This is a genomic window from Pseudomonas luteola NBRC 103146, from assembly GCF_002091675.1.
Classification (GTDB): domain Bacteria; phylum Pseudomonadota; class Gammaproteobacteria; order Pseudomonadales; family Pseudomonadaceae; genus Chryseomonas; species Chryseomonas luteola.
In genome coordinates, this window is record NZ_BDAE01000003.1 from 1 (window position 1) to 461,373 (window position 461,373).

Consider the following 461,373-nt stretch of genomic DNA (forward strand, 5'->3'; position numbering starts at 1 on the left):
GGCAGAAATAAAGGCGATGGGCTTTCCTTTCCTGCGTGGCCTACAAGAGCTGCTTATTTGCTGCCGCCTGTCTCTCCGCCTGGCTTGCGGATCAGGGATAATGCCTGGTTGGCCGAGGCGATACACTTCTTGGTATCACCTGCTTGTTGATGCTTTACCGCCTCCTCATGAAGCTCTTTGATACGTTGCACCTGGACATTAGAGTCTGTTGCGGTAGCGGTTGCCATTGATGGTGTGGTTTTCATGGCGTCATCAATTTTTTGCAGCTGAATAGCGCAAAGATCTTCAGCAAAAACAGGTGAAGCCATTAGGGCAGCTACGGCAGCTACTAAAGCAGTGCGTTTCATAGACATCTCCTTGAACATGAATGACGTAAGCGAATTTCCAGGCTAAGTCAGAAGGACCTTGCTGGCTCCATTAAAGGACTAACCAGCCTCATACGAGTGGACTGCTATCGGCCGCTTACGTTTCATTTATCTTTTAAAGAAATGCTTCAAATACCCTTACAGAAGCGCGCTCCAAACCGCTATGTAAGTTAAGCATCTTCAATTATTAGGATGACCAAATCCTTGGGACCATGTGCGCCGTACGCTAGTACTTGTTCTATGTCAGCGGTTTTGGATGGCCCAGAGATGAGCAGTGCGTTGGTAGGCATACCTTCCCGCCACTGGTATTTGTCGTGAAACGTATAAAGGTTATTTTCGATCTTGCTGGCCTGCAGGAGAGCAATGTGAACAGGTGGAACCAGACTCATCAATCGAGGTTCTTCACGGGTTGGCCAGAGCACTAGGCTACCTGTTGCTGCTATGGCTCCGAGCGTCCCGGTTAAGCTGGCTGGAGTCTCGTTGAAGAGTTCCGCTTTCCATTCCTCAATTGGGCGGTCATAGGCCTTGAGAAAAGGAACTCCCGCTTTATCTTTCCAATAGGCCGTAAGCTGGTCGCCATGGGGTGTCTGAGGGGCTATAAGCAGGCTAGGAATTTGTTTGTCGTGAAGAAGTTGTTCGACCAGTGCGGGCCAACGCTCTTTTGTGGTGAGGTGTATCTCTGTATGAACCGCCTCCATAAGTGCTCGTAGTCGACTGATGCGCTCCTCAGGCGCATAGCTCCAGGGTTGGGTTACTAGTGATACGTCATAGTCATCTTTTACAGGCGTTGTGCCAGCCAAACTTTTCCGAAGTTTGCCTAAAATATTGCTGCGGGCATTCATGCTTTGTCCTCCCCTAGGTGATCACGAGCTAACTCGTGAAGTGATCTCGAGGCAGGCTTGGGCGCAACATGGTGCTCACTCCATGGCCCAACATTTCCGGGAGTAAGATTTCGAAAGCGTGTTGCGAGGTAGGCAAAAGATTTATAGAGCGTTGGAGATGTGTAGAGTGTCTTCCAGCCTTTCCAGGTCAGTCTTTCACGCGGAGAGAACTTGCTGCCTTGGCCGCGCATGAGATAAGGGATAGCTTCCGGTGGCTTAACGTTTTCTTCCCTTAAGCGGCGTAACAGCGCGGGAATGGGGATTTTTACGGGGCAGACTTCTCCGCAGGCACCACACAGCGATGAAGCACTGGGGTGATCCGGCGTGTTTTCCAGCCCCAGTAAGTGTGGCGATATGATTTTCCCAATAGGGCCAGGGTATACCGTGCCGTAGGCGTGACCACCAATACGGGTATAGACCGGGCAGTGATTCATGCAGGCCCCACAGCGAATGCAGTTAAGTGTCTGTCGCAACTCTCCATCAGCAAAGGCCTGACTGCGGCCATTGTCTAGAAGAACAAGGTGCACTTCTCGTGGCCCATCCAGCTCATCGGATTTGCGTGGGCTTGAGATCATATTCACGTAGGTAGTTATCGGCTGGCCTAATGCTGAGCGTGTCAAAAGCGATAGCAACGGCACGACGTCACGCAGGTTTTCCACAACTTTTTCTATTCCAGTGACAGCGATATGTACGTTAGGAACGCTTGTGGACATGCGGCCGTTCCCTTCGTTTTCAACAAGCAGCAGAGTGCCTGTTTCAGCTACTGCGAAGTTAACGCCTGATATGCCGATATCTGCTTCGAAAAATTTTTGTCGTAATACGCGCCGGCCCGTTTGAATTAGTTCATCGACATCTGTGGTGTATTCGGTGCCAAGGGTGTTGCTGAATAGTGAGGCCACCTGGGCAGCATTCATGTGAATCGCAGGCATGATGATATGCGAAGGTTTTTGCCCGGCCAGCTGAATGATGTACTCACCCATATCTGACTCAAGGCATTCTATGCCTTGCTTTTCCAGCACGTGGTTCATGTTCATCTCTTCACTGACCATGGACTTTCCCTTGATCAGGCGTGTGGCCTTGTGTGCCTCGGCGATTGACTGAACGATAGCGTTGGCTTCGTCTGTCGTTTCTGCCCAATGAACCTGAATACCGTTGCGTGCCAGGTTGGCTTCCAGCTTTTCAAGAAGGTCAGGCAGCTTAGAAAGCGCCCGTGCACGAATGCGATTGCCCATTTCTCGTAGCCGCTCACGCTCATCAGGATCACTCATAATGGCCAGGCGTTTGGTCATCAGTGAATCCATGGCAACACGGAAATTACGGCGCAGCTGCTCATCGTTCAGCGCTTGGCGCGCTCGCGTCTTGAAGGGGGGGATGGGAATCTCCAGAGCGGGAATTCGGGTCATCTGGTTCATACGCTATCTCCGGTTCGCTGCCAGATGAAACTGGCAAGATGCTGCCCACGCAATGTAGCGTTCTGCTTTTCCAGGGCACCATTGATGTTCATCAGGCAACCGCAGTCAGCGGTCACGATTTGAGCAGCACCCGATTCCTGAAGAGCACGTGTCTTGTCTGCCACCATGGCACCAGAGATATCTGGCATACGGACCGAGAAAGTGCCGCCAAAGCCGCAGCATTCGCTTTCATGGTCATGATCCAACCGTTGGACCGCCTCTAGCTGAGCGAGTAAGGCTCTGCCATGGATGTGTGTATTCATCTCGCGGCGTGCGCTGCAGGAGGTATGAAGTGCAACCTTGGTAGGCGCCCCGCGATCCTTGAGGTCAACTTTACAAACGTTGAGCAGGAATTCGGCCAATTCATAGGTTCGGTCGGCCAGTGCTTCGATTTGACGAAGCGTAGCAGGCTCATGTTTGAACAGTTCCGAATAGTGATGACGAATCATGCCTGCGCATGATCCCGAAACAACAACCAGCGGCCAGTCCTGACGGAACAGGCCCAGCTGTGCTCGTGCGACTTCGCGTGCTTCATCGGTATAACCGGAAGTATAGGCAGGCTGCCCGCAGCAACTTTGACCTTGGGGAAAATGGACCGTAATACCTTCACGCTCCAACAGACGGATACTGTCCATGCCTGCTTCTGGATAAAACAGATCGACAACACAGGTACCGAATAAATAAACGTGTTGAGGCTTCTGCGCGGGGTATTCCCGCTGCTTTGGAATGGGTGGAGCGATGCGGGTGGCATTGGGCGCTGCGTTATAAAAAAGCTCACTCATTCAGGCGTCTCCGGGTTTGCCCGGTTATCCATCCTGTGGGATGGGGTTATGGCAGTGCCGGGACGAGCCCGGCACCGGTGTCTTGGCGGCAACTTCTTAATTCGCCTTTATCTGTTAGTGAAGGATCATGCCGGTGAGTACATAGGCTTGGACCAGCGTGATAAGGCCTACAATAGTGGCGAAGATCAGGCTGTGTTTCAGGGTGAAACGGAACAGGTCAGATTCTTTCCCAACCATGCCGGTAGCAGCACAGGCAACGGCAATCGACTGTGGTGAAATCATTTTGCCTGTTACGCCGCCGCTGCTGTTAGCCGCAACCAGCAGGGTGTCCGATACTCCAATTTGATGGGCAGTGGTGGCCTGTAGGGAGCCGAAGAGAGCGTTTGAAGAGGTATCCGATCCTGTTAGAAAAACCCCCAGCCAACCGAGAAATGGTGAAAAGAATGGGAAGAGCGCTCCTGTTCCCGCCAGTACTAAAGCGAGTGTTGTCGACATGCCGGAATAGTTGGTTACGAACGCAAAGGCCAGCACCATGCCAATCGAAAGGATTGGCCATCGCAACTCCACCAGCGTTTCCTTGAATGTGGACAGTGCTACGCCAGGCTTGATCTTGAGGATTGCCATGGAGATAAGGGCCGAAATCAGGATCGCCGTACCTGTGGCAGAAACAGGATCGAATTTGAAGACGGCTGCTATTGGAGTAGGGTCTGTCGCAATCGGGGCAGTCTTGAGGACAAGCTTGTCCAGGAACGGCACCGAAATATTAATGACCAGACTGTAGAGCGAGCCACCTGCGGCAAATATTGCCTTGAAGGGTTTGAGTGTCCAGACGGTAACCAGCGCGGTCAGGATCAGGAAGGGCGACCAGGCTTTGATGATCTGTCCCAGTGTATAGGGCGAAGGTGTGCGGTTGCCTGGTGCTCGGCCAAAGCCGGAGCCGCCGCCCAGGGTTGCTGCCCCGCCTGCACTGACCCCGACAACCTCTTGTGCAACAGCGTGACGGCTTTGACGCAGCTTAAGGTAGGCGGTCAGCGAAACCATGCTGAACAGGGCCGAGGTAATGTCGGGTAGCTCAGGGCCGATGTAGTTCGAGGTAAAGTACTGGGAAACGGCAAAGCTGCTACCGCATACGAGGGCTGCCTGCCAGGTTTCACGCAGACCACGCATGCCATCCATCATGGCCATGAGCCAGAAGGGGACCAGCAGAGATAGCAGTGGAAGCTGGCGACCGGTCATGGCGCCCAGTTTGAAAGCATCAATGCCGGTTACCTGGCCCGCTACGATTGTTGGAATACCTAGAGCGCCGAATGCAACCGGGGCGGTATTGGCAATCAGGCATAGACCTGCCGCCTTGAGCGGATTATGTCCCAGACCCACCAACAGGGCTGCGGTAATGGCGACGGGTGCGCCAAAGCCTGCGGCGCCTTCAAGAAAGGCTCCAAAGCAGAACCCGATAAGCAGCACCTGCAGACGTTGGTCATCCGTAATGGAAAGGACTGAGCTGCGGATGACATCGAACTGACCGCTTTTGACGGTCAGTTTGTAGAGAAAAACCGCTGCGACGATGATCCAGGCGATTGGCCATAGGCCATAAAGGAATCCATACCCGGCCGCTGCCAGCGCTTTTTCTACCGGCATCCGGTAGACCAGAATGGCAATACCAAGGGATAGCGCCAGGGTAATGGTTCCGGCGAGATGGCCCTTCATGCGAAAGACAGCCAATGCAAGAAAGAAAAACACGATAGGGACAAGTGCCGCCGTCGCGGACAAGCCCAGACTGCCAAGCGGTGTATACAGCTGTTGCCAGGTTTCCATGTAGAGCTCCCTTGATTGTTGTTGTGTAGGGGGCGGTGCTTCCGATAAGCGTATCGGTTTCTTAATGTCTAAATTGGTCATACCAATTTACAATGGCTGACGGTTGAGGTTAAAAGTTGCCTGGCAAGTCTGTCAAACCTTGCTTTTTAAGACTTTAGTCTGGATGCGCGAAGGCCGTTTGGCTCAAAATCAACGCCGCCGCTCTGGCAGGCACATCAGAGGATGGAGATGGGGTTCGATCAGGTACGCCAACGTCGTTTGTCGGATGACATCATTGAACATATTGAAGCGCTGCTTGTTGAGGGTTCACTGAAGGCCGGTGAGCGGTTGCCGGCCGAGCGGGTGCTGGCGGAGCGCTTTGGCGTGTCACGGCCTTCGCTACGCGAGGCGATTCAGAAGCTGGTTGCTCGGGGAGTATTGATCAGTCGCCAGGGCGGCGGTACATACGTTGCTGCCTCGTTCGGCTCCACGTTTAGCGATCCCTTGCTTCAGTTACTCGAAAGTCGTGAAGAAACACGGCAGGACCTGCTCGAGTTTCGTCACATGCTTGAGGGCTCTTGCGCTTATTACGCCGCCTTGCGTGCGACCGAACTCGATCATCAGCGTTTGACGCAGGCCTTCAAGGCTTTGCAGGACTGCTATGCGCAACCTGAAACGATCTCCCGCTCGGAAGAGGGATCAGCGGATGCCAGCTTTCACCTGGCTATTGCCGAAGCCAGCCACAACGCTATCCTGCTGCATACCATTCGCGGTCTGTTCGATTTGCTCAAGCGCAATGTAGTGACCAATATCGGTGGTATGTACGCACAGCGTAGCGAGACACGGGATATGTTGATGCAGCAGCACCGGGAGCTGTATCAGGCCATCATCGAGCGGCGTGCTGACGATGCACGGGAAATTGCCAGCCGACACATTCATTATGTGCAGGAAGTGCTGGAAGAAGCACAGGAAGAAGCGCAGCGTATCGCACGCTCACAGCGCCGACAGAAGACGGAAGACTTTTCGAAGGTATAAAAAGGCGCTTGGAGCGCCTTTTATTATTTCTGATCCTTGTGCATAGCACGTTGGATCTCTCGATTCGAGTCGCGCTCTTTCTCTGTCGCACGCTTGTCGAATTCTTTTTTACCTTTCGCCAGGGCAATTTCGCATTTGATCAGGTGCTTTTTCCAGTAAATGGACAACGCAACGCAGGCGAAGCCTTTCTGTTGCACTGCACCAAACAGCTTGCCTAGCTCTCGTTTGTGTAGAAGCAGCTTGCGAGTGCGCTGAGGATCGGCAATGACGTGGGTGCTGGCTGTCTGCAGAGGGGTGATGTGGCTACCAAGCAGCCAGGCCTCGCCATCCTTGAGCAGAACATAGCTGTCTGTCAGTTGTGCCTTGCCTGCGCGCAGGCTTTTGACTTCCCAGCCGGACAGGGCAATGCCTGCCTCGAAGCGGGTTTCGATGAAGTAGTCGTGCAGCGCTTTCTTGTTCTGCACAATGGTTCCGGAAGAGATTTTCTTTTGTTTGGCCATAGACGCGCATTATAGGGGAGTCAGTGGGGCAACCGCCATGTGCTTGAGAGGGAGCGGTGAAAGTCGGACAATAGCCAACTTTTTTGAGTACCGATAACTTCAATGGCAAATGATCAGGTTTCCGTGCATGGCGGGTGGGCTAGCCGCTGGGTGTTTATATTAGCCGCGACCGGCTCCGCTGTAGGCCTGGGGAGCATCTGGAAGTTCCCTTATATGACAGGGATTTATGGTGGCGGTGCATTTGTCATTATGTTCCTTGTCTGCATCGCCTTGATTGGCTTGCCTGTCATGTTGGCGGAAACGCTGATTGGACGGCGTGCCCGGCAAAGTCCGGCCAATGCCATGCGTGATCTGGCAGTAGCCGCTGCCCGATCACCAAGATGGTCCTGGGCAGCGCTGGCCGGCATGGTCAATGCCTTGCTCATCCTATCGTTCTACAGCGTCGTTGGCGGTTGGTCGCTTGACTATATTCTTGGTGTCGGCCGTGGCGATTTTCAAGGTGTCGATGGACCTAAAGCCGGTGCACTGTTTGGTGCGTTGACCTCCGATCCATGGCGAATGACCTTGTGGCACACCCTGTTCATGGTGTTGTCCGCCTGGGTTATTGCCAAGGGGGTGGTGAATGGCCTGGAAAAAGCCTTGCGTATCCTGATGCCGCTGTTGTTTGTGCTGTTGCTGCTTCTGCTGGGCTATAGCATGACAACGGGACATTTCATGGAAGGGCTGCACTTCATGTTCCATTTTGATACCTCGCGGCTCATGGAGGGCCTGCTTCCTGCGATGGGGCATGCGTTCTTTTCGCTGAGCGTAGGCGTAGGTTCGTTGATGATCTACGGTGCGTACATGCCGAAGTCCTCTTCCTTGGGCAAGACCGTCGTAGCGGTTGCCTTGCTGGATACATTCGTCTCGCTCCTGGCGGGTGTGGCGCTTTTTCCAATCGTCTTTGCGGCAGGCCTGAATCCTGGTGAAGGACCGGGATTGATGTTCGTGACGCTGCCGTTGGCGTTCGGCAGTGTGACCATGGGGCAGATCGTGGGGCTGGTGTTCTTTGTGCTGGTGGCGATTGCCGCCTGGACCTCGGCAATCTCTCTGCTTGAGCCGATGGTGGCCTACCTGATCGAGCGCACCCGACTGAGCCGCGTCTGGGTGACTGTCATTCTGGCTTTCATCTGCTGGCTGGTCGGGCTAGGCACAGTGTTATCGTTCAACCTGTGGGAGCAGGCCAAGTTCTTCGTAAGCGAGGCGGGGCACTTCCACTTGTATCAATGGGGCGCTGAAGGCGGGTTGAATTTCTTTGGCGTCATCGACTTTCTGACGTCGCGAATCATGTTGCCGCTCGGCGGTCTGTTCTTTGTAGTGTTCGCAGCGTGGGTAATGGGGCGTGAGCAGGTGAGGGATGAGTTGTCGGTGCGCAGCCCGGCCTTATTCGCTCTGGCGCTTTTCCTGATGCGCTACGTTGCCCCTCTAGGCATTCTCATTGTGTTTGCCGCACAGTTTTGGAATTGAGGTACCAATGACTACGCATATACAACGCTCGGCTTTATTGCCTTACCCCGCCTCGGCGCTCTATGCGCTGGTAAATGACGTGGAGCGTTACCCGGAATTTCTGCCCTGGTGTTCGTCTGCCCAGATACTGGAGGAGGGCGAAAACGAAATGCGTGCAGGATTGACGGTCGCCAAAGGTGGGCTTAGCCAGCAGTTCACGACACGCAATACGCTGACGCCGGATCAATGCATCGTCATGGATCTGGAAAAGGGACCTTTTAGTCAACTGCATGGGGTCTGGCAGTTCAAGGCACTGGGTGAGAAAGCCTGCAAGATCTCGCTGGACCTGTCGTTCGAGTATCAGGGCGCTTTGATTCGGGCCACCTTGGGCCCGCTGTTCAATCAGGCTGCAAACACCATGGTTGATGCGTTCTGCCAAAGAGCCAAGCAGCTGTATGGCTGAGCGGATAAATGTCGAGGTCGCGCTGGCCTTGCCTGACGAGCAGGCCCTGATTGCGCTGGAGGTTCCGGTAGGCACCACCGTACGTGAAGCCTTGGAGCTATCCGGAGTGGCTGAGCGTTTTCCAAAGGTGCCGATCGATACCTTGGCTGTCGGGCTCTTTGGAAAGGTCATTCCTGATGCAGATAGGCGCGTACTGGAGGCAGGTGATCGGGTTGAGCTTTATCGACCGTTGGTTGCAGACCCCAAGGAAGCCCGCAAGCGGCGCGCCGAGTTGGCAAAGGCCAGGAAGGAAGGCGGGGCGGATTAGCTGAGAATAAAAAAGGCCTTCATATGAAGGCCTTTTTGCCGGGTACTGATTAGAACTTGTAGCCCAGACCTACCATGTAGACCCAGGGATCGATATCGACATCAACCTTTACGCGACCCAGCGCCGAGTCGGCGGTCGCCTTGGTGTCGATATCGGCGTACCAGACGGCGGCGTTGAACAGCAGATGATCCGTTAGCTGATAATCCACGCCTGCCTGAAACGCATAACCCCAGGAATCGTCCAGGCTCAGATTGCTGAAGCCGCCACCGGCTGCGGATTTGCGGCTGCTGGTCAGATCCTCGTCAAAGAAGAGGGTGTAGTTGATACCGGCGCCTACGTACGGCTGAATACGGGACTGAGGGTTCAGCGGATAGTATTGAAGCGAAAGGGTGGGTGGCAGCTGCTTGACATCTGCTAGCTTGCCATCCAGAGCGCCCAGGCCTTTTACACCGATCCGATGATTGAACGGCGTTGCGGCCAGCAGCTCGATGCCGACGTGGTCTGTGATCATATAGGCCGCTGCCAAGCCAAGCTGAGTATCGGAGTCAACGGTGGCCTTGGTCCCTGCAACCTTGCCGCCCGCTGCTGCGGCCGAGATATTGCCGCTGTCTTCATGTGGATCCACGGTCGCTGCGCCAGCACGGATGATGATGTCACCGGCCTGGTGGGCAAGGGCGAGCGGAGAAACAGCGGTGAGGGCCAGCAGGGCGGCGGTTAGGGGCAGCTTGCGCATGATGCACTCCAAAGCATGTTGTTTAGTTGGCTAACGACATGTTAAGGATGAGAGATGCATCATATGTTGACTTGGCTCAACGAAACGCTGATTACAGCGAATAATGAGTTACCTGAGTGGCTTGCATCTGATAACCGACTTCAGCCATGTCCGTACTGGCTGAATCAACATGCAACGTACCTTCTACCCAGTACGGAAGATGTAGCTGGGCCAGTTCAACGCCCTTGGCGCCTTTGACATAGACGATCTGGTTGGACGGAGGCGGAGGTACATGAATGCAGGCACCGTAATAAGGTACAAGCAGGAACTCGGTGACTTCCCCTTCCTCAGTCACCATGATTGGCACGATGTAGCCTGGGAGCTTGACCTCCTGACCTTCCAGCGCTTTTACCACGGGAGCATTGGGTGATTGCTGCAAGGCGGCAGGCCCACTTTCATCCAGTGAGCCCTGATGCAAGGGTACAGGTGGCGGAGGCGGCGGTGCGCCCTCGGGGATCAGCTCCCCCCAAGAAAGCGCGCGAGGCGCTGCCCAGACGGAAGAGGTGAACAGCAGGGCAAGCACCAACAGCACGCGATACATGGACGCTCCGGTCTTTGAGGCTATAAGCGAACGGACAGGCCGTCGGCCAGGGATTGACGGTAAGCGCGCCAGGCAGGAACACAGCCCATCAACAGCGCAGCGATCAGGATACCGCCCAGTAACGTCCACTCGTAACGTGAAGGCCATTCCAGAGGCAGATACAGGCCATAATAAGCCTGTACGGGTGCCTGCGCGATAGCAATCGCCACATAGAGAAGGGCAAGCCCGGCCACGACACCTGCCAGTGCCAGCGCGAAGGCTTCGGCTACCAGCAGGCTGAAGATATGCCACGGGCGGGCGCCCACCGAACGCAGGATAGCCATCTCTCGCCGCCGCTCATTAAGGCTGGTCAGAATAGCCGTCAGCATGCCGATCAGGCCGGTTAGAACCACAAACAGGGAGACGATGAACAGTGCCTGCTCGGCGGTGCCCATCAGGCTCCAGAGTTCCTGGAGCGCAACACCGGGCAAGATGGCCATCAGCGGCTCTCCGCGGTATTCATTGATGGCGCGCTGGAGACCAAAAGTGGCGACTTTACTATTGAGGCCGAGCAGCACGGCGGTGATGGCCTTGGGTGTCAGGTCCATCTGGCGGGCCTGGTCTGCACTGATCTTGCCTGCGCCACGCGCCGGTGCACCGTTCTGCCAGTCCACATGAAGAGCTTCCATGCCCTCAAGGGAGATATGCAGTGTTCTATCCACGGGCGTGCCCGTCCGCGCGAGGATACCCACTACCGTGAACGGTTTGTCCCCATGCTCGACCAGGCTGATTGTGCTGACTCCATGGGCCAGAACAATATGGTCGCCCAGTTTGTAATGCAGGGTTTGAGCGACTTCGGCACCAAGCACTACATCGTAGATATCCTGAAATGGCTTGCCTTCGCTGAGCGTGAGCGCCTGGTTGCGACCATAGTGGTAATGCTCGAAATAGGCCTGGCTGGTACCCAGCACCCGATAGCCGCGGTGGGAGTCGCCCAGTGAAAGCGGAATGGCCCATTTGACCTTGGGATTTTCGGCCAGCTGGGTATAGCTGTCCCAGCGAATGTTGTTGGTAGCGTTGCCAATGCGAAACACCGAATACAGGAGCAGGTTGACCGCTCCGGAGCGTGCGCCAACCACCAGGTCAGTTCCGGAAATGGTACTGGCAAAGCTAGCCTTGGCCTCGGTGCGGACGCGTTCGACTGCCAGCAAAAGGCAGGCTGATAGCGCGATGGCGAATACGGTCAGGAGGGCAGTAAAGCGACGATTGGAAAGGCTGGCAAGCGCCAGGCGAAACAAGTACATCTCACACCTCTGCCGGTCGCGCCGCGCGGTTGAGTTCAAGCAGGGACAGGCTGCGGTCAAAAAGCGGAGCCAATCCCTGGTCATGGCTGACAAAGAGCAGGCTTGAGCCGGCGGCGCGGCATTCGGCGAATAACAGGTTCAAAAAGGCCTCTCGAGTATCGGCATCAAGCGCTGAAGTGGGTTCGTCTGCAATAACCAGTTCGGGTTGACCGATCAGGGCGCGCGCTGCCGCTACACGTTGCTGTTGCCCAATCGAAAGAGCTCCTGCGCGACGCTCTCCCAGGGTACGCTCACCCAGTCCTAGAGCAGAAAGCAGGGCACGCGCCGCTTCTGCCTGGCTGCCATGGCGCTCTTTGGCGCGCTGCGAGCGCAGGGCCGAAAAATGACAGGGGAGTTCGACATTCTCCTGGACAGATAGAAAGGGCAGCAGGTTGAACTGCTGAAAGATATAGCCGGTATGGTCGACGCGGAAGTGATCACGACGCGCAGAAGACAGGCTGGAGAGGTCTTCTCCTAATAACCTGACGTGTCCACGGTTTGGCTTGTTTACACCGCCGAGCAGGCCCAGCAGGGTAGTCTTGCCACTACCTGAGGGGCCTTTGAGAAAGACGGTTTCGCCGCGCTGCAACTGAAAATAAGGGATATCCAGTAGCTCGGGCTGACCGGGCCAGGCGAAGCCCAGGTCGTTGAGTTCGATTAATGCGCTCATGGTGGCCTTGGCATAAAAAGAACGGGCAGCAAAGTAGGGAGGCTACCCGTTTTAAGGGGAACGGTTATAGCGCGAGGCGAGTTTGGGCAGGCGTCAGCTCTTCACCTTTCTGGCCTTGAGCGGTAATGGCCTGAACATTGACCTTGTGTGTGGCTGGGAATTGCTTGAACAGGCCCGCCAGGTCCAGCGCAGTCAGCGCTTTTGGATTTTCACAGGCGAGGGTGTAGTCCGCGTCGATGTCGCTATGAGCGTGCTCGTGCTCGCCCTTGGCATGGCTATCATGATCGTCATGGTCATGGTCATGGTCATGGTCATGGTGCTCTTCAGAACCAAACAGGGGGCTATCCAGATCAGTCTTGCTTACTTTGCAGCCTGCGGCGGCTGGGATGCCAAACAAGGTAATCGGGTTGGCCAGCTGCTGCTTGGCCATTTCGACGGCCTTCTTGTCCTGATCGGACTGGGCCTTATGTTCGAAGCCCACCAGATTCATGGCAGGGCTGTGGAGTTCCAGTTCCAGCGAGTTGTCATCCAGCGCGACGTTGAGTTGTGCGACGCCATGCTCATGGGCGCCCAGGCTTCCATGTGCGTGATCATGTTCATCGTGGGCAAAGGCAGCGGTAAGAGGCAATACGGCAAACGGCAGGGCAAGCAGCAACGAACGCATGGTCAGCTCCATTGATGGATTTGACTGTATGTTATGTCGTAACAAAAGATGGCCGCAATAGCAATGCTCTCACCCACTGGCACGTGGCATCATAAGACATGGTTCAAAAAAGGCGATAACGATGATCCGTATCCAGGGGAAAATAGGCGCGTGGCCGGTGGATCTGACGGTCGAATTGGAAGCAGAAGACTGGACTCGTCTTGCCGAGGGGCTTAACCATGCTCAGCCTGTGCCGTCCAATACGCCTGTTCCGGTGCCAAAGACCCGTAGCGATCCCCTGTGGGAGTCGGTGCTTGCGTTGGTCGAGCAGGAGCGGCGTATCGAGGGGCCTCATCTGCTAAGTGCGCTGGAAAAGCTGGCAGGTAACGTGGGGTCAGCCAAGCAGCTGATTGTACGGCTGCGGCATAACCCGAATATCCGGATCGAGAAAATAGACGAGGCACAGGTGTTTGTGTGGGCGGGCGCCGGCCAGGAGCCAGCGCCCGACGGGCATCAGTAAAGCGCCTGATAGAGACGACGGCGGTAGGTTGCGACCAGCGGGTGTTCGTTGCCGAGTAGATCGAACACCTGCACCATGGTCTTGCGAGGAAGGTCCTCACCATAGGTGCGGTTGCGCATGAATAGCTTGAGCAGGGCATCCAGAGCCGCTTCATATTGCTGGCGCGCCAATTGCTGGACGGCAAGCTGATAGGTGGCTTCGTCATCGGATGGATCCTGAGCCAGACGCGCCTTCAGATCGGCTGCATCAGGCAGGCTGGCAGCTTGGCGCAGGAACGTCAGCTGTGCCTTTGCGCCTGCCAGCGCCTGCTTGTGATCGTCACCAGTGACTGCACCCAGTACCGTTTCAGCCTCATCCAATTCGCCGCGCTCGGCAAGGCAGCGCGCATAGAGAATCAGCGCGGGCGCATTGGTATTGTCTTCACCTAAGAGCTGCTTGAGTACGGCCTCCGCTTCGCCAGCACGACCTTCATCAAACAGCAACTGTGCGGCGTCCAGCGGGTTCTCGGCCTCGGGTGCAGGCGCCTGTACATGCGGCTCCAGCATGGCGCGAACGGCAGACTCAGGCTGCGCACCCGCAAAGCCGTCGACCGGTTGGCCGTCCTTGAACAGGACGACCGTCGGCAGGCTGCGAATGCCGAAACGCATTACCAGTTCCTGCTCGATATCACAGTTGACCTTGGCCAGATGCAGTGCACCGCCAAAGGACTCGGTGATGCTGGCCAGCATAGGCATCAGTACCTTGCAGGGCGCACACCACTCGGCCCAGAAATCGACCAGTACGGGCGTGTTGAACGACTGCTCCATGACCTTCTGTTCGAAGTTCTCAAGCGTCGCATCAAAAATGTAGGACGTGTCCTGGCTCATAGACAGACTCGGGTAACGAAAAGATGAACTATATGTGGAGACGCGCCTGCCGAAAACAACCTTCAGCAAGTACGTTGTGCGTGGTAGAGATTAACCCATCTGAATTCAGCCGGCTCGGCAAGGTCCGGCCAGGTGCAGGCCTCCCGGCTTGCTAGCGCTGTATACCGAGGGTGGTCAAAATTCTTGACTCGGGAATCCGCTATCAGCACGCTTTGTCCGCGACTCAGAAAATCGTCCAGCAAGGGCAGGTTCGCACGGTCGTACAGCACATCGGCCACAATGATCAAATCGAAACGGTCGGCCTCAGCAAAGAAGTCGTCGGAGTACTCCAGCGTCACCTGATTCAGGTCCGCATTCGCTCGGCTGGCGGCCAAGGCCAGCGGATCGCAGTCACAGGCTACTACTTCAGCGGCCCCCGCCTTGGCAGCAGCAATTGCGGCAACCCCTGACCCGCTGCCAAAATCGAGCACGCGCCTGCCTTGTACCCACTCCGGCTGCTCGGCCAGCCAACGGGCCAGTACCAGACCGCTGGCCCAGCAAAAACTCCAGTAGGGTGGGGACGCCAGCAGTCGTTGTGTTTCTTCGGGTGAAAAGGCCCGCTCCATGTTGGCGGGATCGATTAACCAGAGCGCGATGTCGCATTCCGGCAGGGATTGAATGCTCAGTTCAGCATCACCCAGCAGATCCCTTAGCGCTGCTCGCAGGGTGGCGGGTGGGATCATGGAGTCTGATCCAGCACTAATTCCCCTAGAACCTGGGTACTAGGCTGATTGATCGTGACGGGAGACAGGTAGCAGACCAGCTGACCGGATTGACTGACGCGAGCGTGCAGTTCGACCTTGGCGTTCTGGGGAAATACCTCTGGATTAAAGGGCAGGCGGAACGCCAGGGCCTTGCCATTGCCAGTCAATGTCTCGCTGGCGAGCAGCCGCTGGGGACGGTCCTGACTGTCGATCACCAGCATGGCCACTTCAACTTGTGCACCTGGTGCGATGGCGCCGTCTGGTGTCCGTAACGTTCCAGAGACCTCCCGCAGATTTCCGGGGCGCGGCGCACCGGCCACCGGCTCGGGTTCTTTGGCAGGTTCTGCCGGTGCAACAGGCTTTTCAGAGCAGGCTGCAAGCAGGCTGATCAACAACACGGGCAACAGCGGGCGCAACGACATGGTAACGGCTCCAGGGCAGATTCGGCGGCGCATTCTTATACAACCTACGACCGGCGGGAAGAGGATTGTGTCACGGAGCCGCCAGACGTGTTCTGTCGATTCTTGAGGCCTTGCAAGGTTCCTTCTCAGGCAGGATGCGCTACCATGGCCCTCCGTTTATTTCGGCTGCTTCTGACATGCACTGTCCTTTTTGCGGTGCCCACGACACCAAGGTCATCGACTCACGCCTGGTTGCAGCAGGCGAGCAGGTGCGCCGTCGTCGTGAGTGCCTGAACTGCCAGGAACGTTTTACAACGTTCGAGACCGCTGAGCTGGTCATGCCGCGCCTGATCAAGCAGGACGGTACTCGCCAGCCTTTCGACGAAGAAAAACTTAGGGCCGGTATGCAGCGTGCGTTAGAAAAGCGCCCGGTCAGTATCGAGCGTCTGGAAGAGGCGATTGCCTATATCAAGCACAAGCTGCGCGCGACGGGCGAACGCGAGATCAAGTCCCGTGTCGTGGGTGAGTTGGTGATGGAAGAGCTACGCAAGCTTGATGAGGTTGCCTTTATCCGCTTCGCGTCCGTTTATCGTCAGTTTCAGGACCTGTCCGAGTTTCGTGAGGAAATTGATCGGCTGGCCCGTGATCCGAGTAAAGCCTGACCGCTGCAGTGGGTCATTTGTCGCTAGCCCATTGCTGGCAGAGGCTCTACTTCGCTATAGTCGTTCCGGTCTTCAGGGCGGGGCGAGATTCCCCACCGGCGGTAAACCACGTGGTGGCAAGCCCGCGAGCGCTCCGATGCGTCGGAGGTCAGCAGATCTGGTGTGATTCCAGGGCCGACGGTCATAGTCCGGATGAAAGAAGATGCGTCTGTCTGCGCGTGCCGGAAAGCGTACGCGTGCAGCTTTTGCCTATTTGCCCTGAAACGTTCACTCATGTTTAGCGAGGACGTTTCATGTCTACTGTCGATTCCTCTGATCATGCTGGCGCCGCCGGCCGTGGAGGCAATCCCAACGCTTCGGAACCGGCCGATCAGTTCTACATGACCCGTGCGCTCGAGTTGGCGCGTCAGGGTCTGTACTCCACCCATCCCAACCCCCGCGTGGGCTGTGTCATCGTCAAGGATGGCCAGGTCATTGGTGAGGGCTGGCATGTGCGTGCTGGCGAACCCCATGCCGAAGTCCATGCGCTGCGTCAGGCAGGCGCGCGTGCACAGGGCGCGTCCGCCTATGTCACGCTGGAACCCTGCAGTCACTTTGGCCGTACGCCGCCCTGTGCCGACGCCTTGGTCAGTGCTCGGGTCGGACGCGTGGTGGCTGCCATGCAGGATCCGAATCCACAGGTGGCCGGCCGTGGTCTCAAGCGGCTCGCAGAGGCAGGTATTCAGGTGGCCTGTGGCGTACTCGAAAATGAAGCCAGGGCGCTTAACCAGGGATTTATCAAGCGTATGGTCACGGGCCTTCCGTTCGTACGCGTTAAGCTCGCCATGAGTCTGGATAGCCGAACAGCGATGGCCAGCGGTGAAAGCCAATGGATTACCGGCCCGGCCGCTCGTACTCAGGTGCAGCGGTTGCGTGCGCAGTCCAGCGTCGTATTGACCGGTGCCGATACGGTATTGATGGACAAGGCTCGGCTGACCGTGCGCGCTGAAGAGCTTGGCGAGACGGTGGAGCAGGCTGCGCTTGCCATGGGCCGCCAACCCCAGCGTGTACTGGTGGACAGCCGATATCGCGTCCCGCTGGATGCGGCGTTCTTTCAAGCAGGACCTGCCTGGGTCGCGGCCCTTTCAACTGAGCGAGCAGCGCAGTACCAGTCCCAAGGGCATGAATTGCTGACGCTTCCCGAGGATCAGGGGCATATCGCCCTGCTGCCGTTATTACAGCTTCTGGCTGACCGTGGCGTGAATGAGGTGCTGGTCGAAGCTGGCCCCCATCTGGCCGGTGCGTTCGCGCGGCAGGGGTTGGTCGACGAATTCCATTTCTTCATGGCGCCCAAGCTGCTGGGCTCGACGGCGCGTCCGTTGCTGGCGTGGCCGATCGAGACCATGAGCGAAGCGCCTGAGCTTGAAATCATTGAAGTCACTCCCGTGGGGCGTGACTGGCATATCGTGGCTAAACCCGTTTCAGGCGCCCCGGCGCCCCTTATTTCTGACGTTTCGAGGTAGACATGTTCACTGGCATCATCGAAGCCATAGGCTCGATCGCCGCGCTGACGCCTAAAGGTGGCGACATGCGCGTGTATGTACAGACCGGCAAGCTGGATCTTGCCGATGTAAAGCTGGGTGACAGTATTGCCGTCAGTGGCGTATGCCTGACGGCCGTAGAGCTTCCCGGTGATGGCTTCTGGGCGGACGTAAGCCGCGAGACACTGGCGCGTACGGCCTTTGTTGATCTGAAAATTGGCAGTCGGGTCAATCTTGAGAAGGCTCTGATGCCAACCAGCCGTCTGGGTGGTCATCTGGTTAGCGGGCATGTGGATGGCGTGGGTGAAGTGGTTTCACGCCAGGATAATGCCCGCGCCGTACAGTTCCGTATCCGTGCTCCTCGCGAGCTGGCGCGCTATATTGCCCTGAAGGGGTCGATCACCGTTGATGGCACCAGCCTGACCGTTAATGCGGTGGATGGCGCCGAGTTTGAACTGACCATCGTACCGCATACCCTGGCCGAGACCATCATGGCGGACTATCGCCCCGGCCGTAAGGTCAACCTGGAGGTGGATCTGCTGGCCCGCTACTTGGAGCGCCTGCTCATGGGTGACAAGGCTGCCGAACCGCAGAAGGGCAGCGGTATTACCGAACAATTCCTGGCCCAACACGGCTATCTCAACTCCTGAGCGTAAAGGAAGACCTCCGTGGCACTGAACAGCATCGAAGAAATTATCCAGGACATCCGTGAAGGCAAGATGGTCATCCTCATGGATGATGAGGATCGCGAGAACGAAGGCGATATCATCATGGCGTCTGAGTGCGTGCAGGCTGAGCACATCAACTTCATGGCCAAGCATGCTCGTGGTTTGATCTGCATGCCGATGAGCAAGGAGCGCTGCGAGGCGCTGAACCTGCCATTGATGGCAGCCCGCAATGGCTCGGGTTTCGGCACCAAGTTCACCGTCTCCATCGAAGCGGCCGAAGGGGTGACGACAGGTATTTCCGCTGCAGACCGCGCACGTACCGTACAGGTGGCCGCGGCTAAAAAAGCAACGGCCGCCGATATCGTCAGCCCAGGTCATATCTTCCCGCTCATGGCTCAGCCGGGCGGTGTGCTGGCCCGTGCCGGACATACCGAGGCGGCTTGCGACCTGGCGCGCATGGCAGGCTTTGAGCCGACCGGGGTGATCTGTGAGGTCATGAACGACGACGGCACCATGGCCCGTCGTCCGGAGCTCGAAGCCTTTGCCGAAGAGCATGGGCTGAAGATCGGTACGATTGCCGATTTGATCCACTATCGTCTGCTGCACGAGCATACCGTCAAGCGGATCGACGAACAGCCACTGGAAACCGAGCTGGGACGCTTTAATCTGGTCACCTACCGTGACGAGGTGGAAGGTGACGTTCATCTGGCGCTGACTATGGGTACCATCAAGAGTGATGAACCGACCCTGGTGCGCGTGCATAATATGGACCCGCTGCGCGATCTGCTGCTGGTGAATCAGGAAGGCCGTTGGAGTCTGCGCGATGCCATGACCAAGGTCGCGGAAGCTGGCACAGGCGTGGTGTTACTGCTGGGGCATTCCCTGGCAGGCGACGACTTGCTCACTCACCTGCGCGAGCCGGTCAGCAAGCCCAAGCCGCAGAGTACATACAGCACCGTAGGCGCTGGTTCGCAGATCCTGCGTGACCTGGGCATACGTAAGCTTCGTCTGCTCAGTGCACCGATGAAGTTCAATGCCATATCCGGCTTTGACCTTGAAGTTGTAGAATACCTGCCTCCCGTATAAACCGGCCTACGGATGGCCTGAACGGTGCGATGGTTGAGAACCGTCGCGCCGACGATCGGATTTATTTGCGGGGCGTACGAAAACGCCCCGGTTCTTTAACAGACGAGACCTGCTCATGACCGTGAAGACCATTGAAGGTACTTTCATTGCCCCAAAAGGCCGCTTTGCCCTGGTGGTTGGCCGCTTCAACAGCTTTGTGGTTGAAAGCCTGGTTGAAGGTGCCGTAGATGCCCTGGTACGCCATGGTATCCGCAAGGAAGACATCACCATTATCCGCGTTCCTGGCGCCTTTGAAATTCCGCTGGCTACCCTGAAGGCTGCCCAGCGTGACGAATATTCCGCCATCATCGCGCTGGGCGCTGTGATTCGTGGTAGCACTCCGCATTTTGACTACGTTGCTGGCGAGTGCACCAAGGGCCTGGCGCAGGTTTCCATGGAGTTCGGTGTGCCGGTCTCCTTTGGCGTGTTGACGGTTGATTCCATCGAGCAGGCCATCGAGCGTTCGGGCACCAAGGCGGGTAACAAGGGTGCCGAAGCGGCGCTGTCTGCTCTTGAAATGGTGAGCCTGCTGTCGCAGCTGGAGGCCAAGTGAGCGCTGTAGACGGCCAAAAGCCCAAAGCTCCGCGCGGCAAGATTGCTGCGCGTCGTGAAGCCCGCAGCCTCTCGGTTCAGGCGTTGTATCAGTGGCATATGGCGGGGCAGGCGATCAACGAGATCGAAGCCCAGTTCCGTGTGGACAACGATTTCGCTAATGTTGATGGCGCTTATTTCCATGAGATCCTGCATGGCATTCCCGGCCTGAAAACCGAGATCGATGATCTGATCACCCCTTGCCTGGACCGCCCGCTGGAAGACGTTGATCCGGTTGAACTCGCGATCCTGCGCATGTCCTGCTACGAACTGCGCAACCGTATCGATGTTCCCTATAAGGTCGTTATCAACGAGGGTATCGAGCTGGCGAAGGTATTTGGTGCAACCGACGGGCACAAGTTCGTCAACGGTGTACTGGATAAGTTGGCGCCCAAGCTGCGCGCTGCTGAATTACGCGCCAAGCGTTGACTGTAGCCATGACCGAGTTCGAGTTGATCCGCCGTTATTTTGCTGCCGCGCGCTGCGCACAGCCACGTAAGGATATCGCGCTCGGTCTGGGCGACGATTGTGCCTTGCTGATGCCTCGCCCAGGCGAGCAATTAGCGATTTCTACCGATACGCTGACAGCCGGGGTGCATTTTCCAGAAGTCTGCGATGGCTTTCTGCTGGGGCAACGCGCCCTGGCTGTCAGCGCCAGCGATCTGGCCGCCATGGGGGCTGCACCCCTTGGTTTCACCCTGGCGCTGACGCTGCCGGATGTCGACCCAGGCTGGCTGGAGCGATTTGCTCAAGGACTCGATCACATGGCTGCGGCCTGTGGTCTGGCCTTGATCGGCGGTGATACAACCCGCGGGCCGCTCTCTCTGACCCTGACTGTCTTTGGCTCCGTACCCCACGTGCAGGCGTTGACGCGGTCGGGTGCCCAGCCGGGCGATTTACTCTGTGTCGGCGGTGCGCCTGGAGAGGCTGGCGGAGCCTTGCCCTTTGTCTTGGGGCAACGCGAGGAGCGGGGCGCCTACGTTGATACGCTCGTGGCGCGCTACTGGTCGCCAGCGCCTCAGTTCGAGTTGGGGCTTGCGCTAAGAGGTCGGGCTACCGCAGCGCTGGATATATCCGATGGGCTCCTGGCCGACTGCGGCCATATCGCGGCCGCTTCGAACGTCAAGCTGATCATTGAGAATGAAAGGTTGCCGGTCAGCCCTGCGTTGGCGGCACTGTTTGAGCCTGAGCAGATTCGCTCACTGGCAATGTCCGCCGGTGATGATTACCTGCTTGCCTTTACATTGCCTGCACAGTATCTCAAGTCATTGCAGGCAGACTTCCCCCAGGTAGGTGTCATTGGGCGCGTTGCCTCTGGGCAGGGGGTTCAGGTACAGGACGCCATTGGCCGGGATGTCACACCCTTGCGGGGCGGTTATCAACATTTTGCGATGAAGCCATGACGTATCGTGCTGGTGATTTATCTGTCCTGGGAGCCCTCTCGTGAACAGACCTGTTACCTCAGGGCCGGCTACACCGGCGGTGTGGCGTAATCCCTGGCATTTTCTAGCCTTTGGCTTTGGCTCAGGTACGTTGCCTAAGGCACCTGGTACCTGGGGCTCCCTGGTGGCGTTGCCCTTTGTCCCGCTTTGGCATCTGTTGCCGGACTGGGGCTATTGGCTGCTACTGGTTGCGCTGATGATATTCGGTTTCTGGCTGTGTGGCCGTGTTGCGGATGACATGGGTGTGCACGATCACGAAGGTATCGTCTGGGACGAAATGGTAGGCATCTGGATCACTTTCTGGATGGCTCCGGCCGGCTGGGCCTGGTGGCTGGTGGGGTTTGCCGTGTTTCGGTTCATGGATATTCTGAAGCCCTGGCCGATCAGCTGGCTTGATCGTCATGTTCAAGGCGGCGTTGGTATCATGATTGATGATGTGCTGGCCGGTGTGTTTGCCTGGGCAGTTATGCAGGGACTGGGCTGGAGCTGGGCGCATATCGGGACGCTGTCCTGATCGCAGGCGCTACAAGGAGGCGGTGTGGTGCGCAAATGGATCGGTATCGGTGTATTGAGTCTGCTGCCTGCGCTGGTAACTGCCGCGCCTCAGGTTCAAGTGGTAGGTCTGTTCAACGGCGCAGCCGTAATCAATATCGATGGTCAGCGCAAAATGCTCAAGGTCGGTCAGCGACAGGGCGAGGTCGAGCTGGTCAGCGCGACGAGCCGGGAAGCGGTGCTGCGGATTGGAGAAACCAACCAAACGTTCATGCTTTCACGTGAATACAGTGACGGCTTTGCTGCGCCGCATAAGCGCCAACTTAGCATTGCTCGCCGAAATGACGGCCACTATTGGACGGCGGGCTCTATAAATGGCCAGCCTAACGAGTTTCTGATCGACACTGGCGCCTCGACTGTTGCCATGAACGAAGAGCAGGCGAACCGTCTTGGGTTGGATTACCAGAAAGGGCGGCCGGTACAGGTCAACACGGCAGGCGGAACCCGGAGGGCCTGGCTTGTACGCCTGGATCGCGTCAAGGTTGGCACCATTGAGGTGCTGGGTGTCGAGGCCATGGTGTTGGCAGGTGGTCATCCGACAGAAACGCTACTGGGCATGAGTTTTCTCAACCGGGTCGGCTGGCGCGAGGATCAGGGCGTTCTGTATGTCGAGGCCAAGAACTGACGTGATAGCTTCAAGCGCAATAGCCTCATAGCCTTTATGACTGAGCCGTCTCTGTTCATGAATGGTATACTATAACCCTCTTTCCGATAGGAGCCTGACGGTGTCTGTCGTTTTCGTCGCCGCATCCCAATTACCTACGCCCTTTGGCATTTTTACCATGCATGGCTTTCTCGATGAGTCCGATGGTAAGGAGCACGTGGCGCTGACCCTTGGCGATATTGCCAACGGTGAGCCGGTGCTGGGGCGTCTACATTCCGAGTGTCTGACGGGGGATGCCCTGTTCAGCCTGCGCTGCGATTGCGGCTTTCAGCTGGAGGCGGCAATGCGAGCCATTGCTGAAGAAGGCCGTGGCGTTATCCTGTACTTGCGCCAAGAGGGGCGTGGTATTGGCCTCTTGAACAAGATCCGCGCGTATGAGCTGCAGGACGCAGGAGCTGATACGGTTGAGGCCAATGAACGTTTGGGATTTGGTGCAGACCAGCGTAACTACAGCCTGTGCAAGCCAATGCTCAAGCATCTGGGCGTCAATGCATTGAAGCTGATGACCAATAATCCTCGCAAGGTCAAAGCCCTAGAGGATCTGGGAATTACCGTAGCACAGCGTGTACCGCTGCAGACGGGCCTCAACCCTCATAACAAGCGTTACCTGGCCACCAAGGCTGGTAAGCTGGGCCACATGCTCGGCAATATCCATCAAGGCGAAGTCCTTCCTTCCTGATGAAGGCAGGCAGGCGCTGTTCGGTTCTGACCGGCGTCTGCTTGCTGTTCTGCTGCGTTCTCTCCCAGGCCGCCGAACGCGTCATCAGTCTGGCGCCTTCGATGACCGATATCATGCTGGAGCTGGGCGTAGAGAGCCGCTTGGTAGGCGTACTGGATGCAGGCAAGCGTCCTGCTTCCTTGTCCGGGCTGCCTTCCGTTGGGCGTTATGGTCAGGTCAACATCGAAAAGATTGTCTCATTGCACCCTGACCTTATTCTGCTCTGGCCTGGTGCAGTTCCGCTTGCCCAGCGCGAGCAGCTCAGGCAGTTGGGCTATACCATTGAAACCCTGGATGTTCATCGGTTGGATGACCTGGCAGACGGGCTCGCTCGAATCGCTCAGGTGGTAGGTGTTCCTGATAAAGGGCAGCACTTGGCGATCCAGTTTCGTGAGCGACTCGCCGATATGCGCGAGCGCTACAGGCAATTACCGACAGTGCGCGTGTTCTATCAAGTCTGGGACAAACCGCTATATACCGTAGGGGGCACGCAAATTATCAGCGATGCCATGCGGGTATGTGGAGGCGAAAATATATTTGCTGATCTCTCACAACCGGCGCCGCAAGTGGGTGTGGAAGCTGTGCTGACAAGAAACCCCGAGTTGATACTGGCCATGGAGCAGGCTCAGCTCGAACCGTGGCGGCAGTGGCCAACATTAAAGGCGGTGGCGCACCACCAACTCTGGGCTGTAGGTGACAAGCGGCTTGAGCGGCCCAGCTATGGCATGCTGGACGCAGTGGTCAGGCTGTGTGAACTGATAGACAAGGCCCGCTAGGCGGGCCTGTCCCAACGCGTCCCGTCAGGGGTTGCGTGAAGCGAGTACAAGCGGAGCGGGCTCGGAAGCTGTATTGGCTTCAAGCTGTGCCAGGCGCTGCTTAACGGCCTTTTCGATGCCAAGTGCATCCAGTCCGCATTCAGCCAGCATCTCACTGGGCTTGGCATGCTCGACGTAGTAATCGGGCAGGCCCAGATTCAAGATCGGCTTGAGCAGGTTTTCTCGGGCGAGGAACTCATTCACGGCGCTGCCTGCACCGCCCATGATGCTGTTTTCCTCGATCGTAACCAGCAGATCGTGGCTGTCTGCGAGTGTCCGGATCAGTGCTTCGTCCAACGGCTTGACGAAGCGCATGTCGGCCACGCTTGCATCAAGGCCTTCTGCTACCTGCAAGGCCTCTTTCAGCTGTACGCCAAATACCAGGAAGGCAACCCTGCGACCTTGACGGCGAACAACGCCCTTGCCGATTTCCAGTGGCTCAAGCCCTGGCTCAATGGCTGCGTTAGGGCCGCTGCCCCGTGGATAGCGAACAGCCGCAGGCCCCTTGAACTGGTAACCCGTCGTCAGCATACGGCGCATTTCGTTCTCATCGCTGGGCGCCATGATCACCATACCGGGAATACAGCGCAGGAACGACAGATCGAAACTGCCAGCATGTGTAGGGCCGTCTTCACCCACCAGACCGGCGCGATCGATGGCAAACAGCACATCGAGGTTCTGTACGGCTACGTCATGGATCAGCTGGTCGTAGGCGCGCTGCAGGAAGGTGGAGTAGATCGCCACTACCGGCTTGGCACCATCACAGGCCAGACCAGCTGCCAGTGTCACGGCGTGCTGTTCGGCGATCGCAACATCGAAATAGCGGTCTGGATACTGCTCGCTGAAGCGGATGAGGTCGGAGCCTTCCTTCATGGCCGGTGTTATACCTACCAGTTTTGGGTCAGCTGCCGCCATGTCACATAGCCAGTCGCCGAAGATGTTCGAATATTTGGGACTACCAGGCTTCTTGGGTGCCGCATTCAAGGGCTCAAGCTTGGTGATGGCGTGATATTCGATAGGTGCTGCTTCGGCAGCGCTGAAGCCCTTGCCTTTCTTGGTCACGATATGCAGGAACTGCGGACCTTTGGCATCACGCAGGTTGCGCAGGGTAGTGATCAGCGTCGGCAGGTCATGCCCATCGACGGGGCCAATGTAGTTCCAGCCCAGCTCTTCAAACAGGGTGCCCGGAACCAGCATTCCTTTGGCAGCCTCTTCGGTACGGCGGGCGATTTCCCACGCACCAGGCAGCTTGGCCAGTACCTTTTTCCCACCCTCGCGCATGTTCTGATACGTGCGACTGGACAGGAGCTTGGCAAGGTAATTCGACAGACCTCCCACGTTATGGGAGATCGACATGTCGTTGTCATTGAGAACGACGAGCATGTCGGCTTCTACGTCGGAGGCGTGATTGAGCGCTTCGAATGCCATGCCTGCGGTCAGGGCGCCATCACCGATCACCGCAACGGACTTGCGCTTGCTGCCTTGCATGCGGGCAGCAATGGCCATGCCCAGCGCCGCGCTGATCGAGGTGCTGGAGTGGCCAACCCCAAAGGTGTCGTACTCACTTTCAGAGCGACGCGGAAAGGCAGCGACCCCGCCTTTCTGGCGCAGTGTACCCATCTGGTCACGGCGTCCGGTCAGGATTTTGTGCGGGTAAGCCTGATGGCCGACATCCCAGACAAGGCGGTCGTCGGGTGTATCGAACACATAATGCAGCGCAACGGTCAGTTCGATGACCCCGAGGCCGGCACCAAAATGCCCGCCGGTCTGCCCGACGGTATAGAGCAGATAGTGGCGCAACTCATCGGCGAGCGTTTCCAGCTCGTGCTCGCTCAGGTGGCGCAGCGCAGCCGGGGTGTCGATGCGGTCGAGCAATGGCGTGGCGGGCCGCTCGCGTGGAATCTCGTGCAGCGTCTTGGGCATCAGGTCATCGTTATAAGGTATGAAAGATCGAAGTTTACCCGAAGCCCTCCAGTCACCCAACAGTGAACCGTCATATAGAGCTTCGAGCTGTTCTGTGTGTGACTAGTGGCGGCGTTGGACGATGTAGAGTGCCAATGCCCGCAAGGGTTCGGCAGACTCGCCAAAGTGCTGCAAGGCCTGCTGGGCTTGTTCACACAATAGCTGTGCATAATGCTTGGCCTCATCCAGGCCCAGCAGGGCTGGGTAGGTGGGCTTGTCCCGCGCAACATCTGCGCCCTGGCGCTTGCCCAGGGTGGCGGTGTCGCTTTCTACATCCAGCACATCGTCCTGTACCTGAAAGGCCAATCCTACTGCGCGGGCATAGCGGCTCAGGGCATCCAGCTGCTCGAGCGTGGCCTTGCCGCTGGCCAATGCACCCAGGCGGACACTGGCCTCGATCAGTGCGCCAGTCTTGTGACGATGCATGATTTCAAGCGCCGTCTGGTCTATCTGTCTACCAACGGACTCAAGGTCAATGGCCTGACCGCCTACCATGCCGGCAGGGCCAGAAGCCTGAGCCAGGACATTAAGCATTTCCAAACGTGTCTCGGCCGTTTGCGGTGCGTTGGTCAGTATTTCAACTGCAAATGTTTGCAGTGCATCGCCTGCCAGAATGGCACACGCTTCGTCGTAAGCCTTGTGCGTAGTCGGACGGCCACGGCGCAGGTCGTCGTCATCCATAGCCGGCAAGTCATCATGCACAAGTGAGTACGCGTGGATCAGCTCGACGGCGCACGCAGCATTGTCGGCCTGAGAGGGCTCTCCCCCAAGGGCTTCGCAGGCGGCATACACCAACAGGGGGCGCACACGCTTGCCGCCACCCATGACGCTATAACGCATTGCCTCATACAGGCGATCGAGCTCCGGGCGTGGCGAGACGAACAGGGTGTCCAGCATGGCGTCGACACGTGCCTGACTGCGAGCCTGATAATCCTTGATCATGTGTCGTCGCCCTGTACGTCGAAGGGGGCTTCGGTCATGACTCCGTCGCGCTCGAGCAGAATCTGGACTTTCTGCTCAGCCTGACTCAGTGCACTCTGGCATTCACGGGTCAGGCGAATACCCTGTTCGAAGGCGCCCAGTGATTCTTCGAGGGAAAGCTCACCGCTTTCCAGGCGCTCGACCAGGGTTTGCAGTTCTGCCAGGGAGTGTTCGAAATCGGGAGCTTTCTTGCGGGCCATTGGCAATCTCGGGGGTGATACACAATCGCGGGACACTAGCAGAGGCGTGGAAGCCGAGTAAATACTTGCAGCGGAAATAAGAACGGCCCTGTCCAGGAGCCGATGGGGTAAGCGCCAGGACAAGGCCGTATACGGCTGGACAGACGCCAAGGCATCGGTCCGGGGAGGAAGTGCACTCTATAAGGTGTTACCAAGCGAAACTGTTTGCTCGCTGGCCAACACACATAGCAACTATCGCGCCAGGGCATGACAATTTGATTTCAGGGGCTTTCTGCCTGAAAAAATAGAAAACAGATGCGCTTTTGTGGAGCAAAAACCACTGTCTGAGTATTTCATGGCGCAGTTGAAACTATCTCCTCGCTACATCGTTACGTGAGCGTCGAGCACGCGATCCGATTTTTACTAAGCGAGGTGACGTTCCTGATATCGGCTATCGACTCAGCTCATACGCACACATGTTGACTGTTGATGCCAGGTTCAGCGATTCGATAGCGCCGCATCCGGGAATGGTAAAAGGCTGCGCATTAAGTATGGTCAATTGCTCATGGGGTACGCCGCGCGCTTCATTGCCGAACAGATAGCAATCGAATGTCTTAAACGCTGCCGATTGAACGTGATCACCACTCATGTCCAGACAGGCAATGCGGTCAAACCGTGTGCGCAGCGAATCTATTTTCACGTCCAACTCAATGGAAGCATGAAAAATGGCGCCCATGCTGGAGCGAACAACTTTAGGGTTGTACGGATCAACACTGCCAGGGCTAAGCAAGCAGCGAAAGTTACCGAACCATACCAGCGTGCGCAGGATGGTGCCGAGATTGCCCGGATCCTGAATTTCATGCAGGTAAATGGCGCGTTCGTTATCAGCAGGCGCGCAACCTGGTGCGTTAATGACCGGCATCGGTACCAGCGCAATAACGCCCTGCGGTGTTTTGGTATCGGATATCTGCGCCATTTGGCGGTCACTGATCACATGGGTTTCAAACGAGCTTGCCCAGTGTTCATAAGCCTCGGTTACATAGAGTTGACTGCTCTGTAGCAGCGGATTCTGTAACGCCGCCTTTTGTAACTCCAGCAGCAGATGTTCGCCCTCCACCAGAAAATAACCGAACTCGGCCCGGTATTTCTTCTGGTGAAGTTTTTTGACGTCATCGAATTTCATCAAGACGCCGCTCGGCTGGGCTGCATGTTCGCCATCTCAAAGTCCGATAGAAGCGATTTGGCCAAAGCCTCGGCAACTTTAATTCCATCTACGCCCGCCGACAAAATGCCCCCCGCATAACCGGCACCTTCACCAGCCGGATACAGGCCGCGCAGGTTGAGGCTTTGCAGGGTCTCGTTGTCGCGAGTAATGCGGACAGGAGAGGACGTGCGGGTTTCGATACCTGTGAGAATGGCATCATCACGATCAAAGCCACGAATCTGCTTGCCGAATGCCGGCAGTGCTTCGCGGATGGCCTCGATGGCATAGTCTGGCAGCGAGGGCGCAAGATCACCCAGGCGTACGCCGGGTTTGTAGGAGGGCTCTACCTCGCCAAGTTCGGTCGACGGCACTCCACGGATGAAGTCGCTCACCAATTGTGCTGGTGCGCAGTAATCGCTGCCCCCCAGCTCGTAGGCCCGCGACTCAAGGCGTTCTTGCAGATCCAGGCCAGCCAGCGGGTCGCCTGGGAAATCCTGCTCCGGGTTGATACCCACAACAATGCCTGAGTTTGCATTGCGCTCGTTGCGCGAGTACTGGCTCATGCCGTTGGTCACGACGCGCCCCGGCTCGGAGGTGGCGGCCACTACGGTCCCGCCGGGACACATGCAGAAACTGTAGACGGCACGACCGTTTTTGGCGTGATGCACTAATTTGTAATCGGCGGCGCCCAGCTCCGGATGGCCGGCGTATTTGCCCAGGCGAGCCTGATCGATCATGCCTTGCGGATGCTCGATGCGGAAACCCACCGCAAAAGGTTTGGCTTCGATATATACGCCCTGGCGGTGTAGCATGCGGAAGGTATCGCGAGAGCTGTGACCCAGCGCGAGCACCACATGGCGGCTGCGGATTGTCTCGCCATTGGCTAACACCACACCTTCAAGCTGGCCGTTGTCGATCAGCAGATCGGTCACTTTACTCTCGAAGCGCACCTCGCCACCCAAGGCGATGATCTCCTCACGCATCGCTGCGACCACGCCGGTGAGACGGAAGGTGCCGATATGCGGCTTGCTCACATACATGATCTCTTCCGGCGCGCCAGCGCGGACGAACTCGTGCATCACTTTGCGGGCGTAGAACTTGGGGTCCTTGATCTGGCTATAGAGTTTACCGTCCGAGAACAGGCCGGCTCCTCCCTCACCAAACTGTACGTTGGATTCCGGCGTCAGGATCTTTTTACGCCACAGCGCCCAGGTATCCTTGGTGCGTTTACGTACATCCTTGCCGCGCTCCAGCACGATGGGCTTGAATCCCATCTGTGCGAGCAGCAGCGCCGCGAACAATCCACAAGGACCAAAGCCTACGATTATCGGGCGCTCCCGCAAGTGGGCGGGCGCCTGAGCTACTGGGTAGTAGTGAGTATCCGGTGCTGGACGTACATGATTGTCATCGGCAAAGCGCGCCAGGATTGCCGCCTCGTTGCGTGCCTCTAGATCGATGATATAGATGAACAGAATGACGCTGTTTTTCTTGCGTGCATCGTAGCTGCGCTTGAATACAGTGAAGTTCAGCAAGTCGGCGTCGCTGATGCCCAGGCGTTTGACAATGGCCTTGCGCAACTCATCCGAGGAATGATCAAGAGGCAGGGACAGTTCGTTGATGCGAATCATGGCGGTAATCCTGGCCGGTGACTCCGGCAAAGGAAGCTTTAGAAAGGGTGGGGTAAGAGGCGAATTATACCTCTCTCTATCCCTCCCTGACAGTCCTGCCTAAGGGGTGCTACACGATCCCTGCCCACCAGTCTTATATTATCGGTTTATAATCATTGCCATTGTGCGTCCAATCGCTTTCTGTTTTTCCCAGGCGTTGGTCTGCTTCTCCCATTGAATTTTCCGTGCTTGGCTCCCTCATGAAACGATCCAAAAGCAGCCGCCGTTGGCTGGATGAACACGTCAACGATCCTTATGTTAAGCGGGCTCAGAAGGATGGCTTGCGTTCTCGTGCCAGTTACAAGTTGATCGAGCTGAACGAGAAGGACAAACTGATACGTCCCGGCATGCTGGTCATGGACCTTGGCTCCGCACCGGGCGGTTGGTCACAGGTGGCTGGCGGTCTCGTAGGCGAGAAGGGACGGGTTCTGGCTAGTGACATTCTGCCGATGGACCCGCTGGAGAACGTCGACTTCATCCAGGGCGATTTCACCGACGACGCGGTGTTCCAACAGATTCTCGACAAGCTCGATGGCAATCAACCTGATCTGATCATTTCTGACATCGCTCCCAATATCAGTGGCATCGCTGCTGCCGATCAGGCGTCCTCGATGTATCTGGTCGAACTCGTCCTTGATATGGCGCGTCAGGTGCTCAAGCCCAACGGTAACCTTGTAGCCAAGGTATTCCAGGGAGAGGGCTCCGACGAGTTTCTGAAAGACGTTCGCACCTCATTCGAGAAGGTGATGATACGCAAGCCAGAGGCATCGCGGCCGCGCTCAAGGGAGGTCTATCTGGTGGCAAAGGGGTTTAAAGGATAAGGCCCCGCGGTGTGCTCTTCAGAGCTTGACGCTTCGCTGGGTTGCGCACAGTCCAGCGATGACAAAAAACTAAAAGGGCACCTTTCGCTGAGCGCTATACCCTCCCGCACTATTCGCTAGATGACCGCCTTGGATAGCGCTCAACGAGTCGATGCAGAGCCAAAGGTCCGGCTTTGTTCAGGTTTGACCGAAACCGGGTAAAACGATAGGCATTAAAAAGCCGGCTTGTGGCCGGCCTCGTGAGGTAGTAGCGACTTATTTTTGGTAAGCCGCGACTGCCTTTAAGATCTCCGCACGGGCTTCTTCAGCATTGCCCCAGCGTTCAACTTTTACCCACTTGCCTTTTTCAAGATCCTTGTAGTTCTCGAAGAAGTGCTTGATCTGCTCCAGCAGCAGAGCCGGCAAGTCGGTGTATTCCTTTACATCATGGTACAGCACAGACAGTTTGTCATGCGGAACGGCAACTAATTTTGCATCGCCACCGGCTTCGTCGGTCATGTGCAGTACGCCAACCGGACGTGCGCGAATGACGGCGCCTGGTGTAACCGGATAAGGCGTTACGACGAGCACGTCGAGGGGATCGCCATCATCAGCCAGCGTGTTGGGGATATAGCCATAGTTGGCCGGATAGAACATCGGAGTCGCCATGAACCGGTCGACAAACAGAGTATCGCTGTCCTTGTCGATTTCGTATTTGATGGGTGCATGGTTAGCCGGGATTTCAATCGCGACGTAGATGTCGTTCGGCACGTCTTTGCCGGCCGGAATCTTGCTATAGCTCATAGAGCGACTCACCTTTGTTGGTAGGCCAAATTGATGTGGTTTGGAGTATAGGCATATTTGACCCGCGATTCGAGCCTTGGGGTGGGATAAGGTTCAAAGCAGGAACTTTGTAACGGTAACGGACCCGAAAAAAGAGGCCTGCCTGTTAGAGGGCGGGGCAGCTTTCCTCTGAATCGGAGACAACATCGGCATGTTCCAATGGATCAATGAGGCGACAGCCATCAACCTGGCGCTTGCACTTGTCATTACTATCATCAGCTATGGCGTCATTCGCCGGCTCGTTACAGCCGTTACCAGTCGCGTTGTAAATTGGTCCTCCCGGGCAAACAGCGGTTGGGCACATTACGTAGGCGAGATCATTGGTCGAACCAGTCGCTTGCTGATTCTGCTCATGGCTATTCAGATCGGACTGTATGTCATTGATCTGAGCCCAAGCTGGGAGGCACGCGTCAGCCATATCTGGTTCCTGGTCCTGGCTCTACAGTTCGGGCTGTGGGTCGATGGCGCAATTCTGCTGTGGGCACGTTCGGCACTGCAGAACAGGAATGGCCATCAGCGCAGTCAGCTCACCATGACCATGATTTCGCTGATGGTCCGGGTAGCCTTGTGGACGGTGGTTCTGCTTGCAGTACTCTCCAACCTGGGTGTGGATATCACGGCGTTCGTCGCCAGCCTGGGTATTGGTGGTATTGCCGTCGCGCTGGCCGTTCAGAATGTGCTGAGTGACCTGTTTGCCTCGCTGTCCATTGGTATCGACAAGCCTTTCGAGCAAGGTGATTTCGTCGTATTTGGCGATATTGCCGGCTCCATTGAATACATCGGCCTCAAGACCACGCGTATTCGCAGCCTTAGCGGTGAGCAGGTGGTTTGCTCCAACACGAAGCTGCTGCAGCAGACGATCCATAACTATAAGCGGATGTCCGAACGGCGGGTGCTGTTCCAGTTCGATATCAGTTACCGTACACCTGCCGATCAAGTGGGTGAAATTGCTCCACTCGTAAAGCAGATTGTCACGTCATTGGAGAACACCCGTTTCGATCGTGCGCATCTGCTGGCACTGGAAAGCAGCGCCTTGAAATTCGAGGTGGTGTATTACGTGTTGAGCGCGGACTACAACCAGTACATGGATATTCAACAGAACATCAATCTGGCACTGCTCAAGGAACTGGACCAGCGTGGCATCAAGTTCGGTATGCCTGTTCGGTCGCTGGAGTTTCTGGAGGAGGTTCCCTTGGCCTATCAGAGTTCGCCGGACGCTCCTCGTGGGGGTGACTCGGCTGCGGGAATTGAAATCCGCTGAGCCAATGTCTGTAGCCGCGTCAGTGGATCCTGACGGAAAAACTGACGTAGCTGCATATAAACATCTGGGTATGCCTGATCGAGTACATCGGGTGCGGTAAAGAAGTATTCACAGCAGACGGCAAAGAACTCAGCAGGATGCTCGCTGGCATAGGGATCGATCAGTGTTTCCTTATGGGTATCAATCTGTCGGTTGAGGTCATCGTAAGCAGCCTGCATGACCTCAGCCCAGCGAGGAAGCGACATGTCCCGGTGCAGTGGGGGCAGGCCATTGGCATCGCCGTTGAGCATGTCGAGCTTATGCGCCAATTCATGAATGACCAAGTTGTAACCCGTCCAGTCACCGCTCTCCTGAACACCCGACCACGCCAGAATCACTGGACCTTGTAGCCAGGCCTCACCGCTATGGTTTTCGTTCCCCTCATGCTCGATTCCACTATTGTCACGGTAGCGTTGCTGGCTGACAAAATCCGAGGGGTAGAGGATCAGCTCGTGGAAGTTGCCATACCAGTCTTCCTCAGGCAGGTATAGCAAGGGCAGCTGGGCCTGGGCAGCCAGGGCCAGGCGGTCAACGTCAGCAAGCGCAATGTCACCCAGTAGCGTCAGGCGTTTGTGCGCCAGAAAAAGGATGCTGCGTTGTTGAAGCCGTTGATCAGATTCAGGCGGGAGTCCGTCGAGGAAAGGCAGGCGGGAATGAACTTCATCCCAGAGCGCCGGCGGGATAACGGTCCGTTCAAGGACACGTCGATCCCGCCAGGCGCGCAGGGACCACATGCGTTAACCGATTTCGCTGCGGCTGGGGCTCGGCCGCAGGCGACGGCTGACCATGCTGATGACCATGGGCAGCAGCGAGATGGCAATGATGGCGATAACCAGCATGGACAGGTGCTGCTTGATGAACGGCACATTGCCAAAGAAGTAACCCAGCGTGACCAGGCCGCCTACCCAGAGGAACGTGCCCAGGACGCTGAAGCCCAGAAAACGGAGATAGTGCATGCGACCGATGCCCGCCACGAATGGCGCGAACGTTCGGATGATGGGCAGGAATCGCGCCAGGGTAATGGTCTTGCCGCCATGCAGGGCATAGAACGCCTGGGTGCGCTCCAGATAGTCACGACGGAATATCTTGGAGTTTGGTCGCGAGAAAAGCTTTTCACCCAGGGTTCGGCCAATGACATAGTTTGTACTATCACCGGCAACGGCCGCAAAGGCAAGAAGACTACCCAGAAGCCAGGGGTCCATGCCGCCTGTTGCGCAAATGGCACCAGCAATGAACAGCAATGAGTCACCGGGCAGGAAGGGCATGACTACCAAGCCCGTTTCGCAAAAAATGACCAGGAACAGGATGAAATAGATCCATGACCCATAGTTGCTGACCAGCATTTCCAGGTAAACGTCGAGGTGGAGGATCAGATCGATCGGGTTAAAGTCCATGTACAGCCTATCTATGGCAGCGGGTCGAAGCTCCATTATAGGGCGAAGGCTCTAGGTCGCGAGTAGCCATTAGGGTAAACGGTAGGGTGGGATTTGCGATCTACCGCACGGATATCTGCTTTCTTCTCTTTCAAGGCCGGAGCTCGGCTGGGATCAGATGGAATTTCGTGATTCACGAGGCGGATGAGCCCATAGAGTCCTGACGGCGCTGTGCTAACCTTCGGCTCGTTTTCAATGGGGCTGCCAGGGCCTCGCTTGTCAGGGGTTATTCATGCATATCCACATTCTCGGCATCTGCGGGACGTTCATGGGCTCTCTGGCCGTGCTGGCCAAGGAGTTGGGTCATCGAGTGACCGGTTCCGATGCCAATGTCTATCCGCCCATGAGTACGCAGCTGGAGGCACAGGGTATCGAGCTGATGCAGGGATACGAGCCTGCCCACCTTGAACCGGCGCCGGATCTGGTCGTGATCGGCAATGCACTCTCCCGGGGTAATCCGGCTGTGGAGCATGTCCTGAACAAGGGGTTGCCCTATGTATCCGGACCGCAATGGCTGGCAGATCATGTATTGCAGGGACGCTGGGTTCTGGCTGTAGCGGGTACCCACGGCAAGACCACCACCACGAGCATGCTAGCCTGGGTGCTGGAGCATGCAGGCATGAGCCCGGGCTTCTTGATTGGCGGTGTACCCCAAAATTTTGGGATATCCGCCCGGCTGGGCGGAACGCCTTTCTTTGTCGTAGAGGCTGACGAGTACGATAGCGCCTTTTTCGATAAGCGCTCCAAGTTCGTCCATTATCGACCGCGCACCGCTATCCTGAATAACCTCGAGTTCGATCATGCCGATATCTTTCCTGATCTGGCAGCGATCGAGCGGCAGTTTCATCATCTGGTGCGTACGATTCCAAGTGAAGGACTCATCATTCATCCAACTGCTGAAAAAGCGCTGTCTCATGTCCTGACGATGGGGTGCTGGACGCCGGTTCAGACGACAGGAGAGGGCGGGCAGTGGCAGGCCCGCTTGCTCCATGAGGACGGCTCGCGGTTTGAGGTAATCTTCGATGGGAAGACACAGGGAACGGTTGAGTGGAGTCTGACCGGCCAGCATAACGTAGCCAATGCTCTGGCCACCTTGGCCGCCGCGCGGCATGTAGGCGTCGTGCCGCCTCAAGGGATCGAGGCGTTGAATGCATTCAAGAGCGTCAAGCGCCGAATGGAAACGGTTGCCGAAATCAACGGTGTCACGATCTATGATGACTTCGCCCATCATCCCACGGCCATTGCCACTACGCTTCAAGGATTGCGGGCACGTGTAGGAGAGGAATCCATCATTGCAGTCATTGAGCCACGGTCCAACTCGATGAAGTTGGGCGCCCACCGTGACGGCCTGCCGGACAGTGTTCGACAGGCCGACTCCGTTATCTGGTATGCACCGCCGAACCTGGGGTGGGATCTGGCCGAGACAGCAGCGAATTGCCCTGTCCCGGCGGTTGTTTGCGACTCGCTTGAGGCCATTATCGCGCGCGTTAAAGAGGCGGCGAAAGGCAGGACCCATGTAGTTATCATGAGTAACGGCGGGTTTGGTGGCTTACATAAAAAATTAGCTGAAGCATTGCGTTAAGCTTTGCATTACGCTGCTGCCTTTTGTCTTCAATGGAGTGAAATCATGGAGTATTTGTTGATTCTGTTAGCCCTAGTCGTGGCGCTAGCAGTTTGGGTCGTCTCGCAATACAACAGCCTGCAAGCGGCAATGCAGGCGATTCGCGAAGCCTCCTCAAACTTGCAGGCTTCGATGCGCAAGCGGGTCGACTTGGCTAATCAGGTGATCGATATAGCCTCTGGGTATGGCGAGCACGAAAAGCTAACCCACGTTACCCTTTCAAACAATATTGAGGGCGCGATGGAGCGGGTATCTGCGTTGGCGCAGAATTATCCGCAATTGCGTGCCAATGAAACCTACCAGACGCTAATGGAGCAGCTAGAGCGGCTGGAGCAGACAATCTTCGAGAGGCGCGAGTTCTATAACGAGCAGGTCAAAGGCTATAACGTCAAGCGCAACAGCTTTCCTACTGTGTTGATTGCCAACAAACTGAATTTCGACACGGTGCCTTACTTTGATAGCGAAGACCCAGAAGCGTTAAACAATATCAAGTTATTTGCACGGGATGACTCTGAGGCCCTACGGTTAGCTTTAAATAAAGGAAGTGATGCTGTAGTCCGCTCAGTTGCGACAGCTAAAACTAAACTAGCCAGCAAGCTTGAGGACAAGCGCGATACATCTTCTACCCCCAGTAATCCGGAGTAAGGAGACATGATGGCTGGCCCTGAACGCATTACTTTGGCAATGACCGGCGCTTCTGGTGCTCAATACGGATTACGGCTGCTTGACTGTCTGGTGCAGGAGGAGCGTGAGGTTCACTTCCTGATCTCCAAGGCTGCACAGCTGGTCATGGCCACTGAGACCGATGTGGCGCTACCGGCTAAACCTCAGGCCATGCAGGCGTTTTTGACGGAATACACTGGCGCTGCGCCCGGGCAGATTCGAGTCTTTGGCCAGAGCGACTGGATGGCGCCCCCGGCGTCAGGTTCCAGTGCGCCGGCAGCCATGGTGGTTTGCCCATGCTCGACCGGTACGCTGTCCGCCATTGCAACAGGTGCCTGCAATAACCTGATCGAGCGCGCTGCCGATGTGGCCATCAAGGAGCGGCGCACCTTGGTTCTAGTGCCTAGGGAATCACCGTTCTCCAGTATTCATCTGGAAAACATGCTCAAGCTGTCCAACCTGGGCGCGACGATTCTTCCGGCTGCGCCAGGGTTCTATCACCAGCCGCAAACGGTGGATGATCTGATCGACTTTGTCGTGGCCCGGATTCTTAATACATTGAGTATTCCCCAAGACATGCTGCCCCGGTGGGGCGAGCATCATCTGGTGAGCGATGAGTAAGTTCCTCTGTGCGTGCCTGGTGCTTGTGCTGAGTGGCTGCGCCAGCGTCAGCACGCTCAACGCCAGCAAGCCGGGCGCTCCGATCGTTTACTCGGGAACCCGGCTGGACTGGTATGCTATTCAAGGGGGCTGCTGTCCAACGGAGCGCTTTGGCGTAGAGGCTCCTGCCTATCCAGGGTTCGATCTGCCGGGCAGTCTGCTGGTGGACACGGTGTTATTCCCCCTTGCCCTGGCAAAGGTGTTGGGTATCGGGCTGAACGTTCGCGGAGGCAGTTGAGATATCCCAGGCATTGGCGAAGGCGGCTTCACTTCGTTATAGTCGGTCGGGTCTTCAGGGCGGGGTGAGATTCCCCACCGGCGGTAAACCACATGGTGGCAAGCCCGCGAGCGCTCCGATACGTCGGAGGTCAGCAGACCTGGTGTGATTCCAGGGCCGACGGTCATAGTCCGGATGAAAGAAGATGCGTTTGTCTGCCTATGCCCCCTGGCATAAGTGGCGTCTGCGCTTTTTGCCCTGAAACGTTCACTCACTCCAACGAGGACGTTTCATGCCTATGCTCGACCCACAACGCCATTCCCGCCTGTATGCTGCTGTAGCAGCCTACCGCGAGGGGCGTCCAGTGCTTCTGCTGGATGATGCCGACCGCGAAAACGAAGCTGATCTGGTAGCCGCTGCCGAAAACCTCACCTTGAGCACGATGGTAAAGATGATCCGGGATGGCAGCGGTATTGTCTGCCTGTGCCTGGATGATGCCAGTGTGCGGTGCCTGGACCTGCCACCCATGGTCAAGAATAACCAGGCACGTCATGGAACAGGGTTTACAGTTTCCATCGAGGCGGCGGAAGGTGTGACTACCGGTGTTTCGGCTGCTGATCGGATGATCACTATTCGGGCCGCGCTGGACTCCTGCGAAGGTCGGAGCCGAATCGTCAGCCCCGGGCATATCTTTCCCTTGCGCGCGCGTGAAGGTGGGGTGCTGACTCGGCGCGGTCATACCGAGGGCTCGGTAGAGCTGGCCATGCTGGCAGGGCTACGTCCGGCGGCCGTATTGTGCGAACTGATGAACCCTGATGGCAGCATGGCGCGTGGTACTGATGTCGAGCACTACGCGCAGCAGCACGGGATACCGGTGCTGACCATTGAGGAGATCGTGCGTTACCGTGAGGAGGAAGCACTATTGGCATCCCAGTCGGTCAGCGTCGTCTGATGTAGCGCCAATGTCTGCCAGCTACTCGGTCGGTTCCTGGCAGACATCCACCCATTGGGCCTCGACCAGTTCGGCCAGCCGTTGCGGGGTAATGCGCACGGCGCTGTGGATTGCGCCAGCTGCCGGCAGGACCTCATCAAAAGCCTTGAGCGAGCAATCGCAATATACCGGCATGGGCGTTGCCAGTCCGAATGGGCAAACGCCGCCTACCGGATGGCTGGTCAGCAGCTGCACGCGCTCGCCATCCAGCATCTTGGCTTTGCCGCCAAACGTAGCCTTGAGCTTTTTATTGTCCAGTCGTGCATCGCCTCGTGCCACGAGCAGCACCTCAAGCTCACCAATCTTCAGTCCAAGCGTTTTGGCAATTCGCCCCGGCTCGACGCCATGTGCTTCGGCCGCCAGGGCAACGGTTGCGGTGCTGGTTTCAAGCTCAATGATGTGAATATCCGGGGCGTGGGTCGTGAAAAAGTCGCGGACTGAATCCAGGCTCATGAGGGGCTCCCATTCGGTAGAGCCTGGATTCTTGAAAAGCCGGGCGCGTGCGTCAACCCTTGATCAGCATTCAACCATGCTGACAGCGAGCCCGCCCCGAGAGGTTTCCTTGTATTTGTCCTGCATGTCGGCACCGGTATCACGCATGGTACGAATGACTCGATCCAGCGAGATGAAATGTTCTCCGTCACCGCGTAGCGCCATCTGGGCGGCATTGATGGCTTTCACGGCGGCAATGGCATTGCGCTCGATACAGGGCACCTGAACCAGTCCTCCCACCGGGTCGCATGTCAGGCCCAGGTTATGCTCAAGGCCGATTTCCGCAGCATTTTCCACCTGTTCTGGCGTCGCGCCCAGCAGCTCGGCTAGTCCGGCGGCGGCCATGGCACAGGCCGAGCCCACTTCGCCCTGACACCCCACCTCGGCGCCCGAGATCGAGGCATTCTTTTTACACAGAATACCTACTGCGGCTGCGGCCAGCAGATAGCGCACAACATCTTCATCGTTAGCATCCGGGTTGAATTTCATGTAGTACATCAGTACCGCAGGAATGATGCCTGCTGCGCCGTTGGTAGGCGCCGTTACCATGCGACCTCCTGCGGCATTTTCCTCGTTGACCGCCAAGGCGAACAGGTTGACCCACTCCATGGCTGAAAGCGTCGAGCTGATAACGCTCGGGTTGGTCATCGCCCGCAGGCTACGGTGTAGGCGAGCAGCGCGACGTGGGACTTTAAGGCCACCCGGCAGTACACCTTCGTGAGCCAGCCCATTCCGGATACATTCGCGCATGGTCTGCCAGATATGTAAAAGGTTTGCGCGAATGTCATCCTCGCTGCGCCAGGCTTTTTCATTGGCAAGCATAAGGGCGGAGATGGACAACCCATGCTCGCGGCATAAACGGAGCAGCTCCGCTGCGCTGGAGAAGTCATAGGGCAGGGTAGTGGTATCCTGATCACGCTGACCGCTGGCCGCCTGCTGGCTGTCGATAACAAAACCGCCGCCCACGGAATAATAAGTCTCCTCGAACAGCTCTCCGGTCTCGCCAAATGCGGTGATGGTCATTGCATTGGGATGGTAAGGCAGGTTCTCATGGAGCAGATGCAGGTCTCGGGTCCAGACGAACTCGATAGGATGGCTACCCCCGAGCATAAGCGTGTTTTCAAGCTTGAGCGTCTGGATGCAGGGCTCGACCCGGTCGGGATCAACCCGGTCTGGCCACTCTCCCATCAACCCCATCAACGTTGCACGGTCGGTCCCGTGCCCGACACCTGTTGCGGACAGGGAGCCATACAGGCGTACTTCTACCCGGCGAGTCTGCTCCAGGCATTGTTGCTCACGTAAGGTGGAGACGAATAATGCACCGGCTCGCATGGGGCCTACCGTGTGAGAGCTGGAAGGACCCACGCCGATTTTAAACAGGTCGAATACGCTGATGGCCATGCTGAAGTCCTGAATATGAGGTTCAATGGTGACCGTAACGTACGTAACAGTCTGAGGATCATCATGGGAAAAGCGGCCTCCCTGCACAATCGATACGTTCTAAGCGACCCTTTAGTAGAGCTAAACCCATGAGCCGGATCCTAAACGCGCAAACGCAAGCTTGGCTTCAAGTATTTGCCTGTGCGGCACGCCACCTGTCCTTTACCCGCTGTGCCGAGGAGTTGCACGTAACGCCAGGTGCCATTAGCCAGCAGATGCGACAGCTGGAAGAGCGGTTGGGGTTCAAGCTGTTTCACCGAATAGCCCGTGGGCTGGAGCTGACGGCGGAGGGGCAACGGCTGGCCTCAACGGTCAATCAGGCCTCAGGACTTGTGGATGCGGAGCTGCGACGGCTGAATGCCGGTCAGTTTGGCGGCGTGCTCCGGCTACGCTCGATTCCTTCCTTTCTCGGCAAATGGGTCATGCCGCGGCTACCCAAGCTGCAGGCTCGCTTTCCGGATATCCAGCTTCGGGTCGTTGCTGAGGACAGTTCATGGTCGCTGCGCGAGGGCGAGTTTGACCTTGCCATTGATCTTAATGACGGTAGTTATCCTGGTCTTGCATCCACGTCGTTGCTGGACGAGCAGATATTTCCGGTGTGCGCTCCTTCGCTGTTGGAGGGGCGCCCGCCACTTGATCGTCCCGAGGCGCTGGATCATTACCCATTGCTGCATGACATCACTGCCTGGCGCGGCAGTTATGAGTATGCCGAGTGGGAGTTTTACCTGGCGTCCATTGGCGCCCCTGCACTGGATGTCAGGCGAGGTCATACGTTCAATCGCAATCACCTGACTATTGAGGCGGCCATTGCCGGCATGGGGGTTGCCATCGCGCGGCGTCATTTGATCACTAACGAGCTGGAGCGGGGTGCGTTGGTTATTCCCTTCGGGGTATCCGTACCGGCGCGCAAGCGTTATGTCCTGCTTTATGCGCAAGGTGCTCTCGCTGATCCACGTGTACGCTCACTGCATGACTGGCTGGTTGAGGAGGCCCTGGCCAGTGCGTCAACGCCCCAGCCGGCGTAGCTCGTCCGACTCGACAAAACGAACACCGTCGCCTTCCTCCAACGCGAGTCGCCAGAGTGCTCGTGCCAACACGCAGACCTCAATGCCATGCCACTTGCCAGGCAGCAGCTGGGAGAGCGGGGCGGCAATCTGCTCGCCCAACCGCTGCTCGTTACGGGGGCCGAGCAACAGCGAGGGGCGTGCAAAGGTGATCTGCGGCCAGCCTTGATCCTGTAGTGCCTCTTCAAGCTCACCTTTTACCCGGTTGTAAAAGATCGAGGAGGAAGCGTCGGCACCAATGGCACTGATAACCACGAAGTGTCTGGCACCCAGTTCGCGTGCGCGACGTCCGACAGCGATGGGCAGGTCATAATCAATGGCGCGAAAGGCTTCCTGTGAGCCAGCTTTCTTGATCGTGGTGCCCAGGCAGCAAAAGGCCGTATCCAGCGGGCCGGTGAGCTGAGGCAGCACATCCAGCAATTCGCCAACCGGGTTTTCCAGGCGTGGATGAGCAGGAAGTGGTCGGCGGGTGGGCGCCAGGACACGTTGAATGGTTGGCTCATTCAGCAGGCGATCCAGTAAGTGTTCGCCGGTAAGCCCCGTGGCGCCTGTAATCAGGACATGTTGCGGAGTCAGGTGCATCGCAAAGCTCCTTTCGATGAGCATGACTGGCGGAGCAGGTAGGCGGCCCGCGCTTCTGCCCGGTCCGCTTCGTTGTAATGCCCGCCCTTATGCCATCGGACAACATTTCAGAGCGAAAGGCTCATTGCTCTGCAACGTGGCTGGTTGATCCAGCGCGATAGGCCTGCCATTTTTTCAGAACAGCAGGCGGCGCCCAGATCTGCGGCTCCGATGGCTCGAACCCTTGTGCCGCCTCGCGCTCGGCGACACGCTTGCTGGCGATCGAAAATGCCTGCTCGGGATCGTCTGTTGCCTGGAAGGCTTCTGCAAACAAGGCCTTCCCAAAATAAGTGAAGTCCGCTTCGTCCGTGCAGCCAAAAGACGTCCGGTCCGCACGTGAGGCGGTAATGACCATGGTATGGTCATCTTGCAACGGGGGAAGGAAGCCGCCGCTGTAGCAGGCTGAAACGACAACGATCTTGTCGCGGTTCTTCAGCGGCTCAAGCAGGGACGCAAACTCAATGGCCGGCAAGCTGGCCAGTTGCAGACCCGGCTCGCTCAAGGATAAACGATGGTCGGAGGAGCCATGGCTGGTGAGGTAGACAAAGATCAAATCCTCAGGCCCTGAGCGCTCGGCCAGGGTGGCAATGGCGCGATGAAGATTTTCCCGCGTTGCCAGTGGGGTTACGCTTTTAAGATCACGCTGATTGATCAGGCGAACCACGCTACGGGCATTAAAACGATTGACCATCAGCTTGGCGACATAATCGGCTTCACGTTGAAACACTCGCTGATCGCCATCGCCTGCTAGAGTAATACCGTAAAGCTCGGTACTGGCCGTAGAGGGACGGACGTTATTGAGTTCCTGACCCAGGCGCTCGCCTTGTTCCAGTAGCGCAACTTCCATGGGGTCAGGTTGGTAAACACCGTCATCGCTGCGGATGAACTGGCCTTCGCTCCAGAGCCCGCTTTCGCGGCGCCCATCGGCATGGGTGTAGGTGCCATTGCCATCGAACTGGCCGTTCAGGAAGTCACCGATATACACGCTGCCGTCTGCCTCGGTGTATTGCCCCAGCCCATGGTACTGCCAGCTTTTGAAGCTGCCGCTGTAACGGCTGCCATCGCTGCCGTGGTACTTGCCTTGGCCGGTCATTTCCCCTTTCTGGAAGGACCCTTCCCAGACATTACCATCTACGCTTTGATAGCGACCCTGGCCGGAGAAAGCACTGTCAACAAAGTTGCCTTCGTACAGATTGCCTTCCTGATCGACCCATTGACCTCTGCCGTTCAGACGGCCATCCGTGAAAATGCCGTTATATTGACTGCCGTCGCTTTCAGTCCGCGCGCCGCGGCCCTGCATGCGGCCCTCGAAGAAATCACCTTCGTAACGCCAGCCGTCACTGGACTCCAAGACCCCTTTGCCATGGTACATCCCCCGGTGGAAGGAGCCTTCGTAACGTCCGCTGGGGGAGGTCAGCTGCCCTTGGCCCTCATAGAGGCCATGGTGAAAGCGGCCTCGATAGCGGGTGCCATCCACAAAAAACTGCTCGCCCAGGCCTTCGGCCAGGCCGTCTCTGAACGAGGCCCGCAGCCAGTTGCCATTGGCCCAATCGAGGCGCCCCTCACCTTGTAGGCGTCCGCGCTCCACATCGCCGTGGTAGACCGAGCCATCCGGCAGACGGATCTCGGCTGCCTGAGCGAAAGGGGCGGGAAGAATTACGAGGCTCATGGCGAGCCCCAGGGGAAGAAGCGCTCGGGTCGCCCGATAGGGCGGCCTTACCATCCAGAGGGAACGGCCCTGATGGATGCGGGCCGCCAGCCGGCGTGTGCCGGCTTTAACGGGATTCGAGACGAACCAGATGGCGTTCAAGGGTAGACGAATAGGGTTCAAGCAGGCGTTCGACACAGCTGGCACCTTCTGGACTCGCAATAGAGCGGATTCGGGCACGCTGGCGCAGCAGTTCATCATCGGCGATGCTGTGCTCGACCAGGAGCAGGTTGCGACTGTGCCGACTGAGTGCGATAGCGTTCCGGACCGTATCGTTATTGAGCAGCTCGGGCAGCTTCAGGTTCACCAGACGTTCGCCCTGCGTCAGACCCAGCTGCAGTTGCAGCGTGATCCCGCTGTCGGCTACTTCGACCTGAAGGGCATGGCCCAGCGCTCGCATGATTTCACCGCAGCACAAGGCATGAGTCAGATAATCATCTTCGCCCTGGGTTTCGTGGAAAAGGATCAGGCTGCCGCCATCGATGAGGCTATGCAGTTCACCCTTGTACAGCGAGGTGGCCTGCTCCAGGCAATCCCTGTAACGCTCCAGAAGACTGACCAGGCGCGCACGGGGCAGCTTGCGTAACTGTTCTTGAGACCCGAGCTGGATCGCCAGTACCGCGCTGGAAACGATATCGGGTTCTGACGCCATGGCCGGTGTAACGGGCTCGGCGGCTGCCGCTGTCTCTACAACTTCGTTTTCTGCCTCGTCCGGCATGACATCGGCAAAGGCGTCTTCGTCGAACTCGTCGTCACCGTCTTCGGTAGTCACCGGTGCTTTGGCCGGTTTCTTGGCGGCTGCGGCAGCCTTGCGTGGTGAGGTGGAGCGAACCTTGATACCGGCGCTTTCATCGAGGAACGGGTTGTCCTCGTCGCCTTCTACCGGAGCTGCTGCCTTGGTTTTCTTGGACGGTTTAACCGGCGCCGGTTTGGGTTTTTCCGGGACCAGCCGCGCCTGGAGCTGACGTGCCAAGTCACCAATTTCATCCTGACGACCAACGCTGGGAGCCGGATCATCCGGGTCACGCAGCCAGACGCGCAGCTCCAGCAGGGGCGTGGAAATGTTGCGGCCCAGGCGAAGGCTGAGAATCAGAGTCAGCATCAACAGGATAAGCGCCAACAATCCCATGTTTTGCAGGCTGATCACCATGGGTTGCTGGAACTGATTCATGTCCAGACTGATACGCAGCTGGCCAGTGGTCACGTCTTGAAACTTGATTGATGTGGAGTAGATGCCTTCCGCCTCGCCCAGAAGATTGCGCGTCGGGCGGGTGCCTGCTTCGGCCAGTACACGATTATCCGGGCTGAACACTGCCGCGTGGGCAACCAGCGGATTACGCGCCAGATTGCCCAAGAGCACGTTGAGGCTCAGCGTATCGTTGGATACCAGCAGCTCCGTCGCCGAGGCGGCCGTCTGGGTAACCAGCGTCTGGCCTACGGCATCGGCCTGCTGCTGCATGGCATGCCGGAACTGCAAGGCCACGACAACGGCATAGATCACCAGGGCGGCGATGACGAGAATAAGGCTATGGGAAACAATGCGGAGCGCGATAGGAACACGGCGCTGGCGCATTGCACGAAACAGCAGAACGAAGAAATTGTCGGGCTTGACGGTCGCGTGCCGGGTCACTGGTGAATTCTTTGGGCAAAAATGTGGGGCGAAGTATAACCAGCGACCAGAGGTCGTTAAAGCGTACTAACCGAGTCCGTCAACCACTCGTCTGCGTATGGGTGGTTCTGCACCGTTTTCGGAAACAGGTAGAATCGGGTTTTTGACCCCTTGGTGGAGGCTGCGCCTTGCGAGACATTCTTCTCATTACCAGCACCGGGTATGCCAGCCCCGGCTTGAGTGCTGCATTGACGAGCGTAGTGGCCGAGTCAGGCGCAGCGTTGCTGGATATTCGTCAGAGTCGTGTGCAGGGGGCCATAACACTTGCATTGCTCATCAAGTTGCCCGAAGGCGCTGATGCCGCTGCCTTGGGTGAAGCGCTCGAACTGCGCGCTGCGGCCGTGGGGGCCAGAGTGCACCTGGCTGCTCTGGATGCAGAGGCTTATGCCGCGTGGCAGGCCGACGAGTTGGCTCCTCGCCATATCCTGACGCTCATGGGACGCCAGCTGGACGCCCACCAGGTTCAACATGTGAGCGAACTTGTCGAGTCCCACGGTATGACCATTGAGCGTATCGAGCGGCTGTCGGCACCTGACGCCAGGGAGCGTGCTGCGCTGGAATTCACGCTGGCGGGTGAGCCGCAGGATCTGGAGGGGCTCAAGGCTGCCTTTTTCACTGCGACCCAGAACCTTGAGATGGATATCGGATTTCAGGCTGACACGTTGTTCCGCCGCCATCGGCGACTGGCCGTATTCGACATGGATTCAACATTGATCCAGGCGGAAGTCATTGATGAGCTGGCCAAGGCCGCTGGTATCGGGGAGCGGGTTGCCGCCATCACCGAGCGAGCCATGCGCGGTGAGCTCGATTTCAGGGCCAGCTTCAAGGAGCGACTCGCCCTGCTCAACGGCCTGCCTGAAACGGTACTCGAAGACATCGGTGCAGGGCTGCGTCTGACCGAAGGCGCCGAGCGACTGTTTTCCGAGCTCAAGCGATTGGGATACAAGACCGCCATCCTGTCCGGCGGTTTTACTTACTTTGCCCGTCAGATCCAGGCTCGGCTGGGCATCGATTATGTCTATGCCAACGAGTTGGAAACAGTGGACGGCAAGGTGACCGGTGTGGCGGTAGAGCCCATTGTGGACGCGCAGCGCAAGGCCGATCTGCTGCGTGAACTGGCCATGAAGGAAGGGCTGAGCCTTGAACAGACCATTGCCGTAGGGGATGGGGCAAACGACTTGCCTATGCTGGGTCTGGCCGGGTTGGGCGTTGCCTTTCGCGCCAAGCCGCTTGTGCGTCAGTCGGCGCGCCAGTCAATTACAACACTGGGTTTGGATGGCGTGCTGTATCTGCTGGGTGTCAGAGACCGAGACCACGTGCTTTGATCAGGCGCTGAAAGAAAAGCCGGCTATTGCCGGCTTTTTCATGTCTGTCGCTTATTCGTCCGCGACGAATTCATAGTTCATTGCCTGGCTGGGTTCCTGCAGGTAGTAACCCTGGATGTAATTCACACCGGACTGCCAGAGCGTTGCGAGGATCGTGGCGTTTTCAACGAACGGCACGATGCATAGCTTTTTATGCTCTTGAATGCCGCTAATGAGGTTTTTCAGCGTTTCCTGGTTTTCCGGATTGCCCAGGTCGCGGACATACGAGCCGTCTACCTTAAGGAAATCGATTGGAACCTGCTTGAGAATATTGAACGGCGCCAATGCACAGCCGAATTGACCCAGAGTGACGCGGTGCCCCAGCTTTTTAAGGCCGTTGGCCATGATCTTGGTCTGGTTGAGGTGAGCCAGGGCATTGGCTTCGCTGATTTGGAAGATCAGGGATTCAGCCGGTAAGCGAGCGGCCTGCAAGGCCGCCTGCAGCCAGAGCAGGAGTCTTGCGTCCTGTAGCGAGGCGGCGGACAGGTGAATGAACAGGCAGGTATCGTGCCCACGGGCGCGGTGGTCGACCAATACCTTGATGGCGTTATGGATTACCCATCGGTCTATCTTTGCACTTAGTCCGCTTTCTTCCGCTACCCGGAAGAACTCGGCCGGCGGTACTTCTTCGTTCTGAGTATTGTTCAGGCGGAGCAGCACTTCATAGTGCTCGCGGCTGTCACCACGCAGGCTGATGAGTGGCTGGAAGAGCAGGCGGAAACGGCTTTGTTCCAGCGCCTGTTGCACAATGGCAATCAGGCTGCCTCGGCTGGCCGCTGCGGCCAGTTCTTCTGCCGGGTCGTATCGTTTGATGGCATTACCGCCCTGTTTGGCAATCATCAGGGCGCAGCGGTGAGCGCGGTCCATGATTTCGTGCGCATTGACGGTCTGCTCATCAAGAGCCGTCAAGCCAATAGAATAGGAGGGTTGCAAGGCCCGCTTGTTGATTTCAATGGGCTGTGACACCGCTTGACGGAGCAGTGGTTTCAGGCGGCTTTCAAGCTGCTCGGCAGTGCTGCCCTGAACCAGGACGGCAAATGCATCGTCGCTGAACCGTGCAAGCAGCGCCGGCGGTACAAAGTGCTCTTTCAGCTGGTTGGCCAGGGCGGCCAGCAGCGCATCAATGTCGGAAATGCCGATTTCAGCGAGGATGGCCGCGTACCGGTCCAGCTGCAGGTAGGCGAAGCTGGCTGTCTGACCGTGCTGGACCACTTTCTCCATTTCCGCTTCCAGCGCCTCTATAAGCCGGGTGCGATTCAGCAGGCCGGTGACAGGGTCTACGCTGGTGGCTTCCCGCAACTTTTCTTCCAGCTCGGCATCGTTCTGGTTGCCGTCACGTATGACAACCTGAATGCAGGGCTCATCTTCGTAGGTGGCTGGAGAGAAGCTCATGTCCGCCGTGAAGGTAGAGCCATCGGCGCGCAAGCCCTGGCAGAGGAAGCGGGCTGTGCCGTTGGCTTCGGGATCGTTGGAGTATTGCTTGAGAAAATCGCGAAACGCCTGCTGATCATCGCTTGCCACCAGATCAATGACCGGCATCCCTTCCAGTTCTTCCACATCCGTATAGCCGAAGAGCTGCAGGTAAATGGGATTGGCATGAACATGCATCCCGTCATGGACATAGGCGATGGCATCTTCGGAGCTTTGCAAAAGCAATTGGCACCGTTTTTCTGCCTCATGCAGGGCTAGTTCGGCGGTGCGATAGGCACGCCGCACTTCCAGATTGCCAATCTCGCGCCGGGATACGAGCACGAGTCGTTCGTCTTCACCCAGCGGAACGGCATCCTGAGCCCCATTCAGTAACGCCTGGGTAATCGCGTCGGGCTCTTCAGGATCGACCAGCTGGATAACCGGAATATCCTTGGCCTGGCGCTTGATGGTCTTGAGCGCCTCGTGAGGAGAAAGCTCTTCACAGTTGGGCGCCGCAATGAGCAGGTCCCAACTCTGCTGAAGTGCAGCGGCCAGCTCGTCCGGCTCTGTGACGCACTGTGCCCGGGTTGCGCAGCCCGCATTTCGAAACAGACTTACCAGTCGCTCGGCTTCATTCTGTGACTCCTCAACAATGAGCAGGCGGATGGTCTTCTTTTCGATAGCCATAGGTCTACGTATGAACCCGGACAGTTAAAGCGGTTAATAATCGAAGAGGCTGGAATCTACAGAGACTTCCATAAGGAGTCAAAATCGTCCTCTGTATTGGAGGACGGTCCCTGGCTTCCCGGCCTGGGTGTTTCTGGCGTCGGTCGCGCCTGCTCCAGCAGACGATATTCGAAGACGCTGAAGCTAACGGTAGCATTTTGACGCCTTGTCAGCATGCCTTGTTGCTCGACTCCCTTCTGATTGATCTGAATCTTGCTGCCTTCCTGGAAGGGCAGACGCGGGGCAACGAGAGAGGGAGACTGGTCTATGGCCTTGATTTCAGGAAGCAGCAGGCCTCTCAGATATTGGCTGTGTTGCTCGGTCTTGCGAAGCAGCTGCAATCCACAGGGGCGAGCCGTAGGCGCCAGCAGCTCGACGCCCATCTGGGTGCCGCTGCCAGGGACCTGCCGTATCCAGCGAATGACTGCAATCCCCCAGCTGTTCTCGTTCAGGCCGCGCAGCCCCAGCACTTCACCCGCTTGCAGTTGGTCCGGCACTTCCCCAGGCCAGCTGACGCAGTAGCCGCCCGGACTGTGATTGACGATGGGCAGCGAGAAGAGGGGGTAGGTTTTATCCAGCTCAATCTGTTCGCTTTTCACATCCACAGGCGTGTCGTAGTGGATTTCCTCATGCGCGTCCAAACTTGTATTGTGCTCGGCATCGAAGGCCAGTGACCATACATCCGACGTCTTCTCGGCCGGGGCAAAGTCCGGCTTGGACTTGGGCGGTTCCGGCAAGTTGAGCGTCTGGGCAAAGGCTACGCGACCCGAAAGGTGATAGTGCAGTGCACTCATGCCAATGCAGATCTCCAGACGTCCTTGACCCGGGGTGCGCTGAAAGGCCCGGTCGGATTCCTGGCCCCATGCCGCGCGCAGGTGTTGCAGCAGGTCCGTGCTGATGTCCGGCTGCACTGGCAGGCGTGCACGGCTGCGCTCTTCCGGCGGCAATGCCAGATAATCAGAAATCTGGCTGACCAATACCTGTGTTGACAGGCCTAGCAGGCCGCTCAGGCTGGCCTCCTTGAGGAGGGTTCGGTAACGTGGCGGCGCATCGATCTGAGGTGCGACTACAAACAGTACGCCTGGCTGGTCAGCGGGTTTTATCTGCACGAGATTTGCCCATTGATCGAGGTACTCGACCAGCTGGGCAATCTGACGCTGGCGCATCTGGTTACACCGCGCTGCCCCAAATAGCAGCGGGACAGCATAGGCCTCTTGCAAACTCTGGCCGTCAGGGCGCGTCAGTAGGTCGTCCCGTACACGCTGGCCCTGCAGGTTGAGACGCAGGGCGATCTGGAAGAGCTGATGCAGCTCCAGCCAGAGATGATCGGCTGCTGGGGTATACAATTGGGCTGCGCGAATCAGCGGGCCGTAAAGGCCTTTCATGGCGCGCTGTAGGGCCAATGGCAACAGGCTGGCCCGATCACGCGAGGGCGTATTGAGTTCGTCGACCACCACCAACTTGTAGCCTGCCGCCATATGGTTCTGTAGCGCCTGACACAGGTTGGCTACCTTGCGTGAGCGCTCGTCCAGCACAATGGGCTGGTCAAGAACATGGCGTTCGAGCATGACACACGTCCGGTTCACTTCCGGTCGCAATAACTCAAGCATGCGCAGACGTTGATCGTTCGACTGGATCAGCTGGTTGATTTCCAGCATCCCCTGGTACAACAGACGCGCCACTTCCCCGAGCTTTGCTCGCGGCAATTGGTCCAGCCAGCGTTTCAATCCGGCGGGGCTGGCTTCGCAGAACGTAAGGCTCCGCTGCGTGGGCGTCGGTACCCGCAGCAACTGCTGAGGGCCTTTACTATCCATTGACTGTCGGTTCTCCAGACTGAGCGGCGATAACAGTCATTATCCCCAATATTCAACTACTGGACGCCAGCGGTATCGGGCTAGCGTCCCTGTGTCGCAGGTATCAGACGTCTCCCAACAGAGGCTCGATAACCTCGGCGACCTTGGGCGAGCCAATCTGCTGTCCCATATTGACCGTGCTGAAGGCGCCTAGCTCCTGAGCCCAGTTCACTTGATCAGGGCCAAACAGGACGATAACCGTGGAGCCCAGCTTGAAACGGCCCATTTCTTCACCTTTTTCCAGATGAATGGGCACACGTGCCGCTTCGTCGTAACGTGTTGTTTTCAACATGCGCTTGGGTGGTGTCACCATACCGGCCCAAACGGTCTCGATACTGGCCACGATCATGGCACCGACCAGAATCATGGCCATCGGACCGCGTTCGGTATCGAAGATGCACACGACACGCTCATTGCGGGCAAACAATTCCGGAACGTTCTCGGCGGTCAGGTGATTGACCGAAAAGATTCGCCCGGGTACATACACCATCTCTTTCAGCGTGCCGGCAATAGGCATGTGTACGCGGTGATAGTCCTTGGGCGATAAGTAGATCGTCGCGAACGATCCACCCATGAACGGTGCAGCCCGTTGGGCATCACCACCTACAAGCTCCAGCAGACTGTAGCTATGCCCCTTGGCCTGGAAAATGCGGCCATGCTCGACCTGACCGATCTGGCTGACTTCGCCGTCGCTCGGGCTGACAATGGCTGTCGGATCTTCCGGTAGCGGACGTGCATCTGGCTTTAAGCTGCGGGTAAAGAATGCATTGAAGTTTTCGTATGCCGTCAGGTCTTCGACCTGAGCCTGGCGCATATCCACGTCGTAGCGACGAGCAAACCATGCCGTCAGGGCATTCTTGAACCAGGGCATCCGGCACTCGGCGAAGCCGCCAATCAACCGTGACAGGAAGTGATGAGGCAGTACGTGCTGGCTAAGAATGAACAGGCGGTCTTTCAAATTCATGGTGTGTCCTTGAGCGGCAATATATGAAGCGTGAACCCGCGGGCGAGGCCAGACAAGGCAAAACAGAAAAGGCCGGGTCAGATTGCCGTGACCCAGTTCTCGTTTCATTGTACAGCTATTCGGCTCGCTGCTGGAAACCTGCTATCAGCGTTCGACCGGTGTATCCGGATGATTTCCCCATTCTCCCCAGGAGCCGGCATAACCCTTGATTCGGGGGTAACCCAGCGCCTTGGCGACCAGATAGGTAAATCCCGAGCGGTGGTGCGTCTGGCAATGGGTAATCACTTCCTTGTCGGGCGTGATCCCCAAGGCATTAAGTGTTTCGGCCATATCGCTGCGGATACGTAGGCTACGTGCCGGGTCCATGCCGGCCGTCCACTCGAAATTGATGGCGCCCGGGATATGCCCGCCCTTGGCTGCTAGGACTTTTTCGCCTCGATATTCCTGTGGCCCGCGTGCATCCCAGATGGCCAGATCTTCCGCACCCAGGCGGCTCTGCAGATACTCACGCGTTGCAGTAGGCTCATCATGCAGCGTGAGGTTGACCGGCGTATCCACCGGCGGTGGCACATCCTGCGTCAATGGCAGGCCCGCTTCGACCCAGGCATGACGGCCGCCGTTAAGGTAATGGTAGCGGTGATGACCGATCACATCCAGCAACCAGATAAAACGTCCTGCCCAGCCACCGCCTTCGTCGTCATACACGACATAAACGGCCTCAGGGCGATGGCCCAGTTCGCTGAACAATATTTCCAGGTCGGCTTTTTCAGGGAGAAGCCCTGGCGCTGGAGGTTTGCCCAGTTGTGTACGTTGGGGCGCAACGAAGTGGGCGCCGGGCACATGCCCCTCGGCATAATGCGCAGCGCTGGATAGATCGACCAGAATCAGCTCCGGCGTGTCGAGGCGGGCGGCAAGGTCGGCAGGCTCGATCACGAGCGGCAGGTCTGTAAAGGACATATCAGGTCATCCGGTCTGAAATCATGGGTTCGATTGTAGCGATCATGTAAGCCGTTGGGCGTAATTCATCACGCCACGCTCAATGCAGGTAACGGTTTTGTTGATAGCCTGCTGGTCACGCTCGGAAAACGGCTCGCCTCCGTTGTCAATGATAGTCAGCATCGAAACGCGACCTTTGCTGCCCATCGAGCGCAGCACCATGTGTGAGTGTGGAAACAGGGCTTGCAGATTACCGGGCAGGTGAGGGCGAAACTGCGCGCTGTTCTCCGGAGTAATACGAAGTTGGGCGGGATCGCTCATCAGCTTGCGCAGCAGGGGATGATTGTTGATAGGCAGCTGAAGCCCCTTGGCTGCTTCGGGCAGGCCATGGATGCCTTGGGCCATGAGCACTGTCTGGTCCGCATCGGGTGTCAGCAGGAGCAGGCGTGGCAGGCCGGTTGCCGCCAAGGCATCCCTGGCGCAGGCTGTCAGTTGAATACCATTGGTAAAGGGGCTGGGCGTCTTTACCAGTTCGGCACAATATCGGCGCCACGCGTCTAGTCCATCGCCTGTCGTTTGGTTATTGGCCGCGGCTGATTGGGTGTCAGGCGCGGCCTTCCTGTTTGACTGCAGGCGTCTTGCATCCCAGGGCCAGATCAGGGCTTCGGCCGGATGCCAAAGGCCTGGAATGAACTGTTGGCGAGCATGCTGCGCGGCGGCCTGATGGGTGACCTGCTGAATATGATCCAGTGACTCATGCATATAGAGGCCGACCAGCCGTTGCCAGCGGAGGATGTGCGGGTTGCTCCAGCTCTGGTGGGCGGCCACGGCCAGGCCATTCGCCAACAAAATTGTGTTGCCGGGCTGGGTGAGCCACCGACGTAGCGGCAAGTCCTCATCCAGGCGCTGTTGCTGCTGAAGAGGATGGGCATCGTTGTGGGCAATGTGCAGCGCCTTGACCAGCCGGCGACGATCTTTCACCAGCAGGCGATATCCGTCTACAACCCAGGCGGGCAGGCTCCAGCGCTCGGCTAGGGTCAGGCACAGGTCCAGAAGGGGTACGCCAAGCAGCTCCTGCTCGACCGTGATGGCCGGCTCGTTGTTGCCCAGTACCCGCTGCTCCCATTCTTCCCAGAGCTCTGGATAAGCCTGAGCCAGTGGCCACACGGGCGCCAGGAACAGAAGCGTAGAGAGACGAACCTCTTGGCGCAGGCGGGCCAGGGTATTGCCGAAGAGGCCATTGGCCTGCGCCATGGCGTGTTCGCTGATCAACAGGAGCTGCGAGAGGGCTGGCGAGTATTTCTCTTTAGCTTCCGACGGAAGTGCCGATAACAGGTACTCAGCGGGACCCAGCCCGAGCCGGCTCAAGGCTACTTCCAGCGAAACCGCAGGATTCTCCCGGCCAAGCTGGCTTCGGTTGGACTCCCTGAGCAGCACCAGCGACAGGATCGGTGACTGAAGCGCCACCTCGGCAATTTCAGGAACGGTCTTGTTGCCATTGGCAAGAGCCCTGCGGACATCTTCCTTGACTTCCTGGGGTACGGATAAACGTACGCTTTCCAGCCTTTTCAGCCAGGCGTCGAGCGTATTTGGACGAGCGGTAGTAATGGACATAGAGAGCTCGCATGAATGGCTTACAGAAATACCTACAGTCTGGCGCAGATTATCCGATAACTAAATCAGCAGCCTCTTTGTGGGCCCTTGTTTAACTAGAAGTGTTTGAAAATCATGGTCAAGATCATCGGCATTATCGTTGTCATCGGTAGCATACTCGCAGGCTTTGTGCTGTCGGGCGGCAGTATCATGGCTCTCGTGCATCCTTACGAAGTGCTGACGATTGGTGGCGCTTCGTTGGGTGCCTTTTTACAGGCCAACTCGGGCAGCACCTTCAAGATCGTGTTTAAGAAGTCTTTGTCCATGTTTGGTCATCGCTTCACTCATGCGTACTACCTGGACGTGCTCAAGCTACTCTACGAAATCCTCAACAAGAGCCGTCGTGAGGGCATGATGTCCATTGAGGGCGATATTGAAGAGCCTAACGAAAGCCCGATCTTCAGCAAATACCCTGCCATCCTCAAAGATGCACGGATGACAGCCTTCATCACTGATTATCTGCGTCTGATGTCGTCTGGCAATATGGCTCCGCACGAGTTGGAAGGGTTATTCGACATGGAGCTGAATAGCACCAAGGCTGACCTTGAGCACCCTTCTCATGCCGTAGCCAAGATCGCCGACGGTATGCCAGCCATGGGTATTGTGGCAGCGGTACTGGGTATCGTAATTACCATGGGCCTGTTGGCCGAAGGGGACACCATCAAGATTGGTGCGAGCGTAGGTACCGCCCTGGTAGGTACTTTCCTGGGTATTCTGGCGTCCTACGGCTTCTTTGCACCCTTGGCGGCCTCGCTCGAGCATGACGCCAAGGAAGAACTGAACGTTCTCGAGTCCATCAAGGCCACCCTGGTTGCTTCCGCATCGGGCATGCCGCCAACCGTGGCTGTCGAGTTCGGTCGTAAAGTCCTGTATCCCGCCCATCGCCCAAGCTTCATCGAGCTTGAGCAAGCAATGCGCGGCGCGTGAGGTTAAGCCGTCATGGATAACAACCAGCCCATTATCATAAAGCGCGTCAAGAAAGTTGAAGGCGGGCACCATGGCGGCGCCTGGAAGATTGCCTTCGCCGACTTCATGACAGCCCTGATGGCGTTCTTCCTGGTGATGTGGCTGTTGATTTCGACCACTCCCGAGCAGCGGATCGCCATTTCAGGCTACTTTCAGGACCCGATCGGGTTTACGGAAAGCGGAAGTCCTTATGTGATCGACCTTGGCGGTACGCCAACACCGTCTCCCAATCAGACGCTGAACCCGACGATGGAAAACGACCCCAAGACGCCGGATTCACCTGATAGCACTGATGAGGAGCAGATCGACCAGACTACCAAGCCGAGTCCGGCTGATGCGGGCGGCATTGATGCTCAGCAGGCCGAGAACATCGCGGAGAAGATCGACAAGGAGCGCCTGCAACTGCTCCTGCAGGAATTGCAGAACAAGATCAACGAGAACCCGGATCTGCAGCGTTTCAAGGATCAGATCCTGCTCGAGATCACTCAGGACGGCCTGCGTATCCAGATCGTCGATGCGGAAAATCGGCCGATGTTCGACTCGGGCAGTGCTGAGCTGAAGATGTACTTCGAGAATATCCTGCTGGCCATGGCGGATACGATCAAGGAAGTTCCAAACAAGATCAGCATCAGCGGTCACACCGATGCCAAGCCGTTCGTAGGGAAGGGATACTACGGCAACTGGGAACTGTCGGCTGCTCGTGCCAATGCGGCCCGTCGAGCGCTGGTGGCAGGTAGTTACCCAGAGAACCAGGTGGCCCGTGTAGTAGGGTATGCCTCGTCGGCACTGTTCGATCGCAAGGACCCGCTCGATCCGGTCAACCGTCGTATCGACATTGTTGTTCTGACCAAGAAGGCTCAGAAGGCCATCGAGGGTGACAATGGCGGCCAAGCCGATACCCCGCCGGCCGCGACTCCGGACCAGGCTCCGGCAGGCAGCGACACGGGTGCCTCGACCGGTAACCCCGGCAGCGTGAAGGCTACGAGCAATCTGGCCAACCCGCTCAAGGGCATCGACCTGAAGAAGGAAATCAACGCCTTCGACGACGGTGCGCTGCAAATGAGCCCGCCGCCTAAGCCCTAGCGGTAAAGAGGGCCTGCCCGGACCTAGTACTCAGGTTCGGGCAGGCTGGCGATAATGTGACGGTAACTGGCCATGCGTTGAGGGTGAATTCGACCCTCTTCCTGCGCCGCCAGAAAAGCACAGCCCGGCTCCCGGTCGTGCTTACAGTCACGGAAGCGGCAATGCCCGATAAGGTCGGCGAACTCAATAAAGCCGGCTTCCACATCCTGACGGCTTACATGACCCAGGCCGAACTCGCGGATACCGGGTGAGTCGATCAGATCGCCGCCGCCCGGGAAGTGGAACAGGCGGGCCGTGGTGGTCGTATGCGTTCCTTTGCCGGTTATCTCGGACAACGCCCCGACACGCGTGTCCACGCCCGGCAACAAGGCGTTTACCAGCGATGATTTGCCTACACCGGACTGCCCTACGAAAACACTGATGTGTCCATCGAGCGTCTCTTTCAGCTTGTCCAGGCTCAGGCCGTTCAACGCCGATACTTCGAGCAAGGGGTAGCCCAGGTTGTTGTAGATGCCCAGCAGGTTATCCATCCGCTCGGCATTACTTTCATCGATCAGATCAGCCTTGTTCAACAGTAGAATAGGCTGAATGCCGGCATGCTCGGCTGCGACCAGATAGCGGTCGATCAGGTTGCTGTGGGGCTCGGGAATCGGCGCAAATACAATGATCAATCGATCGACGTTGGCCGCAACTGGCTTCAGGACCCCCCGCATGTCGGGACGGCACAGCTCCGAAATTCGAGGCAGTTGGGCGACGATAACGCCAATGCCCTGATTACCCGCCCGCCAGACTACCCGGTCTCCCGTCACCAGAGCTGGCAGGTTGGCGCGCAAGTGGCAGCGCTGGAGCTGGCCGTCTTCGCCCTCCACCTCTACCTGTACACCAAAGTGGGCAATGATCCGACCCTTCAACTCCGGGCCCAGGTCGCCACCCTCAAGCTCTTCGATCAACCGGGACTCCCGGCGCTCGGCGCGAGCCGCACGTTCGGTCTGAATCTTTTCAATACGCCAGCTTTGCCGGCGAGTGAGGTGGCGTTTGGCCATTAAGTAGCTCGATAAACCTGAAGTAAAGATAAAGTCTAACAGGCGGTTCGCCTGCCGGGGCAGAGATCGTCCAGCGGTCGGATCTTGGCTAGACTGCACAGCATTATCCGCTGTTATGACTTGGCCATATGCTCGACACCTTACGCCGCCGATATCCCGCTATCCTTGCATTACTGGTGCAGGTGCTTGCACTGCTTGTTACCTGGATTGTTCTACAGGTTGGTCTGGTTACGCTCCATTACCGCGCACCGTTGATCGGTGCGGCGTGCCTGCAAGGGGTCCTGGCCGCAGCGATTGGGCAGTGGATGGGCCTGCACCGCTGGTGGCTCTTCATCAATCTGGCTTTCGTACCAGCCCTGGTTGCCTTCGCCGGTTATGCCATTCCCGGTTGGGTCTTTCTCGCAGGATTTTTCGTTATTCTGCTCTTGAACTGGAACAGCCTGACCGAACGGGTTCCGCTCTATCTGACCGGGCATGAGACACAGCGAAAGCTCAGTGAGCTGATAGCTGAACGATCAGACAAGGTGTCTTTCATCGACCTGGGAAGCGGTCTGGCCGGAACGCTCGTCTATCTGTCGCGTTTACACCCTAAGAGCCATTTTACGGGCGTCGAGACCGCGCCGATGAGTTTTCTGCTCTCCTGGCTGCGCTGCCTACCGCGGCGTAACTGTCGGATTCGTTATCAGAGCCTCTGGAAAGTCGATCTGGCTGAATACGATGTCGTCTACTGTTTTCTCTCGCCCGCCCCAATGCCTGACCTATGGAAAAAAGCGCAGGCCGAAATGCGTCCGGGTGCGCTGTTTGTCAGCAACACGTTCGAGATTCCGGGTGTGCCTCCCCGGCAGGTCATCGAGCTGAATGACTGGCGCCAGTCGAAAATTCTCATCTGGCAACGCTGACGGCGTGGCGCAAGGCCAGCCGAGCTGTATTTATTCCGCTAAACTGCCTGCATTGCTTAAGGAGTATTGCCATGCAGAATGACCAGAACCTGATCTGGATCGACCTCGAAATGACCGGCCTGGATCCGGATAACGATGTGATCATAGAAATGGCCACCATCGTGACGGACAGTGAGCTGAACACCTTGGCCGAAGGTCCGGTCATCGCGATTCATCAGCCGGACGAGATTCTGAACGGCATGGACGAGTGGAACACACGTCAGCACGGCCAGTCAGGCCTGACCCAGCGGGTCCGCGAAAGCACCATCAGCATGGCGGAGGCCGAGCGCCAGACCCTGGCCTTCCTCGAGCAGTGGGTGCCGGCGCGCAAGTCGCCCATTTGCGGAAACAGCATTTGCCAGGACCGCCGCTTTCTTTATCGGCACATGCCGCAGCTGGAAGCCTATTTCCACTATCGCAACCTGGATGTTTCAACCCTGAAAGAGCTGGCGGCGCGATGGGCTCCTCATGTCCGTGATGGCGTAAAGAAGACCGGCAGTCATCTGGCGTTGGACGATATCCGTGACTCCATTGAGGAGCTGCGCTACTACCGCAAGCATTTCATCAAGGTCTAGGCATAGCCGTGACGACCCAGCGCCCACTCCACATGTTCACGTACAAGTGGGGATGGGTGTTGCTGGTGCACCTTCAATGCTTCGACCACCGGAATGCTGGTAGGCGCGTTGCCCAGCGCCACCGCCAGGTTGCGCAGCCAGCGCTCGTAGCCTGCCCGGCGCAAGGGCGAACCCTCCGTACGGCTTAGAAATTCGTCTTCCGTCCAACGAAATAGCGTCACCAGATCACTGTTGTCCAAGTTATGCCGTGGCTGGAAGTCCGGTTGCGCGGTGGGCTTGGCGAATCGGTTCCAGGGGCAGACAATCTGGCAGTCATCGCAGCCAAAGACCCGGTTGCCGATCAACGGGCGCAATTCCTCGGGAATCGAGCCCTTGAACTCGATCGTCAGGTAGGAAATGCAGCGCCGCGCATCCAGTACATAGGGGGCAACAAACGCCTGTGTCGGACAGATATCCATGCAGGCGCTGCACCGGCCACAGTGATTGCTGGGATGAGGCTCATCGATAGGTAAGGGTAGGTCGGTAAAGAGTTCTCCCAGAAAGAAATAACTGCCTGCCTTGCGGTTGAGTACCAGCGTGTTCTTGCCGATCCAGCCCAGGCCGGCCTTTTCCGCCAGCGCCTTCTCAAGCACAGGGGCGCTGTCGACGAATGCACGGTAGCCGAACGGGCCGATCGTGGCTTGAATACGTTCGGCCAGCTGTTGCAGCCGTTTGCGGATCAGTTTGTGATAATCGCGGCCCAGAGCGTAGCGAGAGATATAGGCGTGTGCAGGGTCCGCCAGTCGCTTCGCCATGTCGGTATCACCCGGCAGATAGTCCATGCGAAGCGAAACGATCCGTAGCGTGCCTGGCACCAGTTCGTCCGGGCGCGAACGTTTTTGCCCGTGTGCGGCCATATAGTCCATCTCGCCGTGATAGCCCGCGGCCAGCCAGCGCTCGAGGTACGCTTCGTGGTCGCCCAGCGCTACACCGGTAATGCCGGTCTGCTGAAAGCCCAGCTCGCGACCCCATTCCTTGATGGAGGCTGCTAGCGTATCGAGATCGAGTGCGTAAGAAGACATGACGTGTTTAAGTTACTGACGAGAACCTATTTTGCCAGACCTTGGAGCTTGGTATCGCATGCACGACGAACTGCCGCTTTCCCTCTATAGCGCTGCGCAGGTACGAGCGCTCGACGCGCGTCTGATCGAATCGGGTACTTCCGGTTTCGAACTTATGCACCGTGCCGCGCGAGCCGCCTGGCGGTCCCTGCGTCAACGCTGGCCCGATGCCGGTGCACTGACTGTTTTTGCCGGGGGCGGTAATAATGGCGCAGACGGTTATCTAATCGCCTCGCTTGCTCAGCGGAGTGGCTGGCCGGTAAACGTGTATTACCTGAGCGACCCTGAAAAGCTCGAAGGCGATGCGGCCAAGGCATATATGGAGGCCAAGGGTACCGGTATCAACCCGGAGCCTTGGCGAGCGGGCGTAAAGCTGACAGGCGTTGTAGTGGACGCCATGCTGGGTACCGGCTTTTCCGGCGAGGTACGTGAGCCGTATGCCAAGGCCATCGAGCAGATCAATAGCTGCGACCTTCCGGTCGTGGCCGTCGATATTCCCTCGGGGCTTAACGCTGATACAGGCTTTGTCAGGGATCAAGCCGTCAAAGCCAACCTTACCATTACCTTTATCGGTCTCAAGCTCGGGCTGTTCACAGGCAATGGGCCTGACTACTGCGGCAGTATCGAGTTTGCCGCCCTGGTTGAGGAACCCCAGAACCCTGCCGATGCCATGGCGCAACGGCTGGCGCCCCGTAATCTGCCCAAGCTTAAGCCGCGTAAGCGCAGCTCGCACAAGGGTAACTTTGGCCATGTGTTGGTCATTGGAGGGGATGAGGGCACTGGCGGCGCTGCGCTCATGACCTCCGAGGCAGCGCTCCGCTGCGGCGCCGGCATGATTTCCCTGGCTACGCGACCTTCGAATGTGGCGCCTGTGCTGGCACGTCGACCTGAAGTGATGGTGGCAGGTGTCGAGTCCGCGGGTAAAGTCATTGCCCTTGCAGAAAAAGCCGATGTCCTGGCCGTCGGGCCTGGTCTGGGGCAGGGCGCCTGGAGCCGCAGTGTGATCAGCGTGGCGGCGTCCCGAGAAGTACCTCAGGTATGGGATGCCGATGCGCTCAACCTGCTGGCCAGCCAGGCGGTCACCAAGCCCAGGGGCGAGTGGATCATGACCCCTCACCCAGGTGAGGCTGCGCGCCTGTTGCGCAGCGATATTGCCACGATTCAGAGTCGACGCCCGGCCGCAGCCCGAAAGCTGGCGGAGCACTATGGCGCAGTGGTGTTGCTCAAAGGCCTCGGGACCCTTATTGCTGCACCGGATGGCCGCATGGCGCTTTGTGGGCGTGGTCACCCGGCGATGTCTACTGGTGGCGCAGGCGATGTGCTCACAGGCATTATTGCTGCCTTACTGGCACAACACCTCTCGGTGTTCGATGCTGCCTGCCTGGGCGCCTGGCTACATGGCCGTGCAGGAGAGCTGCTGGGACAGCATGGTCGAGGACTGGCTGCCAGTGATTTACCCGATACCGTTCGTCAGCTTTTAGAGAGTTACAATCCATGTCTGCAGTAACGCCTTCGTCCGAGACGATAACCCTGTTCGCGCCTGACGAGGACGCCATGACAGCCCTGGGCAGCATGATAGCCCAGGCCAGCGGCGGCCGTGGAACGCTTTATCTTCACGGAGACCTCGGAGCCGGCAAGACGACCTTGTCACGCGGCATCGTGCGGGGTCTAGGCCATACAGGTGCGGTCAAGAGCCCTACCTTTACGCTGGTCGAGCCGTACGAGATCGGTGAGATCCGGGTCTACCATTTCGATCTGTATCGTCTGGCTGATCCGGAAGAACTCGAGTTCATGGGAATCCGGGATTACTTCACCGGTGATGCCCTTTGTCTGATCGAATGGCCTGAACGGGGCATGGGGCTTTTGCCAAAGCCGGACCTGGACATTACCATTACGCCGCATGCGGGCGGCCGTAACGTGCAGTTGGTTTTTCAAGGCTCACATGGTGATGCCTGGCGTGCCGCCCTATCCACAGGAGTTTGATGCAAATGGGGTGGGGGAAGCGTGTACGCCTGGGATGGGCAACGTTGGGAGTCATTTTGTGTTGTCTGACCAGCCAGGTGTTGGCGGCGTCAGATATCAAGGATATGCGTGTCTGGCGTGCGCCGGACAATACGCGCCTGGTATTCGATTTGTCAGGGCCGGTCAAAGCCAATGTCTTTACTCTGACGTCGCCCAACCGGATCGTCATTGATGTCAGCGGAGCCAAACTGGCGACCAAGCTCAACGAGGCTCGCCTGAAGGGTACACCGATTACCGGACTGCGCTCGGCCCAACGCTCAGCCGACGAGCTGCGCATGGTGCTTGATGTGTCCCAACAGGTTACGCCCAAGAGCTTTACGCTTGCGCCTAATCAGCAGTACGGAAATCGTCTGGTAGTCGATCTGTTCGATCAGGGCGCGGACCTGTCATCTGATATTCCCGCGACGCCTACGCCGGGTGAGCCATCTGCGCCGGTAACCCCTGCGCAGCCTAAGGTCACCGTGCCGGCTGGTCCCTCTGGCAAGCGCGACATCATTGTAGTGATCGACCCTGGTCATGGCGGTGAAGACCCTGGTGCAATTGCCAAGGGTGGCGGCCTTTATGAAAAGAACATCACGTTGGCCATCGGGCGAAAACTGCAAGCCCAGATCAATAGCATGAAGGGCTTCAAGGCCGAGCTGACCCGTACGGGTGACTATTACATCCCCTTGCGCAAGCGTACCGAGATAGCGCGTAAGAAAGGGGCTGATCTGTTTGTGTCCATTCATGCCGACGCAGCGCCCAACCGAACCGCCTCGGGTGTATCGGTATTTGCGCTTTCTCAGCGGGGCGCCACGTCTGAAACAGCGCGCTGGCTGGCAGACACTGAAAACAGCTCAGACCTTGTAGGCGGGGTGGGCAGTGCTCTGGACAACAAGGATCAGATGCTTGCCGGTGTTTTGCTGGATCTGTCCATGACCTCTACCATGTCCGCAAGTCTGGATGTCGGGCAGAAGGTTCTGGCCAACATCGGGCAACAGACCAAGCTCCTGCATAATCGCGTGGAGCAGGCTGCCTTCGTGGTGTTGAAATCGCCGGATATTCCTTCGATCCTGGTTGAAACCGGGTTCATCTCGAACCCGACCGAGTCCGTCAAGCTTGCAACGGCCTCACATCAGGAATTGCTGGCACGGCAGATCCGCAGCGGTATTTCCACGTACTTCCAGAAGAGTCCGCCGCCAGGTACATACCTGGCCTGGCTGCGTGACCAAAAAGCACAGCAAGTGGCAACCGGCTCGCGCTAAAATAGCGAGATGCCTACGCCATAGCGGTTCGAATCGGCCGGCTGCCACTGCCTCGGGCAGCGCGGCCGGTTTCGTTTTGGAACTGCTTTCCATTCGACTCTCAGACCAGCCTGGCTAATTCCATGACTGAACTTCGTCGTATTCAACTGCTCAGCCCACGTCTGGCTAACCAGATTGCCGCCGGCGAGGTGGTTGAGCGCCCGGCCTCGGTAGCCAAGGAACTGTTGGAAAACAGTCTGGATGCCGGGGCACGCCGTATCGACATTGATGTCGAGCAGGGCGGTGTCAAGCTGCTGCGAATCAGGGACGATGGTAGCGGTATTCCTTCTGTCGACCTGCCTCTGGCGCTGGAGCGCCATGCGACCAGCAAGATCTATAACCTGGATGAACTTGAGCATGTCATCAGCCTGGGCTTTCGAGGAGAAGCGCTTGCCTCGATCAGCTCGGTCTCGCGCCTGACCCTTACATCACGCCACCAGGATGCCGATCAGGCGTGGCAGGTCGAGACCGAAGGGCGAGAAATGCACTCATCAGTCAAACCGGCCGCGCATCCGCAAGGCACCACGGTCGAAGTGCGCGACCTTTTCTTCAATACACCGGCGCGTCGTAAATTCCTGCGTTCGGAAAAAACTGAATTCGATCATCTGCAGGAAGTTATCAAGCGCCTGGCCCTGGCCCGCTTTGACGTGGGGTTCAATCTTCGCCACAACGGCAAGAGCATTCTAGCCCTGCGTGAGGCTACGGATGATCTTACTCAGGCCCGCCGTGTCGCGGCGGTCTGTGGACCGAATTTTCTGGAGCAGGCCCTGCCTATTCAGAATGAGCGCGGCGAGCTGCGCCTGTGGGGATGGGTTGGTATGCCGACCTTCTCTCGCAGCCAGGCGGACCTGCAGTACTTCTATGTGAATGGTCGCATGGTGCGCGACAAGCTGGTTGCGCATGCTATCCGTCAGGCCTATCGCGATGTCCTCTATAACGGGCGGCACCCTGCATTCGTGTTGTTTCTCGAACTCGACCCAGGCGTGGTGGATGTGAACGTACATCCCACCAAGCATGAAGTTCGGTTCCGGGATACGCGGATGGTGCATGATTTCCTTTACGGCACCTTGCACCGTGCGCTGGCCGATGTGCGTCCGGACGATCAGGTGACGGCACCGGCATCGGCTGTTACCGTGCCGCCTCGCACCACAGGCTCCGCTGCAGGAGAATTTGGTCCCCAAGGTGAAATGAGTCTGGCGGCGCATGCACTGGAAAGTAGCCAGCCTGCGCCTGCATCGTATCGCATCGAACCGGCCATGCCGGAAACATCGCCACGGCCAGTTGCTGGCGGTGGTTCTGGTGGAAGCTACGGCGGCTCCGGCAGCTATTCGGCCAAGCCGGCATACCCTACCCAGAGTGTGGCCGAGCTGCAGGGAGCCTACCAGACCTTTTTTGCTCCGTTGCCTTCTGCGGCCAGTAGTACAGGAGCTATGCCGGCTGCCTTGCCGGAAAGCCAGGGGGATATTCCTCCGTTGGGCTATGCCCTGGCTCAGCTCAAGGGCATTTATATCCTGGCGGAAAACGCTCACGGTCTAGTGCTGGTCGACATGCACGCTGCTCATGAGCGTATTACCTATGAGCGTCTGAAGGTTGCCATGGCCAGTGAAGGCTTGCGTGGGCAGCCACTTCTGGTGCCTGAGTCATTGGCGGTCAGCGAGCGAGAGGCCGATTGTGCAGAAGAACATGCCCAATGGTTTTCCAGGCTGGGCTTTGAGCTGCAGCGGCTGGGACCGGAAACCCTTGCCATCCGGCAGATACCTGCGCTGCTAAAACAGGCCGAAGCAGGTGATCTGGTTCGAGATGTTCTAACAGATCTTCTGGAGTACGGCACGAGTGATCGTATCCAGGCGCATATCAACGAACTGCTGGGCACCATGGCCTGTCACGGCTCCGTCAGAGCCAACCGGCGTTTGACAGTGCCTGAAATGAACGCTTTGCTACGGGATATGGAGATCACCGAGCGAAGCGGCCAATGCAATCATGGTCGACCCACATGGACGCAGATGGGCCTTGATGATCTCGATAAATTATTCCTGCGTGGCAGGTAATCGACGTTGCATGACGCGGCGTCGACTTTCATGAGAGTTTCCATGTCTTTTCCACCTGCCATTTTTCTGATGGGCCCTACAGCCTCCGGCAAGACCGATCTAGCCCTTGAGCTTGCCAAGGTTCTGCCATGCGACTTGATCAGTGTCGACTCGGCGCTGGTGTATCGTGAGATGGATATCGGTACGGCCAAGCCCTCGAAAGCACTTCTGGAGGCTTTTCCCCATCGTCTGATCGACATCCGCGAGCCCAGCGAGACCTATTCGGCAGCTGATTTCTGTGCCGATGCCCGTCAGGCAATGGCAGACATCACGGCGGCAGGGCGTATTCCTCTGCTGGTAGGCGGCACCATGCTGTATTTCAAGGCGCTCCTTGAGGGGTTAGCGGACATGCCCAGCGCCGATCCAACCATTCGTGCCGAAATCGAAGCCGTTGCGGCAGAGCAGGGGTGGGGTGAGGTTCATCGGCAACTGGCAGAGGTCGATCCTGAGTCAGCGGCGCGCATCCATCCCAATGACCCCCAGCGCCTGACCCGTGCACTGGAAGTCCATCGCGTCAGTGGAATGACGATGACCGAGCATCGGGAGCGTCAAAGACAAGGAAATGCAGATTCCGACGCGCCGTTTGTCGCACATTTCCCGTATACTGCCGTTCATCTGGCTATTGCTCCTCAAGAGCGTGCGCTATTGCATGCGCGAATAGCCCAGCGTTTCCGCCACATGCTGGAACAGGGCTTTGTCGATGAGGTCTCACGTCTACGGGCGCGAGGTGATTTGCAGCCTGAACTACCCTCCATGCGTGCCGTAGGCTACCGTCAAGTATGGGAGTATCTGGACGGCGGAATGAGTTACGACGAAATGACAGAGCGCGGCATTATCGCTACGCGTCAGCTGGCTAAACGGCAGCTTACCTGGCTACGCAGCTGGGGCCAGCTACAGTGGTTGGACAGTATGGCCCGTGACAATGTGTCGCGTGTCTTGAAAAGCCTTAAGGCGGTCTCCATATGCAGTTGAGTCTCAAGAAGAACCACGCCGGTGATGGCGAACCTTCTGACCTTGCAACAAACGAATCTTTTACCTTTGAGGAGAGCGGCACAATGTCAAAAGGGCATTCGCTACAAGACCCTTACCTGAATACTTTGCGTAAGGAACGCGTTCCAGTTTCCATTTACCTGGTCAATGGCATCAAGTTGCAAGGTCAGATCGAGTCCTTTGATCAGTTCGTCATCCTGCTGAAAAACACTGTCAGCCAGATGGTTTACAAGCACGCAATCTCAACGGTAGTTCCTAGTCGTCCTGTTCGTCTGCCTAGCAGTGATCAGCCGGCTGAACCCGGTAACATGTAAATAGGAGTCGCCTTTGTTCTTTGAACGCCCGGGTGGTGGTGAACGGGCCATTCTGGTCCATCTCGAAGGCCAAGATCCTGAATCCCGCGAGGATCCTCAGGAGTTCCAAGAACTTGCGCGCTCTGCTGGCGCTGACACGGTGGCGATGGTTACCGTGTCGCGACACCAGCCTTCTGCACGTTTTCTCATCGGTACCGGCAAGGTCGATGAACTCCATGACCTGGTGAAGGCCGATGAAGCCGAACTGGTCATTTTCAACCATACCCTTACGCCCAGTCAGGAGCGCAACCTCGAGCGCGCCCTGGAGTGCCGGGTGCTTGATCGTACCGGGTTGATTCTCGATATCTTTGCCCAGCGAGCCCGAACTCACGAGGGTAAGCTTCAAGTGGAGCTGGCCCAGCTCGAGCACATGAGTACTCGTCTGGTACGTGGCTGGACCCACCTTGAGCGACAAAAAGGTGGTATCGGTCTTCGAGGGCCGGGCGAAACACAGCTCGAGACGGACCGTCGCCTGTTGCGTGTTCGTATCCGTCAGATCAAACAGCGCCTTGAAAAGGTACGCAGTCAACGTGAGCAGGCCCGAAGAGGGCGGCGACGTGCCGAAGTTCCAGCGGTATCGCTTGTTGGCTATACCAACGCTGGCAAGTCTACGCTATTCAACACCCTGACCTCTTCCGAGGTCTATGCAGCGAATCAGTTGTTCGCGACGCTGGATCCTACATTGCGTCGTCTAGACCTGGCTGACCTGGGACCAGTGGTACTGGCTGATACCGTGGGTTTCATCCGACATCTGCCACACAAGCTGGTTGAGGCGTTTCGCGCCACGCTGGAAGAATCAAGCAACGCGGATCTGCTACTGCATGTGATCGACTCTCACGAAGAGGATCGCATGCTGCAAATCGAGCAGGTGAACGTCGTGCTGGAAGAGATCGGTGCTAACGAGATTCCCATGCTGGAGGTCTATAACAAGATCGACCTGCTTGAGAATGTCGAGCCGCACATCCAGCGCGACGAGGAAACTGGTCGTCCGATCAGAGTTTGGGCTTCTGCTCGGGAAAACCGGGGCTTGGAACTGATTCGTCAAGCTGTGGCCGAATTGTTGGGCGACGACCTGTTCGTAGGTAAATTGCGGCTGCCTCAGGCTATGGGACGTCTGCGTGCGCTATTGTTCAGTCAAGGTGCTGTACAGGAAGAATCGCATGACGAAGAAGGGTATACGGTGTTGTCAGTACGTTTGCCTCGTGCAGAACTTAATCGTCTCGTCAGTCGTGAAGGTTTCAAGCCGGATGACTTCGTGGCGCAACATACTTTGCAATAAAGCCTTTATCGACGTTTTTGGTCCGGGTGCCCGGCATCCGGTAGCATTGGTCGGCGCGCCAACCGGCGCGTTTTCGCTTTAGTCAGTAGGGAGAGCGCTATGGCTTGGAACGAGCCGGGTGGCAACTCAAATAATCAAGACCCCTGGGGCGATCGCCGTGGCGGTGGTAATGGTAATGGTGGCGGCCGTCAAGGTCCACCGGACTTGGATGAAGCGCTTCGTAAGCTGCAGAACAAGCTGAATCGCTTGTTTGGCGGTAAAAAGCGCCCGGATTCCAGCGGAGGTAACCGTCAGGCGGGCAGCAGTGCGGGTCTGATTTTAATTGGCTTGGCCTTGCTGTTTGGCTTGTGGCTATACAACGCTATTTATGTCGTTGACGAGCAGGAGCAAGCAGTTGTGCTGCGCTTCGGCAAGTATTACGAAACGGTAGGTCCTGGCCTGAATATTTATTTCCCCCCAATGGATCGCAAGTTCCAGGAAAACGTGACGCGTGAGCGTGCGTATAGCAAGCAGGGGCAAATGCTGACTCAGGACGAGAATATCGTCGAGGTACCGCTGACTGTTCAGTACAAGATTACCGATTTGGAGTCTTTTGTATTAAACGTGGATCAGCCGGAACTCAGTCTTCAGCATGCTACTGATAGTGCTCTGCGTCATGTGGCTGGCTCTTCGACCATGGATCAGCTGCTGACATCTGGCCGTGAGCAGGTCGCAGGTGAGGTGCGTGAGCGCTTACAGCGTTTCCTGGATACCTACAAAACAGGTATTACAGTAACTCAGGTAAACATCCAGAGTGCTGCTGCACCTCGCGAGGTGCAGGAAGCATTTGATGATGTTATTCGTGCACGTGAAGACGAGCAGCGTGAGCGTAACCAAGCCGAAGCTTATGCTAACGGCGTGATTCCCGAGGCGCGTGGTCAGGCTCAGCGTTTGATTGAAGATGCCAATGGTTACCGTGAGGAGGTCATTGCACGCGCTCAGGGTGAAGCGGATCGCTTTAATAACTTGGTAGCCGAGTATGAGAAAGCACCTCAGGTAACGCGCGAGCGTCTGTATCTTGAGGCTATGCAAGATATGCTTAGCCAATCGAGCAAGGTTCTGATTACAGCACAGGGCGGTCAGAATAATATGCTCTATCTGCCGCTAGATAAGATGGTGCAAAACCGTCCTGCCGAATCGAGTGATTCATCGACCTCGCCTTCTTCAGGCAATAACAGCTCGAATAATCCTTCGCCATCGGTAAGGGCTTTGCCGCAGCTGCCTGAAGTACGGACAAGGGAGAGCCGCTGATGAGTAACAAGTCTATCGCCGCTCTGGTTGTAGTGGTCATTCTAGGACTATTTGCCTGGAGCAGCCTGTTTATCGTTCAGCAGACCGAACGTGCAGTTATGTTGCAGTTTGGTCGTGTAGTAGATGCTGACCTTAAGCCTGGTTTGCACTTCAAGCTGCCCTTTGTAAATAAGGTGCGTAAGTTCGATGCCCGTCTTATGACGCTAGACTCTCCAACACAGCGGTTTTTGACCTTGGAAAAGAAAGCTGTGATGGTTGATGCCTATGCCAAATGGCGTGTCTTTAATGCTGAACGTTTCTATACGGCAACCTCAGGTATGAAGCAGATTGCCGATGAGCGTCTGATGCGTCGTTTAGAAGCCGGACTGCGTGATCAGTTTGGTAAGCGCACTTTGCATGAAGTGGTTTCTGGCGAGCGTGATGCCATGGTGGCCGAGTTAACAGGTTCACTTAACAAAATGGCTAATGCAGAGCTAGGCATCGAGGTGTTAGATGTTCGAGTCAAGGCTATTGATCTGCCGAAAGAGGTGAGCCGTAGCGTCTATGAGCGTATGGGCACTGAGCGTGAGCGTGAAGCACGTGAGCACCGTGCCAAGGGACGTGAGCTGGCTGAAGGTATTCGTGCAGATGCAGATCGTCAGCGTCGCGTCATTCTGGCGGAAGCCTATCGCGAGGCAGAAGAAACACGAGGCGATGGTGATGCTCGTGCTGCTGCGATCTATGCCCAGGCTTATACAAAAAACCCTGAGTTCTACTCTTTTACGCGTAGCTTGCAGGCTTATCGCAACAGTTTCTCTAATAAGAGCGACATCTTAGTGATGGATCCGAAGAACGAGTTCTTCAAATACTTGGGTGATCCAACCCCGTAAAAAGGTTGGCGGGCGCTCGTCGCCCGCCGGTGACCTTTTTGTATTTCGTGGTATCATGAGTCAGCCGGGAACATCCCGGCTTTTTTGCGTCTGCATGAACCATTGCATGGCGGCGAGGTTGTATCACGGGGATGGCTTAGGCGATCTACCGTCGCTGCGCGCTTTGCTCGCTACTGTACCGTGCTCTGTGCGGCAGGTTTTGCCTGCGCGTGCATAAGGTCTTCATGACAGGCTGCTGCTCGCATGATGGAGAAAGGCTAAATGGCAACGGTAGACCGCTGGCTGCTGCCTGACGGAATTGAAGAAATCCTGCCTCCCGAGGCTGCCAGCATCGAGATCGCGCGTCGACGGGTGTTGGAGTTGTTTCAACAGTGGGGATACGAATTTGTCGTAACGCCCCATGTCGAGTTTCTGGAGTCGTTGCTGACGGCGGCGGGCCAGGATCTGGAGCTGCGCACCTTCAAGGTAACCGATCCGCTGTCGGGGCGCCTGATGGGATTCCGCGCCGATATCACACCCCAGGTCGCTCGAATGGATGCCCATGCGTTGCATAGGGAAGGCCCGAGTCGCCTGTGCTATGCCGGCAGTGTCCTGCATTCCCGTCCGCGTGCGCTGTCTACGTCGCGCAGTCCGATTCAGGTCGGGGCTGAGTTATATGGTGCCAAGGACACGGCCGGTGATCTTGAAATCATCAGCCTGATGCTGGGTGTGCTTGAACTGGCTCAAATCCCAGATGTGCACATGGACCTTGGACATGTCGGAATCTATCGTGGTTTGTGCGAAGCGGCGGGCCTATCCGGCGCAGCAGAAGAGGCGCTTTTCGATGCGCTGCAGCGCAAGGCGGTAGATGAAGTTATTACCCTGACCCAAGAGCTTCCTGCGCCTTATGGCGACATGTTGCGTAGCCTGGTTGAGCTGTGCGGTGGGCGTCAGGCCCTGGAGGCTGCGCGTCAGCGCCTGGCGGAAGCGCCGCCTGCCGTTGTCTCTGCCCTGGAGGCGCTGTGCTCTCTTGCTGATACGTTAGCTCAACGGTTTCCAGATGTTCCGCTGTATTTTGATCTGGGCGAGCTGCGTGGGTATCACTATCACACCGGCGTTGTTTTCGCGGCGTTTGTCCCAGGTAGCGGTCAAGCTATTGCTCAAGGGGGGCGCTACGACAATATCGGCGCGAATTTTGGCCGGGCACGCCCGGCAACAGGCTTTTCTACCGATCTGAAAACATTGGTTATGCTGGGTCAGGCGGAAATGACCGAGCCGCTAACAGGTATCTGGGCACCTCATGGCGAGGATGCTCAGCTATGGAATGCGATTCGCCAGTTACGTTTAGGCGGTGAGCGCGTGGTGCAGGCGTTGCCTGGCCAGGCGGATTCGGATGCGCGCGAGTCGGGCTGTGACCGACAGCTGACGTGGCAGGATGGAAGTTGGCAGGTGGCGCCCCTGGCGTCGTGAGAGTTCGCCGGGTTAGCCGGCTCCAGAGATTCCTATAGGGGAAAGGTTATGGGTAAGAATGTCGTCGTCCTGGGCACCCAATGGGGTGATGAGGGCAAAGGCAAAATTGTCGATCTGTTGACTGATCAGGCGGCAGCGGTTGTTCGTTACCAAGGTGGCCACAACGCTGGGCATACATTGGTTATCGATGGTGAAAAAACCATTCTGCGGTTGATTCCGTCCGGTATTTTGCGTGCCGACACACAGTGCCTGATCGGTAACGGCGTGGTGCTGGCGCCGGACGCCTTGTTCAAGGAAGTTGCCGAGCTTGAGGCGAGAGGCGTTCCGGTTCGTGAGCGACTGCGTATCAGTTCGGCCTGCCAATTGATTCTGCCTTATCACGTGGCGCTTGATCAGGCGCGCGAAAAGGCCCGAGGTGATGCCAAGATCGGAACGACCGGTCGTGGAATCGGCCCGGCTTATGAAGACAAGATTGCCCGTCGCGGCCTGCGCGTAGGTGATCTGTTCCATCCTGAGCGCTTCGCTCAAAAGCTGCGTGAAGTGCTGGAGTATCATAACTTTGTGCTGCAGAACTTCTTCAACGAGCAGCCTGTTGATTTCCAGAAGACCTATGATGATGCGATGGAGCACGCCAAGGTACTCGAGCCGCTGATGCTGGATGTAGTGTCGCGTTTGCACGAGCTGCGTAGAGCCGGCGAGAACATCATGTTCGAAGGGGCTCAGGGTACGCTGCTGGATATCGATCACGGTACTTATCCATTTGTTACCAGTTCTAACACCACGGCAGGCGGTGTAGCGACGGGTTCTGGCGTAGGGCCTTTGTACCTGGATTACATCCTTGGAATCACCAAGGCCTATACCACGCGTGTAGGTTCCGGTCCGTTCCCAACGGAACTGTTTGACGAGACTGGCGCTTATCTGGCCAAGAAAGGTCATGAGTTTGGTTCGGTAACAGGTCGTCCGCGTCGTTGTGGTTGGTTCGATGCAGTCATCCTGCGTCGCTCTATCGAGGTAAACAGCATTTCTGGTCTATGCCTGACCAAGCTGGACGTTCTCGATGGTCTGGAAACCGTGCGTATCTGTGTAGGTTATCGTAATGCCGAAGGTGAGCTGACCGAAGCGCCGACCGATGCTGACAGCTATATCGGTTTGGAGCCTATCTATGAGGAAATGCCAGGCTGGTCCGAGTCTACCGTAGGTGCTCGCAGCATGGATGAGCTGCCTGCAAATGCGCGTGCTTATATTGCGCGTATTCAAGAGCTGGTTGGCGCGCCTATCGATATTATCTCGACAGGCCCTGACCGCAACGAAACGATTACGCTTCGTCATCCGTTTGCCTGATCTGATCGGGTAGATAGAAGGGAGGGTCGCTTAGGCGGCCCTTTTTATAGGCGCCAGTAAAAGCAACTGAGAAGGGGGGATTAAAAAGCATAACCCCAGAAACGACAAAACCGAGCTATTTAGCTCGGTTGTCTGTAAAGTGGTGCCCAGGAGAAGACTCGAACTTCCACGGTGTTGCCACCGCTAGGACCTGAACCTAGTGCGTCTACCAATTCCGCCACCTGGGCACTCTGCGATATGCGATGATCTCATCGTATTTCGCGTTAGCAACGTTGTTGCCGTTGCTGTGGCGCGAACTATACGAGGCTTTTTTAAACCTGTAAACCCTTGAAGTGGAAAATTTTTATTATTTTTCGAAGACTAACCTTTAAGGCATTTTCGAGCTTCAATATATAGAGAGCTCTTAACCAGACAAAAGGTAACTCTAAACTGATGGCCGATTGGCAATCCCTCGATCCCGAGGCCGCTAGAGAAGCGGAAAAATATGAAAACCCTGTTCCAAGTCGCGAGCTTATTCTGGCGCATCTGGCGCAGCGGGGCGGTCCTGCCTCGCGCACGCAGCTGATAGAAGAGTTCGGTTTGACGGAAGAGGATCAGTTTGAAGCATTGCGCCGTCGCCTTCGTGCCATGGAGCGGGATGGGCAGCTTCTTTATACGCGTCGCGGTGCTTACGCCCCTGTTGATAAGCTCGATCTTGTCTGTGGGCGAATCAGCGGTCACCGTGACGGCTTTGGCTTTCTTATCCCTGACGACGGCAGTGATGACCTTTTCCTGAGCCCTGCGCAAATGCGACTCGTGTTCGATGGTGACAAGGCGCTGGCACGTGTATCCGGTCTGGATCGTCGAGGCCGCCGTGAAGGTGCTCTGGTCGAAGTCGTACACCGTGCCCATGAGAGCGTGGTCGGCCGGTTCTTTGAAGAGAGCGGCATCGCGTATGTAGTGGCGGACAGCCCCCGGATCCAACAGCAGGTGCTGGTCCCCGCCGGCAAGCATGGCGGAGCGCAGCATGGGCAGTTTGTTCAGGTTCATATCACCGACTGGCCTACTGTTCATCGCCAGGCCCAGGGCGAGGTAGTTGAGGTGCTGGGTGATTACCTCGCGCCAGGGATGGAAATCGAAGTGGCATTGCGCAGCTACGATATTCCCCATGAGTGGCCGGCCGATGTAGAGAAAGAGGCTGCCAAGCTCAAGCCTGAAGTCTCTGAGAAAGATAAGGAAAAGCGGGTCGATCTGCGCAACGTACCGTTCGTGACAATTGACGGTGAAGATGCGCGTGACTTTGATGACGCGGTCTATGCCGAGAAGAAGAAGTCCGGAGGCTGGCGGCTCTTCGTCGCGATTGCAGACGTGTCTCATTATGTGAAGGTTGGCTCTGCGCTAGACACCGAGGCCGCACGCCGGGGCAACTCGGTATATTTCCCAGGGCGCGTAGTGCCCATGCTGCCTGAAATCCTGTCCAATGGGCTGTGTTCCCTGAACCCCTTGGTGGATCGCCTCGCCATGGTATGCGAGATGACCATCTCGGCGACGGGCAAGCTTACGGGCTATCAGTTCTACGAGGCGGTGATTCACTCCCATGCGCGCCTGACCTATACCCGGGTCAGTCAGTTACTGGAAACGCCGGAAAGCACTGAGGCGCAGCAGTTCCGTGAGCAGCTGCCGCAACTGGTGCCGCATATCCAGGAACTGTATGCCTTATATAAGGTGCTCGTGATTACCCGGCAGGAGCGGGGTGCTATCGATTTCGAGACACAGGAGACGCGAATCGTCTTTGGTGCCGACAAGAAGATTTCGGAAATCCGGCCTACTCAGCGTAACGACGCCCACAAGCTGATCGAAGAATGCATGCTGTGCGCGAACGTAGCGACAGCCAAGTTTCTCGAGAAGCACAGCATTCCAGCCCTGTACCGGGTTCACGATGCGCCGCCGCTTGAGAAACAGACCAAGTTGCGGCAGTTCCTGGGTGAGATCGGCCTGACTTTGACGAAGGGCAAGGCTACACCGACGCCCAAAGACTACCAGGCGCTACTCAAAGCCGTTCATGACCGTCCCGATTACCGTCTGATCCAGACGGTAATGCTGCGCTCACTGAGCCAAGCGGTTTACAGCCCGGACAATGAGGGACATTTTGGTCTCAATTACGAAGCCTATACACACTTCACATCGCCCATTCGGCGTTATCCGGACCTATTGGTTCACCGTGCAATTCGCAGCGTCATTCGTTCCAAGCTTGAAACACGGCATGTGAAGCGTGCCGGCGCCGCTGCCATGCCCAAGTCGCGTATCTATCCGTATGATGAGGCGCAGCTGGATCAGCTGGGTGAGCAGTGCTCCATGACCGAACGCCGTGCCGACGAAGCTACACGAGACGTTGCGAACTGGCTCAAGTGCGAGTACATGCGTGATCGGGTCGGCGAGACGTACCCGGGTGTCATCACCGCTGTGACGGGATTTGGCGTGTTTGTCGAGCTGAGCGATATCTACGTCGAGGGGCTTGTTCACGTCACGGCGCTGCCAAGCGATTATTATCATTTCGATGCCGTACACCATCGGCTTTCAGGTGAGCGTAGCGGGCGCAGTTATCGGCTGGGTGACTTGGTCGAAATCGTGGTGGCGCGTGTGGATCTGGATGAGCGCAAGATCGACTTTGAGCTGTCCGAGACGGCACAATCGGCTCCGGCAGGTCGTCGCCAGCGAGGCGATGCCAAGCCCTCAAGAGATAAGTCTCGAAAGCGCGAGAAAACCCAGGTACCTGCCCAGAATTCAGCAGTAGGGATCGAGGTCTCGCCTGAATTGCTCAAGCAGGCAGAAGTGTTGCTGGGCAATACGGACGTCAAGCGCAGTCGTGCAGTCAAGCGCGCCCTGCTGGATGAGGCCAAGACCGGTGGAGAAAAGCCCGCCAGGGCGCAACCTGCCAGACAGGAGGCCGCCCCGGCGCGCACGCCAGCAAAGAAAGGCAAAAAAGCAGACAGCGCTAAACCCGGCAAGCCAGCTAAATCGGCCAAGGCAACGAAGCCGAGCAAACATCGCAAGGGGCCTTCCAAGGCCAAGGCACAGGCGGCTTCTGGTGAAGTCCGTAAACGTAAGGTCAAGTCATGAGTCAGTGGGAAATGGTCTATGGCATCCATGCCGTAGAAGCGTTGTTGCGTCATCATCCAAAGCGGGTGAAGCAACTATGGATAGCCGAAGGTCGTCAGGAACCGCGCATACAGGCAGTGGTCACATTGGCCGATGCTGCACGTGTGCCGGTGCAGACCCATAGCCGTCAATCGCTCGACGAGCAGGTGGACGGTGTGCATCAGGGGATCGTGGCGCATGTAAGTCCGAGCCAGATCTGGGGCGAGGCGATGCTTGAAGAACTTTTGGATAGAGCCGAAGGCCCGCCACTGCTTCTGATGCTGGATGGGGTGACGGATCCGCATAACCTGGGGGCCTGCCTGCGTACAGCCGACGCGGCAGGTGTTCAGGCGGTCATCATACCCAAGGACAAGTCAGCCAGTCTGAATGCTACGGTTCGTAAGGTAGCGTGTGGTGCCGCTGAGGTTATTCCATTGGTCGCGGTTACCAATCTGGCGCGTACGCTGGAAAAGCTCAAGAAGCGAGGGCTGTGGGTTGTGGGCACAGCAGGAGAAGCAGAGCAGGATGTCTATGATGTAGACATGACCGGGCCGACCGTTCTCGTCATGGGTGCAGAGGGCAAGGGAATGCGCCGATTGACACGTGAGCTGTGCGATTTTCTGGTGCGTTTGCCTATGTCCGGCAGTGTCAGCAGTTTGAACGTCTCCGTAGCGACAGGGGTTTGCCTGTTCGAAGCCGTTCGTCAACGTCGTTCTCGCTAGAGGGATCGGCTCGCCCGCTGAAAGTAGTTAGGTTACATGCTCGATTTTGAAAGCATTTTCAGGGCTTCGCCGAATTCGTATGTTCTGCTGAACAGCGCTTTGACCGTCGTGGACGCCAACGAGGCGTACCTGAGAGCCGTGGGGCGGCAGCGTCAGGAGTTGCTTGGGGTCCATTTGTTCGAGGCCTTTCCTGTCGATCCGTTGCAGGGCAACGTGCCATCACAGCAGGCCCTGAAAGCCTCCATCGAGCGAGCTGTTACGCTCAGGCAGGAAGATGCCCTCCCTGTTATTCGTTACGCGATACCGCGTAGCAGTGCCAGGGGGGTAGTGTTTGAAGACCATGTCTGGAGTGTTACGCATACGCCACTCTTCGATGCTGGAGGTCGATTGCAGCATATCCTCCAGCACGCTACGGATATCAGTGAACTCCAGGCCATGCGTGCCGATGTAGCTCGTTCTCCCAGCCTGACATCGACGAACATTCAACTGGGGCAGCGCCTGATCAATCGAGCGAAAGCCTTACAGGATGAAGGGGCTCAGCTGAGACGGCTGTTTCAGCAGGCGCCGGGTTTCATCTGTGTCTTGAGCGGGCCTGACCATGTGTTTGAGCTGGCTAACGATGCGTTTCTGCACCTTGTAGCGCGAGGAGACGTTGTCGGTCATCCTCTTCGTACTGTCTTTCCCGAATTGGTAGAGCAAGGTGCTCTCAGGTTATTTGATGAGGCGCTAGTCTCTCTCAAAACATTTTCTGGACGCGGCGTTCGCCTGGATATTCAACGTACCGCCTTGGGGCCTTCCAACGAAATCTACGTAGATTTCATCCTGCAGCCGATTATTGATAACGGGCAGGTGGCAGGGCTTTTTATCCAGGGTAACGATGTCACCCAGCAGAAGCGGGCGGAAACCGAGCTGGCCAATTACCGGCTGCACCTTGAAGATCTGGTGCAGGAGCGGACGCGCGAGCTCAAACGCAGTGAAGATGAGCGACAGGCCGCTATGGTTCAGGCGCAAAAGCTGGAAGCCGTTGCCAAACTGACGGGGGGCGTTGCCCATGATTTCAATAACGTCCTGCAGATCATCGGAGGCAACCTGCAGTTGCTGAAAACCCGACTGGCAGGCGATGAGGTTGGCCAGCGTCGGCTGCAGGCGGCCAATACAGCCGTAGAGCGGGGTGCAAGCCTTGCTTCTCAGCTCTTGTCCTTTGCGCGGCGGCAGCCCCTGCAGCCAATGTCAGTCGATACGAAGAGTCTCCTGGATGGCATGAGTGATTTGCTGCATCAGGCGTTGGGCGAGTCCATCACGCTGACTGTGCTTGCTGACCCTGATGTCTGGTCGATATTTGTCGATGCAGGTCAGCTGGAAAACGTGCTGGTCAGTCTGTTACTCAATGCCCGCGAAGCAATGGCTAATGAGGGGCATGTCACTGTTGAGCTACATAACGTGTTGCTTTCCCAGGAGCAGTGGCAGACCGCTGACGAGTTGATTCCAGGCGAGTACGTGCAGCTGATCATCACGGATACCGGGCGCGGAATGTCCGAAGAGGTCAAGGCGCAAGCCTTCGAGCCCTTTTTCTCGACCAAGCGTGAAGAGCATGGCACCGGGCTTGGCCTGTCCATGGTCTATGGTTTCGTGAAGCAGAGTGGCGGACATATCTTGATCAACAGTACCTTGGGCAAGGGAACATCGATCATTCTTTATCTGCCACGCTCGCTACCGAATACCGATACAGCCGATAGTTCCATGGCCTTGCCGTCGGTTGAGGAAGGTGGAAGCGAATGTATCCTTGTAGTGGAAGACGACCCTGATGTTCGTCACATCGTGGTGGATATGCTGAGTGAGCTAGGCTATGACGTGCTGGAAGCCGGTGATGGGCAGGCTGCCCTGACGATGCTTGAGCAGGGGGCGCCTGTAGATTTATTGTTTACAGACATTGTGATGCCGGGCCCGGTACGCAGCACCGAGCTGGCACGCAGAGCAGGGGCGCTCAGGCCTTCCTTGAAGGTACTGTTTACCTCGGGCTATACACAGGACGCTGTAATACAGGGCGGACGGCTCGAGGCAGGAGGCAACCTGCTCAGTAAACCCTATCGTCGGGATGAGTTAGCCCAAAAGGTGCGTATGATGCTCGGTATGCACAGACAGCACACCCCTACTACAGCTGTAACAGAAGAGGACATGGCGTTGGAGGAAACCGCAAGTAACAAGGTATTGAATATTCTGCTGGTCGAGGATGACCTGACGCTACGTAGCCTGACTAGCGAGGTGATGGAAGAGCTGGGCTATCAGGTTACGGCCGTGGCTTCTGCCGAAGAGGCACTGGACGCGCTGCAGAGCAGTACCTTTGATGTCCTTTTCACAGATATCGGGCTTGGAGGCATGTCAGGGCTGGACCTGAGCCGTCAGGCGCTCAAGCGTTATCCCGGACTGCATGTCGTAGTGGCTTCCGGTTATGCCTTTGACAAGGACGACGAACTCAAACATGTAAAGGCGCTGCTCAAGCCATACGATCTTTTCAAGATCCGGCAGCTGCTCGATGATCTGTCCGTCAGATAGTTGTACCGGCGAGCCGGTTGGCTCGTGATCTTCCTTGCGCCACCCGGTGCCCTTCTCTAGAATACCGCCCCTTGCCTGTAGCGGGCCTCCGCTTGCAGGCAAGTCAAAACGAAACATTCACTCCTTGTCTGACCGCATCATGTGGCAGGCTATAACCCGTAAGGAGCATTTATGCGTCATTACGAAGTTGTGTTTCTGGTTCATCCTGACCAGAGCGAACAGGTGGGCGGCATGGTTGAGCGCTACACCAAAGCGATTGAAGAAGACGGTGGCAAGGTTCATCGTCTGGAAGACTGGGGCCGTCGTCAGCTGGCTTACGCTATCGACAACGTGCACAAGGCTCACTATGTTCTGATGAACATTGAGTGCAGCGCCAAAGCACTGGCTGAACTGGAAGACAACTTCCGTTACAACGACGCCGTGATCCGTAACATGATCCTCCGTCGCGATGAAGCCGTTACCGGCCAGTCTGAAATGCTCAAGGCCGAAGAGAACCGTAGCGAGCGCCGTGAGCGTCGCGAGCGTCCTGCCGAGTCCGAGTCCGCCGATGGCAGCGACAATGCTGACGTCGATGGCGACGATAGCGCCGAGTAAGCCTGGATTATTGAGGAATCATTGTTATGGCACGTTTCTTCCGTCGTCGTAAATTCTGCCGTTTCACCGCTGAAGGCGTGAAAGAGATCGATTACAAAGATCTGAACACCCTGAAAGCCTACGTCTCCGAAACCGGCAAGATCGTTCCGAGCCGTATCACTGGCACCAAGGCCAAGTACCAGCGTCAGCTGGGTACTGCCATCAAGCGTGCTCGTTATCTGGCCCTGTTGCCCTACACCGACAGCCACGGCCGTTGAGACCGGGCATCGACACGAACTAACGGATAATTCGCATGCGAGCCCTTGCTGATTTCATCATGCGCGGTCGCATGCAAGCCACCCTTACGGTGGTGATTGCAGCGGTTGTGCCATTTCTGTACTGGCTCAGCGCTGCAGCAGGGAGTCTGGTCGTCCTGCGCCGTGGCGCAAGTGACGCTGCAGGTGTAGTGGTCTGGGCATTGCTGCCGGCCGCGTTCTGGTGGTATCTGGGGGATCCGAGCATTGCGCTCGTATTCGTCGGTACCCTGGCGCTGGCGCTGGTTTTACGCAGCAGTGTTTCCTGGCCGCGTGTCCTGCTCGCCAGCATCCTGGTCGGTCTGGCGTTTGCTGTGACCATTGGTCATGTCTACGCAGAGCCCATCAACCTCTTGGCAGAGGAAATTCAAAAGCTTCTGCCTCAGATGGCGGGTCAGTCACCGGATGCTTTGCCGGAAGCCAAGCAGGCCCAGCTGCATGACATGCTGGTGCCTGTATTGACCGGTCTGATGGCGAGTCTTTTCCAGATTGTCTGTCTGCTGTGCCTGATGTTGGGACGTTATTGGCAAGCTGCGCTGTATAACCCAGGCGGTTTCGCGCGTGAGTTTCATGCGCTGAGATTGTCGCCCGCCCTGGCACTGGGAATGCTGTTGGTCATGCTACTGGCACCCAACATCAACCTGGGACTTGGGATGTTGACACCGCTGTGCAGTGTACCCCTGGCGATAGCTGGCGTTGCCCTGATTCACGGACTGGTAAGACAGAAGCACATGGCCACGTTCTGGCTGGTGGGGTTGTACGTGACACTGCTGATCTTTGGGCAGTTGATCTATCCGTTGTTGGTGATCGTAGCCGTGGTCGACAGTCTGTTTGATTTTCGTGGGCGCCTGGGCAATACGTCCAAGGACTCCACGAACGGTGAAGGTTAAAAGTTAAGAGGTAAGACTCAAATGGAAGTCATCCTGCTGGAAAAGATCGCCAACCTGGGCAACCTGGGCGATAAAGTGAACGTCAAGGGCGGTTACGCTCGTAACTTCCTGCTGCCGCAGGGCAAGGCAACTGCCGCTACTGCTGACAACGTTGCTGCGTTCGAAGCACGTCGTGCAGAGCTCGAGAAGCAGGCTGCCGATAAGAAGGCTTCTGCTGAAGCTCGTGCTGCCAAGCTGAACGAACTGACCGTTACCATCGCTGCCAACTCTGGCGACGAAGGCAAGCTGTTCGGCTCTATCGGTACTCGCGACATCGCCGAGGCTGTTTCTGCTGCTGGCGTTGAGCTGGACAAGAGCGAAGTTCGTCTGCCCAACGGCGCTCTGCGTAACGTTGGCGAGTTCGACGTAGATGTGCAGCTGCACACCGACGTTGAAACTACCGTCAAGGTGGTCGTGGTTGCTGAATAAGCGGTCATGACAACTGACTGGCGGGCTTGCACGAACATGCAAGCCTGCCGACAATCGGGCACGTCATTCTCGTAATGACGTGCCCGTTTTTTTTCAGGCCATGAAGGCCTGTCTTCTCTGATCGAACTTTCGGTGCCAATCGCTACGCCATGAATGAGATCGCCATCGCTGAACAATACGATTTGCAAACTGCCGCGCTGAAGGTGCCACCGCACTCCATCGAGGCCGAGCAGGCCGTGCTGGGTGGCTTGATGCTGGATAACAATGCGTGGGAACGCGTCTCGGACCAGGTATCGGACGGCGACTTCTATCGCCATGACCATCGCCTGATCTTTCGTGCCATTGCTCGTCTGGCTGAAAGCAACCAGCCTTTCGATGTGGTTACGTTATCCGAGCAGCTCGACAAGGAAGGACAACTACCCCAGGTAGGGGGGCTGGCTTACCTGGGTGAGCTGGCAAAAAACACCCCCTCTGTTGCAAACATCAAGGCCTATGGCCAGATCGTGCGCGAGCGCGCCACGCTGCGCCAGCTGATCGGCATCAGCAATGACATTGCCGACAGTGCCTATAACCCTGAAGGTCGGGGCGCCAATGAGCTTCTTGATGAGGCGGAGCGCAAGATTTTCGAAATCGCCGAGGCCCGTCCCAAAACAGGAGGTCCGATTGGCGTTAATGACATTCTGACCAAGGCCATTGATCGAATCGATACCCTGTTCAACTCGGATAATGCGATTACGGGTGTTTCCACAGGATTTGTGGATCTGGATGATAAAACCAGCGGCCTTCAACCGTCGGACTTGGTTATCGTGGCGGGACGTCCCTCGATGGGTAAGACGACCTTTGCCATGAACCTGGTCGAAAATGCGGTACTGCGTACGGACAAGGCCGTGCTTGTATTTTCACTGGAAATGCCAGCTGATTCGATCGTGATGCGTATGTTGTCGTCCCTTGGGCGAATCGATCAGACCAAGGTCCGCTCGGGTAAGCTGGAGGACGATGACTGGCCAAGGCTGACCTCAGCGGTTAACCTCCTGAATGACCGCAAGCTGTTTATCGACGACACGGCAGGTATCAGCCCGTCGGAAATGCGTGCACGTACGCGGCGTTTGGTGCGTGAACACGGTGACTTGGCGCTGATCATGGTCGACTACCTGCAATTGATGCGGATTGGCGGGGCAGCCAGTGAAAACCGGACCAATGAGATTTCCGAAATTTCGCGCTCGCTCAAAGCGCTGGCCAAGGAGTTCAACTGTCCGGTGGTCGCGTTGTCCCAGCTTAACCGCTCGCTGGAACAGCGGCCGAACAAGCGCCCGGTGAACTCCGACTTGCGTGAATCCGGAGCGATCGAGCAGGACGCCGACGTAATCATGTTTGTGTACCGGGATGAGGTATATCACCCTGAAACCGAGTACAAGGGTGTAGCCGAAATCATTATCGGTAAACAGCGTAACGGTCCTATCGGTACGGTGCGACTCGCCTTTATCGGCAAATACACCCGTTTCGAGAACTTGGCGCCCGGCAGTTATAACTTCGACGACGACTAAGTTGTCGGGGGCGCAAAAAAGCCGCACACCTGTGCGGCTTTTTTATAAGCGCCTTGGCCTTGCATGTGGTAATCCAGGCGTGGATGCGCGCGTTCGGCAAGCTCAGCAGTCCAGTAACCATGCGGCTGTCAGGCGACGGATAGCGGTTCGCCTCTCTTAACTGGCTATTTTTTGTGCTATTCTTGCACCTCCTCCCGCACCATATTTAATCCCCGGAAGCCTTCATGCTCGCTGCCAAGCCGTTGTTCGACTATCCCAAATATTGGGCTGAGTGTTTTGGACCTGCGCCTTTCCTGCCGATGAGCAGGGAGGAGATGGACCTGCTCGGCTGGGACAGTTGCGACATCATTGTCGTGACAGGCGATGCCTATGTGGATCATCCATCCTTTGGCATGGCCATCATTGGACGTCTTCTGGAAGCGCAAGGCTTTCGGGTAGGGATTATCTCCCAGCCAGACTGGCAGTCCAAAGACGACTTCATGAAGCTTGGCAAGCCGAACCTGTTTTTTGGCGTGGCGGCAGGCAACATGGATTCGATGATCAACCGCTATACAGCCGATCGCAAGATTCGCTCCGACGACGCTTATACACCAGGCGGTTTGGCCGGCAAGCGTCCCGATCGTGCCAGCATGGTCTACAGCCAGCGTTGCCGTGAAGCCTACAAGGGGGTACCGATTGTCCTGGGCGGTATCGAGGCATCACTGCGCCGGATTGCTCACTACGACTACTGGCAGGACAAGGTACGCCATTCCATCCTGATGGATGCAAAGGCGGATATTCTGCTGTACGGCAATGCCGAACGTGCAGTCGTGGAGATTGCTCACCGCTTGGCTGCGGGTGAACCCATCCAGGCGATCACCGATATTCGCGGCACTGCGTTTATTCGCAAGGACACGCCGGAAGGTTGGTTCGAGCTGGACTCGACGCGTATTGACCGTCCGGGGAAGGTCGACAAGATCATCAACCCCTACGTCAATACACAGGATTTGCAGGCGTGTGCCATTGAGCAGTCCAAGGGGCCGCAGGAAGATCCTGAGGAGGCGAAGGTTGTTCAGCTGCTGCCCAGCCCGAAGCTTACCCGTGACAAGACGGTCATTCGGCTGCCGTCGTTCGAGAAAGTAAAGGGCGATCCGGTCCTGTATGCCCACGCCAACCGCGTGCTGCACCTGGAGACCAACCCGGGCAATGCCCGCGCGCTGGTTCAGCGTCATGGCGATCAGGACGTATGGCTCAATGCGCCGCCGATTCCGCTGACCACTGAAGAGATGGACTACGTCTTCGGGCTGACCTATGCCCGTGTTCCGCATCCTGCTTATAAAGGCGAGCGGATTCCTGCGTACGAGATGATCCGGTTCTCGGTCAACATCATGCGCGGCTGTTTTGGCGGCTGCACTTTCTGCTCCATTACCGAGCACGAAGGCCGCATTATCCAGAACCGTTCGGAAGAGTCCATTATTCGAGAAATCGAGGAAATTCGCGACAAAGTGCCAGGGTTTACCGGGGTTATTTCCGACTTAGGTGGCCCGACGGCCAACATGTACCGGATTGCGTGCAAGGACCCGGAAATCGAGAAGCATTGCCGCAAGCCGTCCTGCGTGTGGCCGGGTATCTGCGAAAACCTGAACACCGACCACTCGGCGCTAATCCAGTTGTATCGCTCTGCGCGTGCCCTGCCGGGTGTGAAGAAGATCCTGATTGCGTCGGGCTTGCGGTATGACCTGGCGGTAGAGTCGCCGGAGTACGTAAAAGAGCTGGTAACCCATCACGTGGGGGGTTACCTGAAGATTGCGCCAGAGCACACCGAGGAAGGTCCGCTTTCCAAGATGATGAAACCGGGCATCGGCAGTTACGATCGCTTCAAGCAGATGTTCGAGAAGTATACGAAGGAAGCCGGTAAGGAACAGTACCTGATTCCTTACTTCATCGCTGCGCATCCGGGTACGACTGATGAAGACATGATGAACCTGGCGCTCTGGCTCAAGCGTAACGGCTTCCGGGCGGATCAGGTACAGGCGTTCTATCCGTCGCCAATGGCAACCGCGACTGCGATGTACCATTCGGGCAAGAATCCGCTGCGCAAGGTAACTTACAAGAGCGATGGCGTACCGATCGTGAAGGGGGAGCGTCAGCGCCGCCTGCACAAGGCATTCCTGCGCTATCACGATCCAAACAACTGGCCGATGCTGCGTGAAGCGCTCAAGGATATGGGGCGTGCCGACTTGATCGGTAACGGCAAGCATCACCTGATTCCCACGTTCCAGCCCGCTGTGGATGGTACTTACCAGAGTGCACGTCGTAAGAATTCGACGCCGCTGGGTAGCAAAAAAGCAGGCAAGCCGTTGCTGACTCAGCATACCGGCTTACCGCCGCGTGCGGCGGATGGCAGCAAGGGATGGGACAAGAAACAGGAAGGTCAGGCGGTGGCGTTTGCCAAGGGCAAGAAAAAGCCCCGGCGAGAACCCAATATTCCGCGTTGATGAAACGGCGAGCCTCAGGCTCGCCGTTTTGCTATCAGCGGATCGTCAACGCGCCGGTAAGATCGCCCAAGGGGGCGAGACCGTGGGTGACGCGTGCGATGTCGCGCTCCACCAGACCCTTGAGCGGCGGCAAGCCGTGGAGCCGGGTGATCAGGCGTAGGATTGAGGTAGTGTCGTACAGGTCGTGATCGACATGTCCTTTGCGTGCGAAGGGTGACACGACAAGGGCCGGAATACGTGTGCCTGGACCCCAGCGATCACCCTTGGGCGGTGCTACGTGATCCCACCAGCCGCCGTTCTCATCGAACGTAATGACGACTACGGTGTTTTCCCATTGCGGGCCTTTCTGCAGATGTTCGATAACCTTGGCAATGTGCTGATCGCCTGAAGCGACATCGGCATAACCGGCATGCAGGTTTAGGCTGCCCTGGGGCTTATAGAAGGTTACAGGCGGCAGGCGACCGGCATCAATGTCTGCCAGAAAGCGGTTGGTGCTCGGATCATCGCCAATCCCGCCGTCGCGGATGTGCTGCTCGCGTGCTGCCGTGCCCGGAGCGAAGCGCTTGAAGTAGTTGAATGGCTGGTGGTGCGCCTGGAACCGGGTATCGGCGCCATTGCCCTCCAGCGCTGCCTGCCAGCCTCCCGAGTACCAAGCCCAGTCCACGCCCTTGGCTGACAGCAGGTCGCCAATGGTGGCATGGGTCTGTGGTGGCAGTACGCTCGGGTTGGTCGGATCGGACAGGGCCGGGTCGCCTCCTGCCGGCGGCGGAATCTGGCTGGGCTGATAGGGCGGCAGCATGGTGTTGATGGCATAGCCGTCAGGGCTAAGCGCGCCCGGATTGACGAATACCGGACGTCCATCCAGGGCCGAAGCAGGAGAGTTGTCCGCCAGAGCCAACTCATAGCCCAGCGGATTCTTCCCTTTAAGCACCGCCACCTTGTCCTTTGCCGGGCTGGTGGTGTGGTTGGGGTAGAACGGCGCGCGACCCGAGATCAGGAACTGATGGTTCAGGAAAGAGCCACCAAAAGCAGCCATGAAGAAGTTGTCGCAGAGGGTGAATTCCTGGGCCAGTTTCCACAAGCGCAACTTCTCGGGCTGGCTGTAGTAACCCATGACCAGTGCGCCGGAGTCACCCCAGGCGACAAAGCCGTCATTGCGTCCGCCGTTGATCTGCATCTGGTTCTGGTAGAACGCATGTACGAGATCACGAGTGATCAAGCCCGGGTTAAGCAGCTTGCCTTGAGCATCCTTCAGAGGAAAGGGTGCATTGGAAAGCCCACTGATCTGATCTTCAGTAATCAGGTATTGCTGACCGTCAATGGTCTGAGCCATAGGCACCAGGCCACCCCAGATCTTGGGTAAGTGCGGTAGCGGCTGTCCGTTACGGTCCTTCTGCTGGAAATGCTTGGCGTTGACCGCAGACAGTGGCTTCGAGACGCCAGGAAAATTGCCAAACAGGTTATTGAAGCTGCGGTTTTCCGCGTAGATCACAACGACATTTTTGATTTGCCGTTTCAGTGAATGGTCGAATGCCTTGCGCTCGGCAGCTTCAGCCATTCCCATGCGGTCAAGACCGGGCAAACCTAGCCCTAACCCGACGACACCTGCTCCGATCAGAAAGCGGCGTCTTGATTTCTCGAGGGTGGAATCGGGCTTATTACGGTCGTCATCTTTCATCGGAGGAAACCTCAGTAACGGAGCTGGCCTCTACAGTAGTAACAAAATATTTCAGATTTTCGAGCGATACGTTCTTATTAAGTCAGTTATTTGTATGCCTAGCTAACTTTTTTGCAGGCGCTGGCTGATCAGTTTTATCACTGAGAGCATGCGAGCCAGTAAGGGCAGGCGGACTACCGCTGCAGTCCGTAGATGAAGCGCCATGTTACATAGCATGGCGCTAAGAAGGGTCATATCAGCCACGCTTACAAGCGTTGAATACGTCCGGCAGGTTTAGCTTGGCCGGCCGGCTTGCCGGACGTGTCCCGTTCAACGAGATAGTGTTCAAGCGCATCGACATCAAGAATGCCGGTCTCCTGTACGTGGCGGGCGTGCTTGAGGATCTCAAGTCCATCCCCTCCCTGGGCCATGAAGTTGTTCACTGTAATGCGGTAATCCTGGTCGAGCCGGATCGGCTGTCCATTCAGCTTCATGCTTCCGGAAACCACTTTCTGGCCCGGTTTGCCTGCCGGATTCCAGCGGTAGCTGAAGCCTTCCGAAACCTGCATCAGACTGGCGCTGTCGTCACTGCTCCATTGCTCCTCCATGAGCTGATAGAGCTGGGCACCGCTCAAGGTCAGCAAGGTCAGGGTATTGCCGAATGGCTGATTGGCGGCCAGTTGGGCGTAGGTCAGCCTGGATTGGCCAGGCTCCAGAGCCAGATTGCTGCGGATGCCGCCTGCGTTCATGAGGGCAATCTGGGCGCCCAGCTTGCGTGTCGCCTGAAGTTGGGCGTCGGCAATGAGATCGCCTAGCGTCGATTCGCCATTCGCATCGGTCATGCGAGTGATCTGGGGGACAGCAATACGTGCGATAGGCCGCTGAAGCACATGCTGGCTACGCTTTTCAACGTCCTGACGCAGCGCGGCGAGCGCAGGATCGGGAGTGTAGCGATGGGCGTCTACGGTCAGGTTTTCGCTGCTGGCCGAGATGATGTCGTGGGTCTTGGGGTCAATGCCGAGCCGTACATGGCTAACGAACTGCCCGTAGGAGCCGCCCTGAAAGACAAGGCGATTGTCCACGTGACAGGTATAAGACTGATGCGTGTGGGCACTGGCAACGACATCGACTGCCGGATCAAGGCGCTTGGTAATCTCGACGATAGGGCCGCGCAGGCGGGTGCAGTCTGGCGCATTGTAGGATTCATTCGTGCCTCCGCCCTGGTGAATGACTGCGACGATGGCCTCTACACCCTGGGCCTTGAGGGCAGGGATCTGGGCGTTGATGGCATCGGCTTCGTCCTGAACGCTCAGTCCGTTCATGCCAGCCGGCGAGACGATCCGGGCTACGTCTTTCAGCACGGCACCCACGAATGCGATTTTTTGTCCGTGGGCTTCCAGGATCTGGTAGGCCGGAAACACGGGTTTACCCGTCTGGTTATCGATCAGGTTTGCAGCCAGGTAGGTAAAGTGCGCCCCCTGGTAGTTTTTGTGCAGCTGGCAGGCTTTCTGGGGCCGGTTGGAAGCGCAGCCGCCATTGATGACCCGCAGCAGTTCATCCTTTCCGTTGTCCAGCTCATGATTACCGACCGCCGAAAGTTGCAGCCCCAATAGGTTCATGGCTTCGATGGTAGGCTCGTCCGCCCAGAGCGATGAGATGGGTGGGCTGCCACCGATGAGGTCACCGCTGGCAATGACCAGTAGCTCTGGATCCTGTTGACGCAGATAGTTGATAACGCCACCCAGCACCTCTATACCACCCGCTTCGATTGTGCGTTTGCCGTCGGGTGCGGTGGAGTCAGGGTAGGTCAGTCTGGCGGGTTGCAGGTAGCCGTGAAAGTCATTGAATACGGCCAGGTTGATCTCTAACGGTTGGGTCGGGGCCGAAGAGCAGGCCGTCAGCAGGAGGGACAAGGCCACAGGGCCCAGGGCAGCATAAGAGCGAACAGGCATCATCTAGCGCTTCCAGGTGCAGAGGGATATGCATGCCAGAGAGGCATACCAAGCGGATCGCTTCATCCTTTAAGCAATAGCATGCTTTCAACGAAACGGTAGGCGCAGTATGAAGCGGAGAGATGACAGAACAGCGTAAGAAGCCGGCTGGGCCGTTAGACAGCCCAGCCGTGATCGATCAGAGCACGGGCGAGCCGCCAGTGACAGGCACCATGGCACCGGAGACGTAGCTGGATTCATCCGAGGCCAGCATTACATAGACTGGCGCCAGTTCGACAGGCTGGCCAGGACGACCCAGCGGCGCCATCTTGCCGAAGCTTTCCACCTGTTCGGCTGGCATGGTGCAGGGGATCAGCGGCGTCCAGATCGGTCCGGGTGCCACGCTGTTTGCGCGAATACCTTTTTCGGCCAGAAGTTGCGCCAGACCTGCCGTGAAGTTGGCGATTGCTCCTTTGGTGGCGGAGTAAGCCAGCAATGAAGGCGGCGCGATGTCCGCATTGATCGAGGAGGTATTGATGATGGAGCCGCCCTTGGGCATGTGCTTCACAGCCGCCTGGGTAATGCGGAACATGGCGGTGATGTTCACATCGAACGTGTGCACCCACTCTTCATCCGGAATTTCTTCCAGCGACTGGCGGGTCATCTGGAATGCGGCGTTGTTGACCAGCACATCGATACGGCCAAACGCTTCAACGGTTTTCTGCACGACGGCCAGGCAGTTTTCGCGCTGGCTCAAGTCACCTGGAATCAGGATTGCCTTGCGGCCTGCTTCGGTAACGAGCCGTGCCGTTTCACGGGCGTCTTCGTCTTCGCTCAGGTAGGAGATGGCAACGTCCGCACCTTCGCGAGCAAAGGCCAGGGCCACCGCGCGGCCGATACCGCTGTCACCGCCGGTAATGAGTGCGGCCTTGCCTTTCAGGCGGCCGGAGCCTTTGTAGCTCTGTTCGCCAAAGTCCGGACGCGGATTCATCTGGCTTTCATAGCCCGGATAGGGTTGGGTTTCGGCTGGCATGGGGGGGGTTGGATAGTCGGACATAAAGACCTCCTTTCAAGTGGTTAGAAAAGCGGATTAATGCGTGGCGCCCAGCACTGCAAAGGCTTGATCACCGTAGCCTGCAGCGCGCAAGGGCGTCCGAATGTCTTGTTCAAGGTCAGGCACGTAGCCGAACAGGACGTCAGCCGGTCCGGCCAACTGAATTTCTCCTAGCGTGGCAGGCAGCAGAAGGGTTTCGGCAGCGCCCAGGACGCCAGACCAGCTACCGGCCTGAATGCGGATGGGTGTGCCGACGTTGCTAAGCAGTGTGGCCTTGTTGAAACGGTAGGTAAGGGGCTTGGCGCCCGCACCGGCTACACGCCAGCGCTCCAAGGCAAAGTAGGGGCTAGCAGTACAGATTAAGCGATCAATGTCATCGCCTTGGGGCAGCCGGAAGCCGGGTGTGAATTCGGGTTGGGGTTCGAGATAGCACTCTTCGAGCAGTTGATCGATACCGGCAATCCAGTCCTGATGGCTGAGCGGCGAGCCGTCGGACATCTGCCAGGGCATTGCCTGTTGCTGGATATCCGAAGTCTGCTCGATCTCATAGATCAGCGTACCGGGGCCAAAGCTGTGCAGTGTGCCTCCAGGCACATAGATGGTTTCGCCTGCACGGACCGGCAGACGGCGCATGACGGCGTCGTAATCCTGGGCAATCAGGGCGCTGCGCAAGGTATCGTGATTAATCCCCGGCTTGATTCCGACCAGTGCGGTGGCACCGGGCTCGGCCCAAAGGATATGCCAGGCTTCGGTCTTGCCGTTGGGCTGGCATTCGAGACGGCGAGCGGTTTCGTCATCAGCATGCAAATGCACCGGCAACATGCCGCAGCCATCGATAAACTTGCTGAGCAGGGGGAAATAGGGACCATCAAACCCCGGGCCCACCAGCTCGGTGGGATAACGCTTCACCAGATCACGAAGCGATTGACCGGCAAGCGAGCCCTCGGTGACATTTGCAATGCTGCCTTCGACATCGCTGACTTCCCATGTCTCGGCAATACGGCCAGCAGGTAGCCCGCGGCGACCCAGTATTTCAGCAATGGCGTGACCGCCAAACATGTGGCTACGGATAGGGGTAGATAGCCGAAGAGGGTACCAGTCCATGTGTGCTCCTTAGTACAGATGAGGAACAGGCAGGCAAAACAATCCCGTGCGCTCACAAGGGCGCATGAGTCATTAAGAGCATGTAGATGTTTGGGTCTGGCCATGGTCGGCCGGTTTGTAGCCGACCATGGCGCAGCAGGTCTTACAGAATCGGCTTGCCGCCAGTGACCGCAACGCGAGCGCCAGACACATAGCTGGCTTCGTCAGAGGCCAGCATGACATATACAGGCGCAAGCTCGGCCGGTTGACCTGCTCGTCCCAGCGGAACCTGGCTACCGAACTGCGAGGCCTGTTCAGGCGGCATGGTGGACGGAATCAGCGGTGTCCAGATCGGGCCTGGAGCTACGCTGTTCGCACGGATGCCTTTTTCGGCCAGGAGCTGAGCCAGACCTGCCGTGAAGTTGGCAATCGCCCCCTTCGTGGTGGCATAGGGCAGCAGAGTGGCCTTGGGCATGTCCGAATTCACAGAGGTGGTGTTGATGATCGAACCACCTTTGCCCATGTGTTTGACGGCTGCCTGGGTGATACGAAACATGGCCGTGATGTTCGTATCGAACGTGTACACCCATTCTTCGTCCGGAATCTCTTCCAGGGAGTCATGGGACATCTGGAATGCGGCGTTATTGACGAGTACATCAATGCGGCCGAATTCAGACACGGTCTTCTGAACGATATCCAGGCATTGCTGGCGCTTGCTGATATCGCCTGGCAGTAGCAGAACCTTGCGTCCGGCTTCTTTCACGTAGCGCGCAGTATCCTCGGCATCTTCATGTTCGTTCAGGTAGGAAATGGCAACATCGGCACCTTCCCGAGCGAAGGCTATGGCCACTGCACGACCGATGCCGCTGTCTCCCCCGGTGATGAGCGCAACCTTACCAGCCAGACGACCAGATCCCTTGTAGCTCTGCTCGCCACAGTCCGGAACGGGTGTCATTTTGGATTGAAGTGCTGGCGGCTCTTGGGGTTGTTCGGGGAAAGGCGGGCGTGGGTAATCGGTCATGATGAATTCCTCCAAACGTGTTAGGGCGATGTAAAAATGCGACATGCCATACGTTGAGCGGGTTCACCAAAAGAGATGAATGGTGCTGAAACGATAAAACGAGGCCATACGCCTCGCTTTATCGACTGAAGTGATCTACTTGGGCGCGTTGGCGTGCCAGCGAGGCGCTACGGTGGGCGTCCATTGTTCAAGCGCATTGAGCAGTTCATCCGGCGACTGGCTGACCTGAAGCATCTCGCGATGAGGGCCAGCCACAAAGCCCTGACTCACTGCATGATCCAGGAACTGTGCAAGGGGCGCGTAGAAGTTATTTACTTCCAGAAGGCCCAGCGGCTTGGCGTGATAGCCGAGCTGACCCCAGGTCCAGACTTCGAAGAGTTCTTCCAGCGTACCTAGTCCACCGGGCAAGGCAACAAAGGCATCCGCCAGTTCAGACATACGTGCTTTGCGTGCATGCATGCCATCGACTACTTCAAGACGGGTCAGTCCCTTGTGGCCGACTTCGGCATCCTGGAGGCTTTTGGGGATGATGCCTATCACCTCGCCTCCGGCTGCGAGGGTCGCGTCGGCTACGATGCCCATCAGGCCCACGGCACCGCCACCATAGACGAGCGTAAGACCGCGCTTGGCCAGGGCGCGACCCAAGGCTTCGGCAGCTTCACGGTAGATTGGGTCGGCGCCTGTCTTGGCGCCACAAAATACACAAACGGCTTTCAACGACATTGCTGATCCTTGGCTGGTAGGAGGCGTAAGCGTAATCCTCACGCCAAGGTTAACCAAGCCTTGTCATGATCAGTGCCGTAGTGCATGCGGGGAGAGGTGGCCATGAAGCAATCGGCTGATCGCAGGTGCGCGCGTGCCGATTACTTCAGGCTGGAGGGAGCATCAGGCAGAGACCTGTTCAGGACAGGTGCCGCTGGCACCCAGAGCGTAGGCGATGAAAAGCTGGTTGATGTAGTCCGGGAATTTCATGGTGGGTACTCCTCAAGACGGCAAGTGACAGGGGCATCCTCTCAATATCAGGCTGGCCTTGCCGCTCAAAAGTTTCGATGGCAGCCATAGCCGTTTCGTTGCAAACCATGTTCCAGACGTTTTAGCGATTGGAACTCGCTTTCAAACATGCCAGTCTTCACTTAGTGAACACATGCGTTAGGAGATTTCATGAAACGTTCGCTTTTCGCTGTCTCTCTGCTTGCTCTGGCCAGCTCATCCGTATGGGCAGCCGACCAGTGCTCGGTCGATATTCAGGGAACTGATCAGATGACCTTCAGCACGGACAAGATCAAGGTCAATGAGGACTGCAAGCAATTCACGGTCAACCTGATCCATCCCGGCACGCTTCCCAAGAATGTGATGGGGCATAACTGGGTCTTGACCACAAAGGATGATGTCCAGGGCGTCGCCACTGACGGTATCGCGGCCGGTATGGACAAGGATTACCTCAAGGAAAACGATTCCCGCGTGATCGCCCATACCAAGGTGATTGGGGGTGGCGAAAAGACGTCCGTGACGTTTGATACCTCCAAATTGAAGAAGGGAGAGGACTATGAATATTTCTGCTCCTTCCCCGGTCATGCGGCCATCATGAAGGGCACGCTCACGATCGACGACTGAATGTCGAAAGACCGATAGAAAGCCCGGCATTGACCGGGCTTTTGCATTTCAGGCTAACGGGGCTTCAAACCCTCCAGAATCAGTGCCTGTATACTGCTCAGCACCTCTTCGAAAAACACAGGGTCATCGAGGGTCTTGCCCAGGATGGCCTGAACCTGGACACGAAAATCGGCGTAGTGCTGGGTGGTTGCCCAGAGCGTAAAGATCAGGTGATGCGGGTCGACCGGAGCCAGTTGACCGGCGTCGATCCAGGCGCGGATTACTGCAGCTTTAGCCTCGACCGTCTCCCGCAGGGGCACTTCCAGTTCGCTCAGGAGCAGCGGCGCGCCTTGCAGGATTTCCATGCAGAACAGGCGGGATTCGGCTGGGTAGTCACGAGAGATTTCCAGCTTGTGCCTGATGTAGCCCTTGATGGCGTCGATCGGGTCCTGCTCTGTGCTAAAGGTCTTCAAGGGGGCCAGCCAGATCACCAACAGCTGGCGTAGCACGTTGAGGTAGAGGTCTTCCTTGCTGCCAAAGTAGTACAGCAGGTTGGTCTTGGAAACCTCTGCCTGGGCGGCTATCTGGTCAAGACTGGTGCCATGCAGGCCGTACCGGGAAAACAAGTCCAGCGCTGCCTCAAGGATGATGCCGCGCTTTTCCTCGATCTGCCGTCGGCGGCGCTCCAATGTCGCAGCACTGGGCTTGCGAGTGGGCTTGCTGGGTGTGGATGAACGGTCCTGACTCACAACGACTCCTGCCTCTACAGCACGAACTGCACTTTACCGCGAGCGGCCTTGAGTGAGTACCGTCAGTCGAATTTCATGCTCGCCAGAGTAGCAGGTCGCCTGCGGCTTTCGCCCCATCATCGTGCGGGCTGCACAAACCAGGTGCTTTTGTTTGGACCAAATGGTCCACGCTAAGAAGCAGGTTTTGACCTAACTCCTTGTTTGCCCAGCAGAAACCTAAAGCTGGCAGAGTTTGTGCTCTGTCCTTGGTATTCCTGGCTTGCGGTACGGGCGGGAAATCACTTCGACCCACGAGCGAATCCGAGGCTGAGCATGACTCTAGACATTGGCGTATTCATCCCGATCGGCAACAACGGCTGGCTCCTCTCCGAGAACGCACCGCAGTACAAACCCACATTCGAGCTGAATAAGAACATTGTGCAACGCGCCGAGCACTATGGCTTCGACTTTGCCCTGTCGATGATCAAGTTGCGTGGTTTTGGTGGCAAGACCGAGTTCTGGGATCATAACCTGGAATCCTTCACCCTGATGGCAGGCCTTGCCGCCGTTACCTCCCGCATCAAGCTGTTTGCTACTGCCGCTACATTGACCCTGCCGCCTGCCATCGTGGCGCGGATGGCCTCTACCATTGACTCTATTTCCGGTGGCCGCTTCGGCGTGAACCTTGTGACCGGTTGGCAAAAGCCTGAATACAGCCAGATGGGCCTCTGGCCGGGCGATGAGTTTTTTGCTACCCGCTACAACTACCTGGGTGAGTACGCCCAGATCCTGCGAGACTTGTGGGGAACCGGTCGCTCCGACTTCAAGGGCGAACATTTCCAGATGGAAGACTGCCGTGTCAGCCCGCAACCGCAAGCTGATATGCAGATCGTGTGCGCTGGCTCCAGCGACGCCGGCATGGCGTTCTCGGCACGGTACGCCGATTACAATTTTGTCTTTGGCAAAGGTGTGAACACGCCCAAGGCTTTTGCGCCGACCTCCGAGCGTCTTATGGCCGCCACCGCCAAGACAGGCCGCGACGTAAGCTCCATCGTGCTGTTCATGGTGATTGCCGGCGAAACCGATGAAGCGGCACGTGCCAAGTGGGAACACTACAAGGCCGGCGCCGACGAAGAGGCCATCAAATGGCTGGGAACTCAGGCAGCAGCAGATACCAAGTCAGGCGGCGATACAAATGTACGACAGATGTCGGACCCGACGTCCGCGGTCAACATCAACATGGGTACGCTGGTGGGCTCCTACGCCAATGTGGCCCGCATGCTGGATGAAATCGCCGAGGTGCCTGGGGCCAGTGGTGTGTTGCTGACCTTTGACGACTTCATGCAGGGCGTCACCGAATTTGGTGAAAAAATCCAGCCCTTGATGCAAAGCCGCCGCCATGTCACTCGGCTGCAGGAGAGTGCCTGATGAACACGCTTGAATCCGTGGCAGGGTATGCCGTGCCGACAGGCAGCCAGGACGTGGTCACGCTACCTGCACGCCCTGAGCCCCTGCGACTGAAGGCCAGCGAGACGGCAGTCATAGTCGTCGATATGCAGAACGCCTATGCAAGCAAGGGTGGCTATCTGGACCTTGCCGGCTTTGATGTAGACGCAACCGGCCCGGTAATCGAAAACATTGCCGGGGTGGTGGAAACCGCGCGTGCGACCGGTATCCAGGTTGTCTGGTTTCAGAATGGCTGGGACCCGGCCTATCAGGAAGCCGGTGGCCCCGGATCGCCCAACTGGCATAAGTCCAATGCGCTCAAGACCATGCGCCGCCAGCCTGAACTGCAGGGCCGACTCCTGGCACGGGGCGGTTGGGATTATGCGCTGGTGGATCAGCTTCAGCCGCGGGAGGGGGATCTGGTCGTACCCAAAACCCGCTACAGCGGTTTCTACAATACGCCTCTCGATAGCCTCCTGCGTGCCCGCGGCATTCGTAACCTCGTGTTCGTAGGGATCGCCACCAACGTCTGCGTGGAGTCCACGCTACGAGACGGGTTCTTTCTCGAATACTTTGGCGTCTGCCTGGGCGATGCCTGCCATCAGGCCGGGCCGCGCTCGGCGCACGAGGCGGCGTTATTCAATATCGAGACGTTTTTTGGCTGGGTTTCAACCGTTGCCGATTTCCACGCCACCTTCAAAAAGGACTGACCATGCCCAAGCACGGCGTGATTCCCTCCGGAACCGGAAAGCCCCTTGCGCCCTTTGTTCCAGGCTCACTGGCTGATGGAGTTCTGTATGTTTCCGGCACCCTGCCATTCGACAAGGACAACAACGTCGTACACGTAGGCGATGCCGCTGCACAGGCGCGGCATGTGCTGGAAACCATCAAGAGGGTCGTGGAGGAGGCCGGCGGAACGATGGATGACGTGACTTTCAACATGATCATGATCACCGACTGGGCGAACTACGGGGCGATCAACGCGGTGTACGCCGAGTATTTTCCAGGCGAGAAGCCCGCGCGTTATTGCATCCAATGCGGCCTGGTAAAGCCGGATGCGTTGATCGAGATCGCCAGTATTGCCCATGTGGGAACGTAAGTGAGCAAGTGAAGTAGTGGGTATCGCTTCGCTCAACCCATCTTATGAGTCTGTAGGTTGGGTCGAGCCGTCAGGCGATACCTGCTACCAGGGGGATTTCCCGTCACGCACCTCATGAAACAACCCATGCGCGTTATCCAACGGTATACAGGGGAGCCTTGCATGCACTACGAGATCCATGGCCGGCAGGATGCCGAGGCCGATACCATCGTACTGTCATCCGGTCTTGGCGGTGCGGGGGCATTCTGGGCACCACAGCTCGCGGCGTTGGGCGAGCACTTCCGCGTGGTGACTTACGACCAGACCGGCACAGGCAAGAGCCCGGCGGTTATCCCTGAGGGCTATACCATCGAGGCCATGGCGCAGGATGTACTGGATATGGTCGATGCGCTGGGTATCACGCGTTGCCATTTCATGGGGCACGCCCTGGGCGGTCTTGTAGGGCTTCAGATCGCCCTGATGCGGCCTGAACTCTTGATCAGCCAGATTCTGGTCAACGCCTGGAGCAAGCCTAATCCGCACAGCGCCCGCTGTTTTGCTGTACGACTCGCGCTGTTGAACGATACAGGCCCGGCCGCCTACGTACAGGCCCAGCCCCTGTTTTTGTATCCCGCCGACTGGATGCTGCAAAACACCAAACGCCTCGAGGCCGACGAAGCCCATGCCCTGGCGCATTTTCCCGATAGCGAGAATGTGCGCCGACGTATCGCCGCATTGCAGGCATTCGATGTGGATACCCAGCTGGCGCAGATCAGAACACCCACCCTGATCGTCGCCAACCAGGACGATCTGCTAGTGCCGTGGGTGTGTTCCGAGCATCTGGCCAAACACCTGCCCGATGCGCAGTTCGAGCTGCTCAGCTACGGCGGGCATGCCTCCAGCGTGACGGACCCCGATACCTTTAACGCTTTAATGCTCGACTACCTGACCTGAATCCGATGACAGGAGCGTCGCTCCTGCAGTGAGGCTATGCCATGTCACTTGCCAACCTGAATATCGTTTCGCCCGTACAACCTCTTCGTGTACCCAAGCAGGACTATCGCGATGCCATGGCCCGGCTGGGCGCGGCGGTCAATATCGTGACGACTGATGGTCCCCAAGGCCGTGCCGGCTTCACAGCAACAGCCGTGTGCAGCGTGACCGACGAGCCGCCTACCTTGCTGGTCTGCCTGAACCGTTCGGCCTCGGTCTATCCGATTTTCAAGGCCAACGGCACTTTGTGCGTGAATACCTTGAGCAGTGAGCACAAGGCACTCTCCAATCTGTTTGGCGGTAAAACCGATGTGGAGGAGCGGTTTGCCGCGGCGTGCTGGAATACCCTGATTACCGGCTCGCCAGCGCTGGAAGGAGCGGTAGTCTCATTTGATTGTCGAATCGTTTCGATCAATACCGTAGGCACTCACGACGTACTCCTGTGCGAAGTGGTCGCTATCGAGCGCCAGGACGATGTAGATGGGCTGGTCTACTTCAACCGGAGTTATCAGGACCTGCTGACATCCGCTCCCTGCGGATAACTATGGTAGGGATGTGCTGAGCCGCTTATTCCTCGTAGAGTATGGGCTGACACATGGGTCGATTAGGCTGTGTCGGTTCGTACAAGAAAGGGTCGAGGATAAGAGTCCATGAGAGGTATCGTTTCTGTGCTGCAGTGCTGTGGCGCGGCACTGTTGCTGGCTGCCGGTTCGGCCATGGCAGAGCCGGAGCTGCTGCAGGGCACTGTCGGGCAGGCCAAGGTGCTGGTTGAACTGGATCTGGCTAAACCCGACGAGGTGACCGGGCGCTATTTCTACCAGAAGTACCACACCGATATTGCGCTCGACGGAGCGTTGGACAAGCAGCGTACCCTGCGTCTGAGTGAGAATCGTCCTTTTTTCAGCACGAAAAGCGTGCCCATGCAGTGGACGCTCAAACAGGGCGCCAATGGTCGCTGGACCGGCCGCTGGGCCAGCAAAGGCAAGACGCTCGATATCAGTCTTTCTCCTGTAGCGCTGCCGCCAGCACGTCCTGATGATTTACCCGCCCTGGACGAGCTGCGGCGTACATCACCCTATGAGTATCTGCGCCTGAAAGGGCTGAGCCTGAAGAAAGACAGGCAAGACACCTTTATGGGATATGGCTTGCAGTGGTGGGTGGAGCCTGTTTCCCGCATTCGCCTATTCCAGCTGGTTTCATCCCCTACGGCGATGGATCTGAGCGCTGCCAACAGGACGTTGCAGAATCGGCAGTGGCAGGAGGTGAACAGCTACTTTGGGTGTCTGTCCGGGGCACGTGATCGTGAGACAGAGTTCGATCAGACGGTCAAACCGGTATTTATCAATGACTCTGTACTGAGCGTCAGCCTGTTCACCAGCTACGACTGCGGCGGTGCGCATCCAGACTTTGGTGATGCGCCGCTCAACATGGAGTTGGCCACCGGCAAGATTCTAGAGTTGGAAGATGTGTTCTGGCTGGGTAAGGGGCCGTACATCCATTACGAGCGGGGCATGGATAATCTGGAGGCGTACTCCAACTACCGCGAGCAGTTGTTTGCCCCGTGGGTGGTTGACCAGTTCAAGCGTCTGTATCCCGAGTTGATGAACGACGACCCAAACGAATGCAATTACCAGGACCCTTCTGTCTGGCAGTTTTCGGTGTGGTATTTCGAGCCTCGTGGAATTTACCTGGGGCCTACTTTTGCCCGGGCCGCCAGAAGCTGCGATGAGCCAGGCGATACGGTGATTCCCTACAAGACCGTCAAGGCGCATCCGGGGCCGGTCAAGGTCACGCTGCCGGAGTAATCGGATCAGACTAGAGGCAGCCGGAGCGGCCTCTAGTCTACTCACTCAATGAGCCTGTGAAGGTGCGCCCACGGTACGAACAGGGGCAGACAGTTTGAGCAGAAGCACCGTAGCCGCCGCCAATACAAACACCACGGCGTAGCCCTGATACAGCTGAGCCGGACCCCACTGCAGGTCAATCAGCCCACCGGCCACCAGTGGCGAGAGAATAGCCCCGAAGCGGCCAATGCCAATACCCCAGCCCATACCCGTTGCGCGTACCGAGGCGTCATATGCCATGGAGGCCAAGGCATACAACCCGGCAATGCAGCCGTTACTGAAGAGGCCAATGAGCAGACCCAGGGCAAAGGCCGTGGTCAGTGAGGAGGTGGAGGAAACGAACAGGCTGAGCAGCACGGCTGTGCAGGCCATGAAAACGGCCAGCAGGTGGCTGATCTTAAAGCGTGCAGCGAGCATACCGATCAAGGCTGCACCAAAGATGCCGCCAATGCTCAGCAATACTCCACCCGTCACGCCCTGCTGTGCGGAAAGACCGGCTGACACCAGCAGCTTGGGCGTCCAGCTCATGATGAAGTAGAAACCGAACATTGTCAGGAAGAATGAGCCCCAGATCAGCAGGGTGGTGCGTAGCAGCGCGGGTGAAAATAGCTGCTTGAAGCTGCTGCCCTTGTGCGCTTCGCGCAGGGGCTGCGGAGGCAGCTCGGTAAGCGGTGCATAGCCCAGTTTTTGGGCCAGACGATTGACCCGCACCAGGGCATTGTCCGGGCGCTTGGCCAGCAGAAAATCCAACGATTCGGGCAGACGCCACAGTACGAAGGGAATGATAGCGAACGTCACCAGGCCACCAAAGACGAAGACCGAGCGCCAGCCCCAGGCAGACAGCAATGCCACGGCAATAAGCCCGCCAATGGTGGCCCCGAGGGCATAGCCGGTGGATTGCAGGGTCACTGCAAGCCCACGCCACCGCTTGGATGAGTACTCGCTGGCAATCACATTACTGCTGGCCAGGATGCCACCAATGCCAAGCCCAGTGATGGCCCGCAATACAGCCAGCTGAGTAGCTGACTGACTGAATGCAGACAGCAACATACCAAGGCCTGCAACGGTTACGCACGCCAGAATGAGCGGGCGACGGCCAAAGCGATCCGCCCAGGGAGCAATAAATAGCGAGCCCGCAGCCATGCCAAACAGTCCCGCGCTGAGCAGTACGCCCAGCTGAGCGCCAGAGAGCTTCCATTCAGCGGAAACGGACGCGGCGGTAAAGGCCATGACCAGCACGTCGAAGCCGTCGATCATGTTTAACGCGATACAAATGATAATGGCGGTCCATTGAAAGCCGTTCATGCGGCCTTCATCGACAGCCCGGCGAAGGTCGTTATGCATGGCCCGCCTCCCGAATAGTGGTGGCGCGCAAGTGACGTGCATAACAGAGCAGAGGTAGCGGTGTCATGAGCATGGGGGGCCTCTTGTTATTGTTGTAGTGCTGGAAGTCTGCTCGAAGCGTTCAAGCCTTGATCGCGATATTCGAGGCAGACCGGATGCAGTACTTATACGACACCGCGGCCCTCTCGACGTAGAAGAGTGGCCGCTTAACGAACAGCTTTTGATGGCGATCTGATGACCTGACGGGCTTCCATCAGGCCTATCAGATATCCAGGATCAGCACAGCGCTCTTGGCACGTGAGCAACAGGGCGTGAATTGATCGTTCGCAGCCTGTTCATCCTCTGTCATGAACATGTCCCGGTGTTCTGGCGTACCGTCCAGCACGCGGGTCAGACAGGTGCCGCAGATACCTTGCTCACAGGACATCGGAATGTCGAACCCCGCCTCCAGCAGAACGTCGAGTGCGGTACGTTCAGCGGGAACATGCAGGGTCTGTCCGGTGCTGGCAATCCTGAGGTCGAAGCTGCCATCGTTGGAGGTGTCGGTGGGTGCTGCCGCAAAATATTCACGATGCAGTTGCTCCTCCGGCCAACCGTTGGCTTTGGCTGTGCTGAGAACGTACTCCATGAAGCCTGTCGGGCCGCACACGTACACGTGTACATCCGGCTCCGGCTGGCCCAGCACTTGAGTGGCGTCCAGCTTCTGCTGCGCGGGGCCATCGTCATGGTGAAAATGTACCTGACCGGCAAACGGTGAGGTGCTGATTCGCTCGACGAATGCCGTGCGATCGGCGGAGCGGGTGCAGTAATGCATCTCGAAGTCTGCGGCCATATTCGACAGACGCTCGGCCATGCACAGAATGGGCGTCACGCCGATACCGCCAGCAAACAGCAGGCTGCGTTTGGCGCCATGTGCCAGGGGAAACAGATTGCGCGGCTCGCTGATAGTGAGGTGTGTACCTTCCTTGAGCTGATGAACACCGAGCGAGCCGCCACGGGAGGCGGGGTCCTTGAGAACGGCAATCTGATAGCGATGGCGCTCGCTTGGCGGGTTGCAGAGCGAATATTGCCGAACGATGCCATCCGGCAAGTGCACATCGATATGCGAGCCGGCACTGAATTCCGGCAAGGGTGAGCCATCGACACTGGCCAGCTCGAGGCTGCAGATGTCCGTGGCTTCGGTTTTCTTCGAAACGATCAGAACGTCGATCACGATAAAGTCCTCGGCTGAGTGGCCTGCCATGCAAGCCACCTCAATAGCAGGCGCCTCTGTACGAAGGAGGCGCCAGGGGCATCAGGCGGTAGCAATCATGCCCAGCGGGGCAGCTGCGCTACGCTCGCTTTCGATGAGGCGATCCAGAATCCGGCGCGACTGTACGCCGCCCGCGTCGATGTTCAGCTTCAGCAGTTGCCGTTCGGGATAGGCCAGCAGGTTCTGTTGCTGACGTTCCAGCATTTCCAGGTCTTCGGAGAAGATCTTGCCCTGGCCTTCACGGATGGTCGCCGTCAGCGCCTCGTCTTCAGGTCTGAAATTGCGCGCCATGCCCCAGAAGTACCAGATAGAGGTCTCGGTCTCCGGTGTAATGAAATCGACCACAATGCTGGAGGCCTTGTATTTGGGATCGGCCTCGTAACCGCCATGCCCGGCATGGGCCACACCCACTTCAATCAGGACATGGCTTGGTGGCGTGAAGCGGCAGATCTGCCAGCGATCCACGGGGACGTCATCCGCCAGGTTGTTGCCACGCAAGGCCATGCGCCAGAAGGGCGGGGCCATGATGTTTTCCATATGGCGGCTGGTGATGACGGTATCGCCTTCCACTTTCGTGATGGGTGCGGCTTCGTCGATCTCCTTCTGCCCGATGCTGCTGGCATGGACATAGGTCTCATGGGTCAGGTCCATGAGGTTGTCGATCATCAGGCGATAGTCACAGTTGATGTGATACAGGCCGCCGCCATATGCCCACTCGGGGTTGTCGGCCCATTCCAGATGATGAATCAGGGCAGGATCGGCTTTTCCGGCCTCGCCGGTCCAGACCCAGATGAAGCCGTAGCGCTCTTCGACCGGATACTGACGGATACAGGGGAAACCACGAACGCGCTGGCCCGGCATGGCAACGGTCTTGCCATCGCAGCCCATCTCCAGGCCGTGATAGCCGCATACAAGGACACCGTCACGTACAAAGCCCAGCGAGAGCGGGGCGCCACGGTGAGGGCAGAAATCCTCCAGGGCCGCGACCTTGCCTTCCGGACCACGGTAGAAAACGATCTTTTCACCACAAATCTGACGACCGAGCGGTTTATCGGCGATCTCGTCAGGCGTACAGGCTACATACCACGTATTTTTCGGGAACATGGTGGGCTCCTCGCAGGGCTGTTTTGTTTTTATTGGATCCAATACTTCGCGCTATACAGATCCTGAGTCAATCTATAAGTCACTATTGGATCCATTTTTGGTGCGATTAACGGCCATTGGGTTCGACGAACGCCGGGTTGCTCCCTGACGATAGCTGCCGCAGGTGTCGTGCCCAGCCGGAAGCTGCCTGCGCTAAGATGAATTGATTACAGCGCCGAGAGGACCTCATGAGCAAGCCAGGACAACGGGTGTTGGTCACATTACGGAAAATGATCGTGTCCGGTGAATTACCGGCCGGTGAGCGGCTGGTGGAAATTCCTACCGCCGAGCGGCTGGGAGTTTCGCGCATGCCGGTGCGTATGGCCTTTCGGACGCTGGAGCAGGAAGGATTGCTGTCCAAGAACGAAGGCCGTGGTTATACCGTGCGGACGGTGACTGGCGAAGAGATTGCAGGTGCGGTGGAAGTCCGGGGTGTATTGGAGGGGCTGGCGGCGCGACAGGCGGCAGAACGCGGTTTGGATCCAACGACTCAGGAAGCCTTGCAGCAGTGCCTTGCCACGGGAGATGTCCTATTTGCCAAAGGTTATGTCACCGAGGAAGACATGGAGGTTTACCATGATTTCAACCGGCGCTTTCATCAGGTCATCATTGAGGCCAGCGGTAATCCTGCGATCAGTCATGCCTTGGCGCGTAACGATCACTTGCCGTTTGCCTCGGTCAGCTCGCTGGCAGTGGATCGCAACGACATGGCCCGAGAATATCGGCGCTTCAACTTTGCGCACATGCAGCACCATGCCATCGTCGATGCCCTGGTAAACAGACAGGGCGCGCGTGCAGAAGCTCTGATGCGCGAACATGCTAATGCGACGATGCGCTATGCCGACCTGTTTGGCTCCCCGCACACCGATCACGAGGGGCTCAAGGTCATTCGCGATATGTAACAGCACCTGTCCTATCCGCCTTGCCGCTCGCACCCTTATCAATTCCTGCCTAAGCTGAGCGGACTTTCCGAACAAGAGAGGCCTCCATGAGCAAGATTATTCTGATTACCGGCGCCAGCCGGGGTATCGGTCGTGAAGCAGCGCGACTGGCCGGTGCACGCGGCTGGCGTGTGGGTGTGAACTACACGGCTGACGAGACGGCGGCTAATGAATGTGTGGCGCTGGTAGAGCAGGCTGGTGGCGAGGCGATTGCCATTCGTGGCGATGTGTCCGTCGAGGCGGACGTTTTGGCCATGTTCGATACCATTCAGCACAAGTTCGGCGGGCTGGACGGGTTAGTCAACAACGCCGGTATTACGGGGCAGTCCCTGCAGCTCGCCGATATGCCCATCGACCGTATGCGGCGCATGTTCGAGGTGAACATCCTGGGCGCCTTCCTGTGCGCGCGTGAGGCTGCACGGCGCATGTCTACCGAGCGAGGCGGCCGGGGCGGGGTGATCGTAAATGTGTCTTCGGTTGCCTCGCGGCTGGGTTCGCCCAATGAATACATTGACTATGCCGCGTCCAAAGGTGCAATCGACACCATGACGCTAGGGCTTTCCAAAGAGCTGGGACCGCAGGGCGTGCGCGTCAACGCGGTACGTCCTGGTCTGACCCTGACCGAGATTCATGCCAGTGGCGGCGATCCTGACCGCGGTTTGCGGCTTGGTGTCACGACGCCCATGGGCCGGGCAGGTGAGCCGCAAGAGATTGCCGCCGGAATCATCTGGTTGCTGTCGGATGAGGCCTCTTATGCCAGCGGTGCGATACTCGACATTTCTGGAGGTCGCTGAGCGAGCGGTTGAACCACTGCCGTTCGTCGTTGACGTAGTAGGTACATGGCATAACGCCGTGACCTTCTGATGGCTGGCGAAACGGAGAAAAGGCGTGACACGGACCCGGAAAATCATCGTCTGGACGCTAGGCATCCTGGTGGCGTTAATCGTCGTAATGATCGTCTTCGTCTCGACGTTCGACTGGAACCGGCTCAAGCCTACCCTCAATGACAAGGCGTCAGCCGCGCTCAACCGTTCGTTCGCCATCAACGGCAATCTGGGTGTGGACTGGCGCCGCGAAACGGATCAGGGCGGCTGGCGGGCCTGGGTCCCGTGGCCGCACATCTCGGCGGAAAACATCGAGATCGGCAATCCTTCCTGGGCAAGCAACCCACGCTTCGTGCACCTGGACCGGGTACAGTTGCGGATCTCGCCTCTGGCGCTTTTGAGCAAGCAGGTCTATATCCCACGTATCGACGTGACCAAGCCGGAAGCCAACCTGCAACGCCTGGCGGATGGTCGTAATACCTGGACCTTCGACCAGGGCGACAAACAGGAAAAGGACCCAAACGAAGCATCCTCAGCCTGGACCGTGGACATCGGCACCATTGGTTTTGATGCAGGCCAGGTCGCCTATGACGATGACATCGTACAGGCCCACGTCAAAACCACGATCACCTCACTGGATGCTCCCATTGCCTATGCCGACATCGTTGGGCAGGCCGGGACTCAGCGGCAGCGGGCCAATGTCAAACAGACCCAGGCACTGCAATTTGGCTGGACCGTGAAGGGCCGGTACAAGGAGCAAGCCGTGGAGGGCAGCGGCAAGATCGGTGGGCTACTGGCATTGCATGATCCGGACGCACCCTTTCCCATTCAGGCCGATGTCCGCGCGGGTGCCACGCACCTAAATGTCTTCGGAACGCTGACCGAACCGCTCAAGCTGGGGGCTCTGGATCTGCGGCTCAAGCTGTCCGGGCAGAGCCTGGGGCAGCTCTATCGCCTGACGGGCGTAACGCTCCCGGAAACGGCGCCGTACTCGACTGATGGACACCTTACCGTTGTCCTCAACGACCCGGCCGGGCCACGTTTCCAATACGAGGACTTTTCTGGAAAGGTAGGGCAGAGCGATCTTCATGGAGATCTGCAATATACAGGGGGCAAGCCACGGCCAAAACTGACCGGCGAACTGACCTCAAATCAGCTGCTTTTTGCTGATCTGGCGCCTCTTATCGGCGCCGACTCTGCCGAGCAGAAGCAGGCCCGCGGTGAAGAGAACAAGCAGCCTGCGGAAAAGGCGCTACCTGTCTCCGAGTTTCGTACCGAACGGTGGCGCGCCATGGATGCCGACGTGAAGTTTACCGGCCAGCGCATCGTTCAGAATGCCTCATTGCCGCTGTCTGATCTGTATCTGCATCTGAAGCTGACCGATGGCGTCCTGCTCATCGATCCACTGCGCTTTGGCGCCGCAGGCGGTGCGCTGAATAGCACGGTTCGCCTGGAAGGAGACAAGAGCCCCATGCCCGCCCGGATGGATCTGCACATACGGGGCGTCAAACTCAAGCAGCTGTTCCCTACGGTTGAAGCCATGCGTGACAGCTTTGGCGAACTCAACGGTGATGCCACCCTGACGGGAACGGGTAACTCGGTCGCAGCACTGCTGGGCAGCAGCAATGGTGAACTCAAGGTGCTGATGAATGATGGCTCCATCAGTCGTAGTCTGATGGAAATCGCTGGCCTCAATGTGGGCAACTATCTGGTCAGCCGCCTGTTTGGTGACGATGAGGTGGCGATCAATTGCGCTGCGTCGGATCTGCAGGTCACGAATGGACTGATGAAGACGCGTGTCTTCGTATTCGATACGGAAAACGCTTTGATCAACATCGACGGCACCGTCAACTTTGCTAATGAGCAGATTGACCTGTCCATTGAGCCGCACAGCAAGGGCTATCGCATCTTCTCGCTCCGCTCGCCTTTGTATGTGCGGGGAACATTGAAGAATCCTTCGCCAGGCGTCAAACCCTTGCCCTTGGCTGCACGGGGCGCCGCTGCCGCACTGCTTGCCACATTTGCCGCCCCGGCTGCGGGCCTGCTGGCACTTGTGGCCCCGAGCAATAACAGTCAGGACAACCAGTGCAAGGCCCTGCTTCAACAGATGAAAAGAGGGAACTAATCAGGCTTTACCGTTTATCTGTCAGGCCGCAACGAAGCGACCGTTCAGCGGGCGTGACAGAACAAGTGAAGGGTTATACCTCTCAAAACAGGTGTATCTCACTCAGGGAGACCCAAGCCATGAGCGATATGGGCCAGGAGTATGAAATTCACTACAAATTGCTGGGCGAGCCCCACACCGACCGCATTGCCGACCTGAACGTACCGGTCACCGATGTGGTTCGTGAGCTGGCCGTCAAGCATCTGATTGCCGTCAACGATGCACAGTACCTGCTGTTCGATCTCGAACCGGGCTTGCCTATCGTGGGCATCAGTGATGTTTCGATCCACCGACTGGATGATGGAGTAGCGCAATGATTCGCGCATTCAGGGAAAACCTGACACAGGGTTTTGCGGGTGTATTACTGCTGCTGAGCGCTGTTGTTTTGGGCGGTTGTTCCACCGCCACGGTTGTGACCCTGCAGGATGGTACCGAGTACATCACCCAGGACAAACCCAACACTAAAACTGCCGATGGTTTCTATGAATTCAAAGACGTTTCCGGCCGCCAGATTCGCGTCCGGGCTGATGACGTAGCAACGATCAAAGCCGAAGACTGATCCGTCTGAACAGGAGGCACCTATGCCACGCGGCGACAAGTCAACCTACAGCGATAAACAAAAGCGCAAGGCCGAGCACATCGAGGAAAGCTACGAAGCCAAGGGCATGTCGGAAGACCAGGCGGAGGCGCGTGCCTGGGCTACCGTCAACAAACAGTCTGGTGGCGGCAACAAGAGTGGCTCCGGCAAACAGAAAAGCGAGACGGCCAAGCGCGCCGATCGTAAGGACTCTGCTCGCCGTGCGGTCGCAACCAAGCATGGGCATTCGCCGAATTCAGGACGCTCACCCAGTCGTAGCGCGTCGACGCGCGGACGTCGCGGCAGTACATCGCTGAGTGACATGACACGTGATGAACTAATGAAGAAAGCCGCAGAGCAAGGCGTTACCGGTCGCTCGCGCATGAAGAAAGACGAGTTGATCAAGGCCCTGAGCTGACCAACCCGATTTCGAGTTACACAGACCTCTTCTGCATACCGTGGGTATGTGGTCTGTGCGGGCGCAGCTGGCGCATTAGGTGACCCTGCCCCACCTTGAGCGTATAAAAAAGCCCCAGCGCCTAATAGACGCTGGGGCTTTTTCGTCAGGGCAGAATCAATCCTGTGCCTGATTGGCTTCCGGACGGAACATGCTACCCGTCACCAGATAGCGTTCATGCCAGGAGAGGGCTTCCGGCAACAGGTGAGGCGTATGTTTGCCGTAGCTACCACTGTTGGCCCGATCGATGTAGTCCGCCAGCATGTCGCGGTAGCTGGGGTGAACGCATTTTTCCAGGATGACCTTGGCACGCTGCTTAGGACTGAGCATGCGCAGGTCAGCCAGACCCTGATCGGTCACGATGACACTGACATCGTGCTCGGTGTGATCGACGTGACTCACCATTGGCACAATCGTGGAGATCAGGCCATTTTTTGCCGTGCTCGGCGCCATAAAGACTGACAGGTAGGCATTACGGGCAAAGTCGCCTGAGCCACCGATGCCGTTCATCATCTGTGTGCCCATGAGGTGCGTGGAGTTCACGTTGCCGTAAATGTCGGCCTCGATCATTCCGTTGAGTGCGATACAGCCCAGGCGACGCACCAGCTCGGGGTGGTTGCTCACGCCTTGCTGGCGCAGGATGATTTTCTTGCGCAGCATCTCCGAGTGTTCGAGGAAACGCTCGATACCGGCCGGGCTCAGGGAGAACGAGGTAGCAGCAGCCAGGTCCATCTTGCCGCTGATCAGGAGTTCAAGCATGCCGTCCTGGATCACTTCGGTAAAAGCGGTCAGGCCCGCGAACTCGCTTTCGCCCAGCCCCTGCATGAAGGCATTGGCGATGTTGCCGACCCCGGACTGGATCGGTAGCAGGTTGGCCGGAATACGACCCTGACGCACTTCGAAGCGCAGGAAATCGATCATATGCTCGGCAATGGCCTTGGAGGCAGCATCCGGTGCCTTGAACGGGCTGTTGCGGTCTGGCGCGTCGGTCTCGACCACGGCCACTACTTTCTCCAACGGCACCTGCAAATAAGGCTCACCTACACGCTCACCCGGATGGGTCAGTGGGATAGGGGTACGGTTGGGCGGCAGGGCGGTGTCATAGAAGATGTCGTGCATACCGTCGAGCGCATCCGGCTGCCAGCGGTTCACCTCCAGAATCACGGCATCGGCCATGTCCAGCCAGGTCTTGTTGTTGCCGACCGAGGAGGAGGGCACCAGGCTGCCGTCTTCACGAATGGCGGTTACTTCCACCACGGCAATGTCAACCTTGCCGAAAAAGCCGTAGCGAACCTTTTCAGCCAGTTGCCCCAGATGAATATCCATGTAATCCAGCTGGCCGGCATTGATGCGGCTGCGCAGCTCGGGGTCGGACTGGAACGGTACACGCAACTCGATACCGTCGACGCGGGCCAGCGCACCGTCCAGTTCAGGCGCAGTGGATGCGCCCGTCAGGACACGAATACGAAACGGCTCGCCTCGGCCATGGACTTCGGTAATGTGCTGGGCCAGGGCACCAGGAACGGCCTTGGGGTAACCTGCGCCGGTAAAACCGCTCATGCCAACGGTCATGCCATGGCGAATATGGCGAGCTGCCTGCTCGGCAGACATGCGTAGGGCAGCGAACGCGGGGTGGCGGATGCGATCACTCATCAGTGGAACCTCACAGCAAGGATAGAAGCATGCCCGCTTTCCAGTCTTATCATTGTCATGACGGGGCGGAGCTGCGGGCACCGTAGACCAAAACTAACGTTAGCGCCCTAATCAATAGGTCGTATTCTGCCCCATTGATAAGCGCGCTAGAGCGGCCAATTGTCGCAGATTAGTCGATCAGTTGCCGCTGATAATCTTTCCTGAACTGCATCAGTGAGCTACGCACGACTGTTACTGCGCCGTCGATCAAGCCGCAGCGCCCGCTGCCGGGCAGTAACTCGCACAAGCTTTCCAGGGCACGCAGATCACTGTGCAGGCCGCCACCGGTATCGATCCGTCGCAGCAGGCGAGACAGCTGATAAGTACCTGTTTTACAAGGTGGACATTGCCCGCAGGAACCTGCAGCAAAGAAGTCCACATACTCGGCCACCTTGCGTACGATGCTGGTGCCTTCGGAGATCACAATCATGGCCCCGGTCCCCAGGCTGGATCCGCGTGCCTTCACAGAATCGAAATCTAGCGCTACATCAAGATGCTGTTCGGTTAACAGTGTATTAGATGGACCGCCGGTAAAGACGGCCTTGAAGGCGCGGCCCTGCAGCATGCCGCCGCCGTGCTCGAAAATGAGCGCGCGCAGCGACGTACCCATCGGCAGTTCGTACAGCCCCGGCTTGAGCACATCGCCGGAAAGCGAGTAGAGCTTGGTACCTGCAGCGCTGCCCATACCCAGATGGCGATACCAGTCTGCACCGTGCCGCAGGATATGCGAGACGTTGGCCAGCGTCTCGGTGTTGTTGATAAGGGTAGGCTTGTTATCCACCCCGCACTCGGCCGGGTAAGGCGGCTTGCGATGGGGGAAGGGAAAGCCTCCGTCGAGGGTGGCAATAACGGCTGTTTCTTCGCCCCCAATGTACAGCCCCGAGCTTTCCACTACGCGCAGGTCAATTGGTCGACCCTGCAGAGCTGCCAGCTCCTGAAAGAGCGGCTCTGTCTGCCATTGCTGTACGGCCTGTCCCAATGACACGACGGACGCGTGCTGATGGGGATTCACATAGAGCAGTACATGGTTGGCCCCAATGGCCGTGGCGGCAATCAGTGCACCTTCGATGACCTGATGTGGGGATTTTTCCAGCAGTACGCGATCCTTGAAGGTACCGGGTTCATCTTCATTGCCGTTGCAGACGACGTATTTATCCAGGTATGACGGTTGCGCAGCCGCAGGTGCCCATTTGCGATGGGTAGGAAAGCCGGCACCTCCCATACCCCTTAGGCCGGCTTCCTCCAGAAGGGGGATGATGGCGTGCGGCGCGGCCAGTGCCTGACGTAATCCCTGGCCGCCGCCCTGAGCGAACCAGGCTTGCAGATTGGCTCCGACCTGGGCTGAGGGTGAGAGCAGAACAGGTGTGAAACTCATGACGGTACTCCTCAGGACGGCGTCATGCCGGCCAGCATGGCCTGAACAGCACCGGGTGCGCTGGCACGCAGGGCCACATCGCGGCGCAGATCGAAATTGCCGTAATCAGGAAACAGACAGGGGCCGCAGACATGGGTGGGCAGCCCTGCCAATGTGATTTGCCGCTGCCAGTCGTACAGGTGATAAAGACCTACCTTGGGGGCGGGTTTCGGACTGGCTGTCGCGCCTGCATGCTGCCCCGCCCGGCGGCCGAACGCGATGATTTCCAGCAAGGCATTGCCCATCATGCGGTTACGGCCGTGGATGCCACCGCTGATTTCGCCTGCGCAATACAGGCCGGGTATGGCTGTCGCGCCGTGTTCGTCGATTTCCACACCGCCGTTCTGGTAGTGCAGGGTAGGCCGTACCATCATGGGCTTGACCTTGGGATCGATTCCGCAGCGATGGGCCAGATGCCCCAGACTGACCAGTCGCTCTTCCAGGATGCCCGGATGCCTGCGCTCAAGACCGGGGGTATCCAGGAAGACGCCCAGATTACCGTCACGCTCCACCCCACGGCCCTCTGCGCACTCCTTGAGAATGGCAGCGGCCACTACATCGCGTGGTTGCAGCTCATCAACAAAGCGCCTGCCTTCACCATTGATCAGCCAGGCGCCAGCAGAGCGCGCCGCCTCGGAAATCAAGCCGCCAACCAGGTGCGAAGGCCAGGCTAGGCCGGTCGGGTGGTACTGGAACGAATCCAGCTCCCGCAGTCGAGCACCCATCCGATACGCGAGCACCAGTCCGTCTGCGGTTGCACCGTAGTGGTTGGATGTTGGGAAGTCGTTCAGGTGCAGCCGTCCCGCGCCGCCTGTCGCCAGGATTACCCGGCTGGCGCGTACCAGAATGAACCCATGCCAGTCGAGGTTGTACAGCACGGCTCCTACGCATTGGCCGCTCTCGTCGGAGAGCAGCTCTACCAGCGGGCAGCGATTCCACAGCGAGATACGGTCATCCAGCTCCACGGCCTCACGCAGGACGCGCATCAGCTCAAGGCCGGTATAGTCGCGGTAGGAAAGGATGCGGGCGCATGTTGCGCCGCCGGGTTTCTTGCGCAAGAGTTTGCCACCCACCGGGCTGCCTTCGGTCAGGTCGAACAGCATGCCGCGGCTAATCAGCCAACGAATGCAATCAGGTCCCGACTCTGCCAGGCGAGCTACCAGCGTACGGTCTGCACACAGGTGGCCGGCGCGCAGGGTGTCCTCGAAGTGACGCTGCAGGCTGTCCTCTTCGCCGACAGCGGCCTGGATCCCGCCTTCCGCCATGACGGTATTGCTGTCACCCAGGCGTAGCTTGGTCGCCAGGATGACGCGTCGCCCCTGTTCGGCGGCTGTCAGCGCGGCCGCACAGCCCGCACCGCCGCCTCCGATGACCAGTACTTCGGTATTGATGACCGGTGCACCTGCCAGATCGGCATCACTGATCTGCGCATTGCTCTGCAGTAGGGCGGCCAGCCGGGAGGGGCATTCATCACCGCGGTTGGCCCCGATGCTCAGGCGAGTACGAGTACCCTCCTGGTAATCCGGGTGATAGCGTTGCAACAATGGTGTTTTGTCCACTGCCGGGGGCGCCATGCCGTCGCACCGGCTCAGGTTCGCCAGGGCAAGTTCGTAGGCAATTCCGCTCATGGCCAAATCCTCAGGTGAGCTCGACGTTTGGATCGACCGGCATGACGCCCAGGTCGATCTGACGTAGTCGCAGCAGCAGGTCGGAAGGACGCAACATCACGGATGCCGTCATCCGGCGAATGTACAGCCCCAGGTGGTTGGGCGAGATGTGTTCCGGGCAGGCAATGGTGCAGAGGTTGCACATGATGCATTCATCGAACACCTTGGCTGCGCTCAAATCGCCCGATGCGGCCAGGTTTACGCCTTTCTGGACTTCAAGGTGCTTGGGACAGGCACGGTCGCATCCGCCGCAGTGCCGACAGTGGCTGGCTTCGGGAAAGGCGCTGTTGATGCGGTCCAGCAGGTTCCAGGTATCGTCCCAGTTGTTGGTGGTGTAGGTGTGATGGCGGTTCATCGGCAGGTGATCCAGAAAGCTGACCTGCATGCCGTCCTCCACGGCGGTTTCACAAGCCAGGGCCGTCGTGACTTCGCGCGAATCCTTGCGGCGCAGCAGCACGCGGCAGGAGCCGCATACACCTTGTCCCATGCAGCCGACACCATCGGTGAGCGGCTGTCCAGAGTCGATCACCGCCTCTAGAAGCGAGCGGCTGGTTGAAGTCTCAATACTGTGGCCGTTGATGGTCACGCGGGCGCTGAGGTCTGTCATAACACCTCCCTGACAGTCAGTGCGGGCGCGGAGTACGCCTTGATTAGCGCAAGGATAGATAGGCAGCCGTCAGTGCATACTGACCTGGCTCAATAGGCGGGAGGAATGGCTGGGTGACCGACGAAAGGCCACCCGGGCGGTGCTACGGTCAGGACGGCCGTAGCACCGGTGACGCTTAGTGCCCGTGCTGATCAGGCTCCGAGGGAGCGTTACCTGTCACGCGACGTACGACGCGACCGATGGTCAGGCCCTGCATGAGGATGGAGAACAACACCAGTATATAAGTGATGGTCAGGATCAGGTCCCGTTCCGGCCCTGCGGGTAGCGATAGGGCCAGCGCCACTGAAATCCCACCCCGCAGTGCGCCCCAGGTCAGAATGCCCATGGTGCCTTTGGCCATGTGTCGCCAGTGCGGCGTCAGCATCACAACCGGTGTCACGCTAATCCAGCGGATAAGCAGGATGGCCAGGGTAAAGGCCACAGCGGCGGCCAGGTGCAGTCCTGTCACAGGCAGTAGCAAAAGCTCCATGCCGATGAGCACGAACAGCATGGCATTGAGGATCTCGTCGATCAGCTCCCAGAAGCCGTCCACATAGCGGCGTGTGGTATCGGACATCGCTTTTTCACGGCCACGATTGCCGATGAACAGGCCGGCCACGACCATCGCAATCGGACCGGATACATGCAGGTGGGGAGCCACGGCAGCGCCGCCAATAACCAGCGCAAGTGTCAGGAGCACCTCGATCTGGTACTGATCGATGCTTTTGAGCATCCGGTAGGTGACATAGCCGATCACCGAGCCGAACAGGATGCCGCCCAAGGCTTCCTCGACAAACAGCATGACAGCGTGCCCGGCGGAGGGTGTCTCGCCGGAGGCGAGAATGCCGAGCAGCACGGTAAACACCACAACAGCAACGCCGTCATTGAACAGGGACTCACCCACGATGGTGATTTCCAGTGATTTTGGCGCCTTGGCTGAACGCAGGATTCCAAGAACGGCAATCGGGTCGGTTGGAGAAATCAGCGCGCCAAACAGCAGGCAATACACCAGGTCTACATGCCAGCCCAGCAAGGGAAAGACGTAATAGGCCGTTCCGCCGATCAGGGCGGTAGAAACGAGAACGCCCAGGGTAGCCAGAAGGCCGATCGGCCAGCGGTAGCTGCGAAGATCCTGAACATTGACGTGCAAGGCGCCGGCAAACAACAGGAATGACAACATCCAGTTCATCAACAATTCGTTGAAGTCGATTCGCTGGATCAGCCTTTCAATGGTTACCTCCAGCATGGGAAACCCCAGCGCCGACGCAATTTGCAGCAGCACACTGAACACCAGTGCAATCACCATGACGCCGATCGTGGGCGGCAGACCGACGAACCGGTAGTTCACATAAGTGAGCAGCGCAGTAAAACAGATAAAGGCAGCGGCGAGTTCAAGCATTGAACATCCTTTCAGTACAGCGGATAGAAAGTAGAGGCCATGATGGCCATTAGGTAATTCTCATTAAGAACACCTATAGACGCGGAAAGTTACAGTTTTTTAGGGCACCGGCTGCGGACAAAAGTCACAACGGTAGCCAAGGCCATGAGGGTGCCTGGATCATCTTGTTGATATGTCCGTCTCGCTGGAAAGCGGATATCAAGCGTGCAGAGTCTGGAAAAGCCCTAACCTTTGGCTTATAAACAGGTCACTATCAGGTCTGCCAATTCAAGGAATTCCCGTGACGTTCGGCTACTGGTGCATCCTATTCGCCTACCTCATTCCCTATGGCGCCGCGGCGTACGCAAAATTTACCGGCAGTGGCTTTACGCCGGATAACAACCGGCATCCACGGGATTTCCTTGCCAAGCTGGAAGGGCCTCAGGCGCGTGCTAACGCAGCGCAGCAGAATGCGTTTGAAATTACACCGCTGTTTGCCGCTGCCGTGATCGTGGCGCATGTCACCGGAGGTGCGGCTCAGGGAACGATCAATTTCCTGGCGCTCCTGTTCGTGGTCAGCCGTATCATTTATACCTGGCTGTATATCAAGGACCGTGCAACCCAGCGCTCCAAGGTATGGGCCCTCGGCATGCTGTGTATTGTTTTTCTTTTCTTCGCTGCGGTCTGATTTGCGTCGACTGATCAATCGCCAAAACAAAAGGCCGGCATGTTTCCATGCCGGCCTTTTGGTCAGTGATCGCCGCCTGCAGGAGCGGGGCCCTTGGCGCCGAAAGGTGGCTTGGCCAGCCAGATGATCAGGAACAGGCCCATGAACATCCAGCCGAGCAACGTGAAATAATCAATGGTGGACAGCATATAGGCCTGACTTTCGACCACGCGATCGAGCTGGGCGTACGTGGTGTGAGAAGGGCCCCCCAGCATCGAAATGTAGTCCCGTGTCGCTGGGTCGTACACCGTTACCTGCTCGGTCAGCTGAGCATGGTGGAACGTGGCGCGGCGTGCCCAGATCCAAGTCGTCAGTGACGACGCGAAACTACCGCCCAGTACCCGTAAAAATGTCGCAAGCCCGGAGCCGTCCGCAATGTCTTTAGGCGGCAGGCTGGACAACAGAATGCTGGTTGTAGGCATGAAAAACAGCGCAATTCCCAGCCCCATGAACATCTGCACTTCGGCGATATGGCGATAATCAACCTCGGTATTGAACGTGGCACGCATGAAGCACGAGGCACCGATCACCAAGAAGGAGCCCCCGGCAAGCAGGCGCAGGTCTGTCTTATGGGCGAACCGGCCAACCAGAGGCGACAGGAACACAGGCAAAAATCCCATCGGCGCAGCGGCAAGACCCGCCCAGACCGGCGTATAACCCAACTGAGTTTGCAGCCATTGGGGCAGAAGCAGGTTGATGCCGAAGAAGCCTGAATAGCCCAGTACCAGGGCCAGCGTACCAAAGGAGAAGTTACGGTATTTGAACAGCCGCAGGTTCACGATGGGGTGCTTGTCGGTCAGCTCCCAGATGACGCACGCTATCAACGCGATGACGGCAATCAGGCTGCCAATGACAATGAAGTTCGACTCGAACCAATCCAGGTCATTGCCTTTATCCAGTACAACCTGCAGGGCACCGACACCGATTACCAGAAGCGTCAGGCCCACATAGTCGATCGGCTGCCGAATGATCTGCTCCGGCTTTTTGCCCAGCTGTGCCCAAACCACCAGGGTGGCAAAGATACCGATGGGAACGTTGATAAAGAAAATCCAGGGCCAGGTGTAGTTATCCGTGATCCATCCACCGGCAATCGGGCCAATGATGGGAGCCACCACCGTGACCATGGCCAGGAGCGCCAGGGCCATCCCTCGCTTGGCGGCCGGAAAGATTGATAGCAGCAGCGTCTGGGCCATGGGATATAGCGGCCCGGCCACGAACCCTTGCAGCGCCCGGAAAAATACCAGTTGTGGCATCGATTGCGCGATGCCACACAGGAACGAAGTGATAACGAATAGCACCACCGCAGCAAGGAACAGCTTTACCTCACCGAAGCGACGTGCCATCCAGCCGGTCAGGGGCAGGGCAATCGCGTTGCTGACAGCAAACGATGTGATTACCCATGTACCCTGCTCGGAGCTTACGCCCAGATTGCCTGAAATCGTGGTCAGGGCCACGTTGGCAATGGTGGTATCCAGCACCTGCATGAAGGTGGCCAGCGACAGGCCGACCGTGGCGAGCACCAGGCTCGCCGGGCGGAATGCAGAATCGCTCATGTGATCTCCGATTAGCGCTTGGCTACATCACGGGAGGCCGGGCCGTTCTCGTGGATCAGACGCTCGATCAGGCGATCGGCATCCTCCAGCTGGCGGGTATAGACGTCGGTAGCATAACGGGGCTGGGCCAGCGGCTTCTGCGCCAGGACCGGGCCGTCCAAATCATGCAGGTCGACGTCGACGTTCATTGACAGGCCAATGCGCAGCGGGTGCTTTTCCAGCGCATCTTGATCCAGGCGAATCCGCACGGGCAGGCGTTGAACAATCTTGATCCAGTTACCCGTCGCGTTCTGGGCAGGAAGCAGGGAGAACGCACTGCCGGTGCCGACCCCCAGGCTCTCTACCGTACCGTGATACTTCACATCTTCACCGTACAGGTCGGAATGAATTTCAACCGGCTGACCGATGCGCATGTCGCTGAGCTGGGTTTCCTTGAAGTTGGCGTCGATCCAGATCTGATCCAGTGGCACCACGGCCATCAGCGCTGTACCCGGCTGTACGCGGCTGCCAACCTGTACCGAGCGCTGGGCTACATAGCCTGTCACCGGTGCAATGATGGTGCTACGAGCATTGTTCAGATAGGCCTGACGCAGCTGGGCGGCGGCGGCTTTCACATCGGGATGGGACGCGATCACCGTATCGTCTACCAGTGCACGGCTGGTACTGAGTTGTTGCTCGGCGCTGGTCAGTGCATTTTCGGCTGCGTTCAGCGTATCACGGGCGTGGGACAGTTCTTCCTGCGAGATCGCACCGCCGCGTGCCAGATCCTGACGACGCTTGTAGTCGGATCGTGCACGTTCCAGCTCGACCTTGCGTGAAGCTACCTGGGCCTTGTAGCTGTCCACGTTGCTGTACAGGCCGCGGACCTGACGAACCGTCTTGGCCAGATTGGCCTCAGCGCTCTGCAGCGCGACTTCGGTGTCGCTCGGGTCGAACTTCACCAGGACCTGACCCTCATGCACCAAGTCACCATCGTCAGCGGTAATGCTGACAACCGTACCGGTCACCTGCGGCATGATCTGGACAACGTTGCCGCTCACATAGGCATCATCGGTGCCCTCATGAAAACGGCCATAGAGTGTGTGATAGAAGTAAGCGCCCACTGCTCCCAGGATGACGAGCAGAAGCAGGAGCAAAAGAAAGAACTTGCGCTTGCCGGATTTGGGCTTGCTGTTCTCGTTAGTGGCGGTTTGTGCGTTTGATTCAGCCATGTCTTACGTCTCAGCGATCCGAAGTTACACGTGGGCCCGGTTGCAGAGCCGGTGTGTCAGAAGAGGGTTCAAAGCCACCACCTAGCGCCTGCATCAGCAGGACGGAGGTATCAATACGCTCCGTCGCGAGGCTGGCCAGTTGGCGGTCTGCCTGAAGCAGTTGTTGCTCGACACTCAGCGCATCGAGATAACTGCCGATACCGGCGCCGTAACGCTGCATCGCGATGTCGAAAGACGCCTGAGCAATGTCGCGGGCACGCTGCTGTTCCTGAATCTGCTGATTCAGCGAGCGCAGCCGGGAAATACTGTCGCCGATATCACCAAGAGCATTGACCAGCGTCTGGTTGTACTGGGCGACGGCCAGGTCGTAATCGGCGTTGCGGCTGGCCAGATCAGCCCGGCGGCGACCACCGTCAAAGATCGGCAGCGACAGGGCCGGACCGATATTGAAGAAGCGGCTGGGTGCTCCAAACAGGGCGTCGCCCAGCAGGGCATCGGTACCGGCCGCGGCGACCAGGTTGAGGTTTGGATAGAAATTGGTCCGGCTTGAATCAATGTCCTGCGAAGCGGCCTCCACACGCCAGCGTGCGGCTACCAGGTCGGGACGACGACCGATCAGCTCGGCAGGCAGTTGGCTGGGCAGTGCGATTGTCTTGGGTGCAATCAGTTGTGGACGACCAATGCTGGCACCCCGGTCAGGACCTTTACCCAACAGGACGGCCAGACGGATCTGCGCACTTTCTACAGACTGCTTGGCAGCAGTGAGCTCCGCCTCCGAGGCGGCTTCCAGGCTCTGGGTCTGTTGCAGCTGGAACTCACTGTCCAGGCCCGCCGAGACACGCCGCTGGGCAAGATCGAGCATGCCGCGGGTACGCTTGAGGTCTTGCTCGGCCAGGTCGAGCATGACGTAAGCCTGACCCAGTTGGTTGTAGGCGCGTGTAACGTTGGCGGCCACGGTCAGCTCAGCGGCCTTGCGGTCTACCTCGCTGGCGCGGGCGCGGCCCAAAGCGGCTTCCCAGGCGGCACGTTGGCCACCCCAGAGGTCGAAGGTATAACTGCCATTAACGGATAGCTCGCGCAGCGTGCTATAGCGCCCGCCCTGGCCGGTCGGATCATCGCGACGTGACAGCCGGGAGCGGGTTATCGAGGCGTTGCCATCAAGCGTCGGCTGGCGATCGGCGTTTGCAGCAATCACCGCTGCATTGGCCTGACGGGAGCGGGCATCGGCCACCTGGAGGTCCGGGCTCGATTGCAGCGCCTCACGGATGAGGCTGTCGAGTTGGCGATCTCCCAAGGTGTTCCACCAGTCGCTTTTCGGCCAGGCAGCCGGTGACAGGGCAGAACCCGCAACGGTCTGCTCGCTGTGCAGGCTCGCTGCGTCAAGCGCCCGGCCTTCTGTATGCAGGCCTATGGGTGACGCGCAACCCGACAGCACCAGGGCAATGGCCAGGGCTGAGAGAGGGTATTTAAGGCACATGGCGTTATTGTTCTCCTTCATTGGCCGGGACCAGGCCGGCCGGAACCAATATCTTCTTGAGCAGGCGCTCCAGCTCATCGATCTCGGAATGGGTCAGCTCGCCGGTCAGGTCGTTCATGGCGTCAGCTGCAATCTGCGGGATCTGTTTGCTCAAGCTGTGGCCCTGCTCGGTGAGCTCGAGGCGAACCTGTCGTCTATCGGTGGTGCTGCGCACGCGAGCAATCAGGTCCTTGCTTTCCAGCCGGTCGATCATGCGGGTCATGGCGCCACTGTCGAGGGACAGGCAACGGCACAGCTCTGCAGGCGTATCCGCCGTATTGCGTGCCAGCATCAGCAACACCTTGAACTGGGCAGCCGTGATGTCATAAGTGACAAGGTGCTTGTCCAGCAGGCGATCCTTGAGCGAATTGACCAAGTGGATCAGATGGCCGAGCGAGTAACGCAGCGAAAAATTATCTGGTTTGAAACGTGTCATGGCAGTATCTGCCCAGGCAGCTAAGTCTGAGTAGAATACTGCCTAGGCAGCTATCTGTTTAGCAACATTTTGCAAAAGTCTCTGTTGCTAAGAGCGCAACAATGATTAGAAGTGCCTGAGAGGAAGATCAGTGAAAACGAAAAGGCCGGGCAGTCGATGCGATGCCCGGCCTTTGGCGTTACTAGGAAAGGGGTTAGCCCTGCCAGTTGCAGTAGCAGCCTACCGACAAGGTATTGGTCGACCGTACGCTGCGCCCTGACACGAGCGCTTCGAGAATAGGCTCGATAAAGCTGTTACCAGCCGTACAGATCATGCCCTCGCTATAGGGGCCGACATAAGCCAGCTTGCCAGCATTATCCCAGATGGCTACGGCCGGGCTGGCGGGGAGGGTATTGGCTCCAGGAATCGTCGATAGGGCTTTCAGACGTCCATCCAGCATGGACGGCAGCTTTCCTTCGCTCCCTGGTTTCTGCACGCTGTAGAACTCGACGCCCCGATCACCAAAGCGCGCCGTCAGGTTACGCAGGTGCGCCTGGTTGCCTTCGTTGCATGGGCAGTCCGGGTCCCAGAAGTGCACCAGCCGGATTGGTCCCGGGCCCGCAAGCTCGGGCGGGAGTTGTAGATGACTGCCATCAAAAAAGGCGGTCTGCTCGGCAAACGACCGTAAATAGCGCAGCTCGAACCACCAGTAGGCAGCACCCGAACCAGCAATGACAAGGATGGTGAACAGGCAGAGCAGAATAGTGAATCGACGAGAGGGCATGGCATGACTGTTAATGCAAAAGAAGACATAGCTTGCCACGCCAGGGCGTGAAGCAGAACATGATTAAGTGTCCAAGCTTTACATGGGCAGGCCTCTCTTTTTAGTGTGACGACCATGACCACGCCGTTTCATCCAGAACAACTGCGACCGCTATTGGCGGAACTGTCCCTCGATCCTGGCGAGTCTGGCCCGGCCATTCTGGCGTATCAGTCCTTTTATGGACTCGACATGAGCCAGCAGCACCCAGGCGTCCAGGCTCGCCTGGGCCGCATGCGCGTGGCTGATTACGAGATCGCCGTGCAAGGGTGGTGGCATGACCAGCCGCGGGCCACGCTTCTGGTGCTCCATGGCTATTACGACCACATGGGGTTGTATCGCCATGCAATCGACTGGGCGCTGTCGATGAATTTCGCCGTGCTGTCTTGCGACCTGCCGGGGCACGGGTTATCCAGCGGTCCGCGCGCAAGTATCGATGATTTTGCCGAGTATCAAGCGGTATTAAAGGCTCTGCTCGATCAGGCCAGACGCCTTGATCTGCCGCAGCCCTGGCATCTGCTGGGGCAGAGCACGGGAGGTGCGATTGTACTGGACCATTTGTTGAACGGGCAGCCCGGTGCGGAGATAGGCGAAGCGATCCTGCTGGCGCCGCTGGTTCGCCCCTGCAGCTGGAAGATGTCTCATCTGACCTACCGGCTGGTTGGCCCCTTTGTCCGGGCATTGCCCAGGCGGTTTTCGGCCAACTCCGGTGACGAAGCGTTTCTTACCTTTCTACAGCATCATGACCTGCTGCAACCGCGCGAGCTGCCCAGTCGCTGGGTAGGAGCGCTAGCCCGCTGGATTCCACGTATTGAAAAGGCTTCGCCCAGTCTGCATCGGCCCATCATCATCCAGGGTGAGCAGGACTTCACTGTGGATTGGCGACACAATCTGCAGGTGCTGGAACAGAAGTTCGACAAGCCAGAGGTGCTGCGCCTGCCTGAAGCGCGGCACCATCTGGTCAACGAAACCGAAGCGTTACGCCAGCGCTACTTTGATTTTCTAAGGGAGCGGCTGGCGTAGAGGAAGGGTTTAGTTGCTGCCTGAGCCAAGGCCTGCTCGCAGCGCGGCCAGGGCGGCCTGGTAATAGCGATGGCCCTCAGGCGAGCTGGCAAAGTCGGCAAACTGGGTCAGCTCGTTGTCGGAAAGGGTGCGATAAACGTAGAGCAACGTGTTTTCCAGGTCGCCATTGTTCATCTGCTGCATGATGCGCTCGCGTTGCTGGCCAATCATGCCCTGAGCCTGACCCATCAGACCAGGGAGCATCTGGCTCAGGCTGTCAGCCGCCAGACCTGCCAACGCCATGCTGACTTCCGCGCCGGCTTCACGAGCCGGAATCACGGCAGCGATTCGTTTGATCTGTGTCTGACGGGCGGCGCTGGCCTGGATCTTGGGCAGGCCACCCGAGCTGCGGGCGATTTGATCGCTACGGGTGGCGCTGACCTCCGCCGCGACGACCTTCTGGCCTATAGGCGATTGGAAAAACTGCAAGGCAGGATTGGTCTCCGGCAGCGACTGGCGCAGCTGATTAATGGCACGCTGATCGATGGCATCGGCCGAGAAGCGGCGGTTACTGTTATCCACCAGCGTCTGGTACAACGCTGGCGGTAGGCTGTTCTGGTAGCGCTGCTGTGCCGCTTGCAGCGCATCGCGGAAGTGGCTGCGCTGTTCGGGCCAGCCCGCGGTCTGGTAAAGGGTTTGATAATTATCGGCCAGCGCGGGAAGACCGATGGCGAGTAGCAGACCAGCAATAAAAACGCGCATGAACTCTCCTGCAAGGGCATGCCTTGAGCTGCAGCATGCCAGAAAAAAGACAGTATTCTGGGTAGGTATCACGTTGCTGTCGAGGTTGGAAAGGGCCGATTCGTCGGAGCGTATAAATTTGAGCAGAAGCGTTGACGACTTATTACAATGCCGACGCCGCCAGCCGCTCTTGTCTATGCTGGTTATCTCGTTGCGATGTCTCGCAGGAATTCGATATGCCCATTCGCCCTGATCATCCCTTGTTGCAGCGTATCGTCGATGATCTGGCCGATGTCGGCTGGTCCCATCAGACTGTGTTTCTACCCGATGATCTGACCCGTGCGCTGGCACAAGAGTGCCACAAACGTGCGCAGCACGGACTGTTGGCTCCAGCCGCTATCGGGCGTGGCGACAGCCAGGTCATTCGCGAAGGTGTCCGTGGTGATCAGATTGCCTGGTTAGAGGGCGATGAGTCTTCGCCTGCTATTGCCCGCTATCTGGCGCTTATGGATGCGCTCCGGCTGGCCTTCAATCAGAGCCTCTTCATGGGTCTCGAAGACTATGAAAGCCATTTTGCAATGTATCCGCCAGGGGCTTTTTATGCCACTCATCTGGATCGCTTCAAGGATGACGACAGGCGTATGGTGTCTCTGGTGTTGTACCTGAATGAGGCGTGGCTGCCCGAGCATGGGGGCGCACTGCGCATGCACCTGCCTGACGGACAGACCCGCGATGTATTGCCTGCTGGTGGCAGCCTGGTCTGCTTCATGTCTGGCGATTTGCCCCATGAAGTCCTGCCTGCGACGCGTGAGCGTATGTCATTAACGGGCTGGTTTCGCCGGCGGGGTGAAAACGTACTGGAAAACGTTTTGTAAATGGAAAAGATACTGATCAGCCGCTGCCTGCTGGGCCACCGGGTCCGCTATGACGGGGGCGCTCATGGCCCCTATGATCAGTTGAGTTCCTGGCTGGCGGAAGGACGTGTCGTCGCCGTGTGTCCAGAGGTTGCCGGTGGCCTGCCTACACCTCGGCCGCCGGCTGAAATCCCTGGCGGACAAGGTGCTGCCGTACTGGACGGCCAGCAGCCGGTGATGACCGATACCGGTGAGGACGTCAGTGCGGAATTTCTGGCTGGAGCCTGTCAGGCTGTTGAGCTGGTCAGGCAGCATCGTATCCAGATGGCGGTGCTCAAGGCGCGTAGCCCCTCGTGCGGCAATCATGAGAATTACGATGGCACCTTTTCCGGACACCGAGTCCCGGGTGAGGGCGTAACAGCTGCAGCTTTGCGGCGTGCCGGTGTAAAGGTCTTCAATGAAAGCGAGCTGAACGAGGCTGTAGCCTACCTGCAGGCGCTCGAAGCGAAATAGTATTCATGTACAAAACAAAAAGGAGGCCAAAGCCTCCTTTTTGTTGGATGAACGCTTAGAACAACACGCGGCAGCGAATGGTGCCCTTGACGTTCTGCAGCTTCTCCTGAGCCATGTCAGAGTAGGCGGCATCTACGTCGACTACCACATAACCGACTTTTTCGTCCGTCTGCAGGTACTGACCGGAAATGTTGATGCCGTTTTCGGACAGCACACGGTTGATCTCAGACAGTACGCCCGGCACATTCTGGTGAATGTGCAGCAGACGATGTTTGCCCGGATGAGAGGGCAGCGCCACTTCCGGGAAGTTGACGGAGGATACGGACGTACCGTTGTCGCTGTACTTCACCAGCTTCTCGGCCACTTCCAGACCGATGTTGGCCTGGGCCTCCATAGTGGAGCCGCCTACATGCGGGGTCAGGATGACATTGTCCAGACCACGCAGCGGGCTGATGAACTCGTCATTGTTGGAGCGCGGTTCGACCGGGAATACGTCGATGGCAGCGCCCAGTAGATGCTCGTCCTTGATGGCAGCGGCCAGTGCCTCGAGATCAACTACAGTGCCACGTGCAGCGTTAAGCAGGATGCTGCCTTTTTTCATGGCGCGGATTTCACGTTCGCCAATCATCAGTTTGGTCGAGGGCGTTTCCGGTACGTGAAGCGTTACGATGTCGGCCATGCCGAGCAGCTCGGTGATGGAAGCAACCTGTTGTGCATTACCCAGCGGCAGCTTGGTAACTACATCGTAGAAGTAGACCTGCATACCCAGGCCTTCGGCCAGGACGGACAGCTGCGTACCGATGGAACCGTAGCCGATGATGCCCAGCTTCTTACCGCGAATCTCAAAGGAGTTGTTGGCACTCTTGAGCCAGCCGCCACGGTGGCAGGAGGCATTCTTGGCCGGGATGCCGCGCAGTAGCAGGATGGCCTCGGCCAATACCAGTTCGGCGACCGAGCGGGTATTGGAGTAGGGCGCATTGAACACGACGATACCGCGTTCACGGGCGGCGTTCAGGTCCACCTGGTTAGTACCGATGCAGAAGCAGCCAACGGCGATCAGCTTCTTGGCGCAGTCGAACACTTCTTCGGTCAGTTGAGTACGGGAGCGAATGCCCACAAAGTGCGCATCGGCGATCTTCTCTTTAAGCTCAGCCTCGGGCAGCGCTTTGGAGATGTACTCGATGTTGGAGTAGCCAGCCGCTTTCAGCGTGTCTACTGCCGATTGGTGTACGCCTTCGAGAAGAAGAAATCTGATCTTGCTCTTGTCGAGTGAGGTCTTGCTCATCTGCGTTGAACCCGTAGTCCCGAGGAAGTGTGAATCGGCTGCCGGCTGGCGTCGCCGAAGGGTAGGCATATGCTAGCATGTTCTCCCTTTTCCTTGCCCGGATACGACCTGAGCGGTTCTCAGGACGACCATGAATGCCACGAGAGTTTCAACATGATTGACGCTGCTTTGATCGAATCGCTGAAAACCCTGGTCGAGCCCGGAAAGGTGCTCACGGATGCGGCCTCGCTGGAGTCTTACGGCAAGGACTGGACCAAGCACTTTGCCCCGGCACCGTCTGCCATTGTCTTTCCCAAGACGATAGAAGAGGTGCAGGCCATTGTGCGCTGGGCCAATGAACATCAGGTAGCCCTGGTGCCCTCTGGTGGCCGTACCGGTCTTTCGGCGGCAGCGGTCGCAGCTAATGGTGAAGTCGTCGTGGCATTCGATTACATGAACCGGATTCTCGACTTCAACACATTCGATCGTACCGTGGTCTGCCAGCCGGGCGTGATCACCGAGCAGTTGCAGGCCTTTGCTGAAGACAAAGGTCTCTATTACCCCGTCGACTTTGCCTCGGCCGGTTCCAGTCAGCTGGGTGGCAACATCGGTACCAATGCGGGCGGCATCAAGGTGATCCGCTACGGCATGACTCGTAACTGGGTAGCCGGCCTCAAGGTCGTGACCGGTACGGGCGAGTTGCTCGAACTAAACAAAGGCCTGATGAAAAACGCGACTGGATACGATTTCCGTCATCTGTTCATCGGTGCCGAGGGCACGCTGGGCTTTGTGGTTGAGGCCACGATGCGCCTGGAGCGTCAGCCAACTAATCTGACCGCCTTGGTACTGGGTACGCCGGATTTTGATTCGATCATGCCGGTACTGCATGCCTTCCAGGACAAGCTAGACCTGACGGCCTTCGAGTTCTTTTCCGACAAGGCCATGGACAAGGTCCTGGCCCGTGGTGACGTGCCTGCGCCGTTCGATACCCGCTGCCCGTTCTATGCGCTGCTGGAGTTTGAAGCGACAACGGACGAGCGCGCCGATCAGGCCTTGGCTACCTTCGAGCATTGTGTCAATGAAGGCTGGGTGCTCGATGGCGTCATGAGCCAGAGCGATCAGCAGTTGCAAAACCTGTGGCGTCTGCGAGAAGACATCTCCGAGACGATTTCCCACTGGACGCCCTACAAGAACGACATTTCCGTAACGGTTTCGAACGTGCCGTCCTTCCTGCGTGAGATTGATGGCATCGTGGGCGAGCACTATCCGGATTTCGAGATCATCTGGTTCGGTCACATCGGTGACGGCAACCTGCACCTGAACATTCTCAAGCCTGATGATCTCTCCAAGGATGAGTTCTTTGACAAGTGCAAGGTCGTGAACAAGTGGGTATTCGAGACCGTTGCGAAATACAACGGCTCCATTTCGGCCGAGCATGGCGTGGGCATGACCAAGCGGGATTACCTGACCTATTCCCGCTCAGAAGCCGAAATCGCCTACATGAAGGCTGTCAAGGCAGTCTTCGACCCCAATAACATCATGAATCCGGGCAAGGTCATCGCCTGATAGCCCTTGAGGATCAGGCGATGAATCGACCGTTCCGCTAACGTTCAGGTTCGTGTCGTTATGCTTGGCCGCCTGCCTTGGTAATGCGGCCAAGCTTTTGGTTATAAAGGATTAAACGGGACTTTTCCTCTTTCGGAGTCGGTTCACCATGAGCTACCAACACCAGTACGTCGATGGTACGAAGATCCACTTCCCGCTGGGCAAGGTGGTCTGTATTGGCCGCAACTATGCTGAGCATGCCAAGGAACTGAACAACCCTGTACCCACCGAGCCGCTCATCTTTATCAAACCGGCCAGTTCGGTCGTGCCGATTGAAGGTGGCTTCAGTATTCCTGAAGACCGCGGTGCGGTGCATTACGAGGCGGAAATCGCCGTATTGATCGGCAAGCCCCTGTCACGCACGCCAAGCGAAGAAGAGGTCCGGGATGCCATTTCGGGTTTCGCGCCGGCGCTGGACCTGACCTTGCGTGATGTGCAAGCCCGCTTGAAGGAAAAGGGTTATCCCTGGGAAATCGCCAAGGGGTTCGATGGCGCCTGTGTCCTGGCGCCTTTCGTGCCGGGTGATGCCTACAGCGATCTGGCTGATATCGATGTTCGCCTCACTATCAATGGCGAGGTACGCCAGGACGGTAACAGCCGTGACATGCTCAACCCGATCATTCCGTTGATCCAGCACCTGTGCACACACTTCTCCCTGCAACCCGGCGATGTGGTACTGACCGGTACGCCCAAGGGAGTCGGCGCGTTGAACAAAGGTGAGGAACTGGTCCTGGAGTTGCCTGGCAAAAGCCGCTTCACGAGTCGTGTTCTCTAACATCCACCCTTGAGTAATCCGGAAGCATCAGGCGACGGATCCAAACCGCTAAGCAGTCGAAACCGTCGTCATGCCAAAAGTATTACAACGTCGATCCCTCAAATGGTGGCTGGCCGGCTTCGTGCTGGTCGTCGCCGCCACGCTCACATACCTGTTTCACTGGGACCAGCGTGCCTGGCTCTGGTGGCAGGAACGTAACACGCCTGCCAACCAGCATGCGGACAATATCTGGCTTCCGGGCTATACCGCGGTCATTCAGGCCAAGCCCTTGCCCGGCATGGAAAAGGCCGAGGCATCGGACATCGCCTATAACCCGGCGACCGGCACCCTGTTCATTGTTATGGGCAAGGAGCCTTTGCTGGTGGAAACCAACCTGAGCGGTGACATTCTCAGGCAGATTCCCATAACCGGGCTTTCCAACCCTGAGGGCCTAGTGGTCCTGGATGGAAATCGCATGGGTATTGTCGATGAGCGTCAGCGTACGCTGGCCCTGTTCAATCTGACCCCCGAGACCCGCCAGCTGCAGCCCGCAGATTTCCAGTTTTTCGACCTGGGCTTTGCCGATGCCGGCAACAAGGGGTTCGAAGGCGTTGCCTGGGATGCGCGACAGCAACGTCTCCTGCTCAGCAAGGAGCGAGACCCTGCAGCACTGTTCAGCCTGTCCAGCGATGGTGATCAGATCCTGGGTGAGATGAGGGATCTTCCCGATCAGCCCGACCTGATGAATGATTATTCTGCGCTAAGCGTCGATCCCCGTACCGGCCATACGCTGGTGCTCTCGGATGAGTCGCACCTGTTGCTTGAACTGGACGAAAGCGGAAAGCCGGTCAGTTTCATCAGCCTGATCGGGGGGCTCAATGGACTCAGTAAAAACATCCCTCAGGCTGAAGGTGTTGCGATTGATGAAGAAGGAACCGTTTACATCGTAAGCGAGCCTAACCTGTTCTATGTCTTCCGGAAATCTGACTGACATAAAATATCCGTAGGCTTGTCGTCGAGCGCGGGCATGCAGGTCGCCCGGATGATCGATCCCTCGACGGCAACGGGCCTACCCATGCAGCGTATCTATCCTTACCGCATTCCTCTGGCTGGCCTGCTGATGGCAGTGCTCATCGCAACCATAGCCAGCCAGCAGACCCCGCTCCTGGCGCGTCTCTGGTATGGCGTTCAGCAGCACTGGCATGCCGATGAGCGCCGTGAGGTCTCGGTTTGGCTTCCTGATTATCATGTCGATATCGAGGCCAAGCCTGTGCCAGGGCACGCGGATTTGTCGGCGCTGACCTATGACCCGAGCCGGGGCACGCTTGCGAGCCTAACCAACAAGTCATCCCATTTCATCGAGCTATCACTCGACGGTGAAGTTCTTCGACAAATCCCTATGCAGGGATTCGATGACCCCGAGGCGATTGAGTACATTCGCCCGGGCGTTTTCGTCGTGGCAGAAGAGGGCCGGCAACGGTTGGTTCAGATTCATGTCGATGACATAACGCGCGTCATCGATGCGAATGACCCTCGCAATCAGACACGTCTCTCTCTGGAATTGGCTGCGTTCGATAATCGGGGTTTCGAAGGGCTCGCCTATGACAGTCGACACAAGCGACTCTATGTAGCTAAAGAAAAGGACCCTGTGCAGATCTATGAGGTCGATGGTTTTGCCGATCCTGAGCCCGGCGCACCGGCCAATATTACAATCAGGTCCAATGTGCTGCGTGACAGGGGCCTGTTTGTCGACGATCTGTCGAGCCTCCACTTTAGTGCCAGCACGAATCACCTGCTGGCGCTCTCGGATGAGTCGAGGCTGGTTATTGAGCTGGATAGCGAGGGGAAGCCCTTGAGCACCCTGCCGCTCGATGCCGGGCGGCAGGGTCTGACGAAAAGCGTGCCGCAGGCCGAGGGCCTGGCCATGGACGACCAGGGCACGCTGTATATCGTGAGCGAACCGAACCTCTTTTATCGATTCAAGCGTAACTAAACTGCGTTATACGGATCAGAACCGCCACTGGGCACCCAGGCTGTATCCGGTCTGGCTGCCCTCGGAATGGCCCAGGCGACTGTTGACCTCGGCATAGACGCCAATCTCCGGTGTGATCGCCCACTGAGCCCCGATCTGAGCGCGGGCAAAGTGCTTGTCTACCGAGTCCAGCGCTGCCGTACGCAGCCGACCATCTCCACGGCTGATAACATCCAGCCGACTCTCGCGGCCATCACCCAGTTCTTCGACCCAGGCGACATGAGCATAGGGTTGTAGGGCCATGCCACGGCTCATGGGGAGATCGCCATAGACCCGCCAACCCAGGCTTGCCTGAATGGAGTCATAGGTCTGATCATCAAATGACATGGCGGTCCGGCGGCTGTCGTCTTCATCGAAGCTATCGATGTGGTAACGGGTATAGTCCAGTCCCAGCTGAGGACCGGTTCGCAGCTGACCGACCGTCATGTCGTAGCCCCCGGTCAGGCGAGCACCGAAGAAGCGGGCCCTGGTATCGCCAGATAACGTCTGGTTCAGGAGAACCGGCCCGCCACTGGCCTGAAGGAACACGGAGCGATCCGTATCGAAGCGGGTGTGACCCGCGCTCAGCTCACCTGCAGCCCAAAGCGGCCCGCCGTTGCTGACCAGACCATACAGCCCGGCCTGCCATGTCTCGTTACGAACCTTGCCGGAATGCTCTAGGTCATCCTTGCCGCGCTGAATGCTCAGGCTACCGCCTGCGGTCAGCCATTCACTGGCCCGATAATCGCCAATGGCATAAGCGGTGGCCCGCTTGGAGCGCTGACTTGGATCTACATCAAATCCACGCTCAGGCTGGTACTCCCCCTCGATTCCCACGCTGCCGCTGAATTGGTTGAGTGCAAGTGGAGCGAGCTGAAGGCCCAGCCAACGGCGGTCATGCAGCCGAGTAAGAGTTTCATGCTGGCTGCGCAGGTTGTCCTCCATGGCCTGTGCCAGCGCACCGCTGGAGGCGGTGGAAGCGAGCAGGTCGGCATTTGTCAGCTCCAGTAGGAGACGCGTCAGCAGACGTGAATAATTACGAAGGCGCTGCTGGATGCGCTCTGCACCCAAGGCGCCGGTCAGCACAGTCTCGTTGTCCAGTGATGGTGTATGCCAGGTGGCGCCGCCAGGAATGGCTGGATTGGTGGTCTGCTCATAGCCGTCCAACTCGCCGATTTCCCAGTTGGTCGCTTCGACGAACAGCACCGGAATACCGAGCGCCTCGAAGCTTGCTGCATCACTGCAACAGCCGGTGCCGGCAGGGTATTCCGAATTCAGCCCGGGATTCGTGCGTATATCGATCCCCAGTTCCTGTGCGATACGAAGCGTCTGCTCGCGTATGGACGCCAGGGCGGGGTTATCGACGCTATTGGCACCGGCATGGGCATACATCAGGTCGCCCGTGATCAGGCTGTCGAGGTTGATCATGCCCAGCAGGCTGGCCCGCTCGCTATCGCTCAAGCCGGCTACATAGGCGCGTGAGCCGCGCAGGCCTTCCTCTTCAGCTCCGAAGGCAACCACATTGATACCATTTTCCAGCGCGATCCCGCTGAGGTTGCGCGTGATCTCCGTAAGGACGGCGGCACCGGAACCGTTGTCATCCAAGCCTTGGAGTGTCGGGCGGCCAAAGTAGGTATCAAAGTGTGCCCCTAGTACAAGGGTGTTGCCGCTGGTGCCTGCCAGCTGAGCCACTACGTTCTGTGAGTTCCGGTTTCCGTTCCAGGTGAAGGACTGGAGAGTGGCGTTGTTACCTATACGCTGCTGCATCCAGGCCGAGGCGCCCTCAAAACTCGTAGTGCCTCGATAACGACCCGGATACTCATTGATCAGAACGTCCAGTGTCTCGTCGGCGTATTCACCAAAGTCATAGGCACCCGCGGTACCCCCTATCAAGATACAGCCGACTGCAAGCGCTAGTTTGGAAAAGGAATGCACAAGCGATCCTCATTGTTATGGTTTGTTGTGTTGTAGTTATGGGTAGTGCGGAGCTGCATGGAGCAGATAGCGTGCCGACTTGAAAAGCGGACAGGCAGGCGACGCCTGGCAGACTGACAGCGCTGCCTGGGCGTAACTATAGATGGGGATGGAAAAAATGCCGGGCAGGCTGTGCACTGTGATCGTGCACAGCCTGAAGTGCGTGTCTCGTCGTGGGACGTAGGTGCTTAAGGCTTGAGCGTCTGAACGCCTTCGGCGGTTCCCAGCAGCAGGACATCCGCCGAGCGAGCCGCGAACAGGCCAACCGTGACTACGCCGACGATGTTATTGATCTTGGACTCCAGATCGATCGGGTCAAGGATATGCATGTTATGCACGTCCAGGATCACGTTGCCGTTGTCGGTTTTAACACCTTCACGGTAGACCGGATCGCCGCCCAGCTTGACCAACTCGCGGGCTACGTAGCTGCGTGCCATGGGGATGACCTCGACGGGGAGCGGAAACTCGCCCAGCACGTCCACGCGTTTACTGCCGTCGGCAATGCAGATAAAGGTCTGTGCCACGGCCGCTACGATTTTTTCACGCGTCAATGCTGCACCGCCCCCTTTGATCAGTTGCAGGTGCTCGTTGGCCTCGTCGGCGCCATCGATGTAGAACTCAAGATAGTTGACGCCATTGAGGTCATACACCGGAATGCCATGTTTCTTGAGTCGCTCGGCCGTTGCCTCGGAGCTGGCTACTGCGCCGTCGAATTCCATTTTGTGTTGGGCCAGCAGGTCGATGAAGAAGTTGGCGGTGGAGCCGGTGCCGACCCCAATGACGCTGTCACGCGAGAGGTGCGGGAGAATATAGTCCACCGCGGCCTGCGCCACGGCTTGCTTGAGCTGATCCTGGTTCATGATCGATTCCGGCAAAGGAGAAGTAGAGGTTCGATTATAGCCGGGCTGACCCTATCAGCGGTGAGCAGGGTGGTTGACGCATTGTGGGTGGCTTGTCGTGCTGCTTGCGCAGTAGACTGACTGTTCCCCGCAAAAGCCCTGCCGAGAAAAGTCGATGCTCGAACAGTACGTCAAGAAAATGCTGACCTCGCCCGTCTACGACGTGGCCGTTGAAACACCTCTGCATCCCGCACACAGCCTTTCGGAGCGTCTGGGTAACCGGATTCTGCTCAAGCGCGAAGACCTGCAGCCCGTCTTCTCGTTCAAGATTCGGGGCGCCTACAACAAGGTGGCCCAGCTCACTGACGAGGAAAAGGCTCGCGGCGTGATCGCGGCATCCGCTGGCAACCATGCCCAAGGCCTGGCCTTAGCTGCTCAGAAGCTGGGTATCAAGGCCGTTATCGTCATGCCCAAGACGACGCCAGAAATCAAGATCAAGGCGGTACGTGCCCGCGGTGCCAAGGCTGTCCTGCACGGCGATGCCTTTCCTGAGGCGCTGGCTCATGCGCTGAAACTGGTAGAGGAAAAGGGATACACCTTTATTCACCCGTACGATGATCCGGATACGATTGCCGGGCAGGGCACTGTCGCCATGGAAATCCTGCGCCAGCAGCCAGGGCAGCTGGACGCCATTTTCGTGCCGGTAGGCGGTGGAGGGCTGATCGCGGGGATCGCCGCCTACGTCAAGTACCTGCGTCCTGACATTAAGATTATTGGTGTTGAACCAGACGACTCCAATTGCCTCCAGGCCGCCATGCAGGCAGGTGACCGGGTGGTGCTGAGTCAAGTGGGTATCTTTGCCGATGGCGTAGCGGTCGGGCAGATCGGTCATCACACCTTCGAGATCTGCCGACACTATGTGGATGACGTGATTACCGTCAGCTCCGATGAGATCTGCGCAGCTATCAAGGACATCTACGACGATACGCGCTCCATCACCGAGCCGGCTGGTGCCCTAGGCGTGGCGGGGATCAAGAAGTATGTCGCTACCCGTGGCGTAAAAGGGGAGACCCTGGTAGCCATCGACTCGGGTGCTAACGTCAACTTCGACCGCCTGCGTCACGTGGCAGAGCGTGCCGAGCTGGGGGAACAGCGTGAGGCTATCATCGCCGTGACCATTCCTGAGCGTCCCGGTAGTTTCAAAGCGTTCTGCGAGGCACTGGGCAAGCGCCAGATCACCGAATTCAACTATCGCTATAACACGGATAGGGAAGCCCATATCTTTGTCGGCGTACAGACTCATCCGGAAACCGATCCACGCGGCAAGCTCATCGAAAGCCTGCGTGAGCAAGGGTTTCCCGTATTGGATCTGACCGACAATGAGCTGGCCAAGCTGCACATACGGCATACCGTAGGTGGACATGCGGCCCATGTGGATACCGAGCAGGTCTTCCGTTTCGAGTTTCCCGAGCGGCCTGGCGCATTGTTCAACTTCCTCAATCGCCTGGGTGGGCGGTGGAATATCACCATGTTCCACTATCGCAATCACGGCTCGGCTGATGGCCGCGTATTGGCGGCGCTTGAGGTTCCGGAGGAGGAGCGGCACCGTGTGCCCGAAGCGCTGGCAGAGATCGGTTATCGCTATTGGGATGAGACCAATAACCCTGCGTATAAACTGTTTCTGAGTTAACGCTTAGGGTGGCGGCGGGCGTCTGGTAGGGAACCAAGCGCCCGGGCCGTGTTCGATGAAAGGCTGGCCACGTTTACTGGCCAGCTGATACCAGTCATCGAACCGAGTCGGAATGTCTTCACCTACGTTTCCACATCACCGTGGCCTGCTGATGCTCAGCATCACGCTGATGGTCACCGTCTATTTTCTCGACAGCCTCTCCATCGCGCTGGCCAACCGCTATGTATCCGGCGGCCTGGGTGCTGATCAGCGCAGCTATGTGTATGCCACGGCAGCCTATAGCGTCGCGGTCATCGTCTTCACGGCGCCTCACCAGTGGTTTGTGCAGCATCTGGGGTACCGGCACCTGATGATGGCGGCGACAGTTGTCCATACCATAGGCCAGCTGCTCTGCCTGGCCGGCGACCACCTGTGGGTCTTTGCCACGGGCAGAGTCTTCATGGGGGCGGCCGCCGCGACCTTTTTCGCCGGTGCGCGGGTGCTGGTGCTCATGTTCTTCCCGGGGCCGCAAACCCCCACAGGCATACGAGCCTTTGCCAGCGGCGTGCCGCTTGGCGCGGCGATGGCTTCTTTTTGTACGGCGCAACTGCTGGCGCATGAGGAGTGGCGCGGTATCTTTGCCGTGCCGCTGGTGGTCTGTCTGGTCATGGCCGTGTGCATCTGGATGGCCATTCCCTCGCGCGTCATACCCGAAAAGTTGTCGGCCAGACCAGCACTGCTGCCCATGGCTATCCTGCTGGTTGGAAGCATCATTGTCGAAACCACTATCCAGCGGATGAGTTTTGATTTCTACAGCGATACCTGGGAGCTGCTCGGACTCTTTCTGCTGGGTATCTGCCTCATGGCCGTCTTCATCTATTGTGAGCGGCAGCGGGAGCGGCCAACCCTCGACTTTCGTAACGCCATCAATCCGGCCTTTCTGCTCGGCATGCTGTTTATGATGCTGAACTACTTCATGCTCGGTGCCTATAACTACGTTATTCCCCAATATGTCCTGAACGCCCTGCAGGTGCCGATCTACACCGCTGGAACGATCATGGCTATCGGCTGGCTGTGTGGGATAGTGCCGCTCATGGCCATTACCTCCGGCACGCTCAAGCGGTATTTCCCGTGGGGTGGCTTCAAGAAGTTTCTGGTGCTCGGCTATTCGCTGCTGGCCGGCTATGGCTTCTGGATGTCCAGCCAGAATGGCGAGGTGCCGCTTGTGCAGCAGCTTCAGCCTGCGCTCATGATGCATGGTGTGTTCCTGATCTCGACCTTTGCGGTGATCATCATGTACACCTTCATGACCATTCCTCCGCGTTACTTCAGCCAGGCATATCAGATCAAGAACATGACGCAGCAGATCGTCATGCCGCTAGGAATCGTCATGGCCAACGTCTTTCTGCAATGGCGCGATGCGTTCCATGGCAATGTTCTGCGCAGTCACATCACCTCATTCAATCCGCTCTATCAGCAGTATCGGGAACAGCTGAGCGAGGCGGTAGGGCATGCCTCCATGAGCCAGATGGCCTCGCTGGTCAATCGCCAGGCTGCGATCCTGGGCTTCCTGGACTATTTCTACCTGATCGGCTGGGTAGGTGTAATTCTGGCTATCTACATGCTTCTGCAGCGGCACTTTCGCTGATAGGAGTGGGAAACGGGTCATGCTTTACCCGTCAGAATCCATTGATTGTTTGGCTATGTAAGCTTTTGTTCAGCAAGGGCTGAGGATACTGCTCGCGGATTTTCAGGCGCTCCGGCGGGATTACCCCAATGTAATGTCCATATGGACGAGCAGGCAGGAGTGGCACTTGCCAGCGTATTGCCACAGACGGCAAAAATACAGGCAGGGAGCTGCGTTGCCGCTCCAACAAGCTTTATGGAACAATGCAAGTCTATTGACTTTCCAGGGGTGTCAGCCGTGATCGATTCTGATGGTTTTCGCCCGAATGTCGGCATCATCCTCGCGAATGACGCTGGCCAAGTGCTGTGGGCTCGGCGCATCAACCAGGACGCCTGGCAGTTTCCACAGGGAGGTATCGATGATCGTGAAACGCCGGAAGAAGCGCTTTATCGCGAATTGAACGAAGAAGTGGGTCTGAGTCCGGATGATGTCCGGATTTTGGCCTGTACGCGGGGCTGGTTGCGTTATCGCTTGCCCCAACGCATGGTGCGTACGCATAGTAGGCCCCTGTGCATCGGTCAAAAGCAGAAATGGTTTCTGCTCCGGCTGATGTCTGAGGATCAGAGGGTACGCATGGATGTGACAGGCAAGCCGGAGTTCGACGGTTGGCGCTGGGTCAGCTACTGGTACCCATTAGGGCAGGTGGTGACGTTCAAGCGGGAAGTGTATCGTCGAGCCCTCAAGGAGTTGGCCCCGCGCTTGCTCGCCTGATCGATATGTTAAGCCTGTACCATACGTGTACGTATGGAAGACGGAAGAGGCACCGTTTGCATTGCCTCACCGGCCTGCCCGGTTATGCCGGGCCTGCCGTGGACGGAGGAAATGCTGTGGCCATGCTGGATGAACGATTTGTGACGTTGAGTGGCAATACGCTGTCAGATAGGCGTTGCTGTCCACCTTCATCGATCGTGGCTATCAGGTCGGTGACCGGAACTCAATTTGCTCGCGCCTCGAAATCCTTTACCAGGATGTCGTCCAACGTCACCAGAGCCCAGGGCTTCTAGCATGCTGAATACGCTGCGTAAGGTCGTTCAAGAAGTAAACGGCGCCAAGGATCTCAAGACAGCGTTATCGATCATCGTTCAGCGCGTTCGGGCGGCCATGGGCACTCAGGTGTGCTCGGTCTATCTGCTGGACCCTGAAACCAATCGATTTGTCCTCATGTCGACCGAGGGCCTGAACAAGCGCTCCATCGGGCGTGTCAGCATGGCGCCCAATGAAGGCCTGGTCGGCCTGGTCGGCACGCGCGAAGAGCCGCTCAACCTTGAGGATGCCTCCAGTCATCCGCGTTTTCGCTATTTCGCCGAAACGGGCGAGGAGCGCTATGCCTCTTTCCTGGGGGCGCCAATCATTCACCATCGTCGTGTGATGGGGGTTCTGGTTGTTCAGCAAAAGGAGCGGCGCCAGTTCGACGAAGGTGAAGAAGCCTTCCTTGTGACCATGAGCGCCCAATTGGCCGGCGTTATCGCACATGCTGAAGCCACGGGTACCATTCGTGGGCTCGGACGGCAGGGTAAGGGTATCCAGGAGGCTCGTTTCGTAGGTATTCCCGGTGCTCCCGGTGTTGGTGTGGGTACGGCTGTAGTCGTGCTGCCTCCAGCTGATCTGGAAGTCGTTCCTGACAAGACCGTTACGGACATCGAGGCAGAGCTGGCCCTGTTCCAGCATGCGCTGGAGTCTGTACGTGAGGACATGCGCCAGCTGTCAGAGCGTCTTTCGACCCAGCTGCGCAAGGAAGAGCGCGCCCTGTTCGACGTCTATTTGATGATGCTCGACGACGCGGCATTGGGTAACGAGGTTACTCAAATCATCAAGAAAGGGCAGTGGGCACAGGGGGCACTGCGTCAGGTCGTGACCGAGCATGTTCGTCGTTTCGAGATGATGGACGATGCCTATCTGAGCGAACGTGCCGCTGATGTGAAGGACCTTGGCCGTCGATTGCTGGCTTATCTGCAGCAGGCACGGCAACAATGTCTGGTCTACCCCGACCAGACCATCCTGGTCAGTGAGGAGCTGTCACCCGCCATGCTGGGCGAGGTGCCTGAAGGCAAGCTGGCCGGCATGATTTCCGTGCTCGGCTCTGGCAACTCCCACGTTGCCATCCTGGCACGCGCGATGGGTATTCCCACCGTCATGGGCGCGGTAGACCTGCCTTATTCAAAAGTCGATGGTATTTCGTTGATTGTCGACGGCTATCACGGCGAAGTCTTTACCAACCCTTCACCTCAGCTGCTCAAGCAGTACAGCGCTGTGGTCGAGGAGGAGCGTCAGCTGACCCAGGGGCTGGAAGCCCTGCGCAGCCTGCCGTGCGAAACCCTGGATGGCCATCGTATGCCGCTCTGGGTGAACACGGGGCTGCTGGCCGATGTTGCCCGGGCGCAGCAGCGTGGCGCGGAAGGGGTGGGGCTGTATCGGACTGAGGTCCCGTTCATGATCAACGACCGCTTCCCCAGTGAGAAGGAGCAGCTGTCCATCTACCGGGAGCAACTGGCGGCGTTCCATCCCCAGCCGGTCACCATGCGCATGCTGGATATCGGCGGAGATAAATCCCTGTCCTATTTCCCCATCAAGGAAGACAACCCCTTCCTGGGATGGCGCGGGATTCGTGTCACGCTGGACCATCCGGAAATCTTCCTGGTACAGGCGCGAGCCATGCTCAAGGCCAGTGAAGGTCTGGATAACCTGCGAATCATGCTACCCATGATCTCGGGGGTACACGAGCTGGACGAGGCCCAGCATCTCCTGCATCGCGCCTGGTGCGAGGTGCGTGATGAAGGGGTCAATATTCCCATGCCGCCTGTCGGTGTGATGGTAGAGGTGCCTTCGGCGGTCTATCAGGCCCGGGATCTGGCCCGTGAGGTGGACTTTATCTCGGTGGGCTCCAACGATCTGACCCAGTATCTGCTGGCGGTAGATCGTAATAACCCACGCGTGGCTGACCTGTATGACTACTTCCATCCAGCCGTGCTGCAAGCACTCAAGAGCGTGGTGGAGGATGCTCATGCGGAAAACGTTCCAGTGAGTATCTGTGGCGAGATGGCAGGCGATCCGGCCGCAGCGGTATTGCTCATGGCCATGGGATACGACTCCCTTTCCATGAATGCAACCAACCTCCCCAAGGTGAAGTGGTTGCTGCGTCAGATGAGCCTGTCCAAGGCAAAGGAGCTCCTGGATCAGCTGCTCAAGATTGACAATCCGCAAGTGGTGCACAGTGCGCTGCATCTGGCCTTGCGTAACCTGGGGCTAGGGCGCGTCATCAACCCGGCTTCCACCGTCCAGAGCTGACAGCACGCCGGACTACAGCGTCCGGCGGCTTTCTCCAAGCGACTTGCCGTAGGCTCCAAAGCGACGTTCCGTAATGACGGTCTGTCCGTCTACCTGTTGCCGTAGCACAGTGCTGGCCCGTGTGCCGTAGTGTTCGCTGGAGATGAAAACGCTGGACAAGAGCATTTCCAGTTCATGGCTGATGCCGGTATGCGGAAGCGTTGCGGGATCAGGTCGCCAGGTGTCGGCCAACAGTGCAAATAAAGCCTCGTCCGAAGGGGTTTCCAGGGCCTGTTCGAGACTTGCTCTGGCTCTGAGCAACTTGGGCCATGGCGTGTTCAAATCGGCATTGGATACGCCGTAAACGCCCGGCGGCAGTCGATGCGGTTTTCGGCTGCGAGCATTCAAATGCCATAACGACTGGCGATCGCCTAGAAGCAGGTTGAACCCTGTGTATTCATCGCTACGTTGAGCCACTTCATGTACATACTCTTCGGCCGAGATATCACGTTCCAGAAAGCGTACAGGCAGTTCGCCCCGTGAGCGGTCGGATACCGGCTGACCAGGATCCCTGATATTGGTCACGGTGGCAAAGCGACCATCCCTTCCTACCGCGAGCCAGGTCCCACCTGCGGTCAGGTCTCTTCCTCCAATAATGTCTGGTTGATCGTCCCATGTATCCAACGGAGCGCTGGGGCGTGCATAGAACTCGTCACGGTTGGCGGCCAGGATAAGTGACTCGTTATCTTCAGGGCGCCACGCAAAGACAATCAGACACATCAGTTGGGCTCCGTAAGGCCTTGATCATTGAGGGTTCGCTCGTTTGCATTGGCCGATTGGGCTACCATTGCCGTTTTGTTCAGCAGGATTCGATATGGAATTCGTGCTCTATCTGATTCTTGGCGCATGTGCAGGCGTTCTGGCGGGTCTGTTCGGCGTCGGGGGCGGATTGATCATCGTACCGGTTCTGGTGTTCAGCTTCACTGCCCATGGAATGGATACCGATGTGCTGACGCATCTGGCCGTCGGTACTTCACTTGCAACAATCGTCTTTACGTCAATCAATTCCATTCTGGCGCATCATCGCCAGAGAGCGGTCCAGTGGCCACTCGTGGTGTGGATGACGGTTGGCATCATCCTGGGCAGCTTTGTCGGCGGGGTTACGGCATCTTATATTCAGGGGCCAATTCTGCAGAAAATAATCGGTACCTTTGCCATCCTCGTGTCGCTACAGATGGTGCTTGACCTTCGTCCCAAAAGCAGCAGACCGGTACCGGGCAAGCCGGTTCTAACGCTCGCCGGTGTGGTCATTGGCTGGGCGTCTGCCATTTTCGGCATCGGAGGCGGCTCGCTGACTGTGCCTTTCCTGACCTGGCGAGGCGTCAGTATGCAAAGGGCGGTGGCAACCTCATCTGCGTGTGGGTTGCCGATCGCGCTCTCCGGAGCCCTTTCGTTCATGGTGGTGGGCTGGAGTGAGCCTGGCTTGCCTGAGTGGAGTCTGGGATATGTCTACCTGCCGGCCCTGGTAGGTATTGCGCTGACCAGCATGTTCTTTGCCCGTTTTGGTGCGCGTTTGGCGCACACGCTTTCTCCACGGCTGCTCAAGCGGCTATTTGCGTTGTTGTTGTTCAGTGTAGGGCTCAGCTTTCTGGTCTGAGAACCCTTTTATCAAGGAGTCGTAATGCTGCCTTATCCACAGATCGACCCGGTAGCGGTCGCGATCGGTCCACTCAAGATTCACTGGTACGGTCTGATGTACCTCATTGGTATTGGCGGGGCTTGGCTGCTGGCCTCACGTCGTTTGAACCGATTCGATCCCACCTGGAATAAAGACAAACTTTCGGATCTGGTCTTCTGGGTGGCGTGCGGCGTCATCATCGGAGGGCGGCTGGGGTATGTCCTTTTCTATAACCTAGATGAGTACCTTGCCAATCCCACGCTGATCTTTGAGGTCTGGAAGGGCGGCATGGCCTTTCATGGCGGCTTGCTGGGCGTGATTCTGGCGGTGTGGTGGTTTGGTCGCCGCAACAACAAGAGCTTCTTCGAGCTGATGGATTTCATCGCCCCGCTGGTTCCAATCGGCCTGGGCGCCGGGCGGATTGGTAACTTCATCAATGCCGAACTGTGGGGCAAGCCGAGCGATGTGCCGTGGGCAATGATTTTTCCGCCCTTCAGCGATCCGGCCCAGTTGCCGCGCCATCCTTCCCAGCTCTATCAGTTTGCGCTGGAAGGCGTCGCCTTGTTCGTTATTCTCTGGTTCTTCTCACGCAAGCCACGTCCAACAATGGCGGTATCAGGGCTTTTCGTCCTGTGTTATGGCATTTTCCGTTTCCTGGTGGAATTCGTCCGCATGCCGGATGCGCAGCTGGGTTATCTGGCCTGGGGCTGGCTCACGATGGGACAGGTCTTGTGCGTACCGATGATTCTGGGTGGGGCCTTCCTGATGGTTCTGGCCTATCGGCATCAGGGAAAGACCAGAACTCTGACGGAATGACCTGATCTTCAGGTGAAAGGTCACTGACAAGTCGAGAGGTGGTGCTTATAGTTAATGGTTAATCGCCTCTCACTTAAAGGACAGAAGTATGAGCCCGTTCCGCGCATTGGCCACCACGTTGGCCTTCTCCATGGCTTTATGGAGTGCTGCCGCACCGGCACTAGCCGATTCGGGTTATGAGACGGAAACCGTTAACAATGTCAGTGGCGATCCGAACTACCAAGCTAATGCACCAAAAGCCTTTTCGATGATCGGTGATCTGCTGATTGCCCGGCCGCTTTTGATTGCTGCCACTGTTATTGGCGCGGGTGCCTTTGTGGTCAGTCTGCCCTTTACCGCTGCAGGCGGTAATGTAGGCGAGGCGGGCAGGGCCTTGGTCGTTGAGCCGGGTAAGGCTGCTTTTGTTCGTTGCCTGGGCTGTACCCGCACAGGATATGGCCAGTCGGACTGAATCCCATAAAAAAGCCGGTCAATTGACCGGCTTTTTTATGGCGCCTGTAAATACCTGATAGTGTCGCGCTGCCAATAGCCTGGATCAGGCCTGACCGCTGATTTTCAGATACTTTTCGTGCAGTTTTTCCTTGCTCTCGACGTTTTCCGGGTCGAGCGGGATGCAATCCACCGGGCAAACCTGCTGACACTGCGGCTCGTCGTAATGACCTACACACTCGGTACAGAGATTAGGGTCGATCACATAAATCTCTTCGCCCTGGGAGATGGCACCATTAGGACACTCAGGCTCACATACATCGCAATTGATGCAGTCTTCAGTAATCTTGAGGGACATGAATTGCTCCCGCCGCTCACGGATGACGGCGATACAGAAAAGGTAAACGCGAATTGTGCCTTATCGGCGCGCGTGGTGCACGTCTGCGCCGATATATGTGCCCTAACGGCAAAATTTCAAGGGGCTGGCTTGAAACGTTCGGCCAGCGCTTCCTTGACAAGCGGGTGCACGAACTTGGTGACGTCGCCACCCAGTGCTGCAATTTCACGTACCAGCGTCGAAGAGATGTAGGAGTAATTTTCCGACGGAGTAAGAAACATGCTTTCTGCGTCAGGCGCCAGCACACGGTTCATGTTGGCCAACTGAAACTCGAATTCGAAATCCGAAACAGCACGCAATCCTCGCAGGAGGATCGTGGCTTTCTGCTCCTTGACGAGATTGGCCAGCAGGCAAGAAAAGCCAATGACCTCGACATTAGGCAGGTGTGCCGTAACCGCTCGAGCCAACTCTACCCGCCTTTCCAGCGGAAACAGCGGATTCTTCTTCGGACTGGCCGCTACGGCGACGACGACATGCTCAAACAAACGTGAGGCGCGTTCGACGAGATCACCATGACCCCTGGTGATCGGGTCGAAGGTTCCCGGGTACAGCACTCGATTCATCGCGGCGTCCTTACGGTCCGTGGGGGCTTGGATGGTAGCTCAGCCAGATCAGATGTCCAAGTCGAAAGGTGGATAAGCGGCCTGGTATTCATCAAAGGTGAGCTTTAAGCGTTGAGGAGTGTAGAAAAAATTGTCGAAAAACGCAGCCTTCTCGGGTTGCCTGTTTTCATCTGACGCGGATAGCGTTCGCTGATCGGCTATAGCCGCCACGTCTATGTCAGTCTCTCCTGCTGCCACAAGAGCCACTGCGGTATGCGGCGCTCCAGGTAGTAATCAGGGTTTCGCCATGTACCTGCGACAAAGCCTACATGCCCTCCATGAGCATGGCGCTCGAAGCATATCGTATTGGATAGCTCTCCTGGTGTTGGCAGGCTTTCACGTCCAATGAAAGGATCATCTTCCGCTTGAATCATAAGGGTCGGTATTCGGACGTCTTTCAGGTAATAACGGCTTGATGCCTGCTGGTAGTAATCGTGAGCATCCTTGAATCCGTGGAGCGGGGCGGTGATGCGTCCGTCAAAATCCCAAAAGCTCTTCATGTCCTCCAGGCTACCCAAGGCATCCAGCGAGGCTACATGGTCGTGTTGCTGGCGCTGCTGCAAAGCCTCTCGCTTGCGTTTTACATAGCTCACCAGCTCTCGCATGAAGTGCGCCTGATACACACGGGAAAACCCAATGGCGATACGGTCTGCGCAAAGGTCGAGCCGGAAAGGAACCGACACGGAGGCAGCCGCCTGGAGTGGGCAATTCAAGCCTGCTTCGCCCAGGTACTTGAGCAGCACGTTACCGCCAAGCGAGTAGCCAACAGCATAGAGCGGTGCCAAAGGGCGCTTGGCCTGAAGGTGGGCGATAACAGCGGCAAGGTCTTCGGTGACGCCTGAGTGGTAGCCCCGCGGTAACAGGTTCGGCTCGCCTGAGCACCCTCGCCAGTTCAATCCAACGCTGGCCCAGCCATGCTCGGCAAGGGCCAGTTGCAAACCCAGAATATAGTGTGACGAAGAGCTGCCTGTCAGTCCGTGGATAGCCAGTACCAGCGGCGCATAAGGATCTTCCGGTCCGTACCAGTCAAGGTCGAGAAAGTCACCGTCGTCTAGCCAGATACGCTCGCGTGGGCGCGTTATCAGGGGAAGACGACGCCAGAGCGACCCCCATAAGGTCTGCAGGTGAGGGCCTGGCAGCCACCAAGCGGGCCGGAAAGCATCTGTCTGAGCTGATAGGTCCTCCACGATAGGGTGCATGGGCATCCCGTTACGCGGTTCGATGCCAGAGCGCGTAATGTACGCTTCCCGCCTTCTTTTCCCTGTGCAGGTGCCAGTTGGCGGGCATGGGAAGCGATGAGGGCTGACTTTCGCTTTCAGTGTAAATCCATGCATCCCTGGCCAGCCAGCCTTGCTCCTCGAGCAGTTGGCAGGCGGGCTCAAGCAGACCTTTCTGGAAGGGCGGGTCAAGGAACACTACGTCAAAAGGCGTGGCCTCATTGTGCTGAAGGTAGTGCAGGGCATCGTTCTGTACGACCTGGACATTGGTGCATCCGAGTGACGCCAGATGACCGCGCAGCGAGCCTACCGCTGCGGGATTCAAGTCCAGTCCCAGCGCCTGACTGGCACCCCGGGACAGCGCTTCAAGCAATAGCGCACCACTGCCCAGGAACGGATCCAGTACCCGTGCGCCGGGTACATGGGGCATCAGCCAGTTGAACAGCGTCTCGCGAACCCGGTCAGGTGTAGGTCTGAGCCCTGGTGCTTCTGGAAAGCTGAAGCGTCGGCTGCGCCAGTCGCCTCCAATGATACGCAGCTGGCTGCTACCTTTACTCTGCGCCATGCTCAATGCTCCGGTACGCTGGGAGGCGGTGTATTGCCGCGCTCAACCGGCGCTGGCAAGGGTTGCTGGGCAACGGTTGGGCCTGCCGTCACGATGACAAAGCCATCAGGATTCAAATGCCGGGCCATGGCTTCGCGCACCTGATCCGTAGTCACGGCTTGCGTCTGCTTCATAAAGGTGTCCAGAAAGTCGAGTGGCAGGTCGTAGAAGCCAATCATGCCGAGCTGGGCGACGATCGCACTGTTACTGGCGGTCGAGAGCGGGAAGCTGCCTGATATTTCACGCTTGGCATCATCCAGCTCCTTCTGTGTCGGCCCTTCCTTGAGGTATTGGCGGACAATATTTTGCACAAGCCCCAATGTATTCTGGCTCATCTCGGCTCGGGTTTGCAGGCCGATCGTGAAGGGCCCCGCGACCTGCATCGGCGTAAAGCCGGAATAAACACCATAGGTCAATCCGCGCTTTTCGCGGACCTCGGTCATCAGGCGAGTGCCGAACCCGCCCCCACCCAGGATCTGGTTACCCAGATATAGCGCGGCGTAGTCAGGGTCCCGGCGGTCGATTCCCTGCTCGGCCAGCATGAGGTGCGTCTGCTGTGAGGGAAACTCAATATGCGTAACGCCCGGTTTAGGTGGTTGCGGCTTGGCTACCGACGGCAGGGCAGGGCCCTTGGGTAGAGCACGGGATACCTTGGCGGCAATGGCTTCTGCCTGGGGACGGGTCAGATTACCTGTCAACGCGATGACCACATTGCCTGCTGTATACGCACGCTGATGAAAGGCGCGTAACTGAGCAGGTGTGATCGATCTCAGCGATTCAGCCGTACCCATGCTGGGGTGCGCATAGGGGTGACTGCCGTAGAGCTGTTTCATCAGCGCATCACCTGCCTGAGCGCCGGGGTCCTGTTTCTTGTATTCGATGCTGGTCAACAATTGATTGCGAATACGCTCCAGCGGGGCGGCAGGAAACGTAGGATGACCTACCACCTTGGTGAAGAGATCGAGCGCCGGGTCACTTTTAGCCGAGTCGGACAAGGTACGCAGCCCGGCAACGGCCATGTCGCGATAGGCACCGTTTGAGAAGTTGGCACCCAGGTTTTCGAAGCCGATGGCTATCGCGGTAGTGTCCATTCCGGCAATGCCTTCGTTGAGCATGCCATTGGTCATCGTGGCAATGCCAGGCGTATTGCCGTCCTGGCTGCTACCGGCCGCAAATGTCAGGCGCAGGTCATACATGGGCAGCTCATTGGCTTCCACAAACATGACGCGCGCGCCTTCTGGAGTTCTCCAGCTTTGGATATCGAGCTTGCGGGTAACCGGAGCTGTCTTGCTCAGCGCCTGCAGTGATTCCAGTTTAGGATGGGCCGCTGCACTGTCCGCCACGGGGGAAGTGTTCTGGCAGCCGCCAAGCAGCGTCAGGCTGAGCAAGGCGCCCCATGCATAAGAAAAACGGGCGTTCATGGACGAGCCTCCTGCTGCGTTTGGGTCTCGGGAATCACGTGAGCAACTGTCAGGCGATCGCGAGTGAAGTAAGTGCGTGCAACACGCTGTAGATCAGTCGGAGTGACAGATTGCAAATCTGCAAGCTCGTTATCCATCTCGTGCCAGGACACGCCGATGCTTTCCAATTGACCAATATTGCTGGCCTGGGCTGTAATTGAGTCGCGCTCATAGACAAGGCTGGCGATCACCTGCGCTCTGACGCGCTCCAGTTCGGCGGTGCTCGGTGGCGTTTGCTTGAGCGCATCCAGTTGCGCCCAAAGGCCGGCTTCGACATCTGCCAGGGTCTTGCCCTTTTGCAGGTTGGGCATGGCGCTGAGCATGAACAGACTGTCGCCGCGAGTGTAGGACTCGTATGAGGCCGAGGCGCCGGTAACCAGCTCCTGCTCACGCTCCAGTTGAGTGGAGAGACGGGCGCTGTAGCCACCATCGAGCAGCGCTGAGATCAGGCGCAAGGCATGCACATCCCGTTGATTCTCTGCACTGGCAAAACCGGGCACATTGAATCCCATCATGAGGCTGGGGATTTGCGTACGAACGGGAAGGATCAGACGGCGTTCACCTGATGCCTGGAGTTCAAGCGGGCGCTTGGCCGGTGGCAGGTCTCGCTTAGGAATCTGGCCAAAATACTGTTGAGCCATCTGTCTTACGTCTTCCCCGGTCACATCGCCCACTACAACCAGGGTCGCATTATTGGGCGCGTACCAGGATTGATACCAGTGCCGCAGATCGTCGATGTTCATGCGTTTAAGATCAGCAGGCCAGCCAATGGTTGGCGTGCGGTAGCCACTGGCAGGATAGGCCGCCGCGCTGAAACGTTCGTAGGCCAGTGCCATTGGCTGATCGTCAGTGCGCAGGCGACGCTCCTCCTTGATGACTTCTATCTCGCGGCTGAATTCATCGGCAGGTAGGCGTAAGGTGGCCATGCGATCGGCTTCGAGCTCAAGCGCCACAGGCAAACGATCCTTGGCCATCACCTGGTAATAGGCCGTGTAATCGTCCGTGGTGAAGGCATTCTCGGTTGCTCCGAGATCACGCAGAACCAGGGAGGCCTCTCCAGGACCCATCTTGCTGCTGCCCTTGAACATCATGTGTTCCAAGGCATGGGAAAGGCCGGTCGATCCAGGCGTCTCGTAGCTTGAGCCGATCTTGTACCAGAGTTGTGAAACCACGACAGGAGCACGATGATCTTCCCGAACAACGATTTTCAAACCATTGTCGAGTGTGTATTCGTGCGTGGGTTGGGTCTCGGCGGCCAGGACGGTAAGCGGCGCGCAGAGCAGGCTGAACAGCAGACCAGTAGTACGTCGAGAGAAGACTGTCATCAATCTATGAACTCATTCCAGGGCTTGCCGGTCTTTAGCGCCAGCAAGCGATGAGGTGCTAGGATACGCATCCCTTTTCATGCCGGCCACGCCTGGCAGCACATCTTTATGGATTTGCCACAGCGTGCCCGCCCCTTGAGATAGACCTTTGCATGTTTGGTTCCGACGATAAAAAGTCCCCTCCCGCAGGGGAAAAGAAAGGGTTCTTCAGTTGGTTTCGCAAGAAGCCGCAGGAGACAACCGAGGCTAAGCCAGAAACGGCTGTCGAGCCGGTAGTACACCCGGAGCCGGTCCCCGAGCCGGCTGACGCTATTCCTTCAACCCAGCTACCTCCTGCTGAGGAAACCGAGGCACCCGCACCGGTAGCCGAGCAGGACGAAAGCGTAAAAACCTTTCAGCCGGAGCCGATTCAGGCGCAGCCGGTTGAGCCGCCACGCCAGCCTGAAACGGTGCAGCCTTCTCTGCAAGCGCCTGCAGTTGAGCCAGAGCCTGAGCCTGCTATGCTGGCGCCTGTTGAGCTTGTATTCATTGAGCCCGAGCGGCTGGATGAATCGAGGACGGCCGAGCTCCAACCTGTTGCTGAGCCTGAGCCAGTAGCCGAGCCTGTCGTGTCGATTGCAGAGCCGGAGCCTGAGCCAGAACCAGGAGTAGACGCAGAACCGGAACCGGAGCTGGCACCACAGCCCGCTGCACCGGCAAAGCTGGGCTTCTTTGCTCGCCTCAAGCAAGGGCTGAGCAAGACCAGCGCCAGCATTGGCGAAGGGATGGCCAGCCTGTTTCTGGGCAAGAAAGCCATCGACGATGATTTGCTCGATGAGCTGGAGACCCGGCTATTGACGGCGGATGTGGGTGTCGAGGCGACGACCACCATCATGAAAAACCTCACCCAGCGGGTAGCGCGTAAACAGCTTGCTGACAGCGAGGCGCTTTATCAGGCATTGCAGGAAGAGTTAACTGGCTTGTTGACGCCTGTTGAGCAACCGTTGGTTATCGATAAGGCTACTCAACCCTTCGTTATTCTGGTTGTTGGCGTGAACGGTGTTGGCAAAACCACGACCATCGGCAAGCTGGCTAAAAAGCTCCAGCTTGAGGGCAAGAAGGTCATGCTGGCCGCTGGTGATACGTTCCGTGCCGCAGCGGTCGAGCAGTTACAGGTCTGGGGGGAGCGTAACCGCATTCCAGTGATTGCACAGCATACCGGCGCTGACTCCGCCTCGGTGATCTATGACGCTGTACAAGCTGCCAAGGCTCGCGGTGTCGATGTTCTGATTGCCGATACGGCCGGTCGTCTGCACACCAAGGACAACCTGATGGAAGAGCTGCGCAAGGTGCGCCGCGTCATTGGCAAGCTGGACGAATCCGCCCCGCATGAGACTTTATTGGTGCTGGATGCAGGTACCGGCCAGAATGCCATGAATCAGGCCAAGCAATTCCATGCTGCCGTTCCGCTCTCCGGCCTTGCGCTGACCAAGCTTGACGGTACTGCCAAGGGTGGCGTCATTTTCGCGCTGGCCAAGCAGATGAGCCTGCCTATCCGTTACATCGGTGTCGGTGAAGGCATTGACGATCTGCGTGAGTTCGAAGCCAAGCCCTTCGTTCGAGCGTTGTTCGCTGAGCGGGAGACGCCATGATTCATTTCGATCGGGTCAGTAAACGTTACCCGAACGGGCATATCGGTTTGCATGAGTTATCGTTCCGTGCGGAGCGCGGGGAGATCCTGTTCATTACCGGTCACTCCGGTGCCGGCAAGAGCACCCTGATGCGCCTGATTCTGGCGATGGAGCGACCCACCAGTGGCAAGCTTTCGCTGGCTGGACAGGATATTTCGCGGATCAGCAATGCGCAGATTCCATTCCTGCGTCGTCAGATTGGTGTGGTGTTTCAGAACCACCAGCTCCTGTTCGACCGTACCGTGTTCGACAATGTAGCCTTGCCTCTACAGATCCTGGGGTTGTCCAAGGCCGAGATTGCCAAACGTGTGACCATGGCGCTGGAGCGGGTCAGCCTGAAGGACAAGCTCGAAGACTATCCGTCGGACCTGTCTACCGGCCAGCAACAGCGCGTCGGGATCGCGCGGGCTGTCGTACATCGACCAGCCTTGCTGCTGGCGGATGAGCCAACCGGTAACCTCGATCCGCGGCTTGCCTCCGAAATCATGGGTGTGTTCGAGGACATCAACAGCCTTGGCACCACTGTACTGATTGCCAGCCACGACCATGCCCTGATCGCACGCCTGCGTCATCGTATGCTGACGCTGCAGCGTGGCCGTCTGATCGGGGATGAGGAGAGTCCTACATGAGTGCCAAGGAACTTCCACGCGGCGACGTACAGGGTGAAAAACCGGAAAAGCCCAAACGTCGCAAGACAGCCAAGCCGAAGCAGGATTGGCGCAGCCCGTTACATGCCTATTTCGAAGCGCATCTCATTGGCTTGCGTGACAGTCTGTGGCGGATGGGCCGACAGCCGATCGGAAGCTTTCTGACCTGCTTGGTTATGGGAATTGCCCTTGCGTTGCCGATGGGTGTATCGCTGCTGCTGAACAATGTGGAGCGGCTCGGCGGCTCATGGCAGCGCGCGGCCCAAATTTCTGTCTTTCTTGACCTTAATCTGGACGAAGCTCAAGGCAAGCAATTACAGGAACAGATTGCAGCGCTACCTGATGTCAGTGAGGTGCACTGGATCGGACGTGACGAGGCTCTGCAAGAGCTTCAACAGCAGGCTGGTCTGGGCGAAGCCTTGAAGGAACTGCCAGAAAATCCGTTGCCTTCGGTGATCTCCGTGACGCCACAAGAGATTGATAAAGGTCGGCTGGACATGCTGCGCAGTCGTCTGGCTGAGCTATCTGGCGTACAGCAGGTACAGCTCGATATGCAATGGGTCGAGCGACTGACCGCCATTCTGAAGCTGGGTGAGCAGTTCGTGTTTGGGCTTACAGTCGTTCTGATCGTAGCCCTGCTACTCGTCATCGGGAATACAATTCGTCTGGCCATCGAAAACCGCAGGACCGAAATCGAGGTCATAAAGTTGGTAGGCGGTACTGACGGTTATGTGCGGCGACCTTTCCTGTACATGGGCGCCATGTATGGGATAGGCGCCGGTATTGCAGCCTGGGCACTACTGGCTTTTGGCTTGAACTGGCTTAACGAGGCTGTCATCGAGCTGGCCGGTCTTTACGGCAGCGATTTTGCGCTGGCCAGCGTGTCCATGGATGAAGGCATCCAGTTACTTATTGGTGCAATACTGCTGGGTTACATTGGCGCCTGGCTGGCGGTGGCTCGCCATCTGAGAGAGTTGGCGCCCCGATAAGGGCGCCGATTCATGAATCAAACAACTGTCTCAAATTATGATGTAAAGCTATCGATTTGATTGATAGTGACTATTTAAGTGATTGATTTTAAAGGCTATAGGTTCTTTTTTAGGGAACTGTTAGTCTTGTTTTCTGTCTGATTCTTCAGTGATACACTGCCCTGTGCATAAGTGAATCGGAGGATTCGCATGACCAATTCTCTGCAACCTGTTCCAACATTGGTTCCTGGCGCTAGCCTGGAGGCCTATGTCAACTCTGTGAACAGCATTCCCATGCTGACGCCGGAGCGGGAGCGCGAACTGGCCGAACGCCTCTTCTATAACCAGGATTTAGAGGCGGCACGGCAAATGGTGCTCGCGCACCTGCGTTTTGTCGTACATATTGCCAAAAGTTATTCGGGCTATGGTTTGGCCCAGTCAGATCTGATCCAGGAAGGTAATGTCGGCCTGATGAAGGCTGTAAAGCGTTTCAACCCTGAAATGGGTGTTCGTCTCGTATCGTTTGCCGTCCACTGGATCAAGGCTGAGATACACGAGTTCATCCTGCGTAACTGGCGCATCGTGAAAGTGGCTACTACCAAGGCCCAGCGCAAGTTGTTCTTCAACCTGCGTAGCCAGAAGAAGCGTCTTGCCTGGCTGAACAATGACGAGGTTCAGGCGGTTGCCAGCACGCTGGGCGTCGAGCCGCGTGAAGTACGCGAAATGGAAAGTCGTCTGACGGGCCAGGATATGGCTTTTGATCCGGCTTCCGATGCAGACGACGATACGGCGTTCCAATCGCCCGCGCAGTATCTTGAAGATAATCGCTACGATCCGGCTCGTCAGCTGGAGGAGTCCGACTGGAGCGATAACTCTTCGGCCAATCTGCATGAGGCGTTGGAAGGCCTGGATGAGCGTAGCCGTGACATCCTCTACCAGCGCTGGCTGGCTGAAGACAAGGCTACACTGCACGAGTTGGCTGCCAAGTACAACGTATCGGCTGAGCGGATTCGTCAGCTTGAAAAAAATGCAATGAACAAGCTCAAGGGCAAGATCGCTGCCTAAGGGTTGATTCAAAAGCGAACCCCGCCTCAAGCGGGGTTTTTTATTGCCCGGAAATACCGAACCCCTTGTATAAGGTTAGGTTCTAAATGCTGCTAAGGGAGATGGGGACTGCTATGAAATCATTTTTACTGATGCTTTTTACATCGGTTCTTCTCGCCGGTTGTGGCAGTCATGACGATTTTGAAGGCAAGTGGAAAAGTCTCAATACAGGTCAGGTCAAGTTACAAATCGCGCCGGAGGAAGTCGCATGGCGTGTGACGGTCACGGGCGATGCGCTTTCCCCACAAACCTATGGTGCTACCCTGGTCGATGAGGGGCTGCGCGTCGACATGCCGCCTACTTCTGAAGTCTGGACCATAGATGATAACGGGCATTTGAAAGGGCTCGGTCAGGAGTTCATCAGAGAGTGAGGATGGTGTCAGCCCTCCGGTCCAGGTTAGGAGTCAGAATGAAGTTTCGCGTGTTCGCAGTGATGCTGAGCTGCTTGTGGCTGATCAGCTGCAGCAAGATCAATCAGGAAAATTACAATCGGCTCAAGGCTGGCCAAACCAAGGCCGAAGTCGAAGAGCTATTGGGCAAGCCTACAGAGTGTTCCGGTGCGTTGGGGTTATCAAGCTGCACATGGGGTGATCAGTCTTCCGCGTTCATCAGCGTGCAGTATGTCAACGACAAGGTTGTCATGTATGCAGGACAGGGGTTGCGATGAAAACATCTACCAAGATTTTACTACTGGCTGGCGCGGCAGGATTGTTGGTCGCCTGTGCCAGTTCGACCAAGACACCACCGCCTGAAACCGTCGGTTCGCTTGATCTGAAGCGCTATCAGGGGACATGGTATGAGCAGGCGCGCCTGCCCATGTTTTTCCAGCGCAGCTGCGTTCAGTCCGAGGCGCATTACCATCTGCGTGACGATGGGAATGTTGCGGTGCTCAATCGCTGTCTGACGAAGTCTGGCGACTGGGATCAGGCGACCGGTGTTGCCTCGCCAATGAAGCCTGGTGTAACGGACCGACTGGAAGTGCGCTTCGATACTTGGTTCAGCGGCGTATTTCCCAATATAGCCAAGGGCCCTTATTGGGTCTTTTATATTGACCCTGAATACCATAATGCCGTGGTAGGGAGCCCTGATCGCAAGTTTCTCTGGTTCCTATCTCGCTCAGCCGAGATCACCCAGCAGCAGCGCGATACCTTTCTTGGCATTGCTAAAGCCAAAGGATTTGATACATCCAGGCTGGTCTGGCGAGGCCAGTCATCCAACTAAAGGGGGCAAGCATGGCCGATTCGGAGTTTCGCCTGTGGACCGATGCGTTCGCTGATAATGGTTTGATGTCAAAGCGCCAGGAATTTGATGTTGAGGCCTTTGGCGTATCGGGTGAAAATATTTCACCCGCGCTCATGTGGGAGAATCCTCCGCCGGGAACCAAGAGTTTCGCCTTGACGGTGTATGATCCCGACGCTCCAACCGGCAGCGGGTTCTGGCACTGGGTTGTGGTGAACATACCTGCCGATGTCACAAACTTGCCGGAAGGCGCAGGCTACGCGGATGGAAGCCTGCTGCCAAAAGGGGCTCTACAGCTGCGCAATGACTATGGGACCGTTGGATTTGGTGGTGCCGCGCCGCCAAAAGGCGATAAAGCGCACCGGTATATCTTTCAAATCCATGCGCTGGCAGTCGAAAGCCTGCCTGTGCCGGCAGAGGCTACCAATGCAGTAGCACGGTTCATGACGCATCTGAACCAGATCGCCTCCGCAACTTATACCGGTCTGTATGAGTTGAAATAAAGCGTATCGGCCATTGCACAAAGCGATGGCCGATCGTTATGTACGTCTTATGACGCGGCGAGTAGGGGCTCAGCCTCTTTGCTGGTTAGGCATCTGACGCCCTTGGTCTTCATTTCTTCAATAAAGCATTCCGCCAGATGTTCGAAGCCGGGTACTGCATGCGAGCAGTCGGTGAGCAGCACGAGGCGGTGAAGATTGGTCTCGCCCAAGTGATCCGCGATATCTCTTACGGTTCCTGCGACGCAGTGAGAGAGGGCTTCGCCGGCGATCAGTACAGTCTGAGCCTGTTCCAGTTGATTCAACAGATGGATATTGGATCGTGTACCTGGATCGTCAGGATCTAGCACTTCAGCGGCAATAGCGGAGTAATGCTCTGTGTTGGGATTGCTGCCCTTCGGAATGTAATGGACCGTCTTCAAGCGCGTCCTGCCCCATTCATTGAGTGCTTTGAGCAGGGGCGTATAGACATTATGCCCCCAGCTTCCGATCAGGCAATGCTCCGGCCATATGGTCAACTGATATCGCCCACGCTCGGCCAGAGCTTTCACATATTCAAGGCTATAGCTCTGCTTTTCCGACACGCAGGCTGTCCAGCGGCCCTGCTCGATATCATCCACAGAAATAACCGTGAACGGAGGAGGGGAGTGCCCTTCGGCATCCTGCCACCAGGACGGATGCGCTATGTGCAAGGGTTGGTGAGAATCCAGCGTGACATGAATGGCGTCCAGCCTGTGTCCCCACATGTGGATTAAGCTGGCAACCTTTCGGAGATCGGCACTTGCCTCTGGGACGGGAAGCGCAGCATCCGCAATATCACAAAAATCATTTTGTGGATCGATAATCAGCAGGTGTACAGAGTCGGCTGAAGACATGGAAACGTTCCGATCAGAGAATGAGTGTGTCTCGTACGTGAGTGTACACGTGGGGTATAACAATCATTTACTGCCAATCCGCTCGCGCCAGCTTCCAGTCGTCGCCTTCTTTCCACCACTCCAGCCTTACACTGTAGTGGCGGGCCGCATCAGGCAGAAGGCCTTCAGCCCCTGTCATGCCTACCTCGGCATCCGTATAGCCTTTGTTCTGGTAAGTGGCATCGATCTGACTGTGTTTGCGGAAGGTAACAATATGGATATGGCGATATTTTAGAAACATACCTGCCATGGTTTGGCGGGCCCACGCGCGATCGTTCTGTTGCTGGGCCAGAAACTGTGGGTGCAGTTGTTCATATACCGCTCCGGTTTTCTTGGCTTCCAGGCTGGCTTGCAATTGATCAGCTGCCTTGTCGAGTGCTTGCTGAGGGTCGCTTTTGCAGCCCACGATAAATAACGGAAGTGAAGAAATGAGCAGACAGGTGGTCAAACGCATCACGAGAATTCCTTTTCCTGGTTAGGTTAGCGCTATGATGGCTATAGCACGGACAAATACGACGATGCTTTATCGCCACTGACAAGCCCGAAGGGGAGTAACATGCACAGCCTCTATCCGGAAATCAAGCCATACGCCCGCCACACACTTGCTGTAGATGATCCTCATGTCCTTTATCTGGACGAAAGCGGTTCACCGGATGGCCTACCTGTGCTGTTCATTCATGGAGGACCCGGTGCAGGCTGCGACGCGTTGAGCCGGCGGTTCTTTGATCCAGGCCTTTATCGGATTGTCACATTCGATCAGCGTGGGTGCGGGCGCTCAACCCCTTATGCCAGTCTGGAGCGCAATACAACCTGGGACCTGGTTGCTGACATGGAACGTATCCGTGAGCATCTGGGAATTGAAAAATGGGTACTTTTCGGCGGCTCCTGGGGATCGACTCTGGCGCTGGCCTATGCGCAGACGCACCCGGATCGTGTACATGCCCTGATCCTTCGAGGCATCTTTCTATGTCGTCCTGAGGACTTCCACTGGTTCTATCAGGATGGGGCGAGCCGTCTGTTCCCCGACTACTGGCAAGACTATCTCGCACCGATTCCTGAACAGGAGCGAGGCAACCTGATGCAGGCCTATTACAAGCGGCTCAGTTGCCCTGATGAAATTGCCCAGATGGGCGCTGCCAGAGCCTGGTCCTGTTGGGAGGGGCGTACGGCGACGCTTCGACCAAATCCTGACGTGGTCGAGCGATTTTCAGAACACGCATTGTCCATTGCGCGCATAGAGTGCCACTACTTTGTCAACAATGCGTTTCTTGAGCCCAACCAATTGATCAGGGATATGCCCAAGATCGCCCATATTCCCGGTGTCATCGTTCATGGACGATATGACGTGGTCTGTCCGCTGGATAATGCCTGGGCCTTGCACAAGGCCTGGTCTAATAGTGAGTTGCAAATCGTGCGCGACGCAGGTCATGCCGGTGGCGAACCGGGCATCTGTGATGCCTTGGTACGTGCAACCGATGCCATGGCACGACAGTTGCTCGATGTTCCCCCGGAGGCTGAATGAAAGTCCTTATACAGCGCGTCACGCAGGCGCGTGTAGAGGTAGACGGTGAGATAGTCGGTGAGATCAGCCAGGGGCTTCTGGCCTTGGTGGGCATAGAACCGACGGACAATGAAGTAACTTGCGAAAAAATGCTGCACAAAGTTCTTAATTACCGGGTTTTTTCGGACGCGGAAGGGCGAATGAATCGCTCGCTTACGGATGCAGGAGGTGGGTTGCTACTGGTTTCGCAGTTTACGCTGGTGGCGGATACGCAAAGTGGTTTGCGTCCAAGCTTCTCGACCGCAGCGCCGCCTGCACAGGGCGCGGCGGTGTTCTCGCATCTGGTAGGACTTGCGCGTTACCGCCATGCCCATGTGGCAACAGGTCGTTTTGGGGCCGATATGCAAGTTTCACTGACCAATGATGGTCCGGTAACATTTTTATTATCTATTTGAGCAACAGACTCTTACAGGTTTTCTGGAAGTGTCTATGATTGCGCAGTTTGGAACGACCGACACGCTTTGTGCGGAATCATTCGCGATCTTGTCAGTCCGACGACTGCTTATCCGTGAATGGCCATGCGTCGTTCAACGATTCGTACGCTGATTAAGGGGGCTGCGTTGTATTTGAATACTAATTCCAAGCCAGGTAAGGCTAAGGCCATCGTGCTGAGTTTTACGGCCATCATGGCAATGTTTGGGGCCAAGGCCTGGGCGTTTAGCCTCGATGACGTATCAGTGCAGGCCAAAAGCCTTGCCGAACAAAAATTCGCTGCGCCCAAGAGCAATCTGCCTGCCGTTCTCCGTGACATGAAGTTCGCTGATTACCAGCAGATCCGTTTCCGCCAGGACAAGGCGCTCTGGTCTGGAGAGAAAACACCGTTCCAGCTGAACCTCTATCATCAGGGCATGCATTTCGACGTGCCAGTGAAGATCAATGAAGTCACGGCAACGGGTGTCAACGAGGTCAAGTACGATCCATCCTATTTCGATTTCGGCAATCTGCAGCTGGATCAGGCTGCCCTCAAGGATTTGGGATTTGCCGGTTTCCGCATAACCTATCCGCTGAACAAGCCCGACAAGCAGGATGAGTTTGTGACCATGTTGGGCGCCAGCTATTTCCGTGTAGTAGGCAAGGATCAGGTGTATGGCCTGTCTGCGCGTGGCCTGGCGATCGATACCGCCCTGCCGTCCGGCGAAGAATTCCCTCGCTTCCGTGAGTTCTGGGTCGAGCACCCACAGCCGGACCGCCGTAACCTGGTGATTTACGCCTTGCTGGATTCTCCCCGTGCTACGGGTGCCTACAAGATGGTCGTTACCCCTGGTAGCGACAGCACAGTTGATGTGCAGGCGCGCGTTTACCTGCGCGATAATGTAGGCAAGCTGGGCATTGCGCCACTCACCAGCATGTACCTGTTCGGACCCAATCAGCCAAGCCCGCAGGTCAACTATCGTCCAGCCCTGCACGATTCCAATGGCCTGGCCATTCATGCGGGTAATGACGAGTGGATCTGGCGTCCGCTGAATAATCCCAAGCGTCTTTCCATCAGCACCTATACAGTCGAAAACCCCAAGGGCTTCGGTCTTCTACAGCGCGGCCGTGAGTTCAGCCGTTACGAAGATCTGGATGATCGTTACGATCTGCGGCCAAGCGGTTGGGTTGAAACCAAGGGTGACTGGGGCAAGGGCAAGGTTGAGCTGGTCGAGATACCGACACCAGACGAAACCAACGACAACATCGTTGCCTTCTGGACACCAGACACCATACCTCAGGCCGGTGAGCCGATTGATCTGAGCTATCGTTTGCATTTCACCATGGACGAGCCTGCTCTGCACTCGCCTGATGTGGCCTGGGTTCAGCAAACTCGTCTCTCGACCGGCGACGTCAAGCAGCCCAATCTGGTTCGCCAGGCAGATGGAAGCACCGCCTTCATCATTGACTTCGAAGGCCCGGTTCTCAAGAACCTGCCGGAAAGTGCACAGGTGGCCTCGCAGGTCAGCCTTAACGACAATGGTGATCTGATTGAAAACAATGTTCGTTATAACCCTGTCACCAAAGGCTGGCGTTTGACGCTGCGTCTGAAGGTCAAGGACGCTACCAAGCCCGTAGAAATACGTGCTGCGTTGGCGGAAGGCGATAAGACGCTGACCGAAACCTGGAGCTATCAGTTGCCTGCCAATGAATAACCGTAAAGAAACAACACCCGTTCAGGACTACCTCGAGCGCTTGCCGCTCGGGGAGGCCGAGCGGCAGCAACTCGCGAGCGGTGTAGGCAGTACCGACGCTGAGGGCCTGGCTTCCCTGCATGGAAAGCTTGCGTCCACTGAGTCTGTTGGAAATGATCCTGCACTGAGTTCTGTAGAAGCACGCTTGAAAATGGGTTGGGGTGATGCCCTGTCCGAAGGTGACCTGCTTACCGTTGATGCTCAGGGGCGGACCAATATCCGTACCATGCCTGCCATCACGCGGTCCCAGATGTTGCCAGAGCCATGGCGTACCAATCCCGTGGTACGTATATGGCATCGTCTGCTGGGTCGCAAACAGGAGGCTCGTCAGGTACCTGATGAGGAGGCGGACGCACACGCTCACTGGCGCAAAGTAGGGGCTTTCCGTCGTTTCATCCTGCTGGTGCTCATGCTCCTTCAAACAGGTATCGCTACCTGGTACATGAAGGCTGTTCTGCCTTATCAAGGGTGGTCACTGGTCGATCTTGGAGAGGTCTGGGATCAAGGGCTTCTGGAGTCTGCCAGACAAGTGCTTCCCTATGTGTTGCAGACCAGTATTCTTCTGCTGTTTGCAACCTTGTTCTGCTGGGTTTCTGCCGGTTTTTGGACGGCCCTGATGGGCTTCTGGCAGCTACTGACCGGACGGGATAAGTACAGTATTTCCGCCAGTACTGTAGGGGACGAAGTGATTGCGCCTGAGGCGCGTACCGCCATTGTCATGCCGATCGCCAACGAAGACGTCGCCCGGGTGTTTGCCGGTTTGCGTGCGACCTATGAGTCTGTAGCGGCGACCGGGCAGCTTGAGCATTTCGACTTCTTTATCCTGAGTGACAGTAACAATCCGGACAAATGTGTTGCCGAGCAGAAGTCCTGGCTTGAGCTCTGCCATGCGGTAAAAGGTTACGGCAAGATTTTCTATCGCCGTCGCCGCCGCCGTGTGAAGCGCAAGAGCGGTAATATCGATGACTTCTGCCGCCGTTGGGGCAGCCAGTACCGCTATATGGTCGTGCTGGATGCTGATAGCGTCATGAGCGGTGAATGTCTCACGGGCCTTGTACGCCTGATGGAAGCTAATCCGCGAGCAGGTATCATCCAGTCCGCACCCAAAGCTTCAGGTATGGATACGCTCTATGCGCGTCTCCAGCAGTTTGCTACCCGGGTGTACGGGCCGCTCTTCACGGCGGGCCTGCATTTCTGGCAGCTGGGTGAATCCCACTATTGGGGACATAACGCAATCATTCGCGTAAAGCCGTTCATCGAGCATTGCGCATTGGCGCCTCTACCCGGTAAAGGCTCGTTTGCAGGTGCCATCCTTTCCCACGACTTCGTTGAGGCTGCATTGATGCGTCGTGCAGGGTGGGGAGTCTGGATTGCATACGACATGCCCGGTAGCTACGAAGAGCTTCCGCCTAACCTGCTGGATGAGCTCAAGCGTGACCGCCGTTGGTGCCATGGCAACCTGATGAATTTCCGGCTGTTCCTGGTAAAGGGTATGCACCCGGTACACCGGGCCGTGTTCCTGACCGGTGTGATGTCTTATTTGTCGGCACCGCTCTGGTTCCTGTTCCTGGTGCTATCCACTGCACTTCTAGCCGTACACAAGCTCATGGAGCCGCAGTACTTCCTGCAGCCAAGGCAGTTGTTCCCAGTCTGGCCACAGTGGCATCCCGAGCAGGCAATTGCCTTGTTCTCGACCACGTTGATTCTGTTGTTCCTGCCAAAGCTGCTCAGCGTCATCCTGATCTGGGCCAAGGGGGCAAAAGAATTCGGCGGCGGTTTCAAGTTGCTGTGTTCGATGCTCTTGGAAATGCTGTTCTCGGTTCTGCTGGCGCCTGTACGCATGCTGTTCCATACGGTATTCGTGACTGCTGCCTTCCTGGGCTGGTCAGTGCAATGGAATTCGCCTCAGCGTGACGATGATGCCACGCCTTGGAGCGAGGCCTTCAAGCGTCATGGCTCACAAATGCTGCTAGGTATTATCTGGACGGCCGGTGTAGCCTGGTTGGACCCACGTTTCCTCTGGTGGCTATCGCCTATCGTGGTGTCACTGATGCTTTCCGCTCCGGTGTCAGTCATTTCAAGCCGTACCAATTACGGCATGGCGGCGCGTCGTTCCAGCTTCTTCCTGATTCCGGAAGAATACAATCCGCCTCGTGAGCTGGTGGCGACCGACGAGTACTTGCAGCAGAATAACCAAACCGTTCTTCGTCATGGTTTCCTGCAGGCCGTAGTCGATCCGCTGATTAACGCACTGGCATGTGGAATGGCCAAGGCAAGACATGCCAAGGTTGTGCCTCAGGCCGAAGCACTACGTCAGCAGCGGCTGGAAAAAGTACTAGCAGACGGTCCCGAGAAGCACTCGGATGCACAGTGGGCTATCTTGAGCGATCCTGTTGGAATGTCGCGTCTGCATCTGCAGGTGTGGCAATCAGGTGAAGCACGTGATCGTTGGGTGGAGGCGTACCGACGCATTCTGCCCGCACCTGCATCTGCCGAAACAAGTGCGCTTCCTGACGCAGACAGTGCTTCACTTGCAGTGAATCCTGCTCGCTAAGGTTGAGAAGGCATATGAAAAGCCCCAGTCAGAATATGGCTGGGGCTTTTTTATTGGCGACAGATGTTAGAACAGGCGGGCCAGGAGTGCTGTAACGGCTGTTTCTACACGCAGGATACGTTCACCCAGTTGAACAGGGTCAAGCCCTGCCTCTTGCAGCTTATCCACCTCATAAGGGATCCAGCCGCCTTCCGGGCCGATTGCCAGCGTTACGGGGCCTTTTACTTCACGAGGGCAGGGTGGGTAATAGCCAGGATGGCCAGTCAGCCCAATCGTCCCTTTCGCCAATGATGGAAGACGATCCTCGACAAAGGGCTTGAACCGTTTCTCTATGATGACTTCAGGTAAAACGGTATCTCGTGCTTGCTCCAAGCCAAGAATCAGCTGCTCTCGAATAGCGGAGGGGTCAAGAAAGGGGGTTTGCCAGAAGCTCTTTTCAACCCGATAGCTGTTGATGAGAACCAACCGGGCTACACCCATCGAAGAGATGCCTTGCAATACTCGACGCAGCATCTTGGGTCGCGGCAGCGCCAAAATGAGTGTTATGGGCAGTTTAGGCGGGGCAGGTTGGTGCAGCTGAAGTTTGATGCGTGCTGAATCAGGCGTGAGGTCAAGAATTTCGCCTTCGCCCATCAAACCATTCAACATGCCGACCCTCAGTGAATCACCACGCTCAGCTTGGTGAATGTCTTTCAGGTGGGCAAAGCGCCGGTCTTTAAGGAGGACTTCATTGTCTCCGACGAAGTCCTCCTGTTCTAGCAGCAGCAGATTCACGAATGAGTCGCTGGTGGCTGATCCTCGTGCGAGGTCTTTTCTTCGTGTGGCTCACGTTTTCGAACGAAGCGTCCAAACAGGAGGCCAATTTCAAACAGGAGCCACATGGGAATCGCCAGCATGGTCTGGGAAAGTACATCCGGTGGCGTCAGGATCATGCCTACTACGAAGCATCCGATAATGACGTACGGACGTACCTTCTTGAGGTAGGCCACATCGACGATACCGATCCAGATCAGCAGAACGGTTGCGACAGGGATTTCAAAGGCAGCGCCAAATGCAAAGAATAGCGTCAGTATGAAATCCAAGTAGCTGTTCAGGTCCGGCATCATCATGGCGCCTTCCGGCGTGATGCTTGAGAAAAAGTGGAAAATCAGCGGGAAGACCAGGAAATAGGCAAACGCCATTCCAGCGTAAAACAGCAAAATACTTGAAATTAGCAAGGGAAGCGCGACGCGCTTTTCATGCTTGTAAAGACCTGGCGCAATGAATCCCCAGACCTGATAAAGGATGACGGGCATGGCCAGAAACAGGGAAACAATAAGCGTCAACTTGAAGGGCGCAAGGAACGGCGACGTGACGTCTGTCGAGATCATCGTGGCGCCTTCGGGCAGAAACCTGCGGATAGGTTCCGACGCGAAAGCGTAGATCTTCTGGGCGAAGTAGAACAGACAGGCGAAAATCAGGAACGTCGCCAGCACACAGCGCAGCAAGCGTGACCGCAGTTCAGTCAGATGAGAGACCAGAGGCATTTCCTGGTCTTCATATTCAGGTTTTTTTTCGCTCATGGGGCTCGCGGTGGAGAAGGCTGATCCTTTGACTCGCTGGGGGGCGGAGTCACGTTACTGGGCGGAGCCGATTTGACGACAGGTAAGTCATCCTTGACGACAGATGAGTCATCGCTGGGCGGCGTAGGTGTTTCAGCCGACGGTGCTGGATTACCTGTCTCCTGGCGGGCCTTGTCGCGTTGCTCCCAGGACAAGAGATTCTCAGTGTGAAGCTGGCGCCGTATTTCGTCGGCACCAATTTCACGTTCCACCTCTTGCCGTATGTTATTGAAGCTACGCTTGAGACGACCGATCCACAGGCCTGCAGTGCGTGCAGCGCCTGGCAGGCGCTCTGGGCCTAAAACCAGCAAGGCGACCAGGCTTATCAGGGCTAACTCACTGAAGCTGATGCCAAACATAATAGGTACTCAATCCTTACGGACGGGCTCTTCAACCTTGTGGTGTTGAGCGTCAATCGTATGGGGCTGATTGAGTGGAGGCTTCTGCTGATCTTGCGCAGGCTTCTCCTCTTCTTCCGTATTCATCGCCTTACGGAAGCCCTTGATCGACTCGCCTACATCGGTGCCTAGGGTTTTAAGGCGTTTGGTACCAAATACCAGTACCACAACGATCAGGATGACGATCCAGTGTTTCCAGTCAAAAATACCCATAACATTACCTCATCAAGAATCAGGATTCGGATCGAGCAGCTTTTTCAGCGTGTCCAGATAGCCCAAAGCGGCGATCCAATTCATCAAGCACTGCCTGCGGATGTTGGCCTAGCGCAGCCAGCATGACCATACTATGAAACCAGAGATCTGCTGTTTCATAGATAAGGTCCGTCGAGTCTCCATTGCTGGCCGCATCTTTGGCCGCCAGGATGGTTTCTATGGATTCTTCTCCTACCTTTTCAAGGATCTTGTTCAGCCCCTTGTGGTAAAGGCTGGCGACATAGGAGCTTTCAGGCGCTGCGCCCTTGCGGGATTCAAGCACCTCTGCAATTTTGTTTAGCGTATCACTCATGGCTATGACCTGGCGTGTATATCGCGTCGGGATCTTTCAGAACCGGGTCAATCGTTTTCCAGGCTCCCTCTTCAAACCGACGATAAAAACAACTTTCACGTCCTGTGTGACAGGCAATACCACCTAACTGCTCAACTATGAGGATGACGACATCAGCATCGCAGTCCAGACGCAGCTCATGCAGCTTCTGTACATGGCCCGAGTCCTCCCCCTTACGCCATAGCTTACGCCTTGAACGTGACCAATAGATGGCACGATTCTCAGCTACCGTCAAAGCGAGGGACTCACGGTTCATCCAGGCCATCATCAAGACGCGCCCGCTCTGATAATCCTGAGCGATTGCCGGTACGAGTCCGTCACTGTTCCAGTTGATTTCTTCAAGCCAGTCTTTCATGGTCTACCCGGCAAATTACACACATTATTAGTCTGACAGCGCTGGCACGACCTGCCTAGCCACGAATGACCAGATAGATGCCTGTTACCAGCATGATCCAGGCGGGCCAGCCTTCAGGTGTGGACTGAAATCCAGTCTGGAAGGCACCGCCAATCAGCAGGACACCAAATAGCCGGGGCAACCAGGCGTTGTCTCGTCTTCCCCACGGGTTGGGTGGATCATTGCGGTGGGGTTGGGTGATGCGCTCCAGTGTGTCACGGGTCATCTGGGCCAGGTGCGGGATCTGCTCGATCTGCTGCTGGATATTGCGCAGTACCTGGGTAGGTCCCATGCGCTGGCGCATCCAGCGCTCAAGATAGGGTTTGGCTGTCGCCCACAGGTCCAGGTCAGGATAAAGCTGGCGTCCAAGCCCTTCAATATTCAGAAGCGTTTTTTGAAGCAGTACCAGCTGAGGCTGAATCTCCATGTTGAACCGGCGTGCCACTTGGAACAGACGCAGTAGCAATTGGCCAAACGAAATATCTTTCAGTGGTTTTTCAAAAATCGGCTCGCACACAGTTCGAATCGCTGCTTCGAACTCGTTGACCTGTGTAGTTGCCGGCACCCAGCCTGAATCGATATGGAGCTGGGCCACCTTGCGGTAGTCGCGCTGAAAGAACGCCATCAGGTTTCTGGCCAGATAATTCTGATCCTCAGGTGTAAGGCTCCCGATGATGCCGCAGTCTACCGCGATGTATTTCGGATCCCAGGGGTGCGCCGTACTGACAAAGATATTGCCAGGATGCATGTCCGCGTGGAAAAAGCTGTCGCGAAACACCTGGGTAAAAAAGATCTCGACCCCTCGCTCGGCCAGGAGCTTGAAATCTGTGCCTTGGTCTCGCAGGGCATTCAGGTCAGTCACAGGGATGCCATAGATGCGCTCCATGACCAGTACCCGAGGGCGGCACCAGTCCCAGTAAACCTGCGGAACGTAAAGCAGAGAAGAGTCTTCGAAGTTTCTTCTGAGCTGACTGGAGTTGGCTGCTTCACGTAAGAGATCGAGCTCATCGTAGATGGTCTTCTCATAATCCATGACGACTTCGACGGGGTGCAGACGGCGCGCTTCGGCCGAAACGCGTTCTGCCATACGTGCCAGCAGAAACAGCCAGGCCAGGTCTTGAGAAATGACAGGCTTCAGGCCTGGTCGCACGACCTTGACGACTACCTCTTCACCTGTTCGGAGCTGTGCTGCATGTACCTGAGCGACGGAAGCGGAGGCCAGCGGCGTGATATCGAAGCGGCTGAAAACCTGGGCAATGGGCGCGCCCAGTTGAGACTCGATCAGCGCAATGGCTTTCTCCCCAGGAAAGGGAGGAACCTTGTCCTGGAGAAACATAAGCTCATTGGCCACGTCTTCCGGCAAAAGATCGCGGCGCGTAGAAAGGATCTGGCCAAACTTGATGAAAACAGGGCCCAGACCTTCTAGCGCAAGGCGCAACCGAGCACCTCGGGACAGCGACTTGCGAGGGCGAGGCAACCAACGCCATGGCAGAAAGTAACCTGTCAGGCGTAAATACCAGGGCAGTGGAAGCGCATAAACCAGATCATCCAGGCGGTAGCGAACAACAACCAGGAAAATACGCAGCAGGCGTCGAAGGGCAGCAAACAGCTTCATTGGTTATTTATGTCTGCGTTGAGCAAGGCGGTCGATACGCGCCTCGAGACGATCTACAGTTAGACGCAAGGCATCGATTTCCGCAAAGCGAGCATCACCTTCCCGACGTCCAACCAGGGTGCGACTTTCTTCAGCTAGCCAGTCAGACAGGCTTTGACGCAAACTCTCGTGACTTTGATCCGTCCACCCGCGCCCTTTTCGGACGAATTGTCCAAGCAGTGCAGCAGGCACTGGACCCAGCCAGCGAGAGAGCTCGTATTCCCAGTCCAGCTCCAGGCTCTGCAGGATATCGGATAGTTCTATCAGTGCTGCACTATCCCCCTCAAGCGTTACATCGGTGCTGTGCAAGATCGCTGTTTTGTTCTGACTCAAGGCCAGCTGAGCCAATCGAGACGCAGGTGCTTTGAGCGTGCAGTCGACTTCTGCTTCATGGTGGGCGGCAAAATGCAGACCATCATAGGCCGGAAGGATGAACAGCGTAAAACGTGGAGCTGCACAATCTATGGCAATGACCTTGCCTTGCAGGCGTGCAAGACGGCGGCCCACCACAGCGTCCATTGCCAGTATGGGATTCAGGCCGCGCTCCAGCGCAGCCAGTACGGCCTGGGTCAGTAGGATCATCAGGGTTTTATGCCACGGTGCAGGGCAACAATGCCACCTGTCATATTGTGGTAGGTCACGCGCTCAAATCCAGCAGTTTCCATCATGGCTTTAAGCGTGTCCTGATCAGGATGCATGCGAATCGACTCCGCCAAGTAACGGTAACTGGCCGAATCATTGGCGATCAGCTTGCCCATGAACGGCAGAAGGCTGAAGGAGTAAGCATCATAGGCCTTGGACAGGAGCTGGCTGGTCGGCTTGGAGAACTCCAGTACCAGAAGACGTCCGCCCGGCTTGAGTACGCGCAGCATGGATGCGATAGCGGCTTCCTTGTGGGTCACGTTACGCAATCCAAAGGCGATGGTCACACAATCAAAGTGATTATTTGGGAAGGGCAGCTTTTCAGCGTCTGCCTGTACGAAGCTGACATTGTTGGCAATACCTTCGTCCATCAGGCGATCACGACCGACCTTTAGCATCGAGTCGTTGATATCTGCCAGCACGACCTCACCACGTGGGCCCACCAGGCGGGAAAACTGTTTAGTCAGGTCGCCTGTGCCGCCAGCAATATCCAGCACGCGGTTACCACTTCGAACCCCGGACAGTTCGATCGTGAAACGTTTCCACAAGCGATGAACGCCTGCAGACATCAAGTCATTCATCACGTCATATTTGGCTGCAACCGAGTGGAACACTTCGGCCACTTTTTGAGCTTTCTGACTTTCCGGCACACTCTGGTAGCCGAAATGAGTGACGGGATCGGCCTCCGGGCCCTTGCGCTGATCGCTCATGACGCTTCACCTGCATTTGAATAAGCGACCATTCTAGCAGTGCTGATGCGCTGAGATGTCCATTCTTGCCGGATAAAGTCATTAGAAAATAGGTATTCCATGAGATGGGTCATCCTGACTTGGTAGTTCTCGTGCTTTTCGTGCATGACAGCCCCCGCTATAGTCGCAGGCGAATTCGCTGGAGTACTTCCTATGTCCCAAATCAGTGTCGAACGTTCCCATTCACTAGGCCTTGAAACTGCGCGTGCCAAGGCGGGGGCGCTGGCCGAAAAGCTAACGCGTGATTACGGTGTGGAGTGCCATTGGGAGGGTGATACGCTGCAATTTTCCCGTACAGGTGTTGATGGGCGTATCGAGGTAGGCGAAGACAAGGTGCGTGTCGACGCAACCTTGGGGTTCTTCTTCTCGGCCCTGAGCTCACAGATTGAGCATGAAATCGAGAAGAAGCTGGATAAAGCGCTACAGGCTTGAGCGTTATAGCATCAGTTTGACGACGGATACATCCGGATCTCTGGACTTGCCTTCCCGGGCCAGTGCAAACAGGTACTCGGCCCACATCTGCTCCTGATTGCGGCCGAGTTCATACAGGTATTCCCAAGTGAACAAGCCACTGTCGTGACCGTCATCGAACGTAATTTTCAATGCGTACTGACCGGCTGCCTCGATTTGGCTGATGCCTACGTTCTTCTTGCCAAATTGCAGGACGGGGTTGCCGTGACCCTGTACTTCTGCAGAAGGCGAGTGAACGCGCAGAAATTCAGCAGGCAGCGTAAAGGACTCGGTATCGTATTGAACGGTGAGGGTTTTGGATGCTTTGTGCAGCTGGATGGCCGTGGGCAAACGCATGGCAATAGGTCTCGCTGATAAGCTCGCAGCCTTGAGGCTGCGAGCGATAGGTTGTCGACGTCCTTACAGAATATAGCGCGACAGATCCTCGTCCTGTGCCAACTCGCCCAGGTGGCCGTTGACATAGGCAGCATCGATCCGAATAGGCTCACCATTCTGCTGGCCTGCCAGATCAGCAGCGCTGAACGAGACTTCCTCCAGCAATCGCTCCAATAGCGTATGCAGGCGGCGCGCACCAATATTTTCCGTCTTCTCATTGACCTGCCAGGCAATTTCCGCAATGCGGCTGATCCCTTCAGGCGTGAACTCGACGTCCAGGCCTTCAGTCTTGAGCAGCTCACGGTATTGCTCTGTCAGTGAAGCGTGCGGTTCAGTGAGAATGCGCTCGAAGTCCTGAGGTGTTAGGGCCTTGAGTTCTACACGGATTGGCAGACGTCCCTGAAGCTCAGGTACCAGATCGCTGGGCTTGGACAAGTGGAACGCGCCCGAGGCGATAAACAGGATGTGGTCGGTTTTGACCATACCCAGCTTGGTATTTACCGTGCAACCTTCGATCAGTGGCAGCAGATCGCGCTGTACGCCCTCGCGGGATACGTCAGCGCCACTGGTGTTGCCACGCTTGGCAACCTTGTCGATCTCGTCGATGAAGACGATACCGTTCTGCTCGACCGCTTCCAGGGCACGTGCCTTGAGTTCTTCCTCGTTGACCAGACGAGCAGCTTCCTCGTCACGGATCAGCTTGAAGGCTTCTTTAACCTTGAGCTTGCGAGCCTTCATCTTGCCTTTGTTCAGGCCGGAGAAGAGGTTTTGCAACTGGCTGGTCATTTCCTCCATGCCGGGCGGAGTCATGATCTCGATACCTGCTGGCGCTTCAGCCACTTCGATATCAATCTCCTTGTCATCCAGCTGGCCTTCACGCAGTCGCTTGCGGAAGAGTTGACGCGTGTTGGAGTCTTCGCTGCGAGTCGGTTCTTCACTGAAACCTACTGCACGTGCAGGCGGTAGCAGTGCATCAAGAATCCGCTCTTCGGCAGCATCTTCTGCACGATGACGGACTTTGACGATTTCCTGCTCACGCAGCATTTTAACGGCAGCATCAGCCAGATCGCGGATGATGGACTCAACGTCGCGGCCTACATAGCCCACTTCAGTAAACTTGGTGGCTTCTACCTTCAGGAAGGGTGCATTCGCCAGTTTGGCCAGTCGACGGGCGATTTCGGTTTTACCTACACCTGTCGGGCCAATCATCAGAATGTTCTTGGGTGTGACCTCAGCGCGCAGCTCGAGTGGAAGCTGCATGCGACGCCAGCGATTACGCAGAGCGATGGCTACGGCGCGCTTTGCATCATCCTGGCCAATGATATGGCGATTAAGTTCGTGAACGATTTCACGTGGAGTCATAGACATGTCGTTATTCCGGCCGGACTCAGGAAGCGTCCAGCTCCTCAATAGTCAGGTTACGGTTAGTGAAGACACAAATGTCTCCCGCAATGTTCAACGCAGTCTCGGCAATTTCTCGAGCACTCAGCTCGGTATGCGTGAGCAGGGCACGAGCGGCCGCTTGTGCATAGGGGCCACCGGAGCCCATGGCAATCAGGCCTTCTTCTGGTTCGACGACATCGCCGTTACCGGTAATGATCAGCGAGGCATCCTTGTTGGCTACTGCCAGCATGGCTTCCAGGCGGCGAAGTGCACGATCGGTACGCCAGTCTTTGGCCAGTTCTACCGCGGCACGGACCAGATGGCCCTGATGTTTGTCGAGTTGCTGCTCGAAGCGCTCGAACAGAGTGAACGCATCCGCGGTGCCGCCGGCGAAGCCTGCCAGCACCTGGCCGTGGTAAAGGCGACGGACTTTACGTGCGTTACCCTTCATGACGGTATTACCCAGGGATACCTGGCCATCGCCGCCAATGACGACTTTGCCGTTGCGACGCACTGAAACGATAGTGGTCAAGGGTGTTCTCCTGCTATGCCTTAAGCGATTGCCGGAGATATGGGGACGGCCTTCCAAGGCTTCAAGCCTTTTCCGGCCGCCATGTGTCATCGACCTTGGCGTTGCTGGAGCAGCAGGTTCTTGAAACCGTTGCTGGCCAGCTGGCTCTGGGCTTGGGTCAGTTGATTGCGATCTCTGAAGGGACCGACCAGGACACGATACCATGTGTCATCCTTGACCTTGCCTGACTCTACCCGCACATCCTGACCGATCAGGATGATCTGCGCTCGCACCCGATCAGCGTCAGCCTGTGTTCTAAACGAGCCTGCCTGAAGGAAGAACAGCGTCACAGGTGGCTGTGCTGCTGTCTTGGGCTGTTGAGCAGGTGTCTGCGCAGCAGCCTGGGCAGGTGTCTGAGCTTGCTGTGGCGAGCCTGCAGGCAGCTGAGCTGTCGTCGCAGGCGACGTTTCAGGCTTGGGCGGAGTAGGGGTTGGACTCGTCTGCGGCACGGCGTCCGGAGGCACGATTACTTCGGACTCCGGTAGCAGTGTGTAGAAGTCATACTTGGGCTTGACCGGGGTTGGCGTAGTAGGAGCCTCCTGCTTGGTCTTGGACGCAACTTGTGCCTCCTCACCCTTGGAGCGACGAACGGCATCGTTGCCCGGCTCAAGCTTCATCAGAAAGACCACGAAGCCACCAATGGCAAGACCTGAAGCCAGCCATACCCAACCGGGAATAGGCTGCTTCTTGGCGGCTGGCTGATTTCGGCTTGCGCCTCGTTTAGGTGCTGCTTTCTTTGCCATATACGTCCGTTTACATACGTTCCAGTGTATTCAGGCCTAGCAGTTCGAGACCTTGTTTAAGGGTGCGCCCGGTCAGGGCGGCCAGGCGTAGGCGGCTTTGCCGTTGAGCAGGATCTTCTGCGCTGAGAATGGGGCAGTTTTCGTAAAAGCTGGAGAAGAGACCAGCAATGTCGTAGAGATAGGCGCATAGAAGATGCGGCACACCTTTCTCCGCTACCAAATTCAGGGTTTCGCCAAACTGGGCCAGACGAGCACCCAGATCTTGCTCCTGAGGAGCTTCCAGGCGAATCTGGCCTTCGACCTCATCGTACCCCTGGCCAAGCTTGCGGAAGATACTGGCGACGCGGGTATAGGCGTAGAGCAGATAGGGTGCCGTATTGCCTTCAAAGCTAAGCATCAGCTCGAAGTTGAAGCTATAGTCGCTTGTTCTGTGCTTGGACAGGTCAGCGTATTTGACGGCGCCGATACCCACCGCGCGAGCAATTTCACGCAGCTCGGTTTCTTCCAGGGAGGGATTCTTTTCCTTGACCAAGGTGTAGGCGCGGTCTTCTGCTTCATCAAGCAGGTCGATCAGCTTGACCGTGCCGCCGTCGCGCGTCTTGAAAGGGCGGCCATCTGCGCCATTCATGGTCCCGAACCCCATATGTTCAAGACTCATGGATGGAGCAACGAAACCAGCCAGACGAGCAACTTCAAAGGCCATCTGGAAGTGCAGTGCCTGGCGCTGGTCGACAAAGTAAAGGACGCGATCGGCATTCAGAACCTGGCTACGGTAGCGCATGGCTGCCAGATCGGTCGTGGCGTACAGGTAGCCGCCTCCTGCCTTCTGCACAATCACCGGAAGTGGATTGCCTTCCGCATTCTTGAACTCTTCAAGGAAAACGCAGCGGGCGCCATCGCTTTCGGTAAGCAGGCCCTTGGCATCGAGTTCGGTCACGATACCAGTTAGCTCGCTGTTGTAAGCACTCTCTCCTTTTACGTCCGCAGGTGTGAGTTTGACGTTCAGACGGTCATAGACCTTTTGGCAATGACTCAGGGAGATCTCATTGAAGCGGTGCCATAGTTTCAGGCAGGCTTCATCGCCCGCTTGCAGCTTGACGACCAGCTCGCGAGCGCGATCGGCAAATTCAGGAGACTCATCGAAGCGCTTCTTAGCGGCTCGATAAAATGTTTCCAGGTCGGAAAGCTCGCTTTCAGCTGCCGCAGGCTGTTCTTCAAGATAGGCGAGAAGCATGCCGAACTGGGTTCCCCAGTCGCCGACATGATTTTGCCGGATAACATCATCCCCTAGAAATTCGAGTACACGTGCAACGGCGTCACCAATGATGGTGGAGCGCAGATGACCCACGTGCATTTCCTTGGCCAGGTTGGGAGAGGAGAGGTCTACAACAACCCGCTGTTTGGGCGCGGCCTTCTGAATGGCCAGATGCGTATCAGCCAGCGCATCATCCAGGCGCCGGGCCAGTTGCTCGTGATTCTGGAAGAAGTTCAGAAAACCCGGGCCCGCAATCTGCACCTGGCTGACGCTCGGGTCGGCAGGCAGGGCTGCAATCAGTTTTTCTGCAAGGTCACGGGGCTTCATGCCGGCAGGTTTTGCCAGCATCATGGCGATATTGCTCGCAAAGTCGCCGTGACTTTTGTCCTTGGTATTTTCGACCTGGATGGTCGGCGTCAGACCATCTGGCAAGATGCCTTCGGCAGTAAGGCGCTCCAAGGCGTTCTGAATAAGCTGTCGAATAGTGTCTTTCATGATCGTCTGGCCTTTGGCTCGCGCCTGGGCGCGTAATGAAAACCCTGCATTATCCGCAGGCTAGGATCACTTGCCAACGTGTAGACGTCATTGAGGCCTGCGGAGCCCGAAATTAAGGTGAAAAAAGTCCTAATAAAGATCTATGGGATCAACATCCAGTGACCAACGCACCTGCCTTCCCGCTGGCAGACTTTCCAGACGTAAGACCCAGCTGGTCAGTAACCGGTGAAGCGGGGCTCGGAGTGATGCTTGTAATAAAAGCTGTGCACGAAAGCGGCCCGCCCGACGTTCCATGGGTGCGGGGACAGGACCGAGAAGCTCAATATGGGGCAAGTCCAGCTCTGCTGCCAGCTGATCGGCTTCAGCATAGGCCAGCTCCAGGAATTCTTCTGCCTGTCCAGGCTTGTAAGCTTCGGCACGTAACAGCGCCAAGTGAGTAAACGGGGGAAGGCCAGCTGCACGACGCTCTGCCAGGGCTTGCTGGGCGAAGGCGACGTACCCTTGCTCGGTTAGCTGTACCAGCAGGGGATGATCCGCCAGATGAGTCTGAATCAACACTTGACCCTGTACTTCGGCACGGCCTGAGCGACCGGCTACCTGAACCACTTGTTGGGCCATGCGCTCGCTGGCACGAAAATCTGCTGAAAAGAGGCCCCCATCGGCATCCAGGATGGCTACCAGCGTGACGCGGGGGAAATGATGTCCCTTGGCCAGCATTTGTGTTCCTACCAGGATGCAGGGCTCGCCGCGCTGAATGATGGAGAAGATATTGGCCATGGCATCCTTGCGCATGGTGCTATCCCGATCGATACGCAACACTGGAAATTGCGGGAAGAGAATCCGAAGCCGCTCTTCCGCACGCTCCGTACCCGCACCCAATGGGCGTAGATCCAACTTGCCGCAGGCAGGACAGTGTTGTGACGGGCGTTGACGATGATCGCAATGGTGACAACGCAGCTCGCCTGATCGCTGGTGAATGGTCATACGGGCATCGCAGCGTGGACACTGGGCGATCCAGCCGCAGTCATGACACAGCAGCGTAGGCGCAAAGCCACGGCGATTTAAAAAGACCAGGACCTGTTGGCCCTTGCTCAGCGTGTCGCCAATCGCTTGCGCCAATGGCTGTGAGAGACCTGAATCAAGAGGGCGGCTCCTGACATCCAGGCGCTGAAACTTCGGGGCAGTAGCACTGCCGGCACGCTGAGTAAGGCGAAGCAGGCCATAGCGACCGATTTCAGCGTTATGAAGACTTTCCAGGGAAGGAGTAGCGGAGCCTAGAAGCAGCGGGACTCTTTCAAGTCGAGCCCTGACGACAGCCAGGTCGCGGGCATGGTAGCGCAAGCCTTCCTGCTGTTTATAAGACGCATCGTGCTCTTCATCGACAATGATAAGGCCTGGGTTTTTCAGCGGAGTGAAAAGGGCGGAGCGTGTACCTATGACGATATCGACATCGCCGTCGCGTGCAGCCAACCAGGCGTCCGTGCGCTCCCGGTCGGTCAGCGCTGAGTGGATCAGCACGATACGGGCATTAAAGCGTTTCTCGAAGCGGGACAGTGTTTGTGGTCCCAGGTTGATTTCCGGGATCAGGACCAAGGCCTGCCGTCCTGTTTCGAGTGTCCGGCGTATGAGCTGAAGATAAACCTCGGTTTTGCCGCTTCCCGTCACGCCATCCAATAAGAAGCAGTGAAAGCTGCCAAGCCTCGCTTTGACCGCTTCGTAGGCAATACGCTGCTCGTGGTTGAACGGGAGTTCTGCTTGTGCCAGCCAGGCGCCGTGATGCTTGGCTGGCATGATTTGGCGGGACTCGACGTCCACCAGTCCCTTTGCCTGCAAGGTATCGAGTGCATCCTTGGCAAGGCCGAGCTGGCTGAGCAATTCATGGGCAACACCATGTGGGTGCTGTTTGACGACTTTCAAGGCTTCGCGTTGGCGTGGCGCTCGTACCAGGCGTGGGTCCGATACATCAGCTTCGGGCCTGGCTATCCAGAACCGCTGGACCCGCCGCTCGGCAGGGTCGCCCTGTCGCAAGAGTCCTGGCAGAGCACACGTAAAGGTATCGCCCAGGCTGTGCTGGTAATACTGGGCTGTCCACTTGCAAAGCTCGATCAGGCTGGCCGGCATTGGGGGGGTGGTATCCAGCAGCGCAATGGCGGGCTTTAGTTTATCTCGCGGAACATCGGTCTCGGACACGATCTGCACCAGAATGCCCACGATCTCCCTGCGCCCAAAGGGTACGCGTAGCCGAACACCTGGGATCAGTTCCGAGGCGTCGACGCCGGCTGGCGCTCGGTAGTCGAATAGCCGGCGTAAAGGAGAGGGCAGCGCAAGGCGCAGCAGGACTTCAGACACGTCTGGACTCGGAGGCAAAAAGAGGCAGATATTAGCAGACCATTGGTAGACGTAACGGCTTGCATCGTCGTAAGCCTCTGTTATGATGCGCGGCCTATTATCCGTGCGGTATTCGGCAATGACGCCGGGTGGCGGCACGGCACGAACTCGAGGATTTCGTAATGAAAGCCGATATTCATCCTACGTATACTAATATCGAAGCAAGCTGCAGCTGTGGCAATGTCATCAAGACGCGCTCCACACTGGCTAAGAACATCAACCTGGACGTGTGCTCTGAATGCCACCCGTTCTATACAGGTAAGCAGAAGGTGCTGGATGCAGGTGGTCGTATCGATCGCTTCAAGCAGCGCTTCGGTGTTTTCGGTACTGCTCAGAAGTAATACGTTTGATCGCTTATGTCGTACCTGAGCGATCGACTAAAAGGCGTCCATATGGACGCCTTTTTTATTGCCTTGCAAAAGACGAATTGTATCGTCAAGGTCGGCTGTGACATTGAGGCAGGTGTCAAATCCGCATTGATGACGCATAATCAGTTCAGGGGCTTGGCTCACCTATCCCGTAGCCGCTCTGCAACCTCACACAATGAGAACATATACGCGATGGGGCATTGTCGCAGTCAGGTTTGAAATGCTGGCTGTTACCCTTGCAATGCGCTGCTGGCAGGACAAACCGTTCACGCCTGTTATCGATGTTCCGATCTACCTGAGCCTGTCTTGCAAGGCACGTTTTAGCCTCAAGGCGGTTCGTCTCGTTATATGTGGATGAAGGCTACACAGGATTGGCCTAAAGTCGTATACAGCAGCTATTGACTATTGGGGCCATTGCTTGTGGGGCGTAATCTTCTTGCGTATCCTCCATCCACTTTTGACCCAACACGCCATAGCGGATACTTATAATGTCTGACTTGAAAACAGCCGCTCTCGAATACCATGCTCAACCCCGTCCAGGTAAGTTGAGCGTTGAACTGACCAAGCCTACCGCTACCGCTCGTGATCTGTCTCTGGCTTACAGCCCGGGTGTAGCAGAGCCTGTCCGCGAAATCGCTCGTGATGCCGAGCTCGCCTACCAGTACACCGGTAAAGGTAACCTGGTTGCTGTGATCTCTGACGGTACAGCCATCCTTGGTCTGGGTAATCTGGGACCATTGGCGTCAAAGCCGGTTATGGAAGGCAAGGGTGTCCTGTTCAAGCGCTTTGCCGGTATCGACGTGTTCGATATCGAAGTCGATGCCGAAAGTCCACAGGCGTTCATTGATACCGTAAAGCGTATTTCCATTACCTTCGGTGGTATCAACCTGGAAGACATCAAAGCGCCTGAGTGCTTCGAGATCGAAAAGGCTCTGATCGACCAGTGCAATATTCCGGTTTTTCATGATGATCAGCACGGTACGGCTATCGTGACTGCGGCCGGCATGCTGAACGCGTTGGAGATTGCTGGCAAGAATCTAGAAGATGCCAAGATCGTTTGTCTGGGGGCAGGTGCGGCAGCCATTTCCTGCATGAAGCTGCTAATTAGCATGGGCGCCAAGGTCGAAAATATTTTCATGCTGGATCGTCAGGGTGTGATCCATTCTGGTCGTACCGATCTCAACCAGTACAAGGCTATCTTTGCGACCGAGACTGACAAGCGTACCTTGTCTGACGCGCTGGATGGCGCTGATGTCTTCGTTGGTCTGTCTGGTGCGAACCTGCTGAGCGCTGAGGATTTGCAGCGCATGGCGCCGAATCCCATCGTATTCGCCTGCTCTAACCCGGATCCGGAGATCAAGCCGGAATTGGCTCATGAAACCCGTTCAGATGTCATTATGGCCACTGGCCGTTCCGACTATCCGAACCAGGTGAACAACGTGTTGGGTTTCCCCTTCATTTTCCGAGGCGCACTGGATGTGCGGGCTACGGTTATCAATGAAGAAATGAAGATTGCAGCGGCTCATGCGCTACGGGATCTTGCCAAGCTTCCAGTGCCGAAGGAGGTATGTGAGGCCTATGGTGTTGATGAGTTGAGCTTTGGCCGTGGATATATCATTCCAAAGCCCATGGATCCTCGTCTGATCACAGTGGTCTCCGATGCAGTCGCCAAGGCGGCTATCGAGTCGGGCGTAGCGACCCGTGCATACCCGGCACACTATCCGCTCAAGTCGGTTAGTGACGTTTTTAGTCACTAACCAGGACAATAAAAAACCCCGCTTAGGCGGGGTTTTTTATTGTCCTTTAGAATAGGTCCATTGGGGCAGACTCATCGGACGGAAGTGGCGTGCCAGGCGAGCTGCCTGGGCCTAGCTCATCCATGGGCGGCGGTGTGTCTTCATTCTTGAACAGCTCAAAGTACGCGTCAGGGGTACCAGGCGGAGCCGCTCGGCCACTGACAGGATCAATGCGCAGTGTGGCAATTCCCGGTGGTTCCGCTGGCAGGTGGTCGGGTTTACCTTCCAAAGCACTGCCCATGTACTGCATCCAGATAGGAAGTGCCACATTACCGCCAAACTCATGACGACCCAGCGTGTCAGGCTGATCAAAGCCTACCCATACCGTAGTAACGTAATCAGCGTTATAGCCGGAGAACCATGTGTCTTTTGAGTCGTTTGTCGTTCCGGTTTTGCCTGCTAAGTCCCCGCGCTTCAGCTCAAGCGCTCGACGACCCGTGCCGCGCTTGATCACATCCTGCAGCATGCTAGTCATGATATAGGCGTTACGCGGATCAATGATTTGCGGTGCAATGGCAGGTGTCTGACTCATCGTGCCGTCGGCGTTGGTTACGCTGGCAGGTGTTACCTGAACATTCTCCGGGGCAGCTGCCGCAGTATTCGCTTTCTGCGGAACACGTGGCGGATTAGCCTGATAAAGCAGTTGTCCGTCGCGACTCTCAACCTTCGAGATAATGTAAGAGTTGACCTTGTAGCCGCCGTTTGCAAAAGCTGTCCAACCATTGGCAATTTCCATTGGCGTAAGGCCGGGTGTACCCAGCGCCAGTGAAAGGTTGCGTGGCAGAAGATCCTTTTCAAAGCCGAAGCGGGTTACATAGTTAATCGCATAATCGATACCAATGGCCTGCAGAAGGCGAATGGAGACCAGGTTGCGCGAGCGATACAGTGCCTCACGCAGGCGTATAGGGCCCAAGAAGGTGTTCGTATCGTTCTTGGGACGCCACGCCTCGTCCATGCTGCTATCCATAAACACGATAGGTGCATCATTAACGAGGGAGGCGGCGGTATAGCCTTTATCCAGTGCAGCACTGTAAATGAACGGTTTGAAGCTCGAGCCCGGCTGGCGGCGGGCCTGAATGGCGCGATTGTAATTACTCTGCTCGAACGAGAATCCGCCAACCAAGGCCTGAATGGCACCGTCTTGTGGATCAAGCGATACCAGCGCGCTTTGGGCCTTGGGAACTTGAACAAACCGTAAGCTGCCATCTTCTTGACGCAAAATACGGATCAGATCACCCACCTTGACGACATCGCTGGGCGTATTCGGCTTGGGTCCCATGCTATTGGCGCTGATATAAGGGCGAGCCCATTTCATGTTTTCCCAAGCGATAGCTTCTTCCTTGTCGTTTGCTGTCAGAACCAATATGCCGCTTTTTTCGGTCTGGGTGACAATGGCTGGCTCCAACCCTCCAACAGTACGATGGGATTGCAGCAGGCTTAACCATTCACTGCGCGACTTGTTCGGATAATGCGCTTCAGCTCCACGATAGCCGTGGCGCTGGTCATAGTCGATCAAGCCGTTGCGCACGGCGGCATTGGCAACGTTCTGCAGGTGGCTATCGATAGTCGTCGTAACCTTATAACCCTCTGTATAGGCATCGCTACCATACCGTCCGACCATTTCCGCTCGAGCCATCTCAGCGACATAGGGCGCTGCGAGCTCCGGTACGGCGACGTGATGGTAGGCGTCGATAGCTTCAGCCACGGCCGTTTCGTAGGCGCGCTGATCGATATAACCCAGCTTTAGCATCCGCTCGAGAATCCAGTTTCGTCTCTCCTTGCTGCGCTCGGGGTTTACGATCGGGTTATAGCGTGACGGTGCTTTTGGCAGGCCGGCAATCATCGCTTTTTGGGCTAGCGTCAGCTCATTGATTGATTTGCCGTAGTACACCTGTGCAGCGGCCTCGATTCCATAGGCGCGGTTGCCCAGATAGATCTTGTTGACATAGAGCTGCAGAATTTCATCCTTCGTAAGCTGGCGCTCAATTTGCAAGGCCAACAGTATCTCGGTGAATTTACGTGAAAAACTGCGTTCGCTGGTCAGGAAATAATTCTTGGCCACCTGCATGGTGATGGTGCTGCCGCCGGTCTGAATGTGACCTGTTTTGACCAATTGTGCTACGGCACGCATCAGACTTTTAACGTCTACACCGTAGTGGTTGGCAAAATTGTCGTCCTCAGCCGAAAGTAGCGCATGGATGAAATCGGGGGGGATTTCGGAGAAACGTAAAGGCGAGCGCCGCATTTCTCCAAATTCGGCAATCAGCTTTCCATCTGCGCTGTAAATGCGAAGGGGGATCTGCAACTGCACGTTCCGCAGGGCATCTACCGAGGGTAGGCTCGGGCTAAGGTAGAGGAAGGCGCCGCTAAGCCCAAGAAAGACGCTGCAGACGATGCCAAGGCAAGACCACCAGATAAATTTTAACAAACGCATTGGATATGGCTTTTTCAGCTATAAAGAAGTGAATCTGGCAACAATTTTGCGAGCCAAGAAGTAGGCGCATTATAGGCAGTTTTTGGGACAGATCGCTATTTGCGCGTATGTCAAGTCTGCCAGCTAATGCCGATGAATACGAATCGCCCAATGCGTGGCGAATACAGATAGGGAAACTGTTGTGCTAGGGCTATTCAAAAAGAAGACGAATACGCTACTGGGAATCGATATCAGCTCAACGTCTGTCAAGTTGCTTGAGCTGAGTCGTGCTGGTGGACGGTATAGGGTCGAAGCCTATGCCGTTGAGCCGTTGCCGCCGAACGCCGTGGTGGAAAAGAACATTGCCGAGCTTGAAGGCGTAGGGCAAGCGCTGGGCCGGGTTCTGGCCAAGGCTCGAACGAATGCTCGAAATGCAGCAGTGGCGGTAGCGGGTTCGGCTGTTATTGCAAAGACCATCGAAATGGATGCGGGTCTTTCGGATGACGAGCTTGAAAACCAGATCAAGCTTGAGGCGGATCAGTATATTCCTTATCCCCTTGAGGAAGTGGCGATTGACTTCGAGGTTCAAGGCCAGTCGGCGCGTAATCCAGGCCGTGTTGAAGTGCTCCTTGCGGCATGTCGCAAGGAGAACGTTGAAGTTCGTGAGGCCGCGTTAGCGTTGGCCGGGCTTTCCGCCAGGGTTATTGATGTAGAAGCCTATGCTCTTGAGCGTGCTTATACGCTAATGGCCGGGCAGCTAGGCGGTAATGTCGATGAATTGACGGTTGCGATTGTTGATATTGGCGCCACGATGACTACCCTTAGCGTTCTGCATAATGGCCGTACCATTTATACGCGCGAGCAGCTCTTTGGCGGACGTCAGCTGACCGAAGAAATCCAGCGTCGTTACGGACTCTCCATCGAGGAAGCCGGTCTTGCCAAAAAGCAGGGCGGTCTGCCTGATGATTATCAGGTCGAAGTATTGACCCCCTTCCGGGATGCGGTTGTCCAGCAGGTTGCCCGCTCACTGCAATTCTTCTTTGCAGCCGGACAATACAATGATGTGGACTATATCTTGCTTGCGGGAGGAACCGCGTCAATTTCCGGCCTGGATCGGCTGATCCAACAGAAAATTGGCACTCCGACCCTAGTTGCTAATCCGTTTGCTGATATGACGCTAAATAGCAAAGTCAATGCAAGTGCTCTGGCCAGCGACGCTCCGGCGCTCATGATTGCCTGCGGTCTGGCTATGAGGAGCTTCGACTGATGGCCCATATTAACCTATTACCTTGGCGTGAACAGCTAAGGGAAGAGCGCAAGAAGCGCTTTCTGGTGGTTATTGGCGGGATGTTTGTCCTGTCGGCCGCAATCATCTTTCTAGGTGATAAGTACTTTACCTCTGCAATTGAGAATCAGGACGCCCGTAATGCCTATATACAAGGCGAAATTGCCGTTCTGGATTCTCGCATCAAGGAAATCAGTGAGCTGAAAACGCGCAGACAGCAGCTCCTTGAGCGAATGAAGATCATTCAGGACTTGCAGGGCAATAGGCCTGTCATTGGCCATGTGTTTGATCAGTTGGTACGTACGTTGCCGGATGGCGTGTATTTTACTGGTCTTAAAATGCAGGGCGATACCATTTCCATTGTTGGTGAAGCGGAGTCCAATAACCGCGTTTCCAACCTTATGCGTAACTTCGAAAATTCCGAATGGCTGGCTTCGCCTAATCTGACAGAGGTCAAGGCGCTGACGTCAGGTGCAGTTGACCAGAACAATGCCTTCCAAATGACGGTAAAACAGACAAAGCCGGCTGTGCCAACGCCTGCGGTGCCCGCACAAGGAGGTAAGTCATGAGTTTGGCCGATACTCTGGCAAGCCTTCGCAAGATCGATCTGAATGATCTTGATATGGATAACCTGGGTGCATGGCCCCCGGCAGCCAAGGTGATTACCTGCATTCTGATTGTCGCTGTGGTGCTGGCGCTAGGCTATAACTTCTATCTGAAGGACATGCAGACAGAGCTGGAAAGCAAGCAGGCTCAGGAAGAAACCCTCAAGCAGCAGTTTGGGAGCAAGGCATTTCAAGCCGCTAACCTGGATGCCTACAAGGTTCAGATGACTGAAATGGAGGAGTCATTTGGTGCCATGCTGCGTCAGTTGCCCAGCGATACAGAGGTACCTGCACTGCTCGAAGATATTACGCGTACCGGGTTGAAAAGCGGTCTTGAGTTCGAGCAGATTCGTTTGCTTCCTGAAAACGTACAGCAGTTCTACGTTGAGTTGCCCATCCAGATTACGGTGGTGGGGAGCTATCACGATCTGGCGACGTTTGTCAGCAGTGCCTCAAGTCTGCCGCGTATCGTGACGTTGCATGATTTCGATATCAGCCGTGTATCGCCTGACAGCGGAGCGCAGCTGCGAATGAACATTCTGGCCAAGACGTATCGCTATAACGACAAGGGATTGCACCAATGAGAGCCCGAATTCTGATGTGTGGGCTTTTGCTTGCTGCGCTGTCAGGGTGCGGTGGCGGGGATGATGTGTCCGATCTTCAAAGTTATATGGATGAAGTTCGGGCAAGGCCGAAGGGGAGCATAGAGCCATTGCCCCAGTTTCAGCCTTATGAGCCATTTGCTTATGGTGCGGCTGATATGCGCAGCCCATTCCAGCCACCTATAAAAATTGATTTAACGGCAAAGCAGAGAGGATCAAAGAACATCAAGCCTGATGAAACCAGGCCGAAACAATTTCTGGAAGGCTTCAATATTGAAACCTTCCAGATGGTGGGCACCCTTTCCAATGCATCAGGTCGTTTTGCCTTGATCAAGGGAGCTGGAGGAGTTCACCGCGTCAAGGTGGGTGATTATCTGGGTAGAAACGATGGGCGTATCGTTTCCATTACCGAAAGTCAGATTGATGTGATTGAGATCGTTCCTGATGGAGAGGGCGGCTGGCTCGAAAGACCCCGTACTCTTTCGCTAATAGAGAGTTCTTAAGGACGGGGCATGATGTTGCACAAAACTATTCTACAAAGGGTCTCAGGGAAGAGTGCCCTCACGCTGGCCATACTCTTGAGCGGAATCTGTCCCTCTTTGCTGCTGGCGGCAGACCTCAAGGCCATGAACGTGGCCTCTTTGCCGGGCGACAGAGTCGAACTAAAACTATCGTTCGATCAGCCAGTGACAGCCCCCAAGGGCTATACCATTGAGCAACCTGCGCGCATCGCTTTGGATCTGCCTGGTGTTAATAACAAGCTGGGCGTTCGCAACAAGGAGTTGGGATCGGGGAATGCCAGAAGCGTTACCATAGTCGAGGCGGGTGACCGCACGCGTCTTATCGTGAACCTGACTGCATTGGCGCCTTACTCGACCCGCGTTCAGGGTAACGACCTGTTCGTTGTCATTGGCGGCGACCAGGCTGCTCGTACGACTAGTGCTTCTGTCCCGGCACCATCCTTGCCGCGCTCCGGTGCTGCGCAAGCCCCAGCGCCTGCAACCAACCCTGCCGGCCGTGTCTTTTCCAGCGTGCCAAGATTGGCTGGGAAAGCCATCAGGAATATCGACTTCAAGCGAGGTGATGACGGAGAAGGTAACGTTATCATTGACCTTTCAGAAACAGGTATCAGCCCTGACATACAGGAGCAGGGTGGAAAGATTCGCCTTAACTTCGGCAAGACGCAGCTCCCTGATGCTTTACGTGTTCGGCTTGACGTCAAAGACTTTGCTACGCCAGTACAGTTTGTAAACGCCTCAAGTCAGGCTGGTGACACGGTCATTACAATTGAGCCTACTGGCGTATATGACTATCTGGCCTACCAGACAGATAACAAGCTGACCATTAGCGTCAAGCCACTGACTGCCAAGGAAAAGGAACAGCGTGCCGCTGAGCGTTTCACCTATACCGGTGAAAAATTGTCTCTGAATTTCCAAGACATCGATGTTCGCTCGGTCCTTCAGTTAATTGCTGACTTCACCGGTTTGAACCTGGTGGCCAGTGACACTGTACAAGGCAACATCACGCTGCGCCTGCAGAACGTGCCGTGGGATCAAGCGCTTGACCTTGTTCTGAAAACCAAGGGACTCGATAAGCGGCAAATAGGCAACGTATTGTTGATTGCGCCAGCGGATGAAATTGCGGCGCGTGAACGTCAGGAGCTGGAATCACAGAAGCAGATCCAAGAACTGGCGCCGCTACGTAGAGAGTTGATTCAGGTCAACTACGCCAAGGCTGCTGATATGGCCAAGCTCTTCCAGTCGGTCACCAAGGCTGATGCCGGACAAAGCGAGCGTGGCTCTATCACTGTCGATGATCGAACCAATAGTATCATTGCTTACCAGACCCAAGATCGCCTGGATGAGCTAAGACGAATTGTCTCTCAGCTCGATATTCCGGTTCGTCAGGTGATGATCGAGGCGAGGATCGTTGAGGCAAACGTCAACTACAACAAACAGCTAGGTGTTAACTGGTCAGGTTCTCGGTCTGGCAATGGCAACTTTACTATCAGTGGAGGCGCTGGCTCTACTACTGGGACGTCTTCACCTTTTGTAGATTTGGGTGTAGGTAGTGCAACGTCCGGTATTGGGATCGGGTTCTTGACGGGCAGTACTACTTTGGATCTTCAGTTGTCTGCCATGGAGGCTACTGGTAATGGTGAGATAGTCTCTCAACCAAAGGTAGTAACGTCTGATAAAGAAACAGCAAAAATCTTGCGTGGTACCGAGATTCCTTATCAGGAGGCCAGTTCGAGCGGTGCAACAAGTACCTCCTTTAAGGAAGCGGCGCTTTCGTTAGAGGTAACGCCTCAGATCACGCCTGATAATCGAATTATCATGGAAGTTAAGGTGAATAAGGATGCACCTGACTATCAGAATCGCCTGGATAATGGCGCTCCGCCTATTTCAAAAAACGAGGTGAATGCCAAAGTACTAGTGGCTGATGGTGAAACTATCGTAATCGGGGGCGTTTTTTCGAATACTCAAAGCAAGTCGACGAGTAAAGTACCTTTATTGGGCGATGTTCCCTATGTCGGTCGCCTATTTAGACGCGACTCGGTTACGGATGAAAAAGTAGAGCTGCTTGTCTTCCTCACTCCGCGTATCATGAACAACCAAGCTATTGCCGTTGGTCGTTGATTGAAGTGCTGAATGTGTTTCTCGTGGGTCCGATGGGTGCTGGTAAAAGCACCATCGGGCGCTTGCTCGCCAAAGAGCTTCACCTCCCGTTCAAGGACGCTGACAAGGAAATCGAGCAGCGGACTGGGGCCAATATTCCCTGGATTTTTGATGTCGAGGGAGAGCAGGGTTTCCGTGAGCGGGAGCGCCTGGTTCTGGAGGACCTTTGCAAGTCCTCAGGCCTGGTGCTGGCTACTGGAGGCGGCTCGGTATTGCGTGAAGATAACAGGCGCATCCTGAAAGCAAGCGGGCATGTGATCTATTTACATGCCTCCGTCGAGCAGCAGATCGAAAGAACGGCCCGTGATCGGAACCGCCCCCTTTTGCAGACGCCCGATCCTGCACAGGTCTTGCGTAATCTGATGGCTGTTCGCGATCCGCTCTACCGTGAGATAGCGGCCACCATCATAGAAACGGACGAGCGGCCCCCTCGACTGGTCGTTCAGCAAATACTTGAGCGTTTAAAAGCACTCATCCCTCGTTAAAGGCGCTGGCGTTCTGCGTTATCCTAGCGGCCTTTCATTGGGGGGATGTATGCGAACACTAAACGTCAATTTGGGCGAGCGTAGTTATCCCATCTTCATAGGTCAGGACGTGCTGTCCCAGCAGCAGTACATTCTGCCCTACATAAAAGGCCGAAAGGTCGCCGTCGTTACCAACGAGACGGTAGCGCCTCTTTATTTGGAAAAGCTCAAAGCCACACTGCAGGGTAAAGAAGTAACCGCTGTCGTGCTGCCTGATGGAGAGCGCTATAAGACATGGGAAGTTCTACAAAAAATCTTTGATGCCTTGCTTGAAGACAAACATGACCGTGCCACCACTATCATTGCCCTGGGCGGGGGTGTGATCGGTGACATGGCAGGGTTTGCAGCCGCATGTTATCAACGGGGCGTTGATTTCATTCAGGTTCCAACCACTCTGTTGTCACAGGTGGATTCCTCCGTGGGGGGTAAAACCGGAATCAATCATCCGCTTGGCAAGAATATGGTAGGCGCGTTCTATCAACCCAAGGCTGTAGTGATCGATACCTCAAGCCTTGTTACGTTACCTGAACGTGAGCTGTCAGCTGGGCTTGCTGAAGTCATCAAGTATGGATTGATCTGCGATGAGCCTTTCCTGGTATGGCTGGAAGAAAGCATCGATCAATTACGCTTGCTGGATCAATCCAAGCTGAGCGAGGCTATAGAGCGCTCCTGTGCAGCGAAGGCTGATGTGGTTGGCGCGGATGAGCGGGAGTCCGGCATTCGAGCCACGCTGAACTTGGGGCATACGTTTGGGCATGCAATCGAGGCGCACCAGGGGTATGGCTCATGGCTGCATGGTGAGGCGGTTGCTGCCGGTACGGCGATGGCGCTGGAAATGTCTTGTCGTCTGGGTTGGCTGAGCCGTGATGATCAGATTCGAGCCCTACGGTTATTCAAGCGTGCGGGGCTTCCTGTCGTTCCTCCTGCTAGCATGTCGCCTGACGATTTCATGAAATACATGGCGGTTGATAAAAAGGTTCTGGATGGCCAGTTGCGCCTTGTGCTGCTCAAGCGGTTGGGCGAGGCCGTGGTAACCAGTGATTTCCCTTATGACACCCTCAAGCAGACGCTAAGTGCCGATTATCAGGCTTTGGCGGAACAGCTCGGAGATTGAAAGAAGTCTTATGTCCAGTCTGCATGCCGACGAGGCCTTCCTCGGCCATTACGAATTTACTCACGATCCTTTTGCGCCACGCGTGCCAGGATTCAAGTTTTATCCTGCCCAGCGCAAAACGGTTCTCGGGCAGTTACATCATCTTGCTCGCTATAGCCATCTTCTGCTTGCGGTAACAGGGCCTGCCGGAAGCGGGAAAACCTTGCTGAGACAGGCGCTTGTTGCCAGTACCAAAAAGGATGCGGTCCATAATGTTGTCGTGTCGGCACGTGAGGTGCAGGACAAGAACACACTATTGCGCAAGTTAAGTCAGGGATTGGGCACGCCTCAAGCGAGCATCGAAGCGGTGCTATCTCAGGTTGGTCAAGTGACATTGACTGGCCAGGAAGTCTATTTTCTGGTCGACGATGCCCATGAGTTGGATGATGACGCACTGGAAGCCCTGTTGGCATTGGCAGAAGGTGATGAGAAGAATCGCCCTCATGTATTCCTGTTTGGGGACGCCGAGCTGACAGGCAAGCTGGAAAGCCTTGCGCAAGGCGAGGAGCGCTACCACGCCATCGAGCTTTTGCCTTATACCGAAGAGGAAACTCAAGGGTATCTGGCGCAGCGCCTGGAAGGTGCTGGCCAAAGTATTGATATTTTTACGCCAGAGCAGATCGAGACCATTCACCAGACCTCCGGTGGATGGCCGGGGGAGATCAACGAAGCTGCGCGAGACGTGTTGATCAGCGGCATGCTGAGTCAGCGTGGCGGTGGTAGCAAATTCAAGGGTGGTCAACAGCTATTGGCTAACCTGCCTCGCAAGCACCTGATCATTGTGGCAGTCATCGCTGTCGGTGTCTTGGCGGCGTTGCTCATGAAGGGTAATGATTCATCGCCCAAGATGGCCTCGACTGACGGGACCGAACAATCCCAAGGGGATGGCAAGTCGGGAACGGCAATTAAGTTCGATGGTTCTTCCCAGCCTTTGCCGTTGCCTTTGGTCGGTGAGGCTCAGCCCGTCATCCGTGAGCCGCTGGCTCAGGCAGCAGGGCAGGAGGAGTCTGAAGGCAATGGCGTGAGCGGCTCTATTCAGTCTGGCGAAGACGATTTTTCCTCAACGCCACCTGAGATGCCTTCTGCCCAGGCGCCTGTCAGTGTAACGGCTCCAACGCGTCCCCTGGCGCCGGCCGCAACGCCTGCTCCAGCCGAGCCTGTACATACAACACCTAGACAGGTTGCTTCTGCGCCGGTCAAGCCTGAAGTCAAGGTTGAGCCCAAGCCTGCGCCGGCAAAGCCTGCAGCTCAGGAAACACCCAAGACAGCTCAGGGCAATGGCGGTGGCTGGTACAGCACTCAGGGTGGAACGCACTATGCGCTTCAAGTGTTAGGAACCAGCTCTGAAAGCAGTGCGCAAGCCTTTATTCAGCAGCAAAGCGATAGCGCCAATTATCGTTATTTCAAAAAGCAGTACCAAGGTAAGGCGCTTTATGTTGTGACCTATGGTAGTTTCGCTAACCGTGCGGCAGCTGAGGCAGCTGTGAAACAATTGCCTGCCAAGGTTCAGTCGGCCAAGCCATGGCCTCGCACGTTTGCCAGCATCCAGCAGGATATCGCTTCAACGCGATAATTCTTTAGACAGCGCCCATGTTGCATATATCATTTTGCGACATGGGCGTATTTCATTTTTAGGACTCTAAGATTCAGGATCGCGACAAAAACTTTGTCTTGTTCTGATATCCGGTATACAATGTCATCCCTTTGCCTGCCGTAAAAGTAGCGTGCCCAAGCGCCTGGCAGTGACAAGTGGATTGACTAGAAATAGATTGCCGGTGAGAGTTCCCATGAAAGCAGGCCTGTACAATCCTGAAACGTTCAAGGATAACTGCGGCTTCGGCCTGATTGCCCATATGCAGGGCCAGGCGAGTCACCATTTGCTGCAAACGGCCATCGAGGCCCTGACCTGTATGACGCATCGCGGCGGTATCAATGCAGACGGCAAAACCGGCGACGGTTGCGGTCTGTTGATACAAAAGCCCGACGCGTTCCTTCGCGCTGTCGCTTTAGAAACATTCGGCGTTGAGCTACCCGCCCAATACGCCGTTGGCATGGTTTTCCTCAATCAGGACGACCAAAAGGCCGATGTGGCCAGAAACCACATGAATTCCGAATTTGCTGCTGCTGGCCTTACCGTGGTCGGGTGGCGCAAGGTTCCCGTGGATACCTCTGTATTAGGACCTCTGGCGCTTGAACGCCTACCTAAAATCGAGCAGGTATTCATTAGCGGCGAAGGTCTCGATGATCAGCAGTTCGCCGTAAAGTTATTCACATCCCGCCGCCGTTCTTCAGTATTGAACAAGAACGATGCGGAGCATTATGTCTGCAGTTTGTCCAGTAAGGTCATCATCTATAAAGGCTTGATGATGCCAGCAGATCTGGCTGCGTTTTTCCCGGACCTCGGCGATGAACGTTTGCAGACTGCCATTTGCGTGTTCCATCAGCGTTTCTCGACCAACACGCTGCCCAAGTGGCCGTTGGCGCAGCCATTCCGCTACCTGGCGCATAATGGCGAGATCAATACCATCACGGGCAACCGTAACTGGGCCCGAGCGCGGCGTACCAAGTTTGTCAATGAGCTACTTCCTGACCTGGATAGCCTGGGTGATTTGGTCAATACCGTAGGGTCCGACTCCTCAAGCATGGATAACATGCTCGAATTGCTGGTGACCGGCGGAATGGACCTGTTCCGTGCCGTGCGCATGATCATTCCGCCAGCCTGGCAGAACGTCGAAACGATGGACTCAGGGCTTCGCGCATTCTATGAATTCAACTCCATGCACATGGAGCCATGGGATGGTCCGGCTGGAGTTGTATTGACAGACGGGCGCTATGCCGTCTGCCTGCTTGATCGCAACGGCTTGCGTCCTGCCCGCTGGGTAACAACCAAGAATGGCTATATCACCCTGGCCTCGGAAGTGGGTGTCTGGGATTACGAGCCCAGTGATGTGATTGCCAAGGGACGTGTCGGTCCGGGTCAGATCCTTGCGGTCGATACCGAAACCGGACAGGTGCTTGAGGCAGATGATATCGATAACCGTCTGAAATCACGCCATCCTTACAAGCAGTGGCTGCGCAAGAATGCCCTGCGTATTCAGGCTACATTGGACGATAAGGATCATGGATCGCCTTTCTACGATTCGGATCGTCTGCGTCAGTACATGAAAATGTTCCAGGTCACGTTCGAAGAACGCGATCAAGTGCTGCGTCCATTGGCCGAGCAGGGGCAGGAAGCCGTCGGTTCCATGGGTGACGATACACCGATGGCCGTGCTGTCCAAGCGTATCCGTTCGAACTATGACTACTTCCGTCAGCAGTTTGCGCAGGTGACCAACCCGCCTATCGACCCGCTGCGTGAAGCCATTGTCATGTCGCTCGAGACTTGTCTAGGTGCCGAGCGCAACGTGTTCGAGGAGACGGCCGAACATGCCAACCGCGCAATCCTGAGTTCGCCGGTTATATCGCCCGCCAAGTGGCGTACCCTGATGACGCTGGAGCGTCCCGGGTTTGATCGTTTCGTCATTGATCTCAACTATGATGAAAGCGTGGGGCTGGAAGCGGCGGTACGAAATATTGCCGATCAGGCCGAAGAAGCGGTTCGTGCAGGAAAAGTCCTGATTGTACTGTCGGACCGTGCAATCGAGCCGGGTAAGCTGCCTGTGCATGCGTCCCTGGCAGTAGGTGCTGTTCATCACCGCCTGGTGCATACCGGACTGCGCACCGACTGCAACATCCTGGTTGAAACCGCAACTGCCCGCGATCCTCATCATTTTGCGGTACTGATTGGTTTTGGCGCGACAGCGGTTTATCCCTTCCTGGCCTATGAGGTATTGGGTGACCTGATCCGTACGGGCGAAGTCCTGGGTGATCTTTATGAGGTCTTCAAGTACTACCGCAAGGGAATTACCAAAGGGCTGCTGAAAATCCTGTCCAAAATGGGCATTTCCACTGTGGCTTCCTACCGTGGCGCCCAGTTGTTTGAGGCGGTTGGTTTGTCCAGTGAGGTGACGGATCTATGCTTCCCGGGCGTCACTAGCCGCATACAGGGCGCCCGCTTTGCCGACATTGAGGTCGAGCAGAAGCTGCTGGCGAACGAAGCCTGGAGCAACCGTAAGCCGATCCAGCAGGGCGGCTTGCTGAAGTATGTCTACGGTGGTGAATATCACGCGTATAACCCGGATGTTGTCAATCTGCTCCAGGCAGCTGTTCAGCAAGGCGACTATGCACGGTTCCGAGAGTATTCCGCCCTGGTTGACCAGCGTCCCGTAGCCATGATTCGTGACCTGCTCAAGGTTAAGGTCAGCGACACGCCGCTGGCGCTTGAAGAAGTCGAGCCGCTGGAAAGCATTTTCAAGCGTTTCGATGCCGCCGGTATCTCGCTCGGTGCCCTGTCTCCAGAGGCGCATGAGGCACTGGCCGAGGCAATGAACCGCTTGGGCGGCCGCTCTAACTCGGGTGAGGGCGGTGAAGACCCGGCGCGTTACGGCACGCTGAAAAGCTCCAAGATTAAGCAAGTAGCCACGGGACGTTTCGGTGTAACACCAGAATACCTGGTCAATGCCGAAGTCCTGCAAATCAAGGTGGCCCAGGGCGCCAAGCCGGGCGAAGGTGGCCAGTTGCCGGGCGGCAAGGTGAATGGCCTGATCGCTCAGTTGCGCTATGCCGTACCGGGCGTAACCCTGATTTCCCCTCCGCCCCATCACGATATCTACTCGATTGAGGACTTGGCCCAGCTGATCTTTGATCTCAAGCAAGTCAATCCAAAGGCGCTGGTGTCCGTTAAACTGGTATCGGAGCCTGGCGTTGGTACGGTAGCGGCCGGTGTCGCCAAGGCTTATGCCGATCTGATTACCATCTCCGGCTATGACGGTGGTACAGGTGCATCACCAGTGACGTCTATCAAGTACGCGGGCAGTCCTTGGGAGTTGGGACTGGCCGAGGCGCATCAGACATTGCGTGGCAATGACCTGCGTGGAAAGGTTCGCGTACAGACCGATGGCGGTCTCAAAACCGGCCTCGACGTGATCAAGGCGGCGATTCTAGGTGCAGAAAGCTTTGGCTTTGGTACCGCGCCGATGATTGCATTGGGTTGTAAGTACCTACGTATCTGTCACCTGAACAACTGCGCTACCGGCGTGGCGACCCAGAACGATAAGCTGCGCAAGAACCATTTCATCGGTACCGTTGAGATGGTGACCAACTTCTTCACCTTTGTGGCAGAAGAAACACGCGAGTGGCTGGCGCGCCTGGGTGTAAGAAGCTTGGGTGAGTTGATCGGCCGTACCGATCTGTTAGAGATCCTGCCTGGCGAAACGGCCAAGCAGCACAACCTGGATTTGACACCACTTCTGGGTAGCGACCATATTCCGGCAGACAAGCCCCAGCACTGCCTTGTTGAGAAGAACCCGCCATTTGACCAGGGTCTCCTGGCTGAGGAAATGGTCCGCCTGGCCCAGTCGGCTATCAAAGGTAAGACGGGCGGTGAGTTCAGTCTGAAGGTAAGCAACTGTGACCGCTCCATTGGCGCACGTGTATCCGGTGAGATTGCTCGTCAGCATGGTAACCAGGGTATGACGTCGGCGCCTATCACGTTCCGCTTTACAGGGACAGCAGGGCAGAGCTTTGGCGTATGGAATGCCGGTGGCCTGAACCTCTATCTTGAGGGTGACGCCAACGATTATGTGGGCAAAGGTATGACAGGCGGCAAGCTGGTCATCACTCCGCCCAAGGGTAGCGCCTTCAAGAGTCAGGAGTCGGCCATCATTGGTAACACCTGCTTGTACGGTGCCACGGGTGGCAAACTGTTTGCGGCGGGTACCGCGGGCGAGCGATTTGGTGTTCGTAACTCTGGTGCCCATGCGGTCGTCGAGGGAACCGGTGATCACTGCTGCGAATATATGACCGGTGGCTTCATCTGCGTTCTGGGCAAGACGGGTTACAACTTCGGCTCCGGTATGACAGGCGGCTTCGCCTACGTGCTGGACATGGATAACAGCTTTGTTGACCGTGTTAACCATGAACTCGTGGAAATTCAGCGTATCAGCAACGAGGCCATGGAGGCTTATCGCAGTCACCTGAGCCGCGTGCTGACCGAGTACGCCGAGGAAACGGGCAGTGAGTGGGGACACTATCTGCTCGAAAACCTGGATGATTATTTCCGCAAGTTCTGGTTGGTGAAGCCCAAGGCTGCCAGCCTGGCCTCACTGCTATCCACTACTCGGGCAAATCCACAGTAATGCTATAGGCAACCAGCGCCTGACACTTTGTCAGGCGCTGGTTGCGATCGTGAGTTTTCCTGCAGCAGCGAGACATGAACGCTGCCGTGATGAGGTTTAGGTAATGGCTGAACGTCTGAATAACGACTTCCAGTTCATAGAGGTCGTCCGCAAGGACCCGAAGAAGAAACTCCTGCGTCAGCGCAAGAAAGAATTCGTTGAGATTTACGATCCGTTTAAGCCGCAGCAGGCATCTGAGCAGGCGCACCGCTGCCTGGGATGCGGCAACCCTTACTGCGAGTGGAAGTGCCCGGTTCACAACTACATACCAAACTGGCTGAAGCTGGTTTCGGAAGGCAATATCCTGGCTGCAGCCGAGCTGGTCCATCAGACCAATACGCTGCCCGAAGTTTGTGGTCGTGTGTGTCCGCAGGACCGCTTGTGTGAGGGCGCGTGTACCCTGAACGATGGTTTCGGTGCCGTTACCATCGGCTCGGTAGAGAAATATATCGCTGATACCGCTTTTGCCATGGGTTGGCGGCCGGATATGTCCAAGGTGGTGCCAACCGGCAAGCGGGTTGCCATCATTGGTGCAGGTCCTGCGGGTCTTGGCTGCGCCGATATTCTCGTCCGCAACGGCGTTACGCCTGTTGTGTTCGATAAGAATCCGGAAATTGGCGGTCTGGTAACGTTTGGCATTCCCGAGTTCAAGCTTGAAAAAAGCGTGATGGCGCGCCGCCGCGAGGTCTTTACCGGTATGGGGATAGAGTTCCGCCTCAATACCGAGATAGGCAAGGACATCACAGTGGAGCAGCTGCTCGAGGAATACGATGCGCTCTTCATGGGGATGGGAACTTATACCTACATGAAAGGCGGTTTCCCTGGCGAAGATTTGCCAGGGGTGCATGATGCCCTGGATTTTCTGGTGGCTAACGTCAACCGTAACCTGGGCTTCGAGAAGTCTGCTGACGAGTTTGTCGATATGAAAGGCAAGCGCGTTGTGGTTCTGGGCGGTGGCGATACCGCAATGGACTGCAACCGCACCTCGATTCGCCAGGGCGCCAAGAGCGTAACCTGTGCTTACCGTCGCGATGCCGAGAACATGCCGGGCTCGCGTCGTGAGGTGAAGAATGCCAAGGAGGAGGGTGTTAAGTTCCTCTTCAATCGCCAGCCGATTGCGATCATTGGTGAAGACAAGGTAGAAGGCGTCAAGGTTGTCGAGACGCGTCTGGGCGAGCCGGATGCCCGAGGCCGTCGCAGCCCTGAACCGATTCCGGGGTCTGAAGAGATCCTGCCGGCAGATGCGGTAGTCATCGCTTTCGGTTTCCGCCCAAGCCCCGCAGAGTGGTTCGAGCAACATGCGATTGCAATGGATAATCAGGGCCGTGTAGTCGCTCCCTCTGTCGGTCAGTTCAAGCATCAAACCAGCAACCCCAAGATTTTTGCGGGCGGCGATATGGTGCGAGGTTCGGATCTGGTGGTGACTGCAGTATTCGAAGGTCGTACTGCAGCTGAAGGTATCCTGGATTACCTGGGCGTTTGAGGCACCAGCCATAAGCTGCTTTGCAGTTCAAGGGCAAAGCGGTTAAGGGCTCGATAGATAAAAGGCACGGATCTCTCCGTGCCTTTTATTTTTGTGTCTGAGAAAATGACAGTACTTTCTTGACGGATATTTTCCATGACTGCTTTGAAGAACGACCGTTTTCTCCGTGCCTTGCTCAAGCAACCCGTCGATGTGACGCCCGTCTGGATGATGCGGCAGGCCGGTCGTTATCTCCCGGAGTATCGCGCTACGCGTAGCCGTGCCGGTGACTTCATGAGTCTGTGCATGAACCCTGAGTTGGCCTGCGAAGTCACACTGCAGCCGCTCGAGCGTTATCCGCTGGATGCCGCCATCCTCTTTTCAGACATTCTGACCATCCCGGACGCCATGGGATTAGGCCTCTATTTCGAGACAGGTGAGGGGCCCCGCTTCAAGAAGCGTATTGAGTCCGCTGCGGATATCGAAGCCTTACCGGTACCGGACCCGGAAGCGGATCTGGGCTATGTCATGAATGCGGTTCGCACCATTCGCCGTGAGCTCAATGGGCGTGTGCCTCTGATCGGATTCTCAGGAAGCCCTTGGACGTTGGCGACTTACATGGTCGAAGGAGGCTCATCCAAGGACTTTCGTCGTAGCAAGGCGATGCTTTATGACAATCCGCAAGCCATGCACAACCTGCTCGATAAGCTGGCCCGCTCAGTAACCGCCTATCTGAATGGTCAGATTCAGGCGGGTGCCCAGGCGGTACAGATCTTTGATACATGGGGAGGCAATCTGTCTTCGGCGGCTTATCAGGAGTTTTCTCTCGCCTACATGCGCAGGATTGTTGATGGCCTGATTCGTGAGCGTGAAGGCCGCAAGATTCCTGTCATCCTGTTTACCAAGAATGGCGGTCTTTGGTTGGAGAGCATGGCGGCCTCTGGCGCAGACGCATTGGGACTGGATTGGACATGCGACATTGGCGATGCCCGTAGCCGTGTGGGTGACAAGGTGGCGCTGCAAGGCAATATGGACCCGGCGGTACTGTATGCCAAGCCTGACGCGATCCGTTCAGAGGTGGCGCGGATTCTGGCTCGCTACGGTAAAGGCTCCGGGCATGTTTTCAATCTGGGGCACGGAATCACGCCGGAGGTAGACCCTGCGCATGCAGGTGCCTTCATCGAAGCTGTTCATGAGCTCTCGGCGTCTTATCACGAGGCATAAGGCGGTCGACAAAGACCGGGCCATGCGCCCGATCCATTAAAAAGGCAAAGCCGCTCATCGAGCGGCTTTAACATTCAAGGGGAGGGCTGGCAGGCGAGCCAGGTGTAACGCAACAGCCAGTGCTCCGACCAAGAGTGTGGCGATGAACAGTCCGACACCATTCCATCCCGCTTCGTGCCAGAACACGCCGCCTAATGTTCCTGCGATGCTTGAGCCCACGTAGTAGCAGAACAGGTAAAGCGACGAAGCTTGTCCCTTAGCTTGCCGAGCACGGCGACCGATCCAGCTGCTGGCGACCGAATGAGCCCCGAAAAAGCCAAAGGTAAACAGCAGCATGCCCACCAGGACCAACGGCAAGGGGGTGAATAGCGTCAGCACCACGCCACCCAGCATCAGAAGAATCACAGCCCAAAAGACGCGGCGGCGACCAAGTTTATCCGCTAATGAGCCTACTTGAGCCGAGCTGTAGATACCCGACAGGTAGACGACTGACAAGACGCCCACAACGGCTTGACTGAGATGATAAGGCTCACCTAACAGGCGATAGCCAATATAATTAAACAACGTGACAAAGGCGCCCATTAACAGAAAGCCCTCAAGAAAGAGCCAAGGTAGCCCAGCGTCTCGAAAGTGTTGGGTAAAGCCATTGACCAGTGTGCGAGGCTTCAGGGGAGTCGGGCGGAAGTGACGTGACTCCGGCAAACGCCGCCAGAATACGATAGCGGCAATCAGCGCCAGACTGCCCAGGATTGCTAGAGCAATCCGCCAAGAGACAAAGTCCACCAAAACGCCGCTGATGACGCGCCCACTCATCCCACCCAGCGCGTTGCCGCTGATATACAGCCCCATGGATAGGCCGATGTGCTGGGGATGGATTTCCTCAGACAGATAGGTCATGGCAACGGCGGCCAGACCGGATAGCGATAGACCAACCAATGCCCGCGTGACGAGAACACCTTCCCAAGTGGGCATGATGGCGCTAAGCAGCGTAAAGAAAGCGGCGGCGAAGAGTGAGACCACCATGACCGGCTTGCGGCCGATGGCATCTGAAATAGGACCTGTAACCAGTAGCCCGACCGCCATGAGCCCAGTTGATACGGAGAGCACGAGGCTGCTTTTGGCCGCCGTTATACCAAAGGCTTCGGAAAAAATGGGCATCATGGGCTGTACACAGTACAGCAGGGCAAACGTGGCGAAGCCGCCACAGAAAAGTGCAAGGGCGGTATGGATGAACTGGCGAGTGCCTTTCTCAATGTACAAATCGGCATCTTCTACTGCTTGGTTGGCAGCTTCACGTGCTGCCTGAATAGGCGCAGGTTCTTCTTCAGGTTGGGCATGCTCGTGACGAGCAGGTAAAGCAGACTTACTCACGTTAAACCTCAAAATCTGGACGAACGAAAGGACGGCGCAGCGAAAGCGCTGCACAATCTGAAATTTATTATTGGTTACTGAAAGAATAAGAGCTGATGTTTATTCTTTCCAATATATTATTCGACCGATTTGATATGTATTAAATATCAATCGAGGCGCTATGGAATTAAGACATTTACGGTACTTTGTAGCCGTCGCAGATGAGTTGCATTTTGGTCGAGCGGCTGAACTCCTGGGTATTTCACAGCCACCACTGAGTCAGCAGATACAAGCTTTGGAAGAGGAGCTGGGGGCACGCCTGTTTGAGCGCACGAATCGCCGTGTTGCATTGACTGAGGCTGGCCGGCTCTTTCTGGATGAGGCTCGGCAGGTGTTGGCGCAGGTAGATAAGGCCACCGACATTGCACGGCGAGCGCAACGCGGAGAGTTAGGTGAGTTGCAAGTGGGTTTTACGGTTTCCGCGCCCTTTATAGCTACCGTTCCACGCTCTATTTTCAATTTTCGCCAGCGTTTTCCGGCGGTACATCTGGCTTTGCAGGAAATGAGCAGCCGAGAGCAGACCGAGGCGCTGATGGATCGCAAGCTTCAGGTAGGACTGATCCGGCCTATTACCATGTCGGATGCGCTGGTCTCGATAGAGCTGTTTCGAGAGCCCCTCGTCGCTGTGATGCGGGCGGACCATCCCTTGGCCCTACAAACCCACGAAAGCATTGCTATCAAACAGTTGGCCGAGGAACCCTTTGTTTACTTTCCTCGTACCTACGGTACAGGTCTATATGACCAATTGATCAGCTTGTCTCAACAAGCTGGATTCAGCCCACGAATCGTTCAGGAAGCTCGAGAAACTACGATCATTATTGGACTGGTGGCGGCCGGATTGGGTGTTTCGGTTTTGCCAGCAACCTACCGGCGAATGCATATCGAAGGTGTTGTCTACAGAACCCTGGTGGACGAGGGCGCCACCTCCGCATTGTGGCTTATTCATCGTCGTGACGAGCGCTCATCACTTGCACGTGCGTTCATTGAGTTGTTGACGCAAGGCGCCGGTATTATGAAGAGCAGCTGATTTCCAGGTGTTTACCCCAATCCGGTGGGCGTTGAGCGAATCGGTCGTTGCCCGGTTGCTCTTCAAAGGGCCGGGTCAGAACCTTATGAAGCTGGCGAACTTCTTCATAATTACCCGCCTCAGCCTGCTCGATCGCCTGTTGGGCCAGATAGTTACGCAGTACATAGAGTGGATTGACTGCGTGCATGCGCTCCTGGCGTGCCGGTTGATCGCCGCCTTCCTGCTCGGTGCGGTTCAGGTATTGGCGACTCCACTCATCAAATCCAGGCAAATCAACAAAGTCGTTTCGAAGAGCCGCAATCGCCTGCTCCGGAACCTCATCGCCCAGACGTCGGAAGAAGAGTGAGTAGTCAACGGCACTGCCTTGCATCAGGCTGAGCAGCCGCTCGATCAGCTCCTTATCCGCCGCTTGCTCTGTCATAAGGCCGAGTCGACGTCGCATCAATGCCTGGTAATGCGCCTCATAAAGCGGCAAAAATAATTCGAGTATTCCTTTCAGCGTTTCGACAGGCACCCTCGGCGTCAACGCCTGCGCCAGTGCCGCCAGGTTCCAGTGCGCAATGGGGACCTGATTGCTGTAGGAGTATCGGCCACTGTAGTCAGAGTGGTTACAGATAAAATGCGCGTCAAAGTCATCCAGGAAGGCATAAGGGCCGAAATCGAATGTAATGCCGAGAATAGACATGTTGTCTGTGTTCATCACGCCGTGGCAAAAGCCGTAAGCCTGCCAGTAGGCGATCAGCTCGGCGTTGCGCTCGACGACTTCACGGAAAAAAGCCGCATAAGGATCAGGTTGCTCCAGGCATTGTGGGTAGTGCGCCTCAAGCACATGCTGGCCAAGCTTTTCCAACAAATCATTGCGCTGCGTATAGTAGAAGTATTCGAAATGCCCGAAGCGTATATGGCTTTGGGCAAGCCGTAGCAGCATGGCGCCGGTTTCGACTCGTTCGCGTATGACCTCTGTAGTGGAGCCGGTCACACACAGCGCGCGGCTTGAAGGGATACCCAGTGCATAAAGTGCTTCTGAGGCCAGAAACTCTCGAATGGACGAGCGTAAGACTGCACGTCCGTCTCCCATTCTTGAGTAGGGTGTCATGCCGGCACCCTTGAGGTGAAGATCCCAGTGCTCTCCCTTGTCGTTTATGACCTCGCCAAGCAAAAGGCCGCGGCCATCACCCAGGCGAGGATTATAGGAGCCGAACTGATGCCCCGAATAAACCATTGCGCGTGAGTCGGCTGTATCCCAGAGCTTGTGCCCGGAAAAGATGTCCGTGAATTCCGGTCGTTGCGCCTCGGCAACATCCAGATCCAGCAGTGCCATGGCGGCCTCCGAGACGACCACCAACTTTGGATTTTCAATAGGCTTGGGTTGGATGGCCGTCGAAAAATCATCGCCCAGACGGGCAAAGCGGTTATCGAACTCAAGCGCTTCAAGGGTTTTCACGGCACTCTCCGGACTGCAAATGTATTTATCTAGACAGCGTAAAACGTGCCCTGATCATTCCTTCTGTCCAGAGTAGGTCGGAGAAGGCACTTCATCCTTGCTCAAGGTGCGCTCAGATCCTTCCCTATTCTTTACAGACACTTCCAGCTGGCGAAAGGCGATCTCTATATTGTTCTCCCTGAACAGTCGCTCGATGCTGCGGTTGATTTCATCAGTAGCAAAGCCGCGATCGCCCAGCTCCCGCACGTGAACGCGTAACTCATGGTTCAGTGTGTTCTCACCAAACGCCTGTAGCAGGACCATTGGTTCTGGATCATGCAAAACCCTGGGATTGTCGTAGGCGGCCTTATAGAGCAGCTCGCGTACTTTTTCCAGATCGGAGCCGTTGGCCACATTAACCAGCAGCGTGATACGCGTCATGGTGTCTGTCAGCGTCCAGTTGATGAGCTGACTCGTCACGAACGTCTTGTTAGGCACAATGACGGATTTGTTGTCAGCATCAGTGATATGGGTCGCCCGGATCTGAATGCGTTTGACTGTGCCTGTAACATTACCGATGGTAATCAGGTCGCCGATTCGAACAGGGCGTTCGAACAGGATGATCAGGCCGGAAATGAAGTTACCGAATATCTCCTGAAGGCCAAAACCCAAACCAACCGAGAGGGCCGCTGCCAGCCACTGGAGTTTGTCCCAGCTAACGCCCAGCGTGGAGAGCGAACTGATAACACCTACGCTGATGATGACATAGGACAATAGCGTCGTGGTTGCATACGCGGTCCCTTGAGCCAGGCTCAGGCGGGAAAGTACCACAACCTCAAGCAGGCCGGGCAGGTTGCGTGCCAGTGCAAAGGTGAGGCCTGCAAAGATGACCGCTTTGATGACGTCTCGCAGGGTAATCGGCATCATGGTTGCCGACTCACCCGTACCGCTGCTGTACTGGTAAAGCGTGACGTTATCCAGGTATGAGAAGACTGCCACCACGTCCACCCAGACCCAATACAGTACTCCCAGGAAGCCTAACCATAGGGCAAGGCGGATTAGACGTAAGGACTGCTGATTGACCTGCTCCATATCCAGCGCAGGCTCTTCTATGGCTTCACCGGTTTCACCTGCCTCCTGCATGCTCTGTCGCTTGGCCAGGGCGCGATGATAGGCGAGGCGCCTTGCGGCCACGCTTAAGCCCCGCGAGAAGGCGGCTTCGAGAATGACCCAGCAGAGCAGCAGATACAGCGTATCGATAAGCCGGTCGGTCAGTTTCAGTGAGGTGTAGTAGTAGCCTAGGCAAACAGCCAGGAACAGTCCGGCCGGAATGGCGGTAATGATTAGTCCAAACATCAGCCGGAAGAAGGGCAGACGTTCTCGAGCCGCCGTGTTAAGCAAGGAGCGACCCAGCATCCAAGACATGCTGGCATAGCAGATCAGAACAATAAGAATACCCAGTACGTCTTCAGACAGGCTTGTCAGCTGACGTTGGGCAATGGCTGCTACGGCCATTAATGCCAAGGCCAAAAGGCCTAGACGCCTGACCAGGCGGCGCATGGAATCTACTTGCGCGCGTGACCAGCGGAAATGGGTCTCTGCAACACCTCCACCCTCCAGTAGGCGGTAAACGGTATAGAACACCAGCCAGCCGGCGGCCATCTCCATAAGCGCTGCGCCAATGGATGCGTTCACGCCCCGCTTGTCGCCCTCAAGGGCAACGCCGATCAAACCTAGCGACAGGCTGACAGGAAGAGTCAGCAGCACGGTCAGAAGGATCGCAAGCGGCGTGTGTAGCTGGCTGTCACGTTGGAAGTGCCCAATATCCTTGTTCAAGGCATTGAGTTTTTCGTAAAGATACCGACGCTTCCACAGCAGCGTTGCAATAGCAAGAATGAGAGGCAGAAACAGCCAGGGGCGTTCGGCCAGGCCGGCTGATAGCTCGCCTGCACTGGCGCGCCAGGGCACATTTGCAATCTGCTCGACCAACGACTTGGGCGCATCCTTGAGCCAGCCCCAATCCAGCGGGCGATTGCTGGGAATCCAGAACATCTGCTCATCAAGCGTTGAGCGGAGACTTTCGCTGGTCGCTAACAGTTGCTGCTGGTTCAGCTGAAGTGTAATTGACTCACTTAGCAACGCACTTAGTTCGGTACTTAGGCGATCCTGCAGGTCCGCTCGGGTTCTGATCAGTTCCAGTAGTTTCTTGCGAAGCTCAGGCGTCACCTGCTCGGGCGGCATCTGAGCCATGACCTTGTCCAGGTAATCCCAAGGGTTGGCGATTTGCGTGCGCTGCTGGTTCAAGTCGAACTGGTATAGACGTATATCGGCAATCTCGTCCGTCAGCCCCTTGGTTGCTTCAACCGTTGGCAGGGAAGCCCGCTGTTGATAGAGCAGCTTGGAAAGCAGCAGGCTGCCTTTCAGGACATTGATCTGCTGCTGCATGGTCTCGCCGGTCTGCTTGAGCTGATCAAGTCGCTGCTTGATTTCAAGATTGTTTCGAGTGAGCTCATTCAGGCGATCCGTCGCACGCAAGAGGTAGTCGGAAAGCTTGAGGTTAAGATTTGTTTCGCTGGTCAGGACATCGTTACTACCTGCTGTCTTCTGCGATTCACGAGACAGGGCGGCAAAGGTTTCCTCTGACTGCTGGCGACGTTTGCTGCTGATGAGGGCTTGCAGATCGAGACTTTCTTTCTCGATCAGTTTTACACGCTCCGTGTAGAGTTCACGTTGAATGGTGCCAAGGTCTTGCAGCGTGCTGTTGCCCGAAAGTTCCTGCTTGCGCAGTTGAATCAGTGCGTTGCGTTCCGCCTGTTCGGCTAATAGCTGATTGCGACGTTCAGGCGTAATGGGCTTACCGCTTTCCTTGCCACTCTTGAGAATGTCGGCAATGGTCTGTACCCGCATTTGCGCATTGCTGATTTCGACCTGGGCACGCTCGGGACGCGTTTGCGATGTGATGACCAGTGTATTGGCATCATTCAGGGCGTTCTGCCAGTCGTTGAGCTGTGAGTTGCGCTGGCTTTGAAGATTCTCCAACTCCTGGGGACTGGCGTTGGCATAGCGTTGGGTAACCGGGGGCTTGTCCTGCTCGGTCTGGAGCTTGGCCAGGTCCTTTTGGGCATCCTTGATCAGCTGCGGTGCTTGTGTGATCTTGCGTTTTACATCCGCTAGGTCCTGCTCATGCTGATCCCTCTGGTCCAGTAGCTGCAGCGTATTTTTCAGAATGTCCTGAACGGTCTGCTGATCGGAGGCAGAAAGCTTCCGGTCCGCCAACGTGTCCAGGCTATGCTGAATCTGCTTGGCATCAGGCAGGTTGGATTCTTGTGAATAAGCGAGCGGAAAGTTGAGACAAAAGCCCAACAACACGATCTTGAGCAGAATACGCAAGGAAAGCATGATCACATCTTGGCAGCAGGAAAGGCGAGGAGGTTAAATCCCCGCCTTTGCTGACGCAACCGCTCTTGTCGGTCGAGCCGACTACCGCACGAATCAGAGGAAAAGAGCAGGCCCTGAACGGCCCTCTGGGAACTTGACCCCAATCTTTCTCACACGATTGCCTTCAAGCGAAGCGACTGTCCAGGTCAGACCGCTCCATTCGATCTGGTCGCCAATGACTGGCTCGCCACCAATGCGCTGGGTAATAAAGCTTCCCAACGTTTGCTCCCCATCCAGCTCGCCAAGGTTAAGGCCATAGAGCGAGGCCACCGCCTTAAGCTCTGCGTTGGCTTCCAGTACGAAATCACCGAAGAAGCGTTGGCCTCGCTCCGGCGCCTGACTGAACAGCTTGCCCAGGGCGGGGAGATCATATTCATGACCAATGACACACAGGATATCGCCTGCCTCCAGCTTGGTACTGCCGGAAGGGTGCAGGAGTTGCTCCCCGCGAAACAGCGCCGCGATACGTGTATTAGGCGGCATTTTCAACTCGCGAAGCGCCGCGCCAATACACCATTTCTCCTTGCCCAGGCGGTAGACGAAAAGCTCCCACTCACTGGTGGGATGCACCTGCAGGCCAGAGCGCGAGAACGGGGCGGGTTCGGGCGGTACAGTGACGCGTAGCCACTTTGCCGCGAGTGGGAGGCTTGAACCTTGTAGCAGCAGCGAAACCAGAACGATAAAGAAGGCTACGTTAAAGAACAGTTGAGCCTGGGGCAGCCCTGCCATCATAGGGAAGACAGCCAGAATGATGGGTACCGCTCCGCGTAAACCTACCCATGAAATGAATAACTTTTCGCGGCCATGGAAAGCCTTGAAGGGAAGCAGACCCACGAAGACTGAAAGGGGACGTGCGATCACGATCATCCAGAGAGCCAGACCCAGGGCAGGTAGGGCAATGGGAAGCAGGTTGTGCGGCTCTACTAGAAGTCCCAGCACCAGGAACATACCGATTTGCGCCAGCCAGGCCATACCATCCAGCATATGTAACATGCCGTGGCGGCTCCGAATTGGTCGATTGCCCATGACCAGACCCGCCAGATACACCGCCAGGATGCCACTGCCATGGGCTGCGTTGGTAATGGCGAAAATGAATAGACCACCACTGACTGCCAGTAGCGGATAGAGCCCATCTGCCAGCTGCATACGGTTGATAAGTTGAAGCAGCAACCAGCCGCCACCCAGTCCGAGCAGGCTGCCAATGGCAAATTCGCGAACGAAGTTCCAGACGAGCCCCCAGCTGAAGCCCGTTTGACCGCTGGCCAGAAGCTCAATCAGCGTGACGGTGAGAAAAACCGCCATGGGATCATTGCTGCCTGACTCGATTTCAAGGGTTGCGGTGACACGCTCATTGAGCCCGCGTCCGCCCAGTAGTGAAAACACCGCGGCAGCATCGGTTGAGCCGACAATAGCGCCGATCAGCAGCCCTTGCAGCAGGCTCAGGTCAAGAAGCCACGCCGCCATGGCGCCCGTTAAACCGGCAGTGATCACTACACCCACGGTTGCCAGGGACAATGCTGGCCAGAGCGCCACCCGGAAACTGGATACGCGTGTACGCATACCACCGTCCAGCAGAATGATCGCCAGGGCAAGGTTACCTACCAGGTAGGCGAGGGGGTAGTTGTTGAAATTGATATGACCAGGGCCGTCTACGCCTGCCAGCATCCCGACTGCAAGAAAAATCACAAGAATGGGAATGCCCAGGCGTGAGGAAAGCGAGCTGACCAGAATGGAGAGACCGACCAGGACCGCGCCAATCAAAAATAGGCTATTGATTGTGACGGCATCCAAATCGAAACTCCTGCATAGTGGGTAGGCGCGATGCGCTGGATTCTTGATTTAACCTGTTGATTCGGCAAGCTGTCAAAATTAATGCCAGATTCTTTTGAGCCATGCGACGAACAGGGGACTTCCAGTACACTGCGCGCCTTCACAGGAGCGAATCATGAATTACCGACACGCCTTCCATGCCGGAAACCATGCCGATGTGCTGAAGCACTTTGTACTGTCTCGCGTATTGATGTTGCTGGGGCGCAAGGAAACACCCTACGCCTATCTGGACACACATTCGGGCATAGGGCTTTACGATCTGCTGGGAGATCAGGCTAGCCGTACCGGTGAATGGCAAGGTGGAATAGGCCGACTCTGGGAGGCGAAAGACCTCCCTGATCCGCTTGTCGCTTACAAGGAGGCTGTCGCTGCTCTTAATAGTGATGGGGCGTTGCGCTTCTACCCGGGGTCACCCGAAATCGCTCGGCGCTTTTCCCGTCCCCAGGATCGTTTGCACTTGAATGAGCTGCATCCTGAAGATGCTCTGCTGCTCAAGGAAAACATGGGGCAAGAAAGACGGATCGCTGTTCATCATCGGGACGGCTGGCTGTTACCCAAAGCACTGCTGCCCGTGCAGGAGAAACGCGCTGTGCTCTTGATCGATCCGCCTTTTGAAAAGGTGGACGAGTTTGAGCGGTGTTCAATGGCATTAAAGGAAAGCATTGCCCGTATGCGGCAGATCGTGACCGCTATCTGGTATCCTATCAAGGACCAGCGTCAGCTCAAGCGGTTTTATCAGGATCTGCAAAAAAGTAATGCGCCCAAACTTTTGCGAGCCGAGCTTTGGGTGCATCCCACCGACAATCCGGTGGGACTCAATGGCTCTGGTATGGTGATTTCCAATCCTCCGTGGGGATTGGAGGACGAGCTTAGAAGCGTCTTGCCCTGGCTTGCCAAACAATTGGGACAAAGCCAGCCTGGCTGGAAGCTGGACTGGCTGATCGAGGAAAAAAGCACCTGATGTAGCCGGGGTTGGCTACCTTCTTCGATTCCAAGGCCTTACAACAGGCGGCGCGACTAGATCTTGTTGAGGTTCAGATAGCGACGAAGGCTATCAAGCAGCTCGTTACCAGGAATGGGACGGTCAAACAGATAACCCTGGCCTACGTCGCAATGATGGCGACGTAGAAAGCTCAGCTGTTGCGTCGTTTCGATACCTTCAGCCACAACTTTGAGTCGCAGGTTATGGGCCATGGCCACTACGGCCGACGTGATCTCCATATCGTCCTGATTGGCCGGAATATCCTTGATAAAGCTTCGGTCGATCTTGATGACATCGATCGGGAATTTCTTGAGGTAGCTGAGTGAAGAATAGCCTGTGCCGAAATCGTCCATGGCCAAGCTGAGCCCGATTTGCTTCATTTCCTCTAGCTGCTGGCGTGTCTCATCGGTTGCATCCAGGAGCAGGCTTTCGGTCAGTTCAAGTTCAAGGCGATGAGGAGGGAGGCGCTCTTCAATCAGAATGCTTCTGATTGAGCTGACAAGCTCCTGATCAGTGAACTGCTTGGGAGAAAGGTTGATCGCCATCTGCAAATGGCCCAGACCAGCGGCATCCAGCGCCTTGATTTGCCTGCAGGCTTCCCGAATGACCCATTTACCAATCGGGATGATCAGGCCGGTCTCTTCCGCCACGCTGATGAACTGATCGGGTCGTATCATGCCCCGTTCGGGGTGATTCCAGCGCAACAGCGCTTCAAGCCCCAGCAGTTGGGCACTTTTGAGGCAGATCTTTGGCTGGTAATGAACTTCCAGCTCGTTGAGCTCGAGGGCTCGTCGAAGGTTATTCTGCATGAACAGCTTGTGACTGGCTTCGGTCACCAGCGATTGTGTATAGACCTGTACCCGGTTTCCGCCGCTAGCCTTGGCCTTGTGCAACGCCAGGCCGGCATGCTTCATGAGTGTCTGCGAGTCCTTGCCGTGATCAGGGGTGACGGTCAGACCAATCGAGCAACTGACCAGCGTTGGCTGGCTTTCAACATAAATGGGCTTTTCGAGCATGCTTAGCAGTGCGCTCGCAACATCCAACCCTTCCTGGGCATCCATCTGCTCAAGCAGCACGGCGAACTCATTGCTGGCGATCCGCGCGATCAGCGTACTTTGCCCCAGTGAGCTTTGCAGGCGCCTGGCCAGGCTGACCAGCAGGTTATCGCCGGCTTCATGGCCAAGGCTGTCATTGATGCGCTTGAAATGATCGATATCGATCAGCATCAGGCAGTTATGGATGTCTTCCCGTCCTGCCAGGCGCTTTTCCAGGCGATCGATGAAATAGTGACGGTTGGCCAGCCCTGTCAGGCTGTCACGATAGGCCAGCTTTTCCATGTTTTGCTGGGTCAGCTTTGCCTGCGTGATGTCCTCGAAGATACCAATGTAGTGGGTCAGCTCACCGTTATCTGAGTAGACTTTGGAGAGCGAAAGATGACCCCAGTAGGAGATCTGGTCCTTGCGCTGGCAGCGAAGCTCGCCTTGCCAGCTGTTCTGTTTTTCCAGAGCTGCATAGGCGTCAGGCAGGAGTTCTGACCAGTTGGTCAATGCCGGTAGCTCACTGATGGGCTGACCGCAGACTTCTTCGGCAGTGTACTGGGTAATGGTTGTAAAGCTGGGGTTGATGTATTCGATCTCTCCTTTGCGATTGACCAGCAGAAAAGCATTGGCGCTCTGCTCAACCGCCCGTTGGAACAGATGCAGGGCATGGGTGGCACTGCGGCGCTCCTGGCTATCAAGCACTTTGGCGTACTGATCGGCCAGTTCGCAGGCAAACGCAATTTCATCATTCTGCCAGATTCTGGGCTGGCCGGTTTGCTCAAGGCGAAGGATGCCTAATACCCGGCCATCTACACGTATGCAGATATCCAGAAGCGAGCGAATGTCATGGGCGAGCAGATACGGCTTGGTCCATTCACGTGTACGAGGATCATGTTGAGCATCCTGCGCATCGATTGATCGGGCCTTATGAAGCGCCTCCACATACGCTGGAAAATCATCCAATGACCACGAGGAGACAGACGACGTATTAGGAGATTCGCCATTAGTGTAGACAGAGCGTAAATGGTTTTCGCCCACCTGCCACACACTGGCTCGTTTCACGCTACAGGTTTCACTGGCTGCACGAGTGATCAGTTGGGCCGCTTCCTGAAGCGGGTCGCTGGAGCTGTAGGCGTGTTGTGTCAATTCAAGCAAAAGATTGCGGTGTGCTCTTACCCGATCAACACGAGCTTGTTCCTGTACGCAGGACTGCTCAAGAAGATCCAGCGAGGCTTTAAGATCCCTGTTTTGCGCCATCAGCGTAGTAGTCAGTCGCTCGGCCTCTGAAGCCAGCTCCACAGGAATCAGGTAGCCGTGCAGGATTTCACGACCATGGCGGGAGATTGCCTCGCCAATTTCAACCATTGACGTCGCGCCTGCCGGTGCGTGCAGGGTATAGCGAATGACGTAATGGCGGCGCTTGAGCAATTGCTGCTGTATGGCATCGTGCAGGTGATAGCGTGCCGCAGGCTCCATGAGGCTGGCGTAAGGCGACTCGAGAAGCGAGCAAAGCTCATAGGCAGGCAGCCCCAGACTTTTTTCACATGCCTGGTCTAGATCCAGCAGCGCCCAGCTGGGCTCATTGAGCCGCTCGAAGCGCAACATCCCCAGCTGTGCGGGCACAGGCGGCTGCGTAGCAACCTCGGCCACTGAGAGACTGGCAGCATCAGGATGAATCTTCATGCGGCGGTTCGCTTCCAACGGCCCTTGATAAGGGGCGCGTACTTATGGGTTATGCCAAGTCGACTTAACGAAAGGGCGTACAGTAAGCCAATCCGGTTTTATTTGCAGTGACTGTCTTCTGGATTCCGCCAGAACGAGGCACCCATAAGTCCTTTCAGGGAGCAAGGGTGCATCAAGCCAACCACACTGACAAGCGTCTCGATAAAACAGACAGCAGCTTTCTACTAAGAAGCTTTATCGATCCAGCAAGTCAAATTCTTTAAAAAAAACCCTGCCGGGGTGGCAGGGTTTCAGATGACCGAGCATTTCATCGGCCAGACGGTTGCCGGCAGAGGCCGGCATCGTCTCTTTACAGCAGCAGGCCGCGAATCTCAGCCAGCAGATCGCCCAGGCGCTTGGTGAAGCGGGCCGCAGCAGCGCCATTGATCACGCGGTGATCATAGGAGAGCGAAAGCGGCAGCATCAGGCGCGGCTGGAAGGCCTTGCCGTCCCATACCGGTTGCATGGTGGCCTTGGATACTCCCAGGATCGCCACTTCCGGTGCGTTGACGATCGGCGTGAAGCCGGTGCCGCCAATGTGGCCGAGGCTGGAGATCGTGAAGCAGGCACCCTGCATGTCGTCGCCGGAAAGCTTCTTGTTGCGTGCTTTCTCAGCCAGTTGAGCGGCTTCGGCAGCCAGCTGCAGAAGACTCTTCTGATCGACGTTGCGAATGACAGGTACCAGCAGCCCATCCGGCGTGTCCACGGCAAAGCCAATGTGCACGTATTTCTTGCGGATAATGGCCTTGCCACTGGGTGCGAGCGAGGCATTGAAGTCCGGCAGCTCTTTGAGCACATGGGCGCAGGCCTTGAGCAGGAACGGCAGAATGGTCAGCTTGACGCCCGCTTTTTCTGCCACAGCCTTCTGACCCACACGGAAGGCTTCAAGATCAGTGACATCAGACTGATCGAACTGCGTTACGTGAGGCACGTTCAGCCAGCTGCGATGCAGATTGGCAGCACCTACCTGCATCAGGCGTGTCATCGGAACTTCTTCGATTTCGCCAAACTTGCTGAAGTCCACGGTCGGGACCGGAGGAATCCCGGCGCCACCGGTAGCTGCCGCTGCGGCCGGAGCAGATTTGCTCTTTTGCAGCTGATCCTTTACGTACGACTGGACGTCTTCCTTGAGAATACGTCCCTTCGGACCGGTTGGCGCCACTTCGCTCAGCTCGACGCCGAACTCGCGTGCCAGCATCCGTACAGCCGGGCCAGCATGCACTTTCTTGCCAGGCTGGCCGGTGGGCGTGGGCGCTTGCGGTGCCTTGGCCGGCGCTGGGCTTGGACTCGCCTGCTTTTGTGCCGGAGCTGCGTTTTGCTGAGCCGGTGCAGGCTTCTCAGCCTTTTTCTTCGGTGCTGCGCCTTGAACCTTCAAGGTCAGGATCAGATCGCCAGTTTTGGCCTGGTCACCTACCTTGATGGAAACGCTTTCCACCACGCCCGCCTTGGGCGCCGGGATTTCCATGCTGGCCTTGTCGGATTCCAGGGTAATCAGCGACTGGTCCGCTTCTACCGTGTCACCCGCTTTGACCATCACTTCGATCACATTGGCGCTACCGGTCGAGCCGATGTCAGGCACCTTGATCTCTTCAGTGCTCTCGCCAGCAGGCTCATCGTCGGCCGTCTCGTGCAATTCAGGCTCGGCTGCCTGCACGGCAGGCTTATCACTGGTGGATTGAGCCGGTGCAGAGGAAGCGTTGCCGCTTCCCTTGAGTACCAGAATCAGGTCACCTGTACCTACTTCATCACCCACCTTGACGGCGATACTTTCAATCACGCCGGCAGCAGGTGAGGGGATCTCCATGCTGGCCTTGTCAGACTCCAGGGTAATCAAGGTCTGCTCGGCTTCGATACGATCACCAACCTTGACCGGAAGCTCGATAATGTTGGCCTTGCCACTGGTGCCGATATCCGGCACATGGATTTCCTGAGCAGTGCCTGTTCCAGCTTGGTCGTCTTCCTTGGCAGACGCGGACGGGTCCTCGTCGCCTGGAGGCGTCGGCATTTCAACTTCTTCGTCAGCAGAGCCGGCCGCAACTGCCATGGGCTCGGCTGCATCGGTTTCACCCGATGCGCCATCTTCCATGTCCAGCAGCAGGTCGCCGGTTTTCAGCGTATCGCCCAGCTTGACGTGCAGCGCAGCGATCTTGCCGGCTTTCGGGGCCGGGATCTCCATGCTGGCTTTGTCGGATTCGAGCACGACGAGGCTTTGTTCAGCCTCGACGGTGTCGCCCACCTTGACCAGAATTTCGATGATCTCGCCTTCGCCACTGCCGATATCAGGTACGCGAATGGTTTCACTCACAATAATTTCTCCTTTTCACCGTCGGCATCAGCAATCAAGCGGGTTGCGCTTGAGCGGATCGATACCGAACTTGGTGATGGCATCCGCTACGACCTGACGCTCGATAGCGCCACGATCGGCCAGGGCTTGCAGAGCAGCCAGGGCGACCCAGTGGCGATCCACTTCGAAGAAGTGACGCAGTTTTTTGCGCGAGTCGCTGCGGCCGAAACCGTCAGTGCCCAGCACTTGGTATTCCTTGGATGGAACCCACTGGCGAACCTGGTCGGCGAACAGCTTCATGTAGTCGGTAGAGGCAATGACCGGGCCTTCACGTCCTTCCAGACACTGCTGGATATAGGCCTTGCGGGGCTCCTCCAGCGGATGCAGGCGGTTCCAGTGATCAACTGCCAGGCCATCACGGCGCAGCTCGTTGAAGCTGGTGACGCTCCAGATGTCTGCACCGATACCCATTTCGCGCAGTAGGGCTTTTGCTTCGCGAACCTCACGCAGGATGGTGCCCGAGCCCAGAAGCTGAACGCGATGCTTGAAATCGCCGGTTTCTTCTTCCAGGAGATACATACCCTTGATGATGCCTTCCTCGGCACCTTCAGGCAGCGCAGGCTGCTGGTAGTTCTCGTTCATGACCGTGATGTAGAAGAACACGTTCTTCTGCTCTTCGGTCATCTGACGAATGCCTTCGCGAATGATGACCGCCAGCTCGTAGGCATAGGTGGGATCGTACGTGCGGCAGTTCGGGATAGTCGCTGCCAGAATATGGCTGTGACCATCTTCGTGCTGCAGGCCTTCGCCGTTCAATGTGGTACGGCCGGCAGTACCGCCAATCAGGAAACCACGCACCTGGCTATCACCAGCGGCCCAGGCCAAATCGCCGATACGCTGGAAGCCGAACATCGAATAGTAGATGTAGAACGGCAGCATCGGCTGGTTGTAGGTGCTGTAGGACGTACCGGCTGCAATGAAGGAGCTCATGGCGCCTGCTTCGTTGATGCCTTCTTCGAGGATCTGGCCTTTCTTGTCCTCGCGGTAGAACATCACCTGATCCTTGTCGACAGGCTCGTAGAGCTGACCGACGGAGGAATAAATGCCAAGCTGACGGAACATGCCTTCCATACCAAAGGTACGGGCTTCGTCCGGGATGATCGGGACGATGCGGCTGCCCAGATCCTTGTCCTTGACCAGCTGGGACAGGATGCGCACGAAGGCCATGGTGGTGGAGATCTCGCGATCGCCAGAGCCGTCCAGGATAGCTTTCAGCGTTTCCAGCGGTGGTGTCGGAATGCTGATGCTGGTAGTACGACGCTGCGGTACCGAGCCGCCCAGCGCTTCGCGACGCTTGCGCAGGTACTTCATTTCCGGGCTGTCTTCGGCAGGACGGAAGAAGGGCAGGTCGGCCAGCTGATCATCGTTCAGCGGAATGTCGAAGCGGTCGCGGAATTTCTTCAGGCTCTCCACATCGATCTTCTTGGTGTTGTGGGCGATGTTCTTCGCTTCACCCGCACCGGTGCCATAACCCTTGATGGTCTTGGCAAGAATGACCGTCGGCTGACCCTTGTGGTTGACCGCCTGATGGTAGGCTGCATACACCTTGTACGGATCATGACCGCCGCGGTTGAGCTTCCAGATGTCCTCATCGGACATGTCCTCAACCATCTTCAGCAGCTCAGGGTTGGCGCCGAAGAAGTGCTTACGAACGAACGCGCCGTCCTTAGCCTTGTAGTTCTGGTATTCACCGTCGATGGCTTCATCCATGCGCTGCTGCATGAGGCCGTTTTCGTCACGGGCGAACAGGGGATCCCAGAGGCGACCCCAGATAACCTTGTTCACGTTCCACTGGGCGCCGCGGAAGACGCCTTCCAGTTCCTGGATGATCTTCGCGTTACCACGAACCGGACCGTCCAGACGCTGCAGGTTGCAGTTGATCACGAAGATCAGGTTGTCCAGCTTTTCACGACCTGCCAGAGAGATGGCGCCCAGGGTCTCTGGCTCGTCAGTCTCGCCGTCACCGATAAAGCACCAGACCTTCTGCTTGCCGGCCGGGATGAAGCCGCGGTCTTCCAGGTACTTCATGAAGCGTGCCTGATAGATCGCTGTGATCGGACCCAGACCCATGGATACGGTCGGGAACTGCCAGAAATCGGGCATCAGGTGCGGGTGCGGATAGCTCGACAGACCGTTGCCATCTACTTCCTGGCGGAAGTTGTTCATCTGGTCTTCGGTCAGGCGGCCCTCAAGGAAGGCACGTGCGTAAACGCCAGGAGAAGCGTGGCCCTGGTAATACACCAGGTCGCCGCCATGCTCTTCGGTTGGCGCTTTGAAGAAGTAGTTAAAACCAATGTCGTATAGCGTAGCGGACGAAGCAAAGGTAGAAATGTGGCCGCCAAGGTCCGGGTCGCGGAGGTTGGTACGAACCACCATGGCCAACGCATTCCAGCGTACCAGCGAGCGAATCCGCCGCTCCATGAAGAGGTCGCCCGGCATCTGGACTTCTTTGGTAACCGGGATCGTGTTGCGATACGGGGTGGTGATCGCGTAGGGAAGCTGTGTACCTGTCCGAGTGGCCAGCTCACCCATACGGGTCAGCAGATAATGAGCTCGGTCTTCACCTTCGCAGTCTAGTACGGACTCCAGGGCGTCCAGCCATTCCTGGGTTTCGACGGGATCAAGGTCTTGCATGGCTTGCTCCAGGGCGGAAAGGCTTCCAGAATCGGTTGCCTCGGTATCGCCGCCATCCTCTTGGGGGCAGCGTGAATTCTTGGATTATGACCGGGTGGTTCCCGGCCGGCGTGTAGTTTTACTACAAAACGGCGGTCGTTTCAGCTGCTCAGGTCAATGTCCGTTATAAAACAACGACAAATTGTCGTGCGGTTTGACCTTCTCCTCAGCCGTTGACTCCACAGGATAGACCATGAGCCTGCCTTCTCTCACTGCTATTCCTGATTCACTTGCCGAACCTGTAAGGTGTGCGCAGGCACGCCTCATGGAGGCGTTGAACGCACAGCCTGAACGTTTGCAATATTTTTCAGCATGGCCGCCAGCGCGGCGCAGCGACCTGTCACGGGTGATAGCGGCCAGCGAGTTTGTCGCTGAGCAGATTCAGCGCGATCCGGCATTAATGCTGGATCTGGCAGACGAGGGCCTATTCGAGCGATCACTGCCAGCCGGCACTATTCACCAACAACTGACCGACTGTCTAGCCGGATGTTCGGATGAAAACCAACTCGGACAGCGCTTACGCCGCTTTCGGCTGCGGCACCAGGTTCGCATTATCTGGCGCGATCTGACACGTCAGGCCGACCTGCTCGAGACGTGCCGTGACCTGACCGAACTGGCCGATGCCTGTATCGATGAGGCCTACCAATGGCTGTACAAGGACCAATGCCGTCAATCCGGGGTCCCGATGGGGCATCGGACTGGAGAACCGCAGCATATGGTTATCTTGGGAATGGGCAAGCTGGGAGCGGGCGAGCTTAACCTTTCGTCCGATATCGATCTCATTTTTGCCTACCCCGAGGGTGGCGAGACAGTAGGGGCGCGTCGTGCACTGGACAATCAACAGTTCTTCATTCGCCTAGGCCAACGGCTTATCAAGGCCCTTGATACGATTACCGTAGATGGGTTTGTCTTCAGGGTCGATATGCGCTTGCGTCCCTATGGCTCGTCAGGCGCGCTGGCGCTGAGCTTTTCGGCCATGGAGCAGTATTACCAGGACCAGGGTCGGGACTGGGAACGTTACGCCATGATCAAGGCACGCGTTGTAGGAGGCGATCAGCAGGCCGGAGCACAACTGCTCAGCATGTTGCGCCCCTTCGTCTACCGGCGTTACCTGGACTTTTCGGCGATTGAAGCGCTGCGCAACATGAAGCAGCTGATCCAGCAGGAGGTCAGGCGCCGTGAGATGGATGACAACATCAAGCTGGGCGCAGGCGGCATTCGAGAGGTGGAATTTATTGCACAGGCCTATCAGCTGATTCATGGCGGACGGGAGCTAAGCCTGCAGCAGCGCCCATTGCTGGTAATCCTGAGCGTACTGAAGGATCTGGGCTATCTTCCCGCCGAGGCAGCCGAGGAGATGCGAGAGGCATACTGCTTTCTCCGCTACGTGGAACATGCGCTACAGGCGATTGGAGATCGACAAACACAGAAATTGCCTGACAGCGAGCTGGATCGTGAGCGGGTAGCTTTCATGATGGGCTTCGATAGCTGGACTGCTTTTTTAAGCCGGCTGACCCATTGGCGCACCCGTATCAACTGGCATTTTCAGCAGGTTATTGCTGACCCGGACGAGGGAGCGGACAGTCAGTCAGAAATTGGGCAGGAGTGGCTACCCCTCTGGGAAGGCAGCCTTGAGGATGCAGCAGCTATCCAGCAGTTGAAGGAGGCAGGCTTGAGCAGTCCCGAGTCAGCTTGGTCACGGTTGTGTGCGCTACGAAGCAGCAGTCAGGTTCGGACCATGCAGAGAATGGGGCGAGAACGGTTGGATGCCTTTATGCCTCGGCTGTTGACTCAGATTGTTTCTCATGACGAGCCCGACCAAGCCCTGGATCGCGTTCTACCGTTGATCGAGGCCGTCGCTAGACGCTCGGCATACTTAGTGCTGCTCACCGAAAACCCCGGAGCACTGGAGCGTCTGCTCCAGCTCTGCAGTGCAAGTGTGTGGATTGCAGAGCAAATCACGCGTTTCCCCGCCTTGCTGGATGAGTTGCTTAACGAGGGCCGCTTGTATCGCCCACCTCAAAAGCCTGAGCTGGTCGCGGAGCTGCGGGAGCGGATGGCACGCATCCCTGAGGATGATCTGGAGCAGCAGATGGAAATGCTCCGGCATTTCAAGCGCGCTCATGGACTGCGAGTGGCAGCGTCCGAGATTGCAGGCACGCTAGCCTTGATGAAGGTCAGTGATTACCTGACCTGGATGGCGGAGGCGATTCTTGATCAAGTGCTTGAGCTGGCCTGGCGACAGATGGTTCAGCGACATGGCCGTCCGCAACGTGCCGATGGATCGCCGTGTGATCCGGACTTCGTGATCATAGGTTACGGCAAGGTCGGCGGTATTGAGTTGGGGCACGGTTCCGACCTTGATCTTGTCTTTATTCACGATGGTGATCCGTTAGCCGAGACGGATGGCGGCAAGCCTATCGATGGTGCTCAGTTCTACACGCGTCTCGGACAGCGCATCATCCACTTCCTGACCACATCGACCACCGCCGGAACGCTGTATGAGGTCGACATGCGCCTAAGGCCTTCCGGGGCTGCCGGGCTTCTGGTCAGTACGATCAAGGCATTCGAGCACTACCAGCAGAACGAGGCCTGGACCTGGGAGCACCAGGCATTGGTGCGGGCGCGGGTGCTGGCCGGCTGCCCCGTCGTCACGGCACGGTTCGAGGCTGTACGGGCTGCGGTCCTGAGCCGGCGTCGTGATGAGGCCAAGCTGCGTCGTGAGGTCGGCGAGATGCGGATGAAGATGCGGGAAAACCTGGGAACCAAGGCTACCTCCGGTGGATCGTCGCCGATTGCCTTCGAGGCGGGCAGGGTATTTGACCTCAAGCAGGATGCAGGCGGTATCGTCGATATTGAATTTATGGTGCAATATGCGGTTCTTGTCTGGTCCTGGCAGCATCCTGATCTGCTGCGCTTCACCGACAATATCCGCATTCTGGAAGAACTAGAGCGGGCTGGATTGATCTCGAGTCCAGATGTCCATCTGTTGCAAGAGGCTTACAAAGCCTACCGTGCTGCCGCACACCGCCAGGCTCTGCAGAAGCAGGCAGGCGTAGTGGACGGCAGCCTCTTCCATGACGAGCGACACGGCGTCATGCGGATCTGGAAGTCGCTTGCGCTCGACCCACTCGCTGCGCAGCAGTACGAATCGAATTCTTGAGGAGCTGCAAATTATGTCGATGTCCGATCGTGACGGTGTGATCTGGTATGACGGTGAAATGGTGCCGTGGCGCGATGCGACCACCCATGTTCTGACCCATACGCTGCATTATGGAATGGGTGTGTTCGAAGGCGTTCGCGCTTACAACACCCCTCAGGGCACAGCAATCTTCCGTCTACAGGCGCACACGGATCGTCTGTTCGACTCCGCCCACATCATGGGCATGAAGATGCCTTTCACCAAAGACGAGATTAACGAAGCGCACCGCGCGGTGATTCGTGATAACAACCTTGAAAGCGCCTATCTGCGTCCGATGGTGTTCTACGGATCGGAAGGCATGGGACTGCGTGCGACCGGTCTGAAGGTGCATGTGATCGTGGCCGCCTGGCACTGGGGCGCCTACATGGGGGAGGAGGCGCTGGAACAGGGCATCAAGGTACGTACCAGCTCCTATACCCGTCACCACGTGAACATCTCCATGACCCGTGCAAAGGCCAACGGACACTACATTAACTCGATGCTGGCACTGCAGGAAGCCATTTCCGGCGGTGCAGACGAGGCCCTGCTGCTGGATCCGGAAGGTTATGTGGCTGAAGGCTCCGGTGAGAATATCTTCATCATCAAGGACAATGTCATCTACACGCCTGAAGTAACGGCGTGCCTCAACGGCATCACCCGTAACACCGTGCTGACACTGGCCAAGGAGCATGGCTACGCGTTGGTTGAAAAGCGTATTACGCGTGACGAAGTCTATATTGCGGATGAAGCATTCTTTACTGGTACTGCCGCTGAAGTGACCCCTATCCGTGAAGTCGATGGACGCACCATCGGCGCCGGCCGCCGCGGTCCAGTGACCGAAACGCTGCAAAAGGCCTACTTCGATCTGGTTACCGGCAAGACTGATAGCCATGCCGAGTGGCGTACTGCAGTGAAATAAGCCGCACGTACAAGGCTCATGGTAGATACTATGAGCCTTGTACGTTGTAGCGTGAGCCTATGAGAATTCTGATAATCGGTCCTTCCTGGGTCGGCGACATGGTGATGGCGCAGACGCTGTTCAAGAGTCTGCAGGCGCTTCATCCCGGTTGTGCCATTGATGTGCTGGCGCTTGATTGGAGCCGTCCTCTGCTTGAGCGGATGCCCGAAGTACGCTCGGCGCTGAGTTTTCCGCTTGGGCATGGTGCTTTTGAGCTGGCAACGCGTCGGCGTATCGGTCGTAGTCTGCGCGGTCAGTACGATCAGGCCATTCTGCTGCCAAATTCGCTCAAGTCGGCCCTGGTGCCCTATTTTGCGGGTATTCCCAAGCGCACCGGCTGGCGCGGCGAGATGCGTTTCGGCCTACTCAATGACATAAGAACACTGGATAAGGCGCGCTACCCGCTGATGATTGAGCGCTTTATCGCACTGGCCTATCCGCCTGGGGCTGAGTTGCCCAAGCCTTATCCACATCCCCAACTGCGAATCGAGTCTGCCAGCCGCGACGCGGCACTTGGCAAGTTTGGCCTGGAGCTGGACAGGCCGGTGTTAGCATTATGCCCAGGCGCCGAGTTTGGTGAGTCCAAGCGTTGGCCTGCAGCCCACTACGCCGAAGTGGCCAATGTAAAGATTAGGGCAGGGTGGCAGGTCTGGCTGTTCGGCTCGCAAAAGGATCATGCAGGCTGCGAGGAAATCCGCGAGCGTTTGATTCCAGGCCTGCGCGAAGAGGTCACGAACCTGGCGGGTCAGACGGCACTGGCCGAGGCTATCGACCTTATGTCCTGCGCGTCGGCAGTAGTCAGCAACGATTCTGGCCTCATGCATGTCGCCGCCGCACTGGATCGCCCGTTGGTTGCGGTCTATGGATCGACGTCCCCAGGCTTTACGCCACCTCTGGCCGAAGAGGTTGAGGTCGTACGGTTGGGTATTGAGTGCAGCCCGTGTTTTGATCGGACCTGTCGATTCGGACACTACAACTGCATGCGTCTTCTGGAGCCTGCTGCCGTGCTGCGTGCATTGGATCAACTGGTTGCTGATCCGGTCGAGGTGGAATAAGTGCGGGTGCTTTTGATCAAGACATCGTCATTGGGCGATGTGATTCATACATTGCCGGCCCTGACGGATGCCAGTCGTGCGTTTCCAGGAATTCGCTTCGACTGGGTTGTTGAAGAAGGCTTTGCCGAGATTCCATCCTGGCACCCAGCGGTGTCTCAAGTCATTCCTGTAGCGATTCGCCGGTGGCGTAAAAACCTTTTCCAGACGCTGAAAAACGGGGAGTGGTCGCGCTTCAAGGAGCGCCTGCGAGACACTCACTACGATGTGGTGATCGATGCCCAGGGGCTTTTGAAAAGTGCATGGTTGACTCGATACGTCAAGGCGCCGGTAGTAGGGCTTTCGCGCGAGTCGATCCGCGAGCCACTGGCAAGCCGGTTTTATGACCGAACCTGCCAGGTTGCTTGGGGACAGCATGCTGTCGAACGACTCAGGCAATTGTTTGCCCAGGCTCTGAGTTATCCCTTGCCAGAGTCCACTGGCGATTACGGACTGGATCGCACACGTCTTGCCGAGCCCCAGGCAAGCGGACCTTACGTATTGTTTCTGCATGGTACGACCTGGGCGACCAAGCACTGGCCGGAACGCTATTGGCGCGAGCTGGCTGAAGCGGCCCGGCAGCTTGGGGTGCTGGTGCGCTTACCATGGGGCAATGACCCCGAGCGCGAAAGAGCAGAACGTATCGCTTCAGGACTTGAACATGTGTCGGTTCTCCCCAAGATGTCATTGGCTGGGGTGTCCCGCGTACTGGCTGGCGCCAGCGCCTGCGTGGCAGTTGATACAGGCCTGGGGCATCTGGCGGCTGCGCTGGATGTGCCGACATTGTCATTGTTCGGGCCGACCGATGCCAGACTGACAGGTGCCTATGGCCGTTCCCAGGTACATCTCACCAGCGATTGGGTCTGTGCGCCCTGTCTGCAGAAGCAGTGTACCTACGCTCCCTCTGAAGACGACCGGAGACTGTTTGATGTTTCCCAAGAGCAGCCCTTGTGCTTCTCGCGTGTCAATCCGGCACGGGTTTTCGCCTCTCTGGAAGCGATGCTGTCCAGCAAAGGACAGCGTTTGTGCTGAGTTATCATGGTTCGACAGGTTTGAACGTCATCACCTGCTACGGTGATCCGCTATTTTTTATGGGCATATGCTGATGCGTCTGGCTTTTGTTCTCTACAAGTACTTTCCCTTCGGGGGGCTACAGCGTGACTTCATGCGTATTGCCCAGGAGTGCCAGCGTCGTGGTCACTCTATTCGTGTCTATACGCTGATCTGGGAAGGCCCAGTACCTGAAGGATTCGACGTGCGCGTTGGATCAGCCAAGGCGTTGTTCAATCACAAACGCAACGAAAAGTTTACGGCCTGGTTCCAGCGCGATCTGGCTAGTGATCCAGTGGATCGCATTGTTGGCTTCAACAAGATGCCTGGCCTGGACGTGTATTACGCGGCCGATCCCTGCTTTGAAGAAAAGGCGCAGACACTGCGTAACCCCCTGTACCGAAAGTGGAGCCGCTATCGTCATTTTGCCGAGTACGAGCGGGCCGTGTTTGAGCCCGAGTCCAAGACCCAGGTCTTGATGATCTCGGAGGTCCAGCAGCCGTTCTTCGTCAGGCACTACGGGACGCCGGCCGAGCGTTTTCATCTGCTTCCGCCTGGTATAGCAGCAGACCGCCGCGCACCGGCCAATGCCGAAGAAATACGCAAGGCGTTTCGCCAGGAGTTCGGTCTGGACGATACGTCACTGCTGGTTGTGCAGATCGGTTCGGGCTTTAAGACCAAGGGGCTGGATCGCTCTCTGCGAGCAATCGCTTCGCTCCCCAAGGCACTCAAGAAACGGGTGCGCCTGATTGTTATCGGGCAGGACGATCCCAAGCCGTTTCTGTTGCAGACCAAGGCGCTGGGCATTTCCGATCAAGTGGATATCCTCAAGGGACGGAGCGATATCCCGCGTTTTCTTCTTGGGGCGGATCTGTTGATTCACCCAGCTTATAACGAGAACACGGGAACGGTACTGCTGGAGGCTTTGGTGGCCGGTTTGCCTGTGCTGGTAACCGATGTCTGTGGCTATGCTCATTACATCACGGACGCCAACTGCGGCCGGGTAGTGCCTAGCCCATTTGAGCAGGAGCAGCTCAATACTCTGTTGGCCGACATGCTCAGCGATGATTCGCAGCGCACTGCATGGTCCCGTAATGCCCTCGCTTATGCCGAGACTGCCGATCTGTACAGCATGCCCGAGCGGGCGGCTGATGTCATTCTGGAGCCGCGCTTGTGAAGCTTGTGCTTGAAGAGCCTTTCCGCTCCCTGTGGGTGGGGCGCGATGCCTTTGAAACGGTAGAAGCGCTTCAGGGAGAAGTTTTTCGGGAGTTGGAAGGGCGACGTACCCTGCGTACTGAAGTCAATGGCAAGGGGTATTTCGTCAAAATCCATCGAGGGATTGGATGGGGTGAAATTGCCAAAAACTTGTTGCAGTTGAAACAGCCGGTACTGGGTGCGGGGCAGGAGTGGCAGGCTTTGCAGCGCCTGCATGAGGCTGGTGTGCCTACCATGAACGCCGTGGCTTTTGGTGAGCGAGGCAGTAACCCGGCCGAGCAGCACTCTTTCATTATCACGGAGGAATTGGCACCTACCGTCAGCCTGGAAGACTACACGCTGGCTTGGCCTGTTCAGCCTCCCAAGGCGAGTACCAAATGGGCTCTGATCGATGAGGTGGCCAGGATGACAGGCGCGATGCACCGTGCAGGGGTCAACCATCGAGACTGCTACATCTGTCACTTTCTATTGCATACCGATCGGCCCGTTGAGCCGGGTACATTGAGGCTGTCACTCATCGACCTGCATCGCGCTCATACGCGAGACCAGGTGCCCAGACGCTGGCGCGACAAGGACCTGGCTGGTCTGTATTTCTCTGCACTGGGTATCGGGCTGACTCAGCGGGATTTCCTGAGGTTTCTTCGTGTGTATTTTCAGCGGCCATTGCGGCAGATTCTGCGAGAAGAGGCCGCGCTCCTGCAGCGATTGCAGCGCAAGGCCGAACGGCTCTACGAACGCAAGCAGCGTTACGGAGACAGGCTCTGATGGCCCAGTGGCGTATTGATCCCTCTGTGGAGCATATAGCGGAGTTTGCCAGTCTTGAACGGGTATTCACCTTGCAAGGCGAGCATTTGACCAATGACCCTCTGTCTGAAGTGATACGTGTCACTTATGAGGGGATTCGTTATTACGTCAAGCGCTATACCGGCGCAGGCAAGGGCCTGCGTCGGTATATGGGCCGTCCTCGCGTCAAGTCTGAGTGGCAAAATCTTAAACGCTTTGCCAGATGGGGTATTCCAACAGCGCCTGTCGTGGCCTGGGGACTTGAGCGCTCAGGCGGACAATTTACCCGCGGCGCCATGATAACTCGTGAAATTCCCCAGACCGATGACCTGGCTGTCATGGCCCATCATGATGATCCGCGCTTGAGTGATCCGGCCTGGGTCGATCAGTTGAGCCTGCAGTTAGCACGTGCTACTCGCACCATGCATGACCATCACTTCGCTCATAATGATTTGAAGTGGCGCAATCTGCTGGTTGATCAAGCCGGTACGCTGTACCTCATCGATTGTCCGGCAGGGGCCTTCTGGTTTGGTTCCTGGCTCAGGCGGCGCATCATCAAGGATTTGGCCTGCCTGGATAAGGTCGCTAAATACAAGCTTTCACGTACGCAGCGGCTGCGATTCTACTTGCGTTACAAGGGGCGGCAGCGGCTAAGAGACTCCGACAAGGAGCGAATCGTACATGTATTGAATTACTTCAAGGGGCGCGAATGAGCGATTTCCTGTCTGCCAAAGATGCCGCCATACTAGAGCGGCACGGGCTCTCAACGTTCGAAGCGCTCTGGTCGCTTCAGCTGGAGGCGGTCGACGAGCCTAACGCCAGGCGTGGCGGCTGGAGCACCGTCTACCGGCTCGATCTCGACGAGGCGTCCTATTTTCTCAAGCGTCAAAGCAATTACCTGACGCATGACCTGCTTCACCCCCTGGGAGAGCCCACCTTTGCTCGGGAGTTTCGTAACATCCAGCGTTACAGCACGCTCGGTATTCCGGCACTGGAAGCTTCGTTCTTTGGCGAGCGCAAGGTAGGGAATGAACGGCAGGCCATTCTGCTGACGCGAGCATTGGATGGATGGCAGGATCTGGATAGCTGGCTGGCCGAATGGCCCGAGCTACCCGAGCGGACACGCCATACGCTCCTGGCGGCTATAGGCGTACTTGCCAGAACCCTGCATGCAGCGGGGCGTATTCATGGCTGTTTTTATCCCAAGCACATCTTTCTTCAGGAGCAGGAAAGCGGGTTTCTAACGCGCCTGATTGACCTTGAAAAAACACGCCTGTTGCTATTAGGGCGTAAGGACAGGGTTAAGGATCTGGAGCCGTTACTAAGGCGCGCACCGGTCTGGAGCGAGGCGGAAGTCCGGCTGTTCCTGGCGGCTTATCTACAGATGGCGCCTGATAGCCGTGAAGTCGATACCTGGTTACGCAAGCTCAGCGTGCGTCGTCGCAGCAAGGAAACGCGTCCATGAAACTGGATGAGCTAGTCCGGTCTGGGCGAGCCCCAGCGCTGCCTGTTCAGATTGAATTGCCTGAGGGCTCGCTGACTCTGATATCACTCCTGCGCGTGTTACCTGGACAACGCTATGTAAGTGAGGCTCGGTGGCAGGGCCGCTCGGTGCTGGCCAAGCTGTTTGTAGGCGCTCGCTCGGAGCGACACTATACGCGTGAGCGTGAGGGTTGCCGTTTACTGATCGACAACCAGCTGACAACGCCGGCTGTTGTGGCTGAAGGCTTCGAGGCTGGCAAGGGCGGCTGGTTGCTGTTTGAGTTTCTGGAGAACGCAGTGAGCCTGGATGCCTTATGGCGAAGAGTCGATCAGGAACCTCCTCTTTCTGACAGTCAGCAGGACGTCTTGGGGATGTCGCTGGCTGCCATTGGCGAGTTACATGCCAAGGGTCTCTGGCAGGACGACTTGCATCTGGACAACCTTCTTCAACAGGACGGGAACATCTACGTTATAGATGGGGCTGACATCCACGCCGAGTCCCAGGGAAAGCCCCTTTCTCAAAAGCAGGTTATGCAAAACCTAGGCGTCTTTTTCGGACAGCTGCCTGCCCGGTTTGACGCCTATATCGAAGAGTTGCTGGTGCATTACCTGCTGGTGAATGGCGAGCATGCCCTGAGACCGGAAGCGATCCAGCAGGAAGCGATCCGCATTCGCACATGGCGCCTAAAAGACTTTCTGGAAAAAGCCGGACGAGATTGCAGCCTGTTCAAAGTGAGCCGATCCAGTGAAGGCATCCTGGCCATGCGCCGGGACAGCGAGGCGGTGGTGGAACCGCTGTTGGCCGATCCAGACCGTTTCATTGCCCAGGGACACCGCTACAAGGATGGCGGCGCCGCCACGGTGGCACGTGTGGAGCATGCTGGGAATATTTATATTCTGAAGCGCTATAACATCAAGGGCTTCGGGCATTGGTTGACGCGCTTTTGGCGGCCCAGCCGCGCCTGGCATAGCTGGATCGAGGGGAATCGTCTGCGCTTTATGGGCATCGACACGCCTAAACCCTTGGGCGTAATGGAAAAGCGCTGGCTAGGTTTACGCCGGCGTGCCTACCTGATTACCGATTATGCGTCAGGGCAGGATATACTGGCGCGCTTTGAGCCGTACCAGGATAGCGCCCCACCTGAGCAAGACTTGGCTGCGCTGGATGTTCTGTTTGAGGGGCTGGTTCGCGAACGAATCAGTCATGGCGATTTGAAAGGGAATAATGTGCTCTGGAATGGTGATCACTGGTCATTGATCGACCTGGATGCCATGACTCAGCACACGAGCCAGCAGCAATTTGAGAAAGCCTTTGCACGAGATCGTGAGCGCTTTCTGCGGAACTGGCCCAAGAGCAGTGCCCTGTACCGGCTGCTTGATGAACGCATTCCATCCCTGCCTGGGCGCAGGGATGATTACTCTAGAGGTTGAACCTGTGGCATTGACGATTCTGGGCCTGTCCGGCGCCCTGAGCCATGATCCTTCCGCTGCACTTTATATCGACGGCAAGTTGATCGCGGCGGCTGAAGAAGAGCGCTTCGTGCGTGACAAGCATGCCAAGAACCGCATGCCCTATGAGTCGGCCAAATTCTGCCTGGAGCAGGCCGGTATCAAGCCAAAGGATGTGGATGTCGTAGCTATTCCATTTGCGCCGATCAGCCTGTTTGGCGAGGCTCGCTGGCATTATGCCAAGCGCTATGCCTATGCTCCTGACCGCGCGCTGGATGCCATTCTCTTTGGTAATCGCCGCTACAAGCGCTACCACAAGCGTATCCAGTGGTGCCTGCAGCAGTTGGGCTTTGATTTGAAAAAAATCAAGATCGAGCCTGTCGAGCATCACCTGGCACATGCCTCCAGTGCCTACCATTGCTCCGGTTTTACTGAAAAGACCGCCATTCTAGGCATTGATGGCAAGGGCGAGTACGCGACTACCTTTTTTGGTTATGGCGAGAATGGCAGGATCCACAAGATCAAGGAGTTCTATGATCCGGACTCCCTGGGTGGGCTCTACGGTGCGATTACTGAATTCCTCGGCTTTGAAATGCTTGATGGCGAATTCAAGGTCATGGGGATGGCACCCTATGGCGACGCAAGCAAGTATGATTTCTCCAGGCTGGCGAAATTCGAGAACGGCGAGCTGATCATCAATACCGATTACGCTAACGTCATCGGCTTCCGTCGCTATAAAGAAAAGGGCAAGGGCTACTACTTCTCGCCCAAGCTGATCGAGTGGCTTGGCCCGAAGCGGGAAGGGGATATCGCCGATGATCCCTATATTCATTATGCAGCCAGCATGCAAGCGCTCTTCGAAAAGCTGGCGCTGGAGATGATGGATTACTACCTGGGCGATATCATCAAGGAAACCGGCAAGATTGCCTTTGCTGGCGGCTGCGCCTTGAACGTCAAGCTCAACCAGAAGATTATTGCGCGTCCAGAGGTCAAGGAGCTGTTCGTTCAGCCGGCGTCTGGTGATGCAGGAACGGCAGTCGGTGCGGCAGCCTACGTATCGCACCAGCGCGGTGTGCCGGTCGAGAAAATGGAACACGTCTACCTCGGGCCGTCCTATAGTAACGAGGACGTAATTGCCGCCTGTGCCCGTCACCCTAATGCACCCAAGTGGCGCAAGCTCGACGACGTCCCCCAGCGTATCGCTAAAATCATGGTGGACGGCAATCCGGTGGCCTGGTTCCAGGGCCGCATGGAGTTCGGCCCGCGTGCGCTGGGCGGCCGTTCCATCATTGGCTGCCCGAGCGTTCCGGGTGTGGCCGACCGTATCAATGAGCAGATCAAGTTTCGCGAACGGTGGAGACCTTTCTGCCCTTCGATGCTCGACACCGTGGCACATGAGATGCTCAAAGTCGACCATCCTTCACCCTTCATGACGTTTACCTTTGAGGTCAACGAAGAGTGGAAAAACCGTGTAGGCGAGGTTGTCCATGAGGACGGTACTTCCCGCGCCCAGGTGCTGGAGCGTCGACACAATCCACGCTGGTATGACCTGATGAAGGAGCTGGAAAACCTGACGGGCAACGGCGTTTCGTTGAACACCTCATTGAATCGTCGTGGTGAGCCGATGATCTGCTCTCCAACGGATGCGCTCAATATGTTCTACGGATCGGATTTGCAATACCTGATCATGGAAGACATCCTCGTAGTCAAAGACGGTGTGGATGCCTATGACTCGATCAGCTGAACCAAGGGTTTTACAATTTTGCCATGGCTATGATGGTCCCTTTCTGGATTGTGCCCGGCAATACGCAAGCCTGTTCAAGGGAACAGGCTATCGGGTCACGACAGTCTTTTTGACCGGCGCTGCCGACGCCGAGGTTGCCACCCAGTGCGCCTCGGATGAGGTGCTGTTCATGGAGTACAGCTCCAAAGATATTCGTGGATTGAAGCTTGGTGCTATCCGTGCACTGCGAGAGATTGTTCGTTCCAGAGGCATACGGTTCATTATTGCCCATCGCTTCAAGCCGATCTGGATCGCCTGTCTGGCTACCAAGCTACCGGTCATTGGTGTGCATCATGCCTTTGGGGATTACGATCGCCTAGGGCGTAGGCTCTTCGCCAATGCCATGAGTAAACGCCTAAGTCTTTTGGCGGTTTCTAATGCTGTACGCGACGAGATACGACAGCGACTAACCAAATGGCCGGTTGGACGTATTGAAACGCTCTATAACCGTATTAATGTAGAGGGCTTACAGGCACAGCAGTTAAACCGCTTCATTGCCCGAGAGCAGCTTCGCTTGGCTCAAGATGCTTGGGTTATTGGAAATGTAGGCCGCCTGCACCCTGATAAAGACCAGGCTACCTTATTAGAGGGATTTGCTCTTGCACTTCCTAAACTCCCGGCTGGTAGCTTACTTGCAATTATAGGCAAGGGTGGGCTGGAAGCGTCTCTAAAAGATAAAGCTCGTGAATTAGGTATAGCTGATCGAGTGTTATTTTTGGGCCAAATCCCTGATGCCAAGGTGTATTACAAAGCCTTTGATGTATTCGCACTTACTTCAGACCATGAGCCTTTTGGAATGGTGCTTTTAGAGGCTATGGCTGCAGGAATACCTTTGATATCTACAGGGTGCGGGGGGGCTAGAGAAGTAGTTGAGGGGGCTGGTGTACTCTTCCCGTTGCGCGATGTTAATGCCTTGGCAGAAGGACTTGTTCATCTGTCTAAGTTGTCGCCTTCGCAAATTGTAGCGTGCGCTGATGCTTCGAATCGGATCCTTTTGAAAAAGTTCTCAGATGACGTGGTTCGTTATGACTTCTGGAATCTTGAGCAGGTAAGGCCATATAAAGACAGTTTTTAGAAGTTTTGGTGGAGATGATGGTTTCTAAGCCAAGTATTTGTTTTGTAATACCTTATTTTGGTGAGTGGCCTTTTTGGATGCCATTCTTTTGGGCGAGCTGCCAAGCCAATCCTGATGTGGATTGGCTTTTTTTTACAGACTGTGAAAGGCCGGCCGACGCTCCAGAAAATGTTAGGATAGAACCTATAAGTTTTGAAAAATATTGTGCTCTTGTTTCGGAAAGGCTCAATATAAATTTTTGTCCCCCAGATGCTTATAAGCTCTGTGATATCAAGCCGGCATTAGGTTACATACATTCCGATCTTTTAGAGCATTATGACTTCTGGGGATTCGGTGATATTGACCTTGTATACGGAGATTTAAGACGTTATTTCAATACGTCTCGACTGTCACGGTATGACTTGCTCTCGACACATGAGAGGCGAGTATCTGGTCATCTATGTCTTATCCGTAATACTGAACGCATGAAAAATGCCTTCAGGCTAATGAAAAATTGGCAGGAGCGGTTAAGTGATCCTATACACCATGCATTAGATGAAGGAGCTTTTACAAGGATATTTCTGAAAAGAAAAAACTTTCCTAAGCTGTTTCAGAAAGCTGTTGGCTTGTTTAACCCGTGGCGTCGCTGTAGTGAGTTTAAAGAAGCTTATAGCACTCCGGGAGGACGGGTTGCCTGGCACGACGGAAGTTACAGATTTCCTAAGGAATGGTTTTGGTTAAAGGGAAAGCTTTATAATAATTTAGACGGTCAGAATAAAGAATTTCCATATTTTCATTTTGTCGTTTGGAAAAGAAATGAATGGAAAGACATTGACCCTCAAGCCAGAAAAGAAATGAAGCTTAAAGCCAATGTCTCTAACTGGCGTATAAGTTCGGAAGGTTTTAATGAATTCGCTAGCGCGGCATCAACGCATTAAGGTGTTGCAGTTGCAACCTGATTATAATGTCAAAGATCATGACTTTTCTGATTTGGCCGAGCAAATAGTTAAATGCTTGCCCTCTGAACGGTTTGAGGTGGTTTCAGCCTTCCTTAAAGGGAAACCTAAACATGGTCAGCCTATTAGCAAAGCGGATAAGTCCTTTTACTTCGAATTTAACGACGGGCATTTAAAAGGAACAAGGTTAAGAGCTTTGTGGCGGCTATATAAGTTTTGTCGCGACGAAAAGTTTGACGTAGTTATATGTAATCGATTTAAGCCAGTCAATATGATGCTGACCTTGAACAGGTGGCTCAAGATACCTGTCTGTATTGGGATAGCGCATGGGTTTGGGGAGTATGACCGGCTGTATCGTCGTAAACAAGTCAAAAGAATGGTTAACGACTCTTGGCGATTTGTGGGCGTATCACCTGCCGTAAAAGACTACCTGATTGGCTGTCGTTGTGGCTTTACAGAATTGAATACTGTAGCAATTACTAATGCAATCGATACGGATCAAGCTGAAAAGCTTCAGTTGACGCGTGAGGAAGCTAGGCGACAATTAGGACTGCCTGATCATGCAAGAATAATTGGGGCTTTGGGCAGGCTAGTGCCGGTAAAGGGACATGTCTATTTAATCAAAGCCTTCGCAAACATAAGTACTCTGTTCCCTGACGCTCATCTATCTATCATAGGTGGTGGGCGTGAAGAGGAGACTTTAAGTAAAGAGGCTGAAAAGCTAGGTTTGTCTGAGCGCATACATTTGCATGGCATGCTTCCAGATGCGCTTAAATATGTCAAAGCATTCGATATTTGGGCAATGCCGTCTTTACGAGAGGGGTTAGGACTTGCTCTTCTAGAAGGCATGAGCGGAAAACTACCCGTTATCGGTTCAGATATACCAGCAATGGCACCACTGATTAGTGGTGCTGGTGGTATTGCAGTCCCTCCTGCTGACGTCGAAAGTTTATCAAAGGCACTTGAGGAGTATCTGAATTTTACTGATGAGCAGTTAAGAGCGAAGGGTGAAAAAGCGTATAAATACTTGTGTACTGAGCACAGCATAACAATTTTTAGAGAGCAGTATCTTAGATTGATTGAGAGCGCTTTAATTAAGGCAGGTAAGCTTGATGAATAGTGAAGCACGCCCCTTAGTTACAGTAATTATTGCTTCTTACAATCATGCTCCATATATAGAAAAATCTATATTAAGTGTGCTTGGTCAGACATATTCCAATATAGAGCTTCTGGTTGTTGATGACGGATCCTCTGATGAGAGTGTTGAAATAATTAATGGCCTTCAGAAAAAGTATGGATTTGATTTTAAAGTTCAGAAAAATAAAGGGCTAACATTCACTCTGAACGAAGCAATTGAGCGTGCAAAAGGAAGCCTGATAGCACCTTTTGGGTCAGATGACATTATGTTGCCAGACCGACTAGCTACGCAGGTAGCATATATGGAGGATAAACCTGAGGTTGGTATATGTGCTGGTAATATTGAGTTGATAGACTCTGAAGGTAATTTGTTTCCTGAGAAAAGACAAAACAGAAATGTTGCTTTTCGGCGTTTGGATTTTGAAGACATGTTTCTTGAAAGAAAGCCATATCCTCCGGCTCCAACGCTACTCATTAGGCGTGAGGCGCTTCAAAAGGTAGGCGGCTTTGACCCTAATATACGTTTAGAGGACTTGTTGATAGAGTTGAAAGTCACGAGGGCTGGCTATTTTATTGATGGTTTGAATAAAGTTATGGCTCAGTATAGGAAGCATGAGACAAATAGTTATAAAAATCATCGTTTTATGGTAAATGCTGTGCTTGATACTTATGAGCTTTTTAGTGATCATCCGTTGTATGAGGATGTTAAATATAAGTTTTTAAACTCAATGTTTTTAAAGACTTCTAATCGTGATCGTATATTAGCTCGAGAAATACTTGCTCAAATTCCTTTCGCGCGATGGACTCGCAAAACATGGCGAGGTATCGGGCGGCTGTTCTTCTCTCCCATTGATAAAAAATAATAGGTATTTAAATGGGTTGGATTAAACGCTTTATAAAAAAGCGTAAGAGTAGAGAAATACGTAAGCTTCCTAAGTTTCTACGCGGGCAGGCTCGCTTTAGTTCAATCTATCCTAATTACAGTATAGGGGTGGGCAGCTATGGTGTTCCGCTGGTCCATGACTGGCAAGAGGGCGCAACCCTTAAAATTGGTTCTTACTGCTCAATTGCCGAAGGAGTTCAAATATTCTTAGGAGGGCTGCATCGTTCAGACTGGATTTCCACTTACCCTTTTCCTGCTATGGTTCCTGAGGCTTCTCATATTGAAGGCTATAACGGTACTAAAGGAGACGTAATTATTGGGAACGATGTATGGATATGTTCTAACAGTACTATATTGTCTGGAGTTACCATTGGAGATGGTGCGGTAATTGCTGCAGGAGCAATGGTTACAAAGGATGTAGAGCCTTATGCGGTGATTGCTGGTAACCCGGCTAAGCTGATTCGCTGGAGATTTGAAGAAAATACCCGAAAGGCCTTATTAGACGTTGCGTGGTGGGAGTGGCCTAGTGATGAAGTTAGGCGTGTAAGTGATAAGTTATGTAGTAATGACATAGCAGCTTTTCTTGAGTATGCAAAGATGCGTGAGGGACTCTAAAAGAAAAGTGAAATTATTTTTTATTTATCTTTCTGGATATCTTCTTTCCTATGCTTATCCACGGTTTTTCTATCGATATATGAGTTAATGTGCTTATTGCTATAAGGGCAGGGGTAAGTAACAAGGTAATGTATATGTAGTTTGTTTCATTAAGTGTGCCTTCTGTGGTGAGTCTTTTGATTTGGTTTGTTGCTAGCCATAGAAGAAGGCCATGAAGCAAGTAAATGCTGTAACTGATTTCGCCTAGCCAGGATACGGGGCGTGCCTTCAATTTAGAAAATAGTTTATTGCCCGATGCGAGAACTGTAAAAAATATTGTAATCAAGATGAGAGGAAGCGCTGAGAAGCTTTTGTGAAAAGCTGTAAACGCTATCGTTATACTGGTGATTGCTATTATACTTGCTAGACGGCTTTGGGCTAGGTCTAGTAAGAATGGTTGTCTTACCCAGTAAGCAGCGAGTATTCCTCCTAAGAAGCTAAGCAAAATATTTTTCTTTAAAGAATGGCTCCATTCGAAAGCGTTGTGTAAGAAAAAGATCAATAAGATACAAAAAGCTGTAATTTTCCAATTTGTTTTTTTTAAAAAAATTAAATAAATGAGCGGTAATGAGGTGTAAAAGAATACTTCATAATTTAGCGTCCATGTAACATTTGATATTATCATTCCTGTGTTCTGGTATGAATTGATATCAGGCCTGTCAAATAGTGCCCATTGTATGATTTGTTTAACTAGGTCCGGTGGTGAGGAATGCAGCTTCCAGCTGGATTCATGAAAAACAAAAATAAAAACTAGTATCATTAGTGCTGTATAAAGGGGGTATATTCTAAAGGCTCTAGATATAAAGAAAGTCTTCCATTTGTAATGTTCTCCTTTTTCAAGTAGTTGGCCCCAGAATAGAAACGAAGTGATCATGAAGAAAAGAGCTACGCTGCCTTGGCCGAGCTGCGCGTATAGGTTTGAAGGTGGAAGCTCTATTTTTCCACTATTGATATAAAACCAATTAATCACGGCGTGATGTATGAAAACTCCGACGGCAAGAAACCCGCGGAGTCCATCAATTTCTTTGAATCGAGCTCCTGTTGCTGGGGCTTCGATATTTGCTTGGTTTTTAAATAAAAATGTAATTAGGTGTGCGGTTATGGTGGCAATTATGAATATAGTAATTGCCAAGGCTGGATCAAGAATGTTCACATTGATTTTTAATGTTAAGGTTTAAAGATTTTACTATATGGATAGGCGATATTTTTGAATAGCCTGATATTAGCGAGTCTAGGTGCGTCTCAAAAAGCCAGCTTTTGTCTTCTGCATATCGCTGCATGTGCTTTAAGTTGCGTATTCGCATAGAGCGGCTTAATGGCCTTCCTGAGATTTTCATGTCAGCCAAATCAATTAATCCAAACTTTCCGCTAGGTAATAATAGTACGTTGCCTAAATGTAGGGATCTAAAGTAAATGCCTTTCTTATGCAATTCTGCAAGGAAGCACCCAAATTGTTGGGTTAGTAATGCTTTTTCAGTTTCGCTTTTACTTTCATGAAGCTTCTTCCGCAGAGTCTCACCTGGTAATGGATTGTATTGTACCGCAGTGCTGCCATTGTAAAGCTTATAAATGGCTAATATCTCAGGGGCTATGATGCCTAGCTTGTTAAGTTGCTCGCTATTCGCGGCAAAGCGTTTTGCGTAAGGAATTATGCTGGAGGAGGAAATTATACTTTTGCGGCGAAAAATTTTAAAAAAAGATTTGTCTTTGAGCTGTATAACTTTAGGTCCTAAACCATCTGCTTCTATTATTCTTCCGTCCTCAGTCAAAGTGTTATAACTTTTTGAGTCTAGGTTAAGCATAGTAGTGTTTAATACTGCTTTGGCTCTGGTTAAGCTATCAAGCCCAAAAATGAGTGCGAGTGGTATCCAAATAAGGAACCAATGCTCTTTAGGTCGGGAGAAAATACCCCCGCCTTCTGTTAGGCCAGCGCCTATCCCAAAAATTAATAAAGATGATGCCACAATAAAACTAGGGTCTGTTTTAAATTTCCAGCTACGCCATAAAGCGTATAGGTGCATAGTAAGCCAAATTATAAAGCCGACCAGCCCTAACTCATATAAGACACCAAGTTCAAAGTTGTGTGGCTCTCTAAACTCTACTCCTATGCCAGGATCTACCGAGAGTGGTGTGTTATATCCATATCCAAAAAAAGGATTTTGTAATATTTTTTCTATAGTGAGACTCCATATCTCAGGGCGATATGAGAAGCCCCTTTCTAAAGGTGGTAAGGGAGCGAGGAACAAAAAAGCTATGGCGCTAACAATTATTAAAGATATTAAAGCAATTGAGCGTTTGTTTGGGGTTGCTATTGTTAGCCATGTTGCTACTAGGAATAGTGCGAGCAAAGGCGTTCTTGAGCCAGTTGCTATTATTGCGCAAAACATTACTAGGAAGCTGGCAATGTTGATGTAAGCAAGTTTTCTTTGAGCGGTAAATGAAGCAATAAAAAAAGTAGCGAAAAAGCCATATATATGTGAGCTTAGTAGCGGATTGCTCAGTGCGCCGCTACCAATCATTCTAAGGCCAGGTTTGTAGTCAATTATAAATTGAGCAAGACTCACTATTGTGTAAATGAGCACTATGATACATGCGAGGGTATATGATTGTTTTATGCGATTGGGGTAAGTGTGGAAAACAAAGGCGCAGCAAAAAAATAGCATTAGTACGTATATAGGTCTTTTGAGCAGGCTATCGCTATCTGTGGCTGGTTGGCTCCAGATTAAGCTGAGTATCGTTAATGCTAGATAAGTTATAAATATTATTAAAAGCGGATCTTTTAGAAAAGATACGGTAACTTTTGGTTTGATTAGTATTGCAATTAAAGTGGGGAAGCAAATTAAGGCATAATAGAATTTTGTGTACGTGCTCTGGCTAGGCAGTACAAGCATTCCGCATAAGAGCATTGAATAGCCAAGGGGAAGTGCCCAACTGCAAATAAAATTAAATACTTTGTTAAGGCCGTTTGATGGCGCCGAATGTTCAGGCATAAATATGCTATTTAAATTAAGAAAGACGACAGTATATCGTGTGTTTCGTGACAGGCGGAAGGCATTCTACAGTTAGAGGCGGTCTGTTCGCGTATGCTAGAATCCCGGTCTTTTCACCAACATTTGTGTGATGATGAAAGCTACCTCTACAGACCATAGCTCGGCTTCTAGCTTTAGAATCTATCTACGCCTCTTGGGCTATGTGCGTCCCTACATCGGACAGTTTGCCCTCAGTATCGTAGGCTTTCTGATCTTTGCCTCGACTCAGCCCATGCTGGCCGGCATTCTCAAATATTTCGTCGATGGCCTGAACAACCCGAACGCGTCGATGTTTCCTGGCTGGCCTGTTATCGGCGAGCTGCATCTGCTGCAGGCTGTTCCGCTTCTCATTATCCTGATTGCTGCCTGGCAGGGCATCGGCTCGTTTCTGGGCAACTATTTTATTGCAAAGGTTTCGCTGGGGTTGGTTCACGATCTCCGCGTAGCACTGTTCAATCATCTGTTGATACTGCCCAACCGGTATTTCGACGCGAACAACTCTGGGCACCTGATCTCTCGTATCACCTTTAACGTCACCATGGTGACTGGCGCAGCGACTGATGCGATCAAGGTGGTGATCCGAGAGGGAATGACGGTGGTGTTCCTGTTCGCATCTCTGCTATGGATGAACTGGAAATTGACCCTCGTGATGCTGGCTATCCTGCCTATTATCGCCATGATGGTGACATCCGCCAGTCGCAAGTTTCGCAAGCAGAGCAAGAAAATCCAGTCGGCCATGGGAGATGTCACCCATGTAACGTCCGAGGCCATTCAGGGCTACCGCGTGGTTCGCAGCTTTGGTGGTGAGGCGTACGAGCGTAAGCGGTTCTTCGAGGCCAGCGAAAGCAATACTCAAAAGCAGCTGACCATGAACAGAACCGGTGCGGTTTATACGCCGATGTTGCAGCTGCTGATCTATACCGCTATGGCTGCCTTGATGTTCTTGGTGCTTTATCTTCGTGGTGATTCATCGGCCGGTGATCTGGTCGCCTACATCACCATGGCGGGATTGTTGCCTAAACCCATTCGCCAGTTATCCGAGGTGAGCTCGACGATCCAGCGTGGCGTCGCAGGTGCTGAAAGCATTTTCGAGCAGTTGGATGAAGTCCCGGAAGTGGACGAAGGAACTGAAGAGCGAGCTCGAGCGCAAGGGCGTCTGGAAGTCAGGAATCTGAACTTCACCTATCCCGGTACCGAAAAGCCGGTTCTGGACGATATCTCGTTCGTGGCGGAACCTGGACAGATGGTGGCGCTGGTAGGACGCTCGGGCAGCGGAAAGTCGACACTGGCCAACTTGATTCCCCGTTTCTATCAGCACACGCAGGGCCAGATTCTGCTGGATGATCTGGACATCCAGCGTTATCGGTTGCCCAATCTGCGTCGGCACATTGCTCTAGTGACACAGCAGGTCACGCTATTCAACGACACGGTCACCAATAATATTGCTTATGGTGATCTGGCTGGTGCGCCATTCGAGCAGGTGCTCGAAGCTGCCAAGGCCGCCTATGCCGACGAATTCATCCAGCGTTTGCCTGAGGGTTATGAAACACTGGTCGGTGAGAACGGTGTACTGCTTTCGGGCGGTCAGCGTCAGCGTCTGGCCATTGCACGGGCGCTTTTGAAGAATGCGCCCCTGCTGATCCTGGATGAAGCCACCTCTGCATTGGATACCGAATCCGAGCGGCATATCCAGGCGGCGCTGGACAGGGTTATGACTGGCCGAACCACATTGGTGATTGCGCACCGGCTGAGCACCATTGAAAAGGCCGATCTGATTCTAGTCATGGATCAGGGGCGTATCGTGGAACGTGGTACGCATGCCGAGCTATTGGCGCAGAATGGCTATTATGCCCGCCTGCATAACAGTCAGGTTGAAAAAGGCGCAACGACACTCGATGAAGAAGGCACACACGTTTCATGATGGGGTTGTTTAGGGCGTGGCGTGAGCGGGGCTGGGTTGAGATTGATGCGCCAGCCTATGCCCGGGCGTGGCAAACATGGGGAGGCAGTGTTGCCACCCATCCAGAGATCGTTGCACGCCTGTCTGATCTGGTTGGGCTTCCGGTCCGCTATCTGGGATGGCCAGCCAGCGGCGAGCTGCAGATGGCGGTAGCGTGCTGGGATGGGCACATTGCGCTGTCTCGCGATGTGCTCAAGCGCAAGGGTAGACGTGATTACTTCGACCTGGGGAACGCAGAAATCATTCTGCCAGCTCAGGAGAATGCTCAGGCTCCGCTGCGCCAGAAGGCCCGGTATTTATCTTCGCTAAGTGCCGCGCATATCTCGACTGCACGTCAGCAAAAAGAATGTCTGGCAATTGCACGTGCGCCGGAGGAGCTTTCAAAGAAGTTTCGTTACAACCAGCGCCGCGAGTTGCGTCTGCTGGAAGAGGCGGGTGGGCAGGTTCGGCCTGTCAGTGACTTCACACCAGCAGAACTGGCAGCGTTCTATGCCGATCTGTTCGAGCGCCGTTGGGCCTTCGAGGTACCTGCCAAAGCTCATCTGGTTGACGTTTTTTCGCTGTTACGCGAATTCATGATGGGTTCCGTCATCTTTCTGGACGATGCTCCAGCTGCCATTCAGGTGCTTTACCGTGTCGAATCCCCTCGGTGGATCAGTGTTGAATACGTCAATGGTGGTGTGGCGCCGGAAAGTCGAGACTTCAGTCCGGGCAGTGTACTGAGCTTCCTCAATACCCAGGCGGCCTGGGAGGAGGCTCGTGCGCTAGGCAAGGACTTGCGCTTTTCGTTTGGCCGTGCGGATCGTGAGTACAAGGATCGCTGGTGCAACCGAGTGCCGGTCCACGAGGTGAAGTGATGAGTGCGCGTAAACAAAGGTTACTCAAGCGGCACCGGCGCCATAAGCGGATCGCACTAGGTATCATTGCGTTGTTTCTGCTTGCTCTGCTCGGTGCTGCGTTTGTACAGGTGCTGCCTTGGTGGCTGGTACCTCTTGCGATAGTGGCTGTCTGGATTGTTCATGAGGCCTGGTTCGCGGATCATCTGTTCTATGCGCCACATGATGATTACCGGTATGACTTTCCTGAGAGCAGTGTGCGCCTGCCGGTCGAGATTACGGACAACGTCTTGACGTTGAAGGGGCATGAGCTTTCAGATGAGTTGCAATCCCTCGTACTGGAATGCGAGATCAGGGCAGGCTTTTTAGGCCGCTTGTTCGACCCTTATGTTGTGATTCGCGCTGGTAGCCACGAGGACCGTCAGGATTTCGAGCGGGGCGTACAAGGTCGCCGCTACCTTAACCTGTCAGGCTTTTCCGAGGCCTTGCGTGAAGGGCGAGTATCTGTCCGGGGCCGTTTTTGCCGGGTGGTTGGTCCTGTGACACTGCATGGGTTTTCCAATCCAGATTATGCCTCCAAACGTGTAATGGTAATTGCGCCCCATGCGGACGATGCAGAGTTGGCCGCGTTCGGCCTCTATAGTGGTTGCGCCGAAGCTTCGATTGTTACCTTGACGCAAGGAGAGATCGAGGCCGAGTACTATGAGCGACTTGGCCTCAGTACTGCTGAAGCAGCCAGGCTCAAAGGACGCTTGCGGGCATGGGACAGCTTGGCTGTACCGCTATGGGGCGGTGTACCCATGACGCGTTGCGTTCAGCTGGGCTATTTTTGCCTTCAGCTACCGGCCATGTATGCTGCGCCAGAGCAGGGGTTTGGCTCACGCGATTCTGGTGATGTGGATATCCGTCCGGTGCGGCGCTTTAATCCGTTGCGTCTTCCGGGTGACACGGACGGACAGCCCTCCTGGAATAACCTGGTTGCTGACCTGGTTGCGCTCATCGAACATTTTCAGCCGGAAGTGATGGTGTTTCCCCATCCCCAGCTGGACCCTCATGCGGACCATGTTCAGGCAGCCCAGGCGGTAGAGGAGGCCATCCAGTTCAGTAGCTGGAAGCCAGATACGGCGTTGCTTTATGCGAACCACCTGCACGACAACGACCGCTGGCCCATGGGACCGTCGGGTAACGGTATCGCATTGCCGCCGGCCATCGAGCCTTTGCCGATGCTACCTGTCTGGAGTCCAGTGTTGAGTGCGCAGACTCAGCTCGATAAGGCCATGGCGCTGGGCATGCAGCATGATCTGCTTGTTCCGCCACCACTCAAGAAACGTTTGCGCCGACTGCTTCAGTCTGTTTTGACAGGGCGTCGATGGCCAGTGACGGGAGAGGACGAATTCTTTCGTAAAGCTGTTCGCCGTCATGAGCTGTTTTTCGTAAAAGATCTGAGGCATGGGCCGCTCGGGGACTGATTTAACCCTGTGGTATCATCGCCGCCGTTTTGACGTTTGGAGTCTTTCCATGAAGCTGACCATGCCCCGTTTTGATCAAGCCCCCGTGCTCGTGGTCGGCGATGTCATGCTCGATCGTTATTGGCATGGTGCAACGTCGCGAATCTCGCCCGAGGCGCCTGTGCCTGTCGTACGGGTTGATCAGAATGAAGATCGCCCCGGTGGTGCTGCCAACGTGGCGCTCAATATTGCTGCCTTGGGGGCACCGGCTTATCTGGTCGGTGTAACAGGCCAGGACGAGGCCGCCGACGCATTGGCTGACAGCCTGAAGGCCGCCAAGGTCGAGGCACGTTTTCAGCGTATTGCCGGACAGCCGACCATCGTCAAGCTGCGGATCATGAGCCGTCACCAGCAACTACTGCGTGTCGATTTTGAAGAATCATTCAAGACCGATACCCAAGCGTTGGCAGCAGATACGCGCTCCATGCTGGCAGGTGTAAAGGTGCTGGTCCTTTCCGACTACGGCAAAGGTGCGCTCAGAAACCATCAGGACCTGATCCAGCTGGCCCGTGCTCGTAACATTCCGGTACTGGCAGATCCCAAGGGCAAGGATTTTTCGATCTACCGGGGCGCCAGCCTGATTACGCCCAACCTGAGCGAATTCGAGGCGATTGTAGGACCTTGCACCGACGAAGCTGACCTGGTCGCCAAAGGCTGCAAACTGATCGCTGACCTGGAGCTGGGTGCACTGCTGGTAACCCGTGGCGAAAACGGGATGACGCTGCTGCGGCCTGACCAGCAGCCGTTCCACCTGCCTGCTCGTGCACGGGAGGTCTTCGATGTAACCGGCGCGGGCGATACCGTTATTTCGACTCTGGCGGCCGCGCTGGCTGCAGGCGAGGAGCTGCACAATGCGGTTGCTCTGGCGAACCTTGCTGCAGGTATTGTAGTGGGCAAGCTGGGCACTGCTGCAATCAGCGCTCCGGAGCTTCGCCGTGCGGTGCAGCGAGAGGAAGGCTCGGAGCGAGGGGTATTGGCTCTGGAGCAGTTGCAGGTTGCTATTGAGGATGCCCGTGCCCATGGCGAGAAGATCGTTTTCACTAACGGCTGTTTCGATATTCTTCATGCCGGTCATGTAGCTTATCTTGAGCAGGCACGTGCACTGGGTGACCGCCTGATCGTAGCTGTGAATGATGACGCATCCGTCACCCGCCTGAAGGGGCCGGGCCGTCCTATCAATACTGTCGATCGCCGAATGGCGGTGTTGGCTGGCCTTGGAGCTGTGGATTGGGTCATTCCCTTCAGCGAAAGCACACCTGAGGAGCTGCTCAAGCAGGTAAAGCCGGATGTGCTGGTAAAAGGTGGAGACTACAAAAGCGTCGATGAGGTAGTCGGAGCACCTCTGGTTCAAGCCTATGGGGGGGAAGTAAAGGTACTAGGCGTCGTTGAAAACAGTTCAACCACCGCGATTGTCGAGCGAATCCGCGGAAACCCCTGATAGAAGCGGCGTCCGTCAGGACGCCCTCTCCTTGGTTGTGCCCAGGCGGCTCAACCAGTCCTGCCAGCGTACCCGTTCTTCATGCACGAGCCAGCCTTGCTGTTCGGCAAAGCTTTCCGAGAGCCAGAGGCCTCGAGTGCTTACAGGCTGGCGTTGCCCCTCATGCAATGTAAACAGCTCGCCGGTAGGACGACCCTGATCTACTGCCAGCAAATAAATATCCGGGCGGCGCTTGTCTAGGCGTGCGATGAGTTGGCCATCCTCCACCTTGTCATCCACGTGGAAAAGACTGGGCGTGCGGATATCCTTGGGTAGCTCCATCTGCATGTCATAGACCAGCTGCAGCGATGCGGTAGGCGTATGCACGTAAGCGCGTGGCCGCTCGATCAGCGCCAGACTGCCGCACTGGACAGGACGTGCGGCCCCGGTACGAGGGGTGAGGGTGAAATGGCCGTTTTCCCGGTACTTCAGTGCTCCCTCGTAAGGCGTAGGCAACCAGGTATCGGTAAAACGGCCCTGTAGCCAGCCGTCGGGGGTTTCAAATAGGCATTCTTCAGCCACTTCTTGAACGGCCGTAAGCAGTGGAAGGTTAAGCTCATGGGCAGGAACGTAACCGGATATCAGTTTCAGCACGGTATCGCCACGATCGACCCGTTTCTGACGGACCAATAGCCAATGATCATGCCCTTGCCAGTTCAGCGTGATCCTGACCGAAACGCCCAGGTTTGCCAGCTCAAGTGAAAAGCGTTGTTCATCTTCGACGACAATCGGACGGCGGCGCTCCAGCACCTCGTTGAAATTCAGGGGTTGGCCCAAGGCCTGGTAAACCAGCTTTTCCGGGCTGCCTTCAACCAGCAGCGGCAGGGTCTTGAATGCCTTGGGGTTCTGACGCGCAATGAGTTGAGGCATGGCAGACTCCTGAAATTGTTATCATGGATGCCCCGTGCGCGTTAACGTCTGGACTCGATCACGCTAGCAGCGACACGGACATTATGCGACAGGTGCAACGGATTGATGGTTCCGATGATAGCGCTGGCCACTCCTGGATGACCAAGTACCAGTTCAAAACTGGCCTGGACGGGATCCACGCCACTCCCAAGACAGACATGTCCGCTGGCCAGCGCCTTTTTGATGAGAATCGCCTTGCCAATAGCGGTCGCATGGTCGATGACCGGCCGCTCGCTCTGCTCGTTGAGGTTGTACGTCACCATGGCGCAATCGCCTTTGTCGAGCGCCAGCAGGCCACCCTCTACTGTCTTGCCGGAAAGGCCGAAAGCGCGAATGGAGCCCTCGCGCTTGAGCGTCTCCAGGGTTGTGTAGACATCTGACTGCTCCAGAATATCGAGATCGTGTCCGTTGGAGTGTACGAGTACCAAGTCAATGCAGTCGGTCTCCAATCGCCTCAGGCTGCGTTCGACGGAAAACCGAGTGTGCTGAGCACTGAAGTCGTGTCGTGATTGGCCGGACTCGAACTCTTCTCCCACTTTGCTGACGATAACCCAATTGTCGCGCTGCCCCTTGAGCAGCTTGCCCAGGCGCTCTTCGCTATGACCATAGGCGGGAGCAGTATCGATGAGGTTGATACCAAGCTCATGGGCAAGGGCCAGCAGGTCAGCGGCTTCACGGTCATCAGGAATCGTGAATCCATTGGGATATTTCACGCCCTGATCACGGCCCAGCTTTACGGTACCAAGCCCTAGAGGCGAAACCATAAGCCCAGTGGCGCCCAGGGGACGGTAGTAATCATGCAAAGTTTTCATGGCAGCAGCGTCTCCCAAACTGGGATACCCATCGGTGGCATAGGGTGCGGAGGAAGGGCGGGGTGCGTACCGGGGCGAATACCTTCTCGCTCAAGGGCCGCAAAGACTCGATCAGAAAAATCGGGCGCCAGGGCCAGTTTGGTTGGCCAGCCGACCAGCAGATGGCCGTGTTCCGCCACAAAGGCATTATCTGGACGGGCCATGCTGGATTGCGCCGGCTCTGCACGGTCTACCCGCAAGGTGGCCCACCGCGCCTGGGAGAGGTCTATCCAGGGCAGCAGCTTTTCCAGCTCATGACGAGCCACTGCAATCTGCTCGTCTTCTGAACGTGCTACACCTTCGGCTTCAGCCAGTTCACCTCCCAAATACCAGACCCATTGCCCGTCAGCTGAGGGGTGTGTGGTCACTGTAATACGGGGCTTCGAACCGCCGCCCAGGCAGTGGGCATAGAGTGGTTTGAGTGTAGGCGCCTTGACCAGCACCATATGCAATGGGCGGCGCTGCATGGCCGGTTGCTCAAGGCCCAGGTCACGTAGCAGGGCTTCGGTGCCTCCGCCTGAGCTCAGTACTACTCGCTGAGCGCGGATAGGCTGGCCGTCCACGATCAGCCCCACCAGTTGCCCATCCTCAAGGATGGGGTCAAGGCGTTGTCCTTTCATCACGCTGTCACCTGCCAGCTCTGCCAGACGCGCAATGAGGCTCGGCACATCCAATACCAGCTCTGCCAAGCGATAGGCCTTGCCCTTGAAGACACGATCCTGCAGGGCAGGAGGCAGGTCCGATCCCTTGACGGGCTCGACTCGACCGCGAACGGCCTTGCTTGCAAAAAAGCTGGTGAGGTTGCCAGCGAGCGTGCCGGGAGACCAGAGATAATGTGCTTCCGAAAGGATGCGGACACCCTGCAGATCCAGCTCGCCCGTCCCGGCCAGGCTGTCGCGCCAGCGGCGAGGCATTTCGGCAATGGCCTCCGAGGCACCTGTTAGCGCGCCGTGCAAGGCATATTTGGCACCGCCATGGATAATGCCCTGGGACTTCATGCTTTGCCCGCCCCCCAGGGTGCCCGACTCGATCAGGATTGTGGCAAAACCCGCTCGGCGTAGACGGGCGTTCAGCCACAGGCCGGCAATGCCTCCGCCGACGATCAGAATATCGGTGCTCAGTGCTGGGCTCATGTGCAGGACTCTTTCAAAAACAGGCGTGCAGTATAACGTGAGGCGATTGCAGGCGTAGGTCTCAGGTCAATGTCCTGTACTCTTTGAAAACAGTTGAATGACGATAACGCCCAGGATGATAAGACCCATGCCCAGTATGGCGGCCAGATCAAGTGTCTGCTTGTAGATGACGGCAGCCGCTATGCTGACCAACACGATTCCCATGCCTGACCAGATGGCGTAAGCAATACCGACTGGAATGATTTTGACCACCTGAGAAAGAAAACCAATGGCAACGGCGTAGCCAACGATAACCAGCACCAGCGGGAGCGGTTTGTTGAAGCCATCCAAAGCCTTCATTGCGGTTGTCGCAACGATTTCAGCGGCGATAGCAATAGCCAGATAAATGTAGCCGATCATAAGAAGCATCCTGATTGAAAACGCCCAGTCTAGTTTTTCTTGTGATGGGATAAAGTGATTACCTATCTGTAATGGAGATAGGTAATGCAGTGGAGCCTGGATCAGGTCCGTCTGTTTGTGAGTGTGGCCGAGACGTGTTCGTTCTCTGCGGCGGCCCGTCGATTAGGGCGCGCCCAGTCAGCTATCAGTAGCTCAATTGCCTTGCTGGAAGCAGACCTTGGCGTCCTGCTGTTCGAGCGCAGCAGCGGACGGCAGCCTCGGCTGACCGAGTCGGGACGGGCGCTGCTTGATGAGGCGCGGGAAATTCTGAGGCATTGTGAACGCCTCGAAAGTCGGGCGCTGGGGCTGACACAGGGCGAGGAAACTCGCTTGCGCTTGGCTCATGATGAAGCGATGCCGTATCAGCCTATCGTCAACAGCCTTGAGACCCTGGCAGCGACCTATCCTTTTCTGGATGTACAGCTTGCCAGTGGCGCCCAGGGAGAGGTTGCGCGAAAGCTGCTTGATCGCCGAGCTGACCTTGGACTCATGTTCCATCACGAGCACATGCCTGATGCCCTGGAGCGCAGGCGGCTTAGTCTGGTGGAGATGGTTACGGTGTGTGGCGCAGGTCATCCCTTGGCTCACTATGCTCGCATCACGCGTCAGCAACTGGCTCAGCACCGGCAGATTCTCATTGCGCCTTATCAGAGCGGTTACCCGGGCGGCGAGCCGATCAGTCCACACGTCTGGCGAGCCGACAGTTTCTATGTGACAGCAGAACTGGTCATGCGTGACATTGGTTGGGCCTGGCTGCCTCGTCATGTGGCCCGCTACCCTACTTATCTTAATCATCTGGTGGAGTTGGCCAGTGACTGGACGCCACCTCCGCTGGTAGTTGAGCTGGTCTGGCGGCGTGACGAGCCCCAGGGGCCTGCGGCGCGCTGGTTGGGTGAGCACTTTGCCGAGCAGCTGCAAGCCATTGGTTAAGGCCGTCCTAGGATCAACAGAGGGCTTTGCCATCGCCTTTCCATGCAAAGCGGGCTAAGCTCCGCCGCCATGAACAGAATTCTCTATAGCCTGCTTTTCTATATTGCCCTTCCTTTCATTGCCGTGCGCTTAGTGCTCCGCTCGCGCAAGGCGCCGCTCTATCGTCAGCGCATGGGGGAGCGGTTTTCCCTTGGCCTTCCGCCCATGCGGCCTGGTGGTCTTTGGATACATGCGGTTTCAGTGGGAGAAAGTATTGCCGCTGCGCCAATGGTACGGGCTCTGATCGAACGGCATCCCGATTTGCCCGTCACGGTAACTTGTATGACGCCTACCGGTTCAGAGCGAATTCGGGCGCTGTTTGGTGACCAGGTTCAGCATTGTTATCTACCTTATGATGTGCCCTGCGCAGTCGCACGGTTTCTGGATCATGTACGACCGACGCTAGCTGTCATTATGGAGACCGAGCTCTGGCCCAACTATATCCATCAGTGCACCCGTCGAGGGATTCCGGTAGCGCTGGCCAATGCCCGCCTGTCTGCACGATCGGCAAAAGGATATGGCCGTCTGGAGGGTGTCACGCGCCCCATGCTGTCATCCATGGACTGGATCGCGGTCCAGACACCGGCGGAGGCCGGGCGGTTTACCTCGCTTGGGGCCCGGCCTGAGTGTGTCACTGTGACAGGGTCCATCAAATTCGACCTGAGTATCGATCCGGCGCTGATTAGTCGTGCAGAGGTGTTGCGAGAAGCCTGGGGACATCGCCCTGTCTGGATTGCAGCCAGTACCCATGCCGGCGAGGACGAGATTCTTCTGGCGGCCCATACGCGGTTACGCCAGCACTTGCCTGACGCGCTGATGATATTGGTGCCGCGTCATCCAGAGCGCTTCGATGATGTTTACAAGCATTGTCAGCAGAGCCAGTTGAGCACTGCGCGCCGCTCGAAGGACGAGCCGGTTGCTCACGACACGGCCGTTTACCTAGGCGATACGATGGGCGAGTTGCTCTTCTTATATGCCGCAGCGGATGTCGCTTTTGTAGGAGGTAGCCTGATCGAGCGGGGCGGGCATAACCTTCTGGAGCCGGCAGCCCTGGGTAAGCCGGTTCTTTCCGGACCGCATGTATTTAACTTTCTGGACATCGCGGCGCAACTGCGCGATGCGCAGGCCTTACGTGATGTAAGGAGCGCCGAGGATATTGCTGAGGCGCTCCAGCTGCTGCTGACGGATGAGCATGCAGCCGACCAGATGCGGCAGGGCGGACTGGCTGTACTCAAAGCCAACCAGGGCGCCTTGCAGCGCCTGCTGGATGGGCTGGATCGGTTGATCAGGCATTCGTCAGGGTCTTAACGAGGGCCGCTGCGTCATACTGATGGGTTTGGCCAGATCCGGAGGCAGGAAGTCGCGGTCCGGATCGTAGTCAGGTTTCAAATAGCGCGACAGCTCAAGCAGGTCGTTCGGGCTCAGAATGCCGGCTGACTGCTTCAGGCGCAGGTTATCCAGGATATAGTCATAGCGAGCATTGTTGTACTCACGAACGGCGTTATAGAGCTGGCGCTGTATGTCGAGTACATCAACGATACTGCGTGTGCCTACTTGATAAGCGATCTGGGTCGCTTCGAGGGCGCGCTGGCTGGACGCAATGTTTTGCTTGCGTGCAGCAATCTGCTCAACATCGGTGTTAATGGCGCGATGGTAGTTGCGTGTATTTTGTACCACCTCACGGCGCATGCTCTCGCGCTGCTGCTCGCTCTGGTCCAGCCGCTGATAGGCTTCGCGTATTTGGGAGCTGGTCAGCCCGCCGGTATAAAGGGGAACATTGATCTGCACGCCCACGCTGCGCTGGCTGACAGGGCTGTCGAAAATATCGACACCCGGATTGGGCAGGTTGAAAGCGTCATTGTCACCGCGCTGGTAGCGTGCCACCGCATCCACGGTGGGTAGGTGTCCGGCCTTGCGCTGGCGTAAGGTTTCCTGCGCCGTGTCTACGGCTGAGTTGGAGGCCAGCAGCTGGAGGTTCTGCGCCACGGCGCGATCGACCCAGGCCTTGGCATCGTTGGGCATGGGGGGCAGGATCGGCAGATCGTGGCGAATGCCTTCGAGCGCGTTGTACTCCCGGTTGGTCAGACGGACCAGCCCCTGAAAGGCATCCTGGACATTACGCGAAGCCAGAGAGCTGTTGGCCTTGGCTGTGTCATAACTGGCCTGGGCCTGGAGTACATCAGTTTCGTCCGTCAGCCCCACCTTGAACCGCTCCCGGGTCTGGTCGAGTTGGCGGAAGAGGGCTGCCTCCTCAGCCCTGGCAGTCGCCAGGGCATCCTGGGCACGCAAGGCGCTGAAGTAGCCTTCCGCCGTTTGCAGGATCAGGTTCTGCTGGGCGGCTGAAAACTGGTACTCGGCCTGTTCCGTACCGGCCTTGGCTGCCTGGAGTTGAAACCAACGATCTGCCCGGAACAGCGGCTGGCTGAGGTTGGCCTGGATCATCTGACTGCTGCGATCACTCTTATAGCGACCTTCTGCAATCCCTAAAGTGTCGTTCTGCTTCAGTCCCAGACTCATATGGGTGTCATTGACTTGAGCGCCCAAGCTGAGCTGCGGTAGCAGGCCTGCGCGGGCTTGCGGAATGGCTTCCCGCTGCGCGGCAAGGCCGGCACGCTCGGCTGCCAGATCGGAGTTATTGTTGAGGGCTTCCTGGTAAACCGCGACCAGTCCGTTCTGTGTAGTAGACGACTCTGCTGGCTGAGCCATAACCAGGCTGCAGGCACAGCTCAGGGTTGAAAAGAGAACGATACGCAGCATGTGAGGTCCTGGCATAGCTTTCCATGTTGTAGGGCGAGTGTAGCCGTATCGGCCATACGAGAGAAAATATGCTGTGAAGTTTCCTGGCGGGTAACGCATTCTGTGTTTACACTGCAGACGTTCTTGTCGGGGTGCGTCATACGAAGCGCTGAGATCGGGTAGTCCCGGATCCCGTTGAACCTGATCGGGCTAGACTCGTCGCGTGCGACGTGCCAACCCGCGTAGGGAACAAGAGGTCTGTTCGCTCGAACAGACCACCTTGCAGGCATCCGCCTGTTCCTGTGTATCAGGTTCTTCCCCGGCACCGTGCCTACCAGGAGAGCCTCGATGAACAAGCAGAACAATGTCACCGATTTCACTCAGGTCGATCGCCAGTCCACCCAGCCGTTTCCCAATTCCCGAAAGGTCTACCTGACCGGCTCCCGGCCGGATATCCGCGTGCCGGTTCGTGAGATCCGTCTGGCTGACACGCCAACCGCGTTCGGCGGCGAGAAGAATACGCCGGTATTTGTTTACGACACATCAGGCCCGTATACGGACCCTGACGTACGCATCGATCTACACAAGGGGCTGCCGGATGTTCGCTCGCGCTGGATCGATGAGCGTGGTGATACCGAGATTCTACCGGGGCTTTCCTCCGAGTTCGGGCGTGCTCGCCTGGATGATCCGGCCCTTGACGCCCTGCGGTTCGCCCATGTCCGGACCCCGCGCCGGGCCAAGGCAGGGCACAACGTCAGTCAGATGCATTACGCCAGGAAAGGCATCATCACGCCGGAAATGGAATACATTGCCCTTCGCGAGAACATGAAGCTTCAGGTGGCTCGGGAGGCGGGTCTTTTGACGCAGCAACACGGCGGGCAAAGCTTTGGTGCTGCCATCCCGAAAGAAATTACCGCGGAGTTCGTCCGGGACGAAGTGGCCCGTGGCCGCGCCATCATCCCTGCAAACATCAACCATATTGAACTGGAGCCGATGATTATCGGCCGCAACTTCCTGGTGAAGATCAACGGCAACATCGGTAACAGTGCGCTGGGGTCCTCAATCGAGGAAGAGGTGGAAAAACTGACCTGGGGCATCCGCTGGGGCGCTGATACGGTGATGGACCTGTCTACCGGTAAGCATATTCACGAGACGCGTGAGTGGATCCTGCGTAACAGTCCGGTCCCGATCGGGACGGTTCCGATCTATCAGGCGCTGGAAAAAGTCGGTGGTGTAGCCGAGGACCTGACTTGGGAGATCTTCCGCGACACGCTTATCGAGCAGGCCGAACAGGGCGTGGACTACTTCACCATTCATGCGGGGGTACTGTTGCGCTACGTGCCGCTGACGGCCAAGCGCGTGACCGGTATCGTTTCGCGCGGCGGTTCCATCATGGCCAAGTGGTGTCTGGCGCATCACCAGGAGAACTTCCTGTATACGCATTTCGAAGAAATCTGCGAAATCATGAAGGCTTATGACGTCAGCTTCTCCCTGGGGGATGGCCTGCGGCCTGGCTCTATTGCGGATGCCAATGATGCCGCCCAGTTTGGTGAGCTGGAAACGTTGGGCGAGCTGACCAAGCTGGCCTGGAAGCATGACGTCCAGTGCATGATCGAAGGTCCGGGCCATGTGCCGATGCAGCTGATCAAGGAAAACATGGACAAGCAGCTCGAATGCTGCGACGAGGCGCCGTTCTACACACTTGGCCCCCTGACCACCGACATCGCCCCCGGCTATGACCACATTACTTCTGGTATCGGCGCCGCCATGATCGGTTGGTTCGGCTGTGCCATGTTGTGCTATGTCACGCCCAAGGAACACCTGGGCTTGCCCAACAAGGACGACGTCAAAACCGGCATCATCACTTATAAGATCGCTGCCCACGCCGCTGACCTCGCCAAGGGTCATCCTGGCGCCCAGATCCGAGATAACGCACTAAGCAAGGCACGCTTCGAATTTCGCTGGGAAGACCAGTTCAACCTGGGCCTGGACCCGGACACAGCGCGTGCTTTCCACGACGAGACCCTGCCCAAGGACTCTGCCAAGGTGGCGCACTTCTGCTCGATGTGCGGGCCCAAGTTCTGTTCCATGAAGATCACTCAGGAAGTGCGTGATTACGCCAAGGAGAATGGATTGACCGATGAACAAAGAGCCATCGAAGCCGGGTTTCAGGAGCAGGCAGCACGGTTCAAGGAAGAGGGCAGTGTGATTTACAAGCAGGTTTAACGCGCGGGTCGTTGTTGTGTAGTGCCAAGCCGCGTCCCTGGGCGCGGCTTCTTGTTATGTTCCGGGCGACTCAAAAGCGCGCCTGTCCCCGTTGATTACCCGAGATATCGTTTATCGTGAGTACGACTAGCACCTATTCACCCGACATCGTGGTGCCTGACGCACGCCGTGTATTAGGCGGGCGTGATTTCTTTTCCCTGTGGTTTTCGCTCAGCGTCGGGCTCATGGTGGTTCAGACCGGGGCGCTTCTGGCTCCCGGACTTGGCCTTGCCCAGGGCTGGCTTACGATTCTATGTGGTTCGGTTGCCGGCTCACTGCTCCTGGCCGTTGTTGGGACCATCGGGAGCCGCACCGGCCTTTCAGCCATGTCGGCGCTCAAGCTGAGCCTTGGGCGTTACGGTGCGGTAGTTCCTGCCGTACTGAACATCCTGCAGCTGGTAGGATGGGGCAGCTTCGAGCTGGTGGTTATGAGAGATGCAGCCCTTCTCCTAACGGACCGTTACCTGGGGGCGGGTGGCTGGCTGGCCAATCCGGTCTTCTGGACGCTGACATTCGGCGTACTGGTCACGGTTCTGGCGGTCGCCGGTCCGCTTACCTTCGTTCGCCGCATTCTGCGCCGCTGGGGTATTTGGCTGCTCCTGGCCGCCTGCATTTGGCTGACCTGGAATTTTTTCTCCAAGGCAGATCTGGCTGCGCTGTGGGCGCGTCCTGGTGATGGATCGCTGAATTTTGCAGCCGGATTCGATATCGCTATTGCCATGCCGCTGTCCTGGTTACCACTGATTGCCGACTATGCTCGGTTTGGCCGCGGGCAGGCTGGCGTGTTTGGCGGCACGGCCATTGGTTACTGCCTGGGCAACTTCTGGCTGATGGGACTGGGTGTGGCCTATACCCTGGCTTTCGCTGATGCAAGCCAGACCAATGCTCTGTTACTGGCCCTGGCGGGCGCAGGCGTAGGCATACCCCTGCTGCTGATCCTGCTGGATGAGTCGGAAAATACATTTGCGGCTATTCATTCAGCTGCCGTGTCTTCCGGCATTTTGGTTCGGCTCAAGGTCGAGCATCTGTCACTGGCTTTCGGCGTGCTGTGTACACTCATCGCGTGGCAGGTTGCCCTGGCTGAATACGAGCACTTTCTACTGCTCATCGGGTCGGTATTCGCCCCACTTTTTGGCGTGGTACTGGTCGACCATTTTATCCTTCGTACCCAGCACGCCGATCATGTAGCCATGACGACGCTGCGCTGGGACACCCTCATCGCCTGGGGCTGCGGTGTAGCGATCTATCATCTGCTTGCTGCTTTCTGGCCCGTACTGGGGGCAACCCTGCCGGCGCTGATCCTGGCGGGTCTACTTCAGTTGGTGCTGGGGAGACTGATTGCACGGTAGGAGTCGGTAGCCTGGCGATTCGCATCGCCAGGCTAGCAGGCTTACAGCGCGCGGCGGCCTGGAAAGTATTCAGGGCGCACGATGCCGTTCAGCTTGGGATAGGGAAGCTTGATAAGCGGATGGCCCATGGAGTAGGGCGCAATGCTGGTGACATCATACTTCAGCGTGACGGCACCGAAATCCAGTGCAATGTTGGATGTCTTGACGAAGGGCCATTCTTTCTCGAAGGCACCGTCGTCCTTGAGTCCGTTGGCTATCAGCCATGCCTGGTGGGCGGTTTTGGCTACATCCCAGAAAGCCTGTTCCTGTCCTGGCACCAGGATGTCCTGAAGCGTCAGGACTTTCTTTTGCTGACGATCATAATTGATGATGCTGCGGCCCGGCTGGCCGTGGGCACCGCCTGTGTCCAGATAGGATGACAGCTCGACAATCACCAGCCCGTCATGCTGCTCGCGTATGTTGGCCTGCAGGTAACTGCTCCAGCGCGGCTGCGCATTGCGCAGGAAGTCCTGCTCGTAAGCGTCCAGCGACTGTGCTACCGGGGCTCCCGGTTCCGGTCGGGTTTCCTCAAGCAAGGCTTGCTCGATGATCGCATTAAGGTGTTCATCGTCGAACTTCAGCGTATCGACATTGACGAAGGGGCAGTCAGCATTGGCGCAGCCCGCCGGACGGTGCTCCCACGCCACACGCTTGGGCTTGAGCGGTTCGTTCAGGTCAGGCTTGAAAAAGCTTTGGCAGGCACTCAATAAAACGGCCGTGCTGGCGATAACGAGTAGTTTGGACAGTCGCATGGGGCTCCTTGGTAGGTAGAGGGGCTGTGCTCAGGATGTGCTTCGAGTGCATCCGGTGCAATGAGTTCGGCATCAAACCGTTCAGTCATCCGCATATCTTCCTGTCTTCCGGGCGGTACTGCCAAGGGGCTGCATCCTTCAAGCGGTCACGCTAGGATGGCGCGATTGTCACGACTGAAGTCCGGAGAGGCTTAGATGAGCGAAAACGTAAAGTCAGCCCCAGGCGACTTCGAAATTGAGCGCCGCGAAGAGTGTTTCAAAGGGTTTTATCGCGTAGACCGTCTATATTTACGGCATCGGTTGTTTTCCGGCGAAATGGGTCGCCGGTTGGATCGGGAGCTTTTTGTTCGGCACGATGCGGTCTGCGTACTGCCCTACGATCCCAAGCGGGATAAGGTAGTGCTGGTAGAGCAGTTCAGGGTTGGGGCCATCGATAAAAGTGATAATCCGTGGCTGCTTGAGCCGATAGCCGGGCTGATCGACAAGAGCCATGAGGTGCCCGAAGAGGTCGCTCATCGCGAAGCGCAAGAAGAGGCTGGTCTGGCCTTGCAATCGCTATGGCCCATCTCCACTTACTTCCCCTCTCCAGGTGGCAGTGACGAGCTGGTGCATCTCTTCCTGGCCCGTGTGGACAGCGACGAGGCTGGCGGTGTGCACGGCTTGCCTGAAGAAGGGGAAGATATTCGTGTTCACGTCATGCCTTTCGAGGATGCGCTGGACGCCGTCAAGAATGGAAAAATCAATAACGCAGCGGCAATGATTGCCTTGCAATGGCTGGCGCTCAATCGCGCCGAGGTACGTGGTTTATGGGTTTGAAAGGGCGGGATCGCTACCGAGTTGACTTGCCGGGGCTGCAGGCCACGTGCGAGTCCAACTATCTGCGACTGATGCAGCTTCTTCCCAAGATGCGCGAGGCACTGATTTCCCGTCGTGTGGCGCTTTCGCAGGGAGAAAAGCTGTTGGGCATACTGGCCTTGGAAGTGACCGAGGCGTGTCCATATACAACAACACTGCAGGTCAGCCAGGAGCTTGGGCTTCCCTGGTTGCCTGTGCCCAGGCTTGAAGTGCGTGTTTACCATGATGCACGCATGGCAGAGGTCATCAGCGCGGGGCCGACCCGCCGGTTACAGGCAATCTATCCGTATCCGAACGAGCTGATGAACCATCCTGACGAAAAGACGCAGCTGAATTTGTTTCTAGGCGAATGGTTGAGCCACTGCATGGCATGCGGACACGAGTCCGAACCTGTCCTGCAACGCTGATTACTGCTTTGTCCTCCGGCGCGCGTGTCTCGCCGCCATAGAAACTCCCAGCCACGGATCGATACGCAAATAATGGCTTTGTGCTAGCATTTAATTTGATGCTGCTACCGTCGCCTGCTGCCGTAAAACGACCTTTTGTCGCTGCGTGATGTAATACCTTGTCAAACAGGGGTCGGCATACAGTTCATCGGTTACAAGTGTGAACTGTGCACCATCTGTTAGGTGCGCTTACATGCACTCTCTACACTTTGATTTGTTGTAGACGCCGCGATTCAAGGAGATGGCTTTGGCTACGTCGCCAGATTTCCTCGCTGCACCGCTTGTGGTCCAGCTTACCGATAGTCACCTGTTTTCCTCTCCCGAGGGGCGCCTGTTGGGGTTGGATACCCGCTATAGCCTGGAACAGGTTGTAGAGTGCGTACGAGCCGAGCAGCCGACGATAGACCTGATACTGGCCAGCGGAGACCTGGCACAGGAAAGTACGCCCGAGGCCTACCAGTCCTTCAAGGAGCTTACGGCTTGCCTTGATGCGCCTGCCCGCTGGTTGCCGGGCAACCATGACAAGGTCAAGGTAATGCAAACCTTCTGTGCCGGAACAGACCTCATGGACCCCGTGCTCGATATGGGGCAGTGGCGGCTGATCATGCTGGATTCGACTATTAATGGTGCCGTGCCCGGGCGGTTCGACCAGGAGCAGCTCGAGCTGCTCGAAAAGGCACTGAGCGAAGCACCGGATCGACACGTGCTGGTGTCTTTCCATCACCACCCTGTTCAGGTGGGCTGCCAGTGGATGGAGCCGTTAGGGGTTCTCAATCCTGAGGCGCTTTTTGAAGTGCTGGATCGGTATTCGCAGGTGCGCGTCATTCTCTGGGGCCATATCCATCAGGAATTCGATCAGATACGTAACGGCGTACGCCTGTTGGCATCACCGTCAACAGGGCTGCAGTTTGAGCCGAACAGCATTGATTTCAAAGTGGGCATGCAAGCCCCGGGCTACCGCTGGCTCAGGCTATTACCGGACGGTACGATTGAGACCGGCATCTCGCGGGTAGAAGGTGTGGATTTCAATGTGGATTTCCAGGGCAGTGGTTATTAGCCGATAGGCCTTCAAGAGGAGGCAAAAAAAGGTTAATATAGCACTGGTTATTTATACAGGATTAACCAGTGCCTTCTGTACTGTATATCCACGGCTTCAATAGCTCGTCGGCTTCCCTCAAAGCCCGCCAGCTCCATGCCTGCATGCAGCGGCTCGGCCTGCAGGGGTGCGTTCGCGTGCCTGATCTTCATTATGACCCTGTCATTGCCATGTCTCAGCTTGAGACATCTCTGGCTGCTTTGGACCAGCCTTTACTGGTCGGCAGTTCATTAGGCGGCTACTATGCCACCGTTCTTGCCGAGCGTTATGGCCTGAAGGCCCTACTGGTTAATCCGGCAGTGCGCCCCTGGCGTTTGATCGATGCTTATCGGGGGCCGCAGAAAAACTATTACAGCGGTGAGGAGTGGGTATTGACGGACGCTCACGTTGACGCGCTGGCGGCGCTCGATGTGGGCGCGCCTCAGGATCCTTCCCGCTACCAGGTGTGGCTGCAGACGGCTGACGAGACGCTCGACTATCGCGACGCCCAGGCGCTTTATCAAGGATGTGCATTGCGCATCGAAGCGGGTGGAGACCATGGTTTCCAGAACTTCGCTGAAAAGCTGCCTTCGCTATTGTCCTTTGCCGGTTTCTCGCCTGTCTTGTGGCATGGCATCGATTTTTCGACTTTCAAATAGAGATTATGGCCCAGCAAAACGCCTATACCGCAGAAGCTATCGAGGTCCTGTCCGGACTGGATCCGGTGCGCAAGCGCCCGGGCATGTACACCGACACGACTCGTCCCAATCACCTGGCGCAGGAAGTGATCGACAACAGTGTCGACGAGGCGCTGGCCGGTCATGCCCGTAGTGTGCAGGTCATCCTTCATGAGGATAACTCCCTGGAAGTGCTCGATGACGGCCGTGGTATGCCGGTCGACATCCATCCGGAAGAAGGCGTTTCAGGCGTCGAATTGATTCTGACCAAGCTGCACGCCGGCGGTAAGTTTTCCAACAAGAACTACCAGTTCTCCGGTGGCTTGCACGGGGTGGGTATTTCTGTAGTGAATGCGCTGTCCACCCGTGTCGAGATCAAGGTCAAGCGTGATGGCAGCGAGTATGCCATGGCATTTGCCGATGGCTTCAAGGCGAGTGAGCTGGCCGTAGTGGGCAGTGTCGGCAAGCGCAACACCGGCACCAGCGTTCATTTCTGGCCTGACCCCAAATACTTTGACTCGCCAAAGTTTTCTGTCAGCCGGTTGAAGCATATTCTCAAGGCAAAGGCCGTGCTCTGCCCTGGCCTTGCGGTCAGTTTCGAGGACAAGGCCAGCGGTGAGCGCATCGAGTGGCATTATGAAGATGGCCTGCGCTCCTATCTGGTTGATGCGGTAGGTGACGCCTTACGCCTGCCGGAGGCTCCGTTCTTCGGCAGCCTGGCGTCAGACAAGGAAGCCGTCGATTGGGCGCTTTTGTGGCTGCCCGAAGGCGGCGAGTCGGTTCAGGAAAGCTACGTCAACCTGATTCCTACAGCCCAGGGCGGAACGCACGTCAATGGTCTGCGTCAGGGGCTGCTCGACGCCATTCGTGAGTTCTGCGAGTTTCGCAATCTTTTGCCGCGTGGTCTCAAGCTTGCGCCCGAGGATATCTGGGAGCGCATCGCCTTCGTCCTGTCGATGAAGATGCAGGAGCCTCAGTTCTCTGGTCAGACCAAGGAGCGTCTCTCCTCGCGTGAGGCTTCGGCGTTCGTCTCGGGCGTCGTTAAGGATGCCTTCAGCCTTTGGCTCAATGCCAATCCGGAGCTGGGTCTGCAAGTCGCTGAGCTGGCCATTAATAATGCCGGGCGTCGTCTGAAGGCTGGCAAGAAGGTTGAGCGTAAGAAGATCACTCAAGGCCCCGCACTGCCCGGTAAGCTCGCGGACTGCGTAGGGCAGGAGCCGCTGCGCTGTGAGCTGTTCCTGGTTGAAGGGGACTCAGCAGGCGGTAGCGCCAAGCAGGCTCGCAATAAGGAGTTTCAGGCGATCATGCCGTTGCGCGGCAAGATCCTGAACACCTGGGAAGTCGACGGTGGTGAGGTTCTGGGTAGCCAGGAGGTTCATGACATCGCGGTTGCGATTGGCGTGGACCCCGGTGCTGCGGACCTTTCCCAGCTACGGTACGGTAAAATCTGCATCCTGGCGGATGCCGACTCTGACGGTCTGCATATCGCCACGCTGCTGTGTGCACTGTTTGTGCGCCACTTCCGACCGTTGGTGGAGGCCGGGCATGTCTATGTCGCCATGCCTCCCCTGTATCGGATTGACCTGGGTAAGGAGGTCTACTATGCGCTGGATGAGGCCGAGCGAGACGGTATCCTTGATCGCCTTGCGGCCGAGAAGAAGCGTGGCAAGCCACAGGTGACCCGATTCAAGGGACTGGGTGAGATGAACCCGCTTCAGTTGCGTGAGACCACGATGGATCCCAATACGCGACGGCTGGTGCAGCTTACCCTCGAGGACACCCCTGGGACGCTCGAAATCATGGATATGCTGTTGGCAAAAAAACGCTCTGGGGATCGCAAAAGCTGGCTGGAGAGCAAGGGGAACCTGGCTGAGGTGCTTGTTTGAGTAAGCATTGGCGCCTGTGGGCTCTATTAATACTGCTAGGTCTCGGTTTGCAGCAGGCCAGGGCAGCGGAAGAGCTGCGCCTGGAAGCAGAATATCCTGTGGAAGGGATGCGAGGCGGCAATCTGTCCGGTCTGGCACTGTGCAAGGGTGAATTCTGGACGGTATCGGATCGCGACGATGACCAATATTATCGTCTGGACTCGAGCGGCGAGATCTGGAAGGCCGAAGCTCATCCGATTTCGGCGGGCCCTCCGCCTTCAGCAGGGCTGCCTTGGAACCTTCGCCTGTTTGTCCGCCTAGCGGAGTACAAGCGAGGCGGGACGGTCGATCTTGAGGGCATCACCTGTGATGAGGCGGGTAACCGTTATCTGGTCAGCGAAGGATACGCGGCAGTATTGCTCGATCCTGTGCAGGGTGGTCAGTCCTGGCTGAAGCTGCCTTGGAACCTGATGTCACAGGCAAACCGTCATGGTCTTCTTACACACTTCAATTCCATTTATGAAGGTGTCTCTGTAAGCCCGGATGGCCAGCAGATCTGGCTGGCAGCAGAGCGGCAGCGCCGCGGAATCCTGACGCTGTTCAAGCAGGGCGATAAGTGGGTCTGCCATGGTAGCTGCGTCATGTTTGCCGAGGGGGGGACCACACCGATTCCGCCTGCGTTGGGTAAGCGCGGCCCGTTACCTGTCGACTTTTCCGACATGGTCTATTACCACGGAAAGCTCTTTACCCTGGAGCGTGCGGCTCATCAACTCTGTCGTCGTAGCGCTGAGTCGGGTATTGCCGAACGCTGTTGGTCATTCGCTAAAACACTGCTGGCCCCTGTTCGGCATTACCGGCAGAACTGGGGATTGGCCGAGGCGCTATGGATAGACGAGCGAGGCGCCTGGATTGGCCTGGATACCGGTGATCTGGCGCGCGAGGATGGTGACAAGCGGCCTTACGTTCTGCATTACGCTGCACCCGCCGCGGGCTGGGACGCACCGTGAGTCATCAGACGGCAGGCCAGCGTGCCGGACGCGTCATGCTCTTTCTTGCGTGGGGGGCAGGGCTATGGCTCTTGGCGCACTGGTTTGGCGGCCTTGAGCTGCAGCGGCAGAACCCTAATCAGGTGCCTGTTTCCCAGCACGGCGATGGCTATATCGAGGTTAGTCTGGCCGGTAATGGTGCAGGACACTTTCTGGCCAACGGATCGCTGAATGGCAAGGACGTCACCTTTGTAGTCGATACGGGCGCAACTGATGTTGCCCTGTCAGCTGAGCTGGCGGCCACGCTGAAACTGCCCCATGGCGGCCCTGTTCTGTTGAGCACAGCCAATGGTCGGGCCGAAGGCTGGCGTACCCGTATCAATGAGCTTCGATTGGGCGATATCGTGCTGCACGACGTACGTGCGCTGGTTGCGCCCAATATCGATGGTGATCAGGTGCTGCTTGGTATGAGCGCCCTGCGCCAACTTGAATTCACCCAGCGCGGCGGCACCTTGCTGCTGCGCCAGTATACGAAACAAGAGTAAACCGCATGAGCGACTCTCTCGATCTGAGTATGGACGGTGTAGAACGCCGTTCGCTGGCCGATTTTACCGAGCAGGCGTACCTGAATTATTCCATGTACGTCATCATGGACCGAGCCCTTCCTCATATCGGCGACGGTTTGAAGCCTGTGCAGCGGCGCATCATTTATGCGATGAGCGAGCTTGGCCTGAGCGCCGATGCCAAGCACAAAAAGTCAGCCCGTACCGTAGGTGATGTGCTGGGTAAGTACCATCCGCATGGCGACAGTGCCTGCTACGAGGCCATGGTGCTCATGGCGCAGCCATTCTCCTACCGGTATCCACTGGTTGATGGCCAAGGCAACTGGGGCGCCCCTGACGATCCCAAGTCGTTTGCCGCCATGCGTTATACCGAGGCGCGGCTGTCCCGCTATTCCGAAGTCCTGCTGACTGAGCTGGGGCAGGGTACTGTGGATTGGGTGCCCAATTTCGACGGCACCATGGATGAGCCCGCGGTATTGCCTGCTCGGCTGCCCAATCTGTTGCTCAACGGCACGACCGGTATCGCCGTAGGGATGGCTACCGATATTCCTCCCCATAACCTTCGGGAAGTCGCCGCCGCGTGTATCCGTCTGCTGGATGAGCCGCAGTCAACGGTTAATCAGTTGACCGAGCATGTACCAGGTCCGGATTTTCCGACCGAGGCAGAGATCGTCACCCCACGTGCGGATCTTCTGAAGCTTTACGAGACAGGTCGCGGCTCCGTACGCATGCGTGCCGTATACCGCAAGGAAGATGGCGAGGTTGTCATCACAGCGCTGCCGCATCAGGTGTCGGGCGCCAAGGTGCTGGAGCAGATCGCTGCCCAGATGCAAGCCAAAAAGTTGCCGATGGTCGCTGACCTGCGTGACGAATCCGACCATGAAAACCCGACCCGTATTGTTGTGGTGCCACGCTCCAATCGGGTCGACCTCGACGAGCTGATGCAGCATCTGTTTGCCACAACCGATCTGGAGTCCAGCTATCGCGTAAACCTCAACGTGATCGGGTTGGATGGCAAGCCGCAGGTCAAGAACCTTCGGCAGGTATTGGGTGAGTGGTTGACGTACCGTATCGGCACTGTACGCCGTCGCCTGCAGTTCCGTCTGGACAAGGTCGAGCGCCGCTTGCATCTGCTCGAAGGTTTGATGATCGCCTTCCTCAATCTGGACGAAGTGATTCATATCATCCGTACCGAGGAGCAGCCCAAGGCTGTGCTGATGGCTCGTTTCGGGTTGAGCGAGACCCAGGCTGACTACATCCTCGATACCCGGCTGCGTCAGCTGGCGCGCCTGGAGGAAATGAAGATCAAGAGCGAGCAGGACGAACTCCTCAAAGAGCAGAAGCGACTTCAAGGGCTATTGGGCAGCGACAAGAAGCTACGCAAGCTGGTGCGCGATGAGCTGATCCAGGATGCCGAGGCGTATGGCGATGAGCGGCGTTCGCCGATTGTCGAGCGTGCGGAAGCGCGCGCGTTGTCTGAAACCGAACTTATGCCTACTGAGCCGGTAACGGTTGTCCTGTCTGAAAAGGGATGGGTTCGCAGCGCCAAAGGGCACGACATCGATGCCACCGGCCTTTCCTACAAGGCGGGAGATGGATTCAAGGCCGCGGCGCCAGGGCGATCCAATCAGTTTGCCGTCTTTATCGACTCCACGGGGCGAAGCTATTCACTGGCTGCACATTCGCTGCCTTCTGCGCGGGGACAAGGTGAGCCCTTGACGGGGCGTCTTACGCCGCCGCCGGGCGCTACGTTCGAAACGGTACTTCTGCCGGATGACGGGCAGCTGTATGTCATGGCATCCGATGCGGGATATGGGTTCGTTGTCAAAGGTGAAGATCTGCAGGCCAAGAACAAGGCGGGCAAGGCCTTGATTAACTTGCCGGCGGGGGCGCAGGTCATGGTGCCTAAGGTGGTTCGCAATGCTGAGCAGGATCTGCTTGCAGCAGTTACGACTGAAGGGCGCCTGCTGGTCTTCAATGTGTCTGATCTGCCTCAGCTGGCCAAGGGTAAAGGCAACAAGATCATTGGGATTCCCGGTGATAAGGTTGCCAGTCGTGAAGAGTACATGGTGGGCTTTGCCATCGTACCGCCAGGTGGTCAGCTGGTGTTGCAGGCAGGCAAGCGGACCCTGTCCCTCAAGGGCGATGACCTTGAGCATTACAGAGGTGAGCGCGGGCGTCGCGGCAACAAACTGCCACGCGGTTTCCAGCGTGTTGATGCCTTGGATGTCGAGATTTGATCGGATTGGCTGGAAGACGGCGTAAAATTCTAGGATGATTCGCCGTCTGTTTTCGTCCGACGTAATCGGTTTCAGCCAGGACGTGGCTCGACAGTAGGTACTCAATGAAGCGAACGTGTTTGATGGCATTGCTTGCAGCTACCATGACCTTGAGTCTGGGCGGCTGCGCTAGCCTATATCCGGCTCATTATTATCAGCTGGACAGCGGGACGGCTTCGGTTCCCAAGACCAAGGCCGGCACCGCCGTGCAAATTCGCAGCCTGAACATTGCCAATTATCTGCAGCACGGCACCTTGCTGCAGCGGCACCCCGATGGTTCCTTATCGGACAGCAAGGCGCGCTGGGCAGGCTCTCTCACTGATGATATGCAGCATGTACTGCTCCGTCAGATGGCATGGCGTCTCAACAGTAACAGGGTCGTGATAGGGGATGCCCCCGAAGGGTACAAACCTGAGATCATGGTTGAACTGGAGATTTCTCGCCTGGACTCCGGCCCGAAGCAGTCTGCTGTCCTTGATGCACGCTGGCACCTGCTGGATAGTAATGAAAAGCTCAGGGGCAGTCGGATGGTTCACCTTGAGGAGAACCACAACGGAACCGAAGCAGATCAGGTCAGAGCCCAGAGCCTTCTGTTGCAGCAGCTGGCCAAGCAGCTATCCGGTGCGGTCACTGCGGCTGAGCAGGCTTCCAGGAAGGCCGCCAAGTCATCTTCCAGGCAGTCCAGGACACAAGTGGCTCAAGACGTTGATGCACCCGCGAAGCTTCCCAAGATCATTCCCATTCGTACGGGTGCGGAAGTTTATCGCTTCTAAATGTGACGTTTTTCGGGTCCGCCATTGCACGTGGCGGACTTAAAGGCGTCAATAGGCAATCCTGACGATAGATCGAGATGCCTTATGAAGCTTCCCTTGTTTCCCCTGTCGACCACGCTTTTTCCAGGCTGCCCCTTGGATCTGCAGCTGTTCGAGCCTCGCTACCTCGACATGATCAGTCGCTGTCTCAAGCAGAACATCGGTTTTGGTGTGGTGACTATCCTTGAAGGAGAGGAAGTGGGTGCTGCACCAACCCGTCTTGGAGGCTTCGGTTGTGAAGCGGTGGTCAGGGACTGGCAGCAGCAGTCCAATGGGTTGCTGGGCGTCAGGGTCGAGGGTGTACGGCGGTTTCGACTGTTGGATACCGAAGTTCAGGATGATCAGCTGACTATGGGTACGGTTGAATGGCTGGACGAGCCGGCCGAGCGCCCTTTGAGCGATCAGCATGATGACTTGGCGGCCCTGTTGCAGGCATTGGCCGAGCATCCTATGGTGGCTGCGCTGGACCTGGATGGGACGGCCAGTGGGCAGCGCGAATTGGGTTACCGGCTTGGATATCTGCTGCCTTTTACGCCTGATCAGAAAAACGAGCTGCTTTCGCTCGACGATCCAGGTGAGCGCCTGGATCGCCTTCATGAACTGCTGTCCAGCCTGCAGGAGTGAGGTGGGCTATTATGTAGCAGGCATATAGCGTTCTATGGCAACCGGCAAGGCCCAGGCGGCTGCAAAGGTGAAGACCGCAAGTATGATTGGAATGAATATCCACCAGAAGCGAAGCGTCAGCGGCTGAAGCCTTGCCTGCCGTTGCATGACAGCCAGACTCAGAGCGCAGAAACTGCCCGCCAACAGTGCTCCTGCCAGGACATCGGTGGGCCAATGCACGCCCAGGTAGACACGCGTTGTGGCAATCGTGAGAGCGGGCAGGGCGGCTACGGCTAGCCATGTCAGTCTCACTCGCGGGGATTGGCCGCGCGAGACAAGAATACCCAGGGTCAGGAAGAAGGCAAACGATGCCGAGCTATGTCCGCTAGGCAAACTATAGGTTGTCAGTGGTTCGGCCAGGATGTCTGGACGCGCTCGCGCCAGCAGGTTTTTCAATGTGCCGTTGGCTACCGCCGTTCCCAGCAATGAGCCCAGGGAAAAGAACATACCGCGCCACTGGCGCATCGCTCCCAGCAGCACGATCAGAATGATTGCCACGACCAATTGGGTTCGGAAGTCGCCCAGGCGGGTAATGATTACCGCAACACTGTTCAGGTAGGGCTGCCGGTGCTCCTGAACGAGGGTCATGATGCCTTCATCCAGCGAACGCAAATGCTGCCAGCCCAGTAACAAGGCAAGCAGAAGCACAAAGGTCAGCACAGCAATCATGAAGGTCGAGCCGCTGCGCTCGCGCAAGGTGGCATGCATGATGAATACAAGCAAAACGGCTGCACTGCCGGCTATGATTCCGGCTTGGGGCCAGAAGTCAGGCGGCAGAGGAAGGCGAAAGGCCGCACCGGTCATCCAGCCCGGGAGCAGGTATACAATCGACCAGCCTGCCGCGGCGATGAGGCTGACGACCGTAAAGCGGATGACAGGCATGTCCAGCATTCCGGCAATCATGGGCAGCATGGGCCTCAGCGGCCCAATGAAGCGGCCTATCAACAAGCTGGTAATGCCGTTGCGCTGGAAAAAGGTCTCTGCTGACGAAATCCATTCTGGATGAGTGCGCAGCCCGGGAAGGCTCCGGATATTCTGATGGAATCGTCTGCCCAGATAATACGAGGCGGCATCCCCCAGCAGACCACCCAGGTAGCCCAGGATAAGAGTCTCGCTAAGACCCAGCACACCGCTGCCTGCCAGTACGCTGATGCCAAACAGTGCAAAGGTGCCAGGCACTAGTAGGCCTGCCAGTGCGAGGCATTCGAGAAAGGCCGTAATGAATACGGCAGCTCCCAACCAATGGGGATGCGCACTTAACCAGGCATTCAGGTCGGCAAGAAAAGCTGTCATGAGAGAGAGGGTAGGTCCTTTGCTATAACGCGTTTTCGACTAATCTGGCGATGGGCGGTTCAGTAGGCGTTATGTGGAATAGGAACCGGTTCGCCGTCTCGATAATACCCAGGCGCTTCCGTTTCGGGTCCAGAGCTGAAGCGTTAAAGCTTTTCAATCTATGACGGCTGCATGTCATGACTGTCCGTCTTGGGTTTACCCCGGTATAATTGTTTAATTTTCAGCCAAACTCATTTCTGCCATGACCGAGTCCGTGCACGACTATATGACCCGCTTGGGCCGTGCGGCCCGTGAAGCTTCGCGCCTTTTGGCCAGAGCTTCGACTGCACAGAAGAACAAGGCGCTTCTATCTGTTGCAGATGCGCTGGATCGTGCGCGACCGTTACTGGTTGAGGCCAATGAGAGAGATCTGGCTGCAGGTCGCGTAGCAGGACTCGACTCAGCACTGCTGGATCGTCTGGCGCTAACCCCAGCGCGTATCGATGGCATGATCGCTGGATTACGTCAGGTCGCAGCTCTGCCGGATCCTGTGGGTGCTATCCGTGATATGAGCTATCGCCCTTCAGGTATCCAGATCGGTAAGATGCGTGTCCCGTTGGGTGTCATTGGCATCATTTATGAGTCACGTCCTAATGTGACCATCGATGCGGCCAGCCTGTGTCTGAAGTCCGGTAACGCCACAATTCTGCGAGGTGGCTCCGAAGCCATTCACTCCAATCGAGCCATTGCGCTGTGCATCCAGGAAGGGCTTGCTTCGGCAGGACTGCCAGCAGCAGCGGTTCAGGTTGTCGAAACAACGGATCGTGCTGCGGTTGGTGCCCTGATCACCATGCCCGAATATGTAGATGTGATCGTTCCCCGGGGCGGTAAAGGGCTGATCGAGCGAATCAGTCAGGATGCTCGGGTTCCTGTAATCAAGCACCTGGATGGTATCTGCCACGTTTATGTGGACGAGCATGCCGATGTGGAAAAGGCGCATCGCATTGCACTCAATGCCAAGTGCTATCGCTATGGTATCTGCGGGGCGATGGAAACCCTTCTGGTGCAAGCCGCAGTTGCCAATGCCTTTTTGCCGAACATGGCTGCCTCGTTGCGGGAAAAGGGCGTGGAACTCAGAGGATGTGAGCGCACACGTGATATCATCGATGCCGTTCCTGCCCATGATGCGGACTGGAGTACTGAATATCTGGCTCCTGTACTGTCAATCAAGGTAGTAGCCGACATCGAAGAGGCTATTACACATATCAACCATTATGGCTCGCATCACACCGATTCCATTGTAACGGAGCACTTGGGTCGTTCGCGGCAGTTCCTGGCGGAAGTGGATTCAAGTTCCGTGATGGTCAATGCGCCCACATGTTTTGCCGACGGGTTTGAATATGGACTCGGCGCAGAAATCGGAATTTCGACCGACAAGCTGCATGCCCGTGGACCGGTAGGGCTGGAAGGTCTTACCAGCGAAAAGTATATCGTCCTTGGTGACGGGCAAGTTCGTTCTTGATGGTCACACGTATCGGATTGTTCGGCGGCACTTTCGATCCGATTCACATCGGCCATTTGCGCAGTGCGCTGGAAGTGGCCGAACAGCTAGGGCTCGATGAGTTGCGGCTGATTCCCGGGGCGCGTCCACCTCATCGTAACGCTCCGCAGGTTTCGGCTCAGCAGCGGTTGGAAATGGTCAGGTTGGCCGTTGAAGGTGTCGAGTATTTGCGTGTGGATGATATTGAGTTTCGACGTGAACGCCCCTCCTATACGATCGAAACGCTTGAAGCGCTGCGCCGGGATATGGGGCCACATGTGCAGCTTTTATTGATGTTGGGCTGGGACGCCTTCTGTGGATTGCCAGGATGGCATCGATGGACTGAACTCCTGGATCATTGCCACATTCTGGTCCTGCAGCGTCCCGATGCGGACAGCGAGCCACCCCAGGCACTCTGTGATCTGATCGCTGCGCGTACGCAGTCCGATCCTCAGGCGCTTTCCGGGCCAGCGGGGCAGATCACCTACATCTGGCAGACGCCTCTGGCGGTATCTGCCACTCAAATACGGGGCCTGCTTGCTGCAGGAAAGTCGGTACGTTTCCTCGTGCCGGACGCGGTAATGAACTATATCGAAACGCACGGCCTGTACCGTGCTACGACTTGAATATGAGGTTTATACGTAGTTATGCAAAGTGAACAACTCGTTCAGCTCGCGGTTGACGCGCTGGAAGACATGAAAGCCCAAGACATTACCGTGCTGGATGTGCGCGACAAGACCAGCGTCACAGATGTCATGGTTATTGCCAGCGGCACCTCGAGCCGTCATGTGAAATCACTGGCGGATAACGTTGTGGAAAAGGTCAAGAAGAACGGCGTCCAGCCCTTGGGTAGTGAAGGGTTGGAAGCAGGTGAGTGGGCACTGCTGGATCTGGGTGACGTTGTGGTGCACGTCATGTTGCCGGCTACCCGTGAATTTTATGATCTGGAGCGCCTCTGGCGCGGTGCAGAGCAAAGTCGCGCAGCCCATGGCGAGTAAGTGATACCGTGCGTGTGCGATTGATTGCTGTCGGCTCGCGCATGCCGCGTTGGGTCGAAGAAGGCTGGCAAGAGTACGTCAAGCGTCTCCCGCCTGAACTGCCTCTGGAACTGGTGGAAATTCCACTTAATACCCGAGGCAAGAATGCTGATGTGGCCAGACTTATCCGCCAGGAAGGTGAAGCCATGTTGGCAAAGGTTCAGCCTGGAGAGCGTATAGTAACGCTGGAGGTGGGCGGTCGACCGTGGAGCACGGAGCAACTGGCCGAAACACTTTCCCGCTGGCGACTTGATGCCCGTAACGTCAATCTCATGGTCGGTGGCCCGGAAGGGCTCGCGCCGGAGGTCATGGCGCGTAGTGAGCAGCGTTGGTCATTGTCACCCTTGACCTTGCCTCACCCGCTTGTACGTATTCTGGTCGGCGAGCAGATTTATCGAGCCTGGACGCTTTTGGCTGGGCACCCTTACCACAAGTAATCTCGTTTCCACTCGTCGATGCCGCAACCGATTCGTCTCAAGGACCACGAAAAAGACGCTCGCCAGGTCCGTTCGCGCGTGTTCATCGGCATGGCCGTGATTGCGTTTTTGTCGTGCCTGCTGGTAGCGCGTATGTACTACCTGCAGGTTATGCAGTACGACTATCACTCTACGCTTTCTGAAAACAACCGCGTGCATGTTCAGCCGATTCCGCCGACGCGGGGGCTGATCTATGACCGAAACGGGGTCATTCTGGCGGATAACAGACCCAGCTTTAGCCTGACCGTGACACGTGAGCGGGCAGGTGAATGGAAGAAGACCCTCGACACGGTTGTTGAGGTGCTGGGGCTGCAACCCGAGGACAAGGAGCTTTTCGAAAAGCGAATGAAGCAGGGGCGGCGGCCTTTCGAGCCGGTTCCCATCCTGTTTGAGCTGACTGAAGACCAGATTGCCCGTATTGCAGTCAACCAGTTCAGATTGCCGGGCGTCGATGTCGCTGCCCAATTGGTACGGCATTATCCTCTGGGTGAGCACTTTGCGCATTCGGTTGGATATGTCGGCCGTATCAACGAGCAAGAGCTGAAAAAGCTGGATCCGGTCAACTACAGCGGTACCCACCATATCGGCAAGACCGGCATCGAACGGTTCTATGAAAGCGAGCTTCATGGACAAGTAGGGTATGAAGAAGTCGAAACCAATGCGCGGGGGCGCGTGCTGCGTGTTCTGAATCGTACCGATCCAAAGCCTGGAAAGGATATCGTTCTGACGCTGGATGCCAACCTGCAGGCCGCTGCGGAGAAGGCTCTGGGAGGACGACGTGGAGCCATAGTCGCTATCCAGCCACGTACTGGGGAAGTGCTGGCCATGGTCAGTCAGCCCAGCTATGACCCCAATCTGTTCGTGGCCGGCATCAGTTTCAAGGACTATGCAGAGCTTCGCGACTCCATTGACCGGCCACTGTATAACCGTGTCTTGCGCGGTTTATACCCGCCAGGCTCCACCATCAAGCCTGCTGTAGCACTGTCTGGGTTGGATGCCGGTGTGGTGACACCCAGTACCCGGGTATTTGACCCGGGCTATTACCAGCTGCCCAATTACGATCACAAATATCGCAACTGGAACCACAGTGGTGATGGATGGGTGGATCTCGAAACCGCCATCATGCGTTCCAATGACACCTATTTCTATGATCTTGCCCACAAGATCGGCATTGATCGGCTGCATGATTACCTGAGCCGTTTTGGCGTTGGGCAGCGGGTCTCGCTGGATATGTTCGAGGAGGCCTCGGGCCTGATGCCCTCTCGGGAGTGGAAACGTGTCACGCGCCGTCAGGTGTGGTTCCCCGGTGAGACACTGATCCTGGGAATTGGCCAGGGCTATATGCAGACAACGCCTTTGCAATTGGCTCAGGTCACCAGCCTCATTGCCACCCACGGTAAGTGGATTCGCCCGCATTTGGCCAAAACCATTGAGAATCAAAAGCCCGTTGATCCAAACCCGATGCCGGATATCCTGCTCAAGGACCCTGCGAACTGGGAGCGCGTCACTCAGGGCATGGAGGCGGTAGTTCATGCCGCACGTGGTACAGCGCACAAGATGGGCGCTACTGCCGCTTACAGAATTGCAGGCAAGAGCGGTACTGCACAGGTGGTCGCGATTCGCCAGAACGAGCGTTACAACTCCGCCGCGCTCAAGGAACGCCACCGTGACCATGCGCTGTTCGTAGGGTTTGCACCAGCTGACAACCCACAGATAGCCATCTCCGTTATGGTTGAAAACGGAGAATCGGGCAGCGGGATTGCTGCTCCCGTACTTAAGGAAGTGGCTGATGCCTGGCTGCTGGATGAAAACGGTAAGCTCAAGGCTGAATACGCCAGACCGGTTGTTGCGGAGTCAACCAAGCCATGAACACTAACTTCGACCGGACGATACCCGAAGGCGACGTCATGCGCCGCCGCTCCACCCTGCTGCAGCGGATGCACATTGATGGCCCATTGCTGTTGATATTGCTCATGCTCGGGGCTGTCGGCCTGTTTGTACTCTACTCAGCAAGCGGTAAAAGCTGGGACTTAGTGATCAAACAGGGCACATCGTTCGGGCTGGGTCTGGTGGCCATGATCGTGATTGCACAATTCGAGCCCCGCTTCATGGCTCGCTGGGTGCCGTTGGGTTATCTCATTGGGGTGGCACTACTGGTGGTCGTGGATGTCATGGGCCATAACGCCATGGGGGCTACCCGCTGGATCAATATTCCGGGAGTCATACGTTTTCAGCCATCCGAATTCATGAAGCTGCTCATGCCCATGATGGTGGCCTGGTATCTGTCCAAGCGCAGCCTTCCCCCTAGCTTCAAGCATATTGTTGTCAGCCTGATCACAATCGGCATCCCCTTTGTGTTGATCCTTGATCAACCGGACCTTGGGACCGCCATGCTCATTCTCGCTTCGGGTGGCTTCGTCCTGTTCGTCGGAGGTATGCAATGGCGCTGGCTTATCGGTGCAGTGGCGGCGGCGGCACCGGTTGCGGTAGCCATGTGGTTTTTCGTCATGCACGATTATCAGAAGCGGCGAGTACTAACGTTTCTGGATCCTGAAATGGACCCCCTAGGGTCTGGATGGAACATCATTCAGTCGAAAGCGGCCATTGGATCAGGTGGCGTATTTGGCAAAGGTTGGCTTCTGGGAACGCAATCTCATCTGGATTTTTTGCCCGAAAGCCATACGGACTTTATCATTGCCGTCCTCGGAGAAGAGTTTGGCATGGTCGGCGTATGTCTGCTGCTGTGCTTGTATCTGCTGCTGATAGGGCGAGGGCTGACGATTACCATCCAGGCGCAAACATTGTTTGGCAAGCTATTGGCTGGTAGCGTGACGATGACATTTTTCGTTTATGTCTTCATCAATATTGGCATGGTCAGCGGTTTGCTGCCCGTGGTTGGGGTGCCGTTACCGTTTATCAGCTATGGCGGTACGTCCGTTGTGACGTTGCTGTGCGGTTTTGGAGTTTTGATGGCGATCCACACACATCGGAAGTGGATCGCCCAATCGTGATTTAAGTGAAGGACGCAATGCTGACACCGTTTGGATGGATGGGCCGCTGCCTTCAGTGCTTCGGTCTGCTGGGAGCGATAGGGATTACGGGCGCCGCAACGGCCGGCGACTATGATGATTCGCCTCAGGTTGCCAGCTTCATCAACGAGATGACGCGCAACTATGGCTTTGCCGGACAGCAGTTAAAGGAGTTGTTCGGTGAAGTCGAGCGCAAGCAGAGTATTCTCGACGCCATTTCTCGTCCTGCGGAGCGAGTAAAGCCCTGGAGCGAGTACCGCCCTATCTTCGTAACCGACAAGCGCATCGATCAGGGCGTCACGTTCTGGAACGAAAATGCCGAGTCGCTGGCGAAGGCTGAGCGGGAATATGGCGTTCCGCCTCAATTCATCGTTGCCATCATTGGCGTCGAAACCTTCTATGGTAGAAACAAGGGCAACTACCGGGTGCTGGATGCGCTGTCGACGCTGGCCTTTGATTACCCTCAGCGAGCGCCATTCTTCAGAGATCAGCTGCGTGAATTCCTGCTTTTGAGTCGTGAGCAACAGTTCGATCCGCTCAGCTTGACCGGCTCCTATGCCGGTGCCATGGGCCTTCCGCAGTTCATGCCAGGCAGTTTCCGTGCCTACGCTGTAGATTTCGATAACAGTGGCCATATCGATATCTGGAACGACAAGGCCGACGCCATTGGCAGCGTCGCCAGCTATTTCAAACGCCACGGCTGGACTGCGGGTGGCAACGTGGCGGTGCGCGCTCAGGTACGTGGCGATAAAGTGGAACAGGGTGTCGTTCAGGGTATCGAACCGGTTAAAAGCGTGGCAGAGTTGCGTGCGCTGGGCTGGAATCCATCCGAGCCGTTAAGGGATGACCTGCGTGTCACCTCATTCCGGCTGGACGGTGATGCAGGTCCTGAATACTGGATGGGACTGCCCAATTTCTATGCAATCACACGCTACAACCGTAGCGTCATGTATGCCATGGCTGTAAATCAGCTGGCGGAGGCTATTGCTGAGCGTCATACGCATGGGGCGTCGCAATGAGTTATTTTAATCGCGGTTTGACCGCCGCAACTTGTCTTGCCCTGGCAGGGCTAGTGGCAAGTTGCTCAAGCCCATCCCCAAAAAGTCCGACCACCTATGGGGCCAATGCAAGTGCTGGTAGTTACTCACGCCCGCATAAGGACGGTGCTCCTTGGTGGGATGTGGATGTTTCACGTATTCCTGATGCCGTTCCGATGCCCAACTACGGGCTTATCAAGAACAACCCCTACACGGTGCTGGGCAAGACCTATTTCCCGCTGAACGATGCTACGAGCTATCGTGTCACCGGGACTGCTTCCTGGTATGGCACCAAGTTTCATGGTCAGGCCACGGCGAACGGCGAGACCTATGACCTCTATGGCATGACTGCCGCTCACAAGACCCTGCCGCTACCCAGCTACGTTCGTGTAACCAACCTGGATAATGGCAAAAGCGTCATCGTTCGGGTCAATGATCGTGGTCCGTTCTATTCAGATCGTGTGATTGACCTGTCTTTTGCTGCTGCCAAGAAGCTTGGTTACGCCGAGACAGGAACGGCCCATGTGCGTGTCGAGGGTATCGATCCGGCACAATGGTGGGCTCAGCAAGGCCGACCGATGCCAATGGTGCTGGCGCAGCCGCAACGTGCGCCTGCCGCTCCGACACCTGTAAAACCACAGACAGTGGCTACGGTTGAAACCTATAATCCGCCTCCGCAACAGCATGCCGCGCCGGTTGTGCCGCTTGAGATCGACTCAAAAAAAAACGCTTCTGCACAAGCCGGTGGGCTGTATCTCCAGGTGGGCGCCTTCGCCAACCCGGACGCTGCGGAGCTCCTGAAGGACAAACTCAGCGAGCTGACAGCTGCCCCGGTCTTTATCAGCTCGGTCGTGCGCAACCAGCAGACTCTGCACCGCGTGAGACTCGGGCCGATCGGCACGCAGGGTGAGGCCAGTCAGCTGCAAAATACCGTGCGTCTTGCCAATCTGGGGCAAGCCTCGCTGGTACGTCCGGATTAGGAGCAAGGACGCTCTGTGTATATGCCCTCTGGGCTTGTTTAATTAGTCTGCTTAACCATTAGAGAGTCGGATGAACATCACCACCTTAGCTCAACGCGTCTTTTTGCTCGTTCTGCTCATCGCTGCGCCAGCCGCCTGGGCGGCCGAGCCGATGATTCCTTCGCCCCCGCAGCTTGCTGCCAAGTCCTGGGTTCTCATGGATGCGAGCAGTGGCCAGATCATCACGGAATATAATTCCGACCAGCGCCTGCCTCCAGCCAGTCTGACCAAGTTGATGACTGCCTACATCGCGACCTTAGAGATCCAGCGTGGCCGTATCAAGGAAAGCGATATGGTCAATGTGAGCGAGCATGCCTGGCGTACCGGTGGTTCCCGGATGTTCATTCAGGTGGGCAACCAGGTTTCGGTTAGCGATTTGCTCCACGGCATCATCATTCAATCAGGCAACGACGCGAGCGTGGCCATGTCTGAGCATATTGCTGGCAGTGAAGACGCGTTCGCCGACATGATGAATACCACGGCGCAGCGTCTGGGTATGAGCAATACCCATTACATGAATGCTACGGGTCTGCCTAACCCGGACCATTACTCTTCTGCCCATGACATTGCCAAACTGTCTCGTGCAATCATCTATGAAGAGCCGACTCACTATGCCATTTACTCTCAGAAGGAGTTCTTCTGGAATAACATCAAGCAGCCTAACCGCAATCTGCTGCTATGGCGTGACAAGACCGTTGACGGTCTGAAGACCGGCCACACTGATGAAGCAGGCTATTGCCTGGCCGCCTCTGCTGTCCGTGACGGTATGCGCTTGATCGCGGTGGTATTCGGTACGAACAGTGAGCAGGCCCGTGCAGCCGAAACCCAGAAGCTTCTAACCTATGGTTTCCGCTTCTTCGAAACCCAGTCCTTCTACAAGAAGGGTGTAGAGCTTGCGCGTGCGCCGGTCTGGAAAGGCACCGAGCATGAGGTTTCTGCTGGTCTGGCAGACGATCTGACCATGACGCTGCCCCGCGGTCAGCTGAAAAAGCTGAAAGCTGAAATTGTTATGAACCCACAGATCACTGCACCGATCGCCAAGGGTCAGCCTATCGGCAAGGTGGAAGTGAAGCTGGATGACAAAGTCATGCACACTGCTGACCTGGTAGCCTTGCAGCCGGTCGAAGAAGGTGGTTTCTTCCGTAAGTTGTGGGATAGCATTCGTCTATTCTTCTACGGACTGTTCAACTGATCTCAAGACGCCCGCTTTAGCGGGCGTCTCCACCTTCGGGCCCCAGACCCGCGAATGCCATGACTGATACCGACACTCAAGCTCCAAAAATTGAATTTCCTTGCGATAACTATCCGATCAAGGTGATCGGTGATGCCGGAGACGGTTTTACTGATCTGGTAGTTGAAATCATTCAGCGCCACGCACCGGATCTGGACGTTACGACGCTGGTAACGCGTGATAGCCGTAACGGCCGCTTTCTGTCAGTACAGGTCCTGATCCGTGCTACCGGTGTCGAGCAGTTGCAATCGATCCATTCGGACCTGCGCACCACCGGCCGCGTCCATATGGTGCTGTAATGGATAAGACGCTCGGCTTCCGAGAGCTGGGCCTGGTCTCCTATGAGCCGACCTGGCAGGCCATGCGGCGTTTTACTGACGAGCGCAATCCTTCGGCGCTGGACGAGGTCTGGTTGCTACAGCATCCCGCCGTATTCACCCAGGGACAGGCAGGCAAGGCCGAGCATCTGCTCAATGCCGGTGAAATTCCTGTCATACAGGTCGATAGAGGCGGCCAAGTAACGTACCATGGGCCGGGACAACTGATTGCCTATCTGCTTCTGGATGTCAGGCGATTAGGGTTGGGGGTTCGTGAGCTTGTATCCCGAATCGAGCAAAGCCTGGTTGGCGTGCTGGCCAGCTACGGGGTCGAGTCGTATGCAAAGCCTGATGCCCCTGGTGTTTATGTCAAGGGTGCAAAAATCGCATCCCTTGGCTTGCGTATCCGTAACGGACGCTCCTTCCATGGTCTGGCCTTGAATGTCGACATGGACTTGGCGCCGTTCCGTCGAATCAACCCCTGCGGTTATGCCGGCCTGGCCATGACCCAGCTACGCGATCATGCCGGGCCGATCGAATTTGCCGAGGTGACCCAGCGGCTGCGTGAGCAGCTCGTGTCACAGCTTGGCTATGCTGACCAGATCACCCTGGAAAAGAGCTGACATGACAACAGTGCAAGACAGTGTGAACGTCGAGACGCCCATCGCTGAAGCGCCTGCGCGCAAAAAAGTTGAAATGGGCGTCAAACTGCGTGGTGCAGAAAAGGTTGCCCGCATCCCGGTCAAAATCATTCCGACCGAAGAGTTGCCACGTAAACCTGACTGGATTCGCGTACGAATTCCAGTGACGCCAGAAGTGGAGCGCATCAAGCAGCTGCTTCGCAAGCATAAGCTGCATAGCGTCTGTGAAGAGGCCTCTTGCCCCAACCTGGGTGAATGCTTCTCGGGCGGTACAGCCACGTTCATGATCATGGGCGACATCTGTACACGTCGTTGCCCCTTCTGTGACGTGGGGCATGGCCGTCCGAAGCCTCTGGATGTCGATGAGCCACGAAATCTGGCTGTCGCGATTGCCGACCTTCGTCTGAAGTATGTCGTCATTACATCGGTAGATCGTGATGACCTGCGAGACGGCGGCGCTCAGCATTTTGCCGACTGTCTGCGGGAGATCCGCCAGCTGTCTCCCGGCATCCAGCTGGAAACATTGGTACCTGACTACCGTGGCCGTATGGATATCGCGCTGGATATCACCGCTACCGAGCCGCCGGATGTCTTCAACCACAACCTGGAAACGGTGCCGCGCCTGTACAAGTCATCTCGTCCGGGCTCCGATTTCGAGTGGTCGCTGGACCTGCTGCAGAAGTTCAAGCAGCGTGTACCACACGTCCCCACCAAATCAGGCCTGATGCTGGGGCTTGGCGAGACAGACGATGAGGTCATTGAAGTCATGAAGCGCATGCGCGAGCATGACATCGACATGCTGACCCTGGGCCAGTATTTACAGCCTTCTCGTAATCACTTGCCGGTACAGCGCTTTGTTCATCCGGATACCTTCGCCTGGTTTGCCGAGGAAGGCGAAAAGATGGGCTTCAAGAATGTGGCATCCGGCCCGCTGGTTCGCTCCTCCTATCATGCCGACCAGCAGGCTCATGGCAGCAAGATCTCCTGATCGAACGGCAATAAAAAAGGCGCTTTAAGCGCCTTTTTTATTGCCTGTCAGGAACGTAAACGAGCCAGCAGGGATGGGCTAGGGTAGCCGTCTGCTGGCCAGCCAAGTGTCTGCTGGAATGCTCGTATGGCTTTGCGGGTATTGGCACCTATGATGCCGTCAGCAGCACCAGGCGTAAAACCTCGGTCTGCCAGGCGCTGCTGAAGTTCGACTCGCTCGCTGCGGCTGAGTGGAACGTCCTCAAGCGGCCAGGCTGCGCTGACTTTCCCGGCGCCCTTATAGCTATCCGATAGAAGTCCCACGGCTAGCGCATAGGATGATGAGTTGTTATATCGAAGAATGGTCCGGAAATTGTTGAAGACCAAAAAGGCTGGCCCTCGATGTCCCGCTGGAAGCAGTAGAGAAGCCTGCTCCATGGAGTACGCAGGGGAGAGGGGCGTCGTTGCGCCTTGAACACCCATGACCTGCCAATCTGACAAGGGCTTGCGGATGTCCATGTCTGCTTGAGCATAATCGAAGCCCTGCGGCAGGCGAACTTCAAAACCCCATGGCTTTCCGTCCTGCCAACCGGAGGCTTTCAGATAGTTGGCCGTTGAGGCCAATGCATCAGCATTGGAGCCCCAGATATCCCGACGACCGTCACCATCAAAGTCGACGGCATGTTCATTGTAGGTCGTTGGAATGAACTGCGTTTGACCCATGGCACCAGCCCAGGAGCCAATCATGCGCTCAGGCGTAATATCGCCATTCTGGATGATGGTCAGTGCGGCCAGCAGTTGCGCCTGCGCGAAGGCGGGGCGTCGTCCCTCATAAGCCAGGGTTGCCAAAGAACGAATAACGCTCTTGGTGCCCATGTTGTTGCCATAGTTGCTTTCGATACCCCAGAAGGCCACAAGGCGTTCTGGCTCGATGCCGTAACGTGCCTCGAGTTGCGCCAGAAGGCTCGAATATTGGGTTAGTAGCTTCTGGCCGTTTGCAATGCGCTGCTGGGAAACTGCAGACGACAGGTATTCCCACACAGGACGAGTAAATTCGGGTTGGCTGCGGTCCGCTGTAATCACGGCATCGTCAGGAGTCACGCCTGCGAAAGCCTGATTGAAGGTTGCGGTAGTAATACCGGCCGCTTGAGCGTCCTGCCGGAAGCGATCTCGCCATTGCTCGAAGCTTTCCTGAGGAGCAGGCTCAGGCGTCGTATTGGCGGAGCGGCTTTGTGAGGCAGAGGTAGGTGCGTTCGTGGCGGCTGGCGTGGCCGTTTCGCTCTGCGTCTGTGTTTGTGCACAGGCAGCAATGACCCCTGTGATCAATGTCGCCAGAGTGCCTGCGATAAGGCTGCCGTGTTTCAGCCTGCGTTTTTTCCCGTGTTGCATGAATCTCCACCGGGTGCGTCAACAGACTCGTCACCATAACATGCCTGAATCGAGGCGTCTTCGTTTGGAGAAGGGAGTACGGATGGAATTATGCGGCTACCAATAAAAAAGCCTTCCCATCATCAGTTGGGAAGGCTTCACGGCGATAACTGCCTTTGCCTTTTTTGGGCTTTTCCTGTCGACAGCGAAACAGGGGCTGGGCAATAGTGGATTTGGCCTTGTTGGGCCTTCGCTGTTTTTTGGTCATGAGAGTACTCGGTCTGAATGCGCGTTTGCGCGAAGACCGGCATCTTACGATTATCGTGAGAATGTATCCAGAGCGGCAGAAGGCAAGGAGAAGCGTTGACCCGCCAACAGCAAGGTCAACTGGCGCAGGGTTGTCCAGGTATCACCCGGGGCCTGGCCCTTGATCTGCGCATCCACAAGCTGGGCATCCAGCAATAGGCGACTCAGTTTGGCCGTGGAGTGTCGTTGCAGGGCGCGGCTTATGAGTGGACGTCTTTTCTCCCAGACCGGGGGCTTTGCCTGCGCAAACGCGCGGTCAAGTGGTATACCCTGTTCCTGCTGTTGCGCAAGGTTGGCCAGTTGCCGCAGCTCTCGGGCCAGTGCCCACAGAATCACTGGCGGCTCGACACCCTCGCCGCGAAGGCCCTCCAGAATACGTAACGCGTGATTGGCTTCCCCTGCCAGAACCGCATCGATGAGGCCAAAAACGTCGAAGCGGGCACTATCACCAACGCTTGCCTGTACAGTGGCGACATCAATTTGGTTGCCTTCGGCCAAGAGCTTGAGTTTTTCAATTTCCTGGGCGGCTGCAAGCAGGTTGCCTTCTACCCGGACGGCAATCAGCTCGACCGCTTCCTGCGAGGCGGCCAGACCTGCCTGGGAAAGGCGTTGGCGGATCCATTGAGGCAGTTGATGAACATCGATGGGCCAGATCTGAATGAACTGAACGTCAGCATGTTCAATCAGGGCCTTGGCCCATTTGGTCTTTTGGGCGCTGCCATCCAGCTTGGGCAGGCTGATGAGCAGCAATGTATCTTCAGCAGGGCGCGATAGGTAGCGTAGTAGCGCTTCGGCACCTTTATCACCAGGCTTGCCGTTTGGAATGCGTAATTCGATCAGACGCTTCTGGGCAAACAGAGACAGGCTTGCCCCTGCTTCGTAAAGCAGGCTCCAGTCAAAATTATTTTCTACGTTGAACACCTGACGTTCATCAAACCCCTGGCTTTTCGCCGAGGCTCGAATGGCATCGGTTGCCTCCTGGCAAAGCAGGGGCTCGTCACCGCTGACTATATAAATTGGCGCCAGCTGTCCTTGCAGGTGCTTGGCGAGTTGAGCAGGGTTCAGTTTCATAGGATAAAAATACGGGGCCATAAGGCCCCGTAGTCGTTAGCGGGTGGGTATTTCGATCGGAGATTGTTGTGGCGGCATGTTCTGCTGCGCTGCGCGTGCGGCCTCGGCCTCGGCACGCGCTCGTGCATCAGCCTCGCTTTGCAACTTGTCGAGCCGCTGGGGCGTAATGGTCTGCAGGCGCGAAGCCAGCTGGCGGACCAGTTCTGCACGCATTTCCCGACGCAGCTGCTGAGCCTGTTGCTCGGAGCCGATGATGTTATTTTCATCCGTCACGTAGTAGCGCTGCGTTTCAAGGTCATCATGCAGCAGCACGGCATCGTTGCGGCCACGAATTTCATAGGGCAGCTTGGTCGTCAGCTCGATTTCAGCACTACGTGCGCCCGCGGTATAGCTCGCGGTGCGTTGCGTCTGCTGCTCACCTGCTAGGTACAACGTATAGGTTGCGCCCGGGTTGACGTTTACATGATTGCTTTCAAGCATGGTTCTTACCTGCTTGACCGTTTCACCGTAGCTGTCACGGGCGGAAAGACTCAGCTCACGCAGCGACAGTTCGGTGTCGCCTGTACCTCGCAGCTGAAAACCACAAGCACTTAACAACACGGTCATTCCAATCGCCGCAAGGCAGGGAAAGCTCCGTTTCATCATGATCTTTTTCACTCCGTTCAGCCTCAATTGGCGACGATATTGACCAGCTTGCCAGGAACAACAATCACTTTGCGGATTGTCAGTCCCTCAGTAAAGCGCAGAACATTTTCGTTCGTACGGGCAGCAGCCTCGATGTCTTCACGGCTGGCTTGGGCTGCGACCTCAATGTGGCCACGCAACTTGCCGTTTACCTGAATCACGATCTGCAGGGTGTCCTGTACCAGGGCGCTTTCATCCACGCTTGGCCAGCGGGCATCGATAACGGCATCGGCATGCCCCAGCTCATTCCACAATGCATGACAGATATGGGGCGTAATCGGTGCCAGTAGCAGCGCGACGGTTTCCAGACCTTCCTGCATTAACGCGCGGTCCTGCTCGGTGGCCTGCGGCGCTTTTTCCAGCACATTCATCAATGTCATCACAGCTGCAATGGCAGTGTTGAACTTGTGGTTCTGACCAATATCCTGGCTGGCCTGCTTGATCGCAAGGTGAATGGCGCGACGGACTTCCTTCTGCTCGTTTGTCAGCGTTGCCACATCCAGAGCAGAGGTAAGGCCCTGGCTGATATGCGCCTGGGCGAGACGCCAGACGCGACGCAGGAAGCGGCTACCGCCCTCAACGCCAGAGTCGGACCACTCGAGGCTCATGTCCGGAGGGGAGGCAAACATCATGAACAGTCGGCACGTGTCGGCGCCGTACTGATCGATCATGGCCTGCGGGTCCACTCCGTTGTTCTTTGATTTGGACATCTTTTCAGTGCCGCCGATTTCTACCGGCAGACCGTCCGTCTTCAGCTTGGCACCAATGACCTTGGCCTTGGCGTCACGCTCGACCTCCACGTCAGCCGGGTTGAACCAGTCCTTACCGCCTTTTTCATCCATGCGGTAATAGGTTTCAGCGACTACCATGCCCTGGGTCAGCAGGTTCTTGAACGGCTCATCGGAGGAGAGAAGCCCCTCGTCACGCATCAATTTATGGAAGAAGCGTGCATAGAGCAGGTGAAGAATGGCGTGCTCGATACCGCCAATATACTGGTCGACGGACAGCCAGTAGTTGGCAGCATCCTTATCGACCATACCGCCTTCAAACTTGGGCGATGCGTAGCGGGCGAAGTACCAGGACGACTCGACAAACGTGTCCATGGTGTCGGTTTCGCGCTTGGCAGCGCTGCCGCATTTGGGGCAGGAGCACTCGTAGAACTCCGGCATTTTGGCCAGAGGAGAGCCTGCACCGTCTGGAATCACATCTTCTGGCAGAACGACCGGCAGTTGATCTTCCGGAACGGGAACATCACCACAGCTATCGCAGTGGATGATCGGGATCGGGCAGCCCCAGTAACGCTGACGACTGATGCCCCAGTCACGCAGGCGGAATTGAGTGCGCGGCTCGCCCAGACCTTTGGTCTGCAGGGTCGTAGCGATGGCTTCAAACGCCGCATTGAAATCAAGACCGTCATATTCGCCGGAGTTGATCAGCGTGCCGTGCTCGCCATAGGCAGCCTGCCAGGGAGCAGGGGTCTCGTCACCAGCGCTGGTACGTACGACCGGCTTGATGGGCAGATTGTATTTGGTCGCGAATTCAAAATCGCGCTCGTCGTGTGCCGGAACGGCCATGACCGCACCTTCGCCGTAATGCATCAGGACGTAGTTGGCGACCCATACCGGCAATTTTTCACCCGTTAACGGATGCTCGACGAACAAGGGCGTCGGCATGCCTTTCTTTTCCTGGGTGGCGATGTCGGCTTCTGCCACGCCGCCACGCTTGCATTCGTCAATGAAAGCCTGCAGCTCGGGATTGTTCTGCGCTGCCTGGGTAGCCAGCGGATGCTCGGCCGCGACAGCGACATAAGTGGCACCCATCAGGGTGTCGGCGCGCGTTGTGAAGACCTTGAGTGCGCCGGCATGACCAATGGAGGCCTGGTCATAGGGGAACTGAACTTCCATGCCACGGGACTTGCCGATCCAGTTGCGCTGCATGGTCTTGACCTGCTCGGGCCAGCCGGGCAGATCATCCAGAGACGCCAGCAGTTCTTCCGCATAATCGGTGATGCGGAAGTAGTACATCGGAATCTCACGCTTTTCGATCAGCGCGCCTGAGCGCCAACCGCGACCGTCGATGACCTGCTCGTTCGCCAGTACGGTCTGGTCGACCGGGTCCCAGTTTACGGTGCCGTTCTTGCGGTAGATGATGCCCTTCTCGAAGAGACGCGTGAAAAGCCACTGTTCCCAGCGATAATAGTCGGGCTTGCAGGTTGTAACTTCGCGCGACCAGTCAATAGCAAGGCCCAGGCTCTTGAGCTGGTTCTTCATGTATTCGATGTTTTCATACGTCCACTTGGCAGGGGCGACGTTATTTTTCATCGCGGCGTTTTCCGCCGGCATACCGAAGGCATCCCAACCCATGGGTTGCAGGACATTCTTGCCCTGCATGCGGTGATAGCGGGCAATCACATCACCGATGGTGTAGTTGCGGACGTGCCCCATGTGCAGCTTGCCGCTTGGGTAGGGGAACATGGACAAGCAGTAGTACTTCTCCTTTCCCGGCTGCTCCGTCACAGAGAAGGCATTGTTCTGTTCCCACCAGGATTGGGCGGCGGCTTCTATCTCACGGGGTTGGTAATGTTCGTGCATGGCGTGATCTGCGGCTACGAAAAGCAATTAGATAAGCCGGTAAGCATACATGAACCGTCTCCACGCAAGGAACCTTTAGCCAGAAAGCGTTTTATTTCATAAAAGTGAAATTCGTCATTTTATAGGCTCGCGGTTTCGCCAATCGCGCACTACGCTTGGGTAACAGCAGGATAGGACTTTCCGGAGGCTATCTATGAGTCATGACACAGCGCAGCGCCTGGCGAGACTTCCGCTGGAGCGTTTGCAACGGCGTCTGGAGCGTGCTCTGGACGAGGCTGCCACGGCGGAGCGTTTGCACCGCAGGGCGCAGCAGGAGATAGAAATTTCCGGCCTTCATCAGGAGGATCTGGACATCATCAGGGCGTGGCTGGTCAGAAATGATCAATGGGTTCATGCCTGTCAGGAGCTGATTTATCCGAGGCCTTCCCGTCTGGGAAAGTCGTCAGTGGCAGTGCGCTGCCTGCGTTGCGGGCTGCAAGTTAACGCTGGACAACAAATCGAGCGGTGCCCCCTGTGCATGACTCACAAGGTCTGCAGCACGGATACTTGCGCCATCTGACTCCGCTTCGGATGCCTGCACCTCGGTAATCCGTTTCCTACGCGTTATTATCACGTCTCGTTTTTCCAGCTAGACCAGGGATGTGCCTGACGTCATGGATGTCTCGATGTTGATTCGCTACGTTTGCAAGCAGCTGTTGATGCCGCCAGGCCTGTTTTTGCTGCTGTTATGGGCCGGTATCGTGCTTCGCAAGCGTTGGCCCCGAATTTCGGTTGCCTGCCTGATCATGGGCGCAGGTGGTTTCTGGCTGATCAGTCTGCCGATTGCGGTTGAATGGGAGGCGCGTCTGATTGAACGTGATCCGCCTCTGGCTCAGGCTGATTGGTCGTCTCTGGCGCAGCAGGCGGATGCCATTGTTATCCTGGGCGCCTCCCGGGAGCGTAACGATCCGGCGTGGGAAGGCGATGTCTCCAGCGCGATGGGCATTGAGCGTGTTCGCTATGCGGCACGTATCGCCAAGGTCTCTCAGCTGCCAATTCTTATTTCCGGAGGCTCACCTTTGTCTTCGCCTCCCAGCGAAGCGGAATTGATGACCGAGGTCATGGAAAAAGACCTGGGCGTATCGGTGCGGTGGCAGGAGAAAGACAGCCGTACTACGTGGGAAAATGCGACGCTCAGCGCGGCTATTCTCAAACCAGCAGGTGTTAAGCGAATCGTGCTGGTTACACAGGCGTTTCATATGGCGCGTGCCCGGTGGTGCTTCGAGCGCCAGGGGTTCGAGGTGATCGCTGCGCCAATGGGATTCATGAGCACGCCTAACGGCAAGCCGCTGGGAGGATGGGTGCCCGAGGCCAAGGCAATTGCCCAAAGCATGATTCTGTTGAACGAAGCGATAGGGCTCATAGCCTATCCGCTGGCCTACCGTTGAAGTAGGGCAGGCCAGGCAGCTGGCCTGCCACTGTCTGTCCTTAGACGATAGGGCGGGAGCGCTCAAGGCCTCTACGAGCCAGCGCCCAAAGCACCAGCAAGCCACACAGAATGGCCAGCGGCCAGAGGCGCCAGGTCAGGTAAGGTGTGGCTCCCTTCATCGGCACGACCGACCCATGCAGTGTAGCCAGCTCAAATGACGGAATCTGGGTGGTGATGCGGCCAAAGGGATCAATCAGGGCCGTGACACCATTGTTGGTGCCCCGGATCATCCAGCGACCACTTTCCAATGCACGCATCCGGGCCATTTGCAGATGCTGCTGAGGACCGAATGATTTACCGAACCATGTGTCGTTACTTACCGTCAGCAGAAGATCGCTACGGGTGGCCATGTCTGCCACGAATTCCGGATAGACCACTTCATAGCAGATGAACGGGGCGATCTGGTATCCCTTGGCTGTCAACAATGGCTGTCCTTCGGGGCCCGGGACGAAATCGGACATCGGTAGGTTGAAGAAGGTGATCAGTCCGCGTAGCTGCTCCTGCAAGGGAACATACTCGCCAAACGGCACCAGCTTCTGTTTGTAATACGTGTTTGTATTGTCGCCATTGACCGTTAGCGCGTTATAAAAACGATCCTGGCCCTTGTCGTCACGCTCACGTACCGGAATGCCCGTGATAAGCGTTGCGCCGCGCTGGTTGGCGATAGCCGTAACGTCTTGTAAATAGCCGTCAGCATATTCCTTGAGCACTGGAATGGCATTTTCCGGCCAGACAATCAGGTCGGTCTTGCCTTCCCGAATAGTCATCTGGCGATACAGGGCCAGCGTATCCTGCACATGGCCCGGATCCCACTTGAGTTCCTGGGCAATATTGCCTTGCATGGCGGCTACCTTGAGCGGCTCGCCGGCTGGCTGAGTCCAGACTTGTCCTTTGAAGGCAATGGCGCCGAACCAGGGTGCAATCAGCAGGACGATACCTGCAACCAGGCTGACGGGTCTGCGAATCAGCCAGGGAATATTGACGAGCAGAGCGGCGATCAACGCCACGCTGAATGACAGAAGCCAGACACCTCCTACTGGAGCAAGGCTGGCCAGCGGGCCATCCATCTGGCTGTAGCCTGCAAACAGCCAGGGAAAGCCGGTCAGGAACCAGCTGCGGAACAGTTCCAGGCCAAACCAAAGCGCTGCAAAGGCCAGGGCGTCACTGGCTGGCGCATGATTGCGGCGCAAACAAAGGACCCATAACCAGGCTGGCAGCGCGAAAAACAGGGCAATACCGGCGCAGAACCCAAACGTGAGGCCCGCCGCTAATGGCATGGATGCCGCACCGTAGTCGTGGATGCTGACATATACCCAGCTCGTACCCGCCAGAAAGGCCCCCAGGCCATAGCACCAGCCTCGCAGAAAGGCCCATCCGGCGCTCAATTCGCGCAATGAAAGATAGAAGAGGGCGATCGATACTATTTCCAGCGGCCAGAAGTTGAACGGCGCCAGTGCGAGGGGCGTCAGTGCGCCGGCAACCAGTGCCAGCAAATTGCCTTTCCAGCCGGGGGTAATCATCCAGCGCATCGGAAATCCTTGGTCTATGCAGCGGTGCGCAAGCTTAATGGATGCCAGGTGCTGCTAGCTACTAAGAGAGGTATATACGGGGCTATTCAGCGGCTTGCCTGCTCAGGCGAGCAGACAGGCCGCTGCAGTTTATCGCTCGGTGAGCGGAGTCATGCGCAGCAGATGGATGCGACGACCGTCTGCGTTGAGTACACGAAAGCGGAAGTCGTCGATAACCACTTCCTCGTTTCGGCGAGGAAGATGACCGAAGGCGCTCATGACAAGACCGCCCACTGTATCTACATCCTGATCGGGGTACTCTGTGTCGAAGAAATCATTGATGGCCTGGACAGGTGTCAGCGCCTTGACGATGAAGTCCCCGCTGGGAAGCGGTTTGATGAAGCTCTCTTCCTCGACATCGTGCTCGTCTTCAATGTCACCCACGATCTGCTCAAGCACGTCCTCAATGGTGACAAGACCTGCCACACCACCATACTCATCCACCACAATGGCCATATGGTTGTGCGTGGTACGAAACTCACGCAGAAGCACATTGAGCCGCTTGGATTCTGGAACAAAGGTGGCCGGGCGCAGAATAGTCTTAAGATCGAAGGCCTGGTCCCCGTGAATGATCAAGGGCAGCAGATCCTTGGCGAGCAGGACGCCGAGGATATCGTCAGGCGTCTCGCCAATGACCGGATAGCGGGAGTGAGCGGCCTCAATGACAGCAGGCAGGAACTCCTGCGGCGTCTGGTGGGCCTTGACGCTAATGATCTGTGAGCGCGGCACCATGATGTCGCGTACTTGCAGGTCGGCAACAGAGATAGCGCCCTCGACAATGGATAAGGCTTCACTGTCGAGCACCTTGTTTTCGTGAGCCTCACGGAGCAACTCCAGGAGTTCCTGGCGGCTCTTGGGCTCGTGGGCAAAAGCCTGGACAATCCGTTCCAGCCAGGACCTGTGCCCGTTACTCGATCGATCTTCGTTCATGTCAGTTTTGTTCGTCGCCATAGGGGTCGGGATGACCTAGTTCTGCCAGCAATTCTCGTTCCAGGCTTTCCATTTCTTCCGCTTCTTCGTCTTCGATATGGTCATAGCCAAGCAGGTGCAGGCAGCCATGAATAACCATATGAGCCCAATGGGCCTTGAGAAGCTTACCCTGCTCGGCAGCCTCGCGCGCGATGACTGGTGCGCAGATGATGATGTCACCCAGCAGCGGAATATCCAGCAGCTCGTCGGGTACATCGGCCGGGAAAGTAAGTACGTTGGTGGCATAGTCCTTGTGCCGGTAGGTGCGATTGAGTTCGCGACCTTCCGGCTCATCCACCAGGCGGATGGTCAGTTCTGAATCAGCGGTGCGCTGGCGGAGGGCGACCTCACACCAGCGACGTAACTCAGGTTCCTCAGGTAGATCGGGCGCTTCGCTGGCGATTTGTACATCAAGCTCAATCGTCATTCGTGTTTTCCCGCGACTGACGTTTGTCAGTCTGCTGTTGTTCGAAGCGATCATAAGCTTCGACAATGCGCTGTACCAGAGGATGACGTACCACGTCCTTTGCCAGAAAGTGCGTAAATCCAATGCCCGGCACGTCTTTCAGGACGTTGATGACATGGGCCAGACCCGAGCGCGTGCCGCGGGGCAGGTCGACCTGGGTGATATCGCCGGTGATGACGGCTGTAGAGCCGAAGCCGATACGCGTCAGGAACATTTTCATCTGCTCGACGGTAGTGTTCTGGCTCTCGTCAAGAATGATGAAGCTGTTGTTGAGTGTTCGACCCCGCATGTAAGCCAGTGGCGCCACTTCGATAACCTGCCGTTCGATCAGTTTGGCTACGGTCTCAAAGCCAAGCATCTCGTACAGGGCGTCATACAAAGGACGCAAGTACGGGTCGATCTTTTGAGCCAGATCACCCGGTAGGAAGCCGAGCTTCTCGCCCGCTTCAACCGCGGGGCGAACCAGCAGGATACGGCGGATCTGTTCTCGTTCGAGAGCATCGACGGCACAGGCTACGGCGAGGTAGGTCTTGCCGGTGCCCGCCGGGCCAATGCCGAAGTTGATGTCATGATCGAGGATCGACTTGACATACCGCTGCTGATTGGCGCCGCGAGGACGAATCATGCCTTTACGGGTGCGCAGAGAAATATTCAGATCGCTCTGAGGCTCGGAAAGCCCTTCAAGACCGGATTCCTGCAGAAACAGGTGAACCATGTCAGGCGTCAGGTCATCTTCGGTCTTGGTCTCGCGATACAAACGTCGCAGCAGATTTTCAGCCGACTGGATACGCTCCGGCGTGCCGACCAGTTCGAACTGGTTGCCGCGGTTGCGGATTTCGATATCGAGCCGTTTTTCGATCTGCCGAAGGTTTTCGTCGAGCTGGCCGCAAAGCTTGGCAAAGCGTTGAGCATCAAACGGTTCGAGAGTAAAGCGCCGAGGTTCTTGAGGTGTATTCAAGGAAGGAATAATCGCCCTATAGCTGATGATGTTTACTTGAAGAGTAATCGGTTGTGCGCACTTGGCAAAGTGCGCACTCTACCAATAGTCAGACAGTGACTATGGCACCGGAAGTTGCATGCGGCTGTGCAATTTCTGCTAGAAGGGTGCCTCGCAGGGAGTGGGGCAGTGCGTCATCAATATGAACCTGGACGAACTGGCCAATCAGCAAGGCATTGCTAGAGCGGAAATTGACGATGCGGTTGTTTTCCGTACGACCCTGGAGCATGCCTGGGTCCTTCTTAGAAAAGTCGCTGACCAGGATGGTCTGGACCGTGCCAACCATGCGACGACTGATCTCGAAGCCCTGCTGGTTGATGCGGGCTTGCAGGATCTGCAGACGCTGTTTCTTGACCTCTTCCGGGGTGTCGTCCACCAGGTCCGCTGCCGGTGTGCCGGGGCGTGCGCTGTAGACGAAGGAGTAGGAGAAGTCGAAGCCGACGTCCTCGATCAGCTTCATGGTCTGCTCGAAGTCCTTCTCGGTTTCGCCCGGAAAGCCAACAATGAAGTCAGAGCTGATGCAGATATCAGGAACCGCCGCCTTGAGTTTGCGAATACGTGATTTGTACTCGATGGCCATGTGGTTGCGCTTCATGGCTGCCAGGATTCGGTCAGAACCCGACTGCACCGGCAGATGCACGAATTTGGCCAGCTCCGGGATCTCGGCGTGTGCCTGGATCAGGGCGTCGGAAAACTCTAGCGGATGCGAGGTGGTGTAGCGAATCCGGTCGATACCATCAACGGCCGCCACCACGCGCAGCAGCTCGGCAAAGTCGGCGATCCGGCCATCATGGGTCAGGCCGCGATAGCCATTGACGTTCTGTCCGAGCAGAGTGACTTCGCGAACGCCGTTCTCGGCCAGGTGAATCACTTCGGCCAGGACGTCATCAAAGGGTCGACTGACCTCTTCACCACGGGTATAGGGCACGACGCAGAATGTGCAGTACTTGCTGCAGCCTTCCATGATCGAGACGAATGCGCTGGGACCATCGACACGAGGTTCGGGCAGGCGATCGAATTTCTCGATTTCCGGGAAGGAAATGTCGACCTGTGGCGCGCGAGTAGCACGGGCCGCATCGATCATTTCAGGCAGGCGATGCAGTGTCTGAGGGCCGAACACCACGTCGACGTAGGGCGCACGATCACGAATCGCGGCGCCTTCCTGGCTGGCCACGCAGCCGCCCACGCCGATCACCAGCTCGGGGTTCTGTAACTTCAGTTCGCGCCAGCGGCCCAGTTGTGAAAAGACCTTTTCCTGAGCCTTTTCACGAATGGAGCAGGTATTGAGCAGGATCACATCGGCTTCGGCCGGATTTGCGGTCAGCTCCAGCGCCTGATGCTCACCGAGGAGGTCGACCATGCGGGACGAGTCATACTCGTTCATCTGGCAGCCGTGAGTTTCGATGAAAAGCTTCTTGGTCATGCGCGCTTCGTCGGGGAAAAAATTGAGGACCGCATATTATAAGGATGAGAGTCCTTGCTTCCTAGCACTGATCGTCTCCTCACTGCTATTATCCGTCCCCGTTTTCATTCCTGTTACCCATCATCATGAGCAAACCAGCGATCTATAAGGTGATTTTTCATAACCAGGGACAGGTTTACGAGATGTATGCCAAGCAGATCTATCAAAGTGATCTGTGGGGCTTTCTCGAAGTCGAGGAATTCGTCTTTGGCGAGCGTACACAAGTCGTCGTAGACCCCAGTGAAGAAAAACTGAAGTCCCAGTTCGAAGGCGTTATCCGCAGCTTCGTTCCCTTGCACTCGGTCATCCGGATCGACGAAGTGGAGCGTCTTGGCCAGGCCAAGATCAGCGAAGCCAAGGGCGGAACGAACGTCATGCCATTTCCGGTACCAATGCCGGAGAAATAATGCCGCAAAACGCAGCCGTCATACCATGCGGCTGCGTCTACCGGTTTGTCAGGGAAGTGGCGCGAAAGGATTTCCGGTGCCTACCGTCTGCAAATCCTGCAGGTAGTCTCTGAAAATCTGACCCAGCACCTGGGTTGCAATTTCCAGCTCATCCTTTCTCATCTGCTCAGCTACCAGATCCGCGGTGTCCATGGCGTCTTCCGAGCCGTTGATGGCAGCCATCTTGAGTATGATATAGGCCTGCACGGTATTGGCCTGAACACCTTCGCCACGAAAAAACATGGTGCCCAATCGGTACTGCGCATCAGCATGGCCCTTCAGCGAAGCCTGCTCGAACCAGATACGAGCCTGATTCAAATCCTTTGGGGTCTGTTTGCCATCGTAGTAAAAGCTGCCTAGCTCATATTGCGCCTGCGCATCACCGGCGCGGGCAGTCTGCTGGCACTTGGAGAGGGCTTGCGGAAGCTCTTCCGGGGCTGCATTGAGGTTGCAGCGGCTGGTGCTGGGAATGAGCAGGGAATTACCGCCCGCAAAGGCGAGCAGCGGGAACAGGAGCAAGCTGGTAATGATGAAACGGCCGGCGCGGTGCATGGAACGCCTCCAGGATCGAGGCAGGTTTTTCTGGAAACCCGACCGGCGAAACGCGCCGGCTCGCACATTATGAGTGAAGCCGATACCACCTTACAAAAAATTTACGCAGTTACGATGAACTTTTTTTGTAATTGCCTGATATCGGCTGTTTCAAACTGAGAGGCTCATTGCAAACGATGGTTCCGCTCCGTTTGCCTACAAGCGAAACCATCGATAGGCGGTACTCAGTTTTTCAGCGCGGCAAAGGCACGTTCGGCTGCCTTGAACGTGATGTCGAGTTCCGCTTCGCCATGTGCAATGGAGGTGAAGCCGGCTTCGAAAGCGCTGGGTGCGAGATAGACGCCACCTTCCAGCATCAGGTGGAAGAAGCGCTTGAAGCGCTCGACATCGCTGGCCATGACGTCATCGAAGGTCACGATGTCGTCTGCCGTGCTGAAATAAAGGCCGAACATGCCGCCTGCCTGGGTGGTAACGAACGGAACGCCTGCTGCCTGGGCACGTTCGCGCAACCCGATCAGCAGACGGGTTGTCAGGGCGGTCAGCTCGTCGTGGAAGCCGGGACGGCTGATGAGCTTAAGCGTCGTCAGGCCAGCTGCCATGGCGAGTGGGTTACCGGACAGCGTGCCGGCCTGATAGACCGGGCCAAGCGGTGCAATCTTTTCCATGATGGCGCGCTTACCGCCAAAGCACCCGACAGGCATGCCTCCACCCACGATCTTGCCAAACGTGGTGAGGTCCGGTGTGATTTCGTAATGAGCCTGGGCACCACCCAAGGCAACGCGGAAGCCAGTCATGACCTCGTCAAAAATCAGCACCACGCCATGTTCATCGCACAGGGTACGCAAGCCCTGCAGGAAGCCGGGGGCAGGCGGTACGCAGTTCATGTTGCCGGCCACGGGCTCGACAATGATACAGGCGATATCCGCACCTACTTTCTGCAGGGTTTCCTTGACGGCGTCCAGGTCGTTGTAGGGTAGGGTAAGGGTGTGCTGGGCAAACGCAGCGGGTACGCCAGGAGAGCTGGGAACGCCCAAGGTGAGGGCACCAGAGCCCGCTTTTACCAGAAGACTGTCCGAATGGCCGTGATAGCACCCTTCAAACTTGATGATGGTGTCGCGACCGGTATATCCACGTGCTAGGCGAATGGCACTCATGGTGGCTTCGGTGCCTGAGCTGACCATGCGCACCATTTCCATGGAGGGCACCAGCTGGCAGATCAGATTGGCCATTTCGGTTTCCATGGCAGTTGGTGCGCCATAGGACAAACCATGTTCAAGCTGGCGGCGCACAGCATCCAGTACGTCGGGATGACTATGCCCCAGAATCATCGGGCCCCAGGAGCCTACATAGTCAACGTAACGCTTGTCGTCTTCGTCGATGACATAGGCGCCTGCGGCATGCTTGAAGAAAAGGGGCGTGCCGCCCACGCTTTTGAAGGCGCGAACCGGGGAATTGACGCCACCTGGAATATGCTTCTGGGCATCGGCGAACAGTGTTTCGGAGCGTGACATGGCGAATTCTCTACGAAATGGGGTTGAACAGTGCACTGAATGCCCGGGCGCGGCGCTCTACCTCTTCGGCAGAGGGCGCGGAAAACAATGCATGAATGACGGCAATCAGACTGGCTCCACGCTCGATCAGTGAGGGGGCATTGTCGAGGGTAACGCCTCCAATGGCGCACACCGGCACGGTGAAGCGGCGTTGCGCCTCGATCAGCAGTTCAGGCGTGGCCGCCGGTGCGCCGGGTTTTGTGTTTGAGTTGAAGAAGCGACCAAAGGCGATGTAGCTGGCGCCTTCCAGGACAGCGCGTTCCGCCAGGGCCAGCTGGGCATGGCAAGTACCTCCCAGAATTGCCGCCTGACCTAACTGTTGGCGTGCTTCGGCGAGGGATCCATCTTCCTGCCCCAGATGCAGGCCCACACCCAATTGGAGTGCAAGCTCAAGGTCGTCATTGATGATGAGGTCTGCGCCGTGGCGTCTACACAGCTCGGACAGTGCCTGAGCTTCGTCCCGACGGCGGACCTGGTCGCTGGATTTGTCCCGATATTGAATCAAGCGGGCACCGCCCTTCAATGCGGCTTCCACATAGGGGAGAAGCTTGTCGTCGGCCAGGAGCTGGCTGTCAGTAATGGCGTACAGACCACGCAGTGGAGTCATGAGCAGAAGTCCAGTGGCAGGCGACGGGGAATATACTGGCCGCAGCCGGGACGCTCGGCATCACGCAGGGTGCGCCAGGTGTAGTCCAGGGCTGAGCGAACTGCGCTGGGCAGGGCTTCTCCCAAAGCCAGCCGCCCGGCCAGTGCGCTGGCCAGCGTGCAGCCCGAACCGTGATAGCTACCGGGAAGACGCTGGCAGATAAAGGTTTCCTGATGCCCGTCACGGGTGTACAGGCGATTGTGCACTTCCTGCTCGTCACCATGACCGCCGGTGATGAGCAAATGCTCGCAGTAGGGGAGAAGTTTGTCGGCACACGCGTCTGCCGTCCCTTCCGGCAGCTCGGCCAGGATGCGGGCCTCGGGGAGGTTAGGCGTGACAATCGTTGCGCGCGGCAACAGCCGCTCGCGGATGGCATAACCCACCTCATCCTTGCCAAGGGCTCCACCACCACCGGCGCGTAGCACCGGGTCGCACACCAGTGGCAACTGTGGATGATCCGCGAGGATATCCAGTACTGTTTCAACCATTTCGATAGAACCAAGCATGCCCAGCTTGACGGCTGCGACAGGAAGATCCGTCAGCACGGCGTTGGCCTGGGCCATCACCCAGGCACGGTCCAGTACACGAAAGTCGGACACGTTGATCGTATCCTGAACGGTCAGCGCGGTGACGGCGGGTGCCGCATGGCAGCCCTGGGCGATCAGGGCTTCGATGTCTGCCTGCAGACCAGCGCCGCCGCTGGGGTCATGACCGGAAAGGCAAAGGACGACGGGACGAGCGTTGTGTGTATTCATGGCAAAAAGCTTATCACTAAACAGGCTGAACAAAGGCTCCGGTCGGCAGTGTAGCTGCTGGGCCGGCCTGTGATAGAGTGCCGCACCTAACTCAATGCTTGAAGGGATGCGTCGCACGAGAGGGCAGTTTGTGCATGATGCTGCCTGCGGGCTTTTCTGGCGAAGCCTTTTATATGCGCAACTGGTTCTTTTTCATTCTGCTCGCATGGCCCTGGTGGGTACAGGCCGTTGAGTTCGATGAGTCGATCGAACGATTGTCCCTCGGACAGTCACTTGAGGTATTCGAGGATGTTCGTGGCACATCGACTATCGAAGACATCACATCACCGGCATTAAGTGGCAGCTTTATCCGGCATGGCGAAGATGTTTTTGGGGCCGGCTATTCACGCTCGGCCTACTGGATTCGCCTGGACCTTGCGTATCGACCCAAGACCGGCATTGGGCCCAAGAGCTGGCTGCTCGAACTCTCCTACCCACCACTCGACCGCTATGATATTTACGCACCCGATGCGCAAGGTGTGTACCGATTGGCCCAGCGCATGGGGGATACTCTGCCGTTCAGCAGTCGTCTGATTCGGCACAGCAGCTATCTGTATCCGCTGTCGTTTGCACCGGGAGAGACCAAGCGGCTGTATCTGCGGGTTGAAAGTCAGGGGTCCGTTCAGGCCCCGCTGGTGCTCTGGACCACCAGGGCGTTTATCGAGGCCGAGCCGGCACGTGTTTATCTGCTAGGTATCATCTACGGTGTTCTGCTGGTGATGATGCTCTACAACCTGCTCATTTTCCTCAGCGTTCGCGATCCCAGTTATCTGTATCACATCTTTTATGTCGGCTCGTTCGGCTGCTATCTGCTGTCGATCAACGGGACCGGCTCCGAGTACCTGTGGCCGGACAGTCCTCGCTGGGCCAACATCGCAACGCCATTCTTTGTCGGCATGGCAGGTATCTTTGGTAGCCAGTTCACCCGACATTTCCTGCAGACCCGCCAGTACAGTCGTCGAATCGACCTCTGCATGAAGGGCCTGATCCTGCTGGCCTGCCTGTGCGTCCTGACGTCACTGACCTGTGACTACGCGACGGCAATGCGGTTGGCCACGCTCCTGGCACTGATCTTTATCTTTGTCGTGTTCACGGCCGGTATCCGGGCCTGGTTCGACGGTATGCGTACCGCGCGTTACTTCATCATCGCATGGTCGATTTTCCTGCTTGGCGGGCTGGCCAATATTCTGATGGTAGCCGGTCTGTTGCCTTATAACTTCCTCACGGTCTATGCGAGCCAGATTGGCTCGGCGCTTGAAGTAGCCTTGCTTTCGTTGGCTCTGGCTGACCGGATCAATGCCATGCGCGAGGAACGGGCGCGGATTCTCGAAGAGTCTCGCCGTGCACTGGAGCGGTTGAACGAAGAGCTGGCCAATAGTAATCGCTTGAAGGATGAGTTTCTGGCTACCGTGACCCATGAGTTGCGAACGCCCATGAATGGAGTTATCGGCTCGCTGGAACTGATCCAGACGCAGCCCATGACGGTGGATCTGGAGCAGTACCACCAGTCCGCCAGCGAGTCCGCGCGAGCAATGATGCGCATGGTGGATGACATCCTGACCCTCACCGAGCTGCGTGCCGGCAAGCAGGTAGCTCGGCGGGTGCCGTTCAGTCTGCATGGACTCTTTGACAGTTTACGCACGCGCTATACCCCGAGTGCCGAGGCCAAGCGTCTGGCATTCCAAGTGGAGATCGACCCGGCATTGCCCGATACCCTGGAAGGTGACGCACCAAAGCTGGCCAGAGCCTTGGGGCATCTGATCGAAAACGCCATTAAGTTCACGCATGAAGGATCGGTAACGGTGCGCGTACAGGCGCATCCGGATGCGCAGGCAGATGCTTATCGCCAGCCGCTGCTGATTGAGGTGGTCGATACGGGTATCGGGTTTACACCGGAGCAGAGCGAGCAGCTCTATCAGCGCTTCCATCAGCTCGATGGTTCTCTGACGCGCCGTTATGGCGGATTGGGAATTGGCCTGGCCCTGTGTCGCAAGCTGATCCATCTCCTGGGGGGAACGCTCAGCCATTCCTCGCAGGTGGGTACTGGAAGTCGCTTTCGCATGGCTATTACCTTGCCGCTACCGGGGCGTGTGGCGCTGCCGGCACCTGCGCGCCGCGCCTGTGTGCTGACGACACGGCAGCCCGCCAATTGCACGGTTCTGATCGTGGAGAGCAATGCCCATGACGAGATGATCCTGCGTGGCATGCTGCTCCGGCTGGGCTATCAGGTGCGGACTGCCGATTCCGGCTCTCAGGCACTTGAACTCCTGGATCAGGTAACGGTGGATGCCGTCCTGCTCGATTGCCAGATGCCGGTCATGGATGGGTTTGCCATCTGTCGGGCCATTCGGGCATTGCCCGATTGCGAGGAGCTGCCGGTGCTGGCGTTGTCATCCCATCCACACCACGGTGATCGGGAACGTTGCCTGGCGGCCGGGATGAGCGATTACCTGGCCAAGCCGGTCAGGCTGGGTGAACTGCAAACTCTTCTACAGGATTGGCTGCTCTGTCAGGCTCCGGTTCAGACGTCATAGAGGGCTATACTGGGCAGCTACTTATGTTCAGGTATTTCTTTACATGGCGCTTTGGACGTTACTGCGCGATTTTCTCTTTCGCCATCGACTGGCCTATTGCGGGGCAATCACCTGCCTGTTGGGCGTAGGCCTCTTGAATCTGACGCTGCCCTGGTGGGTAGGCAAAACCATTGATGCACTACGGGCCGGTGAGCTCGAGCGAACGGAGCTGCTAGGGCGTGTCGCCCTGCTGGCGGTGGTTGGTCTTGGGCTCTATGTGCTTCGTTATCACTGGCGGGTACGGTTGTTCGGAACCGCGTACAAGGTAGGCGTGGAGCTGCGCGATGCGTTTTACGCCAAGCTTACCCGACTGGATCCCGGCTTTTTTCAGGCGAGTCGTACGGGCGATCTACTGGCACGGGCTACCCAGGATATCGATGCAGTAGAGATGGCTGCCGGTGAGGGCGTGCTGTCCAGTTTTGACGGGGCCATGACCCTGGTGCTTGTACTGGCAGTCATGCTGGTCGGTATCGATGCGCCGTTGGCGCTCATGGCCCTGCTGCCGTTTCCGTTCATGGCCTGGGGGTTCTACCATGTGGCGAAGCGGGTTCAGCAACGCTTCGGGCAGACCTTGCAGCGCTTCTCAGACCTCAATGATCGCACTCAGGAGGCTTTGAGCGGGCTGCGTATGCTGCGACAGAACGCGCTGATCGAAGCGGAGCTGGATGATTTTGACGAGCGCGCCCGTGCGGCGGCTAAGGCTGATTACGCTGTTCAGCGAACCGAAGCCAAGTACGAGCCCATCATCTTCGTAGCGCTAAGCTGCGCCACGCTGCTGACATTGATCGTGGGCACCGGACGCTACATGCAGGGCGCCATTACGCTAGGACAGCTGACCAGCTTCAGCCTTTACCTTGTACAACTGATCTGGCCAATGTTTGCCATTGGCTGGTGCCTTAATATCCTCCAGCGTGGAGAGGCGGGAGGGCGTCGCCTGCGGGAGTTTTTTGCCTCCGTAGAAAGCATCCGAGACGAGGGGACACTGACGCCCGAGCCCGGATCGACGTTGAGCGTAAATATTCCTTCCTTTGTCTATCCTCAAGGCCAGACGCCTGCGTTGCAGGATATTCACTTCGAGCTTCCGGCAGGAAGTACGCTGGGCATTGTGGGCGCCACAGGCAGCGGGAAGAGTACCTTGCTGCGGCTGCTGCTCCGTCAGTACCCTTTGACGGACGGCGAGATTCGCCTGGGCGATCATCCTCTTGAGGCGTATTCACTGGAAGCGTTACGGGCTCAGTTTGCATACGTTCCCCAGGATCCTTTCCTGTTTGCCCGCAGTCTGGCTGAAAACGTTGCACTTGGACGACCTGAGGCTACCCCCGAGCAGATCCGGGGCGCTCTGACCGACGCGGCCTTTGCCACAGACCTCAATCAGCTCCCCGAAGGGCTTGAAACGCCGGTGGGTGAGCGCGGTGTGACATTGTCTGGAGGCCAGCGACAGCGAGTAGCCCTGGCGCGTGCACTGTTATCCGATGCGCCTATCCTGCTGCTGGATGACACGCTGTCGGCCGTTGATACTGCGACCGAAACACGTCTGCTCGAGACGCTGGCTCGCCTGGGCAATCGGACGCGCATCATTGTGAGCCACCGTCTGTCTGCCGTACGGGAGGCTGATCAGTTGATTGTGTTGGAGGAGGGCCGTATCGCCGAGCGAGGCTCGCATGAACAGTTGCTGGCGCAGGGTGGTGTCTACGCCCGACTCTGGCAGCTGCAACAGGCAGGAGGCGAACATGCCTAAGCATCGTGTTATCAAATTGCTGCTGGGGCCGGTGTTGGCTAATCCGCGCCGGCTGATGGCGGCTGTGGCTATCCTGATTGGGGCAACTGTCATGGACGTGATGGGCCCCTGGCTAACTAAACATTATCTGGATACCTACCTGGTGCCTGGCGATCTGCGGGCTGAGCCCCTGATCGTACTGTTCCTGATCTATGTAGTAACCCAGGCGCTCGCCGCACTCGGGCGTTACCTGCAAAGCCTGCGGTTTGCCGGCATCGCCATGGATACGGTACTGCTGTTGCGTCGGCGGTTGTTCCGCCATGTTCTGCACTTGCCGCAGAGCTTTCATGACCGTACGGCAACCGGGGAGCTGGTTGCGCGGGTAACCAATGACACAGATGCCCTGCGTGAACTCTATGTCGCGTTTTTGGGCACCATTGTTGGCAATATTGTGCTGCTGATCGGCATTCTGGTGGCCATGGCACTGATGAATGTCCATCTCATGATGATCGCCATGCTGCTTATCCCGGCGGCCGCTTTTATCGTCTGGCTGTATCAGCGCTTGAGCGGGCCGGCTGCCATGCGGGTGAGGGCGCTGCGCTCCGAGCAGAGCGCGCGTCTCAATGAGGCGATTGGCGGAATGGCTATTATCCAGGCCTTCAACCAGACCGCGCCGTTCCGCAAGCACTTCCATGATCTCAACCAGCAACAGTACGAGGCACGAATCAGTACGGTACGTTTCTCGGGCCTGCTCTTGCGTTCGGCGCTCGATCTGGTGAGCGTGATTGTGCTGGCGGTATTGCTCCTGACCTATGGTCTGAATCACCTGGGTGGAGGAGCCGAGATCGGGGTGATGTACGCCTTTGTGACTTACCTGGGGCGAGTGACCGAGCCACTGATGGAAATCACTCAGCGGTTCAATCTCTATCAGCAGGCGAGCGTTGCCGGTACGCGACTGCTTAATCTGCTCGATCAGGCCCAGGCACTACAGGGTACCGATAGCCGGCCGGTGGACAAGGCCTGCTTTGAGCTCAAACAGGTTCGCTTCCGCCATGAAGGTGCGGATCACGACACGTTGAGCGATATCAATCTGGAGATTGCCCCTGGCACGTTCCTGGCGATCGTCGGGCCGACCGGCAGCGGGAAGTCGACCCTGCTTGACCTTCTGGCCGGCTTGCAGCCGGTAACGGGTGGCCAACTCCTACTGGATGGCCGTGAGCTGTCAAATCTGACGCCTGAAGCACTAGGAGCCGCCATTGCTACCGTACCACAGGAGCCATTCATTCGTTCCAGCACCCTGCGCGATAACCTGCTGCTGGGCAGTGAGGCAGAGCCGTGGCGTCTTCAGGAGGCGCTTGATGATGCTCACCTGTCTCCTCTAATTGCACGGTTGCCCGAGGGGCTGGAAACCCGTCTGGGTGAGCGTGGCTTTACGCTTTCCACGGGTGAGCGGCAATTGCTGGCGCTGGCGCGAGCCCTGCTGCGCCAGCCCAAGGTGTTGCTGCTGGATGAGGCGACGGCCAGTATCGACAGTGAAACCGAAACGCTCTTGCAGGAAGCGCTGCATGACTTGCGCGGCAAGGTGACGATGATTGTAGTGGCGCACCGGCTGTCGACGATCCGTGATGCCGATCGCATCATTGTGCTGCGGCAAGGACGGCTGGTGGAGGAGGGGAATCACGCACAACTCTTGGCCAACCCCGAAGGGCATTATCATCACCTGTGGAATCAGCGCCGGGATTCTGAGCAATTGTCAGATAACCGTGATCCAACTCAGCTACTCTCTGACTAAATGCTGGCAAAGGGGCTGTCTGGCCTGCTGATGAGTCGACGCAGGAGCCAGATTGCCTCGTTCATTCTTGAGTAAGGAAATCGTGCATGCCTCAGACGTTCGAAGATGGTTTTGTTGCAGCCCATTCGGCTAGCGAGGCGGTGGATCGGCTGGCTGCGCTGCATCAGCAGGCAACCCAGGCCTTGAGCAGTGCGCTCAAGCGCTACCTCAAGGATCGTATCGAGCCGACCGAGGCCGAGCGACAGCTGTTCCGGTATCCCGAGATCCGTCTGTGCTACCGCTCTTCCCAGGCGGTGCCGACTACCACGCGGGCCTATGCCAAGGTGCAGCTTCCAGGTACTTACCGGGCCACCGTTACGCACCCGGCTGCCTTTCGCAAATACCTGCTTGAGCAGCTCGAACCGCTCATGGCGGAATACGACATTCTGGTCGAGGTGGGGCCGAGCGAGCAGGACATCCCCTATCCCTATGTGGTGGAGCAGGGGGATGAACTGGCCGGGTCGGGCGTGACGGCCGCCGAGCTGGCGCGCGTCTTTCCCAGTACCGACCTGTCCGCCGCCCACGACGATATCGCCGATGGCCTGTATGACTGGGCGCAGGAGACCATTCTTCCCCTATCGCTGTTCGATGCCGCCCGGACGGACTTTTCCCTGCGTCGTATCGTGCACTATACCGGCAGTGACTGGCGCCATGTGCAGCCCTGGATTCTCCTGACCAATTACCACCGCTATGTCGATCAATTCATTCGTCATGGCTTACAGCAGCTGCGGGACGATCCTCGGTTCGTGCGTATGGTGCTGCCGGGTAATGTCACCATCGAGCGCGGCCTGGATGATGGCGAGGCCCAGTCCATCATTGGCGGTATCGCCTGGCATCGCTTTCAGATGCCGGCCTATCACCTGATCGCCGCGGATGGTCATGGCGTTACCCTCGTAAACATCGGGGTGGGGCCATCCAATGCCAAGAACATTACGGATCATCTGGCCGTCTTACGCCCGCACTGCTGGCTGATGATCGGCCACTGTGGCGGGCTGCGGCAGTCACAGAACATCGGCGATTACGTACTCGCGCATGCCTATATGCGTCGTGACGGCATTCTGGACCGTGTATTGCCGCCTCACATACCAATCCCGGCCCTGGCCGAAGTGCAGGTGGCCCTGGCAGAAGCGGCAGCTCAGGTGACGGGCGACCGTGGCGAGGCGCTCAAGCGCCGGCTGCGAACCGGCACAGTGCTGACCTATGACGACCGTAACTGGGAGCTGAGATGGGCGCAGGAGCGGCCTGTCATCAATCTGGCCCGCGCCATTGCGGTGGATATGGAGAGCGGCACTATTGCGGCTCAAGGGTATCGACTGCGTGTCCCGTACGGCACTTTGCTGTGTGTGTCAGACAAACCCCTGCACAGCGAGATCAAGCTGCCGGGCTCGGCCAATGCGTTCTACGAGCGAGCCGTCAGTCAGCACCTGGCAATCGGTATCGCGGCATTGGACCTGCTCCGGGCGCAGCTGGATTCGCTGCACTCGCGCAAGCTGCGCAGCTTTGACGAACCGCCTTTCCGTTGATACCTGAAAACAAAAAGGCCAGCGTAAAGCTGGCCTTTTTTCTTATGCGCCTAGACTGGCCAGGCCGATGTAAGTGGCGGCACCACCCAGGTAACCCAATAGCGCCAGCAGGCTGATGCGTTTCAGGTACCACATGAAGTCGATCTTCTCCATGCCCATTGCTGCTACGCCAGCTGCCGAACCGATGATCAGACAGCTGCCGCCTGTACCGGCGCAATAGGCCAGCATTTCCCAGAATCGCCCATCGGCCAGGAAATGGGTGAGCCAGCCGGCGTCAGCTGAGCTGGCCGCCGTCAGCGCTTCAGGGGAGACCAGCGGATACATTTTCATGGCGCCTGCTACGAGCGGTACATTATCGACCACCGATGACAGGAGACCGATTGCGATATTGATGGCATAGACATCGCCCAGGCCGTCTTTCAGCCAGGTGGCGACCTGCACCAGGTGGCCCGCCGTCGCCAGGCTGGAGACTGCCAGCAGAATGCCCAGGAAAAACAATACGCTTGGCATATCGATCCGGCGCAGTACGCCAATCACGGACAGCGGGTGCTTGTCTTCATCGTTCTTGCCGCGGTGGATGATTTCAGTCACGACCCACAGTACGCCAAGGCCCAGCAGAACACCCATGTAGGGCGGCAGGTGTGTCACGGTCTTGAATATCGGCACAAAGAGCAGGGCGCCAATGCCCAGAGCAAAGACAAGGTTGCGCTCGAACGGAGTGGTTGGATTCGCATTGTTCTCATGCTCATCCAGTGCCGGTCGCTCGGCTTCGCCCTTGAGCCTGAAGCTGAGCAGCACCAGGGGAACGAGCAGACAGACCAGGCTGGGCAGAAACAGACTCATGACGATACCGCTGGCCGAGATCTGGTTTCCAATCCACAGCATGGTAGTCGTTACATCGCCAATAGGTGACCAGGCGCCACCCGCATTCGCGGCAATGACCACAATCCCGGCGTAGAACCAGCGCTCCTTGGCATCGGCAATGAGTTTGCGCAGCAGGGAAACCATGACGATGGTAGTCGTCAGGTTGTCTAGCGCGGCAGACAGGAAGAACGTGATCAGGCCTACCAGCCATAGCAGGCTGACGCGCTTGTTGGTACGAATACGGTCGGTAATGACCGTGAAGCCTTCGTGGGCATCGATCAGTTCGACGATGGTCATGGCGCCCATCAGGAAAAACAGGATCTCCGAGACCTCGCCCAGGTGGTGGCGCAGCTCCTCGACCACGAAATGAGTGTTGTCGCTGCCGGGCTGCAGATGCGGCAGGATTTGATCTGCGCCCAGCACCAGCAGCGTCCAACTGACAACGGCTGTTAGCAGCGCCGAGGCGGCTTTATCGATTTTCAGGGTGTGCTCGCAGGCGATACAGAGGTATCCGAGCACGAAGGTTAAGGCCATGAAGACATACATGAGCGGCTTTCCAGGGCAGGGAGTCAGGTCGAAACCTTTTCCAATCATTACAGAGAGGGCGCCGAGGATGCCTTATATGTTTCAAAAAATGAAGAAAAAGGCACAAAAAGGATTGCTTCTCGAGTCGTCAGACGGCCTATCGATACCCCTGGGCCTGCAGCTGGAATAGATGAGCGTACCGGCCACCCTGGGCGACCAGCGCGTCGTGGCGTCCCTGTTCGATGATACGGCCATGCTCCAGGACCACAATCTGATCAGCCGAGCGAACCGTAGAGAATCGGTGAGAGATCAGGATCGTCATCTTGCCTTGGGCATGCTGACGAAACTGCTCGAAAACCTCTGCCTCGGCGGCAGCATCCATGGCAGCCGTAGGTTCGTCGAGTACGAGAATGTCGGCCTGGGTACGCATGTAAGAGCGTGACAGTGCGATTTTTTGCCATTGTCCGCCTGACAGTTCCTGCCCGCCTTTGAACCAGCGACCCAGTTGTGTCTGATAGCCTTGGTCGAGTCGCTCGATGAAGTCGCTGGAGCGTCCACGTTCGGCTGCTTCCTGCCAGCGCTGCTCGTCGTCAAAGGCTTCGACATCGCCCACGCCCAGGTTTTCGCCAGCGCTGAACTGATAGCGAATGAAGTCCTGAAAAATCACACCGATACGTTGCCGCAAGGCTTCTGTGTTCCACTCCTGAAGGTCGCTGCCGTCCAGCAGGATACGGCCCTCGCTAGGTGTGTAGAGCCGGGTGAGCAGTTTGATCAGTGTGGTCTTGCCTGAGCCGTTCTCGCCCACCAGCGCCAGGCTTTCGCCAGGCCGAAGGTGCAGCGTAATCCCCTCGAGGGCGGCCCGGGAGGCGCCTGGGTAATGAAAGCTGACCTGCTCGAAGCGGATGCCATCGCCTGGGGTCTGGCCTTGTTTCAAGCTGCCATGCTCAGCGGCCACAGGCTGTTCGAGGTATTCATACAGGTTGGACAGATAGAGGTTGTCTTCATACATGCCGCTGATGGCGGTCAGGCTGCTGCTCACTGCCGCTTGGCCCTGTCGGAACAGCAGCAGATACATGGTCATTTCACCCAGGCTGATGCGCCCTTGTACAGTGTCCACCACGATCCAGACATATGCGGCATAAAACGCCAGTGTTCCAAGCAGACCGAGCAGAAAGCCCCAGGTATCCCGGCGGATCGTCAGGGCCCGGTCTTCGGCATAGAGTTGAGTGAAGATATCGCGGTAGCGCTGGAGCAGGCGTGGCGCAAGACCAAAAAGTTTGACCTCCTTGATGTGGTCCTCCCTCGCCAGGACCGCTTCAAGATAACCCTGCATGCGTGCTTCAGGGGAGCGCCGCCGAAACAGGCGAAAGGCATCACCCGAAAACTTGGCTTCGGCAAAAAAGACAGGCAATGCCCCGACCACCAGGATAAGCAGCGCCCAGGGTGAAAAATGAATCAGCAGGATGGCAAAGCTGATCAGTGAAAGACCGTTCTGCATCAGGCTGAACAGCTTGTTGACCAGGGAGAGCGGGCGGATCGAGGCCTCGCGGCGGGCGCGGGTGAGCTTGTCGTAGAATTCCGAGTCTTCAAATTGGACCAGTGACAGTTGCTGGGCCTTTTCCAGGATCATCAGGTTGACCTTTTGCCCCAGCAGGACGCGCAGCAAGGACTGCTGGACGGAGAGGCCCCGCTGCGCCGCTGCGATCAAGGCGACCACGCCGGCTTCCATGGCCAACAGCCAGAGCACGGGCGACAGCAGAACGTTCCCCTGTGTCTGATGCAACTGCATGGCCGCCACGACCGAATCCACGATCTGCTTGCCGAGCCAGGCGGCCAGCGCTGGCAACACACCTGCTACCACGGTAGCCAGGGCAAGTCCCAGGGTCAGGGCAGGAGAGGTCGACCACACGAGGCCCAATGCCCGTGAGCTGTATTGAAAAAGGCTGAGCGCCCGGTGTCGCCAAGGCTGGCGCGGCGCAGGGGGTATGGCTGTCATGGGGTATTGGAGTGCATTCCTGGCGGGGAAATCCGTCAGGAATGCTGCCATGATCGTTATGGCGTCTGCCAGTTAATCATCAGGCCTGCTTGCGAAAACGCCCCTCGGCGTCGGCTGTCTTCATGGCGGCAACTACCGAAAGCGGATCGACCCTGAAGGGCTCGTTGTGAATGGTTTCCCCTTCCGCGCAGGCCAGTTCCGCAGCCTTGAGCAGGTCTGCATCAGACGCATTGGCCAGACCGATATCTGCCAGAGTAAGCGGCAAGCCGATTCGCTGACTGAACGTGAAGGCTTCATCAATGATGGCAGGCTTGCGGCCACTCAGGATCAACATGGTCAATACGCCAAACGCAACCTTCTCGCCGTGCCAGTAGCTGTGGGTCTGGGGCAGGGCGGTGAAGCCATTGTGAATCGCGTGAGCAGCTGCCAGGCCGCCGCTTTCGAAGCCTAGTCCGGAAAGAAGGGTATTGGCTTCGACGATATGCTCCAGGGCTGGCGTGACGACCTGTTGCTGACAGGCATGCAGTGCGAGTGGGCCATATTCCAGAAGCGTGTCATAGCACAGGCGTGCCAGGGCATAGGCGGTGAAAGGGCCGGGTCTTCCTGTCATGTTGCCAGCGCCGCGGATACGGCAGTCTTCTGCCTCGAACCAGGTCGCCATGGCGTCGCCCATTCCTGATACCAGAAAGCGCGCAGGGGCCTGGGCAATGATACCGGTGTCTACCAGTACAAGATCCGGGTTTCGCGGCAGAAACAGGTAGCGCTTGAGAGCACCTTCTGCGGTATAGATTACTGAAAGCGCACTGCATGGAGCATCGGTAGAGGCCAGGGTAGGCACAACGGCCACAGGTATGTTCAGTTCGTGGGCCAGCGCCTTGGCGGTGTCGAGTGATTTGCCACCACCGATCCCGACGATAGAGTCAGGCAGGTGCTGACGCGCCACTCCAGCCAGCCGTGCGACTTCCTCGTCGCTGCACTCGCCGTTGAAGCGGATACGCTGGCATTCGAGCTGATGCTGACAGGCCTTGTCGAGCGCTGCCCCCAGATGGTCGTCGGCAAAGGGGTCAAGAAGGGCCAGGGTACGTTTACCGAAGCGTGCAAGCTCCTCACCCAGGTGGTTAAAGGCTCCGTTACCTTGAACATAGCGGGAAGGGAAAATTGCCGTCGTGAGCATGGGGCAGGTTCCTCTGAAGTGGATTAGCCTGACTATGGAGCGTTTGGGAGGGCGCGCTATTGTCCTGAATCAACGCTGTTGGCATCAGCGTCTATCGCTGGATGAAAGGCGCGGAGGAGTTACCGCCGCGCCCTGGACTATCAGTGTCCAGCCGTGATGACGGGCACTGCCCAGCTCTCGCCAGGCAGCGGTGCGCGGAAGGCCTCTTCCGGCAGTCCTTGGGCTTCGCGCTCCTTGGCAAGGTCCTGGGGAGGCGCAAACTGGGCTTCGTCACTGAGCGGGAAGGTACCGAAGTGAATGCCCATGCTGGTGCTGGAGTGAAGAATCTTGTGTGCGGCTACTGCCTCCTGTGGATTCATGTGGCTCGACACCATGAACCAGCGTGGCTCATAGGCCCCGATGGACAACGCCGAGAAGCGCATGGGACCGAAACGGTCGTGAATCCGTTGGAAGTGCCCGCCCCATGCGGTATCGCCGGGGAAGTAGACAGGACCGCTGGCGGACTCAAGTACAAAGCCGCCCCATAAGGTACGGTTGGTATCGAAGCGGGTGCGGGCCGACCAGTGCTGTGAAGGCACGATATGCAAGGTTACCTGCTGGTTCAGTGGCTGACTCTGCCACCAGTCCATTTCGGTGACATTGCCAAAACCGGTCTCCTTGCGGATCAACTCGGCGTTTCCCAGCAGCGTGACGACGGGCGTGAGCGGGTTGATCTCGGCGAGACGGCGAAGCGTCGCCAAGTCCATATGATCGTAATGGCTGTGGCTGACGAAGATCAGGTCAAGAGGTGGAAGCTTTTCCAATGCTACGCCTGGGTCATGGTAGCGCTTGGGACCTATGAAGCTGAACGGGCTAACTCGCTCGGACCAGACCGGGTCGGTCAGAATATTCAAGCCATGATACTGAATGAGCAGGGTGGCATGGTTGATATAGGTGACGCGCAGGTCATCGCCTGTCACGCGCTCTGGCAGCTCCTCCTGGCTCGGCGGAAGCGCCTGCCAGATCCACTCAGGGCGCTCGCGGGTCAGCTGCCATTTGATCAGGGTCCAGAAGCTCTTTTTGGTAAAGGGCTCCTGGTTATAAAACTGCTGCCCGTCGAAGTGATCCGAGGGCGGACCTTTGTATTCCGGGCCGCCACAGCCTGCAAGAGCGAGAAGGTTGACCAGCCAGAGGGAGCGAAAGATTCTCATGAAGGACTCACGTTGCCGGTAAGTGAAAATCGAGTGCCGGTTTTTCGGTACACTCGCGGGTATCTTTTATCGTTGCACCGCGTTTTTAACGTGCCCGTGCCTCAAGTGCCAGTCTTCATCATGCCTCGTTCCTACCGCTCCCCTCAAACCCCGCGTCCTCGTCGTGTTGCCAAGGCCCCGCCGGCCGAGCCGCGGCTGATCTTGTTGAACAAGCCATTCGATGTGCTGACCCAGTTTTCCGATGGGGACGGGCGGGCTACGCTCAAGGACTTCGTTCCGATTCCAGGCATTTATCCGGCTGGGCGGTTAGATCGGGACAGCGAAGGGCTGCTCCTCCTGACCAATGACGGGCGCTTGCAATCGCGCATTGCCGACCCCAAGCACAAACTACCCAAGACCTATTGGGTTCAAGTGGAAGGCACCCCTACGGATGAGCAGATACAAACGCTGCGAACAGGCGTCGAGCTGAATGACGGACCGACGCTTCCCGCAGAGGTGCGCCTGTTGGAGGAGCCGGAGCTGTGGGAGAGAAACCCTCCCGTGCGCTTTCGCAAGAGTGTTCCAACGGCCTGGCTGGAGCTTGTGATTCGTGAAGGCCGCAACCGGCAGGTACGTCGCATGACGGCAGCCGTCGGCCTGCCTACATTGCGCCTGGTGCGAGTACGCATCGGCCCTTGGGCGTTGGAGGGTATGACGCCGGGTGAATGGCGCGAGGTGCCGGCGCGGCTGTAACCGCGCCAGCGGATCAGCTGTAGCGATCAGTAATGTGACGTGATAACCGCGATGCCTTCGTTCAACACGTCCCGCCAGGCTTTGAGCGTCTCGTCCGTGCATTGCGGGTCGTGGCTTGAAATGGTGGCGAGCAAGGTATCGACCCAGATGCTGTAGAGTTCCGGGCGAATATCCATCTGATGGCGGCAATGGGTTTCGCCCAGCGCGCGTAGTTTGGTATCCGGCATTCCGCGCGCCACCATGACCAGGTTCATGATGCCCTGTCGCAAGAGCTGCTTTTGGGCCTGCATGTTGGTATTGACGAACTTCTCGCGGATCAGCGGCGAGCTGGCAAGAAAGCGGGTATAGAAGTCATCGAAAAAGTCAGCGCTGGCGCAGCAGCGGCCGTAGCTCTGCATCACCTGGTCGGCGGGTTTCATGGCAAGTCCTTGCGAGTGTTTCGTCCACGTTTGTGGGTACAGCGGATGGGGAGCGAAGTGTAAACGGGTGGCAAGCCTATCAGGTTAAGACAATAGTCTTAAAGGCCTTTTGATATGGAGGGTTATTGGCCGTGCCCCTGTGTGAGGCACGGCCGGCAGGTGAATGGCTTATTCGGGGTGACGACGCTTCTCGATCTCGTCAGCCGTCATCTCGCCCTGGGCATGGCCGAAATGTTCCAAGACAAAATTGGTGACCGCCGCCAGCTCCTGGTTGGAGTATCCGCGGGCAAAGCCCGGCATGAAGTGATCGCCGTGGGGATTCTCCAGCTTGTCTCCTCCCAGCAGGACCTGCACCAGATTGGTTGCCTCTGGATCGTTCACCGTGCGCAGGCCACTAAGCGCGGCAAAGGTGCTCTGCCGGCCCGAACCATCCCACAGGTGACAGCTGACGCAGGCGTCGGCAAACACCTTCTGGCCCAGCGGGTTGTGTCCTTTGGCCGGTGCGTCAGATGACAGCTCCTTGGGCTCCGGTCGCATCAATCCATACGGCTGACTGGGGACCGACTTCAAGTACACCACCATAGCGCGGATATCCTCAGGCGTCAGGAAGCGCAGGCTGTGATTGACGGCTTCGGCCATGGGGCCAGCCGCAACGCCATACCCTTCGGCATGGCCTGTAGACAGGTAAGAGGCCAGGGCCTCGTCCGGCCAGGCACCGATGCCGGTCTTCTGGTCACCGCTAATGTTGTAGGCCTTCCAGCCCTGAATCACCGCGCCACCCAGGTTTCGCGAGCTGTCACGCGCCTGAAAGATATTACGGGGGGTATGACATTCGCCACAGTGCCCCGCACCTTCCACCAGATACGCGCCGCGGTTCCACTCAGCCGACTGGCTCGGGTCCGGCTCGAAGCGCTCGTTCGGGTTGAACATCACGTTCCAGAACATCATTCCCCAGCGTTGGTTGAAGGGGAAGCTGATGTCATTTTCCTTGTTCGGCTGCCTGATGGGCTCCAGGCTGAACAGATACGCCTTGATCGCCAGAATATCTTCCCGCGACATCAGCGTGTAAGACGTATAGGGAAAGGCTGGATAGTAGTGCTTGCCGTCCTTGCCGACGCCTTCCTGCATGGCGCTGACAAAGTCGTCATCGCTCCAGGCGCCGATCCCGGTTTCCTTGTCCGGCGTGATGTTGGGGGAATACAGCATACCGAACGGCAGCTTGAAACCACGACCGCCAGCGAACGGTTTACCGCCGTTCTCGTCAAGGTGACAGGCCACGCAGTCAGCTGCACGGGCCAGGTATTCGCCGCGCTGGACCGTGGCCTCGTCAGCAGCCTGGGCAGACAGCATTGTGAGGGCCAACGCTACAGGCGCCACGCCGCTCAACACCGTACGCGTCATGGTGCCCCAGATAGAAGTGAAACGATTCATAGGAGCTCCTTAAGCCACGTGGTAACCGGCGCGAACTACCGGCAGACGGCGAATGCGCTTGCCGGTTGCCGCATACAGAGCATTGACCAGAGCCGGTGCAATCATGGCGGTACCGGCCTCTCCAATCCCGCCAGGTATTTCATGGCTTGGAATGATGTGCGTCTCGACCGGTGGGGCATCGCTCATGCGCAACTGCCGGTAGTCGTGGAAGTTGCTCTGTTCCACATGTCCATCCTTGACGGTAATCTCGTTATAGAGCGCAGCAGACAGGCCAAACAGTGTGCCGCCCTCCAGCTGAGAGTGAACAGAGGTCGGATTGGTTACCTCGCCGCAATCTGCAATACAGATCAGGCGGGTGATGTGGATGCCGTTCTGCGCATCGACCTGCATTTCCACTACGGTAGCGAGGTAGCTGCCAAAGACTTCCTGTACGGCAATTCCCCGACCATGGCCCGCTGGCAGTTTCTGGCTCCAGTTGGCTTTTTCGGCGGCAAGCTTGAGTACCGCCTGCGCACGGGGATGCTCGCCGAGCAGCTTCATCCGGTAATCGACCGGGTCCTGCTTGGCTGCGTAGGCCAGCTCATCGATAAAGCTTTCCATCACATAGGCGCCATGCAACGGGCCTACCCCACGCCACCAGGAATTGAGAATGGCCTTGGGCGCTTCAGGGACGTAACGGACTCTGAGGTTTGGAAGCGAGTAGACGGGTTTGTTGGAAACCTCTACTGCGTCGGCATCCAGCCCATTGGGTGGTACGGCGGCTGGCGCAAACCGCGCCATGACCGAGGCCCCGACAATGGTATGCGACCAGCCCACCGGCATGCCGTTGGCATCCAGGCCTGCGCTGAAGCGGTCGATATAATGAGGACGGTACAGGTCATGGGCGGTGTCTTCTTCACGCGTCCAGACCAGCTTGATGGGGTAGTCGACCTGCTTGGCTATGGCTGCGGCCTGACCGATGAAGTCCGCCTCCAGGCGACGGCCAAAGCCTCCACCGATGAGCTGGTTGTTGACGATGATCTTTTCCGGCGGCAGGCCGGTTGCCTTGGCAGCCGCCTGTTGGGCCATAACCGGCACTTGGGTGCCGACCCATAGTTCACAGGCATCTTCGCGGACCTGGGCCACACAGGTCATGGGCTCCAGCGTGGCGTGAGCCAGGAAGGGCATCTCGTATTCCGCCTCGATCTTGCTGGACGCACCGGCAATGGCCTTGTTGATGTCGCCAACCTCGGCGGCAATGGCGCCTTCGCGATCAAAGGCTGCATGCAGGGCGCGTTCGATCTGGGCGGAGTCGATACCGGCGTTTGGGCCTAGATCCCATTGGATCTCCAGCGCTTTCAAGCCTTTAAGGGCTGCCCACATGTGGTCGCCGATCACGGCAACGGCATTATCCAGCTTGACCACATCCCTGACACCGGGGACCGCACGAGCGTGACGGTCGTCCACTGAGGCAAGCGTGCCACCTACGACCGGACAGGCGCTGACAGTAGCGATCTTCATGCCTGGCACGTGCAGGTCGATGGTGAACTTGGCTGAGCCGTCTACTTTGCCAGGCGTATCAAGGCGACGCAGCGGCTGGCCGATGACCTTGTAGTCTTCCGGCTTTTTGAGCGGGACGTTTTCCGGAACGGGCAGTTTGGCAGCTGCATCCACCAGCGCGCCGTAGGCGAGCTCCCGATTGCCAGGGCCGATGATCTTGCCATTTTCGGCGCGGCATTCATCCGGCGACACCTTCCATTGGTTAGCCGCGGCCTGGATCAGCATTACGCGTGCCGCCGCAGCGGCTTCCCGCAGGGGTTGCCAGTTGCTGCGAGTCGATGAGGAACCGCCGGTGGCCTGAAAGCCCAAAAGCTTGTCCCCATACAGTTTTTCGTCTGGCGGTGCTTCCTGCACCCTGACCTGATCCAGAGTAACGTTCAACTCTTCGGCTACCATCATGGCAAAACCGGTCTGTACACCCTGGCCCATTTCGATCTTGGGCGAAATCAGCGTGATCTGCCCATCGTGGCCTATCCGAAGAAACGCTCCCAAGGCCGTAGGGGTGTCCAGCGGTGCGTCTTCTGGCCCTTTGTTGACATACTGTTCGGCATAGCTGCGGCGGGAAAAAGGCAGTGCGGTTGCCAACAGCAAACCACCTGCGGCGATACCACTGGCCTGAAGCAGCTTGCGGCGCGACAGGCTTATGGCCTGCGCCGATACATTCTTGGTCATGGAGTGTGCTCCGCTCAAGCCTGGGAAACGCTTTTGATCGCGCCGCGGATACGGGTATAGGTACAGCAGCGGCAGATATTGCCGGACATGCCCGCATCGATTTCAGCATCGCCTGCGTTCGGGTGCTGGGACAGCAGCGCCACGGCCGACATGATCTGGCCGGACTGGCAATAGCCGCACTGCACGACTTCATGCTCAAGCCAGGCATCCTGCACTTTCTTGCCCAAGTCGGACTCGCCCACGGCTTCGATGGTCACGATCTTCTGGCCTTGTGCAATGTTGCTCACAGGCAAGACGCAGGCGCGAACAGCCGTACCGTCCAGATGCACCGTGCAAGCGCCACACTGTGCGATCCCGCAGCCGTACTTGGTGCCGGTCATTCCCAGCACGTCACGTAGAACCCAAAGCAGGGGCATGTCGTCGGGGACGTCGACCCGATGGTCGGCCCCGTTGATGTTGAGCGTAAGCATTGCAACCTCATGAGCACGGTAGGACAGTCGACTCGTCATGCCGGAACGCCGCCAGGCAAGGTCATGCCGACGGGAAGGGCTGCGAGTCGATCGTTGGTTTATTCAGGACAGAATGAGCGGTGCTTCATTCCGTGTCATTGGAAAAATTTAGATAAATAAATCTGATTTATCCATCTTCTGGCAAGAAACACCAGCATCAGCATCGGATTCGTGCAAATCCGTGGCCTCAGACAGGTCCATGTAAATCGCGACGATACTCAGCCACGCAGGTGTTCAAGCGGCAGCTCGGTACTGGAGATGACCTGGTTGAGAACGAAGCTTGAGCGCACGCTCGAAACGCCTTCTATACGGGTCAGGGTACCCAGCAGCAGTTTCTGGTAGTGGTCCATATCCGGAACGACCACCTTGAGCTGATAGTCCGCATCCATGCCGGTCACCAGGCTGCATTCCAGCACCTCAGGGCACTGCCGAATGATCGACTGGAAATGCTCGAAGCGTTCAGGGGTATGCCGGTCCATGCCGATCAGTACGAAAACTGTCAGGCTAAGGCCCAGTTTCTTGCGGTCGAGCAGGGCAACCTGACGATTAATGTAACCATCATCTTCCAGCTGCTTGACCCGTCGTGAGCAGGGCGAAGGAGACAGGCCGATGCGCTCTGCCAGTTCCTGGTTCGAGATGCGTGCATCACGCTGGAGTTCGGCAAGAATACGTAAGTCGTAGCGGTCTAGTTTGTCCATTTTGAAACCAATCCTTTGGAAAATTGCGTTTAAAAGGTTTTTTTAGTGTTCTGTTGCTTAAACGGTAGAGGATATAGCAAAAAACGCAAACTTTGGTCGGTGCAACAGGGCTAAGCTGAACTCATTACTTCGATGGCCCGGACGAACAGTCCAACGGTGAGCTCCAGGAGGGCAAGCCGATAATGCCGCCGACCTATCAGGTCGTGCCGCTCCCGGGCCACTCACCGCCCAAAAGGCTGTGTGATCGCAGCAGTCGCCAAAAGCGACTCAGAGGACAGAATTCCGGAAGGGGGCGAAAGCCTCCTTTTTTGTGCGCCTGATAAAAGTGTACGCCTGTGCTCCGCCTATCCGTCAATGCTCGCCTCGCGCATACTCCTGGCTTAGATTGAATATTCGACCGCCGCCTCGCCATTTTCAGAGCGCGCTGGCGGGAACCAGGAGATAAGGTCATGAAGCGCCGCGGGCGTTTGACAGGTATCGGTCTGATAGTCGCATTGAGCGCAGGCCACGTGCTGGCAGGGCCTTTTGAGGCCGGACAGACGCAGTTCGGCAATCCGTCCGGCGGCGCTGCGCCTCAGCCTCAGGCGGGGCAGGGTCGCGTTGGAGATCACCCGGACTACTCGCCCTCTCGGGGAGTGGATCCTAATGCCGGGCCTCGTCCGGGGGCGGGTCGCCCTATCGGACAGGATGGCTCGCGCTGGCAGACCGGCAGTGGCCAGGATCTTCCCCATCAACGCTATGATTTTCCCCGGCGGCCTGTCGAGCGGGTCGATGAAAACGGTGTACGGTTTATTACCGCGCCTCCGCGAGAGGTCACAGGGCAGGCGAACCACTCACGGGAAGACGGCTGGAATCGACCCGATGCCGTTCGGCGTGGCGATGAGCGTGCGCGCTGGGAGCAATCCGGGCCGAATGATCTGAATCGAGGCTGGGAAAATCAGCCCCGTGTCATTGATCATCCTGACTATGGGCCGTACGGCAACTGGAATCGCCCGCACAGGCACAACGACTTCGATCGTCGTGGCTGGGGACCAAACCCTGATTGGCGTCCCGGCTATGTGCTACGTCGCCCGCCGCCCCGGTACACCCGTATCTGGCATCAACGCTATGAGTATTATTACTCCGACGGCTACTGGTACCGCCCACAAGGGTCGAGTTATGTCATCGTGACCCCGCCACGCGGGGTGTATGTCAGCAACTTGCCTAACTATGCGCAGACGTTGGTGATCGGCGGGCTGACCTATTACTTTGCAGCGGGCACCTATTACCAGCCGCAACCGGAATACAATCGTTACATTGTCGTGGAGCCGCCTGTGCAAAACGGTGGCTATGCCATTAGCAGCAATGCTTTTGATGTCGCCATAAGCCCTGCCTATGGCCAGACGCAGGCCCAGATGGAGCAGGATCGTTATGACTGCCAGCGTTGGGCGGTCAGCGAGTCAGGTTTTGATCCATCCCGAGCAACCACTGCGCCACCGGCTGATGTGGCGGATCGTTATCGACGTTCGCTGGGCGCCTGCCTAAGTGGCAGGGGATATAACGTGACCTATTGAGGAGGGCCGTCTGGCTGTAATCTGATGAAGTCAGACGCCCTTGAGCCCTCAGTTCGGAGGCAGCGGATGCCGATGGGGGACATCGGGTGCATCCAGCGGGTCGGCATGTACCAGCACTTCGGCCTGCGGATACTCCGCCATGATCGCCGCTTCGGCCTCGTCGCACAGGCGATGGGCTTCGGACAGGGTCATTTCTCCCGGTAGCTCCAGATGCAGTTGGACGAACCAATGGCTTCCCGAAATACGCGTGCGCAAATCATGAGCCCCCAAGACTTGGGGCACGCTGCACGCCAGCGTCAACATGTGCTCGCTGACTTCATAGGGCAATTCCTGATCCATCAGCACACTTAGCGAGTCGCGTGCGATTCCAATGGCACTCCAAAGGATATACAACGCAATACCCAGGCCAAAGATGGCATCTAACTGATCCCAGCCGTAGCTGGCAGCAATCAGGGCAATCAGGATGCTGGTGTTGAGCAGAAGATCAGAACGGTAATGCAGAGAATCGGCGCGAATCACTGCGGACCCTGTAATCTGAATGACGTGCCGCTGTAGCATCAGCAGGCCCGCAGTCACAATCAATGAAACGATCATGACTGCAATGCCCAGCAAAGGTGTTCCCAAGGGTTCAGGTTCTTTCAGGCGACCAATGGCCTGCATGCCGATCAGGATTCCGCTGGCGCCAATGAACAGGGCCTGGGTAATACCCGCCAACGACTCCGCCTTGCCATGGCCGTAACGGTGGTCGTCGTCGGCGGGCTTTAGGGAATAGCGCACCGCTAGCAAGTTGAACAGGGAGGCCGCACCATCAAGCACGGAATCGGTCAGCCCGGCGAGCAGACTGACCGAGCCGCTGAACCACCAGGCGATGGCCTTCACGGTAATAAGCAGGCCAGCCACTGCGAGTGAGGCGGTGGTGGCCAGGCGCAACAGCCTGGCGTGTTCGGTACGGCTCTTCATCAGGAGTTATGCCGCAGGGCGCAACCCGAAGGCGGCTAGTTGCTCAGGGCTGCCGCTGTGCTGAATCAGGCGAGGATCGGTCAGGGGCAGGGAGCGGCCGGTTTCCTGTTCGATAATGGCTTTAAGGCGCGCCTTGTCCACCTTGCCATCCGCATCGATAGCGTCTTTTAGCTTTTCCGGGTCGACCGAGGCGTGCTGGTCATTGGGCAGGTAGATGGCTCCAGACGTAAAATCAACACCGAACGCAATCAGGCCGGGAATGATGTAAAACAGCAGGCCTACCGCATCCAGGATGGCAATGCCTGGGTCGATCTGGCCAGTAATTTGGCCGCGACGCTCAGGATAAAACAGCGTACCGCAGGCCGAAATCTGGGTCAGCACTGCTGCAGCAAGGGCGCCACAGATCAGGCGAGTGCGCATTGGCATAAACACCTCCATAGGTCAGGAAACCGCACTATAACCGGCGTTGCGAGAGGCCGGAAGCGGGCCGCTGGAGTCGTTATAATCAGCAACCACCGTATATGACCACGTGCACAGCAGAATGACGCCATTACCCATCGATACCGTATTGCCTACCCTGCGCGCCGCCCTGGTCGAGCGCGACGAAGCTGTGCTGGAGGCACCTCCAGGTGCAGGCAAGACCACACGTGTACCGCTGGCGCTGCTGGATGAGCCCTGGCTAGCGGGTCAGCGGATTCTCATGCTGGAACCACGGCGCTTGGCCGCTCGGGCAGCGGCGGAGCGGCTGGCAGCCGAGTATGGCGAACCGGTGGGCGAGACGGTGGGATACCGCATTCGCCTGGAGAGCAAGGTAGGGCCCAGGACACGGATCGAGGTCGTTACGGAAGGTATTCTTGCGCGTCGCCTGCAGGATGATCCTGCCCTCGAAGGCGTTGGCCTGGTCATTTTCGACGAATTTCACGAGCGAAGCCTGGACGCCGATTTGGCGCTGGCACTCACTCTGAATGGGCGTGAGCTCTTGCGTGACACTCCGCTCAAGGTCCTGGTCATGTCCGCAACCCTTGAGGGTGAGCGGCTTTCGGCCTTGCTGCAAGGGGCTCCGGTGGTGCGCAGCGAGGGGCGCATGTTTCCGGTGGAGATCAAATGGGGGCGGCCCACTTCGACGGACGAGCGCCTGGAGCCCAGGGTTGTTCAAACCATCCAGCAGGCACTGGATGAGCAGGACGGAAGCCTGCTCGTCTTTTTGCCGGGGCAGGCTGAAATCCGGCGGGTTCATGAATTGCTGGATGATGCGCTGGCTGGCAGGGTGGATATCCGGATCGCGCCGCTCTACGGTGAGCTTGATCTGGCTGCCCAGAGAGCAGCGATTGAGCCGGCACCGGCCGGTATTCGCAAGATTGTGCTGGCGACCAATATCGCCGAAACCAGTCTTACCATCGAAGGCGTTCGGGTGGTGGTAGATGCCGGACTTGCCCGGGAGCCCGCCTTCGATCTCGGCAGTGGCATGACGCGGCTGGCTACGCGACGCATCTCTCGCGCCTCGGCCACCCAGCGAGCGGGACGGGCGGGGCGTCTGGAGCCAGGGGTGTGCTATCGCTTGTGGTCGGAGACGCAGCATGACCAGCTACCCGCCTATGATTCACCGGAAATTCTGCAGGCTGATCTGGCAGGGCTTGCGCTTCAGCTGGCGCGCTGGGGCGCTGTTGCAGATGAGCTGGTCTGGTTGGATAAACCTCCTGCTGCTGCCCAAGCACAGGCTCAGAATCTGCTTGTGCGTCTGGGTGCGCTCAATGCTGATCGAACGGCCCTGACAGCCCATGGACAGGCCATGAGTACCCTGCCGGCTCATCCGCGACTGGCTCATCTTCTGCTTCGGGGACAAGCCCTGGGGTTGGCGCCATTGGCGTGTGATCTGGCGGCTATTTTATCCGAGCGGGATATCGTGCGTGGCGAGGGTGCGGATATACAGACTCGCCTTGTGCTGCTGGCAGGCGAAGGGAAAGGGCCGCGAGGCGGTATTGCGCGCATTCGCCAGCTGGCAAGACAATTCAAGGGCTTGCTGCGTGGCGCTTCCGAAATACCTGTGAGCGATCCGGATCATCCACGCTGGGTAGGGTGTCTGCTGGCTTTTGCTTACCCGGAGCGGATCGCACACCAGCGCCGATCCGGCGGTGCAGAATATCGGCTGGCCAATGGCCGTGCGGCACTGTTTGCCGATGTCGATTCGCTGATGAAATCACCGTGGTTGGTGATTGCCGATCTTGGGAGCCGACAAGGGCAGCGTGAAGAGCGTATCTATCTGGCTGCCGAGCTTGATCCTGCCTTGTTTGAAGGGCCCCTGGCCGAGCAGGTATCGACCCATGAGGAGGTGGACTGGGACGAGCGGGAGGGCGTACTGCGCGCCGAACGGCAGGTGCGAATCGGTGAACTGGTCCTTTCCCGCGAACCCTTGAGTTCGCTGGATGATGACGCACGCAGCCGGGCATTACTGGGGCTAGTCAGGCGTAAAGGGCTTGAACTCCTGCCCTGGACACCGGAGCTACGCCAGTGGCAGGCACGGGTCATGCTTCTGCGGCGGCTGGACCTGGAGCAGGGCGGTCTCAGCGAGTGGCCTGACGTGACCGACACGGCACTACTGGCAACGCTGGAGAACTGGCTGCTTCCATATCTGGGACGGGTGACTCGCCTGTCCCATTTCGCTCAGCTCGATCTGGGCGCCATCCTGCAGGGCTTGTTACCCTGGCCGCTGCCGAGCCGCCTGGACGAGCTGGCGCCCCGCTCGATAGAGGTGCCTTCAGGCTCTCGTATCCGGCTGGACTACACCGAGGAACCGCCCGTGCTGGCCGTCAGGTTGCAGGAGATGTTCGGCCTGGCCAACACCCCTCGGATCGCCGGCGGACGGCTTGCTGTAAAGCTGCACCTGCTGTCCCCTGCGCAGCGCCCGGTGCAGGTTACCCAGGATCTGGCTAACTTCTGGCGCAGCACCTATGCCGAGGTAAAGAAGGATTTGAAAGGCCGCTATCCAAAGCACTATTGGCCGGATGACCCGCTCGTTGCGGAGGCGACTGCACGGGCCAAGCCTCGGCGTTAGTGCCGAGGCTTTACAGATCAGACTCGCGCCACGCGGGCGATCTGTTTGGCCAGGAACGGCCCGGATGCGATCACGCCAATCAAGCGCAAGGCCTGCATGGCCAGTACCAGCCCGACGTCCGCATGGCTGTCCACAGCGATGATCGCCATTGAGTCTAGGCCGCCAGGACTGGTTGCAAGGTAGGCGGACAGAAAGTCCTTGTTCATCAGGTGTGCCAGAAACAGGGCCGAAAGAGCGCACATGGCGATCAACATCAGCGAGGCCATGATCATCTTGGGCAAGGCTCGGGTGACATAGCGCACCGTGGTTTTATCGAACCGCAAGCCTACATAGCAGCCCATCGAGCCAAACGCGATGGCCAGCAACCAATGGGGAAGGGTAATGGTTACCCAACCGTTGAGCTGCAATATGGTGCCCAACGCAATAGGCACCATCAAAGCGCCAGCCGGCAGGCGCTTGCCTAACCAGACACCTACCACCACGACGGCCAGCGTAATTCCAAATGACTGCAGGGTGTTCCAGTCAAAGGTGATAGCGGCCGAGTGAGAGGCTGCTCCTGTACCTTCAGCCCCCAAAAAGCGGCCAACCAAGGCACTGATCACGACCACACAAACGACACGCACATACTGCATGGTTGCCACAATGCGGGAGTCCGCTCCGTATTCTTCCGCCATGGCAACCATGGCGGAGGCCGCACCGGGCGTAGTACCCCAGGCGGCGGTGGAGCCGGGTAAACCGCCGAAGCGAACCAGGATGACACCCACCAGCACGCTGAGCAGAACGGTAATGGCAGTGGCCAGCAGCATGACCGGCCAGTGCGTAGCGACCATAAGCAGAACGGCCGCTGTCATGGAGTGGGCGATCAAACAGCCCACCACGCCCTGGCTTAGCTGGAACAGTGGTTTGGGTAGACGGATCGTGGCCCCTTTGACGCCAAAGCAGATGGCGACCAGCATGGGCCCTAGGAACATGGCCGCAGGGATACCGGCACGATCAAGGCAAAAGGAAGCCAGACTGGATACAACAATCAGGGCAGCCCACTGCAGGGCAGGATGTCGTGATGGCGGTGCTGCAGATGAAACAGGGGCGTGAGGCAATGACGTCCTCCTCAAGAGGTGGCAGCCACAGACGGCGTAGCCGCGCTAAAGCCTTATTATACGCGCCTTCCGGCTAAAATTTGATAGCAAGATAACTAACGAAACGATCACGAATCGTAATGGCAGTCCTGACACAATCGCAGGCATTGCCGGATGTGTTTGCGGTACTCCTTGTAGCGAGGCGTTATGACCGCGAAGCAAGGCATTCTGATAATGATGCTTCGTAAGATTCGAGTCTTAGAGGGTCAGCCTGATCTTGACCTTGTTTAATCGGGTGGGCTGGATGTTGGGATATTGGGGTTGCCAAGGCATTCTCCCGGATCTTTATGCCTCGGCTGTTCGAGCCGTTCTTGCTAACAGCATTCGGGGCAAGAAGCATCATTCACCACTGCCATGCCCAGAAGGGCAACCCCGGTATTCACCCAGGCCGCCAAGTGACGGCCCGGGTAAGTTGAGGTCAGCGGACCAGGTGCAGGAACTGCAGGTGTCGCTCGTACTGGTCGAGCATGTCGTTGATGATTTGCTCCTTGGTGTAGCCCACCAGGTCATAATCCTGGCTGCCCTCAGCCAGATAGACCTCTGCACGGTAGTAGCGGCGGTTTTTCAGGTGCAGCCCGCCCATACCGGCTCGGGCAAAGCTCGGTGTGAAATACCCCTGCATGATGACCCGATAGATAAAGGGATGCTGTTCGCCATGACCAACCTCAAGGCTCAGGTTGGCATTGGTAGGATCAAGCTCGGTCTGTACGGCCAGTCCTTTTTCCCGGAATACCTCGGCCACTTCCTCAATCGCCGGGCGAACAATGGTGTCCATTACCCGATAGACCTCATCGCGCGACGGGAAGTGAACAGCCTTGGCAAGGCGCTGACGCCAGCCACCGCTGCGGCGTGGGTTGGCCTGGGATACCGGGGCCAGAGAATGTGATCGTGCCCGTTGCCGCTGCGATTCGGTGTAGAACGCCTTGTGCAGACCCCACATCATTAGCAGGGTTACTAGCGAGAAGGGCAGAGAGGTCAGGACCACCGCAGACTTTAGTGCATCCATGCTACCGGCGACCAGCAGACCACCGGTGACAAGGGCAGTAGCCGTTCCCCAGAAGACGCGCAGCCACTTGGGACCGTCTTCGTCCGCTTCGCCGCCTGTCGAGGACAGGGTCGACAGCACCACAGTGCCCGAATCCGCCGATGTCACGAAGAACACAAAGCTTACGAATACCGCCACCGCAATGACAATACGGCTGGCAGGATACGTTTCCAGTAGGTGATAGAGCGCCATGGATGGCTCGCGAATAGCCGTTTCGGCCAGGCTGGTCAGGTTGTGGTTTAGCACCTGATCCAGCGCGCTATTACCAAAGATGGACAACCACGCGAGGGTAAAGCCAAGCGGAATGAACAGTACGCCAAAAACGAATTCACGAATGGTACGACCACGGGAAATTCGCGCAATGAACAGGCCTACAAAGGGTGCCCATGCGATCCACCAGGCCCAATAGAATACGGTCCAGCCGCCCAGCCAGTCGGACGGTTTGTCATAGGCATAAAGGTCAAAGCTCTTGGTGGGAACAGCGCCCAGATAATCGCCGATGTTCTGGATCAGCGTATTGAGCAGGTGCTGGGTCGGCCCGGCAAACAGGACAAACAACAGCAGACCGACCGCCAGGAGCATGTTGATATCGGACATGACGCGCACACCCTTGTCTACACCTGATACGGCAACAAGAATGGCGGCTCCCATCATCACGGCAATCAGCAGGGCTTGTACCCATTGGGTATGGGGTACACCGAACAGATAGTCCAGGCCCGAGTTGAGCTGAAGCACACCAAAGCCCATATCGGCGCCCAGGCCGAAAACGGTGGCAATGATGCCAAAGCAATCTACCGCATGGCCAATAGGGCCGTTGATGCGCTTGCCGATCAGTGGGTATAGCGCTGAACGTAAGGCCAAGGGCAGGTTATGGCGATAGGCGAAATAGGCCAATGCCATGGCAACGAGTGCAAAGACTCCCCAACCATGCAATCCCCAGTGCAGAAAGAGCAGTTGCATGGCCTGACGCGCAGCAGCCTGCGTGCCGCCTTCGCCTTGAGGGGGATGCATGAAATGCGTCAGGGGTTCTGACACGCAGAAAAAGAACAGGGTAATACTGATACCGGCTGCGAATAGCATGCCGGCCCATGAAAGGTAACTGAACTCAGGCTGATCGTGATCGGCGCCAAGCTTGATCTTGCCGTACCCTGAAAGGGCCGTGACGATGACAAAGACCAGATAAAGTGTCATGGCCAGTAGGTAGTACCAGCCTACCGTCTGTGAGGCCCATGTCTGAGCTTCCAGCAGCCAGGCTCCGGCGCGCTCGGGGAAGGTGATTACCACCAGAGCAAAGACCAGGATTGCTGTGGCCGCGCTGTAAAAGGCGGGCGGATTGAGTCGTACGTTACCGGATGGGGTCGTGCTGCTCATGGAGCATGTTCTCCTATAGGGCAGGTGCCAAAGAGTCCGTACAGTCGAGTCGCGGGTTTCCGGTCACTCGCGATGCTGTCGGGCTAGTAGCTCAAGGTGATTCGAAAAGGGGACATTCCTTGCCCGTCGTTTGTAGTCATTTTTTATTAATTGATCGTTCAATATAAAAAGATAACACGAAAAGACGTTCAAGCGGAGCTTGAATCGCCTCCATATGTCATTTTGCTATAGTCGGTCGAGGAGGGGCGAAACCGAAGGGCCTGAGTCAGAGCGGAAGCAGGCCTGCTACGGTTGCCATTGGGTATCACTGCCGGAGAGTTTGCGGTTCAGGAAATAGGCGGCGCTGATCAGGGCCAGATGGGTCAGGGCCTGAGGAGTATTGCCCAGGTGACGTCCACGGGCGTCAAGCTCCTCGGCAAAGAGTCCTACAGGGCTTGCGTATTTCATGAGTTTTTCAAACTCCATATGCGCCTCGTCTATCCTGCCGGCCCGCGCCAGGCACTCCACATACCAGAATGAGCAGGCCGCAAAGGAGCCCTCTTCACCTGAGAGTCCATCGGACATTTCAGACTGATCGTAGCGCTTGACCATACCATCGCAGACCAGACGCTCCTTGATGGCATCTAGAGTTGCCAGCCATGCCGGGTCTGTTGCGCTGACAAAACGCAGCAAGGGCATCAGGAGAAGAGATGCGTCCAACGTATCCTGGCCCAGAATGGCTGTGAAATGACCTTTTTTCTTGTTCCAGAAGTGGGTCCAGATATCTTCCTGGATATCGCCCCGTGCCTTGAGCCATCGTTCATAGGGCATGGCAAGGGAACGCTTCTGTGCCAGGCGAATGGCTCGGTCAATGGCAACCCAGCACATCAAGCGCGAGTGTAGGAAGTGCTTGGGCTCATCACGAATTTCCCAGATGCCGGCATCCTTGGTCTGCCAATGATTGCAGACATAATCGATGATACTGACAACATGTTTCCAACCGCGGTGGGATATGGCCTGGCCGTACTTGTTTGACAGGTAGACGGCATCCATCAGCTCGCCATAGATGTCGAGCTGAACCTGTCCGAATGCATCGTTGCCGATACGCACAGGCTTTGCCCCGCCGTGGCCGCTCAGGTGGTCCAGTTCCTGTTCGGGCAGTTCCCGTCCACCATCGAGGCGATACATGATCTGAAGCTTTTGCGGCAGATCGCTGCTGCGCTCGATACAGTCGCCCACCCAGCTCATGAAGTGGTTGGCTTCGTCGGTGTATCCCAGGCGCATGAAAGCATAGACGGTAAACGAGGCGTCCCGTATCCAGGTAGCCCGGTAATCCCAATTTCGCTCGCCACCTGGTGTTTCCGGCAGGCTGAAGGTTGCCGCAGCAGCAATGGAACCGTGCTGCTGCGAGACCAGAAGCTTGAGCACCAGAGCCGAGCGCGAGACCATTTCCCGCCAGCGGCCGGTATAGTTGCTTTGACGAGCCCATCGCTGCCAGAACCTGAGTGTATGCTTCAGACAGAGATCAAGATCTTCTTCCATGACCTGTCGATCTTCGGCACAGCCAAAGACGAATGTCGCGCTTTCTCCTTCCTTGAGGGTGAAGTCCGCCACGGCCGTATTCCCGTCAAGCGTAAGCGTCTCGGAACCGGCCAAGCGCATGCTGCGCTGGCCCTCGGCCTGAAACACAATGCTGCCTTGCTCTACCGTAGCCCTGGTTTCAGCCCGGGCGTAATCAAGCCGCGGTGAACACTTCAGACAAATGCGCGAGTCGCCTTTAACGGCATAAACCCTCCGCACCAGGCGGGGCATGGTGTTCTCTTCCGTCAGGATGGGCATCCAGTCGGTCAACTCGACGGCGCCGTCGTCATCAAGCCAGCGGGTCTGCAAGACGTTACTGTCGGGGAGGTAGATCTGTTGCCGCCTGGCATTAGGGCGGTCGGGTGCAATCGTGAACAGTCCGGCCTCGTCACCATTGAGCAAGGCGGTAAAAACCGAGGGGCTATCTAGGTCAGGCCAGCAGAAATAGTCGATGCTGCCGTCATCGGCGACCAGCGCGCAGGTGCGCATGTCGCCGATGACTCCATGGGCATCGATGGACCGGATTCCGGCGTTGTGATCAACCATTGTCCTGGAATCCTGGATACAGACACATGCCACCATCGACAAAGAGGGTGGTACCTACCACATAGTCAGACAGGTCGGATGCCAGCCAGACGACGGCATTACCAATGTCCTCCACATCCCCGACACGCTTGTAGGGGATCAGCTTGAGCAACTCGCGGCGACCTTCCTCATTGCCAGTCACGTCTTCATTGATGGCCGTAGCGATAGCGCCGGGCGCAATACTATTGATGCGTATGCGCTTTTCAGCCACTTCCTGAGCCAGGGTCTTCATCATCAGGCTGACCCCACCCTTGGAGGCCGCGTAATTGACATGACCTGCCCACGGAATGACCTCATGTACCGAGCTCATGTGAATGATCTTGCCCGCCGCGCGTGACAGGTCGGTATTAACGCCTTGCTTCAGGAACTGCTGGATGGCGGCACGTGCGCACAGGAATTGGCCGGTCAGATTGGTCTGGATGACCATGTTCCAATCCTTGAGAGTCATCTCGTGGGAGGGTGCATCGCGCTGCAGCCCGGAGTTGGCGACCAGAATGTCCAGACGGCCAAAGGCTTCGATCGTCTTGGCAAAGAGCTGTTCGACGGCCTGTTCATCACCAACATCAGCACCCACGGCAATGGCCCGACCGCCGGCCGCCTTGATTTCATCCGCAAGCTGTTCAGCCGGCTCGGCATTGGAGTGGTAATTGATGACAACGGCTGCGCCTACCTGAGCCAAGGCCTTGGCTGATGCGGCGCCGATCCCTGAACTGCCGCCGGTGACCAGTGCAACCTGGCCATCGAGTGAAATTTTCATGGCAAACCCTCAAGCAATTCGGTGAAAAGTCCTTGTCACCTGACCGTTGGCAGCTTGCGAGAGTTCAGAGGGGTAAAGGGCTACCTGCCGACCCGCAAGCAGCCCTCCAGCAGATCAGCTGGGTTTGAGGGTATGCAAGTGGTCGCGTTTGGCGAGGGTAGGGAAGAGCTTGATCCAAAGGCCTGTCACGATCAGCGTTCCTGCGCCGCCCAGCACGACCGCTTGCACTGTGCCCAGCCAGGCTGCCGTTACACCGGACTCGAACTCGCCCAGTTGGTTTGAGGCACCGATGAACAGGCCGTTGACGGCACTGACGCGGCCGCGCATTTCATCCGGCGTCTCCAGTTGCACAAAGGCGCCGCGAATGACCATGCTGATCATGTCAGCCGCACCCAGAACCGCCAGCACGGCCAGGCTGAACCAGAACGAGGTGGAAAGACCAAAGGCGATGGTTGCCACGCCAAACACACCTACCGAGATAAACATAATGCGTCCGACGCTTCGCTCGATGGGAAAGCGCGCGAGCCAAAACGACATCAGCAGGGCGCCCACGGCGGGTGCTGAGCGCAACAGGCCCAGCCCCCATGGACCGGTCATCAGAATGTCCCGGGCAAACACGGGTAACAGTGCCGTTGCGCCGCCCAGCAGAACGGCAAAAAGATCCAGGGAGATAGCGCCGAAAATATCGCGGCGGCTGCGAATGAAGCGAATCCCGGCCAGTAGCGAATCCAGACTGGCCTTTTCCTTACGCGGTTGCTGTTCACGCGCAGGCAGGCTCAGCACGAGGAGAATTGCCACACCATACAGGGCCGTTGCCGGTGCATAGACCCAGAAGGCACCCAAGGCGTACAGAAAACCACCCAACGCTGGCGCCACGATTGTCGCACCCTGCATGGCGGAGGCCGAGGCCGCAACGGCCCGGGGAAATAGCGAAGCGGGGACGATGTTGGGCAAAAGCGCCTGGGTCGCTGGCATTTCGAAGGCCCGGCAGGTGCCCAGCATGAAGGCCAGGATAAAGATCAGCTCACGGGTCACGTTGTCGGTCAGGCTGCCATAGACCAGCACCAGTGCGGTAAGGGCCTGACCTGTCTGGCAGAGTGCGGCTACCTTACGTCGGTCGTAGCGGTCCGCCACATGCCCTGTATACAACATGAAGAACAGACGCGGCAGGAATTCCACCAGGCCGACCAGGCCCAGGTCGAGCACATTATGCGTCAGTGAATAGATGTGCCAGCCAATGGCTACGGTGAGCATCTGAAAGCTGCTGGCGGTACAGACGCGAGCAAACCAGAACGCCAGAAAGGGTCGATGATGACGCAAATATAAAGGGTCTGAGGTCATGATGGGGCTCTTCGAGAGGTCTCTCATCATAGCCTCGGCAAGCGTTTTTTGTGCACTGATCGAGATATATTCTGAAACAGTTGGTGGGTAACAAGTTGTGTGCGCCACCTTGACGCGCGACATCTGACCACGGACCCCACTGCGTTTTAGAGGTCTAGAATGAATCCAGACGTTGACCTACGTCAGAGCCTTGCGGCTTAAAATGCGATAGTCGGACCACCTTTCAAGCGTTCCGTTAGAACGAATTGAGCACGCAAGCGCTCGAAACATTGCCTTGTGATTTGCTTAACGTTATTGACCGCCTGCGTGATAAACGCACCGGCTGCCTGAAGAGGACCGCCTATGTTCGGCTTGGAGGCTCTGGATCTTGCGAGGATCCAGTTTGCATTCACCGTCTCGTTCCACATTATCTTCCCTGCCTTGTCTATCGGAATGGCGAGCTTTCTAGCCGTTCTCGAAGGACTGTGGCTCAAAACCAACGACTCTACCTATAAGGACCTGTACCACTTCTGGTTGAAGATCTTCGCGGTCTTCTTTGGAATGGGTGTAGTGTCCGGACTGGTCATGGCGTATGAGTTCGGTACCAACTGGAGCGGCTTTGTCGACTTCGCCGGTGCCGTAACGGGTCCGCTCTTGACCTACGAGGTGCTGACCGCCTTCTTTATCGAAGCGGGTTTCCTCGGGGTCATGCTGTTTGGCTGGAACCGCGTAGGACGTGGGTTGCACTTTTTGTCCACTATCATGGTGGCGATTGGCACCCTGATGTCCACGTTCTGGATTTTGTCCTCGAACAGCTGGATGCATACCCCGGCCGGTTACGAGATTGTCGATGGCCGCGTAGTGCCAGTCCATTGGCTGGAAGTAATCTTCAACCCGTCGTTCCCCTTCCGCTGGGCGCACATGACCATCGCGGCCTACCTGTCGGTGGCCTTCCTGGTCGGCGCATCGGCGGCCTGGCACCTGTTGCGTGGGAACAATAACCCGGCCATTCGCAAGATGTTCTCCATGGCCATGTGGATGGCCCTGTTCGTGGCGCCGATCCAGGCGTTCGTGGGGGATGCCCACGGTTTGAACACGCTGGAGCACCAGCCAGCCAAGATCGCGGCGATTGAAGGCCATTGGGAGAATCCGCCCGGTGAGGCAACGCCGTTGATTCTGTTCGGTCTGCCGGATATGGAGCGTGAGGAAACCCGCTTCAAGGTCGAGATCCCTGTGCTGGGCAGCTTGATCCTCACGCACAGCTTTACCGAGCAGATTCCCGCACTCAAGGACTTCCCGAAAGAGGATCGTCCGCCGGCGTATGTGGTGTTCTGGTCATTCCGCATCATGGTGGCTCTGGGGCTGCTCATGATTGCTGCCGGTGTGTGGAGCCTGTTCCTGCGCTGGAGACACAAGCTGTATGAAACCAAGGCCTTCCTGCGCCTGATCATGTGCATGGGGCCGGCTGGTCTCATCGCTCTGCTGGCAGGCTGGTTTACCACCGAAGTGGGCCGTCAGCCCTGGATCGTATATGGCCTCTTGCGTACCAAGGATGGTGTAGCCAACCACAGCGTGACGCAACTGAGCATTACCTTGGTCAGCTTCGTAATTGTGTATTTCGCGGTCTTTGGTATTGGTACGGTCTATGCGCTGCGCATGATTGGCAAGGGACCACATACCGGTGAAGGCGACCTTCCTACCCAGGGTGGACCGGGACACGATCGTCATCCGAAGCGCCCCCTTTCGGCTACTGATGAAGGTACCGAAAAGGCTCATTCCCATGATCAACTGACGGGGCACTGAACATGGCTTCTGGAATTGTTGGTATTGACCTCGCGCTGATCTGGGCGGTGGTCATCATTTTCAGCCTGATGATGTACGTAGTCATGGACGGCTTCGATCTGGGGATTGGCATTCTCTTCCCCTTCGTGAAGGGCAAGGAAGAACGCGATGTCATGATGAACACCGTGGCTCCGATCTGGGATGGCAACGAAACCTGGCTGGTGTTGGGAGGGGCCGGGTTGTACGGCGCCTTCCCGCTGGCATATGGCGTCATTCTGCCGGCCCTCTACCTGCCGCTGATCTTCATGTTGATCGGCCTGATCTTCCGTGGCGTAGCCTTTGAGTTCCGCTTCAAGGTGCAGGAAGGCAAGGAAGGGCTCTGGGACAAGTCCTTTATCTTCGGCTCGCTCTTGGCAACCTTCTGTCAGGGGGTCGCGCTGGGTGCCTTCATCGACGGCTTCCATGTGGAGAATCGTCAGTATGCCGGTGGCTCGCTGGACTGGCTGACGCCTTTTTCGGTGTTCTGTGGTTTTGGTCTGATCGCTGCCTACGCACTGCTGGGCAGTACTTGGCTGATCATGAAAACCGAAGGCCCGCTACAGGCTTCCATGCGTCGCATGACCAAGCCGCTGGTGCTGTTGCTGCTGCTGTTCATTGCAGCCGTCAGCCTGTGGACGCCGCTGTCCCATGACGCCATCTCCCAGCGCTGGTTCACCATGCCGAACCTGTTCTGGTTCCTGCCTGTGCCGATTCTCGTGCTGGTAACAGTCGTGTTCCTGCTGCGCGCGATCCTGAAGGAAGAGGCTCATGTATCTCCCTTCGTACTAACGCTGATCCTGATCTTCCTGGGCTATAGCGGCCTGGGCATCAGCCTGTGGCCGAATATCATCCCGCCGGCGATTTCTATCTGGGAAGCCTCCTCGCCACCGCAGAGCCAGCTGTTCCTGCTCATCGGTACGCTGTTCATCATCCCGATCACATTGATGTACACGGCGTGGGGCTACTACGTGTTCCGCGGTAAGGTTCGTACAGGCGAGGGGTATCATTGATCATGGCCGGCAAAGAGCGTGAACCCAATCCAGCTGACAACCAACCGCTGATCAAGCGTCTCGGCTGGATGGTCCTGATCTGGGCCTGCAGTATCGTGGCCCTGGGCATTGTGTCCTATGGGCTGCGGCTGGTCATGACTGCCGCCGGCCTTAAATCCTGATACATCAGACCCCGGCACTCGCCGGGGTCTTCTTTTGTCCGTTTCTCCAGGCAGATTGTCCGCTTGCACGGTAGGCTTTCATCTACGCTATCTGTCTTACCGTCTTGGAGACACGCCCATGGAAAGCAGACCCCCATTGCCACCCTTTACGCAGGAAACTGCACGCCAAAAGGTCCGAGCAGCGGAAGATGGCTGGAATGGCCGCGATCCCCACAAGGTTGCACTGGCCTATAGTAACGACAGCATCTGGCGTAACCGGGCCGAGTTCATCAAGGGACGCGAAGCCATCGTAGGTTTTCTTACGCGCAAGTGGCAACGCGAGCTCGACTACCGGCTGATCAAGGAGCTATGGGCCCATGATGGCAACCGGATCGCCGTACGCTTCGCCTATGAGTGGCATGACGATTCCGGCAACTGGTTTCGCGCCTATGGCAATGAGAACTGGGCGTTCAATGAGCAGGGGCTCATGGTGGAGCGGCATGCCAGCATCAACGATCTGCCGATCACCGAGGCCGAGCGCCTGTTCCGCTGGCCGCAGGGACGTCGACCGGATGATCATCCCGGGCTGAGCGAGCTGGGACTATAACGACGAATCACTAGGCGTTGCGGCTGCGCTTTCTTACACTGGCACCCTTTTGTAAGCAGCGAAGCCGCCCATGCCCGAAACATGCTCCCCTGAAGTCCTGCAAACCCTGCTTGATCGTGTTGCCCAGGAGGCACGGCAAGACATGGGCGAAGGCAAGGTTGCTGACTATATCCCGGCACTGGCCCAGGTAGAACCCGATCAATTCGGGATTGCTCTATGCGATGTAGAGGGTCGAGTCTTCCAGGCGGGGGCAGGGGATACACCGTTTTCCATCCAGTCCATTTCCAAGGTGCTCAACCTGGTCATTGCCATGCAGCGGCTGCCGGAAGAGGACATCTGGACGCGTGTAGGCCGGGAGCCCTCCGGTCAGGCGTTCAACTCCATCGTACAGCTGGAAGTGGAGCGGGGCGTCCCGCGCAATCCCTTCATCAATGCCGGTGCGTTGCTGGTAACTGATATCCTGGTGTCGCGCATCATGTCCATCCAATACCTGATGCGCGAACAGGCGCGGCGGTTAAGTGCCAATCCGACCATCAACTTCGATACGCGGGTGGCGCGTTCAGAGATGGATCACAAGGCGCGTAACGCTGCACTGGCCTACCTCATGAAGGCTTATGGAAACCTGCATGGCGAAGTAGATGAGGTGCTGGAAACCTATTTCCATGGCTGTGCGCTGTCCATGAGCTGTGTGGATGTAGCCCGCGCGTTCGCCTTTCTGGCTCACCGGGGCATCAATCCCCACGATGGGAGCGAGGTATTGTCGCCTCAGCAGACGCGGCAGCTCAACGCATTACTGTTGACGTGCGGCCTGTATGACGCCGCGGGGGATTTTGCCTGGCGCGTCGGGCTGCCCGGCAAGAGCGGAGTGGGTGGCGGTATTGTGGCCATCGTTCCCGGCCGCATGAGCATTTGCGTCTGGTCGCCCCGCCTGGACAGCTACGGCAATTCCGTTGCCGGTCTGCGTGCCCTGGAGCGACTCGTGGATGGCCTGGGTGTCGCTCCACTGGGCTAAAGGACCGGCGAGAACAGTCGGGCTACCCGCATGGCTGCCTTGTGCAGGCGCCGAACATTGGCATTGTCCTTGGGCGTCAGCTCGACCGACTTGGAGAAGTCGACTTCCAACATCGAGCGCACTTCCCAGGCGAAGTCAGTATCCACGGTCATGACCATGATCTCGAAATTCAGCCGGAACGAGCGATTATCCAAATTGGCGCTACCGATGGCGGAAACCTCTTCATCGATCAGCACCACCTTCTGATGCAGAAAGCCTGGTTGATAGCTGAAGACTCGAATGCCCGCATCCACCGCCTTGAAGGCATACAGGTAGGATGCGGCGTACACGACCTTGTGATCCGGGCGTGACGGCAGAAGGATGCGCACATCGACGCCGCGTAGAGCGGCCAGATGCAGTGCGGCTGAGACGGCCTCATCAGGGATGAAGTAGGGCGTTGTGATCCAGATTCGCCGCTGCGCCGAGTGAATCGCCTCAACAAAAAACAGCGAGCAGGTCTCCTGATCGTCCGCCGGACCGCTGGCAACCACCTGGCACAGCATGCCGCCATCCTCATAACGTTCAGGCAGCACCAGGGTTGGAAGCTTTTTGGTCACCCAGAACCAGTCCTGGGCAAAGGTTTCCTGCAGGGTCGCCAGAGCGGGCCCACGAATTTCGATATGGGTGTCGCGCCAGGGAGCCAACGGTGGCTTGTGCCCCAGGTATTCCTCACCCACGTTGTGTCCGCCGACAAATCCTACTTCACCATCCACCACAACGATCTTGCGGTGATTGCGGAAGTTGACCTGAAAGCGGTTGATCAGTCCTCGGCGGTTGCTGAATGCCTTGACCTGCACGCCTGCCTCACGAAGCTTTGACACGTAGCTCCGCGGCAGGGCATGGCTGCCAATGGCATCGTAAAGGAGAAACACCTCGACACCCTCCCTGGCCCGCTCGATCAGCGTGTTTTGCAGTGCCCGGCCAAGAGCGTCGTCATGAATGATGAAAAACTGCACCAGCACGACCTGCCGGGCTTCCCGAATAGCGCCCAGAATGGCGCTGAAGGTTTCCGATCCGTTGACGAGAAGACGCACCTTGTTGCTGGCTACACAGGGGGTGCGGGTCAGCGCCGTCATGGCTTTGAGCTTGCGGTTTGCCGCGCTGCATTGCTGAGCAGCCAGGGCCTCAGCAATCCACGGACGCCAGTTCAGCTCGGCAGCAACGCGGGCCATCTCTTCATCGGCCTGTCGGCGCGCCTTTACATAACCATCGAAACGACGCCGACCAAAAACCAGATAAGGCAACAGGCTCAGAAACGGCATAAAAACCAATGCAATGGCCCAAGCCATGGCGCCCTGAGCCGTACGAACGGTGATGACGGCATGGATAGCCGCCAAAACGCCGCAGACCTCTATCAAAATGGCAAAGATGTGAAGATCGAAAGGTAACCCTGGCACGTAAGATCCCATCCGGTGCGTATGTTCGTCCTGTCAGTAGGCAAAAGGCATCACCTAGCGCCTATCTTAAAACGGTGGCGACCCAGCCTAGGCGGAATCATCCAGTCTGGATACTGCTCTGAGGCACGTTACCCGCTATGCCAGCCTGCTTGAATAAGGTCTGGCATAGGGCATAGCATCACGCTCAGTTAGCTTCGACCGCACGCAGCACCACGAATTTCGGGGTGGCAGCAACCTGTTCGACGCGCTTGAACAGCCGCTTGAGCTTGAGGTGATAACCGAGGTGGCGATTGCCGACGATCCAGAGTTCACCCTGGCGGTCGAGAGCAGCACGCGCCTGTTGAAACATCCGCCAGGCCAGAAAGTCCCCCACCACCTGTTGCTGGTGAAACGGTGGGTTACACAGGACTACATCCAACGAGCGAGCCGGTTGGCTGGCCAGCCCATCATCGGCGCGCAACGTGACGGGACGATCACCCAGGGCGGCACGCCAGTTTTCATGTGCCGACTGGATCGCCATATAGGACTCATCTACCAGCGTGTACTGCGCTTGGGGATTGGTCAGTGCACTGGTGATGGCCAATACGCCATTGCCGCAGCCCAAGTCGGCCACGCGTGCATTGCCCAAGTCAGTAGGCAGATGTGGAAGAAAGGCGCGTGTCCCGATATCGAGCCCTTCTCGGCAGAACACGTTGGCGTGATTGATCAGTGTCAGCGCTGGGTCGTCCAGTCGGTAGCGGGTCGGGTAGGGTGAGGCTATCCGCTCCCTGGGTTCGGGTGTGGCAAACAGCAGGCGCGCCTTCTTGACTGCCAGCGATGCCTGGACACTGCCGATATGACGCTCCAGCAGATCTCCTGCCGCACGCGGCAGATGCTTGATCATGGCTGCTGCGATGACTCGCGCACCCGGTGCCAGCTGATCATGCAGGCGAATCAGCTGCTCCTCCAGCAAGGCCAGGGTTTTTGGAATACGGATCAGCACCAGGTCAAAGGGGCCTTTAACCGGCTCGCTGGATGGCACGAATAGCACCCGACCATCACGTCCGTTGCGCTGCAGGTTATCGTTAAGCGCGAGGGCTGCAAGGTGGGAATCTCCACTGGAAACAACGTGACCCTGATCAGCCAGGCTTGCTGCCAGGGCGCCGAAGCTATCGTTTAACACCAGAATTCGGGCGTTGTCTGGCAGGCCCTGTTCGGCCAGATGATTAAGCAGGTATTCATCCGCCGCATCGAAAGCCTGTAACGGATCGTCCCGGCGGGGTGGCTGGCGGTGCAGGTCAAGCTGGGCAAAGGGTGTGGACAGTAGAACCATGGCAGAAGATCGGAGCTGACGACAAAGGCGTCAGTGTAGGGGAGCGGCATTGCTTATGCTGCTCTTTTCTCTGGATGCCGGCTGAACGCGCCGGGCGTCTGGCGGGTCGAACAGACGTTTTGCGGGCTCAGGATGACAGGTCAGCCCGCGTTTACCACCCCTCAGGAGGCATCATGGTGGCTAACCCATTCGATTTGTCAGGCAAGGTCGCGATCATCACCGGGTGTGATGCCGGATTGGGAAGGAGCATGTGTGTAGCTCTGGCCAGTGCCGGTTGCGATATTGTTGGGGTCAGCCGGCGCGAACCCCATGACACCCAGGGTGAGGTAGAGGCCAAGGGCCGACGATTCGTGAGCATTCGGGCAGATCTCAGCGCCACGGATGCGGTGCCCTTTATTGTGGATGAGGCGCTACAGGCTTTTGGTCGTATCGATATCCTGGTCAACAATGCCGGAACGATCCGGCGTGAGGATGCACTGAATTTCACCGAAAAAGATTGGGATGATGTCATGGGCGTCAACCTCAAGACGGTGTTCTTTCTTTCTCAAGCCGTGGCGCGTCAATTCATAGCGCAGCAGGACGGCGGCAAAATCATCAATATCGCTTCGATGCTGTCTTTCCAGGGCGGCATCCGTGTCCCATCCTACACAGCCTCCAAGAGTGGCTTGATGGGGCTGACCAAGGCGCTGGCCAACGAGTGGGCCAAGCACGGTATCAACGTCAATGGCATTGCGCCCGGCTATATGGCAACGAACAACACGGCAGCCTTGCGTGCCGATGAGCAGCGCAACGCAGAAATCCTGGGACGCATTCCGGCAGGTCGCTGGGGCGAGCCAATCGACCTGGCAGGGCCTGTGGTGTTTCTGGCGTCGTCTGCCTCGGATTATGTCCACGGTCATACTCTGGCCGTGGACGGTGGTTGGCTGGCGCGTTAGTCCGGCCGGTTACACCTACAGTTTGTCCGTTGAAAACCAGTGCCGGGCTTGTTTTCATGACGGCCTGATATCGGCCCGGAAAACGAGGTAGCCCAGCATGACCGCCAGTGACGAGAAATACACCCGGCAGACCATTACGGAGGTGTGGCCCTGGGCCGATAACCTGTTCAGCCTGCGTACGACGCGTGATCCGCGCTTTCGCTTCAGTGCCGGCCAGTTTGCCCGCCTGGGTGTCGAAAAGGCAGACGGCGAAATCGTCTGGCGTGCCTATTCAATGGTCTCCGCGCCTCATGACGAATTTCTGGAATTCTTTTCCATTGTCGTGCCTGGCGGAGCCTTTACCAGCGAGCTGAGTCGCCTCAAGCTCGGTGATACGTTGCTGGTGGAAAAGCAGCCCTATGGGTATCTCACCCTGGAGCGCTTTACCGGCGGACGCGATTTATGGCTGTTATCCACCGGTACGGGATTGGCACCGTTTCTGTCCATGCTTCAGGAGCCGGATGTCTGGCAGCGGTATGAGCGTATCGTGCTGGTGTATAGCGTCCGGGAAGCAAAGGACCTGGCCTATCAGGAAATGATTAAGGGGCTGGCGGAGTTGGAGTACCTGGAAGGGGTTGCACAGAAGCTGATCTATATTCCTGTTGTAACCCGTGAGGATCATCCCGGCGCGCTGAGGGGGCGAATCACGACCCTGATCGAAAACGGTGAGCTGGAGAAGGCCGCAGGGCTTGAGCTTTCAACAGAGCACTCCCGCATCCTGATCTGTGGTAATCCTGAAATGGTGGATGACACGCGAGCCGTGCTCAAGGCACGTGATTTCCAGCTGGCCCTGACGCGCCGGCCTGGACAGATCGCGGTAGAAAATTACTGGTAAAAGATGCGGATGGGGCCCGCAAGGGCCCTATTTGTAGCAAACAGTCACGAAGAGGTCGGAGGGTCATTACGGGTGACGGTGGCCTCAGGCTTCTGGCTTTGTTCCTTGAGCAGGTCGCGAATTTCAGTCAGCAGTACTTGATCCTTGGTAGGGCCGGCCGCTGCCTTCTTTTCCTCATGCAGGCGCAGTCGATTCAGAACCTTGATGGCGCTGAAAATGGCGAATGCAATGATGATGAAGTCGAAGATCGATTGCAGGAACTTGCCGTAAGATAGCAGCACTGCCGGTTTATCGCCTTGGGCAGCCTGCAGCGTAATGGCGAGGTGCGAAAAGTCCACGCCACCCAAAAGAATCCCGAGAGGCGGGGTGATCACATCGGCAACGAATGACGACACGATCTTGCCGAAAGCGCCGCCAATGATGATACCAACAGCCAGATCGACGACGTTGCCCCTCATGGCGAACGATTTGAATTCGCTGAAAAAGCTCATAAGCACTCCTTTTGCGGTGGAATGGTAGTGACGCCATCACTAACGTCTCGGGCACTTTGAACCGCAAAAACGTCTCGTTGTTTCGAAATGCTTCCTGAAAAAGTGTGCTGCCTCTCGTTGCTGCACTTTGCCGAACGGCTGCGGTCCACCATATGGATGGGCTGAAAGGCTCAAGATATTCAACCTGCCTCAGGAGGTCACACATGGTTGCCGAGCACAACTTGCACAAGGATTTTCCAGACAAGGTTCAGAAGTTTGAAGAGCTGCGCCAGAACAATCCAGAATTTGCCAAGCTGATCGAGCAATACGATGCGCTGGATCAGGAGATCCTGGAAATCGAAGGGATGGTCGAGAACAGTGGTGATGAGGAGTTGAATCGATGCCGACGAGAACGCGTCGTGATCAAGGACAAGATCGCACGCGAGCTGCAAGGTAGCTGATCAGCTCTAGGCCGCTGCCCCTGCGTAGCGGCCATAACTTAAAACGCTTGGCTTGGGTATTGATTCTGCTAATAGCGGAACAAAAGGTATTCAATTTAGCGAAGCGGTCCGGGTTCCTTACTCTTTACATGCTTGGAACAGAGCACTTAAAAAAGAGAGGAACCCAACAATGTCCATTCGGACCTTTTCCGGATATGCCCTGAATCTGCTTGCAGCGGGCATCCTGTCTGCCACAGTCGCTTCGGCGGCCTATGCAGGTACCCTGACGCGTGACAACGGTGCGCCAGTCGGAGACAACCAGAACTCCCAGACCGCTGGAGCCACAGGCCCGACACTCCTGCAGGACGTGCAACTGGTACAAAAGCTTCAGCGCTTTGACCGTGAGCGTATTCCAGAGCGTGTCGTTCACGCGCGTGGCGCGGGTGCCCACGGAGAGTTCGTCGCCTCGGCCGACGTTTCTGACCTGACCAAGGCCAAGGTTTTCCGCCCAGGCGAGAAAACGCCGGTCTTCGTACGTTTCTCTGCGGTGATCCATGGTAATCACTCACCGGAAACCCTGCGCGACCCGCGCGGCTTTGCCACCAAGTTCTATACTGCTGACGGCAACTGGGATCTGGTAGGCAACAACTTCCCAACATTCTTCATCCGTGACGCCATCAAGTTCCCGGACATGGTTCATGCGTTCAAGCCTGACCCACGTACCAACCTGGATGACCCGCGTCGTACGTTCGACTTCTTCTCTCACATTCCGGAAGCGACCCGTACCCTGACCGAGCTGTACTCCAATGAAGGTACACCGGCCAGCTACCGCACCATGGATGGCAATGGCGTACATGCCTACAAGTTCGTCAATGCCAAGGGTGAAGTTCACTATGTGAAGTTCCATTGGAAGAGCTTGCAGTCCGGCAAGAAGAACCTGGATCCGAAGGAAGTGGCCGAAGTTCAGAGCAAGGACTACAGCCATCTGACCCGCGATCTGGCCAACGCCATCGACAAGGGCGACTACCCGAAGTGGGACCTGTATGTTCAGGTGCTCAACCCGGAAGATCTGCCCAAGTTCGACTTTGACCCGCTGGATGCCACCAAGATCTGGCCGGGCGTGCCCGAGCGCAAGATCGGCCAGATGGTCCTGAACAAGAACCCGGACAACTTCTTCCAGGAAACCGAGCAGGTTGCCATGGCGCCTGCCAACGTTGTGCCTGGCATTGAGCCCTCCGAGGATCGTCTGCTTCAGGGTCGTGTGTTCTCCTACGCCGATACGCAGCTCTATCGCGTGGGCACCAATGGTCTGCAGCTGCCGATCAACAAGCCTCACGTAGAGGTGAACAACGGCAACCAGGACGGAGCGATGAACATCGGCCACACGGCGACCTCCGTGAACTACCAGCCGAGCCGCCTGCAGCCGCGTGAGGAAGACACTTCCGCACGTTACAGCCAGCTGCCGCTGTCCGGTACGACCCAGCAGGCCAAGATCCAGCGCGAGCAGAACTTCAAGCAGGCGGGTGATCTGTATCGCTCCTACAGCAAGAAGGAGCGTCAGGACCTGATCGAAAGCCTGGGCGGTGATCTGCGTGTTGTGGATGACGAAAGCAAAAACATGATGCTGGCGTACTTCTACAAGGCTGACGCGGAATATGGCGAAGGCTTGACCAAGGTGGCCAAAGGCGACCTCAAGCGCGTCAAGGAAGTGGCCGCGACCCTCAAGGACTGATGTCCTCCGGGCAGGCTAGTCCTGCCCGTGCTCCCTTGTCGGCTTGCCTGCCTGGATAGGCAAGCCCGACAAATTGCCTGGCGAGTGTTCATGCCAGCCGGGTAACCATAGACAGTGCACAAGCCAGATCATGCCCAATGCCGCTCGCGCACGGGCAGCCCTGACCGCGAGAGAACACGCTATGCGCTTATTTTTTCTTGGCATTACGATGCTTTCCCTCACCAGCACATTGGTATTGGCTGATCCGCCACCTGAGGCATCAGTAGCCGAGCCGGCTGCAGTCGAGGCGAAAACACCTGGTCAGCCCTCACCCGATGCGGTAAAGGCACAGCTCAAAAGCTATTTCTTCGATGCGGCCCGTGATGGCCGTCAGGAGATGCTGGAAGAGTTCATCAAGGCTCATTATGACCTCAATACCCAGGATGAAAAAGGCTACACCGCCTTGATCCTGGCGGCCTACCATGGCCACAAGGAAGCCGTCGAGCAGCTGCTGGCTGCAGGTGCAGACCCCTGCATACAGGACAACCGAGGCAATACTGCATTGATGGGCGCCATCTTCAAAGGGGAGATTACCATTGCCCACCGCCTGGTTCAGGCCACGTGCAACCCTGACCAGCGTAACAATGCCGGCCAGACGGCCGCCATGTACGCTGCGCTTTTTCAACGCAAGAGTGTGCTGGACGATCTGGCGGCCAAGGGCGCAGACCTTAATGCCAGGGATGCGATGGGCAACGATGTCGAAAAGCTCAAGCGCGGTGAATTCAGCCAGCCCCCGACCCGTTGACCCTAGCGCTGCAACAGATCTTGGACTGGAAACGCGAATCAAGTTAACTGTAAATTCATACAGTGGTGTATAATCAGGCTTTGTTTTCAGGAGCCTGGAATGGCCAAAGCCAAGCGCATGTACGGCTGCACAGAGTGCGGCGCAACGTTTCCCAAATGGGCAGGGCAGTGTGGCGAGTGCGGCGCCTGGAATACGCTTGTCGAAACGGTTGTCGAGTCGGCAGCCGGTGCCTCTGGCCGTGGCGGCTGGGCGGGCCAGCAGGCCGTGCTCAAGACATTGGCCGAGGTCAGCGTTGAGGAAACTCCACGCTTCACTACAGACTCCACAGAGCTGGACCGCGTATTGGGTGGTGGCTTGGTCGATGGGTCGGTTGTGCTGATCGGCGGTGATCCAGGCATTGGTAAATCCACCATTTTGCTACAGACGCTTTGCCGCATTGCCGAGCGTATGCCAGCACTTTATGTGACAGGCGAAGAGTCCCAGCAACAGGTGGCCATGCGGGCCCGGCGCCTTGGGCTGCCGGAAGACAAACTCAAGGTCATGACCGAGACGAGCATCGAGAGCATCATCGCCACGGCACGTCAGGAAAAGCCGCGGGTCATGGTAGTGGACTCCATCCAGACCATTTTTACTGAGCATCTTCAATCCGCACCGGGTGGCGTTGCCCAGGTGCGTGAAAGCGCGGCACTTCTGGTGCGTTTTGCCAAACAGACCGGAACGGCTGTGTTTTTGGTCGGACATGTGACGAAGGAAGGTGCCCTGGCGGGTCCGCGCGTGCTTGAGCACATGGTGGACACTGTTCTGTATTTCGAGGGCGAATCGGATGGCCGTCTGCGTTTGCTTCGGGCAGTGAAAAACCGCTTCGGTGCTGTAAATGAGCTGGGTGTTTTCGGAATGACCGATAAAGGCCTGAAGGAAGTATCCAACCCGTCGGCCATTTTTCTGACCCGTGCACAAGAGGCCGTGCCAGGCAGTGTGGTCATGGCTACCTGGGAAGGCTCCCGACCGATGCTGGTTGAGGTGCAGGCGCTGGTCGATACCAGTCACTTGGCCAACCCGCGTCGGGTGACGGTCGGTCTCGATCAGAACCGTCTGGCCATGCTGTTGGCCGTACTGCACCGCCATGGCGGCATTCCCACCTATGACCAGGACGTGTTTATAAACGTCGTTGGCGGTGTGAAGGTGTTGGAAACAGCTGTGGACCTGGCCTTGATGGCAGCGGTTATCTCCAGCCTACGTGACCGCCCCTTGCCCCACGACCTGCTGGTCTTTGGCGAGATCGGTCTTTCGGGTGAGATTCGTCCTGTGCCCAGTGGGCAGGAGCGCTTGAAGGAAGCCGCCAAGCATGGCTTCAAGCGCGCTATTGTGCCTAAAGGCAATGCGCCCAAGGAGGCACCCGCTGGTCTTGAAGTGGTCGCAGTGACCCGTCTTGACCAGGCGCTGGATGCCTTATTCGAGTAAGCCGCCTGGGTCAGTCCTTGCCAAGGGCCGCCAGTTCGCGCTCAAGCAGGGACTGGTCGCCCAGGTTGAGTTCGACCAGACGGCGCAGGTGGCTGATGGAGTCGAGATCGATCTGCTGGCAGGCAAAGCCCAGCTGTTCGGCTTCTAGCCGTACCAGTTCGGCGCTCATCTCGACCTGTGTTTCCGCGTCCAGTGTAATGACGATCTGGAAGGGCACCTCCTGACGGCCGCTCCAGTCGTCAGGCTTTTGTGTCAGTAATCCCTTCAGGGAAATGTCGTTGACCAGCGCTGTCCAGTGCTGTTCGCCCTGTTGAATCCGCGCCGTGGCGTCAAACGCGAAGCGCTTGAAACGCCGACGTTCGGTTGAATCAGTCATGTCGCTACTCCTGAATGCGATAGAGGTGACTTCACCTCATTCTATCGGCCCAAGGCGCGGCGTCTAAAGTATTGCCGCTTAGCGTTACAGCTTAGTCAACGAACGGCAGGTTGTTCGACAAAAGGTCCGGGCTTGGTCTGCTGATGCAACCGGGTGTCGGCATGACTATTCGGCATCTGCCTTCTGCGGTATGAATATTCAAATGGCCACTACAAACCAAACGCTCTAGACCAAGGTCTGATGGCGGAATTGCCAGCTTGAACTAAGCTTGAGCGGCAGCTTCTTTGTCCGTTTGTCATGGAGCCTTTATGAATAATAACAAGAGTGTATTCCGCCACGTGCCCTGGGCCGTGGTCGCGGCTGTAGGGGCTTGCGCCTTGGGAGTGGTGGCCTTGCGCCGTGGAGAGACGATCAATGCGTTATGGATCGTCGTTGCAGCCGTCGCGCTCTATCTCGTTGCCTATCGCTATTACAGCCTGTTCATCGCTACCAAAGTCATGCAGCTGGACCCGAACCGGGCAACACCGGCTGTTCTCAATAACGATGGTCTGGACTACGTACCGACCAACAAGCACATCCTGTTCGGTCACCATTTCGCTGCCATTGCAGGCGCAGGCCCGCTGGTCGGCCCGGTACTTGCCGCGCAAATGGGCTACCTACCCGGCACACTCTGGCTGATTGCCGGCGTGGTCTTTGCCGGTGCGGTCCAGGACTTCATGGTGTTGTTCATCTCCACCCGCCGTAACGGCCGCTCGCTGGGCGAGATGGTCCGCGAGGAGATGGGGCAGATACCGGGAACCATTGCCTTGTTTGGCTGCTTCCTGATCATGATCATTATCCTGGCGGTGCTGGCCCTGATTGTGGTGAAAGCTCTGGCCCACAGCCCATGGGGGATGTTTACCGTTCTGGCAACGCTGCCCATCGCGGTATTCATGGGCGTTTACATGCGTTATATCCGCCCGGGCCATATCGGTGAGATTTCTGTGGTCGGCCTGGTATTGCTTCTGGCCGCCATCTGGTTTGGTGGCGTGATTGCGGCTGATCCGGTATGGGGCCCGCGGCTCACCTTTACGGGTGAACAGATTACCTGGATGCTGATCGGCTATGGCTTCGTGGCTTCCGTGCTGCCCGTCTGGCTGCTGTTGGCGCCCCGTGATTATCTGTCGACCTTCCTCAAGATCGGCACCATCATCGCGCTGGCTATCGGTATTCTCTTCATTGCACCTGAGCTGAAGATGCCGGCTGTTACCCAGTTTGTGGATGGTACCGGCCCGGTCTGGAAGGGTAGCCTGTTCCCGTTCCTCTTTATCACCATCGCCTGTGGCGCTGTTTCCGGTTTCCACGCGCTGATCTCGTCAGGCACCACGCCCAAGCTGCTCAGCCGTGAGACAGATGCCCGTTACATTGGGTATGGCGCCATGTTGATGGAATCCTTTGTGGCGATCATGGCCATGGTGGCAGCATCGGTGATCGAGCCGGGCGTCTACTTTGCCATGAACAGTCCGGCGGCCATTGTGGGCGCCGATGCCGCAAGCGTTGCTGCCACGATCAGCTCCTGGGGCTTTGCGGTAACACCTGAGATCCTGACCCAGACCGCACAGGACATTGGCGAAACCACTATCCTGGCGCGGGCCGGCGGTGCTCCAACACTTGCGGTCGGTATCGCGCAGATCCTGCATCAGGTGCTGCCAGGTGAAAACACCATGGCCTTCTGGTACCACTTCGCGATCCTGTTCGAGGCGCTTTTTATCCTGACGGCTGTTGATGCCGGAACCCGTGCGGGTCGCTTCATGCTGCAGGATTTGCTGGGCAATTTCGTACCGGCACTCAAGCGTACCGACTCCTGGATCGCCAATATGATTGGCACAGGTGGCTGCGTTGCGCTCTGGGGGTATCTGTTGTACCAGGGCGTTGTCGATCCGCTGGGCGGCATCAATACGCTCTGGCCGCTGTTCGGTATCTCCAACCAGATGCTGGCCGGTGTTGCCTTGATGTTGGGTACGGTCGTGCTGATCAAGATGAAGCGTCAGCGTTACGCCTGGGTAACTGCATTGCCGGCCGTGTGGCTGCTGATCTGCACAACCACGGCCAGTCTGATCAAGCTGTTTGACAGCAACCCGGCGGTTGGCTTCCTGGCTCAGGCGCACAAATACCGCGATGCGCTGGCGGCTGATCAGATTCTGGCGCCAGCCAAGTCGGTTGAGCAGATGCAGCAGATCATGATCAACAGTTATACCAATGCGACTCTGACCGTACTGTTCCTGATCGTAGTCGCCAGCGTACTGTTCTATACCGTGAAGGTGGGTTATGCCGCCTTGTCCAAGCCTCAGCGTACGGACAAGGAAACGCCTTTCCAACCGCTGACAAATGTCTGATGGGAGCTGCGCATGTTCAATGACCTCGCCAATCTTGGAAAGTACCTGGGGCAGGCGGCTCGCCTCATGGTCGGAATGCCGGATTACGACACCTACGTCGAGCACATGCGCGGCAAGCATCCGGACCTGCCTGTCATGACCTACGAAGAGTTCTTTCGTGAGCGGCAGGAAGCGCGTTATGGTGGTGGCAAAGGCAAGACCTTCCGCTGCTGCTAAGCACGTCAAGGTGTGATTCAACCGGGCCAGGCCTTTTAGCTTGGCCCGTTTCATTTAAGGCCGCTTATATGTCTACAACCCCCATCCCTGTAACGGTTTTGACCGGCTTTCTCGGTGCTGGCAAGACAACCCTGCTGCGTTACCTGCTTGAAGGTGATCATGGCCTCAAGATCGCTGTCATCGAAAATGAGTTCAGTGAGGCCGACATTGACGGCGCCTTGCTGGGCGATAAGGCTGTACGCATCGTAAAGGTAGCCAATGGTTGCGTCTGCTGTACCGGCAGTAAAGACCTGTCCTACGCGCTGACGGTATTGCTGGAGCAGCTCGACCAGGGCGAGATCGAATTCGACCGACTGGTGATCGAGTGTACCGGCCTAGCCGATCCAGGCCCGGTTGCTCAGACCTTCTTCATGGATGAGGATCTGCGCGAACGCTATCTGTTGGATGGCATCATTACGCTGGTGGATGCTGTTCATGCCCAGGCGCAGCTATCCAGACCCATTGCCCAGGCCCAGGTGGGCTTTGCGGATCGCCTGTTGGTTAGCAAGCGCGATCTGGTGGATGAGGCTGCCTTCACGGCTTTGAGCGAGCGTTTGCAGCGCATCAACCGAAGGGCGCCGGTTCATGTGGTGGATCATGGTCAGGTTGACCTGAGCGTTCTGTTGGATATCAGAGGGTTCAATCTGAACGATCAGTTGGATCGTCAGATGCTTTTCCGCCCGCTAACGCCGGTGCGTACTCAGAAGCCGGACAACATCACTTCGCTGGCGCTCAAGGCCGAACGTCCGCTCGATATCGACCGCGTCAGTCGCTTCATGGAAGGGGTGCTTGAGCGGCACGGCAGTAATCTGCTGCGTTACAAGGGTATTCTGGACATTGCCGGAGAGCCTCGAAAGCTCTTGTTTCAGGGGGTTCAGCGGCTGTACGGCGCTGACTGGGACCGGGAGTGGGAGGAGGGCGAAGTGCGGGAAAGCGTGATCGTCTTTATTGGCATTGAATTGCCGGAGGCCGAGCTGCGCGAAGGTCTCGAGGCAGCACAAGTCTGAGGCATATGAAAAAGCCCGGCATAAGCCGGGCTTTTCGTAAGGCTTGAGCTTACTGACCGTAAACCGGCAGCTTGGCGCAGATAGCCTGGACTTTTTCGCGTACGCCATCGATCACGGACTCATCGCCCATGTTATCGAGGATGTCGCAGATCCAGCCGGCCAGCTCACGGCATTCAGCTTCCTTGAAGCCGCGGGTGGTAACGGCCGGAGTACCGATACGCAGGCCCGAGGTCACGAAGGGGGAGCGGGGATCGTTCGGAACGGAGTTCTTGTTTACCGTGATGAATGCACGGCCCAGAGCCGCATCGGCATCCTTACCGGTGATGTCCTGCTTGATCAGGGACAGCAGGAAAAGGTGGTTCTGAGTACCGCCAGAAACCACATCGAAGCCACGCTGGATAAACACCTCGGCCATGGCCTGGGCATTCTTGATGACCTGCTGCTGGTACTGCTTGAACTCAGGCGCCAGCGCTTCCTTGAAGCATACGGCCTTGGCGGCGATCACATGCATTAGCGGACCACCCTGAGCGCCCGGGAAGACAGCCGAGTTCAGCTTCTTCTCGATTTCTTCATTAGCTTTGGCCAGGATCAGGCCGCCACGAGGACCACGCAAGGTCTTGTGAGTCGTCGTGGTCACGACATCGGCGAACGGAACCGGATTCGGGTAGATACCTGCGGCAACCAGACCGGCAAAGTGAGCCATGTCGACGAACAGGTAAGCGCCCACCTTGTCCGCGATTTCACGGAAGCGAGCGAAATCCAGTACCTGCGAGTATGCCGAGTAACCGGCCACGATCATCTTCGGCTTGTGCTCAACCGCCAGACGCTCGACTTCATCATAGTCGATCAGGCCGTTTTCATTGATACCGTACTGAACTGCGTTATAGATCTTGCCGGAAGAGCTGACGCTGGCGCCGTGGGTCAGGTGACCACCATGGGCCAGGCTCATGCCGAGGATCGTATCACCAGGCTGCAGCAGCGCCAGGTAAACAGCAGAGTTGGCCTGCGAGCCTGCGTGGGGCTGAACGTTGGCGTAGTCGGCACCAAAGAGCTGCTTGGCACGGTCAATTGCCAATTGCTCGACCTTGTCGACGAATTCGCAACCACCGTAGTAGCGCTTGTGTGGATAGCCTTCGGCGTATTTGTTGGTCAGGACAGAGCCCTGGGCTTCCATGACAGCCGGGCTGGTGTAGTTTTCCGAAGCGATCAGTTCGATGTGATCTTCCTGACGCTGGGCTTCCTGCTCCATGGCGGCATACAGATCGGCGTCGAAGCGGGCGAGGGTTAAGTCACGGCTGAACATGGGGTTCCCCTGAAAAGCGGCTGGGCTAAAAGAGGACGCATTCTATCCCAATCCATAGTGGACTGGGTATGAGCACCCGTCATGCAGCGGTCGCACAGCATTCATGGCGGCTACATCAGCCGCAATCGGGCCTCGATCAGCTCGGGTGACAGCGGTTTGTCGAACAGATACCCCTGAACCTCGTCGCATTCATGGTCACGCAGGAATTTGAGCTGCTCTTCATTTTCCACCCCTTCGGCAATGACCGACAGGTTGAGGCTGTGGGCCATGGCAATGATGGCGCGCGCAATCTGGGCATCCTGCTCTCCATAGGGCAAGCCATCCACAAAGCTGCGGTCGATTTTGAGAATGTCGATGGGAAGCTGCTTCAGGTAGTTAAGCGAGGAGTAGCCGGTTCCAAAGTCATCTACCGAAATGCATACACCCAGCTCTTTCAGGCTTTTGAGTGTCATCAGCGCATCATCCACGTTTTGCATGAGAATACTTTCCGTCAGCTCAAGCTCAAGGCAGGCGGGTGGTAAACCTACTTCCTGCAAGATCTTGGCGATATGTTCGCCCAGGCGGTTATCCGCAAACTGACGAGCCGAAAGGTTGACAGAAACCTTCGGTATACGAACTTTATTATCATGCCAGACGCGCAGCTGGCGGCAGGCTTCCTTGATGACCCAATCCCCAACCTGAATGATCAAACCGGTTTCTTCGAGCACTGGAATGAAATCGACAGGCGAGACGTTGCCGCGGCGCGGGTTGCTCCAGCGGAGCAGGGCTTCAAGGCCGGTCAGCTGACCATTGGAGCACCGGTACTGCGGCTGGTAATGCAGGGTAAATTCATTTTGCAGCAAGGCGTGTCGCAGATCGGCTTCAAGCTCGATGCGCTCCAGCGCACGGGCGTTCATTTCCGCCTGGTAGAACTGGAAGTTGTTCTTGCCCATCTCCTTGGCGTGGTACATCGCCGTGTCCGCGTTTTTCATTAGCTGACTGAGTTCACTGCCATCCTGAGGCGATAGCGCGATCCCGATACTGGCGCTGACGAAAAACTCACGATTTTCCAGAATAAATGCTTCGGACAGGCTTTCCAGGATATTTTCGGCCACGCGGATAGCACAGGCCATGGCCTCCTCCCGACTACCTAGATTGGCCAGCAGCAAGGTGAACTCATCGCCACCCATGCGAGCCACGCTATCCTCCGTTCCTACACAGGCGGTTAGGCGTACAGCTACCTCCTTGAGCATTCGGTCGCCAGCAGCATGCCCCAACGAATCGTTGATCGGCTTGAAACGATCCAAATCTAGGAACATCAGCACAACCCAGCTGGCATGGTGAACCGCCTGCTCCAATGCAGTGTGGAGGCGATCCTGGAACAGCGTGCGGTTTGGCAGGAGCGTCAGGGCATCGTAATAGGCCAGACGGTGAATATGTCGCTCACTGGCCTTGCGCTCACTGATATCCACGAAGAAACACACGAAGCTGACCAGATCACCTTCATCGTCGCGTACGCCGGTAATGCCGATCCAGGACGGGTACGGCTCACCATCCTTGCGCTTTTGCCACAGTTCACCTTCCCAGCTGCCCTGTACCGCCATATGGTTCATGATATGAGAGAGCTGGTTGGCTTCCTGAAGGTCTGCACATAGCATGCGCGGTTGCTGGTCGATGACTTCCTCTGGCTCGTAACCGGTCATACGGGTGAACATCTGGTTGACGCGTACGATGTAACCGGCCGGATCGGTGACCAGAATGGCGGCTGCCGAGTGATCGAAAACGGTAGCGGCCATCCGCATGTCTTTTTCCGCGCGTCGCTGGGCCGTGATGTCCCGGCAGATGCCCAGCAGCCCTTCGAAACGACCATGCTTGTCCCATAGCGTTTCCAGACGCATTTCCAGGCTTAACTTGTGCCCGTCGGCGTGGAGGCAGTCCAGGATAATGACCTGACTGGCTTCCTGATCTACCTCCGCCATCAGCTGAGCTGACCCAAGCGATCGACGCAGCTTTTTTATCCAGTCCCGCAGTTTCTTGAGTTGCTGGGAGTGCGTGGCCAGATCATAGGGGTTGAGCTGGTAAAGCGTTTCGAGTTTGTAGCCCAGAAGGTTTTCAGCCGAAGGGCTTATGTAGTTGATAGCCAACTGTTGGTCCGTGCTGAAAATGATGTCGCTGATACTTTCCGCCAGCAGGCGATAGCGACGCTCCTGGTCACGCAGCAGATCATTGGCGTTGACCATCTCGGTGACATCCAGTGCAAGGCCGATGATCTGGCGCATCTGGCCCTGGCTGTCACGTTGAAACGCCTGCTCGCGCAGATCGAACCAGCACCAGTGGCCATTCTTGTGATGCCAGCGAACCAGGCAGTCGTTCACCTGGCCTTCCTGAATGATCTGCCGCATGGTGCGCAGGCGCTCGTACAACTCATGGTCATCCGGATGCAGGAGCGTGGTCAGGTAGTCCGGGCCCAACGCGTCCAGTTCGGCTTCGCTATAACCAAGCTTGAGTCCCAGCGGATGGTTTTGATAATCAATGGTCTGGGTCTTGAGGTCATAGGTATAAAGCGTGTCCGGCGCCGCTTTGACCAAGTCGGACCAGAAGCGCTCCCGTTCGATCAGCGAGAGTTCGGTGCGTTTGCGCCGTGATACATCCGTTATGCTCAGCGGTACGGCCTCGTATCCCATTTCTGCCGGAGGAAGGTGGACAGAGAACCAGAGATGGCGATCGCCTTGCGGTGTTATGAGGCGGCCTTCCACATCCAGGGTCTGCTGTCCTTCAGCCAGCGCGGCAATCATCTTCATGCGCTTGCCATGGGCGTTGGGTTTGCTATCGCCGATCAGGTTGGCCAGTGCCTGATCAATGGTCGTAATGCCTAGCAGGGTCAGCGCCATCTGATTCATTTCAGTGATGCGAATCAGGCCAAGCAGCTCGTGGCCCCGTGAAGGATTGATCTCAAGCCATTGATAGAACGTCCGGGCACTTGTGATGTGATGTGCTAGCAGGACCTGCTGCAGGCGGGAGAAGTCCAATACACAAATGCCGGTGTTGATGCCTTCGAAAATGCTCTGGTAGCGCTGGCGTGTACTTTCTATCGTCCGGAGCGCCTGCTGCTGCTCAGTGACGTCCCGCAGTATCCAGGCGCACCCGGTAAAGGCTGACGTATGATCTTCCAGTTCCTCCAAGGAACGATTCGAGCCTACGCCGTAGCGGCTGACGGCAAACAGTCTGCGCTGGCCGTCAGGTTGGGGTAGCTCGACGATCCAATCCTTGTCGGCCTCTTGCGGAGTCGATAGGTCTAGTGCAGGGAGCAGACCCCTCAAGGTGTGCTGCTCCGCATCTGTCTGTTCGATGCCCAAAAGAAGAGAGGCTTTCCGGTTGAGGTAAAGCAGGCGGCCCTCTTCATAGGTGACCAGTACGCACTCATCTACCGCATTCAGGGCTTGCATCATCAGGCGCAGGCTCTGCCGTGACGAGCGTGAGGAAAGATGAAAGCCGGATTGCTCCCGCTGCAGGCAGTACACCAGAAGGGACGCGCATAGGGTCAGCAACACAAACGTGGCAACTCGCCACAAAAACAGGGTTTTCCAGGTCAGGACCGAAGGGCTCAAATGGCTACGGAGCTGCCAGTTGGTGCCATCCAATGTGAGGGCAAAGGTCTGGCTGTCCGAAACGGCAGGCTCCTCAGGCATATCCCTGGCCAACGTGGCGCCGCTTGCCTTGTCTGTAATAGTCCAGATCAGTTCATGGGTGTGGTTTTTCAGCCTTTCCAGCCCCAACCCGGCTTCGCCCGTGATCAGCCACCAGCCCTGATCGCTCTGGCTTTTCTGCCTAAGGAGCACATAGCTACCATCGTGAGGCGTATAGCCGTAATAAAACAGTCTCGCCTCCAAACGTCGTAGGGCAGGGCTCAGGTAGTTTGGGTCGACTGCTGACGGAAATAAGGACGGGTCTTCAAGCGCGCCGGCTGGAACCCAATAGAGGTGGTTGGCCTTGGGATAGATAGCCTGCAACTGTGCCGGTAGCGCCTCGATGCCTGTCTCCGGCGTTACGTCATCAAGCTCTGCTGCCGCTTGGTGAGCAAGAAACGCAAGGGCTTGCTCGATATATTCGGCCTTTTGCAGGCTCTGCTCCCGAGCGAAGCTGCCCAGCATGGCACTTCGCTGATTCAGCTCCTTATGGAGTTGCCAGGACAATACACCCAGCAATAACAGAATCAGCCCAGCCAGCACCCACTTCAACATACGGAGTGCAGGAGAGCGCGTCAGCAGGTTTTGTAAAGGTAGGCCGGCAGAAGCTTTCACATCGGTTTTCCAAAAGAGTGCAGTTACAAGCGACAACCGCACACGCTATAGACAGTCCTGTCACTGGGTGAGGCGCTCATGGAGGGTATCGTCATCATCCTGTCCACCATTACAAAAGAGAATTTGGGATATCCTTTGCGTTATCGCCCGCGGGGTGCAGATTCTTAAATGATTGTTTGGCTGTCGTCTGAAGCGATAACCTGCAATCCATCAAATAGTGTGTGAGGGACTTCGACAGCTTGGCTCAGTCCCGCCATACTATTCGCCTACTTTTGCATCAGTACCAAGGTTCATCCATGGCTCAATACGTTTACTCCATGCATCGGGTCAGCAAGATCGTGCCCCCGAAGCGAGAGATTTTGAAAGACATCTCCCTGTCCTTCTTTCCTGGCGCCAAGATCGGCGTGCTGGGCTTGAATGGTGCGGGTAAGTCTACCCTGTTGCGCATCATGGCCGGGGTCGATACGGAGATCGACGGCGAAGCTCGCCCGATGCCCGGTATCAACGTAGGTTATCTTCCGCAGGAGCCGCAGCTCGATCCGAGCAAGACGGTTCGGGACATTGTCGAAGAGGCCGTTGGTGCGATCAAGGACGCTCAGGATCGCCTGAACGAAGTATACGCCGCTTATGCCGAGCCGGATGCCGACTTTGATGCGCTGGCTGCCGAGCAGGCGCGTCTGGAAGCCATCATTCAGGCCTCTGACGGCCACAATCTCGAGCGGCAGCTGGAAGTGGCCGCCGACGCCCTGCGCCTGCCGCCATGGGATGCGAAGATCGAGCACCTGTCCGGTGGTGAAAAGCGTCGCGTGGCGCTGTGCCGTCTGCTGCTGTCTGCACCTGACATGCTGTTGCTCGACGAGCCTACCAACCACCTGGACGCCGATTCCGTTGCCTGGCTCGAGCACTTCCTGCACGACTTCGCTGGTACTGTCGTAGCCATCACGCATGACCGCTACTTCCTGGACAACGTGGCTGGCTGGATTCTCGAACTGGACCGTGGCCATGGTATCCCGTTCGAAGGTAACTACTCCGGCTGGCTGGAATCCAAAGCCAACCGTCTGGCGCAGGAAGCCAAGCAGGAAGCGGCTCACCAGAAGGCCATGAAAGCGGAACTGGAGTGGGTGCGCTCCGGTGCCAAGGCCCGTCAGTCCAAGTCCAAGGCTCGTCTGCAGCGTTTCGAGGAATTGCAATCTCAGGAATTCCAGAAGCGCAGCGAGACCAACGAGATCTACATCCCGGCTGGCCCGCGCCTGGGTGACAAGGTTATCGAGTTCCATAACGTCACCAAGGGCTACGGTGATCGCGTTCTGATCGATAATCTGAGCTTCAGTGTGCCCAAGGGCGCGATTGTTGGTGTGATCGGGGGTAACGGTGCCGGTAAATCCACACTGTTCCGCATGATCACCGGCAAAGAGCAGCCAGATTCGGGCACCATCGAGATCGGTGAAACCGTACAGATCGCCAGTGTCGATCAGAGTCGCGATAGCCTGGAAGGCAACAAGACCGTATGGGAGCAGGTCTCCGATGGTCTGGACATGATTCGCGTGGGTAACTATGAAGTGCCTTCCCGCGGCTATGTCGGTCGCTTCAACTTCAAGGGTGCCGATCAGCAGAAGTTCGTCAAGGACCTGTCCGGTGGTGAGCGTGGCCGCTTGCATATGGCGCTGACGCTAAAGCAGGGCGGTAACGTACTGCTGTTGGACGAACCGTCCAACGACCTCGACATCGAAACCCTGCGCGCACTGGAAGAAGCATTGCTGGACTTCCCGGGCACCGCCATCGTGATCTCGCACGATCGCTGGTTCCTCGACCGTATCGCCACTCATATCCTTTCCTACGAAGATAACTCTCAGGTGGTGTTCTTCGAAGGGAACTACACTGAGTACGAAGCGGATCGCAAGAAGCGTCTTGGCGATGCTGCCACGCAGCCCAAGCGGGTGAAGTACAAAAAGCTGAGCTGATCAGCCCTTTTGTACCCAAAGGCCGCCGCGTAATGCTGCGGCCTTTTTTATTTCTTGTGCTGAGTGGCCCGGAGAATGCTGTCTATGATTTCATCCGGAGACTGGCGAATATCAACCAGTAGCGCCTCTTGCTCACCGGGCGGCTCAAGTGTGTCGATCTGACTTTGTAGTAGCCGTGGATCGAAAAAGTGCCCGCGTCGATTGAGGATGCGCTCGCTGAGTACCTCGGCCGGTCCATTCAAAAAGACCAGAACGATCCCGTCGGTGGCGGTTTGCAGCCGTTCCCGGTACTGCTTCTTCAGGGCTGAGCAGGCAAATACCTGGGTTCGCTGATGGCGATGGGCATCCTGCATCGCAGTGCGAATGGCATCCAGCCACGGCCAGCGGTCCTCATCATCAAGAGGAATGCCCTTGGCCATTTTTTGCCGGTTGGCGTCGCTGTGGAACTCGTCGGCATCGGAAAACTGGCAGCCCAGACGCTGGGCCAGGCGTTCCCCTATAGTGGTTTTTCCACTGCCAGATACACCCATGATCAGATAAATCATTCATCCTCCACGATTGGGTTTCGATCCTTTAAGGGTAGTCCCTTCACCCGCAAGCGCCTCCCCGGATTCAGGGGGAGGTGCATCAGAAGATTTCCCGATGGTAAGTGTCGTCCCGATAGAGGCAGCTACAATACAGGCCAGCGCCGTCCATTGGCCGAGGGTCAATGTTTCGCCGAGAAAGATAAAGCCTGACAGGGCACCCAAGGCCGGTGACAGGCTCATCAAGGTGCCAAAGGTCTGGGTAGGCAACTTTGTCAGCGCCATCATTTCCAGAACGTAGGGGAGCGCGGAGGACATGACGGCGATTGCCAGAATGACCGGCAGTGTTTCCACCGCAAACAGACCGGGACCTGTCTCATAAAGTCCAAGTGGCAGAACTCCCAGTGCTGCGATGCACGAGCCCAGCGCAACGGTGCTCGCACCATAGACGGCCCCGGCTTTCTTGCCGAATACAATGTAGAGGGCCCAGCAGGCACCTGCCAGCAAGGCGAAAAACGCGCCCAGTAGATCTACACCGCTGGCAGCATGCCCGACCGGCAAAAGCAATACCAGCCCTAAAATGGCCAGGATGATCCAGACAAAATCGATCAGCCGGCGAGAGGCAATTATGGCGACAGCCAGGGGGCCTGTGAACTCAAGGGCGACTGCGATTCCAATGGGAATCCGCTGCATGGCCAGATAAATCGAAACATTCATGATGCCTAGGGCAATGCCATATACGACCAGAGATTTCCATGGCTTCCCTTTGCCAAGGACTTTCCACGGTCGAAGAACAGCTACAAGCAGCAGGGCGGAAAAGAGAAGGCGCAGCGCGGTTACACCAATCGGACCCAGGACAGGGAAAAGACTTTTGGCCAAGCTGGCGCTGCTTTGAAGAGAGATCATTGCCACCAGTAACAGGCAGACCGGTATGAGAGTAGCCAGGGGGCGAGCGTTTAGTTGAGACATTCTGCTAGTGCTTATCCGTTTTGATTGAGCAATAGCAGAATGGGAAAGCCAAAGCGAGCACTACTTAGTAGCGTCACGCCAGAGCGTCGGATGTTTCTGATGTGCGTTCAATTGCTGTCTTTCTGTTCCTTGCTGTCGCCGCGCAGGGCCCGGGCCATTCCACGGCGTTTGCTGCGTTCCCAGTCCTCCTCGTGCTCACTCCAATGTTCTTCATAGTAGCGACGGGTCTGTTCGTTCTGAGCCGTGCTGGCACACTGGCGGTAGCCGTCCTCCCACCCCTGCGCGTAATAACGCTCCTGGTCATAGCGGGGGACGTTCTTATGGAGGGCCCCAATGCCATTTACCGCCTGTTTACCTGTCAGACACCCGTCGTGATAGCCATCGGCATAAGGAAGTGGATAACCCTTTGCAACCAACTGGTCATGGTAGCTCTCACAGCCGCTCAGCCCGGTAAGTAGCGTTACAGCCAATAACATTCTCATCCACATGGTCTTACTCCTGCGCAAACTTCGTCGCTGGCGCAGTACGAAGACCCTTGGATTGACTGCGCATAACCTGTTTCTTTTCCTGCTCCCTTCCCTTAAGCGTAGCCCCGGACTGGCGAGTCGGTGTTATTTCTGAAGTTAGGCACTTCCATGTCACAAATTCGTCAAAACGGTGTGACCGCTTCGTGTGCCATGATGACCGGGTAGGCAGTGCCATGCCTTGCTCTTATCCGGCTCGCAACGCCAGAATGCGGACAGATATGTCCGAACGACACAAGGATTTCCGATGCATGATCCTGTAGCTGCCGGCCTGCGCCTGGCACCTGACGAATTGACCAGTCCCTTTGATCCCGCCCAGCTGTCCTTTAGTACTACCGATGAGCTAGACCCATTCCGGGGTATTCTCGGGCAGGAGCGCGCTGTAGAGGCCCTGCAGTTTGGTGTGGCGATGCCACGTCCAGGCTATAACGTATATGTCATGGGAGAGCCGGGAACGGGACGGTTTTCCTTCGTGCAACGGTTCCTGAAAGCGGAAGGCAAGCGCTTGCCTACGCCCTCGGACTGGGCCTACCTGAACAATTTCGAAGAGCTGCGCGAGCCCCGTGCTGTCGAGCTGACCCCAGGCAATGGCGATGACTTCATCGCTGATATCGAGCAGCTGATCGATAACCTGCTCTCCACATTTCCAGCCGTGTTCGAGCATCCTGCCTATCAGCAGAAAAAGAGCGCCATCGATCGAGCCTTCAACCAGCGCTACGACCAGGCGCTGGATGCGGTAGAACGTGCAGCGTTGGAAAAAAGCGTAGCGCTCTACCGCGACAGTACCAATATTGCCTTTACGCCCATGAAGGAGGGCAAGGCCCTGGATGAGGCTGAATTCGCCCAGTTGCCTGAAGCAGAGCGCGAACAGTTCCATGCCGATATATCCTCACTAGAGGAGCGGCTCAATGAGGAGCTTGCCAGTCTGCCGCAATGGCGTCGCGAATCCAGCAATGAGCTGCGCCGCCTGAATGAAGAGACCATCACGTTGGCTCTCCAGCCGCTGCTGGCTCCGCTGGTTGAGAAATACAATGACAACCCGGGTGTGTGTGCCTATTTGCAGGCCATGCAGGTCGACCTGCTTAAAACGGTGGTCGATCTGCTGATCGACGATGCCAAAACGGACACACAGCGCCGTAAGGATCTGAAAGAGCAATACCTGCCCAATCTGGTTATTGGGCACCATGCAACCAGTGGTGCACCGGTCATTTTCGAGCCCCATCCCACCTACGACAATCTGTTCGGTCGCATCGAGTACAGCTCTGATCAAGGCGCGCTCTACACCAGCTACCGACAGTTGCGTCCAGGGGCACTGCACCGGGCCAACGGCGGCTTTCTGATCGTCGAGGCGGAAAAACTGCTTACCGAACCCTTTGTCTGGGATGCCCTGAAGCGTGCCCTGCATTCACGTCAGCTCAAGATGGAGTCGCCGCTGGCTGATCTTGGTCGCTTTGCGACCGTCAGCCTGACGCCCCAGGTTATTCCACTAAACATCAAGGTCATTATCATTGGCTCACGGCAGCTCTATTACACCCTTCAGGAGCTCGACTCGGAGTTCCAGGAGATGTTTCGTGTGCTGGTGGACTTTGATGAAGAGATTCCGCTGCGTGACGACAGTCTCGAGCAGTTTGCACAGCTCCTTAAAACACGGACCTCCGAAGAGGGCATGGCGCCCCTGACCGCAACGGCAGTTGCGCGTCTTGCCACTTACAGTGCTCGTCTGGCAGAGCATCAGGGGCGATTGTCGGCTCGAATCGGTGATCTATTCCAACTGGTCAGCGAGGCGGATTTCATTCGCCAGCTGGCAGGCGACGAAGTGACCGATCGAGGCCACGTAGAGCGTGCCTTGAAAGCCAAGGAAACCCGTACAGGTCGTGTCTCGGCCCGTGTGCTGGACGACATCATGGCGGGTCAGATCCTGATTGATACAGAAGGCGCCGCAGTCGGTAAATGCAACGGCCTAACCGTCCTTGAGGTAGCAGACTCGGCCTTTGGTATGCCAGCGCGTATCTCCGCTACGGTCTATCCCGGCGCCAGTGGCATTCTCGATATCGAGCGAGAGGTCAGTCTTGGGCAGCCGATCCACTCCAAGGGTGTGATGATCCTGACAGGCTATCTGGGAAGTCGCTACGCCCAAGAATTCCCTTTGGCCATTTCTGCCAGTATTGCCCTTGAGCAGTCCTATGGCTATGTGGATGGTGATAGCGCCTCTCTGGGAGAAGCCTGCACCTTGATTTCCGCGCTTTCACGTACGCCGTTGAAGCAGTGTTTTGCCATAACCGGCTCCATTAATCAGTTTGGTGAGGTGCAGCCTGTTGGCGGCGTCAACGAAAAAATCGAAGGCTTCTTCCGCCTATGTGCTGCACGCGGCCTCACCGGCGAGCAAGGTGTGATCATTCCTAGGGCCAATGTAATCAACCTCATGCTTGATGAGCGCGTGGTAGAGGCGGTTAGAGAGGGGCGCTTCCACATCTATGCCGTTCGTCAGGCAGACGAAGCGCTAAGCCTTCTGGTCGGTGAGCCGGCAGGTGCACCAGACGCACAAGGACGTTTTCCTGAGGGCAGCGTGAATGCTCGGGTTGTCGAGCGGCTTAAAGACATCGCTGAACTTGAGATAGAAGATGAACTGGCCGACAAATTGAAAGATAAGAGCAAAAAGGACACGCACGACGAGAACTGAGTACATAGCGGTCAGGTCGGAAGAATGAGAGATGTGCCATGGCTTGCGGGTCATGGCACACCGCAGCTGGCTTGCGCTGCTGAAGTTCGTTATCGCTCCTCGATAACTCCTCGGGCACGACAGGCTTATTAGAAAAAACAGATCGAGGAAGATGCCATGCCGCGCAGCATCACTCTAATTCGTCCTTGCCTGGGTCTTGTTACCCGTATCGAATGTGAAGTCAAACCACTGGCTCATCAGCCAGGAATGTGGACTTTACTGTGTGCTGCTGGCCTAACGGGTCAGCATCCAACGGCGATCAAAGCGCAAGGGCCTTTTCACGGACCGGTTGTCGCTGAGGCAGTCATGGCAGCGATTGCCGAGAATCTGCAGGAACAAGGCTATGTTCCTGCGTCTGATCCACAGATCTGGCGCTTGCACATTCAAGGTGAACTCCGTCGAATGAACGGAGAACGTGCACAACCTGTCATGAAGTACCAAGCTCGACCCGAGCTGTGAGCAAATTGGCCCAAAAGGGTTGGGCCTCTCATGATTTGCCATGATTTGTACCGTTCCAGGCGTTTGTCGGGGCGGTATGCGCCGGTATACTCGCCGGATCACTTGTCATGAGCGAGTTACATGGAACGCTTTTTCGAAAATGCTATGTATGCTGCCCGCTGGCTGCTGGCACCTATCTATTTTGGTCTTTCGCTAGCCCTGGTCATGCTGGCCATCAAGTTTTTCCAGGAAATCTTTCATTTACTCCCGCATATATTCGAACAAACTGAAGCAGATCTGATCCTGTTGGTCCTGTCGCTGATCGATATGGCTCTGGTGGGCGGTTTGCTAGTCATGGTCATGCTGTCAGGCTACGAGAACTTTGTGTCTCAACTTGAATTGGGAGATGACAAGGAAAAACTCAGTTGGCTCGGCAAAATGGATTCCAGTTCATTGAAGAACAAGGTCGCCGCTTCCATTGTTGCGATTTCATCGATTCACTTGCTGCGAATCTTCATGGACGCAAAAAATGTCGATACCACCTATCTGAAATGGTACGTGATCATTCACCTGACCTTCGTGCTCTCGGCATTTGCCATGGGTTATCTAGACAAGCTCACCAAGCATGACCATTAACGGGTCGTAAGAGGTCAAGACAGTTGTTAGCCGTGCTGGCAGCTACTTTCCCGGAGGCGCTATGAGACTCGAAGAGTTAAAGGCATTAGCCCAGGCAGGTCGCATTCAGGAACTCAACCTTCTATCGCTGGAAGGAGGGTTCTATATCCTTGACATACTCGGCGTAGAGACTCGCAGCTGCCTTCAGGAAAACGATGGCAAGACCATGCACCTGCGCTCGCCCGGCCATGCCCAGCATGTGCTCAGGGAGATACCGGAGCTTCCCTTCTACCTTGTGCAGTATTCTCCCTATGACGAAATGGTGGGCGCTGCGCCGCGTAGCGAGGCGCCTTTAAAGACGCGCCTTGGTTTCAACCGTAACGGTGAAGTAAGCGTTTGAGCCTGAGCGGTAGCTCAAAGAGAGACAGTATCACCCGTCATTTACCTGCCGCATGCACGCCAAGCCTTGCAGTCGTCTGTGTTAGGCTGGGCGTTTTGTAGCCGAGGTAACTAATGAGCGAACTCAATCTGGACACGCATGAAAGTCGTGTGAGCTACGGCATTGGCCGTCAACTGGGCGATCAGCTTCGTCAGAATCCGGTACCTGGCATGTCTCTTGAGGCTGTGCTGGCGGGTTTGTCGGATGCCTACACCGAGCAAGACAGTCGTGTGTCGGTTGATGATCTGAATGACAGCTTCAAACACATTCGCGAGCGTATGCAGGCTGAAGCGCAGGCCAAGGCTGCTGCAGCCGCAGAAACCGGTGCCGCCTACCTGCTGGAAAACGCCAAGCGCGACGGCGTTGTGCTGTTGCCTTCTGGCCTTCAATACGAAGTGCTGGTTGAAGGGCAGGGCGACAAGCCTAGCCGCCAGAGTCATGTGCGTACCCATTACCATGGCACCCTGATCAACGGCAGCGTCTTTGACAGCTCTTATGAACGTGGCCAGCCTGCCGAATTTCCCGTCGGTGGCGTCATTGCAGGCTGGACCGAAGCGTTGCAGCTGATGAGTGTAGGCAGCAAATGGCGCCTAACCGTGCCGAGTGAGCTGGCTTATGGCGCTCAAGGTGTTGGCAGTATCCCGCCCCATAGCGTACTGGTCTTCGATGTAGAGCTGCTCGAGATTCTCTGAGTCTTAGGGCTGACCGCAAGACCAGCTTAGCCAAAGCTCTGCTGACTGCTGTCCTCCGGCCGCAAGGCACGTGCATAGCAGAACAGAAAGAGTTGGCGGACCTGTTCCTTTTGGCGAGCAGGTTCGCTGCTGCTCAAACTTTGCACATCAAGCTCGCCCATCTCCCACAGTTCATTCAATGCGTCTTCATCCAGTACAACGCATACCTGTCCAGTCTCGCGATTGAGTATGCGAAGGTAGGGGTGTGGGCGGTCCAGCCAGGCATCGATCAAATAAGTCATGACATATCCCTCCATATCAGGTGTATGAATGAGAATAATTCTTGTTATTGATTAATCAAGGGTTAATCCGAATTTTTCTGGCCAAGGCGACCAGCAGCACATAACAGACATAAAAAAACGCCACGTGCCTGACGGCAGGTGGCGTTCTTTTTGGTTGCTATATCAGTGTGTACGCGCTACTGCAAATTGGCTTAGCTCGATGAGCGCATCACGGTGAACGCTGTCAGGCAGGCTCTCCAGGCAGGCAATGGCCCGCTCGGCATAGTCACGTGCCAGATTGGCGGTGTAGTCAAGCGCGCCGGCGGCTTCGACTGCATTGCGAATACCTTCCAGGTCCTTGCTGCCACCTTGCTGAATGGCCTTGCGAACCAGGGTCGCCTGTTCCTCGGTGCCTTCTCGCATGGTTACGATCAGGGGAAGGGTAGGCTTACCCTCTGCCAGGTCATCACCCACATTCTTGCCTAGCGTCGTAGCGTCGCCGCGGTAATCCAGCAGGTCATCGACCAGCTGGAAGGCGATGCCAAGATAATCCCCAAACTGCCGAAGGGACTCTGCCTGCGCACTTGAGGCGCCACACAGGGCCGCAGCACTGTGTGTTGACGCTTCGAACAGCATGGCGGTCTTGCCACGAATGACCTCCATATAGATCTCTTCGGTTGTGCTGGCGTCACGGACCTTGGAAAGCTGTAGCACTTCCCCTTCGGCAATAACGCGTGTTGCCTGGGAGATAATGCGCATGACCTCCATGGACCCCAGCTCGACCATCATCTCGAAGGAGCGGGCATAGAGAAAATCACCCACCAGCACGCTAGGGGCATTACCCCAAAGGGCATTGGCCGTTGAGCGTCCGCGACGTAGACCTGAGGCATCGACAACGTCATCGTGCAGCAGGGTTGAGGTGTGCAGGAACTCGATGGTGGCTGCAAGTAGCCGAATCGGGTAATCGCTATGGCCCAATGCATTTCCAGTCAGCAGGACCAGGAGGGGACGTAGGCGTTTCCCGCCAGCGGAGACGATGTAGTCTCCGATTTTTTCGACCAGGGGCACGCGGGAGGTGAGTTGTCGGCGAATGATGCCATCGACTGCGGCGAAATCATCAGCCACCACGCGATAAAAGGCCTGGGGTTGCGTCATGTAGGGCGTATCCAAGTGCGGTGCGTTGTTACAGCACAGTGCGCGCCGGGGCGGAGCGCTGGGCGCGTAACCTGCCGGGGCTCCAATAGGGTTGCGCGGCATGCTAGGGGGGAGGGGTGGCACTGTCAAGGCAGAGTAGTGCAGCCCTTGCTACATTATCCCTTCTTGCGTAGAATTGCTGGCCCTGAAATCCCAAGGGTTAACCCCCTGTCTTACGCAATTGCCTGGGCGTCTATCCACCCCATGCAGCCATGCCGGTCAATCACTCTTTTTATAAAGCACCGGGTGAGCAGGTTAAACGGAGATATTCCATGTACGCAGTAATCGTTACCGGTGGCAAGCAGCACAAAGTCACCGAAGGTGAATTCCTGAAGGTCGAGAAGCTCGACATCGCAACTGGCGAAACCGTGACTTTTGATCGCGTTCTGCTGGTTGGCAACGGCGATGACGTCAAGATCGGTCTGCCGGTAGTTGATGGCGCCAAAGTAACTGCTGAAGTAGTTGCTCAGGGTCGTCACGACAAGGTCAGCATCATCAAATTCCGTCGTCGTAAGCATCACATGAAGCGTCAGGGCCACCGTCAGTGGTTCACTGAAATCAAAATCACCGGCATTCAGGCCTGATTGCCTTTTCGGAGAATTGACACATGGCACACAAAAAAGCTGGCGGTTCCACCCGCAACGGTCGCGATTCAGAATCTAAACGCCTTGGCGTGAAGCTGTTCGGCGGCCAGGTTGTTAAAGCAGGTAACATCATCGTGCGTCAGCGCGGCACTCAGTTCCACCCCGGTTACGGCGTTGGTCTGGGCAAGGATCACACTCTGTTCGCTAAAGTCGACGGCGTGATCAAGTTCGAAGTGAAGGGTGCCTTCGGCCGTCGCTATGTAAGCGTCGTTGCTGCCTAAGCGCAGATTCACCGAAAAAGCCCTGTCTTAACGACGGGGCTTTTTTGTTTCTGTATTCTATTCTTTTCCAGTTATTTTCAGTCGGCCCGCTCCGGCGGGAGGTTTTAATGAAGTTTGTCGACGAAGTTTCCATTCACGTGCAAGCCGGCGATGGCGGTAATGGCATGATGAGTTTCCGCCGGGAAAAGTTCATCGAGAAAGGTGGGCCGAACGGTGGTGATGGTGGTGACGGTGGCTCTGTATGGTTGGAGGCCAACGTCAACCTCAATACCCTGGTGGATTATCGGTACACCCGCCGTTTCCAGGCGCAGCGTGGCGAAAACGGTGGCAGTACGGATTGTACGGGTGCCAAGGGTGAAGATCTGGTTCTCCAAGTGCCTGTAGGTACGACTGTTATCGATGCGGGCACCCAGGAAGTGATTGGCGATCTGACCCAGCCGGGACAGCGTCTGCGTGTAGCGCAAGGCGGCTGGCACGGGTTGGGTAACACGCGCTTCAAGTCCAGTACCAACCGTGCTCCCCGCCAGACCACCAAAGGTAAGCCTGGTGAGGCGCGTGATCTCAAGCTTGAGTTGAAGGTCTTGGCAGACGTAGGTCTGCTTGGTCTGCCAAATGCTGGCAAGAGTACATTTATCCGGGCGGTGTCGGCAGCCAAGCCCAAAGTGGCGGACTACCCTTTTACAACGTTGGTGCCTAATCTGGGTGTTGTGAGTGTGGGGCGCCTCAAGAGCTTTGTTGTGGCGGATATTCCCGGTTTGATCGAAGGCGCTTCCGAAGGTGCAGGGCTGGGGATTCGCTTCCTCAAGCACTTGGCGCGTACACGCCTGTTATTGCATCTGGTCGATATGGCGCCGCTGGATGAAAGCGATCCGGCTGATGCGGCTGAGACGATTCTCAATGAGTTGAACAAGTTCAGTCCGGCGCTGATGGAGCGTGACCGCTGGCTGGTTCTGAATAAGGCTGACCAGATCCTGGATGAGGAAGAGCGTGATGCTCGGGTCAAGGCTGTCGTTGAGCGTCTGAGCTGGGAAGGGCCTGTCTTTGTGATCTCGGCCCTGGAGCGTAACGGCACCGAAGCGTTGTGTCAGGCTATCATGCGCTATCTGGATGAGCGTGCCGAGCGTATCGCTGAAGATCCAGCCTTTGCTGAGGCGGCGCAGGAACTGGATCAGCAGATCGAGGATGAGGCCCGTGCTCGCCTACAGGCGTTGGACGATGCGCGTGCGCTGCGTCGTGCTGGCATAAAGAGCGTCGATGATGAAAGTCTCGACGATGACTTCGATGATGATGACGAAGACGATGGTGAAGGACCAGAGATCATCTATGTCAGATAAAGAGCTTTCGATGCGCGATCGGGTGACTCGCTCCGAGCGTTGGGTGGTAAAGATTGGTAGTGCCTTGCTGACGGATGATGGGCGCTGCCTTGATGGCCGTGCCATGTCGGACTGGGTCGAGCAGATGGTTGCTCTGCATCGTGCGGGTGTTGAGCTTGTCCTCGTATCCTCTGGCGCAGTGGCGGCAGGCATGAGTCGATTGGGCTGGGCTTCGCGGCCCAGTGCCATTCACGAGTTGCAGGCTGCTGCGGCTGTTGGTCAGATGGGCTTGGTTCAGGCATGGGAGTCCAGTTTTGCCGAGCATGATGTGCAAACGGCACAGGTGCTGCTTACCCATGATGACTTGTCCGACCGAAAGCGTTATCTGAATGCTCGAAGCACCCTTCGAACCCTGGTTGAGTTGGGGGTGGTGCCTGTCATCAATGAAAACGATACGGTCGTTACGGATGAGATCCGTTTTGGTGACAACGATACATTGGCTGCTCTGGTGGCAAACCTGGTTGAGGCGGATCTGTTGGTTATCCTGACGGATCGTGATGGCATGTTCGATGCCGACCCGCGACATAATCCTGAAGCCGCGCTAATCAGCGAGGCTCGTGCAGACGATCCTGCGCTGGATGCGGTGGCTGGTGGCTCTGCAGGGGCGTTGGGGCGTGGTGGTATGCAGACAAAGCTGCGTGCGGCTCGTCTGGCAGCTCGCTCTGGTGCCTGTACGGTTATCGTAGGTGGGCGCATTGAGCGCGTACTGAGCCGGTTGCGTGAGGGTGAGCGGCTGGGTACGTTGCTTTCCCCTGAGCGGGGCTTGGTGGCGGCTCGCAAGCAATGGCTGGCAGGTCATCTTCAAATGCGTGGTGCATTGGTGCTGGACGCGGGGGCGGTAAAGGCCCTTACTGAAGACCATAAGAGTCTCTTGCCTGTAGGTGTTAAAGCGATAGAAGGCAGTTTCCGTCGTGGTGAGATGGTGGCGTGTGTGGGGCCTGACGGAAATGAAGTGGCGCGCGGACTGGTAAATTACAGTGCTGCCGAGGCACAGAAGATCATGGGGCAGTCCTCAGAGTTCATTGGTCAGGCGCTTGGGTATGTCTATGAGCCTGAACTTGTTCATCGAGACAATATGGTGCTGGTGTAACGTCACCCGCATGAAGCACGGCGCCGATGGGCGCCGTTTTTTATGCCTGAAAACGCAGGCAATAAAAAACCGGCTTTCGCCGGTTTTTTATTGCAAGCTAAGCCTTAAGCGGCAGCAGCTTGGCTCATAGCCTTGATATGGGCATTCAGGCGGCCTTTGTGACGAGCAGCCTTGTTCTTGTGAATGATGCCCTTGTCGGCCATGCGATCAATCACAGGTACTGCAGCGGCGTAGGCAGCTTGTGCTTTTTCCAGATCTTTAGCGTCGATCGCTTTAACTACGTTCTTGATGTAAGTACGAACCATTGAACGCAGGCTAGCATTGTGGCTGCGACGCTTCTCAGCCTGTTTGGCGCGTTTTTTGGCGGAAGGTGTGTTTGCCACCGTCGAGCTCCTCGAAAAACTGGGGGGGTACCACGCAAATAAGGCCGCGAATCATGCCGATGTGTTAATCGATTGTCAAGGTTATAAAGACGGCTGGACGAGTGGTTGGTAACAACTGCATCTGTACGTGCTTTATCTGTTTGATCGTCCTACACTCGCGGGCTTGCCTATGAGGCATCTTCTTGAGGCTTGGAGACACACAGGCCCTGTCATCGGTATGTATAGAATCCAAACGCATGAACCTTCTTAAATCGCTAGCTGCGGTTAGCTCAATGACGCTTGTTTCCCGGGTGTTGGGCTTTATTCGCGATACCATCGTAGCACGTATTTTTGGCGCAGGGATCGCCACTGATGCTTTCTTCGTAGCGTTCAAGCTGCCGAATCTGTTGCGGCGCATCTTTGCAGAGGGCGCATTCTCCCAGGCGTTTGTCCCGATTCTGGCAGAATACAAGAGCCAGCGCGGAGAAGAGGCGACCCGAACCTTTATCGCCTACGTATCAGGCCTGCTGACGCTGGTCCTGGCGATTGTGACCCTGGTGGGCATGGTAGCTGCGCCCTGGGTTATCTGGATTACCGCCCCTGGCTTTAGCGATACGCCTGAAAAGTTTGCGCTGACCACTTCACTTCTTCGCGTAACCTTTCCGTATATTCTGTTGATTTCCCTGTCATCGCTTGCCGGTGCAGTGCTCAACACGTGGAACCGGTTCTCCGTCCCGGCGTTTGTGCCCACGCTCCTAAACGTCAGCATGATCTTTTTTGCTGTCTTCCTGACGCCATACTTTGATCCACCGGTCATGGTGCTTGGATGGGCTGTACTGGCGGGCGGTTTTCTACAGCTGGTGTACCAGCTGCCACACTTGAAAAAAATTGGCATGCTTGTGCTGCCTCGCCTCAATCTACGGGACAGCGGAGTCTGGCGGGTATTGAGGCAAATGATCCCGGCCATTATCGGAGTGTCGGTTAGCCAGATTTCCCTGATCATCAATACCATCTTTGCCTCTTTTCTGGCTGCCGGTTCGGTTTCATGGATGTATTACGCCGACCGCTTGATGGAGCTGCCTTCCGGTGTTCTGGGTGTTGCGCTTGGTACTATCCTTTTGCCGGCGCTAGCCAAGACTTATGCCAAGGATGATCGGCACGAATACTCCCGCCTTTTGGATTGGGGGCTTAGGCTCTGCTTTCTTTTGGTTCTGCCGTGCTCGTTGGCGCTAGCGATTTTGTCCGAGCCGCTGACTATTTCCCTGTTCCAGTACGGTCGTTTTACGGCTCATGATGCACAAATGACCCAGCATGCCTTGATCGCCTATTCGGTAGGTTTGGTCGGAATCATTTTGGTCAAGGTACTGGCCCCCGGGTTTTATGCTCGACAGAACATCAAGACGCCTGTTCGGATCGCTATTTTCACATTGGTAGTAACCCAGCTCATGAACCTGGCCTTTATTGGTCCGCTTCAGCATGTAGGTCTGGCCTTGGCGATCGGGCTGGCCGCCTGTATCAACGCGGGTCTTCTCTATTGGCAGTTGAGAAAGCACAAGCTTTTCGAGCCGCAGCCCGGATGGACCTTGTTCCTGATCAAGCTAGTGGTTGCGGTTGTGGTCATGTCGACCGTACTTCTAGGGCTGCTTTATGTCATGCCCGCATGGGATCAGGGCAATATGCTGGCGCGCTTTTCACGGCTTGGACTGGTAGTTGCTGCTGGAGTGATCGCTTATTTTGGCGTGTTGGCGGCATTTGGATTTCGTATCAAAGACTTCACGAAAAAAGCGCTGGCATGACCAATGGTTTGATGTTCATGGGCAAGCTTGTCAGTGACTGCCTGTTGTCTGCGGGCAAGCGTGCGTATAATCGTAGAATTTGCAAATAGAACGCGTGCTATGCAGCTGGTTCGAGGCCTTCATAATCTCAGTCCCCTGCCGCAGGGCTGTGTTGCCACCATAGGCAATTTCGACGGAGTACACCTGGGACATCAGGCGATTCTGGCTCGTCTGCATGAACGAGCAATAGAGCTCAGAGTGCCTAGTTGTGTAGTTATATTCGAGCCACAGCCGCGTGAGTACTTTGCGCCTGAACAAGCTCCAGTGCGGTTGACGCGCCTTCGCGAGAAGCTGGAGTTGCTATCCAGAGCAGGCGTAGACCGTGTTGTGTGTCTGGCCTTCAACCGTCGACTGCGCGAGCTTTCAGCACGAGCCTTTATCGATCAGGTGCTTATCCAGGGATTGGGCATCAAGCACCTTGAGGTCGGGGATGACTTCCGCTTTGGCTGTGACCGTGCTGGCGACTTTGATTTTCTGGTCGATGCAGGGCGGATCAACAGGTTTACGGTTGAGGCCGCTACAACGGTCGAGTTGGATGGCATGAGAATAAGCAGTACGCGCATTCGAGAAGCGTTGGCTTCGGGGGATCTGTCTCTTGCAAATCGAATGCTGGGACGCCCCTATACCTTATCCGGGCGTGTACTGCATGGACAGAAGCTTGCTCGCCAATTAGGCTGGCCTACTGCTAATGTTCAGCTGAAGCGCCGTCTGCCACCCATGAAAGGGGTTTATCTGGTCAACGTGGATATTCATGGCCAGATCCGGGGAGGCGTTGCAAATATTGGTCTTCGTCCTACTGTAAAAGGCGATGGCCGTCCCCATCTTGAAGTACATCTTCTCGAATATGCTGGCGATCTGTATGGTCAGCATCTGACTGTTGTTTTTCACCGCAAGCTGCGAGACGAGCAGCGTTTCGCCTCTCTGGAGGCATTGAAGGCGGCGATTGATGCCGATGTCGCCGCCGCCCGAGCTTATTGGCTGGGCCAACCGCTTGATGAGATCTGAAGAGCCCGAAATGACCGATTACAAAGCCACGCTTAACCTTCCAGCTACCGATTTCCCCATGAAAGCCGGCTTGCCGCAACGCGAGCCTGAAACCCTCAAGTACTGGAATGGTATTGGTCTCTACCAAAAGCTGCGCGAAATTGGCAAAGGGCGTCCTACCTTTATCCTTCATGATGGCCCGCCCTATGCCAACGGCAATATTCATATTGGTCATGCGGTCAACAAGATCATCAAGGACATTATTGTCCGCTCCAAAACCCTGTCGGGTTATGACGCACCCTATGTTCCCGGCTGGGATTGCCATGGCCTGCCTATCGAACACAAGGTTGAGATCACCCACGGCAAGCATCTGCCAGCCGACAAAACCCGCGAACTCTGCCGTGCCTATGCGGCTGAGCAGGTAGAAGGACAGAAAGCCGACTTCATTCGCTTGGGTGTGTTGGGTGAGTGGGATAATCCCTACAAAACCATGGATTATGCCAACGAGGCGGGAGAAATCCGTGCATTGGCTGAAATGGTTCGTAAAGGCTTTGTATTCAAGGGTCTGAAGCCGGTCAACTGGTGCTTCGATTGCGGTTCTGCATTGGCCGAAGCTGAAGTGGAATACGCGGACAAGCAGTCCATGACGATCGATGTAGCCTTTCCCAGCGCCGAGGATGACAAGCTTGCTGCTGCCTTCGGCCTGGAAGCGCTGCCCAAGAAAGCCTATATCGTCATCTGGACTACTACACCCTGGACCATCCCGGCCAACCAGGCGCTTAATGTGCATCCCGAGTTTGACTATGCACTGGTGGACGTGGGCGACAAGCTGCTTCTGCTGGCTGAGGAACTGGTCGAGAGCTGCCTTGCGCGGTACTCGCTGGAAGGACAGGTCATCGCGACGGCTAAGGGTGAAGCGCTGGAGCTGATCGCTTTCAATCATCCTTTCTACGATCGCCGTTCGCCCATTTACCTTGCTGACTATGTTGAACTGGGTGCTGGTACGGGTATTGTGCACAGTGCGCCTGCTTACGGTGAGGATGACTTCCGGTCCTGCAAGCGCTACGGCATGACCAACGATGACATTCTGAGTCCCGTGCAGAGCAACGGCGTTTATGTCGAGTCGTTGCCCTTCTTTGGTGGCCAGTTCATCTGGAAAGCCAATCCCGCCATTGTCGAGAAGCTGCGCGAAGTCGACTGCCTGATGGCCAGCGAGAATATCACTCACAGCTACATGCATTGCTGGCGTCACAAAACCCCACTGATCTACCGTGCGACCGCGCAGTGGTTTGTGGGCATGGACAAGCAGCCAGTAGAGGGCGGCACCCTTCGTGAGCGTGCCTTGGCAGGCATCGAGCAGACCCAGTTTGTGCCCGCCTGGGGACAGGCCCGTCTGCATGGCATGATTGCCGGTCGGCCTGACTGGTGTATCTCGCGTCAGCGTACCTGGGGTGTCCCGATTCCATTCTTCCTGCATAAGGAAAGCGGAGAGCTGCATCCTCGCACGGTAGAGTTGATGGAAGAGGTTGCTCAGCGCGTTGAGCAGGCCGGTATCGAGGCGTGGTTCAAGCTGGATGCTGCCGAGTTGCTGGGTGATGAAGCCCCCCAGTATGAAAAAATCGCTGATACGTTGGACGTCTGGTTTGACTCGGGCACTACCCATTGGCATGTGCTACGTGGTTCGCATCAGCTGGGCCATGATCAGGGGCCGGTTGCTGACCTGTATCTGGAAGGCTCCGACCAGCATCGTGGTTGGTTCCACTCATCGCTGCTGACTGGTTGTGCCATCGACGACCACCCACCCTACAAAGCATTGCTCACGCACGGGTTTACCGTAGATGAGAATGGCCGCAAGATGTCCAAATCGCTGGGCAACGTGATTGCACCGCAGCAGGTAACGGATACGCTGGGCGCTGACATTTTGCGCCTATGGGTTTCGGCGACTGACTACTCGGGTGAAATGGCGGTTTCCCAACAGATCTTGCAGCGTTCGGCTGACTCTTATCGCCGTATCCGCAATACTGCACGTTTCCTCCTTTCCAACCTGAACGGCTTCGATCCTGAACAGCATCTGCTGGCATCGGAAGACATGATCGCTATTGATCGCTGGGCTGTGGATCGCGCGCTCCTGTTGCAACATGAGCTTGAGGAAGCCTACAACGAGTATCGTTTCTGGAACGTGTACCAGAAAGTGCACAACTTCTGTGTGCATGAACTGGGTGGCTTCTATCTCGACATCATCAAGGATCGCCAGTACACCACGGGCACTGACAGCCGCGCTCGCCGTTCCTGCCAGACAGCCATGTTCCATATTGCGGAAGCACTGGTTCGCTGGATTGCGCCTATCTTGGCCTTCACTGCCGAGGAAATCTGGCAATACCTGCCAGGCAAGCGCAACGAGTCTGTCATGCTTAATACCTGGTATGACCAGTTGACCGAGCTGCCAGCTGACACTGAGCTTGATCGCGCATTCTGGGATCAGGTGGTGGCGGTCAAGGCTGCTGTCAACAAGGAGCTGGAAAACCAGCGTAACGCCAAGACAATCGGCGGCAACCTTCAGGCAGAAATCACGCTGTTCGTTGACGGCCCGCTGAGTGCGATACTGAAGAAACTGGGTGAAGACCTGCGCTTTATCCTGATCACTTCTCGGGTCGAGGTTGCAACGTTTGACGAGGCGCCTGACGAAGCGGTAGAGAGCGAGGTGGCAGGTCTCAAACTTCTGGTTCGCAAATCAGGCAGCACCAAGTGTGCCCGTTGCTGGCACCATCGTGATGACGTAGGAATTGATCCCAACCACCCTGAAATCTGTGGCCGTTGCGTCAGTAACGTCTTTGGCAATGGTGAGGTGCGCCGCTATGCCTGAGGCAGGCCGTTTTGGCCGTCTGGCCTGGTTATGGTTGAGTGTGGTCGTCGTTGTGTTGGATCAACTGAGCAAGGCTTATTTTGAAGGGCAGCTCAGTCTGTATCAGCGCATCGAGGTGATTCCTGATCTGTTCAGCTGGACGCTCGCCTATAACACAGGCGCAGCGTTCAGCTTTCTGGCGGATCATTCCGGTTGGCAGCGTTGGCTTTTTGCTGCGATTGCCATTGCAGTCAGCATTACCCTAGTAGTCTGGCTCAAGCGGTTGGGACGCAACGATACCTGGATTGCTATTGCGCTGGCGCTGATCCTGGGCGGCGCTATCGGTAACCTGTACGACCGTATCGTGTTGGGGCACGTTATTGATTTCGTCCTTGTACATTGGCGGGAACATCTGTTTCCCGCTTTCAACTTGGCAGACAGCGCCATTACCGTAGGTGCCATCATGCTTGCCCTGGATATGTTCCGTACCAAAAAGACAGGAGAAGCCCATGTCTGAGATAACGGTTGGTCCGGAAACGCGCGTAACGCTCAATTTCGCGATCAAGCTGGAAAACGGCGATATTGTTGACACAACCTTTGACAAGGCGCCTGCAACGTTCAGGGTAGGGGACGGCAATCTCCTGCCTGGCTTCGAGCAAGCGTTGTTCGGCTTGCCTGAGGGCGCGCGTAGTAGCCTGACGATTCTGCCTGAGCAGGGGTTTGGTCAGCCAAACCCGCAAAATCTGCAGCAGATGCCTCGAGACGATTTCGAGAATATGGACTTGTCCGAAGGGTTGCTGATTATCTTTACCGATGCGGCAGGAGGCGAAATGCCCGGCATCGTTAAATCCTTCGATGATCATGCGGTGATTATAGACTTCAACCACCCGCTTGCTGGGCGCACGTTGACGTTCGAAGTCGAAATTATCGCCATTGAGCCGGTTGTTGCCCATTGAGGCCTGCTCAGTAGCAGACGCTGAGCGAAAGGAATTCAACATGCAAATCAAATTAGCCAACCCTCGCGGATTTTGCGCAGGGGTTGATCGCGCAATCGATATCGTCAATCGCGCGCTTGATGTGTTCGGCCCGCCGATCTATGTCCGACATGAAGTGGTGCATAACAAGTTCGTCGTAGAAAACCTGCGCAACCGTGGCGCTGTTTTTGTCGAAGAGCTGGATCAGGTGCCTGATGACGTTATCGTGATCTTCAGCGCCCATGGCGTTTCCCAGGCGGTACGCAAGGAAGCTGAAAGCAGAGGGCTCAAAGTCTTCGATGCTACTTGTCCGCTGGTGACCAAGGTTCACATGGAAGTAGCCAAATACAGCCGTGACGGCCGCGAATGCATTCTGATTGGCCATGAAGGTCATCCGGAAGTAGAGGGCACTATGGGCCAGTACGATACGCGTAATGGCGGATCGATCTACCTTGTAGAAGACGAGGAAGACGTTGCGGCGCTTCAGGTCCGCAACCCTGACTCGCTAGCTTTCGTTACTCAGACTACGCTGTCTATGGACGACACAAGCAAGGTCATCGATGCCTTGCGCGGCAAGTTTCCGAACATCGGCGGTCCACGTAAAGACGATATTTGCTACGCCACTCAGAACCGCCAGGACGCGGTTAAAACACTAGCAACTGAGTCTGACATCGTTCTGGTTGTAGGAAGCCCCAATAGCTCCAATTCCAACCGTCTGCGTGAGCTCTCCGAGCGTATGGGTACGGCTGCCTACCTTATTGATGGTGCGGAAGATCTCAAGCAGGAGTGGTTTAGTGGGGTAGAGCGGATCGGTATCACCGCAGGCGCGTCAGCTCCTGAGATTCTGGTCAAAGGCGTTATTGACCAGCTGAAAGCCTGGGGCGCGAGCGAAGGGCTGGAGCTTGAAGGTCAGCCGGAGAATATTACGTTCTCATTGCCGAAGGAGCTTAGAGTAAAAGCTATATAATGTTTAAAACCGCCTTTGAAGACTCAAGGGCGGTAGTCATTCCTTCACTTCTTGTTTTATCGTCGCCAACACTCAGCCGAAGTTCCTGTCGCTGCTTGTCCTCTTACACCTGTGTTTGTAATCGTTAATGTTCCACAACGATCACTTGCCATCACTTTTCCGGCAACCGGCACCGCTTGTAGTGTGAAACTACTTTTAGTTACCGAACTTAGCTCTAGATTGTAAACGGCACTTCCATCTCTTGGAGAGGTTGTAAACGGTAAAGCCGGAGCTGTTCCGTCCGAATTGGAATACATTCCAGTTGAGGTGTAATTTCTTTCCATAAATTGCACAAGCTCCATTAAAGAAGCTTGTGCAGCTGTTCTGTTTGTTTTACGTATATGCTCGGTGTAAGACGGATAAGCTATTGCTGCAAGTATTCCAATAATAGCAACTACTACCATTACCTCTATTAAAGTAAAACCACGCTGAATAGTGCGGCGAGGGACAGCTTTGCCTAATCGCATTTTGCTTATAACTTTTATCATCTGATTTCTCGCCATGAAACTCTGTCAGACGTTCTTGATCCCGGAGGTGCAGGACTGCAGACGGGCTGATCTGCATTTGCGGACCCCGCAAAACAGATGAGGTCGGTACTACCTTCATTAGTAGCATTGCCATTGAAATAGCTAGGTGTATCTATGGCACCTAAATCAGGGTTGGAGATTCCAGAAAAAGGAATCTTATTTCCATTAGAGTCTGTGAAATAGTCATTATCATTGATAAGTCCATCACCGTTGAAATCGAAATAGTTATACGCCAATCGAGCACCAGTAAATACGTCTAGAGACATTACCCAACTAGTGGCCCCGCCTGAACAGGGATCGTCAGAGGGTGTTAATGTACTGAATGTGATGGTGCCATTTCTTAAAACACCTGCTGAAACAACCCGTTCACCAGTAAGCGAATTGGATCCACCCTCAGAGGCCTTCCATAATAGATCTAATACCCAACCAGACTTACCGGACATGTCCCCAGTGGCTGCTTCGCTCAAAATTCGGCCTTTTTGGCCGTTTACGTTTACTTCTTTTAGAATCTTACGTTCAGCTAGGTTCGTTCGGTTAACCGAACTCTCTCTGTCAATGATGGCGTAGTAGGACTCAATGCGTTGATTCTGCAAGAGATCAGTATCGACGGTTTGGTAGAAACTACCTGTACCAAATAGAATAATTGGTTTGCCATCGGTATTAAGAGCGGCTGTAAGAGATGCTGTAATAGGCTGGACTCTACCTGAGCTATCCCGTGCTGAGAAAATGGGAATGATGTTTTGGTTACCATTTCTAAAACCATCCCACTTACTTACATCCTCCCCTTTTATATCGAATCGCCAAAGATTGCCTTGGGTATCGCCTACGTAAATGCGATCCGCTAATCGGTCATTATTAATATCGATTGCTAAGGGTTGTGCCATTCCGCCAGTAGTATTGACTGTGAATTTTTTCAGCACATTTCCGTTAGCCGCATCAAGTACCCAAACATGACCTTTAGTAACGGATGAGTTTGTAAATCCACTACTAACGATAACGCCAAATTTTCCATTTGCTAATGCAACTACTGAGGGCTTCTGGACTGGATAAGACATGTCAGGTGCGGTGAACTCCCACATTACACTCCTGGCAGACATAGTGTCCGGGTTGGTGGCGTCTAAAGCGAAAACGCTTTTGCCTCCAGCACCGGTTGTGCCCACAACAATAGTTTTCCAGCTACCGTTTATCCAGGCGTCAGAGCTCGTCGGCGAGCCATCTACATAATACTGGTGGGAGTAATTTGGGTCGGTAAGCTTATATAAGTCACCTGTTATGCTTCGAGGTATATAGGCAAAGAGCTCACTACCTCCAGTTGACGAAACGGTCGCGTCAAATCCATGCAGCATCCCATCATTTGTACCTACCACAACCATGGGCTTACGATTGATATAGTCAGTGCTGCGACGAAAGCTCAAATAGCTGCTGCCTGCACCGCCCCAAATTGAGCCGGTCAGTAAGTTATAGCCATAATCTTGATTAGAAACATATTGGGGATCTGAGTTAATAATATCGCCCAATCGGCTGCCTCTTGAGCGGAACGGGTTAGAAGGAGTCGTTTTGGTTTTTTCTAGGTTTCGCTCGCCACGTAAGTAATTTAAGCGATTCTGGCCGGTATCACCTTCTACAGTAACGCCATTCGCTCTAGGTGTCTGAAGAGCGATTTTGGCGTCATTGTCCAGATTATTATTCCAGAAAAAGTCTATACCTCCTATGGATGTAGAGTAGACCCCTTGCTCTCTGGCGGTAAATCCATTCGATAGGAATATTTTTCGTGTACTGAGGTTAGTTAACGCATCTAGTTTAGACGCAGCGCTCCACGTTGGCGTTGCCGCAACTGAGCCAGAACCGCTGACAGTTTTTGCGAGAAGGTCTCCACTCCAGTTGGAGCTATTATAGAGAGTCTGAAAAACAGCGCTTTCCGTATTAAGCTGAGTCGAGTTGGTGGCAAGAGACGTAGATGTGCTTCTAACCTCTTTAACAATTTGGGAAAAAGCATTTTTTAAGCTGGCTGTCATATTCGCAGCATCGCTTGCTACGAAAAAGTTATCAGGCCGCTTATCTCCAGTAGGAAGAATTTCACCATTTGTCCACCAAAGATCATCTGTAATAGTGGCGCTGTTTGTCTCATTTGAATAAGGTGAAAAATTAGATGGCACCTTGAACCCGCCATATTTAGCCGCAAGCCAATATTGGTTTGAAGCGCGCCCCGCTAAGCTCTGATTTTCCCTTACATCGACCCAGTAAGTGGAAAGGGTCTGCTTGCCGCTCATATTAGGTCTGAGATCAACAGTATGCGAGTCATAAGCTAAGCCGGCTATATAGGCTGAGTTAGAACGTCCAGTATAACTGCTCGACGTTTCTTTAAGGTTGACGCCTTCAAGGCTTCCAACTTTTGCTGTGGCGGTAACGACGTTAACTGTCGTATCTGCTACGACCTCTGGAGGCTTGGGGCTGACTTCTCCTACCGAGCTGGTCGGACCCGGAAGATTTTTGTCTCTATGAGTGTTGGTGTCGCCAATGCCAAGTATTACGTTTTTTTGGCAAGAGTAATTAATAGGATCTTGCCACTTTGTAATAACGGGAAACCCGTCCGCTTGTGCGTAGCGCTCGGCTTGGGTTCCACCGGTAAGGTTGCTATATGCAGGAACATTACCCTGGTTTTTAAAATATCTTATAGCTGCGTAATAGAGTTCGCTAACAGGATCTAAACTCTTGATAGCCTTGTAGGCAATAGGGTTTGTCTGATAGGGCATGGAGGCGAATTTGTTTAAATAATTTATTACGCCACTATCAGCAACGCCATTGCCTGTACTAATAGCATCGGCAGGATTAGGGTTTTTTACTAAAATGCCAGTGGTGGCATTCCATTCTGCATATGGGTTCGTTGATCCATCAGTATCTTTCGGGCCTATGCCCTTCTGGTTTGCCCGTAAAACGCCACCATCGCGTCCTTCGCTGGAGTCGTTAAGGTAGCCAAATACGCTGTAGCGTAGCGTATCCGAATATTGCTGAAGCAGACCTTCTGGTTTGTAATTAGTTGATGAGTAGCGCTTACAGTTACTTTCCAGGCCGCCAGCCGCAGGGCTTGGATCGCATACTTTTACTTGAATTCTTAAGCGATAAACGCTCTTAACTTGTGATCCTCCGTTCTCATTGACGCGATACGAAGGTATGAGCCTGCCATTGTTAAGCTGGGCGCTATTGTTTGGGTCATAGTCGATCCACTCACTCCTTGATGTTGGATCATCGCCGAGCTTGTCCGACCAATTTGAAAATACCATATCGGTATTTAGACCACTTAGACGGATATACATGCTATTCCAGCCAGAGGATACTGGTGTGGCGCCCGAGAACTCGGCTGCTGGAATCATTCCTTGACCTGAGTTAGTCCTATCGCCTGTACTATTTTGGCCACTGTGACGCGCCTTTTGCAAAATAGTGAGGTTTTCTTGGTCAACAGCTCTTAAGCCTCCCGTTAGCGCGCTGCGGAAGGGATCAATAGTCGGCGTTGCAGCCCAGTTTAAGAAGTTTCCGCTCCACTTACCATTACATTTATGGTTAGTGGCTAAGCCATTTGGATAGAACCAGCCATCATTGCTGGTCTTGTTATATAGATAGCACTTGCCAGAGTCGAAGTAGCCAGAGTACTCATTAGCTGAATTGTAACTGCCTAGGTTTGCCACGGACAAAACAGTAGGCCATTCTACGGAAGGTACCAACGCCAAGCTTCCAGGTACGTTTCCACTGCCTAATAACAGCGGTGTCTGGGAAACCTCTGCATAAACACCTGTTGCTGTAAAGGAAGCAAAAGCTACTAAAGCAAAGCTTTTAAAGATTGAGTAATTGTTTTTTAAGGGAGTCATTATGGCGATAATTTCCTTATGCGTTAGCATCTTTAGCGCCTAATAAAAGTTGATTGGAGTAATACATTTGAGCTTGCCGTAGAGTCGTTAGTATCGACCGCAGCGCCGTAGCCTTCTGCTTCTATTCTTAATAGCGCTACTTCAATTGGTTGGCCTGCAATTAAAGGGTCTCCTGGTTTTATAATGGTAACGCCGGGAATGGGGGTGATTTTAAATCTTGGTTTGCTTACGCCTACAAGATTCTCGACACTTTGCCAGCTTCTTTCAGTAGAGGTGTTCTGCCAAAAGCTGACTTCTTTACTCAGAACGAGCGCTTCAGCTTGGCGCATAGCTGTTTCTGCGCCTTGGAAAGCTAAATTTTGATCGCGCATGTTTCCAGCCATCCGCTCTTGTAATGACGTGACGCGCATGCTGCTTATACCAATAATAGTCATTAGCAGGAGCACGATAAGGGCGACAAGAAGAACAGCACCTTTTTCTCTATTAGGAAAGAATTCTGTTCTCATGGCAGGCGATTCCGTATTCCTACAGTGATAGAAAAAACCTGAGCTAAACGGCCATTGTTAATGGTGATGTCTTGGCCGTTAAACCTTACTACTTGATTTGGTGAAACAACATTAGTGTCATTGCTAGTGGCTAGTAGGGTTATTTTTACAGAAACCACACTTGACCAATCGGTAATATTATTGGCGTCTAGATAATCTCCAGTAATATTTCCTTTATTGTCACCTTGGGCATATTTTATTTGCATGTTTTGTATGCCCTCTACAATCTCTTCGGTAACTATGTCTGAAGGGTTGTCATAACGAACTCGCCATAAAGATGGAGTGTTGTTACTGCCGTTATCAATGTAGTAGATTGAGCTTTGATATTTAAGTAGATCTGCTTTTTGACTATAAGCGTATCGAAATTCGTTTGAAGAGCTTATAGACAGTGATGTTGCAGTTTTCTGATTTTGAAAGATGTCACATCCAACTGGCTCAGCTATAACTAGAAGTGTGCCAAAAGCTAGTTTTGTAGCTGTGGTTGTCGTAATCGTATCATTAGTTGGCGCGGATGCTAATGTGACGCCTGCAGAGTTAGCGGCATGTTTAAGCAAAACCATATCTGTTCCAGATAACCTTTTTGAGGCTGGAAACCAGCTAGGTAGTGCAGAGTCGGCTTCACTATTATCCCAGCCTTTAATGCCAGATATTAAAATATATCTTTCATCATTATTAAGTGGTGAAGACAGATTATTTAAACTTCCAACGCACTCGCCTCGGTAAGAAGCATTACGAATGTCAAAAGTCAAAAAATCCATTGCAAATCGGCCGGACTCTTGGACTTTAGAAAGGGCAAGGTTTGTAGTATAGGTGTTTTTACTTGACAAAAATATTTGTAGAACGCCGCCAATTAGAAGAAGGCCTAATACCATTGCCACCATTAGTTCGACTAATGACAGACCACTTTGCTTGGTCTGAAAAAAAACTCTCATAGCTGGGTCCGGTAGGTGAATATAAAGTCTTGATCTGTGTCTTGGGCTGAAGAGCCTCTAATTCTGGCACGGTTATCGTTCCATTTTATGGAGATGACAAAGATTTTGTTGCTGTATTCTATTTTTCCTGTCCCGTCAGGAAGCAGGCTTGCAAGTGAGTTCAGCCACTCTGCCTTATCTTTCTCAGCGCGTACTGCGTTGGCAGTATTGTTTGTTGTGGAGGAAGAGGGAAAAGAACTTATATTGTAACTTCCTGCTAAGGCCGCTGTGCGGTTAGCTCGCATGCGATCTGCCATATCCCCAGCTAAGAGTGTCGCTTGTGATCTGTAATAAGCGCCTTGGTTGCTCTTAATGCTAGTTGATTGCAAACCTGCAAGGCCTAAAAGCCCTACTGCAAGAATAAAAACAGTAACTAGGACTTCAATAAGTGTAGCGCCTCTTTGGCAAGTGTTTTTCATTGGGATTTACACGCTATGCCTGTGCTGCCTGTAGAGGTAACAGACACCGTTGGTTTTTCGTCATTTTTTTTGCAATTTGTCGGGCTAATAACTAGTTTGCCTCCGGCAGTAGCTGCTCCATTAGGCAAAAAAGTAAATCCAGTGGCAGGATCGGCCTCGACATTTAATGATTGAGCATCCCAAACGCGAATCACATCGCCGCCTACTTGGCGAATCAACCAGCCATTAGACCAGTCTGTCCCGTTATCACAGGCAGTACCTGCTTCATTACGACGGCAGACAATCACATTCTTGCGCCGTTTTAGTGCTTCAGAACGAGCAATCTGAAGCGTGCCGTTGAGTTCATTAACGAGGGCGTTCGCGCGGGAGCTTTGAATTAAGTTGCTGAATGATGGCACCGCAATAGTAAGTACAATCGCAAGGACTGCTACAGTCACCATGAGCTCGATTAGCGTAAAGCCGCGTACGGAACGCATCCTTGATTCCTTGCAGAGAAATAATCGGCATGATGCCTTTGCAGATCAGGTTGCTCAAAAACACAGGTGACGTCTGGTCAATTGTTTTATCTGTGTGGTCACCAAGCCATTTCCTCTAGCATCGGCTACCAGTCGGAGCAGACTGTATCCGTACTCTACCTGCTTTATTAATCACCACCTGTTTTAGGGCTTCGCTGTTTCGACAGAGAGTAAAGGTGCCGTTCTGATAATCAGTAGCGCCGTTAGGCTTGAAGGTCAGGAAGGGGCGTGCGCGAAAACCGGACCAGTGCCAACTGTAGCCAGTCGGTATATTTTCGCTTGATACAATATTATGTATTTCATCAGTCTGCTCGTGTTGGTTTGCAGTCTGGTAAACCAGCATCGCTCCTTGCCAGATGAAAGAGCTACTGCAACTACCCTGGCTTTCGTGACAGACAGTTGTGCTTCTATTTTGCGTTATAGCCTGAAAGCGGGCGCGGTAAAGCGTCTGAGCTAATCGGTTAGTAGCTTCGTACTGTGTTATTCGGTCTGTAAGCGCGCTAAAGGAAGGTATGGCGATGCCAATGGTAACGCTAAGAACAACGATAGTTGTAAGTAGTTCGATAAGGCTGAAGCCTTGTTGATAGACTTTCATTAACGGCGTCCATGTACGTGAAGTCAGTTTAGCCATCCTGGCATGATGGCTTTTTGCTCCTGTATGCATTACTTGTCAATTGAGCGGTTATTGAGGTGTGACGTGGTTTTTGAGGTGGCGATCATTGGTGGGGGCGTTATTGGCCTGCTTTCGACTTTGCAGCTCGCCTTGGCAGGGCAGAAAGTCTTGCTTCTGGAAAGAGCAGAGCTTGGTCAGGAGGCCTCCTGGGCCGGCGGAGGTATCGTTTCTCCGCTTTATCCCTGGCGCTACAGCGCTCCCGTCACCGCGTTGGCGCACTGGTCTCAAGATTTCTACCCGGAACTTGGCACTCAGCTTTTCGAAAGGACAGGTGTAGATCCTGAAGTCCATGTAACAGGGCTGTATTGGCTGGATCTTGATGATGAAGCTGAGGCGCTTGCCTGGGCCAAAGACAAACAACGGCCTCTGGCCTCGGTACCTATTCAAGAGGCCTATTCCCACGTTCCGGTATTAGGGGAGGGCTTCAAGAAGGCTATTTATATGGCGGATGTGGCTAATGTTAGAAACCCGCGGCTGGTTAAGTCCCTTCATGCCGCTCTGGCTGCTATGCCCAACGTAACCATAAAGACTGGAAGCGAAGTGCAGGCATTTCTTCAGGAAGGGGACGCTGTCACCGGTGTTTATGTGGATGGCATTGCCGTCCAGTCTAAGCATGTTGTGGTTTCAGCGGGAGCATGGAGCGGCTCGTTATTGAAGAGCGTCGGCATCAGCTTGCCTGTCGAGCCGGTTAAGGGCCAGATGATGCTATTCAAATGCGCAGATGATTTTCTGCCCAGTATGGTGCTGGCGAAAGGGCGCTATGCCATCCCGCGGCGAGATGGACATATTCTGGTAGGCAGTACATTGGAGCATGCAGGCTTTGACAAGAAGCCTACCCAGGCAGCGCACGAAAGTCTTTTGCGTTCAGCCATCGAGCTGTTGCCTGCACTGAAAGGTAGCCCAATGGTCGCTCATTGGGCTGGGCTACGACCAGGATCGCCTGAAGGCATTCCCTATATTGGCCAAGTATCCGCGCGGCCTGGCTTGTGGCTCAACTGCGGTCATTATCGTAACGGTTTGGTTTTGGCGCCTGCCTCCTGCCAGCTGTTGACTAATCTGATCACAGGGGAGGCGCCTATCATCGATCCGGCACCTTATCTGCCGGATTCACGGCTGGAGATCAGCTACGTGTAATCAATCGATGCCCAGCTTTTTCAGGCGATACCGCATCGAGCGGAAGGAAAGCCCGAGCCGTTCAGCGGCAGCTGTACGGTTCCAGCGCGTCTCCTCAAGCGCTTGCATGATCAGCTTTCGCTCAATCTCCTCCAGATAATCCTCAAGATTACTGATATTGGCCAGACTGGTTTCGCCAGTGCTGGACGACTGAGGAGTATCTGCAAGGCGCAAATCGCTTGGTTTGATCAGGTTGTCTTCACAAAGGGTATAGGCTCGCTCAAGCATGTTCTCCAACTCGCGAACATTACCCGGAAAGCGATAGCTCTTGAGTTTGGCGAGAGCATCATCTGTCAGCTGGGCCAGATCCTGTTGTGATTCCTTGGCGAGACGCTTCAGGATAGTCGAGCACAGTTCCGCAATGTCTTCGCGTCGTTCACGTAGCGGAGGGACGCGAAGTTCGATGACGTTGAGGCGATAAAACAAGTCTTGCCGGAAGCGATCAGCGGCTACTTCGGCGGCCAGATCTTTATGTGTGGCACTTAATATCCGCACATCCAGCGCTACTTCCTGTTGCCCACCGACGGTGGGTACAGCCTTTTCCTGAATGGCGCGAAGCAGTTTTACCTGCATGGCTAGCGGCAGATCGGCGACTTCATCCAGAAATAAAGTACCGCCCTGGGCGGCCTGGAATAGGCCCTGCTTGTCTTCAATGGCACCCGTAAAGCTGCCTTTTTTGTGACCAAAAAACTCGCTTTCCATCAGCTCTGATGGAATGGCGCCACAGTTGACCGGAATAAAAGGGCAATCCGCACGAGGGCCTTGCTCGTGAATCAGTCGGGCGACCAGCTCTTTACCGCTGCCGGACTCACCGCTGATATAGACGGGCGCCTGGCTGCGAGCGAGTTTGCCGATCTGAGCCCGTAGCGTACGCATGGGCGGTGAGTCACCCAGCAGCCTGTGATATGCCACCTTGATGGGGGCAGGCGCTGAGCTGCTCAGGCGTAAGGCGGTGCTTACAAGCTCTCGGAGCCGAGGAAGATCAACAGGTTTGGTCAGGTAATCGAAGGCGCCCGCTTTCAATGCCTGGATGGCTGTATCCAGACTTCCAAAAGCGGTAATCATGGCTACAGGAACATTTGGATATTTCTGCTGGATGTATTGCACAAGATCAAGACCGGAGCCATCTGGAAGACGCATGTCGGTCAGACACAAGTCAAAGGATTCTCGAGCCAGCAGGTCCTTTGCGTCTTTCACGTTCTTTGCGCTAAAGGTGTCGAGCTTCATGCGACCCAATGTAATTTCTAACAGCTCTCGGATATCGGGTTCGTCATCAACGATCAGGACTTTCTGTCGATTCATGTTCAGCTCAACTTGCGCGGATGGGCAAAGGTAATGCGGAAGCAGCCGCCTTGTTCCTGCTGGCGGTAGTCGAGGCGGGCCTGGTTACTCTCGCATAATTCGCGGGAAATATAGAGGCCGAGCCCGGTTCCTTTGCTTTCGGTGGTAAAGAAGGGTTCGAAAAGGTTGGTGATCTGGTCTTCAGGTACACCTGGCCCATCATCAATGACATCCAATATGGGAAGGTCTGAGTCGGGGTCACGGAAGAGATCCAGCCACACTTGTCCCTTGCCGTGCAGCTTGCTGCTATGGCGTAGGCCATTTTGAACGAGGTTGGTTAGCACCTGAGTCAGCTGGCTAGGGGCCATGCGGGTCTGTATCGTACCTGATGTCGTTTGCACATAGACAAACTGTTGCTCACGTAGAGTGGTTCTGAATTCACCCGCAAAGCGGTGCACCCAGTATTTGAGGTCCAGCAGCTGGGGCTCTGCCTGGCGGCGTCTGGACAGTTGCAGGACATTCTCGATGATGATGTTCATGCGCCGGGAGTGATCCTGAATGATCTGGGCCAGGCGAAGATCATGCTGATCGAGTACTTCTGATTCCTGAAGAAGCTGTGCCGCGTGGCTTATGGCCCCCAGCGGGTTGCGAATTTCATGGGCAATGCCCGCCGTGAGGCGTCCCAATGATGCAAGCTTTAGCTGCTGGGCCTGCTGAGCAATACGGGAAATGTTTTCCAGAAAAATCAGAATATGCTGATTGCCGCTCCGCTGAATAGGGACGAAGCTGGGCTGGATCAGTGGGCCTTCGCTGAACGCTTGCATGGGTGCAGGACGAAGCGTTCGGTTCCTTTCCCACTGTTGTAGCCGGTCCATCAATTCGGGGCATTGATCATTCAACTCCCCGGTATCGAGTTCTGGATGACCGAGCAGCTCTCGAGCGGCAGGGTTGGCCAGAATAGGTGCCATTCTTGAGTCCAGAACCAGAATGCCGGTGCGCATACGGTCCAGGATCAGCGCATTCAGATTTTCCAGATCGGCAACAACGTGCGCCCGCTCTTCTGCCAGGGTCTGGCTTTTGGACAGCCGACTAACGAGACTTTGCACCAGAAATGCGGCGGCAAAGCACAGTGCGCCCAGGCCTCCCGCCTGAACATACTGATTGGCCTCTGAAGGAAGGCTAAGCGTTCTATAGGCGGTGGCATAAATGAGGGCAAGGGTAGCCAAGGCCGCCAACAGAATTCCAATACGCCCAACGAGAAGAATGTTGGCGATCGATACGGTAATGATGATGAGGTTGCCAATACCACTCGGTGTACCGCCAGCGCTGTACATGAGATAGGTCAGCAGCCCGATATCCACTAGAGCCAGGGCAAAGATCTGTTTTTGCTTGCGCAGTGGTGGCAGAAAAATCGCCAGGATATTACCCGCTAGGTAAATCCAGCTGCCGACCACAAAGTTTTTACCCTCGGTTACCTTCAGAAGGTTGTCGTCCAGATTGGTGGAAACCAGAAGGATAAAAACCAGCCCGACAATGACCCGGTAGTAGTGATACAACTTCAGGATACGACTGTCCTGCAGGTTGTAATGAAAAAAATCAGCGCTCACTGCTCAGGCTTTTTTGTAAGTGATCTTGGCAGCAGAACCAGAGCTCCCCGTGGGGTAGGGCTTTATCGCGAGGAATGTGTACCCCGCAGTGACCGCAGCGAACCATTGGCTGTGGTTTGGCTAGGCGTGTTTTCTGTGACTTCTGTGGTTTCGCCTGTAGCAGGCGGCGGCACAGCCATACAGCAGCGATAATCAGAGCTAGCCAGAAAAGCAGGCGAAACAAACCCATAGTGTTCTCTAAATAGTAGTACGGCCGTTACAAAATTCGTTTCGGGTGTTACGGCACATTAGAAGACTGCAAAAGTAAACTCCATCACAGCGTGTGATGGCCGTTGAAGCGTTATACCTCATCATGGTCTTCATATGAATGAGGTGTCTTATTTTGCGGACCTTCAGGAGTAAATAAAAAGGAGGCTTAAAGCCTCCTTTTTTGTTCAGGTTCGCATCAGTCGAAAAGACCAAACGTCAGACGGCTGAACCATGAGCGACGCGGAGCATCAGGATTTTCGGCCTCTCCAGCCGCAGGTTGATTCTCTGGAAGCAACTCCTGTGGAATTTCACGCTTCGCATCTTCGTATTGGCGCTGTACATCCTGAGCAGCTCGTGTCTCGCCTGGCGGGAGCGGCTCGCTGGGGCGATCAACCAGGCCGAGGGTTGCGCGTGCCAGCCACGAGCGATCATCCTCGCTACGCTGCTTGGGTTTGAACTCACCGTTATCCAGGCTTGGGTTGTCCGGATAGTTCATTTTTAGCGTTTCCAGGCTGGTAGCTGCCAGGTCGTTGAGGCCCAGATGCTGATAGGCCTCAGTCATGACTGCCAAGCCATCCCCTACCGATGGGGTGCCCTGAAAGTTTTCGACAACATAACGACCACGGTTGGCCGCAGCGACATAAGCCTTGCGGCGCAGGTAGTAATCGGCCACATGGACTTCATACGCTGCCAGCAGGTTGCGCAGATAGGTCATGCGCGCCTTGGCATCAGGTGCGTACCGGCTGTTTGGAAAACGGCTGGTGAACTGAGCAAAGTCATTGAATGAGTCACGGGCAGCACCCGGGTCACGCTTGGTCATATCCAATGGCAGGAAGCGCGCCAGAAGACTGCGGTCCTGTTCAAAGGATGCTACACCTTTCATGTAGTAGGCGTAGTCGACATTTGGATGCTGCGGGTGCAGACGAATGAAGCGGTCTGCCGATGTACGGGCAGCTTCAGGCTCTCCGTTCTTGTAGTTGGCATAGATAAGCTCAAGCTGAGACTGATCTGCATAACGGCCAAACGGATAGCGGGACTCAAGAGCCTTGAGTTTGCTGACAGCCTGGTTGTAGTTGTTGTTGTTCAAATCTTCCTGAGCTTGCTTGTAGAGCTCGGTTTCGCTCAGGTTTTCTGCCACTTCAGGTGCTTTGGAGGAACAGGCAGCGGTGAGGGCGAGGCTGGCGATCAGCAGCAGGTGCTTCAATTGCATGGCGGCTTTGCGTTCCCTGAAACGGTCGGCTGACGGAGCCGGAACCGTCCTGTTATGATGAACAACCCGGCATGAACATCATGCCAGGGCAAAAAGTTTTCGTATTTAACCACAGCGTGTGGCTGAAACCAAAAGCTACACGCCTTTGTTGGCTGCTATGTCCGATATTATCCAACTCAACGCCGAAGTGCCTACAGAACTCGGCGGTCAGCGTCTCGACCAGGTAGCGGCTCAGCTGTTCTCTGAATATTCCCGTTCTCGCCTGTCGTCCTGGATCAAGGAAGGCAGCCTAACTGTTGATGGCGCGATCCTGCGTCCACGTGATCTGGTGCATGGCGGCGCCGTACTGTCCTTGCGCGCGGAGCGAGAAGTGCAGGGCGATTGGGTGGCGCAGGATATCGAGCTCAATATCGTCTATGAGGACGACCATTTGCTCGTGCTGGATAAGCCTGCCGGGCTGGTCGTCCATCCTGCGGCAGGCCATGCGGACGGTACATTGCTCAACGCGTTACTTCACCACGTACCATCATTAGTAAATGTCCCTCGTGCCGGTATTGTCCATCGTCTGGACAAGGATACGACCGGCCTGATGGTTGTCGCCAAGACCCTGGAAGCACAAACCAATCTGGTGGCCCAGCTTCAGGCACGCTCCGTCAGTCGTGTTTATGAGGCGGTTGTAGCGGGCGTGGTGGTTTCCGGCGGTACGGTAGATGCGCCTATAGGCCGTCACTCCCAACGGCGCCAGCAAATGGCTGTGGTTACCGGTGGAAAGCCGGCGGTCAGCCATTATCGTGTCCTGGATCGATTCCGGGCTTATACGCATGTGCGCGTCAAGCTGGAGACTGGCAGGACTCACCAGATACGGGTCCATATGACCCACATCGGCTTTCCACTGGTAGGGGACCCGGTATACAGCGGGCGTTTCCGAATTCCGCCTGCTACCAACCCAACACTGGTCAAGACGCTTCGAGAGTTTCCTCGACAGGCGCTGCACGCCCGCTTCCTGGAACTCGATCACCCGGTGACGGGGGAGCGTATGAGCTGGGAGTCTCCTCTGCCTGAGGATATCGTCTGGCTGCTTAGCCTTTTGCGTCAGGATCGTGAGGCGTTTACCGGATGAATGACTGGCTGATTCCCGACTGGCCTGCGCCTGCCAATGTGAGAGGCTGCGTTACGACTCGGTCAGGGGGCGTCAGTCATGGGCCTTATCAGAGCCTTAATCTGGGCGATCATGTGCAGGATGATCCGGCCGCCGTGGCGGAAAACCGGCAACGGTTGGTCGACTCGCTAGGGTGTCGACCCGCCTGGCTAAAGCAGGTGCATGGGATTTCTGTCGTTGAGGCTGATCCGGCCCAAGTGCTTGAGGCTGATGCCTCCTGGACGTCGACGCCTGGCATTGCTGCAACGATCATGACGGCAGACTGCCTGCCTGTCTTTTTTTGTAATCGGCAAGGGACGCGTGTCGCGGCTGCTCATGCCGGATGGCGAGGGCTGGTAAGTGGTGTGCTCGAAGCAACGGCTGCGTCGCTTGAGTCGAGCCCTCGAGATATCCTGGTGTGGTTTGGGCCTGCAATCGGCCCTGACGCCTTTGAAGTTGGGGCTGAAGTGCGCGAGGCGTTCGTATCAGAGCATTCCCAGGCAAAAACAGCCTTCAAACACAGCGTCAATGACGGACGCTTCATGGCGAATATCTACCAGCTGGCGCGGTTGCGGCTGGAATCCATCGGCATTGATGCCATCTACGGTGGCGGATGGTGCACGTATACCGACACTGCGCGATTTTATTCCTTTAGGCGCTCCCCGCAGACAGGACGCCTGGCCAGCCTGATCTGGCTGACCCAACCTCTGGATGAGGCGTAATCCGACTGATCCAGGTCAAATGGCCAGCGCTTGAATCGAGCAGAATTGTCCTTATGTAAGAGACATCTCGGCGGGTAATCGTTGTGACGCTTTTTATGGTGCGTCCCTGACCCGCGCTCATATAAAGGACATAGTCATGCGAATTGACCGTTTAACCAGTAAATTGCAACTTGCGTTGGCCGACGCCCAATCCCTCGCGGTAGGGCATGACCATCCGGCCATCGAACCCGTGCATCTTTTTTCTGCCTTGCTGGATCAGCAGGGCGGCTCGATTCTACCGCTGCTTCGTCAGGTCGGCTTTGATATTCAGATGCTCCGCCAGGTCCTGACCAAGGAGTTGGACAGTCTGCCGAAGATTCAGAACCCTACCGGGGATGTCAGCCTGTCTCAGGATCTGGCGCGTCTGTTGAATCAGGCCGATCGGCTGGCTCAGCAGAAGGGAGACCAATTCATTTCAAGCGAACTGGTGCTGCTGTCTGCTATGGACGACAACACCAAGCTTGGCAAGATACTGCTGGCGCAGGGTGTTTCCCGCAAGGCTCTGGAAAATGCCGTCAACAACCTGCGCGGCGGTGACGCTGTCAACGATCCTAATGCTGAGGAGTCCCGTCAGGCGTTGGATAAGTTTACGGTTGACCTTACCAAGCGCGCGGAGGAGGGCAAGCTTGACCCTGTGATCGGTCGTGACGACGAGATTCGCCGCACTATCCAGGTTCTGCAGCGCCGTACCAAGAATAACCCGGTGCTGATCGGTGAGCCGGGCGTTGGTAAAACAGCCATTGTTGAAGGGCTGGCTCAGCGGATCGTCAACGGTGAAGTGCCCGATGGCCTGAAGGATAAGCGTCTGTTAGCCCTGGACATGGGATCTCTGATTGCCGGTGCCAAATTCCGGGGAGAGTTCGAGGAGCGCCTCAAGGGGGTGTTGAATGAGCTTTCCAAGCAGGAAGGGCGTGTCATCCTCTTTATCGATGAGCTCCATACCATGGTGGGTGCCGGTAAGGCGGAAGGCGCCATGGACGCAGGTAACATGCTCAAGCCTGCATTGGCTCGTGGCGAGCTGCATTGTGTAGGCGCTACCACGCTTGACGAGTATCGCCAGTACATTGAAAAGGACGCCGCCTTGGAGCGTCGTTTCCAGAAAGTCCTGGTCGATGAGCCGAGCGAGGAGGATACCATTGCGATCCTGCGCGGCTTGAAAGAGCGGTATGAAGTGCATCACAAGGTCGCGATTACTGATGGGGCCATCATTGCGGCCGCCAAGCTGTCGCATCGCTACATTACGGATCGGCAACTGCCCGACAAGGCAATTGACCTGATCGACGAGGCCGCAAGCCGTATTCGGATGGAAATCGACTCCAAGCCCGAAGCGCTTGACCGCCTGGAGCGTCGTTTGATCCAGCTGAAGGTTGAGCAGGAAGCGCTCAAGAAAGAAAGTGACGAAGGTGCCCTGAAGCGTCTTGGCAAGCTGCGTGAAGACATCGCCCGGCTTGAGCAGGAGTATGCCGATCTGGAAGAGGTCTGGAAGGCTGAGAAGGCGGAGGTTCAAGGCTCTGCGCAATTGCAGCAGAAGATTGAGCAAGCCAAGCAGGAGCTTGAGTTGGCGCGCCGTAAGGGTGATCTCAACCGTATGGCAGAATTGCAATACGGCGTCATTCCTGACCTTGAGCGTAGCCTGCAGATGGTGGACCAACATGAAAAGCCGGCCAACCAGCTGCTGCGCAACAAGGTGACCGAGGACGAAATTGCTGAAGTGGTCTCCAAGTGGACGGGCATTCCGGTCAGCAAAATGCTCGAAGGCGAGCGTGACAAGCTGCTGCGCATGGAAGATGCGCTTCATCAGCGTGTCATTGGGCAGAATGAGGCGGTGACGGCGGTAGCGAACGCGGTCAGACGCTCCCGTGCAGGATTGGCTGATCCGAACCGGCCGAGCGGGTCGTTCCTGTTCCTGGGCCCAACCGGGGTGGGTAAGACCGAGCTTTGCAAAGCGTTAGCTGAGTTCCTGTTCGATACAGAAGACGCCATGATTCGTATCGACATGTCTGAGTTCATGGAGAAGCATTCCGTTGCCCGTCTGATTGGTGCGCCTCCGGGATATGTAGGCTATGAGGAAGGTGGCTATCTCACCGAGGCGGTGCGGCGTAAGCCATACTCCGTGGTTCTGCTGGATGAAGTGGAAAAGGCGCATCCGGATGTATTCAACATTCTGCTGCAAGTACTGGATGATGGCCGCCTGACCGATAGTCAAGGGCGTACTGTCGACTTCCGTAATGCGGTTATTGTCATGACTTCGAACCTGGGGTCAGCGCAAATACAGGAGTTGGTTGGCGACCCGGAAGCTCAGCGTGCTGCTGTCATGGATGCGGTCTCGGCCCACTTCCGGCCGGAGTTCATCAACCGGATCGACGAGGTGGTTGTGTTCGAACCGCTCGGTCGTGATCAGATCGCCGGTATCGCTGATATTCAACTGAGCCGCCTGCGTCAGCGTCTGGCTGAGCGTGAGCTGGATCTGGCGCTTTCGGCAGAGGCAATGAACAAGCTGGTTGCAGTAGGTTACGACCCTGTCTATGGGGCGCGTCCGTTGAAGCGTGCCATACAGCGCTGGATCGAGAACCCTCTTGCCCAACAGATTCTGTCTGGGCAGTTTGTCCCGGGCAGCAAGATAGAGGCGAGGGTAGAGGGCGAAGACATCGTATTTGCTTAGTCTGCTAAAGGGCGCCTTAAGGCGCCCTTTGCGTTTCCAGACGAGGTGTATCTTAAGTGCATGAATTTTTTGCAATAAAATTTGCTAAAGGGTGTTGACACAGGAATCAATACCCGTAAAATGGCGCACCTCAGCTGATGCAGCGCAGCTTAACGCTGAAGAGCAAAGGTTGAGATTGGAAGCTTAGAAGTTCCGCGATAGCTCAGTCGGTAGAGCAAATGACTGTTAATCATTGGGTCCCTGGTTCGAGTCCAGGTCGCGGAGCCAACTTCCTTGTCGGGGTATAGCGCAGCCCGGTAGCGCGCCTGCTTTGGGAGCAGGATGTCGGGAGTTCGAATCCCCCTACCCCGACCATTAAGTGGGTCGTTAGCTCAGTCGGTAGAGCAGTTGGCTTTTAACCAATTGGTCGTAGGTTCGAATCCTACACGACCCACCACTTTCTTCTCCAAGCGTTAACCTCTTAAGCATTTCTGCTAAGCAGCGAGTTCTTCGCTGTGTCTCGTTTTAAAATCTTCTTCTTTTCAGCACACATTTGTTTGGCGCAGCGCTATTTGCTTTGTGCAAATTCGTCATATCCAGGGTTTTGTGCCCTGCCTGCACCTTGCAAACAGGGCATCTACCATTTAATGCAGCTTTAGCCTTGGCTTGAGTGTATGGCCCAAGTGATCGCTAATGATCAGCAGCAAGGTTCTGAAGTTTCCATAGAGCGCCCGCTGGTGCAGCCGATAGAGTGACACGTAAAACATGCGCGCCAGCCAGCCTTCCAGCATGACGTTCCCGGTCAGATTGCCCATCAGGTTGCCCACGGCTGAATAACGCGAAAGCGAGATCAGAGAGCCGTAATCCTTATAGTGGTATTCAGGCAGCGCTTCGCCCTTCAGGCGGGCCGTTATGGATTTCACCAGCAGAGAGGCCTGTTGGTGGGCGGCCTGTGCCCGAGGCGGGACATTACGATTGTCCTCTCCAGACATGGGGCACGCCGCGCAATCACCAAAGGCAAAGATGTCATCATCCTGCGTGGTTTGAAGCGTAGGACGTACCACCAATTGATTGATTCGATTGCTTTCCAGCCCGTCCATGTTAGCTAGAAACTCCGGTGCACGAATGCCAGCTGCCCATACCTTAAGCTTGGCGGGAATGAATTCGCCGCTCTTGGTGGTCAGGCCGTCTTCCGTAATAGAGCTTACGGCTGCGCCCGTCATGAGGCGGACGCCTAGTTTCTGCAGCTGTTGAGCGACCGGCTCTCCAATGCGTTCGGGTAATACCGGCAATACACGTGGGCCTGCTTCGATGATCGTGATGCGAAGGTCTTCCGGGCGAATACGATTCAAGCCGTAGGAGACCAACTGCTGAGCGGTATTGCGAAGTTCTGCTGCCAGCTCCACGCCAGTAGCGCCAGCGCCAACAATCGCGATATCAATGGGCGCTGCCGTTTCACTGCTTGCCTGAGCATGCAGATATTGATTGAGCAGCTGCTGATGAAAGCGCTCGGCCTGGGCGCGGGTATCCAGAAACAGGCAGTGCTCTGCAGCGCCAGGCGTGCCGAAGTCGTTTGTTTTACTGCCGATGGAAATAACGAGCGTGTCATAGGGCATGGTTCGCTCAGCAAGAACTTCCTTGCCTTGCTCGTCGGTGATAGGTGCAAGACGAATGCGCTTATTTGCTCTGTCCAGGCCAGTCAGGCGACCTAGCTGAAACTCAAAATGATTCCATTTGGCCTGGGCGACATAATTGAGTTCGTCGGCTGAGGAATTCAGGGAGCCTGCGGCGATTTCATGCATGAGCGGCTTCCAGATATGGGTCAGGTTGGCATCAACCAGCGTGACATGTGCCTGGTTGCGCTTACCGAACTTTCTGCCCAGGCGGGTAGCCAGCTCTAAGCCCCCAGCGCCGCCGCCGACGATTACGATTCGATGTGTCATGGTGTTTCATACTCATAGTGTTGGAATTCTTTGGCGCGGGCAGCCAAGGCGCCTGCGGTGATACGAGCCGCTGATGAGTCGGCTCGTATGAAATAATTCGTTGGGTTAGTCGTCGATGACGCTTACGGTATCGCCGACTCTGATGATTCCGCCGCTCAAGATGCGGGCAGTAATTCCACCGTGGCCACGCATCGCTTGAAACGTGCCCAGCCCTAGGCGCTCCTCCAGGCGAGCGCATGGCTGACACCAGCCGGTTGTTTCGAAAATGGCCTGACCGATCTGAAAGCGACGATTTTTAAGGCTGAAAAGATTAATACCTGTGACTGCTATATTGCGGCGCAGGTCCTGAGGTTCAAGCGATCGTCCGATGAGCGCGCTGACGACCGCCAGGTGCTCCCACTGGATAAGCGTGACCTGACGAGCATTGCGCGGGCTAGGGCGGGTATGGTCGCCCGTCAAGCCAGCCTCGCGGCGAGCCTCAACAGCATCAACAATGATCATTTCTGCTCGAGCGGCGGGGCGGACACCCATCCACTGTACGGTTCCCGTTTGAGGCACAGCTGCCAAAAGCTCTTTTAGCGGTATCATCAGGTGGGCCTATTACGATAGTAGGGTGGCGGCGTACAACGCCCTTGCTTTAGAGGAGGCTTGCGGATCTGCGGTAGATGTTCTGCTTACATTGAAAAATGACAGGCGTGAATATTTTTACAGCGATGACAGCGAAATGCCAGTTACCCTGGCGCTGCTCGCTGATACAGTTTCGCTCTTTGAACCAGTAACTGGAGGCTCCATGCGCGTCTTGCGCTCTGTGCTATTGCTGATTGCTTTACTGCCCGGATTGACCTGGGCACTGGCGCCAGGAGAGCGCCTTGCACCCTGGACGTTGCTGGATCAGAACGACCAGCCTTATACGCTGGACGATGACCTGCAGGTTTTGCTGGTTGCTCGCAGCATGACTGGTGCAAATCTCGTGAAGGCGGCTTTGAAGGATCAGCCCAAGGGCTATCTAGAGGCTAACAAGGTAGCCTTCCTGGCTGATATCAGTCAGATGCCCAAGGTAATATCGACGTTGTTCGCCATTCCTGCCATGCGTGACTATAACTACCGCGTGCTATTGGATCATGAAGGGCGGGTGGCGCCCCGTTACCCTGGTGACAAGGAAAAGGTTCTTTGGCTCATGCTGGATCATGGCCGTTTCGTAGGGCAGCGAGAGTTCGACTCTGCCGAAGGGCTGAAAGATGCGTTAAAGGCAAAGGCCAAATAAGGGAGGCGCTAGCCGAAACGTTATTGAGCGCTTCGGCTTAAAGCCAAGTGTGGCGAAAATGGTCAGTATGGGACGCCATGGAGCAGTGGTTCAATGGTCCCGGCGTGGCATGTCTTCTGAAAACAAATCGTCTTCCAGATCGTTGCCGGGAATGGCGTGCTCCTCTGCTGCCCAGGCGCCCAGGTCTATTAGTTTGCAGCGGTCTGAGCAAAAGGGGCGGTTGGGGCTGGCCTCGCTCCACTCCACGGGAGCGCCGCACGTAGGGCAATCTACGGTTAAAGGTGGCTTAGGCATGCTTGCCTCCTTGTAGGGTGAGATAAAAGTGATGCAGGCGTTCGACATGCTCATGTAGCTGCGCGAGCGTTCCGTCATTAATGAGGACATCATCCGCGTGTTTCAAGCGCTCGTCTCGCTTCATTTGCGCCTGAAGGATGGCCTTTATCTGTGTCTCGTCAGCCTGATCGCGCCGCATGGCGCGTTCGAGCTGCAAAGCTTCCGGCACATCTACAACGAGTACCCGTTGGGTCAGCTGCGTCTGGCCGGATTCGATAAGCAAAGGGGAAACCAGAACGGCATAGGGCGATGTGGCTTCGTTTAATGCTCGAATGATTTCCTGGCGGATCAAAGGGTGTAACAACGATTCAAGCCAGCGCCTTTCTTCGGGGATGGCGAATATGCGAGCACGCAGCCCTGGGCGATTCAGGCGGCCATCATCGAGCAGGATATCGCTGCCAAAATGCAGAGCAATCTGTTCAAGAGCGGGCTGGCCAGGCTCTACCACCCAGCGGGCCGCGTGATCAGCATCTACTGTGTGAATGCCCAGCGAGCCGAAATGTTCGGCAGCGGCGCTTTTACCGCTGCCAATCCCGCCCGTAAGGCCGAGAATCCAAGGGTTGCTCATCAAAAACCGGCAAAGTGAAGGTACATGCCTGTTATTTGATCACCCCAAAGCAAAGCAATCCACCCCGCAATGGCCAGATAAGGCCCAAACGGTATTGGTGTGCTGTTTTCGGCATTCTTGAGACGAAGCAGAATAATGCCAAGGATCGAGCCTACTAAAGAAGACAGCAATATCGTAAGCGGCAGGATTTGCCAGCCGCCCCAGGCGCCCAGCAAGGCCAGCAGCTTGAAGTCACCAAAGCCCATGCCTTCCTTGCCTGTGATCAGCCTGAAAAGCTGGAAAACCACCCACAAGCTCATATAGCCCGCCGCTGCACCCCAGACTGCATCGGAGAGACTAGAGAACAACTCAAACTGGTTAACCAGCAAGCCAACCCATAGCAGCGGAAGAACAATGACGTCTGGAAGAATCTGATGATCAGCATCGATCAGGCTGGCGGCGAGCAGCCCCCAGGTCAGTAACAAGGCGCTGGCTGCCTGCCAGGTAAAACCAAAATGCCAGACGACAAACAGGGAAAGCAGGCCGCACGTCAGTTCAATCAGCGGATAGCGAGCACTAATGGGCGCCTTACAGCTGGAGCACCTGCCGCGCAGCATGATATAGCTGATAACAGGAATGTTTTCCCACGGCCGAATGCGATGTTGGCAGTGAGGGCAATGGGAGTGAGGCTTGGCAAGGTTATAAGGCTCTGCTTCGCCTTCGCTGGGTAGTTCCAGCATTTGGCGAGACTGGGCTATCCAGTCCCGCTCAAGCATTTTGGGAAGCCGGTGTACGACTACATTGAGAAAGCTGCCAACCAGTAAGCCCAGTACTAACGCACAGCTCAAGTACGCGGCGGGGTAGGTTGCCAAAAGCTCGATAGCCGCCATTAAACAACCGAGCCTAGCTGGAAGATAGGAAGGTACATGGCGATGATCAAACCGCCCACCAGTACGCCCAGAACCGCCATGATCATGGGCTCCATCAGAGCGGTAAGGCTGTCGACCATGTTGTCCACTTCTTCTTCATAGAAAGCGGCCACTTTATCCAGCATTTCGTCCAGTGCGCCCGATTCTTCACCAATGGCCGTCATTTGCACGGCCATAGAGGTAAAGACGGCAGTGGTTCGCATGGAGAAATTCAGCTGCATGCCGGTCGAGACATCTTGCTTGATCTTGTCGACGGCATTGCGAAAGACAACGTTACCCGTAGCGCCAGAAACCGAATCCAACGCATCTACCAGCGGTACGCCTGCAGCAAAGGTGGTGGATAAGGTACGCGCATAGCGTGCAATCGCAGACTTATAAAGAATAGCACCCACGACTGGTATTTTGAGTACAAAACGGTCAACGGCATCGCGGAATTTTTCAGACCGTTTGTGTGCCATCTGAAAGCCGAAACCTAAAGCGAAAAGGGCCAGCAGAACGATGAACCACCATTCCTGCAAGGTTTCTGAAAGGCCAATTACCATTAATGTAAATGCGGGCAGCTCTGCGCCAAAGCCCTCGAAGACGGATTGGAACTGAGGTACAACCTTAATCAGTAGAATAGCTGAAACCACAATCGCTACTACGACAACCGCGGCAGGGTAGGTCATAGCTTTCTTGATTTTTTTCTTGAGCTGCTCGGTTTTTTCTTTGTAGGTCGCTACGCGATCCAGCAACGTTTCCAGCGCACCAGACTGCTCACCCGCATCGACTAGGTTGCAGTAGAGGTCATCGAAGTATTGAGGCTTTTTACGCAGCGAGCTAGACAAGCTATTACCGGCCGCCACGTCCTGCTTGATATCGTCGACCAGCTTGCGCATGTTCGGATTATCAAAGCCTTCGCTGATAATATCGAACGATTGCAGCAAAGGAACACCTGCCCCCAGCATGGTAGCCAACTGGCGAGTGAACAGGGCGATGTCCATCGGCTTGATCTTTTTGCCGCGGCTGAAGATCGAGACTGATTTTTTGCGTACGCGCGTGGGGTTGATCCCTTGCTTGCGCAGTTGGGCCTTGACCAGGGCAGGGTTCAGCCCGGTCATTTCGCCCTTGATCTTGACGCCTTTACGGTCCGTTCCCTCCCAGGTAAAAGCGCTCATTTTTAATGCTTTGTCGGCCATGCAATCCGCTCTTCAGGTGCTGGAGTGCGTCTTGTCAATGTGCAGCCTTGCTGTTTGACGACGTCCACTCTTGTTCATGTGACTGACCAGCCCTTCATGGGCATCGAGTGGACACGCAAAGTTCGCGCCAATCAGTCCTTGGTGACGCGGTTTACTTCTTCCAGGCTGGTTACGCCTTGCATGGCCTTGAGCAGGCCAGATGTCCGTAGGTCATTAAAGCCCTCTTCACGCGCCTTACGGGCAATCTCGATTGAGTTGCCTTCTTCCATGATCAAGTTCTGCATGGCAGACGTAATCTTTACGACTTCATAAATACCCACGCGGCCACGGTAGCCGTTATTACACTCCTCACAGCCAGCAGGAGAGTACAGCGTAAACTTGCCAATCTGGTTTTCAGGGAAGCCTTCACTTAACAGGGTTTCTCTTGGCACATCATGCGGCTTTTTGCATTTAGGGCACAGCTTGCGTGCCAGCCGCTGGGCAATGATTAGGTTGACCGATGTGGCGATGTTAAAAGCAGGTACTCCCATGTTCCGCAGGCGCGTCAATGTTTCTGCCGCGCTGTTGGTATGCAGCGTTGACATAACCATGTGACCCGTTTGTGCAGCCTTGATTGCAATCTCTGCCGTTTCAAGGTCGCGGATCTCGCCCACCATGATCACGTCAGGATCTTGACGAAGGAATGCTCTGAGTGCTTGGGCAAAGTCCATTCCTTGACGCGGATTGACGTTGACTTGGTTGATACCTTCCAGGTTGATCTCTACAGGGTCTTCTGCGGTCGAGATATTGATATCGACCGTATTAAGGATATTTAGGCCTGTGTACAGCGATACGGTCTTGCCGGAGCCGGTAGGGCCGGTTACCAGAATCATGCCCTGCGGTTGGCTAAGCGCCTCCATATACAGCTCTTTCTGGCGCTCTTCGTAGCCCAAGGCATCAATACCCATCTGCGCGCTGGAGGGGTCAAGAATTCGCATCACGATTTTCTCGCCCCAAAGGGTAGGCAGGGTGTTCACACGAAAATCGATGGACTTGTTTTTGGAAACCTTGAGCTTCACACGCCCATCCTGAGGTTTGCGGCGTTCAGAGATATCCATACTCGCCATGACCTTCAGACGGGCCGAGATACGGGGGGCTAGCTGAATCGGCGGTCGTGCCATTTCATGCATGACGCCATCGGTACGGAAGCGCACTCGGTACATCTTCTCGTAAGGCTCAAAATGCAAGTCAGACGAGCCGCGCTTGATGGCGTCGAGCAGCATCTTGTTGACGAAGCGGACAACTGGGGCATCGTCCGCGTCTACTTCAGACTTTTTCTCTTCTTCCGTATTGATCTCGATATCAAGATCAATATCACCGAGATCCAGCCCGCCGGTGCCATTATCCAGGTACTGGTCAATTGCAGTGTGGAGCTTATCGTCTTCAACCAGAATGGGTTCGGCTGTCAGTCCGGTACTGAACTGAATATCATTGATTGCCTGCTGATTGGTCGGGTCGGATATACCAATAAAGAGTTTATTACCGCGCTTGGCGAGCGGGATAAAGTGATGCTGCTGCATCAATTTCTCGCTCACGATCTCTTTAGGTAGAGACTCCTTGTCAACCACGCTCAGGTCTAAAAACGCCAAGCCGAACTGCTCGGCGGACAGCTCCGCAATTGCACGGCTTTTAACGAGGCGATTCTGGACCAGATGCGTCACTAGCGGGACTTTACTGACCTTGCTCTGCGCAACCGCGCTTTGAGCCGTTTTTTCATCCAGTAGCTCCGCCAAAACAAGCTGACGGGCAAGACCAGAGAGGGGCGCTAAATCATTCATAAGGCGGGCCGATAAGGATAAGCGATGCCTGCCTTATAGCAGTCGAAAGCAGTCCTATCAAATACGCACTTTTGCGTGACAATTATTGTCAGTACTTGCCATACAGGCGAAGCGGCAGAGAATCTATTTCACACAAATACTGTGATCTAAGCAGTTGGCACGCGGAATGCTTAGAGAGAATCAGGCATGTTGAGCCTACTTCTTCTAATGGAGACAAGCATGAAAGCTCAAAAAGGTTTTACTCTTATTGAATTGATGATCGTTGTGGCGATCATTGGTATTCTCGCAGCTATTGCCATACCGCAGTATCAAAACTATGTTGGTCGAGCAAACTTTGCTGCAGGTTTCTCTACTCTATCTGCTTTAAAGACTAACATTGATACCTTTATTCTTGAGAAGGGTGACTTTCCTGAGGATACAAACATGACAGCCGCTGATTTGGGGATGGCTACCAATGCTAATCCTATGGGTACAATTGCTCTAACGAAGGGAACAGAAGGTGCTGGTACCGCGAAGTTTACTTTTAATAACGGTAACCCAGGAATTAAAGGAAAAACGATTACCTTGACACGTGTTAAGGAAGGTACATGGTCTTGCGGTACTGATGCAGATACGAAGTATGACAAGGGTTGCACTAAGTCATAAGTAGCATGTTTGATTTAAAAAAGCCTCTTAAGAGGCTTTTTTTGTGAGGAAAGATGAATAATTTAGGGCGAGTATTACTAGGTGCTCTGCTTGGTGTTGTGTTTGTTCTTCCGACTTTCAATTTTTCATCTTTATCTTGGCATGACTGGCAAAGAGCCGGGCAGATAATAATTTTTATATTATGTGCTTTTGGGCTTTTAGCGTCCAATAAGGCTATTTATTTAAGTAGATTCTATTCCAGATTTTTTTGCTTTTTTCTTCTAATAGGCTTGATTTCCTCTTCTTTTTCTCAATACCGTTTGTGGTCTCTGGCAGAGGTTTCTCTGTTGCTAGGGTCAATAGCTATTGTGTTTTTTATTGCGTGGCGCTGTATAGGTGATGGTGAGAGGTTTGATTTCTTAATAATTAATTTTTTAATGATGCTTTGTTTGCTAAAAGTGCTTCAGTTTTTTGTTTCTTATGTTTCTGCGTTGAGCTATGGAGGGGGGCTAAGTGCTGAAATTATATTGGATGGTTTCTCTAATATAAGATTCTATGGTCAATTTATTACTCTTGTGATTCCTGTTCTAGCTTTTAAGCTGCTATCTTCCGATGATAAATTGATTAGGGTTGGAGTATTTCTACTGCTGAGTTGCATATGGCTAATAGCGATTGCTAGCGGCACCCGAGGTACCTGGCTTGGTATGGGTGTGGCTATGCTTTATATGGCATGTTTATCTAGACTTTCTCGAAAGTGGGCTTGTATTCAGTTTTCATCTTTTGTTTTTTCTTTAGGCTTATATTTTTTGTTTTTCAGTTTAATTCCACGTCTTTTAGGCCTAAGTGTTTCTGGTTCCGCATTGGACCGGATGACTACGACGCTTTCTGCTAGAGACGTTATATGGCTACAAGCCTTAGAAATGGTTAAAAATAGACCTTTATTAGGTTATGGTCCGATGCACTTTGCTAGCATTTATAACGATGTAGCAGCGCATCCTCACCAGCTTTTTCTTCAGATTGCATCGGAGTGGGGGGGGGGTGCTTTATTAATTGCTTTAATTACTGTAATTAGGTTCCTTTTGAGAAATACGGCTACAATAAAAAATGGCTTGCTTTTGAATTATAAGTTGCAGGTCTTATATGTCTGTCTTTCAGCAAGCTTTATTGCCTCTTTGAGCCAGGGTATGGTTGATGGGGTCTTTGTAATGCCATATTCTCAAATTTGGTTTTCTATAATCACAGGTTGGATGGTTGGGGTTTATTACAGGGGCAATGAACAGGCCGAGGGAGCCGAGAGATTAGATGGTTTTATCCAAGTGAAAATATGGAAGTTGTCTTTCTTGCTGGCGAGCTTGATTTTAGTGGCAATTGTATTTCGAGATTTGAGTTATCTGAACTGGCAGGGTGGAGGTGGTGAGATTAATCATTGGGGCTATTTTAAGCCTAGATTTTGGAGGCAAGGAATCATTGCTGAGTAGCTTTAAAAAGCTTTACGTACAAAAGACTCTATGTGATTATCATAAGAAGCCGGTGTAGCTCAATTGGTAGAGCAGCGCATTCGTAATGCGAAGGTCGTAGGTTCAAATCCTATCACCGGCACCATATTTTTTAATTTTAGGTAAATTCTAGAGCTTGCCTAAAGCAGCGGCTAGATAAAGCCCGATCTCTCCTGTTAGGGTCTGTCTGTACAGCTTTGCCTTACGAAGGAAAAGTATTCTCCTTATAGACTTTGCCTTTCTGGCTTTCTGGTAGGCGGCTAACTTTTGTTTGCTAGTTTCAGACATTATTTCCTTGCATGATTCTAGTATATAGATATTGCTTTCATTCCAATCTCTGAATGTTCCTTCTAACATTTTTTTTAATCTTTTTACTTTGTCTTTAAAGCTGGTGTTGGAGCCGATTATATTTGCGCTATGTTGGCGGTAATCAATTCTCGGTGTTTGGTCGTAAAAAATGTTGCCATCACAGCTGCTAACTAAAATATAGGCAAGCCAATCATGAGAAATAATTTTCGCATCATTTGGCGTTGTGGCTAAAATATATCTTGCCTGATTATCTATAATCATAGTGTTTGCTCCAGCGAGGCTTTGAACTAGAGCATTTGAGAAGCTAGGTTTTTTGCGGAATAAAGGAGAAAAGCCTAATGAATTTCCGCTAGTATCAATCAAATGCGTCCGAGAGCAGTAGATAGAAGGCGCTTTATTCGTATGGCTCTTAAGGTGCTCTACGGCTATTTCTATTTTGTTTTCATGCCAAATATCATCTTGGTCACTAAATGCATAATAATCAGCTTCTATTGATTTGTTTTTAATAAGTGACATGAAGTTTTTAGAAAAGCCCTGTCGTGGACCGTTTAGTATTTTAAATTTTTGCTCGCCCAATTCCGCTTGATATCTATAAAGTATTTCAATGGTGCTGTCCTTTGAGCCATCATCCGAAGCGTAAAGGATCCAGTTTTCATGAGTTTGCCTGATAATTGAGTCAAGCTGTTCAGTTAAAAAAAGCTCTCCGTTATATGTACAAAGCAAAATGGCAACGCAGGGTTGCTCAGGAGGGTTGGAGGTTACTTTATTCATGACAGTAGACTCTAATAGTAAAGCGTGGCTTGCTTTTATCGCTTTACTAAAGCAACCGGAATGCCAGCTTGAGTCTGGGCAGAATTTAAAAGGAGTTTTAAGGTACCTAATTTTTGATTATTAAGATTGTTCTTATAGAAGAATAGTCGAAATTACTATTAGTAATTTGACTTTAGATGTTCTTTAAAATTTTAGTGAAAATTCAGGTGAAGGGATTGTTTAGCAAATTTTAAGCCATGATTTGCTGGTTAGTAAGCGATGAGGGCTGCAAGGTGCGCTACTGATCTGTTCTGTGACGCCTCTGGATGAATCAGCGTTTGGCTGGCGATTGGTCGAAATCTTGATGGTTAGCTCACGCTTCTCAGGGTACGATTAGGGGGTAAAGGCAACTTTATGGATGAACGCTGTTCAGATTCCCTCACTAGAGATGGGAGTCGCCGTAGCTCAACCATAAACATGATCAAGGTCATACCTATGCGGTGATCTCGGTTAGCTGGTACAGCTACTCTGTAATGATGATCAACGCAACGTTCACTTATCAACGCTATGGGATCAACGTTGTTCAAGGCTCGTAACGTGGTATGCAGGCAGGCTGGTCATAACGGTACGCTGCAGGAGGCGGGCAATGCAGAACGACGCTAATGTGGTTCATTTCAAAACGCTCAGTGATGCGGCGTTGCGGATTCCTGCTGCCCTCGTTCCGGTACGCGACAAAGCTGCCCAGCGGCTTAATGCAGCGCTCCAGCAATTGTTCGATAACGCGGACGATGCGCTGTTCGAGATGGCTGACCGCGCCACTAGCAACAACGAGCAGAATCTGTTCTTCGAAGCGATGCGTGACTTGCGTCTGAAGCGCAAGACGATCGAGCGTAATTTTTTGCAGCGCTACTTTGAGCGTTTCGCAGGACTGAATCAGGCAGACACGGCAAAAAATACTGCGCAGCTCGACGCCATTTCGTTCGAGGATCTGAGCCTGGTCCAGAATGATCAGCTCGAAGAGTCTGTCGCGCTCGATACAATGGTGACCAAAGCTGTCACCCGTAATGCGCTGGCCCTGGGCCATCTAAGTATTCGTTTCAACACCCAGTTAAGCCGAACGCTGGACGAAAACTCCAACCCGTTGGCGCCTCGCCCCTTGTGCGAAGCGTTTTTGGATGCGTGTCGTGGTTTGGGTGTTGAGATCAAGGTCAAGCTGATCATTCTCAAGCTGTTCGAGCGTTTTGTGCTGAACGGTTTGGACCGCGTGTATGCCGAGGCGAATCAGCAGCTGATCGATGCGGGGATTCTCCCTCATCTCAAGCTGGCGCCGCCGCGTAATACCGGCCGCACGGCATCCACCACACCGGACAGCGAACAGGATCAGGAAGTATTCAGCGCGCTGCAGGGGCTGCTTGCGCAGGTGCGTCGCAGTGGCGGCGGCTCAATGGGTATGTCTGGCGGTGAGCCAGCAGGCACGGCTGAGCTTCATCCTATTACCAGTTACGACCTGATGCGGCTGTTGTCCCACTTGCAGCAGCATGTGCCTTCGCATGTCGAGAACAGTTACGACCTGCGCGGGATGCTGGATGACGCGCTGGGGCGTATCAGTGCGCGTAGCGGTCGAAAGCGGGTAGTGGGGCAGGTTGATGATGATGTTATCAATCTGGTGTCCATGCTGTTTGAGTTCATCCTTGATGACCTGACACTGCCTGATTCCCTGAAAGCGCTGATTGCCCGTCTGCAGATTCCCATGCTCAAGGTGGCGGTGCTGGATAAGGCCTTTTTCAGCCGACCCAATCATCCGGCCCGTAAGCTCTTGAATGAGATTGCGGCGGCTTCGCTCGGTTGGGAAGAGCAGAATGAGCTACAGCGCGATGGGCTTTATCTAAAGATCGAGCAGATCGTTCAGCGGCTGCTCAGTGACTTTGTGGATGACCCGGATATCTTCAGCGAGCTGTTGAATGACTTCCTGGCCTATATGAGTGATGAGCGTCGCCGGAGTGAGTTGCTTGAGCAGCGCACACGGGATGCGGAAGAGGGGCGTGCGCGGGCTGAGCAGGCTCGCCAGCAGGTAGAAGCCGCGCTGAATGAGCGGTTGGTTGGGCGTACGCTGCCGGAAGTAGTGGTTCGGGTCATTCGCGAAGCGTGGAGTCAGGTGCTCCTGTTGACGTGTCTCAAGCAGGGCTATGGCTCTGCCGAATGGCTCGCCGCGCTGCAGACGATGGATGATCTGATCTGGAGTGTTGAGCCGCATGAAGATGCCGGCTCGCGGCAGAAGTTGCTGGGTATGGTGCCGGGGCTGCTCAAGGCCTTGCGTGAAGGGCTTGCCAGCGCGGCCTTCGATCCATTCTCTACCAGTGAGTTTTTCACCCAGCTTGAAGCCCTGCATGTGCAGACATTCCAGCAGGCTAAGCGCGTCGAGCACGGTGCGGCGGCGGTAGCCCATGAGCCACTAGCAGCGATGGTTGAGGTGGCTGATGAGATCGTGCTTCAGCCGGTTCAGGCCAAGCCTGCCGAGACAGAGTTCAAGCCGGATGAGGAATCGCTCAGAACGATCGATGCTATCCATGTGGGTAGCTGGATTGAGCTGACCGAGGCCGATGATCACAAGGTCCGCTGCAAGCTGGCGGCGGTTATCAAGTCTGCCGGCCGTTATATTTTTGTAAATCGCGCAGGCATGAAGGTGATGGAAAAGTCACGTGAAAGTCTGGCTGTCGACTTGAGTCATGGAAAGCTGCGTATTCTGGACGATGCCCTGTTGTTTGATCGGGCGCTGGAATCCGTTATCGGAAATCTCCGCACGCTCAAACGCACCTGATCCCCTTCCGCTTATCTAAACACCGATCATGGGGCCACTCGGATCGGTGTTCTTGGCCCTTCTGCCGCTCTGCTTTACATTAAGTGCTCACAGGAGTTCTTATGTCCCCAGATTTTCAGGCGGGATGGTGGGTTCACGCCCAGCGTTGCCCGTCACCCAACTACAATGAGCGTCCCGTGGGAGAGCGGGTCTCGCTGCTGGTTATCCACAACATCAGTTTGCCGCCCGGCCAGTTTGGGATGGGAAAGGTCCAGCCTTTCTTTCAAAACACGCTGGACTGCAGTGAACATCCCTTTTTTCAGGAAATAGCCTCGTTAAGGGTATCAGCCCATTTTCTGATTGAACGTACAGGCGCTGTGACGCAGTTTGTGTCCTGTGATGATCGTGCCTGGCACGCTGGCGTATCCTGTTTTGCGGGCAGGGATGGTTGTAATGATTTTTCGATAGGAATTGAGCTGGAAGGTACCGATACCGAGCCTTATACGCAGGTGCAATACCATGTGCTTGAGCAACTGACGCGCGATGTGCTTCGGCATTACCCAGCCATAACACCTGACCGTATTTGCGGGCATAGTGATATTGCACCAGACCGCAAGACCGATCCTGGGCCTGCCTTTGATTGGGACCGGTATCGGGCATCTTTGACAGGGGAGGGTAAATGACCTTTCTGAGCTTATTGCTTGTATTGGGCGTGGTATGGACAACCCGCTGGCGGTTGCGGCTGCAACGTGATGGCTGGTGGCGCGCGCTGTTGGCTGAGGTGGAGCTGCATGTGGGGCGTCATAGCTCAATCTCGCTGATCGTTGTGGTAGGTGTGCCCCTGCTGATATTGGCTCTGGTGCTGGCAGTATTAAAGCCGGTTGCCTATGGCTGGCTGCTGTTGCCCGTACATGTGCTCGTGCTGTTGTATAGCCTGGGCCGACATGACCCCAGGCAGGCATTGGCAGGTTTCAGGGATTCCTGGCGGCGGGGTGATCTGGAGGCCGCAGCCTTGCGTGCAGAGCAGGATCTGGGTCTTCAAGCGGAAACGCCGGATGGGCTCTTGGCGCGTGTGCAAGAGCAGCTGCTATGGCGAGGCCACGAGGGCTTCTTTGCCGTGATTTTCTGGTACGTTGTGCTGGGACCGCTCATGGCGTTGGCTTACCGGCTGGTTGCGCTGACGGCTGCCCATGCGCGTAGCCCTGCCTTGCGCGCCCATGCAGAACAGCTGTGCCATGCCTTTGATTGGCTGCCGGCACGCTTACTCACTGCCAGCTTTGCGCTAGTCGGTGATTTTCTTTGCGCCAGCCGCGCAACGTTATCCGAGTGGTTGAACTGGGATATTCCCACTCCCAAGCTACTGGCTGATGCCGGTCGCGCTGCGGCTGATTTGCCTGTGGCTCTGGATGCCGAGGCGGGTGTTCACAGTCTTGATACGTTGTGGCAGTTGCTCGTCAGGGCTGCTGTGCTCTGGTACGTCTTGTTAGCGCTCTGGACGGTAGTGGGACGCTAGTCTTCTAAAGCGTGTCAGGGTCCCACCCAAAGACGGCACACGCATTGGTTGTACTGGCCTGGGCAAGTGCTTCGGAGGTCACGCCGAACAGCTCGGCGAGTGCCGCGCAAATGTCAGGCAAGTGGGTAGGGCTGTTGCGAATGCCTGGGTACATGGCAGGGGCCATGTCAGGGGCGTCGGTTTCCAGAACGATGCCGTCCAGCGGCAGCCGCGGCACGACCTTTCTTAGTCGATTGGCTTGCGGCCATGTCGGCGCGCCGCCCAAGCCCAGCTTGAATCCTAGTTTCAAGTACTCCCGTGCTTCTTCGTAGCTGCCCGCAAAAGCGTGGACAACGCCCGCTCTGGGCGGCTTGTAGCGTTTTAGCGTGGCGATGACATCGGCATGGGCTTTTCTGACGTGCAGCAGGCTCGGCAGTTCGTATTCGATAGCCAGTTCGAGGTGTGATTCGAAAAGCGTCTGTTGGCGTGCCTTGTCGGGCTGCTCGATATAGTAATCCAGTCCGAATTCACCCAGTGCGCAAAGCTTGGGATGACCAGCCCATTGATCCAGCCATGCCCTGAGCGTGTCGATGTCGCTCTCCTTGTGCACGTCCAGATAGCAGGGATGCAGGGCCAGGGCCGCGTAGAGCGGCCCATGGGCCAGCGCGGTAGACCATAACTGCGACCATAGGGATTCTTCGACACCAATCAGCACCTGACGCCGTACGCCTAGCGATGCGCACTGGTGCAGGAGTGCCTCCCGATCATCATCGAAGCCGGGAAAGTCCAGGTGGTTATGGGTATCGATCAACATGGTAGGGGCCAGCTAGTCCTTGTGACGAGTCTTGAGCTGCCGGGGGATGGCATGAACACCGGGCTCGTAATGGTGGGATTCGATGGCATCCAGCATGAGGTTCAGGGCCTGCTCTGCAATGAGTTCGTGCTGCTGATAGAGTCCGTTGACCTTGATGGGAACGAAGTCGAGCAGCTGGGCGTCACCAAAGGTGGCGAGACGCAGATGGGAAGGCCAGCCTTCAGCCTGCTGTTGGAAAACATCGAAAACGCCTTCCAGCAGCACGTATGCCGTCGTAATGATCGCATCAGGCATATGGCCCAGCTCGCTCATCAGGTCCAGCATCAGGTCGCGTCCGCAGGTACGGCTGAACTGCTCGCCATAGCGAATCAGCTTCTTGCCGTTGAAGTCCTGTAAGGCCGATTCGAAACCCGCGGCGCGCTCACGGCTGATGACGAGGTCCGGACGGGCCGCGATCAGGGCGATTTCTCGAGGCGGCGTATCCAGCAGGGTCTTCGTCAGAAGGGAGCTGGCGGTCCGGTCGTCACTGACGACAGAGCAGAATTGGCTGGGGTCAAGCTGACGGTCAACGGCTACCACAGGCAATCCTTCTGCCTGCAGGCGGCGATAGGGCGTATCGTCATCGGCCAGACAGCTGGCGGTGATAAGACCATCGCAGCGGCGTGCGCGAAACAGCGAGAGCAATTGCCGTTCGGTATCGGGCTCATCGTCGGTACAGGCAATGAGCAGTTGATAGCCCCGCAGCCGGGCTCTGATTTCCAGCTGCTTGGCCAGCCGTGCATAGCTGGGGTTTTCCAGGTCAGGCAGGATGAACCCAAGCGTCAGGGTCTGGCCGCGACGTAAGCCGGCAGCGCGCTGGTCCGGCTGGTAGCCGTATTGTTCGACCACTTGCTGTACGCGCGTGACGGTGGCTGGACTGATGCGCCGCTGGTCGGCTTTTCCGTTGATGACGTAGCTGGCCGTGGTCACGGAGACGCCTGCCAGTCGAGCTATATCACTGAGCTTCAAAACGATTCCTCTTGTGGCCGTGCGGTCTGGAACGCCTTTCTTGCTTATATGACCGCAATACCTTGCCTTTCATTGACGATAATCCATTTTCGAAAACAGACGGTCCGGTATCTAACGCAATGGGCTGGCCTTTATTGTGTGTAGTGCTTCAAGGATCAACGATTATCGAGTAACGTGCCACTCTGTTTTGGTGAAACGTTTCAGCACAATAGTGTCTTATCGCTGTTATGTCTGTATCGCCCGATGTCGATGATTCAACATGCGATTAGGCTAAAACAATCATTACAAGAAAGGCACGGTGCTCTTCGGTCGCTCGTAGTGCCATGGAGGATTTGAATGTTCGAACTCGATGCGCAGCATATTCGCATGGGACAACAGGCCGCTGACAAGGATAGCGCGCTTGCCCTACTGGGTGAGGCCCTTGTCGCGGATGGGCTTGTGGCTCCCGGCTATATCGATGGATTGCGTGCTCGCGAAGCCCAGGGTTCTACCTACCTTGGACAGGGTATTGCCATTCCCCATGGTACTCCTCAGACCCGTGACCATGTGTTTACAACGGGCGTACGAATCATGCAATTCCCCGATGGTGTAAGTTGGGGGGAAGGGCAGACCGCTTATCTGGCCATTGCAATTGCCGCCAAATCTGATGAACACCTTCGAATTCTCCAGTTATTGACGCGTGCACTGGGTGAAAAGTCGCTGGACGAGGCGATTCGCCGTGCCGAAAGCGCCGAGGCGATTGTTCAATTGCTGCATGGCGCCCCGCAAGAGCTTGAGCTGGATGACCAGCTGGTGCGTCTGCACGTGGAGGCTGATGATCTTGAAGACTTAGCGTGGGAAGGGGCACGTCTTCTGAAGAAGACACAATGCGTTGAGGCGGGATTTGCCGGTGCGCTACAAACGGGCGTCCCTCTGCCACTAGGAGAAGGGCTCTGGTGGCTGCACAGCGACCATGCTGTAAGCCGTCCTGGTCTTGCGTTTGTGACACCCGCAGCGCCGGTGGCGTTGGAGGGGCAGCCAGTCAAGGGCTTGTTCTGTCTGGCCAGCCTTGGTGAGGCTCACCGTGATTTGCTGGAGCGCCTGTGTGACTTGCTGATCGCTGGCCGTGCCCAGGAGCTTAGCCAGGCAACCTCCAGCCGGGCGGTGCTCGAAGCGCTGGGCGGTGAGGTAGCACCGGACTGGCCCAGTGCGAGTGTGGTGCTGGCTAATGCCCATGGCTTGCATGCGCGTCCGGCCAAGGGGCTGGCGCGTGTGGCGAAGGCTTCAACCGGTGAGGTTCGGGTCAGGGTGGATGGCGGAACGGCCGTTTCGGCCAAGAGCTTGTCTCGCCTGCTGGCATTGGGTGCGCGCCGTGGTCAGGTGCTGGAGTTTCTGGCTGAGCCGGGAACCGATGCCGAAGCGCTGCTGGGGGATCTTGTCGCGGCGGTCGAGGCCGGGTTGGGTGAAGAGGTTGAGCCCATTAGCGCCAATACTCAACCGACGCACGCGGCCGTGCCGGTTGAAACCAATATTCTGGCGCGAGCAGAGGACACTGCGCCGCTAGCCTCAGGCGACACCTTCAAGGCCATTGCTGCGGCACCGGGCCTAGCCGTTGGGCCAGCCTATGTTGTGGCTCAGCAGCATTTTGACTTTCCTGCCGAGGGTGAGGGGGCTGCCGCTGAAACCGAGCGCCTCGAAGCGGCACTGGCGGCAGTCAGAACGGAAATCGATGCCCTGATCAGCCGTAGCGAGGCGGGCGCTATTCGCGACATCTTTCTGACCCATCTGGAGATGCTTGATGATCCGGATCTGCGTGAGGGCGTACAGGCGCGCCTCAAGCGCAATGCCAGCGCCGCAGCGGCCTGGAATGCACAGATCGAGGAGGCGGCCGCTCAGCAGGAGTCATTGAAGGATGCGCTCCTGGCCGAACGTGCGGCTGATCTGCGTGATGTAGGCCGCCGTGTTCTGGGGCATCTGTGTGGGGTTGGCTCCGCCAGTGAACCAAGCGAGCCCTATGTGCTGGTCATGGATGAGGTCGGGCCTGGTGATGTGGCGCGTCTGGACCGTGACAGGGTCGCCGGTATCCTGACGGCACGTGGGGGTGCCAGCTCTCACAGCGCCATTGTTTCCCGCGCCTTGGGTATTCCTGCGATTGTAGGCGCTGGCCCGCGTGTACTGAACCTTGTACCTCAGACCATTCTACTGCTGGATGGCGATCATGGCCTTGTCGAGATCGGGCCGGATGCCGCACGCATCGAGCAGGTTCGTATAGAGCGCGAGGTGCGGGAGCATCGTCGACAGGAGGCCGAAGCCAAGCGGTTTGAGCCTGCGGTCACCCGCGACGGGCACCGCATTGAGGTGGCTGCGAACCTGGGCAACACGGCGGATGCCCCGGCGGTAGTCGAACAGGGCGCAGAGGCAGTTGGCTTGCTGCGTACCGAGCTGGTATTCATGAGCCATGATTCGGCACCTGACGAGCAGGCGCAGGAGAAGGATTACCGACGCGTACTGGATGCGTTGGATGGACGACCGCTGGTGGTACGTACGCTGGATGTGGGAGGTGACAAGCCGTTGCCTTATATGCCAATTCCGGCCGAAGAGAACCCGTTCCTGGGCATTCGCGGTATACGCCTGACCCTACGTTGCCCGGAGGTGCTGGAAACCCAGCTGCGCGCCTTGCTTCGTGCGGCCGAGGGGCGTCCGCTTAGAATCATGTTTCCGATGGTGGGACGGGTTGAGGAGTGGCGTCAGGCGCGAGATATCCTCAATCGTCTGCGGCAGGAGATTCCGGCGGTCAATTTGCAGGTAGGCATCATGATCGAAGTACCTTCGGCAGCCCTGTTGGCACCGGTGCTAGCGCAGGAAGTGGATTTCTTCAGCGTCGGAACGAATGACCTGACCCAATACGCCTTGGCGATCGACCGTGGTCATCCTTTATTGTCCGGCGAGGCTGATGGCTTGCATCCCAGCGTGCTGCGCCTGATCGATATGACGGTCCAGGCCGCCCATGCATATGGCAAGTGGGTAGGCGTATGCGGAGAGTTGGCCGCCGATCCGCTGGCGGTTCCGCTTTTGATGGGGCTGGGTGTGGATGAACTCAGCGTTTCAGCGCGCAGCATTCCGCTGGTCAAGGCACGGGTGCGTGAACTGAATTTCGTAGCTGCGCAAGCCTGTGCCCAGCGAGCACTGGCGCTGGCGACAGCAGATGAAGTGCGCGCCAGCGTGGAGGCCATGCAATGAGCCGTGTTTTGACCGTTACCTTGAATCCCGCGCTGGATCTGACTGTGCGACTGCCCGAGCTGCATCCGGGAGAAGTAAACCGTAGTGAAGCGGTTGTCATGCATGCGGCAGGCAAGGGACTGAATGTGGCTCAGGTCCTGGCAGACCTGGGGCATTCGCTGACCGTAACCGGCTTTCTGGGCGCTGATAATGCCAAGCCATTCGAAGCCTTGTTTGCCGAGCGTGGTTTCAAGGATGCCTTTGTGCGGGTAGAGGGCGAGACCCGCAGTAACATCAAGCTGGCCGAAACCTCAGGCCGCATCACGGACATCAACGGGCCGGGGCCGCATGTTACCGAGACTGCTCAGGCTCAGTTGCTGCGCACCCTGGACGACGTAGCACCGGGACACGATCTGGCCGTTGTGGCCGGCAGTCTGCCACGCGGCATCGGTGCCGACTGGCTTGCCGAGCTGGTTCAACGGCTGAAAGCCCTAGGCTTGCGGGTGGCACTGGATACCAGTGGCGCCGCGCTGCGTGCCGGGCTCAAGGCTGGGCCGTGGCTGGTCAAGCCTAATACCGAGGAGCTGTCCGACGCCTGTTCGGCACCTGCCGATACTGCCGAGCAGCAGGCTACGCTGGCCGCTCAGCTGGCCGCTCAGGGTGTTGAGCACATAGTGATCTCTCAGGGCAGCGAGGGTGTTCGGTGGTTTGCGCCAGGTCGCGTACTGCAGGCCGTTCCGCCCAGGGTGCAGGTGGCCAGCACCGTAGGGGCCGGCGACTCGCTTCTGGCCGGTATGGCGCACGGTTTGCTCACCGGACTTGAGCCGCAGGACGCGTTACGCAATGCCACAGCCATTGCTGCCATGGCCGTCACTCAAATCGGCTTTGGCATTGATGATCCTGCCCGTTTGGCAGAGTTGGCGAACGGCGTCAGTGTTCACGTCATGACAGAACAATAAGCAGGGATAACTCATGAATATCGCAATCGTTACGACCTGCCCGACGGGCATGGTTACCAGTGTGCTCAGTGCACGATTGCTGGATGCTGCCGCACAGCGCCGTGGCTGGCAGACCAGTGTTGAAATCCACGACGGCCCTGAAGCCACGCTGCTGACGGATGATCAGATCGCTCGTTCTGAATTGATTGTCGTTGTGCATACCGGTGCGGTAGATCTTCGCCGCTTCGCGGGCAAGCGCGTTTACCGTGCAACACCGGCGGAAGCCCTGCGGGACGTCGATGCTTTTTTGCAGCGTGCCGAGCGTGAGGCCAAGGTGTACGAAGCCAGCGCCGAGCCTGAAGCTGTCAGCGCAGCCGCTGCACCCGCCAAGCAGCCCCGTCTGGTGGCGATCACGGCCTGCCCAACCGGCGTTGCACATACGTTTATGGCAGCTGAGGCATTGATTCAGACCGCCAAGAAGCTGGGCTATAAGCTGGATCTGGAAACCCAGGGGTCAGTGGGCGCACGCAACCCTCTCAGTGCCGAGGCGATCGCGGAGGCCGATGCGGTTCTGCTGGCAACTGACATTGAGGTCAATACGGATCGCTTCGCGGGCAAGAAGGTGTTTCGCTGCGGCACTGGTGTTGCCCTCAAGCAGCCTGAAGCTACGCTCAAGCGTGCATTAGCTGAGGGTGAGATCCTGGGAGGCGCGGCGGCTGCTTCGTCTTCCGGACAAGCCAAAGCCGGTGCGAAAAAGGAAAAGACCGGAGTCTACAAGCACCTGCTGACGGGCGTGTCCTACATGCTGCCTATGGTAGTCGCCGGAGGCCTGTTGATTGCCCTGTCGTTTGTCTTTGGGATCGAGGCGTTCAAGGAGCAGGGCACGCTGGCGGCTGCATTGATGCAGATCGGTGGCGAAGCTGCGTTCAAGCTCATGGTGCCGGTGCTGGCCGGTTACATTGCATACTCCATTGCCGACCGGCCGGGCCTTGCGCCGGGAATGATCGGCGGATTGCTGGCCAGTAATCTGGGCGCGGGCTTTATCGGCGGTATCGTGGCGGGCTTTCTGGCCGGTTATGTGGCGAAGGCGATTGCTCGCTGGGTGAAGCTGCCGGCCAGCGTGGAGGCCCTCAAGCCTATTCTGATCATTCCGCTATTGGCGAGCCTGATTACCGGCCTTGTGATGATCTATGTTGTGGGAACGCCGGTTGCCCAGGCATTGACCGCGTTAACAGGCTTTCTGGAAAACATGGGGACGTCTAATGCCGTTCTGCTGGGTGTCATTCTAGGTGCCATGATGTGTGTGGATCTGGGTGGGCCGATCAACAAGGCGGCGTATGCCTTTACCGTAGGGTTATTGGCATCCAAGACCTATGGTCCGATGGCGGCTACGATGGCGGCCGGTATGGTGCCTGCGATCGGTATGGGACTTGCCACTGTTCTGGCGCGCCGCAAGTTTGCCCAGAGCGAGCGTGAAGCGGGCAAGGCCGCCTTTGTCCTGGGGTTGTGCTTCATTTCCGAAGGGGCAATTCCCTTTGCAGCGAAAGATCCGCTGCGTGTGATCCCCGCGAGCATCGCGGGCGGCGCATTGACCGGTGCGCTCGTCATGCTGTTCAACTGCAAGCTGATGGCGCCCCATGGCGGTCTTTTCGTACTCCTGATTCCCAACGCCATCAATCACGCCTGGCTATACCTGGCGGCCATTGCGGCGGGCAGTATCTTGACCGGTGTGGTGTACGCTGTGATCAAGCGGGGGGAGGTACAGGAAGAGCTGGTACCTGCGGCATGATAAAAAAGGGCTCTCAGGAGCCCTTTTTAATGCGTTGGCGATGCCGGATCAGTCCACCTGGACGACATATTTGCGTGTCCGCACGGCAGCTTTCAGATCCTTTAACGCGTTGGGCAGCTGTTCGAAGGGAACAACCTCAAGAGTAGGTATGGCCAATCGATTGTTCTTGATCTGATCCATCAGCTCGGCTCCTGCGGTGGTCAGCTCCATCCAGTCCAGGACGGTGCCATGCTGGTGGATCGAGGCGAGGGCTTCCTCATGGTAAGAGATCGCCGTTGTGAAGGCAGGCAAGGGCGGCTGCTCAATCCGGTCCTGAATGCAGACCAGATGGCCATTAAGGCCCAGAAGACCAGCCAGCGAGGCGGCGTGCTGGCCGGAGATTGTGTCAAAGGCGGCGTAGAATTTACGACCTTGCAGCTTTTCGAGTAACAGATCCCGCCAGTTTTCCTGGTGGTAATCCACGACCTCGGTCACGCCACGTGACAGCAGCTTTTCGCGGTGCTGCTCCCCTGCGGTTACCCAGACGCGCCAGCCTTTTTGCAACGCCAGTTGTGCCACCAGCGATCCGACCGAGCCCCCGGCGCCGGTCACGAGTACATCCTTGTTGGTTGCATCCGGTACCTTCATGACCGACTGCCAGGCGGTCAGGGTAGGGCAGGGGAAGGCGGCGGCAGCAGTGTCACTAAGGCCGTCCGGCACCGGCATCACCATGTGGGCGGCGATCTTGATATGCGTGGCATAGCTGCCGGCGTGGTAGAGGTTCTGGTGATAGGCGACCCGCGTTCCGATACGCAGGTGCACGTCGCGACCGGCCGCGATTACGACGCCCATGCCGTCCACGCCTGGAATATGGCCCGGCTTCCAGACCTTTTCGGCCTGCGCAATGAATTTCCAGTCGACTGGGTTGATGCCGATGACCTTGTTGGCGATCAGGATTTCATTAGGCGCTAGCTCCTCGCTAATGGCATGGGTTTCCAGTACCAGATCCGTAGGCTCGTTACCATGGCGCCAGGTCCAGGCGTGCACATCCAGCATAGAGGTCTCCTGTTGAAGGGCATGTTTCTTACTTTATGGGGATCCGTGACGACACCTAAAAGCCCGGCAGAAAGAACATGAGTAGGAGCAGTGGTTGCGAATCAGGAAATTAGTAGTGGTGCAGGGACTGGCTACCTCGTATCGTCGTCAGTAACCAGTCCTGACTACGGCGGTTTATGGGGCTTTCATGAACGCTCGGAGACGCTCCTGGCGATCCCCTTCACGCCGGCCCTGCCATATCAACTGCCAATGCGCCTCGTCTACCTTGATCGGGTGATGCTGCTGGTCGAGCAGCATCTGAATCTCACATTGAGCCTGCTCCGGCGTGGCGACCATGACCGGCTTTATGCCTGTGTAGTAATGCAGCATCGAGCGTTCGGATTCACCCATGTTGACTGTGTTCAGACAATCGAATTGTGCCGGAAGCGATTGCTCGAGTGCCTCGAACGGTCGTGCATAGCTGCGCCCTAGGTCCACCCAGGGAAGCCAAAGTGTATTGGCCAGTCCCCAGAACAGCGTAATGCCGGCAAACCAGACGTGTGCAGCCTCCAGGCGCTTGCGCCAGGCGATAGTGATCAACCACAGGCCGGTCAGTAGCAGCGCTGCAACAAACCAGGCAGGGCTGGGTGACAGTTTGATTTCTACTGGAACCAGCCGGCGAAGGCCGGAGACGATCAGGCTCGTATGGCCACTCTGGATGGCCCACCAGCCAAACCACAGGTATCCGCCCATTACGCTGAACAGTATGATCGCAAACAGACGGCCGGCGCGGTTGAAGCGCTCGGGCAGTGGCAAGCCGGCTACCAGGAGGGCAAGTGCCGGAAACAGCGGAAGCACGTAAACACTGCGAAAGACCGCCGAGGTCATGATAACGAACAGAAAAACTGCAACGTAAAGCCAGACCATAAAGCGGCCCGAGTCCTCACGCAGCGCGATCCAGTCAGCCTTGAGGCGCTGTTGGCGCAGGCTGCGCCAGAGTCCGGCTACGAAGGCGCCTAATAGCACCCATCCTACGGGAAAGGACAGACCCAGTAGTTCTTTGAGGTTGCTGCCCGCCCCACCACTGATGCTATTGCGTTGGGAAAGGCCAAAGAAGCGGCCGAAATTATTGACCCAGAACCACTCCAGAAATAGTGTTTCATCGGTCTTCCATAGCAGGGCCGGCCAGATAAGCAGCCAGGGTGATGAGGCGAGGAGCGCCCAGCCCAACCAGGCAAAGCCGGAGCGCGTGAGGTAGCGGCGCGGCTGAAGCAGGACGGCAGCGCAAACAGTAACGCCCAGCACACCCGGTATCAGCAGACCTTTGCTCATCAGGGCAATGCCAAAACCTGTTCCGAAGAGCAGTCCGTCGCGGCGGTAGCGTGTTGGCTCCAGGGAAAAGCCTACAAGCCCTGCCAGTGCGAGCATGGCGCCTGTCAATTGCGGTATATCGGCAATCAATAGATGGGCATGCTGAACCATGCCCATCGTTCCCAACAGCAGCAGGCAGGCGACCAGTCCTCTGCCGGGACTAAGGCGCTCGGTCAGGCGATACAACGTCCAGAGTGTAAGCAGCATCCATCCCAGAACGGCCATGCGTGAGCCGTCGGGAGGCGAGAGCCAGGGAAGGAAAAGGTAGGCTGTGATCGCCCCTGTCCAATACATCAGGGGCGGCTTTTCCATGAAGGGATCTGCGCCTACCCGGGGTACGATCCAGTCGCTGCTGGTCAGAAAATTCCAAGTCATGCCAAACGAGTAGGGTTCGTCTGCTTTCCAGAGTCCACGACCGATCAGGCCTGTCACCAGGTAAAAGGCCAACAGCAGCCCGCACCAGATGAAAAATTTCGTCTTGGGCGAGAGTGGGCGGGAGGCTCCCTGACTCATGAAGCCTCCCGTTGACCGGCCGTATTCGAATAGGTAGCGGTCAAGCTGGCGCGGCGAACAGATTGGCCGCGGCCGATGGCGTAATACTGAATGCCACGACGCTCCAGGCGTGCAGGGTCGTACAGGTTACGGCCATCAAAAATCAGTGGCTCCCTGAGCTTGTCCTGGATAAGGTCGAAATCGGGCGCCTTGAACATTTGCCATTCGGTGCAGATGACCAGGGCGTCCGCACCGTTCAGCGCAGCCTCAGGTGTGCCCATCAGCAATAGACGCTCATCGTGCCCGTACAGTCTCTGCGCTTCCTGCATGGCCTCAGGATCGAACGCGCGCACCTGCGCGCCATGCGCCCACAGGGCTTCCAGCAGAATGCGACTGGGTGCGTCCCGCATATCGTCCGTATTGGGTTTGAATGCCAAACCCCAGATGGCAAAGGTTCTGCCTTCCAGGTTTCCTTTGAAATGATCGTGGATCAGGTTGAACAGCTTGTTTTTCTGCTGTTCGTTAACTTCCTCGACAGCACGAAGAAGGCTGGTCTGGCAGTTCTCCTGCTCGGCGGTGTGGATCAGAGCCTTCAGGTCCTTGGGGAAGCACGAGCCACCGTAGCCGCAGCCAGGATAGATGAAGTGATAACCGATGCGTGGATCTGCTCCGATGCCTCTGCGAACCGACTCGATGTCTGCTCCCAAATGCTCGGCCAGTTCGGCGATCTGGTTGATAAAGCTGATTTTAGTCGCCAGCATGCCGTTAGCCGCATATTTGGTCAGTTCGGAACTGCGGCGGTCCATGAACAGGATACGATCATGGTTGCGGTTGAAGGGGGCATAGAGCTCCCGCATGACGTCGCGGCTGTCTTCCCGTTCGGTACCGATGACAATACGGTCCGGGCGACGGCAATCGGTTACAGCAGCGCCTTCCTTGAGAAACTCGGGGTTGGATACCACATCGAAGTCCAGTGTCTTGCCCATCTCGTCCAGTGTGCTCTGGATCAGTGCCGTGAGGCGATCGCCAGTGCCTACGGGTACTGTGGATTTTTCCACGATCACCACAGGCTGCGTACGGTGACAGGCAATGGTCTGGGCGACGGCAAAGACGCCTGCAAGGTCGGCCGAGCCGTCCTCTAGGGGCGGGGTGCCGACGGCGATGAACTGTACACGGCCATGCTGGACCGCGCGGGCGGCATCATGGGTAAAGCGCAGGCGGCCCGCTTCCATGTTTTCCCGAACGAGCCCTTCCAGGCCAGGTTCGTACAAACTGACCACGCCCTGCTCAAGCAGCTCGATTTTGTGTCGGTCAATGTCCATGCACAGAACATCATGACCGACTTCAGCCAGTACGGCGGCCTGAACGAGGCCTACATAGCCAATACCGAACACACTGATTTTCACTTACAACTCCTCTTGCGCCAGCGGACGCGAGTCATCCGGGCGTCTTGAATGAATAGCGAATACGCCCAGCATGACGAGGGCGATACCGACCGATTTGAGCCAGGTGATGGATTCACCGAAAACCACCACGGCGGCGATATAAACGAGGGGGTAGCTGAGGCTGAGCAGCGCGTAGGCCCGTCCCAACGGCAATACCGACAGGGCAGCAACCCAACAGAGCATCGAAAGTCCGTAGCAGGCGATACCGGCAAGCAGTCCGGCCAGCGCCCCGACGTGCTGTCTGAGCAGCTCGGGAGAGGCCATGGCCTCTGTCAGTGAAGGAAGAGCCGCCATGCTGCCGCGCATCGAGAGCTGGGCGAGACTCACCAGGCATACGCTGGCCAGCGCCAGCAGAAGTCCGCGATGCTGATTCATCGTTGTGTACTCAGCAGCACAATGCCCACCATGATGAGGACGATACCCAGCCAGTGACGGCCATCGATGTGCTCGTGGAAAAGCCGATGTGCCGCCAGAGTGATCCAGACAAAGTTCAGGCTGAGCATGGGGTAGGCCATGCCGACTTCGAGCTGCTGCAGAACCAACAGCCAGAGCAGCAGGCCAGTACCCAGGCTGGCCAGTCCAAACATCAGCCAGGGTGAGGTCAGCTTGCGCCACAGGCTGACGGACCGCCCGCGCCAGCGTTCCACGGCGACTTTCTGAGCGACCTGCCCAAGGCCGCTCAGCAGGCTGACCACCAACACCAGGGCGAAGGTCATGCCTGCACGCCCAGCCAGCCTTCGCGGCCTGCCAGAGCGCCCCGGGTAACCGTACCAAGGGGAAGGCGGGAGGGGTCAGAAGGCAGGCATTCCCCAAGCGGCTTGAACTGAACATTCAGCCGTTTTGCCAGTGCCAGCAGGCGCTGAAACTGGTCAGCCAGGGCAATCCCTTCTACTTCCGCATGGGCGGTATAGATATTCAGGTCGGTCGGCATGATGTGTTGCATCAGGTAGCTGTTAAAGCCTGCTGCCGACAGGTCTGGGCCAATCGCTTCGTCGTACGTCGGCAGGGTGACCGGAATCTGCGGCGTTCCGGCAACACCATTGGCGAGCTCAGGACGAAATAACGAGCGGCCTCGACAATCGCTGTTGTAACGAAAACCAAAGGCCTCTTTGGCTTCGATAACCCGCTCATCCACCCGCCAGCCGGCAGCGGCGGAGCAGGTTACGGGTTGGCCCAGGATGTCACTGAGCGTGTCTACGCCATAACGGATCTGCCGGGTCAGCTGGTCCATGCTGCAGCGCCCAGCGTTAGCCTGCCAGCCATGGTGGTCCCAGGCATGCAGGCCCACCTCATGGCCTGCCGCCTGAGTCTGTCGCATCAGATGACCCAGGTGCTGGCCGATGGGCTTGCCTGGCCATGCCGTGCCCGCCAGGAGAATGTCCCAGCCATACAGACTGGCTGCATTGGAGCGCAGCATCTTCCAAAGGAACTGCGGCCGGATGAGGCGCCAGAGATGGCGCCCCATGTTGTCCGGCCCGACCGAAAAGAAGAACGTCGCCTTGACCTGAGCTTCATCCAACAGCTCAAGCAGACGTGGAATACCCTCACGTGTGCCGCGAAAGGTATCCACGTCGATCCGCAATCCCACCTCGATCATTACGCCTCGTCCACCTGGCTGTTCAATGCTTCACGCAGGAAAAAGTCCAGCGTCTTGCCGATGGTTTCGCTCATCTCGATGGTGGGCTGCCAATCCAGGAGCTTGCGGGCATTGGCAATGCTGGGCTTGCGATGGGAGACGTCCTGATAGCCTTCGCCATAAAACGACCGGCTCTCAACTTCGCGGAAGCCTGCAAACGGCGGGAAGTTGTGCCGTAGCGGGTGTGCCTCAAATTGGGCCAGAAGGGTTTCGGCTAGTTCGCGAATGCTAGCTTCGTTGTCTGGGTTACCAATGTTGATGATCTGCTGGTCACTGCGACCACCCTTGTTTTCGATAATACGGAACAGGGCTTCGATGCCATCATCCACGTCGGTAAAGCAGCGCTTTTGGGCACCGCCGTCCACCAGCTTGATGGGTGTGCCTTCCACCAGATTCAGGATCAGCTGGGTGATGGCGCGGGAGCTGCCGATTCGAGCAGAGTCCAGGCGATCCAGACGCGGACCCATCCAGTTGAAGGGACGGAACAGGGTGAATCTGAGGCCATCCTGCTTGCCGTGGGCCCAGATCACGCGGTCCAACAGCTGCTTGGAAACGGAGTAGATCCAGCGCTGCTTGTTGATCGGGCCAACGATCAGGCGAGACTGGTCTTCGTCGAACTCCGGGTCGTCGCACATGCCATAGACTTCGGATGTGGACGGGAAGATGACGCGCTTGTTGTACTTCACGCAGTAGCGGACGATCTTGAGGTTTTCCTCAAAGTCCAGCTCGAATACACGCAGCGGGTTACGGGTGTATTCGATCGGCGTAGCGATGGCCACGAGTGGCAGGATCACGTCGCACTTCTTGATGTGGTACTCGATCCATTCGGTATGGATACTGATGTCGCCTTCCACAAAGTGGAAGTTAGGATCGCCCTTCAAACGGTCGATAGCGTCGGAGCCAATGTCCAGACCGTAGACTTCATAGTTGCCGTCCCGCAGCAGGCGTTCAGACAGGTGATTACCAATGAAGCCATTCACGCCAAGGATCAGCACACGTGTGCGACGCTTGGCCTTGAAGGCATCGCTGCGGCGCAGACGAAGCCCTTCGACCAGTCCCATCTCCCGCGCGAGCTGCGGACCAGACAGGTAGAGGCCTGCATCACCTTGTTGGCCGGCCTGAATTTCCAGTACGCCGTCACCGCAGGCGATACGCAGTGGATCAAGACTTACGACGGCGCCAGGTTTCTGGTCGTGACGGGTGTCTACGGCCTGGGCTTGCCAGACGATAAGCTTTCGGTCGCCTACAAAGCTGAAGGCGCCGGGGTAGGGCTGGGTAACGGCGCGGACGAGGTTATAGAGTTCACTGGCCGGACGAGTCCAGTCCAGTTCTCCATCGGCAGGCGTGCGACGGCCAAAATAGGAGGCCTTGCTGTCATCCTGAGGGGTCTCCTCCAGATTGCCACGAGCCAGACGGGGCAGGGTTTCGCCCAGGAGCTGGCGTGAAGCTTCTCGCAGCTTGGCATGCAGAGTATGCGCCGTATCGTCCTGGGCAATCGCTACCCTGGACTGACTGACGATCGGGCCGGCATCGGGACGACGCTCCATGCGGTGCAGAGTGACGCCGGTTTCGGTCTCGCCATTGACCAATACCCAGTTCGCAGGCGCACGACCCCTATAACGAGGCAGCAGGGAGCCATGCAGGTTATAGGCGCCTTTTCTGGCCGTAGCGAGAATGTCCTCGCTCAGCAGGTGACGGTAGTAGAAAGAGAAAATGAATTCCGGCTCAAGCTGACGGATGCGTTCGATCCAGAGCGGGTGGTTAACATCTTCCGGGGCATGCACCGGAATACCGTGGCGAGCACACAGTTGGGCTACGGAAGCAAAGAAGCGGTTTTCGTTCGGATCATCGGCATGGGTAAACACGGCCGCGATTTCATACTGGGCCGCGATCAGCGCTTCGACTCCGGCGCATCCAATATCGTGATAGGCAAATACAACAGTCTTGGTCATGGGTAATCAGCTTGCAGAAGGAATGGAATCGAGCGAGGCTGGCGCAGGGGAGCAGGAGGCTTCACCCCGGACAACCTGCTCAACGAAGTAGCGAGGGCGGGCACGGACGTCGTGGTACATGCGGCCCAGGTATTCACCCAGTAGCCCCATGCCGACGAACTGGGCGCCGGTAAAGATGAACAGGATGGCGAAAAGGACAAACACGCCGTCGGCAGCCCAGTCGGCTCCCAGCAGCAGGCGTAGCACCAGAAGCAGCATCCCGAAGCAGATACCGGCCAATGCCATGGCGCCACCCACGATGCTCAGCAGCCGCAATGGCGTTGTGGTCATGCAGGTCACGAGATCAAACATGAGGTTGATCAGGCGCATGGGGGTGTATTTCGACTCACCGTATTCGCGCTCGGCATGTCCCACATGGATTTCAGTGGTATGGCGGGCGAAGCTGTTAGCCAGGATGGGAATAAACGTGCTGCGCTCATGGCAGGCCAGCATGGCCTCGATGATGCTGTGGCGATACGCCCGCAGCATGCAGCCATAATCGCTCATGGCTACGCCCGTAGAACGTTGCACAGCAAGGTTGATCAGCTTGGATGGCAGGCGGCGGAAGGCGGAGTCCTGACGATTTTCGCGTACAGTACCGACCACATCGAACCCCAGAGCGGCTTGCTCGACGAGACGCGGAATTTCCTCCGGCGGGTTTTGCAGGTCGGCATCAAGGGTAATGACCAGGTCGCCAATACACTGCTCGAAGCCCGCCATGATGGCGGCGTGCTGGCCGTAGTTGCGGTTGAGGATGACCGCTACCACATGACTGTCTTCGGCTTCGGCAGCTGCCTGGATAATGCTGGCCGAGCTGTCACGGCTGCCGTCATCAATCAATACGATTTCATAATCGCGGCCCAGTTTCTGGCAGGCGGCATCGGTTCTCAGCAGGAGTTCGGGCAGGCTGGCTTCTTCATTGAAGACCGGAATGACCACGGACACGCGATTGATCGGATAAGGCTTCACAAGGCTGCCTCCAGTGTGGAGCGAATGGCAGTGACGACACGCTCGAGCTCCTCGGCGGTCATGTCAGGAAATAGCGGTATCGAGCACAGTCGAGCTGAATTCCACTCGGTGTTTGGCAGGCTGACCTCTGGAAAGCGGTCCCGGTAATAACGCTGCAGGTGCGTTCCTATGAAATGAATACCGGTGCCGATATGGTTTGCCTGCAAGGCTTGCATGAAGGCATCGCGACCCAGACCACATTGCGCCGGATCGACGCGCACAATGAAAAGATGCCAGGCGTGGTCCTGAGGGTAGCTCGGAAGGCTCAGCGGCTGAATGGGAAGGCCGTTCAGCCGCTCCAGGTACATTTCGGCCAGCTGTTTGCGCTTGGCGTTAATCTCATCGATGCGATCCAGCTGGACGAGTGCAATGGCTGCGTTGATATCGGTCAGGTTGTACTTGAAGCCCGGCTCGATAACCTGAGCCTGGGGTTTTCGGCCATGGGTCATGCGGTCATAGGCATCGACGCCCAAGCCGTGAAACTTCAATGTGCGGATGCGGTTAGCCAATGCTTCGTCATCCGTTACAAAAAGTCCGCCTTCTGCACATGTCAGATTCTTGATGGCATGAAAGGAGAAGATGGCGGTGTTCCGAGCGCCAATCAGGCGGCCCCGGTAGCGTGTACCTATTGCGTGGGCAGCGTCTTCAATGACGGGAATGCCATGGCGCTCGGCCAGTGCGTAGAGCGGATCCAGGTCAAAGGCTGCACCGGCGTAATGAACCGGAATGATCGCTTTCGTTCGGGGCGTGATGGAGGCTTCGATACGCGCTGCATCGGTCATCAAGGTATCGCGATCGATGTCTACGAACACAGGAGTTGCGCCCAGCAGGCAGATCAGGTTTGCGGTAGATACCCAGGTCTGGGAGGGCGTGATGACCTCATCCCCTGGACCAATACCCAGGGCTATCAATGCCAAGTGCATACCTGCCGTTGCCGAAGAGAGTGCGACGGCATGGTGGCAGCCCAGATACTCGCAGAAGCGCTGCTCCAACTCCTGATTTTGAGGGCCGGTGGTGATCCAGCCGGAGCGGAGCACGGCATTGACGGCCGCAATTTCCTCATCGCCTATGCTTGGACGTGAGAAAGGAAGAAAGGTAGTTGACATGTCTGTATCCCGTAACGGTCATGACACTACCTGCGCCATGCACATACATCGCGCTCAGGTAGAAACCGCCAAATTTTGGGATGACAAGCTTGCGTGGCTTTGCAGGTTATATGGAGAAATGATGGAGACCACGGATGACAGGGCTTGTGAAATGCTTAAACCCACCGGTCTTCAGGCAGTCGAACCACCCAACGTATCCTTAAATACTTTGTTACAATTGCTGGGCCAACCTATTTTATGTGCTTATGAGCGACTCGAGCGATCCTGCTGCCCCTGACCACAGGGAAACATCTACACACCGCGCTGCGGCATCTCAAGCACCCCAACAGCGCCATCAACGGTTTCGCTCCATTCGGCAACGCCTGGCGTTTTGGGTCGGCGCGCTGCTGGTGGGTTTACTGGCGCTGGCTTTTGCGTGGCTGGCTGATCATGCCTTTCAGCTCTTTCAGCGTCTGTTGAATCACAGCCACTTATGGCCGTGGTTGGTGACACCCGCAGGATTTGCCCTGTTGGTCTGGCTGACACAGGGGTGGCTGCGTAATGCCAGGGGAAGCGGCATTCCACAAGTGATTGCAGCGCTGGAAAAGCCCTCTGGTCAGTTCAGGGCGGCAGTGTTGGCCTGGCCGATCGCACTCGCGAAGATGATACTGACATTGCTTGCCCTGCTAGTGGGGGCCTCGGTTGGTCGCGAGGGGCCAACCGTACATTTGGGCGCCTCGGTACTGTATGGCTTTGGTCGGCGGCTGGGCCTGTACGAGCGAAAGACGGTTTCCGGACTGATCCTCGCTGGTGGTGCCGCAGGCATTGCTGCCGCATTCAACACGCCGCTAGCAGGCGTGGTGTTTGCCATCGAAGAGTTGAGCCATACTTTCGAGCAGCGCTTCAGCGGGCTGGTACTGACGGCTGTGGTGATTGGCGGTATGGTCACGCTGGGTCTGGTCGGGCCTTATACCTATTTTGGCGTTATCAGTGCCAGCCTGCCCTGGGGCGATGCCTGGGTGGCGGTAGTCATATGCGGGCTGGCAGGCGGCCTGTTGGGTGGGGGGTATGCACGGCTGGTCATTCCAACATCCCACGGCTGGCTTGGAAGGTTGGGCGCTATCCGCTCACGCTTCCCGGTTCGGTTTGCCGCCGTCTGTGGATTACTGGTCGCCTGTCTAGGGGCACTGTCCGGCCAGCATGTCTTTGGTACCGGCTACGAGGAAACACGTGCCATTCTGGAAGGGCACCCTATAACCGATCAGGACTTTCTCATCTGGAAATTTCTGGCCAACGTGGTTTCTTATTTGGCAGGCATTCCCGGCGGGCTCTTTTCGCCTTCGCTCACGGTAGGCGCCAGCTTTGCGCCCTGGCTGGTCGATTGGCTGCCTGATGTCACCCTGCAGACCGGTGCGCTTCTGGGCATGGCGGCCTACCTCACGGGCGTTACCCGGACACCGCTCACCTCGACTGTCATTACCTTGGAGCTGGCCCACAGCCCTGACATGGCGATCCCTGTGCTGGCGACGTGTCTGCTGGCGAATGGTGTGTCTGGCTGGCTTTCGCCCACCTCGCTTTATCATGCGTTGGCTCAACAGATCCTGCATGCGGTGGAGCCTGAAGCGTCGAAGCCTACCAAGTGTGATTGAGATCACACCGTAACAGCTGTTCTTCAGACTGTCACAGTGTTGTCAGGCGTTTTCGCTAAACCCATTCGCTCCAATAATCGTGGGAGCGCATGATGAGCACGTTCGATAATGGAAGACGGCGCCTGATCCAGGGGCTGGGCGTTGGACTGCTGCTGCCGGGAGTGGCACCTGCCGTGATCGCCGGCGCCAAGCAGCGTCCGCTGATGCTTGAAGGGGTTCAGTCAGGTGATGTTCAGGGCAACCGGGCCATTGTCTGGAGCCGCTGTGATCGTCCGGCGCGGATGATCGTCGAGTGGGACACCAAGGAGAGCTTTCGCCATCTGCGCCGAATGGTTTCGCCTGTGGTGACAGCCGACACGGATTACACTGCGCGCATGGACTTGCGCGGACTTCCCGCTGATCAATCCATTTTCTATCGGGTTCGTTTCGAAGATATTTACAGCGGTGCGCAGAGCGAGCCTGTCTTTGGACATTTGCGTAGCGCACCGACGCATCGTACCGATATCCGCTTCGTCTGGAGCGGCGACACGGTCGGGCAGGGATTTGGTATCAACCCCGATATCGGTGGCATGCGCATCTATGAGGCCATGCGTCGCCGACAGCCGGACTTCTTCCTGCACAGTGGCGATACCATCTATGCAGACGGCCCGCTAGAAGCTAAGACCACGACGGTGGAAGGCAAGGTCTGGCGCAACATCACCACAGAGGCCAAGAGCAAGGTTGCCGAGACGGTCGATGAATATCGTGGCAATTATCGCTACAACCTGATGGACGAAAATGTCCGTCGGTTCAATGCTGAAGTCCCGCAGATCTGGCAGTGGGATGACCACGAGACCACCAATAACTGGTCTTCTACTAAAGTGCTGGATGACCGTTACACCGTAAAGGACATCAACGTACTGGCCAGGCGGTCGCGTCAGGCGTATCTGGAATATGCCCCCATGCGGCTGCAACAGCGTGATGATGCCGGACGCATCTATCGCAAGATCAGCTACGGTCCTCGGCTGGATATCTTCGTGCTGGACATGCGGACCTACCGGGGCGGGAACAGCACCAACCTGCAACCCAATGAGGGGCCAGACACTGCTTTCATGGGGCGCACGCAACTCGAGTGGCTCAAGCAGGGGCTCACGGAGTCTACGGCTACCTGGAAGGTCATTGCGGCAGACATGCCCATTGGCCTGGAAGTCCCTGATGGGGTAGATGCAGCAGGAATGCCTCGTTGGGAAGCCATTGCCAATGGCGACGGCGGTGCACCCTTGGGTCGCGAACTGGAAATTGCAGAGCTCTTACGTTACATCCGCCGGTGGAATATCAACAATACGGTCTGGCTGACTGCAGATGTGCACTACTGTGCGGCTCACCACTACCACCCCAACCGGGCAGCCTTCCAGGATTTCGAGCCCTTTTGGGAGTTCGTGGCAGGCCCCCTCAATGCCGGTGCATTCGGGCCCAACAAGCTGGACAACACTTTCGGGCCGGAGGCCGTGTTTGTGAAGGCGCCACCGGTAGCCAACAGCTCGCCGCTGTCGGGCTTCCAATTCTTTGGCGAGGTCAATATCGAAGGGCACAGCGGTGATCTGACCGTGACCCTGCGAGATCTGGATGGAAAGGCGGTATTCGAAAAGACGCTTCAGGCTGTTTAATCAGGCTGTAAAACAAAGGGCTGAATGATCAGCCCTTTGCCTCATGCTTAGTGATGTTCCCGCGTCGCGCGGAATTTTATGTCAGGCCAGCGCTCTTCCATCAGGCTCAGGTTGACACGAGTCGGCGCAAGGTAGGTCAGGTGACCGCCGCCATCCACGGACAGGTTCTCCATGGCCTTGTTCTTGAATTCCTCAAGTTTCTTCTTGTCGCTGCATTCGATCCAGCGGGCAGACCAGACGTTGATCGGCTCGTAGACGCATTCCACCTTGTATTCTTCCTTCAGGCGGCTGGCAACGACGTCGAACTGCAGCACACCGACGGCGCCCAGAATGATGTCGTTGTTGCGCTCGGGGAAGAACACCTGGGTCGCGCCTTCCTCTGCCAGCTCCTGCAGGCCCTGGCGGAGCTGCTTGGACTTGAGCGGGTCCTTCAGGCGTACGCGGCGGAACAGTTCAGGCGCAAAGTGCGGAATACCGGTAAAGCCGAGGCTCTCACCTTCGGTAAAGGTATCGCCGATCTGGATGGTGCCGTGGTTGTGCAAGCCGATGATGTCGCCTGCAAAGGCTTCTTCCAGTTGTTCACGCTCGGAAGAGAAGAACGTCAGGGCGTCAGCAATCTTGATGTCCTTGCCGATCCGCACATGGCGCAGTTTCATGCCTTTTTCATACTTGCCGGAGCAGATCCGCATAAAGGCAATCCGGTCACGGTGCTTGGGATCCATGTTTGCCTGGATCTTGAATACGAAACCACTGAATTTCTCTTCGACCGGCTGTACGTCACGCTCGTTGGTCGCGCGCGAAAGCGGCTGTGGCGCCCAGTCCACGACCGCGTCCAGGACGTGATCGACACCGAAGTTGCCCAGGGCTGTACCAAAGAAGACCGGTGTCATCTGGCCCTTTAAAAATTCATCTGTATTGAATTCATGGCACGCGCCCTGAACCAGTTCGAGCTGCTCGACGAAATCATCGTACAGGTCACCCAGGTGAGTACGGGCTTCGTCCGAGTCCAGCTTTTCAATGACGCGGGTTGCGATACGCTCATGGCCGTGGCCAGGGGTATAGACAAAGATCTTGTCTTCGGAGAGGTGATACACCCCTTTGAAATCACGGTAGGAGCCAATCGGCCAGGTAATCGGGGCCGCCTTGATTTTCAGGACAGCTTCGATCTCGTCGAGCAGCTCGATCGGATCGCGAATGTCACGGTCCAGCTTGTTCACAAAGCTGACAATGGGTGTATCGCGCAGACGGCAGACGTCCATCAGGGCAATCGTGCGGGGCTCAACGCCTTTACCGCCATCGAGCACCATCAGGGCAGAGTCGACCGCCGTCAGGGTGCGGTAGGTGTCTTCCGAGAAGTCTTCGTGACCGGGCGTGTCGAGCAGGTTGATCATGTGCTCGCGATAGGGGAACTGCATGACCGACGTGGTAATGGAGATACCACGCTGCTTTTCCATCTCCATCCAGTCGGAGGTGGCATGGCGGTCGGATTTACGTGATTTAACGGTTCCGGCCACGGCAATGGCTTGCCCCATCAGGAGGAGCTTCTCGGTGATGGTGGTCTTACCGGCGTCCGGGTGGGAAATGATGGCGAAAGTGCGCCGCTTGGCGACTTCGGCGGCCTGCTTGGTCATGGAGGCTGATGTCCGGTGGATACTTAAACCGGCGATTATAGCAAGCCAAAAGGCCTGTAGGTTCAGGCCTTTTGGCTTTTCAGACGAGTCTTGTTCAGCAGAGTGGCTCTGATGCACTGGGCCACCCTGCCAGCGGTTTATTTAGGCCCTATTTCCGAGCAGCCCGAGTGTTTCACATACTTCTTGAGAATTGCCCACTGCGGACGCTCCTTGTTATCCCGGGGTTCGATGGAGAGGGAATAGTCGCCCCAGCCCGGACCTGCTGCCCAGTATGTAGCTGGGATACATTCCTTCTGAAGGTGCGAGAGCATGTTATCCATGACCTTCATCCAGCGGGGATCATCCCCTGGTGCACCAAACTCACCAATGTGGCCTTTCTTGTTATTGGCCTTGAGCCAGTCAATAAAAGGTTGAACACGTTTGACGCCAATCATGGGATCAAGCTGACTAGTGTCTTTGGATTCGTAGCGACCACCGGCATCAGCGTCGAAATACACATGAGCCGAGAAAATCAGATTGTCCGCTGGATCCTTGAGGTTCAGCAGGCCTTTGTTTACATCAGGCCAGCGCGCGCTGCTTGACCAGAAGTTGCCCTCGATCACGATCGGACGGCTCTTATCGACGGAGCGGATGCCATCGATGCCGTACTGGGCCGCGGTGTCCCAGTGGTCTTCCACATCATGCGGCTCGTTCATGATGTCGTAGCCCAGCAGGGCAGGGTGCTTGCTCCAGGTTTTGGCGATCCGCTCCATGACGTCCTGGTAAGCCTCGTAGGGTACGCTCTCCGAACCAATGATCTGGTCGCGGTAACGCCCGTAGTTGTGCAGGTCCAGAATGACCTGCATCTTGTAGCGCTTGGCCGAGTCCAGCGTCTGGCTGATCAGGTCAGCGTACTGAGTGTCCAGCTCACCGTTGAGCTTGGGTTGCAGGCGCTCCCAGGTGATCGGGAAACGTACGACGCGAATCCCGCGATAGCCCCAGCGCCTGAAGTAGGAGTCGTCAGGAAAGAAGTAGTTGGTACCGTTCACACCCGGAAGCACCTGCGCCGCAAAGCCGGCACCCGAGAAATTCAGACCGATCATCTCGGCTGGGTAATCGGCCGCCGAGGCGGTATGGCTCATGAGCAGGGGAGCGAATGCTAGAAAGGCATATCGCTTGAGGTTGCGTTTGATTCGCCCGGTTCTATTCATCGAAATAAGTGCCATAAGCGTAATGGGCAGGCCAGAACTGTACCTGCAGGGTTAACATGGATAGCCTAATAGCAAAACCCGTCAAACGTGCTCTTTGAGCAGGTCGATTGACAAGGGGGCCGGCGGGGTTTGACGTAAAAATGTGATTGCCTATGGCTTTATTGAAAATACGTACAGCGATAGGAGCGGGAAGTAAACTCGATAAGCGTTAAAAAGCCATTAAGCTGAAAGCCTGAGCCGGACTCAGGACACAGGCTTTCAAGCCTGGCGCTTAGCAGGCATCCAGACGGAAGCAGACTCCTGTCCAGCGCTCAGCCTCCTCACGTGCATCCTGCTCGTTATCGAATTCGGCAATGACTCCGCCATGGGCGTAGAGCACCGCCCAGGTTTCCTTCAAGGCAACCTGCAACGAGTTGATGAATGATGGAGGCTCTACCGAGCCGTCGACTTCGATGCCAAACATTTTGATTTCCCTATGAAATGAAGCAAAACATATTGTTGGAGTTTGGCCATATCCTTCCGTGATGTAAGGCACTGCATGGCGACACACGAAGACCTGTGCGTCTTAATAAAGTTTACGCCTTGCCATATTTCTTTCATCTTTTTGGTGAGCGGCAGTATCCAAATCTGGTTAGCACTCTCTCGCAAAAATCAATCTTTGTTGAAAATGCCTATCTGGCTTGAACGGGTTCTCTCAATTGCAGAGGAATCCTGACGGATTTTGGAACATCGGTTCGCCTGGCCGGTCGGTTTTACGAGGAGGGTTCGTACCGGATCGAGGTAAATCAGACAGTCGTATGGGATTTTTGATTGATCTTGCGGGCGTGTAGTCCTAAAGTTCGCGCCCGAACGTCCATGCTGGAAACGATCCATCCGGCTCAAGTACTGACGACGAGACAGCAAGGTCAACGCTCTAGACATGTTGACCTTTTTGCTTTCGGCGACGTGCCTTGGGAAGTAGGCGAACCAAAGTGGGGAAACGGATTAGGCGTTCAGCAATACCCCTACGAATCCATTTGTTCTGCCATTGGGAGTCCGACGCATGTCCATCCAGGTCGAAGATTACTACTCGCGCGAGACCTTCCAGCGAATGAAGTCCTTCGCTGACCAGCATGAAACGCCTTTTGTCGTAATCGATAAAGCCACCATTTCCAGAGCCTACGATGATCTGGTGAACAATTTCCCGTTTGCCAAAATTTATTACGCCGTTAAGGCAAACCCAGCCATCGAGATTACTGAGCTCCTGCGCGACAAGGGCTCGAATTTCGACATCGCGTCCATCTATGAGCTGGACAAGGTACTGAGCACGGGCGTCAGTCCTGACCGCATCAGCTACGGCAATACGATCAAGAAAGCCAAGGACATTCGCTATTTCTACGAGAAGGGTGTGCGGATGTTCGCCACCGACTCCGAGGCTGACCTGCGTAATATTGCCAAGGCCGCGCCGGGATCGAAGATCTATGTGCGGATTCTGACCGAAGGCTCCAATACTGCTGACTGGCCGCTTTCACGCAAGTTTGGCTGCCAGACTGATCTGGCACTGGACCTCCTGATCCTGGCCCGCCAGCTAGGCCTTGTGCCTTACGGCGTCTCCTTCCACGTTGGCTCGCAACAGCGTGATATCGACGTCTGGGATGCGGCCATCGCCAAGGTCAAGGTGATATTCGAGCGCCTGCGTGAAGAAGACGGTATCGTCCTGAAGATGATCAACATGGGCGGCGGGTTCCCGGCAAACTATATTGCCAAGACCAACAACCTCGAAACCTATGCTGAAGAGATCATCCGCTTTCTGAAGGAAGACTTTGGCGATGAACTTCCGGAAATCATTCTGGAGCCCGGTCGTTCGTTGATTGCCAACGCCGGTATTCTGGTGAGCGAAGTGGTACTGGTGTCGCGCAAATCGCGCACCGCCGTCGAGCGCTGGGTATACACCGACGTAGGTAAATTTTCCGGTCTGATCGAAACCATGGACGAGTCCATCAAGTTTCCGATCTGGGTCGAGAAGAAGGGTGAGATGGAAGAGGTCGTGATTGCCGGCCCTACCTGTGACAGTGCCGACATCATGTATGAACACTACAAGTATGGTTTGCCACTGAACCTTGCCAGCGGTGACCGTCTGTATTGGTTGTCTACCGGGGCGTACACCACCAGCTACAGTGCTGTGGAATTCAATGGCTTCCCTCCACTCAAGGCCTATTACCTCTAAATAGCGCCCATAAAAAACCCGCTTCGGCGGGTTTTTATCATTCAGACGGTAAGGGGCGTATCGTAGCGCTTGCTCTGGGCTCTGGTAAGGGCCGCTTGGTCCGTCTCGTCGCCCAATTCGGCGGCGCGCTCGAAATAGCTCAGCCCAATCAGGCGCAGCGCTTCATGGTCGGAGTCCAACAGTCCTTGCCGGCTGGCCCTGAAAAAATTGAGGTTGCCGGTCTTCAAGGCTTCCTTCAACCAGTGCTGGGCTTCCTCAAGGCGACCCGTTGTTGCCAGCACTGCCGCATAGCTATATTGACCGCGAAAATCGCCTGCCTCTGCCGACCGCTTGTACCAGTCATGTGCAACCTTTGTATCCCGTGTAACGACAAGGCCCTCTTCGTAGAAGCGTCCAACGAGGTTCATGGACTTGGCATGGCCCAGCTCAGCGGCTCGTCGGTAGAATAAAAAGGCGCTGTGCTCGTTACGGGAGACACCGCGTCCTGTCGCCAGCAGATTGGCATAGTTGTACATGCCCCAGTCCAGGCCCTGTTCAGCGGCCTGACGATAGGCCTCGGCTGCTGCGTGGGCATCCTGCTCGCAGCCCCAGCCATGTTCGCGGCAACGTCCTACCATGTTGAGCGCCATCGTGTGGCCTTGATCGGCAGCGATAGTGAACCAGATCAATGCGAGGCTAGCGTCCTGTGCAATGCCGCGGCCCTCCAGCAGGATCTGGCCTAGCATGGCCTGGGCATCTGGCGAGCCGGCCTTGGCAGCCGTCAGGATGACACGGGCCGCCTCCCTGGGATTATCCGATGCCAGTGCCTGTTCCAGCGCCTGGTTTTCGAGAACTTCCTGTCGCCTCAAGACGTAGGCCATGGTTATACGTCTACCCAGCGGCGTAGCAGGTTGTGATAGGTCCCGGTCAACTGAACCAGTGAAGGATGATCAGGGACGTCGCGGGTCAGGTTTTGAATGGCTGTGTCCATTTCGAACAGCAGGGCCCGCTGGCTATCTTCGCGAACAAGACTCTGAGTCCAGAAAAACGAGGCATATCGAGTGCCTCGAGTCACCGGCTCCACCTTGTGCAGGCTGGTGGCCGGATAGAGCACGGCGTCGCCTGCCTTTAGCTTTACGCGCTGTGTGCCGTAGGTGTCCTGAATCACCAGTTCTCCGCCGTCATAGCTGTCGGGATCACTGAAAAACACTGTGGTCGAGATATCGGTTCTGACGCGCTCGACGCTGTTTTTCACGTTGCGTACGGCGTTGTCTATATGGAAGTCGAATGAGCCGCCGGCGGTGTAGCAGTTGATCAAGGGCGGGAAGATCTTGTGGGGCAGTGCCGCAGACATGAATAGGGGATGCTGCCAGAGCCGATGGACGATCGCTTCGCCGATTTCACGGGTCAACGGATGGTCTTCGGGAAGTTGAAGATTGTGCTTGGCCTTGGCGGATTGATGTCCGGCAGTGATTTTTCCATCACTCCACTGGGTCTGTTCAAGCGCCTCTCGGATACGAGCCGTTTCTTCAGCAGTAAAGACCTGGGGTATGGCTAGCAGCATGACGCGCTCCGACGAGCATAAAAAGCTATTAATGATAGTCATTCTCAGGATTTTTGCAAAAAGTACAGCATAGAACTGCTAGCCGTCTTTAATAATCCAGAATACTCTAAAATACTATTGATACTAATTCGTATTTGCGTATATTTTCCGCGCCTTCGTTCGTGGGGAATAACTAGAAAATGACGCGTCAAAGTAAGTCGGGCGTTGCGCCTAAACTATTAGTTTCAGCGGTAGGTGTGGCTATAACGGCTTTTTCCGGCACTACGCTTGCTCAACAGGCGCCCGCCAAGGAAAGTACCGCCAAGGGGTCGAGCGTACTGGACCTGAGCAGCACTACTGTCCTGGGGGATGAAGAGGGCAGCTATAGTGTTCAGGAGTCGGCATCGTCCAAGTACACGGCGCCGCTGCGTGATACGCCTAAGTCTGTGACGGTAGTGCCTGCACAGGTAATCCGCGACACGGGTGCGCTGTCGTTGACCGATGCGCTGCGGACTGTGCCTGGTATTACTTTCGGCGCTGGCGAGGGGGGAAATCCTCAAGGCGATCGACCGTTCATCCGCGGTTTCAATGCTGAAAGCGATACCTTTGTCGATGGTATGCGCGATGTAGCCTCCCAGACGCGCGAGATCTTCAATCTGGAGCAGATTGAAGTCAGCAAGGGGCCAGGCTCGGCTTATACCGGTGCGGGTTCTACAGGCGGTAGCCTGAACCTGATTACCAAGACGCCCAAGCTGCAGAATTTTGTGAACGGCGGCTTTACCTATGGGTCCGATCAGACGCGCCGTACCACGCTCGACGTGAATCAGATGATCACGGATAACGCTGCGTTCCGTTTGAATCTAATGAAGCATGACGCCAATGTGGCCGGACGTGATGGTCCGGACGTCAGCCGCTGGGGTGTAGCGCCTTCGATCAGTTTTGGCCTTGGCACGCCCACGCGTGCGACCTTCTCTTACTATCATCTGGATACAGACGACACGCCTGATTACGGTATACCGTTGACCAACGTCAATCGCAGCGAAGCGAATCCAAGTCGTCCGGCTCATGTGGACAAGGATAACTGGTACGGTTCTAGCCGTGATTACCGGAAAAGCAAGACGGATAGCGGCACATTCCGTATAGAACATGACCTGAACGATAACCTGACGCTGTCCAACAGCTTCCGCATGGTACGTACTACGCTGGATTATGTAGCGTCCAACCCGGATGACAGCCGTGGAAACGTGGCCAATGGCTATGTCTACCGTTCGCCCAAGAGCCGTAACTCCGTATCCGAAGGATGGGTCAACCAGACCGAGCTCAAATCTCTGTTCAATACGGCAGGTATTGAGCACACGCTGGTAACCGGTATGGAGTTCAGTTATGAGGACGTGCATAACCGTCCTTACACGTTTAACTCCAGCGCATCGGGATCAACGTGTAACGCTGCGCTCCTGGCCAGCGGTGACTGCACCAGTTTATACAACCCTACACCGAAAGATGGTTGGGCAGGCACCTACGCTGAAGGCGAGTCTTACACCGATACCGACACCAAAACCGCAGCGGGTTATGTATTCGACACGCTAAAGCTCAACGAGCAGTGGTCCATCAATCTGGGGCTGCGTTACGATGATTTTGAAACGCGCTCGAGTGGTTACACGACGGGTGGTCGCGGAGCCGTAGCGGGTAATTTCAAGCGCGAAAACAAATCGCACTTCTGGAACTACCAAACTGGGATCGTCTATAAGCCAGTACCCAATGGCAGCATTTATGTCGCCTGGTCGACTTCAAGCAATCCTTCTGGTGAGACCGCTGGCGAAGGGGGCGTAGAGCTTTCTGCAAGCAATACGAGTCTTGAGCCCGAACGTAACCGTAATTATGAAATCGGGACCAAGTGGGACTTCTTCAATGAAGCGCTCTCGCTTAATGCTGCCGTGTTTCGTACAGACAAGACCAATGCCCGAGTCGCCAGCGCCGAGAGCACCTCTTTTCAGGTATTGGACGGCGAGCAGCGTGTCCAGGGCGTGGAGCTGGGCTTCAGTGGCAAGCTGACGCCTCACTGGAAAGTATTCGGCGGTTACACCTACTTGGATAGCGAGATCCGCAAGTCGACCACCACTTCCGATGAAGGCAATAAGATGCCTCAGACACCGGAAAATAACTTCACTCTGTGGACAACTTATGATGTCACTCAGGATTTCACAGTGGGGGGTGGCGCTACGTATGTGGATCGTCAGTTCGGTAATACGGCCAACTCGACCTACATTCCCTCCTACACGCGCTACGATGCGATGGCGGCTTACCGCGTGACGAAGAATCTGGATCTGCAGCTGAATGTACAGAACCTGACGGACAAGCGTTATTTCGACCAGGTGTACTCAACCCATATGGCGCACGTAGCGCCCGGACGTACCGCGCTCCTGAGTGCCAACTTCCATTTCTGATGGAAAAGGCATGGCCCGGCTCCTGTGAGCCGGGCTTTTTGTATGGATATCTCTTACCTGCCAGGCGCAGATGGCTCACGCGTTCTGGTTTTTGAATGGCTCGTGGATCGAGTGATTTAAATGAAAAAGCTTCTCTTCCAGCTGCATTGGTTTATGGGCATCACGGCAGGACTGGTGCTGGTCATCATCGGCGTGACCGGCGCTGCGTATTCGTTCGAGCCGGAGATATCGAACCTGATCAATCGTTCTGCAGCGGTAGAGGAGCGAATGGCTGGAAAGGCGCTGGCACCTTATGAGCTTATCAAGCGCGTCGAGGCATACGAGGGTAAAAAGGTAACCGGACTATGGGCCGATCTTGTGCTCAACAGTAATGTTCGCGTATTTTTCGAGCCCCCGCCAGGGGAGCGGCGCGGACCTATGCGCTTTGTTGATGCCTATACCGGCGAGGTATTGAGTGAGCCGATTGGTGCCGACTTCTTCGGGCTCATGCTGCGTCTGCATCGTTTTCTTGCTGTGGGTGAAACCGGCAAGGCGATTGTGGGTGCCTGTACCCTGATGCTCGTATTCTTCTGTCTGTCCGGTCTCTATCTTCGCTGGCCTAAACAGGTTGCCAGCTGGCGCGCCTGGTTGACCTTGGATTGGGCCCGTAAAGGGCGCAGCTTCAATTGGGACCTGCATGCTGTCGCAGGCACCTGGTGCCTTATGCTCTATCTGCTGGCGGCGCTCACGGGGCTCTTCTGGTCCTACGAGTGGTACCGCAACGGCCTGATCCGGTTGTTGGATGATGCGCCTGCCGAGCAGCGAGGCGAGCGCAAAGGCGGCAGGCCGGAACGTCCTCAGCCAAACGGGGTGCCACCCATCATCAATCATGAGGCCCTTTGGGCAAGCGTGCAGCAAGCGGCCGGTCCGACGCTGGAAGGTTATACCTTACGCCTGCCCTCGGCAGCCGGTCAGCCGGCAACAGTATTTTATCGCCTTCAGAATGCCGATCATCTACGAGCACTCAACAAGCTGGACCTGGATCCGCAAACCGGCGCGGTCCGCAGCCATGAGCGCTACGCTGACAAGAGCATCGGCGGGCAGCTGCTGGGCAGCATCTATGCGCTGCACACGGGAGAATACTTCGGGTTGCCGGGGCGGCTGCTAATGTTTCTAGCCAGCCTCGCCATGCCCTTGTTCTTTATCACGGGCTGGTTGCTCTATCTGGATCGCCGCCGAAAGAAAAAGGGGATTCGCCAGGCTCGTCGCGAAGTCATACCTACGGCAACAGGGGATGAGCCCTGGTTGATCGGCTTTGCCAGTCAGAGTGGTTTGGCGGAGCAACTGGCCTGGCAAACCGCCGGCCAGCTACAGGCTGCAGGCCAGCCAGCAACGGTAAAGCCGCTGGCTCAGCTCAATTCTGATGCCTTGACGGCGGCTCGCAAGGCATTATTTATCGTCAGTACCTTTGGTGATGGCGAGGCTCCAGATAATGCCCGCAAATTCGAGCGCGCCGTGTTGCGGCAGGCGATATCCCTGAAGCAGCTCTCCTACGGTGTGCTGGCGCTGGGGGATCGGCAATACCCGGATTTCTGTGCGTTTGGACGACGTCTACAGCGCTGGCTGAGCGGGCAGGGCGCTCACAGTCTGTTCGATACGGTTGAGGTAAACCGGGACGATGAGGTTGCCTTGGGTCTATGGCAGTCTCGCCTGGGCGAGTTGGGTGCCGTGGCGCATATCCAACCAGCTACTGCTCCGTTCCAGGATTATCACCTGTCGGCCCGTCAGTGCTTGAACCCCAGAGGGCAGGGATGGCCCGTCTTCAGGGTCGATCTCCAAATGCCGGCAAATTGCTCGTGGGCAGCCGGCGACCTTATCGAAATACTGCCGCGTTATCCTGTGTCATTCGTACAGGAATGGCTAAGTCCATTGGGACTTTCTCCAGATTCCCTTGTATGGCTGGACGGGATCGAGTTGCCGTTGGATCAGGCATTGGCAACACGTTTTCTGCCTGAGGACGTGCACCAGATGGTAGGCATGCACGCACAGGGATTGGTTGAGGCGCTGCTGCCTTTGGCGGTCAGGCAGTATTCAATTGCATCCCTGCCCGTTGAGGGGACTATGTCACTGATCATTCGCCAGGAGCGCAAACGAAGTGGGCAGTTGGGTATCGCGTCTGGCTGGCTGACCACCCATGCTCCAGAGGGTGGGCACCTGATGGCACGCCTAAGACCTAATTCCGCGTTCCATATGCCTCATGACGATCGGCCTGCGCTCCTTATTGGCAACGGCACGGGGATAGCCGGCTTACGGGCACTGCTCAAGGCGCGCATCGACGCAGGACACAGCCGGAACTGGCTGCTCTTCGGTGAGCGGAATCGTGAGCATGATTTCTTCTACCAGGACGAATTGGAGCACTGGCTGGCGCATCGGCAACTTGCCCGGCTTGATCTGGCTTTTTCCCGTGATCAGGAAGACAAGGTATATGTTCAGGATCGCTTGCTGGAATCCACAGAAGACGTCCGAGCCTGGGTCGAGCAAGGCGCGGTCATTTACGTCTGTGGCAGCTTGCAGGGCATGGCGCGAGGTGTACATGCCGCCCTGGTTGAGATCCTGGGCGAATCGGGCCTGGAGCGGTTGCAGGAGGAGGGGCGCTACAAGCGGGACGTTTATTGACGGATAGCCGCTGGCCATTTCCATTTACAGGCAGGAAGTGGCCAGTTGCGCTTTGCCTATAAATCGATAAGCTCTCCGGCCTCTCGGAAGGCCACATCCATAGCGATAGTGATGCTCCTTGAGAAGCAGCTTCCAGTCTGTCTGCCAGGGCGTGGGCCCTGGCATTCGCTTAGAAGGAGTGTGTATGTCGGACGTGCGCCACGGTTCTACCCAGCCTCACAACGCTGACGAGGCGGGCACTTACCGTCTTGTTATCTGGCGACTCATTCCGTTTCTCTGTTTCTGTTACCTGGCCGCCTATCTGGACCGTATCAACATCGGTTTTGCAAAATTGCAGATGCTTGATCAGCTGCATCTTTCCGAGACGGCTTACGGGTTGGGGGCAGGGCTCTTCTTCGTCGGCTATATCCTGTTCGAGGTGCCCAGTAACCTAGTGTTGGAGCGTGTCGGCGCCCGTATCTGGATTGCCCGAATCATGATCACCTGGGGGTTATTGTCGGGCGCCACGATGTTTGTGACCGAGGCGTGGCAGTTCTACCTCTTACGTTTTCTTCTAGGGGCGGCCGAAGCGGGCTTTTTGCCTGGTGTTCTGTTTTACCTGACCCAGTGGTTCCCTACTTATCGACGAAGCCGCGTCATTGCACTGTTCATGATTGGTCTGCCGCTGTCGAGCCTGATTGGCGGGCCGATTTCGGGTTGGATCATGAGCCATTTCCATCAGGTCAACGGCTTGCAGGGCTGGCAATGGCTCTTTCTGCTGGAGGCCGTGCCTACAGTGGTTCTGGGTATTTTGACTTTCTGGGTGCTGCCCAACACCATCAGCGAAGCCGCCTGGCTGAGCGCAGAACAGAAACAGGTGCTGTTGCAGAAGCTTGAGGAAGATGAGTCTGATCGACCCAATACGCCCTATCGTTTTCGCGACGGATTCTGGGACATCAAGGTCTGGATGCTGGGCGGAATCGATTTTTCAATTCTGCTTTGTGCCTATGCCATGGGGTTCTGGCTGCCAACCTTCATCAAGGGCGCTGGGGTAGCCGATACTGTGCATATCGGATGGCTTACCGCCATTCCTAGCCTCATGGGGCTGATCGGCATGCTGGCCATTGGCGCAAGCTCGGACCGTTTTCGGGAGCGCCGCTGGCACATCATCGTGCCGTTCATCGTAGGGGCTGCTGCGCTGTCCATGAGTACCTTCTTCTCCCAGGACGTCATGATGCTGGTGCTGCTGTTCGGAATCGCCTCGGCTGCGATCATTGGCGCCGTCCCGGTCTTTTTCAGCCTGCCGGCCACCTTTCTCAAGGGTACAGCGGCTGCGACCGGCTTTGCCCTGGCCTGTTCGCTAGCCAACATTGCGGGTCTGGTCAGCAACTCGCTGATGGGGTTTGTGCTGGATCTGACGCATAGCAGCGCCGTAGCGCTCTGGTGCTTTGCTGGTTCGCTGCTGCTCAGCTGCCTGCTTGTACTGGCGCTGCCGGCCAAGGTGGTGAACCGCTGAGGTCAACCTGCTGCTAGGCTGAAAGAAGTCCTGGTTATGGAGGCGTCCATGTTCAGTCACATCCAGCTTGGCATTCATGATCTGTCACGCATGACGGCCTTTTACAACGCGGTTTTGAGCGAGCTTGGCATGATTCGTATGCCCAACGAGCAAGACGGTGGTCCCGAGGGTGCTGGCTGGCAGTATCCCGGGCAGCGATGGCCGCAGTTCTTTATCCAGTTTCCCTTTGATGGAAAACCCGCTTCGGTGGGTAACGGAACGCAGGTAAGTTTTGCGGTCCCCTCACAGACCAAAGTGGATGCCGCATGGCGTCAGGCGCTGTTACATGGCGGCTCCGATGAAGGCGCTCCGGGGCTAAGGCCACAGTACGCGCCAGATTACTATGGCGCGTACTGCCGCGACCCTGAGGGCAACAAGTTATGCTTTGTTCATGCCGAAGGGCTGCCGTTAGCGCACCACCAGTAAGGCGCCGCCGGCCGTACGCAGCATATTGCCGGTATTGCTACCCATGAAGAAGTGTCGTAACCGGGAATGTCCGTAGGCGCCCATGACCGTCAGGCCAATTTCCTGCTGTTTGCGGTACTTCTCAAGCGCAAGCTCTACATCGCCTTCGACGATGGCGGTCACAGCGCTCAGACCCACAGAGCGCAGGATAGTGGCTGCATCTTCAAGAGGCTGACGATTTTCGGCGTTATCCTTTCCGACGGTCACGATATGGCATTCCAAACCCCGAAATAGCGGGCTTTCGGCCATAAGCTCTAGTGCCTTTCGCGCACTGTTGCTGTTATCGAAGCCCAGCATGACGCGCTGAGGGATCTCAAACGCTACCGGTGTCACAAGGATCGGGCGGGTCAGGGTGCGGATTGCGCTTTCCAGATGGCTACCGATCAGCCGCGCCGGTGGGGTTTCCTCGCCCAGTCGACCCATGACGAAAAGAGCGCTTTGCGCCTGCATATCCCGCAGCGTATCGAGAAAGTCTCCGTGCCGCTGCAGCGTATCGGTTTCCTGAGCGCCCAGCTTGGTAACATGCTCCTGAGCCGCTTCCAGTAGAAGCTGCCCTTGCTTGAGACCTAGCCCCCTGCGTTTCTCATCCAGTCTGGCCAGCTCGTCCAACAGGTGCTCCCGACTGCCCAGCCCGATAGTGCCACTTAGGTCAGAATCGGCAGGATAATGTTTACGGTCAAGCACATGCAGCAGATGTATGGGGGTACCCAGCTTCAGGCTGGCCCAGGCAGCATAATCGCAAACACCTCGTGTAGCAGGGGAGCCATCGATACAGGCGATGATCCTGTTCATTACTGTTCCTCGATCAGTAGCATTCAAAACGCGATACCTAGTGGCCCATCACTTTGTTGGCCGCGTCCGGTTTGTCATGGATGCCAAAGCGGTCGACCAGCGTAGCACTGGCCTGGTTCAGGCCAATGACCTCCACGTGCGCACCTTCCCGACGGAACTTGAGAACGACATTATCCAGTGCCGAAACCGCTGTAATGTCCCAGAAGTGGGCATGGGTCAGGTCGATCACTACATGGGAAACCGCTTCCTTCAGGTCGAATGCTGCGTTGAAACGAGTAGTCGATGCGAAGAAAACCTGCCCCTTTACGTCGTAGATCCGTTTTTGCCCATTTTCCAGTCGACTCTCTACCGTCAGGTAGAACGCCACCTTGTTGGCAAAAAACAGCGAAGCCAGCAGTACACCGGTGAGCACACCAAAGGCGAGGTTATGCGTGAAAACCACCACAGCCACGGTGACCAGCATCACTATATTGGTGGATAGGGGGTATTTTTTCAGGTTACGGATGGAGTCCCAGCTGAAGGTGCCGATAGAGACCATGATCATGACGGCAACCAGTGCAGCCATGGGAATGCGCGAGACCCAATCCCCAATGAAAACCACCAGAATCAGCAGGAAGACTCCAGCTACGAGAGTGGATAGCCGGGAGCGACCGCCAGACTTCACATTAATGACGGACTGGCCGATCATCGCACAGCCTGCCATTCCGCCCAGAAGACCCGAAACGATATTGGCCAGCCCTTGGCCCTTGCATTCACGGTTCTTGTCGCTAGACGTATCGGTCAGGTCATCCACGATAGTGGCAGTCATCATGGACTCCAGCAGGCCTACCACGGCAATGGCAGCCGAGTAGGGGAGGATGATCAGCAGGGTATCCAGGTTGAGCGGCACGTCAGGCAGGAGAAATACCGGCAGGCTGTCAGGCAGTTCACCCATGTCCCCTACGGTGCGTACATCAAGACCCAGATACATCGAGAGGGCCGTCAGCAGCAGGATGCAGACCAGTGGCGAGGGAATGAACTTGCCTAGCGTGGGTACGTAAGGAAACAGATAAATGATGCCCAAGCCAGCCGCTGTCAGGGCATAGACATGCCAGGTGACATGGGTCAGTTCAGGCAGTTGCGCCATGAAAATCAGGATAGCCAATGCATTAACGAAGCCGGTCACTACGGAGCGCGAGACAAAGCGCATCAGCGAGCCCAGCCTCAGAAAGCCGATGATGATCTGGATAACGCCAGTCAGCAGCGTAGCGGCAAGCAGGTATTGGAGGCCATGATCGCGCACGAGGGTGGTCATGAGCAGGGCAGTCGCGCCTGTCGCTGCCGAGATCATGCCGGGACGACCCCCTGCGAAGGCGATGGTCACCGCGATACAGAAGGACGCATACAGGCCGACTTTCGGATCAACGCCAGCAATGATGGAAAAGGCGATGGCCTCTGGGATGAGCGCAAGAGCAACGACCAGGCCGGCAAGAATGTCGCCGCGCAGATTGTAGAACCAGTGATTCTTGAGGGTATGCAGCATTGCAGGTACCAAAGCAAAAGCCAAAACCCGCACGCCGAGCAGACGGCATGCGAAGCCCATGGGTTATGACACGTTGAAAAAAGACAAGTGCTGGGCCTGAAAGGCGCGCAGCAAATACCGCACTGACGAGTGCTTCCAACGTCAGCGGTACAGGCGAGGAGGGGAAAGCGCTATGGCGGCGTAGGCAGCCAGCAAAGAGGGTTAAGCAGTGTCATCAGACCTGTCTTCAGCCTTCAAAATAAACGAGGGAGCGACCTTAACACAAAATGTAAAAAGGTGCAGACAGCATTAAAGACTTGCTGTATTAGGCCGATAACAAAATCAGAAGTTTCGGAGCGCGCCTCTGACAGAAGTGCTCTGCGAAAGTTCCCAAAAGAGCAAAATAATCGGATAACTGGCTAGTTGCCACCGCTTCGATTGGTTATATTTTGCTCAGGGGTGCGGCGAAGAATCGCACTTCACTTCTGATGAGGAGTCAAGACGTGGATATGAACCGTCGGCAATTCTTCAAGGTCGCGGGTATCGGCCTTGCAGGATCTAGCCTGGCGGCACTAGGCATGGCACCGACGCCAGCTTTTGCCGAACAGGTGCGCCATTTCAAACTGGCGCGCACCATCGAAACGCGTAACACCTGCCCTTACTGCTCTGTGGGTTGTGGCTTGGTTATGTACAGCCATGGCGATAAGGCCAAGAACGTTGCGCAAAACATCATTCACATCGAAGGCGATGCGGATCACCCGGTGAACCGCGGTACGCTGTGTCCGAAAGGCGCCGGTCTGCTGGACTTCATCCACAGTCCGAATCGACTGAAATATCCTGAAGTGCGTGAAGCAGGCTCCAATGAGTGGAAGCGCATTTCCTGGGAAGAGGCGATGGATCGCATCGTCAAACTGGTCAAGGAAGAGCGTGACGCCAATTTCATCACCAAGAATGCTCAGGGCCAGACGGTTAACCGTTGGACGTCCGTTGGGTTCCTGGCTGCGTCCGCTGCTTCCAACGAAGCCGGTTATCTGACTCAGAAAGTCGTTCGTAACCTTGGTCTAGTCGGTTTCGATAACCAAGCTCGCGTTTGACACGGCCCGACGGTGGCAAGTCTTGCCCCGACATATGGCCGTGGCGCCATGACGAATACCTGGACAGATATTCGTAATGCCAACCTGATTCTGGTGATGGGCGGAAACGCCGCTGAAGCGCATCCGTGCGGCTTCAAATGGGTGACCGAAGCGAAGGCCCATAACAAGGCACGCCTGATCGTGGTCGATCCGCGTTATACCCGTACGGCTTCCGTATCGGATTATTACGCGCCGATTCGTACCGGCTCGGACATTGCGTTCCTGGGCGGCCTGATCAATTACCTGATCACAAACGATAAGATTCAGCACGAATACGTTCGTAACTACACTGACGTCTCCTTCATCGTGAACGAAGGTTTCACGTTCGAGGACGGTCTGTTCAGCGGTTATAACGCCGAGAAGCGCACCTATAGCGACAAGTCCACCTGGAGCTATGAGAAGGGCGCGGATGGTTTTGCCAAGGTCGATCCGACCTTGGAGCACCCGCGTTGCGTCTTCCAGCTGATGAAGAAGCACTACAGCCGTTACACACCGGAAGTTGCCAGCAATATCTGCGGTATGCCGCAGGATCGCATGATGAAGATCTGGGCGGAAATCGCCGAGACCTCGCAGCCTGGCAAGACCATGACCGTTCTGTACGCCCTGGGTTGGACGCAGCATTCTGTGGGCGCCCAGATCATCCGTACAGCGGCAATGGTTCAGCTGCTGCTGGGTAACGTGGGTCTGCCGGGTGGCGGTGTGAACGCACTACGCGGTCACTCCAACATCCAGGGTCTGACCGACCTGGGTCTGCTGTCGAACCTTCTGCCGGGCTACATGACGCTGGGCAATGATGGTGAGCAGGACTTCAATGCCTATATCACCAAGCGTGCCCTAAAGCCGCTTCGTCCTGGCCAGATGTCCTATTGGCAGAATTACGGCAAATTCCATGTCAGCCTGATGAAGGCCTGGTATGGCGATGCGGCGACCGCTGAAAACAACTGGTGCTACGACTATCTGCCCAAGCTGGACGTACCGGGTGCCGGTTATGACGTGATGAAGATGTTCGACATGATGTCTCGTGGCGAAGTCCGTGGCTATTTCTGCCAAGGCTTCAACCCGATCGCATCGTTGCCGGACAAGAATCGCGTAGTAGCTGCGCTTGCCAAGTTGAAGTGGTTGGTCATCATGGACCCGCTGGCAACCGAAACCTCCGAGTTCTGGCGTAACGCCGGCGAGTACAACAACGTTGATACCGCCAGCATCAAGACCGCGGTGTTCCGTTTGCCCACGACCTGCTTCGCTGAAGAAGATGGCTCTCTGGTCAACAGTAGCCGTTGGCTGCAGTGGCACTGGAAGGGCGCTGAAGCACCCGGTGAGGCGCGTACCGATGTGACCATCATGTCGGAAATGTTCCTCAAGCTGCGCGAGATGTATCGCACCGAGGGCGGCGCCTATCCGGATCCGATCCTGAACCTGTACTGGCCGTACAAGATTCCGCACGAGCCGTCTCCCGAGGAGTTGGCCAAGGAGTTCAACGGTTATGCCGTCAAGGACGTTACCGATGCCACTGGCGCGGTAGTGGTCAAGGCTGGCCAACAGCTGTCGGGCTTCGCTCAGCTCAAGGACGACGGTACGACGGCTTCGGGCTGCTGGATCTTCTGTGGCAGCTGGACCGAGCAAGGCAACCAGATGGCGCGCCGTGACAACAGCGATCCCTATGGTGTCGGTCAGAGTCTGGGCTGGGCATGGGCGTGGCCGATGAACCGCCGGATTCTGTACAACCGTGCCTCGGCTGACCCAAGCGGTAAGCCATGGGGACCGGACAAGAAACTGGTCTGGTGGAACGGCAAGAATTGGGGCGGCGCTGACGTTCCGGACTTCAAGCCGGATAGCGCACCGGAAGCCGGTATGAATCCGTTCATCATGAACCCGGAAGGTGTGGCGCGTTTCTTCGCCGTCGACAAGATGGCCGAAGGTCCGTTCCCTGAGCACTACGAGCCCTTCGAGACGCCAATCGGGGTTAACCCGATGCATCCGAAGAACGACAAGGTGATCAGCAACCCGGCCGCTCGTGTTCTGCCCTCTGTATGGGAGTCGTTCGGCAAGGCCGACAAATTCCCGTATGCGGCGACCACGTACCGTCTGACCGAGCATTTCCACTTCTGGACTAAGCATTGCCGTTTGAATGCGATCGTCCAGCCCGAGCAGTTCGTCGAAATCGGCGAAGCGCTGGCGAAGGAGAAGGGCATTGCGGCGGGCGACAAGGTTCGGGTGAGCTCCAAACGCGGTTACATCGTGGCTGTCGCGGTGGTAACCAAGCGGATCAAGCCATTGGAAGTGAACGGCCAGACCGTGCACCAGATTGGTATTCCGTTGCACTGGGGCTTCTCGGGTCTGACGCGTCACGGTTACCTGACCAATACACTGGTTCCATTCGTCGGCGATGGCAACTCGCAAACGCCCGAATCGAAATCGTTCCTCGTCAACGTGGAGAAGGCATAAATGGCACTTCAAGAAATCGTTGCCCAATCCGCGACGACGACCACGCCTTCCTCCATCCGTCAGGTGGAGGAGGTCGCCAAGCTGATCGACGTCTCCAAGTGCATTGGCTGCAAGGCCTGCCAGGTGGCGTGTTCAGAGTGGAACGAGCTGCGTGATGAGGTGGGGCACAACCATGGTACGTACGACAACCCGGCCGACCTGACCTCCGATACCTGGACGCTCATGCGCTTTACCGAGCATGAGAACCAGGCCGGCGATCTGGAGTGGCTGATCCGTAAGGACGGCTGTATGCATTGCGCCGAGCCGGGCTGCCTCACGGCATGTCCGAGCCCGGGTGCGATCATCAAGCACGCCAACGGTATCGTTGACTTCAACCAGGACCATTGCATTGGCTGCGGCTACTGCATCACCGGTTGTCCGTTCAACATTCCGCGGATCTCGCAGAAGGATCACAAGGCGTACAAGTGCACCCTGTGTTCCGACCGTGTATCGGTAGGGCTTGAGCCCGCCTGTGTGAAGACCTGTCCTACGGGTGCCATTACATTTGGTACCAAGGAAGACATGAAGCACCATGCTGAGGAGCGCATTGTCGATCTGAAGAGCCGTGGTTACGAGAACGCCGGTCTGTACGACCCGGCGGGTGTAGGCGGTACGCACGTCATGTACGTGTTGCACCACGCCGATCAGCCTGCGTTGTACAACAACCTGCCGAACGATCCGGCCATCAGCCCGATGGTAAGCCTGTGGAAAGGCATCACCAAGCCGTTGTCGCTGCTTGCCATGGGCGCTGCGGTGCTGGCGGGCTTCTTCCACTACGTACGTATCGGACCGAACCGTGCGGACGAAGAGGATGAGGCTCATCACGATGCTGCCGCCGAGCAGGTGGAGAAAAAGTCCCAGGACACGTCGGTGAAGACGTTCGATCCGACCAAACGCTGAGATAACGTCTCCCTCGCAGGCGGGGGAGACGCTCCAGGAGCCTTCAAATGAAAAAAGAGATCGTTCGTTACGGTGCCAGTGAGCGCACCAATCACTGGGCGGTGGCTATACTGTTCTTCATGGCAGGCCTGTCGGGGCTGGCGCTGTTCCATCCAGCGCTGTTCTGGCTGACCAACCTGTTCGGCGGCGGACCGTGGACACGGATTCTTCACCCCTTCATGGGCGTGGCGATGTTCCTGTTCTTCATGGGACTCGTGATCCGCTTCTGGCATCACAATATCCTGGAAAAGCGGGATATGCAGTGGGTCAAGCAGATCGGTGACGTGCTGAACAACCGGGAAGACAAGTTGCCCGAAATCGGCAAGTACAATCCGGGACAGAAAGTGTTGTTCTGGGTACTGCTGGCTTCCATGCTAGTACTGATGCTCAGCGGGATCGTGATCTGGCGTGAGTACTTCAGCCATTTCTTCCCGATTGGTGGTATCCGTCTGGCGGCACTGGCCCATGCGGCTGCAGCGTTCCTGTTGATCCTGTCGATCATTGTGCATATCTATGCCGGTATCTGGATCAAGGGTTCGATTGGTGCCATGCTGCACGGTAAGGTCAGCCTCCTGTGGGCCAAGAAGCATCACTCGCTCTGGTACAAGGACATCACGCGAGACAAGAAGTAAAAGTCCCTTCATGGCCTGTTTCGGCAGGTCATGAGCAGGCGTCAAACGTGTAGCCATGCCTGGCATGGTTGTCGCCGTCACGGACCAGGAGGTCTGTGGCGGCTCCCATTACCGAAGAGGTTTCCTGCGTGTCAGGTCAGATTCTCGAACCGGGGCAGATCGAAGCCTCAGCCGTAACGCCTCCCTTCATCAACCTGCCGCCGAAAAATGCGTTCAGCTACCGTGCCGAGCGTTTGGAAAAGTTGGCGGACGGTAACCCGCTCCGTGATTACTTGCTGCTTGTCAGTGGCATCTGCCGTGCTCAGCAGCAGGTTTTCGACAACCTGGAAAACCTGCCGCTGGAGGCTAAGCGAATCGAGCAAAGTCAGCGTCATGGCTTGCCGCCGCTGAGCTGCGATACGCTGGTCCGCGAAGAGGTGTGGCTGGGTGTGCTGGACGCTTTGCTGAAGGCCTATCAGGCCCCCGAAGGCAATACGGCCGTACAGGAAGCGCTTGAGCAGATTCGTACGGCGGACGCCGGGCAGCGCAAAGTGTGGGCAATTGCCTTGGTCAGCGGGCAGTACGACCAGGTTTCAGCGGCACTGGTGCCTTTCCTGGGCGCAGCGCTACAGGTTGCCTGGACAAATTGGCTGTTTCAGATCGAGACGGACAAGTTTCGTGAATCCAAAAGCCAGACCCATTGCCCAGCCTGTGGCTCGCTTCCGGTAGCCGGTGTGATTCGCCACCGCGGCAAGCTCAATGGTCTTCGCTACCTGAGTTGCTCACTGTGCTCGTGTGAATGGCATTACGTGCGGGTAAAGTGCACCCAGTGCGAAAACAGCAAGGAGTTGGGTTACTTTTCGCTGGAAAACGATGCGGTCCTGGCCGAAAAGGCACCGCTGCGAGCGGAGGCTTGTCCCAGCTGCGAAACCTACCTCAAGCTGCTGTATCTGGAGTATGATACCGAGGCGGAGGCCGTGTCAGCCGATCTGGCCAGCTTGGCGCTAGACATGCGGCTCGATGAGGAAGGTTATCACCGTCAGGCCCCTAATCTGCTGCTGGCTCCCGGCGGCTGATTCCTGATAAACAGAGTCCGCTTCGCTCATAGCGGCGGGCTCTGCCAGCCTTTCTTTTACAGGGCTGAAGTGTTGGTCTTACTACGTGCGTATGCGCGATGCTGCATCCGGTTGTAAACTCCAGGCTCATGTTCTTGTTATGAGGCCTGCATGACAGCCGTCCGTTTGCCTTCTGTTGATCGTCTGTTACGTCATCCCGCTGCGACATCGCTCCTGGACCGCTATGGTCGTGAAGCATTGCTCAAGACCTTTCGCGAGCTGCTCGATGAGCTGCGTGAGCCTTTTCGACAGGGACAGATCAGCGAGGCGGATGTCGATGAGGCCGTTCTGACAGGCCGGGCCGGGGAGCGATTGGCTGTCCGAAACCAGCGTCAGGTCCGACGCGTATTCAACCTGACTGGAACTGTTCTCCATACCAATCTAGGGCGTGCGCTGCTGCCTGAAGAGGCCATCGATGCGATGACCCTGGCTGCTCGCTATCCACTCAATCTTGAGTTTGATCTCAATACCGGCAAGCGCGGTGACCGCGACGACCTGATTGCGGGATTGATCCGTGAGCTGACCGGCGCCGAAGCGGTGACGGTGGTCAACAACAATGCCGCCGCCGTATTGCTTGCCCTTAACAGTCTTGGCGCTCGCAAGGAAGGCATCATTTCGCGTGGCGAGTTGATCGAGATCGGTGGCGCTTTTCGTATTCCGGACATCATGGCGCGCGCCAATGTAAGGCTGATCGAGGTCGGTACGACCAACCGTACCCACGCCAAGGATTACGAGAGCGCCATTACCGAGCGTACCGGGCTGCTCATGCGTGTACATACCAGCAATTATACGGTTCAAGGTTTTACCAGCAGTGTGGCAACTCCCGAACTATCCTCTATTGCTCGCGCCCATGAAGTCCCCTTGCTGGAGGATTTGGGGAGCGGCTCTCTGGTAGACCTCACCCGTTGGGGACTGCCCAAGGAGCCAACCGTCCAGGAAGCGCTACGCGATGGCGCTGACATCGTGACCTTTAGCGGCGATAAGCTGCTCGGTGGTCCGCAGTGTGGAATTATCGTCGGGCATAAGGACCTGATCGCCCGCATCAAGAAAAACCCCCTCAAACGTGCTTTGCGAGTCGACAAGATCACCTTGGCTGCACTTGAGGCAGTGTTGGCGCTTTATCGAGACCCGGATCGTTTGGGTGAAAAGCTGACCAGCCTCAGATTACTCTCCCGTGGCCAGGGGGATATTGATAGTCAGGTTCAGCGGGTAATGCGTCCTTTATCTCAGGCACTGGGCGAGCGTTGGCAGGTAACGAGTGAGCTCACGCTCGGCATGATTGGCAGTGGTACCCAGCCGGTGGCTCGTCTGCCCAGCGCAGCGTTGTGCATGCGGCCGAATAGCTCCAAGCGCCTGCGAGGCCGTGCGCTGCGTCTGCTGGAAGAGGCCTTGCGACAGCTGCCTATCCCCGTGATCGGACGTATCGATGACGATGCGCTTTGGCTTGATCTGCGTCAGCTCGATGACGAGGCTGGCTTTATGGCGCAGCTGGGAGCGCTATCGGTTGGGGAGTGGGACGCATGATCGTTGGAACAGCGGGCCATATCGACCACGGCAAGACGTCCCTCATCCGAGCCCTGACGGGGGTGGAGGGCGATCGTCGCCGTGAGGAAAAGGAGCGAGGCATCACCATTGACCTGGGGTACGTTTACTCGGATCTGGGAAATGGAGAGCTGACCGGGTTTATCGATGTTCCCGGCCACGAGCGGTTTGTTCATAACATGCTGGCCGGGGCCAGCGGAATTGATCTGGTGTTACTGGTCGTGGCTGCCGATGACGGTGTGATGCCACAAACACGCGAACATCTGGCCATTGTTGAATTGCTGGGCATACGCCGCGCCTTGGTCGCCATGACCAAGACGGATCGGGTCGAGGCTGCGCGTGTCGATGCAGTACGGGAAGAAATTGATGCACTGTTGGCAGAAGGCCCGCTTGCCGGGTCTCCAGTATTTCCAGTTTCCAGCCAGACGGGAACGGGTATCGAGGCACTGCGTGCAGCGCTTCTGGATCAGGCTGAACAGGCGCTGGCCCGCAGCGACCAAGGGTATTTCAGGCTTGCAGTCGACCGTGTCTTCAGCGTCTCGGGTGCCGGGGTGGTGGTCACGGGAACGGCTTTCGACGGTCGTGTTGCCGTCGGAGATGAGTTGTTACTGGGCACGCTGGGGCGTCGCGTGCGCGTGCGTGGCCTGCATGCGCAAAATCGAGAGGCCCAGATTGCCCACGCCGGGCAGCGTGTGGCAGTAAACCTGGCGGGTGAGCGGCTCAATGTCGAACAGATCCGGCGAGGCGATTGGCTGCTCGATGCAGCCCTCCACGCGCCGTCTACCCGTGTCGATATTGATTTGCACCTGCTTGGCAGCGAAGGTAAGGCGCTGGCCCACTGGACCCCTGTCCATGTGCATCTGGGCGCCCAGAATCTGACCGGTCGGGTGGCGCTGTTGGAGGATGAGGGTGTATTGACGCCTGGTAGGCGCACACTGGCGCAGCTGGTGCTCAACTCGCCGTTACAGGCTGCTCATGGTGACCATCTGGTGCTGCGGGATCAATCCGCGCAGCGAACCATTGGCGGTGGACGTGTGCTGGATCCTTTCGGGCCTGCCCGCAATCGGCGTACTCCCACACGTCTGGCACAGCTTGAGGCATTGCGTCAGGGCTCCTTTGAGGACGCACTGCCGGAGTTGCTCAAACAGGCGGACAATGGCGTAGCGCCTGCCGTGCTGGAGCGCCAGTTCAATCGACCGAGGGCGCGCTGGCAACTGCCTGAACATGTCATGGAAGTTGCTGCCCGACAGGGTATCCGTCTGTTCGATGCGACCCGCTGGCAGCACTTGCAGTCTACGCTGTTAGAGCGGCTCGGAACCTTTCATGTCGAACAGCCCGATGAGCTAGGGCCTGATCGTGATCGATTACGTCGTTTTGCCTTGCCGCAACTGGAGCGGCCTGTGTTCATTGCGTTGTTGGAAAGCCTGATGGCGTCCAGCCAGATCGAGGCGAGCGGGCCGTGGCTGCACCTGCCGGGCCATCGGGTTCGTCTGACCGAGGCCGAAGAGGCGCTGAAAGAAAAGCTCTGGCCTCTTCTTGAAGCAGGCCGCTTTGATCCCCCCTGGGTACGTGATCTGGCCCGGGAAATTGGTGAGGACGAAGCAGGGGTTCGTCATCTGCTACGCAAGCTGGCACGCCTGGGGCAGCTGCAGCAGATCGTCAAGGATCTCTTCTATCCTGAAAATACGATAAACCATTTGGTACAATTGACGTTGCGTCTTGAGCGCGAAGAGGGGATCATTCGTGCAGCCGCGTTTAGGGATGGTCTGGGGATCGGACGTAAGCGCACAATCCAGATACTCGAATTCTTCGATCGGATCGGTTTGACTCGCCGTATGGGTGATGAACGCAAGATCCGCCCAGACAGCGCACTGGCTGCTCAGGTCGAACAGGCGAGTTGATTGATGGAAGGCAATCGTGCCCGGTGGCGCGGCCGGGCTTCAAACCCGGTTGGGGACGGCAGCCGTTCCCGGGTGAGTTCGACTCTCACTGCCTTCCGCCATTTCTTTTAGACCGAATGTCCTGGCCTGACTTTGCTTTTCTGAATCTTACCTATACTGGATAGGACAAGGCAGCGCGTGACGCCTCCTGTTCTGCTGGCGCCAGGCTGTCAGCCTATGCAGTGGAGGTGATGTATGAAGACGAGAGCCGGCGCGGCCTTTCTTTTTCTGACCTTGTTAGCGGTGTTGCTGGGTGGGTTTGGCCTTGACCCAGCTTCGACTCCATCGATTGAAGCCTCTACAGCCGCTTCGACAGACTGTATGTATGGATATGAGCCCTACGGTTGCGCAGCGCCTATGCAGGTAGGCGGCGACTTTGCCATGCTGGCCCGCATGTAGCGGGTAACGCATTCAGAGACGTTTTCGCAGGTGTATCAGGGCTGTTCGCTGTCCGGAGGAATCGCGTCGCTCATCAATGGATACCGGCAAATAGCCCAAATGTGTATAGAGCAACAGGCCCGGCGTATTGCTGCTGAAACAGGCAGCATGCAGAAAACGCACGCCATGCTGCTGGCAGGCTTGCTGCTCCATCACTCCGATCAGGTGTTGCGCTACGCCCATGCGTCGTGCCCAGGGTGCCACCATTAAATTGCCCAAGTCGCACCGTTCGCCTGGTTGGCAGCGAAAGAAGTTTGCGAATGCAGCCAGACGATTGTTCAGCAATACAACCGTGCTGCCCTGGCGGTTGGCGTAGACCTCTGCCAGTTGGTCTCTTGTTAGTGGCCACTGAGCTGTGGGATAGCTGTAAAACAGCTCTTCACGACTTTGCGGAAAGTGACACACGGCCTGCAAATCATCAAGGGTGGCCGCGCGATGTGTCAGTTTGGTATTCATCAGTGAGGTGGGTACTGCGACAGGATCTTGCCAACGGCTGTCTGGATGGTTGCAGTACGCTGCGCAGGGGTATCAGCTGTCTGGTCAGATGACACCTCGGTGCTGCCACGCCATACCAGTTTTCCGTCCCGGCCATCGAGCAGGTCGATCTGCAGCGTAGTTACCTGATAGGTAAAGGTCTGGGTCTGGGTATAGCCGCCACCCCAAGGGCCCCAGTATCCCCAAGGGCCACCCCAATAAGGATCGGTGCGCATGGTTTGCCCTTGGCGCTCATCCGTGAACAGATAGGCCCGAACCCTCAGGTCTGCCTGTCCGTTCGCTGCGGCAGGGCGTAAGCCGCGCTGATCAAGCTGGCCGCTTACGGCATCCTTGATGCGCTGCTCGGTCAAGTCACTTTTCAGCCGCGGATCTTCAGGCTTGTACGAGACGGCAGGCTGGGCCCAGGTCCAGTTTCGGTAGGCCGCATAGTCACGGGAGGGATCATAGTCCCGGTTGACGGTATTGGTCTCACACGCGGCAAGGGCAAGCGTAAACGCGATAACAAGCAAACGACGGATCATGATCATTCTCCGACCAGGGGCGCTTAAAAGAAACAATAACTACTCATGGGACCAGGCCGTATGCGCTTTATCTTCAATGCGGTGGATACTGCTCCAGCGCGCGACGAGCGGCTTCGCGGATCGCCTGGGCCCGGGCGCTCTGATCATTGCCGCCCCGTTCCTCGGCACTGCCACTCCATATTCTCTTGCGGCTCTGCGAATCGATCAGCTCGATGCTCAGCACCTGAACCTGATAATACCGAGGGCGAGTCTGGCTGTAGCCTGTTCCGCCGTACGTGCCCCAACGATCGTAGCCATACGGATAGCCGCCGCCATAGCCGACACCACCTCCGTAGTAATCGGTATCGTATACGACACGTTGCTCCTGTCTGACCGTTGCGCTCACGTAGAGATCAGGCCGCGTACCGGTTGGCGCAGGTCGGAGCCCGCGCTGATCGAGCTGGGCGCTGATGGCCTCCTGAAGAGTGCTGGTATCCATTGATTGAGAGGAATCACCGCTGGCACGAATGCCCTCGGGTGACCAGGCCCAGCTCCGGTAGTGGCCATAGTCGACTGGGGCTGCTGGATAGCTGCTCGGGTCGATACGTGCCGGAACAGCAGGTGCTGGCGCAGCAAGCTCAGGCAGAGCGCTGGCTATATAGGGATTCTGGCTCTGACAGGCGGTCAGCCCCAGGCTGATAACCACGCAGGCAAACAGGCGACGCATAGATCACTCCTCTAACGCGCCGGGTTGGCAGATCCAGTGCAGATAACGACCAAGCCCGGCAAATGTAGGGTGCCGCCGATGGGCCAATTCCATTTCGATCAGATCGGCTTCGTTGACCTTACCCTGAAATTCGACTGGCATGTAGTCATGAAAAACACGAACGCCACTTCGGGTCACGATCTGCCAGCGACTGCTCATGGCGCGTTCCAGCTCCCGCGGATCAAGTGGCTGTTGAGGTGTTAGGCCCTTGCCTTCGCCCGCATATTCCTGGCGCTTGAGCTTTTTGAAATGGCCTTTGAGCAGGTTCCGGTAGATCAGCGCGTCCCGGTTGTAGAATGCCAGTGAAAGCAGACCATCCGGAGCCGTGAGGCGCGAGAGGACTGGCAGAATCATATGTGGCTCGGCCAGCCATTCCAGTACGGCGTGGCAGATGACCAAGTCAAAGCGAGTCGTGAGCTGCTCGCTCAGTTCCTGCCAGGGCGCCTCGATAAACGTTGCCTCAAGGCCAGCCTCGGCGAAGCGTTGGCGAGCACCCTCCAGCATCGGGGCTGAAGGTTCTGCCAGTGTGACGGAGTGACCCTGTTCAGCCAGCCAGAGCGCCATATGGCCCAGTCCTGCTCCAATATCCAGAACCCGCAGCGAGCGTTCAGGCAGGGCTTCCTTCAGGTCGGCCTGGAGTACCGCCAGCCGGATAGCACCTTTGGCATTGCCATAGATCTTCTCGGCAAAACGGATGGCGCGGTCATCGAAAAAGGTATCGGTCATGGCAGGAAGCGCCGCTCATTATCGGCCAGCTTGGCGCGAGTGATTGTCTCCATGTCGAGTCCGAGTTCTGCGCAGAGTTGCAGCAGATAGAGCACGACGTCTGCAATCTCCTGGCCAGCATGCTCAAGGTGATCAGCCGTTAAATGGCGGGATTCCTCTTCGGTCTTCCACTGGAAGATTTCAGCCAACTCGGCCATCTCAACGCCGGCAGCCATAACTAGGTTTTTCGGGCTGTGATAGCGGCGCCATTGATTGGCATCGCGAATGGCGTGCAGGCGGGCAGTAAGTTCGGAAAGGTCCATGCGGGGCTCCTGATGGCCGCATGGCTGGTTGATAGCTATGCGGCGCTTGTTAAGCGCCGCATTTTTCCATGGACTGACGCGAAAGCGTAGCGGCTTAGCGCGTCATCAGCAGCCAGGGCGTGCCGATCCCCAGCCATGCAGCCAGGAACAGGAAGCCAAAGATGGCACCCAGGCGCCACCACATCGGTCCAGGCAGATAACCGCTGCCGTAGTAAACCGGGCTAGGGCCGGTACCGTAGGGCGTAATGATGCCCATGATGCCGATGGTGGGCAGAAGCAGCAATACGAAGGTATGCATATCGATGCCAGGAATACTGGCGGCAGCGGCCACCATAACCGGTAGCAGAGCCGTGGTGTGCGCGGTAGCACTGGCGAAGAAGTAGTGCAGCAGATAGAAGGCAATCGTGAGCAGGACCATCGCCACGGTGGGATCGAAGTGGCCCAGGTAGTTGGCCATCAGCATACCGAACCATTTCACAAAGCCGACCATGTTCAAGCCGTCTGCGAGAGCTACCAAGGTGGCGAACCAGGCAAAGGTGTTCCAGGCGGCTTTATTACTAAGGATATCGTTCCAGGTCACGATGCCGATAATCAGCATGAGACTGATCACGAGCATACCAACCAGCGCGGGTGAGATAACGGCAGTACCAAAGATCCACATGGCCAGCGCCAGGACGACCAGAATCAGCAGAATGACTTCGTTGCGCGTCAGGCGGCCCATCTTGGCCAGTTCCTCGGCAGCCCATTTGGGCACTACGTCACCGGACTTCAACTCGGGCGGGCACAGCCAGTAGCTCAACAGTGGCAACAGGGCGAGCAGCAGGATGCCGACCGGCGCGGTAGCCATGAACCATTCACCCCAGGTAATGCGAATACCGGTGGAGCTTTCCACCAGGGCAACGGCGAGCAGGTTGGGGGCGATACCTGTCAGAAACAGTGTGCTGGTCACACAGGCCGAGGCAATCGCCACCCACATGAGGTAGGTGCCGATGCGGCGCATGCTGGGATCGTTGGGGTGCGAGTCATACAGCGGTGGCAGGTTACGCAGAATAGGGTAGAGCGTACCGGCGCTGCGTGCGGTATTAGAGGGCGTAAAGGGGGCCAGAACGGTATCCGCCAGCATGATGGCGTAGCCCAGCGTCAGGGTGCGCTTGCCCATGGTTTTAACCAGCCATAAGGCAATACGGCGGCCCAGGCCGGTCTTCTCGTAACCCAGGGCAAACATGAACGCGCCAAAGATCAGCCAGACTGTAGAGTTGGTGAAGCCGGAAACGGCCCAGGTAAAGGCCTTGTCGGCCACCTTGAAGCCCGGCTGTGCCAGTTGCTCTGGCGAGAAGAGGGCCCAGGGCGCCAGGACCGCAGCAACCACCACGCCAATTAGGCCGATGACGGCACCTGGTAAGGGTTCAAAGATTAGACCGATCACACAGCCCAGAAATATTGCGAAGAAATGCCATGCGTGCGGTGCCAGCCCCTCGGGAACCGGCAAGGCTGCAATGACGATCGCCACGATCAATGGCGCCATCAACTTGGCCAGCGATTTCATTTTAACTCCCATGCTTTAAAGAGTTTGCGATCTTAGCGCCTGAATGAGACGGCTCAATCGTTTAATTAAACTAAGCGCTAATTGACTTGATTGTTTTTATTGATTAGCAGTTCAGTGAAATTGAGGCAAACGCAGGCCAACCGACAAAAATGCCGGTGGCCATTAGCGTAGGAGAGAGTAGACGCCAGACTGAAAAGTCTGGCGCTGTCCTGGATCAAAGAAAGTTTTCGGCGTAATGGCAGGCAACCTGACGGTTGTCTACATCACGAAGGGCAGGAACTTCTGTCTTGCAGCGCTCAGTTGCGTAGGGGCAACGGCGGTGGAACACGCAGCCAGGTGGCGGATCCAGTGGATTCGGCAGCTCGCCCTGGATCTTGATGCGTGGCTTGCTGGCGTCCGGTTGCAGGCTTGGCGTGGCTGAAAGCAGCATCTGAGTATATGGATGCAAGGGCTTTTCAAAGAGTGCATCGCGAGGCCCCTTTTCTGCCGTACAGCCCAGATACATCACCATCACGTCATCGGCGATATGACGCACCACCGACAGGTTGTGTGAGATGAAGACGTATGCTGTATGAAACTCCTGCTGCAGATCCATGAACAGGTTAAGCACTTGCGCCTGGATGGAAACGTCCAGCGCCGACGTCGGCTCGTCCGCTACCAGCACCTTGGGGTTGAGCATCATGGCGCGGGCCACAGCAATCCGCTGGCGCTGACCGCCAGAGAACATGTGAGGATAGCGCTGGTAATGCTCGGGACGCAGGCCCACCTGCTGCATCATGGCCTGTACCTTGTCACGACGCTCGCTACGGGACAGGTTTGTATTGATAACCAGCGGCTCCGCCAGTTGGTCGCCGATCTTCTGCCGTGGATTGAGCGAGGCGTAAGGGTTCTGGAACACCATCTGCACATCGCGGCGCAACTGCTTGCGGACTTCTGCACTGGCACCACTGACCTCATGACCGCCAATGTTGAGCGAGCCGGAGGACGGCTCCTCGATCAGCGTCAAGGCACGGGCGAGAGTGGATTTGCCACAGCCCGACTCACCAACGACCGCCAGTGTCTTGCCGGGTACGAGGTCAAACGAGACACCATTCAGGGCGCGTACGGTTGCCTGGCCTTTGAACAGACCTCGGGAAACATGGTAGTGACGTGTCAACGCTCGGGCGGTGAGTACGCTATCCGCTGGTTTGGCAGCGTTGGTATTCAAATCAGGCGCGGCCATGGGCTTCTCCAGGTAGATGACTAGGACGCTGGGACTCCGGCAAAACTTCCGGCCACTGCGCAAGGTTCAGGTTGCGCGGGAAGAAGCAGCGGACCGAGCCGCTAACGCCCTCAAGGGTATAGGGCTCGAGGGCAGGGCGCTCCAGGCAACGTGGCTGTGCGTAAGGGCAGCGCGGCGACAGCAGGCAGCCCTTGGGTCGATCGTAACGGCCGGGAACGATACCAGGCAGCGTGGAGAGCCGTTCGCCAAGGCTATGCTCGGGGATGGCGGCCAGCAGCGCTTCCGTGTAGGGATGTTTGGGTGCCTGAAAGATATCCGGCACAACGCCGGTTTCCACGGCCTGGCCGGCGTACATCACGCAGACCCGCTGGGCCGTTTCAGCCACTACGGCAAGGTCATGGGTGATCAGGATCAGGGCCATGCCTTCATCACGCTGAAGGTTGAGCAGCAGGTCCATGATCTGCGCCTGAATGGTAACGTCCAGCGCTGTGGTTGGTTCGTCGGCAATCAGCAGCTTGGGTTCTGCCGCAATCGCCATGGCGATTGCCACGCGCTGGCTCATGCCGCCGGACAGCTGATGTGGGTAGGCGGAAAGGCGGCTCGCTGCGGCTGGAATCTCCACCCGCTCAAGCAGTTGAAGCGCCCGCTGGCGGGCCTCTCGGCCTCGCAGACCCAGGTGCTGGCGAATGACCTCTTCGATCTGATAACCCACCGTATAACTGGGGTTCAGGGCGGTCATCGGGTCCTGGAAGACCATGGACAGGTCCTTGCCGATCAGCTGACGCCGGGCACGACCCTTGAGCTTGAGCAGATCCTGGCCTGCAAAGCTCAGCCGATTGGCCGTGACCTTACCGGGCGCATCGATCAGGCCCATCACAGACATCATGGTCACGGACTTGCCGGAGCCGGATTCTCCTACAATGGCCAACACTTCGCCCTGGTCGATGGTCAGGTCGAGACCTTCGACGACCGGGATAGCATCTTCACCGCCAAAGCGGACATTCAGATTCTGGATTTCCAGGAGGCTCATGGCTGCTCCTTGATCAATAAGCAGGAATCGATCGGCAACGGGCTGCCGCATCGAGACAACGAAAGAATGATTGGCAAGCCGGTCATGACTGCACCTTCAGGCGAGGGTCGAGGGCGTCACGCAGGCCATCACCCATCAGGTTAATAGCCAGTACGCTCAAAAGAATGGTCAGGCCGGGCAGGGTAACCACCCACCAGGCGCGCTCGATATAGTCACGGGCCGATGCCAGCATGGTGCCCCACTCAGGGGTGGGCGGCTGTACGCCGAGGCCAAGGAAGCCCAGGGCCGCCGCATCCAGAATGGCCGAGGAGAAGCTCAGGGTCGCCTGGACGATCAGAGGTGCCATGCAGTTAGGCAGTACGGTAACGAACATCAGGCGCAGGCGTCCGGCACCTGCCAGTCGAGCAGCCGTTACATAGTCGCGGTTCACTTCACCCATGACGGCGGCGCGGGTCAGGCGCACGTAGGAAGGCAGCGAGACAATGGCAATGGCAATAACGGTGTTGGACAGGCCAGGGCCGAGAATTGCCACGATGGCTACCGCCAGCAGCAGCGATGGCAGGGCCAGCATAATGTCCATCAGGCGCATGATGAAAGGGCCGGCTCGCGTGGGTGAAAAGCCTGCAATCAGCCCGAGCAGAATGCCGGGGATGAGCGAGCAGATTACCGAGGCCAAACCAATCATCAGTGATAGCCGTGCGCCGTGAATCAGGCGGGACAACAGGTCGCGTCCCAGTTCATCAGTGCCCAGCAGGAACTGCGTCGTGCCGCCTTCCAGCCAGGAGGGAGGCGTCAGCAGGAATTCACGGAACTGCTCGCTGGGATCGTGGGGTGCAACCCAAGGGGCGAACAGGGCGCAGATCACGATGATAGTCATGAACAGCAGGCCGCCCAGGGCGCCCTTGTTGTGGGAAAACGCTTTCCAGAACTCCTTGTACGGAGACGGATACAGGGCAACCTGATCTTCGACCTGAGCGCCTTGTGGCAAAGTACGTTCCATAGGGCCTCCTTAGCGCTGATGGCGGATACGGGGGTTGGCAAAGCCGTAGAGAATGTCCACGACAAAGTTCACCAGGATGACAAGGGTGGCGATCAGCAGGATGCCGTTCTGCACGACGGGATAGTCGCGACGGGAAATCGCATCGATCAACCATTTGCCTACACCAGGCCAGGAAAAGATCGTTTCGGTCAGCACGGCGCCAGCGAGCAGGCTGCCCACCTGCAGGCCCAGTACGGTGAGAACCGGGATCAACGCGTTACGCAGTGCGTGGATGAATACGACACGGGCTGGCGACAGGCCTTTGGCACGAGCCGTACGCACGTAATCTTCTCGTAGCACTTCCAGCATGGCGGAGCGCGTCATCCGTGCGATAACTGCCAGGGGAATCGTGCCTAGCACAATAGAGGGCAGAATCAGGTGGTGGAGGGCGTCCATGAACGCGCCTTCTTCATCGGACAACAGGCTGTCGATCAGCATGAAGCCGGTTTTGGGCTCGATGTCGTAAAGCAGATCGATCCGGCCAGACACCGGGGTCCAGCCGAGCTGTACCGAAAAGAACATGATAAGGATGAGGCCCCACCAGAAGATCGGCATGGAAAAGCCCGTCAGGGAAATGCCCATCACACCGTGGTCAAACAATGAACCGCGGCGAAGCGCTGCGATCACTCCGGCCAGAAGGCCCAGCACGGTAGCAAAGATCATGGCGCAGAGAGCCAGTTCTAGGGTGGCCGGAAAGAGGGTGGTGAACTCGTGCCACACATTGTCACGGGTAATCAGCGACTCTCCCAGGTTGCCGTGGGCAAGGTTGCTGAGATAGTCGAAATATTGCTGGTAGAGCGGCTTGTCGAGCCCGAGGCGATGCAGTGCTTCGGCATGCATCTGCGGATCGACGCGGCGCTCGCCCATCATGACCTCTACCGGATCGCCAGGAATCAGGCGAATCAGGGAAAAAGTCAGTAGCGTGACACCGAAAAACGTCGGTATCAGCAAGCCCAGGCGGCGGGCAATAAAACTGAACATGGGGTTGAATACTCCTCATCGGAGGCAGGGAAGCGTGCCCTGCCTGTTTCCGTCTTTTTATTTTGCGTACGTTGTAGCGAAGTTGTTGTTGGCCAAGGGACTCAGGTGATAACCCTCGACATTGCTGCGCATGACGTTGAACAGCTTGGGATAGGCCAGGGGGATCCAGGGCGCATCGTTGTGGAAGATCACTTGAGCCTGCTTGTAGAGCTCGGCTCGCTCATTTTCATCCTGGCTGGTACGGGCCTTGTCCAACAGGGCGTTAAACTCCTTGTTGCACCAGCGTGCACTGTTTTCGCCTGACTTTGCGGCATCACATGACAAGTTAGGCGTCAGGAAGTTATCCGGATCGCCGTTGTCACCTGCCCAGCCAAAGAAGAGCAGATCGTGCTCGCCTTGCTTGGCCCGGCGAATCAGCTCACCCCACTCCAGATTGCGGATGTCCAGTTGTACGCCGACCTTGGCCAGGTCGGCCTGAAGCATTTGAGCACCCAGCGCGGGGTTGGGGTTGGTCGGGCCGCCGCCTGAACGTGTAAACACGGTCAGCTTGAGGCCTTTCTCCATGCCGGCCTCTTTCAGCAGTGCCCGCGCCTTTTCAGGGTCGTAGGGCCAGTCCTGAATATCACGGTTATACCCTAGAAGGGTAGAGGGATACGGATTGACGGCAGGCACAGCGTTGCCTTCACCAAACAAGGCCTTGATGTAGGCGTTCTTGTCAAAGGCCAGATTCAGGGCCTGACGGATACGCACATCGTTCAGCGGTTTATGCTCGGTGTTCATGGCAACATAGGCAATTAGCAGTGCTTCGCCTTCAGCCAGCTTAAGGTTCGGGTCCTTGCGGATGGCTGGAATATCGTCCGGTTTAGGATAAACGCCTACCTGACATTCACCAGCTCTCACGCGCTGCAGGCGTACATTGCTATCGAGGGTGATGGCAAGGACCAAGCCATCAGCTGGAGGTTTGCCTTCGAAATACTCGGGGTTGGCCTTGAAACGTACCTGAGCATCCTTGGTATAGCGCGAGAAAATGAACGGACCGGTACCGACCGGCTTGAAGTTGAGCTGATCAAACTGTCCGGCTTTTTCCAGTTGAGCGGCATATTCAGCCGAATAGATCGATGCAAAGCCCATCGCCATGTCCCGCAGGAAAGGTGCTTCCGGACGATTGAGCACGAAGCGGATCATGTAGTCGTCGACCTTATCGATCGACTTGATCAGATTTTGCAGTCCCATGGCCTCAAAATAGGGGAAGCCATGCTGCGCCTTGTCGTGCCAGGTATGCTTGGCATCGTATTGGCGCATGAAGCTCCACATCACGTCGTCGGCATTGAATTCACGTGTGGGCTTGAAGTAATCGGTTGTCTGAAACTTCACCCCTTTACGCAGGTGGAAGGTGTAGGTCATGCCGTCTTCGCTGACGTCCCAACGCTCTGCCAAACCAGGCTCGATGTCGGTAGTGCCGGGCTTGAAGTCTACGAGGCGGTCGAATAGGGTCTCAGCTGAGGCGTCAGCCGTCGTGGCTGCGGTGTACTGAGCGATGTCGAAGCCTTCGGGACTGGCCTCCGTACATACCACCAGAGGTTTGGCTTGAGCCAGAGTGGCGGCGCCAAGCAGACTCACGGCAAGCGCGATTCGTGTTAATGCATGCATAAGGATGCTCCTAGGTCTGTAACCGGTCTACGGCATAGAGCGAGCCTCGATCAGCCTGATCGGGCTCGTCTTCTTTTTGGGAAAAGCGCTTAATCCAGGCGCACAGTTGAAAAATCGTTTTTACCCAGAGGGCTCATGACAAAGCCGCTGACGTTGCTGCGTGTCACAACGTTCCTCACAGGCTGTGAGGTGGGAATCCAGGGGATTTCGTTGTGAAAGATCTCCTGGGCCTTGCGGTAGAGCTCAGCGCGCTTGTCCAGATTACTGGTACGGCGAGCCTGCTCTACCAGCGAGTCGAACTCGGCATTGCACCAGCGTGCACGGTTCTCGCCGTTTTTGGCTGCCGAGCAGGTGAGGTTGGGTGACATGAAATTGTCCGGATCGGCATTGTCGCTGACCCAGCTCATGCTGAGGATATCGTGTTCACCCTGCTTGCCACGACGAACAAATTCGCCCCATTCATACTGGCGAATATTGACCTTGATACCGATCTTGGCCATGTCTCCCTGAAACAGCTGGGCGACTCGCAAGGTATTTCCCGAGGGGCCTGACCCGGTAGAACTCATATAGGTCAGCTCTAGCCCGTTGGGGTAGCCCGCTTCGGCCAAGAGCTGCCTGGCCTTTTCCAGGTCATACGGCCAGGGTTTGATATCGGTGTTATAGCCCAGCATGGCAGGGGGATAGGGACCCCAGACCGGCTTGGCTGCGCCTTCACCGTACAGGGCCTTGATCGTACCCTCCTGATCGGTTGCCATGGCAATGGCCTGACGGACGCGTACATCGCTGAGTGGCTTGTGCGTTACGTTCAGTGCATTGAAGCCTATGGTCAGCTCCTCGACGCTCAGCACTTTCAGATGGGGGTCTTTTCTTAACGCCGGAACGTCTGACGGCTTGGGGGTCAGTGAAATCTGGCATTCGCCT

At 56.4% G+C, this 461,373-nt stretch carries 406 protein-coding genes, 6 tRNA genes, 1 pseudogene and 3 riboswitches (1 of these 416 only partly in view); of the genes and pseudogenes, 222 read left to right on the forward strand and 191 right to left on the reverse strand.

Going from position 1 to position 461,373, the window contains the following annotated elements; translation table 11 throughout:
* Positions 1-53: 53 nt before the first annotated feature.
* From PLU01S_RS04550 to PLU01S_RS04570, 5 genes are all read right to left on the reverse strand, one after another.
* Positions 54-347 carry a hypothetical protein gene (locus PLU01S_RS04550; protein ID WP_010796854.1) on the reverse strand — a complete coding sequence of 98 codons (294 nt, stop codon included), beginning with the start codon at positions 345-347 and terminating at the stop codon, positions 54-56.
* Positions 348-535: 188 nt separating this feature from the next.
* Entirely contained in the window at positions 536-1,207 is a 672-nt protein-coding gene (locus PLU01S_RS04555; protein ID WP_074823446.1) for a LutC/YkgG family protein, read from the reverse strand.
* Positions 1,204-2,658, reverse strand: coding sequence for a LutB/LldF family L-lactate oxidation iron-sulfur protein (locus PLU01S_RS04560; RefSeq protein ID WP_074823442.1), 1,455 nt, complete (start codon positions 2,656-2,658; stop codon positions 1,204-1,206). Before PLU01S_RS04560 ends, PLU01S_RS04555 begins: the two co-directional genes overlap by 4 nt.
* Positions 2,655-3,479, reverse strand: a complete 825-nt coding sequence (locus PLU01S_RS04565) for a (Fe-S)-binding protein (RefSeq protein WP_074823438.1) — start codon at positions 3,477-3,479, stop codon at positions 2,655-2,657. Before PLU01S_RS04565 ends, PLU01S_RS04560 begins: the two co-directional genes overlap by 4 nt.
* A gap of 114 nt (positions 3,480-3,593) precedes the next feature.
* Positions 3,594-5,294 (reverse strand): lactate permease LctP family transporter, encoded by a 1,701-nt coding sequence (locus tag PLU01S_RS04570; RefSeq protein WP_074823436.1) that lies wholly within the window; start codon positions 5,292-5,294, stop codon positions 3,594-3,596.
* Between the two features lie 228 nt (positions 5,295-5,522).
* Here PLU01S_RS04570 and PLU01S_RS04575 point away from each other — a divergent pair, with 228 nt between their 5' ends.
* Positions 5,523-6,308, forward strand: coding sequence for an FCD domain-containing protein (locus tag PLU01S_RS04575; RefSeq protein WP_074823538.1), 786 nt, complete (start codon positions 5,523-5,525; stop codon positions 6,306-6,308).
* 23 nt (positions 6,309-6,331) lie between these two features.
* On the opposite strand, the gene smpB is transcribed toward PLU01S_RS04575, so the two are convergent.
* Positions 6,332-6,808, reverse strand: a complete 477-nt coding sequence (gene smpB, locus PLU01S_RS04580) for an SsrA-binding protein SmpB (RefSeq protein ID WP_010796860.1) — start codon at positions 6,806-6,808, stop codon at positions 6,332-6,334.
* Between the two features lie 102 nt (positions 6,809-6,910).
* Between smpB and PLU01S_RS04585 the strand changes: the two genes are divergently transcribed.
* Genes PLU01S_RS04585 through PLU01S_RS04595 form a run of 3 tightly spaced genes read left to right on the forward strand, consistent with a single transcriptional unit; the run spans position 6,911 to position 9,063 of the window.
* The gene (locus PLU01S_RS04585) at positions 6,911-8,314 is read left to right on the forward strand and encodes a sodium-dependent transporter (protein WP_074823433.1); all 1,404 of its coding nucleotides are present in this window, start codon (positions 6,911-6,913) and stop codon (positions 8,312-8,314) included.
* Positions 8,315-8,321: 7 nt separating this feature from the next.
* A complete protein-coding gene (locus PLU01S_RS04590) occupies positions 8,322-8,756 on the forward strand; it encodes a type II toxin-antitoxin system RatA family toxin (protein ID WP_074823430.1) in 435 nt (144 codons plus the stop codon).
* The gene (locus tag PLU01S_RS04595) at positions 8,749-9,063 is read left to right on the forward strand and encodes an RnfH family protein (RefSeq protein ID WP_074823427.1); all 315 of its coding nucleotides are present in this window, start codon (positions 8,749-8,751) and stop codon (positions 9,061-9,063) included. Before PLU01S_RS04590 ends, PLU01S_RS04595 begins: the two co-directional genes overlap by 8 nt.
* A gap of 49 nt (positions 9,064-9,112) precedes the next feature.
* On the opposite strand, the gene PLU01S_RS04600 is transcribed toward PLU01S_RS04595, so the two are convergent.
* The 5 genes from PLU01S_RS04600 to PLU01S_RS04620 all read right to left on the reverse strand — a co-directional run bounded on the left by PLU01S_RS04600 (position 9,113) and on the right by PLU01S_RS04620 (position 13,032).
* Entirely contained in the window at positions 9,113-9,796 is a 684-nt protein-coding gene (locus tag PLU01S_RS04600; protein WP_010796864.1) for an OmpW/AlkL family protein, read from the reverse strand.
* A 91-nt stretch (positions 9,797-9,887) separates the two neighbouring features.
* Entirely contained in the window at positions 9,888-10,376 is a 489-nt protein-coding gene (locus PLU01S_RS04605) for a DUF3299 domain-containing protein (RefSeq protein WP_074823424.1), read from the reverse strand.
* Between the two features lie 20 nt (positions 10,377-10,396).
* Entirely contained in the window at positions 10,397-11,659 is a 1,263-nt protein-coding gene (locus tag PLU01S_RS04610) for an ABC transporter permease (protein WP_074823418.1), read from the reverse strand.
* Position 11,660: 1 nt separating this feature from the next.
* Positions 11,661-12,368 carry an ABC transporter ATP-binding protein gene (locus PLU01S_RS04615; protein ID WP_019366837.1) on the reverse strand — a complete coding sequence of 236 codons (708 nt, stop codon included), beginning with the start codon at positions 12,366-12,368 and terminating at the stop codon, positions 11,661-11,663.
* Between the two features lie 64 nt (positions 12,369-12,432).
* A complete protein-coding gene (locus PLU01S_RS04620; RefSeq protein WP_074823414.1) occupies positions 12,433-13,032 on the reverse strand; it encodes a DUF2796 domain-containing protein in 600 nt (199 codons plus the stop codon).
* 121 nt (positions 13,033-13,153) lie between these two features.
* Here PLU01S_RS04620 and PLU01S_RS04625 point away from each other — a divergent pair, with 121 nt between their 5' ends.
* On the forward strand, positions 13,154-13,531 hold the full coding sequence (locus PLU01S_RS04625) for a hypothetical protein (RefSeq protein ID WP_074823411.1): 378 nt from the start codon (positions 13,154-13,156) through the stop codon (positions 13,529-13,531).
* On the opposite strand, the gene trxA is transcribed toward PLU01S_RS04625, so the two are convergent.
* The 3 genes from trxA to PLU01S_RS04640 form a co-directional block, all read right to left on the reverse strand.
* Entirely contained in the window at positions 13,525-14,397 is an 873-nt protein-coding gene (gene trxA, locus PLU01S_RS04630; protein ID WP_010796870.1) for a thioredoxin, read from the reverse strand. The two genes, PLU01S_RS04625 and trxA, sit on opposite strands and share 7 nt — an antisense overlap.
* A gap of 62 nt (positions 14,398-14,459) precedes the next feature.
* A complete protein-coding gene (locus PLU01S_RS04635) occupies positions 14,460-15,119 on the reverse strand; it encodes a class I SAM-dependent methyltransferase (RefSeq protein WP_074823407.1) in 660 nt (219 codons plus the stop codon).
* Positions 15,116-15,562, reverse strand: coding sequence for a YbaY family lipoprotein (locus PLU01S_RS04640; RefSeq protein WP_074823403.1), 447 nt, complete (start codon positions 15,560-15,562; stop codon positions 15,116-15,118). The genes PLU01S_RS04635 and PLU01S_RS04640 overlap by 4 nt, the downstream gene beginning before the upstream one ends.
* Before the next feature lie 176 nt (positions 15,563-15,738).
* Between PLU01S_RS04640 and nrdR the strand changes: the two genes are divergently transcribed.
* The 11 genes from nrdR to PLU01S_RS04695 all read left to right on the forward strand — a co-directional run bounded on the left by nrdR (position 15,739) and on the right by PLU01S_RS04695 (position 24,259).
* Complete coding sequence (nrdR, locus tag PLU01S_RS04645; protein ID WP_010796873.1) at positions 15,739-16,203, forward strand: transcriptional regulator NrdR; 465 nt, start codon at positions 15,739-15,741, stop codon at positions 16,201-16,203.
* A gap of 64 nt (positions 16,204-16,267) precedes the next feature.
* Positions 16,268-16,411: riboswitch (FMN riboswitch) on the forward strand.
* 172 nt (positions 16,412-16,583) lie between these two features.
* Positions 16,584-17,705, forward strand: coding sequence for a bifunctional diaminohydroxyphosphoribosylaminopyrimidine deaminase/5-amino-6-(5-phosphoribosylamino)uracil reductase RibD (ribD, locus tag PLU01S_RS04650; RefSeq protein WP_074823534.1), 1,122 nt, complete (start codon positions 16,584-16,586; stop codon positions 17,703-17,705).
* 2 nt (positions 17,706-17,707) lie between these two features.
* Positions 17,708-18,373: a riboflavin synthase gene (locus PLU01S_RS04655; protein ID WP_010796875.1), complete on the forward strand. Its 666-nt coding sequence runs from the start codon at positions 17,708-17,710 to the stop codon at positions 18,371-18,373.
* Positions 18,374-18,391: 18 nt separating this feature from the next.
* Positions 18,392-19,477 (forward strand): bifunctional 3,4-dihydroxy-2-butanone-4-phosphate synthase/GTP cyclohydrolase II, encoded by a 1,086-nt coding sequence (gene ribBA, locus PLU01S_RS04660; RefSeq protein ID WP_019366828.1) that lies wholly within the window; start codon positions 18,392-18,394, stop codon positions 19,475-19,477.
* 115 nt (positions 19,478-19,592) lie between these two features.
* On the forward strand, positions 19,593-20,069 hold the full coding sequence (ribH, locus tag PLU01S_RS04665; RefSeq protein ID WP_010796877.1) for a 6,7-dimethyl-8-ribityllumazine synthase: 477 nt from the start codon (positions 19,593-19,595) through the stop codon (positions 20,067-20,069).
* The gene (gene nusB / locus PLU01S_RS04670) at positions 20,066-20,536 is read left to right on the forward strand and encodes a transcription antitermination factor NusB (RefSeq protein ID WP_010796878.1); all 471 of its coding nucleotides are present in this window, start codon (positions 20,066-20,068) and stop codon (positions 20,534-20,536) included. Before ribH ends, nusB begins: the two co-directional genes overlap by 4 nt.
* Positions 20,537-20,544: 8 nt before the next feature.
* Positions 20,545-21,510 carry a thiamine-phosphate kinase gene (gene thiL / locus PLU01S_RS04675; protein ID WP_074823401.1) on the forward strand — a complete coding sequence of 322 codons (966 nt, stop codon included), beginning with the start codon at positions 20,545-20,547 and terminating at the stop codon, positions 21,508-21,510.
* A gap of 40 nt (positions 21,511-21,550) precedes the next feature.
* Positions 21,551-22,063, forward strand: a complete 513-nt coding sequence (locus tag PLU01S_RS04680; RefSeq protein ID WP_010796880.1) for a phosphatidylglycerophosphatase A family protein — start codon at positions 21,551-21,553, stop codon at positions 22,061-22,063.
* Positions 22,064-22,087: 24 nt separating this feature from the next.
* Positions 22,088-22,726, forward strand: coding sequence for a retropepsin-like aspartic protease family protein (locus tag PLU01S_RS04685; protein WP_139208713.1), 639 nt, complete (start codon positions 22,088-22,090; stop codon positions 22,724-22,726).
* Positions 22,727-22,826: 100 nt separating this feature from the next.
* Positions 22,827-23,444, forward strand: a complete 618-nt coding sequence (gene ribA, locus PLU01S_RS04690; RefSeq protein ID WP_019366825.1) for a GTP cyclohydrolase II — start codon at positions 22,827-22,829, stop codon at positions 23,442-23,444.
* A complete protein-coding gene (locus PLU01S_RS04695; protein ID WP_074823398.1) occupies positions 23,444-24,259 on the forward strand; it encodes a cobalamin-binding protein in 816 nt (271 codons plus the stop codon). The genes ribA and PLU01S_RS04695 overlap by 1 nt, the downstream gene beginning before the upstream one ends.
* A 24-nt stretch (positions 24,260-24,283) precedes the next feature.
* Here PLU01S_RS04695 and dxs read toward each other — a convergent pair whose 3' ends face one another.
* From dxs to PLU01S_RS04720, 5 genes are all read right to left on the reverse strand, one after another.
* Positions 24,284-26,221, reverse strand: a complete 1,938-nt coding sequence (gene dxs / locus PLU01S_RS04700; protein ID WP_074823395.1) for a 1-deoxy-D-xylulose-5-phosphate synthase — start codon at positions 26,219-26,221, stop codon at positions 24,284-24,286.
* A gap of 102 nt (positions 26,222-26,323) precedes the next feature.
* Entirely contained in the window at positions 26,324-27,202 is an 879-nt protein-coding gene (ispA, locus tag PLU01S_RS04705) for a (2E,6E)-farnesyl diphosphate synthase (protein ID WP_019366822.1), read from the reverse strand.
* On the reverse strand, positions 27,199-27,441 hold the full coding sequence (locus tag PLU01S_RS04710) for an exodeoxyribonuclease VII small subunit (RefSeq protein WP_010796886.1): 243 nt from the start codon (positions 27,439-27,441) through the stop codon (positions 27,199-27,201). The genes ispA and PLU01S_RS04710 overlap by 4 nt, the downstream gene beginning before the upstream one ends.
* 430 nt (positions 27,442-27,871) lie before the next feature.
* Positions 27,872-28,603 (reverse strand): TrmH family RNA methyltransferase, encoded by a 732-nt coding sequence (locus PLU01S_RS04715; protein ID WP_074823391.1) that lies wholly within the window; start codon positions 28,601-28,603, stop codon positions 27,872-27,874.
* On the reverse strand, positions 28,603-30,252 hold the full coding sequence (locus PLU01S_RS04720; protein ID WP_074823388.1) for an NAD(P)/FAD-dependent oxidoreductase: 1,650 nt from the start codon (positions 30,250-30,252) through the stop codon (positions 28,603-28,605). Before PLU01S_RS04720 ends, PLU01S_RS04715 begins: the two co-directional genes overlap by 1 nt.
* 239 nt (positions 30,253-30,491) lie before the next feature.
* Here PLU01S_RS04720 and rlmE point away from each other — a divergent pair, with 239 nt between their 5' ends.
* Complete coding sequence (gene rlmE / locus PLU01S_RS04725) at positions 30,492-31,112, forward strand: 23S rRNA (uridine(2552)-2'-O)-methyltransferase RlmE (protein ID WP_019366818.1); 621 nt, start codon at positions 30,492-30,494, stop codon at positions 31,110-31,112.
* A gap of 255 nt (positions 31,113-31,367) precedes the next feature.
* Here the strand turns inward: rlmE and ppa are convergent, their stop codons facing one another.
* On the reverse strand, positions 31,368-31,895 hold the full coding sequence (ppa, locus tag PLU01S_RS04730) for an inorganic diphosphatase (protein ID WP_010796890.1): 528 nt from the start codon (positions 31,893-31,895) through the stop codon (positions 31,368-31,370).
* A gap of 190 nt (positions 31,896-32,085) precedes the next feature.
* On the opposite strand from ppa, the gene PLU01S_RS04735 reads away from it, so the two are divergent.
* A complete protein-coding gene (locus tag PLU01S_RS04735) occupies positions 32,086-33,195 on the forward strand; it encodes a mechanosensitive ion channel family protein (protein WP_074823385.1) in 1,110 nt (369 codons plus the stop codon).
* Here the strand turns inward: PLU01S_RS04735 and PLU01S_RS04740 are convergent.
* Together PLU01S_RS04740 and PLU01S_RS04745 are read right to left on the reverse strand one after the other, a co-directional pair.
* Positions 33,135-33,968 (reverse strand): M90 family metallopeptidase, encoded by an 834-nt coding sequence (locus PLU01S_RS04740; protein WP_074823381.1) that lies wholly within the window; start codon positions 33,966-33,968, stop codon positions 33,135-33,137. The two genes, PLU01S_RS04735 and PLU01S_RS04740, sit on opposite strands and share 61 nt — an antisense overlap.
* A 3-nt stretch (positions 33,969-33,971) precedes the next feature.
* Positions 33,972-34,628: a DedA family protein gene (locus PLU01S_RS04745; RefSeq protein WP_010796893.1), complete on the reverse strand. Its 657-nt coding sequence runs from the start codon at positions 34,626-34,628 to the stop codon at positions 33,972-33,974.
* Positions 34,629-34,899: 271 nt separating this feature from the next.
* On the opposite strand from PLU01S_RS04745, the gene mpl reads away from it, so the two are divergent.
* The 5 genes from mpl (at position 34,900) to ribB (ending at position 38,780) form a co-directional block, all read left to right on the forward strand.
* Positions 34,900-36,249 (forward strand): UDP-N-acetylmuramate:L-alanyl-gamma-D-glutamyl-meso-diaminopimelate ligase, encoded by a 1,350-nt coding sequence (gene mpl, locus PLU01S_RS04750; RefSeq protein WP_074823377.1) that lies wholly within the window; start codon positions 34,900-34,902, stop codon positions 36,247-36,249.
* Between the two features lie 45 nt (positions 36,250-36,294).
* A complete protein-coding gene (locus PLU01S_RS04755; RefSeq protein ID WP_074823375.1) occupies positions 36,295-36,933 on the forward strand; it encodes a LemA family protein in 639 nt (212 codons plus the stop codon).
* 9 nt (positions 36,934-36,942) lie between these two features.
* On the forward strand, positions 36,943-37,572 hold the full coding sequence (ubiX, locus tag PLU01S_RS04760; protein ID WP_074823373.1) for a flavin prenyltransferase UbiX: 630 nt from the start codon (positions 36,943-36,945) through the stop codon (positions 37,570-37,572).
* On the forward strand, positions 37,565-37,849 hold the full coding sequence (locus PLU01S_RS04765) for a YceK/YidQ family lipoprotein (protein ID WP_010796896.1): 285 nt from the start codon (positions 37,565-37,567) through the stop codon (positions 37,847-37,849). Before ubiX ends, PLU01S_RS04765 begins: the two co-directional genes overlap by 8 nt.
* Before the next feature lie 46 nt (positions 37,850-37,895).
* A riboswitch (FMN riboswitch) is annotated at positions 37,896-38,039 on the forward strand.
* Between the two features lie 81 nt (positions 38,040-38,120).
* Entirely contained in the window at positions 38,121-38,780 is a 660-nt protein-coding gene (ribB, locus tag PLU01S_RS04770) for a 3,4-dihydroxy-2-butanone-4-phosphate synthase (RefSeq protein WP_010796897.1), read from the forward strand.
* A 21-nt stretch (positions 38,781-38,801) separates the two neighbouring features.
* Here the strand turns inward: ribB and PLU01S_RS04775 are convergent, their stop codons facing one another.
* Both PLU01S_RS04775 and PLU01S_RS04780 read right to left on the reverse strand, forming a co-directional pair.
* Positions 38,802-39,272, reverse strand: a complete 471-nt coding sequence (locus PLU01S_RS04775; protein ID WP_010796898.1) for a YbaK/EbsC family protein — start codon at positions 39,270-39,272, stop codon at positions 38,802-38,804.
* A gap of 63 nt (positions 39,273-39,335) precedes the next feature.
* The gene (locus PLU01S_RS04780) at positions 39,336-40,712 is read right to left on the reverse strand and encodes an L-serine ammonia-lyase (protein WP_010796899.1); all 1,377 of its coding nucleotides are present in this window, start codon (positions 40,710-40,712) and stop codon (positions 39,336-39,338) included.
* Positions 40,713-40,840: 128 nt separating this feature from the next.
* Here PLU01S_RS04780 and PLU01S_RS04785 point away from each other — a divergent pair, with 128 nt between their 5' ends.
* On the forward strand, positions 40,841-41,776 hold the full coding sequence (locus PLU01S_RS04785) for a LysR substrate-binding domain-containing protein (protein ID WP_074823370.1): 936 nt from the start codon (positions 40,841-40,843) through the stop codon (positions 41,774-41,776).
* On the opposite strand, the gene PLU01S_RS04790 is transcribed toward PLU01S_RS04785, so the two are convergent.
* The 3 genes from PLU01S_RS04790 to PLU01S_RS04800 all read right to left on the reverse strand — a co-directional run bounded on the left by PLU01S_RS04790 (position 41,756) and on the right by PLU01S_RS04800 (position 45,774).
* On the reverse strand, positions 41,756-42,397 hold the full coding sequence (locus PLU01S_RS04790; RefSeq protein ID WP_074823364.1) for an oxidoreductase: 642 nt from the start codon (positions 42,395-42,397) through the stop codon (positions 41,756-41,758). The two genes, PLU01S_RS04785 and PLU01S_RS04790, sit on opposite strands and share 21 nt — an antisense overlap.
* Positions 42,398-42,518: 121 nt before the next feature.
* Entirely contained in the window at positions 42,519-44,282 is a 1,764-nt protein-coding gene (locus PLU01S_RS04795; protein WP_233432120.1) for a C13 family peptidase, read from the reverse strand.
* Positions 44,212-45,774: a HAMP domain-containing protein gene (locus PLU01S_RS04800; RefSeq protein ID WP_074823359.1), complete on the reverse strand. Its 1,563-nt coding sequence runs from the start codon at positions 45,772-45,774 to the stop codon at positions 44,212-44,214. Before PLU01S_RS04800 ends, PLU01S_RS04795 begins: the two co-directional genes overlap by 71 nt.
* A gap of 167 nt (positions 45,775-45,941) precedes the next feature.
* Between PLU01S_RS04800 and serB the strand changes: the two genes are divergently transcribed.
* Positions 45,942-47,138, forward strand: coding sequence for a phosphoserine phosphatase SerB (serB, locus tag PLU01S_RS04805; protein ID WP_074823358.1), 1,197 nt, complete (start codon positions 45,942-45,944; stop codon positions 47,136-47,138).
* Between the two features lie 51 nt (positions 47,139-47,189).
* On the opposite strand, the gene PLU01S_RS04810 is transcribed toward serB, so the two are convergent.
* The 5 genes from PLU01S_RS04810 to PLU01S_RS04830 all read right to left on the reverse strand — a co-directional run bounded on the left by PLU01S_RS04810 (position 47,190) and on the right by PLU01S_RS04830 (position 54,680).
* Positions 47,190-49,274: an EAL domain-containing response regulator gene (locus PLU01S_RS04810; RefSeq protein WP_074823356.1), complete on the reverse strand. Its 2,085-nt coding sequence runs from the start codon at positions 49,272-49,274 to the stop codon at positions 47,190-47,192.
* Positions 49,275-49,330: 56 nt separating this feature from the next.
* A complete protein-coding gene (locus PLU01S_RS04815) occupies positions 49,331-51,127 on the reverse strand; it encodes a hypothetical protein (protein WP_010796906.1) in 1,797 nt (598 codons plus the stop codon).
* 103 nt (positions 51,128-51,230) lie between these two features.
* Complete coding sequence (gene asd / locus PLU01S_RS04820) at positions 51,231-52,124, reverse strand: archaetidylserine decarboxylase (protein ID WP_074823523.1); 894 nt, start codon at positions 52,122-52,124, stop codon at positions 51,231-51,233.
* A 150-nt stretch (positions 52,125-52,274) separates the two neighbouring features.
* Complete coding sequence (gene rhdA, locus PLU01S_RS04825; protein ID WP_074823352.1) at positions 52,275-53,087, reverse strand: thiosulfate sulfurtransferase; 813 nt, start codon at positions 53,085-53,087, stop codon at positions 52,275-52,277.
* 42 nt (positions 53,088-53,129) lie between these two features.
* A complete protein-coding gene (locus PLU01S_RS04830; RefSeq protein ID WP_074823350.1) occupies positions 53,130-54,680 on the reverse strand; it encodes an HDOD domain-containing protein in 1,551 nt (516 codons plus the stop codon).
* Between the two features lie 114 nt (positions 54,681-54,794).
* On the opposite strand from PLU01S_RS04830, the gene motA reads away from it, so the two are divergent.
* Both motA and motB read left to right on the forward strand, forming a co-directional pair.
* Positions 54,795-55,646: a flagellar motor stator protein MotA gene (gene motA / locus PLU01S_RS04835; protein ID WP_010796910.1), complete on the forward strand. Its 852-nt coding sequence runs from the start codon at positions 54,795-54,797 to the stop codon at positions 55,644-55,646.
* A 12-nt stretch (positions 55,647-55,658) separates the two neighbouring features.
* On the forward strand, positions 55,659-56,768 hold the full coding sequence (motB, locus tag PLU01S_RS04840) for a flagellar motor protein MotB (RefSeq protein WP_074823347.1): 1,110 nt from the start codon (positions 55,659-55,661) through the stop codon (positions 56,766-56,768).
* 23 nt (positions 56,769-56,791) lie between these two features.
* Here the strand turns inward: motB and rsgA are convergent, their stop codons facing one another.
* A complete protein-coding gene (gene rsgA / locus PLU01S_RS04845) occupies positions 56,792-57,811 on the reverse strand; it encodes a small ribosomal subunit biogenesis GTPase RsgA (protein WP_074823344.1) in 1,020 nt (339 codons plus the stop codon).
* 128 nt (positions 57,812-57,939) lie between these two features.
* Between rsgA and PLU01S_RS04850 the strand changes: the two genes are divergently transcribed.
* Both PLU01S_RS04850 and orn read left to right on the forward strand, forming a co-directional pair.
* Entirely contained in the window at positions 57,940-58,710 is a 771-nt protein-coding gene (locus tag PLU01S_RS04850; RefSeq protein WP_074823342.1) for a trans-aconitate methyltransferase, read from the forward strand.
* 71 nt (positions 58,711-58,781) lie between these two features.
* Positions 58,782-59,324, forward strand: a complete 543-nt coding sequence (orn, locus tag PLU01S_RS04855) for an oligoribonuclease (RefSeq protein WP_010796914.1) — start codon at positions 58,782-58,784, stop codon at positions 59,322-59,324.
* On the opposite strand, the gene queG is transcribed toward orn, so the two are convergent.
* Positions 59,321-60,385 carry a tRNA epoxyqueuosine(34) reductase QueG gene (gene queG / locus PLU01S_RS04860; RefSeq protein WP_074823339.1) on the reverse strand — a complete coding sequence of 355 codons (1,065 nt, stop codon included), beginning with the start codon at positions 60,383-60,385 and terminating at the stop codon, positions 59,321-59,323. The genes orn and queG overlap by 4 nt on opposite strands.
* A gap of 58 nt (positions 60,386-60,443) precedes the next feature.
* Between queG and PLU01S_RS04865 the strand changes: the two genes are divergently transcribed.
* From PLU01S_RS04865 to PLU01S_RS04915, 11 genes are all read left to right on the forward strand, one after another.
* Positions 60,444-61,931, forward strand: a complete 1,488-nt coding sequence (locus PLU01S_RS04865) for a bifunctional ADP-dependent NAD(P)H-hydrate dehydratase/NAD(P)H-hydrate epimerase (RefSeq protein WP_074823336.1) — start codon at positions 60,444-60,446, stop codon at positions 61,929-61,931.
* On the forward strand, positions 61,919-62,407 hold the full coding sequence (gene tsaE / locus PLU01S_RS04870) for a tRNA (adenosine(37)-N6)-threonylcarbamoyltransferase complex ATPase subunit type 1 TsaE (protein ID WP_010796917.1): 489 nt from the start codon (positions 61,919-61,921) through the stop codon (positions 62,405-62,407). The genes PLU01S_RS04865 and tsaE overlap by 13 nt, the downstream gene beginning before the upstream one ends.
* A 5-nt stretch (positions 62,408-62,412) precedes the next feature.
* Positions 62,413-63,690, forward strand: a complete 1,278-nt coding sequence (locus tag PLU01S_RS04875) for an N-acetylmuramoyl-L-alanine amidase (protein WP_083397844.1) — start codon at positions 62,413-62,415, stop codon at positions 63,688-63,690.
* A gap of 122 nt (positions 63,691-63,812) precedes the next feature.
* Positions 63,813-65,777: a DNA mismatch repair endonuclease MutL gene (gene mutL, locus PLU01S_RS04880; protein ID WP_074823332.1), complete on the forward strand. Its 1,965-nt coding sequence runs from the start codon at positions 63,813-63,815 to the stop codon at positions 65,775-65,777.
* Positions 65,778-65,819: 42 nt separating this feature from the next.
* Positions 65,820-66,788 (forward strand): tRNA (adenosine(37)-N6)-dimethylallyltransferase MiaA, encoded by a 969-nt coding sequence (miaA, locus tag PLU01S_RS04885; RefSeq protein ID WP_074823329.1) that lies wholly within the window; start codon positions 65,820-65,822, stop codon positions 66,786-66,788.
* A gap of 83 nt (positions 66,789-66,871) precedes the next feature.
* Positions 66,872-67,120: an RNA chaperone Hfq gene (gene hfq / locus PLU01S_RS04890; RefSeq protein WP_026003896.1), complete on the forward strand. Its 249-nt coding sequence runs from the start codon at positions 66,872-66,874 to the stop codon at positions 67,118-67,120.
* A gap of 13 nt (positions 67,121-67,133) precedes the next feature.
* Positions 67,134-68,438 (forward strand): ribosome rescue GTPase HflX, encoded by a 1,305-nt coding sequence (hflX, locus tag PLU01S_RS04895; protein WP_074823327.1) that lies wholly within the window; start codon positions 67,134-67,136, stop codon positions 68,436-68,438.
* Between the two features lie 99 nt (positions 68,439-68,537).
* Positions 68,538-69,728, forward strand: coding sequence for an FtsH protease activity modulator HflK (hflK, locus tag PLU01S_RS04900; RefSeq protein ID WP_010796923.1), 1,191 nt, complete (start codon positions 68,538-68,540; stop codon positions 69,726-69,728).
* Complete coding sequence (gene hflC, locus PLU01S_RS04905; protein ID WP_010796924.1) at positions 69,728-70,597, forward strand: protease modulator HflC; 870 nt, start codon at positions 69,728-69,730, stop codon at positions 70,595-70,597. The genes hflK and hflC overlap by 1 nt, the downstream gene beginning before the upstream one ends.
* A 261-nt stretch (positions 70,598-70,858) precedes the next feature.
* Positions 70,859-72,046: an ATP phosphoribosyltransferase regulatory subunit gene (locus PLU01S_RS04910; protein ID WP_074823324.1), complete on the forward strand. Its 1,188-nt coding sequence runs from the start codon at positions 70,859-70,861 to the stop codon at positions 72,044-72,046.
* 48 nt (positions 72,047-72,094) lie between these two features.
* Positions 72,095-73,387 (forward strand): adenylosuccinate synthase, encoded by a 1,293-nt coding sequence (locus tag PLU01S_RS04915; RefSeq protein ID WP_074823321.1) that lies wholly within the window; start codon positions 72,095-72,097, stop codon positions 73,385-73,387.
* Positions 73,388-73,527: 140 nt separating this feature from the next.
* Here PLU01S_RS04915 and PLU01S_RS04920 read toward each other — a convergent pair.
* Positions 73,528-73,614 (reverse strand) — tRNA-Leu (locus PLU01S_RS04920).
* Positions 73,615-73,819: 205 nt separating this feature from the next.
* Between PLU01S_RS04920 and rnr the strand changes: the two genes are divergently transcribed.
* The 9 genes from rnr (at position 73,820) to PLU01S_RS04965 (ending at position 86,045) form a co-directional block, all read left to right on the forward strand.
* Positions 73,820-76,486, forward strand: coding sequence for a ribonuclease R (rnr, locus tag PLU01S_RS04925; protein ID WP_074823317.1), 2,667 nt, complete (start codon positions 73,820-73,822; stop codon positions 76,484-76,486).
* The gene (gene rlmB, locus PLU01S_RS04930; RefSeq protein WP_010796928.1) at positions 76,483-77,226 is read left to right on the forward strand and encodes a 23S rRNA (guanosine(2251)-2'-O)-methyltransferase RlmB; all 744 of its coding nucleotides are present in this window, start codon (positions 76,483-76,485) and stop codon (positions 77,224-77,226) included. Before rnr ends, rlmB begins: the two co-directional genes overlap by 4 nt.
* 36 nt (positions 77,227-77,262) lie before the next feature.
* Entirely contained in the window at positions 77,263-79,779 is a 2,517-nt protein-coding gene (locus PLU01S_RS04935) for a response regulator (RefSeq protein ID WP_074823314.1), read from the forward strand.
* Between the two features lie 171 nt (positions 79,780-79,950).
* The gene (gene rpsF / locus PLU01S_RS04940) at positions 79,951-80,373 is read left to right on the forward strand and encodes a 30S ribosomal protein S6 (RefSeq protein ID WP_010796930.1); all 423 of its coding nucleotides are present in this window, start codon (positions 79,951-79,953) and stop codon (positions 80,371-80,373) included.
* 26 nt (positions 80,374-80,399) lie between these two features.
* Positions 80,400-80,630, forward strand: coding sequence for a 30S ribosomal protein S18 (gene rpsR, locus PLU01S_RS04945; RefSeq protein ID WP_007161145.1), 231 nt, complete (start codon positions 80,400-80,402; stop codon positions 80,628-80,630).
* A gap of 35 nt (positions 80,631-80,665) precedes the next feature.
* Positions 80,666-81,556, forward strand: a complete 891-nt coding sequence (locus tag PLU01S_RS04950; protein ID WP_074823311.1) for a YybS family protein — start codon at positions 80,666-80,668, stop codon at positions 81,554-81,556.
* Positions 81,557-81,577: 21 nt separating this feature from the next.
* On the forward strand, positions 81,578-82,024 hold the full coding sequence (rplI, locus tag PLU01S_RS04955; protein WP_010796932.1) for a 50S ribosomal protein L9: 447 nt from the start codon (positions 81,578-81,580) through the stop codon (positions 82,022-82,024).
* A gap of 149 nt (positions 82,025-82,173) precedes the next feature.
* Positions 82,174-83,568: a replicative DNA helicase gene (gene dnaB, locus PLU01S_RS04960; RefSeq protein ID WP_010796933.1), complete on the forward strand. Its 1,395-nt coding sequence runs from the start codon at positions 82,174-82,176 to the stop codon at positions 83,566-83,568.
* 224 nt (positions 83,569-83,792) lie between these two features.
* Positions 83,793-86,045: a YgiQ family radical SAM protein gene (locus PLU01S_RS04965; protein WP_010796934.1), complete on the forward strand. Its 2,253-nt coding sequence runs from the start codon at positions 83,793-83,795 to the stop codon at positions 86,043-86,045.
* 34 nt (positions 86,046-86,079) lie between these two features.
* Here the strand turns inward: PLU01S_RS04965 and PLU01S_RS04970 are convergent, their stop codons facing one another.
* The 6 genes from PLU01S_RS04970 to PLU01S_RS04995 form a co-directional block, all read right to left on the reverse strand.
* Entirely contained in the window at positions 86,080-87,723 is a 1,644-nt protein-coding gene (locus PLU01S_RS04970; RefSeq protein WP_074823306.1) for an acid phosphatase, read from the reverse strand.
* 245 nt (positions 87,724-87,968) lie between these two features.
* Complete coding sequence (locus tag PLU01S_RS04975) at positions 87,969-89,657, reverse strand: bifunctional metallophosphatase/5'-nucleotidase (protein WP_074823304.1); 1,689 nt, start codon at positions 89,655-89,657, stop codon at positions 87,969-87,971.
* 175 nt (positions 89,658-89,832) lie between these two features.
* On the reverse strand, positions 89,833-90,690 hold the full coding sequence (locus PLU01S_RS04980; RefSeq protein WP_010796937.1) for a glucose 1-dehydrogenase: 858 nt from the start codon (positions 90,688-90,690) through the stop codon (positions 89,833-89,835).
* Between the two features lie 33 nt (positions 90,691-90,723).
* The gene (locus PLU01S_RS04985; protein WP_074823303.1) at positions 90,724-91,791 is read right to left on the reverse strand and encodes a class I mannose-6-phosphate isomerase; all 1,068 of its coding nucleotides are present in this window, start codon (positions 91,789-91,791) and stop codon (positions 90,724-90,726) included.
* Positions 91,792-91,933: 142 nt separating this feature from the next.
* A complete protein-coding gene (locus PLU01S_RS04990; RefSeq protein ID WP_139208720.1) occupies positions 91,934-92,794 on the reverse strand; it encodes an SDR family oxidoreductase in 861 nt (286 codons plus the stop codon).
* 132 nt (positions 92,795-92,926) lie between these two features.
* Positions 92,927-93,514 (reverse strand): cytokinin riboside 5'-monophosphate phosphoribohydrolase, encoded by a 588-nt coding sequence (locus tag PLU01S_RS04995; RefSeq protein ID WP_074823298.1) that lies wholly within the window; start codon positions 93,512-93,514, stop codon positions 92,927-92,929.
* Positions 93,515-93,952: 438 nt separating this feature from the next.
* Here PLU01S_RS04995 and azu point away from each other — a divergent pair, with 438 nt between their 5' ends.
* A complete protein-coding gene (azu, locus tag PLU01S_RS05000; RefSeq protein WP_074823296.1) occupies positions 93,953-94,405 on the forward strand; it encodes an azurin in 453 nt (150 codons plus the stop codon).
* Between the two features lie 53 nt (positions 94,406-94,458).
* On the opposite strand, the gene rutR is transcribed toward azu, so the two are convergent.
* Positions 94,459-95,133, reverse strand: a complete 675-nt coding sequence (gene rutR, locus PLU01S_RS05005; protein WP_074823293.1) for an HTH-type transcriptional regulator RutR — start codon at positions 95,131-95,133, stop codon at positions 94,459-94,461.
* A gap of 312 nt (positions 95,134-95,445) precedes the next feature.
* Here rutR and rutA point away from each other — a divergent pair, with 312 nt between their 5' ends.
* The 6 genes from rutA to PLU01S_RS05035 all read left to right on the forward strand — a co-directional run bounded on the left by rutA (position 95,446) and on the right by PLU01S_RS05035 (position 100,434).
* Positions 95,446-96,540, forward strand: a complete 1,095-nt coding sequence (rutA, locus tag PLU01S_RS05010) for a pyrimidine utilization protein A (RefSeq protein ID WP_074823289.1) — start codon at positions 95,446-95,448, stop codon at positions 96,538-96,540.
* Positions 96,540-97,268 (forward strand): pyrimidine utilization protein B, encoded by a 729-nt coding sequence (gene rutB / locus PLU01S_RS05015; RefSeq protein WP_074823287.1) that lies wholly within the window; start codon positions 96,540-96,542, stop codon positions 97,266-97,268. The genes rutA and rutB overlap by 1 nt, the downstream gene beginning before the upstream one ends.
* Positions 97,269-97,270: 2 nt before the next feature.
* Positions 97,271-97,657 (forward strand): pyrimidine utilization protein C, encoded by a 387-nt coding sequence (gene rutC / locus PLU01S_RS05020; RefSeq protein WP_074823284.1) that lies wholly within the window; start codon positions 97,271-97,273, stop codon positions 97,655-97,657.
* Between the two features lie 162 nt (positions 97,658-97,819).
* Positions 97,820-98,590, forward strand: coding sequence for a pyrimidine utilization protein D (gene rutD, locus PLU01S_RS05025; RefSeq protein ID WP_074823281.1), 771 nt, complete (start codon positions 97,820-97,822; stop codon positions 98,588-98,590).
* A 41-nt stretch (positions 98,591-98,631) separates the two neighbouring features.
* Positions 98,632-99,171, forward strand: a complete 540-nt coding sequence (rutF, locus tag PLU01S_RS05030) for an NADH-dependent FMN reductase RutF (RefSeq protein WP_074823279.1) — start codon at positions 98,632-98,634, stop codon at positions 99,169-99,171.
* Between the two features lie 108 nt (positions 99,172-99,279).
* The gene (locus tag PLU01S_RS05035) at positions 99,280-100,434 is read left to right on the forward strand and encodes a hypothetical protein (RefSeq protein ID WP_074823277.1); all 1,155 of its coding nucleotides are present in this window, start codon (positions 99,280-99,282) and stop codon (positions 100,432-100,434) included.
* A gap of 45 nt (positions 100,435-100,479) precedes the next feature.
* Here PLU01S_RS05035 and PLU01S_RS05040 read toward each other — a convergent pair whose 3' ends face one another.
* The 3 genes from PLU01S_RS05040 to PLU01S_RS05050 form a co-directional block, all read right to left on the reverse strand.
* Positions 100,480-101,817 carry an MFS transporter gene (locus tag PLU01S_RS05040; protein ID WP_074823275.1) on the reverse strand — a complete coding sequence of 446 codons (1,338 nt, stop codon included), beginning with the start codon at positions 101,815-101,817 and terminating at the stop codon, positions 100,480-100,482.
* Positions 101,818-102,079: 262 nt separating this feature from the next.
* On the reverse strand, positions 102,080-103,030 hold the full coding sequence (locus tag PLU01S_RS05045) for a PDR/VanB family oxidoreductase (protein ID WP_074823519.1): 951 nt from the start codon (positions 103,028-103,030) through the stop codon (positions 102,080-102,082).
* A gap of 81 nt (positions 103,031-103,111) precedes the next feature.
* Positions 103,112-104,173: an aromatic ring-hydroxylating dioxygenase subunit alpha gene (locus tag PLU01S_RS05050; protein ID WP_074823274.1), complete on the reverse strand. Its 1,062-nt coding sequence runs from the start codon at positions 104,171-104,173 to the stop codon at positions 103,112-103,114.
* 227 nt (positions 104,174-104,400) lie between these two features.
* Between PLU01S_RS05050 and PLU01S_RS05055 the strand changes: the two genes are divergently transcribed.
* The 6 genes from PLU01S_RS05055 (at position 104,401) to PLU01S_RS05080 (ending at position 109,136) form a co-directional block, all read left to right on the forward strand.
* Positions 104,401-105,114, forward strand: coding sequence for a GntR family transcriptional regulator (locus PLU01S_RS05055; RefSeq protein WP_074823272.1), 714 nt, complete (start codon positions 104,401-104,403; stop codon positions 105,112-105,114).
* Between the two features lie 86 nt (positions 105,115-105,200).
* Positions 105,201-105,947, forward strand: coding sequence for an SDR family oxidoreductase (locus tag PLU01S_RS05060; protein WP_074823269.1), 747 nt, complete (start codon positions 105,201-105,203; stop codon positions 105,945-105,947).
* Between the two features lie 94 nt (positions 105,948-106,041).
* Positions 106,042-108,102, forward strand: coding sequence for an AsmA family protein (locus PLU01S_RS05065; protein WP_074823266.1), 2,061 nt, complete (start codon positions 106,042-106,044; stop codon positions 108,100-108,102).
* Positions 108,103-108,221: 119 nt separating this feature from the next.
* Positions 108,222-108,458 carry a hypothetical protein gene (locus PLU01S_RS05070; RefSeq protein ID WP_010796957.1) on the forward strand — a complete coding sequence of 79 codons (237 nt, stop codon included), beginning with the start codon at positions 108,222-108,224 and terminating at the stop codon, positions 108,456-108,458.
* Positions 108,455-108,700 (forward strand): YgdI/YgdR family lipoprotein, encoded by a 246-nt coding sequence (locus tag PLU01S_RS05075; protein ID WP_010796958.1) that lies wholly within the window; start codon positions 108,455-108,457, stop codon positions 108,698-108,700. Before PLU01S_RS05070 ends, PLU01S_RS05075 begins: the two co-directional genes overlap by 4 nt.
* A gap of 22 nt (positions 108,701-108,722) precedes the next feature.
* Positions 108,723-109,136: a Rho termination factor N-terminal domain-containing protein gene (locus tag PLU01S_RS05080; RefSeq protein WP_010796959.1), complete on the forward strand. Its 414-nt coding sequence runs from the start codon at positions 108,723-108,725 to the stop codon at positions 109,134-109,136.
* Between the two features lie 156 nt (positions 109,137-109,292).
* Here the strand turns inward: PLU01S_RS05080 and PLU01S_RS05085 are convergent, their stop codons facing one another.
* The 5 genes from PLU01S_RS05085 to PLU01S_RS05105 form a co-directional block, all read right to left on the reverse strand.
* Positions 109,293-110,828, reverse strand: coding sequence for a succinyl-CoA:acetate CoA-transferase ScpC (locus PLU01S_RS05085; protein WP_010796960.1), 1,536 nt, complete (start codon positions 110,826-110,828; stop codon positions 109,293-109,295).
* 169 nt (positions 110,829-110,997) lie between these two features.
* Entirely contained in the window at positions 110,998-112,242 is a 1,245-nt protein-coding gene (locus PLU01S_RS05090) for a complex I 51 kDa subunit family protein (protein ID WP_074823263.1), read from the reverse strand.
* A gap of 11 nt (positions 112,243-112,253) precedes the next feature.
* Entirely contained in the window at positions 112,254-113,909 is a 1,656-nt protein-coding gene (locus PLU01S_RS05095; RefSeq protein WP_083397842.1) for an FAD-dependent oxidoreductase, read from the reverse strand.
* Between the two features lie 10 nt (positions 113,910-113,919).
* Positions 113,920-114,555: a 4Fe-4S dicluster domain-containing protein gene (locus PLU01S_RS05100; RefSeq protein ID WP_074823261.1), complete on the reverse strand. Its 636-nt coding sequence runs from the start codon at positions 114,553-114,555 to the stop codon at positions 113,920-113,922.
* A gap of 175 nt (positions 114,556-114,730) precedes the next feature.
* Positions 114,731-115,993 (reverse strand): cation:proton antiporter, encoded by a 1,263-nt coding sequence (locus PLU01S_RS05105; RefSeq protein ID WP_074823258.1) that lies wholly within the window; start codon positions 115,991-115,993, stop codon positions 114,731-114,733.
* A gap of 280 nt (positions 115,994-116,273) precedes the next feature.
* On the opposite strand from PLU01S_RS05105, the gene PLU01S_RS05110 reads away from it, so the two are divergent.
* The gene (locus tag PLU01S_RS05110) at positions 116,274-116,660 is read left to right on the forward strand and encodes an MAPEG family protein (RefSeq protein WP_010796965.1); all 387 of its coding nucleotides are present in this window, start codon (positions 116,274-116,276) and stop codon (positions 116,658-116,660) included.
* 62 nt (positions 116,661-116,722) lie between these two features.
* On the opposite strand, the gene PLU01S_RS05115 is transcribed toward PLU01S_RS05110, so the two are convergent.
* The 5 genes from PLU01S_RS05115 to PLU01S_RS05135 all read right to left on the reverse strand — a co-directional run bounded on the left by PLU01S_RS05115 (position 116,723) and on the right by PLU01S_RS05135 (position 122,178).
* A complete protein-coding gene (locus PLU01S_RS05115; RefSeq protein ID WP_074823254.1) occupies positions 116,723-118,252 on the reverse strand; it encodes a DHA2 family efflux MFS transporter permease subunit in 1,530 nt (509 codons plus the stop codon).
* 11 nt (positions 118,253-118,263) lie between these two features.
* Complete coding sequence (locus PLU01S_RS05120; RefSeq protein WP_074823252.1) at positions 118,264-119,463, reverse strand: HlyD/EmrA/EmrK family protein; 1,200 nt, start codon at positions 119,461-119,463, stop codon at positions 118,264-118,266.
* A gap of 10 nt (positions 119,464-119,473) precedes the next feature.
* Positions 119,474-120,961 (reverse strand): efflux transporter outer membrane subunit, encoded by a 1,488-nt coding sequence (locus PLU01S_RS05125; RefSeq protein ID WP_233432119.1) that lies wholly within the window; start codon positions 120,959-120,961, stop codon positions 119,474-119,476.
* Positions 120,945-121,415, reverse strand: a complete 471-nt coding sequence (locus PLU01S_RS05130; protein WP_074823248.1) for a MarR family transcriptional regulator — start codon at positions 121,413-121,415, stop codon at positions 120,945-120,947. Before PLU01S_RS05130 ends, PLU01S_RS05125 begins: the two co-directional genes overlap by 17 nt.
* Before the next feature lie 193 nt (positions 121,416-121,608).
* Entirely contained in the window at positions 121,609-122,178 is a 570-nt protein-coding gene (locus PLU01S_RS05135; protein WP_019363941.1) for a DUF6436 domain-containing protein, read from the reverse strand.
* A gap of 114 nt (positions 122,179-122,292) precedes the next feature.
* Here PLU01S_RS05135 and bipL point away from each other — a divergent pair, with 114 nt between their 5' ends.
* The gene (gene bipL / locus PLU01S_RS05140) at positions 122,293-123,237 is read left to right on the forward strand and encodes a phospholipase BipL (RefSeq protein WP_074823245.1); all 945 of its coding nucleotides are present in this window, start codon (positions 122,293-122,295) and stop codon (positions 123,235-123,237) included.
* 9 nt (positions 123,238-123,246) lie between these two features.
* Here the strand turns inward: bipL and PLU01S_RS05145 are convergent, their stop codons facing one another.
* A complete protein-coding gene (locus PLU01S_RS05145; protein ID WP_074823244.1) occupies positions 123,247-123,978 on the reverse strand; it encodes a DUF2059 domain-containing protein in 732 nt (243 codons plus the stop codon).
* Positions 123,979-124,193: 215 nt separating this feature from the next.
* On the opposite strand from PLU01S_RS05145, the gene PLU01S_RS05150 reads away from it, so the two are divergent.
* Together PLU01S_RS05150 and PLU01S_RS05155 are read left to right on the forward strand one after the other, a co-directional pair.
* The gene (locus PLU01S_RS05150; protein ID WP_010796973.1) at positions 124,194-124,832 is read left to right on the forward strand and encodes a 2OG-Fe(II) oxygenase; all 639 of its coding nucleotides are present in this window, start codon (positions 124,194-124,196) and stop codon (positions 124,830-124,832) included.
* Positions 124,833-125,324, forward strand: a complete 492-nt coding sequence (locus tag PLU01S_RS05155; RefSeq protein ID WP_074823241.1) for a 2-thiouracil desulfurase family protein — start codon at positions 124,833-124,835, stop codon at positions 125,322-125,324. It begins immediately after the preceding gene.
* Positions 125,325-125,379: 55 nt separating this feature from the next.
* Here the strand turns inward: PLU01S_RS05155 and serA are convergent, their stop codons facing one another.
* Entirely contained in the window at positions 125,380-126,609 is a 1,230-nt protein-coding gene (gene serA, locus PLU01S_RS05160) for a phosphoglycerate dehydrogenase (protein ID WP_026003694.1), read from the reverse strand.
* Positions 126,610-126,762: 153 nt separating this feature from the next.
* Here serA and PLU01S_RS05165 point away from each other — a divergent pair, with 153 nt between their 5' ends.
* The 4 genes from PLU01S_RS05165 (at position 126,763) to PLU01S_RS05180 (ending at position 130,940) form a co-directional block, all read left to right on the forward strand.
* Complete coding sequence (locus tag PLU01S_RS05165; RefSeq protein WP_074823238.1) at positions 126,763-128,154, forward strand: FAD-binding oxidoreductase; 1,392 nt, start codon at positions 126,763-126,765, stop codon at positions 128,152-128,154.
* 148 nt (positions 128,155-128,302) lie between these two features.
* The gene (locus PLU01S_RS05170) at positions 128,303-128,968 is read left to right on the forward strand and encodes a fumarylacetoacetate hydrolase family protein (protein WP_074823235.1); all 666 of its coding nucleotides are present in this window, start codon (positions 128,303-128,305) and stop codon (positions 128,966-128,968) included.
* Between the two features lie 70 nt (positions 128,969-129,038).
* Entirely contained in the window at positions 129,039-129,938 is a 900-nt protein-coding gene (locus PLU01S_RS05175) for an SdiA-regulated domain-containing protein (RefSeq protein WP_074823231.1), read from the forward strand.
* An 84-nt stretch (positions 129,939-130,022) separates the two neighbouring features.
* Positions 130,023-130,940, forward strand: coding sequence for an SdiA-regulated domain-containing protein (locus PLU01S_RS05180; RefSeq protein WP_074823510.1), 918 nt, complete (start codon positions 130,023-130,025; stop codon positions 130,938-130,940).
* Between the two features lie 15 nt (positions 130,941-130,955).
* Here the strand turns inward: PLU01S_RS05180 and PLU01S_RS05185 are convergent, their stop codons facing one another.
* Together PLU01S_RS05185 and rpiA are read right to left on the reverse strand one after the other, a co-directional pair.
* On the reverse strand, positions 130,956-132,893 hold the full coding sequence (locus PLU01S_RS05185) for an autotransporter outer membrane beta-barrel domain-containing protein (protein ID WP_074823229.1): 1,938 nt from the start codon (positions 132,891-132,893) through the stop codon (positions 130,956-130,958).
* Between the two features lie 227 nt (positions 132,894-133,120).
* On the reverse strand, positions 133,121-133,792 hold the full coding sequence (rpiA, locus tag PLU01S_RS05190) for a ribose-5-phosphate isomerase RpiA (protein WP_074823226.1): 672 nt from the start codon (positions 133,790-133,792) through the stop codon (positions 133,121-133,123).
* Between the two features lie 136 nt (positions 133,793-133,928).
* On the opposite strand from rpiA, the pseudogene ilvA reads away from it, so the two are divergent.
* The 4 genes and pseudogenes from ilvA to ptsP (PLU01S_RS05210) all read left to right on the forward strand — a co-directional run.
* Positions 133,929-135,461: pseudogene (gene ilvA / locus PLU01S_RS05195) on the forward strand (threonine ammonia-lyase, biosynthetic); the annotation flags it as partial.
* Between the two features lie 112 nt (positions 135,462-135,573).
* Positions 135,574-137,088, forward strand: a complete 1,515-nt coding sequence (locus PLU01S_RS05200) for an MFS transporter (protein WP_074823220.1) — start codon at positions 135,574-135,576, stop codon at positions 137,086-137,088.
* Positions 137,089-137,364: 276 nt separating this feature from the next.
* Entirely contained in the window at positions 137,365-137,838 is a 474-nt protein-coding gene (locus PLU01S_RS05205; RefSeq protein ID WP_010796984.1) for an RNA pyrophosphohydrolase, read from the forward strand.
* A 294-nt stretch (positions 137,839-138,132) separates the two neighbouring features.
* Entirely contained in the window at positions 138,133-140,412 is a 2,280-nt protein-coding gene (gene ptsP, locus PLU01S_RS05210; protein ID WP_074823217.1) for a phosphoenolpyruvate--protein phosphotransferase, read from the forward strand.
* A 12-nt stretch (positions 140,413-140,424) separates the two neighbouring features.
* Here ptsP (PLU01S_RS05210) and PLU01S_RS05215 read toward each other — a convergent pair whose 3' ends face one another.
* A complete protein-coding gene (locus PLU01S_RS05215; protein ID WP_074823213.1) occupies positions 140,425-141,171 on the reverse strand; it encodes an NRDE family protein in 747 nt (248 codons plus the stop codon).
* 94 nt (positions 141,172-141,265) lie between these two features.
* Here PLU01S_RS05215 and PLU01S_RS05220 point away from each other — a divergent pair, with 94 nt between their 5' ends.
* From PLU01S_RS05220 to PLU01S_RS05230, 3 genes are all read left to right on the forward strand, one after another.
* The gene (locus PLU01S_RS05220) at positions 141,266-142,048 is read left to right on the forward strand and encodes a sulfite exporter TauE/SafE family protein (RefSeq protein ID WP_074823211.1); all 783 of its coding nucleotides are present in this window, start codon (positions 141,266-141,268) and stop codon (positions 142,046-142,048) included.
* Positions 142,049-142,072: 24 nt separating this feature from the next.
* Positions 142,073-142,885 carry a prolipoprotein diacylglyceryl transferase gene (gene lgt, locus PLU01S_RS05225; protein ID WP_010796988.1) on the forward strand — a complete coding sequence of 271 codons (813 nt, stop codon included), beginning with the start codon at positions 142,073-142,075 and terminating at the stop codon, positions 142,883-142,885.
* 88 nt (positions 142,886-142,973) lie between these two features.
* Entirely contained in the window at positions 142,974-143,336 is a 363-nt protein-coding gene (locus PLU01S_RS05230) for a multidrug transporter (RefSeq protein ID WP_074823208.1), read from the forward strand.
* Positions 143,337-143,420: 84 nt separating this feature from the next.
* Here PLU01S_RS05230 and PLU01S_RS05235 read toward each other — a convergent pair whose 3' ends face one another.
* The 6 genes from PLU01S_RS05235 to PLU01S_RS05260 all read right to left on the reverse strand — a co-directional run bounded on the left by PLU01S_RS05235 (position 143,421) and on the right by PLU01S_RS05260 (position 148,919).
* Complete coding sequence (locus tag PLU01S_RS05235) at positions 143,421-143,672, reverse strand: YfhL family 4Fe-4S dicluster ferredoxin (protein WP_010796990.1); 252 nt, start codon at positions 143,670-143,672, stop codon at positions 143,421-143,423.
* A 116-nt stretch (positions 143,673-143,788) separates the two neighbouring features.
* On the reverse strand, positions 143,789-144,274 hold the full coding sequence (gene coaD / locus PLU01S_RS05240) for a pantetheine-phosphate adenylyltransferase (protein ID WP_010796991.1): 486 nt from the start codon (positions 144,272-144,274) through the stop codon (positions 143,789-143,791).
* A gap of 212 nt (positions 144,275-144,486) precedes the next feature.
* Entirely contained in the window at positions 144,487-145,512 is a 1,026-nt protein-coding gene (locus PLU01S_RS05245) for a hydrolase (protein WP_074823206.1), read from the reverse strand.
* A gap of 10 nt (positions 145,513-145,522) precedes the next feature.
* A complete protein-coding gene (rsmD, locus tag PLU01S_RS05250; RefSeq protein WP_074823203.1) occupies positions 145,523-146,095 on the reverse strand; it encodes a 16S rRNA (guanine(966)-N(2))-methyltransferase RsmD in 573 nt (190 codons plus the stop codon).
* A gap of 2 nt (positions 146,096-146,097) precedes the next feature.
* Complete coding sequence (locus PLU01S_RS05255; RefSeq protein ID WP_074823200.1) at positions 146,098-147,555, reverse strand: M16 family metallopeptidase; 1,458 nt, start codon at positions 147,553-147,555, stop codon at positions 146,098-146,100.
* Positions 147,552-148,919 carry a M16 family metallopeptidase gene (locus PLU01S_RS05260; protein WP_074823198.1) on the reverse strand — a complete coding sequence of 456 codons (1,368 nt, stop codon included), beginning with the start codon at positions 148,917-148,919 and terminating at the stop codon, positions 147,552-147,554. The genes PLU01S_RS05255 and PLU01S_RS05260 overlap by 4 nt, the downstream gene beginning before the upstream one ends.
* A gap of 152 nt (positions 148,920-149,071) precedes the next feature.
* Between PLU01S_RS05260 and ftsY the strand changes: the two genes are divergently transcribed.
* The 8 genes from ftsY to PLU01S_RS05300 all read left to right on the forward strand — a co-directional run bounded on the left by ftsY (position 149,072) and on the right by PLU01S_RS05300 (position 155,050).
* Entirely contained in the window at positions 149,072-150,550 is a 1,479-nt protein-coding gene (ftsY, locus tag PLU01S_RS05265) for a signal recognition particle-docking protein FtsY (protein ID WP_074823196.1), read from the forward strand.
* Positions 150,547-151,218, forward strand: coding sequence for a cell division ATP-binding protein FtsE (gene ftsE / locus PLU01S_RS05270; RefSeq protein WP_010796997.1), 672 nt, complete (start codon positions 150,547-150,549; stop codon positions 151,216-151,218). Before ftsY ends, ftsE begins: the two co-directional genes overlap by 4 nt.
* The gene (ftsX, locus tag PLU01S_RS05275; RefSeq protein ID WP_074823192.1) at positions 151,215-152,225 is read left to right on the forward strand and encodes a permease-like cell division protein FtsX; all 1,011 of its coding nucleotides are present in this window, start codon (positions 151,215-151,217) and stop codon (positions 152,223-152,225) included. The genes ftsE and ftsX overlap by 4 nt, the downstream gene beginning before the upstream one ends.
* Before the next feature lie 189 nt (positions 152,226-152,414).
* Entirely contained in the window at positions 152,415-153,269 is an 855-nt protein-coding gene (rpoH, locus tag PLU01S_RS05280) for an RNA polymerase sigma factor RpoH (protein ID WP_010796999.1), read from the forward strand.
* A gap of 113 nt (positions 153,270-153,382) precedes the next feature.
* On the forward strand, positions 153,383-153,679 hold the full coding sequence (locus tag PLU01S_RS05285; protein ID WP_139208711.1) for a hypothetical protein: 297 nt from the start codon (positions 153,383-153,385) through the stop codon (positions 153,677-153,679).
* 38 nt (positions 153,680-153,717) lie between these two features.
* Positions 153,718-153,975 (forward strand): hypothetical protein, encoded by a 258-nt coding sequence (locus PLU01S_RS05290; protein ID WP_019363965.1) that lies wholly within the window; start codon positions 153,718-153,720, stop codon positions 153,973-153,975.
* On the forward strand, positions 153,972-154,529 hold the full coding sequence (locus PLU01S_RS05295) for a lipocalin family protein (RefSeq protein WP_074823187.1): 558 nt from the start codon (positions 153,972-153,974) through the stop codon (positions 154,527-154,529). The genes PLU01S_RS05290 and PLU01S_RS05295 overlap by 4 nt, the downstream gene beginning before the upstream one ends.
* Before the next feature lie 11 nt (positions 154,530-154,540).
* On the forward strand, positions 154,541-155,050 hold the full coding sequence (locus tag PLU01S_RS05300) for a YbhB/YbcL family Raf kinase inhibitor-like protein (RefSeq protein ID WP_073449575.1): 510 nt from the start codon (positions 154,541-154,543) through the stop codon (positions 155,048-155,050).
* A 47-nt stretch (positions 155,051-155,097) separates the two neighbouring features.
* On the opposite strand, the gene PLU01S_RS05305 is transcribed toward PLU01S_RS05300, so the two are convergent.
* Both PLU01S_RS05305 and PLU01S_RS05310 read right to left on the reverse strand, forming a co-directional pair.
* Positions 155,098-155,922 (reverse strand): cysteine hydrolase family protein, encoded by an 825-nt coding sequence (locus PLU01S_RS05305; protein ID WP_074823184.1) that lies wholly within the window; start codon positions 155,920-155,922, stop codon positions 155,098-155,100.
* 67 nt (positions 155,923-155,989) lie between these two features.
* Positions 155,990-156,415 carry a hypothetical protein gene (locus tag PLU01S_RS05310; RefSeq protein ID WP_074823181.1) on the reverse strand — a complete coding sequence of 142 codons (426 nt, stop codon included), beginning with the start codon at positions 156,413-156,415 and terminating at the stop codon, positions 155,990-155,992.
* Positions 156,416-156,517: 102 nt separating this feature from the next.
* Here PLU01S_RS05310 and pip point away from each other — a divergent pair, with 102 nt between their 5' ends.
* From pip to mdoH, 4 genes are all read left to right on the forward strand, one after another.
* On the forward strand, positions 156,518-157,483 hold the full coding sequence (gene pip, locus PLU01S_RS05315) for a prolyl aminopeptidase (RefSeq protein ID WP_010797006.1): 966 nt from the start codon (positions 156,518-156,520) through the stop codon (positions 157,481-157,483).
* Complete coding sequence (gene dtd / locus PLU01S_RS05320; RefSeq protein WP_074823178.1) at positions 157,480-157,917, forward strand: D-aminoacyl-tRNA deacylase; 438 nt, start codon at positions 157,480-157,482, stop codon at positions 157,915-157,917. Before pip ends, dtd begins: the two co-directional genes overlap by 4 nt.
* Positions 157,918-158,148: 231 nt before the next feature.
* Positions 158,149-159,648 carry a glucan biosynthesis protein G gene (locus PLU01S_RS05325; protein WP_100217696.1) on the forward strand — a complete coding sequence of 500 codons (1,500 nt, stop codon included), beginning with the start codon at positions 158,149-158,151 and terminating at the stop codon, positions 159,646-159,648.
* Positions 159,641-162,241 carry a glucans biosynthesis glucosyltransferase MdoH gene (gene mdoH, locus PLU01S_RS05330; protein ID WP_074823176.1) on the forward strand — a complete coding sequence of 867 codons (2,601 nt, stop codon included), beginning with the start codon at positions 159,641-159,643 and terminating at the stop codon, positions 162,239-162,241. The genes PLU01S_RS05325 and mdoH overlap by 8 nt, the downstream gene beginning before the upstream one ends.
* 66 nt (positions 162,242-162,307) lie before the next feature.
* On the opposite strand, the gene PLU01S_RS05335 is transcribed toward mdoH, so the two are convergent.
* From PLU01S_RS05335 to ubiE, 9 genes are read right to left on the reverse strand one after another with little or no spacing between them, the layout of a single operon-like run.
* Positions 162,308-163,015 carry a 16S rRNA (uracil(1498)-N(3))-methyltransferase gene (locus tag PLU01S_RS05335; RefSeq protein WP_019363973.1) on the reverse strand — a complete coding sequence of 236 codons (708 nt, stop codon included), beginning with the start codon at positions 163,013-163,015 and terminating at the stop codon, positions 162,308-162,310.
* Positions 163,012-163,803 carry a twin-arginine translocase subunit TatC gene (gene tatC, locus PLU01S_RS05340; RefSeq protein WP_010797011.1) on the reverse strand — a complete coding sequence of 264 codons (792 nt, stop codon included), beginning with the start codon at positions 163,801-163,803 and terminating at the stop codon, positions 163,012-163,014. Before tatC ends, PLU01S_RS05335 begins: the two co-directional genes overlap by 4 nt.
* Entirely contained in the window at positions 163,800-164,201 is a 402-nt protein-coding gene (gene tatB, locus PLU01S_RS05345) for a Sec-independent protein translocase protein TatB (protein ID WP_019363974.1), read from the reverse strand. Before tatB ends, tatC begins: the two co-directional genes overlap by 4 nt.
* Positions 164,202-164,210: 9 nt before the next feature.
* Positions 164,211-164,453, reverse strand: a complete 243-nt coding sequence (locus tag PLU01S_RS05350) for a twin-arginine translocase TatA/TatE family subunit (RefSeq protein WP_019363975.1) — start codon at positions 164,451-164,453, stop codon at positions 164,211-164,213.
* A gap of 19 nt (positions 164,454-164,472) precedes the next feature.
* On the reverse strand, positions 164,473-164,805 hold the full coding sequence (locus PLU01S_RS05355; protein WP_010797014.1) for a phosphoribosyl-ATP diphosphatase: 333 nt from the start codon (positions 164,803-164,805) through the stop codon (positions 164,473-164,475).
* A complete protein-coding gene (gene hisI / locus PLU01S_RS05360) occupies positions 164,798-165,199 on the reverse strand; it encodes a phosphoribosyl-AMP cyclohydrolase (RefSeq protein WP_010797015.1) in 402 nt (133 codons plus the stop codon). Before hisI ends, PLU01S_RS05355 begins: the two co-directional genes overlap by 8 nt.
* A 55-nt stretch (positions 165,200-165,254) precedes the next feature.
* Positions 165,255-166,853, reverse strand: coding sequence for a ubiquinone biosynthesis regulatory protein kinase UbiB (gene ubiB, locus PLU01S_RS05365; protein ID WP_074823172.1), 1,599 nt, complete (start codon positions 166,851-166,853; stop codon positions 165,255-165,257).
* Positions 166,854-166,856: 3 nt separating this feature from the next.
* Positions 166,857-167,474 carry a ubiquinone biosynthesis accessory factor UbiJ gene (locus tag PLU01S_RS05370; protein ID WP_074823170.1) on the reverse strand — a complete coding sequence of 206 codons (618 nt, stop codon included), beginning with the start codon at positions 167,472-167,474 and terminating at the stop codon, positions 166,857-166,859.
* Positions 167,474-168,244, reverse strand: coding sequence for a bifunctional demethylmenaquinone methyltransferase/2-methoxy-6-polyprenyl-1,4-benzoquinol methylase UbiE (gene ubiE, locus PLU01S_RS05375; RefSeq protein ID WP_010797018.1), 771 nt, complete (start codon positions 168,242-168,244; stop codon positions 167,474-167,476). Before ubiE ends, PLU01S_RS05370 begins: the two co-directional genes overlap by 1 nt.
* A gap of 192 nt (positions 168,245-168,436) precedes the next feature.
* Here ubiE and PLU01S_RS05380 point away from each other — a divergent pair, with 192 nt between their 5' ends.
* Positions 168,437-168,715: a polyhydroxyalkanoic acid system family protein gene (locus PLU01S_RS05380; RefSeq protein ID WP_074823168.1), complete on the forward strand. Its 279-nt coding sequence runs from the start codon at positions 168,437-168,439 to the stop codon at positions 168,713-168,715.
* Between the two features lie 3 nt (positions 168,716-168,718).
* Here PLU01S_RS05380 and PLU01S_RS05385 read toward each other — a convergent pair whose 3' ends face one another.
* The 6 genes from PLU01S_RS05385 to PLU01S_RS05410 form a co-directional block, all read right to left on the reverse strand.
* Entirely contained in the window at positions 168,719-169,090 is a 372-nt protein-coding gene (locus PLU01S_RS05385) for a gamma-butyrobetaine hydroxylase family protein (protein ID WP_010797020.1), read from the reverse strand.
* A 63-nt stretch (positions 169,091-169,153) separates the two neighbouring features.
* On the reverse strand, positions 169,154-170,497 hold the full coding sequence (hslU, locus tag PLU01S_RS05390) for an ATP-dependent protease ATPase subunit HslU (protein ID WP_010797021.1): 1,344 nt from the start codon (positions 170,495-170,497) through the stop codon (positions 169,154-169,156).
* Positions 170,498-170,516: 19 nt separating this feature from the next.
* Entirely contained in the window at positions 170,517-171,044 is a 528-nt protein-coding gene (gene hslV, locus PLU01S_RS05395; protein WP_010797022.1) for an ATP-dependent protease subunit HslV, read from the reverse strand.
* 86 nt (positions 171,045-171,130) lie between these two features.
* Positions 171,131-171,826 carry an SPOR domain-containing protein gene (locus tag PLU01S_RS05400; protein ID WP_074823165.1) on the reverse strand — a complete coding sequence of 232 codons (696 nt, stop codon included), beginning with the start codon at positions 171,824-171,826 and terminating at the stop codon, positions 171,131-171,133.
* A 10-nt stretch (positions 171,827-171,836) separates the two neighbouring features.
* The gene (argS, locus tag PLU01S_RS05405; RefSeq protein ID WP_074823162.1) at positions 171,837-173,576 is read right to left on the reverse strand and encodes an arginine--tRNA ligase; all 1,740 of its coding nucleotides are present in this window, start codon (positions 173,574-173,576) and stop codon (positions 171,837-171,839) included.
* Between the two features lie 129 nt (positions 173,577-173,705).
* Positions 173,706-175,925 (reverse strand): primosomal protein N', encoded by a 2,220-nt coding sequence (locus PLU01S_RS05410; RefSeq protein WP_074823508.1) that lies wholly within the window; start codon positions 175,923-175,925, stop codon positions 173,706-173,708.
* 161 nt (positions 175,926-176,086) lie between these two features.
* Here PLU01S_RS05410 and rpmE point away from each other — a divergent pair, with 161 nt between their 5' ends.
* Positions 176,087-176,305: a 50S ribosomal protein L31 gene (gene rpmE, locus PLU01S_RS05415; RefSeq protein WP_010797026.1), complete on the forward strand. Its 219-nt coding sequence runs from the start codon at positions 176,087-176,089 to the stop codon at positions 176,303-176,305.
* A 515-nt stretch (positions 176,306-176,820) separates the two neighbouring features.
* Entirely contained in the window at positions 176,821-178,089 is a 1,269-nt protein-coding gene (locus tag PLU01S_RS05425; RefSeq protein WP_074823157.1) for a malic enzyme-like NAD(P)-binding protein, read from the forward strand.
* A gap of 46 nt (positions 178,090-178,135) precedes the next feature.
* Here PLU01S_RS05425 and PLU01S_RS05430 read toward each other — a convergent pair whose 3' ends face one another.
* Positions 178,136-180,562 carry a penicillin-binding protein 1A gene (locus tag PLU01S_RS05430; RefSeq protein WP_074823154.1) on the reverse strand — a complete coding sequence of 809 codons (2,427 nt, stop codon included), beginning with the start codon at positions 180,560-180,562 and terminating at the stop codon, positions 178,136-178,138.
* Positions 180,563-180,743: 181 nt separating this feature from the next.
* Here PLU01S_RS05430 and PLU01S_RS05435 point away from each other — a divergent pair, with 181 nt between their 5' ends.
* From PLU01S_RS05435 to hemE, 11 genes are all read left to right on the forward strand, one after another.
* Complete coding sequence (locus tag PLU01S_RS05435) at positions 180,744-181,808, forward strand: pilus assembly protein PilM (protein WP_010797030.1); 1,065 nt, start codon at positions 180,744-180,746, stop codon at positions 181,806-181,808.
* Positions 181,808-182,395, forward strand: a complete 588-nt coding sequence (locus tag PLU01S_RS05440) for a PilN domain-containing protein (protein ID WP_010797031.1) — start codon at positions 181,808-181,810, stop codon at positions 182,393-182,395. The genes PLU01S_RS05435 and PLU01S_RS05440 overlap by 1 nt, the downstream gene beginning before the upstream one ends.
* On the forward strand, positions 182,392-183,015 hold the full coding sequence (gene pilO / locus PLU01S_RS05445; RefSeq protein WP_010797032.1) for a type 4a pilus biogenesis protein PilO: 624 nt from the start codon (positions 182,392-182,394) through the stop codon (positions 183,013-183,015). The genes PLU01S_RS05440 and pilO overlap by 4 nt, the downstream gene beginning before the upstream one ends.
* Entirely contained in the window at positions 183,012-183,536 is a 525-nt protein-coding gene (gene pilP, locus PLU01S_RS05450) for a type 4a pilus biogenesis lipoprotein PilP (RefSeq protein ID WP_010797033.1), read from the forward strand. The genes pilO and pilP overlap by 4 nt, the downstream gene beginning before the upstream one ends.
* Before the next feature lie 9 nt (positions 183,537-183,545).
* Complete coding sequence (locus PLU01S_RS05455) at positions 183,546-185,672, forward strand: type IV pilus secretin PilQ (RefSeq protein ID WP_074823152.1); 2,127 nt, start codon at positions 183,546-183,548, stop codon at positions 185,670-185,672.
* Positions 185,673-185,677: 5 nt separating this feature from the next.
* Positions 185,678-186,196 (forward strand): shikimate kinase AroK, encoded by a 519-nt coding sequence (gene aroK, locus PLU01S_RS05460; protein WP_074823505.1) that lies wholly within the window; start codon positions 185,678-185,680, stop codon positions 186,194-186,196.
* Positions 186,197-186,245: 49 nt separating this feature from the next.
* Entirely contained in the window at positions 186,246-187,349 is a 1,104-nt protein-coding gene (gene aroB, locus PLU01S_RS05465) for a 3-dehydroquinate synthase (RefSeq protein WP_019363991.1), read from the forward strand.
* Between the two features lie 10 nt (positions 187,350-187,359).
* Entirely contained in the window at positions 187,360-188,961 is a 1,602-nt protein-coding gene (locus PLU01S_RS05470) for an SPOR domain-containing protein (RefSeq protein ID WP_074823149.1), read from the forward strand.
* A gap of 214 nt (positions 188,962-189,175) precedes the next feature.
* Entirely contained in the window at positions 189,176-193,624 is a 4,449-nt protein-coding gene (gltB, locus tag PLU01S_RS05475; protein WP_074823146.1) for a glutamate synthase large subunit, read from the forward strand.
* A 103-nt stretch (positions 193,625-193,727) separates the two neighbouring features.
* Positions 193,728-195,146 (forward strand): FAD-dependent oxidoreductase, encoded by a 1,419-nt coding sequence (locus tag PLU01S_RS05480; RefSeq protein WP_019363994.1) that lies wholly within the window; start codon positions 193,728-193,730, stop codon positions 195,144-195,146.
* Between the two features lie 135 nt (positions 195,147-195,281).
* Positions 195,282-196,349 (forward strand): uroporphyrinogen decarboxylase, encoded by a 1,068-nt coding sequence (hemE, locus tag PLU01S_RS05485; protein ID WP_074823144.1) that lies wholly within the window; start codon positions 195,282-195,284, stop codon positions 196,347-196,349.
* A gap of 54 nt (positions 196,350-196,403) precedes the next feature.
* Here hemE and PLU01S_RS05490 read toward each other — a convergent pair whose 3' ends face one another.
* Positions 196,404-197,720 (reverse strand): MFS transporter, encoded by a 1,317-nt coding sequence (locus PLU01S_RS05490; protein ID WP_122043464.1) that lies wholly within the window; start codon positions 197,718-197,720, stop codon positions 196,404-196,406.
* Positions 197,721-197,880: 160 nt separating this feature from the next.
* On the opposite strand from PLU01S_RS05490, the gene PLU01S_RS05495 reads away from it, so the two are divergent.
* Positions 197,881-198,786, forward strand: a complete 906-nt coding sequence (locus PLU01S_RS05495; protein ID WP_010797042.1) for a LysR family transcriptional regulator — start codon at positions 197,881-197,883, stop codon at positions 198,784-198,786.
* Here PLU01S_RS05495 and selO read toward each other — a convergent pair.
* From selO to PLU01S_RS05510, 3 genes are all read right to left on the reverse strand, one after another.
* Positions 198,770-200,230 (reverse strand): protein adenylyltransferase SelO, encoded by a 1,461-nt coding sequence (gene selO, locus PLU01S_RS05500; RefSeq protein WP_074823141.1) that lies wholly within the window; start codon positions 200,228-200,230, stop codon positions 198,770-198,772. The genes PLU01S_RS05495 and selO overlap by 17 nt on opposite strands.
* 54 nt (positions 200,231-200,284) lie before the next feature.
* Positions 200,285-203,608, reverse strand: coding sequence for a mechanosensitive channel MscK (gene mscK, locus PLU01S_RS05505; RefSeq protein ID WP_074823138.1), 3,324 nt, complete (start codon positions 203,606-203,608; stop codon positions 200,285-200,287).
* Positions 203,609-203,701: 93 nt separating this feature from the next.
* Complete coding sequence (locus PLU01S_RS05510; RefSeq protein ID WP_074823135.1) at positions 203,702-205,438, reverse strand: potassium/proton antiporter; 1,737 nt, start codon at positions 205,436-205,438, stop codon at positions 203,702-203,704.
* Between the two features lie 154 nt (positions 205,439-205,592).
* Between PLU01S_RS05510 and PLU01S_RS05515 the strand changes: the two genes are divergently transcribed.
* A complete protein-coding gene (locus PLU01S_RS05515) occupies positions 205,593-206,438 on the forward strand; it encodes a 23S rRNA (adenine(2030)-N(6))-methyltransferase RlmJ (RefSeq protein ID WP_010797046.1) in 846 nt (281 codons plus the stop codon).
* A gap of 56 nt (positions 206,439-206,494) precedes the next feature.
* Here PLU01S_RS05515 and PLU01S_RS05520 read toward each other — a convergent pair whose 3' ends face one another.
* The 3 genes from PLU01S_RS05520 to aceE all read right to left on the reverse strand — a co-directional run bounded on the left by PLU01S_RS05520 (position 206,495) and on the right by aceE (position 214,199).
* Positions 206,495-209,182 (reverse strand): putative bifunctional diguanylate cyclase/phosphodiesterase, encoded by a 2,688-nt coding sequence (locus PLU01S_RS05520; RefSeq protein ID WP_074823132.1) that lies wholly within the window; start codon positions 209,180-209,182, stop codon positions 206,495-206,497.
* A gap of 349 nt (positions 209,183-209,531) precedes the next feature.
* Positions 209,532-211,526, reverse strand: a complete 1,995-nt coding sequence (aceF, locus tag PLU01S_RS05525) for a dihydrolipoyllysine-residue acetyltransferase (RefSeq protein WP_074823129.1) — start codon at positions 211,524-211,526, stop codon at positions 209,532-209,534.
* Positions 211,527-211,553: 27 nt separating this feature from the next.
* A complete protein-coding gene (gene aceE / locus PLU01S_RS05530; protein WP_074823126.1) occupies positions 211,554-214,199 on the reverse strand; it encodes a pyruvate dehydrogenase (acetyl-transferring), homodimeric type in 2,646 nt (881 codons plus the stop codon).
* Positions 214,200-214,431: 232 nt separating this feature from the next.
* Here aceE and glnE point away from each other — a divergent pair, with 232 nt between their 5' ends.
* From glnE to PLU01S_RS05605, 15 genes are all read left to right on the forward strand, one after another.
* Entirely contained in the window at positions 214,432-217,401 is a 2,970-nt protein-coding gene (gene glnE / locus PLU01S_RS05535; protein WP_074823122.1) for a bifunctional [glutamate--ammonia ligase]-adenylyl-L-tyrosine phosphorylase/[glutamate--ammonia-ligase] adenylyltransferase, read from the forward strand.
* Between the two features lie 13 nt (positions 217,402-217,414).
* Positions 217,415-218,338, forward strand: a complete 924-nt coding sequence (locus PLU01S_RS05540) for a branched-chain amino acid transaminase (protein WP_010797051.1) — start codon at positions 217,415-217,417, stop codon at positions 218,336-218,338.
* Positions 218,339-218,397: 59 nt separating this feature from the next.
* Positions 218,398-219,432 carry a lipopolysaccharide heptosyltransferase II gene (gene waaF, locus PLU01S_RS05545; protein ID WP_074823118.1) on the forward strand — a complete coding sequence of 345 codons (1,035 nt, stop codon included), beginning with the start codon at positions 218,398-218,400 and terminating at the stop codon, positions 219,430-219,432.
* A complete protein-coding gene (gene waaC, locus PLU01S_RS05550) occupies positions 219,433-220,500 on the forward strand; it encodes a lipopolysaccharide heptosyltransferase I (RefSeq protein ID WP_074823115.1) in 1,068 nt (355 codons plus the stop codon).
* A 73-nt stretch (positions 220,501-220,573) separates the two neighbouring features.
* A complete protein-coding gene (locus PLU01S_RS05555; protein WP_074823498.1) occupies positions 220,574-221,695 on the forward strand; it encodes a glycosyltransferase family 4 protein in 1,122 nt (373 codons plus the stop codon).
* A complete protein-coding gene (gene rfaP, locus PLU01S_RS05560) occupies positions 221,692-222,498 on the forward strand; it encodes a lipopolysaccharide core heptose(I) kinase RfaP (RefSeq protein WP_074823112.1) in 807 nt (268 codons plus the stop codon). The genes PLU01S_RS05555 and rfaP overlap by 4 nt, the downstream gene beginning before the upstream one ends.
* Positions 222,498-223,229 carry a lipopolysaccharide kinase InaA family protein gene (locus PLU01S_RS05565; protein WP_074823109.1) on the forward strand — a complete coding sequence of 244 codons (732 nt, stop codon included), beginning with the start codon at positions 222,498-222,500 and terminating at the stop codon, positions 223,227-223,229. Before rfaP ends, PLU01S_RS05565 begins: the two co-directional genes overlap by 1 nt.
* On the forward strand, positions 223,226-223,981 hold the full coding sequence (locus tag PLU01S_RS05570; RefSeq protein WP_074823105.1) for a lipopolysaccharide kinase InaA family protein: 756 nt from the start codon (positions 223,226-223,228) through the stop codon (positions 223,979-223,981). Before PLU01S_RS05565 ends, PLU01S_RS05570 begins: the two co-directional genes overlap by 4 nt.
* The gene (locus tag PLU01S_RS05575) at positions 223,978-225,429 is read left to right on the forward strand and encodes a lipopolysaccharide kinase InaA family protein (protein WP_074823103.1); all 1,452 of its coding nucleotides are present in this window, start codon (positions 223,978-223,980) and stop codon (positions 225,427-225,429) included. Before PLU01S_RS05570 ends, PLU01S_RS05575 begins: the two co-directional genes overlap by 4 nt.
* Before the next feature lie 4 nt (positions 225,430-225,433).
* A complete protein-coding gene (locus tag PLU01S_RS05580; protein ID WP_074823495.1) occupies positions 225,434-227,191 on the forward strand; it encodes a carbamoyltransferase family protein in 1,758 nt (585 codons plus the stop codon).
* Entirely contained in the window at positions 227,175-228,305 is a 1,131-nt protein-coding gene (locus tag PLU01S_RS05585) for a glycosyltransferase (protein ID WP_074823493.1), read from the forward strand. Before PLU01S_RS05580 ends, PLU01S_RS05585 begins: the two co-directional genes overlap by 17 nt.
* Positions 228,306-228,319: 14 nt before the next feature.
* Complete coding sequence (locus PLU01S_RS05590; RefSeq protein ID WP_074823100.1) at positions 228,320-229,222, forward strand: DUF6625 family protein; 903 nt, start codon at positions 228,320-228,322, stop codon at positions 229,220-229,222.
* The gene (locus tag PLU01S_RS05595; protein ID WP_074823097.1) at positions 229,191-230,360 is read left to right on the forward strand and encodes a glycosyltransferase family 4 protein; all 1,170 of its coding nucleotides are present in this window, start codon (positions 229,191-229,193) and stop codon (positions 230,358-230,360) included. Before PLU01S_RS05590 ends, PLU01S_RS05595 begins: the two co-directional genes overlap by 32 nt.
* The gene (locus PLU01S_RS05600; protein ID WP_084339925.1) at positions 230,353-231,240 is read left to right on the forward strand and encodes a glycosyltransferase; all 888 of its coding nucleotides are present in this window, start codon (positions 230,353-230,355) and stop codon (positions 231,238-231,240) included. Before PLU01S_RS05595 ends, PLU01S_RS05600 begins: the two co-directional genes overlap by 8 nt.
* 11 nt (positions 231,241-231,251) lie before the next feature.
* Entirely contained in the window at positions 231,252-231,875 is a 624-nt protein-coding gene (locus tag PLU01S_RS05605) for a CatB-related O-acetyltransferase (RefSeq protein ID WP_074823094.1), read from the forward strand.
* Positions 231,876-231,888: 13 nt separating this feature from the next.
* Here the strand turns inward: PLU01S_RS05605 and PLU01S_RS05610 are convergent, their stop codons facing one another.
* Positions 231,889-233,067 (reverse strand): acyltransferase family protein, encoded by a 1,179-nt coding sequence (locus PLU01S_RS05610; RefSeq protein WP_074823093.1) that lies wholly within the window; start codon positions 233,065-233,067, stop codon positions 231,889-231,891.
* Positions 233,054-234,904, reverse strand: a complete 1,851-nt coding sequence (locus PLU01S_RS05615; RefSeq protein WP_074823090.1) for a bifunctional O-antigen ligase/aminoglycoside phosphotransferase family protein — start codon at positions 234,902-234,904, stop codon at positions 233,054-233,056. The genes PLU01S_RS05610 and PLU01S_RS05615 overlap by 14 nt, the downstream gene beginning before the upstream one ends.
* Positions 234,905-235,037: 133 nt before the next feature.
* Here PLU01S_RS05615 and msbA point away from each other — a divergent pair, with 133 nt between their 5' ends.
* The 4 genes from msbA to hldE are packed head-to-tail and all read left to right on the forward strand — an operon-like array spanning position 235,038 to position 240,685.
* Positions 235,038-236,864, forward strand: coding sequence for a lipid A export permease/ATP-binding protein MsbA (gene msbA / locus PLU01S_RS05620; protein WP_074823086.1), 1,827 nt, complete (start codon positions 235,038-235,040; stop codon positions 236,862-236,864).
* Positions 236,861-237,760: a GNAT family N-acetyltransferase gene (locus PLU01S_RS05625; protein ID WP_074823084.1), complete on the forward strand. Its 900-nt coding sequence runs from the start codon at positions 236,861-236,863 to the stop codon at positions 237,758-237,760. The genes msbA and PLU01S_RS05625 overlap by 4 nt, the downstream gene beginning before the upstream one ends.
* The gene (locus tag PLU01S_RS05630) at positions 237,760-239,208 is read left to right on the forward strand and encodes a PIG-L deacetylase family protein (RefSeq protein ID WP_074823081.1); all 1,449 of its coding nucleotides are present in this window, start codon (positions 237,760-237,762) and stop codon (positions 239,206-239,208) included. Before PLU01S_RS05625 ends, PLU01S_RS05630 begins: the two co-directional genes overlap by 1 nt.
* A gap of 49 nt (positions 239,209-239,257) precedes the next feature.
* Entirely contained in the window at positions 239,258-240,685 is a 1,428-nt protein-coding gene (hldE, locus tag PLU01S_RS05635) for a bifunctional D-glycero-beta-D-manno-heptose-7-phosphate kinase/D-glycero-beta-D-manno-heptose 1-phosphate adenylyltransferase HldE (protein ID WP_074823075.1), read from the forward strand.
* 15 nt (positions 240,686-240,700) lie between these two features.
* Here hldE and PLU01S_RS05640 read toward each other — a convergent pair whose 3' ends face one another.
* The 4 genes from PLU01S_RS05640 to PLU01S_RS05655 all read right to left on the reverse strand — a co-directional run bounded on the left by PLU01S_RS05640 (position 240,701) and on the right by PLU01S_RS05655 (position 244,016).
* Complete coding sequence (locus PLU01S_RS05640; RefSeq protein ID WP_074823071.1) at positions 240,701-241,594, reverse strand: metal ABC transporter ATPase; 894 nt, start codon at positions 241,592-241,594, stop codon at positions 240,701-240,703.
* Between the two features lie 41 nt (positions 241,595-241,635).
* Positions 241,636-242,445: an aldo/keto reductase gene (locus PLU01S_RS05645; protein ID WP_074823068.1), complete on the reverse strand. Its 810-nt coding sequence runs from the start codon at positions 242,443-242,445 to the stop codon at positions 241,636-241,638.
* Positions 242,442-243,617 (reverse strand): NAD(P)/FAD-dependent oxidoreductase, encoded by a 1,176-nt coding sequence (locus tag PLU01S_RS05650; RefSeq protein ID WP_074823065.1) that lies wholly within the window; start codon positions 243,615-243,617, stop codon positions 242,442-242,444. Before PLU01S_RS05650 ends, PLU01S_RS05645 begins: the two co-directional genes overlap by 4 nt.
* 66 nt (positions 243,618-243,683) lie before the next feature.
* On the reverse strand, positions 243,684-244,016 hold the full coding sequence (locus PLU01S_RS05655; RefSeq protein WP_074823063.1) for a DMT family transporter: 333 nt from the start codon (positions 244,014-244,016) through the stop codon (positions 243,684-243,686).
* 84 nt (positions 244,017-244,100) lie between these two features.
* Here PLU01S_RS05655 and PLU01S_RS05660 point away from each other — a divergent pair, with 84 nt between their 5' ends.
* The gene (locus PLU01S_RS05660) at positions 244,101-244,985 is read left to right on the forward strand and encodes a LysR family transcriptional regulator (protein WP_019364026.1); all 885 of its coding nucleotides are present in this window, start codon (positions 244,101-244,103) and stop codon (positions 244,983-244,985) included.
* Between the two features lie 69 nt (positions 244,986-245,054).
* Positions 245,055-246,332 carry a lipid IV(A) 3-deoxy-D-manno-octulosonic acid transferase gene (waaA, locus tag PLU01S_RS05665; RefSeq protein ID WP_074823490.1) on the forward strand — a complete coding sequence of 426 codons (1,278 nt, stop codon included), beginning with the start codon at positions 245,055-245,057 and terminating at the stop codon, positions 246,330-246,332.
* Here waaA and PLU01S_RS05670 read toward each other — a convergent pair.
* Entirely contained in the window at positions 246,321-247,781 is a 1,461-nt protein-coding gene (locus tag PLU01S_RS05670; protein ID WP_074823061.1) for a TolC family outer membrane protein, read from the reverse strand. The genes waaA and PLU01S_RS05670 overlap by 12 nt on opposite strands.
* Positions 247,782-247,898: 117 nt before the next feature.
* Positions 247,899-248,026: riboswitch (TPP riboswitch) on the forward strand.
* Between the two features lie 82 nt (positions 248,027-248,108).
* Here PLU01S_RS05670 and thiC point away from each other — a divergent pair.
* Both thiC and cytX read left to right on the forward strand, forming a co-directional pair.
* Complete coding sequence (gene thiC, locus PLU01S_RS05675; protein ID WP_074823058.1) at positions 248,109-249,986, forward strand: phosphomethylpyrimidine synthase ThiC; 1,878 nt, start codon at positions 248,109-248,111, stop codon at positions 249,984-249,986.
* A 113-nt stretch (positions 249,987-250,099) separates the two neighbouring features.
* Positions 250,100-251,374: a putative hydroxymethylpyrimidine transporter CytX gene (gene cytX / locus PLU01S_RS05680; protein ID WP_074823055.1), complete on the forward strand. Its 1,275-nt coding sequence runs from the start codon at positions 250,100-250,102 to the stop codon at positions 251,372-251,374.
* A gap of 41 nt (positions 251,375-251,415) precedes the next feature.
* Here cytX and PLU01S_RS05685 read toward each other — a convergent pair whose 3' ends face one another.
* On the reverse strand, positions 251,416-252,165 hold the full coding sequence (locus PLU01S_RS05685; protein ID WP_074823053.1) for an RsiV family protein: 750 nt from the start codon (positions 252,163-252,165) through the stop codon (positions 251,416-251,418).
* A gap of 195 nt (positions 252,166-252,360) precedes the next feature.
* Between PLU01S_RS05685 and PLU01S_RS05690 the strand changes: the two genes are divergently transcribed.
* The 10 genes from PLU01S_RS05690 (at position 252,361) to PLU01S_RS05735 (ending at position 262,347) form a co-directional block, all read left to right on the forward strand.
* The gene (locus PLU01S_RS05690; RefSeq protein WP_010797080.1) at positions 252,361-252,981 is read left to right on the forward strand and encodes an NUDIX domain-containing protein; all 621 of its coding nucleotides are present in this window, start codon (positions 252,361-252,363) and stop codon (positions 252,979-252,981) included.
* On the forward strand, positions 252,972-253,427 hold the full coding sequence (locus PLU01S_RS05695) for a DUF1249 domain-containing protein (protein WP_010797081.1): 456 nt from the start codon (positions 252,972-252,974) through the stop codon (positions 253,425-253,427). Before PLU01S_RS05690 ends, PLU01S_RS05695 begins: the two co-directional genes overlap by 10 nt.
* Positions 253,428-253,707: 280 nt before the next feature.
* Entirely contained in the window at positions 253,708-254,523 is an 816-nt protein-coding gene (gene cpdA, locus PLU01S_RS05700) for a 3',5'-cyclic-AMP phosphodiesterase (protein ID WP_074823049.1), read from the forward strand.
* A 68-nt stretch (positions 254,524-254,591) separates the two neighbouring features.
* Complete coding sequence (locus PLU01S_RS05705) at positions 254,592-255,200, forward strand: YqiA/YcfP family alpha/beta fold hydrolase (RefSeq protein WP_074823047.1); 609 nt, start codon at positions 254,592-254,594, stop codon at positions 255,198-255,200.
* Positions 255,201-255,205: 5 nt separating this feature from the next.
* Positions 255,206-257,104 (forward strand): DNA topoisomerase IV subunit B, encoded by a 1,899-nt coding sequence (gene parE / locus PLU01S_RS05710; RefSeq protein ID WP_010797084.1) that lies wholly within the window; start codon positions 255,206-255,208, stop codon positions 257,102-257,104.
* Positions 257,101-258,090 carry an esterase-like activity of phytase family protein gene (locus PLU01S_RS05715; protein ID WP_074823045.1) on the forward strand — a complete coding sequence of 330 codons (990 nt, stop codon included), beginning with the start codon at positions 257,101-257,103 and terminating at the stop codon, positions 258,088-258,090. The genes parE and PLU01S_RS05715 overlap by 4 nt, the downstream gene beginning before the upstream one ends.
* The gene (locus PLU01S_RS05720) at positions 258,087-258,614 is read left to right on the forward strand and encodes a retropepsin-like aspartic protease family protein (RefSeq protein WP_037030000.1); all 528 of its coding nucleotides are present in this window, start codon (positions 258,087-258,089) and stop codon (positions 258,612-258,614) included. The genes PLU01S_RS05715 and PLU01S_RS05720 overlap by 4 nt, the downstream gene beginning before the upstream one ends.
* A 5-nt stretch (positions 258,615-258,619) precedes the next feature.
* Positions 258,620-260,872 (forward strand): DNA topoisomerase IV subunit A, encoded by a 2,253-nt coding sequence (parC, locus tag PLU01S_RS05725; RefSeq protein WP_074823041.1) that lies wholly within the window; start codon positions 258,620-258,622, stop codon positions 260,870-260,872.
* Between the two features lie 104 nt (positions 260,873-260,976).
* Positions 260,977-261,684 (forward strand): PqiC family protein, encoded by a 708-nt coding sequence (locus PLU01S_RS05730; RefSeq protein WP_074823038.1) that lies wholly within the window; start codon positions 260,977-260,979, stop codon positions 261,682-261,684.
* 84 nt (positions 261,685-261,768) lie between these two features.
* Positions 261,769-262,347: an LON peptidase substrate-binding domain-containing protein gene (locus tag PLU01S_RS05735; RefSeq protein WP_074823035.1), complete on the forward strand. Its 579-nt coding sequence runs from the start codon at positions 261,769-261,771 to the stop codon at positions 262,345-262,347.
* 9 nt (positions 262,348-262,356) lie between these two features.
* Here the strand turns inward: PLU01S_RS05735 and PLU01S_RS05740 are convergent, their stop codons facing one another.
* Positions 262,357-263,679: a bifunctional DedA family/phosphatase PAP2 family protein gene (locus tag PLU01S_RS05740; protein WP_074823033.1), complete on the reverse strand. Its 1,323-nt coding sequence runs from the start codon at positions 263,677-263,679 to the stop codon at positions 262,357-262,359.
* A gap of 241 nt (positions 263,680-263,920) precedes the next feature.
* Here PLU01S_RS05740 and PLU01S_RS05745 point away from each other — a divergent pair, with 241 nt between their 5' ends.
* The 12 genes from PLU01S_RS05745 (at position 263,921) to lipA (ending at position 274,973) form a co-directional block, all read left to right on the forward strand.
* The gene (locus PLU01S_RS05745; protein ID WP_074823029.1) at positions 263,921-265,180 is read left to right on the forward strand and encodes a glutamate-5-semialdehyde dehydrogenase; all 1,260 of its coding nucleotides are present in this window, start codon (positions 263,921-263,923) and stop codon (positions 265,178-265,180) included.
* Positions 265,180-265,824, forward strand: a complete 645-nt coding sequence (nadD, locus tag PLU01S_RS05750; protein ID WP_010797092.1) for a nicotinate-nucleotide adenylyltransferase — start codon at positions 265,180-265,182, stop codon at positions 265,822-265,824. Before PLU01S_RS05745 ends, nadD begins: the two co-directional genes overlap by 1 nt.
* A gap of 21 nt (positions 265,825-265,845) precedes the next feature.
* Positions 265,846-266,196, forward strand: a complete 351-nt coding sequence (gene rsfS / locus PLU01S_RS05755; RefSeq protein WP_010797093.1) for a ribosome silencing factor — start codon at positions 265,846-265,848, stop codon at positions 266,194-266,196.
* A gap of 8 nt (positions 266,197-266,204) precedes the next feature.
* Positions 266,205-266,672, forward strand: a complete 468-nt coding sequence (rlmH, locus tag PLU01S_RS05760; RefSeq protein WP_010797094.1) for a 23S rRNA (pseudouridine(1915)-N(3))-methyltransferase RlmH — start codon at positions 266,205-266,207, stop codon at positions 266,670-266,672.
* A gap of 18 nt (positions 266,673-266,690) precedes the next feature.
* On the forward strand, positions 266,691-268,580 hold the full coding sequence (gene mrdA / locus PLU01S_RS05765; RefSeq protein ID WP_074823026.1) for a penicillin-binding protein 2: 1,890 nt from the start codon (positions 266,691-266,693) through the stop codon (positions 268,578-268,580).
* A gap of 38 nt (positions 268,581-268,618) precedes the next feature.
* Entirely contained in the window at positions 268,619-269,722 is a 1,104-nt protein-coding gene (rodA, locus tag PLU01S_RS05770) for a rod shape-determining protein RodA (protein ID WP_162493721.1), read from the forward strand.
* 17 nt (positions 269,723-269,739) lie between these two features.
* Positions 269,740-270,759, forward strand: a complete 1,020-nt coding sequence (mltB, locus tag PLU01S_RS05775) for a lytic murein transglycosylase B (RefSeq protein ID WP_074823022.1) — start codon at positions 269,740-269,742, stop codon at positions 270,757-270,759.
* Complete coding sequence (locus PLU01S_RS05780; protein ID WP_074823020.1) at positions 270,756-271,757, forward strand: septal ring lytic transglycosylase RlpA family protein; 1,002 nt, start codon at positions 270,756-270,758, stop codon at positions 271,755-271,757. Before mltB ends, PLU01S_RS05780 begins: the two co-directional genes overlap by 4 nt.
* A 70-nt stretch (positions 271,758-271,827) precedes the next feature.
* Positions 271,828-272,988, forward strand: coding sequence for a D-alanyl-D-alanine carboxypeptidase family protein (locus PLU01S_RS05785; RefSeq protein ID WP_010797099.1), 1,161 nt, complete (start codon positions 271,828-271,830; stop codon positions 272,986-272,988).
* 59 nt (positions 272,989-273,047) lie between these two features.
* Positions 273,048-273,326 carry a DUF493 domain-containing protein gene (locus PLU01S_RS05790; RefSeq protein WP_010797100.1) on the forward strand — a complete coding sequence of 93 codons (279 nt, stop codon included), beginning with the start codon at positions 273,048-273,050 and terminating at the stop codon, positions 273,324-273,326.
* Positions 273,326-273,967 carry a lipoyl(octanoyl) transferase LipB gene (gene lipB / locus PLU01S_RS05795; RefSeq protein WP_010797101.1) on the forward strand — a complete coding sequence of 214 codons (642 nt, stop codon included), beginning with the start codon at positions 273,326-273,328 and terminating at the stop codon, positions 273,965-273,967. Before PLU01S_RS05790 ends, lipB begins: the two co-directional genes overlap by 1 nt.
* Before the next feature lie 73 nt (positions 273,968-274,040).
* A complete protein-coding gene (gene lipA, locus PLU01S_RS05800) occupies positions 274,041-274,973 on the forward strand; it encodes a lipoyl synthase (RefSeq protein ID WP_085985617.1) in 933 nt (310 codons plus the stop codon).
* 47 nt (positions 274,974-275,020) lie between these two features.
* Here the strand turns inward: lipA and PLU01S_RS05805 are convergent, their stop codons facing one another.
* The 5 genes from PLU01S_RS05805 to leuS form a co-directional block, all read right to left on the reverse strand.
* On the reverse strand, positions 275,021-276,340 hold the full coding sequence (locus PLU01S_RS05805; RefSeq protein ID WP_074823018.1) for a lytic murein transglycosylase: 1,320 nt from the start codon (positions 276,338-276,340) through the stop codon (positions 275,021-275,023).
* Between the two features lie 88 nt (positions 276,341-276,428).
* Positions 276,429-276,587, reverse strand: a complete 159-nt coding sequence (arfA, locus tag PLU01S_RS05810) for an alternative ribosome rescue factor ArfA (protein WP_074823016.1) — start codon at positions 276,585-276,587, stop codon at positions 276,429-276,431.
* Positions 276,588-276,637: 50 nt separating this feature from the next.
* Positions 276,638-277,696: a DNA polymerase III subunit delta gene (gene holA / locus PLU01S_RS05815; protein ID WP_074823486.1), complete on the reverse strand. Its 1,059-nt coding sequence runs from the start codon at positions 277,694-277,696 to the stop codon at positions 276,638-276,640.
* A 36-nt stretch (positions 277,697-277,732) separates the two neighbouring features.
* The gene (locus PLU01S_RS05820; RefSeq protein WP_010797106.1) at positions 277,733-278,341 is read right to left on the reverse strand and encodes an LPS-assembly lipoprotein LptE; all 609 of its coding nucleotides are present in this window, start codon (positions 278,339-278,341) and stop codon (positions 277,733-277,735) included.
* 23 nt (positions 278,342-278,364) lie between these two features.
* Complete coding sequence (gene leuS / locus PLU01S_RS05825; RefSeq protein WP_074823482.1) at positions 278,365-280,971, reverse strand: leucine--tRNA ligase; 2,607 nt, start codon at positions 280,969-280,971, stop codon at positions 278,365-278,367.
* Positions 280,972-281,164: 193 nt separating this feature from the next.
* On the opposite strand from leuS, the gene PLU01S_RS05830 reads away from it, so the two are divergent.
* Both PLU01S_RS05830 and PLU01S_RS05835 read left to right on the forward strand, forming a co-directional pair.
* The gene (locus PLU01S_RS05830; RefSeq protein ID WP_074823013.1) at positions 281,165-281,530 is read left to right on the forward strand and encodes a hypothetical protein; all 366 of its coding nucleotides are present in this window, start codon (positions 281,165-281,167) and stop codon (positions 281,528-281,530) included.
* Positions 281,531-281,636: 106 nt separating this feature from the next.
* Positions 281,637-282,398: a YdcF family protein gene (locus PLU01S_RS05835; RefSeq protein WP_074823009.1), complete on the forward strand. Its 762-nt coding sequence runs from the start codon at positions 281,637-281,639 to the stop codon at positions 282,396-282,398.
* A gap of 40 nt (positions 282,399-282,438) precedes the next feature.
* On the opposite strand, the gene lnt is transcribed toward PLU01S_RS05835, so the two are convergent.
* The 5 genes from lnt to miaB form a co-directional block, all read right to left on the reverse strand.
* On the reverse strand, positions 282,439-283,968 hold the full coding sequence (gene lnt / locus PLU01S_RS05840; protein WP_074823006.1) for an apolipoprotein N-acyltransferase: 1,530 nt from the start codon (positions 283,966-283,968) through the stop codon (positions 282,439-282,441).
* A 129-nt stretch (positions 283,969-284,097) separates the two neighbouring features.
* Positions 284,098-284,937 (reverse strand): CorC family transporter, encoded by an 840-nt coding sequence (locus tag PLU01S_RS05845; RefSeq protein WP_019364055.1) that lies wholly within the window; start codon positions 284,935-284,937, stop codon positions 284,098-284,100.
* Position 284,938: 1 nt separating this feature from the next.
* On the reverse strand, positions 284,939-285,403 hold the full coding sequence (ybeY, locus tag PLU01S_RS05850) for an rRNA maturation RNase YbeY (protein ID WP_074823003.1): 465 nt from the start codon (positions 285,401-285,403) through the stop codon (positions 284,939-284,941).
* Positions 285,393-286,400, reverse strand: a complete 1,008-nt coding sequence (locus PLU01S_RS05855; protein ID WP_074823000.1) for a PhoH family protein — start codon at positions 286,398-286,400, stop codon at positions 285,393-285,395. Before PLU01S_RS05855 ends, ybeY begins: the two co-directional genes overlap by 11 nt.
* A gap of 88 nt (positions 286,401-286,488) precedes the next feature.
* A complete protein-coding gene (gene miaB / locus PLU01S_RS05860; RefSeq protein WP_074822997.1) occupies positions 286,489-287,862 on the reverse strand; it encodes a tRNA (N6-isopentenyl adenosine(37)-C2)-methylthiotransferase MiaB in 1,374 nt (457 codons plus the stop codon).
* Positions 287,863-287,987: 125 nt separating this feature from the next.
* On the opposite strand from miaB, the gene PLU01S_RS05865 reads away from it, so the two are divergent.
* Positions 287,988-288,308, forward strand: a complete 321-nt coding sequence (locus PLU01S_RS05865) for a DUF1820 family protein (protein WP_010797115.1) — start codon at positions 287,988-287,990, stop codon at positions 288,306-288,308.
* Positions 288,309-288,356: 48 nt separating this feature from the next.
* Here the strand turns inward: PLU01S_RS05865 and PLU01S_RS05870 are convergent, their stop codons facing one another.
* The 4 genes from PLU01S_RS05870 to PLU01S_RS05885 all read right to left on the reverse strand — a co-directional run bounded on the left by PLU01S_RS05870 (position 288,357) and on the right by PLU01S_RS05885 (position 291,850).
* Positions 288,357-288,899: a tetratricopeptide repeat protein gene (locus tag PLU01S_RS05870; protein ID WP_074822994.1), complete on the reverse strand. Its 543-nt coding sequence runs from the start codon at positions 288,897-288,899 to the stop codon at positions 288,357-288,359.
* Between the two features lie 224 nt (positions 288,900-289,123).
* Positions 289,124-290,410, reverse strand: coding sequence for a glutamate-1-semialdehyde 2,1-aminomutase (hemL, locus tag PLU01S_RS05875; RefSeq protein WP_010797117.1), 1,287 nt, complete (start codon positions 290,408-290,410; stop codon positions 289,124-289,126).
* A gap of 10 nt (positions 290,411-290,420) precedes the next feature.
* Positions 290,421-291,056, reverse strand: a complete 636-nt coding sequence (gene thiE, locus PLU01S_RS05880) for a thiamine phosphate synthase (RefSeq protein WP_010797118.1) — start codon at positions 291,054-291,056, stop codon at positions 290,421-290,423.
* Positions 291,053-291,850, reverse strand: a complete 798-nt coding sequence (locus tag PLU01S_RS05885) for a hydroxymethylpyrimidine/phosphomethylpyrimidine kinase (RefSeq protein ID WP_074823479.1) — start codon at positions 291,848-291,850, stop codon at positions 291,053-291,055. Before PLU01S_RS05885 ends, thiE begins: the two co-directional genes overlap by 4 nt.
* Positions 291,851-292,023: 173 nt before the next feature.
* Here PLU01S_RS05885 and PLU01S_RS05890 point away from each other — a divergent pair, with 173 nt between their 5' ends.
* The 4 genes from PLU01S_RS05890 (at position 292,024) to amn (ending at position 299,533) form a co-directional block, all read left to right on the forward strand.
* A complete protein-coding gene (locus tag PLU01S_RS05890) occupies positions 292,024-294,423 on the forward strand; it encodes a hybrid sensor histidine kinase/response regulator (protein ID WP_074823475.1) in 2,400 nt (799 codons plus the stop codon).
* 43 nt (positions 294,424-294,466) lie between these two features.
* Positions 294,467-296,200 (forward strand): ABC transporter ATP-binding protein, encoded by a 1,734-nt coding sequence (locus PLU01S_RS05895; RefSeq protein ID WP_074822989.1) that lies wholly within the window; start codon positions 294,467-294,469, stop codon positions 296,198-296,200.
* A complete protein-coding gene (locus PLU01S_RS05900; RefSeq protein WP_074822987.1) occupies positions 296,193-297,971 on the forward strand; it encodes an ABC transporter ATP-binding protein in 1,779 nt (592 codons plus the stop codon). Before PLU01S_RS05895 ends, PLU01S_RS05900 begins: the two co-directional genes overlap by 8 nt.
* A gap of 86 nt (positions 297,972-298,057) precedes the next feature.
* The gene (gene amn, locus PLU01S_RS05905) at positions 298,058-299,533 is read left to right on the forward strand and encodes an AMP nucleosidase (RefSeq protein WP_010797123.1); all 1,476 of its coding nucleotides are present in this window, start codon (positions 298,058-298,060) and stop codon (positions 299,531-299,533) included.
* 42 nt (positions 299,534-299,575) lie between these two features.
* On the opposite strand, the gene nhaD is transcribed toward amn, so the two are convergent.
* From nhaD to PLU01S_RS05925, 4 genes are all read right to left on the reverse strand, one after another.
* Positions 299,576-300,943: a sodium:proton antiporter NhaD gene (nhaD, locus tag PLU01S_RS05910; protein ID WP_074822985.1), complete on the reverse strand. Its 1,368-nt coding sequence runs from the start codon at positions 300,941-300,943 to the stop codon at positions 299,576-299,578.
* A 136-nt stretch (positions 300,944-301,079) separates the two neighbouring features.
* Positions 301,080-302,969 (reverse strand): ABC transporter ATP-binding protein, encoded by a 1,890-nt coding sequence (locus PLU01S_RS05915; RefSeq protein WP_376748335.1) that lies wholly within the window; start codon positions 302,967-302,969, stop codon positions 301,080-301,082.
* Between the two features lie 28 nt (positions 302,970-302,997).
* Positions 302,998-304,092, reverse strand: a complete 1,095-nt coding sequence (locus tag PLU01S_RS05920; RefSeq protein WP_074822979.1) for a glycerol dehydrogenase — start codon at positions 304,090-304,092, stop codon at positions 302,998-303,000.
* A gap of 140 nt (positions 304,093-304,232) precedes the next feature.
* On the reverse strand, positions 304,233-305,282 hold the full coding sequence (locus tag PLU01S_RS05925; protein WP_074822976.1) for an MBL fold metallo-hydrolase: 1,050 nt from the start codon (positions 305,280-305,282) through the stop codon (positions 304,233-304,235).
* Between the two features lie 120 nt (positions 305,283-305,402).
* Here PLU01S_RS05925 and PLU01S_RS05930 point away from each other — a divergent pair, with 120 nt between their 5' ends.
* Positions 305,403-306,014 carry a pseudouridine synthase gene (locus PLU01S_RS05930; protein ID WP_074822974.1) on the forward strand — a complete coding sequence of 204 codons (612 nt, stop codon included), beginning with the start codon at positions 305,403-305,405 and terminating at the stop codon, positions 306,012-306,014.
* Between the two features lie 26 nt (positions 306,015-306,040).
* Here PLU01S_RS05930 and PLU01S_RS05935 read toward each other — a convergent pair whose 3' ends face one another.
* From PLU01S_RS05935 to PLU01S_RS05955, 5 genes are all read right to left on the reverse strand, one after another.
* A complete protein-coding gene (locus tag PLU01S_RS05935) occupies positions 306,041-306,433 on the reverse strand; it encodes a globin (RefSeq protein WP_010797129.1) in 393 nt (130 codons plus the stop codon).
* A 168-nt stretch (positions 306,434-306,601) separates the two neighbouring features.
* On the reverse strand, positions 306,602-307,864 hold the full coding sequence (locus PLU01S_RS05940) for a cytochrome c (RefSeq protein WP_074822971.1): 1,263 nt from the start codon (positions 307,862-307,864) through the stop codon (positions 306,602-306,604).
* Positions 307,865-307,873: 9 nt separating this feature from the next.
* Positions 307,874-310,075 (reverse strand): xanthine dehydrogenase family protein molybdopterin-binding subunit, encoded by a 2,202-nt coding sequence (locus tag PLU01S_RS05945; RefSeq protein ID WP_074822969.1) that lies wholly within the window; start codon positions 310,073-310,075, stop codon positions 307,874-307,876.
* Positions 310,076-310,089: 14 nt separating this feature from the next.
* Entirely contained in the window at positions 310,090-310,545 is a 456-nt protein-coding gene (locus PLU01S_RS05950) for a (2Fe-2S)-binding protein (protein ID WP_074822966.1), read from the reverse strand.
* Positions 310,546-310,802: 257 nt separating this feature from the next.
* Positions 310,803-311,282: an Lrp/AsnC family transcriptional regulator gene (locus PLU01S_RS05955; RefSeq protein WP_010797133.1), complete on the reverse strand. Its 480-nt coding sequence runs from the start codon at positions 311,280-311,282 to the stop codon at positions 310,803-310,805.
* Positions 311,283-311,731: 449 nt separating this feature from the next.
* Here PLU01S_RS05955 and PLU01S_RS05960 point away from each other — a divergent pair, with 449 nt between their 5' ends.
* Positions 311,732-312,835 carry a DUF6515 family protein gene (locus PLU01S_RS05960; RefSeq protein ID WP_074822963.1) on the forward strand — a complete coding sequence of 368 codons (1,104 nt, stop codon included), beginning with the start codon at positions 311,732-311,734 and terminating at the stop codon, positions 312,833-312,835.
* A gap of 48 nt (positions 312,836-312,883) precedes the next feature.
* Here the strand turns inward: PLU01S_RS05960 and PLU01S_RS05965 are convergent, their stop codons facing one another.
* On the reverse strand, positions 312,884-313,795 hold the full coding sequence (locus tag PLU01S_RS05965) for a cation diffusion facilitator family transporter (protein WP_074822960.1): 912 nt from the start codon (positions 313,793-313,795) through the stop codon (positions 312,884-312,886).
* A 6-nt stretch (positions 313,796-313,801) separates the two neighbouring features.
* On the reverse strand, positions 313,802-314,221 hold the full coding sequence (locus PLU01S_RS05970; RefSeq protein ID WP_074822957.1) for a polyribonucleotide nucleotidyltransferase: 420 nt from the start codon (positions 314,219-314,221) through the stop codon (positions 313,802-313,804).
* Between the two features lie 115 nt (positions 314,222-314,336).
* Between PLU01S_RS05970 and hrpB the strand changes: the two genes are divergently transcribed.
* Positions 314,337-316,847, forward strand: coding sequence for an ATP-dependent helicase HrpB (gene hrpB, locus PLU01S_RS05975; RefSeq protein WP_074822954.1), 2,511 nt, complete (start codon positions 314,337-314,339; stop codon positions 316,845-316,847).
* Positions 316,848-316,864: 17 nt separating this feature from the next.
* On the opposite strand, the gene PLU01S_RS05980 is transcribed toward hrpB, so the two are convergent.
* The 5 genes from PLU01S_RS05980 to PLU01S_RS06000 form a co-directional block, all read right to left on the reverse strand.
* The gene (locus tag PLU01S_RS05980) at positions 316,865-317,944 is read right to left on the reverse strand and encodes an AbrB family transcriptional regulator (RefSeq protein ID WP_010797138.1); all 1,080 of its coding nucleotides are present in this window, start codon (positions 317,942-317,944) and stop codon (positions 316,865-316,867) included.
* 457 nt (positions 317,945-318,401) lie between these two features.
* Complete coding sequence (gene betT / locus PLU01S_RS05985; RefSeq protein WP_074822952.1) at positions 318,402-320,399, reverse strand: choline BCCT transporter BetT; 1,998 nt, start codon at positions 320,397-320,399, stop codon at positions 318,402-318,404.
* Between the two features lie 285 nt (positions 320,400-320,684).
* Positions 320,685-322,505, reverse strand: coding sequence for a glycoside hydrolase family 15 protein (locus PLU01S_RS05990; RefSeq protein WP_074822949.1), 1,821 nt, complete (start codon positions 322,503-322,505; stop codon positions 320,685-320,687).
* Positions 322,498-323,301 (reverse strand): SDR family oxidoreductase, encoded by an 804-nt coding sequence (locus PLU01S_RS05995; protein WP_074822946.1) that lies wholly within the window; start codon positions 323,299-323,301, stop codon positions 322,498-322,500. Before PLU01S_RS05995 ends, PLU01S_RS05990 begins: the two co-directional genes overlap by 8 nt.
* Before the next feature lie 114 nt (positions 323,302-323,415).
* Complete coding sequence (locus tag PLU01S_RS06000; RefSeq protein ID WP_074822944.1) at positions 323,416-324,642, reverse strand: MFS transporter; 1,227 nt, start codon at positions 324,640-324,642, stop codon at positions 323,416-323,418.
* A gap of 342 nt (positions 324,643-324,984) precedes the next feature.
* On the opposite strand from PLU01S_RS06000, the gene PLU01S_RS06005 reads away from it, so the two are divergent.
* The 5 genes from PLU01S_RS06005 (at position 324,985) to glsB (ending at position 329,211) form a co-directional block, all read left to right on the forward strand.
* A complete protein-coding gene (locus tag PLU01S_RS06005; RefSeq protein WP_010797143.1) occupies positions 324,985-326,424 on the forward strand; it encodes a cytochrome ubiquinol oxidase subunit I in 1,440 nt (479 codons plus the stop codon).
* Positions 326,425-326,426: 2 nt separating this feature from the next.
* On the forward strand, positions 326,427-327,452 hold the full coding sequence (cydB, locus tag PLU01S_RS06010) for a cytochrome d ubiquinol oxidase subunit II (RefSeq protein WP_074822941.1): 1,026 nt from the start codon (positions 326,427-326,429) through the stop codon (positions 327,450-327,452).
* A gap of 2 nt (positions 327,453-327,454) precedes the next feature.
* Positions 327,455-327,613 (forward strand): DUF2474 domain-containing protein, encoded by a 159-nt coding sequence (locus tag PLU01S_RS06015; RefSeq protein ID WP_010797145.1) that lies wholly within the window; start codon positions 327,455-327,457, stop codon positions 327,611-327,613.
* Positions 327,614-327,731: 118 nt separating this feature from the next.
* Positions 327,732-328,199 carry a nuclear transport factor 2 family protein gene (locus tag PLU01S_RS06020; protein ID WP_074822938.1) on the forward strand — a complete coding sequence of 156 codons (468 nt, stop codon included), beginning with the start codon at positions 327,732-327,734 and terminating at the stop codon, positions 328,197-328,199.
* A gap of 97 nt (positions 328,200-328,296) precedes the next feature.
* Positions 328,297-329,211 carry a glutaminase B gene (gene glsB / locus PLU01S_RS06025; RefSeq protein WP_371106380.1) on the forward strand — a complete coding sequence of 305 codons (915 nt, stop codon included), beginning with the start codon at positions 328,297-328,299 and terminating at the stop codon, positions 329,209-329,211.
* Here glsB and cls read toward each other — a convergent pair.
* Positions 329,208-330,647 (reverse strand): cardiolipin synthase, encoded by a 1,440-nt coding sequence (cls, locus tag PLU01S_RS06030; protein ID WP_083397843.1) that lies wholly within the window; start codon positions 330,645-330,647, stop codon positions 329,208-329,210. The two genes, glsB and cls, sit on opposite strands and share 4 nt — an antisense overlap.
* Positions 330,648-330,831: 184 nt before the next feature.
* Positions 330,832-331,959 (reverse strand): methyltransferase, encoded by a 1,128-nt coding sequence (locus PLU01S_RS06035; RefSeq protein ID WP_074822933.1) that lies wholly within the window; start codon positions 331,957-331,959, stop codon positions 330,832-330,834.
* Positions 331,960-332,132: 173 nt separating this feature from the next.
* Here PLU01S_RS06035 and kduD point away from each other — a divergent pair, with 173 nt between their 5' ends.
* Positions 332,133-332,894: a 2-dehydro-3-deoxy-D-gluconate 5-dehydrogenase KduD gene (kduD, locus tag PLU01S_RS06040; protein WP_074822930.1), complete on the forward strand. Its 762-nt coding sequence runs from the start codon at positions 332,133-332,135 to the stop codon at positions 332,892-332,894.
* Positions 332,895-332,991: 97 nt separating this feature from the next.
* On the forward strand, positions 332,992-333,768 hold the full coding sequence (locus PLU01S_RS06045) for a ferredoxin--NADP reductase (RefSeq protein ID WP_074822927.1): 777 nt from the start codon (positions 332,992-332,994) through the stop codon (positions 333,766-333,768).
* Between the two features lie 44 nt (positions 333,769-333,812).
* On the opposite strand, the gene mscL is transcribed toward PLU01S_RS06045, so the two are convergent.
* The gene (gene mscL, locus PLU01S_RS06050; protein ID WP_010797152.1) at positions 333,813-334,259 is read right to left on the reverse strand and encodes a large-conductance mechanosensitive channel protein MscL; all 447 of its coding nucleotides are present in this window, start codon (positions 334,257-334,259) and stop codon (positions 333,813-333,815) included.
* Positions 334,260-334,462: 203 nt separating this feature from the next.
* Between mscL and PLU01S_RS06055 the strand changes: the two genes are divergently transcribed.
* The 4 genes from PLU01S_RS06055 to radA all read left to right on the forward strand — a co-directional run bounded on the left by PLU01S_RS06055 (position 334,463) and on the right by radA (position 338,655).
* Positions 334,463-334,699 carry an HP1242/YdcH family protein gene (locus PLU01S_RS06055; RefSeq protein WP_010797153.1) on the forward strand — a complete coding sequence of 79 codons (237 nt, stop codon included), beginning with the start codon at positions 334,463-334,465 and terminating at the stop codon, positions 334,697-334,699.
* Positions 334,700-334,868: 169 nt separating this feature from the next.
* Positions 334,869-336,410, forward strand: coding sequence for a catalase (locus tag PLU01S_RS06060; RefSeq protein WP_010797154.1), 1,542 nt, complete (start codon positions 334,869-334,871; stop codon positions 336,408-336,410).
* Between the two features lie 181 nt (positions 336,411-336,591).
* Positions 336,592-337,194, forward strand: coding sequence for an ankyrin repeat domain-containing protein (locus tag PLU01S_RS06065; protein WP_074822924.1), 603 nt, complete (start codon positions 336,592-336,594; stop codon positions 337,192-337,194).
* Between the two features lie 99 nt (positions 337,195-337,293).
* Positions 337,294-338,655 carry a DNA repair protein RadA gene (gene radA, locus PLU01S_RS06070; RefSeq protein ID WP_074822920.1) on the forward strand — a complete coding sequence of 454 codons (1,362 nt, stop codon included), beginning with the start codon at positions 337,294-337,296 and terminating at the stop codon, positions 338,653-338,655.
* A 10-nt stretch (positions 338,656-338,665) separates the two neighbouring features.
* Here radA and PLU01S_RS06075 read toward each other — a convergent pair whose 3' ends face one another.
* Positions 338,666-339,031 (reverse strand): PilZ domain-containing protein, encoded by a 366-nt coding sequence (locus PLU01S_RS06075; RefSeq protein WP_010797157.1) that lies wholly within the window; start codon positions 339,029-339,031, stop codon positions 338,666-338,668.
* A gap of 308 nt (positions 339,032-339,339) precedes the next feature.
* Here PLU01S_RS06075 and PLU01S_RS06080 point away from each other — a divergent pair, with 308 nt between their 5' ends.
* The 3 genes from PLU01S_RS06080 (at position 339,340) to yjiA (ending at position 342,668) form a co-directional block, all read left to right on the forward strand.
* Positions 339,340-341,406, forward strand: coding sequence for a carbon starvation CstA family protein (locus PLU01S_RS06080; RefSeq protein ID WP_074822916.1), 2,067 nt, complete (start codon positions 339,340-339,342; stop codon positions 341,404-341,406).
* A gap of 12 nt (positions 341,407-341,418) precedes the next feature.
* The gene (locus PLU01S_RS06085) at positions 341,419-341,622 is read left to right on the forward strand and encodes a YbdD/YjiX family protein (protein WP_010797159.1); all 204 of its coding nucleotides are present in this window, start codon (positions 341,419-341,421) and stop codon (positions 341,620-341,622) included.
* A 68-nt stretch (positions 341,623-341,690) separates the two neighbouring features.
* Positions 341,691-342,668 (forward strand): GTPase, encoded by a 978-nt coding sequence (gene yjiA, locus PLU01S_RS06090; protein WP_074822913.1) that lies wholly within the window; start codon positions 341,691-341,693, stop codon positions 342,666-342,668.
* 49 nt (positions 342,669-342,717) lie between these two features.
* Here the strand turns inward: yjiA and glyA are convergent, their stop codons facing one another.
* Entirely contained in the window at positions 342,718-343,971 is a 1,254-nt protein-coding gene (gene glyA / locus PLU01S_RS06095; RefSeq protein WP_019367066.1) for a serine hydroxymethyltransferase, read from the reverse strand.
* 110 nt (positions 343,972-344,081) lie between these two features.
* Positions 344,082-348,251, reverse strand: a complete 4,170-nt coding sequence (locus tag PLU01S_RS06100) for a sensor domain-containing protein (protein ID WP_074822911.1) — start codon at positions 348,249-348,251, stop codon at positions 344,082-344,084.
* Between the two features lie 296 nt (positions 348,252-348,547).
* On the opposite strand from PLU01S_RS06100, the gene ettA reads away from it, so the two are divergent.
* Positions 348,548-350,212, forward strand: coding sequence for an energy-dependent translational throttle protein EttA (gene ettA / locus PLU01S_RS06105; protein ID WP_010797164.1), 1,665 nt, complete (start codon positions 348,548-348,550; stop codon positions 350,210-350,212).
* Positions 350,213-350,259: 47 nt separating this feature from the next.
* On the opposite strand, the gene PLU01S_RS06110 is transcribed toward ettA, so the two are convergent.
* From PLU01S_RS06110 to PLU01S_RS06120, 3 genes are all read right to left on the reverse strand, one after another.
* Positions 350,260-350,757 (reverse strand): gluconokinase, encoded by a 498-nt coding sequence (locus PLU01S_RS06110; protein ID WP_010797165.1) that lies wholly within the window; start codon positions 350,755-350,757, stop codon positions 350,260-350,262.
* A complete protein-coding gene (gene rhtA / locus PLU01S_RS06115; RefSeq protein ID WP_010797166.1) occupies positions 350,758-351,705 on the reverse strand; it encodes a threonine/homoserine exporter RhtA in 948 nt (315 codons plus the stop codon).
* Between the two features lie 107 nt (positions 351,706-351,812).
* Complete coding sequence (locus tag PLU01S_RS06120; RefSeq protein WP_074822907.1) at positions 351,813-352,193, reverse strand: hypothetical protein; 381 nt, start codon at positions 352,191-352,193, stop codon at positions 351,813-351,815.
* A 283-nt stretch (positions 352,194-352,476) separates the two neighbouring features.
* On the opposite strand from PLU01S_RS06120, the gene PLU01S_RS06125 reads away from it, so the two are divergent.
* From PLU01S_RS06125 to bamJ, 5 genes are all read left to right on the forward strand, one after another.
* On the forward strand, positions 352,477-354,909 hold the full coding sequence (locus PLU01S_RS06125; RefSeq protein ID WP_010797168.1) for a Lon protease family protein: 2,433 nt from the start codon (positions 352,477-352,479) through the stop codon (positions 354,907-354,909).
* Positions 354,910-355,065: 156 nt separating this feature from the next.
* On the forward strand, positions 355,066-355,407 hold the full coding sequence (locus PLU01S_RS06130; protein ID WP_010797169.1) for a PA4575 family protein: 342 nt from the start codon (positions 355,066-355,068) through the stop codon (positions 355,405-355,407).
* 120 nt (positions 355,408-355,527) lie between these two features.
* On the forward strand, positions 355,528-356,022 hold the full coding sequence (locus PLU01S_RS06135; protein WP_010797170.1) for a TIGR00645 family protein: 495 nt from the start codon (positions 355,528-355,530) through the stop codon (positions 356,020-356,022).
* 61 nt (positions 356,023-356,083) lie between these two features.
* Entirely contained in the window at positions 356,084-356,401 is a 318-nt protein-coding gene (locus PLU01S_RS06140; RefSeq protein ID WP_074822904.1) for a DUF6482 family protein, read from the forward strand.
* A gap of 113 nt (positions 356,402-356,514) precedes the next feature.
* On the forward strand, positions 356,515-357,132 hold the full coding sequence (bamJ, locus tag PLU01S_RS06145) for a BamJ family beta-barrel-assembly machinery protein (RefSeq protein ID WP_074822902.1): 618 nt from the start codon (positions 356,515-356,517) through the stop codon (positions 357,130-357,132).
* 26 nt (positions 357,133-357,158) lie between these two features.
* Here bamJ and PLU01S_RS06150 read toward each other — a convergent pair whose 3' ends face one another.
* Both PLU01S_RS06150 and PLU01S_RS06155 read right to left on the reverse strand, forming a co-directional pair.
* Positions 357,159-357,413 carry a PA4570 family protein gene (locus PLU01S_RS06150; RefSeq protein WP_010797173.1) on the reverse strand — a complete coding sequence of 85 codons (255 nt, stop codon included), beginning with the start codon at positions 357,411-357,413 and terminating at the stop codon, positions 357,159-357,161.
* Between the two features lie 162 nt (positions 357,414-357,575).
* Entirely contained in the window at positions 357,576-358,547 is a 972-nt protein-coding gene (locus tag PLU01S_RS06155) for a polyprenyl synthetase family protein (protein WP_074822899.1), read from the reverse strand.
* A 311-nt stretch (positions 358,548-358,858) separates the two neighbouring features.
* Here PLU01S_RS06155 and rplU point away from each other — a divergent pair, with 311 nt between their 5' ends.
* From rplU to proB, 4 genes are all read left to right on the forward strand, one after another.
* The gene (gene rplU, locus PLU01S_RS06160; RefSeq protein WP_010797175.1) at positions 358,859-359,170 is read left to right on the forward strand and encodes a 50S ribosomal protein L21; all 312 of its coding nucleotides are present in this window, start codon (positions 358,859-358,861) and stop codon (positions 359,168-359,170) included.
* 23 nt (positions 359,171-359,193) lie between these two features.
* Positions 359,194-359,451, forward strand: a complete 258-nt coding sequence (rpmA, locus tag PLU01S_RS06165; protein ID WP_010797176.1) for a 50S ribosomal protein L27 — start codon at positions 359,194-359,196, stop codon at positions 359,449-359,451.
* A 107-nt stretch (positions 359,452-359,558) separates the two neighbouring features.
* Entirely contained in the window at positions 359,559-360,785 is a 1,227-nt protein-coding gene (cgtA, locus tag PLU01S_RS06170; RefSeq protein ID WP_074822896.1) for an Obg family GTPase CgtA, read from the forward strand.
* Positions 360,786-360,795: 10 nt separating this feature from the next.
* Positions 360,796-361,914, forward strand: coding sequence for a glutamate 5-kinase (gene proB, locus PLU01S_RS06175; protein ID WP_074822893.1), 1,119 nt, complete (start codon positions 360,796-360,798; stop codon positions 361,912-361,914).
* Between the two features lie 104 nt (positions 361,915-362,018).
* Here the strand turns inward: proB and rpsT are convergent, their stop codons facing one another.
* Positions 362,019-362,297 carry a 30S ribosomal protein S20 gene (rpsT, locus tag PLU01S_RS06180; RefSeq protein ID WP_010797179.1) on the reverse strand — a complete coding sequence of 93 codons (279 nt, stop codon included), beginning with the start codon at positions 362,295-362,297 and terminating at the stop codon, positions 362,019-362,021.
* 236 nt (positions 362,298-362,533) lie between these two features.
* On the opposite strand from rpsT, the gene murJ reads away from it, so the two are divergent.
* The 6 genes from murJ (at position 362,534) to ispH (ending at position 369,878) form a co-directional block, all read left to right on the forward strand.
* Positions 362,534-364,072: a murein biosynthesis integral membrane protein MurJ gene (murJ, locus tag PLU01S_RS06185; RefSeq protein ID WP_074822887.1), complete on the forward strand. Its 1,539-nt coding sequence runs from the start codon at positions 362,534-362,536 to the stop codon at positions 364,070-364,072.
* A gap of 99 nt (positions 364,073-364,171) precedes the next feature.
* Complete coding sequence (gene ribF, locus PLU01S_RS06190; protein WP_074822878.1) at positions 364,172-365,116, forward strand: bifunctional riboflavin kinase/FAD synthetase; 945 nt, start codon at positions 364,172-364,174, stop codon at positions 365,114-365,116.
* 10 nt (positions 365,117-365,126) lie between these two features.
* Positions 365,127-367,958, forward strand: coding sequence for an isoleucine--tRNA ligase (gene ileS, locus PLU01S_RS06195; RefSeq protein ID WP_074823471.1), 2,832 nt, complete (start codon positions 365,127-365,129; stop codon positions 367,956-367,958).
* Positions 367,951-368,454, forward strand: a complete 504-nt coding sequence (gene lspA, locus PLU01S_RS06200) for a signal peptidase II (RefSeq protein WP_010797183.1) — start codon at positions 367,951-367,953, stop codon at positions 368,452-368,454. The genes ileS and lspA overlap by 8 nt, the downstream gene beginning before the upstream one ends.
* Positions 368,447-368,893 carry an FKBP-type peptidyl-prolyl cis-trans isomerase gene (locus PLU01S_RS06205; RefSeq protein WP_010797184.1) on the forward strand — a complete coding sequence of 149 codons (447 nt, stop codon included), beginning with the start codon at positions 368,447-368,449 and terminating at the stop codon, positions 368,891-368,893. The genes lspA and PLU01S_RS06205 overlap by 8 nt, the downstream gene beginning before the upstream one ends.
* 40 nt (positions 368,894-368,933) lie before the next feature.
* On the forward strand, positions 368,934-369,878 hold the full coding sequence (gene ispH / locus PLU01S_RS06210; RefSeq protein WP_010797185.1) for a 4-hydroxy-3-methylbut-2-enyl diphosphate reductase: 945 nt from the start codon (positions 368,934-368,936) through the stop codon (positions 369,876-369,878).
* 56 nt (positions 369,879-369,934) lie between these two features.
* Here ispH and PLU01S_RS06215 read toward each other — a convergent pair whose 3' ends face one another.
* The 7 genes from PLU01S_RS06215 to PLU01S_RS06245 form a co-directional block, all read right to left on the reverse strand.
* Positions 369,935-370,420, reverse strand: a complete 486-nt coding sequence (locus PLU01S_RS06215) for a type IV pilin protein (RefSeq protein ID WP_353681962.1) — start codon at positions 370,418-370,420, stop codon at positions 369,935-369,937.
* Complete coding sequence (locus tag PLU01S_RS06220) at positions 370,402-374,337, reverse strand: pilus assembly protein (protein ID WP_074822875.1); 3,936 nt, start codon at positions 374,335-374,337, stop codon at positions 370,402-370,404. The genes PLU01S_RS06215 and PLU01S_RS06220 overlap by 19 nt, the downstream gene beginning before the upstream one ends.
* A gap of 2 nt (positions 374,338-374,339) precedes the next feature.
* On the reverse strand, positions 374,340-374,813 hold the full coding sequence (locus tag PLU01S_RS06225; protein ID WP_074822872.1) for a pilus assembly PilX family protein: 474 nt from the start codon (positions 374,811-374,813) through the stop codon (positions 374,340-374,342).
* Positions 374,810-375,784, reverse strand: a complete 975-nt coding sequence (locus tag PLU01S_RS06230) for a PilW family protein (protein WP_074822868.1) — start codon at positions 375,782-375,784, stop codon at positions 374,810-374,812. The genes PLU01S_RS06225 and PLU01S_RS06230 overlap by 4 nt, the downstream gene beginning before the upstream one ends.
* Complete coding sequence (pilV, locus tag PLU01S_RS06235; RefSeq protein ID WP_074822862.1) at positions 375,781-376,242, reverse strand: type IV pilus modification protein PilV; 462 nt, start codon at positions 376,240-376,242, stop codon at positions 375,781-375,783. Before pilV ends, PLU01S_RS06230 begins: the two co-directional genes overlap by 4 nt.
* Positions 376,239-376,718 (reverse strand): GspH/FimT family pseudopilin, encoded by a 480-nt coding sequence (locus tag PLU01S_RS06240; protein WP_074822859.1) that lies wholly within the window; start codon positions 376,716-376,718, stop codon positions 376,239-376,241. Before PLU01S_RS06240 ends, pilV begins: the two co-directional genes overlap by 4 nt.
* Positions 376,719-376,833: 115 nt before the next feature.
* Entirely contained in the window at positions 376,834-377,352 is a 519-nt protein-coding gene (locus PLU01S_RS06245) for a GspH/FimT family pseudopilin (RefSeq protein WP_074822856.1), read from the reverse strand.
* 102 nt (positions 377,353-377,454) lie between these two features.
* Here PLU01S_RS06245 and thiO point away from each other — a divergent pair, with 102 nt between their 5' ends.
* The gene (gene thiO / locus PLU01S_RS06250; protein WP_139208707.1) at positions 377,455-378,564 is read left to right on the forward strand and encodes a glycine oxidase ThiO; all 1,110 of its coding nucleotides are present in this window, start codon (positions 377,455-377,457) and stop codon (positions 378,562-378,564) included.
* Here the strand turns inward: thiO and PLU01S_RS06255 are convergent, their stop codons facing one another.
* From PLU01S_RS06255 to PLU01S_RS06270, 4 genes are all read right to left on the reverse strand, one after another.
* Entirely contained in the window at positions 378,565-379,905 is a 1,341-nt protein-coding gene (locus tag PLU01S_RS06255) for a sigma-54-dependent transcriptional regulator (RefSeq protein ID WP_084339926.1), read from the reverse strand.
* A gap of 2 nt (positions 379,906-379,907) precedes the next feature.
* Positions 379,908-381,491: a sensor histidine kinase gene (locus tag PLU01S_RS06260; protein ID WP_074822846.1), complete on the reverse strand. Its 1,584-nt coding sequence runs from the start codon at positions 381,489-381,491 to the stop codon at positions 379,908-379,910.
* A complete protein-coding gene (locus tag PLU01S_RS26110) occupies positions 381,481-381,720 on the reverse strand; it encodes a PP0621 family protein (RefSeq protein ID WP_074822844.1) in 240 nt (79 codons plus the stop codon). The genes PLU01S_RS06260 and PLU01S_RS26110 overlap by 11 nt, the downstream gene beginning before the upstream one ends.
* A 216-nt stretch (positions 381,721-381,936) precedes the next feature.
* On the reverse strand, positions 381,937-382,950 hold the full coding sequence (locus PLU01S_RS06270) for an outer membrane protein assembly factor BamD (protein ID WP_074822840.1): 1,014 nt from the start codon (positions 382,948-382,950) through the stop codon (positions 381,937-381,939).
* A gap of 157 nt (positions 382,951-383,107) precedes the next feature.
* On the opposite strand from PLU01S_RS06270, the gene rluD reads away from it, so the two are divergent.
* From rluD to PLU01S_RS06300, 6 genes are all read left to right on the forward strand, one after another.
* Positions 383,108-384,070, forward strand: a complete 963-nt coding sequence (gene rluD / locus PLU01S_RS06275; RefSeq protein ID WP_074823465.1) for a 23S rRNA pseudouridine(1911/1915/1917) synthase RluD — start codon at positions 383,108-383,110, stop codon at positions 384,068-384,070.
* The gene (gene pgeF, locus PLU01S_RS06280; protein ID WP_074822833.1) at positions 384,067-384,810 is read left to right on the forward strand and encodes a peptidoglycan editing factor PgeF; all 744 of its coding nucleotides are present in this window, start codon (positions 384,067-384,069) and stop codon (positions 384,808-384,810) included. Before rluD ends, pgeF begins: the two co-directional genes overlap by 4 nt.
* A gap of 136 nt (positions 384,811-384,946) precedes the next feature.
* The gene (gene clpB, locus PLU01S_RS06285; RefSeq protein ID WP_074822830.1) at positions 384,947-387,511 is read left to right on the forward strand and encodes an ATP-dependent chaperone ClpB; all 2,565 of its coding nucleotides are present in this window, start codon (positions 384,947-384,949) and stop codon (positions 387,509-387,511) included.
* 191 nt (positions 387,512-387,702) lie between these two features.
* Positions 387,703-387,778: transfer RNA gene (locus tag PLU01S_RS06290), tRNA-Asn, on the forward strand.
* A gap of 10 nt (positions 387,779-387,788) precedes the next feature.
* Positions 387,789-387,865, forward strand: a tRNA-Pro gene (locus PLU01S_RS06295).
* Positions 387,866-387,871: 6 nt separating this feature from the next.
* A tRNA-Lys gene (locus PLU01S_RS06300) sits at positions 387,872-387,947 on the forward strand.
* Positions 387,948-388,134: 187 nt separating this feature from the next.
* Here the strand turns inward: PLU01S_RS06300 and PLU01S_RS06305 are convergent.
* Both PLU01S_RS06305 and PLU01S_RS06310 read right to left on the reverse strand, forming a co-directional pair.
* Positions 388,135-389,433 carry an NAD(P)/FAD-dependent oxidoreductase gene (locus PLU01S_RS06305; RefSeq protein WP_074822826.1) on the reverse strand — a complete coding sequence of 433 codons (1,299 nt, stop codon included), beginning with the start codon at positions 389,431-389,433 and terminating at the stop codon, positions 388,135-388,137.
* A gap of 105 nt (positions 389,434-389,538) precedes the next feature.
* Positions 389,539-390,021: an MOSC domain-containing protein gene (locus PLU01S_RS06310; RefSeq protein ID WP_074822824.1), complete on the reverse strand. Its 483-nt coding sequence runs from the start codon at positions 390,019-390,021 to the stop codon at positions 389,539-389,541.
* A 202-nt stretch (positions 390,022-390,223) separates the two neighbouring features.
* Here PLU01S_RS06310 and PLU01S_RS06315 point away from each other — a divergent pair, with 202 nt between their 5' ends.
* Complete coding sequence (locus PLU01S_RS06315) at positions 390,224-390,697, forward strand: FAD/FMN-containing dehydrogenase (RefSeq protein WP_139208705.1); 474 nt, start codon at positions 390,224-390,226, stop codon at positions 390,695-390,697.
* Positions 390,698-390,787: 90 nt separating this feature from the next.
* Here the strand turns inward: PLU01S_RS06315 and yacG are convergent, their stop codons facing one another.
* From yacG to pilB, 5 genes are all read right to left on the reverse strand, one after another.
* Positions 390,788-390,991, reverse strand: a complete 204-nt coding sequence (gene yacG / locus PLU01S_RS06320) for a DNA gyrase inhibitor YacG (protein WP_010797204.1) — start codon at positions 390,989-390,991, stop codon at positions 390,788-390,790.
* Complete coding sequence (gene coaE / locus PLU01S_RS06325; RefSeq protein WP_074822820.1) at positions 390,984-391,598, reverse strand: dephospho-CoA kinase; 615 nt, start codon at positions 391,596-391,598, stop codon at positions 390,984-390,986. The genes yacG and coaE overlap by 8 nt, the downstream gene beginning before the upstream one ends.
* Positions 391,598-392,467 carry a prepilin peptidase gene (locus PLU01S_RS06330; RefSeq protein ID WP_074822815.1) on the reverse strand — a complete coding sequence of 290 codons (870 nt, stop codon included), beginning with the start codon at positions 392,465-392,467 and terminating at the stop codon, positions 391,598-391,600. Before PLU01S_RS06330 ends, coaE begins: the two co-directional genes overlap by 1 nt.
* Positions 392,467-393,684 carry a type II secretion system F family protein gene (locus PLU01S_RS06335; RefSeq protein WP_010797207.1) on the reverse strand — a complete coding sequence of 406 codons (1,218 nt, stop codon included), beginning with the start codon at positions 393,682-393,684 and terminating at the stop codon, positions 392,467-392,469. Before PLU01S_RS06335 ends, PLU01S_RS06330 begins: the two co-directional genes overlap by 1 nt.
* A 131-nt stretch (positions 393,685-393,815) precedes the next feature.
* Entirely contained in the window at positions 393,816-395,501 is a 1,686-nt protein-coding gene (gene pilB / locus PLU01S_RS06340; RefSeq protein WP_074822812.1) for a type IV-A pilus assembly ATPase PilB, read from the reverse strand.
* Between the two features lie 219 nt (positions 395,502-395,720).
* Here pilB and PLU01S_RS06345 point away from each other — a divergent pair, with 219 nt between their 5' ends.
* The 3 genes from PLU01S_RS06345 (at position 395,721) to PLU01S_RS06355 (ending at position 397,727) form a co-directional block, all read left to right on the forward strand.
* Positions 395,721-396,146: a pilin gene (locus PLU01S_RS06345; RefSeq protein ID WP_084339927.1), complete on the forward strand. Its 426-nt coding sequence runs from the start codon at positions 395,721-395,723 to the stop codon at positions 396,144-396,146.
* Positions 396,147-396,199: 53 nt separating this feature from the next.
* Positions 396,200-397,603 (forward strand): O-antigen ligase family protein, encoded by a 1,404-nt coding sequence (locus tag PLU01S_RS06350; RefSeq protein ID WP_083397839.1) that lies wholly within the window; start codon positions 396,200-396,202, stop codon positions 397,601-397,603.
* Between the two features lie 48 nt (positions 397,604-397,651).
* A tRNA-Thr gene (locus PLU01S_RS06355) sits at positions 397,652-397,727 on the forward strand.
* A 23-nt stretch (positions 397,728-397,750) separates the two neighbouring features.
* Here PLU01S_RS06355 and PLU01S_RS06360 read toward each other — a convergent pair.
* Complete coding sequence (locus PLU01S_RS06360; RefSeq protein WP_074822804.1) at positions 397,751-398,701, reverse strand: glycosyltransferase family 2 protein; 951 nt, start codon at positions 398,699-398,701, stop codon at positions 397,751-397,753.
* Between the two features lie 625 nt (positions 398,702-399,326).
* On the opposite strand from PLU01S_RS06360, the gene PLU01S_RS06365 reads away from it, so the two are divergent.
* From PLU01S_RS06365 to ampE, 3 genes are all read left to right on the forward strand, one after another.
* Positions 399,327-401,498 carry a DUF1631 domain-containing protein gene (locus tag PLU01S_RS06365; RefSeq protein WP_074822801.1) on the forward strand — a complete coding sequence of 724 codons (2,172 nt, stop codon included), beginning with the start codon at positions 399,327-399,329 and terminating at the stop codon, positions 401,496-401,498.
* A 101-nt stretch (positions 401,499-401,599) separates the two neighbouring features.
* On the forward strand, positions 401,600-402,160 hold the full coding sequence (ampD, locus tag PLU01S_RS06370) for a 1,6-anhydro-N-acetylmuramyl-L-alanine amidase AmpD (RefSeq protein ID WP_074822798.1): 561 nt from the start codon (positions 401,600-401,602) through the stop codon (positions 402,158-402,160).
* Positions 402,157-402,990: a regulatory signaling modulator protein AmpE gene (ampE, locus tag PLU01S_RS06375; protein WP_074822795.1), complete on the forward strand. Its 834-nt coding sequence runs from the start codon at positions 402,157-402,159 to the stop codon at positions 402,988-402,990. The genes ampD and ampE overlap by 4 nt, the downstream gene beginning before the upstream one ends.
* 4 nt (positions 402,991-402,994) lie before the next feature.
* Here the strand turns inward: ampE and PLU01S_RS06380 are convergent, their stop codons facing one another.
* The gene (locus tag PLU01S_RS06380; RefSeq protein ID WP_074822792.1) at positions 402,995-403,783 is read right to left on the reverse strand and encodes a TatD family hydrolase; all 789 of its coding nucleotides are present in this window, start codon (positions 403,781-403,783) and stop codon (positions 402,995-402,997) included.
* 12 nt (positions 403,784-403,795) lie between these two features.
* Positions 403,796-404,791, reverse strand: a complete 996-nt coding sequence (cra, locus tag PLU01S_RS06385; RefSeq protein ID WP_019366296.1) for a catabolite repressor/activator — start codon at positions 404,789-404,791, stop codon at positions 403,796-403,798.
* A gap of 336 nt (positions 404,792-405,127) precedes the next feature.
* Between cra and ptsP (PLU01S_RS06390) the strand changes: the two genes are divergently transcribed.
* From ptsP (PLU01S_RS06390) to PLU01S_RS06400, 3 genes are read left to right on the forward strand one after another with little or no spacing between them, the layout of a single operon-like run.
* Positions 405,128-408,010 (forward strand): phosphoenolpyruvate--protein phosphotransferase, encoded by a 2,883-nt coding sequence (gene ptsP / locus PLU01S_RS06390; protein ID WP_074822788.1) that lies wholly within the window; start codon positions 405,128-405,130, stop codon positions 408,008-408,010.
* Positions 408,007-408,948 (forward strand): 1-phosphofructokinase, encoded by a 942-nt coding sequence (gene pfkB / locus PLU01S_RS06395; RefSeq protein WP_010797216.1) that lies wholly within the window; start codon positions 408,007-408,009, stop codon positions 408,946-408,948. The genes ptsP (PLU01S_RS06390) and pfkB overlap by 4 nt, the downstream gene beginning before the upstream one ends.
* Positions 408,949-408,961: 13 nt before the next feature.
* A complete protein-coding gene (locus PLU01S_RS06400) occupies positions 408,962-410,716 on the forward strand; it encodes a PTS fructose-like transporter subunit IIB (protein ID WP_074822785.1) in 1,755 nt (584 codons plus the stop codon).
* A gap of 48 nt (positions 410,717-410,764) precedes the next feature.
* Here PLU01S_RS06400 and PLU01S_RS06405 read toward each other — a convergent pair whose 3' ends face one another.
* From PLU01S_RS06405 to arnB, 9 genes are all read right to left on the reverse strand, one after another.
* On the reverse strand, positions 410,765-411,751 hold the full coding sequence (locus PLU01S_RS06405) for a zinc-binding dehydrogenase (protein ID WP_074822782.1): 987 nt from the start codon (positions 411,749-411,751) through the stop codon (positions 410,765-410,767).
* 174 nt (positions 411,752-411,925) lie between these two features.
* Positions 411,926-413,614 carry an ArnT family glycosyltransferase gene (locus PLU01S_RS06410; RefSeq protein WP_169715104.1) on the reverse strand — a complete coding sequence of 563 codons (1,689 nt, stop codon included), beginning with the start codon at positions 413,612-413,614 and terminating at the stop codon, positions 411,926-411,928.
* Positions 413,611-414,999 (reverse strand): UDP-glucose dehydrogenase family protein, encoded by a 1,389-nt coding sequence (locus PLU01S_RS06415; protein WP_074822779.1) that lies wholly within the window; start codon positions 414,997-414,999, stop codon positions 413,611-413,613. The genes PLU01S_RS06410 and PLU01S_RS06415 overlap by 4 nt, the downstream gene beginning before the upstream one ends.
* A complete protein-coding gene (gene arnF, locus PLU01S_RS06420) occupies positions 415,000-415,413 on the reverse strand; it encodes a 4-amino-4-deoxy-L-arabinose-phosphoundecaprenol flippase subunit ArnF (protein WP_074822776.1) in 414 nt (137 codons plus the stop codon).
* Positions 415,410-415,754, reverse strand: a complete 345-nt coding sequence (gene arnE, locus PLU01S_RS06425) for a 4-amino-4-deoxy-L-arabinose-phosphoundecaprenol flippase subunit ArnE (RefSeq protein ID WP_074822769.1) — start codon at positions 415,752-415,754, stop codon at positions 415,410-415,412. The genes arnF and arnE overlap by 4 nt, the downstream gene beginning before the upstream one ends.
* Positions 415,751-416,632, reverse strand: coding sequence for a 4-deoxy-4-formamido-L-arabinose-phosphoundecaprenol deformylase (gene arnD / locus PLU01S_RS06430; RefSeq protein WP_074823455.1), 882 nt, complete (start codon positions 416,630-416,632; stop codon positions 415,751-415,753). Before arnD ends, arnE begins: the two co-directional genes overlap by 4 nt.
* Before the next feature lie 2 nt (positions 416,633-416,634).
* Positions 416,635-418,626 carry a bifunctional UDP-4-amino-4-deoxy-L-arabinose formyltransferase/UDP-glucuronic acid oxidase ArnA gene (gene arnA, locus PLU01S_RS06435; RefSeq protein ID WP_074822766.1) on the reverse strand — a complete coding sequence of 664 codons (1,992 nt, stop codon included), beginning with the start codon at positions 418,624-418,626 and terminating at the stop codon, positions 416,635-416,637.
* A 6-nt stretch (positions 418,627-418,632) separates the two neighbouring features.
* A complete protein-coding gene (gene arnC / locus PLU01S_RS06440; RefSeq protein WP_074822763.1) occupies positions 418,633-419,634 on the reverse strand; it encodes an undecaprenyl-phosphate 4-deoxy-4-formamido-L-arabinose transferase in 1,002 nt (333 codons plus the stop codon).
* On the reverse strand, positions 419,631-420,779 hold the full coding sequence (arnB, locus tag PLU01S_RS06445; RefSeq protein ID WP_074822759.1) for a UDP-4-amino-4-deoxy-L-arabinose aminotransferase: 1,149 nt from the start codon (positions 420,777-420,779) through the stop codon (positions 419,631-419,633). Before arnB ends, arnC begins: the two co-directional genes overlap by 4 nt.
* Before the next feature lie 245 nt (positions 420,780-421,024).
* Here arnB and PLU01S_RS06450 point away from each other — a divergent pair, with 245 nt between their 5' ends.
* A complete protein-coding gene (locus PLU01S_RS06450; protein WP_083397838.1) occupies positions 421,025-422,407 on the forward strand; it encodes a chloride channel protein in 1,383 nt (460 codons plus the stop codon).
* Between the two features lie 92 nt (positions 422,408-422,499).
* Positions 422,500-424,053, forward strand: coding sequence for an alkaline phosphatase D family protein (locus PLU01S_RS06455; protein WP_074822756.1), 1,554 nt, complete (start codon positions 422,500-422,502; stop codon positions 424,051-424,053).
* 47 nt (positions 424,054-424,100) lie between these two features.
* On the opposite strand, the gene PLU01S_RS06460 is transcribed toward PLU01S_RS06455, so the two are convergent.
* From PLU01S_RS06460 to PLU01S_RS06470, 3 genes are all read right to left on the reverse strand, one after another.
* Entirely contained in the window at positions 424,101-425,684 is a 1,584-nt protein-coding gene (locus PLU01S_RS06460) for a peptide chain release factor 3 (RefSeq protein WP_074822753.1), read from the reverse strand.
* A gap of 137 nt (positions 425,685-425,821) precedes the next feature.
* Positions 425,822-426,874, reverse strand: a complete 1,053-nt coding sequence (locus tag PLU01S_RS06465; RefSeq protein WP_010797222.1) for a glycoside hydrolase family 5 protein — start codon at positions 426,872-426,874, stop codon at positions 425,822-425,824.
* A gap of 271 nt (positions 426,875-427,145) precedes the next feature.
* Positions 427,146-427,337: a hypothetical protein gene (locus PLU01S_RS06470; RefSeq protein ID WP_019366888.1), complete on the reverse strand. Its 192-nt coding sequence runs from the start codon at positions 427,335-427,337 to the stop codon at positions 427,146-427,148.
* 579 nt (positions 427,338-427,916) lie between these two features.
* Here PLU01S_RS06470 and PLU01S_RS06475 point away from each other — a divergent pair.
* The gene (locus PLU01S_RS06475) at positions 427,917-429,080 is read left to right on the forward strand and encodes a type III PLP-dependent enzyme (protein WP_010797224.1); all 1,164 of its coding nucleotides are present in this window, start codon (positions 427,917-427,919) and stop codon (positions 429,078-429,080) included.
* A 41-nt stretch (positions 429,081-429,121) separates the two neighbouring features.
* On the opposite strand, the gene PLU01S_RS06480 is transcribed toward PLU01S_RS06475, so the two are convergent.
* Entirely contained in the window at positions 429,122-429,940 is an 819-nt protein-coding gene (locus tag PLU01S_RS06480; RefSeq protein WP_074822747.1) for a tetratricopeptide repeat protein, read from the reverse strand.
* Positions 429,941-429,942: 2 nt separating this feature from the next.
* Positions 429,943-430,623 carry a Fe2+-dependent dioxygenase gene (locus PLU01S_RS06485; protein WP_074822745.1) on the reverse strand — a complete coding sequence of 227 codons (681 nt, stop codon included), beginning with the start codon at positions 430,621-430,623 and terminating at the stop codon, positions 429,943-429,945.
* A 179-nt stretch (positions 430,624-430,802) separates the two neighbouring features.
* Here PLU01S_RS06485 and PLU01S_RS06490 point away from each other — a divergent pair, with 179 nt between their 5' ends.
* The 4 genes from PLU01S_RS06490 (at position 430,803) to PLU01S_RS06505 (ending at position 437,661) form a co-directional block, all read left to right on the forward strand.
* Complete coding sequence (locus PLU01S_RS06490) at positions 430,803-433,046, forward strand: TonB-dependent receptor (protein WP_074822743.1); 2,244 nt, start codon at positions 430,803-430,805, stop codon at positions 433,044-433,046.
* A gap of 120 nt (positions 433,047-433,166) precedes the next feature.
* Positions 433,167-435,701: a sulfite reductase flavoprotein subunit alpha gene (locus PLU01S_RS06495; protein WP_074822742.1), complete on the forward strand. Its 2,535-nt coding sequence runs from the start codon at positions 433,167-433,169 to the stop codon at positions 435,699-435,701.
* Between the two features lie 184 nt (positions 435,702-435,885).
* The gene (locus PLU01S_RS06500; RefSeq protein WP_074822738.1) at positions 435,886-437,196 is read left to right on the forward strand and encodes an MFS transporter; all 1,311 of its coding nucleotides are present in this window, start codon (positions 435,886-435,888) and stop codon (positions 437,194-437,196) included.
* A 48-nt stretch (positions 437,197-437,244) separates the two neighbouring features.
* On the forward strand, positions 437,245-437,661 hold the full coding sequence (locus tag PLU01S_RS06505) for a VOC family protein (RefSeq protein ID WP_019366882.1): 417 nt from the start codon (positions 437,245-437,247) through the stop codon (positions 437,659-437,661).
* On the opposite strand, the gene PLU01S_RS06510 is transcribed toward PLU01S_RS06505, so the two are convergent.
* Both PLU01S_RS06510 and PLU01S_RS06515 read right to left on the reverse strand, forming a co-directional pair.
* Positions 437,644-438,492: a universal stress protein gene (locus tag PLU01S_RS06510; protein ID WP_074822734.1), complete on the reverse strand. Its 849-nt coding sequence runs from the start codon at positions 438,490-438,492 to the stop codon at positions 437,644-437,646. The two genes, PLU01S_RS06505 and PLU01S_RS06510, sit on opposite strands and share 18 nt — an antisense overlap.
* A 37-nt stretch (positions 438,493-438,529) precedes the next feature.
* Positions 438,530-440,014 (reverse strand): SulP family inorganic anion transporter, encoded by a 1,485-nt coding sequence (locus tag PLU01S_RS06515; protein WP_026004090.1) that lies wholly within the window; start codon positions 440,012-440,014, stop codon positions 438,530-438,532.
* A 482-nt stretch (positions 440,015-440,496) separates the two neighbouring features.
* On the opposite strand from PLU01S_RS06515, the gene fdnG reads away from it, so the two are divergent.
* The 8 genes from fdnG to PLU01S_RS06560 all read left to right on the forward strand — a co-directional run bounded on the left by fdnG (position 440,497) and on the right by PLU01S_RS06560 (position 450,156).
* The gene (fdnG, locus tag PLU01S_RS06525) at positions 440,497-443,571 is read left to right on the forward strand and encodes a formate dehydrogenase-N subunit alpha (protein WP_139208703.1); all 3,075 of its coding nucleotides are present in this window, start codon (positions 440,497-440,499) and stop codon (positions 443,569-443,571) included.
* Positions 443,572-444,510, forward strand: coding sequence for a formate dehydrogenase subunit beta (fdxH, locus tag PLU01S_RS06530; protein ID WP_019366878.1), 939 nt, complete (start codon positions 443,572-443,574; stop codon positions 444,508-444,510). It begins immediately after the preceding gene.
* Positions 444,511-444,557: 47 nt separating this feature from the next.
* The gene (locus tag PLU01S_RS06535; protein ID WP_010797237.1) at positions 444,558-445,181 is read left to right on the forward strand and encodes a formate dehydrogenase subunit gamma; all 624 of its coding nucleotides are present in this window, start codon (positions 444,558-444,560) and stop codon (positions 445,179-445,181) included.
* A 128-nt stretch (positions 445,182-445,309) separates the two neighbouring features.
* The gene (gene fdhE / locus PLU01S_RS06540; protein WP_074823450.1) at positions 445,310-446,236 is read left to right on the forward strand and encodes a formate dehydrogenase accessory protein FdhE; all 927 of its coding nucleotides are present in this window, start codon (positions 445,310-445,312) and stop codon (positions 446,234-446,236) included.
* A gap of 150 nt (positions 446,237-446,386) precedes the next feature.
* Positions 446,387-447,799: an L-seryl-tRNA(Sec) selenium transferase gene (gene selA / locus PLU01S_RS06545; RefSeq protein WP_074822729.1), complete on the forward strand. Its 1,413-nt coding sequence runs from the start codon at positions 446,387-446,389 to the stop codon at positions 447,797-447,799.
* Positions 447,796-449,718, forward strand: coding sequence for a selenocysteine-specific translation elongation factor (gene selB, locus PLU01S_RS06550; protein ID WP_074822726.1), 1,923 nt, complete (start codon positions 447,796-447,798; stop codon positions 449,716-449,718). The genes selA and selB overlap by 4 nt, the downstream gene beginning before the upstream one ends.
* Before the next feature lie 5 nt (positions 449,719-449,723).
* Positions 449,724-449,819 (forward strand) — tRNA-Sec (locus PLU01S_RS06555).
* Positions 449,820-449,952: 133 nt separating this feature from the next.
* Entirely contained in the window at positions 449,953-450,156 is a 204-nt protein-coding gene (locus tag PLU01S_RS06560) for a hypothetical protein (RefSeq protein WP_074822724.1), read from the forward strand.
* A gap of 12 nt (positions 450,157-450,168) precedes the next feature.
* On the opposite strand, the gene PLU01S_RS06565 is transcribed toward PLU01S_RS06560, so the two are convergent.
* The 12 genes from PLU01S_RS06565 to PLU01S_RS06620 all read right to left on the reverse strand — a co-directional run.
* Positions 450,169-450,651 (reverse strand): GNAT family N-acetyltransferase, encoded by a 483-nt coding sequence (locus tag PLU01S_RS06565; protein ID WP_074822722.1) that lies wholly within the window; start codon positions 450,649-450,651, stop codon positions 450,169-450,171.
* Entirely contained in the window at positions 450,651-451,211 is a 561-nt protein-coding gene (locus PLU01S_RS06570) for a DUF4136 domain-containing protein (protein WP_074822719.1), read from the reverse strand. The genes PLU01S_RS06565 and PLU01S_RS06570 overlap by 1 nt, the downstream gene beginning before the upstream one ends.
* Before the next feature lie 73 nt (positions 451,212-451,284).
* The gene (locus PLU01S_RS06575; RefSeq protein WP_074822716.1) at positions 451,285-451,917 is read right to left on the reverse strand and encodes a DUF4136 domain-containing protein; all 633 of its coding nucleotides are present in this window, start codon (positions 451,915-451,917) and stop codon (positions 451,285-451,287) included.
* A 3-nt stretch (positions 451,918-451,920) separates the two neighbouring features.
* The gene (locus tag PLU01S_RS06580) at positions 451,921-452,682 is read right to left on the reverse strand and encodes a methyltransferase domain-containing protein (RefSeq protein WP_074822713.1); all 762 of its coding nucleotides are present in this window, start codon (positions 452,680-452,682) and stop codon (positions 451,921-451,923) included.
* Positions 452,679-452,984, reverse strand: a complete 306-nt coding sequence (locus PLU01S_RS06585; RefSeq protein ID WP_019366870.1) for a nucleotide pyrophosphohydrolase — start codon at positions 452,982-452,984, stop codon at positions 452,679-452,681. The genes PLU01S_RS06580 and PLU01S_RS06585 overlap by 4 nt, the downstream gene beginning before the upstream one ends.
* A gap of 94 nt (positions 452,985-453,078) precedes the next feature.
* A complete protein-coding gene (locus PLU01S_RS06590; RefSeq protein ID WP_074822706.1) occupies positions 453,079-454,530 on the reverse strand; it encodes an anion permease in 1,452 nt (483 codons plus the stop codon).
* Between the two features lie 214 nt (positions 454,531-454,744).
* Positions 454,745-455,752, reverse strand: coding sequence for a peptide ABC transporter ATP-binding protein (locus PLU01S_RS06595; RefSeq protein WP_010797248.1), 1,008 nt, complete (start codon positions 455,750-455,752; stop codon positions 454,745-454,747).
* Positions 455,739-456,782 (reverse strand): ABC transporter ATP-binding protein, encoded by a 1,044-nt coding sequence (locus tag PLU01S_RS06600; protein WP_074822701.1) that lies wholly within the window; start codon positions 456,780-456,782, stop codon positions 455,739-455,741. Before PLU01S_RS06600 ends, PLU01S_RS06595 begins: the two co-directional genes overlap by 14 nt.
* Positions 456,783-456,864: 82 nt before the next feature.
* Positions 456,865-457,782, reverse strand: coding sequence for an ABC transporter permease subunit (locus PLU01S_RS06605; RefSeq protein WP_074822698.1), 918 nt, complete (start codon positions 457,780-457,782; stop codon positions 456,865-456,867).
* A gap of 9 nt (positions 457,783-457,791) precedes the next feature.
* Positions 457,792-458,802, reverse strand: coding sequence for an ABC transporter permease subunit (locus PLU01S_RS06610; RefSeq protein WP_010797251.1), 1,011 nt, complete (start codon positions 458,800-458,802; stop codon positions 457,792-457,794).
* A 57-nt stretch (positions 458,803-458,859) separates the two neighbouring features.
* Complete coding sequence (locus PLU01S_RS06615) at positions 458,860-460,452, reverse strand: ABC transporter substrate-binding protein (protein ID WP_074822695.1); 1,593 nt, start codon at positions 460,450-460,452, stop codon at positions 458,860-458,862.
* 89 nt (positions 460,453-460,541) lie between these two features.
* On the reverse strand, positions 460,542-461,373 hold the 3' portion of the coding sequence (locus PLU01S_RS06620; RefSeq protein ID WP_074822691.1) for an ABC transporter substrate-binding protein. The gene runs 761 nt beyond the window's last position; only the last 832 of its 1,593 coding nucleotides appear in the window; its start codon lies off the right edge, out of view; the stop codon is at positions 460,542-460,544.

Bases quoted from the DNA above. Each gene is read 5' to 3' on its own strand.
- PLU01S_RS06065 (WP_074822924.1), top strand. From the start codon at position 336,592: ATGCGCTTATTTTTTCTTGGCATTACGATGCTTTCCCTCACCAGCACA.
- PLU01S_RS04985 (WP_074823303.1), bottom strand. From the start codon at position 91,791: ATGGACTGGTACCCTCTTCGGCTATCTACCCCTATCCGTAGCCACATG.
- PLU01S_RS06015 (WP_010797145.1), top strand. From the start codon at position 327,455: ATGGCCGGCAAAGAGCGTGAACCCAATCCAGCTGACAACCAACCGCTG.
- ftsY (WP_074823196.1), top strand. From the start codon at position 149,072: ATGTTTGGTTCCGACGATAAAAAGTCCCCTCCCGCAGGGGAAAAGAAA.
- PLU01S_RS05310 (WP_074823181.1), bottom strand. From the start codon at position 156,415: ATGCGTTTGACCACCTGTCTGCTCATTTCTTCACTTCCGTTATTTATC.
- ribB (WP_010796897.1), top strand. From the start codon at position 38,121: ATGCCTATGCTCGACCCACAACGCCATTCCCGCCTGTATGCTGCTGTA.
- PLU01S_RS05130 (WP_074823248.1), bottom strand. From the start codon at position 121,415: ATGACACGTTTCAAACCAGATAATTTTTCGCTGCGTTACTCGCTCGGC.
- PLU01S_RS05920 (WP_074822979.1), bottom strand. From the start codon at position 304,092: ATGCTCACGACGGCAATTTTCCCTTCCCGCTATGTTCAAGGTAACGGA.
- ampE (WP_074822795.1), top strand. From the start codon at position 402,157: ATGACCTTTCTGAGCTTATTGCTTGTATTGGGCGTGGTATGGACAACC.
- PLU01S_RS05570 (WP_074823105.1), top strand. From the start codon at position 223,226: ATGAGCGATTTCCTGTCTGCCAAAGATGCCGCCATACTAGAGCGGCAC.
- PLU01S_RS05425 (WP_074823157.1), top strand. From the start codon at position 176,821: ATGTCTGACTTGAAAACAGCCGCTCTCGAATACCATGCTCAACCCCGT.
- PLU01S_RS04995 (WP_074823298.1), bottom strand. From the start codon at position 93,514: ATGTCGTTGAAAGCCGTTTGTGTATTTTGTGGCGCCAAGACAGGCGCC.
- PLU01S_RS06055 (WP_010797153.1), top strand. From the start codon at position 334,463: ATGGTTGCCGAGCACAACTTGCACAAGGATTTTCCAGACAAGGTTCAG.
- PLU01S_RS05440 (WP_010797031.1), top strand. From the start codon at position 181,808: ATGGCCCATATTAACCTATTACCTTGGCGTGAACAGCTAAGGGAAGAG.
- ubiE (WP_010797018.1), bottom strand. From the start codon at position 168,244: ATGAGCGATCAGCGCAAGGGCCCGGAGGCCGATCCCGTCACTCATTTC.
- PLU01S_RS06205 (WP_010797184.1), top strand. From the start codon at position 368,447: ATGTCTGAGATAACGGTTGGTCCGGAAACGCGCGTAACGCTCAATTTC.
- waaA (WP_074823490.1), top strand. From the start codon at position 245,055: ATGAACAGAATTCTCTATAGCCTGCTTTTCTATATTGCCCTTCCTTTC.
- PLU01S_RS05900 (WP_074822987.1), top strand. From the start codon at position 296,193: ATGCCTAAGCATCGTGTTATCAAATTGCTGCTGGGGCCGGTGTTGGCT.
- msbA (WP_074823086.1), top strand. From the start codon at position 235,038: ATGAAAGCTACCTCTACAGACCATAGCTCGGCTTCTAGCTTTAGAATC.
- PLU01S_RS05285 (WP_139208711.1), top strand. From the start codon at position 153,383: ATGAAATCATTTTTACTGATGCTTTTTACATCGGTTCTTCTCGCCGGT.
- rsfS (WP_010797093.1), top strand. From the start codon at position 265,846: ATGCAAAGTGAACAACTCGTTCAGCTCGCGGTTGACGCGCTGGAAGAC.
- mltB (WP_074823022.1), top strand. From the start codon at position 269,740: ATGCTGACACCGTTTGGATGGATGGGCCGCTGCCTTCAGTGCTTCGGT.
- PLU01S_RS05155 (WP_074823241.1), top strand. From the start codon at position 124,833: ATGGAAAAGATACTGATCAGCCGCTGCCTGCTGGGCCACCGGGTCCGC.
- cpdA (WP_074823049.1), top strand. From the start codon at position 253,708: ATGGCTTTGGCTACGTCGCCAGATTTCCTCGCTGCACCGCTTGTGGTC.
- PLU01S_RS04965 (WP_010796934.1), top strand. From the start codon at position 83,793: ATGCTCGCTGCCAAGCCGTTGTTCGACTATCCCAAATATTGGGCTGAG.
- PLU01S_RS06045 (WP_074822927.1), top strand. From the start codon at position 332,992: ATGACCGCCAGTGACGAGAAATACACCCGGCAGACCATTACGGAGGTG.
- PLU01S_RS06485 (WP_074822745.1), bottom strand. From the start codon at position 430,623: ATGCTGCTAGCCATACCCCAGGTCTTTACTGCTGAAGAAACGGCTCGT.
- dnaB (WP_010796933.1), top strand. From the start codon at position 82,174: ATGAATGAGATCGCCATCGCTGAACAATACGATTTGCAAACTGCCGCG.
- PLU01S_RS05600 (WP_084339925.1), top strand. From the start codon at position 230,353: ATGAATAGTGAAGCACGCCCCTTAGTTACAGTAATTATTGCTTCTTAC.
- PLU01S_RS05960 (WP_074822963.1), top strand. From the start codon at position 311,732: ATGAAGCGCCGCGGGCGTTTGACAGGTATCGGTCTGATAGTCGCATTG.
- PLU01S_RS06590 (WP_074822706.1), bottom strand. From the start codon at position 454,530: ATGAAATCGCTGGCCAAGTTGATGGCGCCATTGATCGTGGCGATCGTC.
- selA (WP_074822729.1), top strand. From the start codon at position 446,387: ATGACAGCCGTCCGTTTGCCTTCTGTTGATCGTCTGTTACGTCATCCC.
- PLU01S_RS05845 (WP_019364055.1), bottom strand. From the start codon at position 284,937: ATGAACGAAGATCGATCGAGTAACGGGCACAGGTCCTGGCTGGAACGG.
- PLU01S_RS05865 (WP_010797115.1), top strand. From the start codon at position 287,988: ATGAGCAAACCAGCGATCTATAAGGTGATTTTTCATAACCAGGGACAG.
- PLU01S_RS05655 (WP_074823063.1), bottom strand. From the start codon at position 244,016: ATGATCGGCTACATTTATCTGGCTATTGCTATCGCCGCTGAAATCGTT.
- PLU01S_RS05585 (WP_074823493.1), top strand. From the start codon at position 227,175: ATGACTCGATCAGCTGAACCAAGGGTTTTACAATTTTGCCATGGCTAT.
- rplU (WP_010797175.1), top strand. From the start codon at position 358,859: ATGTACGCAGTAATCGTTACCGGTGGCAAGCAGCACAAAGTCACCGAA.
- PLU01S_RS05385 (WP_010797020.1), bottom strand. From the start codon at position 169,090: ATGCGTTTGCCCACGGCCATCCAGCTGCACAAAGCATCCAAAACCCTC.
- rsgA (WP_074823344.1), bottom strand. From the start codon at position 57,811: ATGGCCAAACGCCACCTCACTCGCCGGCAAAGCTGGCGTATTGAAAAG.
- PLU01S_RS04620 (WP_074823414.1), bottom strand. From the start codon at position 13,032: ATGCGTTCGTTGCTGCTTGCCCTGCCGTTTGCCGTATTGCCTCTTACC.
- PLU01S_RS04780 (WP_010796899.1), bottom strand. From the start codon at position 40,712: ATGGCCATCAGCGTATTCGACCTGTTTAAAATCGGCGTGGGTCCTTCC.
- lgt (WP_010796988.1), top strand. From the start codon at position 142,073: ATGCTGCCTTATCCACAGATCGACCCGGTAGCGGTCGCGATCGGTCCA.
- PLU01S_RS06465 (WP_010797222.1), bottom strand. From the start codon at position 426,874: ATGAATAGAACCGGGCGAATCAAACGCAACCTCAAGCGATATGCCTTT.
- cydB (WP_074822941.1), top strand. From the start codon at position 326,427: ATGGCTTCTGGAATTGTTGGTATTGACCTCGCGCTGATCTGGGCGGTG.
- PLU01S_RS05245 (WP_074823206.1), bottom strand. From the start codon at position 145,512: ATGCACCCTATCGTGGAGGACCTATCAGCTCAGACAGATGCTTTCCGG.
- PLU01S_RS05695 (WP_010797081.1), top strand. From the start codon at position 252,972: ATGGGTTTGAAAGGGCGGGATCGCTACCGAGTTGACTTGCCGGGGCTG.
- PLU01S_RS04790 (WP_074823364.1), bottom strand. From the start codon at position 42,397: ATGCACCTGACTCCGCAACATGTCCTGATTACAGGCGCCACGGGGCTT.
- lipA (WP_085985617.1), top strand. From the start codon at position 274,041: ATGGGCGTCAAACTGCGTGGTGCAGAAAAGGTTGCCCGCATCCCGGTC.
- PLU01S_RS06035 (WP_074822933.1), bottom strand. From the start codon at position 331,959: ATGGTTCTACTGTCCACACCCTTTGCCCAGCTTGACCTGCACCGCCAG.
- PLU01S_RS05890 (WP_074823475.1), top strand. From the start codon at position 292,024: ATGCGCAACTGGTTCTTTTTCATTCTGCTCGCATGGCCCTGGTGGGTA.
- pgeF (WP_074822833.1), top strand. From the start codon at position 384,067: ATGAATGACTGGCTGATTCCCGACTGGCCTGCGCCTGCCAATGTGAGA.
- mutL (WP_074823332.1), top strand. From the start codon at position 63,813: ATGACTGAACTTCGTCGTATTCAACTGCTCAGCCCACGTCTGGCTAAC.
- pilV (WP_074822862.1), bottom strand. From the start codon at position 376,242: ATGAAAAACACTTGCCAAAGAGGCGCTACACTTATTGAAGTCCTAGTT.
- PLU01S_RS06450 (WP_083397838.1), top strand. From the start codon at position 421,025: ATGAGCGACTCGAGCGATCCTGCTGCCCCTGACCACAGGGAAACATCT.
- PLU01S_RS05945 (WP_074822969.1), bottom strand. From the start codon at position 310,075: ATGACCAAGAATGTATCGGCGCAGGCCATAAGCCTGTCGCGCCGCAAG.
- PLU01S_RS05670 (WP_074823061.1), bottom strand. From the start codon at position 247,781: ATGCTGCGTATCGTTCTCTTTTCAACCCTGAGCTGTGCCTGCAGCCTG.
- PLU01S_RS06060 (WP_010797154.1), top strand. From the start codon at position 334,869: ATGTCCATTCGGACCTTTTCCGGATATGCCCTGAATCTGCTTGCAGCG.
- rutF (WP_074823279.1), top strand. From the start codon at position 98,632: ATGTCACTTGCCAACCTGAATATCGTTTCGCCCGTACAACCTCTTCGT.
- arnE (WP_074822769.1), bottom strand. From the start codon at position 415,754: ATGACCTTCGCCCTGGTGTTGGTGGTCAGCCTGCTGAGCGGCCTTGGG.
- hemL (WP_010797117.1), bottom strand. From the start codon at position 290,410: ATGTCACGCTCCGAAACACTGTTCGCCGATGCCCAGAAGCATATTCCA.
- PLU01S_RS05180 (WP_074823510.1), top strand. From the start codon at position 130,023: ATGCAGCGTATCTATCCTTACCGCATTCCTCTGGCTGGCCTGCTGATG.
- PLU01S_RS05625 (WP_074823084.1), top strand. From the start codon at position 236,861: ATGATGGGGTTGTTTAGGGCGTGGCGTGAGCGGGGCTGGGTTGAGATT.
- PLU01S_RS05305 (WP_074823184.1), bottom strand. From the start codon at position 155,922: ATGTCTTCAGCCGACTCTGTACACCTGCTGATTATCGATCCACAAAAT.
- ubiX (WP_074823373.1), top strand. From the start codon at position 36,943: ATGGCTGGCCCTGAACGCATTACTTTGGCAATGACCGGCGCTTCTGGT.
- PLU01S_RS05605 (WP_074823094.1), top strand. From the start codon at position 231,252: ATGGGTTGGATTAAACGCTTTATAAAAAAGCGTAAGAGTAGAGAAATA.
- mpl (WP_074823377.1), top strand. From the start codon at position 34,900: ATGCATATCCACATTCTCGGCATCTGCGGGACGTTCATGGGCTCTCTG.
- PLU01S_RS06410 (WP_169715104.1), bottom strand. From the start codon at position 413,614: ATGAGTCAGGGAGCCTCCCGCCCACTCTCGCCCAAGACGAAATTTTTC.
- PLU01S_RS06215 (WP_353681962.1), bottom strand. From the start codon at position 370,420: ATGGCGAGAAATCAGATGATAAAAGTTATAAGCAAAATGCGATTAGGC.
- orn (WP_010796914.1), top strand. From the start codon at position 58,782: ATGCAGAATGACCAGAACCTGATCTGGATCGACCTCGAAATGACCGGC.
- rpsF (WP_010796930.1), top strand. From the start codon at position 79,951: ATGCGTCATTACGAAGTTGTGTTTCTGGTTCATCCTGACCAGAGCGAA.
- PLU01S_RS04635 (WP_074823407.1), bottom strand. From the start codon at position 15,119: ATGATCCCACCCGCCACCCTGCGAGCAGCGCTAAGGGATCTGCTGGGT.
- PLU01S_RS04785 (WP_074823370.1), top strand. From the start codon at position 40,841: ATGAGCCGGATCCTAAACGCGCAAACGCAAGCTTGGCTTCAAGTATTT.
- ftsX (WP_074823192.1), top strand. From the start codon at position 151,215: ATGAGTGCCAAGGAACTTCCACGCGGCGACGTACAGGGTGAAAAACCG.
- PLU01S_RS04865 (WP_074823336.1), top strand. From the start codon at position 60,444: ATGCACGACGAACTGCCGCTTTCCCTCTATAGCGCTGCGCAGGTACGA.
- PLU01S_RS05060 (WP_074823269.1), top strand. From the start codon at position 105,201: ATGAGCAAGATTATTCTGATTACCGGCGCCAGCCGGGGTATCGGTCGT.
- nrdR (WP_010796873.1), top strand. From the start codon at position 15,739: ATGCACTGTCCTTTTTGCGGTGCCCACGACACCAAGGTCATCGACTCA.
- PLU01S_RS05120 (WP_074823252.1), bottom strand. From the start codon at position 119,463: ATGGCTGAATCAAACGCACAAACCGCCACTAACGAGAACAGCAAGCCC.
- PLU01S_RS05595 (WP_074823097.1), top strand. From the start codon at position 229,191: ATGAATTCGCTAGCGCGGCATCAACGCATTAAGGTGTTGCAGTTGCAA.
- PLU01S_RS06510 (WP_074822734.1), bottom strand. From the start codon at position 438,492: ATGAACAGGATCATCGCCTGTATCGATGGCTCCCCTGCTACACGAGGT.
- PLU01S_RS04575 (WP_074823538.1), top strand. From the start codon at position 5,523: ATGGGGTTCGATCAGGTACGCCAACGTCGTTTGTCGGATGACATCATT.
- PLU01S_RS05260 (WP_074823198.1), bottom strand. From the start codon at position 148,919: ATGACAGTCTTCTCTCGACGTACTACTGGTCTGCTGTTCAGCCTGCTC.
- arnF (WP_074822776.1), bottom strand. From the start codon at position 415,413: ATGAATCAGCATCGCGGACTTCTGCTGGCGCTGGCCAGCGTATGCCTG.
- rhdA (WP_074823352.1), bottom strand. From the start codon at position 53,087: ATGTCCTTTACAGACCTGCCGCTCGTGATCGAGCCTGCCGACCTTGCC.
- mscK (WP_074823138.1), bottom strand. From the start codon at position 203,608: ATGCTTTCCTTGCGTATTCTGCTCAAGATCGTGTTGTTGGGCTTTTGT.
- PLU01S_RS06130 (WP_010797169.1), top strand. From the start codon at position 355,066: ATGCCGCGCAGCATCACTCTAATTCGTCCTTGCCTGGGTCTTGTTACC.
- PLU01S_RS04590 (WP_074823430.1), top strand. From the start codon at position 8,322: ATGACTACGCATATACAACGCTCGGCTTTATTGCCTTACCCCGCCTCG.
- PLU01S_RS06360 (WP_074822804.1), bottom strand. From the start codon at position 398,701: ATGAATAAAGTAACCTCCAACCCTCCTGAGCAACCCTGCGTTGCCATT.
- PLU01S_RS06610 (WP_010797251.1), bottom strand. From the start codon at position 458,802: ATGTTCAGTTTTATTGCCCGCCGCCTGGGCTTGCTGATACCGACGTTT.
- trxA (WP_010796870.1), bottom strand. From the start codon at position 14,397: ATGAGCCAGGACACGTCCTACATTTTTGATGCGACGCTTGAGAACTTC.
- PLU01S_RS05730 (WP_074823038.1), top strand. From the start codon at position 260,977: ATGAAGCGAACGTGTTTGATGGCATTGCTTGCAGCTACCATGACCTTG.
- PLU01S_RS05640 (WP_074823071.1), bottom strand. From the start codon at position 241,594: ATGCCTCAACTCATTGCGCGTCAGAACCCCAAGGCATTCAAGACCCTG.
- PLU01S_RS04970 (WP_074823306.1), bottom strand. From the start codon at position 87,723: ATGAAAGATGACGACCGTAATAAGCCCGATTCCACCCTCGAGAAATCA.
- rutD (WP_074823281.1), top strand. From the start codon at position 97,820: ATGCACTACGAGATCCATGGCCGGCAGGATGCCGAGGCCGATACCATC.
- PLU01S_RS04605 (WP_074823424.1), bottom strand. From the start codon at position 10,376: ATGTATCGCGTGCTGTTGGTGCTTGCCCTGCTGTTCACCTCTTCCGTC.
- PLU01S_RS06335 (WP_010797207.1), bottom strand. From the start codon at position 393,684: ATGGCCGACAAAGCATTAAAAATGAGCGCTTTTACCTGGGAGGGAACG.
- PLU01S_RS05200 (WP_074823220.1), top strand. From the start codon at position 135,574: ATGTCTTCACCTACGTTTCCACATCACCGTGGCCTGCTGATGCTCAGC.
- PLU01S_RS06405 (WP_074822782.1), bottom strand. From the start codon at position 411,751: ATGCTGGATGTGCACGCCTGGACCTGGCGCCATGGTAACGAGCCTACG.
- amn (WP_010797123.1), top strand. From the start codon at position 298,058: ATGCCTCAGACGTTCGAAGATGGTTTTGTTGCAGCCCATTCGGCTAGC.
- PLU01S_RS04610 (WP_074823418.1), bottom strand. From the start codon at position 11,659: ATGTACTTGTTTCGCCTGGCGCTTGCCAGCCTTTCCAATCGTCGCTTT.
- pip (WP_010797006.1), top strand. From the start codon at position 156,518: ATGCACAGCCTCTATCCGGAAATCAAGCCATACGCCCGCCACACACTT.
- PLU01S_RS04615 (WP_019366837.1), bottom strand. From the start codon at position 12,368: ATGAGCGCATTAATCGAACTCAACGACCTGGGCTTCGCCTGGCCCGGT.
- PLU01S_RS05095 (WP_083397842.1), bottom strand. From the start codon at position 113,909: ATGAGCGGAATTGCCTACGAACTTGCCCTGGCGAACCTGAGCCGGTGC.
- PLU01S_RS06595 (WP_010797248.1), bottom strand. From the start codon at position 455,752: ATGGCCGCGCCTGATTTGAATACCAACGCTGCCAAACCAGCGGATAGC.
- cgtA (WP_074822896.1), top strand. From the start codon at position 359,559: ATGAAGTTTGTCGACGAAGTTTCCATTCACGTGCAAGCCGGCGATGGC.
- PLU01S_RS05830 (WP_074823013.1), top strand. From the start codon at position 281,165: ATGAGTCATGACACAGCGCAGCGCCTGGCGAGACTTCCGCTGGAGCGT.
- PLU01S_RS06240 (WP_074822859.1), bottom strand. From the start codon at position 376,718: ATGCGTTCCGTACGCGGCTTTACGCTAATCGAGCTCATGGTGACTGTA.
- ileS (WP_074823471.1), top strand. From the start codon at position 365,127: ATGACCGATTACAAAGCCACGCTTAACCTTCCAGCTACCGATTTCCCC.
- PLU01S_RS04875 (WP_083397844.1), top strand. From the start codon at position 62,413: ATGGGGTGGGGGAAGCGTGTACGCCTGGGATGGGCAACGTTGGGAGTC.
- PLU01S_RS05870 (WP_074822994.1), bottom strand. From the start codon at position 288,899: ATGCACCGCGCCGGCCGTTTCATCATTACCAGCTTGCTCCTGTTCCCG.
- PLU01S_RS05995 (WP_074822946.1), bottom strand. From the start codon at position 323,301: ATGAAAATTTCACTCGATGGCCAGGTTGCACTGGTCACCGGCGGCAGT.
- PLU01S_RS04640 (WP_074823403.1), bottom strand. From the start codon at position 15,562: ATGTCGTTGCGCCCGCTGTTGCCCGTGTTGTTGATCAGCCTGCTTGCA.
- PLU01S_RS04950 (WP_074823311.1), top strand. From the start codon at position 80,666: ATGCGAGCCCTTGCTGATTTCATCATGCGCGGTCGCATGCAAGCCACC.
- PLU01S_RS05115 (WP_074823254.1), bottom strand. From the start codon at position 118,252: ATGAGCGATTCTGCATTCCGCCCGGCGAGCCTGGTGCTCGCCACGGTC.
- PLU01S_RS05565 (WP_074823109.1), top strand. From the start codon at position 222,498: ATGGCCCAGTGGCGTATTGATCCCTCTGTGGAGCATATAGCGGAGTTT.
- PLU01S_RS04910 (WP_074823324.1), top strand. From the start codon at position 70,859: ATGGCAACGGTAGACCGCTGGCTGCTGCCTGACGGAATTGAAGAAATC.
- motA (WP_010796910.1), top strand. From the start codon at position 54,795: ATGGTCAAGATCATCGGCATTATCGTTGTCATCGGTAGCATACTCGCA.
- PLU01S_RS04715 (WP_074823391.1), bottom strand. From the start codon at position 28,603: ATGAAATTCGATGACGTCAAAAAACTTCACCAGAAGAAATACCGGGCC.
- PLU01S_RS04655 (WP_010796875.1), top strand. From the start codon at position 17,708: ATGTTCACTGGCATCATCGAAGCCATAGGCTCGATCGCCGCGCTGACG.
- PLU01S_RS05085 (WP_010796960.1), bottom strand. From the start codon at position 110,828: ATGAGTGATCGCATCCGCCACCCCGCGTTCGCTGCCCTACGCATGTCT.
- PLU01S_RS05735 (WP_074823035.1), top strand. From the start codon at position 261,769: ATGAAGCTTCCCTTGTTTCCCCTGTCGACCACGCTTTTTCCAGGCTGC.
- ettA (WP_010797164.1), top strand. From the start codon at position 348,548: ATGGCTCAATACGTTTACTCCATGCATCGGGTCAGCAAGATCGTGCCC.
- PLU01S_RS06535 (WP_010797237.1), top strand. From the start codon at position 444,558: ATGAAAAAAGAGATCGTTCGTTACGGTGCCAGTGAGCGCACCAATCAC.
- PLU01S_RS06605 (WP_074822698.1), bottom strand. From the start codon at position 457,782: ATGGAACGTACTTTGCCACAAGGCGCTCAGGTCGAAGATCAGGTTGCC.
- PLU01S_RS05235 (WP_010796990.1), bottom strand. From the start codon at position 143,672: ATGTCCCTCAAGATTACTGAAGACTGCATCAATTGCGATGTATGTGAG.
- PLU01S_RS06255 (WP_084339926.1), bottom strand. From the start codon at position 379,905: ATGAATCGACAGAAAGTCCTGATCGTTGATGACGAACCCGATATCCGA.
- pilP (WP_010797033.1), top strand. From the start codon at position 183,012: ATGAGAGCCCGAATTCTGATGTGTGGGCTTTTGCTTGCTGCGCTGTCA.
- PLU01S_RS06155 (WP_074822899.1), bottom strand. From the start codon at position 358,547: ATGACGCAACCCCAGGCCTTTTATCGCGTGGTGGCTGATGATTTCGCC.
- rluD (WP_074823465.1), top strand. From the start codon at position 383,108: ATGTCCGATATTATCCAACTCAACGCCGAAGTGCCTACAGAACTCGGC.
- arfA (WP_074823016.1), bottom strand. From the start codon at position 276,587: ATGACCAAAAAACAGCGAAGGCCCAACAAGGCCAAATCCACTATTGCC.
- rutA (WP_074823289.1), top strand. From the start codon at position 95,446: ATGACTCTAGACATTGGCGTATTCATCCCGATCGGCAACAACGGCTGG.
- glyA (WP_019367066.1), bottom strand. From the start codon at position 343,971: ATGTTCAGCCGTGACTTAACCCTCGCCCGCTTCGACGCCGATCTGTAT.
- PLU01S_RS06005 (WP_010797143.1), top strand. From the start codon at position 324,985: ATGTTCGGCTTGGAGGCTCTGGATCTTGCGAGGATCCAGTTTGCATTC.
- coaD (WP_010796991.1), bottom strand. From the start codon at position 144,274: ATGAATCGAGTGCTGTACCCGGGAACCTTCGACCCGATCACCAGGGGT.
- hfq (WP_026003896.1), top strand. From the start codon at position 66,872: ATGTCAAAAGGGCATTCGCTACAAGACCCTTACCTGAATACTTTGCGT.
- miaA (WP_074823329.1), top strand. From the start codon at position 65,820: ATGTCTTTTCCACCTGCCATTTTTCTGATGGGCCCTACAGCCTCCGGC.
- PLU01S_RS06460 (WP_074822753.1), bottom strand. From the start codon at position 425,684: ATGACCAAGCAGGCCGCCGAAGTCGCCAAGCGGCGCACTTTCGCCATC.
- PLU01S_RS05935 (WP_010797129.1), bottom strand. From the start codon at position 306,433: ATGAAACCCGCCGACCAGGTGATGCAGAGCTACGGCCGCTGCTGCGCC.
- thiE (WP_010797118.1), bottom strand. From the start codon at position 291,056: ATGACTCCACTGCGTGGTCTGTACGCCATTACTGACAGCCAGCTCCTG.
- PLU01S_RS06455 (WP_074822756.1), top strand. From the start codon at position 422,500: ATGAGCACGTTCGATAATGGAAGACGGCGCCTGATCCAGGGGCTGGGC.
- PLU01S_RS05540 (WP_010797051.1), top strand. From the start codon at position 217,415: ATGTCGATGTCCGATCGTGACGGTGTGATCTGGTATGACGGTGAAATG.
- PLU01S_RS04560 (WP_074823442.1), bottom strand. From the start codon at position 2,658: ATGAACCAGATGACCCGAATTCCCGCTCTGGAGATTCCCATCCCCCCC.
- PLU01S_RS06225 (WP_074822872.1), bottom strand. From the start codon at position 374,813: ATGAGAACAGAATTCTTTCCTAATAGAGAAAAAGGTGCTGTTCTTCTT.
- rlmE (WP_019366818.1), top strand. From the start codon at position 30,492: ATGAAACGATCCAAAAGCAGCCGCCGTTGGCTGGATGAACACGTCAAC.
- rsmD (WP_074823203.1), bottom strand. From the start codon at position 146,095: ATGGCGCAGAGTAAAGGTAGCAGCCAGCTGCGTATCATTGGAGGCGAC.
- PLU01S_RS06080 (WP_074822916.1), top strand. From the start codon at position 339,340: ATGAATAATAACAAGAGTGTATTCCGCCACGTGCCCTGGGCCGTGGTC.
- PLU01S_RS04830 (WP_074823350.1), bottom strand. From the start codon at position 54,680: ATGTCCATTACTACCGCTCGTCCAAATACGCTCGACGCCTGGCTGAAA.
- hrpB (WP_074822954.1), top strand. From the start codon at position 314,337: ATGACGCCATTACCCATCGATACCGTATTGCCTACCCTGCGCGCCGCC.
- PLU01S_RS06315 (WP_139208705.1), top strand. From the start codon at position 390,224: ATGCGCGTCTTGCGCTCTGTGCTATTGCTGATTGCTTTACTGCCCGGA.
- PLU01S_RS06125 (WP_010797168.1), top strand. From the start codon at position 352,477: ATGCATGATCCTGTAGCTGCCGGCCTGCGCCTGGCACCTGACGAATTG.
- holA (WP_074823486.1), bottom strand. From the start codon at position 277,696: ATGAAACTGAACCCTGCTCAACTCGCCAAGCACCTGCAAGGACAGCTG.
- ubiB (WP_074823172.1), bottom strand. From the start codon at position 166,853: ATGAAGCTGTTTGCTGCCCTTCGACGCCTGCTGCGTATTTTCCTGGTT.
- PLU01S_RS04935 (WP_074823314.1), top strand. From the start codon at position 77,263: ATGCTCGATTTTGAAAGCATTTTCAGGGCTTCGCCGAATTCGTATGTT.
- PLU01S_RS05090 (WP_074823263.1), bottom strand. From the start codon at position 112,242: ATGAGTTTCACACCTGTTCTGCTCTCACCCTCAGCCCAGGTCGGAGCC.
- PLU01S_RS05955 (WP_010797133.1), bottom strand. From the start codon at position 311,282: ATGGACAAACTAGACCGCTACGACTTACGTATTCTTGCCGAACTCCAG.
- PLU01S_RS05400 (WP_074823165.1), bottom strand. From the start codon at position 171,826: ATGGCAAAGAAAGCAGCACCTAAACGAGGCGCAAGCCGAAATCAGCCA.
- ppa (WP_010796890.1), bottom strand. From the start codon at position 31,895: ATGAGCTATAGCAAGATTCCGGCCGGCAAAGACGTGCCGAACGACATC.
- PLU01S_RS05215 (WP_074823213.1), bottom strand. From the start codon at position 141,171: ATGTGTCTGATTGTCTTTGCGTGGCGCCCTGAAGATAACGAGTCACTT.
- PLU01S_RS04625 (WP_074823411.1), top strand. From the start codon at position 13,154: ATGATCCGTATCCAGGGGAAAATAGGCGCGTGGCCGGTGGATCTGACG.
- ispH (WP_010797185.1), top strand. From the start codon at position 368,934: ATGCAAATCAAATTAGCCAACCCTCGCGGATTTTGCGCAGGGGTTGAT.
- PLU01S_RS06135 (WP_010797170.1), top strand. From the start codon at position 355,528: ATGGAACGCTTTTTCGAAAATGCTATGTATGCTGCCCGCTGGCTGCTG.
- rpsR (WP_007161145.1), top strand. From the start codon at position 80,400: ATGGCACGTTTCTTCCGTCGTCGTAAATTCTGCCGTTTCACCGCTGAA.
- PLU01S_RS04550 (WP_010796854.1), bottom strand. From the start codon at position 347: ATGAAACGCACTGCTTTAGTAGCTGCCGTAGCTGCCCTAATGGCTTCA.
- PLU01S_RS06140 (WP_074822904.1), top strand. From the start codon at position 356,084: ATGAGACTCGAAGAGTTAAAGGCATTAGCCCAGGCAGGTCGCATTCAG.
- PLU01S_RS06505 (WP_019366882.1), top strand. From the start codon at position 437,245: ATGTTCAGTCACATCCAGCTTGGCATTCATGATCTGTCACGCATGACG.
- parC (WP_074823041.1), top strand. From the start codon at position 258,620: ATGAGCGACTCTCTCGATCTGAGTATGGACGGTGTAGAACGCCGTTCG.
- PLU01S_RS04755 (WP_074823375.1), top strand. From the start codon at position 36,295: ATGGAGTATTTGTTGATTCTGTTAGCCCTAGTCGTGGCGCTAGCAGTT.
- PLU01S_RS06565 (WP_074822722.1), bottom strand. From the start codon at position 450,651: ATGAATACCAAACTGACACATCGCGCGGCCACCCTTGATGATTTGCAG.
- lipB (WP_010797101.1), top strand. From the start codon at position 273,326: ATGGATAAGACGCTCGGCTTCCGAGAGCTGGGCCTGGTCTCCTATGAG.
- miaB (WP_074822997.1), bottom strand. From the start codon at position 287,862: ATGACCAAGAAGCTTTTCATCGAAACTCACGGCTGCCAGATGAACGAG.
- rutC (WP_074823284.1), top strand. From the start codon at position 97,271: ATGCCCAAGCACGGCGTGATTCCCTCCGGAACCGGAAAGCCCCTTGCG.
- PLU01S_RS05430 (WP_074823154.1), bottom strand. From the start codon at position 180,562: ATGCGTTTGTTAAAATTTATCTGGTGGTCTTGCCTTGGCATCGTCTGC.
- mdoH (WP_074823176.1), top strand. From the start codon at position 159,641: ATGAATAACCGTAAAGAAACAACACCCGTTCAGGACTACCTCGAGCGC.
- selB (WP_074822726.1), top strand. From the start codon at position 447,796: ATGATCGTTGGAACAGCGGGCCATATCGACCACGGCAAGACGTCCCTC.
- PLU01S_RS06350 (WP_083397839.1), top strand. From the start codon at position 396,200: ATGAATAATTTAGGGCGAGTATTACTAGGTGCTCTGCTTGGTGTTGTG.
- PLU01S_RS05925 (WP_074822976.1), bottom strand. From the start codon at position 305,282: ATGAGAATCTTTCGCTCCCTCTGGCTGGTCAACCTTCTCGCTCTTGCA.
- PLU01S_RS05295 (WP_074823187.1), top strand. From the start codon at position 153,972: ATGAAAACATCTACCAAGATTTTACTACTGGCTGGCGCGGCAGGATTG.
- PLU01S_RS04735 (WP_074823385.1), top strand. From the start codon at position 32,086: ATGTTCCAATGGATCAATGAGGCGACAGCCATCAACCTGGCGCTTGCA.
- PLU01S_RS26110 (WP_074822844.1), bottom strand. From the start codon at position 381,720: ATGGGTTTGTTTCGCCTGCTTTTCTGGCTAGCTCTGATTATCGCTGCT.
- PLU01S_RS05325 (WP_100217696.1), top strand. From the start codon at position 158,149: ATGGCAATGTTTGGGGCCAAGGCCTGGGCGTTTAGCCTCGATGACGTA.
- mrdA (WP_074823026.1), top strand. From the start codon at position 266,691: ATGCCGCAACCGATTCGTCTCAAGGACCACGAAAAAGACGCTCGCCAG.
- parE (WP_010797084.1), top strand. From the start codon at position 255,206: ATGGCCCAGCAAAACGCCTATACCGCAGAAGCTATCGAGGTCCTGTCC.
- PLU01S_RS05785 (WP_010797099.1), top strand. From the start codon at position 271,828: ATGAACATCACCACCTTAGCTCAACGCGTCTTTTTGCTCGTTCTGCTC.
- PLU01S_RS06575 (WP_074822716.1), bottom strand. From the start codon at position 451,917: ATGCGTCGCCTGTTTGCCTGCGTGGTTATCAGCCTGGGGCTGACCGCC.
- PLU01S_RS05630 (WP_074823081.1), top strand. From the start codon at position 237,760: ATGAGTGCGCGTAAACAAAGGTTACTCAAGCGGCACCGGCGCCATAAG.
- PLU01S_RS05965 (WP_074822960.1), bottom strand. From the start codon at position 313,795: ATGAAGAGCCGTACCGAACACGCCAGGCTGTTGCGCCTGGCCACCACC.
- PLU01S_RS06570 (WP_074822719.1), bottom strand. From the start codon at position 451,211: ATGATCCGTCGTTTGCTTGTTATCGCGTTTACGCTTGCCCTTGCCGCG.
- PLU01S_RS05970 (WP_074822957.1), bottom strand. From the start codon at position 314,221: ATGCCAATGCGCACTCGCCTGATCTGTGGCGCCCTTGCTGCAGCAGTG.
- PLU01S_RS06515 (WP_026004090.1), bottom strand. From the start codon at position 440,014: ATGCTGCATACCCTCAAGAATCACTGGTTCTACAATCTGCGCGGCGAC.
- PLU01S_RS05040 (WP_074823275.1), bottom strand. From the start codon at position 101,817: ATGCATAACGACCTTCGCCGGGCTGTCGATGAAGGCCGCATGAACGGC.
- tatB (WP_019363974.1), bottom strand. From the start codon at position 164,201: ATGTTTGGCATCAGCTTCAGTGAGTTAGCCCTGATAAGCCTGGTCGCC.
- PLU01S_RS05055 (WP_074823272.1), top strand. From the start codon at position 104,401: ATGAGCAAGCCAGGACAACGGGTGTTGGTCACATTACGGAAAATGATC.
- ribH (WP_010796877.1), top strand. From the start codon at position 19,593: ATGACCGTGAAGACCATTGAAGGTACTTTCATTGCCCCAAAAGGCCGC.
- rpmE (WP_010797026.1), top strand. From the start codon at position 176,087: ATGAAAGCCGATATTCATCCTACGTATACTAATATCGAAGCAAGCTGC.
- PLU01S_RS04555 (WP_074823446.1), bottom strand. From the start codon at position 1,207: ATGAATGCCCGCAGCAATATTTTAGGCAAACTTCGGAAAAGTTTGGCT.
- PLU01S_RS06560 (WP_074822724.1), top strand. From the start codon at position 449,953: ATGAAGACGAGAGCCGGCGCGGCCTTTCTTTTTCTGACCTTGTTAGCG.
- PLU01S_RS05300 (WP_073449575.1), top strand. From the start codon at position 154,541: ATGGCCGATTCGGAGTTTCGCCTGTGGACCGATGCGTTCGCTGATAAT.
- PLU01S_RS05515 (WP_010797046.1), top strand. From the start codon at position 205,593: ATGAATTACCGACACGCCTTCCATGCCGGAAACCATGCCGATGTGCTG.
- PLU01S_RS06075 (WP_010797157.1), bottom strand. From the start codon at position 339,031: ATGACTGATTCAACCGAACGTCGGCGTTTCAAGCGCTTCGCGTTTGAC.
- tatC (WP_010797011.1), bottom strand. From the start codon at position 163,803: ATGAGCGAAAAAAAACCTGAATATGAAGACCAGGAAATGCCTCTGGTC.
- PLU01S_RS06120 (WP_074822907.1), bottom strand. From the start codon at position 352,193: ATGTGGATGAGAATGTTATTGGCTGTAACGCTACTTACCGGGCTGAGC.
- PLU01S_RS05740 (WP_074823033.1), bottom strand. From the start codon at position 263,679: ATGACAGCTTTTCTTGCCGACCTGAATGCCTGGTTAAGTGCGCATCCC.
- yacG (WP_010797204.1), bottom strand. From the start codon at position 390,991: ATGCCTAAGCCACCTTTAACCGTAGATTGCCCTACGTGCGGCGCTCCC.
- PLU01S_RS06150 (WP_010797173.1), bottom strand. From the start codon at position 357,413: ATGACTTATTTGATCGATGCCTGGCTGGACCGCCCACACCCCTACCTT.
- gltB (WP_074823146.1), top strand. From the start codon at position 189,176: ATGAAAGCAGGCCTGTACAATCCTGAAACGTTCAAGGATAACTGCGGC.
- PLU01S_RS05685 (WP_074823053.1), bottom strand. From the start codon at position 252,165: ATGCGACTGTCCAAACTACTCGTTATCGCCAGCACGGCCGTTTTATTG.
- lspA (WP_010797183.1), top strand. From the start codon at position 367,951: ATGCCTGAGGCAGGCCGTTTTGGCCGTCTGGCCTGGTTATGGTTGAGT.
- PLU01S_RS06470 (WP_019366888.1), bottom strand. From the start codon at position 427,337: ATGTTTGGCATCGAAGTCGACGGCTCGGTAGAGCCTCCATCATTCATC.
- PLU01S_RS06500 (WP_074822738.1), top strand. From the start codon at position 435,886: ATGTCGGACGTGCGCCACGGTTCTACCCAGCCTCACAACGCTGACGAG.
- betT (WP_074822952.1), bottom strand. From the start codon at position 320,399: ATGAGCAGCACGACCCCATCCGGTAACGTACGACTCAATCCGCCCGCC.
- PLU01S_RS05230 (WP_074823208.1), top strand. From the start codon at position 142,974: ATGAGCCCGTTCCGCGCATTGGCCACCACGTTGGCCTTCTCCATGGCT.
- PLU01S_RS05150 (WP_010796973.1), top strand. From the start codon at position 124,194: ATGCCCATTCGCCCTGATCATCCCTTGTTGCAGCGTATCGTCGATGAT.
- leuS (WP_074823482.1), bottom strand. From the start codon at position 280,971: ATGCACGAACATTACCAACCCCGTGAGATAGAAGCCGCCGCCCAATCC.
- hemE (WP_074823144.1), top strand. From the start codon at position 195,282: ATGACTGCTTTGAAGAACGACCGTTTTCTCCGTGCCTTGCTCAAGCAA.
- pilO (WP_010797032.1), top strand. From the start codon at position 182,392: ATGAGTTTGGCCGATACTCTGGCAAGCCTTCGCAAGATCGATCTGAAT.
- PLU01S_RS06475 (WP_010797224.1), top strand. From the start codon at position 427,917: ATGTCCATCCAGGTCGAAGATTACTACTCGCGCGAGACCTTCCAGCGA.
- PLU01S_RS05455 (WP_074823152.1), top strand. From the start codon at position 183,546: ATGATGTTGCACAAAACTATTCTACAAAGGGTCTCAGGGAAGAGTGCC.
- PLU01S_RS05290 (WP_019363965.1), top strand. From the start codon at position 153,718: ATGAAGTTTCGCGTGTTCGCAGTGATGCTGAGCTGCTTGTGGCTGATC.
- PLU01S_RS04975 (WP_074823304.1), bottom strand. From the start codon at position 89,657: ATGATGCCTGTTCGCTCTTATGCTGCCCTGGGCCCTGTGGCCTTGTCC.
- PLU01S_RS04915 (WP_074823321.1), top strand. From the start codon at position 72,095: ATGGGTAAGAATGTCGTCGTCCTGGGCACCCAATGGGGTGATGAGGGC.
- aceE (WP_074823126.1), bottom strand. From the start codon at position 214,199: ATGCAAGACCTTGATCCCGTCGAAACCCAGGAATGGCTGGACGCCCTG.
- PLU01S_RS05690 (WP_010797080.1), top strand. From the start codon at position 252,361: ATGAGCGAAAACGTAAAGTCAGCCCCAGGCGACTTCGAAATTGAGCGC.
- radA (WP_074822920.1), top strand. From the start codon at position 337,294: ATGGCCAAAGCCAAGCGCATGTACGGCTGCACAGAGTGCGGCGCAACG.
- PLU01S_RS05350 (WP_019363975.1), bottom strand. From the start codon at position 164,453: ATGGGTATTTTTGACTGGAAACACTGGATCGTCATCCTGATCGTTGTG.
- rlmB (WP_010796928.1), top strand. From the start codon at position 76,483: ATGAGTCAGTGGGAAATGGTCTATGGCATCCATGCCGTAGAAGCGTTG.
- PLU01S_RS05940 (WP_074822971.1), bottom strand. From the start codon at position 307,864: ATGAATCGTTTCACTTCTATCTGGGGCACCATGACGCGTACGGTGTTG.
- ptsP (WP_074822788.1), top strand. From the start codon at position 405,128: ATGTTCGAACTCGATGCGCAGCATATTCGCATGGGACAACAGGCCGCT.
- PLU01S_RS04595 (WP_074823427.1), top strand. From the start codon at position 8,749: ATGGCTGAGCGGATAAATGTCGAGGTCGCGCTGGCCTTGCCTGACGAG.
- PLU01S_RS05650 (WP_074823065.1), bottom strand. From the start codon at position 243,617: ATGAGCCCAGCACTGAGCACCGATATTCTGATCGTCGGCGGAGGCATT.
- PLU01S_RS04740 (WP_074823381.1), bottom strand. From the start codon at position 33,968: ATGTGGTCCCTGCGCGCCTGGCGGGATCGACGTGTCCTTGAACGGACC.
- PLU01S_RS05480 (WP_019363994.1), top strand. From the start codon at position 193,728: ATGGCTGAACGTCTGAATAACGACTTCCAGTTCATAGAGGTCGTCCGC.
- PLU01S_RS05100 (WP_074823261.1), bottom strand. From the start codon at position 114,555: ATGACAGACCTCAGCGCCCGCGTGACCATCAACGGCCACAGTATTGAG.
- PLU01S_RS05380 (WP_074823168.1), top strand. From the start codon at position 168,437: ATGTCCCAAATCAGTGTCGAACGTTCCCATTCACTAGGCCTTGAAACT.
- PLU01S_RS04775 (WP_010796898.1), bottom strand. From the start codon at position 39,272: ATGAGCCTGGATTCAGTCCGCGACTTTTTCACGACCCACGCCCCGGAT.
- PLU01S_RS05645 (WP_074823068.1), bottom strand. From the start codon at position 242,445: ATGAAAACTTTGCATGATTACTACCGTCCCCTGGGCGCCACTGGGCTT.
- PLU01S_RS06330 (WP_074822815.1), bottom strand. From the start codon at position 392,467: ATGGCGGCTATCGAGCTTTTGGCAACCTACCCCGCCGCGTACTTGAGC.
- PLU01S_RS05615 (WP_074823090.1), bottom strand. From the start codon at position 234,904: ATGCCTGAACATTCGGCGCCATCAAACGGCCTTAACAAAGTATTTAAT.
- PLU01S_RS05950 (WP_074822966.1), bottom strand. From the start codon at position 310,545: ATGCTTACGCTCAACATCAACGGGGCCGACCATCGGGTCGACGTCCCC.
- waaF (WP_074823118.1), top strand. From the start codon at position 218,398: ATGAGAATTCTGATAATCGGTCCTTCCTGGGTCGGCGACATGGTGATG.
- clpB (WP_074822830.1), top strand. From the start codon at position 384,947: ATGCGAATTGACCGTTTAACCAGTAAATTGCAACTTGCGTTGGCCGAC.
- PLU01S_RS05885 (WP_074823479.1), bottom strand. From the start codon at position 291,850: ATGAATACACACAACGCTCGTCCCGTCGTCCTTTGCCTTTCCGGTCAT.
- PLU01S_RS05170 (WP_074823235.1), top strand. From the start codon at position 128,303: ATGAGCTACCAACACCAGTACGTCGATGGTACGAAGATCCACTTCCCG.
- PLU01S_RS05050 (WP_074823274.1), bottom strand. From the start codon at position 104,173: ATGTTCCCGAAAAATACGTGGTATGTAGCCTGTACGCCTGACGAGATC.
- ybeY (WP_074823003.1), bottom strand. From the start codon at position 285,403: ATGACGATTGAGCTTGATGTACAAATCGCCAGCGAAGCGCCCGATCTA.
- rpmA (WP_010797176.1), top strand. From the start codon at position 359,194: ATGGCACACAAAAAAGCTGGCGGTTCCACCCGCAACGGTCGCGATTCA.
- pilB (WP_074822812.1), bottom strand. From the start codon at position 395,501: ATGAATGATTTAGCGCCCCTCTCTGGTCTTGCCCGTCAGCTTGTTTTG.
- PLU01S_RS06020 (WP_074822938.1), top strand. From the start codon at position 327,732: ATGGAAAGCAGACCCCCATTGCCACCCTTTACGCAGGAAACTGCACGC.
- ampD (WP_074822798.1), top strand. From the start codon at position 401,600: ATGTCCCCAGATTTTCAGGCGGGATGGTGGGTTCACGCCCAGCGTTGC.
- fdxH (WP_019366878.1), top strand. From the start codon at position 443,572: ATGGCACTTCAAGAAATCGTTGCCCAATCCGCGACGACGACCACGCCT.
- PLU01S_RS06305 (WP_074822826.1), bottom strand. From the start codon at position 389,433: ATGACACATCGAATCGTAATCGTCGGCGGCGGCGCTGGGGGCTTAGAG.
- rutB (WP_074823287.1), top strand. From the start codon at position 96,540: ATGAACACGCTTGAATCCGTGGCAGGGTATGCCGTGCCGACAGGCAGC.
- PLU01S_RS05575 (WP_074823103.1), top strand. From the start codon at position 223,978: ATGAAACTGGATGAGCTAGTCCGGTCTGGGCGAGCCCCAGCGCTGCCT.
- arnA (WP_074822766.1), bottom strand. From the start codon at position 418,626: ATGACCAAGACTGTTGTATTTGCCTATCACGATATTGGATGCGCCGGA.
- hldE (WP_074823075.1), top strand. From the start codon at position 239,258: ATGAAGCTGACCATGCCCCGTTTTGATCAAGCCCCCGTGCTCGTGGTC.
- argS (WP_074823162.1), bottom strand. From the start codon at position 173,576: ATGAAAGACACTATTCGACAGCTTATTCAGAACGCCTTGGAGCGCCTT.
- PLU01S_RS05075 (WP_010796958.1), top strand. From the start codon at position 108,455: ATGATTCGCGCATTCAGGGAAAACCTGACACAGGGTTTTGCGGGTGTA.
- nhaD (WP_074822985.1), bottom strand. From the start codon at position 300,943: ATGTATGTCTTCATGGCCTTAACCTTCGTGCTCGGATACCTCTGTATC.
- PLU01S_RS05835 (WP_074823009.1), top strand. From the start codon at position 281,637: ATGTTGATTCGCTACGTTTGCAAGCAGCTGTTGATGCCGCCAGGCCTG.
- PLU01S_RS05070 (WP_010796957.1), top strand. From the start codon at position 108,222: ATGAGCGATATGGGCCAGGAGTATGAAATTCACTACAAATTGCTGGGC.
- PLU01S_RS06580 (WP_074822713.1), bottom strand. From the start codon at position 452,682: ATGACCGATACCTTTTTCGATGACCGCGCCATCCGTTTTGCCGAGAAG.
- coaE (WP_074822820.1), bottom strand. From the start codon at position 391,598: ATGAGCAACCCTTGGATTCTCGGCCTTACGGGCGGGATTGGCAGCGGT.
- rpiA (WP_074823226.1), bottom strand. From the start codon at position 133,792: ATGAACCAGGATCAGCTCAAGCAAGCCGTGGCGCAGGCCGCGGTGGAC.
- hslU (WP_010797021.1), bottom strand. From the start codon at position 170,497: ATGTCTATGACTCCACGTGAAATCGTTCACGAACTTAATCGCCATATC.
- ftsE (WP_010796997.1), top strand. From the start codon at position 150,547: ATGATTCATTTCGATCGGGTCAGTAAACGTTACCCGAACGGGCATATC.
- PLU01S_RS05660 (WP_019364026.1), top strand. From the start codon at position 244,101: ATGCAGTGGAGCCTGGATCAGGTCCGTCTGTTTGTGAGTGTGGCCGAG.
- PLU01S_RS06585 (WP_019366870.1), bottom strand. From the start codon at position 452,984: ATGGACCTTTCCGAACTTACTGCCCGCCTGCACGCCATTCGCGATGCC.
- PLU01S_RS04695 (WP_074823398.1), top strand. From the start codon at position 23,444: ATGAAGGCAGGCAGGCGCTGTTCGGTTCTGACCGGCGTCTGCTTGCTG.
- PLU01S_RS05125 (WP_233432119.1), bottom strand. From the start codon at position 120,961: ATGAAGGAGAACAATAACGCCATGTGCCTTAAATACCCTCTCTCAGCC.
- PLU01S_RS04745 (WP_010796893.1), bottom strand. From the start codon at position 34,628: ATGGACTTTAACCCGATCGATCTGATCCTCCACCTCGACGTTTACCTG.
- rpoH (WP_010796999.1), top strand. From the start codon at position 152,415: ATGACCAATTCTCTGCAACCTGTTCCAACATTGGTTCCTGGCGCTAGC.
- thiC (WP_074823058.1), top strand. From the start codon at position 248,109: ATGAACAAGCAGAACAATGTCACCGATTTCACTCAGGTCGATCGCCAG.
- PLU01S_RS06345 (WP_084339927.1), top strand. From the start codon at position 395,721: ATGAAAGCTCAAAAAGGTTTTACTCTTATTGAATTGATGATCGTTGTG.
- hisI (WP_010797015.1), bottom strand. From the start codon at position 165,199: ATGAAAGACTGGCTTGAAGAAATCAACTGGAACAGTGACGGACTCGTA.
- PLU01S_RS05895 (WP_074822989.1), top strand. From the start codon at position 294,467: ATGGCGCTTTGGACGTTACTGCGCGATTTTCTCTTTCGCCATCGACTG.
- PLU01S_RS04565 (WP_074823438.1), bottom strand. From the start codon at position 3,479: ATGAGTGAGCTTTTTTATAACGCAGCGCCCAATGCCACCCGCATCGCT.
- PLU01S_RS04850 (WP_074823342.1), top strand. From the start codon at position 57,940: ATGCTCGACACCTTACGCCGCCGATATCCCGCTATCCTTGCATTACTG.
- queG (WP_074823339.1), bottom strand. From the start codon at position 60,385: ATGTCTTCTTACGCACTCGATCTCGATACGCTAGCAGCCTCCATCAAG.
- azu (WP_074823296.1), top strand. From the start codon at position 93,953: ATGAAACGTTCGCTTTTCGCTGTCTCTCTGCTTGCTCTGGCCAGCTCA.
- kduD (WP_074822930.1), top strand. From the start codon at position 332,133: ATGGTGGCTAACCCATTCGATTTGTCAGGCAAGGTCGCGATCATCACC.
- PLU01S_RS06310 (WP_074822824.1), bottom strand. From the start codon at position 390,021: ATGATACCGCTAAAAGAGCTTTTGGCAGCTGTGCCTCAAACGGGAACC.
- dxs (WP_074823395.1), bottom strand. From the start codon at position 26,221: ATGCCCAAGACGCTGCACGAGATTCCACGCGAGCGGCCCGCCACGCCA.
- PLU01S_RS06615 (WP_074822695.1), bottom strand. From the start codon at position 460,452: ATGCATGCATTAACACGAATCGCGCTTGCCGTGAGTCTGCTTGGCGCC.
- PLU01S_RS05930 (WP_074822974.1), top strand. From the start codon at position 305,403: ATGCCTCGTTCCTACCGCTCCCCTCAAACCCCGCGTCCTCGTCGTGTT.
- PLU01S_RS05105 (WP_074823258.1), bottom strand. From the start codon at position 115,993: ATGCTTGAACTCGCCGCTGCCTTTATCTGTTTTACTGCGCTGCTCACT.
- bamJ (WP_074822902.1), top strand. From the start codon at position 356,515: ATGAGCGAACTCAATCTGGACACGCATGAAAGTCGTGTGAGCTACGGC.
- PLU01S_RS05805 (WP_074823018.1), bottom strand. From the start codon at position 276,340: ATGCAACACGGGAAAAAACGCAGGCTGAAACACGGCAGCCTTATCGCA.
- PLU01S_RS04600 (WP_010796864.1), bottom strand. From the start codon at position 9,796: ATGCGCAAGCTGCCCCTAACCGCCGCCCTGCTGGCCCTCACCGCTGTT.
- PLU01S_RS06480 (WP_074822747.1), bottom strand. From the start codon at position 429,940: ATGGCCTACGTCTTGAGGCGACAGGAAGTTCTCGAAAACCAGGCGCTG.
- PLU01S_RS06270 (WP_074822840.1), bottom strand. From the start codon at position 382,950: ATGCAATTGAAGCACCTGCTGCTGATCGCCAGCCTCGCCCTCACCGCT.
- PLU01S_RS05990 (WP_074822949.1), bottom strand. From the start codon at position 322,505: ATGGTTGATCACAACGCCGGAATCCGGTCCATCGATGCCCATGGAGTC.
- PLU01S_RS05820 (WP_010797106.1), bottom strand. From the start codon at position 278,341: ATGATGAAACGGAGCTTTCCCTGCCTTGCGGCGATTGGAATGACCGTG.
- PLU01S_RS05355 (WP_010797014.1), bottom strand. From the start codon at position 164,805: ATGAGTGATACGCTAAACAAAATTGCAGAGGTGCTTGAATCCCGCAAG.
- ptsP (WP_074823217.1), top strand. From the start codon at position 138,133: ATGCTGAATACGCTGCGTAAGGTCGTTCAAGAAGTAAACGGCGCCAAG.
- PLU01S_RS06600 (WP_074822701.1), bottom strand. From the start codon at position 456,782: ATGAGCCTCCTGGAAATCCAGAATCTGAATGTCCGCTTTGGCGGTGAA.
- PLU01S_RS05175 (WP_074823231.1), top strand. From the start codon at position 129,039: ATGCCAAAAGTATTACAACGTCGATCCCTCAAATGGTGGCTGGCCGGC.
- hflK (WP_010796923.1), top strand. From the start codon at position 68,538: ATGGCTTGGAACGAGCCGGGTGGCAACTCAAATAATCAAGACCCCTGG.
- PLU01S_RS05780 (WP_074823020.1), top strand. From the start codon at position 270,756: ATGAGTTATTTTAATCGCGGTTTGACCGCCGCAACTTGTCTTGCCCTG.
- PLU01S_RS04585 (WP_074823433.1), top strand. From the start codon at position 6,911: ATGGCAAATGATCAGGTTTCCGTGCATGGCGGGTGGGCTAGCCGCTGG.
- arnB (WP_074822759.1), bottom strand. From the start codon at position 420,779: ATGTCAACTACCTTTCTTCCTTTCTCACGTCCAAGCATAGGCGATGAG.
- rodA (WP_162493721.1), top strand. From the start codon at position 268,619: ATGCGCCGCCGCTCCACCCTGCTGCAGCGGATGCACATTGATGGCCCA.
- PLU01S_RS05370 (WP_074823170.1), bottom strand. From the start codon at position 167,474: ATGATCCTACTGACCCAGGCCGTACTGGCTGCGCTGGAGCGCGGCCTG.
- PLU01S_RS05555 (WP_074823498.1), top strand. From the start codon at position 220,574: ATGCGTCTGGCTTTTGTTCTCTACAAGTACTTTCCCTTCGGGGGGCTA.
- serA (WP_026003694.1), bottom strand. From the start codon at position 126,609: ATGAGCAAGACCTCACTCGACAAGAGCAAGATCAGATTTCTTCTTCTC.
- rnr (WP_074823317.1), top strand. From the start codon at position 73,820: ATGGCCGATTGGCAATCCCTCGATCCCGAGGCCGCTAGAGAAGCGGAA.
- aroB (WP_019363991.1), top strand. From the start codon at position 186,246: ATGCGAACACTAAACGTCAATTTGGGCGAGCGTAGTTATCCCATCTTC.
- PLU01S_RS05220 (WP_074823211.1), top strand. From the start codon at position 141,266: ATGGAATTCGTGCTCTATCTGATTCTTGGCGCATGTGCAGGCGTTCTG.
- PLU01S_RS06495 (WP_074822742.1), top strand. From the start codon at position 433,167: ATGAAAAAGCTTCTCTTCCAGCTGCATTGGTTTATGGGCATCACGGCA.
- PLU01S_RS05520 (WP_074823132.1), bottom strand. From the start codon at position 209,182: ATGAAGATTCATCCTGATGCTGCCAGTCTCTCAGTGGCCGAGGTTGCT.
- murJ (WP_074822887.1), top strand. From the start codon at position 362,534: ATGAACCTTCTTAAATCGCTAGCTGCGGTTAGCTCAATGACGCTTGTT.
- PLU01S_RS04765 (WP_010796896.1), top strand. From the start codon at position 37,565: ATGAGTAAGTTCCTCTGTGCGTGCCTGGTGCTTGTGCTGAGTGGCTGC.
- PLU01S_RS06230 (WP_074822868.1), bottom strand. From the start codon at position 375,784: ATGAGAGTTTTTTTTCAGACCAAGCAAAGTGGTCTGTCATTAGTCGAA.
- PLU01S_RS06400 (WP_074822785.1), top strand. From the start codon at position 408,962: ATGAATATCGCAATCGTTACGACCTGCCCGACGGGCATGGTTACCAGT.
- nadD (WP_010797092.1), top strand. From the start codon at position 265,180: ATGGTCACACGTATCGGATTGTTCGGCGGCACTTTCGATCCGATTCAC.
- PLU01S_RS05135 (WP_019363941.1), bottom strand. From the start codon at position 122,178: ATGCCCTCTCGTCGATTCACTATTCTGCTCTGCCTGTTCACCATCCTT.
- PLU01S_RS05255 (WP_074823200.1), bottom strand. From the start codon at position 147,555: ATGAACGCCCGTTTTTCTTATGCATGGGGCGCCTTGCTCAGCCTGACG.
- PLU01S_RS06490 (WP_074822743.1), top strand. From the start codon at position 430,803: ATGACGCGTCAAAGTAAGTCGGGCGTTGCGCCTAAACTATTAGTTTCA.
- PLU01S_RS06220 (WP_074822875.1), bottom strand. From the start codon at position 374,337: ATGCTAACGCATAAGGAAATTATCGCCATAATGACTCCCTTAAAAAAC.
- pfkB (WP_010797216.1), top strand. From the start codon at position 408,007: ATGAGCCGTGTTTTGACCGTTACCTTGAATCCCGCGCTGGATCTGACT.
- motB (WP_074823347.1), top strand. From the start codon at position 55,659: ATGGATAACAACCAGCCCATTATCATAAAGCGCGTCAAGAAAGTTGAA.
- ribD (WP_074823534.1), top strand. From the start codon at position 16,584: ATGACCCGTGCGCTCGAGTTGGCGCGTCAGGGTCTGTACTCCACCCAT.
- PLU01S_RS05790 (WP_010797100.1), top strand. From the start codon at position 273,048: ATGACTGATACCGACACTCAAGCTCCAAAAATTGAATTTCCTTGCGAT.
- dtd (WP_074823178.1), top strand. From the start codon at position 157,480: ATGAAAGTCCTTATACAGCGCGTCACGCAGGCGCGTGTAGAGGTAGAC.
- PLU01S_RS04710 (WP_010796886.1), bottom strand. From the start codon at position 27,441: ATGGCCCGCAAGAAAGCTCCCGATTTCGAACACTCCCTGGCAGAACTG.
- proB (WP_074822893.1), top strand. From the start codon at position 360,796: ATGCGCGATCGGGTGACTCGCTCCGAGCGTTGGGTGGTAAAGATTGGT.
- mscL (WP_010797152.1), bottom strand. From the start codon at position 334,259: ATGAGCTTTTTCAGCGAATTCAAATCGTTCGCCATGAGGGGCAACGTC.
- ispA (WP_019366822.1), bottom strand. From the start codon at position 27,202: ATGATCAAGGATTATCAGGCTCGCAGTCAGGCACGTGTCGACGCCATG.
- bipL (WP_074823245.1), top strand. From the start codon at position 122,293: ATGACCACGCCGTTTCATCCAGAACAACTGCGACCGCTATTGGCGGAA.
- tsaE (WP_010796917.1), top strand. From the start codon at position 61,919: ATGTCTGCAGTAACGCCTTCGTCCGAGACGATAACCCTGTTCGCGCCT.
- PLU01S_RS04720 (WP_074823388.1), bottom strand. From the start codon at position 30,252: ATGATTCGCATCAACGAACTGTCCCTGCCTCTTGATCATTCCTCGGAT.
- PLU01S_RS06085 (WP_010797159.1), top strand. From the start codon at position 341,419: ATGTTCAATGACCTCGCCAATCTTGGAAAGTACCTGGGGCAGGCGGCT.
- lnt (WP_074823006.1), bottom strand. From the start codon at position 283,968: ATGCGCTGGATGATTACCCCCGGCTGGAAAGGCAATTTGCTGGCACTG.
- yjiA (WP_074822913.1), top strand. From the start codon at position 341,691: ATGTCTACAACCCCCATCCCTGTAACGGTTTTGACCGGCTTTCTCGGT.
- ribF (WP_074822878.1), top strand. From the start codon at position 364,172: ATGCAGCTGGTTCGAGGCCTTCATAATCTCAGTCCCCTGCCGCAGGGC.
- PLU01S_RS06245 (WP_074822856.1), bottom strand. From the start codon at position 377,352: ATGAAAGTCTATCAACAAGGCTTCAGCCTTATCGAACTACTTACAACT.
- PLU01S_RS05470 (WP_074823149.1), top strand. From the start codon at position 187,360: ATGTCCAGTCTGCATGCCGACGAGGCCTTCCTCGGCCATTACGAATTT.
- glnE (WP_074823122.1), top strand. From the start codon at position 214,432: ATGAGCCTGCCTTCTCTCACTGCTATTCCTGATTCACTTGCCGAACCT.
- PLU01S_RS06110 (WP_010797165.1), bottom strand. From the start codon at position 350,757: ATGATTTATCTGATCATGGGTGTATCTGGCAGTGGAAAAACCACTATA.
- PLU01S_RS05590 (WP_074823100.1), top strand. From the start codon at position 228,320: ATGATGGTTTCTAAGCCAAGTATTTGTTTTGTAATACCTTATTTTGGT.
- rhtA (WP_010797166.1), bottom strand. From the start codon at position 351,705: ATGTCTCAACTAAACGCTCGCCCCCTGGCTACTCTCATACCGGTCTGC.
- PLU01S_RS06380 (WP_074822792.1), bottom strand. From the start codon at position 403,783: ATGTTGATCGATACCCATAACCACCTGGACTTTCCCGGCTTCGATGAT.
- smpB (WP_010796860.1), bottom strand. From the start codon at position 6,808: ATGGCCAAACAAAAGAAAATCTCTTCCGGAACCATTGTGCAGAACAAG.
- PLU01S_RS04570 (WP_074823436.1), bottom strand. From the start codon at position 5,294: ATGGAAACCTGGCAACAGCTGTATACACCGCTTGGCAGTCTGGGCTTG.
- PLU01S_RS04980 (WP_010796937.1), bottom strand. From the start codon at position 90,690: ATGTCCGACTATCCAACCCCCCCCATGCCAGCCGAAACCCAACCCTAT.
- PLU01S_RS05915 (WP_376748335.1), bottom strand. From the start codon at position 302,969: ATGGCAGCATTCCTGACGGATTTCCCCGCCAGGAATGCACTCCAATAC.
- thiL (WP_074823401.1), top strand. From the start codon at position 20,545: ATGACCGAGTTCGAGTTGATCCGCCGTTATTTTGCTGCCGCGCGCTGC.
- PLU01S_RS05080 (WP_010796959.1), top strand. From the start codon at position 108,723: ATGCCACGCGGCGACAAGTCAACCTACAGCGATAAACAAAAGCGCAAG.
- PLU01S_RS05035 (WP_074823277.1), top strand. From the start codon at position 99,280: ATGAGAGGTATCGTTTCTGTGCTGCAGTGCTGTGGCGCGGCACTGTTG.
- rplI (WP_010796932.1), top strand. From the start codon at position 81,578: ATGGAAGTCATCCTGCTGGAAAAGATCGCCAACCTGGGCAACCTGGGC.
- PLU01S_RS05495 (WP_010797042.1), top strand. From the start codon at position 197,881: ATGGAATTAAGACATTTACGGTACTTTGTAGCCGTCGCAGATGAGTTG.
- PLU01S_RS05745 (WP_074823029.1), top strand. From the start codon at position 263,921: ATGACCGAGTCCGTGCACGACTATATGACCCGCTTGGGCCGTGCGGCC.
- PLU01S_RS05165 (WP_074823238.1), top strand. From the start codon at position 126,763: ATGATTGACGCTGCTTTGATCGAATCGCTGAAAACCCTGGTCGAGCCC.
- PLU01S_RS05145 (WP_074823244.1), bottom strand. From the start codon at position 123,978: ATGCGCGTTTTTATTGCTGGTCTGCTACTCGCCATCGGTCTTCCCGCG.
- PLU01S_RS04810 (WP_074823356.1), bottom strand. From the start codon at position 49,274: ATGGCTATCGAAAAGAAGACCATCCGCCTGCTCATTGTTGAGGAGTCA.
- PLU01S_RS06365 (WP_074822801.1), top strand. From the start codon at position 399,327: ATGCAGAACGACGCTAATGTGGTTCATTTCAAAACGCTCAGTGATGCG.
- hflC (WP_010796924.1), top strand. From the start codon at position 69,728: ATGAGTAACAAGTCTATCGCCGCTCTGGTTGTAGTGGTCATTCTAGGA.
- PLU01S_RS04815 (WP_010796906.1), bottom strand. From the start codon at position 51,127: ATGGATAGTAAAGGCCCTCAGCAGTTGCTGCGGGTACCGACGCCCACG.
- PLU01S_RS06000 (WP_074822944.1), bottom strand. From the start codon at position 324,642: ATGACCTCAGACCCTTTATATTTGCGTCATCATCGACCCTTTCTGGCG.